This window comes from Prochlorococcus sp. MIT2308, assembly GCF_059772345.1.
Genome location: NZ_CM186283.1, coordinates 1 through 452756 on the forward strand (window position 1 = coordinate 1; position 452756 = coordinate 452756).

The 452756-nt window shown below is 33.6% G+C and carries 517 protein-coding genes, 6 tRNA genes, 1 other RNA gene and 5 pseudogenes (1 of these 529 running past the window's edge); 279 read left to right on the forward strand and 250 right to left on the reverse strand.

Annotated features, from left to right (window positions below):
- Positions 1–1395, forward strand: coding sequence for a chromosomal replication initiator protein DnaA (gene dnaA, locus AC6EIW_RS00005; RefSeq protein ID WP_498520618.1), 1395 nt, complete (start codon positions 1–3; stop codon positions 1393–1395).
- Between the two features lie 30 nt (positions 1396–1425).
- Here dnaA and AC6EIW_RS00010 read toward each other — a convergent pair whose 3' ends face one another.
- Positions 1426–2667, reverse strand: coding sequence for a glutathione S-transferase (locus tag AC6EIW_RS00010; RefSeq protein WP_498520619.1), 1242 nt, complete (start codon positions 2665–2667; stop codon positions 1426–1428).
- A 41-nt stretch (positions 2668–2708) separates the two neighbouring features.
- Between AC6EIW_RS00010 and gorA the strand changes: the two genes are divergently transcribed.
- A complete protein-coding gene (gene gorA / locus AC6EIW_RS00015; RefSeq protein ID WP_498520620.1) occupies positions 2709–4070 on the forward strand; it encodes a glutathione-disulfide reductase in 1362 nt (453 codons plus the stop codon).
- A 14-nt stretch (positions 4071–4084) separates the two neighbouring features.
- Here gorA and AC6EIW_RS00020 read toward each other — a convergent pair whose 3' ends face one another.
- The gene (locus AC6EIW_RS00020) at positions 4085–5179 is read right to left on the reverse strand and encodes a calcium/sodium antiporter (protein ID WP_498520621.1); all 1095 of its coding nucleotides are present in this window, start codon (positions 5177–5179) and stop codon (positions 4085–4087) included.
- Positions 5180–5326: 147 nt separating this feature from the next.
- Here AC6EIW_RS00020 and pyrC point away from each other — a divergent pair, with 147 nt between their 5' ends.
- The 6 genes from pyrC to AC6EIW_RS00050 all read left to right on the forward strand — a co-directional run bounded on the left by pyrC (position 5327) and on the right by AC6EIW_RS00050 (position 8470).
- On the forward strand, positions 5327–6391 hold the full coding sequence (gene pyrC / locus AC6EIW_RS00025) for a dihydroorotase (protein WP_498520622.1): 1065 nt from the start codon (positions 5327–5329) through the stop codon (positions 6389–6391).
- 140 nt (positions 6392–6531) lie between these two features.
- A tRNA-Leu gene (locus tag AC6EIW_RS00030) sits at positions 6532–6618 on the forward strand.
- Positions 6619–6638: 20 nt separating this feature from the next.
- Complete coding sequence (gene ndhL, locus AC6EIW_RS00035; protein WP_498520623.1) at positions 6639–6890, forward strand: NAD(P)H-quinone oxidoreductase subunit L; 252 nt, start codon at positions 6639–6641, stop codon at positions 6888–6890.
- Positions 6891–6893: 3 nt separating this feature from the next.
- Entirely contained in the window at positions 6894–7226 is a 333-nt protein-coding gene (locus tag AC6EIW_RS00040; protein ID WP_498520624.1) for a DUF3007 family protein, read from the forward strand.
- Between the two features lie 83 nt (positions 7227–7309).
- Positions 7310–8110, forward strand: coding sequence for a tryptophan synthase subunit alpha (gene trpA / locus AC6EIW_RS00045; protein ID WP_498520625.1), 801 nt, complete (start codon positions 7310–7312; stop codon positions 8108–8110).
- A gap of 90 nt (positions 8111–8200) precedes the next feature.
- Positions 8201–8470, forward strand: coding sequence for a YciI family protein (locus AC6EIW_RS00050; RefSeq protein ID WP_498520626.1), 270 nt, complete (start codon positions 8201–8203; stop codon positions 8468–8470).
- Here AC6EIW_RS00050 and AC6EIW_RS00055 read toward each other — a convergent pair.
- The 5 genes from AC6EIW_RS00055 to hisIE form a co-directional block, all read right to left on the reverse strand.
- The gene (locus AC6EIW_RS00055) at positions 8446–8796 is read right to left on the reverse strand and encodes a c-type cytochrome (RefSeq protein WP_498520627.1); all 351 of its coding nucleotides are present in this window, start codon (positions 8794–8796) and stop codon (positions 8446–8448) included. The genes AC6EIW_RS00050 and AC6EIW_RS00055 overlap by 25 nt on opposite strands.
- Before the next feature lie 13 nt (positions 8797–8809).
- Positions 8810–9142, reverse strand: a complete 333-nt coding sequence (locus tag AC6EIW_RS00060) for a hypothetical protein (RefSeq protein ID WP_498520628.1) — start codon at positions 9140–9142, stop codon at positions 8810–8812.
- Positions 9139–9504: a YkvA family protein gene (locus AC6EIW_RS00065; RefSeq protein ID WP_498508469.1), complete on the reverse strand. Its 366-nt coding sequence runs from the start codon at positions 9502–9504 to the stop codon at positions 9139–9141. The genes AC6EIW_RS00060 and AC6EIW_RS00065 overlap by 4 nt, the downstream gene beginning before the upstream one ends.
- Positions 9505–9506: 2 nt before the next feature.
- A complete protein-coding gene (locus AC6EIW_RS00070) occupies positions 9507–10430 on the reverse strand; it encodes a sigma-70 family RNA polymerase sigma factor (protein ID WP_498462411.1) in 924 nt (307 codons plus the stop codon).
- Between the two features lie 413 nt (positions 10431–10843).
- Positions 10844–11488: a bifunctional phosphoribosyl-AMP cyclohydrolase/phosphoribosyl-ATP diphosphatase HisIE gene (hisIE, locus tag AC6EIW_RS00075; protein ID WP_498521654.1), complete on the reverse strand. Its 645-nt coding sequence runs from the start codon at positions 11486–11488 to the stop codon at positions 10844–10846.
- Positions 11489–11565: 77 nt separating this feature from the next.
- Here hisIE and AC6EIW_RS00080 point away from each other — a divergent pair, with 77 nt between their 5' ends.
- Positions 11566–12036: a 6-carboxytetrahydropterin synthase gene (locus AC6EIW_RS00080; RefSeq protein ID WP_498520629.1), complete on the forward strand. Its 471-nt coding sequence runs from the start codon at positions 11566–11568 to the stop codon at positions 12034–12036.
- A 52-nt stretch (positions 12037–12088) separates the two neighbouring features.
- On the opposite strand, the gene clpB is transcribed toward AC6EIW_RS00080, so the two are convergent.
- The 9 genes from clpB to AC6EIW_RS00125 all read right to left on the reverse strand — a co-directional run bounded on the left by clpB (position 12089) and on the right by AC6EIW_RS00125 (position 22807).
- Complete coding sequence (clpB, locus tag AC6EIW_RS00085; protein ID WP_498520630.1) at positions 12089–14680, reverse strand: ATP-dependent chaperone ClpB; 2592 nt, start codon at positions 14678–14680, stop codon at positions 12089–12091.
- A gap of 350 nt (positions 14681–15030) precedes the next feature.
- Complete coding sequence (gene petE, locus AC6EIW_RS00090; RefSeq protein ID WP_498520631.1) at positions 15031–15381, reverse strand: plastocyanin; 351 nt, start codon at positions 15379–15381, stop codon at positions 15031–15033.
- Positions 15382–15434: 53 nt separating this feature from the next.
- Positions 15435–16421: an NAD-dependent epimerase/dehydratase family protein gene (locus AC6EIW_RS00095; protein ID WP_498520632.1), complete on the reverse strand. Its 987-nt coding sequence runs from the start codon at positions 16419–16421 to the stop codon at positions 15435–15437.
- Complete coding sequence (hemE, locus tag AC6EIW_RS00100) at positions 16418–17476, reverse strand: uroporphyrinogen decarboxylase (RefSeq protein ID WP_498520633.1); 1059 nt, start codon at positions 17474–17476, stop codon at positions 16418–16420. The genes AC6EIW_RS00095 and hemE overlap by 4 nt, the downstream gene beginning before the upstream one ends.
- 161 nt (positions 17477–17637) lie before the next feature.
- Positions 17638–19905, reverse strand: coding sequence for a 1,4-alpha-glucan branching protein GlgB (glgB, locus tag AC6EIW_RS00105; protein ID WP_498520634.1), 2268 nt, complete (start codon positions 19903–19905; stop codon positions 17638–17640).
- 56 nt (positions 19906–19961) lie between these two features.
- A complete protein-coding gene (locus AC6EIW_RS00110; protein WP_498520635.1) occupies positions 19962–21539 on the reverse strand; it encodes a CocE/NonD family hydrolase in 1578 nt (525 codons plus the stop codon).
- A gap of 8 nt (positions 21540–21547) precedes the next feature.
- On the reverse strand, positions 21548–21817 hold the full coding sequence (locus AC6EIW_RS00115) for a DUF8664 family protein (RefSeq protein WP_498520636.1): 270 nt from the start codon (positions 21815–21817) through the stop codon (positions 21548–21550).
- A gap of 35 nt (positions 21818–21852) precedes the next feature.
- A complete protein-coding gene (locus tag AC6EIW_RS00120; protein ID WP_498520637.1) occupies positions 21853–22281 on the reverse strand; it encodes a DUF4332 domain-containing protein in 429 nt (142 codons plus the stop codon).
- Entirely contained in the window at positions 22274–22807 is a 534-nt protein-coding gene (locus tag AC6EIW_RS00125; RefSeq protein WP_498520638.1) for a Ycf51 family protein, read from the reverse strand. The genes AC6EIW_RS00120 and AC6EIW_RS00125 overlap by 8 nt, the downstream gene beginning before the upstream one ends.
- A 72-nt stretch (positions 22808–22879) precedes the next feature.
- On the opposite strand from AC6EIW_RS00125, the gene AC6EIW_RS00130 reads away from it, so the two are divergent.
- The 4 genes from AC6EIW_RS00130 to AC6EIW_RS00145 all read left to right on the forward strand — a co-directional run bounded on the left by AC6EIW_RS00130 (position 22880) and on the right by AC6EIW_RS00145 (position 29289).
- Positions 22880–26836 carry a translocation/assembly module TamB gene (locus AC6EIW_RS00130; protein WP_498520639.1) on the forward strand — a complete coding sequence of 1319 codons (3957 nt, stop codon included), beginning with the start codon at positions 22880–22882 and terminating at the stop codon, positions 26834–26836.
- 147 nt (positions 26837–26983) lie between these two features.
- Positions 26984–28300: a glutamate-5-semialdehyde dehydrogenase gene (locus AC6EIW_RS00135; RefSeq protein ID WP_498520640.1), complete on the forward strand. Its 1317-nt coding sequence runs from the start codon at positions 26984–26986 to the stop codon at positions 28298–28300.
- Positions 28297–28686, forward strand: a complete 390-nt coding sequence (locus AC6EIW_RS00140) for a dihydroneopterin aldolase (protein WP_498520641.1) — start codon at positions 28297–28299, stop codon at positions 28684–28686. The genes AC6EIW_RS00135 and AC6EIW_RS00140 overlap by 4 nt, the downstream gene beginning before the upstream one ends.
- The gene (locus AC6EIW_RS00145) at positions 28687–29289 is read left to right on the forward strand and encodes an esterase/lipase family protein (protein ID WP_498520642.1); all 603 of its coding nucleotides are present in this window, start codon (positions 28687–28689) and stop codon (positions 29287–29289) included.
- On the opposite strand, the gene AC6EIW_RS00150 is transcribed toward AC6EIW_RS00145, so the two are convergent.
- Genes AC6EIW_RS00150 through AC6EIW_RS00180 form a run of 7 tightly spaced genes read right to left on the reverse strand, consistent with a single transcriptional unit; the run spans position 29286 to position 38518 of the window.
- Positions 29286–31397, reverse strand: coding sequence for a M3 family metallopeptidase (locus AC6EIW_RS00150; protein ID WP_498520643.1), 2112 nt, complete (start codon positions 31395–31397; stop codon positions 29286–29288). The genes AC6EIW_RS00145 and AC6EIW_RS00150 overlap by 4 nt on opposite strands.
- A gap of 16 nt (positions 31398–31413) precedes the next feature.
- Positions 31414–32967 (reverse strand): NAD(P)H-quinone oxidoreductase subunit 4, encoded by a 1554-nt coding sequence (locus AC6EIW_RS00155; RefSeq protein WP_498521655.1) that lies wholly within the window; start codon positions 32965–32967, stop codon positions 31414–31416.
- Between the two features lie 57 nt (positions 32968–33024).
- On the reverse strand, positions 33025–33972 hold the full coding sequence (thrB, locus tag AC6EIW_RS00160; protein WP_498511334.1) for a homoserine kinase: 948 nt from the start codon (positions 33970–33972) through the stop codon (positions 33025–33027).
- A gap of 11 nt (positions 33973–33983) precedes the next feature.
- Positions 33984–35027: a glucokinase gene (locus tag AC6EIW_RS00165; RefSeq protein WP_498520644.1), complete on the reverse strand. Its 1044-nt coding sequence runs from the start codon at positions 35025–35027 to the stop codon at positions 33984–33986.
- Positions 35028–35050: 23 nt separating this feature from the next.
- Positions 35051–36976, reverse strand: a complete 1926-nt coding sequence (thrS, locus tag AC6EIW_RS00170; protein ID WP_498520645.1) for a threonine--tRNA ligase — start codon at positions 36974–36976, stop codon at positions 35051–35053.
- A 6-nt stretch (positions 36977–36982) separates the two neighbouring features.
- Entirely contained in the window at positions 36983–37996 is a 1014-nt protein-coding gene (gene trpS / locus AC6EIW_RS00175) for a tryptophan--tRNA ligase (RefSeq protein ID WP_498520646.1), read from the reverse strand.
- A complete protein-coding gene (locus AC6EIW_RS00180) occupies positions 37997–38518 on the reverse strand; it encodes a DUF8668 family protein (protein WP_498521656.1) in 522 nt (173 codons plus the stop codon). It abuts the gene before it with no gap.
- 230 nt (positions 38519–38748) lie between these two features.
- Between AC6EIW_RS00180 and AC6EIW_RS00185 the strand changes: the two genes are divergently transcribed.
- The 5 genes from AC6EIW_RS00185 (at position 38749) to AC6EIW_RS00205 (ending at position 43997) form a co-directional block, all read left to right on the forward strand.
- Positions 38749–40104, forward strand: coding sequence for a YcjF family protein (locus tag AC6EIW_RS00185; protein WP_498520647.1), 1356 nt, complete (start codon positions 38749–38751; stop codon positions 40102–40104).
- Positions 40105–40178: 74 nt separating this feature from the next.
- Positions 40179–41150 carry a metal ABC transporter substrate-binding protein gene (locus AC6EIW_RS00190; RefSeq protein ID WP_498520648.1) on the forward strand — a complete coding sequence of 324 codons (972 nt, stop codon included), beginning with the start codon at positions 40179–40181 and terminating at the stop codon, positions 41148–41150.
- Positions 41150–41947, forward strand: coding sequence for a metal ABC transporter ATP-binding protein (locus AC6EIW_RS00195; RefSeq protein WP_498520649.1), 798 nt, complete (start codon positions 41150–41152; stop codon positions 41945–41947). Before AC6EIW_RS00190 ends, AC6EIW_RS00195 begins: the two co-directional genes overlap by 1 nt.
- A complete protein-coding gene (locus tag AC6EIW_RS00200; protein ID WP_498520650.1) occupies positions 41940–42812 on the forward strand; it encodes a metal ABC transporter permease in 873 nt (290 codons plus the stop codon). Before AC6EIW_RS00195 ends, AC6EIW_RS00200 begins: the two co-directional genes overlap by 8 nt.
- Before the next feature lie 12 nt (positions 42813–42824).
- Positions 42825–43997 (forward strand): DUF4336 domain-containing protein, encoded by a 1173-nt coding sequence (locus tag AC6EIW_RS00205; RefSeq protein WP_498520651.1) that lies wholly within the window; start codon positions 42825–42827, stop codon positions 43995–43997.
- Between the two features lie 3 nt (positions 43998–44000).
- On the opposite strand, the gene AC6EIW_RS00210 is transcribed toward AC6EIW_RS00205, so the two are convergent.
- Both AC6EIW_RS00210 and lepB read right to left on the reverse strand, forming a co-directional pair.
- Entirely contained in the window at positions 44001–44345 is a 345-nt protein-coding gene (locus tag AC6EIW_RS00210; RefSeq protein ID WP_498520652.1) for a DUF760 domain-containing protein, read from the reverse strand.
- Between the two features lie 61 nt (positions 44346–44406).
- On the reverse strand, positions 44407–44973 hold the full coding sequence (gene lepB, locus AC6EIW_RS00215) for a signal peptidase I (RefSeq protein ID WP_498520653.1): 567 nt from the start codon (positions 44971–44973) through the stop codon (positions 44407–44409).
- Positions 44974–45036: 63 nt separating this feature from the next.
- Here lepB and menD point away from each other — a divergent pair.
- The 4 genes and pseudogenes from menD to AC6EIW_RS00235 all read left to right on the forward strand — a co-directional run bounded on the left by menD (position 45037) and on the right by AC6EIW_RS00235 (position 50698).
- Positions 45037–46870: pseudogene (gene menD, locus AC6EIW_RS00220) on the forward strand (2-succinyl-5-enolpyruvyl-6-hydroxy-3-cyclohexene-1-carboxylic-acid synthase).
- Positions 46845–47744, forward strand: a complete 900-nt coding sequence (gene menB / locus AC6EIW_RS00225; protein WP_498520654.1) for a 1,4-dihydroxy-2-naphthoyl-CoA synthase — start codon at positions 46845–46847, stop codon at positions 47742–47744. Before menD ends, menB begins: the two are co-directional and overlap by 26 nt.
- A gap of 49 nt (positions 47745–47793) precedes the next feature.
- Positions 47794–49257, forward strand: a complete 1464-nt coding sequence (gene glgA / locus AC6EIW_RS00230; protein WP_498520655.1) for a glycogen synthase GlgA — start codon at positions 47794–47796, stop codon at positions 49255–49257.
- A 43-nt stretch (positions 49258–49300) separates the two neighbouring features.
- Positions 49301–50698, forward strand: coding sequence for a UDP-N-acetylmuramoyl-tripeptide--D-alanyl-D-alanine ligase (locus AC6EIW_RS00235; protein ID WP_498520656.1), 1398 nt, complete (start codon positions 49301–49303; stop codon positions 50696–50698).
- 11 nt (positions 50699–50709) lie between these two features.
- Here AC6EIW_RS00235 and glmU read toward each other — a convergent pair whose 3' ends face one another.
- From glmU to AC6EIW_RS00255, 4 genes are read right to left on the reverse strand one after another with little or no spacing between them, the layout of a single operon-like run.
- A complete protein-coding gene (gene glmU / locus AC6EIW_RS00240) occupies positions 50710–52050 on the reverse strand; it encodes a bifunctional UDP-N-acetylglucosamine diphosphorylase/glucosamine-1-phosphate N-acetyltransferase GlmU (protein ID WP_498520657.1) in 1341 nt (446 codons plus the stop codon).
- Between the two features lie 37 nt (positions 52051–52087).
- Entirely contained in the window at positions 52088–52984 is an 897-nt protein-coding gene (locus tag AC6EIW_RS00245; RefSeq protein WP_498520658.1) for an MnmC family methyltransferase, read from the reverse strand.
- A 12-nt stretch (positions 52985–52996) separates the two neighbouring features.
- The gene (aroA, locus tag AC6EIW_RS00250; RefSeq protein ID WP_498520659.1) at positions 52997–54331 is read right to left on the reverse strand and encodes a 3-phosphoshikimate 1-carboxyvinyltransferase; all 1335 of its coding nucleotides are present in this window, start codon (positions 54329–54331) and stop codon (positions 52997–52999) included.
- A 54-nt stretch (positions 54332–54385) separates the two neighbouring features.
- On the reverse strand, positions 54386–55951 hold the full coding sequence (locus AC6EIW_RS00255) for a UbiD family decarboxylase (RefSeq protein WP_498521657.1): 1566 nt from the start codon (positions 55949–55951) through the stop codon (positions 54386–54388).
- A 64-nt stretch (positions 55952–56015) separates the two neighbouring features.
- On the opposite strand from AC6EIW_RS00255, the gene AC6EIW_RS00260 reads away from it, so the two are divergent.
- Genes AC6EIW_RS00260 through sds form a run of 5 tightly spaced genes read left to right on the forward strand, consistent with a single transcriptional unit; the run spans position 56016 to position 60475 of the window.
- Entirely contained in the window at positions 56016–56744 is a 729-nt protein-coding gene (locus AC6EIW_RS00260; protein WP_498520660.1) for a 2-phosphosulfolactate phosphatase family protein, read from the forward strand.
- Between the two features lie 27 nt (positions 56745–56771).
- Positions 56772–57596, forward strand: a complete 825-nt coding sequence (locus AC6EIW_RS00265; RefSeq protein WP_498520661.1) for a carbon-nitrogen hydrolase family protein — start codon at positions 56772–56774, stop codon at positions 57594–57596.
- Positions 57596–58681: an N-acetylmuramoyl-L-alanine amidase gene (locus AC6EIW_RS00270; protein ID WP_498520662.1), complete on the forward strand. Its 1086-nt coding sequence runs from the start codon at positions 57596–57598 to the stop codon at positions 58679–58681. The genes AC6EIW_RS00265 and AC6EIW_RS00270 overlap by 1 nt, the downstream gene beginning before the upstream one ends.
- 2 nt (positions 58682–58683) lie before the next feature.
- A complete protein-coding gene (murI, locus tag AC6EIW_RS00275) occupies positions 58684–59481 on the forward strand; it encodes a glutamate racemase (RefSeq protein ID WP_498520663.1) in 798 nt (265 codons plus the stop codon).
- Between the two features lie 22 nt (positions 59482–59503).
- Positions 59504–60475, forward strand: a complete 972-nt coding sequence (gene sds / locus AC6EIW_RS00280; RefSeq protein WP_498520664.1) for a solanesyl diphosphate synthase — start codon at positions 59504–59506, stop codon at positions 60473–60475.
- Here the strand turns inward: sds and AC6EIW_RS00285 are convergent.
- On the reverse strand, positions 60459–61157 hold the full coding sequence (locus tag AC6EIW_RS00285; protein WP_498520665.1) for an HAD family hydrolase: 699 nt from the start codon (positions 61155–61157) through the stop codon (positions 60459–60461). The two genes, sds and AC6EIW_RS00285, sit on opposite strands and share 17 nt — an antisense overlap.
- 92 nt (positions 61158–61249) lie before the next feature.
- On the opposite strand from AC6EIW_RS00285, the gene acs reads away from it, so the two are divergent.
- Complete coding sequence (gene acs / locus AC6EIW_RS00290) at positions 61250–63226, forward strand: acetate--CoA ligase (RefSeq protein WP_498520666.1); 1977 nt, start codon at positions 61250–61252, stop codon at positions 63224–63226.
- 2 nt (positions 63227–63228) lie between these two features.
- Here acs and AC6EIW_RS00295 read toward each other — a convergent pair whose 3' ends face one another.
- A complete protein-coding gene (locus AC6EIW_RS00295) occupies positions 63229–63954 on the reverse strand; it encodes a DUF1350 family protein (RefSeq protein ID WP_498520667.1) in 726 nt (241 codons plus the stop codon).
- Between the two features lie 140 nt (positions 63955–64094).
- Here AC6EIW_RS00295 and AC6EIW_RS00300 point away from each other — a divergent pair, with 140 nt between their 5' ends.
- From AC6EIW_RS00300 to AC6EIW_RS00330, 7 genes are all read left to right on the forward strand, one after another.
- Positions 64095–64940: a 3'-5' exonuclease gene (locus AC6EIW_RS00300; RefSeq protein WP_498520668.1), complete on the forward strand. Its 846-nt coding sequence runs from the start codon at positions 64095–64097 to the stop codon at positions 64938–64940.
- Positions 64941–65035: 95 nt separating this feature from the next.
- On the forward strand, positions 65036–65323 hold the full coding sequence (locus AC6EIW_RS00305; RefSeq protein WP_498462455.1) for a hypothetical protein: 288 nt from the start codon (positions 65036–65038) through the stop codon (positions 65321–65323).
- Positions 65324–65450: 127 nt separating this feature from the next.
- Positions 65451–66722, forward strand: coding sequence for a histidine--tRNA ligase (hisS, locus tag AC6EIW_RS00310; RefSeq protein WP_498520669.1), 1272 nt, complete (start codon positions 65451–65453; stop codon positions 66720–66722).
- 21 nt (positions 66723–66743) lie between these two features.
- Entirely contained in the window at positions 66744–68147 is a 1404-nt protein-coding gene (locus AC6EIW_RS00315) for a nucleotide sugar dehydrogenase (RefSeq protein ID WP_498520670.1), read from the forward strand.
- A gap of 86 nt (positions 68148–68233) precedes the next feature.
- Positions 68234–68443, forward strand: a complete 210-nt coding sequence (locus AC6EIW_RS00320) for a hypothetical protein (protein ID WP_498520671.1) — start codon at positions 68234–68236, stop codon at positions 68441–68443.
- Positions 68444–68505: 62 nt separating this feature from the next.
- Positions 68506–68841: a TIGR02450 family Trp-rich protein gene (locus tag AC6EIW_RS00325; protein WP_498520672.1), complete on the forward strand. Its 336-nt coding sequence runs from the start codon at positions 68506–68508 to the stop codon at positions 68839–68841.
- 51 nt (positions 68842–68892) lie between these two features.
- Positions 68893–69135, forward strand: coding sequence for a helix-turn-helix domain-containing protein (locus AC6EIW_RS00330; RefSeq protein WP_498520673.1), 243 nt, complete (start codon positions 68893–68895; stop codon positions 69133–69135).
- A gap of 42 nt (positions 69136–69177) precedes the next feature.
- Here the strand turns inward: AC6EIW_RS00330 and AC6EIW_RS00335 are convergent, their stop codons facing one another.
- On the reverse strand, positions 69178–69342 hold the full coding sequence (locus tag AC6EIW_RS00335; protein ID WP_498520674.1) for a hypothetical protein: 165 nt from the start codon (positions 69340–69342) through the stop codon (positions 69178–69180).
- Between the two features lie 376 nt (positions 69343–69718).
- Between AC6EIW_RS00335 and AC6EIW_RS00340 the strand changes: the two genes are divergently transcribed.
- From AC6EIW_RS00340 to AC6EIW_RS00350, 3 genes are all read left to right on the forward strand, one after another.
- Entirely contained in the window at positions 69719–70771 is a 1053-nt protein-coding gene (locus AC6EIW_RS00340; protein ID WP_498506980.1) for a chlorophyll a/b binding light-harvesting protein, read from the forward strand.
- A 442-nt stretch (positions 70772–71213) separates the two neighbouring features.
- Complete coding sequence (locus AC6EIW_RS00345) at positions 71214–72599, forward strand: sodium/glutamate symporter (protein WP_498520675.1); 1386 nt, start codon at positions 71214–71216, stop codon at positions 72597–72599.
- 74 nt (positions 72600–72673) lie between these two features.
- Positions 72674–72931 carry a hypothetical protein gene (locus AC6EIW_RS00350; protein WP_413390142.1) on the forward strand — a complete coding sequence of 86 codons (258 nt, stop codon included), beginning with the start codon at positions 72674–72676 and terminating at the stop codon, positions 72929–72931.
- Positions 72932–72940: 9 nt separating this feature from the next.
- On the opposite strand, the gene AC6EIW_RS00355 is transcribed toward AC6EIW_RS00350, so the two are convergent.
- Positions 72941–73609, reverse strand: coding sequence for a glutathione S-transferase (locus tag AC6EIW_RS00355; RefSeq protein WP_498520676.1), 669 nt, complete (start codon positions 73607–73609; stop codon positions 72941–72943).
- 184 nt (positions 73610–73793) lie between these two features.
- On the opposite strand from AC6EIW_RS00355, the gene AC6EIW_RS00360 reads away from it, so the two are divergent.
- Positions 73794–74354 carry a GIY-YIG nuclease family protein gene (locus AC6EIW_RS00360; protein WP_498520677.1) on the forward strand — a complete coding sequence of 187 codons (561 nt, stop codon included), beginning with the start codon at positions 73794–73796 and terminating at the stop codon, positions 74352–74354.
- A gap of 374 nt (positions 74355–74728) precedes the next feature.
- On the opposite strand, the gene AC6EIW_RS00365 is transcribed toward AC6EIW_RS00360, so the two are convergent.
- Both AC6EIW_RS00365 and crtL read right to left on the reverse strand, forming a co-directional pair.
- Complete coding sequence (locus AC6EIW_RS00365) at positions 74729–75442, reverse strand: SDR family NAD(P)-dependent oxidoreductase (RefSeq protein WP_498520678.1); 714 nt, start codon at positions 75440–75442, stop codon at positions 74729–74731.
- Positions 75439–76725 carry a lycopene beta cyclase gene (crtL, locus tag AC6EIW_RS00370; RefSeq protein WP_498520679.1) on the reverse strand — a complete coding sequence of 429 codons (1287 nt, stop codon included), beginning with the start codon at positions 76723–76725 and terminating at the stop codon, positions 75439–75441. Before crtL ends, AC6EIW_RS00365 begins: the two co-directional genes overlap by 4 nt.
- A 293-nt stretch (positions 76726–77018) precedes the next feature.
- Between crtL and AC6EIW_RS00375 the strand changes: the two genes are divergently transcribed.
- Positions 77019–78041, forward strand: coding sequence for an SDR family NAD(P)-dependent oxidoreductase (locus AC6EIW_RS00375; RefSeq protein WP_498520680.1), 1023 nt, complete (start codon positions 77019–77021; stop codon positions 78039–78041).
- Positions 78042–78048: 7 nt separating this feature from the next.
- Here the strand turns inward: AC6EIW_RS00375 and AC6EIW_RS00380 are convergent, their stop codons facing one another.
- Both AC6EIW_RS00380 and AC6EIW_RS00385 read right to left on the reverse strand, forming a co-directional pair.
- The gene (locus AC6EIW_RS00380) at positions 78049–79065 is read right to left on the reverse strand and encodes a mechanosensitive ion channel family protein (protein WP_498520681.1); all 1017 of its coding nucleotides are present in this window, start codon (positions 79063–79065) and stop codon (positions 78049–78051) included.
- A 66-nt stretch (positions 79066–79131) separates the two neighbouring features.
- Positions 79132–79740, reverse strand: coding sequence for an isochorismatase family protein (locus tag AC6EIW_RS00385; RefSeq protein WP_498520682.1), 609 nt, complete (start codon positions 79738–79740; stop codon positions 79132–79134).
- A 135-nt stretch (positions 79741–79875) separates the two neighbouring features.
- Here AC6EIW_RS00385 and AC6EIW_RS00390 point away from each other — a divergent pair, with 135 nt between their 5' ends.
- Entirely contained in the window at positions 79876–80340 is a 465-nt protein-coding gene (locus AC6EIW_RS00390) for a Fur family transcriptional regulator (protein WP_498521658.1), read from the forward strand.
- Positions 80341–80348: 8 nt separating this feature from the next.
- Here AC6EIW_RS00390 and arsS read toward each other — a convergent pair whose 3' ends face one another.
- Positions 80349–81293: an arsenosugar biosynthesis radical SAM (seleno)protein ArsS gene (gene arsS, locus AC6EIW_RS00395; RefSeq protein ID WP_498520683.1), complete on the reverse strand. Its 945-nt coding sequence runs from the start codon at positions 81291–81293 to the stop codon at positions 80349–80351.
- Between the two features lie 74 nt (positions 81294–81367).
- Positions 81368–82567, reverse strand: coding sequence for a glucosylglycerol 3-phosphatase (gene stpA / locus AC6EIW_RS00400; RefSeq protein WP_498520684.1), 1200 nt, complete (start codon positions 82565–82567; stop codon positions 81368–81370).
- A 160-nt stretch (positions 82568–82727) separates the two neighbouring features.
- Between stpA and AC6EIW_RS00405 the strand changes: the two genes are divergently transcribed.
- Genes AC6EIW_RS00405 through AC6EIW_RS00425 form a run of 5 tightly spaced genes read left to right on the forward strand, consistent with a single transcriptional unit; the run spans position 82728 to position 88488 of the window.
- A complete protein-coding gene (locus AC6EIW_RS00405; protein WP_498520685.1) occupies positions 82728–84269 on the forward strand; it encodes a DUF8648 domain-containing protein in 1542 nt (513 codons plus the stop codon).
- A 10-nt stretch (positions 84270–84279) separates the two neighbouring features.
- The gene (locus AC6EIW_RS00410) at positions 84280–85443 is read left to right on the forward strand and encodes a phosphotransferase (protein WP_498520686.1); all 1164 of its coding nucleotides are present in this window, start codon (positions 84280–84282) and stop codon (positions 85441–85443) included.
- A gap of 55 nt (positions 85444–85498) precedes the next feature.
- Positions 85499–86194, forward strand: coding sequence for a hypothetical protein (locus AC6EIW_RS00415; protein WP_498520687.1), 696 nt, complete (start codon positions 85499–85501; stop codon positions 86192–86194).
- Positions 86195–86247: 53 nt separating this feature from the next.
- Positions 86248–87573: an O-acetylhomoserine aminocarboxypropyltransferase/cysteine synthase family protein gene (locus AC6EIW_RS00420; protein ID WP_498521659.1), complete on the forward strand. Its 1326-nt coding sequence runs from the start codon at positions 86248–86250 to the stop codon at positions 87571–87573.
- Positions 87574–87594: 21 nt separating this feature from the next.
- Positions 87595–88488, forward strand: a complete 894-nt coding sequence (locus AC6EIW_RS00425; protein ID WP_498520688.1) for a homoserine O-succinyltransferase — start codon at positions 87595–87597, stop codon at positions 88486–88488.
- 49 nt (positions 88489–88537) lie between these two features.
- Here AC6EIW_RS00425 and AC6EIW_RS00430 read toward each other — a convergent pair whose 3' ends face one another.
- Positions 88538–89806, reverse strand: a complete 1269-nt coding sequence (locus AC6EIW_RS00430) for an FAD-binding protein (protein WP_498521660.1) — start codon at positions 89804–89806, stop codon at positions 88538–88540.
- Positions 89807–89892: 86 nt separating this feature from the next.
- On the opposite strand from AC6EIW_RS00430, the gene AC6EIW_RS00435 reads away from it, so the two are divergent.
- On the forward strand, positions 89893–90948 hold the full coding sequence (locus AC6EIW_RS00435; RefSeq protein ID WP_498520689.1) for a sirohydrochlorin chelatase: 1056 nt from the start codon (positions 89893–89895) through the stop codon (positions 90946–90948).
- Between the two features lie 385 nt (positions 90949–91333).
- Entirely contained in the window at positions 91334–91603 is a 270-nt protein-coding gene (locus AC6EIW_RS00440; RefSeq protein WP_498520690.1) for a DUF2811 domain-containing protein, read from the forward strand.
- On the opposite strand, the gene AC6EIW_RS00445 is transcribed toward AC6EIW_RS00440, so the two are convergent.
- Positions 91593–93242: a GMC oxidoreductase gene (locus tag AC6EIW_RS00445; RefSeq protein ID WP_498520691.1), complete on the reverse strand. Its 1650-nt coding sequence runs from the start codon at positions 93240–93242 to the stop codon at positions 91593–91595. The two genes, AC6EIW_RS00440 and AC6EIW_RS00445, sit on opposite strands and share 11 nt — an antisense overlap.
- 365 nt (positions 93243–93607) lie before the next feature.
- Between AC6EIW_RS00445 and AC6EIW_RS00450 the strand changes: the two genes are divergently transcribed.
- On the forward strand, positions 93608–94078 hold the full coding sequence (locus AC6EIW_RS00450) for a pentapeptide repeat-containing protein (protein WP_498462481.1): 471 nt from the start codon (positions 93608–93610) through the stop codon (positions 94076–94078).
- A gap of 215 nt (positions 94079–94293) precedes the next feature.
- Here the strand turns inward: AC6EIW_RS00450 and AC6EIW_RS00455 are convergent, their stop codons facing one another.
- Positions 94294–95004 carry a pectate lyase gene (locus tag AC6EIW_RS00455; protein ID WP_498520692.1) on the reverse strand — a complete coding sequence of 237 codons (711 nt, stop codon included), beginning with the start codon at positions 95002–95004 and terminating at the stop codon, positions 94294–94296.
- A 253-nt stretch (positions 95005–95257) separates the two neighbouring features.
- On the opposite strand from AC6EIW_RS00455, the gene AC6EIW_RS00460 reads away from it, so the two are divergent.
- Positions 95258–96469, forward strand: a complete 1212-nt coding sequence (locus AC6EIW_RS00460) for a lipid-A-disaccharide synthase-related protein (RefSeq protein ID WP_498520693.1) — start codon at positions 95258–95260, stop codon at positions 96467–96469.
- Between the two features lie 44 nt (positions 96470–96513).
- Here AC6EIW_RS00460 and AC6EIW_RS00465 read toward each other — a convergent pair whose 3' ends face one another.
- The 3 genes from AC6EIW_RS00465 to AC6EIW_RS00475 form a co-directional block, all read right to left on the reverse strand.
- On the reverse strand, positions 96514–98358 hold the full coding sequence (locus AC6EIW_RS00465) for an ArnT family glycosyltransferase (RefSeq protein ID WP_498520694.1): 1845 nt from the start codon (positions 98356–98358) through the stop codon (positions 96514–96516).
- Between the two features lie 336 nt (positions 98359–98694).
- The gene (locus AC6EIW_RS00470; RefSeq protein WP_498462485.1) at positions 98695–98865 is read right to left on the reverse strand and encodes a hypothetical protein; all 171 of its coding nucleotides are present in this window, start codon (positions 98863–98865) and stop codon (positions 98695–98697) included.
- A gap of 371 nt (positions 98866–99236) precedes the next feature.
- A tRNA-Ser gene (locus AC6EIW_RS00475) sits at positions 99237–99323 on the reverse strand.
- A 199-nt stretch (positions 99324–99522) separates the two neighbouring features.
- Here AC6EIW_RS00475 and AC6EIW_RS00480 point away from each other — a divergent pair.
- The gene (locus AC6EIW_RS00480; protein ID WP_011293625.1) at positions 99523–99717 is read left to right on the forward strand and encodes a hypothetical protein; all 195 of its coding nucleotides are present in this window, start codon (positions 99523–99525) and stop codon (positions 99715–99717) included.
- Positions 99718–99764: 47 nt separating this feature from the next.
- On the opposite strand, the gene AC6EIW_RS00485 is transcribed toward AC6EIW_RS00480, so the two are convergent.
- Together AC6EIW_RS00485 and nrdJ are read right to left on the reverse strand one after the other, a co-directional pair.
- A complete protein-coding gene (locus AC6EIW_RS00485; RefSeq protein WP_498520695.1) occupies positions 99765–100028 on the reverse strand; it encodes an RNA recognition motif-containing protein in 264 nt (87 codons plus the stop codon).
- Between the two features lie 161 nt (positions 100029–100189).
- A complete protein-coding gene (gene nrdJ / locus AC6EIW_RS00490) occupies positions 100190–102520 on the reverse strand; it encodes a ribonucleoside-triphosphate reductase, adenosylcobalamin-dependent (protein WP_498521661.1) in 2331 nt (776 codons plus the stop codon).
- 119 nt (positions 102521–102639) lie between these two features.
- Between nrdJ and AC6EIW_RS00495 the strand changes: the two genes are divergently transcribed.
- Genes AC6EIW_RS00495 through AC6EIW_RS00505 form a run of 3 tightly spaced genes read left to right on the forward strand, consistent with a single transcriptional unit; the run spans position 102640 to position 105771 of the window.
- Positions 102640–103323 (forward strand): class I SAM-dependent methyltransferase, encoded by a 684-nt coding sequence (locus tag AC6EIW_RS00495; protein WP_498520696.1) that lies wholly within the window; start codon positions 102640–102642, stop codon positions 103321–103323.
- 36 nt (positions 103324–103359) lie between these two features.
- The gene (locus AC6EIW_RS00500; RefSeq protein WP_498520697.1) at positions 103360–105027 is read left to right on the forward strand and encodes a peptide chain release factor 3; all 1668 of its coding nucleotides are present in this window, start codon (positions 103360–103362) and stop codon (positions 105025–105027) included.
- A gap of 54 nt (positions 105028–105081) precedes the next feature.
- On the forward strand, positions 105082–105771 hold the full coding sequence (locus tag AC6EIW_RS00505) for a CPP1-like family protein (RefSeq protein WP_498520698.1): 690 nt from the start codon (positions 105082–105084) through the stop codon (positions 105769–105771).
- A gap of 4 nt (positions 105772–105775) precedes the next feature.
- Here AC6EIW_RS00505 and hslO read toward each other — a convergent pair whose 3' ends face one another.
- Positions 105776–106675, reverse strand: coding sequence for an Hsp33 family molecular chaperone HslO (gene hslO, locus AC6EIW_RS00510; protein ID WP_498520699.1), 900 nt, complete (start codon positions 106673–106675; stop codon positions 105776–105778).
- 16 nt (positions 106676–106691) lie between these two features.
- Complete coding sequence (locus AC6EIW_RS00515; RefSeq protein ID WP_498520700.1) at positions 106692–107318, reverse strand: ABC transporter ATP-binding protein; 627 nt, start codon at positions 107316–107318, stop codon at positions 106692–106694.
- A 115-nt stretch (positions 107319–107433) separates the two neighbouring features.
- Between AC6EIW_RS00515 and AC6EIW_RS00520 the strand changes: the two genes are divergently transcribed.
- From AC6EIW_RS00520 to AC6EIW_RS00530, 3 genes are all read left to right on the forward strand, one after another.
- Positions 107434–107883, forward strand: a complete 450-nt coding sequence (locus AC6EIW_RS00520; RefSeq protein ID WP_498520701.1) for a DUF3531 family protein — start codon at positions 107434–107436, stop codon at positions 107881–107883.
- 6 nt (positions 107884–107889) lie between these two features.
- Positions 107890–108654, forward strand: a complete 765-nt coding sequence (locus AC6EIW_RS00525; protein WP_498520702.1) for a 16S rRNA (uracil(1498)-N(3))-methyltransferase — start codon at positions 107890–107892, stop codon at positions 108652–108654.
- A 63-nt stretch (positions 108655–108717) separates the two neighbouring features.
- Positions 108718–109461 carry a TIGR00297 family protein gene (locus AC6EIW_RS00530; RefSeq protein ID WP_498520703.1) on the forward strand — a complete coding sequence of 248 codons (744 nt, stop codon included), beginning with the start codon at positions 108718–108720 and terminating at the stop codon, positions 109459–109461.
- Positions 109462–109465: 4 nt separating this feature from the next.
- On the opposite strand, the gene AC6EIW_RS00535 is transcribed toward AC6EIW_RS00530, so the two are convergent.
- The 5 genes from AC6EIW_RS00535 to AC6EIW_RS00555 are packed head-to-tail and all read right to left on the reverse strand — an operon-like array spanning position 109466 to position 114529.
- Positions 109466–110113 (reverse strand): GDSL-type esterase/lipase family protein, encoded by a 648-nt coding sequence (locus AC6EIW_RS00535; RefSeq protein ID WP_498520704.1) that lies wholly within the window; start codon positions 110111–110113, stop codon positions 109466–109468.
- Between the two features lie 24 nt (positions 110114–110137).
- Entirely contained in the window at positions 110138–111691 is a 1554-nt protein-coding gene (locus AC6EIW_RS00540) for a PhnE/PtxC family ABC transporter permease (RefSeq protein WP_498520705.1), read from the reverse strand.
- Positions 111692–111694: 3 nt separating this feature from the next.
- Positions 111695–112429 (reverse strand): ATP-binding cassette domain-containing protein, encoded by a 735-nt coding sequence (locus AC6EIW_RS00545; RefSeq protein ID WP_498520706.1) that lies wholly within the window; start codon positions 112427–112429, stop codon positions 111695–111697.
- Complete coding sequence (locus tag AC6EIW_RS00550) at positions 112426–113337, reverse strand: putative selenate ABC transporter substrate-binding protein (RefSeq protein WP_498520707.1); 912 nt, start codon at positions 113335–113337, stop codon at positions 112426–112428. The genes AC6EIW_RS00545 and AC6EIW_RS00550 overlap by 4 nt, the downstream gene beginning before the upstream one ends.
- A gap of 13 nt (positions 113338–113350) precedes the next feature.
- Positions 113351–114529 carry a pyridoxal phosphate-dependent aminotransferase gene (locus tag AC6EIW_RS00555; RefSeq protein ID WP_498520708.1) on the reverse strand — a complete coding sequence of 393 codons (1179 nt, stop codon included), beginning with the start codon at positions 114527–114529 and terminating at the stop codon, positions 113351–113353.
- A gap of 100 nt (positions 114530–114629) precedes the next feature.
- On the opposite strand from AC6EIW_RS00555, the gene AC6EIW_RS00560 reads away from it, so the two are divergent.
- Genes AC6EIW_RS00560 through AC6EIW_RS00575 form a run of 4 tightly spaced genes read left to right on the forward strand, consistent with a single transcriptional unit; the run spans position 114630 to position 118228 of the window.
- Positions 114630–115034, forward strand: coding sequence for a lactoylglutathione lyase (locus AC6EIW_RS00560; protein WP_498520709.1), 405 nt, complete (start codon positions 114630–114632; stop codon positions 115032–115034).
- On the forward strand, positions 115031–115597 hold the full coding sequence (locus AC6EIW_RS00565; RefSeq protein WP_498520710.1) for a uracil-DNA glycosylase: 567 nt from the start codon (positions 115031–115033) through the stop codon (positions 115595–115597). The genes AC6EIW_RS00560 and AC6EIW_RS00565 overlap by 4 nt, the downstream gene beginning before the upstream one ends.
- Positions 115598–115646: 49 nt before the next feature.
- On the forward strand, positions 115647–116870 hold the full coding sequence (ispG, locus tag AC6EIW_RS00570) for a (E)-4-hydroxy-3-methylbut-2-enyl-diphosphate synthase (protein ID WP_498520711.1): 1224 nt from the start codon (positions 115647–115649) through the stop codon (positions 116868–116870).
- A gap of 53 nt (positions 116871–116923) precedes the next feature.
- Positions 116924–118228 (forward strand): S41 family peptidase, encoded by a 1305-nt coding sequence (locus AC6EIW_RS00575; protein ID WP_498520712.1) that lies wholly within the window; start codon positions 116924–116926, stop codon positions 118226–118228.
- Here the strand turns inward: AC6EIW_RS00575 and AC6EIW_RS00580 are convergent, their stop codons facing one another.
- A complete protein-coding gene (locus tag AC6EIW_RS00580) occupies positions 118229–118783 on the reverse strand; it encodes a DUF1543 domain-containing protein (RefSeq protein ID WP_498520713.1) in 555 nt (184 codons plus the stop codon).
- Positions 118784–118791: 8 nt separating this feature from the next.
- Positions 118792–119763, reverse strand: a complete 972-nt coding sequence (gene nadA, locus AC6EIW_RS00585; RefSeq protein WP_498521662.1) for a quinolinate synthase NadA — start codon at positions 119761–119763, stop codon at positions 118792–118794.
- 62 nt (positions 119764–119825) lie between these two features.
- Here nadA and AC6EIW_RS00590 point away from each other — a divergent pair, with 62 nt between their 5' ends.
- Positions 119826–120668, forward strand: coding sequence for a TIGR04168 family protein (locus AC6EIW_RS00590; protein WP_498521663.1), 843 nt, complete (start codon positions 119826–119828; stop codon positions 120666–120668).
- Between the two features lie 33 nt (positions 120669–120701).
- On the opposite strand, the gene AC6EIW_RS00595 is transcribed toward AC6EIW_RS00590, so the two are convergent.
- Complete coding sequence (locus AC6EIW_RS00595; RefSeq protein WP_498520714.1) at positions 120702–121454, reverse strand: TPM domain-containing protein; 753 nt, start codon at positions 121452–121454, stop codon at positions 120702–120704.
- A gap of 86 nt (positions 121455–121540) precedes the next feature.
- Between AC6EIW_RS00595 and AC6EIW_RS00600 the strand changes: the two genes are divergently transcribed.
- Positions 121541–122743: a class I SAM-dependent methyltransferase gene (locus AC6EIW_RS00600; RefSeq protein ID WP_498520715.1), complete on the forward strand. Its 1203-nt coding sequence runs from the start codon at positions 121541–121543 to the stop codon at positions 122741–122743.
- Here AC6EIW_RS00600 and aroB read toward each other — a convergent pair.
- Positions 122736–123842 (reverse strand): 3-dehydroquinate synthase, encoded by a 1107-nt coding sequence (aroB, locus tag AC6EIW_RS00605; protein WP_498520716.1) that lies wholly within the window; start codon positions 123840–123842, stop codon positions 122736–122738. The genes AC6EIW_RS00600 and aroB overlap by 8 nt on opposite strands.
- Positions 123843–124132: 290 nt before the next feature.
- Between aroB and AC6EIW_RS00610 the strand changes: the two genes are divergently transcribed.
- Both AC6EIW_RS00610 and ssrS read left to right on the forward strand, forming a co-directional pair.
- Positions 124133–125278 carry a 5-(carboxyamino)imidazole ribonucleotide synthase gene (locus AC6EIW_RS00610; RefSeq protein WP_498520717.1) on the forward strand — a complete coding sequence of 382 codons (1146 nt, stop codon included), beginning with the start codon at positions 124133–124135 and terminating at the stop codon, positions 125276–125278.
- Between the two features lie 21 nt (positions 125279–125299).
- Positions 125300–125481, forward strand: a non-coding RNA gene (gene ssrS, locus AC6EIW_RS00615) — 6S RNA.
- Between the two features lie 489 nt (positions 125482–125970).
- Here the strand turns inward: ssrS and AC6EIW_RS00620 are convergent.
- A complete protein-coding gene (locus tag AC6EIW_RS00620; RefSeq protein ID WP_498520718.1) occupies positions 125971–126321 on the reverse strand; it encodes a hypothetical protein in 351 nt (116 codons plus the stop codon).
- Positions 126322–126637: 316 nt separating this feature from the next.
- A complete protein-coding gene (locus AC6EIW_RS00625; RefSeq protein ID WP_498520719.1) occupies positions 126638–126850 on the reverse strand; it encodes a hypothetical protein in 213 nt (70 codons plus the stop codon).
- Positions 126851–127817: 967 nt separating this feature from the next.
- Here AC6EIW_RS00625 and AC6EIW_RS00630 point away from each other — a divergent pair.
- The 3 genes from AC6EIW_RS00630 (at position 127818) to AC6EIW_RS00640 (ending at position 128560) form a co-directional block, all read left to right on the forward strand.
- The gene (locus AC6EIW_RS00630) at positions 127818–127997 is read left to right on the forward strand and encodes a DUF8633 family putative protein (protein WP_498507032.1); all 180 of its coding nucleotides are present in this window, start codon (positions 127818–127820) and stop codon (positions 127995–127997) included.
- A gap of 90 nt (positions 127998–128087) precedes the next feature.
- Positions 128088–128234: a hypothetical protein gene (locus AC6EIW_RS00635; protein WP_498462511.1), complete on the forward strand. Its 147-nt coding sequence runs from the start codon at positions 128088–128090 to the stop codon at positions 128232–128234.
- Between the two features lie 167 nt (positions 128235–128401).
- Positions 128402–128560: a hypothetical protein gene (locus AC6EIW_RS00640; protein WP_498520720.1), complete on the forward strand. Its 159-nt coding sequence runs from the start codon at positions 128402–128404 to the stop codon at positions 128558–128560.
- Positions 128561–128706: 146 nt separating this feature from the next.
- On the opposite strand, the gene AC6EIW_RS00645 is transcribed toward AC6EIW_RS00640, so the two are convergent.
- The 4 genes from AC6EIW_RS00645 to AC6EIW_RS00660 all read right to left on the reverse strand — a co-directional run bounded on the left by AC6EIW_RS00645 (position 128707) and on the right by AC6EIW_RS00660 (position 131018).
- Positions 128707–128883 carry a hypothetical protein gene (locus tag AC6EIW_RS00645; protein ID WP_269610077.1) on the reverse strand — a complete coding sequence of 59 codons (177 nt, stop codon included), beginning with the start codon at positions 128881–128883 and terminating at the stop codon, positions 128707–128709.
- A 637-nt stretch (positions 128884–129520) separates the two neighbouring features.
- The gene (locus AC6EIW_RS00650; protein ID WP_498520721.1) at positions 129521–129976 is read right to left on the reverse strand and encodes a hypothetical protein; all 456 of its coding nucleotides are present in this window, start codon (positions 129974–129976) and stop codon (positions 129521–129523) included.
- 232 nt (positions 129977–130208) lie between these two features.
- Positions 130209–130610, reverse strand: a complete 402-nt coding sequence (locus tag AC6EIW_RS00655) for a DUF1824 family protein (protein ID WP_498520722.1) — start codon at positions 130608–130610, stop codon at positions 130209–130211.
- Positions 130611–130826: 216 nt separating this feature from the next.
- On the reverse strand, positions 130827–131018 hold the full coding sequence (locus AC6EIW_RS00660; RefSeq protein ID WP_498520723.1) for a hypothetical protein: 192 nt from the start codon (positions 131016–131018) through the stop codon (positions 130827–130829).
- Between the two features lie 150 nt (positions 131019–131168).
- On the opposite strand from AC6EIW_RS00660, the gene AC6EIW_RS00665 reads away from it, so the two are divergent.
- The 4 genes from AC6EIW_RS00665 to AC6EIW_RS00680 all read left to right on the forward strand — a co-directional run bounded on the left by AC6EIW_RS00665 (position 131169) and on the right by AC6EIW_RS00680 (position 134120).
- A complete protein-coding gene (locus tag AC6EIW_RS00665) occupies positions 131169–131444 on the forward strand; it encodes a DUF1651 domain-containing protein (protein ID WP_498520724.1) in 276 nt (91 codons plus the stop codon).
- A 707-nt stretch (positions 131445–132151) separates the two neighbouring features.
- A complete protein-coding gene (locus AC6EIW_RS00670) occupies positions 132152–133003 on the forward strand; it encodes a hypothetical protein (protein ID WP_498520725.1) in 852 nt (283 codons plus the stop codon).
- A 452-nt stretch (positions 133004–133455) separates the two neighbouring features.
- Positions 133456–133659 (forward strand): hypothetical protein, encoded by a 204-nt coding sequence (locus tag AC6EIW_RS00675; protein ID WP_498520726.1) that lies wholly within the window; start codon positions 133456–133458, stop codon positions 133657–133659.
- A 125-nt stretch (positions 133660–133784) separates the two neighbouring features.
- Positions 133785–134120, forward strand: a complete 336-nt coding sequence (locus tag AC6EIW_RS00680; protein ID WP_498520727.1) for a hypothetical protein — start codon at positions 133785–133787, stop codon at positions 134118–134120.
- 52 nt (positions 134121–134172) lie between these two features.
- Here AC6EIW_RS00680 and AC6EIW_RS00685 read toward each other — a convergent pair whose 3' ends face one another.
- The 3 genes from AC6EIW_RS00685 to AC6EIW_RS00695 all read right to left on the reverse strand — a co-directional run bounded on the left by AC6EIW_RS00685 (position 134173) and on the right by AC6EIW_RS00695 (position 135618).
- Positions 134173–134436 carry a DUF8674 family protein gene (locus tag AC6EIW_RS00685; protein ID WP_498520728.1) on the reverse strand — a complete coding sequence of 88 codons (264 nt, stop codon included), beginning with the start codon at positions 134434–134436 and terminating at the stop codon, positions 134173–134175.
- A gap of 624 nt (positions 134437–135060) precedes the next feature.
- Positions 135061–135294 carry a hypothetical protein gene (locus AC6EIW_RS00690; RefSeq protein WP_498520729.1) on the reverse strand — a complete coding sequence of 78 codons (234 nt, stop codon included), beginning with the start codon at positions 135292–135294 and terminating at the stop codon, positions 135061–135063.
- A 108-nt stretch (positions 135295–135402) separates the two neighbouring features.
- Positions 135403–135618, reverse strand: a complete 216-nt coding sequence (locus tag AC6EIW_RS00695) for a DUF8635 family protein (RefSeq protein ID WP_498462523.1) — start codon at positions 135616–135618, stop codon at positions 135403–135405.
- A 222-nt stretch (positions 135619–135840) separates the two neighbouring features.
- On the opposite strand from AC6EIW_RS00695, the gene AC6EIW_RS00700 reads away from it, so the two are divergent.
- Together AC6EIW_RS00700 and AC6EIW_RS00705 are read left to right on the forward strand one after the other, a co-directional pair.
- Complete coding sequence (locus tag AC6EIW_RS00700) at positions 135841–137061, forward strand: BaiN/RdsA family NAD(P)/FAD-dependent oxidoreductase (RefSeq protein ID WP_498520730.1); 1221 nt, start codon at positions 135841–135843, stop codon at positions 137059–137061.
- A gap of 430 nt (positions 137062–137491) precedes the next feature.
- Positions 137492–138049 (forward strand): DoxX family protein, encoded by a 558-nt coding sequence (locus tag AC6EIW_RS00705; protein WP_498520731.1) that lies wholly within the window; start codon positions 137492–137494, stop codon positions 138047–138049.
- An 11-nt stretch (positions 138050–138060) separates the two neighbouring features.
- Here AC6EIW_RS00705 and AC6EIW_RS00710 read toward each other — a convergent pair whose 3' ends face one another.
- The gene (locus tag AC6EIW_RS00710) at positions 138061–138375 is read right to left on the reverse strand and encodes a hypothetical protein (RefSeq protein ID WP_498520732.1); all 315 of its coding nucleotides are present in this window, start codon (positions 138373–138375) and stop codon (positions 138061–138063) included.
- Between the two features lie 262 nt (positions 138376–138637).
- Between AC6EIW_RS00710 and AC6EIW_RS00715 the strand changes: the two genes are divergently transcribed.
- Positions 138638–138841: a DUF8635 family protein gene (locus AC6EIW_RS00715; protein ID WP_011293667.1), complete on the forward strand. Its 204-nt coding sequence runs from the start codon at positions 138638–138640 to the stop codon at positions 138839–138841.
- 378 nt (positions 138842–139219) lie between these two features.
- On the opposite strand, the gene AC6EIW_RS00720 is transcribed toward AC6EIW_RS00715, so the two are convergent.
- From AC6EIW_RS00720 to mnmH, 3 genes are read right to left on the reverse strand one after another with little or no spacing between them, the layout of a single operon-like run.
- Positions 139220–140290 carry an AI-2E family transporter gene (locus tag AC6EIW_RS00720; RefSeq protein WP_498520733.1) on the reverse strand — a complete coding sequence of 357 codons (1071 nt, stop codon included), beginning with the start codon at positions 140288–140290 and terminating at the stop codon, positions 139220–139222.
- Between the two features lie 9 nt (positions 140291–140299).
- A complete protein-coding gene (gene psb28, locus AC6EIW_RS00725) occupies positions 140300–140641 on the reverse strand; it encodes a photosystem II reaction center protein Psb28 (protein ID WP_498520734.1) in 342 nt (113 codons plus the stop codon).
- A 42-nt stretch (positions 140642–140683) separates the two neighbouring features.
- Positions 140684–141739 (reverse strand): tRNA 2-selenouridine(34) synthase MnmH, encoded by a 1056-nt coding sequence (gene mnmH, locus AC6EIW_RS00730; RefSeq protein WP_498520735.1) that lies wholly within the window; start codon positions 141737–141739, stop codon positions 140684–140686.
- A gap of 39 nt (positions 141740–141778) precedes the next feature.
- Between mnmH and AC6EIW_RS00735 the strand changes: the two genes are divergently transcribed.
- Positions 141779–142495: a GUN4 domain-containing protein gene (locus AC6EIW_RS00735; protein WP_498520736.1), complete on the forward strand. Its 717-nt coding sequence runs from the start codon at positions 141779–141781 to the stop codon at positions 142493–142495.
- Between the two features lie 130 nt (positions 142496–142625).
- Positions 142626–143018, forward strand: coding sequence for an ATP-binding protein (locus tag AC6EIW_RS00740; protein ID WP_498520737.1), 393 nt, complete (start codon positions 142626–142628; stop codon positions 143016–143018).
- 4 nt (positions 143019–143022) lie between these two features.
- On the opposite strand, the gene AC6EIW_RS00745 is transcribed toward AC6EIW_RS00740, so the two are convergent.
- The 3 genes from AC6EIW_RS00745 to glnA all read right to left on the reverse strand — a co-directional run bounded on the left by AC6EIW_RS00745 (position 143023) and on the right by glnA (position 145953).
- Entirely contained in the window at positions 143023–143280 is a 258-nt protein-coding gene (locus tag AC6EIW_RS00745; protein ID WP_498520738.1) for a DUF6439 family protein, read from the reverse strand.
- A 47-nt stretch (positions 143281–143327) separates the two neighbouring features.
- Complete coding sequence (locus AC6EIW_RS00750) at positions 143328–144389, reverse strand: class I SAM-dependent methyltransferase (RefSeq protein ID WP_498520739.1); 1062 nt, start codon at positions 144387–144389, stop codon at positions 143328–143330.
- A gap of 142 nt (positions 144390–144531) precedes the next feature.
- On the reverse strand, positions 144532–145953 hold the full coding sequence (gene glnA / locus AC6EIW_RS00755) for a type I glutamate--ammonia ligase (protein ID WP_498520740.1): 1422 nt from the start codon (positions 145951–145953) through the stop codon (positions 144532–144534).
- A gap of 225 nt (positions 145954–146178) precedes the next feature.
- Between glnA and AC6EIW_RS00760 the strand changes: the two genes are divergently transcribed.
- A complete protein-coding gene (locus AC6EIW_RS00760; protein WP_498520741.1) occupies positions 146179–147339 on the forward strand; it encodes a pyridoxal-phosphate-dependent aminotransferase family protein in 1161 nt (386 codons plus the stop codon).
- Here AC6EIW_RS00760 and AC6EIW_RS00765 read toward each other — a convergent pair.
- Positions 147332–147787, reverse strand: coding sequence for a nucleoside deaminase (locus AC6EIW_RS00765; protein ID WP_498521592.1), 456 nt, complete (start codon positions 147785–147787; stop codon positions 147332–147334). The genes AC6EIW_RS00760 and AC6EIW_RS00765 overlap by 8 nt on opposite strands.
- A 152-nt stretch (positions 147788–147939) precedes the next feature.
- On the opposite strand from AC6EIW_RS00765, the gene AC6EIW_RS00770 reads away from it, so the two are divergent.
- Positions 147940–149310, forward strand: coding sequence for a pyridoxal phosphate-dependent decarboxylase family protein (locus AC6EIW_RS00770; protein ID WP_498520742.1), 1371 nt, complete (start codon positions 147940–147942; stop codon positions 149308–149310).
- A gap of 113 nt (positions 149311–149423) precedes the next feature.
- Here AC6EIW_RS00770 and AC6EIW_RS00775 read toward each other — a convergent pair whose 3' ends face one another.
- The 3 genes from AC6EIW_RS00775 to AC6EIW_RS00785 are packed head-to-tail and all read right to left on the reverse strand — an operon-like array spanning position 149424 to position 152081.
- Positions 149424–150977, reverse strand: coding sequence for a YcjF family protein (locus AC6EIW_RS00775; protein WP_498520743.1), 1554 nt, complete (start codon positions 150975–150977; stop codon positions 149424–149426).
- A gap of 10 nt (positions 150978–150987) precedes the next feature.
- Positions 150988–151485 carry a signal peptidase II gene (gene lspA, locus AC6EIW_RS00780; protein WP_498520744.1) on the reverse strand — a complete coding sequence of 166 codons (498 nt, stop codon included), beginning with the start codon at positions 151483–151485 and terminating at the stop codon, positions 150988–150990.
- A complete protein-coding gene (locus AC6EIW_RS00785) occupies positions 151482–152081 on the reverse strand; it encodes a biotin transporter BioY (protein WP_498520745.1) in 600 nt (199 codons plus the stop codon). The genes lspA and AC6EIW_RS00785 overlap by 4 nt, the downstream gene beginning before the upstream one ends.
- Positions 152082–152139: 58 nt before the next feature.
- Between AC6EIW_RS00785 and AC6EIW_RS00790 the strand changes: the two genes are divergently transcribed.
- The gene (locus AC6EIW_RS00790; RefSeq protein WP_498520746.1) at positions 152140–152361 is read left to right on the forward strand and encodes a DUF3148 domain-containing protein; all 222 of its coding nucleotides are present in this window, start codon (positions 152140–152142) and stop codon (positions 152359–152361) included.
- 8 nt (positions 152362–152369) lie between these two features.
- On the opposite strand, the gene AC6EIW_RS00795 is transcribed toward AC6EIW_RS00790, so the two are convergent.
- Both AC6EIW_RS00795 and AC6EIW_RS00800 read right to left on the reverse strand, forming a co-directional pair.
- Entirely contained in the window at positions 152370–153584 is a 1215-nt protein-coding gene (locus tag AC6EIW_RS00795; protein WP_498520747.1) for a M16 family metallopeptidase, read from the reverse strand.
- 41 nt (positions 153585–153625) lie between these two features.
- Entirely contained in the window at positions 153626–154858 is a 1233-nt protein-coding gene (locus tag AC6EIW_RS00800) for a M16 family metallopeptidase (RefSeq protein WP_498520748.1), read from the reverse strand.
- Between the two features lie 355 nt (positions 154859–155213).
- Here AC6EIW_RS00800 and AC6EIW_RS00805 point away from each other — a divergent pair, with 355 nt between their 5' ends.
- The 11 genes from AC6EIW_RS00805 (at position 155214) to AC6EIW_RS00855 (ending at position 166085) form a co-directional block, all read left to right on the forward strand.
- The gene (locus AC6EIW_RS00805; protein WP_498520749.1) at positions 155214–155939 is read left to right on the forward strand and encodes a phycocyanobilin:ferredoxin oxidoreductase; all 726 of its coding nucleotides are present in this window, start codon (positions 155214–155216) and stop codon (positions 155937–155939) included.
- Positions 155933–156850 (forward strand): lipid ABC transporter permease, encoded by a 918-nt coding sequence (locus AC6EIW_RS00810; protein WP_498520750.1) that lies wholly within the window; start codon positions 155933–155935, stop codon positions 156848–156850. Before AC6EIW_RS00805 ends, AC6EIW_RS00810 begins: the two co-directional genes overlap by 7 nt.
- Positions 156850–158025, forward strand: a complete 1176-nt coding sequence (devC, locus tag AC6EIW_RS00815) for an ABC transporter permease DevC (protein WP_498520751.1) — start codon at positions 156850–156852, stop codon at positions 158023–158025. Before AC6EIW_RS00810 ends, devC begins: the two co-directional genes overlap by 1 nt.
- A 30-nt stretch (positions 158026–158055) precedes the next feature.
- Complete coding sequence (locus AC6EIW_RS00820; RefSeq protein WP_498520752.1) at positions 158056–158748, forward strand: DevA family ABC transporter ATP-binding protein; 693 nt, start codon at positions 158056–158058, stop codon at positions 158746–158748.
- A gap of 36 nt (positions 158749–158784) precedes the next feature.
- The gene (locus AC6EIW_RS00825; protein ID WP_011293689.1) at positions 158785–158940 is read left to right on the forward strand and encodes an Asl3888 family RNA-binding protein; all 156 of its coding nucleotides are present in this window, start codon (positions 158785–158787) and stop codon (positions 158938–158940) included.
- 91 nt (positions 158941–159031) lie between these two features.
- Entirely contained in the window at positions 159032–159964 is a 933-nt protein-coding gene (locus tag AC6EIW_RS00830; protein WP_498520753.1) for a glycosyltransferase family 2 protein, read from the forward strand.
- A gap of 139 nt (positions 159965–160103) precedes the next feature.
- Entirely contained in the window at positions 160104–160796 is a 693-nt protein-coding gene (rpsB, locus tag AC6EIW_RS00835) for a 30S ribosomal protein S2 (protein ID WP_498462548.1), read from the forward strand.
- Positions 160797–160855: 59 nt separating this feature from the next.
- The gene (gene tsf, locus AC6EIW_RS00840) at positions 160856–161512 is read left to right on the forward strand and encodes a translation elongation factor Ts (protein WP_498520754.1); all 657 of its coding nucleotides are present in this window, start codon (positions 160856–160858) and stop codon (positions 161510–161512) included.
- 2 nt (positions 161513–161514) lie between these two features.
- Entirely contained in the window at positions 161515–162717 is a 1203-nt protein-coding gene (locus AC6EIW_RS00845; protein ID WP_498520755.1) for an adenylate cyclase, read from the forward strand.
- Complete coding sequence (recG, locus tag AC6EIW_RS00850; RefSeq protein ID WP_498520756.1) at positions 162690–165230, forward strand: ATP-dependent DNA helicase RecG; 2541 nt, start codon at positions 162690–162692, stop codon at positions 165228–165230. Before AC6EIW_RS00845 ends, recG begins: the two co-directional genes overlap by 28 nt.
- Positions 165231–165329: 99 nt before the next feature.
- The gene (locus AC6EIW_RS00855) at positions 165330–166085 is read left to right on the forward strand and encodes a M15 family metallopeptidase (protein WP_498520757.1); all 756 of its coding nucleotides are present in this window, start codon (positions 165330–165332) and stop codon (positions 166083–166085) included.
- Here the strand turns inward: AC6EIW_RS00855 and AC6EIW_RS00860 are convergent.
- A complete protein-coding gene (locus AC6EIW_RS00860; protein ID WP_498521593.1) occupies positions 166022–167827 on the reverse strand; it encodes an NADPH-dependent assimilatory sulfite reductase hemoprotein subunit in 1806 nt (601 codons plus the stop codon). The two genes, AC6EIW_RS00855 and AC6EIW_RS00860, sit on opposite strands and share 64 nt — an antisense overlap.
- 518 nt (positions 167828–168345) lie before the next feature.
- Between AC6EIW_RS00860 and glyS the strand changes: the two genes are divergently transcribed.
- Positions 168346–170508, forward strand: coding sequence for a glycine--tRNA ligase subunit beta (gene glyS, locus AC6EIW_RS00865; protein WP_498520758.1), 2163 nt, complete (start codon positions 168346–168348; stop codon positions 170506–170508).
- Between the two features lie 9 nt (positions 170509–170517).
- On the opposite strand, the gene chlP is transcribed toward glyS, so the two are convergent.
- A complete protein-coding gene (gene chlP, locus AC6EIW_RS00870; RefSeq protein WP_498520759.1) occupies positions 170518–171852 on the reverse strand; it encodes a geranylgeranyl reductase in 1335 nt (444 codons plus the stop codon).
- Positions 171853–171989: 137 nt separating this feature from the next.
- On the opposite strand from chlP, the gene AC6EIW_RS00875 reads away from it, so the two are divergent.
- The 7 genes from AC6EIW_RS00875 (at position 171990) to ccsB (ending at position 179701) form a co-directional block, all read left to right on the forward strand.
- Complete coding sequence (locus AC6EIW_RS00875) at positions 171990–172700, forward strand: M15 family metallopeptidase (RefSeq protein WP_498520760.1); 711 nt, start codon at positions 171990–171992, stop codon at positions 172698–172700.
- 132 nt (positions 172701–172832) lie between these two features.
- Positions 172833–174635, forward strand: a complete 1803-nt coding sequence (gene typA / locus AC6EIW_RS00880; RefSeq protein ID WP_498462556.1) for a translational GTPase TypA — start codon at positions 172833–172835, stop codon at positions 174633–174635.
- A complete protein-coding gene (locus AC6EIW_RS00885) occupies positions 174635–175015 on the forward strand; it encodes a DUF309 domain-containing protein (protein WP_498520761.1) in 381 nt (126 codons plus the stop codon). The genes typA and AC6EIW_RS00885 overlap by 1 nt, the downstream gene beginning before the upstream one ends.
- Positions 175016–175168: 153 nt before the next feature.
- On the forward strand, positions 175169–176725 hold the full coding sequence (locus AC6EIW_RS00890) for a hypothetical protein (protein ID WP_498520762.1): 1557 nt from the start codon (positions 175169–175171) through the stop codon (positions 176723–176725).
- Between the two features lie 75 nt (positions 176726–176800).
- Positions 176801–177526: an LPS export ABC transporter ATP-binding protein gene (lptB, locus tag AC6EIW_RS00895; RefSeq protein ID WP_498520763.1), complete on the forward strand. Its 726-nt coding sequence runs from the start codon at positions 176801–176803 to the stop codon at positions 177524–177526.
- A gap of 5 nt (positions 177527–177531) precedes the next feature.
- Positions 177532–178719 (forward strand): LptF/LptG family permease, encoded by a 1188-nt coding sequence (locus tag AC6EIW_RS00900; protein WP_498520764.1) that lies wholly within the window; start codon positions 177532–177534, stop codon positions 178717–178719.
- 34 nt (positions 178720–178753) lie between these two features.
- Positions 178754–179701, forward strand: a complete 948-nt coding sequence (gene ccsB, locus AC6EIW_RS00905) for a c-type cytochrome biogenesis protein CcsB (RefSeq protein ID WP_498520765.1) — start codon at positions 178754–178756, stop codon at positions 179699–179701.
- Positions 179702–179719: 18 nt separating this feature from the next.
- On the opposite strand, the gene rpe is transcribed toward ccsB, so the two are convergent.
- Entirely contained in the window at positions 179720–180472 is a 753-nt protein-coding gene (gene rpe, locus AC6EIW_RS00910) for a ribulose-phosphate 3-epimerase (RefSeq protein ID WP_498520766.1), read from the reverse strand.
- 199 nt (positions 180473–180671) lie between these two features.
- On the opposite strand from rpe, the gene glpX reads away from it, so the two are divergent.
- From glpX to AC6EIW_RS00945, 7 genes are all read left to right on the forward strand, one after another.
- The gene (gene glpX / locus AC6EIW_RS00915; protein ID WP_498520767.1) at positions 180672–181676 is read left to right on the forward strand and encodes a class II fructose-bisphosphatase; all 1005 of its coding nucleotides are present in this window, start codon (positions 180672–180674) and stop codon (positions 181674–181676) included.
- Positions 181677–181706: 30 nt separating this feature from the next.
- Positions 181707–183032 (forward strand): glutamyl-tRNA reductase, encoded by a 1326-nt coding sequence (locus AC6EIW_RS00920; RefSeq protein WP_498520768.1) that lies wholly within the window; start codon positions 181707–181709, stop codon positions 183030–183032.
- A gap of 105 nt (positions 183033–183137) precedes the next feature.
- Positions 183138–184433 (forward strand): glucose-1-phosphate adenylyltransferase, encoded by a 1296-nt coding sequence (locus tag AC6EIW_RS00925; protein WP_498520769.1) that lies wholly within the window; start codon positions 183138–183140, stop codon positions 184431–184433.
- A gap of 159 nt (positions 184434–184592) precedes the next feature.
- Complete coding sequence (gene gnd / locus AC6EIW_RS00930) at positions 184593–186011, forward strand: NADP-dependent phosphogluconate dehydrogenase (protein WP_498520770.1); 1419 nt, start codon at positions 184593–184595, stop codon at positions 186009–186011.
- A gap of 5 nt (positions 186012–186016) precedes the next feature.
- Complete coding sequence (gene pgl / locus AC6EIW_RS00935; protein WP_498520771.1) at positions 186017–186733, forward strand: 6-phosphogluconolactonase; 717 nt, start codon at positions 186017–186019, stop codon at positions 186731–186733.
- A 35-nt stretch (positions 186734–186768) separates the two neighbouring features.
- Complete coding sequence (locus tag AC6EIW_RS00940) at positions 186769–187344, forward strand: CIA30 family protein (protein ID WP_498520772.1); 576 nt, start codon at positions 186769–186771, stop codon at positions 187342–187344.
- Positions 187331–187726, forward strand: coding sequence for a DUF8659 family protein (locus AC6EIW_RS00945; RefSeq protein WP_498520773.1), 396 nt, complete (start codon positions 187331–187333; stop codon positions 187724–187726). The genes AC6EIW_RS00940 and AC6EIW_RS00945 overlap by 14 nt, the downstream gene beginning before the upstream one ends.
- Before the next feature lie 5 nt (positions 187727–187731).
- On the opposite strand, the gene ilvD is transcribed toward AC6EIW_RS00945, so the two are convergent.
- From ilvD to AC6EIW_RS00960, 3 genes are read right to left on the reverse strand one after another with little or no spacing between them, the layout of a single operon-like run.
- Positions 187732–189402, reverse strand: coding sequence for a dihydroxy-acid dehydratase (gene ilvD, locus AC6EIW_RS00950; protein WP_498520774.1), 1671 nt, complete (start codon positions 189400–189402; stop codon positions 187732–187734).
- 32 nt (positions 189403–189434) lie between these two features.
- Positions 189435–189734 carry a hypothetical protein gene (locus AC6EIW_RS00955; RefSeq protein WP_498520775.1) on the reverse strand — a complete coding sequence of 100 codons (300 nt, stop codon included), beginning with the start codon at positions 189732–189734 and terminating at the stop codon, positions 189435–189437.
- 24 nt (positions 189735–189758) lie between these two features.
- Complete coding sequence (locus AC6EIW_RS00960) at positions 189759–190376, reverse strand: uracil phosphoribosyltransferase (protein WP_498520776.1); 618 nt, start codon at positions 190374–190376, stop codon at positions 189759–189761.
- A gap of 71 nt (positions 190377–190447) precedes the next feature.
- On the opposite strand from AC6EIW_RS00960, the gene AC6EIW_RS00965 reads away from it, so the two are divergent.
- The 4 genes from AC6EIW_RS00965 to purQ all read left to right on the forward strand — a co-directional run bounded on the left by AC6EIW_RS00965 (position 190448) and on the right by purQ (position 193344).
- Positions 190448–190960 (forward strand): pentapeptide repeat-containing protein, encoded by a 513-nt coding sequence (locus AC6EIW_RS00965; protein WP_498520777.1) that lies wholly within the window; start codon positions 190448–190450, stop codon positions 190958–190960.
- 17 nt (positions 190961–190977) lie between these two features.
- Complete coding sequence (locus AC6EIW_RS00970) at positions 190978–192009, forward strand: GTP-binding protein (protein ID WP_498520778.1); 1032 nt, start codon at positions 190978–190980, stop codon at positions 192007–192009.
- Positions 192010–192413: 404 nt separating this feature from the next.
- Positions 192414–192686, forward strand: coding sequence for a phosphoribosylformylglycinamidine synthase subunit PurS (purS, locus tag AC6EIW_RS00975; protein ID WP_498462575.1), 273 nt, complete (start codon positions 192414–192416; stop codon positions 192684–192686).
- Positions 192687–192690: 4 nt separating this feature from the next.
- Positions 192691–193344, forward strand: a complete 654-nt coding sequence (gene purQ, locus AC6EIW_RS00980) for a phosphoribosylformylglycinamidine synthase subunit PurQ (RefSeq protein WP_498520779.1) — start codon at positions 192691–192693, stop codon at positions 193342–193344.
- Positions 193345–193414: 70 nt separating this feature from the next.
- Here the strand turns inward: purQ and AC6EIW_RS00985 are convergent, their stop codons facing one another.
- The 17 genes from AC6EIW_RS00985 to hisA all read right to left on the reverse strand — a co-directional run bounded on the left by AC6EIW_RS00985 (position 193415) and on the right by hisA (position 208786).
- Complete coding sequence (locus tag AC6EIW_RS00985) at positions 193415–194482, reverse strand: class I fructose-bisphosphate aldolase (protein WP_498520780.1); 1068 nt, start codon at positions 194480–194482, stop codon at positions 193415–193417.
- Positions 194483–194582: 100 nt separating this feature from the next.
- Entirely contained in the window at positions 194583–195683 is a 1101-nt protein-coding gene (locus tag AC6EIW_RS00990; protein ID WP_498520781.1) for a Gfo/Idh/MocA family protein, read from the reverse strand.
- A 21-nt stretch (positions 195684–195704) separates the two neighbouring features.
- Complete coding sequence (locus AC6EIW_RS00995; protein WP_498520782.1) at positions 195705–196109, reverse strand: hypothetical protein; 405 nt, start codon at positions 196107–196109, stop codon at positions 195705–195707.
- The gene (accD, locus tag AC6EIW_RS01000; RefSeq protein ID WP_498520783.1) at positions 196102–196986 is read right to left on the reverse strand and encodes an acetyl-CoA carboxylase, carboxyltransferase subunit beta; all 885 of its coding nucleotides are present in this window, start codon (positions 196984–196986) and stop codon (positions 196102–196104) included. The genes AC6EIW_RS00995 and accD overlap by 8 nt, the downstream gene beginning before the upstream one ends.
- A 60-nt stretch (positions 196987–197046) precedes the next feature.
- Entirely contained in the window at positions 197047–197484 is a 438-nt protein-coding gene (locus AC6EIW_RS01005) for a prepilin peptidase (RefSeq protein ID WP_498520784.1), read from the reverse strand.
- 85 nt (positions 197485–197569) lie between these two features.
- Positions 197570–198472 (reverse strand): phosphoribulokinase, encoded by a 903-nt coding sequence (locus AC6EIW_RS01010; protein WP_269612712.1) that lies wholly within the window; start codon positions 198470–198472, stop codon positions 197570–197572.
- Between the two features lie 84 nt (positions 198473–198556).
- Positions 198557–199639 carry a 3-isopropylmalate dehydrogenase gene (gene leuB / locus AC6EIW_RS01015; protein WP_498520785.1) on the reverse strand — a complete coding sequence of 361 codons (1083 nt, stop codon included), beginning with the start codon at positions 199637–199639 and terminating at the stop codon, positions 198557–198559.
- A 26-nt stretch (positions 199640–199665) separates the two neighbouring features.
- Positions 199666–200718 carry a UDP-3-O-(3-hydroxymyristoyl)glucosamine N-acyltransferase gene (lpxD, locus tag AC6EIW_RS01020; protein WP_498520786.1) on the reverse strand — a complete coding sequence of 351 codons (1053 nt, stop codon included), beginning with the start codon at positions 200716–200718 and terminating at the stop codon, positions 199666–199668.
- A gap of 39 nt (positions 200719–200757) precedes the next feature.
- A complete protein-coding gene (proB, locus tag AC6EIW_RS01025) occupies positions 200758–201840 on the reverse strand; it encodes a glutamate 5-kinase (protein WP_498520787.1) in 1083 nt (360 codons plus the stop codon).
- Positions 201837–202286, reverse strand: a complete 450-nt coding sequence (locus AC6EIW_RS01030; protein WP_498520788.1) for a YqeG family HAD IIIA-type phosphatase — start codon at positions 202284–202286, stop codon at positions 201837–201839. Before AC6EIW_RS01030 ends, proB begins: the two co-directional genes overlap by 4 nt.
- Before the next feature lie 59 nt (positions 202287–202345).
- Positions 202346–202882 carry a DUF3727 domain-containing protein gene (locus AC6EIW_RS01035; protein WP_498462584.1) on the reverse strand — a complete coding sequence of 179 codons (537 nt, stop codon included), beginning with the start codon at positions 202880–202882 and terminating at the stop codon, positions 202346–202348.
- 65 nt (positions 202883–202947) lie between these two features.
- The gene (gene ruvX / locus AC6EIW_RS01040; RefSeq protein WP_498520789.1) at positions 202948–203382 is read right to left on the reverse strand and encodes a Holliday junction resolvase RuvX; all 435 of its coding nucleotides are present in this window, start codon (positions 203380–203382) and stop codon (positions 202948–202950) included.
- Positions 203379–204416, reverse strand: a complete 1038-nt coding sequence (locus AC6EIW_RS01045; RefSeq protein WP_498520790.1) for a hypothetical protein — start codon at positions 204414–204416, stop codon at positions 203379–203381. The genes ruvX and AC6EIW_RS01045 overlap by 4 nt, the downstream gene beginning before the upstream one ends.
- 20 nt (positions 204417–204436) lie before the next feature.
- Positions 204437–205603, reverse strand: coding sequence for a hypothetical protein (locus tag AC6EIW_RS01050; RefSeq protein ID WP_498520791.1), 1167 nt, complete (start codon positions 205601–205603; stop codon positions 204437–204439).
- Between the two features lie 56 nt (positions 205604–205659).
- Complete coding sequence (locus tag AC6EIW_RS01055) at positions 205660–206217, reverse strand: thylakoid membrane photosystem I accumulation factor (RefSeq protein WP_498520792.1); 558 nt, start codon at positions 206215–206217, stop codon at positions 205660–205662.
- Between the two features lie 69 nt (positions 206218–206286).
- Positions 206287–207888, reverse strand: a complete 1602-nt coding sequence (locus AC6EIW_RS01060; protein ID WP_498520793.1) for a DUF3685 domain-containing protein — start codon at positions 207886–207888, stop codon at positions 206287–206289.
- A 127-nt stretch (positions 207889–208015) separates the two neighbouring features.
- The gene (hisA, locus tag AC6EIW_RS01065) at positions 208016–208786 is read right to left on the reverse strand and encodes a 1-(5-phosphoribosyl)-5-[(5-phosphoribosylamino)methylideneamino]imidazole-4-carboxamide isomerase (protein WP_498520794.1); all 771 of its coding nucleotides are present in this window, start codon (positions 208784–208786) and stop codon (positions 208016–208018) included.
- Positions 208787–208879: 93 nt separating this feature from the next.
- Here hisA and AC6EIW_RS01070 point away from each other — a divergent pair, with 93 nt between their 5' ends.
- A complete protein-coding gene (locus tag AC6EIW_RS01070; RefSeq protein WP_498520795.1) occupies positions 208880–209797 on the forward strand; it encodes an NAD-dependent epimerase/dehydratase family protein in 918 nt (305 codons plus the stop codon).
- Here AC6EIW_RS01070 and pgsA read toward each other — a convergent pair.
- A complete protein-coding gene (gene pgsA / locus AC6EIW_RS01075) occupies positions 209769–210341 on the reverse strand; it encodes a CDP-diacylglycerol--glycerol-3-phosphate 3-phosphatidyltransferase (RefSeq protein ID WP_498520796.1) in 573 nt (190 codons plus the stop codon). The two genes, AC6EIW_RS01070 and pgsA, sit on opposite strands and share 29 nt — an antisense overlap.
- 369 nt (positions 210342–210710) lie before the next feature.
- Between pgsA and AC6EIW_RS01080 the strand changes: the two genes are divergently transcribed.
- Positions 210711–210830, forward strand: a complete 120-nt coding sequence (locus tag AC6EIW_RS01080) for a PCC domain-containing protein (RefSeq protein WP_498521594.1) — start codon at positions 210711–210713, stop codon at positions 210828–210830.
- A 462-nt stretch (positions 210831–211292) separates the two neighbouring features.
- A complete protein-coding gene (locus tag AC6EIW_RS01085) occupies positions 211293–212180 on the forward strand; it encodes a GNAT family N-acetyltransferase (RefSeq protein WP_498520797.1) in 888 nt (295 codons plus the stop codon).
- Between the two features lie 8 nt (positions 212181–212188).
- Here AC6EIW_RS01085 and AC6EIW_RS01090 read toward each other — a convergent pair whose 3' ends face one another.
- From AC6EIW_RS01090 to nth, 3 genes are all read right to left on the reverse strand, one after another.
- Complete coding sequence (locus AC6EIW_RS01090; RefSeq protein ID WP_498520798.1) at positions 212189–212392, reverse strand: hypothetical protein; 204 nt, start codon at positions 212390–212392, stop codon at positions 212189–212191.
- A 21-nt stretch (positions 212393–212413) separates the two neighbouring features.
- The gene (locus AC6EIW_RS01095; protein WP_498520799.1) at positions 212414–213082 is read right to left on the reverse strand and encodes an SDR family oxidoreductase; all 669 of its coding nucleotides are present in this window, start codon (positions 213080–213082) and stop codon (positions 212414–212416) included.
- Between the two features lie 77 nt (positions 213083–213159).
- The gene (nth, locus tag AC6EIW_RS01100; protein WP_498520800.1) at positions 213160–213813 is read right to left on the reverse strand and encodes an endonuclease III; all 654 of its coding nucleotides are present in this window, start codon (positions 213811–213813) and stop codon (positions 213160–213162) included.
- 193 nt (positions 213814–214006) lie between these two features.
- Here nth and AC6EIW_RS01105 point away from each other — a divergent pair, with 193 nt between their 5' ends.
- Positions 214007–215065 carry an ABC transporter ATP-binding protein gene (locus tag AC6EIW_RS01105; protein ID WP_498520801.1) on the forward strand — a complete coding sequence of 353 codons (1059 nt, stop codon included), beginning with the start codon at positions 214007–214009 and terminating at the stop codon, positions 215063–215065.
- Between the two features lie 169 nt (positions 215066–215234).
- Positions 215235–215786, forward strand: a complete 552-nt coding sequence (locus tag AC6EIW_RS01110) for a ferritin (protein WP_498520802.1) — start codon at positions 215235–215237, stop codon at positions 215784–215786.
- A gap of 311 nt (positions 215787–216097) precedes the next feature.
- On the opposite strand, the gene AC6EIW_RS01115 is transcribed toward AC6EIW_RS01110, so the two are convergent.
- Positions 216098–216694, reverse strand: coding sequence for a Crp/Fnr family transcriptional regulator (locus AC6EIW_RS01115; RefSeq protein WP_498462599.1), 597 nt, complete (start codon positions 216692–216694; stop codon positions 216098–216100).
- Between the two features lie 273 nt (positions 216695–216967).
- On the reverse strand, positions 216968–218026 hold the full coding sequence (locus AC6EIW_RS01120) for a chlorophyll a/b binding light-harvesting protein (RefSeq protein ID WP_269605384.1): 1059 nt from the start codon (positions 218024–218026) through the stop codon (positions 216968–216970).
- Positions 218027–218275: 249 nt separating this feature from the next.
- On the opposite strand from AC6EIW_RS01120, the gene AC6EIW_RS01125 reads away from it, so the two are divergent.
- Positions 218276–219001, forward strand: a complete 726-nt coding sequence (locus tag AC6EIW_RS01125) for an AhpC/TSA family protein (RefSeq protein WP_498520803.1) — start codon at positions 218276–218278, stop codon at positions 218999–219001.
- 12 nt (positions 219002–219013) lie between these two features.
- Positions 219014–219229, forward strand: coding sequence for a hypothetical protein (locus tag AC6EIW_RS01130; RefSeq protein WP_498520804.1), 216 nt, complete (start codon positions 219014–219016; stop codon positions 219227–219229).
- Here AC6EIW_RS01130 and AC6EIW_RS01135 read toward each other — a convergent pair.
- The 8 genes from AC6EIW_RS01135 to AC6EIW_RS01170 form a co-directional block, all read right to left on the reverse strand.
- Complete coding sequence (locus AC6EIW_RS01135) at positions 219226–220038, reverse strand: ABC transporter ATP-binding protein (RefSeq protein WP_498520805.1); 813 nt, start codon at positions 220036–220038, stop codon at positions 219226–219228. The genes AC6EIW_RS01130 and AC6EIW_RS01135 overlap by 4 nt on opposite strands.
- A gap of 33 nt (positions 220039–220071) precedes the next feature.
- Entirely contained in the window at positions 220072–221406 is a 1335-nt protein-coding gene (locus AC6EIW_RS01140; RefSeq protein ID WP_498520806.1) for a Rieske 2Fe-2S domain-containing protein, read from the reverse strand.
- A 193-nt stretch (positions 221407–221599) separates the two neighbouring features.
- Complete coding sequence (locus tag AC6EIW_RS01145) at positions 221600–221791, reverse strand: hypothetical protein (RefSeq protein ID WP_498520807.1); 192 nt, start codon at positions 221789–221791, stop codon at positions 221600–221602.
- Positions 221792–223233: 1442 nt separating this feature from the next.
- Positions 223234–223310 (reverse strand) — tRNA-Met (locus AC6EIW_RS01150).
- Positions 223311–223362: 52 nt separating this feature from the next.
- Complete coding sequence (locus AC6EIW_RS01155; protein WP_498520808.1) at positions 223363–224283, reverse strand: asparaginase; 921 nt, start codon at positions 224281–224283, stop codon at positions 223363–223365.
- Between the two features lie 45 nt (positions 224284–224328).
- Positions 224329–224829: a CGLD27 family protein gene (locus tag AC6EIW_RS01160; protein ID WP_498520809.1), complete on the reverse strand. Its 501-nt coding sequence runs from the start codon at positions 224827–224829 to the stop codon at positions 224329–224331.
- Positions 224822–225196: a ribosome silencing factor gene (gene rsfS / locus AC6EIW_RS01165; RefSeq protein ID WP_498520810.1), complete on the reverse strand. Its 375-nt coding sequence runs from the start codon at positions 225194–225196 to the stop codon at positions 224822–224824. Before rsfS ends, AC6EIW_RS01160 begins: the two co-directional genes overlap by 8 nt.
- Positions 225189–225824 carry a DUF3318 domain-containing protein gene (locus AC6EIW_RS01170; protein WP_498507135.1) on the reverse strand — a complete coding sequence of 212 codons (636 nt, stop codon included), beginning with the start codon at positions 225822–225824 and terminating at the stop codon, positions 225189–225191. The genes rsfS and AC6EIW_RS01170 overlap by 8 nt, the downstream gene beginning before the upstream one ends.
- A 120-nt stretch (positions 225825–225944) precedes the next feature.
- On the opposite strand from AC6EIW_RS01170, the gene carB reads away from it, so the two are divergent.
- Together carB and acsF are read left to right on the forward strand one after the other, a co-directional pair.
- Complete coding sequence (gene carB, locus AC6EIW_RS01175; RefSeq protein WP_498520811.1) at positions 225945–229253, forward strand: carbamoyl-phosphate synthase large subunit; 3309 nt, start codon at positions 225945–225947, stop codon at positions 229251–229253.
- A 223-nt stretch (positions 229254–229476) separates the two neighbouring features.
- Entirely contained in the window at positions 229477–230583 is a 1107-nt protein-coding gene (gene acsF, locus AC6EIW_RS01180; protein ID WP_498520812.1) for a magnesium-protoporphyrin IX monomethyl ester (oxidative) cyclase, read from the forward strand.
- A gap of 15 nt (positions 230584–230598) precedes the next feature.
- Here the strand turns inward: acsF and AC6EIW_RS01185 are convergent, their stop codons facing one another.
- The 3 genes from AC6EIW_RS01185 to AC6EIW_RS01195 all read right to left on the reverse strand — a co-directional run bounded on the left by AC6EIW_RS01185 (position 230599) and on the right by AC6EIW_RS01195 (position 231740).
- Complete coding sequence (locus tag AC6EIW_RS01185; RefSeq protein WP_498520813.1) at positions 230599–230985, reverse strand: 2Fe-2S iron-sulfur cluster-binding protein; 387 nt, start codon at positions 230983–230985, stop codon at positions 230599–230601.
- An 8-nt stretch (positions 230986–230993) separates the two neighbouring features.
- On the reverse strand, positions 230994–231329 hold the full coding sequence (locus AC6EIW_RS01190) for a hypothetical protein (RefSeq protein ID WP_498520814.1): 336 nt from the start codon (positions 231327–231329) through the stop codon (positions 230994–230996).
- 192 nt (positions 231330–231521) lie between these two features.
- Entirely contained in the window at positions 231522–231740 is a 219-nt protein-coding gene (locus AC6EIW_RS01195; protein WP_498520815.1) for a hypothetical protein, read from the reverse strand.
- A 136-nt stretch (positions 231741–231876) separates the two neighbouring features.
- On the opposite strand from AC6EIW_RS01195, the gene AC6EIW_RS01200 reads away from it, so the two are divergent.
- Positions 231877–232734 carry an NAD(P)-dependent oxidoreductase gene (locus AC6EIW_RS01200; protein ID WP_498520816.1) on the forward strand — a complete coding sequence of 286 codons (858 nt, stop codon included), beginning with the start codon at positions 231877–231879 and terminating at the stop codon, positions 232732–232734.
- Between the two features lie 237 nt (positions 232735–232971).
- Here the strand turns inward: AC6EIW_RS01200 and AC6EIW_RS01205 are convergent, their stop codons facing one another.
- Positions 232972–233364, reverse strand: a complete 393-nt coding sequence (locus AC6EIW_RS01205; RefSeq protein ID WP_498520817.1) for a DUF8680 family protein — start codon at positions 233362–233364, stop codon at positions 232972–232974.
- A 95-nt stretch (positions 233365–233459) separates the two neighbouring features.
- Here AC6EIW_RS01205 and AC6EIW_RS01210 point away from each other — a divergent pair, with 95 nt between their 5' ends.
- From AC6EIW_RS01210 to AC6EIW_RS01220, 3 genes are read left to right on the forward strand one after another with little or no spacing between them, the layout of a single operon-like run.
- Positions 233460–234458, forward strand: a complete 999-nt coding sequence (locus AC6EIW_RS01210; RefSeq protein ID WP_498520818.1) for an ABC transporter ATP-binding protein — start codon at positions 233460–233462, stop codon at positions 234456–234458.
- Positions 234455–235252 carry an ABC transporter permease gene (locus AC6EIW_RS01215; protein ID WP_498520819.1) on the forward strand — a complete coding sequence of 266 codons (798 nt, stop codon included), beginning with the start codon at positions 234455–234457 and terminating at the stop codon, positions 235250–235252. The genes AC6EIW_RS01210 and AC6EIW_RS01215 overlap by 4 nt, the downstream gene beginning before the upstream one ends.
- A gap of 1 nt (position 235253) precedes the next feature.
- On the forward strand, positions 235254–236042 hold the full coding sequence (locus AC6EIW_RS01220) for an ABC transporter permease (protein WP_498520820.1): 789 nt from the start codon (positions 235254–235256) through the stop codon (positions 236040–236042).
- A 51-nt stretch (positions 236043–236093) separates the two neighbouring features.
- Here the strand turns inward: AC6EIW_RS01220 and AC6EIW_RS01225 are convergent, their stop codons facing one another.
- Positions 236094–237407: an NRAMP family divalent metal transporter gene (locus AC6EIW_RS01225; protein WP_498520821.1), complete on the reverse strand. Its 1314-nt coding sequence runs from the start codon at positions 237405–237407 to the stop codon at positions 236094–236096.
- 148 nt (positions 237408–237555) lie between these two features.
- Here AC6EIW_RS01225 and AC6EIW_RS01230 point away from each other — a divergent pair, with 148 nt between their 5' ends.
- On the forward strand, positions 237556–238062 hold the full coding sequence (locus tag AC6EIW_RS01230; RefSeq protein ID WP_498520822.1) for a josephin: 507 nt from the start codon (positions 237556–237558) through the stop codon (positions 238060–238062).
- 695 nt (positions 238063–238757) lie between these two features.
- On the opposite strand, the gene AC6EIW_RS01235 is transcribed toward AC6EIW_RS01230, so the two are convergent.
- Complete coding sequence (locus AC6EIW_RS01235; RefSeq protein WP_498520823.1) at positions 238758–238922, reverse strand: hypothetical protein; 165 nt, start codon at positions 238920–238922, stop codon at positions 238758–238760.
- Positions 238923–239058: 136 nt separating this feature from the next.
- Here AC6EIW_RS01235 and AC6EIW_RS01240 point away from each other — a divergent pair, with 136 nt between their 5' ends.
- On the forward strand, positions 239059–239346 hold the full coding sequence (locus AC6EIW_RS01240; RefSeq protein WP_498520824.1) for a hypothetical protein: 288 nt from the start codon (positions 239059–239061) through the stop codon (positions 239344–239346).
- Between the two features lie 4 nt (positions 239347–239350).
- Here AC6EIW_RS01240 and AC6EIW_RS01245 read toward each other — a convergent pair whose 3' ends face one another.
- Positions 239351–239749 carry a DUF2862 domain-containing protein gene (locus AC6EIW_RS01245; RefSeq protein WP_498520825.1) on the reverse strand — a complete coding sequence of 133 codons (399 nt, stop codon included), beginning with the start codon at positions 239747–239749 and terminating at the stop codon, positions 239351–239353.
- 457 nt (positions 239750–240206) lie between these two features.
- Here AC6EIW_RS01245 and AC6EIW_RS01250 point away from each other — a divergent pair, with 457 nt between their 5' ends.
- Both AC6EIW_RS01250 and AC6EIW_RS01255 read left to right on the forward strand, forming a co-directional pair.
- A complete protein-coding gene (locus AC6EIW_RS01250) occupies positions 240207–240416 on the forward strand; it encodes a DUF8647 family protein (RefSeq protein ID WP_498520826.1) in 210 nt (69 codons plus the stop codon).
- Between the two features lie 51 nt (positions 240417–240467).
- The gene (locus tag AC6EIW_RS01255) at positions 240468–241241 is read left to right on the forward strand and encodes a sulfite exporter TauE/SafE family protein (protein ID WP_498520827.1); all 774 of its coding nucleotides are present in this window, start codon (positions 240468–240470) and stop codon (positions 241239–241241) included.
- Between the two features lie 22 nt (positions 241242–241263).
- Here AC6EIW_RS01255 and AC6EIW_RS01260 read toward each other — a convergent pair whose 3' ends face one another.
- Positions 241264–242451 carry a glycosyl transferase gene (locus AC6EIW_RS01260; RefSeq protein WP_498520828.1) on the reverse strand — a complete coding sequence of 396 codons (1188 nt, stop codon included), beginning with the start codon at positions 242449–242451 and terminating at the stop codon, positions 241264–241266.
- Between the two features lie 71 nt (positions 242452–242522).
- On the opposite strand from AC6EIW_RS01260, the gene AC6EIW_RS01265 reads away from it, so the two are divergent.
- The 5 genes from AC6EIW_RS01265 to AC6EIW_RS01285 all read left to right on the forward strand — a co-directional run bounded on the left by AC6EIW_RS01265 (position 242523) and on the right by AC6EIW_RS01285 (position 246836).
- Positions 242523–244274 (forward strand): sugar phosphorylase, encoded by a 1752-nt coding sequence (locus AC6EIW_RS01265; protein ID WP_498520829.1) that lies wholly within the window; start codon positions 242523–242525, stop codon positions 244272–244274.
- A 4-nt stretch (positions 244275–244278) separates the two neighbouring features.
- Positions 244279–245079 (forward strand): mannosyl-3-phosphoglycerate phosphatase-related protein YedP, encoded by an 801-nt coding sequence (yedP, locus tag AC6EIW_RS01270; protein ID WP_498520830.1) that lies wholly within the window; start codon positions 244279–244281, stop codon positions 245077–245079.
- Complete coding sequence (locus AC6EIW_RS01275) at positions 245076–246086, forward strand: nucleoside/nucleotide kinase family protein (protein ID WP_498520831.1); 1011 nt, start codon at positions 245076–245078, stop codon at positions 246084–246086. The genes yedP and AC6EIW_RS01275 overlap by 4 nt, the downstream gene beginning before the upstream one ends.
- 138 nt (positions 246087–246224) lie before the next feature.
- Entirely contained in the window at positions 246225–246602 is a 378-nt protein-coding gene (locus AC6EIW_RS01280) for a GIY-YIG nuclease family protein (RefSeq protein WP_498520832.1), read from the forward strand.
- Between the two features lie 99 nt (positions 246603–246701).
- Positions 246702–246836: a DUF8629 family protein gene (locus tag AC6EIW_RS01285; protein ID WP_498462632.1), complete on the forward strand. Its 135-nt coding sequence runs from the start codon at positions 246702–246704 to the stop codon at positions 246834–246836.
- 39 nt (positions 246837–246875) lie between these two features.
- Here AC6EIW_RS01285 and AC6EIW_RS01290 read toward each other — a convergent pair whose 3' ends face one another.
- Entirely contained in the window at positions 246876–247157 is a 282-nt protein-coding gene (locus tag AC6EIW_RS01290) for a hypothetical protein (RefSeq protein WP_498462633.1), read from the reverse strand.
- 78 nt (positions 247158–247235) lie between these two features.
- On the opposite strand from AC6EIW_RS01290, the gene AC6EIW_RS01295 reads away from it, so the two are divergent.
- Positions 247236–248075, forward strand: coding sequence for an undecaprenyl-diphosphate phosphatase (locus tag AC6EIW_RS01295; protein WP_498520833.1), 840 nt, complete (start codon positions 247236–247238; stop codon positions 248073–248075).
- A gap of 237 nt (positions 248076–248312) precedes the next feature.
- Here the strand turns inward: AC6EIW_RS01295 and AC6EIW_RS01300 are convergent.
- The 6 genes from AC6EIW_RS01300 to AC6EIW_RS01325 all read right to left on the reverse strand — a co-directional run bounded on the left by AC6EIW_RS01300 (position 248313) and on the right by AC6EIW_RS01325 (position 251796).
- Positions 248313–248386 (reverse strand) — tRNA-Pro (locus AC6EIW_RS01300).
- Positions 248387–248400: 14 nt separating this feature from the next.
- The gene (locus AC6EIW_RS01305) at positions 248401–248754 is read right to left on the reverse strand and encodes a hypothetical protein (RefSeq protein ID WP_498520834.1); all 354 of its coding nucleotides are present in this window, start codon (positions 248752–248754) and stop codon (positions 248401–248403) included.
- Positions 248755–248794: 40 nt separating this feature from the next.
- Entirely contained in the window at positions 248795–248959 is a 165-nt protein-coding gene (locus tag AC6EIW_RS01310) for a hypothetical protein (protein ID WP_498520835.1), read from the reverse strand.
- Entirely contained in the window at positions 248959–249708 is a 750-nt protein-coding gene (gene msrA / locus AC6EIW_RS01315) for a peptide-methionine (S)-S-oxide reductase MsrA (RefSeq protein WP_498520836.1), read from the reverse strand. The genes AC6EIW_RS01310 and msrA overlap by 1 nt, the downstream gene beginning before the upstream one ends.
- Before the next feature lie 4 nt (positions 249709–249712).
- On the reverse strand, positions 249713–249958 hold the full coding sequence (locus AC6EIW_RS01320) for a hypothetical protein (RefSeq protein ID WP_110860620.1): 246 nt from the start codon (positions 249956–249958) through the stop codon (positions 249713–249715).
- Between the two features lie 86 nt (positions 249959–250044).
- Positions 250045–251796, reverse strand: a complete 1752-nt coding sequence (locus AC6EIW_RS01325) for an ABC transporter ATP-binding protein (RefSeq protein ID WP_498520837.1) — start codon at positions 251794–251796, stop codon at positions 250045–250047.
- Between the two features lie 74 nt (positions 251797–251870).
- Here AC6EIW_RS01325 and AC6EIW_RS01330 point away from each other — a divergent pair, with 74 nt between their 5' ends.
- From AC6EIW_RS01330 to AC6EIW_RS01370, 9 genes are all read left to right on the forward strand, one after another.
- Positions 251871–252182 carry a DUF3288 family protein gene (locus AC6EIW_RS01330; protein WP_498520838.1) on the forward strand — a complete coding sequence of 104 codons (312 nt, stop codon included), beginning with the start codon at positions 251871–251873 and terminating at the stop codon, positions 252180–252182.
- Positions 252183–252294: 112 nt separating this feature from the next.
- On the forward strand, positions 252295–253332 hold the full coding sequence (gene trpD / locus AC6EIW_RS01335; protein ID WP_498520839.1) for an anthranilate phosphoribosyltransferase: 1038 nt from the start codon (positions 252295–252297) through the stop codon (positions 253330–253332).
- A 29-nt stretch (positions 253333–253361) separates the two neighbouring features.
- Positions 253362–254504, forward strand: coding sequence for a glutamine-hydrolyzing carbamoyl-phosphate synthase small subunit (carA, locus tag AC6EIW_RS01340; RefSeq protein WP_498520840.1), 1143 nt, complete (start codon positions 253362–253364; stop codon positions 254502–254504).
- Between the two features lie 63 nt (positions 254505–254567).
- Positions 254568–254933, forward strand: a complete 366-nt coding sequence (locus AC6EIW_RS01345) for an STAS domain-containing protein (RefSeq protein ID WP_498521595.1) — start codon at positions 254568–254570, stop codon at positions 254931–254933.
- Positions 254930–255328 (forward strand): Mini-ribonuclease 3, encoded by a 399-nt coding sequence (locus tag AC6EIW_RS01350; RefSeq protein WP_498520841.1) that lies wholly within the window; start codon positions 254930–254932, stop codon positions 255326–255328. The genes AC6EIW_RS01345 and AC6EIW_RS01350 overlap by 4 nt, the downstream gene beginning before the upstream one ends.
- A 17-nt stretch (positions 255329–255345) precedes the next feature.
- Positions 255346–256596 carry a 23S rRNA (guanosine(2251)-2'-O)-methyltransferase RlmB gene (gene rlmB, locus AC6EIW_RS01355; RefSeq protein ID WP_498520842.1) on the forward strand — a complete coding sequence of 417 codons (1251 nt, stop codon included), beginning with the start codon at positions 255346–255348 and terminating at the stop codon, positions 256594–256596.
- 227 nt (positions 256597–256823) lie between these two features.
- On the forward strand, positions 256824–257054 hold the full coding sequence (locus AC6EIW_RS01360; RefSeq protein ID WP_498462645.1) for a DUF1816 domain-containing protein: 231 nt from the start codon (positions 256824–256826) through the stop codon (positions 257052–257054).
- Between the two features lie 30 nt (positions 257055–257084).
- Positions 257085–258545, forward strand: a complete 1461-nt coding sequence (gene gatA, locus AC6EIW_RS01365; RefSeq protein WP_498520843.1) for an Asp-tRNA(Asn)/Glu-tRNA(Gln) amidotransferase subunit GatA — start codon at positions 257085–257087, stop codon at positions 258543–258545.
- A gap of 71 nt (positions 258546–258616) precedes the next feature.
- The gene (locus AC6EIW_RS01370; protein ID WP_498520844.1) at positions 258617–262135 is read left to right on the forward strand and encodes a DNA polymerase III subunit alpha; all 3519 of its coding nucleotides are present in this window, start codon (positions 258617–258619) and stop codon (positions 262133–262135) included.
- Positions 262136–262144: 9 nt separating this feature from the next.
- Here AC6EIW_RS01370 and AC6EIW_RS01375 read toward each other — a convergent pair whose 3' ends face one another.
- The 5 genes from AC6EIW_RS01375 to AC6EIW_RS01395 are packed head-to-tail and all read right to left on the reverse strand — an operon-like array spanning position 262145 to position 264932.
- Positions 262145–262585 carry a photosystem II biosynthesis protein gene (locus AC6EIW_RS01375; protein ID WP_498520845.1) on the reverse strand — a complete coding sequence of 147 codons (441 nt, stop codon included), beginning with the start codon at positions 262583–262585 and terminating at the stop codon, positions 262145–262147.
- A gap of 27 nt (positions 262586–262612) precedes the next feature.
- Complete coding sequence (gene rpsO / locus AC6EIW_RS01380; RefSeq protein WP_498520846.1) at positions 262613–262882, reverse strand: 30S ribosomal protein S15; 270 nt, start codon at positions 262880–262882, stop codon at positions 262613–262615.
- Between the two features lie 52 nt (positions 262883–262934).
- Positions 262935–263609 carry a Holliday junction branch migration protein RuvA gene (gene ruvA / locus AC6EIW_RS01385; RefSeq protein WP_498520847.1) on the reverse strand — a complete coding sequence of 225 codons (675 nt, stop codon included), beginning with the start codon at positions 263607–263609 and terminating at the stop codon, positions 262935–262937.
- Positions 263610–263646: 37 nt separating this feature from the next.
- Positions 263647–264033 (reverse strand): cAMP phosphodiesterase, encoded by a 387-nt coding sequence (locus AC6EIW_RS01390; protein WP_498520848.1) that lies wholly within the window; start codon positions 264031–264033, stop codon positions 263647–263649.
- Complete coding sequence (locus AC6EIW_RS01395) at positions 264030–264932, reverse strand: DMT family transporter (RefSeq protein WP_498520849.1); 903 nt, start codon at positions 264930–264932, stop codon at positions 264030–264032. Before AC6EIW_RS01395 ends, AC6EIW_RS01390 begins: the two co-directional genes overlap by 4 nt.
- A 48-nt stretch (positions 264933–264980) precedes the next feature.
- Between AC6EIW_RS01395 and dnaG the strand changes: the two genes are divergently transcribed.
- Complete coding sequence (dnaG, locus tag AC6EIW_RS01400) at positions 264981–267005, forward strand: DNA primase (protein ID WP_498520850.1); 2025 nt, start codon at positions 264981–264983, stop codon at positions 267003–267005.
- Positions 267006–267027: 22 nt separating this feature from the next.
- On the forward strand, positions 267028–267327 hold the full coding sequence (locus tag AC6EIW_RS01405; RefSeq protein WP_498520851.1) for a hypothetical protein: 300 nt from the start codon (positions 267028–267030) through the stop codon (positions 267325–267327).
- Positions 267328–267340: 13 nt separating this feature from the next.
- Here AC6EIW_RS01405 and AC6EIW_RS01410 read toward each other — a convergent pair whose 3' ends face one another.
- The 5 genes from AC6EIW_RS01410 to AC6EIW_RS01430 form a co-directional block, all read right to left on the reverse strand.
- On the reverse strand, positions 267341–267799 hold the full coding sequence (locus AC6EIW_RS01410; protein ID WP_498520852.1) for a DUF8637 domain-containing protein: 459 nt from the start codon (positions 267797–267799) through the stop codon (positions 267341–267343).
- Positions 267800–267903: 104 nt separating this feature from the next.
- Positions 267904–269181, reverse strand: a complete 1278-nt coding sequence (locus AC6EIW_RS01415) for a Y-family DNA polymerase (protein ID WP_498520853.1) — start codon at positions 269179–269181, stop codon at positions 267904–267906.
- Between the two features lie 2 nt (positions 269182–269183).
- Positions 269184–269630, reverse strand: coding sequence for a LexA family protein (locus tag AC6EIW_RS01420; RefSeq protein WP_498520854.1), 447 nt, complete (start codon positions 269628–269630; stop codon positions 269184–269186).
- Positions 269631–269693: 63 nt separating this feature from the next.
- The gene (locus AC6EIW_RS01425) at positions 269694–270131 is read right to left on the reverse strand and encodes a 23S rRNA (pseudouridine(1915)-N(3))-methyltransferase RlmH (protein WP_498520855.1); all 438 of its coding nucleotides are present in this window, start codon (positions 270129–270131) and stop codon (positions 269694–269696) included.
- A gap of 13 nt (positions 270132–270144) precedes the next feature.
- On the reverse strand, positions 270145–270510 hold the full coding sequence (locus AC6EIW_RS01430) for a hypothetical protein (protein WP_498520856.1): 366 nt from the start codon (positions 270508–270510) through the stop codon (positions 270145–270147).
- 111 nt (positions 270511–270621) lie between these two features.
- On the opposite strand from AC6EIW_RS01430, the gene rsmA reads away from it, so the two are divergent.
- The 6 genes from rsmA (at position 270622) to secF (ending at position 276447) form a co-directional block, all read left to right on the forward strand.
- A complete protein-coding gene (gene rsmA, locus AC6EIW_RS01435) occupies positions 270622–271494 on the forward strand; it encodes a 16S rRNA (adenine(1518)-N(6)/adenine(1519)-N(6))-dimethyltransferase RsmA (RefSeq protein WP_498520857.1) in 873 nt (290 codons plus the stop codon).
- Positions 271472–272431, forward strand: a complete 960-nt coding sequence (gene ispE, locus AC6EIW_RS01440; RefSeq protein WP_498520858.1) for a 4-(cytidine 5'-diphospho)-2-C-methyl-D-erythritol kinase — start codon at positions 271472–271474, stop codon at positions 272429–272431. The genes rsmA and ispE overlap by 23 nt, the downstream gene beginning before the upstream one ends.
- Positions 272418–272780, forward strand: coding sequence for a DUF3082 domain-containing protein (locus tag AC6EIW_RS01445; protein ID WP_498520859.1), 363 nt, complete (start codon positions 272418–272420; stop codon positions 272778–272780). Before ispE ends, AC6EIW_RS01445 begins: the two co-directional genes overlap by 14 nt.
- 245 nt (positions 272781–273025) lie before the next feature.
- On the forward strand, positions 273026–273964 hold the full coding sequence (locus tag AC6EIW_RS01450; RefSeq protein WP_498521596.1) for a pyruvate dehydrogenase complex E1 component subunit beta: 939 nt from the start codon (positions 273026–273028) through the stop codon (positions 273962–273964).
- A 2-nt stretch (positions 273965–273966) separates the two neighbouring features.
- Positions 273967–275457 carry a protein translocase subunit SecD gene (gene secD, locus AC6EIW_RS01455; protein ID WP_498520860.1) on the forward strand — a complete coding sequence of 497 codons (1491 nt, stop codon included), beginning with the start codon at positions 273967–273969 and terminating at the stop codon, positions 275455–275457.
- A gap of 24 nt (positions 275458–275481) precedes the next feature.
- Complete coding sequence (secF, locus tag AC6EIW_RS01460) at positions 275482–276447, forward strand: protein translocase subunit SecF (protein ID WP_498520861.1); 966 nt, start codon at positions 275482–275484, stop codon at positions 276445–276447.
- Positions 276448–276752: 305 nt separating this feature from the next.
- On the opposite strand, the gene AC6EIW_RS01465 is transcribed toward secF, so the two are convergent.
- The gene (locus tag AC6EIW_RS01465) at positions 276753–276950 is read right to left on the reverse strand and encodes a DUF8635 family protein (protein ID WP_498462664.1); all 198 of its coding nucleotides are present in this window, start codon (positions 276948–276950) and stop codon (positions 276753–276755) included.
- Positions 276951–277099: 149 nt separating this feature from the next.
- Here AC6EIW_RS01465 and AC6EIW_RS01470 point away from each other — a divergent pair, with 149 nt between their 5' ends.
- Both AC6EIW_RS01470 and AC6EIW_RS01475 read left to right on the forward strand, forming a co-directional pair.
- Complete coding sequence (locus AC6EIW_RS01470; RefSeq protein ID WP_498520862.1) at positions 277100–278749, forward strand: glycosyltransferase family 39 protein; 1650 nt, start codon at positions 277100–277102, stop codon at positions 278747–278749.
- Between the two features lie 29 nt (positions 278750–278778).
- Positions 278779–278928, forward strand: a complete 150-nt coding sequence (locus AC6EIW_RS01475; protein WP_498520863.1) for a hypothetical protein — start codon at positions 278779–278781, stop codon at positions 278926–278928.
- Here the strand turns inward: AC6EIW_RS01475 and AC6EIW_RS01480 are convergent, their stop codons facing one another.
- The gene (locus AC6EIW_RS01480; RefSeq protein WP_498462667.1) at positions 278929–279273 is read right to left on the reverse strand and encodes a hypothetical protein; all 345 of its coding nucleotides are present in this window, start codon (positions 279271–279273) and stop codon (positions 278929–278931) included.
- 224 nt (positions 279274–279497) lie between these two features.
- Between AC6EIW_RS01480 and AC6EIW_RS01485 the strand changes: the two genes are divergently transcribed.
- Positions 279498–279767 carry a hypothetical protein gene (locus AC6EIW_RS01485; protein WP_498520864.1) on the forward strand — a complete coding sequence of 90 codons (270 nt, stop codon included), beginning with the start codon at positions 279498–279500 and terminating at the stop codon, positions 279765–279767.
- A gap of 334 nt (positions 279768–280101) precedes the next feature.
- On the opposite strand, the gene AC6EIW_RS01490 is transcribed toward AC6EIW_RS01485, so the two are convergent.
- Positions 280102–280404 (reverse strand): DUF2103 domain-containing protein, encoded by a 303-nt coding sequence (locus AC6EIW_RS01490; protein WP_498520865.1) that lies wholly within the window; start codon positions 280402–280404, stop codon positions 280102–280104.
- Between the two features lie 105 nt (positions 280405–280509).
- Between AC6EIW_RS01490 and petN the strand changes: the two genes are divergently transcribed.
- Complete coding sequence (gene petN / locus AC6EIW_RS01495; RefSeq protein WP_071841048.1) at positions 280510–280611, forward strand: cytochrome b6-f complex subunit PetN; 102 nt, start codon at positions 280510–280512, stop codon at positions 280609–280611.
- A gap of 143 nt (positions 280612–280754) precedes the next feature.
- Here petN and psb29 read toward each other — a convergent pair whose 3' ends face one another.
- Complete coding sequence (gene psb29 / locus AC6EIW_RS01500; RefSeq protein ID WP_498521597.1) at positions 280755–281354, reverse strand: photosystem II biogenesis protein Psp29; 600 nt, start codon at positions 281352–281354, stop codon at positions 280755–280757.
- An 83-nt stretch (positions 281355–281437) separates the two neighbouring features.
- On the opposite strand from psb29, the gene clpP reads away from it, so the two are divergent.
- Entirely contained in the window at positions 281438–282028 is a 591-nt protein-coding gene (gene clpP / locus AC6EIW_RS01505; RefSeq protein WP_498520866.1) for an ATP-dependent Clp endopeptidase proteolytic subunit ClpP, read from the forward strand.
- A 3-nt stretch (positions 282029–282031) separates the two neighbouring features.
- Here the strand turns inward: clpP and ftsH (AC6EIW_RS01510) are convergent, their stop codons facing one another.
- The 3 genes and pseudogenes from ftsH (AC6EIW_RS01510) to pyk all read right to left on the reverse strand — a co-directional run.
- A complete protein-coding gene (gene ftsH, locus AC6EIW_RS01510; protein WP_498520867.1) occupies positions 282032–283957 on the reverse strand; it encodes an ATP-dependent zinc metalloprotease FtsH in 1926 nt (641 codons plus the stop codon).
- 143 nt (positions 283958–284100) lie between these two features.
- Positions 284101–285330: an ABC transporter permease gene (locus AC6EIW_RS01515; protein WP_498520868.1), complete on the reverse strand. Its 1230-nt coding sequence runs from the start codon at positions 285328–285330 to the stop codon at positions 284101–284103.
- 38 nt (positions 285331–285368) lie between these two features.
- Positions 285369–286793, reverse strand: a pseudogene (gene pyk / locus AC6EIW_RS01520) (pyruvate kinase); the annotation flags it as partial.
- A gap of 78 nt (positions 286794–286871) precedes the next feature.
- Between pyk and AC6EIW_RS01525 the strand changes: the two are divergent.
- A complete protein-coding gene (locus AC6EIW_RS01525) occupies positions 286872–287201 on the forward strand; it encodes a nucleoside triphosphate pyrophosphohydrolase family protein (protein WP_498520869.1) in 330 nt (109 codons plus the stop codon).
- Between the two features lie 8 nt (positions 287202–287209).
- Here AC6EIW_RS01525 and AC6EIW_RS01530 read toward each other — a convergent pair whose 3' ends face one another.
- The 3 genes from AC6EIW_RS01530 to ilvA are packed head-to-tail and all read right to left on the reverse strand — an operon-like array spanning position 287210 to position 289636.
- On the reverse strand, positions 287210–287512 hold the full coding sequence (locus AC6EIW_RS01530; RefSeq protein ID WP_158466549.1) for a YggT family protein: 303 nt from the start codon (positions 287510–287512) through the stop codon (positions 287210–287212).
- Between the two features lie 24 nt (positions 287513–287536).
- On the reverse strand, positions 287537–288043 hold the full coding sequence (gene scpB, locus AC6EIW_RS01535) for an SMC-Scp complex subunit ScpB (protein WP_498520870.1): 507 nt from the start codon (positions 288041–288043) through the stop codon (positions 287537–287539).
- A 48-nt stretch (positions 288044–288091) separates the two neighbouring features.
- Positions 288092–289636, reverse strand: a complete 1545-nt coding sequence (gene ilvA / locus AC6EIW_RS01540) for a threonine ammonia-lyase, biosynthetic (protein ID WP_498520871.1) — start codon at positions 289634–289636, stop codon at positions 288092–288094.
- 119 nt (positions 289637–289755) lie between these two features.
- Between ilvA and dxs the strand changes: the two genes are divergently transcribed.
- Complete coding sequence (gene dxs, locus AC6EIW_RS01545) at positions 289756–291642, forward strand: 1-deoxy-D-xylulose-5-phosphate synthase (protein WP_498520872.1); 1887 nt, start codon at positions 289756–289758, stop codon at positions 291640–291642.
- 79 nt (positions 291643–291721) lie between these two features.
- Here dxs and psaK read toward each other — a convergent pair whose 3' ends face one another.
- The 8 genes from psaK to AC6EIW_RS01585 all read right to left on the reverse strand — a co-directional run bounded on the left by psaK (position 291722) and on the right by AC6EIW_RS01585 (position 297669).
- Positions 291722–291982, reverse strand: a complete 261-nt coding sequence (gene psaK, locus AC6EIW_RS01550) for a photosystem I reaction center subunit PsaK (protein ID WP_498520873.1) — start codon at positions 291980–291982, stop codon at positions 291722–291724.
- A 70-nt stretch (positions 291983–292052) separates the two neighbouring features.
- Entirely contained in the window at positions 292053–292397 is a 345-nt protein-coding gene (locus tag AC6EIW_RS01555) for a DUF3593 domain-containing protein (protein ID WP_498520874.1), read from the reverse strand.
- Positions 292394–292702, reverse strand: a complete 309-nt coding sequence (locus AC6EIW_RS01560; RefSeq protein WP_498520875.1) for a DUF2499 domain-containing protein — start codon at positions 292700–292702, stop codon at positions 292394–292396. The genes AC6EIW_RS01555 and AC6EIW_RS01560 overlap by 4 nt, the downstream gene beginning before the upstream one ends.
- On the reverse strand, positions 292695–293249 hold the full coding sequence (locus tag AC6EIW_RS01565) for a peroxiredoxin (RefSeq protein WP_498520876.1): 555 nt from the start codon (positions 293247–293249) through the stop codon (positions 292695–292697). The genes AC6EIW_RS01560 and AC6EIW_RS01565 overlap by 8 nt, the downstream gene beginning before the upstream one ends.
- A gap of 18 nt (positions 293250–293267) precedes the next feature.
- Positions 293268–293504 carry a 50S ribosomal protein L28 gene (gene rpmB / locus AC6EIW_RS01570; RefSeq protein WP_498520877.1) on the reverse strand — a complete coding sequence of 79 codons (237 nt, stop codon included), beginning with the start codon at positions 293502–293504 and terminating at the stop codon, positions 293268–293270.
- Positions 293505–293549: 45 nt separating this feature from the next.
- The gene (gene htpG / locus AC6EIW_RS01575; protein ID WP_498520878.1) at positions 293550–295454 is read right to left on the reverse strand and encodes a molecular chaperone HtpG; all 1905 of its coding nucleotides are present in this window, start codon (positions 295452–295454) and stop codon (positions 293550–293552) included.
- Positions 295455–295584: 130 nt separating this feature from the next.
- Positions 295585–296760, reverse strand: a complete 1176-nt coding sequence (locus tag AC6EIW_RS01580; RefSeq protein WP_498520879.1) for an ATP phosphoribosyltransferase regulatory subunit — start codon at positions 296758–296760, stop codon at positions 295585–295587.
- Positions 296761–296802: 42 nt separating this feature from the next.
- A complete protein-coding gene (locus AC6EIW_RS01585) occupies positions 296803–297669 on the reverse strand; it encodes an inositol monophosphatase family protein (protein WP_498520880.1) in 867 nt (288 codons plus the stop codon).
- Positions 297670–297884: 215 nt separating this feature from the next.
- Here AC6EIW_RS01585 and AC6EIW_RS01590 point away from each other — a divergent pair.
- Positions 297885–297971: transfer RNA gene (locus tag AC6EIW_RS01590), tRNA-Ser, on the forward strand.
- Between the two features lie 39 nt (positions 297972–298010).
- Here the strand turns inward: AC6EIW_RS01590 and pstB are convergent.
- The 3 genes from pstB to pstC are packed head-to-tail and all read right to left on the reverse strand — an operon-like array spanning position 298011 to position 300742.
- Positions 298011–298838 carry a phosphate ABC transporter ATP-binding protein PstB gene (gene pstB, locus AC6EIW_RS01595; RefSeq protein WP_498521598.1) on the reverse strand — a complete coding sequence of 276 codons (828 nt, stop codon included), beginning with the start codon at positions 298836–298838 and terminating at the stop codon, positions 298011–298013.
- A gap of 23 nt (positions 298839–298861) precedes the next feature.
- Positions 298862–299776 (reverse strand): phosphate ABC transporter permease PstA, encoded by a 915-nt coding sequence (gene pstA, locus AC6EIW_RS01600; RefSeq protein WP_498520881.1) that lies wholly within the window; start codon positions 299774–299776, stop codon positions 298862–298864.
- Positions 299777–300742, reverse strand: coding sequence for a phosphate ABC transporter permease subunit PstC (gene pstC / locus AC6EIW_RS01605; RefSeq protein WP_498520882.1), 966 nt, complete (start codon positions 300740–300742; stop codon positions 299777–299779).
- Positions 300743–300880: 138 nt separating this feature from the next.
- Here pstC and dnaK point away from each other — a divergent pair, with 138 nt between their 5' ends.
- From dnaK to AC6EIW_RS01630, 5 genes are all read left to right on the forward strand, one after another.
- Positions 300881–302881: a molecular chaperone DnaK gene (gene dnaK, locus AC6EIW_RS01610; protein WP_498520883.1), complete on the forward strand. Its 2001-nt coding sequence runs from the start codon at positions 300881–300883 to the stop codon at positions 302879–302881.
- The gene (locus AC6EIW_RS01615; RefSeq protein ID WP_498520884.1) at positions 302865–303791 is read left to right on the forward strand and encodes a DnaJ domain-containing protein; all 927 of its coding nucleotides are present in this window, start codon (positions 302865–302867) and stop codon (positions 303789–303791) included. Before dnaK ends, AC6EIW_RS01615 begins: the two co-directional genes overlap by 17 nt.
- Positions 303792–303847: 56 nt before the next feature.
- The gene (locus tag AC6EIW_RS01620) at positions 303848–304240 is read left to right on the forward strand and encodes a DUF3110 domain-containing protein (protein WP_498462689.1); all 393 of its coding nucleotides are present in this window, start codon (positions 303848–303850) and stop codon (positions 304238–304240) included.
- Positions 304237–305169 carry an N-acetylmuramic acid 6-phosphate etherase gene (gene murQ, locus AC6EIW_RS01625; protein ID WP_498520885.1) on the forward strand — a complete coding sequence of 311 codons (933 nt, stop codon included), beginning with the start codon at positions 304237–304239 and terminating at the stop codon, positions 305167–305169. Before AC6EIW_RS01620 ends, murQ begins: the two co-directional genes overlap by 4 nt.
- Before the next feature lie 91 nt (positions 305170–305260).
- Positions 305261–305701 carry a peptidylprolyl isomerase gene (locus AC6EIW_RS01630; protein WP_498520886.1) on the forward strand — a complete coding sequence of 147 codons (441 nt, stop codon included), beginning with the start codon at positions 305261–305263 and terminating at the stop codon, positions 305699–305701.
- Positions 305702–305729: 28 nt separating this feature from the next.
- On the opposite strand, the gene ribBA is transcribed toward AC6EIW_RS01630, so the two are convergent.
- Entirely contained in the window at positions 305730–307415 is a 1686-nt protein-coding gene (ribBA, locus tag AC6EIW_RS01635) for a bifunctional 3,4-dihydroxy-2-butanone-4-phosphate synthase/GTP cyclohydrolase II (RefSeq protein ID WP_498520887.1), read from the reverse strand.
- Between the two features lie 87 nt (positions 307416–307502).
- Between ribBA and argC the strand changes: the two genes are divergently transcribed.
- Positions 307503–308582: an N-acetyl-gamma-glutamyl-phosphate reductase gene (gene argC, locus AC6EIW_RS01640; protein WP_498520888.1), complete on the forward strand. Its 1080-nt coding sequence runs from the start codon at positions 307503–307505 to the stop codon at positions 308580–308582.
- Here argC and purN read toward each other — a convergent pair.
- Positions 308566–309264 (reverse strand): phosphoribosylglycinamide formyltransferase, encoded by a 699-nt coding sequence (gene purN, locus AC6EIW_RS01645; RefSeq protein ID WP_498520889.1) that lies wholly within the window; start codon positions 309262–309264, stop codon positions 308566–308568. The genes argC and purN overlap by 17 nt on opposite strands.
- Before the next feature lie 286 nt (positions 309265–309550).
- Between purN and AC6EIW_RS01650 the strand changes: the two genes are divergently transcribed.
- A complete protein-coding gene (locus tag AC6EIW_RS01650; protein WP_498520890.1) occupies positions 309551–311149 on the forward strand; it encodes a glucose-6-phosphate isomerase in 1599 nt (532 codons plus the stop codon).
- A 3-nt stretch (positions 311150–311152) separates the two neighbouring features.
- Here AC6EIW_RS01650 and leuS read toward each other — a convergent pair whose 3' ends face one another.
- Positions 311153–313741, reverse strand: a complete 2589-nt coding sequence (gene leuS / locus AC6EIW_RS01655) for a leucine--tRNA ligase (protein WP_498520891.1) — start codon at positions 313739–313741, stop codon at positions 311153–311155.
- Between the two features lie 135 nt (positions 313742–313876).
- On the opposite strand from leuS, the gene dapF reads away from it, so the two are divergent.
- From dapF to AC6EIW_RS01675, 4 genes are read left to right on the forward strand one after another with little or no spacing between them, the layout of a single operon-like run.
- Complete coding sequence (gene dapF / locus AC6EIW_RS01660) at positions 313877–314731, forward strand: diaminopimelate epimerase (protein ID WP_498520892.1); 855 nt, start codon at positions 313877–313879, stop codon at positions 314729–314731.
- 12 nt (positions 314732–314743) lie between these two features.
- A complete protein-coding gene (locus tag AC6EIW_RS01665; protein ID WP_498520893.1) occupies positions 314744–315925 on the forward strand; it encodes a cysteine desulfurase family protein in 1182 nt (393 codons plus the stop codon).
- A 7-nt stretch (positions 315926–315932) separates the two neighbouring features.
- Positions 315933–316556 carry a DUF1995 family protein gene (locus AC6EIW_RS01670; protein WP_498520894.1) on the forward strand — a complete coding sequence of 208 codons (624 nt, stop codon included), beginning with the start codon at positions 315933–315935 and terminating at the stop codon, positions 316554–316556.
- A gap of 4 nt (positions 316557–316560) precedes the next feature.
- A complete protein-coding gene (locus tag AC6EIW_RS01675) occupies positions 316561–317796 on the forward strand; it encodes a D-alanyl-D-alanine carboxypeptidase (RefSeq protein ID WP_498520895.1) in 1236 nt (411 codons plus the stop codon).
- Here AC6EIW_RS01675 and coaD read toward each other — a convergent pair.
- Positions 317793–318269, reverse strand: coding sequence for a pantetheine-phosphate adenylyltransferase (gene coaD, locus AC6EIW_RS01680; protein WP_498520896.1), 477 nt, complete (start codon positions 318267–318269; stop codon positions 317793–317795). The two genes, AC6EIW_RS01675 and coaD, sit on opposite strands and share 4 nt — an antisense overlap.
- A gap of 67 nt (positions 318270–318336) precedes the next feature.
- Between coaD and AC6EIW_RS01685 the strand changes: the two genes are divergently transcribed.
- From AC6EIW_RS01685 to AC6EIW_RS01700, 4 genes are all read left to right on the forward strand, one after another.
- A complete protein-coding gene (locus AC6EIW_RS01685; protein ID WP_269605578.1) occupies positions 318337–318819 on the forward strand; it encodes a flavin reductase family protein in 483 nt (160 codons plus the stop codon).
- 18 nt (positions 318820–318837) lie between these two features.
- On the forward strand, positions 318838–320760 hold the full coding sequence (gene uvrC, locus AC6EIW_RS01690; protein WP_498520897.1) for an excinuclease ABC subunit UvrC: 1923 nt from the start codon (positions 318838–318840) through the stop codon (positions 320758–320760).
- Positions 320761–320896: 136 nt separating this feature from the next.
- On the forward strand, positions 320897–321433 hold the full coding sequence (hemG, locus tag AC6EIW_RS01695) for a menaquinone-dependent protoporphyrinogen IX dehydrogenase (RefSeq protein ID WP_498520898.1): 537 nt from the start codon (positions 320897–320899) through the stop codon (positions 321431–321433).
- A gap of 10 nt (positions 321434–321443) precedes the next feature.
- The gene (locus AC6EIW_RS01700; protein ID WP_498520899.1) at positions 321444–322103 is read left to right on the forward strand and encodes a PHP domain-containing protein; all 660 of its coding nucleotides are present in this window, start codon (positions 321444–321446) and stop codon (positions 322101–322103) included.
- On the opposite strand, the gene cobN is transcribed toward AC6EIW_RS01700, so the two are convergent.
- Positions 322100–325882, reverse strand: a complete 3783-nt coding sequence (gene cobN / locus AC6EIW_RS01705) for a cobaltochelatase subunit CobN (protein WP_498520900.1) — start codon at positions 325880–325882, stop codon at positions 322100–322102. The two genes, AC6EIW_RS01700 and cobN, sit on opposite strands and share 4 nt — an antisense overlap.
- Positions 325883–325953: 71 nt before the next feature.
- On the opposite strand from cobN, the gene AC6EIW_RS01710 reads away from it, so the two are divergent.
- Entirely contained in the window at positions 325954–326868 is a 915-nt protein-coding gene (locus tag AC6EIW_RS01710) for a branched-chain amino acid transaminase (RefSeq protein WP_498520901.1), read from the forward strand.
- A 63-nt stretch (positions 326869–326931) separates the two neighbouring features.
- The gene (gene metH / locus AC6EIW_RS01715; protein WP_498520902.1) at positions 326932–330480 is read left to right on the forward strand and encodes a methionine synthase; all 3549 of its coding nucleotides are present in this window, start codon (positions 326932–326934) and stop codon (positions 330478–330480) included.
- A 34-nt stretch (positions 330481–330514) separates the two neighbouring features.
- Here metH and AC6EIW_RS01720 read toward each other — a convergent pair whose 3' ends face one another.
- Positions 330515–330742 carry a DUF8667 family protein gene (locus tag AC6EIW_RS01720; protein WP_269625503.1) on the reverse strand — a complete coding sequence of 76 codons (228 nt, stop codon included), beginning with the start codon at positions 330740–330742 and terminating at the stop codon, positions 330515–330517.
- Positions 330743–331255: 513 nt separating this feature from the next.
- On the opposite strand from AC6EIW_RS01720, the gene AC6EIW_RS01725 reads away from it, so the two are divergent.
- Positions 331256–332104 carry an ATP adenylyltransferase family protein gene (locus AC6EIW_RS01725; protein WP_498520903.1) on the forward strand — a complete coding sequence of 283 codons (849 nt, stop codon included), beginning with the start codon at positions 331256–331258 and terminating at the stop codon, positions 332102–332104.
- A 379-nt stretch (positions 332105–332483) separates the two neighbouring features.
- Complete coding sequence (locus tag AC6EIW_RS01730; protein ID WP_498520904.1) at positions 332484–333521, forward strand: molecular chaperone DnaJ; 1038 nt, start codon at positions 332484–332486, stop codon at positions 333519–333521.
- Between the two features lie 877 nt (positions 333522–334398).
- Here the strand turns inward: AC6EIW_RS01730 and pheT are convergent.
- Positions 334399–336873 (reverse strand): phenylalanine--tRNA ligase subunit beta, encoded by a 2475-nt coding sequence (gene pheT, locus AC6EIW_RS01735; protein WP_498520905.1) that lies wholly within the window; start codon positions 336871–336873, stop codon positions 334399–334401.
- Between the two features lie 116 nt (positions 336874–336989).
- On the opposite strand from pheT, the gene rpmG reads away from it, so the two are divergent.
- The 5 genes from rpmG to lptC all read left to right on the forward strand — a co-directional run bounded on the left by rpmG (position 336990) and on the right by lptC (position 341014).
- Positions 336990–337187, forward strand: a complete 198-nt coding sequence (gene rpmG / locus AC6EIW_RS01740; protein ID WP_011823694.1) for a 50S ribosomal protein L33 — start codon at positions 336990–336992, stop codon at positions 337185–337187.
- A 27-nt stretch (positions 337188–337214) separates the two neighbouring features.
- Positions 337215–337436, forward strand: a complete 222-nt coding sequence (gene rpsR, locus AC6EIW_RS01745) for a 30S ribosomal protein S18 (protein ID WP_011293874.1) — start codon at positions 337215–337217, stop codon at positions 337434–337436.
- A gap of 23 nt (positions 337437–337459) precedes the next feature.
- Entirely contained in the window at positions 337460–338746 is a 1287-nt protein-coding gene (locus AC6EIW_RS01750) for a ribonuclease catalytic domain-containing protein (protein WP_498520906.1), read from the forward strand.
- Between the two features lie 64 nt (positions 338747–338810).
- Positions 338811–340355: a methionine--tRNA ligase gene (gene metG, locus AC6EIW_RS01755; protein WP_498520907.1), complete on the forward strand. Its 1545-nt coding sequence runs from the start codon at positions 338811–338813 to the stop codon at positions 340353–340355.
- Positions 340355–341014, forward strand: coding sequence for an LPS export ABC transporter periplasmic protein LptC (lptC, locus tag AC6EIW_RS01760; RefSeq protein WP_498520908.1), 660 nt, complete (start codon positions 340355–340357; stop codon positions 341012–341014). Before metG ends, lptC begins: the two co-directional genes overlap by 1 nt.
- Here lptC and AC6EIW_RS01765 read toward each other — a convergent pair.
- Positions 341000–341617 (reverse strand): cofactor assembly of complex C subunit B, encoded by a 618-nt coding sequence (locus tag AC6EIW_RS01765; protein ID WP_498520909.1) that lies wholly within the window; start codon positions 341615–341617, stop codon positions 341000–341002. The two genes, lptC and AC6EIW_RS01765, sit on opposite strands and share 15 nt — an antisense overlap.
- 132 nt (positions 341618–341749) lie before the next feature.
- Here AC6EIW_RS01765 and AC6EIW_RS01770 point away from each other — a divergent pair, with 132 nt between their 5' ends.
- Together AC6EIW_RS01770 and AC6EIW_RS01775 are read left to right on the forward strand one after the other, a co-directional pair.
- Positions 341750–342307, forward strand: coding sequence for a bifunctional adenosylcobinamide kinase/adenosylcobinamide-phosphate guanylyltransferase (locus tag AC6EIW_RS01770; RefSeq protein WP_498520910.1), 558 nt, complete (start codon positions 341750–341752; stop codon positions 342305–342307).
- Entirely contained in the window at positions 342304–342804 is a 501-nt protein-coding gene (locus AC6EIW_RS01775) for a tRNA (cytidine(34)-2'-O)-methyltransferase (protein WP_498520911.1), read from the forward strand. The genes AC6EIW_RS01770 and AC6EIW_RS01775 overlap by 4 nt, the downstream gene beginning before the upstream one ends.
- 8 nt (positions 342805–342812) lie before the next feature.
- On the opposite strand, the gene AC6EIW_RS01780 is transcribed toward AC6EIW_RS01775, so the two are convergent.
- Positions 342813–342998, reverse strand: a complete 186-nt coding sequence (locus AC6EIW_RS01780; RefSeq protein ID WP_498520912.1) for a hypothetical protein — start codon at positions 342996–342998, stop codon at positions 342813–342815.
- 238 nt (positions 342999–343236) lie between these two features.
- Between AC6EIW_RS01780 and AC6EIW_RS01785 the strand changes: the two genes are divergently transcribed.
- From AC6EIW_RS01785 to AC6EIW_RS01795, 3 genes are all read left to right on the forward strand, one after another.
- Positions 343237–343416, forward strand: a complete 180-nt coding sequence (locus AC6EIW_RS01785) for a hypothetical protein (protein ID WP_498520913.1) — start codon at positions 343237–343239, stop codon at positions 343414–343416.
- A gap of 526 nt (positions 343417–343942) precedes the next feature.
- Positions 343943–344161 (forward strand): hypothetical protein, encoded by a 219-nt coding sequence (locus AC6EIW_RS01790; protein ID WP_498520914.1) that lies wholly within the window; start codon positions 343943–343945, stop codon positions 344159–344161.
- 720 nt (positions 344162–344881) lie between these two features.
- A complete protein-coding gene (locus tag AC6EIW_RS01795; RefSeq protein ID WP_498520915.1) occupies positions 344882–345073 on the forward strand; it encodes a hypothetical protein in 192 nt (63 codons plus the stop codon).
- A gap of 793 nt (positions 345074–345866) precedes the next feature.
- Here AC6EIW_RS01795 and AC6EIW_RS01800 read toward each other — a convergent pair.
- The gene (locus AC6EIW_RS01800; RefSeq protein ID WP_498520916.1) at positions 345867–346037 is read right to left on the reverse strand and encodes a hypothetical protein; all 171 of its coding nucleotides are present in this window, start codon (positions 346035–346037) and stop codon (positions 345867–345869) included.
- Between the two features lie 393 nt (positions 346038–346430).
- Positions 346431–346655: a hypothetical protein gene (locus AC6EIW_RS01805; RefSeq protein ID WP_498520917.1), complete on the reverse strand. Its 225-nt coding sequence runs from the start codon at positions 346653–346655 to the stop codon at positions 346431–346433.
- Positions 346656–346791: 136 nt separating this feature from the next.
- On the opposite strand from AC6EIW_RS01805, the gene AC6EIW_RS01810 reads away from it, so the two are divergent.
- From AC6EIW_RS01810 to AC6EIW_RS01825, 4 genes are all read left to right on the forward strand, one after another.
- Positions 346792–346998: a hypothetical protein gene (locus AC6EIW_RS01810; RefSeq protein WP_498520918.1), complete on the forward strand. Its 207-nt coding sequence runs from the start codon at positions 346792–346794 to the stop codon at positions 346996–346998.
- Positions 346999–347013: 15 nt separating this feature from the next.
- Positions 347014–347154 carry a hypothetical protein gene (locus tag AC6EIW_RS01815; RefSeq protein ID WP_498520919.1) on the forward strand — a complete coding sequence of 47 codons (141 nt, stop codon included), beginning with the start codon at positions 347014–347016 and terminating at the stop codon, positions 347152–347154.
- A 115-nt stretch (positions 347155–347269) separates the two neighbouring features.
- Positions 347270–347830 carry a pyridoxamine 5'-phosphate oxidase family protein gene (locus tag AC6EIW_RS01820; RefSeq protein WP_498520920.1) on the forward strand — a complete coding sequence of 187 codons (561 nt, stop codon included), beginning with the start codon at positions 347270–347272 and terminating at the stop codon, positions 347828–347830.
- A gap of 674 nt (positions 347831–348504) precedes the next feature.
- A tRNA-Met gene (locus AC6EIW_RS01825) sits at positions 348505–348578 on the forward strand.
- 119 nt (positions 348579–348697) lie between these two features.
- On the opposite strand, the gene AC6EIW_RS01830 is transcribed toward AC6EIW_RS01825, so the two are convergent.
- Positions 348698–349111, reverse strand: a complete 414-nt coding sequence (locus AC6EIW_RS01830) for a hypothetical protein (RefSeq protein ID WP_498520921.1) — start codon at positions 349109–349111, stop codon at positions 348698–348700.
- Between the two features lie 124 nt (positions 349112–349235).
- Here AC6EIW_RS01830 and AC6EIW_RS01835 point away from each other — a divergent pair, with 124 nt between their 5' ends.
- Positions 349236–349832, forward strand: coding sequence for a peroxiredoxin (locus tag AC6EIW_RS01835; RefSeq protein WP_498520922.1), 597 nt, complete (start codon positions 349236–349238; stop codon positions 349830–349832).
- 20 nt (positions 349833–349852) lie between these two features.
- On the opposite strand, the gene ftsH (AC6EIW_RS01840) is transcribed toward AC6EIW_RS01835, so the two are convergent.
- On the reverse strand, positions 349853–351580 hold the full coding sequence (ftsH, locus tag AC6EIW_RS01840; RefSeq protein WP_498520923.1) for an ATP-dependent zinc metalloprotease FtsH: 1728 nt from the start codon (positions 351578–351580) through the stop codon (positions 349853–349855).
- Between the two features lie 171 nt (positions 351581–351751).
- Between ftsH (AC6EIW_RS01840) and rpmF the strand changes: the two genes are divergently transcribed.
- On the forward strand, positions 351752–351931 hold the full coding sequence (rpmF, locus tag AC6EIW_RS01845) for a 50S ribosomal protein L32 (protein ID WP_498520924.1): 180 nt from the start codon (positions 351752–351754) through the stop codon (positions 351929–351931).
- A gap of 5 nt (positions 351932–351936) precedes the next feature.
- Here the strand turns inward: rpmF and AC6EIW_RS01850 are convergent, their stop codons facing one another.
- A complete protein-coding gene (locus tag AC6EIW_RS01850) occupies positions 351937–352266 on the reverse strand; it encodes a DUF565 domain-containing protein (protein WP_498520925.1) in 330 nt (109 codons plus the stop codon).
- On the reverse strand, positions 352253–353014 hold the full coding sequence (locus AC6EIW_RS01855; RefSeq protein ID WP_498520926.1) for an HAD-IA family hydrolase: 762 nt from the start codon (positions 353012–353014) through the stop codon (positions 352253–352255). The genes AC6EIW_RS01850 and AC6EIW_RS01855 overlap by 14 nt, the downstream gene beginning before the upstream one ends.
- Before the next feature lie 61 nt (positions 353015–353075).
- Here AC6EIW_RS01855 and recJ point away from each other — a divergent pair, with 61 nt between their 5' ends.
- Positions 353076–354965, forward strand: coding sequence for a single-stranded-DNA-specific exonuclease RecJ (recJ, locus tag AC6EIW_RS01860; protein ID WP_498520927.1), 1890 nt, complete (start codon positions 353076–353078; stop codon positions 354963–354965).
- Between the two features lie 4 nt (positions 354966–354969).
- Here recJ and psb30 read toward each other — a convergent pair whose 3' ends face one another.
- Positions 354970–355053, reverse strand: coding sequence for a photosystem II reaction center protein Ycf12/Psb30 (gene psb30 / locus AC6EIW_RS01865; RefSeq protein WP_071813363.1), 84 nt, complete (start codon positions 355051–355053; stop codon positions 354970–354972).
- 308 nt (positions 355054–355361) lie between these two features.
- Between psb30 and AC6EIW_RS01870 the strand changes: the two genes are divergently transcribed.
- The 9 genes from AC6EIW_RS01870 (at position 355362) to fmt (ending at position 364068) form a co-directional block, all read left to right on the forward strand.
- Positions 355362–355703 (forward strand): TMEM165/GDT1 family protein, encoded by a 342-nt coding sequence (locus tag AC6EIW_RS01870; RefSeq protein ID WP_498520928.1) that lies wholly within the window; start codon positions 355362–355364, stop codon positions 355701–355703.
- Between the two features lie 16 nt (positions 355704–355719).
- Positions 355720–356013 carry a TMEM165/GDT1 family protein gene (locus tag AC6EIW_RS01875; RefSeq protein ID WP_498520929.1) on the forward strand — a complete coding sequence of 98 codons (294 nt, stop codon included), beginning with the start codon at positions 355720–355722 and terminating at the stop codon, positions 356011–356013.
- Between the two features lie 81 nt (positions 356014–356094).
- On the forward strand, positions 356095–358392 hold the full coding sequence (locus tag AC6EIW_RS01880; RefSeq protein ID WP_498520930.1) for an RNB domain-containing ribonuclease: 2298 nt from the start codon (positions 356095–356097) through the stop codon (positions 358390–358392).
- Between the two features lie 5 nt (positions 358393–358397).
- A complete protein-coding gene (locus AC6EIW_RS01885) occupies positions 358398–359006 on the forward strand; it encodes a flavin prenyltransferase UbiX (RefSeq protein WP_498520931.1) in 609 nt (202 codons plus the stop codon).
- Positions 359003–359545: a hypothetical protein gene (locus tag AC6EIW_RS01890; RefSeq protein ID WP_498520932.1), complete on the forward strand. Its 543-nt coding sequence runs from the start codon at positions 359003–359005 to the stop codon at positions 359543–359545. The genes AC6EIW_RS01885 and AC6EIW_RS01890 overlap by 4 nt, the downstream gene beginning before the upstream one ends.
- A gap of 69 nt (positions 359546–359614) precedes the next feature.
- The gene (locus AC6EIW_RS01895; protein ID WP_498520933.1) at positions 359615–360094 is read left to right on the forward strand and encodes a DUF2996 domain-containing protein; all 480 of its coding nucleotides are present in this window, start codon (positions 359615–359617) and stop codon (positions 360092–360094) included.
- 167 nt (positions 360095–360261) lie between these two features.
- Positions 360262–361671, forward strand: a complete 1410-nt coding sequence (locus tag AC6EIW_RS01900; protein ID WP_498521599.1) for a TldD/PmbA family protein — start codon at positions 360262–360264, stop codon at positions 361669–361671.
- Position 361672: 1 nt separating this feature from the next.
- Positions 361673–363061: a TldD/PmbA family protein gene (locus AC6EIW_RS01905; RefSeq protein WP_498520934.1), complete on the forward strand. Its 1389-nt coding sequence runs from the start codon at positions 361673–361675 to the stop codon at positions 363059–363061.
- Positions 363058–364068, forward strand: coding sequence for a methionyl-tRNA formyltransferase (gene fmt, locus AC6EIW_RS01910; protein ID WP_498520935.1), 1011 nt, complete (start codon positions 363058–363060; stop codon positions 364066–364068). Before AC6EIW_RS01905 ends, fmt begins: the two co-directional genes overlap by 4 nt.
- On the opposite strand, the gene AC6EIW_RS01915 is transcribed toward fmt, so the two are convergent.
- Positions 364065–364787 carry a TerC family protein gene (locus AC6EIW_RS01915; RefSeq protein WP_498520936.1) on the reverse strand — a complete coding sequence of 241 codons (723 nt, stop codon included), beginning with the start codon at positions 364785–364787 and terminating at the stop codon, positions 364065–364067. The genes fmt and AC6EIW_RS01915 overlap by 4 nt on opposite strands.
- Before the next feature lie 113 nt (positions 364788–364900).
- Between AC6EIW_RS01915 and AC6EIW_RS01920 the strand changes: the two genes are divergently transcribed.
- The 3 genes from AC6EIW_RS01920 to AC6EIW_RS01930 all read left to right on the forward strand — a co-directional run bounded on the left by AC6EIW_RS01920 (position 364901) and on the right by AC6EIW_RS01930 (position 369390).
- Positions 364901–365533 carry a hypothetical protein gene (locus AC6EIW_RS01920; RefSeq protein WP_498520937.1) on the forward strand — a complete coding sequence of 211 codons (633 nt, stop codon included), beginning with the start codon at positions 364901–364903 and terminating at the stop codon, positions 365531–365533.
- 72 nt (positions 365534–365605) lie between these two features.
- Positions 365606–369109, forward strand: a complete 3504-nt coding sequence (gene mfd, locus AC6EIW_RS01925) for a transcription-repair coupling factor (protein ID WP_498520938.1) — start codon at positions 365606–365608, stop codon at positions 369107–369109.
- A gap of 32 nt (positions 369110–369141) precedes the next feature.
- Positions 369142–369390, forward strand: coding sequence for a hypothetical protein (locus AC6EIW_RS01930; RefSeq protein ID WP_498520939.1), 249 nt, complete (start codon positions 369142–369144; stop codon positions 369388–369390).
- 7 nt (positions 369391–369397) lie between these two features.
- Here AC6EIW_RS01930 and AC6EIW_RS01935 read toward each other — a convergent pair whose 3' ends face one another.
- From AC6EIW_RS01935 to AC6EIW_RS01950, 4 genes are all read right to left on the reverse strand, one after another.
- Positions 369398–369706, reverse strand: coding sequence for a TlpA family protein disulfide reductase (locus tag AC6EIW_RS01935; protein WP_498520940.1), 309 nt, complete (start codon positions 369704–369706; stop codon positions 369398–369400).
- 52 nt (positions 369707–369758) lie between these two features.
- Positions 369759–370409 (reverse strand): SAM-dependent methyltransferase, encoded by a 651-nt coding sequence (locus AC6EIW_RS01940; RefSeq protein WP_498520941.1) that lies wholly within the window; start codon positions 370407–370409, stop codon positions 369759–369761.
- A 195-nt stretch (positions 370410–370604) separates the two neighbouring features.
- Positions 370605–371213, reverse strand: a complete 609-nt coding sequence (locus tag AC6EIW_RS01945; RefSeq protein WP_498520942.1) for a DUF4335 domain-containing protein — start codon at positions 371211–371213, stop codon at positions 370605–370607.
- A 9-nt stretch (positions 371214–371222) separates the two neighbouring features.
- Positions 371223–371810, reverse strand: a complete 588-nt coding sequence (locus AC6EIW_RS01950; RefSeq protein WP_498520943.1) for a DUF3038 domain-containing protein — start codon at positions 371808–371810, stop codon at positions 371223–371225.
- Positions 371811–371891: 81 nt separating this feature from the next.
- On the opposite strand from AC6EIW_RS01950, the pseudogene AC6EIW_RS01955 reads away from it, so the two are divergent.
- Positions 371892–372402 (forward strand): annotated as a pseudogene (locus AC6EIW_RS01955) (adenine phosphoribosyltransferase).
- A 2-nt stretch (positions 372403–372404) separates the two neighbouring features.
- Here the strand turns inward: AC6EIW_RS01955 and AC6EIW_RS01960 are convergent.
- The 4 genes from AC6EIW_RS01960 to dapB are packed head-to-tail and all read right to left on the reverse strand — an operon-like array spanning position 372405 to position 375282.
- On the reverse strand, positions 372405–372614 hold the full coding sequence (locus AC6EIW_RS01960; protein ID WP_498520944.1) for a DUF2949 domain-containing protein: 210 nt from the start codon (positions 372612–372614) through the stop codon (positions 372405–372407).
- Positions 372615–372628: 14 nt separating this feature from the next.
- A complete protein-coding gene (locus AC6EIW_RS01965; RefSeq protein ID WP_498520945.1) occupies positions 372629–373741 on the reverse strand; it encodes an FAD-dependent monooxygenase in 1113 nt (370 codons plus the stop codon).
- Positions 373742–373773: 32 nt separating this feature from the next.
- Positions 373774–374421 carry a DUF8619 family protein gene (locus AC6EIW_RS01970; protein WP_498520946.1) on the reverse strand — a complete coding sequence of 216 codons (648 nt, stop codon included), beginning with the start codon at positions 374419–374421 and terminating at the stop codon, positions 373774–373776.
- 12 nt (positions 374422–374433) lie between these two features.
- A complete protein-coding gene (dapB, locus tag AC6EIW_RS01975; protein ID WP_498520947.1) occupies positions 374434–375282 on the reverse strand; it encodes a 4-hydroxy-tetrahydrodipicolinate reductase in 849 nt (282 codons plus the stop codon).
- 112 nt (positions 375283–375394) lie between these two features.
- Here dapB and AC6EIW_RS01980 point away from each other — a divergent pair, with 112 nt between their 5' ends.
- Positions 375395–379408, forward strand: coding sequence for a magnesium chelatase subunit H (locus AC6EIW_RS01980; RefSeq protein ID WP_498520948.1), 4014 nt, complete (start codon positions 375395–375397; stop codon positions 379406–379408).
- Positions 379409–379415: 7 nt separating this feature from the next.
- Here AC6EIW_RS01980 and folP read toward each other — a convergent pair whose 3' ends face one another.
- Genes folP through AC6EIW_RS01995 form a run of 3 tightly spaced genes read right to left on the reverse strand, consistent with a single transcriptional unit; the run spans position 379416 to position 381207 of the window.
- A complete protein-coding gene (gene folP / locus AC6EIW_RS01985; RefSeq protein ID WP_498521600.1) occupies positions 379416–380195 on the reverse strand; it encodes a dihydropteroate synthase in 780 nt (259 codons plus the stop codon).
- 40 nt (positions 380196–380235) lie between these two features.
- Positions 380236–380976 (reverse strand): triose-phosphate isomerase, encoded by a 741-nt coding sequence (tpiA, locus tag AC6EIW_RS01990; RefSeq protein WP_498520949.1) that lies wholly within the window; start codon positions 380974–380976, stop codon positions 380236–380238.
- A 12-nt stretch (positions 380977–380988) separates the two neighbouring features.
- Positions 380989–381207: an RNA-binding S4 domain-containing protein gene (locus tag AC6EIW_RS01995; protein ID WP_498507303.1), complete on the reverse strand. Its 219-nt coding sequence runs from the start codon at positions 381205–381207 to the stop codon at positions 380989–380991.
- 38 nt (positions 381208–381245) lie between these two features.
- Between AC6EIW_RS01995 and AC6EIW_RS02000 the strand changes: the two genes are divergently transcribed.
- From AC6EIW_RS02000 to AC6EIW_RS02025, 6 genes are all read left to right on the forward strand, one after another.
- Positions 381246–382982 carry an ABC transporter ATP-binding protein gene (locus AC6EIW_RS02000; protein WP_498520950.1) on the forward strand — a complete coding sequence of 579 codons (1737 nt, stop codon included), beginning with the start codon at positions 381246–381248 and terminating at the stop codon, positions 382980–382982.
- Between the two features lie 44 nt (positions 382983–383026).
- Positions 383027–383254, forward strand: a complete 228-nt coding sequence (locus AC6EIW_RS02005) for a DUF6447 family protein (protein ID WP_498520951.1) — start codon at positions 383027–383029, stop codon at positions 383252–383254.
- Positions 383255–383444: 190 nt separating this feature from the next.
- On the forward strand, positions 383445–383735 hold the full coding sequence (locus tag AC6EIW_RS02010; protein WP_498520952.1) for a DUF1330 domain-containing protein: 291 nt from the start codon (positions 383445–383447) through the stop codon (positions 383733–383735).
- A 41-nt stretch (positions 383736–383776) separates the two neighbouring features.
- Positions 383777–384004, forward strand: coding sequence for a DUF2862 domain-containing protein (locus tag AC6EIW_RS02015; protein WP_498520953.1), 228 nt, complete (start codon positions 383777–383779; stop codon positions 384002–384004).
- A gap of 99 nt (positions 384005–384103) precedes the next feature.
- The gene (locus AC6EIW_RS02020) at positions 384104–384244 is read left to right on the forward strand and encodes a hypothetical protein (protein WP_498520954.1); all 141 of its coding nucleotides are present in this window, start codon (positions 384104–384106) and stop codon (positions 384242–384244) included.
- Positions 384245–384303: 59 nt separating this feature from the next.
- Positions 384304–384918, forward strand: coding sequence for a uridine kinase family protein (locus tag AC6EIW_RS02025; protein ID WP_498520955.1), 615 nt, complete (start codon positions 384304–384306; stop codon positions 384916–384918).
- Positions 384919–384982: 64 nt separating this feature from the next.
- Here AC6EIW_RS02025 and AC6EIW_RS02030 read toward each other — a convergent pair whose 3' ends face one another.
- Positions 384983–385132 (reverse strand): hypothetical protein, encoded by a 150-nt coding sequence (locus AC6EIW_RS02030; protein WP_269612944.1) that lies wholly within the window; start codon positions 385130–385132, stop codon positions 384983–384985.
- Positions 385133–385422: 290 nt separating this feature from the next.
- Positions 385423–385644, reverse strand: coding sequence for a hypothetical protein (locus tag AC6EIW_RS02035; RefSeq protein ID WP_498520956.1), 222 nt, complete (start codon positions 385642–385644; stop codon positions 385423–385425).
- Between the two features lie 239 nt (positions 385645–385883).
- On the opposite strand from AC6EIW_RS02035, the gene AC6EIW_RS02040 reads away from it, so the two are divergent.
- Entirely contained in the window at positions 385884–386285 is a 402-nt protein-coding gene (locus AC6EIW_RS02040) for a hypothetical protein (protein ID WP_498520957.1), read from the forward strand.
- Positions 386286–386312: 27 nt separating this feature from the next.
- Here the strand turns inward: AC6EIW_RS02040 and AC6EIW_RS02045 are convergent, their stop codons facing one another.
- Positions 386313–386513, reverse strand: coding sequence for a hypothetical protein (locus AC6EIW_RS02045; RefSeq protein ID WP_498520958.1), 201 nt, complete (start codon positions 386511–386513; stop codon positions 386313–386315).
- 225 nt (positions 386514–386738) lie between these two features.
- On the opposite strand from AC6EIW_RS02045, the gene AC6EIW_RS02050 reads away from it, so the two are divergent.
- The gene (locus tag AC6EIW_RS02050; RefSeq protein ID WP_498520959.1) at positions 386739–387776 is read left to right on the forward strand and encodes an NmrA/HSCARG family protein; all 1038 of its coding nucleotides are present in this window, start codon (positions 386739–386741) and stop codon (positions 387774–387776) included.
- Positions 387777–387805: 29 nt separating this feature from the next.
- Here AC6EIW_RS02050 and AC6EIW_RS02055 read toward each other — a convergent pair whose 3' ends face one another.
- Positions 387806–387976: a hypothetical protein gene (locus tag AC6EIW_RS02055; RefSeq protein WP_498520960.1), complete on the reverse strand. Its 171-nt coding sequence runs from the start codon at positions 387974–387976 to the stop codon at positions 387806–387808.
- A 544-nt stretch (positions 387977–388520) separates the two neighbouring features.
- On the opposite strand from AC6EIW_RS02055, the gene AC6EIW_RS02060 reads away from it, so the two are divergent.
- From AC6EIW_RS02060 to AC6EIW_RS02070, 3 genes are all read left to right on the forward strand, one after another.
- Positions 388521–388688 (forward strand): hypothetical protein, encoded by a 168-nt coding sequence (locus tag AC6EIW_RS02060; protein WP_498520961.1) that lies wholly within the window; start codon positions 388521–388523, stop codon positions 388686–388688.
- Positions 388689–388788: 100 nt separating this feature from the next.
- Positions 388789–388947, forward strand: coding sequence for a hypothetical protein (locus AC6EIW_RS02065; protein WP_498520962.1), 159 nt, complete (start codon positions 388789–388791; stop codon positions 388945–388947).
- A 142-nt stretch (positions 388948–389089) separates the two neighbouring features.
- On the forward strand, positions 389090–389341 hold the full coding sequence (locus tag AC6EIW_RS02070) for a hypothetical protein (RefSeq protein WP_498520963.1): 252 nt from the start codon (positions 389090–389092) through the stop codon (positions 389339–389341).
- 26 nt (positions 389342–389367) lie between these two features.
- Here AC6EIW_RS02070 and AC6EIW_RS02075 read toward each other — a convergent pair whose 3' ends face one another.
- From AC6EIW_RS02075 to AC6EIW_RS02095, 5 genes are all read right to left on the reverse strand, one after another.
- Positions 389368–389550 (reverse strand): Nif11 family protein, encoded by a 183-nt coding sequence (locus AC6EIW_RS02075; protein ID WP_498520964.1) that lies wholly within the window; start codon positions 389548–389550, stop codon positions 389368–389370.
- Between the two features lie 93 nt (positions 389551–389643).
- On the reverse strand, positions 389644–390831 hold the full coding sequence (locus AC6EIW_RS02080) for a fatty acid desaturase (RefSeq protein WP_498520965.1): 1188 nt from the start codon (positions 390829–390831) through the stop codon (positions 389644–389646).
- A gap of 216 nt (positions 390832–391047) precedes the next feature.
- Entirely contained in the window at positions 391048–391260 is a 213-nt protein-coding gene (locus tag AC6EIW_RS02085; RefSeq protein ID WP_498520966.1) for a hypothetical protein, read from the reverse strand.
- An 85-nt stretch (positions 391261–391345) separates the two neighbouring features.
- On the reverse strand, positions 391346–392038 hold the full coding sequence (locus tag AC6EIW_RS02090; RefSeq protein WP_498520967.1) for a Type 1 glutamine amidotransferase-like domain-containing protein: 693 nt from the start codon (positions 392036–392038) through the stop codon (positions 391346–391348).
- Between the two features lie 105 nt (positions 392039–392143).
- Positions 392144–392866 carry an SDR family NAD(P)-dependent oxidoreductase gene (locus AC6EIW_RS02095; RefSeq protein ID WP_498520968.1) on the reverse strand — a complete coding sequence of 241 codons (723 nt, stop codon included), beginning with the start codon at positions 392864–392866 and terminating at the stop codon, positions 392144–392146.
- Between the two features lie 305 nt (positions 392867–393171).
- On the opposite strand from AC6EIW_RS02095, the gene AC6EIW_RS02100 reads away from it, so the two are divergent.
- Complete coding sequence (locus AC6EIW_RS02100) at positions 393172–393915, forward strand: MBL fold metallo-hydrolase (protein WP_498520969.1); 744 nt, start codon at positions 393172–393174, stop codon at positions 393913–393915.
- A 25-nt stretch (positions 393916–393940) separates the two neighbouring features.
- On the opposite strand, the gene AC6EIW_RS02105 is transcribed toward AC6EIW_RS02100, so the two are convergent.
- From AC6EIW_RS02105 to AC6EIW_RS02120, 4 genes are all read right to left on the reverse strand, one after another.
- The gene (locus tag AC6EIW_RS02105; protein WP_498520970.1) at positions 393941–394111 is read right to left on the reverse strand and encodes a hypothetical protein; all 171 of its coding nucleotides are present in this window, start codon (positions 394109–394111) and stop codon (positions 393941–393943) included.
- 58 nt (positions 394112–394169) lie between these two features.
- Positions 394170–394502, reverse strand: a complete 333-nt coding sequence (locus AC6EIW_RS02110; protein ID WP_498520971.1) for a hypothetical protein — start codon at positions 394500–394502, stop codon at positions 394170–394172.
- 315 nt (positions 394503–394817) lie between these two features.
- Positions 394818–395033: a Nif11-like leader peptide family natural product precursor gene (locus AC6EIW_RS02115; RefSeq protein WP_498520972.1), complete on the reverse strand. Its 216-nt coding sequence runs from the start codon at positions 395031–395033 to the stop codon at positions 394818–394820.
- A gap of 425 nt (positions 395034–395458) precedes the next feature.
- Positions 395459–395656: a hypothetical protein gene (locus AC6EIW_RS02120; RefSeq protein WP_498520973.1), complete on the reverse strand. Its 198-nt coding sequence runs from the start codon at positions 395654–395656 to the stop codon at positions 395459–395461.
- A 96-nt stretch (positions 395657–395752) separates the two neighbouring features.
- Between AC6EIW_RS02120 and AC6EIW_RS02125 the strand changes: the two genes are divergently transcribed.
- On the forward strand, positions 395753–395920 hold the full coding sequence (locus AC6EIW_RS02125; protein WP_498520974.1) for a translation initiation factor IF-2 N-terminal domain-containing protein: 168 nt from the start codon (positions 395753–395755) through the stop codon (positions 395918–395920).
- 124 nt (positions 395921–396044) lie between these two features.
- Here the strand turns inward: AC6EIW_RS02125 and AC6EIW_RS02130 are convergent, their stop codons facing one another.
- On the reverse strand, positions 396045–396266 hold the full coding sequence (locus AC6EIW_RS02130; RefSeq protein ID WP_498520975.1) for a hypothetical protein: 222 nt from the start codon (positions 396264–396266) through the stop codon (positions 396045–396047).
- Positions 396267–396417: 151 nt separating this feature from the next.
- Between AC6EIW_RS02130 and AC6EIW_RS02135 the strand changes: the two genes are divergently transcribed.
- The 6 genes from AC6EIW_RS02135 to AC6EIW_RS02160 all read left to right on the forward strand — a co-directional run bounded on the left by AC6EIW_RS02135 (position 396418) and on the right by AC6EIW_RS02160 (position 398946).
- Complete coding sequence (locus tag AC6EIW_RS02135) at positions 396418–397464, forward strand: potassium channel family protein (RefSeq protein WP_498521601.1); 1047 nt, start codon at positions 396418–396420, stop codon at positions 397462–397464.
- Positions 397465–397564: 100 nt separating this feature from the next.
- Complete coding sequence (locus AC6EIW_RS02140; protein WP_498520976.1) at positions 397565–397816, forward strand: hypothetical protein; 252 nt, start codon at positions 397565–397567, stop codon at positions 397814–397816.
- Positions 397817–397893: 77 nt separating this feature from the next.
- Positions 397894–398022: a hypothetical protein gene (locus tag AC6EIW_RS02145; RefSeq protein WP_498520977.1), complete on the forward strand. Its 129-nt coding sequence runs from the start codon at positions 397894–397896 to the stop codon at positions 398020–398022.
- 52 nt (positions 398023–398074) lie between these two features.
- The gene (locus AC6EIW_RS02150) at positions 398075–398326 is read left to right on the forward strand and encodes a DUF8620 family protein (protein ID WP_498520978.1); all 252 of its coding nucleotides are present in this window, start codon (positions 398075–398077) and stop codon (positions 398324–398326) included.
- A 92-nt stretch (positions 398327–398418) separates the two neighbouring features.
- Entirely contained in the window at positions 398419–398559 is a 141-nt protein-coding gene (locus AC6EIW_RS02155) for a hypothetical protein (protein ID WP_498520979.1), read from the forward strand.
- A gap of 27 nt (positions 398560–398586) precedes the next feature.
- Entirely contained in the window at positions 398587–398946 is a 360-nt protein-coding gene (locus tag AC6EIW_RS02160) for a DUF7326 family protein (RefSeq protein WP_498520980.1), read from the forward strand.
- Positions 398947–399000: 54 nt separating this feature from the next.
- Here the strand turns inward: AC6EIW_RS02160 and AC6EIW_RS02165 are convergent, their stop codons facing one another.
- Together AC6EIW_RS02165 and AC6EIW_RS02170 are read right to left on the reverse strand one after the other, a co-directional pair.
- A complete protein-coding gene (locus AC6EIW_RS02165; RefSeq protein ID WP_498520981.1) occupies positions 399001–399543 on the reverse strand; it encodes a GIY-YIG nuclease family protein in 543 nt (180 codons plus the stop codon).
- 38 nt (positions 399544–399581) lie between these two features.
- Complete coding sequence (locus AC6EIW_RS02170) at positions 399582–400874, reverse strand: DUF2130 domain-containing protein (RefSeq protein WP_498520982.1); 1293 nt, start codon at positions 400872–400874, stop codon at positions 399582–399584.
- 617 nt (positions 400875–401491) lie between these two features.
- On the opposite strand from AC6EIW_RS02170, the gene AC6EIW_RS02175 reads away from it, so the two are divergent.
- Complete coding sequence (locus AC6EIW_RS02175; RefSeq protein WP_498462788.1) at positions 401492–401659, forward strand: hypothetical protein; 168 nt, start codon at positions 401492–401494, stop codon at positions 401657–401659.
- Between the two features lie 299 nt (positions 401660–401958).
- Positions 401959–402360, forward strand: a complete 402-nt coding sequence (locus AC6EIW_RS02180; RefSeq protein ID WP_498520983.1) for a DCC1-like thiol-disulfide oxidoreductase family protein — start codon at positions 401959–401961, stop codon at positions 402358–402360.
- Positions 402361–402876: 516 nt separating this feature from the next.
- Here the strand turns inward: AC6EIW_RS02180 and AC6EIW_RS02185 are convergent.
- The 4 genes from AC6EIW_RS02185 to AC6EIW_RS02200 all read right to left on the reverse strand — a co-directional run bounded on the left by AC6EIW_RS02185 (position 402877) and on the right by AC6EIW_RS02200 (position 405972).
- Positions 402877–403092: a hypothetical protein gene (locus tag AC6EIW_RS02185; protein ID WP_498520984.1), complete on the reverse strand. Its 216-nt coding sequence runs from the start codon at positions 403090–403092 to the stop codon at positions 402877–402879.
- A gap of 539 nt (positions 403093–403631) precedes the next feature.
- A complete protein-coding gene (locus tag AC6EIW_RS02190) occupies positions 403632–403988 on the reverse strand; it encodes an AbrB family transcriptional regulator (protein ID WP_011293945.1) in 357 nt (118 codons plus the stop codon).
- A gap of 1059 nt (positions 403989–405047) precedes the next feature.
- Positions 405048–405224 (reverse strand): hypothetical protein, encoded by a 177-nt coding sequence (locus AC6EIW_RS02195; protein WP_498520985.1) that lies wholly within the window; start codon positions 405222–405224, stop codon positions 405048–405050.
- Between the two features lie 139 nt (positions 405225–405363).
- Positions 405364–405972, reverse strand: coding sequence for an NAD-dependent DNA ligase (locus AC6EIW_RS02200; RefSeq protein ID WP_498520986.1), 609 nt, complete (start codon positions 405970–405972; stop codon positions 405364–405366).
- Positions 405973–406682: 710 nt separating this feature from the next.
- Here AC6EIW_RS02200 and AC6EIW_RS02205 point away from each other — a divergent pair.
- A complete protein-coding gene (locus tag AC6EIW_RS02205) occupies positions 406683–406937 on the forward strand; it encodes a hypothetical protein (protein ID WP_498462793.1) in 255 nt (84 codons plus the stop codon).
- A 39-nt stretch (positions 406938–406976) separates the two neighbouring features.
- Entirely contained in the window at positions 406977–407177 is a 201-nt protein-coding gene (locus AC6EIW_RS02210) for a hypothetical protein (RefSeq protein ID WP_498520987.1), read from the forward strand.
- A gap of 409 nt (positions 407178–407586) precedes the next feature.
- Here AC6EIW_RS02210 and AC6EIW_RS02215 read toward each other — a convergent pair whose 3' ends face one another.
- The 8 genes from AC6EIW_RS02215 to AC6EIW_RS02250 all read right to left on the reverse strand — a co-directional run bounded on the left by AC6EIW_RS02215 (position 407587) and on the right by AC6EIW_RS02250 (position 409769).
- The gene (locus AC6EIW_RS02215) at positions 407587–407712 is read right to left on the reverse strand and encodes a high light inducible protein (RefSeq protein WP_498520988.1); all 126 of its coding nucleotides are present in this window, start codon (positions 407710–407712) and stop codon (positions 407587–407589) included.
- A complete protein-coding gene (locus AC6EIW_RS02220) occupies positions 407712–407861 on the reverse strand; it encodes a high light inducible protein (protein ID WP_498520989.1) in 150 nt (49 codons plus the stop codon). Before AC6EIW_RS02220 ends, AC6EIW_RS02215 begins: the two co-directional genes overlap by 1 nt.
- Positions 407861–408007 carry a high light inducible protein gene (locus AC6EIW_RS02225; protein WP_498520990.1) on the reverse strand — a complete coding sequence of 49 codons (147 nt, stop codon included), beginning with the start codon at positions 408005–408007 and terminating at the stop codon, positions 407861–407863. Before AC6EIW_RS02225 ends, AC6EIW_RS02220 begins: the two co-directional genes overlap by 1 nt.
- A complete protein-coding gene (locus AC6EIW_RS02230) occupies positions 408007–408126 on the reverse strand; it encodes a high light inducible protein (RefSeq protein ID WP_011294968.1) in 120 nt (39 codons plus the stop codon). The genes AC6EIW_RS02225 and AC6EIW_RS02230 overlap by 1 nt, the downstream gene beginning before the upstream one ends.
- A 21-nt stretch (positions 408127–408147) precedes the next feature.
- On the reverse strand, positions 408148–408255 hold the full coding sequence (locus AC6EIW_RS02235) for a high light inducible protein (protein WP_011125327.1): 108 nt from the start codon (positions 408253–408255) through the stop codon (positions 408148–408150).
- A 249-nt stretch (positions 408256–408504) separates the two neighbouring features.
- The gene (locus AC6EIW_RS02240) at positions 408505–408777 is read right to left on the reverse strand and encodes a small RNA NsiR4-regulated ssr1528 family protein (protein WP_498520991.1); all 273 of its coding nucleotides are present in this window, start codon (positions 408775–408777) and stop codon (positions 408505–408507) included.
- A gap of 75 nt (positions 408778–408852) precedes the next feature.
- Positions 408853–409485, reverse strand: coding sequence for a DUF938 domain-containing protein (locus AC6EIW_RS02245; RefSeq protein ID WP_498520992.1), 633 nt, complete (start codon positions 409483–409485; stop codon positions 408853–408855).
- The gene (locus AC6EIW_RS02250; protein ID WP_498520993.1) at positions 409485–409769 is read right to left on the reverse strand and encodes a hypothetical protein; all 285 of its coding nucleotides are present in this window, start codon (positions 409767–409769) and stop codon (positions 409485–409487) included. The genes AC6EIW_RS02245 and AC6EIW_RS02250 overlap by 1 nt, the downstream gene beginning before the upstream one ends.
- A 73-nt stretch (positions 409770–409842) precedes the next feature.
- Here AC6EIW_RS02250 and AC6EIW_RS02255 point away from each other — a divergent pair, with 73 nt between their 5' ends.
- Positions 409843–410529 (forward strand): hypothetical protein, encoded by a 687-nt coding sequence (locus AC6EIW_RS02255; RefSeq protein WP_498520994.1) that lies wholly within the window; start codon positions 409843–409845, stop codon positions 410527–410529.
- 653 nt (positions 410530–411182) lie between these two features.
- Here the strand turns inward: AC6EIW_RS02255 and AC6EIW_RS02260 are convergent.
- Positions 411183–411323, reverse strand: coding sequence for a hypothetical protein (locus AC6EIW_RS02260; protein ID WP_498520995.1), 141 nt, complete (start codon positions 411321–411323; stop codon positions 411183–411185).
- A gap of 318 nt (positions 411324–411641) precedes the next feature.
- On the opposite strand from AC6EIW_RS02260, the gene AC6EIW_RS02265 reads away from it, so the two are divergent.
- Together AC6EIW_RS02265 and AC6EIW_RS02270 are read left to right on the forward strand one after the other, a co-directional pair.
- Positions 411642–411932 (forward strand): MTH1187 family thiamine-binding protein, encoded by a 291-nt coding sequence (locus tag AC6EIW_RS02265; RefSeq protein ID WP_498520996.1) that lies wholly within the window; start codon positions 411642–411644, stop codon positions 411930–411932.
- Positions 411933–412159: 227 nt separating this feature from the next.
- Positions 412160–412294 (forward strand): hypothetical protein, encoded by a 135-nt coding sequence (locus tag AC6EIW_RS02270; protein WP_498520997.1) that lies wholly within the window; start codon positions 412160–412162, stop codon positions 412292–412294.
- A 35-nt stretch (positions 412295–412329) separates the two neighbouring features.
- Here the strand turns inward: AC6EIW_RS02270 and AC6EIW_RS02275 are convergent, their stop codons facing one another.
- Both AC6EIW_RS02275 and AC6EIW_RS02280 read right to left on the reverse strand, forming a co-directional pair.
- Positions 412330–412500 (reverse strand): hypothetical protein, encoded by a 171-nt coding sequence (locus AC6EIW_RS02275; RefSeq protein WP_498520998.1) that lies wholly within the window; start codon positions 412498–412500, stop codon positions 412330–412332.
- Between the two features lie 262 nt (positions 412501–412762).
- On the reverse strand, positions 412763–412903 hold the full coding sequence (locus AC6EIW_RS02280; protein WP_498520999.1) for a hypothetical protein: 141 nt from the start codon (positions 412901–412903) through the stop codon (positions 412763–412765).
- Positions 412904–413781: 878 nt separating this feature from the next.
- Here AC6EIW_RS02280 and AC6EIW_RS02285 point away from each other — a divergent pair.
- Positions 413782–414051, forward strand: a complete 270-nt coding sequence (locus tag AC6EIW_RS02285; RefSeq protein ID WP_498521000.1) for a hypothetical protein — start codon at positions 413782–413784, stop codon at positions 414049–414051.
- Between the two features lie 52 nt (positions 414052–414103).
- Here AC6EIW_RS02285 and AC6EIW_RS02290 read toward each other — a convergent pair whose 3' ends face one another.
- Together AC6EIW_RS02290 and AC6EIW_RS02295 are read right to left on the reverse strand one after the other, a co-directional pair.
- On the reverse strand, positions 414104–414607 hold the full coding sequence (locus AC6EIW_RS02290; RefSeq protein WP_498521001.1) for an alternative oxidase: 504 nt from the start codon (positions 414605–414607) through the stop codon (positions 414104–414106).
- Between the two features lie 117 nt (positions 414608–414724).
- Entirely contained in the window at positions 414725–414901 is a 177-nt protein-coding gene (locus AC6EIW_RS02295; RefSeq protein ID WP_269605792.1) for a hypothetical protein, read from the reverse strand.
- A gap of 486 nt (positions 414902–415387) precedes the next feature.
- Between AC6EIW_RS02295 and AC6EIW_RS02300 the strand changes: the two genes are divergently transcribed.
- Both AC6EIW_RS02300 and AC6EIW_RS02305 read left to right on the forward strand, forming a co-directional pair.
- Positions 415388–415627 (forward strand): hypothetical protein, encoded by a 240-nt coding sequence (locus tag AC6EIW_RS02300; RefSeq protein ID WP_498521002.1) that lies wholly within the window; start codon positions 415388–415390, stop codon positions 415625–415627.
- Between the two features lie 289 nt (positions 415628–415916).
- Positions 415917–416177, forward strand: coding sequence for a hypothetical protein (locus AC6EIW_RS02305; protein WP_498521003.1), 261 nt, complete (start codon positions 415917–415919; stop codon positions 416175–416177).
- 392 nt (positions 416178–416569) lie between these two features.
- Here AC6EIW_RS02305 and AC6EIW_RS02310 read toward each other — a convergent pair whose 3' ends face one another.
- On the reverse strand, positions 416570–416725 hold the full coding sequence (locus tag AC6EIW_RS02310; RefSeq protein ID WP_187146463.1) for a high light inducible protein: 156 nt from the start codon (positions 416723–416725) through the stop codon (positions 416570–416572).
- Positions 416726–416874: 149 nt separating this feature from the next.
- Positions 416875–416982, reverse strand: coding sequence for a high light inducible protein (locus AC6EIW_RS02315; protein ID WP_011294533.1), 108 nt, complete (start codon positions 416980–416982; stop codon positions 416875–416877).
- A 165-nt stretch (positions 416983–417147) separates the two neighbouring features.
- Here AC6EIW_RS02315 and AC6EIW_RS02320 point away from each other — a divergent pair, with 165 nt between their 5' ends.
- The 3 genes from AC6EIW_RS02320 (at position 417148) to AC6EIW_RS02330 (ending at position 417745) form a co-directional block, all read left to right on the forward strand.
- Positions 417148–417324, forward strand: a complete 177-nt coding sequence (locus AC6EIW_RS02320) for a hypothetical protein (protein WP_011295188.1) — start codon at positions 417148–417150, stop codon at positions 417322–417324.
- A 2-nt stretch (positions 417325–417326) separates the two neighbouring features.
- Positions 417327–417503 (forward strand): hypothetical protein, encoded by a 177-nt coding sequence (locus tag AC6EIW_RS02325; protein ID WP_498521004.1) that lies wholly within the window; start codon positions 417327–417329, stop codon positions 417501–417503.
- Positions 417504–417607: 104 nt separating this feature from the next.
- Positions 417608–417745 carry a hypothetical protein gene (locus AC6EIW_RS02330; RefSeq protein WP_498521005.1) on the forward strand — a complete coding sequence of 46 codons (138 nt, stop codon included), beginning with the start codon at positions 417608–417610 and terminating at the stop codon, positions 417743–417745.
- A gap of 224 nt (positions 417746–417969) precedes the next feature.
- Here AC6EIW_RS02330 and AC6EIW_RS02335 read toward each other — a convergent pair whose 3' ends face one another.
- Both AC6EIW_RS02335 and AC6EIW_RS02340 read right to left on the reverse strand, forming a co-directional pair.
- Positions 417970–418128 carry a hypothetical protein gene (locus tag AC6EIW_RS02335; protein ID WP_498521006.1) on the reverse strand — a complete coding sequence of 53 codons (159 nt, stop codon included), beginning with the start codon at positions 418126–418128 and terminating at the stop codon, positions 417970–417972.
- Positions 418129–418279: 151 nt separating this feature from the next.
- Positions 418280–418609 carry an ArsR/SmtB family transcription factor gene (locus AC6EIW_RS02340; protein ID WP_498521007.1) on the reverse strand — a complete coding sequence of 110 codons (330 nt, stop codon included), beginning with the start codon at positions 418607–418609 and terminating at the stop codon, positions 418280–418282.
- Between the two features lie 137 nt (positions 418610–418746).
- Here AC6EIW_RS02340 and AC6EIW_RS02345 point away from each other — a divergent pair.
- Together AC6EIW_RS02345 and arsJ are read left to right on the forward strand one after the other, a co-directional pair.
- Positions 418747–419766: pseudogene (locus tag AC6EIW_RS02345) on the forward strand (ArsJ-associated glyceraldehyde-3-phosphate dehydrogenase).
- Between the two features lie 10 nt (positions 419767–419776).
- Positions 419777–421047 (forward strand): annotated as a pseudogene (gene arsJ, locus AC6EIW_RS02350) (organoarsenical effux MFS transporter ArsJ).
- Positions 421048–421128: 81 nt separating this feature from the next.
- Here arsJ and AC6EIW_RS02355 read toward each other — a convergent pair.
- Positions 421129–421263 (reverse strand): hypothetical protein, encoded by a 135-nt coding sequence (locus AC6EIW_RS02355; protein ID WP_498521008.1) that lies wholly within the window; start codon positions 421261–421263, stop codon positions 421129–421131.
- A gap of 121 nt (positions 421264–421384) precedes the next feature.
- Positions 421385–422356 (reverse strand): phosphate ABC transporter substrate-binding protein PstS, encoded by a 972-nt coding sequence (gene pstS / locus AC6EIW_RS02360; protein WP_498521602.1) that lies wholly within the window; start codon positions 422354–422356, stop codon positions 421385–421387.
- A gap of 469 nt (positions 422357–422825) precedes the next feature.
- Here pstS and AC6EIW_RS02365 point away from each other — a divergent pair, with 469 nt between their 5' ends.
- The 9 genes from AC6EIW_RS02365 to AC6EIW_RS02405 all read left to right on the forward strand — a co-directional run bounded on the left by AC6EIW_RS02365 (position 422826) and on the right by AC6EIW_RS02405 (position 426841).
- Positions 422826–423056 (forward strand): TIGR02450 family Trp-rich protein, encoded by a 231-nt coding sequence (locus tag AC6EIW_RS02365; protein ID WP_498521009.1) that lies wholly within the window; start codon positions 422826–422828, stop codon positions 423054–423056.
- A 719-nt stretch (positions 423057–423775) separates the two neighbouring features.
- Entirely contained in the window at positions 423776–423970 is a 195-nt protein-coding gene (locus tag AC6EIW_RS02370) for a Signal peptidase I (RefSeq protein WP_498521010.1), read from the forward strand.
- Positions 423971–424147 (forward strand): hypothetical protein, encoded by a 177-nt coding sequence (locus tag AC6EIW_RS02375; protein ID WP_011294556.1) that lies wholly within the window; start codon positions 423971–423973, stop codon positions 424145–424147.
- A gap of 33 nt (positions 424148–424180) precedes the next feature.
- Positions 424181–424315: a hypothetical protein gene (locus AC6EIW_RS02380; protein ID WP_011294994.1), complete on the forward strand. Its 135-nt coding sequence runs from the start codon at positions 424181–424183 to the stop codon at positions 424313–424315.
- A gap of 128 nt (positions 424316–424443) precedes the next feature.
- Positions 424444–424689, forward strand: a complete 246-nt coding sequence (locus tag AC6EIW_RS02385) for a hypothetical protein (RefSeq protein WP_498462821.1) — start codon at positions 424444–424446, stop codon at positions 424687–424689.
- A 69-nt stretch (positions 424690–424758) separates the two neighbouring features.
- Complete coding sequence (locus AC6EIW_RS02390) at positions 424759–425169, forward strand: DUP family protein (protein WP_498521011.1); 411 nt, start codon at positions 424759–424761, stop codon at positions 425167–425169.
- 87 nt (positions 425170–425256) lie between these two features.
- Positions 425257–425598, forward strand: a complete 342-nt coding sequence (locus AC6EIW_RS02395; RefSeq protein ID WP_498521012.1) for a DUF1330 domain-containing protein — start codon at positions 425257–425259, stop codon at positions 425596–425598.
- Between the two features lie 97 nt (positions 425599–425695).
- A complete protein-coding gene (locus AC6EIW_RS02400) occupies positions 425696–426544 on the forward strand; it encodes an LOG family protein (RefSeq protein WP_498521013.1) in 849 nt (282 codons plus the stop codon).
- Positions 426545–426559: 15 nt separating this feature from the next.
- Complete coding sequence (locus AC6EIW_RS02405) at positions 426560–426841, forward strand: hypothetical protein (RefSeq protein ID WP_498521014.1); 282 nt, start codon at positions 426560–426562, stop codon at positions 426839–426841.
- Here the strand turns inward: AC6EIW_RS02405 and AC6EIW_RS02410 are convergent.
- On the reverse strand, positions 426818–427228 hold the full coding sequence (locus tag AC6EIW_RS02410) for an MAPEG family protein (RefSeq protein WP_498521015.1): 411 nt from the start codon (positions 427226–427228) through the stop codon (positions 426818–426820). The two genes, AC6EIW_RS02405 and AC6EIW_RS02410, sit on opposite strands and share 24 nt — an antisense overlap.
- A 206-nt stretch (positions 427229–427434) precedes the next feature.
- Between AC6EIW_RS02410 and AC6EIW_RS02415 the strand changes: the two genes are divergently transcribed.
- Both AC6EIW_RS02415 and AC6EIW_RS02420 read left to right on the forward strand, forming a co-directional pair.
- Entirely contained in the window at positions 427435–427599 is a 165-nt protein-coding gene (locus AC6EIW_RS02415) for a hypothetical protein (protein WP_498521016.1), read from the forward strand.
- Between the two features lie 8 nt (positions 427600–427607).
- Positions 427608–427805, forward strand: coding sequence for a hypothetical protein (locus AC6EIW_RS02420; RefSeq protein ID WP_269605829.1), 198 nt, complete (start codon positions 427608–427610; stop codon positions 427803–427805).
- Between the two features lie 12 nt (positions 427806–427817).
- Here the strand turns inward: AC6EIW_RS02420 and AC6EIW_RS02425 are convergent, their stop codons facing one another.
- Both AC6EIW_RS02425 and AC6EIW_RS02430 read right to left on the reverse strand, forming a co-directional pair.
- Positions 427818–428078, reverse strand: coding sequence for a hypothetical protein (locus AC6EIW_RS02425; RefSeq protein ID WP_498521017.1), 261 nt, complete (start codon positions 428076–428078; stop codon positions 427818–427820).
- Positions 428079–428141: 63 nt separating this feature from the next.
- A complete protein-coding gene (locus AC6EIW_RS02430) occupies positions 428142–428303 on the reverse strand; it encodes a hypothetical protein (RefSeq protein WP_498521018.1) in 162 nt (53 codons plus the stop codon).
- 193 nt (positions 428304–428496) lie between these two features.
- Between AC6EIW_RS02430 and AC6EIW_RS02435 the strand changes: the two genes are divergently transcribed.
- Positions 428497–428631, forward strand: coding sequence for a hypothetical protein (locus AC6EIW_RS02435; RefSeq protein WP_498521019.1), 135 nt, complete (start codon positions 428497–428499; stop codon positions 428629–428631).
- 124 nt (positions 428632–428755) lie between these two features.
- Here the strand turns inward: AC6EIW_RS02435 and AC6EIW_RS02440 are convergent, their stop codons facing one another.
- The gene (locus AC6EIW_RS02440) at positions 428756–429022 is read right to left on the reverse strand and encodes a hypothetical protein (protein WP_498521020.1); all 267 of its coding nucleotides are present in this window, start codon (positions 429020–429022) and stop codon (positions 428756–428758) included.
- A gap of 177 nt (positions 429023–429199) precedes the next feature.
- Between AC6EIW_RS02440 and AC6EIW_RS02445 the strand changes: the two genes are divergently transcribed.
- Positions 429200–429358: a hypothetical protein gene (locus AC6EIW_RS02445; RefSeq protein WP_498521021.1), complete on the forward strand. Its 159-nt coding sequence runs from the start codon at positions 429200–429202 to the stop codon at positions 429356–429358.
- Between the two features lie 21 nt (positions 429359–429379).
- On the opposite strand, the gene AC6EIW_RS02450 is transcribed toward AC6EIW_RS02445, so the two are convergent.
- Positions 429380–429535 carry a hypothetical protein gene (locus AC6EIW_RS02450; protein ID WP_269605837.1) on the reverse strand — a complete coding sequence of 52 codons (156 nt, stop codon included), beginning with the start codon at positions 429533–429535 and terminating at the stop codon, positions 429380–429382.
- Positions 429536–429614: 79 nt separating this feature from the next.
- Here AC6EIW_RS02450 and AC6EIW_RS02455 point away from each other — a divergent pair, with 79 nt between their 5' ends.
- Together AC6EIW_RS02455 and AC6EIW_RS02460 are read left to right on the forward strand one after the other, a co-directional pair.
- Entirely contained in the window at positions 429615–429830 is a 216-nt protein-coding gene (locus AC6EIW_RS02455) for a hypothetical protein (RefSeq protein ID WP_158466695.1), read from the forward strand.
- A gap of 70 nt (positions 429831–429900) precedes the next feature.
- Entirely contained in the window at positions 429901–430197 is a 297-nt protein-coding gene (locus tag AC6EIW_RS02460; protein WP_498521022.1) for a hypothetical protein, read from the forward strand.
- Between the two features lie 113 nt (positions 430198–430310).
- Here AC6EIW_RS02460 and AC6EIW_RS02465 read toward each other — a convergent pair whose 3' ends face one another.
- On the reverse strand, positions 430311–430829 hold the full coding sequence (locus tag AC6EIW_RS02465) for a hypothetical protein (RefSeq protein ID WP_498521023.1): 519 nt from the start codon (positions 430827–430829) through the stop codon (positions 430311–430313).
- A 1353-nt stretch (positions 430830–432182) separates the two neighbouring features.
- Between AC6EIW_RS02465 and AC6EIW_RS02470 the strand changes: the two genes are divergently transcribed.
- Entirely contained in the window at positions 432183–433043 is an 861-nt protein-coding gene (locus AC6EIW_RS02470) for a PD-(D/E)XK nuclease family protein (protein ID WP_498521024.1), read from the forward strand.
- 56 nt (positions 433044–433099) lie between these two features.
- Complete coding sequence (locus AC6EIW_RS02475) at positions 433100–433738, forward strand: SOS response-associated peptidase (protein ID WP_498521025.1); 639 nt, start codon at positions 433100–433102, stop codon at positions 433736–433738.
- A gap of 56 nt (positions 433739–433794) precedes the next feature.
- Here AC6EIW_RS02475 and AC6EIW_RS02480 read toward each other — a convergent pair whose 3' ends face one another.
- The gene (locus tag AC6EIW_RS02480) at positions 433795–433968 is read right to left on the reverse strand and encodes a hypothetical protein (protein WP_498521026.1); all 174 of its coding nucleotides are present in this window, start codon (positions 433966–433968) and stop codon (positions 433795–433797) included.
- 381 nt (positions 433969–434349) lie between these two features.
- On the opposite strand from AC6EIW_RS02480, the gene AC6EIW_RS02485 reads away from it, so the two are divergent.
- Positions 434350–434853 carry a hypothetical protein gene (locus tag AC6EIW_RS02485; protein ID WP_498521027.1) on the forward strand — a complete coding sequence of 168 codons (504 nt, stop codon included), beginning with the start codon at positions 434350–434352 and terminating at the stop codon, positions 434851–434853.
- Between the two features lie 119 nt (positions 434854–434972).
- On the opposite strand, the gene AC6EIW_RS02490 is transcribed toward AC6EIW_RS02485, so the two are convergent.
- Together AC6EIW_RS02490 and AC6EIW_RS02495 are read right to left on the reverse strand one after the other, a co-directional pair.
- Positions 434973–435170 (reverse strand): DUF8647 family protein, encoded by a 198-nt coding sequence (locus AC6EIW_RS02490; protein WP_498521028.1) that lies wholly within the window; start codon positions 435168–435170, stop codon positions 434973–434975.
- A gap of 745 nt (positions 435171–435915) precedes the next feature.
- Positions 435916–436227: a DUF3764 family protein gene (locus tag AC6EIW_RS02495; RefSeq protein WP_498521029.1), complete on the reverse strand. Its 312-nt coding sequence runs from the start codon at positions 436225–436227 to the stop codon at positions 435916–435918.
- 104 nt (positions 436228–436331) lie between these two features.
- Here AC6EIW_RS02495 and AC6EIW_RS02500 point away from each other — a divergent pair, with 104 nt between their 5' ends.
- The 9 genes from AC6EIW_RS02500 to AC6EIW_RS02540 all read left to right on the forward strand — a co-directional run bounded on the left by AC6EIW_RS02500 (position 436332) and on the right by AC6EIW_RS02540 (position 439981).
- Entirely contained in the window at positions 436332–436553 is a 222-nt protein-coding gene (locus AC6EIW_RS02500; protein ID WP_498521030.1) for a hypothetical protein, read from the forward strand.
- A gap of 157 nt (positions 436554–436710) precedes the next feature.
- Complete coding sequence (locus AC6EIW_RS02505) at positions 436711–437628, forward strand: AEC family transporter (RefSeq protein ID WP_498521031.1); 918 nt, start codon at positions 436711–436713, stop codon at positions 437626–437628.
- 63 nt (positions 437629–437691) lie between these two features.
- Positions 437692–437892: a hypothetical protein gene (locus tag AC6EIW_RS02510; RefSeq protein WP_158466706.1), complete on the forward strand. Its 201-nt coding sequence runs from the start codon at positions 437692–437694 to the stop codon at positions 437890–437892.
- 267 nt (positions 437893–438159) lie between these two features.
- Positions 438160–438348 (forward strand): hypothetical protein, encoded by a 189-nt coding sequence (locus AC6EIW_RS02515; RefSeq protein WP_498521032.1) that lies wholly within the window; start codon positions 438160–438162, stop codon positions 438346–438348.
- Between the two features lie 184 nt (positions 438349–438532).
- Positions 438533–438724 carry a DUF8681 family protein gene (locus AC6EIW_RS02520; RefSeq protein ID WP_498521033.1) on the forward strand — a complete coding sequence of 64 codons (192 nt, stop codon included), beginning with the start codon at positions 438533–438535 and terminating at the stop codon, positions 438722–438724.
- A gap of 29 nt (positions 438725–438753) precedes the next feature.
- Positions 438754–439056, forward strand: a complete 303-nt coding sequence (locus AC6EIW_RS02525) for a hypothetical protein (protein WP_498521034.1) — start codon at positions 438754–438756, stop codon at positions 439054–439056.
- Between the two features lie 59 nt (positions 439057–439115).
- Positions 439116–439328, forward strand: coding sequence for a hypothetical protein (locus AC6EIW_RS02530; protein WP_498521035.1), 213 nt, complete (start codon positions 439116–439118; stop codon positions 439326–439328).
- A gap of 51 nt (positions 439329–439379) precedes the next feature.
- On the forward strand, positions 439380–439583 hold the full coding sequence (locus tag AC6EIW_RS02535) for a hypothetical protein (RefSeq protein WP_498521036.1): 204 nt from the start codon (positions 439380–439382) through the stop codon (positions 439581–439583).
- 137 nt (positions 439584–439720) lie between these two features.
- The gene (locus AC6EIW_RS02540; RefSeq protein ID WP_269613056.1) at positions 439721–439981 is read left to right on the forward strand and encodes a hypothetical protein; all 261 of its coding nucleotides are present in this window, start codon (positions 439721–439723) and stop codon (positions 439979–439981) included.
- Positions 439982–440073: 92 nt separating this feature from the next.
- Here the strand turns inward: AC6EIW_RS02540 and AC6EIW_RS02545 are convergent, their stop codons facing one another.
- Positions 440074–440661 (reverse strand): rhomboid family intramembrane serine protease, encoded by a 588-nt coding sequence (locus AC6EIW_RS02545; protein ID WP_498521037.1) that lies wholly within the window; start codon positions 440659–440661, stop codon positions 440074–440076.
- A 173-nt stretch (positions 440662–440834) separates the two neighbouring features.
- Here AC6EIW_RS02545 and AC6EIW_RS02550 point away from each other — a divergent pair, with 173 nt between their 5' ends.
- Positions 440835–441161, forward strand: a complete 327-nt coding sequence (locus AC6EIW_RS02550; RefSeq protein ID WP_498521038.1) for a hypothetical protein — start codon at positions 440835–440837, stop codon at positions 441159–441161.
- A gap of 74 nt (positions 441162–441235) precedes the next feature.
- On the opposite strand, the gene AC6EIW_RS02555 is transcribed toward AC6EIW_RS02550, so the two are convergent.
- A complete protein-coding gene (locus AC6EIW_RS02555) occupies positions 441236–441853 on the reverse strand; it encodes a hypothetical protein (RefSeq protein WP_498521039.1) in 618 nt (205 codons plus the stop codon).
- Between the two features lie 578 nt (positions 441854–442431).
- On the opposite strand from AC6EIW_RS02555, the gene AC6EIW_RS02560 reads away from it, so the two are divergent.
- Both AC6EIW_RS02560 and AC6EIW_RS02565 read left to right on the forward strand, forming a co-directional pair.
- A complete protein-coding gene (locus AC6EIW_RS02560; RefSeq protein WP_498521040.1) occupies positions 442432–443193 on the forward strand; it encodes a PAP/fibrillin family protein in 762 nt (253 codons plus the stop codon).
- A 97-nt stretch (positions 443194–443290) separates the two neighbouring features.
- Positions 443291–444820: a phytoene desaturase family protein gene (locus tag AC6EIW_RS02565; protein WP_498521041.1), complete on the forward strand. Its 1530-nt coding sequence runs from the start codon at positions 443291–443293 to the stop codon at positions 444818–444820.
- Positions 444821–444841: 21 nt separating this feature from the next.
- Here AC6EIW_RS02565 and AC6EIW_RS02570 read toward each other — a convergent pair whose 3' ends face one another.
- Positions 444842–445072 (reverse strand): hypothetical protein, encoded by a 231-nt coding sequence (locus AC6EIW_RS02570; protein ID WP_498521042.1) that lies wholly within the window; start codon positions 445070–445072, stop codon positions 444842–444844.
- Complete coding sequence (locus tag AC6EIW_RS02575; protein WP_498521043.1) at positions 445056–445280, reverse strand: hypothetical protein; 225 nt, start codon at positions 445278–445280, stop codon at positions 445056–445058. The genes AC6EIW_RS02570 and AC6EIW_RS02575 overlap by 17 nt, the downstream gene beginning before the upstream one ends.
- A gap of 217 nt (positions 445281–445497) precedes the next feature.
- Here AC6EIW_RS02575 and AC6EIW_RS02580 point away from each other — a divergent pair, with 217 nt between their 5' ends.
- From AC6EIW_RS02580 to AC6EIW_RS02610, 7 genes are all read left to right on the forward strand, one after another.
- Positions 445498–445815 (forward strand): hypothetical protein, encoded by a 318-nt coding sequence (locus AC6EIW_RS02580; protein ID WP_498521044.1) that lies wholly within the window; start codon positions 445498–445500, stop codon positions 445813–445815.
- Positions 445816–445942: 127 nt separating this feature from the next.
- Positions 445943–446083 carry a hypothetical protein gene (locus AC6EIW_RS02585; protein WP_498512138.1) on the forward strand — a complete coding sequence of 47 codons (141 nt, stop codon included), beginning with the start codon at positions 445943–445945 and terminating at the stop codon, positions 446081–446083.
- A 108-nt stretch (positions 446084–446191) separates the two neighbouring features.
- Positions 446192–446455 (forward strand): hypothetical protein, encoded by a 264-nt coding sequence (locus tag AC6EIW_RS02590; RefSeq protein ID WP_498521045.1) that lies wholly within the window; start codon positions 446192–446194, stop codon positions 446453–446455.
- 512 nt (positions 446456–446967) lie between these two features.
- On the forward strand, positions 446968–447528 hold the full coding sequence (locus tag AC6EIW_RS02595; RefSeq protein ID WP_498521046.1) for a CIA30 family protein: 561 nt from the start codon (positions 446968–446970) through the stop codon (positions 447526–447528).
- A gap of 197 nt (positions 447529–447725) precedes the next feature.
- A complete protein-coding gene (locus tag AC6EIW_RS02600; protein ID WP_498521047.1) occupies positions 447726–449201 on the forward strand; it encodes a polysaccharide deacetylase family protein in 1476 nt (491 codons plus the stop codon).
- Positions 449202–449291: 90 nt separating this feature from the next.
- Entirely contained in the window at positions 449292–449483 is a 192-nt protein-coding gene (locus tag AC6EIW_RS02605; RefSeq protein WP_413677972.1) for a hypothetical protein, read from the forward strand.
- A gap of 44 nt (positions 449484–449527) precedes the next feature.
- The gene (locus AC6EIW_RS02610) at positions 449528–449662 is read left to right on the forward strand and encodes a hypothetical protein (RefSeq protein ID WP_498521048.1); all 135 of its coding nucleotides are present in this window, start codon (positions 449528–449530) and stop codon (positions 449660–449662) included.
- A gap of 604 nt (positions 449663–450266) precedes the next feature.
- Here AC6EIW_RS02610 and AC6EIW_RS02615 read toward each other — a convergent pair.
- From AC6EIW_RS02615 to AC6EIW_RS02645, 7 genes are all read right to left on the reverse strand, one after another.
- Positions 450267–450425, reverse strand: coding sequence for a DUF8642 family protein (locus AC6EIW_RS02615; RefSeq protein WP_498521049.1), 159 nt, complete (start codon positions 450423–450425; stop codon positions 450267–450269).
- Between the two features lie 238 nt (positions 450426–450663).
- Positions 450664–450843 carry a hypothetical protein gene (locus tag AC6EIW_RS02620; RefSeq protein WP_498521050.1) on the reverse strand — a complete coding sequence of 60 codons (180 nt, stop codon included), beginning with the start codon at positions 450841–450843 and terminating at the stop codon, positions 450664–450666.
- 1 nt (position 450844) lies between these two features.
- Positions 450845–451108: a hypothetical protein gene (locus tag AC6EIW_RS02625; protein WP_498521051.1), complete on the reverse strand. Its 264-nt coding sequence runs from the start codon at positions 451106–451108 to the stop codon at positions 450845–450847.
- A 5-nt stretch (positions 451109–451113) separates the two neighbouring features.
- Positions 451114–451317 (reverse strand): hypothetical protein, encoded by a 204-nt coding sequence (locus AC6EIW_RS02630; protein WP_498521052.1) that lies wholly within the window; start codon positions 451315–451317, stop codon positions 451114–451116.
- Between the two features lie 561 nt (positions 451318–451878).
- Positions 451879–452052 (reverse strand): hypothetical protein, encoded by a 174-nt coding sequence (locus AC6EIW_RS02635; protein ID WP_498521053.1) that lies wholly within the window; start codon positions 452050–452052, stop codon positions 451879–451881.
- Between the two features lie 78 nt (positions 452053–452130).
- On the reverse strand, positions 452131–452463 hold the full coding sequence (locus tag AC6EIW_RS02640; RefSeq protein ID WP_498521603.1) for a DUF1499 domain-containing protein: 333 nt from the start codon (positions 452461–452463) through the stop codon (positions 452131–452133).
- Between the two features lie 264 nt (positions 452464–452727).
- On the reverse strand, positions 452728–452756 hold the 3' portion of the coding sequence (locus tag AC6EIW_RS02645) for a nitroreductase family protein (protein ID WP_498521054.1). 523 nt of this gene lie beyond the right edge of the window; only the last 29 of its 552 coding nucleotides appear in the window; its start codon lies beyond the right edge, outside the window; the stop codon is at positions 452728–452730.

Genomic DNA, 452756 nt, shown 5'->3' on the forward strand with positions numbered 1-452756 from the left:
GTGCCCACTCGCAATGAGCTATGGACGAAAGTGCAGCAATTACTGCAAAAGAATTTAAGTAAACCTTCATACGAAACATGGATACGCCCAGCTGAATTCCTTGACTTCAAAGATGGGCGTCTGACTTTACTTGCTCCAAATAGCTTCTCAAGTGATTGGTTAAGAAAAAATTATTCTCAAAAAATCGAAGAGATTGCAACAGAGATACATGGTCATGAAGTAAAGGTTTACATCAAGGTTAAAGAAGAATTTTCGTCAAATAAAAGCGATAAGAAAAATACTTTTTCTGATTTAGAAAATAATGCAATTCCCTCTAGAGATAATTTAGAAGCTAGATCGAAGCAAGCCCCAACAAAAAAATTTTTACCTGGTTTGAATCTTCGGTATGTGTTCAATAGATTCGTTGTAGGTCCTAATAGTCGGATGGCTCATGCCGCTGCAATGGCAGTAGCTGAAGCCCCAGGTAGAGAGTTCAACCCATTATTTATTTGTGGAGGTGTTGGTCTAGGTAAAACTCATCTCATGCAATCTATTGGCCATTACAGATTGGAAATCGACCCACAAGCAAAGATTGCATATGTTTCCACTGAGACTTTTACCAATGATTTAATTGTTGCTATCAGAAAAGATGGAATGCAAGCTTTTAGAAATAGGTATAGAGAAGCTGATTTGATATTGGTTGACGATATACAATTCATAGAGGGAAAAGAATATACACAGGAAGAGTTTTTTCATACTTTTAATGCTTTGCATGAGGCAGGGAGGCAAATTGTTCTTACAAGTGACAGGCCACCAAGTCAAATACCTCGTTTACAAGAAAGATTGATTTCAAGATTCTCAATGGGACTAATCGCTGATATTCAAGCGCCAGATTTAGAGACGAGAATGGCAATATTACAAAAAAAAGCTGAACATGAAAGAATGCGTTTACCAAGAGATTTGATTCAGTTCATAGCTGGAAGATTCACTTCGAATATTAGAGAATTGGAAGGGGCGTTTACTCGAGCTGTGGCCTTTGCCTCTATAACTGGGCTGCCAATGACAGTCGAATCGGTAGCACCTATGCTTGATCCTACTGGACAAGGAGTTGAAGTTAAACCTAAGCAAGTCTTGGAAAAAGTAGCTGAGGTATTTGGAGTTACTGAAGAGGAAATGCGTAGCCCCAGTAGACGTAGACCTGTTAGTCAAGCAAGACAGGTTGGCATGTATTTAATGCGCCATGGTACAGACTTAAGTCTTCCTCGTATTGGAGAATCTTTTGGGGGAAAAGATCATACAACAGTTATGTATGCCATTGAACAAGTGGAAAAGAAACTTTCAAGTGAGCCACAATTGGCTAGCCAGGTTCAAAAAGTTAAGGATCTACTTCAAATCGATTCACGAAAACGTCGTTGATAAATTGGCATGGATAGAAAAAATTTAATTTTAATCGAATAGTCTTGGATTTTGATCAAGCCTATTCTTAGTAGGTATTTTAGGACCTAGGTCACCACCATCAATGCTTGCAGTGCGTTCAAGGGCTTGCCTAAGCAATCTCCCTGATAATAAAGGCATATCTCTTGGGACTGAGATTCTATCTCGGAGGTAGCGCAACGCAGAGGCACTATATTTTTCTGGTGTACAATCTTTTTTTGAAATCATTGAAGTTAAGGCTGCTCTCAATGGCTGATCAAACAATTTATTTTTCATTGGGCTAACAGCAATGATTCTCTCTTTATGTTTGATAACTCTTCCAAGAGCCAATGCCTCATAATGATTTTTTGATTTTTGATCAACTTTTAAATCTACTTGTTCCAATTTTCCTAATCCAGAACCTTTATCAATTTCTTGGGCAAATAATTTCTGGGCTTCATTTGAATAAGTAAAGCAACCTCCCATTTGTGGAGGTAAATCATGGGCATGAGTATGAAAATCTCCTTGAGTTCCTCTATATTCGTCAAGGTTTTCAAGATTGCTAAGCCATGTATTTATGAGAGGGTGCTCTTCTCTTAATGAATATCCTTTGTAGTAAGCCAATGAGGCATTCATTCTCTCAACATATGGAATAAAAATAACATCTGCTGATCCAGGCTTGTTCCCATCATCTTTTGAGATTGGTGTAAGCCATCCGAAAGGGTCTTTCTGTAGTTCTTCTTCAAATTTTTTCGCAACAAGTTTGAAACTCTCTTTCTTTTGTTCTTCTTGGCCTTGGAAAAGAGAGTTACGACATAACCAATTACACCATGATGAGAATAATTCTCTTTCAAGTCTCCTATGACCTAAGACTTCCTTCGCATTAAGTGATTGTCCTAGAGGACCATATATTTGCTCTAACACAAATAGAATCTCATCGCTTTCTGTTATTACATGATTTTTAATTTCTATTGCAGGAAGCATACCTGACGGTACTTTTTTTAGATACCATTTTTCTTTGTCTCCATAGCAACGCATTGTGATTTTTTTTACTCGGTAAGGAATTTTCTTGAGCTCTAACCAAATCCAAACTTTTTGGCAATAAGGACACCATGCATGATTGTCTCTATAAAGAGTAACAATTGCCTCGGACTCAATTTTATTAAAAAGACGAAGTGAGGAATATGGGTTATTTGACCCGTTGATTTGATCAATTGGATCAGCCGCATATGTTGCTAATTCTTCCCAACTCATTGCATTTCTGGTTGGATTCATTTATTTCAACGAGAATAGGGAAATAATACTAGGTTGCAAAATTGAAAAGGTCTTTTGATTTAATTGTCATAGGTGCAGGATCCGGTGGACTTGCTGCTGCAAAGAAAGCTGCTAGCTATGGAGCATCTGTGGCGATCATCGAGGGTGATCTTGTTGGAGGAACATGTGTAATAAGAGGTTGTGTCCCAAAAAAATTATTAGTATGCGGCTCCTCTCTCTCAGAGAGTTTGTTGTCTGCACCATCTTATGGTTTTGATTTCGATAATTTACAGATAAAGTCTGAGCGATTATTGGCTAATGTTCGACAGGAAGTGCAAAGGCTGAATGAATTGCATGAGGCTTTTCTAAGTAAGGCAAATGTTCAGCTTTTTAAAGGTTGGGGTGAGTTTAAAAATTCAAATTGTATTGCCATAAAAAATCGAAAAAATGGAGAGACATTAAATGAACTCTATGGTGAAAGAATTCTTCTTGCAGTGGGAGGCAGACCTAAAAGACCAAGTATCGAAGGGGCATCTTTAGGTTGGACAAGTGATGATATGTTTATTCTCAAAAGTTTTCCAAATAAAATTACAATTGTTGGTGCAGGTTATATTGCTTGCGAATTTGCATGCATATTACAGGGATTAGGTGTTGAAGTTACTCAACTAGTAAGAGGTGAACGAATTTTAAGAGGGTTTGACCTTGAGCTTTCTTCATCATTAACCGAGGCTATGATGAATAAAGGCATTAACATAATTTTCGGAGAGAATCTTTCTTCAATAAAAGGAACCCCTGGTTCTTTAATTATAAAAACACATACAGGTAAAGAGCTTGAATCGAATGGATTACTTTTCGCTACTGGTAGAGAGCCATTTTTAGAGGGGTTGGAATTAGAGAAAGTGGGCATTGAAATTTTTGAAAATAAAATTAAAGTTGATAGTGAAAACAAAACAAATATTTCTAATATCTTTGCTATTGGAGATGTAACTGACAGGATTAACTTGACACCTGTCGCAATTGATGAGGGTAGAAAGTTTGCAGATAGAAATTATGGAAAATCAGATCGTAAAGTTAACTATGATTTTGTTCCATATGCTGTATTTAGTCAGCCTGAAATAGCTTCTGTGGGTATAACTGAAGAGAAGGCTATCCAATCGGTTGGGAAAGATAATATTAAAGTATATAGATCAATATTTAGGCCCTTATCTAAATCATTAACAAAGACTGGCTCTAAATGTATTTTAAAGCTAATAGTTAACAAAAACAATAATAGAGTTTTGGGATGTCATATGATTGGAGATAATGCATCTGAGATTATTCAGATGGCATCAATATCACTAATGCTAGGAGCCAAAAAGTCTGATTTTGATAATACAATGGCATTGCACCCTACAATAGCAGAGGAATTTGTTACAATGAGATGATTCGTGAAAAGGTGTTATTCATTAGTATTGTTTCTTATTTTTAACCAGTAAGTAATTGTCTTATATATAATTGTTATCAATGAAAATGATATAGCTATAAAAACTAACTCTTTGAATGATGAATGTAAAGTTGGAAGAGTTAGTGGTATTATTTTATCTGCAATATAAAGCATATATAATCCTAATAGAACCCCGCCTTCACCTCTACTTATAATCCCTTTTGTCCAAAAAATTGGCATGCAAGCAAGTGTCGTGATTACCATAATAGGAATATCTTTGGTTATTAGTATCTTCTCAACAACTAAACCACTTTCACCAGATAATACAGAACAGCTACCTAAAACTAGTAGTTGATTTAATAAACAACTTCCAATTACGTTGCCTATTGCTAGATCAGTTTGAGCACGAAAAGCCGCAACTAATGACGTGATTAACTCTGGTAAAGAGGTGCCCAGAGATACAATCGTTAACCCAATTATTGCTTCACTAACACCTAGCAGTTCTGCAATTGTTGATGCGCCTTCTATTAGCAGTCGTGATCCAATAGTAAGCAAGAAAATACCACCTATTAATTTCACGCATGCATTTAATAAACTTGTTGAGTCTTTTTCTATATTGATTTCTGGTTCTGCTTCTTGGGTTCTTTGCGGTTCCTCTCTTGCTGTGCGAATTTCCCAAGTGGTATTTATTATTAGTGCGACTATTAAAGCTACGCCAAATTGCCAAGTTATTAGCTCAGAAGCGGCCATTCCCCAGACTGCAGTTGATATTCCTAAAAGAAGAGGAATGTCTCTCCTTACAAGACGACTTCCAACTCTTAAAGGTCGTATTAGTGCACTTCCTCCAAGAACCACCATCACATTGAAAATATTGCTGCCAACAATGTTGCTCAAAGCAAGACTATCTGATCCAGTAAGGGAGGAGTTGACACTAACAAATAGTTCAGGTGCACTTGTCCCGAGAGATACTATTGTTAAACCAATAACTAGTTGAGGGATCCCAAGGATTAAAGCTAAAGCTACAGACCCTTGAATAAATAACTCCCCACCGCTAAAAAGTAAAAGTATTCCAGTAATAAGCTCAAAAAATGACAATAACATTGACGGCATAGTTGAGTGATTTATTGAGAAACTAAATTAGTGAATTAATTTATAATATTTCTATTTGGTATTATCATAATATCTTAGCTCTTTTTTGATACTTGAAGACTTATAGATCAAGGTTGCATAAGATATACATTAAAAAGCTTTAATCCTGTGATTGCTTCTGTAAATCAAATCTCATTATTAAAGCCGGATGATTGGCATCTGCATTTGAGAGATGGAAAGATTTTGAAAGGTGTTTTAAGGCACACAGCAAATGTATTTTGCCGTGCTATAGTCATGCCTAACCTTGATCCGCCAATAACTACTTTAGACCAAGCAAAAGGATATAAAAAAAGAATTATACAGTCTATCCCTGAAGGTGTCTCTTTTACTCCATTGATGACAGCATACCTCACGGATGATATGCCTCCAGAGGTTTTAGAAAGAGGCTTTGGAGAAGGTGTCTTCCATGGTGCAAAGCTCTATCCAGCGAATGTAACCACTAATTCTTCGTACGGGGTTACAGATATAAGAAAAATCGACAATCTATTTGAGACGATGGAAAGAATTGGCATGCCACTATTGATTCATGGAGAAGTGACCGATGTCAATGTTGATGTGTTTGATAGAGAAGCTGTTTTTATTGAGCGTCACCTTGAACCATTATTAAGAAGATTTTCATCACTTAAAGTTGTTTTAGAGCACATCACGACAATCAATGCAATTGACTTTGTAGAAAGCAGTCAATTCGATATAGCAGCTACAATCACACCTCATCATTTACATATCAATCGAAATGCAATGTTCAATGGTGGGTTAAGGAGTGATTTTTATTGCTTGCCTACAGCTAAGCGTGAAATACATCGTATTGCCCTTAGGGAAGCGGCGACTAGTGGTAAATCCTGCTTTTTCCTTGGAACTGATTCAGCACCTCATACCCGTAAGTTTAAGGAAAGTTCATGTGGATGTGCAGGAATCTTTAATGCTCCTTTCGCTTTGGAAAGCTATTTGAAAGTATTTGAAGAAGAAAATGCTCTGGAAAGGTTTGAAGCTTTTTCAAGTATTAATGGAGCTACTTTTTATGGATTACCTTTAAATACAGAGAGGATAACTTTGGTTAAAGAAGATATTTCCGTACCACAACTTGTTGATGTTGGATTAGATGGTGATCCTAATGATTTTGTAAAACCATTTCATTCAGGAGAAACTCTTGGCTGGGTTGTACGAGATGCTTAGCTAGATTGGTGAATGATTTTTTTCATGGTTATTTAACTCTAGATGTACTTAAGAGTACTGATTTAAGCACATACGTTTACGCTAATATGTAAATGCCTTAGAGTTGAATTCTGGCATTGTAACAACCCTTGCTATCACTAGGGAGTGTGGCGGAATTGGTAGACGCACCAGACTTAAAATCTGTTGGCCGCTTTTTGGCCGTGGGGGTTCAAGTCCCCCCACTCCCATGACGTTTTGTCTTTTGATTGTGTGTTTAAGCCCTTTTGGATTGGCAGGAACTATTAGTCCGATGATTACATTATCTGCTTATGCAATATTGGGCGGGATGTATTTGTTGGTAGTTCCTTTATTCCTTTTTTATTGGATGAATAATCGTTGGAATGTTATGGGAAAGTTTGAACGCCTTTTTATATATGGTCTTGTTTTTCTTTTCTTTCCTGGAATGGTTTTATTTGCACCGTTTCTTAATTTAAGAATGAATGGGAAAGAGGAGTCTTGAACTTTGACAAGAGCACAGGTTTTTCAAATAGGGTTGGTTGTATTTTTGTTCGGAGGATTGGGATATGAAGTATTTCAACTGTTTGGATTTGAATCAATATCAGCTGGTATTGCGACACAGTCAATATTAATTTTAATTATTTTTGCATGGACAGGTTCTTATCTCTTCAGGGTTTTCTCTGGGAATATGACTTTTATGGAACAACGTAAACGATATAGACAAGCTTATGAAAAATTGACTGATGAAAGAATTAGAGAAAAATTTGAGGCTATGACAGATGAAGAAAAAAATGAATTATTAAAAACCGTTGAAGAAGAAAGTTTTGAACAAACTTAAGTTTTAATTACGAAGTCTCAATAATTTTTTACTCTTAGGGAGACAAAAATGATAAAAAAGATATATACCCAAGGTTTAGAACATTGAAAAGTACAAATATTAGTAGGTCTTTTTCCAAAATAAAAATGGAAAAGAGAATAGCACTAATGCCTTTCCTTATGGCAGGAGATCCTGATTTGGAAACAACATCAAAGATTTTGTTAAAACTTCAAGAAAATGGCGCTGACATGATTGAGCTAGGAATTCCATACAGTGATCCTTTGGCAGATGGACCGATTATTCAATTAGCAGCTTCACGAGCTCTCTCTGCAGGAACCTCTCCTGACAGAGTTTTCAATATGTTATCTGAATTGAGAGATCAATTGACAATTCCAATAATTTTATTTACTTACTCCAATCCGCTTATTAATAAAGGTTTGGAAGAATTTTGCTTACAAGCTTCGAAAGTAGGTGTTTCAGGACTGGTCGTACCTGATCTTCCTTTAGAGGAAGCGGAAAAACTCTCAAAGATAGCTGAATCTAAAGAAATTGATTTGGTGTTACTTGTTGCGCCTACAACACCCCAGGATCGTATGAAAAAAATTGCTGCGACTTCTAATGGATTTACTTATCTTGTTAGTGTTACTGGAGTAACCGGAGAAAGGTCTTCACTAGAGGAAAATGTTGGGACTCTTGTTAAACAATTAAAACACTCTTCACATAGTCCAATTGCTGTGGGTTTTGGAATCTCGGAGGTCAAACATATTCAACAAGTTCGAGAATGGGGTGCTGATGGCGCAATTGTTGGCAGTGCTTTAGTTAAAAGAATTGCTAATGCCCCTATCGGAATGAAAGTCGAAGAAGCTGGGTCCTTTTGTAAAGAACTAAGAGCCGCAACCAACTAATATCTTTTTAAATATCAACAGATCAAGCGGAATATTGAATTCTTTTCTATGTTTTATCTTAAGAAATGTTTTTTTATTTTACTTAAAATTATGGATCAATTTGTCCTTTGGGGGTCTTACTGTGAAGATGCTTTGATAAAGAGAACACCTTTTAGGCAAGAGCATCTTCACAGACTTTCATCTCTTAAGGAAGAAGGTACCTTAATTACATTAGGACCTACAAAATGTAATAGATATGTTTTCGGGATATTTAAATCTGAGGACATTGATCATATAAGAACTCTTATTAAAGATGACGTTTACTGGAAAGAGGGAATATGGACTGATTTTGAAATTTATTCATGGACCCAAGCTTTTTGAGCTTGTTCCCAGACCCAATTAGCTACTATTTGATCGCCATCTGCTCCTAGATTGTCTTCATAACCACTCATTATTCCGATTCCTTGTTTTGCTATCTTCGCTATTGCTTCTGGATTGTCAATTCCATTACGCTTTAATGATGAAATCTTCAAATTCTTTGATCTTCTGATTATGTTCCCTCCATTGATGTGACATCCAGCACAGTTTTGCTTGAAAAGATTTTCCCCTAAATTTGCCTCAAAAGCATTTAGCTCTCTCGGTAAACTTAAATAAAAAAATGTCCAACATAAACTGATAAAAAAGTAACCTCTTAATTTTTTTTTCATGGTCTTATAAAACTTATTTATCGAAATTAATTTTAGAAAGGTCCTCACAAATTTCGTCAAGAAGATCAAGTTGTTCAGTAGAAGTTGATTCAAGGCTCATCTTTGTGTGCCCTCCTTCATTGTTTCTCCATAACTCTTCAACCTCACATAGTCTACATGCGATTTTTGGAATACCACCAGAGCTAAAATCTTTTTTCAAAGATTCAATTAAAGTAGGCATTCTTGCTGAAGGTAAATTGAGACTTTGGCAAAGTTCTGATTGTGTTCTCCCTGTTTGCCTCAACCAATCTTTTATGAGAAGTATTAGATCTTCCTCAATATCTTTTGACCAGCGCGCTTTGTTCATAGGGGAAACCATTTATCCAGCTTAGATTTTGCTCTGTATTTTATTTCTGGAGTAATGTGATGTTGCCAAAGACTAATTACAGCTGTAAGGGCCACCAGATCATCGCTAAAACCTGAGGCAGGAATAAAGTCTGGAATTAAATCAACAGGAACAATTAAATAAGTAAGTGCTCCCATAATGGATATTCTCACCTGGGGAGGAGTTGAATTATCCATGAGGAGTTCAAATCCCTCTAAAGCAGGCTGGGCAATTACTCTGCCTGCTCTTAATAAGATTTTTTTGAGTATCCCTTCGTTAATAACAGAACTTTCAAGTACTTCTGCTTCGAAAACTTCTTTATTTGAGTTCCTTGAACTAACCACAATTAAACACTTGTCTCTAAAAGCCCACTTTGAATACCTGTCTTTCTCAATTTCCTTAATGCGCGTTGAACAACTTGTCTGCAATATTCCCTGCTGCAATTCATTTGTCTAGCTACCTCCGCTAGTGTCCTCCATTCATTTGATCCATCTAGACCAAATCTAAGACTTAAGATAGTTCGTTCTTTTGGTGTGAGATTTGATTTATCCAATAAGGACCAAGCTGATGCACTTCTTTCAGCTAATTCAGCTAGTTCCATTGGAGCTACTTCCTCACTTGGAAGAATATCGACAAGCTCTGAAGGATCTGCTTTTGATTTGACTGCACCTTGCAAACTTACAGTGATACTTCTCAACTCGCATTCAAGCAATTCTTCTACCTCCTCTAAAGGGAGTTTCATTTGTATTGCTATTTGGTTGGTTGATGGATGAACCCCAAGTTCTTGCATAAGTCGGGACTTGGCAGCACGAAGTTTAGTTAGTTTTTCATTGATGTTTACGGGGATTCTTATTGTTCTACTTTGTGTTGAAAGAGCTCTATTTAATCCTTGTCTAATCCACCAGTAAGCGTAGGTTGAAAATCGATGCCCTCTTTTGGGATCATATTTCTCAACAGCTCTTGTTAACCCTAAAGTACCCTCTTGAATTAGATCAAGAAGGTCAAGCCCTTTTCCTTGGTAGCGCTTGGCTAAATTTACAACAAGTCTCAAATTTGCTGTGATCATTTGATTCTTTGCTCGCTCACCTGCTTTAAGTGTTTTCTTCTCTGCGCTTGAATATTCGCACTCTGGCCCATTACCACCAGATTGTTGGCAGCGTTCATTTAGTGCAACCATGGCTTGCACTTCTCTTCCCATCGTGAGTTCTTGCTCGGGTGTGAGCAATTCGTGTCTTCCTATTTCTCCAAGAAAGTCGCTTAAAGAACTCACGATTTATTCCTCCTTGTATTACTAACCTAGAGACAAATTGTTTACTTTCAATAGGCGTAATAAAGTGTTCGGAATTTATTATTTATCCTTTATCTGTTCTTGAGATCTTTACTAGGTCAATTAACTGAGAAGATATTTCCATTGTTTTTCAATAGGAATATCTCAAAACCTTTGATATGATTGATATTTTTAAAGTATTTTTTGATCAATGAGACTTTTTAAAGCTTTTTTAGTCTCTAATAATTATAGTTTTTCGTTCCCTTTGATTTATGGGAATCGATATATCACCAAGGATTTAAGAAAAATCAGTTGATTTTTTTTCTCTTTCAAGACTTTCTATGAATTTAATCACTTGTCTTTCTAACAAAGAGAGTCTAAGAAGTGTATTAAAAATAAAAGAGTTGGTTTATTAGCTATTGATTTCTTCTTGGAGCATTTCTTCTCCTAACTAAAACTTTGAGAACGTCTTGCCATGAAACATTTTGATGAGCTAAAGAAACTTGCAGATGGAAAAGCAGATCGGCAGCTTCGTTGGCAACTGAAATCGGATTTTTATCTTTACAAGCCATTATGAATTCCGCTGTTTCTTCGCCTATCTTTTTTAGGATTTTATTGTCGCCTTCCTTCAAAAGACTATTTGTATAACTTCCTTCTTCAGGATTGTTTTTTCGATTATTTATTACTTTGAACAATTCACTACAAGCATCAGATGGAGGGGGTAGAGCGTCTTCATTTGTTTTTAAATCCTTAAAGAAACAACTTCTTTGACCTGTATGGCATGCGATTGAACCAATTTGCTCAATGGATAGAAGTATTGTATCTGAATCGCAATCAGTTCTGATTCCTTTCAATTTTTGAAAATGACCGCTCGTTTTCCCCTTGTGCCAAAGTTCTTTTCTTGAACGACTCCAGTAGTGAACCTCACCAGATTCTAATGTTTTTATAATGGATTCTCTGTTCATCCATGCCATCATTAATATTGAGCCATCAACCCAATCCTGGGCTATGGCTGGGATCAAGCCGTTTTGATCAAAACGTAGATTATCTATTAAAAGCATTTTAAAGTTAGCCAATTTGGCTTTACGATTCTAATTATTCAAATTTAATCCTCTATTGGTTTTTTATTCATCTTTTTATGACGATTAAAGATATTCCATTTAATTGCTCTAAGCAATTTAAAAATTACCCATGTTCTCACCGTCAATGGAAACATAAAGGACACTGTCGTTATGTTCATGGATATAGTCGCAGTTTTACCTTTCATTTTGCTTCAAATGAACTTGATGAAAATGGCTTCGTTGTAGACTTTTCAAGTCTGAGGCCTTTGGAAGATAAGTTAAGTGAGTATTTTGATCATACTTTTCTTGTAAATTTTGATGATCCTTTTCTTGAAACATGGAGAAAGCTTCACGCTGAAGAAGTACTTGATCTAAGAGTCATGAATAATGTTGGTATGGAATCAACTGCTGAATTGATTTGGGGATGGGCTAATGATTTATTATTTTCAAGAGAGAAAGGTAGATCTTGTTGTTGGAAAGTGATAGCACACGAAAATGAAATTAATTCTGCTAGTTATACATTCTTCCCTGAGTGGTTTAAAGTATAATAATCTATAACTTTTAGTTGATATGAAATTAGCTTCCTCATGTTTTGATTTTTTAATTGAAAATTAATTTCGATTCTTTCCTTTCTATTTTTATGGTGCTTCCTTCTTTGTATTTGCCTTTAAGAATATATTTCGCTATTTGACTTTCCAATTCTTTTTGAATGACTCTTTTTAAAGGTCTCGCTCCATAACTTGGATTATAGCCAATTTCAGTTATTAACGACAGAACATCATTATGAATTTCAAGCTCGATTCCTTTCGATTTTAATCTTTCTCGTAATCGGTTTAACTGCAAATCGACTACTTTCAGTAGGGTTTCTTTTTTAAGTGGTTCAAAACTAATTATTTCATCAAGTCTATTTAGAAACTCAGGCCTGAAATTTGATTTTAGTTCTTGACTGATTAGTTCATCTACAGTTGACGTCAGATTGTTAATTATATCGTTATCAGTGATTAACTCGCTTCCAATATTGCTAGTAAGTATAATAATGCAATTTTTGAAGTTTGTTGTTCTACCCTGCCCGTCAGTTACCCGGCCTTCGTCAAGGATTTGTAGTAATACATTGAAAACATCTTTATGTGCTTTTTCAATTTCATCAAAGAGCAAAACGCAATAAGGTTTACGCCTGATTGCTTCTGTTAATTGCCCACCTGCTTCGTAACCAACGTAACCAGGGGGAGCACCTATTAAGCGACTTATAGAGTGCTTTTCCATGTATTCAGACATGTCTATTCTAATCAGCGCATTTTCACTATCAAAAAGTTGAGAAGCCAAAGCCTTCGATAATTCTGTTTTACCAACGCCTGTCGGTCCTAAAAATAAGAAACTTGCGATTGGTTTGTTTGGATCACTAAGGCCTGTCCTTGATCTTTGTATTGCAGAAGATATCGATTGAACGGCTTTGTGTTGACCAATCACTTTTTTATGAAGCTCAGATTCAAGGTTAAGCAACTTTTCAATTTCAGTTTGAGCAAGTCTTTTGACTGGGATGGATGTCCACTTTGCAATTATTTCAGCTACATCATCGGCTATGACCTCTTCTCTCAAAAGTGATTTCTCGGCATTTTGTGAGGAGTTTTTTAAATTAAGTTCTTTAGCTTGCAAATTATTTTGATAATTTACAAGAGTGCCGTATTCAAGTTCAGCAGCTCTGTTGAGGTCATAATTCCTTTTCGCTTTTTCAATTTCTAGTTGTATTTTTTCAATTTCTTCTTTTAGTGTTGAAATTTCCTCTATTGACTCTTTTTCTTGCTCCCATTTTTTATTTACTTGGATTTGACTTTTTGTTAAAGAAGCTAACTCTGTTGTAATTAATTCCAGTCTATCCTTACTTGAAGTATCCGATTCACCTTCCAAAGATAATTTCTCCATTTCAAGTTGGATGATTTTTCTATCAATCTCATCAATTTCTTCTGGTTTTGATGTTATTTCCATCTTTAAACGAGAAGCTGATTCATCTATTAGGTCTATAGCTTTATCGGGTAAAAACCTTTCTGGTATGTATCTATCACTCAATATCGCCGCAGCTATTAGCGCGTTATCAGAGATTCGAACACCATGATGGACTTCATACCTTTCTTTTAGTCCACGCAGGATCGAAATTGTATCCTGAACTGAGGGTTGTTTTACAAGTATTTGCTGAAATCTTCTTTCCAGAGCAGGGTCTTTCTCAAAATTTTCTCTGTGTTCGTTGATGGTTGTTGCTCCAATACATCTCAATTCACCTCTCGCAAGCATTGGTTTTAGCAGATTACTAGCATCCATTGACCCGCCACTGGCTCCTGCTCCCACTACAGTATGTATTTCATCGATGAACAAAATTATTCTTCCTTCTGAATCTGTGACATTTTTAAGAACTGACTTTAGTCTCTCTTCAAATTCGCCCCGAAATTTTGCACCTGCTATTAAAGCCCCCATATCAAGAGAAATTAGTTGACGATTCTCAAGTGCTGTTGGTACATCTCCGTTGATAATCCTTTGTGCTAATCCTTCAATAATTGCTGTTTTCCCTACGCCAGCTTCACCAATTAACACTGGATTATTTTTTGTTCTACGGCTAAGTATTTGAATCGTTCTTCGGATTTCCTCATCTCTTCCAATTACAGGATCTAATTTCCCTTCTCTGGCGGCAGAAGTAAGGTCTTGTCCATACTTCTGAAGAGCTTCATAGCTATTTTCAGCATTTTTTTTGGTCACTTTTTTGTCACCTCTGATTGCATGTATAGCCTCTAGAAGGCTGTTCTTATTAATTTGATTTTGCTCAAATAACCTATGACAGATTCTCTCATCATCAAATAGGGAAATCACTAAATGTTCACTTGAAATAAAATCATCCTTGAAGGATTGTTTGATATTTTCTGCTCTTGAAATTGAAAAAGATAAATTTTTGCCAAAGAAAATTGATTCTTGGGCCTTTTGCATTTTTGGTTGGTTCTTTATGAAATTTTCTAATTCTTTCAGCAGATTTTTTATTGAACCGCCCGATCTTTCTATTACTTTTATGGCAATTTCATTTTTATTGAGAAGAGAAAAAAAAAGGTGCTCTGTCTCCAAAGTCTGATGTTTTTTATTTAATGCTATGTCTTTGGCATCAATGATTGCTTGCCAAGCGCTGTTGGTGAAATTATCAGAATTAATATTCATCATTCAAATTCATTGTAAAATTTATATTATTCTGATTTTTTATTATTAAAATATAAGAAAACCGACCATATTCTTTTTTTTGGGAATACTACTGAGATTGCTGTGATAATTTTAAAAAAATTACACTAGCCTCATGATAAATTCATTTTATCTAATTTAAACCATATTAATAATGTTGAGTAGTAGCTTCTTTTTAATTAAAAATTTTTAACCTCACCATTTATTAATACTTTTTCGTTGTGGAGCATAAATTCTTTGACGCCTAAAATTGCAAGGTTTCCCAATAAATAATTTATTTCAAAAAAAAGATGGGAGCTCCACCCCCATCTATAAAAATTTTTTTTGGAGATTTAGTTTACAACTATTTTCCCAACCATTCCTGCGCCTCTATGAGGCTCACAGTAAAAGTCGTATGTTCCAGCTGTGCTAAAAGTTCTCTCCCAAGACTCACCCGGTGCAAACGCTAAATCTGGATGACTTAGATCATCATTCCCATCAAAAACAGCATTATGAGGAGCTAATTTGTTGTTGACAAACTTTACTGTGTCACCAGCACTTATGTTTACTGTGCTTGGCTCGAAAGCAAGCATGCCTGCATCGGTACCAAGCTTAACTTCAACAGTTGAAGCATTCACATTGGATACTCCAATTACTAGGAAAGCAAAGAAAGCGAATAAAGCTGTTGAAATAGAACGAATCATGAAATTAATTCTTTTCTTTTGTAATTTTACTACTTTAGCTTCTGTTTGCCCTTTTAGTGTTTAGTCAAACCAGAATTATGTAAAACTTGACTTAGCGTTTTGGCATAGCTTATACCTCCAAAGGTTTCAGGAGAGGTTACTGGGTCATGTATAAAGTGTTTTTGTCTAAGACTAAATCTATCCCAGTTTGTAATTTGAATTGGGAGTAATATGATAAGAAGTTCAATGAGCCAATTCCAAAGAGGTATTTGAGGGACTTTTTTCATTCCTTTCCATCTTATAAGCGTCTGAATTACTTCATTAATACTTGTGTGGGGCTGTCCTAAAACGAATTTTCTTATTTTAGTGCCATTAACAGGTTGTGTATGCTCGAAATCAGAGGTAGCTAGATGTCCACAGATAAAAGCAATATCTGCTGCGTGAATAAAATGAAACCTTGAGAATAGTTTTATCCATCTTGCCAGCCAGATCCATTTCAATGCATCTTTGAGCCCTTCCGTAAGATAGCTAGTTGGAAATTTACTTTTACCGTCTAAACGTCCCCCAAATACGAGAGTTGGGAAAACAGCTATGATCTTTTTTGATAATATATGAGACTCAAGCTCTTGAAGACATTGTGCTTTTGTTTGTATGTATTCTGTTCCATAGCTAAAAGATTCGGGTAATAAATTTAAGTTTCTGTCAAGGACACTTGCGGTTGAGAAATAAATAATTTGTTTAATATTTGAAGGATTTAATAAATTGAGCAGATTTTTTACTGCATCAATATTTACTTCTTTCGCTCTTTTTGGATCACCCCAAGCAGTTGCTGTGTGAATAACTCTGTTTACTTGTGAAATTTCGTTTTTGAACTTATTTGTTTGTCTCAAATCTCCTACTAAAACTTTAATCCTTGTATTCTCTAAGTTTATTGAGGTTATTTTTTTAGGATCTCTAACCCATAAAAATAATTCTGAGCTGGAGTTTTCGATTAGCCAATTTGCTAAGTATTGCCCAACACAACCACTTGCTCCAGTTATCAGAATTATTTCCTTTTTCAAGATGAAACTTTTATAAGTTCATTGACATTCTTGCCAGCCTCAAAAAATACTCTTGCATTTTCTTCTGGCGTTCCAGGAAGTATTCCATGACCAAGGTTAAGAATATGTTTTCTGCCTTTTGCTTTTTTTACTACATCAACAATTCTTGATCTGATCGCATCAGGAGTGCCAAATAAGAGTCCTGGATCAACATTACCTTGAACTCCCACATGTTGAGGTAGCCTTTTTAATCCATCTAGCATGTCAACTGTCCAATCTAGAGAGACTATATCTACACCAGTTTGTCCCATTCTTTCGAGAACTCCTGCACTGCCCGAGATGTATAAAATCATTGGAGTATCTGGATGTTTCTCTTTTACTAAATTGACTACTTTTTTTTGATAAGGTGCAGCGAATTCGTCATAATCTTGTGGACTTAATTGTCCTGCCCATGAATCAAACATTTGAACTACTTGAGCCCCAGATTCAATTTGGTAAGACAAATAGTTTGCAATTGATTCTGCAAAGTGATTTAAAAGTTGATGCAGTAGCTCTGGCTCTTGGAATGCCATTGCTTTTATGATTGCATAATTTTTGCTGCTTTTCCCCTCTACAACATATGCAGCAAGGGTCCAAGGAGCGCCCACAAAACCTAAAACGGCAGCTTTTTTGCCAACACTTTCCCTGAGTCTTCCAAGGACTTCGCCAACAAAAGACATACTTTTATTTGGTTGAAGTGGCTTTAGGTTCTTAATCTGTTTGAGGGTTCTTATTGGGTCATTTATCAAGGGGCCTTTGCTCTCAACGATGTCAAAGTCAATTCCCATACCAGGAAGAGGAGTCAAGATATCTGAAAAAAGTATTACTCCATCAGGTTGAAAAGCTTTAAAAGGTTGCATGGAAATTTCATAAGAAAGATCGGGGTTTTCAGATCTTTCCCTAAAACTTGGATGGTTGTCGCGCAGATCGCGATAAACCTTCATGTATCTCCCCGCTTGTCTCATCATCCAAACTGGGGGCCTTTCAACAGTTTCTCCGCGAGCCGCACGAAGTAGTAGAGGAGTAGTTTCGTTCATTATTTTGTCCTTTTAAGCCAAAAATTTACATGAAGCAGTAACTTGAAAATCATGAAATAAGTTCTCTGCAAAAGTTCGTCATACCTTTTGAATTTTTACATCCGGACTACAGTTGAAATTAGATTTTGAGGTAAGGTTGAAACATTTCTATTCGAGGAGGCTTAATTCTCTTTGGATTTATGCTTGAGAACTAGAACGCTTAGAGGAGGAAGGCAAAGATCTATTGAATTCTCATACCCATGTATGTTGTAAGAATCTGTTGCTTTACCTCCCATATTTCCTAAGTTTGAACCTCCATATTTATTCGAATCTGTATTGAAAATTTCTTCATAGAACCCATCAATAGGTACACCTATTCTGTAATTAGAGTGGTTTTGAGGGGTAAAGTTTGCAACTATTACTAACCATTCTCCATCAGTTTTTTCTCTTCTCATAAAACTAATTACTGAATTTTTTTTATCGTCGCAATCAATCCACTGGAACCCATATTCGTCAAAATCATCTCTCCATAAAGCAGGTTCTTTTTTATATAAAGTATTCAAATCATCTACTAATTTCAGTATTCCCTTATGTGGTTCATAATTTAGAAGATCCCATTGTAAATCATCCCAAACATTCCATTCTTGACGCTGTCCGAATTCCATTCCCATAAATATTGTTTTTTTACCAGGATGTGTCCACATGTACGCAAGTAATGCTCGTGTGTTTGCGTACTTCTGCCAGTCATCACCAGGCATTTTATGCAGAAGATGACTTTTCCCATGAACAACTTCATCGTGGCTTAAAGCAAGCATGAAATTTTCGGTAAAGTTATAACAAATTGAGAAAGTGATATTGTTTTGATTGAATTGTCTAAACCATGGGTCAATTTCAAAATAATCGAGCATATCGTGCATCCAACCCATGTTCCATTTCAGATTGAAACCAAGTCCATTCATATCCGTTGGTTTAGTTACACCAGCCCATGTAGTTGATTCTTCGGCAATAGAAAGTGCGCCCGGAAAATGTTGAAAAAGGACGTGATTAGCCTGTTGTAGAAATCTAACTGCTTCAAAATTTTCATTTCCTCCATCTTCGTTAGGTATCCATTCACCCTCCGGACGAAGGTAGTCTTTGTAAAGCATTGATGCAACTGCATCAACACGTATGCCATCTATGTGAAATTGATCAAACCAGAAAATTAGATTTGCAACTAGAAAATTGCGAACTTCATTTCGACTGTAATTGAAAATTAATGTTCCCCATTCTTTGTGCTCTCCAATTCTGGGATCTGAATGTTCGTATAGATGGCTGCCATCAAAATAAGCAAGTCCATGTTGATCTTTAGGAAAGTGCCCAGGGACCCAATCGAGAATAATTCCTATCCCCTCTTTATGGCATGCATCAACGAAGGCACGAAATTCGTCTGGTGATCCATATCTACTTGTAGGTGCATACCAACCAGTGACTTGATAACCCCATGAGCCATCAAAAGGGTGCTCAGAAACTGGCATAAGCTCTATGTGAGTGAAACCTCTCTCTTTGACATAAGGAATGAGCTTGTTTGCAAGTTCTTTGTATGTAAGCAATCTTGAGCCAGGCTTCATGTCTGCTGCGGGAACAGGGGAGCGATGTTCTCCGTCTGAGTTGATAAATGGTTCGTCTGAGGAAGCATGCATCCAACTGCCTAAATGCATCTCATAAACGGATATCGGTTGCTCTAAAGGATTTCTATTGTCCCGATTGGATATCCAAGATTGATCATTCCATTGAAAGGAATCGATCTTTGATATGACTGAGCTTTTTGCTGGCCTTACTTCATGTTGAAAACCATATGGATCAGCTTTCTCATAGCAATGTCCTTCCTCAGTTCTAATTTCATATTTGTATAAATCACCATCTTTAAGACCAGGTATAAATAATTCCCATATTCCACCTAGACGTTTTTGCATAGGGTGATGTCTGCCATCCCATGAATTGAGATCACCAATAACAGAGACACTTTTTGCATGAGGCGCCCACAAGCAAAACATAACGCCTTCTTTTTTATCTATCGCAGTAATGTGGGCACCCATCTTTCGCCAAATATGATGGTGATTTCCCTCTGCGAAAAGATGTCTATCAATTTCACCCATCCACTCTTTTCGGAAGCTCCAGGGATCATGTTGAACATGTTCAATTCCTCCTCTTTTAACTTTTATTTGATAATCAGTGCCAGGATCTTTTTCTACAACTCCTTCAAAAATCCATTCATGGTTGGGATTTTGTAGCTGAATATTCTTTGCTTTAGTTATTAATTCAACTGCACTTGCTTCAGGCATCCATATGCGAATTATCCATTTATCTTTAAACGGTTGAGGACCAAGAATAGAAAAAGGACTTTCATGTCTGCATTCAGAAAGTCTTTGTCCGTCAACTTTCAAGGAATCTAGAATAATAGAGACGGGCATGACTTATGGCTTAAATAGCTAGTTAGCTTAATCCTATGGCAGTAAATATTGAACCCCTAAGAGGAAATAAGTGATTCAAATTTAAGTTTTGAATTTAATAGTAAGAGTGTGATTGTAGTCACTAGGCAGTGAGGACTGGGTGCTTCGCATAAATATTGACTCTGTCCAGGATTTATTCCAATAGCTGGCCATCCAGATCCTGATATTGAAATTCTCAAACGATCTCCTTCTTTAAATGTGGCAAGAATTGGTTGTAATCGTATCTCTCTGGAGGCTTGTCTGTTTTTGTCAGAATTGGTAATTCTGATAACACCAGTTGAAAGTTGAGTTGCAGTGTTTTTGATTTCACTAGGAATTATTGATAATGCAACGAACAGATCAAAGCCTTCCCTGTCACATTTTGTTTCTAAATTAAGAGTTGGAATACCTTCTATCCTTATCTCTTCTGACATTGGAGGTGTCGTAAATACTGCGACATCAGAACGAGTATCAATATTGAATCTGTTAGCTTCCCCAGGCGTATTACTGAGATGTCCTCCGATTGCTGGTACAGGTCTCCATGGGTCGTGTACTAAATTCACCTCACAATTTGCTTCTAAATCAAAATTAGGGACTAAGCTACCCTCGCAATGACTTATCGCAGCCAAACCTTCACTACGAAGATTCCATGTAGGAGTTTTATTTTTAGTTGAAAGCTCCCAACTATTTTTCGTAAGATTCCAAAGGTTGATTGTAGGGAAAAAGATTTCTTTGTTTTTTTCTTTTAAATGAGAATCGAAAAAATTTAACTGGGTGAGTTGTGCACCCTCCCACCATTGAAGATGAGTGGCAGGACCAATGAGTAATTTTGGGCTGCCTCCTGCTTTAGTAGATTTTTCAAAAATATCTAAAATCCCTCTCAAATGAGGATCCCACCATCCCCCAATTAGTAGCAATGGTTTTCTTAACCAGCTATCTAATGGCGCATAATTTTTCCATTGAAGATTTTTGCTAGAAGAAAACTTTAGCCATTTATAAGCCATCCCATGTGGGTCATTCTTTTTAAGTAATTCATGACCGTTAGATAAATATTTTTTTGATTCAAGACTCTCACGGATTTCATGCCAGGCTGCCCAATTCTTTTCTCTTTGGGCCTTTTGAGCTGCTAGTTGCAAACCCCATCCAATTCCTAAGTGCCACCAAAAGGCTCCTCCTTCACAACTCCAATGTTCCTGTTCTGAAAGCCCTGTCATTGCAGGTATAATGCAATCAGGTGGAGAAGTTCCTTCCTCTGCAATGAGCTGTGTTAAGCCTTGATAAGAAAAACCGTATGTACCTAGTAGGCCATTGCATTCAGGTAAGGATCGAACCCAGTTATGTGTTTGACTGGTATCTGCGGCTTCTTGGCTAAACCCTTTGAATTCACCTTCAGATCCACCTTGACCTCGAACATCCTGTACTACGACTAAATAGCCATTACTAGCCCACCAGGAGGGATGAGCATATGTAACTGTAGAAGCAATTTCTCTCCCATAAGGTTGACGCATGAGCAATACAGGCCATGGCCCCTCCCCTGGCGGTAACCAGATTCGAGATTTGAGTAATGTTCCGTCTCTAAGTTGTAATTCTTCGTCCCTGTATTTTATTGAATTCATTTGTTGCTTTAAAAAGTTTCAGGGCAATAAAGACCTCTTACATACATCGAAAGGATCTCAGCATCAACTTCGCTTATATTCTTCTGAATTGAGATTTTCTGAATAGATTGTGATGAACCAGCCGAGATGTTTTTTTTATTTAGGTCACTAAAACTTCTGCAAATGGACTTTGCTTCATCAGGATTTCTTTTTACACCCTCAAGAAGTCTTGATTGAGCCATTGCATCATGATTAATGGCAAATGATGAAAATATTAAAGTGATTAGTAAACTGTTCATTTTCTCAAGTTTACTTAGTTTATATTTAATTATTTTTATTCTATTACCTTATTGTTCTTGGGTGAATTAAATAATGTTTTTTTTGCTTTCTCGATTAAAAAGTGAGCTTTGCTTAGATCTATTAATGGAATTCGTTCTGTTCTTAAAATTCGTTCAAAACGACCAGTCTTTTGAACTAGCTCATGAGGAGTAAGTCGAGAAAGTGCCTTGTTAGAAATCAATCCTGAGTGCATTAGCAAGGCTGCTTCGTTAAGTTCAATATCTAACGAACATATAAAATATGCTATGCATTTTAGTCTTTTTAGATTACGAACACTACCCAGACTTCCACTAATTAGAATATTAATTTCTTCATCGCTAATAGATAATAAAGAATTCCATGTTTTAATATCATTTGATAAGAGTATTTTTTCTTCTTGATAAAAGCTTTTAGGAAGATTTTTTAATAATAATTTTTTATTCATATGTCTCTAATAAGCTTTTTTCTTCAGAATCAGCCGCTATCGAAAAATCTTCGCTTGGAGAATAATTCCTATTTGGCAATTCTATTATCTTTGATTCTTTTAAATCATTTATTATTTCACCAAGAACAATTGGTCTACTTATCCCATCTCCAACTGATTCTATCTTTCTTAGTCTGACCTTTACCTGGGCACCATTTCTTCCTCCCCCTTTCAAATTACCAGCTATTTGTAGCAATGTTGGCTTGATAGCTTCTTTAGGAAAATCGTTTGAGGCTTGAGCAACAACCAAATCAAAGCCATTGTCATAAACAATGGGAGCATATTTGTACCCTTCTACATTAAACGGAGGTGTATAACTTTGATCGAAGGCCCAGCAACTAGCAGATAATAAAAGTGTGAAAATTGTTGTGCCAGTGAGCCGGAATTTAATTCCCCAATTTAATAGATAAGCCAGAATTGTTAAGATGCCAAGTCCTGAACCTCCCCAGGCTAGCCATTTTGTTACATCTTGGATAACTTCACTCATAGACATAGGCTGGTTTCTCCTTAATTGATTCTTTATAGTTTGTTGGCTCCCCAAGTTTGAGAATGATGTTTCATGGGAGATGAGAGCAGTTCTAAAAGATTAAAGCGCTGGGGATTTGCTGGAACCTTTGTGGCGTTAGGTGGTGTTTTGATTTGGAGTGGGGCTGATCTCTTGGTAGGCAGAACTATAAGCCGTTTTTCACCTCAAATAGAAAAAACATTATCTAACTCCTTAGGCCATCCTTTGAAAATAGGAGCCTATAGAGGGCTTAGACCATGGGGCGTTGCGTTGGGACGAACGAAGTTCCTTCCAGGTGAAAAAGATTCTTCATCAGTCAATATTTCAACTTTAACCGTTAAATTTGCGCCTTTTGCAAGTTTATTTAATTGGCAACCTGTTGCAATATTTAATCCAAAGGGAACTGAAATTATACTAACCAAAAATAATCAAGGTTCTTTTTGGGTCTTACCCTCGGCTGATAATTCTAAGTCAAATAACTTACATCTAAGATTTAATCTAAAAGGCTCAACCAAAATTGTATTTAATCCTGGAGAAAAGATATTATTTGCTAGAGGCAATCTTGGTCTCAACCTTGCTAAGAAAAAGATTTATGGTGCTGTAAACTTACATTCTAAAAAGCAGGGAAGCCTCTATCTTTCTGGTAAGGGCCATTGGGATGGATTAGAGTTTCAAGCTAAAGCAAGAGTTGATAAAATTAGACTTGGCTTCTTGCAGGGGATCTTAGGAAATGATTCAAATATTATTTCCAAGGGAAATATTAATGGTAAAATTAACTTGGCTATAGATAAAGGTTTTATAAAATGTAAAGGTGGTTTAACTGCAGATGATCTAAGCTTAAGAGGAGGGATTTTAAATGATACGCTTTCTACTAATCAGTCAAGAATAAAATGTGATAATAAAAGGTTAAAAATAACAGATACAAATTGGCAATATGGTTATTGGAATATATCTACTTTAGTTGAAATCCCATTTTATAAAAAAGATTTAACACATATAAAATCTCTAGCCTATATAAAAATAAAAGACTATGAGCATAAACCTCTTGAATTGAAATTTAAACTGCCAATTTCAATAGTTGAAAGACGCCTTATACCTGGAGATTTAAAAGCAAATTTAAATTTAGAATCTTTTCCTTTAGGTGCATTAAATCCAATATTAAATGCATCATTATCTGGGAAATTAAATACTACTGGTGACTTCTATGGGCCCCTGACTGCATTAAATTCTTCTATTGACCTTTCTTTGGATAATCCACAGGCTAATGGTATTCGCTTAAGAGAAAAGTGGAGAGGTTCCTTTACTCGAATACCAGATGAAAAGAAATGGGGTAGTTTGAGAATCAAATCCGAAGGGGCTTCTACCCCTGCTGATCTTCAAATTAACTTCAATAGAAATGGTAATTTCAATGATTTAAGCTTAAATAGATTGGGAGGTAAAATAAGTATAAACTCTAAATTAAATGCTTTTGAATGGGATGCTGATAAGTTTAGATTAGATAGAATAGAAGTTGCTTTCCCGCCAGAGAAGAGTTTTAAACGTATATTTGGGGAAGTATCAGGTAATGGAATATTTTCTCTTGATCCACTATTTCTTAATGGTTATGTAAATTTAGATTATTTCAGATTGTTAGGTTTCAAATTAAAAAAGGCACGTATTAATGGAAAAATTAAAAATTCAGAAACTAATCTAAAAGGTGAATTAATTACATCTAAAAATGGAAAGATAAAGTTTGATATTAATAATGGATCTGAATTTTCTTTGTTAGCTAAAGTTAAAGATGTTAGCTCTAGTTGGATCGCTGCTACTGCTTTAGAGTTTCCTAAGTTAGGGTTGAAGTACTCAGAGGCATTGGGTGAAGCAGAAGATTTAGGGAGATTGAAGATTGGTGATAATAATAGTTCTTTAGATACTCAATTAGAAGCTTTAGCTAGATCTAAGGATTTATATAAAGAAGAGATAAATAAGATAAATAATAAGAGTATTATTAATCCTTATGATCTAAATGGAAATGTTGATGCAGATATTAAATTAAGCGGTCCAAACCTATCTGATTTAAAGTTAGAAGCTAAAGCATTTGGAAGGGTTTGGACAAACAAACTGAAGATTATAAATTCAAAAAATATAAGACCTTTTAAAGCATTTTTTAATGGAAATCTAGGATCAGGCAATGGAAACTTTTCATTACTTGACTTCAATTTTTCATTATTATCGTTACTTGCGCCAATTCCATCGACAGTTAATGGATACTTTGGTTTAAGTGGTAAATATAGTTTGACTAATGGTACCCCACAAATAACTTCTGATCTAATTATCAAGGACACAAAAATTGATGATAGAAAAATTATTTTAGATAAAGGAACTATTTTCTATAAAGATAATTATCTTGAATTTGATATTGCTCTGAGGGATCAATCTACGATAAACCCAGTTGAATTAAGTGGAATCTATCCATTAAATAATTCTTACCCTATCGATCTAAAAGTCGAAAGTCATGGAGATGGATTGATTTTTTTAACAGGTCTAACAAAAGGAAATGTATCTTGGACTTCGGGTTCTGCTGATCTGAGCTTGCTAATTAGTGGAACGCCAAAAAAACCAGTAGCGAATGGTTTTTTTGTTTTAAACAACAGTGATCTACTTTTTCAAAATAGAGAAATTAATAATTTGAATAGCACAGTAGTTTTTGATTTTAATAGACTTGAAGTTCGTGAACTAACAGCAAATATTGGACCAAACGGTCTTGTTAAGAGTAAAGGTGGAATTTCGTTATTTGATTCTCAATTAAGAGAAATTGAACCATTGGCGTTTTCTATAGAGAAAACACGTATCAAAACAGCATTTACTGATATCAGAGCTTCATCCAAGATTATTGTTAAAGGTTCTATTATTAAACCTAAATTGGCAGGCGAAGTCTTTGTTTCAGAAGGCTCTATTTTTGCAAAAAGAGCTAATAATCCTGACAAGAACACATCTGATAAATCTGGTCCTAAAGATTCTAAGTTTAAAAGTATTCCTAGCTTCCCTGAACAAAACTGGAGCCAGGTAGAACCTTTGGTTTTATTCATTCAAGATGAAGATGCTCCTGCAAGCCGAATAGTAAGTGCTGGTTTGCCTAGTGGATTGGAAGCCATTAGCTTTGAAGATTTTAAGCTTGTACTTGGCCCCTCATTGAGATTAGTTTCTCAACCCTTGGCAAGTTTTGAAACGAATGGATTTCTTTTCTTAAATGGCGCTTTTGACGAGACACTTGAAGTTAGTGGCGTCATTAAACTTGTTAGTGGTTACGTTAACCTCTTTACGACTACTTTTAATCTAGATCAAAGTGAACCTAATGTAGCCGTGTTTGTCCCCTCTATGGGATTGATTCCATATGTTGACGTGACTTTGAAGAGCCGTGTCCCAGATAATGTTAGAGATGTCAGTAATTTTTCCTCCAATGGCATGGCATCATTTGGCATTGGAGGATCTCGTTTCGTAAATGTCGAAGTAACAGCTTCTGGACCTTCAGATCGAATTAGTGAAAACTTTCAATTAAGAAGTAATCCATCATTGGGAAGAAGTGAATTGTTAGGACTCATAGGAGGTAATTCTCTTGCAACTTTAATAAGTAGTGGAGGTAATGGAGATGCTCTCACTAGTTTTCTGAATAGATCTTTTGCTTCCTATCTTCAAGGTAATATTAATGGTTTTTTAAGTGATAGGCTTCAAATATCTTTGTATCCTGCATATGTAGGTGGATCAGATTCAGAGAGTGATGCCAGTGATAGCAGTTCTTCAAGTAGTGATCAGGAAGATACAAATTTGCCAGGTCAACAGGCATGGGTGACAGAAATAGGAGTCGACATTAATGATAAGATTAATTTTTCAGTTCAGGCTGCTCCCAACCGACAGGATATTCCACCAAAAGGAAATATTACTTTTCAAATGAATCCTAATGTAGGTCTACTTGGCTCGTTTGATAAGAATGGGAATTGGCAAAGTCAGATCCAACTCTATTTTAGATATTAAATAAATGAATAGTTGAATACAAATGACTTAACTAATATTTTTCAATTAGATAGATTTTTATCTTCTTTTATTGCTTGATTCGCCATTAAAGGAATATTTTAAAGATAGTCAAAATTTATCTTCGATTAAATAGTTTATCCAAATCAAATGAGTACAAACTTTTTAGTTCCTGAACCTACGCCTCAGCTAATAAAAGTTGCTGAGAGTGCAAAAGAAGCTTCTATCTTGCTTGGTCAATCCACTAACGAAAAGAGGTGTGAGGCTTTGACTGAAATGGCAAATGCTTTGAATAATAATGCCGAGGATATATTGAGAGCTAATAGTCAAGATCTTGAAAGATCAGAAAAAGAAGGGTTGAATAATTCACTTTTATCAAGACTGCAGTTAACAAAAACGAAACTCAAAGGGTGTATTGAAGGGGTTTTAAAAGTTTCAAATCTTGCAGATCCAATAGGTAAAAGACAACTTCATAGGAAATTGGATGAAAACCTTATTCTTGAGAGAGTAACAGTTCCATTAGGAGTATTAGGAGTGATATTTGAATCGAGACCAGATGCATTGATACAAATAGCATCTCTTGCTGTTCGTTCTGGAAATGGAGCCTTATTAAAAGGAGGAAGTGAAGCAAAAGCTACAAATCAAGCAATAATGAATTCTCTCGACAAGGGGTTAAAAAAATCAGATGTTGGTTCAGGTGCGTTGTCTTTACTCACTACACGTCAAGAAAGCTTAGGCTTACTTCGTTTAGATCGGTTTGTGAATTTGATAATACCTAGAGGTAGTAATGAGTTAGTCCAATTTATTCAAGAAAATACACGTATCCCTGTCCTAGGGCACGCGGATGGGATTTGTCATTTATATGTGGATAATTCTATAGATATTGATAAAGCTATAAGCATAGCTTTAGATAGTAAGATTCAATATCCTGCTGCTTGTAATGCAATTGAGACATTATTAATTCATGAAGATATTGCTGAGATATTTTTGAAAAAAGCCTTGCCAATTTTTTCCAATGCAGGAGTAACTCTTAAGGGTGATGCAAGGAGTCAATCTTTAGGGGTAAAAAATAAGGCTGATGAAGTGGACTGGTCTACTGAATATCTTGATTTAATTCTTTCAATAAAAATTGTTTGTAATGCAGATGAAGCTATTGAACATATTCGTAAATATAGCTCTCGTCACACAGAGGCGATAGTTACTGATAATAAGGAAGTTGCTGAAAAATTCTTAAGTTCGGTTGATAGCGCAGGTGTTTATCATAATTGCTCTACTCGATTTGCTGATGGTTTTCGATATGGGTTTGGAGCTGAAGTTGGTATAAGTACTCAGACTCTTCCACCAAGAGGACCAGTTGGATTGGAAGGTTTAGTTACCTATCGCTATTATCTCAGAGGTGATGGTGATCTTGTTAAGGATTTCGCTTCTGGAGATAGAAGCTTTTCTCATACTGATCTACCATTATGAGCCAATTTAATAATTTAAGCGCAATTCATATAAAAGACTTAGATCTTTGGGCTCATGTAGGTGTTTTAGAAAGTGAGCGAATACATGGTCAAAGCTTTCTTCTTGATATAAGTTTTTGGTTGGATTTGGATGAGTCATCTAAGCTTGATCAATTAGATAAATCAATTGACTATAGCGAAGCAATTCAAGCAATTAAAAAACTTTCATTTGAGATCAAATGCTTGACGATAGAATATTTTAGTGATCAAATTTTGAATCTTCTTGAGTCTCTATATGGTCCAGTTCCAATTCATATTCTTCTGACAAAATGCTCTCCACCAATACATGGATTTACTGGCAGTGTTCTTGTCGAAAAAAAAAGAAATTTCTCATTGCCTATTAATTAATTGGACACAAACGCAAGACCAATTTTTTTTATTCATGGTTTATGGAACAATCCTAAATTATTTGAAAAATTAATTAAAAAAATAAATGAAGATGATTATGAATTGTATAGACCACATTTGCCACACAAGTATGGAAAAACATCTCTTAGGCGTCTAGCTCGAGATCTTGATTCTAAGATTGAGGAACTAGTGGGGTCTGAAATTGAAATAGATATTGTTGGTTTTTCAATGGGTGGATTAGTTAGTAGGTGTTGGTTGCAAAATCATGATGGTTTTTTACGAACTAAACGTTTCTTTAGTATTGGTACGCCGCATTTTGGTACTTACACAGCTCAAATGATCCCTTCATTTTTGATGCCGGGTATTGCAGAGATGAAAAGAGGAAGTAGTTTTTTATCTCAATTAAATAACGATCAGTCTTATTTAGAAAAAGTTGAATGTACTAGTTTTTTCACAAAATGGGACTTGATGTCATTCCCAGGCTGGCAGTCAAAACTCTCTATGGGTGAATCTTATCACTTACCTGTATTAACACATAAAGAATTGATTACCAATTCTAGTTCTATAGATATTTTAGTCAAAAAGATTTTTAATGATCGCTAATTAAGCCCACTATGTCGTATTAAAGCTTCAGTAGAGGGAAGTCTACCTCTAAATTGTTCGAAGACCTTGCTGGGGGAACGACTACCCCCAAGACTTAGAATTGAATCGCGATATTTTTTGCCAATTTTTCTAACTTCAGCAATATTACTAAGTCCTGCCTCCTCAAAAGCGGCAAAGGCATCAGAACTGAGCACCTCAGCCCATTTATAAGAGTAGTATCCTGCAGCATAGCCACCAGCAAAAATATGACTGAAGGCACATAGGAATTGATCTTCTGGAATGGGAGTCATCACGGTTGTATTCTCTGCGATTTGTCTCCGCAATTCATCTGGGGAAATTTCTGAATCTTCATCCCATTGACTATGGAGCTTTAGATCAGTAAGAGCAAAATGTATTTGTCTTAAAGTCGCAAGACCAGTATTAAATGTTCTGCTCAATCTCAATTTATTGATTTCGGATTTTGGTAATGACTCTTTGTTTTCCCAATGAATTGCTATTTCAGAAATTGTTTGATCTTCTAAGCACCAATTTTCCATAAATTGACTTGCTAATTCGACAGCATCCCATTCAACGTTATTAATTCCGGCTGCTTGTGGGTAGCTTACAGTTGTAAGCATGTGTTGTAGACCATGACCAAATTCATGGAAAAGGGTTTCTACTTCTTCGAAGCTCATCAAACTGGGTTTGTCAGCAGTAGGAGGCGTTTGATTGCAGACTAAATAGGCTACAGGGAGAACAATATCATCTTTCGTTTTTTGATTTCGGCACAAACATTCATCCATCCAAGCACCTCCTCTTTTTGTCGCAGGACGACTGAATGGATCTAGATAGAAAGATGCAATTTTCTGACCATCTAAATTTTTAACATTGAAGAAACGGACATCTTCATGCCATAAAGGTGCTGTATTACTCGCTTCTTCAATTTCAATTTCAAAAAGTCTTTTGCACAAGTTAAATAGACCATTAAGAACTTGATCTAAAGGAAACCATGGCCTTAGTTTCTCTTGGTCAAGGTCGAATTTCTCTTTGCGTAGAACTTCAGCCCAAAAGCTTACATCCCATGGAGATAGCTCAAAATCTTCGCTTTCTCCATTTCTTATGGCACACTCACGAAGATGTATAACTTCTTTTTCAGCATGAGGCATTGCAGCTGATCGTAGTTCTTCTAGTAATATCTCGACAGCTTCTTCATTATCGGCCATCTTTGTTGCCAAACTAATTTCACACCAGTTTTTATATCCCAATAGTTTTGCCTGCTTGTTTCTGATGGTTAGAATTTCTTCAATTATTTTTTTGTTATTCATCTTCCCATCGCTAGCTCTGCTTACAAAGGCTCTATAAACTTTTTCTCTGATACGTCTATCTTTTGCATAAGTTTGCAAAGGAATGTAGCTAGGTAAATCCAAGCCAACTCTCCATGGTCCGTTTGATGGTGAAGGATCATTACCTTCTTCATCTTTGTCACCCGCCTCCTTTGCGGCAAGAGACAATGTTTCTCGGGCTCTTTCAGGTAGGCCCTCGACTTCAGACTTGTTTCTTAATAAAAGACTCCAGTTCTTGGTCGCATCTAATACGTTATTGCTAAAAGTCGTTGATAATTCAGCTAATCTCTCACTACGAGCATTAAATAAAGCTTTTTCATCAGTTTCAAGACCAATTCCTTTGTTCTTCATTGTTATCAGTTCTGTCTCAATTATTCTTATTTGAGTTTCATCTTTTATGTTTCCATGCTCTTTTAAATTTAAGAGTGCCTTAAAAATTACTTCGCTTTGAGCAATCTGATTACTAAATCTAACGATTTTAGGTTGTTGATTTGAATGAACTTCACGCAGTTCAGTTGTATTGCATACAGCATTAAGATGACTTACAACCCCCCAACTCCAACGAAGCTTTTCGCCTATTTCATAAAGCTGAGGCATTACATCTTCCCAGCTCAAGGATTTATTGGTTGTTAATTGTTCATCGAGTTGTTCTTCTAACTTGTTTAAGTTTTCATTTAGTTCTTTTATCAGTTTTGGAATATTTTTATTGATCTCATCAGGGGTGATTTTATTGTAATCAGGAAGACCTTGACCTTCTAAAAGTGCTGATGGCTTAATTGAAGTCATTTTTTAGGTTCAAAAACTAACTTATAGGTACAAGGTTATTGGTAATTAATGATTGTGCGAGAGCATTTGTTGATACCTCATATAAATCAATAGCTATTCTTGGCCAAAAACCTATTACTAATGTAGGAACTAAGAGACTTAAACCTATGGAAAGCTCTCTAGCATCCATTTCTTTAACTATAGATAGAGCGGGTATTCTAGGGCCAAAGAATACTCTTCTGCACATTGAAAGAAGGTATATGGGAGTTAAAACCAGTCCAATGGCTGCCAAAAGAATTGTTATTGCTCTAAATAAAGAAGTGAATCCTTCTTGACTAGTTATACCTAGAAAAACTGTGATTTCACTTATAAATCCACTCATTCCTGGCAAGGCAAGTGAAGCTAAAGAACTGGCTAAGAAAAATGCAAAAGTAATTGGCAAAGCTTTCGCTAGACCGCCCATGTTTGGGATTGAAAGAGTGTTGGTTCTTTCATAAAAACTTCCAGTAACAAAGAACATTGCAGCAGCAATAAGTCCATGGCTAATCATCTGGAGCATCGCTCCACTTATCCCAAGTGCATTAACAGCACCAATTCCAACAAGTACAAAACCCATATGACTTACAGAACTGCAGGCAATGCGCCTTTTTACATTGTCTTGGGCAAAAGCATTTAGAGCTCCATAAATAATATTTACTATTCCAATGATGATCAGAGCTGGAGCGAGTATTAGATGAGCATCCGGTAAAATTTGTACATTGAATCTTATTAGAGCGTAACCTCCCATTTTTAATAAAACACCAGCTAGCAACATTGAGACCGGTGCATTTGCCTCTCCATGAGCATCGGGCAGCCAGGTATGAAGTGGAAAGATAGGAAGCTTTACTCCAAAACCAATTAAGAAACCTAAATAACAAAATATGCCAAAATTACCAGAAAAAGATTTGGCTGCGATTTCACTTAAATTGAAGGTGAATTGATCTCCGGAAAGAGCTAAGGCAAGACCACTAAGTAGTATCAAAAGGGAAGCAAGTGCGGTGTAGAGAATGAATTTTGTCGCTGCATAAAGTTTCCTTTTTCCTCCCCAAATAGCAATTAGTAGATAAACAGGAACAAGCTCAAGTTCCCAAGCTAAAAAGAATAGTAGGAAATCTTGTGATAGAAAAACTAAAGCTTGGGCTGAAGCTTGAATCAATAATAAAGCAAAGTAAAGCCTTGTTTTTTGTTTTACTTTCCAACTTGCAGCTGCAGACAAAAAAGTAATTAGCCCGCTAAGAACTACTAGCGGTGCAGATATTCCATCTACTCCTAATGACCATTCAAGTCCTATGGAAGGAAGCCATTGAAGTCTTTCTACTAACTGCAAATTTTCGCTGCTTGGATCAAACAAGTTGGCAAAAGCCAATACAATAATTAAAAAATCGGCTAATAAAATAACTAGAGCTATGTTTCTAGGCAGATTAGAATTTTTACTTTCTTCTTTTGGGAGGAAAGGCATTATCAACGCTCCAGCTATGGGTAGGAGCACAATGAGTGAAAGCCATGGAAATACTGTCTGAGAATCAATACTCATAGGCAGATTGGCATCCATAATTTGGGGCAAGTCAGCCATAAAGCTATCAGTTTTTGTTTGTTTTCATGAAAAGAACTACCCAAAGGTGTTTGAAATACATTCGCTACCTCTCAGTTGAAGGCTCATCAAAGGGGCACGACTTGCTACACCAGCAGCTTCCCAGGCTTTGACCATTGCGACACTGACTTCTCGGCCTCTAGTCGCTTTGCACAAGGCAAGAATGCTTGGGCCTGCTCCACTAATTGCACATCCTAGGGCTCCAGCAGCCTTTGCTGCTTCTCTTACCTCTAACCCACCTTTGATCAATCCCCATCTGTAGGGTTCATGAAGCTTGTCATGCATACCATCCGCAATTAAATCCTCATTACCTGTTCTCAGCCCTTGAAGTAGAAGCGTGAGGGCACCTAAATTGATTACTGCATCATTAACTGGAATGTTCTCAGGCATTACACGTCTTGCTTCACTTGTACTAAGGCGAATGGATGGAATTGCTACTACCGCTTTTATTGATTGATCCCAATCACAGCGGACTACGCGCCACCTGTCGTTTGCGGTTTTAGCTGTTACGCAAAGACCTCCTATTAATGATGGAACAACATTGTCTGGATGCCCTTCTATATCTATTGCTAGTTCTAGCAATTTTTCCTTTGGCAAAGGGTATCCAGCAAGTGCATTCGCTCCAACCAGGCCTGCAACGATCGCAGTAGCACTGCTTCCAAGGCCTCTTGCAGGAGGAACGGCTAATTTTACTCTTGCTTCAAGTGCGACAGGTTCAACACCTGCAGTTCTCCACACTCGTTGTGCGGCTCGATAAAAAAGATTCTCAGGGCCGCCTCTTAAATGATTGCCCTCAGTACTTTCCATTATTAATTCAAACCTTTCAGCATTACCCTCAATTCTTTTAATTGTGAACTGATTGGAAAGATCTAATGCTGCACCAAGGCAATCAAAACCTGGACCAATATTGGCAGTAGTAGAAGGAACCTCTACCACGACAGTTTGTCCTATTTTTGGCGGCCCCATGTTTTTATCCTTTAGCTAAGTCTCCCATTTGATTCGGCACTTAAGCGTGCTCTGCAAGCTGAACTGAATAATGTCGCTTCTGGATCTTTAAGAACAATCAATGGGATTTCCTTTAAATAAGATTGAAAGCGACCCTTATTACTAAATGCATTAAGGAAGTTAGAAGAGTTTATTCCATCGAGGTTTTTTGCAGCTGTTCCACCTGAAATCCATAAGCCTGAAGAGCAAAGTTCTTGTAAAGCAAGATCTCCAGCCGCAGATCCATATGCATTCAGCCATAGTTGCAAAGCTTCAGACATTAATTTGTCGCCTTTATTTGCTTCTTCCCAAACAAGTGCAGGTAAATCTACAAAATCTGATTTGTCATTATCCATTTTTTTTAAAGTTATTTGAAGTGGATGGTTTTCATTTTTGGAATCATCCAATTTCCATCTAGCAATCATCCCAAGGCCCGTCCCACTAACTATTTTTTCAATTGATATTCTTTGAATATTTAACTTCTTTTTTAGCCATTTAACTAATTCCCATTCGTTTTCTGTTCTCGGGGAAAATTCTCCGTGGCCCCCTTCACTTGGAAATATAAAAATGCTTTTAGGTGTAATTAATCCTCTGGACATTCCTAAGCCAGTACCAGCTCCAATAATTGCGATTAATTTCTGATTAGTTTTGTACTCAGAATTTAATGTTCCTTGGATTACTTCATATTGGGATTTTTTGAAAAATGGTATTCCATATATCAAAACTGAGAAATCATTTATTAATTCAATATTATTTATTTTTGAAAGCTGAGATAATTTTTCTGTTTCGATATCCCATCCAAGATTTGTAACCTTCACTTTTTCACCTTTTATTTGTCCTGCTACTCCAATACATCCATATTCAGGGAGTGATATATGTTCTGGTAAATGTTTAATAAAATCTTCAAATATTGAGTATAAAGATTTCCATTCTGAGGAAATATAGTACTTTTCAAATAATTTTTGTGGATAGTTCTCGTTTGAATAAACAGCTAATATTGTTTTAGTCCCACCAAGGTCACCAGCAAGTAAATTCATAAGTTATAAAAATTGTATTTAATTTAGGATTGATTAACTTGTAGACCTTTTTTGCTTATTGATTCGTCAATTATTAATTTAAACTTGTCTATAGTCATATTTCCAAGATCTTTACCTTCTCTTGTTCTTACTGAGATTTCATTTTTCTCTTCTTCTTTATCTCCGATAATTATCAAGAAAGGTATTCTTTGCATTGTATGTTCTCGTATTTTGAAACCGACTTTTTCATTTCTGATATCAATTTCAGCTCTGAAACCAAGGTCAACTAATTTATCCTTAGTACTAAAACATGCTTCATTATTTCTATCGGTTATGCCCATAATCATTATTTGAATAGGTGATAACCATGTAGGAAAATTTCCTGAATAATTCTCAATTAAAATCCCAATAAATCTTTCAAAAGAACCTAAAATAGCTCTGTGAAGCATTACAGGTGTTTGTTTCCTCCCCGTAATATCTATATAACTTGCATTAAGCCTTTGAGGCATGGAGAAATCAACTTGAATTGTTCCGCACTGCCATACTCTGTTGAGACAATCTTTTAAAGAGAATTCTATTTTTGGACCGTAGAAGGCACCCTCTCCAGGGAGTAGTGACCAATCCAATCCTTTTGAATCAAGTGCATCAGATAAGGCCTTTTCTGATTTGTCCCAGATATCATCACTCCCAACCCTTTTCTCTGGTCTTGTTGAGAGCTTAATAAGGATTGAATCAAAGCCAAAGGTTTTATAAACCTCAAATACCAAATCAATAAAATTTTGTACTTCTTCTTGGATTTGTTCGTCTGTACAAAATATGTGTGCATCATCTTGAACAAAATTTCTTACCCTCATTAAGCCATGCAGTGCACCAGAAGGCTCATTGCGATGACAAGAGCCAAATTCAGAAAGTCTAATAGGAAGATCTCGATAGCTTTTTAAACCTTGATTGAATATTTGTATGTGGCATGGACAATTCATAGGTTTTATTGCATATTCCCTGTTCTCTGAAGTTGTGGTAAACATATCTTCTTTAAACTTCTCCCAATGGCCTGATTTCTCCCAAAGACTCCTATCAACTACTTGCGGAGATTTAACTTCTTGATAATCATATTTTGTAATTGTTTCCCGAATAAAATCTTCTAAAATTCTATAAATAGTCCATCCTTTAGGATGCCAAAAAACCATACCGGGTGCTTCCTCTTGCGAGTGGAAAAGTGAATACTTTTTCCCTAACTTTCTATGATCTCTTTTCTCAGCTTCTTCAATTCTGGAGATATATTCTTTTAATTCTTTAGAGCTTTTCCAAGCTGTTCCATATATTCTTTGTAGCATTTCATTTTTAGAGTCTCCGCGCCAATAAGCTCCGGATACTTGCATTAGCTTAAATACTCTTAAATGTCTTGTATTTGGAACATGAGGGCCTCTGCACATATCAATATATTCTTGATGCTTGTATAACTTTATGGTTTCATTGTTAGGTATACTTTTAACTATTTCTAACTTGAAAGATTCACCTCTATCAGTAAAAACTTCCGTTGCTTTCTCTGGACTAACTATTTCAACAATAACATTATAATCTCTATTAACTAACTCTTTCATTCTTTCTTCAATTTTGAGAAGATCATCAGGAGTGAATGTATCTTTGTAAGAAATATCATAATAAAAACCATCTTCAATTACTGGCCCTATTGCCATTTTTGCTTCAGGGTATAATTGTTTTACAGCATGTCCAAGAAGATGAGCGAATGAATGTCTAATGATTTCTATTCCTTCATCATCTTTAGATGTAATGATTTGTATGTGAGAATTTTGAGTTATAGGAATACAAGTATCGATTAATTCCCCGTTTACTCTCCCCGCTAACGCTGCTTTTGCCAAACCGGGTCCAATTTCTGTTGCTATTTGATCAATTGTGACAGCGGAATCATATTTTTTTTCAGTTCCATCAGGTAATGTAATTATTGGCATAATTTTCTACAAATTTGGATAAAATCCTAGAGCATCTTTAACTCTCTTTAATGTTAACTTAGAAACTTCCTCTGCAGTAAGTTTCCCTTTATTTAGTATTCTTTTTAACTCTTCTGGTTCATTCATTAGTTCTTTATATTTTTCTTGAATAGGCTTGAGAACGTTAATCATTGCCTCTGTAAATTCTGGTTTGAATTTACCCCAGCCCATTTCTGCGCAATACTCAGCTGCTTTTTCTCTGCCTAGTCCTGAAATTATAGAATAAATTGTTAAAAGATTATCAGCTTCAGGCCTTAAATGATTTCCGAATTCTAATCCTAATTTTGAGTCGGTTTTTGCACGTTTTATTTTTTTAGTAATTACATCTGGACTGTCTAATAAAGTAATCCTACTATTCACGTTTGGGTCGCTTTTACTCATTTTCTTTGTTCCATCTGTCAGGCTCATGACTTTGGAACACTCTTTCAAAATTAAGGGATTTGGAACTTTAAGTATCGGATTCTCTTTTGTTCCGAATTTTGAATTAACTCTTTGAGAAGCGATATCTCTTGCAAGCTCTAGATGCTGCTTTTGATCTTCTCCAACAGGAACCAAATCAGCATCATATAGAAGAATATCCGCTGCCATAAGGACTGGATAATCTAATAATCCAATAGATACATTGTCACCTTGTTTAATTGACTTTTCCTTGAACTGAATCATTCTCTCCATCCAGTTTAAAGGAGTTAAGCAATTTAATATCCAGCAAAGCTCGCTATGAGCACTTATCTGACTTTGAATGAATATTGAGCATTTATTAGGGTCCATCCCACAAGCGATATACAAAGCCGCTGTAGATAAAGAATTTTGATAGAGAGATTTTGGGTCATGCGGAGTGGTTATCGCATGAAGATCAACAACGCAGACAAATGTTTCGTAATTTTGTTGTAATTCAACCCAATTTTTTATTGCTCCAAGCCAATTACCAATATGAACGTCTCCAGTGGGTTGAACACCAGATAAGACTCGCTTCTGATTCACTTATCCTTGCTCGCTTGTATTTGTGGAATCATCTTCATTTGAACTTGCTTCTGTAGCTTGATCGTTATTTTTTTCTTTAGGATCTTGAGCAACATTGTTCGCCTGATCAGTATCAGCGACCTCTTGTTCTTTAACTGGTTTTTCTGGTCTTGCAAAAGGGTTGGGCTTAGAGTTTACTGAGTTGTTATCTTCACCGTTATAGTTTCCTCTGCCTCTCCTTTGGTTATTGGAGGGAGCTTGAGATCTATATTCGTTTACTAAATTTTCAAGATTTCCATCTTCAAGCATTTGTGCAAGAGTTCTTACTGCGAAACCAAGCACTGCGACAGTAGAACGAAGATTGAAGGCTTCTTGCAACGATCTGGCTGCTCGCATTTCATTATCACTTAAGCGAATGCGAAAGCCTCCCTCCCTATTGTTAGGACCTCGGCCACCTCTGAAATTATTACGGCCATTTTGTCTTTGGTTTTGGAAATCGCCACCACCTGACTGATTATTGGTGTAAGAGTCACCCATGAACATATTTGCCAATAGGGGCAAGTGTGACGCATAGCCGGTACTTTTGCGACAAATTTGAATATCTTGATTAGCACTTTCACATCTTATAAGATTGATACCAGTAGAAAAACTCGATTTTCTTTAGGTATAAATTTATCTTTTTAAAAACGTAAAACCTTCTTTCTTTGCGGTTATTAAGGGAAAGTTTGCTTTAAAATGAAAGTTAGCTAAGAAGAAACTGTAATTATTGAAATATGGAAAATCATTCATTAACAAAATCGCCTCTTACCTTGACTTCTTTTTCTATTCCGAAAATTAGTCTTTTTATTGGGCTAACAATCACCGGTCAATGGGTTTTGAGTGATGTGGCCCACATACCTGGAGGTGGATTGGGTTTGCTATTAGGACTTGCTTTGATTTTTTATTTTTTAAAACCAGGGAAAGTTTCATTTGATGCTCCCTCCACTGTTCATGGATGGGTAAGAAGATGCCATGACGTTTTAGAGAATTTTGAGTACTTACTTGAAGATGGGGAGCAAAGTGAACTAAAAAAAGAAAGAATAAATTCCTTGCAAAAAATTATTGACAGAAGCGAAATTCAAAACATTGGTTTCCTGAAAACAAAGGGCGTAAAATTACCTGATAAAGAGCAATTAGAAAAAGTTTTATTAGTCAAAAAACAAATAAAGGTTTCTTTACCACCAGCTCTTCCTGTAAGAGATCCCAATTGGATTTTGCCTGATTTAATCCAAGAACAAGATTTTATTGTTTATTCTTTGTCACTTCCAATGAGTGCAGCTGATCTTTTGTGGATTAAAAATATCCCTACTGATCAGCCGGCCTGGCTAATGGTTACAAGTAAAGAATCTACTGACTGGTCTGATGAACGAAATGCATTAGAGGCCCAATTGCCAGATAGATGGAATAATAGAGTATTGAAATGGAATGGATCTCAAGCAGAAATGGAAACGGTTCTCTCTCCAATTAAAAAACTTCTTGAAAATCCAAAGAAAAATACTGACATCACCAAGCAAAGACTTTTATCTCGATTACATACTTCCTGGCAAAAAGATTTAGAGAAATTAAGAAGGGAAAAATTCAAGGTTATTCAAACAAGATCACAGTGGATTGTGGCTGGGATTGTTTTCGCCTCCCCTGTCGCTTCAACTGATTTGCTTGCAGTTGCAGTTGTTAATGGCTTGATGATCAAAGAAATGTCAAAAATATGGTCTTCCAAAATGAAGCCAGAATTACTTGAGGCAGTATCAAGACAGCTAGCAATGGCTGCAATTGGTCAAGGAGTTGTTGAATGGAGTGGACAGTCCTTGTTGAGTTTGGCAAAGCTTGATGGTTCTTCTTGGGTGGCAGCTGGAACAATTCAGGCCTTGAGTGCTGCTTACTTAACAAGAGTAGTTGGAAGATCTATGGCCGATTGGATGGCTCTCAATAATGGAGTTACTCAGCCTGATTTAGAACTTATTAAGCAACAAGCTCCTCAAATAGTATCAAAAGCCGCTGAGCTAGAGAGAGTTGATTGGGTAGCTTTTTTAAAGCAATCAAAAGAGTGGATTCAGTCTCAATCTAATAATTACAAAGTTAAATCAGTTTGATCTTATAACTTTCTATCTAGTATATTTCTGATTTATATTTAAAAAGAATATAAATATTTTCTTATTCTCAACACATGATTGATAAAAAAATAAATACTTTTTCTAAGTTTATTTACAATAAAAATAAATTATTTAGCCTCTCTATTTTCCTTTCTTTTAATATTTTATTCTTGACAGCATGTGCCAATAAAAAGGGGGATATACCCAATTATGACAAGCCTTATGTGTTGACCACTTTTACAATTTTGGCAGATCTCGCAAGAAATGTTGCTGGGGATAGAATTTTAGTTGAGTCAATTACAAAACCAGGAGCAGAAATCCATAGTTATCAATTTACACCCAGTGATATTGTTAAAACCAAAGGAGCAAAACTGATTATTCAAAATGGTTTAGGTCTTGAAGCTTGGATTACGAAATTCATGATGAGTGCGGGAGACATTCCCAAAATCAAATTAACAGATGGAATAAAGCCATTGTTGATAGAAGGAGATGTTTATGCAGGAAAACCAAATCCACATGCCTGGATGTCACCAAAAAGAGCTATGAATTATGTAGATAAAATAGCTGATGCTTTTATCAAGATCGATCCGGAGGGAGGTTTTGAATATAAATCGAACGCTTCAACCTATAAAGCTAAACTTGAATTGCTTGATAAAGAGCTAAGAGATTCTTTATCCTTAATTCCTAAAGAAAGAAGATTTTTGGTGACATGTGAAGGAGCATTTACTTACTTGGCCAGAGATTATGGAATGGAAGAAGGTTATTTGTGGCCTGTTAATTCTGAAAGTCAAGTAACCCCCAGACGCATGGTTAATTTAATAAAAACTATTAAAGATAAAAAAGTCCCTACGATTTTTTGTGAAAGCACTGTGAGTTCAGAAGCACAAATAGAAGTTGCAAAATCAAGTGGAGCTGTTTTTGGAGGTACGTTCTACGTTGATTCGCTCTCAGACTTAAATGGACCTGCTCCAACTTATATAGATTTACTTAGACACAATGTTGAATTAATTACTGAGGGCTTATCTCTCTCCGGAGCGAAAAAATAATGAATCCAATTTATAAAAGTCACGAAAAAGATTTTATGCGTATTGAAGCAGAACAGGTTTGCGTTGACTACAACGGTACAGTCGCACTTTATGACGCAAGTTTGAACTTAAAAGCTGGATCTATATGCGGCCTTGTTGGGATGAATGGTGCAGGTAAATCAACTTTCTTCAAAGCCCTGATGGGTTTTATTAGGCCGTCAAGGGGAAAAATAAGGATTAATGGAATTAAAGTTAATCAAGCGCAGAAGGAGCAAACGGTTGCCTATGTTCCACAAAACGAAGGAATAGATTATTCATTTCCCGTAAGTGTTTGGGATGTTGTGATGATGGGGAGATATGGCTCAATGAATATTTTTCGAATACCTCGAGAGTCTGATAAAAGAGCAGTTCTTCATGCTCTTGAAAGAGTTGATCTTTTGGATCTTATGGAAAGGCCAATTGGATCTTTATCTGGAGGACAACGCAAAAGAGCTTTTCTTGCAAGGGCAATTGCTCAACGGGCATCGGTACTTCTTTTGGATGAGCCTTTCTCTGGAGTTGATGTACCCACTGAAAAGCTTATGGCTGAGTTATTTCTTCAGTTTCGTCAGGAAGGTCACACTATTTTGATATCTACTCATGATTTGAATCACGTCAGAGATTTTTGTGATTTTGTAGTTCTAATAAATAAGACAGTTCTTGCGTATGGAAAAACCTCGGAAGTCTTTACATCGGAGAACATTCAAAAAACATTTGGAGGAACGCCGCCAAATCCTTTATCAGGTCCCCAGTCGAGTAAAGATTTTCTAAATGAATGAACTTTTGATATCCATCACGCCAACCAATTGGCTTTTGGATCCACTAGCTCATGACTTCATGAGAAGAGCATTAATGGTTAGTGCCCTAGTTGGCAGTGTTTGCGGCCTTTTATCTTGTTACATGACCTTAAAAGGTTGGGCCTTAATGGGTGATGCTGTTTCTCATGCTGTCATGCCAGGAGTAGTGGTTGCTTATGCCTTAGGTCTTCCTTTCTCTGTGGGTGCTTTTGTTTTTGGTGTGGGTTCAGTTGCTCTTATTGGATTTGTTAAACAGAAATCTAGGATTAAAGAAGACACAGTGATAGGTCTTGTTTTTACGGGTTTTTTTGCTTTAGGTATTGTATTGGTTTCCAAAATAAAAAGTAATATTGATCTTATGCAGATTCTTTTTGGGAGTCCACTAGGGATTTCTCGTTCAGATGTTAATCAGACTTTGATAATTTCCTTTATAGTCATATTTATTTTGCTTATCTTTAGAAAAGATTTAATGTTGTATTGTTTTGATGCTAAGCACGCGCGTTCTATAGGAATAAATACAGGTATACTTCATTATTTATTATTAACTTTATTATCTTTATCCGCAGTAGTAGGCTTGCAAACTGTTGGTATTATTCTAGTAGTAGCGATGCTTATTACTCCTGGCGCAACTGCATATTTGTTGACCGATCGTTTTGACAGAATGACTTTATTAGCTGTAATTAGCAGCTCTTTCTCAAGCATTTTAGGCGTTTATATTAGTTATTGGTCAGATATTGAAACAGGAGGTTCTATTGTTTTAGTGCAAACATTAATCTTTCTAATTGCGTTCTTATTTGCTCCAAGATATGGGATATTTAAAAACAAATCTTTAATTAATAATGATTGATTTTTTACAATTATGAGTAGCCTCTCTTCTGATCAAAAATGGAGTTGGTGGCCACTTTTACCGCTGTATCCTTACGGAAGAAAAAGAACATTATTCCGTGAATTAGTTCCTAACCAGATTTGGAGCTTTGAACAACTTCAAGGTATTTATTATGTTGCTGTCCCAGTGAGGTTATTAGTTGTAAGGGTAAAGAATGAATTGATGATAATTAATCCTCTTCCTCCTACAAAAGAATTGCTAAGGGATATAGATTTGCTTGAAAAAAAAATAGGACCTGTAAAAACGATTGTCTTACCTACGGCTTCCGGCTTAGAGCATAAAATTGGTCTTCCAGCTTTAGCAAGAGCTTTTCCTAATGCGAAATTATGGGTATGTCCTGGACAATTCAGTTTTCCTTTTCAACTTCCTTTCGATTGGCTAGGAATTCCATCTAATAGAACAAATATTTTATTAGCAGATGGATTCCCTTATGCTGATGACTGTGAATGGATTTCGTTAGGCCCTATTGATATTGGACTTGCACGTTTTCAAGAGATTTGTTGTTTTCATAAGCCATCAAAATCTTTATTAGTTACTGATGCACTTGTGGGTATTGAAGAGACCCCCCCAAAGCTTTTTGATTTAGATCCTACCCCTTTGTTGTTTCATTCAAGAGAGAAAGGTACTGAAGAGCTTATTGATACGCCAAGTGCAAGAAAAAAAGGATGGCTTCGTTTGGTCCTTTTTGCCTCTTACCTAAGACCTGAAAAATTGGAGATCCCCAAGATTAAAGAAATTTTTGGAAATTCTTTCAAGCGAAATTTAAGAAACAAAAGGGCACATTTTGGGATATATCCTTTTTCTTGGCAGAAAGGCTGGGAGTTGTCTGCAAAAAAACTTGTTGGGAAAAACACTCCTTTAATACAAATTGCTCCAGTAATAGAAAGACTGGTTTTTCCTAGAGCAAAAAAAGCTTTTATGATTTGGTTAAATAAAGTTGAATCTTTAAAAGGTATTTCATGGTTGATTTCTGCTCATTACAGTGAGAAAGTTAGATTCTCAAGAAATGAGATAAAAGAGTTGAAAAATAAAATTAATAAATATCAATGGGCTAATGATGAAGGAGATTTTGAATTTTTAAGTTCTTTAGATCAATTTTTGTTGAGAGTAGGCGTTGTACCTAAAGACCCTCTTAAAAAATTTTAGTGATTAAACTGCATCTGGGTCAACAGACATCTCTTCATCAGACAAGAGTGTTTCCTCTAACTGTTTTCTTTGCTCCATTTGTCTTAAGAAATAGCCAGTCATCATGGCAGAAGCTAATAAACTTGCCAAATTGTCCTTGCTAGAAGTTACTTTTACCTCAAACTGCTCTCCAGGAAGCATTCCAAGTAAGCCTTGAACGTTATGTCTTATTATTTCTTGGATTTCAGGGCTGGCAGATTTTGCAACTCTTTGAAGAACGTCTGCAGGTTGATCTTGTAAGTACTGGATTAGAGCATTTGCCTCATGACCCTCATTATTGTCAGTAGCTAAAAATTCAGGATTAAACATCCAGCTTTTTCAATTAAATATACACTATCGCAAAAAGTACTCCGATAAAATTTAATTTAGGTTATGGGAACCGAATAGGTCCTATTTTTTTTAATGGCCAGTACCTTGCAAGTGCAGTACCTATGAGATTTTTTTCTGGGAGAGCTCCCCATATGTGTGAGTCTAAACTGTTATTTCGGTTATCTCCTAACACCCAAAGTGAATAGTTAGGTACGTAAATCGCCTTCATTTCATATTGGATAGGTTCTTGAATCCATGGTTCATTGATTTCCTTCTCATTTCTGTAGAGCTTTCCATTTGTAACTTCTATTTTGTCACCAGGTAGTCCAACGATTCTTTTTATAAGCGCTGAGCCATCACTATATCCTGTCTCCGTAAGAATTTTCGGAGGTTTGAAAATAACAATAGTATTTAAATTTAGATGTTTTTTCAGTTTATGATTAATTCTTGGAGTTATTTTTTCTACCAAAATTCGGTCCTGAATTTGTAAGGTTGGAATCATTGATCCAGAGGGGATCCACCTCGGTTCAAGTGCTTGCCATCTTAATAAAAACGCAATTAATATCCAAACAAACAATCCTTTCCAACTATTTTGGTTCTGATCCTTTTTTGATCCTGTTGATGTCATGAATCTTTTTGTTTTTAGTTTCTCGTTGGAAAGTATTTTACAAAAATCGAAGTAGCTTTTCTTTTGGCAATTTCAATAGCACGTTACAACTTTTTTATTAGTTTAGAGCTCCTTAAAACTCTTGTAGCAAAGGGGGTGAAGCATTTTGTCCTTTGCCCTGGTAGTAGATCAGGCCCTCTTGCCTTGGCAGCAGCAAGTCTCTCTAGAAGAAAAAAATTGACTCTCATAACATCAGTTGATGAAAGGTCTGCGGCATTCCTTGCCTTGGGAATTAGTGCTGCAAGTGGAAAAGTAAGTGCTGTTGTTACAACTTCTGGAAGTGCCGTCGCAAATCTTTTGCCGGCTGCTGTTGAGGCAGATAGATCATGTCATCCTCTTTTATTTTTGACTGCAGATAGACCTCTTCGTTTAAAAGAATGTGGAGCGAATCAAGCAGTTAATCAACAGGATTTTTTGAGACCTGTTTGTAGACATTTTGATGAATCTCCAAAAGAAGGTATCCATTTGATTTCTAGGCAAAGACTCAACTTTCTGGTAGAAAATGCATTCAAAATGTCTACCAATAAGCCTGGCCCAGTCCATATTAACCTTGCTTATGAAGAACCTTTGCATCCTTCCGAAATTGATCAGAAAAAAGTTCTTGATGGATGGGTTGTTGAAGGATTTTTTAAGGATAAAGTTACTTCACAGAAGATTGAGGATGTTAAAAAATTTTCCTCTTTTGCACTACCAACTTTAGACCCGTTTTCTTTGGGAATAATTATTGTTGGACCATGGAGAGGCAAAGCAGAACAACTTGTTTCCTTTAGGTGCGCACTAAAAAAATGGCAAAAATTAACTGGATGGCCAATTCTTGCTGACCCGCTTTCTGGTGTTGAAAATGATCAAGAGGGCTTAATAAATCACTGGGATCTTTTTTTTTCAACAGGTTTATTTGAAAAAATTAAAGATATTCAAGTTTTACGCTTGGGTCCTATACCACCAAGTAGACAATTACAAACTTGGCTTGAAAAACCTGGAAAAGTTCAACTACTCATTACTGAGGGAGATTCTCGAAACCTTGATCCGATAGGTGTCTCAACTCAATTTAGTGAAGGTTTTTTTTGTTGGGTTGATAAATTACTTCAGAGTATTCAGACAAAGTCACCAATAGATAAAAAAAATGTTAATCAAAAGTTTACTAAAGAGCTTATAAAATATGATTTATTTATCCATGATTGGCTTGATAAAAGGTTATTCAGGAATGGGTTAATTACTGAACCCGCATTGGCGAGATTACTTCCTCGCTTGTTGCCAACTTCTACCCCCGTGATGCTTGCTTCAAGTAGTCCAATAAGAGATTGGTTAAGTTATTCGGGAGAGGGGGCTTCCCTGAGAAGGTGCTTTGGATTTAGAGGGGCATCAGGAATTGATGGGACACTCTCAATGGGTATGGGATTATCGATAATAATGGGAAGAATGGTTTTAGTAACAGGTGATTTAGCACTTCTTCATGATACAAATGGTTGGTTGTTCTCAAAGGATAAAAATATTAGTTTAATCGTAATCATGATTGATAATGGTGGTGGAGGAATATTTAATCAACTAAATATAGAAAAAATTCAAGAAGGAGATTTTGAAGAAATTTTTCTTATGCCTCAGCAAGTTTGTCATCTTACACTTGCTAAAGCCTATGGATTGAAATATAAACAAGTTGCTTGTTTGGATGATTTAGAACAAGCAATTGAATGGAGTTTTTCTTTGTCAACAAATGTATTAATAAGAGTTTGTACTAACTCTGCTGAAGACCATAAATTAAGAGTAAGTTTACGAGATGATCTAAAAAAAACATTATCTGAAATTATCAACTTTTGACTATTTTTATTTAAACAATGACTTTAGAACCTGCTACCCCTAAAAATATCTCTATCTCTAGAAGAGTTCTTCCTGGTGAAATTATTACCTCATGGAAAGCTGTTGGTGAATATAAAGATATCCTGCTAGACATTAGTCCTGAAGGAATTGCTCGCGTTGCGATAAATCGTCCTGACAAAAGAAATGCTTTTCGACCTCAAACAATTTCAGAGCTTTGTGATGCATTTATCAGAATAAGAGAAGATCCAAAAATAGGAGTGGTTTTATTCACAGGGGCAGGGCCTTCCAAAGATGGAAAGTTCGCTTTTTGTTCTGGCGGTGATCAGGCCATACGCGGAAGTGGAGGATACCTCGGTGATGATGGAATCCCGCGTTTAAATGTTCTTGATTTGCAACGTATAATTAGGAGCCTTCCTAAAGTAGTTATTGCCCTTGTTCCTGGCTTCGCAATCGGGGGGGGACATGTTTTACATTTGATCTGTGATTTGAGTTTGGCTGCAGATAATGCAATATTCGGCCAAACAGGACCTAAAGTTGGAAGCTTTGACGCAGGGTTTGGTTCAAGTTACTTAGCAAGGGTTGTAGGTCAAAAGAAGGCTAGAGAAATTTGGTTTCTATGCAGGAAATATGGGGCGAAGGAAGCATTAGATATGGGGTTGATAAATTCCATTTCACCAATTAATTTACTCGAGTCAGAAGGGGTTAAATGGGCTAGAGAAATACTTCAAAACAGTCCAACTGCAATAAAGTGTTTGAAATTTTCTTTTAATGCTGATACTGATGGATTAGCAGGTATCCAAGAGCTTGCTGGCCAGGCAACACATCTTTTTTATACTACTGATGAGTCAAAGGAGGGTAGAAATGCTTTTATGGAGAAGAGGGATCCTGATTTCTCCGAATCAAAATGGCTTCCATGATTTTATTTGGTTTATCCAAAGGATAAATCTTTCTTTTTTCATGAATTAAATGCGAATACTTTTTGCTGCTGCTGAATGCGCTCCAATGATAAAGGTTGGAGGTATGGGTGATGTTGTTGGTTCATTGCCTCCTGCGCTTAAAAAACTTGGACATGATGTTCGATTAATAATTCCAGGGTATGGAAAACTATGGGCTTTGATGGATATTGCTCCAGAACCTATTTTTCGGGCCAACACAATGGGTGTTGACTTCGCTGTTTTTGAAACAAGGCATCCCTCTAATGGGTTGCCAATTTATTTGGTTGGACACCCATGTTTTGATTCTGAGCGTATTTACGGAGGAGAAGATGAAGATTGGAGATTTACTTTTTTTGCCAGTGCAGTATCCGAATTTTCTTGGAATTCATGGAAACCACAAGTCCTCCATTGCCATGATTGGCATACTGGAATGATCCCAGTTTGGATGCATCAAGACCCTGAAATCAGCACGGTATTTACCATTCATAATCTCAAGTATCAAGGACCATGGAGATGGAAACTTGATCAGATAACTTGGTGCCCTTGGTATATGCATGGTGACCACACCATGGCATCAGCTATGTTGTATGCCGATAGGGTGAACGCGGTTTCTCCAACTTATTCAAGGGAAATAAGAACTTCTGAATATGGAGAAAAATTAGAGGGACTTTTAAATTATATTTCTGGAAAATTACGTGGAATATTAAATGGAGTTGATTTAGATGAGTGGAATCCAGAAACGGATAATTCATTGCCAGCTAAATTTAGTGTAGATAATCTTTCTGGTAGAGCAATTAATAAAAAAGTCCTTCAAGAAAGAATGGGACTTGAAGTGAACCCAGATAAATATCTTATGGGAATGGTTGGTAGACTTGTTGATCAAAAAGGTATTGACCTTTTACTACAGGTGGCTAATAGGCTTCTTTCTTATACTGACTCTCAGATCGTTGTTCTTGGCACAGGTGATCGATATTTAGAATCAGCTTTGTGGCAACTTGCAATTGAGTATCCCGGTCGTTTTTCTGTTTTTCTTACTTATGATGATGCATTATCACGGCTAATTTACGGAGGCGCTGATGCATTCCTAATGCCTAGTCGTTTTGAGCCATGTGGAATTAGTCAATTGTTAGCTATGCGTTATGGTGCTATTCCGATTGTTAGAAAAGTAGGTGGTTTGGTTGATACAGTAGAGCCCTACAATCCGATGAACGAAACAGGTTCCGGATTTTGCTTTGATAGGTATGAACCAATTGACTTCTATACAGCATTGGTTCGTTCCTGGGAAGCATATAGGCATCAAAAAAGTTGGAAGGAGTTACAAGTAAGAGCAATGTCAAATAAATATAGTTGGGATAGATCGGCGAAGGAATATGAATTAATGTATAAAGATGTTTGTGGAATTAAGGAGCCTTCTCCAGATGCAGCAGAGGTTGAAAAGTTTTCTTATGGCCAAGAAGCTGATCCTTCAAGAAAAGGGAAAAAAATAAAATTATAGTAATTTTGAGGATTTAGATTATTTTTCTTCTGTTCATTTTTGCATGGATATTACTTTTAAGGATTTAACAGAACTATGGGGGATGCCAGCTAATCAAAAAGAAACAGATCTTGATTTGCCAGTTGGTCGTATATCTACTGATTCGAGGACGACTGAGAAAGGTGATTTCTTTGTCCCTTTAGTAGGGACTTCATTTGATGGCCATGATTACTTGGATATGGCTTTTGATATTGGTATACAGGGAGCTATAGTTTCAGAACAATTTCATGGTTTGGTTCCAAATGACCTGCCTCACTGGGTAGTCCCAGATACTTTGTACGCCTATCAACAGATCGCATTGCTGCATCGGAGAAATTTAAATCTTCCGGTAGTTGCTGTTACTGGTTCTGTTGGTAAAACAACTACAAGAGAATTGATTAGGGCAACACTGTCTCCTCTTGGTGAAATTGTTTCAAGCAGAGGGAATGAAAATAATGATGTAGGCGTTCCAAAAACACTGCTTAGAGGTTCTGTAACAGATGCTGCATTTGTTCTTGAAATGGGTATGCGTGGTTTCGGCCAAATTCAACGTCTCTCTCGTGCTTCTGAACCTGATATTGCTGTAATTACCAATATAGGACAAGCTCATATTGGTATTCTTGGAAGTAGAGAAAATATTGCAAAAGCGAAGTCGGAAATCACCTCAAGCCTAAGTCCAGATGGTGTTGTGATTATTCCTTTCGGTGACAAACTTTTAGAAAAAGCTTTATTAGAAAAATGGTCAGGACGTATTGTTCGCCTAGCAATAGAGGGCTTTTCTATGAATTGGTTGGATTATAATGATGACTATTTCCCTTCTCAAGATATTGAGCCAGATTATATTGCTCAAGTTGATATGCAAAATAATTCAATGCTTTTTGAAGGAAGTAAATTTAAATTGCCCCTTGAAGGAAGACACAATGCTATGAATTTTTTTATGGCATTGACCGTTGCAAGAGAATTAGGACTATCAATAAAGAATATTGATCAATTAAAATTAAATATGCCCATGGGAAGAAATAGCTTGGTTGATTGTGGTCAATATTTAGTTTTAGATGAGACTTATAATGCATCTCCTGAATCTGTTCTGGCTTCTTTAGAGTTATTAGTAAGCAAGCCTGGTAGACATTTTGCAGTTTTAGGTACGATGCTTGAATTGGGCTCTGAGAGTGCTTTACTTCATCAGAAAGTTCTTAAAAGAGCTATTGAATTAGGTCTTACGGGAATTGTTTTTGTCTCTTGTGATGAGGAGACTACTATCATAGAAAATACAATCAAAGAATTACCAAATCATAGTGTTGTTAGAACGCCAAAAGATGCTGCCAACTCACTATTATCGTGGCTTTTACCGGGAGATAATATTTTAATTAAAGGTAGTCGTAAGTTAGAATTGGAAAAAGTATTACCATTTTTACATCAATAATGTCGTTGTTGTTAATTAGTCTTAGTTCTAATAATTGCTTTTGACCTTTCAACGACTAAGCTTTTATCAGGAACATCTTTGCTTATGGTTGATCCTGCACCTATGGTTACGTGTGATCCTATCTTGATTGGTGCAACTAGGACTGAATTAGCACCTGTTTTTGAATAATCATCAATAATTGTTTTATGTTTATTCTTGCCATCAAAATTAGCTGTAATAGTCCCTGCTCCAATATTAATATTCTTTCCGAGAGTTGAATCACCTAAATAGCTTAAATGATTGATTTTTGTTCCTTCACCAATAAAACTTTTTTTTATTTCTACAAAGTTCCCTATTTTAGAATTATCACTTATTTTTGATTCTGGCCTTATGTGAGCGAAAGGACCTATAGATGTATTGTTTCCAATCTTGGCTTCATTGATGAATGAGTGAATGGCAAAAACATTTTCCGCAAGTGTTGAATTTGTTATAACACTACCTGGTCCTAGATGACATCCATTGCCAATATTACATTTACCACGAAGATGTGTTTGTGGCTCAATAATTACGTCTGTGCCAAAGGTCGTATCCTCGCTCAGCGAACAGCTAATAGGATCAACGAATGTAACTCCTTTTCTCATCCATGAGGATTTAAGTTTTTTTTGGATGAAGTGTTCGCATTCAGATAGTTGAATTCTATCATTAATCCCTTTGATTTCAAATGGATTATCTACCTCAAAATGCAATGCTTTTTTGAGTAAACTTATTGTGTCTGTAAGGTATATTTCATTTTGACTGTTTTTGTTAGATAATAAGTTTAAAACATCTAATAATTCCCGCCAATCAAAACAATAAATACCCGCATTTATTAATTTATTTTTTCGCTGTTCATTGGTGCAATCTCTCTCTTCGATGATACGTTTCACCAGTCCAGATTCATCTGTGAATACTCGCCCATATCCTTTTGGAGAGTCTAAATTTGCAGATAAAAAAGTTACACTCGCATTAGACTCTTTGTGAAGTTTTAAGAGCGAACTTAGAGTTTTTTCTTTTAGCAGTGGAACATCGCCATTCAATACTAAAAGTTCTCCATTAAATCCCTCTAACCTAGGTCTTAATTGTTGGATCGCGTGTCCAGTACCATTTTGAGGTTGCTGAAGAACAAAATCTAAATCCTTATGATTTTTTAAGGAGTCCTCTACTAAGTCGGCCTGATGTCCTACGACTATTAATTTGTGGTTTGGCTTGAGCCCTTGAGTGCAAGACAAAACCCTATCAATAAGTGATTTCCCAGCTAAAGGGTGAAGAACTTTAGGCAGATTACTTTTCATTCGCGTACCTTTCCCAGCCGCTAAAATTGCGATGGCAAGCATTAGAGTCCTTTTTTGAAGAAATCTAATCGCTTTATAACTATTGCGCAGTATTCCACCGTTTTCTCCATGAGGAAGTGCTTATTAATTGACTTTTAGATTGTTCTATTTCTCTTGTTGAAATAATTTCTTTACAGCTTCCTTTCCCTGTTGGATCTCTATAAGGAATTGATGAACGAGTGGCAAGGTGTTCTATTTCCCTGGTACTTAAGTCTTTGAAATGACAATTTCCTGAAATATTATGTTGTTCTATTTTCTTTTTCATGGCAACTGTCCCTGAGCTCCATTTGTGTTGGTCATCGATTGAGGGAGCTATCGAATAGATTTTTAAACCAGCTCTTATGAAGGTCGCTCTAATGGAGGCAGCAGTTGAATATGTGATCAAGCGTCCTTTTACAGATAACCTCTCGGTTAATAAAGAGATGAATTCCTCACTCCATAGCTCGGGACACTTTTGTGGAGAAAAAGGATCAAGAAGAATTAAATCAAACCTTAAAGAATCTCGTATTTCATAAATCTTTTGTCTTGCATCTCCCCAATGAATACTTCCCTCGCTAAAACCGTCAGTCCATTTACCTGATTTTTTTAGGCAATTAAAAAAATGCAATACTTTTAGAGACCAAATCCTCTGAAATTTTTTTTCATTAAGAGCAAGACTTAGAGGCCTTTGATCAATCTCGAGCCCATGCCATTCAGTCTGTATGTTACTTTGAAATAATTTTTCGAGAATACATCCAGTGTTATAACCCAATCCCAAGCAAACATCTAAAATAACTATCTTTTTTGTGGTGGAAAAATTTTCTAATTGAGCTGGTAATAAATATTTGGCGATTGACTCTCTCAGCGCTCCGTCTTTATCATGAAACCCTTCTTCATAGTTCAAGCTGTAAAGACTTAAACTACCATCTTTTGTTGGAAGTATTTTAAAATCATTCAATTCTATGAAATGCTAATTTTTTTGTTGAAGTCTCATAAGATCATTCCAAAAATCGGGGTATGAGATTGCTGCAGCGTCACTACGCCTTAATGTCGAATTAGAATTAGCCATTATCGATGCAATAGCTAAACTCATGGCAATACGGTGATCATCTTCGCTATCAAGCTCGCATCCTTTTAAATTATTCCCTCCATAAATAGTTAACCCGTCTTGATGTTCATCTACTTTTGCTCCCATTCTTTGTAATTGCCTGGCCATTACTGCTAAACGATCAGTCTCTTTGACTCTCAATTCACTTGCTCCTTTTATTTGACTAATACCGTTACAAAAACATGCTGCTACAGATAATATTGGTATTTCGTCTACTAGTCGAGGCATTATCTCTTCATCAATTTTAAATGGCTTCAAGTTTTCTTTGTAACAAACTTCAATGTCTCCTACAGGTTCACCGGCTACATCTCTTTTGTTTATTACATTGATATTTGCTCCCATTGTTTCTAATACGTCAAGTATTCCAGTTCTTGTTGGATTTAGACCAACATTTTCAATGATTAATTCTGATCCGGGTATGATACTAGCTGCAACGAGCCAAAACGCGGCAGAGCTAATGTCACCTGGGACTATAATTGATTGACCTTTTAGATCTTTCCCCGGTGAAACAGTTATATGTCTACCCATTTCACCACCTACTTCTAGGTTGGCTCCAAAGGCTTTTAACATTCTTTCGCTATGATCTCTTGATCTTGCAGGTTCAATAACAGTAGTTGAACCTTCTGCATTAAGAGCAGCAAGTAGGATAGCAGATTTTATCTGAGCACTTGCTACTGGAGTGCCGATTACGGCACCTCTTAATTTCCTTCCAATAATTGATAGAGGAGCGAGGTCTCCCCCACGTCTCCCAGAAATATTGGCCCCCATCATTTTTAACGGCTGTCCTACCCTTTTCATTGGCCTGCTTCGGAGCGATTTATCTCCTGTAAGAATGAAATGATGATTTTCTTGGCCAGCTAATAATCCCATTATTAATCTCATGGTTGTTCCTGAGTTTCCACAATTCAAAATATCTTGTGGTTCTTTAAAACCATTTAAGCCAACACCATTGACTTCAACAATTTCTCCTTTTTTAATTTGACTAATATTTACACCCATTGACCTCAAGCATTCAGCGGTGCTAATGGGATCTTCTGCAGGTAATAGGCCCTCAATTATTGTTTTCCCTTTAGCAATAGCACCAAATAAAAGAGCACGATGTGATATGGATTTATCTCCAGGTACTTTTACTTTCCCAAAGAGTTCCCCTCCTTTTTGAAGATTTCTTAAAGACTGATCTTTCGTGGGAACTTTCAATTAAAAAACAATCAATTTTCTTTATTTTATTTATCGATATGCTTAATTTCCTATTTATGAATTGTTTATTTGTTTTTGACGCATTAGTTCATCGATGACGTAACCAAATAATTCAGGACTGGGTTGGGTGTTTTCTATCTCGGATAATCCTAGCTCCGCCCATCTTTCATCAACTTTGTCTTCAAGTTCTTTCGGCCTTGTTAATGGTTTTCCCCACTCATGATTTTTTTCTGGCCCAATCTTTGTCGTTGCATCAATTGCTAATCTTCCTCCTAAGCCAATGTTCTCACTTGCGAAGTCAAGGGAATCAAAAGGAGTATTTTCGAGAATGAATAAATCTCTTTGAGGATCAACCTGACTGGATAAGACCCAAACAACTTGTCTAGGATCTCTTACATTGATAGTTGAGTCGACAACAACGACAAATTTTGTATAAGTGAATTGGGGTAATGCACTCCAAAAGGCCATTGCAGCTCTTTTAGCTTGTCCTGGATACGCCTTATCAATTGAGATAACGGCTAATTTATAACTCAAGGCTTCCATTGGAAGGAAGAAATCAACAATTTCAGGGATTTGTTGCTTAAGTATTGGTGTATAAATTCGATTTAAGGCTATTGCTAGCATCGCCTCTTCTTTTGGAGGCCTACCACTGAACGTTGTTAAAAATATTGGTTTTTTTCTTTGGGTCATGCAGTGGAATCTTATTAAGGGTGAAGACTCAGCTCCTCCATAGAATCCCATATGGTCTCCAAAAGGACCATCTATCATTTCTTCTCCAGGAGATATTGATCCTTCTAAAACTATTTCACTGTGACTTGGTACCTGAAGATCGATGGTTTTGCATTTCGTTAATCGAACACCCTCTCCTGCATATAAACCCGCAAAAAGCCATTCACTAAGCTGCACTGGAATTGGAGTGGCTGCAGCCATAACAAGAAGTGGATGTACTCCAATAGCAACTGCAACTTCTAGTTTCTTGTTCATGGCAGCAGCTTTGCGAAGATGCCTGGCTCCTCCTCTTACACTTAACCAATGAACTGTCATGCTCTTACCTGATTGTCTTTGGAGCCGGTAAACGCCAACGTTAGGTACGCCTGTCTCAGGATCTTTGGTGATGACCAGACCCAATGTAATAGCTCCTCCTGCATCCTCAGGCCATGGTCGTAAAAGTGGTAAATGATTTAGATCCAAATCTTTTTCACCTATGACTTTTTGATGACATGGTGGTAAGAGATCAATATCAGGACGTGCTTTGAGTAGATCCCAAGCAACTGAGGCAAAAGCTTTGGTTTCTTTAAATCCTTTTGGAGGCCTTGGCTGTTGAAGAAGTGCTAATTTTTTTCCTAAATCCTCCAATTCTTCTTGCTTTTCCAATCCCATACTCCATACAACACGCTCCATCGTCCCAAGTAGATTGACAGCGACAGGCATTGATGAACCTTTTACGTTTTCAAAAAGAAGAGCAGGTCCTCCCATCCCCAGGACTCGATCACTTATTGCCGCTATTTCCAAATCACTATCAACTTCACTGCTTATTCTCTTTAATTGACCTTTGCTTTCCAAAAGAGAGAGAAAATCTCTGATGTCACGTGTAAGAGGTTCTTGACGAAATAATTTCATGAAGGTCTGCACGATTAATCTAATTATCTAGTTACTGTGACGCAAGTTCTCAGCGTTTGTGGAAATGAAACTTTCTTATTTTTCTGTAGCAGCAGATGTGCCAAGTGGAATTATCCCTGAATCTTCTGTAGTAATCGATGTGCTCAGAGCAACAACAACAATTGCTTGGGCTCTAGAAAATGGTGCCGATTCAGTACAAGTATTTGCAGATGTTGATGAACTTAAAAATGAGGCAAAGTCTTTCTCAGAAAAGGATAAAATTCTTGTAGGAGAGAGAGGAGGAAAAAAATTAGAGGGGTTTGACTTGGGAAATTCTCCATTAGGAGTTTCAACTGAAAATGTAAGAGGAAAAAGAGTTTTTATGAGCACTACTAATGGAACAAGATCACTTCATCGTGTTAGGGAATCCAAAAGTTTGTACACAATGGCACTTCCGAACAGAAAAGCTATTGCTGAAAGATTGAAAAGTGACAATCCAAGTGAAGTTTGGATTGTGGGTAGTGGATGGGAAGGCTCTTACTCTCTTGAAGATTCTTTGGCCGCCGGAGCTTTAGCCTCTCTTTTAATCAATCAATTAGAGTCCGTACAAGTATTGAATGATGAACTAATGGCCTCTATCGCATTGTGGAAAACTTGGGAGAATGATGTTGAAGGATGTTTACGTATTGCAAGTCATGGACAAAGACTTGCAGGAATAGGTAATCATGATGATGATTTCGCTTGTTGTGCCTCTTTGGACAATCTTTCTGTTATTCCCAAACAGACTGAGATGGGCGTACTTCGCTCAAACTAACTTTTAAATTATTTTTTTTTTAACTCAGTGTCAGATTTTTTGGCTGCGGCCCTACAGTTAACCAGTACCTCAGATATAGATGCAAACCTCAATGCGGCAGAAGAACAAATTGAGTTAGCGTCGAGGCGTGGGGCCGATCTTGTTGGGCTTCCTGAAAACTTTGCTTTTTTGGGTGAGGATCAAAAAAAACTAAAAATTGCATCATCAATCTATGAAAAATGTAATAGCTTTTTAGTCACAATGGCCAGGAGATATCAGGTTGTTTTGCTTGGAGGTGGTTTTCCTGTCCCTGCTGGTGATGGAGAAAGAACTTTAAACAGAGCAGAATTATTTGGAAAAGATGGTCAATCCTTAGCTAGATATGACAAGATTCATTTGTTTGACGTTGATCTTCCTGAAGGTAACACGTACAGAGAATCTGAAACCATTTTGTCTGGAGATCAATCTCCACCTGTTGTAGATGTTCCAGGTCTTTGCAAAATCGGATTGTCTATTTGTTATGACGTTAGATTCCCTGAGCTTTATCGAGATTTGGTCAATAAGGGTGCAGATTTATTAATGATTCCCGCTGCTTTCACTGCTTTTACTGGTAAAGATCACTGGCAAGTATTACTTCAAGCAAGAGCCATAGAAAATACTGCTTATGTTGTTGCACCAGCCCAAACTGGTCGCCACTATGGCAGAAGACAAAGTCATGGGCATGCGATGGTCATTGATCCATGGGGAACAGTCCTTGCAGATGCAGGGGTTGTTCAGGGAGCTGCAATAGCACCTGCTGACCAAAAAAGAGTTGAGAGAATTAGAGGACAAATGCCTAGTCTAAAACATCGAAAAACAGAGCTTTTTATTTGATGTTTAAAGATCAATCTTTAAAGTCAAAATTGGTATTTTTTGCAGGATTTGTTTTTTGTTCCAATCTTTTTATTCCTTTACCAATAAGATCTGCTAGTGCGCTTGCAGCTTGGGCTTTGACCAGTAATGGAAGCCTGAAATTAAGAACTTCTTCTGGAACTAACTTAGATGCTTTTTATCAATCATCAACTACAGATATAGGTGAAAGAGTATGGATTGACTTTCCCGGAGAATTAAGCAGACCTAGAACTATTAAAGGCAATGGATCAGTTAAGGAAATTAGACTAGGAAAGCCTTCAAAGGGTAAAACAAGGCTTGTTATAGAATTCAATCCATCAGTTGAATTAGAACACTCAAAATTACAATTAATTGGCACTTCACCAAACAATTGGGAGTTGAAATTAATTGGTTTAGAAAGTAATTCTTTTCGTTCTATAGAAGAGGGTAATATCTTAAGAAATTCCATAAAGAGAACTTATGAAGTAATAAAGAATGAAGATTTAGATATTTCCTCCTTACCTAATGTTCCTTATGGAAAGTATAAAGTTGTTTTAGATCCAGGTCATGGTGGAACAGACCCTGGAGCTGTTGGAATAAATGGGTTACGAGAGACTGATATTGTTTTAGAGGTCTCGAAGAGTGTTTCAGTATTCCTATCAAAGAAAGGGGTTAAAACATTACTCACTAGGAACTATGAGAGAACATTAGACTTACAACCAAGAGTTACTAAAGCCAATAATTCAAAAGCAGATGCTTTTGTAAGTATTCATGCAAATGCAACAAGAGGAAGGCGGAAAGATGTAAATGGTTTAGAGACTTATTATTACTCTGGTTTTAGAGGCTATTCTCTAGCAAAAAATATTCAAAAACAGATCTTAATTTTTTCTCCTCAAAGCCCTGATAGGGGGGTTCGTAGATCTCGCTTTTATGTGATTAGAAAAACTTCTATGCCTGCAGCTTTAGTAGAGATTGGATTTGTTACTGGTATGTATGATGCAGATTTGTTACGTCAAAAAGGTTACAGAGATAAAATGTCTTTTGCTATTGCAAAGGGAATACTGAATTATCTCAAAGTTTCGAATTAGGTATGCGTCTTGGATTATTCGATAGTGGTGTTGGGGGCTTCACGGTTTTAAAAAAGGTGATTCAATTATGTCCAAATTCTTCATTTATATATTTGGCTGATACGGCAAGACTTCCTTATGGATTGAAGACACCTGATGAGATCATGCAAATTGCTGAAGAAATATCGTCTTGGTTTAGTCAGCAAAATATCGATGCTTTTTTGGTTGCTTGCAACACAACTAATGCAATAGCATTGGATTTGCTCAAGAAGAATTTAGATGTTCCTGTTTTTGACTTGATTGGCTCTGCAGCTTCAACTATCCAAGAATCAAGGGTGGGTGTTATCGCTACACCCTCTACAGTGAGAACAAAGGCTTATACAAATGCGATTTTAAAATATAAGCCAAAAACTTTTGTGATTGAGCAACCATGTCCGGAATTTGTGCCAATGATTGAAATGGATAATATTAATTCAGAGGATATTACTAATGTTGCAATTAGATATTTACAACCTCTCTTAAATCAGAAAATTGATACTTTAATTCTTGGATGTAGTCATTATCCTCTAATTACCCCTTTACTCACTAAGATATTACCTTCCAGTGTTAAATTGATAGACCCTGCTGAAGCTCTTTCTTTGAAATTAAAGTTGTTTATTGATTCAAAAATGAGCAATTTTTCAAAGAAACAATTTTTAGTTGAATCAAAGTTTTATGTGACCTCCGATCAAAAGCATTTTCTTCTTAAAGCCAAGCATTGGTTAAACGTGTTTCCTGAAGTTAATCTCGTTTCACTGCAGAAGAAGGGTTGTGTCTCTTAATATCAAAAAGCAGAGCGCTTCTATGACCACAGCCACGGAAATTCTTCAACCTGTAGAACTTGATCTAGAAGCTTTGCTTTTGGATCTACGCAGCCTTATAGGTGCTGGACACCCTATTTTGCAGGCGGCTGCAGAACACCTATTTAGCGCAGGGGGAAAACGTTTAAGACCCGGAATTGTGCTATTGATTTCAAGAGCCTTGACTACTGAAAAGGATCTTCCTTTGAAGCATAGAAAATTAGCCCAAATCACGGAGATGATTCATACCGCTTCCCTGGTGCACGATGACGTTGTTGATGAAGCAGATATCCGAAGAGGTGTTGAAACCGTACACAGCCGATTTGATCCAAGGATAGCTGTACTTGCAGGGGATTTTCTGTTTGCACAAGCGAGTTGGCATTTAGCAAATCTTGAAAATTTAGATGTTGTTAAATTGTTAAGCAGGGTAATTATGGATCTAGCTGAAGGAGAAATAAAACAGGGCCTAAATAGATTTGACTCTAGTCAATCATTTGAGGGTTATTTAGAGAAAAGTTATTGTAAAACTGCTTCCCTTATTGCTAATAGCTCAAAGGCGATTGGTGTTTTATCCGATGTAGATCAGGAGAGCTTGGATTCGCTCTATTTCTATGGAAGACAGTTAGGATTAGCTTTTCAAGTGGTTGATGACATTCTCGATTTTACTGGTAATGATGAACAGCTAGGGAAACCAGCGGCAAGTGATCTGCAAAGTGGTTACCTTACTGCGCCTGTTTTCTATGCGTTGGAGGAGAATCCAACTCTTGGCGAACTTATTAATGCTAAATTCTCCCAAAAAGATGATCTTGATAAGGCTCTTTCTCTAGTAAGGGATTCAAGTGCGATTAGGAAATCAAGAGAATTAGCAGAGAAATTTGCTTCTGAGTCTAAAGATTCAATTTCTTGGTTACCAGAATCACCATCAAAAAAAGCATTGCTTGAATTGCCTGAATTCGTTATTAGCAGGCTTTATTAATTAGAAAGTCATTTAATATTTTCTCAATTTCTTTTAGATGATTTATTTCGCTTAAATTTTTGTTTTGTTGAAAAATTTCTTGTTTCGGAAGGTCATTATTGTTCTCTTTTAAAAAGAAAACAAAACATCCTGCTTCAAGTGCTGAAGATACTCCGGAGATTGAATCTTCAATAGCCCAGCATTCTTGAGGCGCAATATTTAATTTTTCAGCAGCTAAAAGATATGGATCAGGAGCAGGTTTCCCTTTGTATAGTTGTTCGTCATCACCAAGAATCCTTATAGAAAATAGATTCATCCATTTATGTGGGGAAGTTTTAATTTCGACAGATTCATTGCTGCTACTTGTCACTAATGCCATTGGGATATTGTGTTCATAACACCTTTTGACTAAACTCTCTCCTCCAGGCATTGCTTGCGCTTTAAGAATGAGTTTCTTTGAAATGGGTTTATGTAGTTTCAGTAAGTCTTCTACTTTGACTTTCTTAGGAATCAATTTAAGCAATTCATTCGCACAATCAATTCTTCTTCGGCCTCTTAGGAGTTTTAATTGGCTTTGAGTTAAATTTAGATCAAAAAACGCAGCTGTTTCTTTCCATGCCTGTCCATGTAAGGGTTCTGAATTAATTAAAACTCCATCAAGATCAAATAAAAATGCTTTAGGAAAATTCCAATCTTTCTTCATTGTGAATTTGTTTTAAATAAGAGTTTCACTATCCAAGCCTTTTGCTCAGAAATAGCTTGAATGCAATAAATGAAAAGTTGTTTTTATCTTTCATGAATTCAGACAATTCTAACTCTATTGAGTCTGTTCTTCACGAACAGAGAGTTTTCCCTCCTTCTGAAGACTTTGCCAGTAAAAGTAGAATCTCATCTTTTTCTCAGTATTTAAAAATGTCGCAAATGGCTAAATCAGATCCAAATAAGTTTTGGGGTGATGCGGCTAAAGAAGAATTAAATTGGTTTAAACCTTTTGATAAGGTACTCGAATGGTCTAAACCACCATTCGCAAAATGGTTCGATGGAGGCAAGATTAATATTTCTTTTAATTGTTTAGATCGCCATTTAAATACTCCAACAGCAGACAAAGTCGCATTGATTTGGGAGGGCGAGCCAGGTGATCAAAGAAAATATACTTATAAACAGCTACACAAGGAAGTTTGCAAAGCAGCTAATGCACTCAAATCTATAGGTATAGGCAAAGGAGATCTTGTGGCTTTGTATATGCCTATGGTGCCTGAAGCCGCAATAGCAATGCTTGCTTGTGCAAGAATTGGAGCTCCACATTCAGTGGTGTTTGGAGGCTTTTCCTCTGAGGCACTCAGAGACCGACTAATTAATGGAGAAGCAAAAGCAATAATTACAGCTGATGGCGGCTTTAGAAAAGATAAGGTAATTCCTCTTAAAGATGCTGTTGACTCAGCATTGGAAGGTGGTGTCTGTCCAAAGGTCGAATCAGTAATTGTTGTTCAACGGACTAAAAAAAATATTGTCATGGATGATGTTAGAGATCATTGGTGGCATGAAATTGTAGATAGTCAATCTGAAGAATGTTTGCCAGAGCACATGGATAGTGAGGATTGCTTATTTGTTCTATATACCTCAGGTTCTACAGGTAAGCCGAAGGGAGTGGTTCATACAACTGCTGGGTATAACCTTTGGGCTCATTTAACCTTTAAATGGATTTTTGATATTCGTGAAAATGATGTTTATTGGTGCACAGCTGATGTGGGATGGATAACTGGACATAGTTATATCGTTTACGGCCCACTATCTAACGGGGCAACTACTGTTATGTATGAGGGAGTTCCTAGGCCATCAAATCCAGGGGCTTTTTGGGATGTAATTCAAAAGCATAAAATTTCGATATTTTATACTGCTCCAACCGCCATAAGGGCCTTTATGAAAGCGGGAGAAAAGATTCCTAATCAATACGATTTATCAAGTTTGAGACTTTTGGGAACTGTTGGAGAACCCATCAATCCTGAGGCTTGGATTTGGTATCGAGATGTCATAGGAGGAGGGAGGTGCCCAATAGTTGATACATGGTGGCAAACAGAAACTGGTGGAGTAATGATTAGTCCTCTTCCCGGAGCGACTTCAACCAAGCCTGGATCAGCAACTTTCCCTTTGCCTGGGATTGAAGCCGATGTGGTCAATTCAGACGGGGATTCTGTTGCTAATAATGAGGGTGGATATTTAGTAGTTAAAAGACCATGGCCTGGAATGATGAGAAATGTTTATGGAGATGAAAAAAGATTCAGAGAGAGTTACTGGGAGTATTTAAAGCCTTCAGACAATAGCTATATATATTTTGCTGGAGATGGCGCTCGAAAAGATGAAGAAGGTTATTTTTGGGTTATGGGTCGAGTTGATGATGTTATAAATGTCTCTGGTCACAGGCTTGGAACAATGGAAATAGAATCAGCCTTGGTTAGCCATGAGTTCGTCTCAGAAGCTGCAGTTGTTGGTAGACCCGATGATTTAAAAGGGGAATCAATAGTAGCCTTTGTCACTTTGAAAACAGGAGTAGAAGGAAATGAAAATATTGATGCACAATTAAAAAAGCACGTTGTTAATGAAATAGGACCCATTGCCAAACCTGATGAAATTAAATTCACTGATTCTCTTCCTAAAACAAGAAGTGGAAAAATAATGCGCAGAATTTTGAGGGCACTGGCTTCGGGAGATGAAATAAGCGGCGATACAAGTACTCTTGAAGATAGATCAGTTTTAGACAAATTAAGAAGTTAATATTAAAGTTCCCAATTTGTTATTTGATCGACTATGAAATCAATTTTTTTGTATTTTGAAAATTTCTGGGAATTAGATTTGAGGAACTTTTCTCTAATACCAAGGCTTACTGGGGTTAGATGATTACCCTCAAGTCGAATTAGTTCAGACTTATCTGAATTTCTATCCTTTAGTAATTTAAGTAACAAATTATTTTGATCTAGATTATCATTTTTGAATTTTATTAATAGATTATTTTTTTGCTCATAGTGTTCTCTAATAAGATTGAATGTCTCGGCAGGACTTGGACTGAATTCAGTTTGGAAATTTATCCTTTGTGATACTTCCCTAAGCATAGGGATAGATTTAGCTGCCTTGAAATTATTAAAGCTTATAGCTACTAAACCATCGCAATTCCTCCCTCCATCAGGTGCTAGTAAATGTAATTTGCAACCAAGACTATGACCCAACCTTATTGATTTTGGTATCAAGCCGACTCTTCTCTGAAGAACTTTTTGAGATTTACGGAATTGTTTCCAGGCTTGATTCGATTGAAGTTGATGGTCAAAGTTAGGTACATAGCTCCATAAATGTACTGCAAAATTTCTTTGCAAAAAACCAGAAATAAGTTTTTTATATGTAACTTCTGGCTTTATTGAAATATAGCTACCTCCAATTATTTCTATAAGACCAACTGGCCTATATGGCCAATGACATGAAATATTATTTATACGTCTAATAGTACTCATCGATGAATAATCACTCTTTAAAGAAATATAGACAACGATTATAAATTAAATATAAGTATCTTTTCTTTTAATGTTCTGCTATGTTTTTATTCAACTCTATTTTTTTGATAATAATAGAAGCATGACTAATTAATTTTAATGTGAAAGAAGAGCAAAATCATCAGAAAGAGAGTGAGCAGCTTGACTTTCTAAATGGAAAAACAAAAAAAATTGCCAATAAGAAAGAGAAAGATCTAGGAGAAAAAAAGTCTTCGAAATTAAACGAAGAACGGCTTGGAATTTTAAAGAAAGAGAGTTCACTTGAGAATATCCTGATTTTGGATACAGAAACCACAGGCCTCGATAATGAAAAAGATGATTGTCTTGAGGTAGGTTCGATCCTTTTTAATGTCAAAAGTAGATCTGTGTTAGCGCAGCAATCCTTCCTTTTACCCGTTGAAATCAACAAAGCGGAAAAAATAAATAATATTCCTGCTGAAATTACTAGATTGCCTCAACCTGTATCTGAAGCGATTAAATATTTCGAATCTTTAGTTCGAGTATCAGATGTAGTTGTTGCTCACAATGCAGAATTTGATATGAAATGGTTTGGTTTTAAAAAATTGCCTCAAATTGAAAAAAAATGGATTTGCTCTATGGATGATATAACTTGGCCAGCTGATAGACAATTGAAGGCTCGCCCATCAGTAAGGGATCTTGCATTGGCTTATGGTGTACCAGTTTGGAATGCACACAGAGCTTTGACAGATTGCATATATTTGGCAGAGGTCTTCAAAAGATGTGGTGAACTTGAAAAATTGTTGATTAGAGCGTTAGAACCAAAAGTTTTGCTTCGTGCTGAGATCTCCTATGAGAAAAGGCATCTAGCAAAAAACGCTGGCTTTAGATGGAATGATGCAATTAAGGGTTCCTGGTCGAGAAAAATGAGTCGTAGGGATATGGAAAAATTAGAATTCCCCGTACAGGTTGTTGATTTTTATGATTGAAGCGGATTTTTCATAAAGTACTCATTTCAAATCTTTGCTATATGTTTAATGTATTGATAAATGAGTTTTTTTAGAGTTTTCTCCATGATTGATTTATGAGAAAATATTTCACTAAGGAAAATATAGTTGGTCAGTTTCGTCTTGTTAAAAGTAAGACTGACGGTAATGAATTAAAAAAGCGTCTCAGGCAATGGCAGCATTCAAGAAGTTGGGCTCGTTTGATTTGTGAAGCGGAAAAAATGTGGAGTCTTGAGTCAAAAGAACTAAAACGACTTGGAGCTATTGAGTTAATTCAACTCCAAAATGAAATGCCTTTTAATGTGAGAAGAAGAGTTAATTATTGGTTGGTAAAATACTCAGGCGCTACCCGACTAGAGGATTAGACTCAAAGCCCTTTCGAAATTTAGTCTTACCAATTTGGTTTAGCAAAATCACTTGTTAAATATTATTTAATAGTTTAGGTATTCAATTACTATTGAACAAACAACAAATAATTTTGCTGAAGCTACTTTGACCAATTTCAAGAATTTAAGAGGGATGGTAGATCTTTTGCCTGCTCAGAGTCAGGGTTGGCAAAAGGTCGAATCAATTGCAGTAAAACATTTTAGTCGAGCTGGGATTAATGAAATTAGAACACCGATTATCGAGCAAACAGAATTGTTTTCAAGGGGAATTGGAGAAAATACTGATGTTGTGGGCAAAGAAATGTACAGCTTTGATGATAGAGGTGGTCGTTCTTGCACTTTGAGGCCTGAAGGAACAGCTTCTGTTGCGAGGTCAATAGTTCAACATGGATTATTAAATAATGGGCCTCAAAGACTTTGGTATAGAGGTCCAATGTTTCGATACGAGCGACCTCAAGCAGGAAGACAAAGGCAGTTCCATCAGATTGGAGTTGAATTTGTTGGATTGTCTTCTGTTATGAGCGACGCTGAGGTTATTTCAATTGCTTGGGACTTTTTAAAGGACGTTGGTCTAGTTGATTTGACTTTAGAAATTAATAGTCTTGGAAGTAATGTAGACCGAAGTATTTTCAAAGAAGAGTTAAAGAACTGGCTTAGTCAGAGATTTGATTTGTTGGATGAAGATTCCCAGAAAAGAATAAATGTTAATCCCCTGAGAATATTAGATAGTAAAAATAATTCCACGAAAGAACTTTTATTTGAAGCTCCTTCTTTAAACGACTTTTTATCGAAAAAGAGTAAAATTAGATTTGATTCTTTATTGGATCTACTTGATAAGCTAAAGATCCCATACAAAATCAACAATAATTTGGTAAGAGGACTTGATTATTATTCTCATACAGCCTTTGAAATCACAAGCGATCACTTAGGCTCTCAAGCGACTGTATGTGGTGGAGGTCGTTACGATGGGCTAATAAGCGAATTGGGAGGCCCTCAAACTCCCTCAATTGGATGGGCTATTGGGATGGAAAGGCTAATAATTCTTGCTGGAGAAAAAATTTTAGAATCTAAATCTCCAGATATTTATGTCATTCATAGAGGTGAAAAAGCTGCGCAACTTGCTTTGGAAATTACTTGTCAGTTAAGATCATTTAACATGAAAATTGAATTGGACTACTCAGGCTCATCTTTCTCTAAACAATTTAAGCGTGCAGATAAGAGCAGGGCAAAATGGGCAATAACTATAGGGGAGGATGAAGCATCAAAAGGTCAATTATTGATGAAGAAATTAAGAGATAAATCAAAGGATGTCGAGAATAATGAATATATTTTTTTAAAGGAGGATCTAGATCAGTTAATTAAAAAATTGATTGATTAATAAAATGAGGGATTGTTTTAAATGAGCTCTATTAAAATTCAAAAAATATGTTGTATTGGTGCTGGTTATGTAGGGGGGCCAACTATGTCTGTTATTGCAGATAAATGTACAGATTTAGAAGTTAGGGTTGTTGATATCAATAAAGAACGAATTGATGCATGGAATGATTCAGATCTCAATAAATTGCCAATATTTGAACCTGGACTAGATCGAATAATTTCACGAACGAGAGGACGAAACCTTTCCTTTAGTTCGGAAATGGAAAAGGCAATATCTGATGCTGATATGGTTTTTATTTCAGTTAACACTCCAACAAAAACAAAAGGTCTTGGGGCTGGACAAGCTAGTGATCTTAGTTGGGTAGAAGCTAGCGCCAGGCAAGTAGCTAAATATTCAAAAGGGCACACAATAGTAATAGAAAAAAGTACTCTTCCAGTCCGTACTGCACAAGCAATAAAAGAGATACTTAAGACAACAAATAGAGATAATAAAAAAAATGAAATATCAAAAACTTTCTCTGTCTTATCGAACCCTGAATTTTTGGCTGAGGGAACAGCTATTAATGACTTGGAAAATCCCGATAGGGTTTTAATTGGAGGAGAAGATCCTGAGGCTGTGGATGCGCTAGTTAATATTTATTTGAATTGGGTTCCTCATGAAAAGATTATTTGTACGAATTTATGGAGTAGCGAGCTTTCAAAATTAGCTGCTAATGCATTTCTTGCTCAAAGAATTAGTTCCATAAATTCTATTTCCGCTTTTTGTGAAGCTACTGGGGCTGATGTTACTGAGGTTGCGAAAGCAATAGGAACAGATAAAAGGATAGGTAATCAGTTTCTTAGTGCAGGCCCAGGTTTTGGAGGAAGTTGCTTTAAAAAGGACATTTTGAATTTAGTTTATTTAAGTGGATATTTTGGGTTGCCAGAGGTCGCAAAATACTGGAGTCAAGTTGTGGAACTAAATACTTGGCAGCAAGATAGGATCTATAAAATTGTTCTTGAGAAGCTTTTCGGTACAGTTAATGGAAAGAACATAGCAATACTTGGATTTTCCTTTAAAGCAAATACAAACGATACTCGAGAGTCTCCTGCAATAAGTATTTCTGGCGATTTGCTCGAAGAAGGTGCTATTTTATCAATTTATGACCCAAAGGTCTCATTTGAGAGAATAGAAGAAGATTTAGAAAAATTTTCATTAAATAATCAAGGGATTTGGAAAATGGCCAATTCCATTCCAGAAGCATTGAAAAATGTTGATGCTGTTTTAATTCTTACAGCATGGGATGAATTCTTTGGACTTGATTGGAATTATTTAGCTTCTTTAATGAGATCACCAGCTTGGATTTTTGATACTAGATCTGTTGTCAATCGACAAGAAATCGAGAATACAGACATAAATCTCTGGAAGCTAGGTGAAGGGAGTTAAAATTAGTTGAAACAAACTGTATTTTTTTATTTATTCTTAAATTAAAAAATATGTATAGTTTTTAATTAATTTATTTTTACAAAAAGATGATCCTTCAATTTATTTTTAAAAGACAGAGAAAAAAAAATCAGAAAGAAATTAAATCTACTTCTAATATATATGGATGGATGGATCTATCCAAAGAAGAAAGGCTAGAAATAGATTCTAAAGAAAAGGACGAATCAATGAAAAAGAAAAAAGAATTATTGAAATCAATTAGAAAAGAATATATCAAATTAAAGAATAATAAAAAATAATTTTGACTTATTAAATCAAAAAGATTGATACTTTAAAATTGCAATAAAAAATTTACCTTTTTATGATTTGGCCTCCTTTAAAAGCATGGACTAGTAAATTTTTAATTGAAGGACAGACACATTTTGTCGCTATTAGTTATGGAGGCACACTCGAGGATAGATGGGTTATCTTGATTTCTGTTCTTGAATCGAGCTTGGTTGTGAAAGTTTCTTGGTCTCAATTAATTGATTCATCTTATTGGGAATGTGGATGGAATGAAAGAAATTGTTCAAAGAATTTTGAGGGTATTAATAGCATTGAGAAAATAACTGATACCTTTACTCATCTATCTATTGATTCTGGCTTAACAATACCCATAACCAAGGATTTCATTAGACCCTGGTTTCGCAATACATAATCTTTCTTTTTTGAGATCTTTACGTTAAAAAAAGAGAAAGATTTACTAAAGATGATAGAGCCTTCTAATTGGTTGTCAAAAAAAGATGCTAGTGCTTTTTTAAAAGTTAATGAGCAAACGTTAGAGTCTTTGAGAGAAGAAGGATATTTGAAACCTGGCTTTCATTGGAGAAGTTCGACTGATCCAGATCAATTGCCATGGAAACCAAAACCTTTTTATCGTATAAGTCGATGTAAAGAAGTTGTTGAAAATTGGAAAGAAAATCATGTTTCGGTTCAGCATATAGCTGCTTAACCAATAAAAGATTTCAATGAGTAGTTTTTTTTATACTGTGTTTTAAGCTACTAGATTTTCTCCTTTACATTCTTTGATAGTAGACTCAAGAACTGGATAAAGAGAAATCATTTTCCCATATTGAGGGGAAGTTCTATAGGAATTCGCTTTTTCTCTATAGTGATCCTCTGTCTCCATCTCTAGGCCATTAAATCGTTTCAAAACCATGGCTTTAACATAAATGTATTTAATTATTTAATAGTTGTAAATAAAGACAGCAAATTGATCTTTTATATTAATTACATATTTGAGTGTGATTGTATTGATTTTTTCCCTTGATTGGTTTCGAATGCCTGATATAAATGTTTTTTATGTATCAAACAATTCTTTAATTAAAAGATTCTTAGTTTGAGGGAATGCATGGTTTCATATGTAATTAATACTCTGCGTTCTGTTTTTTCTATTTCAAAAATTATTTTTCTGATAATTTTTTTAGTTCTGTGGGATTTAAATAATAAAAAAAATTTACAGATTCTTTCTCTTGCATGTTTATTTCGTGAATTTGCAGTAATCTCCGATCGGTTTTGAAAAAATTGCACTTCTAATGCAGACCTATGGAAATCCAGGTGTCACCTACGGGTGGTGGGCTGGCAACTCAGGGGTCACCAACCGCTCAGGCAAATTTATTGCTGCACATGCCGCTCATACCGGCTTGATTGCTTTCTGGGCTGGTGCCTTCACGTTATTTGAATTGGCTCGTTTTGACCCATCTGTACCAATGGGTCATCAGCCTTTAATTGCGCTTCCTCATTTAGCAGCTCTAGGTTTAGGTTTTGATGAGACAGGTACTTTTGTGGGTGGTACTGCAGTCGTTTCAATTGCAGTCGTTCACTTAGTTTTGTCCATGGTTTATGGCGCTGGTGGATTAATGCATTCATTGCTTTTCTCTAGCGATATGCAGGACTCCTCAGTAGTTCAAGCTAGGAAATTTAAACTTGAATGGGATAACCCTGACAACCAGACTTTCATCCTTGGACATCATTTGATTTTCTTTGGTGTTGCTTGTATTTGGTTCGTTGAATGGGCCAGAATTCATGGAATTTATGATCCTGCTGTTGGTGCTATTCGCCAGGTTGAATATGACCTTAATTTGAGTCATATTTGGGATCACCAGTTTGACTTCCTTACAATTGATAGTTTGGAAGATGTTATGGGAGGTCATGCTTTCTTGGCTTTCTTGGAAATTACTGGTGGAGCCTTCCATATCGCTACTAAGCAAGTTGGAGAATATACGAAGTTCAAAGGAGCTGGTCTTCTTTCCGCAGAAGCTATTCTTTCTTGGTCTCTAGCTGGTATTGGCTGGATGGCAGTTGTTGCAGCATTCTGGTGCGCGCAAAATACTACTGTCTATCCGGTTGAATGGTTCGGTGAACCATTAGCACTTAAGTTTGGCATTTCTCCTTACTGGATAGATACTGTTGATCTACCTAACGGGGCTCATACATCTCGTGCATGGCTTTCTAACGTTCATTATTACTTTGGGTTCTTCTTTATCCAAGGTCATCTTTGGCATGCTCTAAGGGCAATGGGATTCGATTTCAAACGAGTAACAAATGCTTTGAGTAATCTTGATACTGCTTCTGTATCATTAAAGTAGTTAAATAAAATTAACTCAATAAAAAAGGCCACTCTTTATGAGGGTCTTTTTTATTGAGTAGCGTCATTTTTTATTGCTTGATGCTTGAGTAATGGACAATGTTAATTGAATGATTTATTTAAACTTATAACTAGAAAGTTATAATTTATAAATACCTAAAAAAGCAATTAATTAGATTTAATATTAAAAATTGGTTTTCCTGAGCTCATTTCAAATGCAGATATTTTTTTATTACTTAAGTATATATGGAATTTTATTTTTATTATAAATAAATTTACTTAATCATGAGCTAATTCATGCTTAATCAGATATTTACTAAAAATTAGGGGGAATTAAAAGAGTTGGTTGAGATATAATAAGAACAAAATTTGATTTGGATATTAAATATTCATATGGGATATTATTTTTTTAGGTTTTATTTATTTCGTAAGTGAACTAATAGATGAGCCAGTTGATCCTTGGTTTTGATGACCTATATAAAATTAATGCAATCCCAACATTAGTCCTTTCCTTGGGGTTGCTTGGAATCATAGGGATTCTTTTAACCCTGGGTAGAAGATTGGATTCTGCAATGAAGTTAGAAAGATTTGGTATTCCAATAGCCCTTTTAGTTGGAGCATTAGGCTTTTTAATTGGTCCTTATGGACCTTTTTCATTATTGCCCGAAAGGGTTTTGAGTACATGGATGCAATTGCCGACTCCTTTGCTTACCTTGGTTTTTGCGACTTTAATGTTAGGGAGACCTATTCCAAGAATCAGCGTTTTATGGAAACCAGTTGCCTCGCAGGCATTGTTGGGACTTGTTCTGGGTTTTGGCCAATATGTTGTTGGTGGGATAATTGTATTGACATTTCTACTTCCTTATTTAGGGGTAGATCCACTGATGGGATGCATTATAGAGGTTGGTTTTGAAGGAGGACATGGGGCTGCCGCAATCATGGGAGACAGTTTTAGGAAGTTAGGTTTCCCAGAGGGCTTAGATCTAGGTTTTGCTATGGCAACTGTAGGCTTACTATCTTCAACTTTATTAGGGAGCGGTTTGGTTGTGCTAGGTAGGTTCTTTGGATGGCTAGTACCTGCTGAAGAAGAGATCAGAAATGATTTAAATGATATAAATTTAGAATTTAAACCAATTGAACAATTTAAGTTGCTTCTGTATAACTTTGCTCTGGCAGGATTAGCGGTATTAGTTGGTATCTTTTTACTCTATTCTTTAAGACTATCTTCTCAATACTTAGGAGATATAAGTAAGCAGGTGATATTAGCTTTCCCTGTGTTTCCATTGGCTTTAATTGGTTCATTTCTTATAAGATTTTCATTAGAAAAAACTGGGAATACAAAATTTATCTCATCACTTTTTCAACGTGAGATTGGGATACTCTCAACAGATTTGCTTATCATTACTGCTATGGCGGGATTGAATTTACCTTTATTGATTGACTACTGGTTACCCATAACTATTTTAGCCATTGGGGGGTTAGTTTGGAATCTTGCAGGGATGTTGATTTTTTCTAAATTATTTTTTAAAGAAGAATGGTTTGAAAGAGCGATAGCAGAGTTTGGAAATTCAACGGGGGTTGCAGCCAGTGGACTATTGCTTTTGAGATTGGCTGATCCAAGAAATTCTACTAATACTTTACCTGTATTTTCTGTTAAGCAATTATTTCTTCAACCGCTTCTTTCTGGAGGATTAATTACTGTAATAGCACCTTTGTTTATTAGTAATTTTGGGCTTAGGGAGTGGACAGAATTTTGTGGAGTAATTTCATTATCTTTATGCGCAGTCGCAATATCTTTGCAGTCCAAATTTATTAAAGCCTCAGCATGACAATTAATACACTTAAGAGAAGTCAAAACTTAAAAAAATGTTAGTTTTAATAAACTATTTCTCCCCCCTTTTATATGAACCGACAAATTTACAAAGATATTCCTCCACAAGAATTAAAAGAAAAATGGTTTAAAAGTCACCTTCTAGGGAAAGAGGTTGAATTAAGAGAACTTTATGAGTTGCCTCAGGATCAGTTGGATTTAGTTATGGCAGAGACTGCCGAGTTTAGGAGCGATATAGGAAACAGAGATAGAAATTTAGGTAAATTTTGCACAGCTGGCTATTTCTTAGAACTATCAAGAATCATTGATAAAAGAAGGGCCTCAGAATGACTTTCTACTTTATTCTCCAAAGATAATGGGATCATTTTGCTTGCACCAAGGTTCATTCTTTTTCATGACTACTGAATACTTTTTGTGAGTTAAATAATAATTTAACCAACTTCTTAAGAACTTGATTTCATGGTTTTGATCAAACTTTTGGATTTCCGCAATTCTAAATTGCCTTACAAATGGCCAGATAGCCCAATCCGCTAGAGTTTCTTTTGCATCAACAAGAAATAGCGGTTTGCCTTTATTTGAAAATTCTTTTAATCTATTGTTTAAAGATAAAAGTATTTTCATGCCAGCAGTTCGATGAGTTTCTGATTCCTCTAAATTGAATCTAGATGCATATTTATATCGATCCAAGTGATATTTAAATATTTTATCATTTGTTTCTATGAGACTATATATTTCTTGTGATTTAGCACTATTTTTACCAAGCAATGCATGCATATTTGATCTTTCAATACTCCAGATCATTATGTCTAGACTCTCATCAATTACTTTATTTAAACTAGTTTTCAATACAGGTACAGTTGCTTTCTTTGAGATTTGAATTAATTCAATAGGTTTATTCTTTAGTATGACCTCTCTTAACTCCACTGTCTGATTTGTATTTACTAAAGCCCATCTAGCTCTAATGGCGTAAGGACATCGTCTAAAGCTATATAGAATATTGTGCTTCATAATTTTCCTGTTAAAATCATCTTGTGACCTATTCCAATATATGTTTAGTGAATCTTATAAAACATAAAGGATATGCTTCATAAGCATATCCTTTATGTTTTTCCTTGGAAATTATATTTTACTATAAATATATAATCCATTGTTTTTATATTTCAATCGCATCATTTCTCAAGAAAATTAAATTATGTCAGAATTTGTTTATTTAATGAAAAATGGTGATTTATATAAACTCGGATGCACTTCTGATTTGAAAAGTGAGGCTAGAAAAATGAAATCTTGTGAAATAATATCCTCTTTCAAAACTAATGATCCCAAATCCTTTCAGGCGAGATTGCTAAGACTTTATAAGAAAAAAAGAATCCCAGATACGAACTATTTTCGTTTGTCCGAATCAGAAGTTGATAATTGTAGAAAACATTTAGAAGGTAAAAGTAAATTACCAAAAACTTTAAATGAAGAGTTAAGAATAGGTTTAAATGGGTCTTTGTTATTTGCAGCTATAGCTTTTTTGATTTCATTTCTAATAAATAATATGTTGATTTTTAGTTTTTTTCTTTCAATATTATTTTCCTCTCTTCCTATGTGGTCACTTGCAATTTTTGGTAGCTTTGGTGGCTACGATGTTGATGATCTTCCGCTTTTCTCGACGGTTTCAAACAGATTAAATGGCTTTTTGATTGCTATTTCGATGACTTCATCCGCGTATGTACTATATACTCTTTCCCATTTTTCAATTGCATTTTGATCTGAGGCCATTTTGTTTCTATACATATAATTTATAATTTCTTGCTTGATAATTGAATTAAGGCTATAAAGATACTTAATAGCTAAGGTTCTTTAGAAAATATGAACATTTCTGATTACCTTCAGTTTTTAGAACCAATACAAGAACAGCTTAATAAGGTCTACTCTATCGCTTCTTTGGCTATCACTGTTTTGCTATGTTTGTGGCTTTTTAATTTTATAGTTGGTCTCATACAACGAACATATTCTGTAGGTAAAGCAATTGGAAGTTTTTATAGAAATTACTTTCATAAGTATCTCCGTAAGGCAATTCTGGGAGTCTTGAACACATTCAAGAAAACTACTAATCCTATTTAGGGAAAGAAACCTTTTGTTCTAAATTGCTTTTTCAAGTTGACAATTTATGGCGATTTCAAAGGGAACAGCACTGTTTGGTAAATCAAGTAAATTTGAACATATATTCGCAATATCATTTGCTTGTGTCATATCTTTTTTCGGAAAATGATTTATTTCTTTAGCCATGTCTGTATTTACCCATCCTGGGCAAATAGCAGTAACTCTAATACCTTTCTCCCATCCTTCATTTCGCATCGTTTGGCATAGACTCATTAAAGCGAATTTGCTCATTGAATAACCAGCCAAGTTGCCTTTTGATCGTTTTCCACTCATCGACACCAATACAATTATTCGTCCTGAATTATTGCTTGATAAGTACTTCCATGAATCTTTTGTTAATATCCAAGGTCCCATTACATTAACTTTCCATAAATTTTCAATATCTTCTTTATCATTATCTTTAAAAATAAGACTTGTTCTTTTAAAAATTCCTGCGCAATGAATTATAGTGTCAATATTTTTAAAAACTTTTACTGTTCTTTCTATCCATTCCTTTGATGAATTTTCATTTGTTGCATCGTAGCTGTTTATAATCAACCTATTTGATTTATTTAACTTTGGGTCTAATTTTGTATTGATTAAATCTTCTTTCTTTCTTACTCCTAAACTTATGTAATGTCCTTCCTTAAGTAATTTTAAAGCTATCGCTTTACCTATTCCTCTACTTGATCCACTTATAAGAATCTTTCTCATTTATTATTAATTAGTAATGCTTTTAATAATAAATTTAATTCTCTACCATGCATGTTCATCAAGCCTTGTTTTATAGACCAAGGTGATTTTCTAAACATTTTCCACATAGCAGATATTAATTCTTTAAGGCTAAGTGTATTTGTAAGGAATCCATACCATTGTTTATTAGGCAAACTAAAAAACTCAACAAAAAATCCTCTAAGTAACTTCTCTTCAAATCGCATTAATTTTTCTAATCCAAATTTATAAATAGCCTGCTTTCTTCTAAGTTCCGATGGCCATAATACTTGCCAGCCTTTCTTAGCAAGTGAGGCTGAGGATGCTTTTTGATCTTTCATTGCCAATGAAAGGGCTTTAGCAACTTTAGGAGCCCTTCTTAATAGACTGCCAACCATATATCCCGATGCAGGATGAACCATTCCAGCAGAACCTCCAAAGCCAAGGACCGGTTGCGTTAAGTCAGGGATAGGCATGTTCATTGGCAAATATGATCCGTGCTCCTCATGCTCAAGACTTTTTATTTTTATACCTCTGGTCTCTAATCTTTTTTCCAGTCTTCTTTTTAACTCATCAAGTGAGACTGGTGGGAAAAGACCTAGGGATGTTTCTTCTAAGAAAAACTTTCCATCTCCCATGTCCATAGCGTACAAAAATGTTGGAGCTTCTTTTCTTTCTTCTGGATCCAAATGGTCACAACGATAATCCATTAGTACAAATTGACCTTTTTCAACGGGTGGGGTATTGAACTCTCCTACAATTCCATAGCAAGTTTGAACTGCTACTGGCCCTTGGTTAGGAGCTTTAATAAAAACTGGTTTGTAACCCGTTGCGTCAATTACTAATCGAGCATTTAGTTCTTTACCATTAGAAGTCTTAACTGTGCTAATTAAATGATTGGTTTCTAAGTTGATTGCTGATCCTTTATGCCATTCTATTTCAGCTTTATTGCATTGTTGTAACCAATACGCTTGTAATTTATTTTTATCAAAAAGACCATAATCTCGATTGTGCTTTGTAACTTCATTTTTCTTCGAATTTGGATCCTTGTCGCCTTCTCCAAAATAACTAATGGTGTTAATCCATCGATGTTCTAGCAAATGACTTAGTCCAAGCTCGTCAACCTCTTCACCCCAAATACCATATGTGAAGGGCCATGGCTCCTTTGGAGATTGTTCCGATAAGATTTCAACATTTAATTTTTCACTTGCTAATGCTGCCGCAATTGATAGTGCACCTGGGCCTGAACCTAGTATTAGAGCATCTTTTAATGCACTAGTCTTCATTGTTCCTCTTGAGGAACATTGCCGTTTGGTTGGGGTCGAAAAATAGAGGTAAAATTCTTGTAATAATATTTAGTTATTTGTTTGCCTCTTTGAATTTCCACTTTAATCACCTCTGCCTATAGAATCAACAATAGCTGGTGATGGCATTAACAATGAATAGTATTAATGTTTTTTATCAACTTAATGATTTTATTTTGTTTTTAAGTATATATGAAGACTTTTTGATTAAAAAATGAACTAATAAACAATTGAATTTAAATCCAAAATCATTTAAATATTAAAACTACAAATTCATGGCAAGTAAATCAGATGATTTGAAAAAGTATAAACCTTTAACTATTTTTATCACCGGTGGCTCATCAGGTATTGGTTATCAAGCAGCTTTAAAATTAATTTCTCTTGGCCATAATCTAATTTTACCATGCAAAAATATTTATAGAGCGAATGAATTATTAACTAATATTTTCAATCAATTTCCAGCTAAATTATCTAGAAAAGGAGAAATATATACTCCTGTAATGGATCTATCTGATTTGAAAAGTATTGACTCTTTATGTTTAGAAATTAAGAAAAGACGATTGAAGATCGATATTCTAATTATGAATGCGGGCCTTCAATATACAGGATCAAAAAAACCTAGATGGTCAACTCAGGGAATGGAATTAACTTTTGCCGTTAATCATTTATCACATTTCTATCTCACACAAAAGATTTTCCCATTGATAGATAAAAGTAATAATCCAAAAATAATTATTACCTCATCAGAGGTTCATAATCCCAACAGTGGTGGAGGGAGAGTAGGAGCTAAGGCCAGCTTAGGAAACTTAGAAGGATTAGCATTAGGTGTCGGATTTGAGATGATTGATGGAAGTAAATTTAATGCTGATAAAGCATATAAGGATAGTAAATTATGTAATATTCTTTTTGCAAAAAAATTAAGTGCTAATTTGAGAAAAAAAAACTTATCAATCCCAGTTATTGCATGGGCACCAGGCCTGGTTATCTCTAGAGATAGTCAAGGTTTTTTTAGGTATAGTAGAAAATATAATCAATTAGGTCAGGTATTATTTGCCTTTTTAGCCAGAGATATTTTAAGAATAACTACCTCAAATAAACAAGCAGGGTTACTTCTGTGTGATTTAGCTTGTTCAACTAAATATAAGAAACCTGGTTTTAATTACTATAGTAATAAAATTGTTTCGCCAGGTAAATTTATTTTTGAGAAAACGAATATAAGTAATGATGCACAGAGAGAAGATTTAGCTGATAAATTATGGGAATTATCTAAATTAATAATTGATAAAAAACTTAGATAAACACACTTTATTTATTAACATGAATTGTTTGGGTTGGGTATGCAAAGCTAATATTTTCATGTTGGAACTTCTTCATTATTTCTAGATTAATCTCTTGTTGAGCTGACATTGCTTGAAGATAATCACTTGTGGGAATGTAATAAACAAGTTCAAAATCAAGACTGCTATTAGCGAATTCGATAAAATGACACCGATCGAAGATTGCATTTTCAGTATTGTCAACGATACTTTTGATCATTTCAGGTATGTTTTTTGTTTGTTCGTATGTGGTTTCATAGACCACCCCCAATTTATGAACCAGTCTTCTTTTTTTCATCTCAGCATAATTTGAGATTACTCCATTCGTGAGTCTGCTATTACTCATAACTATTGCTTCTCCATTAATACTCCTTAAACGTGTTGATCTAACACCTACACTCTCAACTTTTGCCCAAATTCCATCAATATGTATAAACTGACCACTTTGAAATGGTTTGTCAAGGAGGATAGTTATGTATTCGAAGAATTCTTGAACGGGTTCCTTTAAGGCGAGTCCGGCTCCTATACCCCCTGCACTTAATAGAGCCCAAATAGCTGCCATTTGTACGCCCATATTTTGAAGATAAAAAATTACTCCCAGACTCCAAACAGATGCACCAACCATTGGACTGAGAGAACGAATCATTTCACTGATAGATTGATCATTGATTTTGGACGCCCATCTTTGAATTATTTTTAAAAAGACTCTATTTACAAATCTGACTATATATATAAGGCATAAAAACTTGCTTATTCCAATCAATGTCTTGTCTACTATTCCACCAATGAGTAAAACTTTCCATGCGACAATGAAACTTAAGATAAAGCCTAAAGGCTTAATAGTTTCAATTAAAAGAGTAGCTATGTAGTCATCTGTTTTGCTTTGTGTCGCAGAGGTTATTCTTCTTAAAACCTTTTTTAGGACTTTTGGACTTACTAGGGAAATAATGCAACCTACACTAAAAGTAAGTAATGAGATAATTATGTTTTTATAAAAATCATCCATGATGGCAGATTACTTTTATTTCAGATTGCCTGAAAAAAAAAATTTGTCTAGCTATTTTCTTATTATTTAATTTGAAAATGAATTTTTTAAAATTTTACTAATCTCCCTAAATTCTTTTCTATTAGAGCTCTTACATAATTCACATATTAGACTTTCAGTAGTTGATGCAACTGCTCCAGAAGATATGAGGCGTAAAAAAGCAGTATCATTATCTATATCACTTCTACTCCCGATAGCATCTCTTGGGATAAGGATGTTAAAACCTTTTGATAAAAGATCAATCGATGTTTGTAGAATACATATATGACTCTCAATTCCACAAACTATTATATTTTTAAAATCATATTTTTCAATGTAATTTATAAACCGATCGTTCTTGCTACAACTGAATTCCATTTTTTCAAATTTAGGATATTTATTGTTTTCTAAAACTGATTCTAAAGTCATGCCTAGCTTTAATGGATTTTGTTCCGTAATGGCGATACGAACATTTAGTAAATTGCATGCATCTATTAGTTTTTTTATGTTAAATATTAGTAGTTGATTCCCTTTAATATTATTAATAAGCTTTTCTTGCATATCCATAATAAGTAGTAATGTTTCATCCTCTAAGATTACTTGCCTATTATTATTTAATCTATTTAAGGTAGGAGTCTTTCTTGAAAACTGATCCATTTTAGGATATTTTTGTATAAATTAAATATAAATCATTTAATAAAAAATAGACATCATTTACAACAAAAACACTTTGTTGCATATCATTTGTGTTGCAGGCGGTTCTCATTACGCTAAGCTATTGAGAAAATAAAGCTGATATTGATTTCTCCTTCTTCTTATCGTACTCATCCTTCTCCTTTTGAATCGGGTCTTCGATCAGATGGTAAAAGAATGACTCCTCAAAGGAAAAAAGTTCTTTCTTTATTTGAGGAGATCGGATCCGGAATACATCTCAGTGCGGAGGAGGTGCATTCCAAACTGACAATTTCTGGGGAAAAAGTTTCTCTTGCGACTATTTACAGAACTTTAAGACTCTTGGTCAAGATGACTTTTCTTAATGAACTTGATTTAAGTGAGGGCGGAAATAGGTTTGAATTGCTTAGTCACGATCATCCCGATCATCATCATTTGATTTGTATTCGCTGTGGCAGGACAGAAGAGTTTGAAAATAATGAAGTTATTAATGCTGGTAAAGCAGCAGCTAAAAAATTTGGATTTAAATTATTAGAATCATCGCTAAATGTAAGAGCATTATGTCCGATGTGTCTTAACAAATAAACCTTTTTTTAAGTTAATTCTCCTCCACAACTAGAACCAGCTCCAGCAGTACAGCCAAAACAATGATTTCCTATTGAAATAGGATTGTTCTTCAAGGAAACCAATGGAATTAATAGATCACCTAAGTGCTTTATTTCACCATCTCTCCTCATCCCAAGTTGTTGGTTGAAATCACAATCATATAGATAACCTTCCCAATCAACACTCAATGTCGTCCTACACATTACTGAACCAAGATTGACGGGGTTATGATTGTCTTTAAGTAATTTATTATATTCGTTTAGTTTTCCAATTAGTTGTAAGTATTTTTCGTATCTATTAATTGGCATATTCGCTAAAACAAATAAATTTGAAAAATAAATACCGTGCCTTTCTTTAAGTTCTCTTCTATAAGTATCTTCTAGTTCTATTTGTGATGGTGGCAGTTGTGGGCCGCTGGGATTATAAACAAGATTTAAAATTAGATCACTATCTTTAATACCGTATCCATAAGAATTAAGCTGTTTAAGACCTAATATACTTTTTTTAAAAACACCTTTTCCCCTTTGTTTGTCAACATTTTCTTCGAGATAACAAGGAAGGGATGCTGTTATTTGAACTTTATTTGATGATAAAAAACTTGCTAAGTTTTCATGATCTGGTTCTGTGAGTATTGTTAAATTACATCTGTCCATTACTTCAACATTAAGACTACGAACTTCTTTTACTAATTGTTTAAATTTAGGATGAAGCTCGGGAGCTCCTCCGGTAATGTCTAATAGCTTAATGTTATTAGCTTTTATGACTTTCGGGATAAGTTCTATAATATCATCACTCATCATTTCTGTCCTGTTTGGGCTTGCATCAACGTGACAATGACTACAAGCTTGATTACATTTATATCCTATATTTATTTGTAAAGTATCGAGATTATCTCTTTTGATTTTTGGGAACTTTGTTTTAGTTATTTCCATAAAAAATATACATGATTAATCTATTTACATTATAGTTTAAATCTTTATTTGTGTGAAGATATTTTATTAATAATCTAGAATTTGCTAGCTAATTGTCTAAACCATTTTATATATTCCTGTGGACCATCATTGATAATCATATTAAATTTTAAATCATCATTAGGGTCACTAATGCCTTTCATGTCAGTTCCATTAACTCTTGGTCTTGATACTTGATCATTGCAGCTATTTACAAATATAACTTGATTATCTTTCTTATATGATTCTCCTAGCCGTTGTATCAAGGTTAAGAAGCCTCTGTCACTTCCACCTCTTAACCATGAATTTTTTTTATCATCTTTGACTGAAGTAACTGTATCACCAATACCTACAAGCAGAGGCATTTGATCACGAGGAATTTTATCTCTGCATAGGTCTATTAATTTATTAAGTGTCTTTGGAGCATTTCTAACATTGAAGCTTGCGCCAAAAGGATAGACACCTGTTTTGTTTGAAATATATTTATTTAATAACAATAAAAGACCTGCCTCTTTTATTGCACCATTGATAATAAATTGTATATCTGTTGTTCCGAAATCATTTTGAGACGCATATTTCATAATTTCTTTTCCATTTTTTACCCCTAAATTTGGCATTAAATGCAGATGAAAAGAGTTTTCTAATCCAATACTTTTAGAACTTTCTAGTAAATTATTCATTATTTTTTCCATTACCAATTGCAAACTTTTTACTTTTTTAAAATCATTTTTAACCAAGGTAAAGATTTCATTGAAATTAAGAGTGGGAGTGAAACGTGTATCACATACAGCTACATCAATTAATTTGGTTCTTAAGTCATTTGAAAGATTTGGTAAAAATTTCTTTAGTTCATCAGTTAACATTAATCGCATCATCTTTGGCACTTTTGTTAAAAAATCAATCTCATTATCATTAAGCCCTGGATAGGATGAATTGCTAAATCTATCTTGAAACTCAACTCCACAGGCCGCAAGGCCGGGTAAGTATAAGCCATTTTCTTTTGCTTTTGTTCTTGAATTAAGTGCCTTTTCTACTAAACGATTAACACCTCTTCTACCATCATGCTCGCCACAGGTTAGAACTGAAAACTTCTCTCTTAATTTTGAAACGTCCTCCACATATTCTCTTTCGAGCTCTCTTTTTAGAGGGTCTTGAACAAGGGGTATACATACGCCGTCAAGATCCTGAACTATTAGAATATTTTCTTCATTTGTTATTGTGTTAATAATTTCTTCTTTTGTTTTACGAATATTCATAAAAGAAGCTTTAAAATTTTGTTTAGTATATTTCAAATAAATATACTCTTTCTTGTAGTTCTTATCCTTAAATAAGTATATAGATATATTCAGTATTATAAAAACTCTTTTTTAAAAATTTCTTCTTTTTGTATATAATGCAATTGAATGCAAATAAACTGTGTTTGAGAGGAATTTAACTAATAGCTTCTTTACTGAACCTTATTCAAGTGAGCCTATAGCTAAAAGAATTAGTGAGGTTTTGAACGGAAAAGTTGGATTTTATAGCGTTGGTTTATATCCTGCCTCTCTTGCCTATAATTGTGCATTGCATAATCAAGGATTAAACATTCTTTTAGCTCCTAGAGAAGGAAGAGAACTCTTTGGGGCTTTTTCTGATGTTGATCTTTCAGAAATGGATAACGGTATAAAAACTAAAATTGAATCTATGGCAGTTTCCAATGTTGATAATACCGGAAAATATAATACGCTTGAAGATTTGATAATTAACTGTGAATTGGTTGTTTTAGGCTCAAATAGTAAGCATATAATAAACGATGTTGACTTAGCATTTAAGCTTAGAAAAAAGCTTAATCGAGATAATGTTTTAATTGCATGCTTAGTGGGATCATTTTGTCATGATGAAGAAAAGAATGAATCTTTTGTATTGTGTGAAAAACTCAACAATTTAGCTTTCTTTTCTGGTTTCCATCGACACGGCGCTCTTCGAAATCCATTAGATAGTTTTACTGCTAATTTTTGTCATCCAGATGCTATGAATGCAATATTAGGTTCAAAATTATTAAATAAAATTTCCCCAAATATCCAAGTTTCTGCAGGTGTTCATAACGTCGAAGGTCAATATATAAAAGCTGCTAAAAATATATCTTCTATTTTAGCGGGTTTTGGTCATGCTTTTCATAAGAATAATCCTGGATTGCTTCCAACTTTATTAACTCTTTTATTAGATCAATGCCTAGATCAGGCTGCTTATGTTTCTATGCGTCGCGCTGATAGAGAGAAGTTATATACAAAACAACCTTTTCCAATTACAGAGCTTGGATATATCGTCCAACGTATAGATGCATCCTTCCTTAAGGATGGAGACTTCGTCCCGGTAAGAGATCATACTTTTAGTCAGTTGACAGCTATGGTTGCTGATGTCAGAGGGAGCATGATGTTGCCTGTAAGTGGTAATCCAACAAGGAACTTTCAGGCTGGTGAAGTCCTTGCTGAGAGGATGATTGAGTTAAAAAGATGTCCAAAAGGGGTAGATGAATTTATAGAATGGTGCGAAAAATCTGGTCTTAAACGTGGAGCTTTAGAAGGAATAAATTCTTTAAATTATTGGCCACATATATTGAGGAAATATGAAATACCTTTAAGTAATTCTTCAATGATAAATCTTTTATATATGTGTATTATGGGACCTGCTGGGATTAAAAAAGATATTTTTACTGTCATGACAAAGAGTCCTGAATTGACTAACTATTGTCAAGAATCTGTTAAGTCATTTCAGAGTAAGAAGATATCTGATTCGCTAGATAATTTCCATTTGAAAACTTCTATTGATTTTATAACTAAGTCACTAACTGATGAGAGTCGACTATTTTTTGATTTGAATTCGATTGATTTTTATGATCCATTTAAGTCAGAGAATAAGGCAACTTATAACAAGGTCATTGATTATATTGAAACTAACTTAATAGAAACTGATTTATAAACTAATTCCTATGGATTTTCAAAAAATAAAACTGATTACAAATAATTTTTTCAATAATAGTAAAGTGTTAAAGATAGATTTGATAGATTTTGGGCTTATCAATAAAACCTATATTATTCATCATTCTATAGATGGGGTAAAGTCTAAATTTATTTTACAGTGCCTAAGTAATATATTTGAATCACATGAGATAGTTAATATGAATCATAAATTAATAACAGATCACATAAGAAAAAATATTAATAAAAATTATCTTGATATTGATTGTCAAAGATGGGAAGTTCCAGCCTTGATTAGTTGTAGAGCTAATAACCTTCTTGCGTTCCAATTTGGTTCTGAATTTTGGCGAGCAATGTTATATATAGATGATACTTATAGCTTAGATACTTTAGAAGATAAAAAAACGGCTTATCAAGCTGGTCTTGGTCTTGCTAAGTTTCATATAAATTGCTCTGATTTGGATTCTTCAAAATTAGGAATTAGTATAAAAAATTTCCATAATACTAAGTACTATATAGATCAGTATATGATAAATCTTAAAGATTATAACTTTCTCAAGTTAGATTATAAAGTAAATAAAAGGGTTCAAAAATTAATTTTTAGTCTATCTAGTCACATATTATATGCTAGTTCAATCCTAAGATCTATAGAGAAAAAATCAATAGACCCTACAGTTATACATGGTGATCCTAAACTTAGTAATTTTCTTTTTGATATTAACTCAAAATATGTTGTTTCTTTGATTGATCTAGATACTGTCTCTTCTGGTTATCTTCTTACTGATTTGGCTGACTGTATTCGTTCAATTTGTAATCTAGCAGGCGGAGATCCAGAAAATATAGAGAATGTATGCTTTGATATTAATGCTTGTAAGTATTTTCTTGAAGGATATTTCTCAGTATCAAATCAAAACGGTAATCACTATTTTGAATTCCTTCCCGAATTTATTTATTTGATCATAATTGAATTAACAATTAGATTTTTGAACGACTTTTTGCAATCAAATACGTACTTTAAAATAAAATACCAAACTCAAAATCTATACAGAGCAGAGGTTCAATACAGATTACTTTCAAGTTTCGTTGCTCAAATTCCTATTTTGTCAAATTTACTACATGAAATTGGGATTTTCTCAAACCAAACTTTTGTCTCAGATGTACAAAAAATTGTTTAGGGTTTTCACATACCCCATCTTGTCACTAAAGTAAAATTGATATCTATTTTTTCTTGTGGCAAAGGAATTAACCCATAGGGCTGATGAGCTTAAACAGTTAGGTTGGAATCAGGAAGATTTGTATAAATATATTGAATTATGGGATTACAGACAAAGGTGGGGCTCTATCAATTTAGAGAGAGAAGATAGATTGTTTCTGAGAAAAGCAGAATCTTTATTACCTGAAATTGCTAAAAACAAAGTTTCAGTTAAAAAACCTCTTAAGGAAAAGTCATATTATTGTTGGATTCAGTTTTTCTTGAATGAAATGAATAATTTTGAATTAAATGAAGATCTTGATGAGGGTATGAGAGGGGTTTGGCCAATTTTTCTAGAAGAGGAACTCCGTGTTATTGATTATTTTGAGCCAGTACTAGGCTTGCCAGATACTATAAAAGCTAAATTAATTGGTCCTATTAGAGAGGATTTAGTAAAAACAGCTTTGGAAATATATAAAGACTCATTCATAACCAAACAATTTGATTTCCAAGGTGCTTTGGCTAGTGCAAAATCAACTGGTGAAAACGCTAGTTGGAGATCTCTTCGAGATGGTGATCATGAAGGCAATCAAGATTATCAAATTCTTAATAAAGCAAGTGTTCTTGAATTTCGTAAAATAGTGAATGAAAAACTTTTGACATTTATTAAAGATAATTTACCATCACTAGCCGAGTCGGATAAATCTTTACCTCCTAATGATTGGATTAATTAAGTAGGCATTTTTCGACTTATGTGGCTAAAAAGAAAATAGAGATAATTAATTCTTTGACTTCCCAACGTTTTGAAACGCTTCAATTGCATGCAGGCCAAGTGCCAGATCCTGCTACCAACTCAAGGGCGGTTCCTATCTATCAGACAAGTTCATATGTTTTTAACGATGTTGATCATGGTGCGAACTTATTCGGCTTAAAGGAATTCGGAAATATCTATACCCGTTTGATGAATCCTACAACTGATGTTTTTGAGAAAAGAATTGCTGCTCTTGAGGGAGGAGTCGCTGCTTTAGCTACAGCATCGGGACAGTCTGCACAATTTATCGCAATTACCAATTTCCTTACTGCTGGAGATAGTTTTGTATCAACTTCGTTTTTGTATGGTGGTAGTTATAACCAATTTAAAGTCCAATTCCCACGCTTAGGAATTAATGTCAAGTTTGCTGATGGGGATGATGCCGAGAGCTTTGAAGAACAAATTGATTCATCCACAAAAGCAATTTATGTGGAATCAATGGGGAATCCTAGATTTAATATCCCTGATTTTGAGGGACTTTCGAAGTTAGCAAAATCGAAAAACATACCTTTAATTGTTGATAACACTCTTGGAGCTGCTGGGGCTTTGATCCGTCCTATTGAGCATGGGGCTGATGTGGTTGTTCAAAGTGCTACAAAATGGATAGGAGGTCATGGCACTAGCCTTGGAGGCGTAATTGTTGATGCAGGAACTTTTGATTGGGGAAATGGAAAATACCCTTTGATGAGTCAACCCAGTGCGGCTTATCATGGTTTAGTTCATTGGGATGCTTTTGGATTTGGTAGTGATATTTGCGGAATGCTTGGAGTCCCTGCCGATCGAAATATTGCTTTTGCTTTAAGAGCCCGGCTTGAGGGGTTAAGAGATTGGGGGCCTGCAATTAGTCCTTTTAACTCGTTTTTATTACTTCAAGGATTAGAAACTTTAAGTTTAAGAATAGAAAGACATTGTTCTAATGCTCTTTCATTGGCTAAGTGGTTAGAGGATCATTCAAAAGTTGATAATGTTAGTTATCCAGGATTGCCTACCGACAAATACCATTCAAGAGCCTCTACTTATACGACCAATAGAGGAAAAGGTTCCATGTTGATTTTCTCTCTGAAAGGTGGCTTTGATGATGCTGTAACTTTTATAAATTCTCTGAAACTTTCTAGTCATTTAGCAAATGTAGGCGATGCTAAAACATTAGTAATTCATCCTGCTTCAACAACTCATCAACAATTATCTCCTGAGGAACAGTTGTCTGCAGGCGTTACTCCTACTATGGTAAGGGTATCAGTTGGAATTGAGCATATTGACGATATTTTAGATGACTTTGAGCAGGCCTTAAATTTAATTTGACCTCAAAGTAGTTATATAGATATGGCTTTAATACTTCCACGTAGTTATCATAAAATATCCTCAATTGAAAAAAATCATATTTCATGGATTGAGCCCGAACTAGCAGAAAGGCAGGATATTAGACCTCTTAGGATTGGGATATTAAATATTATGCCATTGGGAAAACAATATGAATTTAATTTATTGCACCCCTTGGGACTGTCTCCTCTGCAAATAGAACCTATTTGGATAAGGTTGAAATCCCATTCATATAAAACATGGGATTTAGAACATCTAAAAAACTTATATGTCTATTGGGAGGAGGCAATGTCTCCAATGCATCTCGATGGCTTGATTATTACTGGAGCTCCTGTGGAGCATCTCCCTTTCGAAAAGGTTAATTATTGGAAAGAATTAGTAAGTCTAATCGAGGAATCAAAATTAAAATGTGCAAGTACCCTAGGGTTATGTTGGGCTGGTTTCGCAATGGCATATATGGCTGGAGTTGAGAAAAATAATTTTAATAAAAAGCTATTTGGTGTATATCCAATGAGGAGTCTTGTGCCTGGCCACTCTTTAATGGGTACACAAGATGATGAGTTCCTTTGCCCACAAAGTAGACATGCTGGCTTGTCAGATATTGAAATGGAAAAAGCAGAAAAGAATGGCAAACTTAGATTATTGGCGCATGGGGAAAAAGTAGGTTATACAATTTTTGAAACACCTGACCAAAGGCAATTAATGCATTTAGGGCATCCAGAATATAACGTTGATAGATTGAAATCTGAGATGGAAAGAGATAAAAAAAGAGGTGATGTCCCTCCTCCAGAAAACTTTGATTTGACTAAATCAAACACTTCGTGGCGATCACATAGAAACTTATTATTTCAACAATGGTTGTGGTTCTGTTATCAACGTGTAAGCCTAAGTAATTGACTTTATTAACTTTGTTAGGGAAGTGATTATCTTCGATAAATGTAGTGAACTATTTTAAAGGGGGCATTAAATTTCTTGGATCATAAATCCCTTTGATTTCTTGTAATGTCGGAAGCCATTCTTTGAATGCTGAGGATAATTCTCTTTGATGCCAATCTAAGTGGGGGTGTATTTGAGCAAGGTGGACACCAGGGCATATGAATTCTAGGTTATTCCAAGCCTCCTCCATCCATTCGAGCGTTCTTTTTCTTTTTGATTGATCGAAGGCATCCCAAGCTCCATTAATCCAAGGTTTCCATGTCGCTTCACGATGAATAAATGAAGTATCTTTATTATTTATATGTGTTATGCCTCCTAATTGTTGAGAAGCTATATAACAACTTTTGTTAGGCCTTTTATTTATTAGGTCACGAATAATTTTTAATACTTTTGAATTATTCTTTTGCCAAGCAGGACCAAGTAAACCTAATACTTCAGAGTGCTTTGAATTATTATTTTTAGTCTTTCCTAAGCTTAGATTTGGTAAAGAATTCATATCGTTGACTTTATTTATAATTCTATTTCGCGAGTATGGCAATTTCTCTAATAGCTTAATTAAGATGGACTCATCATCAGCATTTATAACTTCACCAATTGCATGAGCAAAAATGTCATCTCCACAAATCCATTGAAAGCTAAGTGAATTAGGCCAACTTTCGGCTTGATTAATACATTCTGATAGTTGAGCAAATGAAAGGTTTGCTGTCCAACTTAATAGTGGTCTTAATGGCTGAGTCTTTAGCTTGACTTTTGTAATTATTCCTAGAAATATAGCGGCTCCGCAAAGGGCTTTCCATTCGAAGAATGATTCTTTTTGTGTGTTTGGTTGAAATAAATGAAACTCCTTCCCATTTCCCCAAAACCCTGTAATTTCAACGATCTGATCAATTGCTAATCCTCTGCTTCTACTAAGTGGACTTATTCCACCGGTCAAAACATATCCTATTCCTGTTTTCCCTGATAAACCAATTGGAAAACTTCTATTATGATTTTTTAAAAAACCGGATAACTCGCCCATAGTTACTCCAGCTTCAATTTCTACATGCTTTTTGTCTAGATCGAAAGATATGTTTTGGTAGTTTTTCCTAAGATCTAATATCCAATGATTATCTGCTGCAGCTCTACTTGTAGTACCTCCACTAGAAACTAAAAAAGGATTGGACTTTTGTTCAGATCCTTTTAGGGATTGGAATAATTCTGCATTGACAGCTTCAAAAACGCCAAGGACATCACTGTCATTAGAATTTTGATTTTGTAGTGATATTAAATCTTTAATAATTTGCTCCTTTTTCTATAATGAGTTTCTTAAATTGATTATATTTTATAAAAACATAATCAATTTAAGTAGTCTTTTGCTAAATCATTTTGGTTTCCTCAGCTTCAATTAAATACCAATATCCATCTGATATTGGGATTGTTTTATGCGGGCATGGGAGTAGAGATTCTCAAGCAGTAAAAGAGTTTATTAATGTTGTAGACAAAATAAAAGCTAGAATACCTGATATTCCTGTTGTTTTTGGTTTCCTAGAGTTTAATCGTCCGATCATCAGTGAAGCGTTAGATCAACTTAGAAATATGGGAATAAGAAGAATAATTGCTTTGCCAGCAATGTTATTTGCTGCTGGACATACTAAAAATGATATCCCTGCAGTTTTAAATAAATATTCTGCTGAAAGTGGAATTCCTATTCAATACGGCAGGGAGCTTGGCCTAAATTCGTTAATGATTGGAGCAGCAGGCGCAAGACTTAGAGAAACAATTGACAGTAATCCAATTTTCCCTCTTTCTCAAACATTGCTTGTTGTAGCCGGGAGAGGTTCCTCAGATCCAGATGCTAATTCAAATGTTTGCAAAATCACAAGGATGCTTGTGGAAGGTTTTGGTTTTGGATGGGGTGAAACCGTTTTTTCAGGAGTAACATTTCCTCTTGTTGAACCTGGTTTGAGACATGCTCTTAAATTGGGTTTTAAAAGAGTAATTCTTTTACCTTATTTCCTTTTTTCTGGGGTTTTGGTAAGTCGAGTTAGAGTTCATTCTTTAAAAGTTTCAAATGATAATCCTGACGTACAGTTTCTAAATGCAAGTTACCTATCAGATCAAGATTTGGTTATTGATACCTTCATAGAAAGGATTCAAGAAGTTTTGAGTGGAGAGAATTTTATGAATTGCGCCTTATGTAAATACCGCTCGAATTTATTAGGCTTTGAGAGTGAGGTTGGATATGAGCAGAAAAGTCATCATGATCATGTTGAAGGCTGTCTAGATATTCAACCTAATTTCGGCGATGAGGGCAAAAATAAGAAAAAAAATTTCTCAGAGAATAAAACACACGAGCACTCACACGAACATTTTCCTTATCCACATGCTCAACATCCTTTAGGACCTGTCACGCTTCGCTCTTTAAATAAAAGCCAAATATAAAAAAAATAGGTTTAAATTGAAGACTCATTTGTCTCTTTCTTAGCTGCGACGCAATGGACTCGTTATCTATATATTTTTTTAATGTTTACTTTCAGCTCTTTTCCTCAAGTGATTTCCACAGCAAGTGTGTAGTTTTCCACTGCAAAATACTAAGACCCTAGCTTTAATGAAGGACTTGTGGGATTCGTTGAAAATTTTAATAGTCATTTACACTTAGATACGTTCAATAGATAAACCTATTCTTTTTGAGATTATTCCCCGAAAAACCCTTTTGATAAATGAGTCTAGCTCTGTCTCGTTTTCTTTATATAGCTTTTCTTTATCTTTGACGTTTTATTGAAAATTTAAGATCCTTATCTCATAGATATTGAACTTTTAAAAGGAAATGGAGTTTAATCAAATTGAAACCCGTGTTGAAGAAATAAAAACCGATGAGGTTAAATGTTGTGAAAATGAATTGGACCTTATGTCTATAAGTCTTGAGGCTGAAGTGCCTGAAGCTCTATATATTGGCATGAAGGATTTTATTAATGGAAATGAGAAGTGGGATCAGTCCAAGCTAATTAGCTCAGCCATCGCAAATTTTCTTTTTCAAAATGGTTCTGAAGATAGGGCCGTTACTGAAAAATACTTAAATGATATTTTTAACCTTTAAAGTCAAAAATTGCCTTTTCACAAGCTCTTTTAGTTATTGCCATCATAGTTAAGGTTGGGCTTTGCCAAGAAGAAGTTGGCCAGCAAGCTCCGTCAACTACTAATACATTGCGGCATTCCCAGAGACGATTCCAATTATCTAAAACACTCTTTTCTTTGTTATTTCCCATTGGTGCACCTCCTACCTCATGGATGTAATAACCTGGAGGTGGTGCATCCTTATTAACGGCAACAGATTTATTTAAAATTTGTTTAGCAAAAGGAATATTTACTATTTCATTCGCTGGGATAATGGTTCCATTGCCAGAATTGATAATTAGTTCAATCATCCTATTCATTTCTTTGACCATTCGTTTTTCATTTTCACGCCAAACTATGGATATGTGTGGAATAGCAATATCGTATTGATCTGTGCTTTTTGAAAGAGAAACAGTGTTATTAATATTAGGGAGTACTTCACCGTGACCAATAAGAAATCCTGTTTTGGTATTATTGTATTTTTTTAAGAAATCTGGTGGTTCAAATCTATCGATTCCTCCCCAGATTCCATATCCACCAACAAAGCTTTTTTTAGTTGATTTTCCTCTGCCTATTGGAATAAAGAAGCTACCAGCGCCTGTTAAAAGATCTTTATGATTTTTGTTAGAATAATTCCTCAAATTCTTATCAATTGGGACAGTAAAAAATCTGCAAGTTGATATGTGATCCATTAAGTTTCTTCCCAATGATTGAGATGGATCTATTAGACCGTTGTGATTATTGCTCTCTTCGGAACTAAGTAGAATTCTAATTGTTTGGATTGTTGATGAACATAATATGATTAATTTACTTTCTATTTCACTTCTTTCTCCATTCCTTTGGTTGACAACAATAACACTCTTTGCAGACTTTCTATCCTTATTTAATACTAATTTCTCTACAATATGATTTGATAGTATTTCTACTTTGTCTAATCTAATTGCTTCTTTTAATGTACTACCTAGACTACTATATTTGGGCCATTTCGTTTTATCTTCATTGGCCCCAAACCCTCTGGAGTGTATGAAAGGAAGATTCAATTTTTCTTTTATATTGGAGGCGAATCGTTCTTCGCTTTTTGTGAATGGAAGTTTGCCAATATATTCACCATTAGGCAGTTGATTTAGATCGTCTTTATTTCCAAATACCCCTAGAAAATTCTCTACATCTGAGTAATGTGTCTCAAGATCTTTATAACTAATAGGCCATTCAAGATTGTATTCTTTCTCTTTTGAGGCTTCAAAATCTTCTTTGGCTAATCTTAAAGTTATTCCTCCCCATGTAAGACTTCTTCCTCCAACTTGATTTCCTTGAGTCCACATGAAAGGAGCTCTCGGTGGGTGGGTGTATGGGTTTGTTTTTTTGTTGGCATACAACAATGGATTTGATTTCCAAAAACCTGGATGTTGAGGTTGGTTTTGATAATTGCCGGTTGTAACTCCTATTAGTCTCCGAATCATATTGCAAGGCTCTGTTCCGTTTGCTCTCTTTATTTCAAGTTCAGGCCCTCTTTCAATTACTAATACTCTTACTCCTGCCTTAGCCATTGTTAAAGCAGCCATACCTCCGGTTGCACCAGAACCAATAATTATGACTTCATATGGATAGTTAATCTTAATCATTTATGGGGAAATTGATATTTTAGATTTGGCAAATTTAGCTAATAAATTTTTCTTTATATAGAAAATATATATTAAAATAAATAAATTTTGCTAGATAGTTAGAAATTTTTATTAAGTTATATCTTTTTTGTTGGCACTAAAACAACTCTAGTATGGGAAATCCCCATATTATATAATTTTAAATTATATAATATGGGGATTTAGATGATTAGATTGACTTAAAATAAATGCAAAGTAAATATTTTTTGCTAAGGTTTAGGAGATTATAGAATTATTTTTTTATCTAATAAATATTAAATTCAATATTGATATCTTTTATATCCATTTGGAATTAAAATATAATCAATAGTAGTTTTAAGAAATTTATGTTTAAACTTCTTCTCGTTTTTGTAAGCTCATTCCTGGTTTTCTATTGCTCTCTTCCAGTTTTTGCTGCTTTGGACTATGGAAAGCAAACCTTGATAGGCGCTGATTTTTCTAACATTGATCTAAAAGGGGCCACTTTTTATTTAAGTGATCTCCAGGATGCTGACTTTTCAGGCAGTGATCTTCAAGGAGCTAGCTTTTTTGATGCAAAGCTTGAAAACGCTAACTTAAGTAATACAAATATGAGAGATGTGACAATGGATGCGGCCATCCTTAATGGCGCAAACCTTTCAAATAGCGTGTTAGAAGGTGCTTTTGCTTATAATGCTAAATTCGAAAACGTTATTATTGATGGTGCCGATTTTACTGATGTTTTAATTGCTAATGATGTTAAGAAAAACTTGTGTGTTATAGCAGATGGGACAAATAGCGTTACTAATAAAAAAACAAGTGAATCATTGGATTGTTAGTGAAAATAACGATTTTTAACACGTACGATAATGCTCTTAAAGACATGTTATGGGTTTTGTTTGTTTTAATAATTTACTAATTCTTTTTATATATTTATATATATATATTATGCCTGTATTATTTAAAATAGTTGTAAATTAAATCAAAATATTTAATTGGCATTGTCATTTTAATTATCTACTCATTATAAAGATAGATTCTTAGTCTCTGTCTGTCATTTTTGAAATGCTTTATTCCAGCAATGAGAAGCCAAACCAAGAGACATTAGTACTTCAAATATTTCCTGATCATTTCGAATTTGACTTATTGTCGATGCCTGAGAGATGTCAAAATAGAAATAAAATAAAGCTACAAATAGGAAATAAAGACTATATCTTTTTGGAGGGAGAGCATCAATTGAGGGCCATGTTCTCCAACCAATCCATCCAAGAAAGAGACAAGAAATCTCGAAAGATGGATCTAATAGATAATGATGAAAAAAGTGAATATTATGAATGCTGGTCTCACCTTGACTATTTATTGCTCTAATAGAATTTATTCCTAGCCCCGTTATACGCTCTCCCCAACTTATTTCTTCTCCAGCGACAAAAAAACAAACCAAAGCTAAAATCAACCAAGCTATCCATCTTTTATTGATTCCTATTCTTCTGCGTTTAAAAAGGATAAGACTTGAACATACAAAACCTAAAAAATATCCCATAAACTGGATCCACTCTAAAGGTCCATCTTCGCTTCTAAACCAATCAAACCAGCTCATACCTACGACGTCTCTGCCATAAGGAAATATATATATAAAACCGTAAATAAATAATAGATAAAAGACAGGGAAAATATCTACACTAGGCTCAATATTTCCCCAACTTGTGTAAATGATTTTCGGCTTGCTGATGGCAAATGGATTTAGGTACTTAAGAATTGAGATCATATTAGCTTTTGAATATTTTAACCTTATTATAAATTCTAATTACCTTTCATAGAGTATTTAACTTATTAGTAATTTATAAAGCTACATTAAATATGTTATTATACTAAGATAATTTTTATTTTTTTGTCTAATATAAATTTAGAAAAATAATACTTTATTTCAAAATTCTAGTACCAAATAGTTTCTTTACTTCAGTTTAGTTGTTTTGAGTCTAATATTGATTTATTAGTTTTTCAGACATTTTAGTTTTTAATTGTCAAAAATCCTTTTCCTAAGTAATGGGCACGGAGAAGACCTTTCAGGGTCTCTTATGGGAGATGCATTTAAGAAGCTTGGACATGAAGTAAAGGCCTTACCACTTGTTGGCAATGGTGAATCTTACTTGAAGGCAGGGATAAAAGTCCTTGGGAAGACCAAATCGTTTAGTACAGGTGGAATGGGATATACAAGTCTGAAAGGTCGAATTCTTGAATTAATCCAAGGGCAGATCATTTATCTAATAAAACGAATTTACCTTTTATTTTTGATTTCATCCAAATATGATTTGTTGGTTGTCGTAGGGGATGTGCTCCCTGTTACGGTTGCATGGTTGACAAGATTGCCAGTGATAACTTATCTGGTCGCGTATTCAAGTCATTATGAAGGAAAGTTAAAGTTACCTTGGCCTTGTTCTGATTGTTTGTCTAGCGATAAATTTTTAAAAGTTTATACGAGAGATAAACTTACTGCAGATGATTTGAAAAAAAAAATATTTGGCAAAGTTGAATTTATTGGCAACCCTTTTATGGACCCATTTTTAACTAGACATCAAAGTTTGCCAAAACATAATATGCGTTTGGGAATATTGCCTGGCAGCAGAATGCCTGAAGTAGGAGAGAATTTATGTTTAATCCTTAAAGTTATTGAAAATGTCACGAATTTAAAGGTTGAAAATACTGATATAAGTTTTGATGTTGCATTGGTCCACACATTGGATGACTATTCTTTAAAAAACCTAATAACTTTGGATGGATGGAGATTGTGTTTTCCAACTAACAAAGACCATCCATTGAAAATAATAAAAAATAATTCAACCGTTAATGTCTATAGGGATTCATTTGTCAAAGTTGTTCAAAGCAGTAATGTTTTAATTAGTATGGCTGGAACTGCTACTGAACAAGCAGCGCTTCTAGGAAAGTTAATTGTTCAGATAGAAGGAAAAGGCCCGCAGTTTAACGCATCCTTTGCTGAAGCACAGAGAAGGTTACTAGGTCCAAGTGTGTTTTGTGCTGATGGGTCAGTTCAAGAGGATAAATATATGCTTTCAACCTGCAAATTGATTCTTAATTTGTTAGAGAGAAATTGTCAGGTTGATTTTTTAAATGAAAATCAAAACCAACAAATTTATGGAAGAAGGACTGTTGAAGGAATATCAGAAATTATGGCTAAATCAATAACAAATTCTTTTTTAAACAATAAAATGTAATAAATCTGTTTAAATAATTTAATAATCAATTTAATACATTACAGCTAATATCTTTCAGGATCGTATTCTGTCCATGAAGATTTTAGTTTATTTTCTTTCTTAAACTTATCAGCTATATATTGCAGCCTTGATATGTCAACACGCCATACATTATAAATTCCAAATCTACCCAATTTTTCTGGATCAAGCAATTTCCAGTGACTTAATTTTGAAGTCGCATTATCTATTAGAATTAATAGGCTTTCTGAGGCTTTAGGATCGCCAATTTGATATCCTTCCCATCCGATTCTTTTTTCAAGATATAACCTTTCTGATAAATTAATTACATTAACATTTGTATTGGATTCATATAAAATTACCTCATTTGTATAAAAGTGAATAGATGGTTTTTTGATTCCCACCATTGCAATTGCCTCATTAGGCTTTCTTGAACTGGTTATAAACTTAGATGCTTCTCTTAATGGTAATTGTCTATTAAAATCAATTAATTTAAATAAAGGATTAATAGCTAGTAATTGAAAGAATATAATAGGAATTTGAAGGCTTAATAAATTAACTTTTAATGATTTTTTCGAGACAATCCCCAGAATCCCAGAAACCAATAAAGATATCCCCCCTCTTGTTAATATTCCACTGCTAATAAGTTGGGTTGACAAATTATTCATTTCATTATCATTTATTTTATTTAAAAGACTCAAATTAGGTATCAATACTGGCAATAAAAAAACAATAGCGATCAAAAATAAGAATAAAATAGATAGCCACCAACAAGTATTAAATAGTTTACTTTTATTGTTGCCTTGATTAATCTCGAAATTTTCAGCCTGTCCTATAATTATTGCGGCTGCTGGTATTGCAGGTAGCCAATAACTTGGAAGTTTCGTGCCGGATAAAGTAAAGAATATAAAGACAGATAAAAGCCAAGATATGGAATAAACCAATAAGGAATTAGATGGTTGAAGAGTCTGCTTAAGGAAATTTCTTTTTATCTCTTTTGTGCCTTGGATAATCCCTAGAATTAAAAGAGGAGTAAAAGGTAAGGAGGCTATGATAAACATTAAAACAAAAAAGAAAATTCCTTCTTGATGTGAATTTACAATGCTTGTGTATCTTTGAAAATTGTGATACCCAAAAAAACTTTTTAGAAATTTATTCCCTTCTAAAATATATTCAATAATGAACCATGGCATACTTACAATCATCGCAACTAAAAGTCCATAACCAGGCTTTATATGATTTCTTAATCGACTAAAATCATTTTGAAAAAGTCCAAAGAGAAATAGTGAAAACATCATTAGTACAACTGCTACTGGCCCTTTTGTAAGTATCGAAAAACCTAAAATTATCCATCCATACACCCATGAATTTTGTCTAGGTTTTACATAACAACGCCATTGCAAAAGCATGCTTAAACCAAATGTCCCGCAGAGTAAAGCATCTGATACTGCCGTACGACTCCATATCATTACAAATGGAGAAAGAGCAAATGTAAGAGCAGTTAATACAGCAGTTCTTCTTTGATTAATGTTTTTCTTTTGAGGCCATTTCAACAATGTCTCTCCCAAGATTGTCATCAATAAGAGAGAAGAAATAGCCGAGGGAAATCGAGCTGCAAAAGATCCTAAAGGATCCCAGGAAGATTGATTGGGTATTGAATAAATCAATCCCATTAACCAATAAATTAGGGGTGGTTTATCAAATCTCGGTATTCCATTGGAAACGGGTGTTAGCCAATTTCCGGATACACTCATTGAACGTCCTGCCGCAGCAAATTTTGCGGGTGTTTCGTCTATCAATCCAGTAGCTCCCAGCCCCCAAAAGAAAAGGATTATTCCAACAAATGCTATAAAAATTAGACTTGCGAAGTCACGTTTACTAAAAGAAAACACTACTTACTGGTCCTCTTTTATGTTATTAAATAATTCTAGATTCATATTTTAAGAGTGAAAAACTTGATTATATCTTCTATAAATTTTATCAAATAGTTTCTATGAATCATTTCGCTAGTAAGAAAATTTGGAAATATTGCTTTAGAAAAGACCTCACAACTAGTGCATCTTGGGATGTAGTTAATGCATGGATTTGTAATTAATTAATGAGAATTATGCTTAATGGCTGACAAAGCTTATAGATAAAATACAAAAATATCTTTTTGAAGCTTGAGAAATGATGAGTAAGTAAAAAATAATCAATAACTCAATAATGTAGATAAATTATTGTCGAATTTAAAGTTGATCTCTTTCAAATGTCTTTGTTATTTCTTTTAAAAACTCTACTATTTGAATGTTTGTATAGCCCAGCTCAGTTCTTAATCCTTTGCATGATGACGTGATTTCTTTCCAAATGTCAGCTCTTACAATAGCCTCTCTGTCTTTTAGGTAGCGCTCTTCTCTCATTTTGATTTGATTTAGTAATGTATGGCTTTCTTAATTTTTTTAGAAAAAACAAATAACTAACTCTTTGAGATTTATTTATTTGCTTAAATTGATATTAGATCAGTTTCTTAAAAATCAAAAAAACCAAATTCAAAAATACATTAACGAAAAAATAAAAAAATCATGGGAATTTCAGGATTCTTGTCTAAATCAGATATTTGATTTTCTTATATTAGTAGAGTTAAGAATAAATAAAATTTAATAAGATTTGGCTTTGGACCACATCTTTGAGTCTTGGAGCTTGTTTTTTAAATTAAAAATTTCTCTTATCTTTTGCAATGTATCAATCGGCAAATAAATGTTTACGGATTCCACACTCTCCAAAGTAAGAACGGAGAGTGGGGGATTCGAACCCCCGATGGAGTTGCCCCCATGCTAGTTTTCAAGACTAGAGCCATAAACCACTCGACCAACTCTCCACTTTAAATTTTACCTTATTAACTTCTGAAAATTTCAATAAATTACTCAAATAACATCTTCCACCCTTTAAGCAATTAGTTCATTTTTAGTGTAAATCCTTTTTTCTAAAAAAAATTTCAGAACCTATAGATTCTTTATACGCATAAATACCAATGATATTATTTGTGCGATAATTTCAGACATTGGTAAAACACATTCATGGCAAGCAACAAGAGCCCGCAATCTCGTTTCCTTGGAGACCTTCCTATGGAAGGTGGCATTAGTCAAAAAGAGAAATATCGCTATGTCGCTCACTTGATGTTCTTTATTGGATGCGCTCTGTTTTCGTTTGGTATTTGGGCATTGTCAGGATTTACTGCTTCTAGCGGTGCATCAGGACCATTCCCTTTCTAAAAGAAAGAGATACGGTACTGTTTTTTATTAATAGAGTAAATTAAAGATTATTTAACTGACAACTTACTTATAGTATTTTCTCTATCTTCAATAAGTGTCAGTAGCCATTTTGAACCTAATGCTCTAGAGATACTTCTGTTTTTCAGTAGTTGGCAGATCTTTTTATAAAGTTTTTCAGATTCGATATTTGAATTAAACCATTTTTCGAATTTCAGTATTTCCTCAGGGTTTTGACAAGCTCTCAGTTGGTCGATAAGTGCATCATTAGCACTTTTGTTACTTCTATTTAATGGTTTATTGATCGTAGTCATTTAAATTTTAAGAAACACAATACCTATCTAATAGTTAGCCACAATTTTTCATTTGGACAATTATCTTCAGAACTTCTATGAAAAAAATTATTTTATTTAACCAATTGCTTGATTTGGTTTAGATAAAGACATCGGCCGCATTAACGATTGAGGAACTGGTCTTAGGAGGGTTTAGCAAGTGGAAGTAAGCACTTATCAGAATCGCACCCGGCTGGACCTGCCTCAGTAAGTTCACCTTGATCATATCTACTAAGAGCATCAAAGAAATCACAATCTTCTCTTCTTTCTATGACCTCTGCTTGCAGCTTTGTGTAGCATTCTTCATCAATAGGCTCAAAAGGAAGTCTAGGAAAGGTTGCATTCGCATCAAATCTTGCCAGCAAAGCTGCTGAAATATAACCTTTGTTTTCATTTATGGAGCTATGAAGAGCTTTGGCTAAATCCCCTATCTCATTTTCTCTGAATTCAATTGTGGCTGAGGTGTTGTGGTCAGTGTAGTTGGTTTGAACTTGCATATAAAAATCAAATTGTGCAAGAGCTGAGAAGTTATTTATATCTATTTGATCTGCGCCAGGTATATTTGCCCAACTTACCTCAGTTGGAATTTCAACTAGCCACTCAGTACATTTTGGATCAAATGGGTTGTCTAGTAGCTTTCCATTCTCATCTTTATCTGACTGAGAAGGAACAATCGTATATCCATAATCCATACAAGCTAGTGCGACTGGATCGTTCTTACGAAAAGTAATTCTTCTTATAAAACGCTGCGCTTTTGGAGGATGCCATCCTGGGGAAGCCCCAGTTAGAAGGCTCTTTGTACCAGCTGGTTGAACTGTTGTGCAACGACTTGGACGACGTATATTATGTCTATCACAATAATCAAATACTGTATCGTTGACGATTTTTCTCCATCGACTCAAAAAAGTAGCTTCTTTAATTTTAAAATCTTGACCTTCTTTTGTCTCAGGTCGTCCGGCTTCCCACCATTTCAACCAGGGTGTCCCAAATGCATGAACAAAAAAGTCAAAAAGTCCTGTGAAGCTTACCCCAACAATTGGATCCCATTCACGACTTTTTCTGTATCGCTCTACTTCAAATCGATGGTTTAGAAGACATGCAACTGACAAAGCTGCTGCTTTGAAGGCATCTTCTTGTTGATTTATATCTAATGGATCAATTTGATTAAGATGGATCTCCGCAAGATTACAGTGGAAATCTGAGCCTAAAATTTCACCGCATGGATTAAGACCATATCTACTGAGTCTGTGAAAGAGTTCTTTTTCATCAAATGGACCGTAATTTGATTGAATCCATTTAGAGGCCTCTTCTTTGCCTTGATCACAATAGATATTTATAAATTCATTCCTTAGTTCAACTGTTGAAAGGATGTCTGCATTAGAGCGAGCAATTGCTTCTGGTGCAAATTGAATAGCACCTTCTCCTGAATGAAATTGCTTAGTAACGGCTTCGATAAGAACACTTAATTCGGGTTTGGTGTGGTAAACACGAGTATGATTAGCCATCCTTAAGGCATCCTTTTCTGGGTCGATGCTCCAATTCCCATCTGAGTCTTGCTTCCATAAATTTTCTTTAGCACCAGCAGCTTCTAAATCGTTAGATGAAAATTGACGCATACCTGCACTTCTTCTGATATTGCCAGCAACTATTGTGACCGCTGCTTCGTCGATTAGTAGACAACATTCAATTGAAGTTAGTTTCCTGCCTACGGCTTTATTTAAAAGATTTGCTATGCGAGGGTATAAATCTTTCAGTTTTACAGGGTTTGCCATGCCTCCAAAACCTTTCAGTGATTCACCCGCTGGCCTTACATCTTTTAAATCAATAGATATATTAATAATTTTAGAATTGAAACTAATGTCACTACTCAGTTCTAGGATCTTTTGATAGCTATCCACCCATCCACGTCTACTATCACCAACTTTGATGAGTACATTATTGTCTTGAATGGAGAATGTAGTGTTTTCATTTCTCTCTTCAGAAGGGGTTAACCCAATGTCTGAAACATTTTGAATATTAATTGTATTTTTAACCTCTGGCAGTTGATCAATCAAATGAGGCTCAATTATTGCACCCGTCCCACAACCCATCATCGCTAAATCCATCATAAGTCCGAAGGCTTGCCAATCAACAAGATTTGTTGAGGTGCAATTGTAGGCTCCAGAAAAATTCTTCTCTTTCTCAATCCATTCTGTTCCGCCTATCCAAAGCCATCGACCTGAGGGAAGAGCTTTTTTCTCCTGTTGCATTCTTTGCATTAAATTTATTTCTGCTTCGTTTAATCCTCCAAGTTTCTTTAGACCATCGAGATTTCGTGTATTTACTTGTTCCCAGCTTTCGCGACCTGCTGGAAGTTTCCTGCTATAAGTTCTGTAAAAGACAGGATTGGCTGCAGGTGCAGTTATTGGAAAATCAGTTGTGACATTTTTTTTACCCGATTCTGAATTATTGGTTTCGGGCTGGCTTGTTGCGATTGTCAAAATCTTTGTATCCCTTGGGTAAGTACTACGGTAACGCCATGTATAGCGTTAGCAAGTTTTTTTAACACCATCTACAGGGCTCCAAGGGAAAAACAAATTTTTTTCTTTTAGTAATGAAGAGAACACCAGAACCAGAACTTATGCAAATCCCTTCGCAGGTAAGGGCTTATGCGGATGCGGACTTCTCAAGGAGTGATTCTATGGTTGTTAAATCGCTTGAAGAATATTTAAAAAAAGCAGGAAGAACTCTTAACAAAAATGATTTGATTTTTGATATGGCGTGTGGGCCAGGAAATATTGCAGAGAGAATTGCCAAAAATTGGCCTTTTGTAAATGTTGTTGGGATTGATGGCTCAAAGGAAATGTTGAATGAAGCAGAAAACAGACTTTCCGGCAATCTCACTAAGAATCTTTCTTATAAATTGATTGACATCAATTCGATAGCCTCAGGTGATATAAATCTTCCTTACAAAGCTGATGTCCTAGTCAGTAATAGTGCTCTGCATCATTTTCACGATCCTTATTGTTTTTGGTATGCATTAAAAAAACTTGGTAAAACAAAGTCTATTCATATTCATCGTGATTTAATAAGGCCTTCTTCTCTGGAGAAAGCATTTGAGCTAAAAGAAAAACAACTTTCAAATTCTCCAGAAATTCTAAAAAAGGATTTTTATGCATCTCTCAAGGCATCATTTACAGTTGAGGAAGTATCTCAACAGCTTGTTGATGCAGGGCTGTCTCATTTAGAGGTTTTTCAAATTGATGAGCTTTATTTTGAGATTATTGGGTGTATTTAATCTTTTCTCTGAACAATTGAACAACCAAAAACAATAATGAAATCAACTCCTCAAGACAAAACTAATTTAGATCACATTTTAGAACAAGAAGTAACTATACCTTTAAGTACGGAGGTTGCTAAAAGAAGAAATTTTGCGATTATTTCCCACCCTGATGCAGGGAAAACCACTTTGACAGAAAAACTTTTACTTTATGGCGGAGCTATTCAACAAGCAGGAGCAGTAAAAGCTAGAGGAGAACAGAGAAAAGTCACTTCTGATTGGATGGAGCTTGAAAAACAAAGAGGCATATCAATTACATCAACTGTTTTACAATTTGCATATAAGGATAAGACTATTAATTTATTAGATACCCCTGGTCACCAAGATTTTTCGGAAGATACGTATAGGACACTTGCCGCTGCTGATAATGCTGTGATGCTTGAGGATGCAGCGAAAGGACTTGAACCACAAACAAGAAAGCTTTTTGAGGTTTGCAGAATGCGTCAAATTCCAATTTTTACCTTTATCAATAAGATGGATAGGCCAGGTCAAGAACCGCTGGAATTATTAGATGAGATTGAGTCTGAATTAGGGTTATCAACCTTTGCAGTCAATTGGCCAATAGGAAGTGGTGAGCTTTTTAGAGGTGTTGTTGAGCGTGCAACAAACGAGGTTGTTTTATTCTCTCGAGCGGAAAGAGGAAAGCAATCTAGTGAAATAAGGTTGAAAGTTAATGATCCTGAACTTAAAAATTTAGTAGAAGAAGAACTATTGACAAAAGCACTTGAAGAGATTGAGATACTTGATGAGGCTGGTTTTGACTTAGATAAAGAATTAATATCATCTGGTGAATTAACTCCTGTATTTTTTGGATCTGCAATGACCAACTTCGGAGTTAGGCCGTTTTTAGATAATTTTCTTGAGCTATCTCAGGGACCCGTTGCTCGAAATAGCTTTGATGGACCAATCTCTCCTACAAGAGAATCATTTAGTGGATTTGTATTTAAATTACAAGCCAATATGGATCCAAAACATAGAGATAGAGTTGCTTTCGTGCGGGTATGTAGTGGGAGGTTTAAAAAAGATATGACAGTTCAACACGCTAGGACGGGTAAACAAATCAGACTTTCAAGGCCCCAAAAGATTTTTGGACAAGATAGAGCCGTTGTTGATGATGCTTACCCTGGTGATGTTATTGGTTTGAATAATCCAGGGATGTTTTCTATTGGAGATACATTATTTATTGGATCTAGAGTTGAATTTGAGGGAATTCCTTGTTTTAGCCCCGAGATATTTAGCTGGCTACGAAATCCAAATCCTTCAGCTTTTAAGAACTTTAGAAAAGGTGTTAATGAATTGAGAGAGGAGGGAGCAGTCCAAATTCTTTACGATAAAGATCAAAGCAAAAGAGATCCAATTTTGGCCGCAGTTGGTCAGCTTCAGCTTGAGGTGGTACAACATCGACTTGCTAGTGAATATGGAGTGGAAACTAGGCTTGAACCAATGGGTTTCCAAGTTGCTAGATGGGTAAAAGGAGGATGGCCTGTTTTAGAGGAGGTTGGTAGGATTTTTAATTGCAAAATTGTTCAGGATGCTTGGCTTAGACCAGTACTGCTTTTTAAAAATGAATGGAATTTAAATCAGTTAAAGGAAGATCATCCTGAAATGGAATTAAATTCAGTTGCTCCGGTTGTCAGTGGTGTTGATCCTGTTTCCCTTTAAAATAGATTAGTATCCAACTAATAAAGAGAGTTCATAAATCATTTTTGAAAATCTATGGATCCTGGTACTAATTCACAATCAAATTCAAATTCACAAGATCCATATTTGATACTTGGAATAAGTGAAGGTGCAAGTTTTGATGCTATTCAAGAAGCAAGGGACAAAAAATTAATAGAGGCAGGACAAGACCAAATCACTAAAGCAAAAATAGAAGCTGCTTACGATTCATTGCTAATGGTAAGTCTTAAGTCGAGACAACTTGGTAATGCAAGTAACGAGGCAATAACTGCATCAAAGAAAGAAAATGAAGCAAAGAAAGTTGGTGACATAGGACCTGGTTCGCTTCTCACTAGGTTGAAAAATTTCAATCTTCCTAAATATGAGGCGTCAACATCTAATTTTTTACCAAGCTTAGAGTTGCCCTCTGGACAAGAATTAAATATAAGAATTTCTTTTGGAATATTGGCTTTTTTACTTGTTTTAATTGTGCCTTCTGAAAGCGTTGAATTAATACTTTCATTCTCAACAATAGGCTTATTCATTAGTCAGTCTCGCAGAGGTAGGCCTTTCTTTTCCTCTATCCTCTGGTGCATTCTTCTTCTTAGTATTGGACTTCTATCTGGTGCATTACTTTTGGGTGGTGCGGAATCATTTATTGACAACGCTGGATCATTGTCTTCAGATAAATTTGAGGCGATACCCGCAGTATTTTTACTTTGGTTAGGAGTGATTTTCCTTGATTAATCCTCTAATCGATTAAAGATAACAATTCATCTTCGTTAATAAGATAAATATTTTTGCAGAATTGACATGTAAGTTCTGCTTTCCCATCCTGTTTTATCATTTCTTGAAGCTCTTTTTTCCCCAATATCTTCAATGCTGATAGGCTTCTTTCTCTTGAGCATCTACATTTAAAATGAACTTCTTGAGATGTGCTAATAATATCTGAATGTGATTGATCAAGATCAGGAAAAATTTCTTCAATTAGGGAAATAAGGTTTGTCCCTTTTTTGTTTAATAATTGACTAAAAGAGTTGATTTCTTTACATCTATCTTCGAGTAGGGCTATTAATGAATAGTCTCGTTCAGCTTTTGGTAGTATTTGCGCTAAAAGGCCTCCACTACAAACTATTCCATCCTGATTAATTCTCTCTCCAACAAACACGGCTGATGGAGTTTGTTCAGAATGTAGTAAATAGGAGGCTATGTCTTCACCTATCCCTCCATTAATTAATTCAACTGTGCTGTTGTGCGGTTCACCTTTACCATCATCTCTAATAACGTGAAGATAGCCAATGCCTGTGGCTTTTTTAAAATCAAATGTATATTGATTGCTTTTATTTTTAATTAGGTCTAATTCAAGACTTGGGTTGCCAACGTAACCTCTCACACTTCCATCTCTACCTGCATCAATAGTTAATCCTTTTAGTGGTCCATTTGAACTTACCCTCAAAGTCACCCTTCCATGATTTACCTTCATTGAGCTTGCAAGTAAGAGGCTTGCACTCATTGCCCTACCTACAATTGCAGAAGTTAAATATGAAAGAGAATGTCTTTCTTTTGCTTCTTTTGTTGATTCAGTTGTTGATACGGCGACTAGCCTGATCCCTCCTTTCGCAGCAGTAGCTCTAACTAGTGAATCTGTCATTGATTAATTTAATTGTTTACTCAGGGATAAGTTGACCATTTTGCAACTCATAATTTTCGGTAATCAAATTTTTAAAAAGTTCTGGTTCATGTGTAACTATTAAGATAGTTTGCTTGTTTTTAAGCTTTGCGAGTAATTCTATAATTCCGTTTTTTACTGACCAATCTAAACCTGCTGTTGGCTCGTCCAATAAAAGTACTTTTGGACTCCTTAATAATTGAACAGCAATAGCTAGTCGGCGTTGTTGTCCTCCACTAAGAGATTCTGGCGGCTTCTTTAAATCTAAATTGATTAAACCCACTTTTGTAAGAGCTGAAATTTGTTCTTCTGTTGTTAACCTCTTATGTCCAAGTCGTAATTCTTGAGCTACCGATAATCCAAGAAAATATCTTTCTGGAAATTGGAAAACTAATCCACATAATGACCTTCGCTGACGTGCATTTAGAGTTTTGTCGAACCATGTTATTTCCCCTTTTCGATATCCAGATAGACCGCTAATGATTTCTACTAGTGTAGTTTTTCCACTTCCACTGGGTCCTCTAACTATTGTTATTTTTCCAGTATTTGTTTTTAAACACAAATCTCTAAGGATTGGTTTCTCTGATGTTGAGGGATGGTAATAAATATTTTTTAAACAAAGCATTCTTTTTTACTGAGGTTTTGATCAATTAAATAAAGATTTTTTGATTTTCTTTAATCAATTTACATTAGATTGTGTTTGATATCTTTTAGTTTTTCTTTTTTAAGATCTATTGTTTATGGAAGTTCGATTTCGTGAAGTTGATCCTTTCAATTGTTGGATATGGCTTAGATATTCAGAGGTCCCAAGTAAGGGAGAAAAAGAATACGTTGATGGTATTTTTGATTCTTGGTATGTGCTAGGGAGACTTGGGGGATTTAATTCTGAAAATTTGCAAACGCATGAAATTGGTTCTGATGTCAGTTGGATGAGCTATGAAAATGAAGATACATCTTCTAGTCTTCCATCATTAATGCATAATCTTGGAGAATTTGAATTTAACGAGTGTTGGGCTAGATGTTGGGTCGATTTAGGTACTTCTGACCTCATCGCAATAGATGTTTTGATAAATGTACTTAAACAAATGGATGTTGATGTTGTAAAAATAGAGGAGCTAATTATCGGAGGAGTAAATGAAGATTGGCCAGTAGAAGAACATCCTGATGCAATTTTTTCTTCAACAGATTAGATTTCTATGGCTGAGAAAAGAAGATTATTTATAAATCCAAATCGATTAAGTGATGAAATCGATTCAAATGGAGAGTTGATATTGACCTCCAATGAATCACATTATTTATCTAGGGTTATGAGGATGAGATCGGAAGATCTTTTAGAGGTTGTTGATGGAAAAGGTCATCTTTGGAACGCAAAAATTGTTGAAAAAAAAACTATAAAACTTACTAATGGTTTTGATAAACCTATTCAAGTCGTTTCAAGAGAGATTCCATTAATAGGCATTGCTGTAGTTATTCCTAAAAAAGGGTTTGAAAACTTTTTGCAAATGAGTTGTGAGATAGGTGTTGACATTATTCAACCATTATTTTCAAAACGATCAGTAGTTAAAGAATGCAACAACGAAAAATTTATTAGATTTCAAAAAATTATTCATGAAGCCGTTGAGCAATCTGAAAGACTCTGGAGTCCAGAACTAATGCACGCATTGACATTCCCCCATTGGATAAATGATTTGCCTTCCGACGCTCAAATTGGATTTGCCACAACACGCATTCAAAACTTACAAGAATGTGTGAATTGGTTAAAAGAAACACCAAATAAAGTCAATCAAGTTTGGGTGGTAGTTGGCCCAGAGGGAGGCTGGAATAAAGATGAAGAGGGATTAGCTTTTGAATCTGGCTTATCTGGGGTGTCTATGGGGGCAACTATTTTGAGGACATCAACAGCTGCTGTAAGTGCCTGTCAGTTAATGACTTCATGGAGAAGAGTTAAATCATCCCTTTAAGATTGAAAATTTTTGAACATAAAACCGTCTATTGTTTAGAAATAGGCATGCTGATTAGAAACTATGGCTAACTTCTCTTTTATAAGCGGTATTTGGTTTAATGCTTTTTTGGTAAATTTCTTGTTGATATTTTTAGGACATAGGCTTCCATTTTTAACTAAGAAAGGTTGGATTCATGCTGGAATACTTGGAACACTTTTATTAGGATCTGTTGGTTGGAATGGTTGGATATCAGTTTGTGTATATCTCTTGTTGGGAACTTTAGTTACAAAAATTGGATACAAAAATAAAGCTTCCCGAGGGATTGCTGAAGCAAGAGGTGGTCAACGAGGGCCTGAAAATGTATGGGGGTCTGCAGCCACAGGTTGCTCGCTCGCCTTATTAAGTTGTCTTTGGCCAAATTTTTTAAATTTATTCATGGTAGGTTTTGCTTCCAGTTTTAGTGCAAAACTTTCAGACACATTTTCAAGTGAAATTGGCAAAAGATTTGGTAAAAGAACTTTTCTTATTACGACCTTAAAGCCTGTATCACCAGGGACAGAAGGGGCAATAAGCATCGAAGGTTCGATGGCAGGGTTGTTGGGAAGTCTTATCATGACCCTGGTTATGTTTAATCTATCCATCATTTCTGGATTATCAGTTGCTTTTATAGTTTTCTTATCTGGCTATTTGGCAACTTTTCTGGAGAGTTATATTGGAGCAGTGGTGCAAAATCAGATTGATTGGATGACTAATGAATTAGTGAACTCTATACAAACATCTATAGCAGCTATTATTTCTATCTTTTTATACTTGAATTTTGTTTAAATATTCATCTTAAATCAGCCCAACTCTTTAATGCTGGCCATTCACTAATTTGTTCGTAAATCCATTTATGACCCTTAGTATTCAGATGTATTCCGTCTGATGAGAGTAGTTCTTTATAAAATAATAAATTGATCATTTTTTCATGAATAGATAAAAATGGGACATTTAATTCTAAGCAAGTTTCTTCAATTTTATTTTCATACTTAGAACAAGCTTGGTTTGAATACCAAAGACATTCTGCAAAAGGCATTGAGTCTTCATTAACAGGTGTTAATCCAGTAACCATTATATTTACTTCATTCTTAATTTCGTTTACTAATTGTTTTAAGCCAAATTTAAAAGCATCTTCGGAAAGTTGGGGCCTGCCATCTTTTCTTCCAATCCTAGCGGTATCATTTAATCCAATTGATAACAAAATACCTTCAGGAACTTTTCTCCTTAACTCTCCCCTTGTTGCCCACTCATTCTTATATCTTATAGCAACTTTCTCTAATCCATCTCCTCTTACTCCAAGAGAATAAATTATAGGAGCACCATCTAAATTTAACCAGTTTTGTCTTAATCTCTCAGACCAACCCCCTCCCTCTAGATCTCCCCATCCGTAAACCCCACTATCTCCAATTATGATTAATTTTTTCTGATATTTATTCATAAGTACATATGTTGAATAAAATAACTAATTAATGAAATTGTTGGTTGAATTCTTTAACCAATAATTTTGAGAAGTGTTAAATAAAAACTCCCCTGAAATTGTTAATAAAGAGAAAGTAGCAGTTATTATGATGACTTGAGCCCAATCGAATGAGCTTAGTGATTCCTGTAATTGCCACCCTAATCCTACTCCTCCAACTGCACCTATAATTGCTGTTTCCTTTAGGATTACGTCACTTCTATATGCTCCATAAGCTAAGTAACTATTACTTTGGGGGACTAATATTCCATAAAGTGTTGCTGATTTCTTTTTTGAACCATTGCTTTTAATTGCTCGATAAATACTTTTTTCTTGATTTAGTATGTTATCTGTAAGTAATCTTCCCATGACACCCATATGTGTAATTCCTAGTGATAATGCGGCTACAGATATATTAGGATTAGTAAAAAGAAGAATAAGTATAGTGGTCAATGGAGGAGGTATCAATCTAAAGAAGATCCAAATAAAATTTTGAACTTTTAAAGAGAATTTACCTGGGAATAATACTAGTAAAAGTGGAGGTGTCCCTATTGCAATACCAGATGCGAAAAAAGTTATTAAAATTGTTGTAATGATTAGTTTAAACAGAGGTAAGGTATTAAATCCATTTCTTATTTCTAAGAAGGAAGGTAAATTCAAATAGAAAAAGCTTAATGGAGTAAATATCTCAAAATTTAGCTTATAAAGCAAACTAATGCCTAAAGATAGAGATAGTGAAAATATTGAGATTAAAATTAAGAGAGAATTCTTAAAACTAATATTTTTAGATATATAACTTCTTAAAAATCTTATACATTTCTCTAATAAAATTATTACTAACCAAAGCATCCACAAACAAGTCCACATTTCATTGAACTCAAAGGACTTTAAGGTTAAATATAGTTCTGTTCCTATACCTCCTAATCCAAATATTCCAAGTAATGTTACACCTCTAATTGCACATTCAAATCTGTAACTTCCATATGTAAATACGATAGGTGTTAACTTTGGAAGTATAATAGTTATAAATGAGCCCATAAAATTAGATCCTGTTTGCTTAATTGCTACTAGAGGTTCTATGTTAAAACTATCTAGTTGCTCTGAAATTACTCTTGCGGTTAAGGCTGAATAGGGAATGACTATAGATATAATTGCCACCCAAATATTCAAACCTAAAATTTGTATAAATAGCAAGCCCCAAACTACTTCATGTATTGATCTTGGAATTGCTAATGAGTATTTTATAAATTTACCTAAAAAAGAAAATTTAGGAATACTTTTCCAAAATAAATCTGTAGATAGTAAACCTAAAAGAATTCCAAAAAGCATGCTGATAACCCAGCTAGTTAAAGCAGTAGCAATTGTTATTTGAAGTCCTTCCAATGCGCTTTTAACTACTTCTTGATTGAACGATGGTTTTATAGCTGATCTTATAAAAAGAAATATGATATATAGGCCCCCAAAATGAAATCCTTTGATGATTTCTATTAGAATGGGAATGTAGGCGATTGATGGGATTAATGTTAATAAAGTTGATACTGGTTTTATTAATTTCATCATGAATTAAAATAGCCAATCAAGCTCTGATTGATTAATATTATGAATTTCTCTATCTATTACAATCTCTCCATGTTTTAACGCAATAACTCTATTGAAATTATTTATTAAATTTATTTGATGAAGACTTATAAGTATGGTCTCAGGGATTTTAATTCTAAGATAATTTTTTTGATTAATTAATAAATTTAATATATTTTTTGATAATAGCGGGTCTAAATTTGAGAAAGGTTCGTCTCCAAGAAGAATCTCTGGTTCTTGTCTTAAAAGACGAGCAATTGCTATTCTTTTTTTTTGCCCACCAGAAAGTTTATTTATATAGGAATAAATAGTTTCTTTAGGGAGAGAGACTGCTGCTAGGCACTCTTGGCATAAACCTTTATCTAAGACTCCCAGGAGATTTTTAAATGCCCATATGAAATTGTGTTTGCCTAGTGCACCGCAGTTTATATTTTGTGCGACATTTAGCTCTTCTATCAAAGATAAATCCTGCCATATAGTTCCTATTTTTGACGACTCAATATCTGAGATACTGTTAATGTGAGAACCTTTCCATATTACATTCCCTTCGTTTGGTATTAGTGATCCATTTGCAATCGAGATTAATGTACTTTTGCCAGAACCACTCTTGCCAATAAGCGCTATCTTCTCACCTTGATTTATTGTTAAATTAATATCTTTTAATCTAATAATTTCTTTACTGCTATGGCTTATATTCTTTAATTCTAGTAACTTAGTCACTTAATCTTTCCAATTTTTCTACCTACTTCTTCTATTTTATTATAATTCTCGTTTTTTGATATTATAAATTTTTTTGCGCTAAATAATTCGAGAATTTGTTTTTGTTTTTTTGACTTTTCATTGAAACCTAAAAATACATTTGTAAGCTGTTTCGTAAAATCTCTTTTGAACTTTTTATCTAGGTTTCTTTGAGCAAGCCAATGATAATTATGATAAGAAGGAGTCTTCCAAATTACAAAGACTTTTGAGGGATCCACGCGTCCTTTCGCAAGATTTCTCTTCCACACTTCTTCGCTAAGAGCACCTGCCTCATATGAACCACTTTGCACGAGCATTAATGTTGCATCGTGGCTACCACTAAAGCCAGGGCTTGCACCTTTGAAATCTTTAAGTTGAACTCCTGCTTTGTTTAAAAAATATTGTGGCATCAATCTTCCTGATGTTGAACTTTCAGAGCCAAAAGTAAAACGCTTGCCTTTTAGTATTTTTAAGTCATTTATGTTATTTATTTTTTTGATTGAACTTTTACTGTTTGCAATAAAAACACTATGGAAATTCTTATCAATATCTCTTTGTGCTATTACCTTGGATCCTTTGCTTTGAAGTCTTGCCTGTACACCCGTTAAAGCACCAAACCATACTAAATCCAAATTCCCGGTCCTAAAAGCTGTTACGGCTGCAGCATAGTTAGTAACTGGTAAATAACGGACTTGAACATTGAGCTGCTCGCTTAATTCAGAGGATAATACTTTATATAAACGATTCAGGTGCTCTGGGTTTTGATCTGGTATCGCCCCAATGCGAAGTATTTCCTCTGCTTTTAATGACCCAACATTAGATAGATTAAGTATTGATAAAAGGGCAAACAATACTTTAGTGAACTTTATTGTTCTTTCTGCTTGATTCATTTTTTTTAGTTATTTAAAAATCATTTAATAGTTTTTCCAACCTATCAACTCCATCGTTGATCATTTTAATTGAAGATGCATATGAGATTCTTATGCATTTGTCATCTCCGAAAGCAATCCCTGGAACTATCGCTAGGCCAACCTTCTCTAGCGCCAATTTACAGAAACTTATTGAATCTATTCCCTCTAGATTAATTTCTGGGAAAACATAGAAGGCTCCAGTGGGAGGAACAAAAGAAATATTTTTTATTTTTTTTAGTCTTTCGGTTATCAATAACCTCCTTTTGTTATAAATTTCTGCCATTTCATGAACGCAATCTTTTGAGCCCTGAAGTGCGGCAATGGCTCCTTTTTGAGCAAAACTACATACATTGCTTGTACTTTGACTTTGTAAAGCAATGGCTTTCTTTACTACCTCTGTATTTCCTGTTAGGTATCCAATCCTCCAGCCAGTCATTGCCCAAGCCTTGGCAAAACCGTTGACTGTGAAAATTCTATTTTTTAAATCTGGTGCTATTTTGGCGAAACTGTGATGAACTTGATTTGGAGAAATAAGAAATTCATAAATTTCATCACTCATTAAAAAAATTCTTGGATGTCTTCTTAAAAACTCAGAAATAATATTCATTTCTTGCTCGGTTAAAACGCAGCCTGTTGGATTACTTGGAGAGTTAATAATTAATAACCTTGTTTTTTCAGTTACGTTTTCTTCTAGAGAATTGATATCTATTTTGAAATTATCTTTAGTTGAAGATTTAATTTTAATTGGCTTGGCACCAGCTAAAAGGGTTATCTCTGGATAACTAAGCCAATATGGTGCAGGTATAAGGACTTCATCTCCAGGATTAAGTACTACTTGAAATAAATTATATATTGCTTGCTTCCCTCCATTTGTTACCAAAACATTGTCTTTTTTTGTGGGAACTTTATTAATATCTGATTGCTTTTGGGCAATTGCTTCTCTTAATTCTGGATCTCCAGCAGCAGGTCCATAACGAGTTTTTCCATCTTTTAATGCTTTTAAAGTGGCATCGATAATAAATTCTGGGGTATCGAAATCAGGTTCTCCAGCGCTTAAACTGCAAATGTTTTTCCCTTCAGCTTTTAAAGCCTTAGCTTTTGCGCTGATCTCAAGAGTTAGAGAAGGTTTTATAGAGAGAGCTCTTTTAGATATCTGTGATTTTTCAGTCATCTTCGAAGCATAACTTCAAAATGTATTTCTTAGATTCACTTTTAAAGTGAATTGATGTAATTACAAATTTACTACTTAATTAGATACTTGCATGCCTTTGATGAACATAAACTTCCTAATCGCTTCTAAAAACCCAAAAGAATTGTCGGGATTTTATGCCAAGATCAACTCTGACAAGGTGAATAAAGGTTTCAATGAAACTCATTATTTTATTTCATTAAGTAATCGATCCAAAATACATTTTTATCTACCTAATGAAAATTACGAATGGCAAAGGAAAGGAAACTCAACTTCACTGTGTTTTCAACGCGAACCTTGCAAAGATCCTTCAAAAATCATAGAAAGCTGGAAATCTGAGATCTTGAAAATAGGGGGTAGAGCTAAGGGAATCGCAAAATTGGCAAACTTTGGTTCTGAGCAATGGATGCTTGATCCAGAAAAAAATCAATTCTTAATTTTGGTGCCATATCGTTCAAGTAGATCAGATATGGAGGCTTTAATATGAGTAATAACATCCACCCTGATAAGGATATTTCTGATGTTCTTAATTTAGGCAATCCCATAAACAAAATCGTTGTATCAAGAGGAACCCCCTTAGCTAAGTTGATGATTGTGGGAGAGGCTCCGGGCGCAAAGGAGGAGGAGTTAGGAGAGCCTTTTGTCGGAAGATCTGGAAAGTTACTAGATCAATTGCTTCAAAATGCGGGGATTGATATCAGCCAAGATGTTTATTTTTGCAACGTGGTCAAATGTAGACCGCCAAAAAATAGACGCCCAACAAAGGTTGAAATTCAAGAAAACCTTCCCTGGTTGTATCAACAAATCAAACTTATAAATCCAGAAATCATAGCTCTTGTTGGGTCTACAGCATTAGAAGCAATTTTAAAAAATAAGTCCCCAATAAGCATTCTCAGGGGTAAATGGATTAATTGGGATGGAAGACTTGTTATGCCTATTTTTCATCCAGCTTATTTACTCAGAAATCAATCAAAAGAGGATGGTTCTCCAATGAGGTTAACTAAATCGGATTTTTTAAAAATCAAAGAAAAAATTGATACTTTAAAATAGCCCTCAGATATGTCATTCTTGTTTATTAAAGAGGCTCAATTGTTAACTCATGATTGCGACCCTGGAAAAAGATAAGAAAGAAAATAATGTTTCACAGCGTTATAGCACCAGAATTATTCGTAGAGATACTAGACCTGTAATGGTTGGAGATATTGGCATCGGAGGGGATAATCCAGTTCGTGTTCAGTCAATGATTAATGAAGATACGATGGATATTGAGGGTTCTACTGCTGCTATAAGAAGATTGCATGAAATAGGATGTGAGATTGTCAGATTAACGGTCCCAACTCTTGCAAGCGCAAAAGCTGTTGGAGAAATCAAGAAACTCTTAGCTAGTACTTATCAACCAGTTCCATTGGTAGCGGATGTTCACCACAATGGAATGAAAATAGCTTTAGAGGTTGCAAAGCATGTTGATAAAGTTCGTATTAATCCAGGATTATTTGTCTTTGAAAGACCTGATCCAAATAGAACTGAATTTACAGATGATGAAATAAAAGCAGTTAAAAAGAAGATTATTCAAAAATTTGAACCAATTGTTAATACTTTAAAAGAGCAAAACAAGGCACTTAGAATAGGAGTTAATCATGGATCATTAGCAGAGAGAATGTTATTTGCGTATGGAGATACACCTTATGGGATGGTTGAATCAGCAATGGAATTTATAAGAATTTGTGATTCATTAGATTTTCACAATATTGTAGTTTCAATGAAGGCTTCGCGACCTCCAGTCATGCTCGCTGCTTATAGAATGATGGCCGACACTATGGATAAAGAGGGATTTAATTATCCTTTGCATTTGGGTGTAACTGAAGCTGGTGATGGAGATTATGGAAGAATAAAAAGTACAGCTGGAATAGGAACGTTATTATCGGAGGGGATTGGCGACACAATAAGAGTTTCCCTTACTGAGGCACCTGAGAAGGAAATACCGGTTGCCTATTCGATTTTGCAAGCAGTTGGACTTAGAAAAACCATGGTTGAATATATTAGTTGTCCTAGCTGCGGTAGAACATTGTTTAACTTAGAAGAAGTTGTGGCGAAAGTAAGAGCAGCTACTGTTCATTTGACAGGACTAGATATAGCAGTTATGGGTTGTATTGTTAATGGACCTGGAGAGATGGCAGATGCTGACTATGGTTATGTAGGTAAGGGGGTTGGAACCATTGCCCTTTATAGAAATAGAGATGAAATCAAGAGGGTACCTGAGGATGAAGGTGTTCAGGCCTTGGTTGATTTAATTAAAGAAGATGGTAAATGGGTAGACCCATAAAAATAGAAAATATATTTTAATTGTTTTATTCTTAGAAAAATTATTTAATAATTATGTTGAATAGATTTTTAAAAATATTTTTATTAATAGCTATTTTCCCTTCGCCATCTTTTCCCTTCCAGGCTAATTCTTCTACTTTGATTACTAATAATCCAAAAGAGATTATTGATCAGGTATGGCAAATTATATATCGCGACTTTTTGGACTATTCAGGAAAATATAATCCAGAAGATTGGATTAAATTAAGAAAGGAGATACTAACAACTAAATATTTTGATAATGCAGATGCATATATTGCCATAAAAGACATGTTGAAGGGATTAGATGATCCTTATACAAGATTTTTAGATCCTAAAGAATTCAATGAAATGAGAATAGATACAACGGGTGAGTTGATGGGAGTAGGTATTCAAATTTCTCTAGATGAAGTTACTAATCAAATTGTTGTTGTCTCGCCAATAGAAGGAACTCCAGCTTTTCAAGCAGGAATTAAACCAAAGGATATAATTGTATCTATCGACGGTAATCCTATCGAAGGTCTGAGTATAGATAGTACCGTTAAACTTATTCGAGGTAAAAAAGGAACGAAAGTTGAACTAGGTATTATTAGAGACGAAGAGTTATTAAATGTCTCATTAATAAGAGATAGAATTGAAATTAATGTGGTTGATAGTCGAATTAATAATACAGTTATAGGAGCAAAAATTGGTTATCTAAGGTTGAAACAATTTAATGCAAAATCTCCAAAAGAAATGAGTTTATCGATTAATAAATTAGAAAAACAACAACCTTTTGGTTATGTGTTAGATCTTAGAAGTAACCCTGGTGGTTTACTTGAGGCAAGTATTGAAATAGCTAGACAATGGATAAACACAGGAATTATTGTTAGTACTAAAACAAAAGATGGTATTACTGATATTAGAAAAGCAAAAAGTAGAGCTCTAACTAAAAGACCAGTGGTAGTTTTAATCGATGAAGGATCTGCGAGTGCTAGCGAGATTCTTTCTGGAGCAATTAAAGATAACAAAAGAGGAGTATTGGTTGGGAAGAAGACTTTTGGTAAGGGACTAGTTCAATCTGTTAGATCTCTATCTGATGGCTCTGGACTAACAGTTACAGTCGCTAAATATTTAACACCAAGTGGCAAAGATATTAATAAAAATGGAATTGAACCTGATATTAGAGTAGATCTTTTGTTGAATGATAAAAATAAATTAACAAATTCAGATCTAGGAACTTTAAAAGATAGTCAATATGTTGCGGCTGAGGATATATTGCTTAAAAAGTATAAGTTTGAAGGTGATAAAAATTCTTATAACCCCTTAAAATCTAATTTAGGATTCGCCCTGAAAAAATAGCTAAAACTTATCAATTCTTTTATATCCATACCAGTCTGGAATCAGCTTATCACTTCTTTTTTCTGGATCTGGGATTAAATTTATTTCCCAATTCTTTATTTTTATAGGATGTAAATCGTCAATACTTTTTAAATAATGAATACCTGAGTAATCATCATTATGTTTTAAATCTAAATTTGATACCCAAATTTTTTTGGCTTTTCTCTTTGCCTCAATAGCTTTTTTTGCGACAATTAAATTGAATTCATGTTCTTCATACATCTTTTTTGGATTGTATCCGCCTAAATTAACAAACCAAAGTGAAAAATCTTCTATTGGTTGACGAATTAAACTATCTTTATTGGATTTAGATATGACTATTTCATATCCATCAACATATTTAACACACTTATAACTATCAATGTGAAGTCCACTTCTCTTCCCCACCCATTGTTTTCTAAGCTCAGTAAATGTATCCTCTATTGTTTTACCTAGAACCCACCTTACATCGTGTATTTCTATATTGCTTTTTAAGCATCTTCCCCCTAATACAACAATAAAAAGGGATAAATTCATAAGTTAATTTAATTACTCATATCCAGCATCTTTTTCAGTGGCTTGAAGGCCATTGATCTGATTTGTTCGTCCATGTGTAATTCTGGTTTCATTTCTTTTAGACAATTTAATACTTTTTCTAATGTATTCATTCTCATGTATGGACATTCATTGCAACTACACCCATCTAGTCCAGGTACTTCTATATAGGTCTTTAAAGGGTCTGTTAATCTCATTTGATGAATTATTCCTGGCTCAGTGAGAACGATAAATTTATCATTCTCGCTATCTTTAGAGTAATTCAGTAATTTGCTTGTTGAACCTATGAAATCTGCCAAATCTAATAGGTTCTCTTGACATTCTGGGTGGGCAAGTACCTCTGCTGTTGGGTTCTTTATTTTTAACTTTAAAAGAGATTCTTCGTTAAAAGTTTCATGTACGAGACATCTTCCAGGCCATAAGGTTAACTTTCGGCCACTTTGACGTTCAACCCATCTACCAAGATTCCTGTCTGGGGAAAATAAAATTGGTAAATCTTTGGGTAATTGTTTTACAAGATCAACAGCATTACTGCTTGTACAAATTAAATCGCTTTTTGCTTTTACAGCGGCGCTGCAATTTATGTAACTAATTGCAAAATGATTTGGATGTTTATCTAAAAATTTCTGGAAGTCATCTGGCTGGCAGTCGTCTGCAAGTGTGCACCCAGCATCAAAGTCAGGAAGAAGAACAGTTTTATTTGGACATAAGATTTTTGCTGTTTCAGCCATAAAGTGAACGCCACAAAAAACAATTACATCAGCATTTGTCTCCGAGGCTTTTCTAGATAACTCAAGAGAATCTCCGATGAAATCAGCTATGTCTTGTATCTCAGGCTCTTGATAGTAATGAGCAAGAATTATTGCATTTCTTTTTTTACGCAAAGAATTGATCTCATCAATGAGATTATTGCTTTTATTTGAGACTGATGTATCAGTCTTGTAATAGGAAACAGTGGTAATTAGTTTCCAAATGAACGTGTTGGGGCAGTATAGAGGTTAATTTCCTAAATAATCTGTCAGATATCCGAATTGCTATCGCCGGGGATTTGCATGGGTCATGGAGTCAGGATGATCTGGATTTGCTTTTGGCGTTAAATCCTGATGGGGTTTTATTTGTTGGCGACTTGTCAGATGGTGATTTAAGAATTGTTCGGGCAATAAGTAAAATTTCTATTCCCACATCAGTAATACTTGGAAATCACGATAGAGGGAAAGACGGGTCTGGCGAAATCTTAAAAGCACAACTGGATTTGTTAGGTGATAAGAATTGTGCCTGGAAATTGTCTAAATGGAAATTAAGTGAGTTGTCAGTCGTTGGAGCCAGACCTTGCAGTGGTGGTGGTGGTTTTTTCTTAACACAAGAAGTTAAGTCTGTGTTCGGGGAGGTAAGCCTTGATCAATCTGTCTATAGGATCGTTACTGCTGCCAAGTCTGCACCATTAGATTCCCCTTTATTAATACTTGCTCATTCAGGACCAGTTGGGCTTGGGTCAGAGTCATCAAGCCTTTGTGGCAGAGATTGGAAATTGCCATCAATGGATTGGGGCGATAAAGATCTTGGCATCGCAATAGATCAAATTCGTAAATTTAGGGTCCCAGAATTAGTCGTGTTCGGTCACACGCATCATCAATTAAGAATTGGGGGAAATCGTACAAGAAAAACTTTTACTCAAGATCTATGGGGTACATCATATTTAAATGCAGCTTGTGTTCCCAGAAGAGGTATTGATTCCGCAGGAGAAAATTTATGTCATTTCTCTTGGGTTGAGTTTTCGAACGGCAAGCTGATGCATGTATCCCATAGATGGTTCAGGAATGATGCATCATTAGCTTATAAAGAGATTTTATTGAATCAAAACAATTAGTGTTGATTTAATTTAAATTGTGGCTAAACGTTTTCACTTAATTTGCTCATTTAAATCAGGATCCTTAAATTTTTTTTCTGCAATCAAATAAGCACCAACAGCAGAACCAATAAATCCCAGAACATTTCTCATTAAAGGCAAAACATCATTAGTTCTTGTTACTACAGGAGCAATGCCAAAAATTCCAAATAGCATTATCCAAAGAGGTGAGAGGAGCAATAGCCAGCCTAATGAAAATGATTCATCACCTTTTCTTGGAGAAGCAGCGAAACCTGCAATGATTCCACCCAAGAGAGAGGTTAACAATGTCCATTGCCATTGTTCCTGAGGTAGGCCAGGTACCACTTCGCAACCACCACGATCTAAACAGGTTTCAACTGCTTTGATTGAAGCTAATATTGCACCATCCTCACCGTTATCTCTTACATAAAATTGGTTTCCAAATCTTGTTTGTAATTCCACCCAAAAAATTCTGGGCATTAGTGCAAAATATGCATCCCCAACATTAAAACTAAGCAAATTCCCTCCTCTAGGGTCGGCAATTATGAGTAAGCTTGTCTCATCAAGATCCCAATAGTCTTTGACAGCCAAACCAGGAGTTTGTTCATATTGCGACAAAACTCTTATTTTCCATCCAGTCTCTTGTTCATAAGTATTAAGTGAGGTTTCTAAATCTAATCGTTGTTTCTGACTGAGAGCCTTTGCAAGATCGATTATTGGTGTTTGTTCTTTTGGTAAGAGTTCAGGATTATCGTAAGCAAATGTGCCTTCTCCCATTGAAAACATTATCACTAGTCCCAGGCAGAAAATTATGACTTTCTTAAATGATTTTTTTAGCATGTGCTTAATTCTCTTTAAACATATTCTCCATCATGATTGACCCGACTGCGAGATGCCCAAAGTGGTTGATCGAACGGATTGTTGATTGTGGTGGCTCAATAAGTTTCCACGAGTATATGGATTTAGTTTTAAATGATCCTGAAAATGGATTTTATTCAACTGGGAGATTGAATATTGGAAGGGATGGAGATTTTTGCACCTCACCATCTTTGGGTAATGATTTTGCACGTTTGTTAGCTATTCAAATTGTTGATTGGTTTTTAGATTTAGAAAAATCAGGAACCAAAGCCGAATTACTTTCTCTTGTTGAGATTGGACCAGGAGAAGGAACTTTATCGAGAGACTTAATAGTCGCTATTGCTGAAATTTCACCTGCTTTAATCAGTAGAATTGAGCTTGTTTTAATTGAGTTAAATTTAGGTATGAAAAAACGACAAGAAAAAGTAGTTAATAACTTAGAGGGAATTAATCTTCGGTGGAGCAACATAGAAGATCTTATTTTAAGGCCAGTGACAGGGGTAGTTATTGCAAATGAGGTTTTAGATGCTTTACCAGTAGAGAGATTAGTCTTTACCGAGAATAATGTTTTTAGACAAGGAGTTTCTTTGAAAAAAGTAAATGATGAATATCTATTGGAGTTTGTTGACCTCAGACCGACTTCAGAAATTATGAAATTTTTGCAGAATTCGAATAGTCTTTTAAACATTGAGTTTCCACCAAAGGGTATTTGTGACAGATGGATTACTGAATGGCATTGTGATTTGCCTAATTTGTTTGAAAGATTATCTAAGATATTAATCAATGGCTCTTTATTAGTTGTCGATTATGCGATGGAATCGAGGCGATATTACAGCGCAATTAGAAAGGACGGTACTCTTATTTCTTACAGGAATCAAAAAGCAAATTCAGATATTTTGAAAGACCCTGGTTTAAGTGATTTAACAGCTCATTTATGTATTGAATCAACTATTAATTATGCCATTACCAACGGATGGAAGTTTATGGGTGAGACTAGGCAGGGACAGGCTCTATTGGCATTAGGACTTTCAAAATTTCTTTTTTCTCTTCAAAATATGAGTAGTCAAGATTTATCGGCCGCTTTAAATCGAAGGGAGTCATTGTTGAGGCTCGTTGATCCAACGGGACTGGGGGAATTTAGGTGGTTAGCTTTCCAAAAGGAGAATAGTTATGATCTGGCTTTAAGTAATCGTTTTCTTGAAGAGCCAATTAACTAAGGTTTTGCAAGCATTCATGTATTTCTTGATTAGAGATATCATTAAATAAACTTACTTCACCAATTTTTAAGGGCATAACGAAACTCACTTTGCCGTTTTTGACTTTCTTATCTCCTTGAAGTGAACTTAGAACACTTTCTAGTTCAAGCCCAGGCCACTTTGTTGGTAAACCTGCTTTCTCTATTAATCTTTTTTGCCTGTTTGCGTCAATCTTTTCCCATAGTCCCCTTTGAAGAGCTAGTTGACCCACGGCAACCATTCCCATTGCTACAGCCTCACCATGAAGCCATTTCCCATAACCACATAGATTTTCTATTACGTGGCCAAATGTATGTCCATAATTTAAGAATGCTCTAACTCCACTTTCCTTTTCATCTTTTACAACAATTTCTGCCTTGGATTTTGCAGAACGCTTAATTATCTCTATTAGCAGCCTCTCATTTATTCTTGAAAGATCAGATATATTGTCTTCCTTCTCTAGAAGTTCGAATAGTTCTAGGTCTGATATGATTCCGTACTTTATTATTTCGGCCATACCTGCTTTGAATTCTCTGGCTGGGAGAGTAAATAATGTATTGGGGTCTATCAACACCAATTTAGGTTGATGAAAAGCACCTATGAGATTTTTACCTTTTGAATGATTTATGCCTGTTTTACCGCCAATTGATGCATCAACCATGGCAAGTAAAGTTGATGGGATTTGGACTACATGTATTCCACGCAACCAAGTAGCAGCTGCAAATCCAGTCATGTCTCCAATTACACCACCTCCAAGCGCAATCATTAATGATCCTCTCTCTAACCTGGCTTCATAAGCCGCGTCGTGGATTAAATCTATAGAAAGTTGATTTTTTTGATCTTCGCCTGCTTTTAATATTAGAAGTCTTGGTTTGAATTTATTTTTAATTAGACTTTTAATTATGCAATCACTGTAATGATCTGAGACTTCCTTATTAGAAACGACTAATATTTTTAGCCCATCGTTAAAACCAATTTTACGCAGCTCATCTCCTAAGCATTCAAGACTATTTTCTCCTATCACTATCTCGTATGGGTTGCTAGTTAAAGAGACTTTTATATGGAGGTTGTCTTTATTCACAATTGTAAGGATGTAAGATTCTTTTTTGATGACTTATCAAGGCTAAACCACCAAAAGATGGAAGTAACTTTATAGTTGATAAACATAATTCATAAACCAATGATATATGTTCGTATGCATTAAGTATTTATTTTGGGATCATAATAATCACACAGTGGAATATTCTTTAGGTTGTGAATAAAGGATGTTTTTATTAAAATCAAAATTCGTACTTATTTGTTTTTGTTAGTACGAAATTTTTGATGTTTGTTTACAAGTGCACAAAGCTTTAAAAATGAGGTCTTGAACTAATGATTGGGGTTGTGGGTGGAGGACAGTTGGCAATGCTTCTTGTTGAGGCTGGAAAAAAAAGAGATGTTGATGTCGTTGTTCAGACGGCAGCTCAAACTGATCCTGCTGCCAAAAAAACAAATCAAGTAGTTCTTCTTAATCCTACTAATGCAGATGGTACAAAACTTCTTGCGGAAAAGACTCGCTTGATTACTTTTGAAAATGAGTGGATTGATATACCAAGTTTACTTTCTCTTCAAAATAATGGAGTTTCTTTTGTCCCCAGGCTTCAATCAATAAAACCTTTAATTAATAAAATAACTCAAAGAGAGTTGTTAAACAGTCTTGATATTCCTTGTCCTGATTGGTTTCCTATACCTTTAGAAAAATCATCGAAACTGGAAATCCCTTCCGATTGGGAATTTCCATTGATGGCAAAAGCTGCCAAAGGCGGATATGACGGGAAAGGAACTAAAATTATTAAAAATTTAAAACAACTTCAAGAATTTTTTCTGGTTCAAAAGGAGGAGCAATGGATGTTAGAAAAATGGGTCTCTTTCGATAAAGAATTATCAATTGTTTCTAGTAGGGATTCAAAAGGAATTGTTCGAAGTTTGCCAATCGTAGAGACATACCAATCCAAACAAGTATGTGACTGGGTCCTGGCTCCAGCAGATATAAATCATGACGTTGATCTTATGGTGAAAAATATCGTATCTTCCTTGTTGGCTGAGTTGGACTATGTTGGAGTTCTTGCTATTGAATTTTTCTATGGATCTGAAGGATTACTTGTAAATGAAATAGCTCCGAGGACTCATAACTCAGGTCATTTTTCGATAGATGCTTGTTCTAGCAGCCAGTTTGATCAGCAAATATGTGTCACTTATGGTATTGATGTGCCTACGCCTGAAATGCTTGTGAATGGCGCCTTAATGGCAAACTTGCTTGGCTTGCAAGCTGACTATCCAATAACACTCGCTCAGAGGTTGGATAATTTACGGGCTATTCCTGGTGTGTATCTTCATTGGTATGAAAAAGAAGAAGAAAAAAAAGGAAGGAAGCTTGGACACGTTACCTATCTCTTGAATCATAAAGATGCCTTGTCTAGAAAAAAAGAAGCATTAGATGTCTTAAAAACCATAAGGTCAATATGGCCTACTTCTTGATGAGATTTGTTTTAGATTGTTCTAGTACTGCTTTGTTGGTAAAAGCCTTTTAAAGTGCTCTGATCTGACTCTCTTTCGATTTGGGGAAGCTGTCGTGAAAGCAACGTATACCAGCTGGTTCTGGAAACGAAGCCTCACTTTGATTCCCCCTCTGGTTCTTCCAGGTCGATGCTTCTTGGGCTTTACGGCAAAGCGGTACTAATTCCTTAATCAACTTCCATAGTTGGCCTTAGCAGTTTCCTTGAGTTGACATATCGGGTTTGCTCTACCAAAGTGTTTATCCATTTGCAGTATCAAACATTTAATTCCACTATGTGAATTGAACAATCGACAGATTGATGTGATAATTAAAGGACTGATCGCTAAAGAAATAAATCATTCTTTAGCCTGAATTACTTTTCTCCTTGATATTAGGCTTTATCTGATGTTTGCTCCTTGTGTTTTATTTTAATTATTTAAATATTTTATGTAGTAATGAATTAATGTAATTGGTTGTATACAATTTTGGAAGAAGATTTTAGGCCAGCAGCTTTATAGCTATTTAAAAATATTGTTCCAAAGTTTTTTTATCAAATTAAAGTTAGGCTTTCTTCTCCCTGCCCTAATCCAAGTATTTTTAGAAAAAAATTAATCAAACATACAAAAATATTTTTATTTTTTATCTTGCGTTTGGGACATATGAACAATCGATATCAAGAGGCCAATCCTTTAGCTTGGCGAACCTTTCTAAGTAACTCATGATCTTCTCGTGCCCTTTTATCAAGAATGGCAATGTCCCTTCTGGCTTTTTGATCAACTTTTTGTAGATCCTCTCTTGCTCTTTGATCGAGAAGTGCAACGTCTTTTCTTGCCCTTTGATCTATGTTTTCCAAATCAGCTCTAGCTCGTTGATCAGCATTCTCTAAATCAATTTTTGCTCTTTCTACCATGCTCGTCATTGAGTCGACCATCATTGTTAAAGCTGCGGGAACCTGCTTCTCGGCTGATGAAAATGGGGATTTTTCATTCATGCCAATACCAGTGTTTCCTTGATTCGAAGCCATAGATTTAATTAAAATAGCCTCCCATTAAACAGAAGCCTTATTTTTATCATCCTATTATCTCTTTTTATTAGCCCAAAAAACCAAAATCTCCAGAAGAAAAACGAGATGTAATAGAAGCTTGATCAGTCTGCTTTAAAAACTTACTTCTCATCTTTTGAGCTCTTTTCGACTTTTCATGAGATTTAAGTCTTATGACTTTTTAAAAAGAGATCAAAAATTTAAAAGTTAATTATGCTTTTTTAGGTTCCCAATATTAATCTATTTTGTTTAAACAGGACTAAACTTTATGGCTTAATACATTTCAATTGATAGTGTTTTATTTTGGGTAAAGCCTAGCTATCCTTTGTTTTTGATTTTCTATTTCTAGTTTTTTCCTTTCCTTATCCTTGTATGAATCTTCATCTTCATTAAGCCTAAAGAAGACAAAATAGAACAAAACACCTGTAAAGATTAATCCTATGAATAAGATCCAAAAACCAATGAATCCTGTAGGAGATAAATAGTTAATATTAAAAGAATTAACGCTCATTTCTATTACGCCAAAAATCATTCATTTTATTCTATCTACAAAAAATAGAAAAAGCAGGAATATCATTCATTTTTAAAATCTAAATTTATTGCACTGTATTTAAATGGTCTATTAACCCTAATAAGGATTTCTACGCATTAACACATTTTAAAATTTTACTAGAATTTATAATTATCAATATTTTAAAATGGAAGAAACCCATAACTATGCTATGAATCTCATAGTACCATTGATGGGAATTGCGCCACTGCTAATGCTTTTTGTACTTAGAGGCGATAAAAAAACTAAGGTTAGAAAAAATTGGACAAGATCTACCAACTAAAATTAAACGATAAGATTAAATATTTTTTATTAGACGGATTTAAATTGTATATATGATATTTTTCGGGCTCTTAATTAATTTTTTTCTACCCATATAAGGGTTTATAAGAAATCCATCAACCTTAGAAGTAAAAAATTAATCAAACCTTCAATAAATCTCTGTTCGGTTTTCACACACGGTATTCATTTCTTTTCGCTATCTTATATGGAGCTAAAACATCTCTTTAGTTTAAAAAACATTTAGTAAAATTATCTTCGATGCCAAAAAACGAAACTCAACAATTCGCTAAGTTCTTTATTAAAGACCTAAAAATTAAAACACATAAATATCAGAGTGAAAAATCTGAAATTTCTGAATTAAGCTCTTCTTCCTCCAGTTAAAACTTTATCTTTTTTCCTCAATTGCCGATACAACAATTTTTTATAAGTGTTTCCTGTATTGGGTATCTATAAAAATTTGATAGATATTTTTAATTAAAAAATTATCGTTCTCTTTTAAGATAATTATTAAAGTAATACCTGTCGGGTAATAATTGAATTGGTATTTACACTTATTAAATTTCTTCTTTTAAAAAATAAAAATAATCTAAAAAAAAATTAAGATTTTAAAAACTGTGCAAATATACCTTAGTTTCATTTGAGTGATATGACCAAACCCATTCAAAGAAAAACCACGCTTAAATGGAGTCCTGATGGAGAATTATCTTCTGTTGATATGACCAGAATAATTCAACTTCTTGCTAACAAAGAATTAACAGAATGTGCATTAGCGTGTGATGCTAATAAAAGATCTTCAGAGATATTATTTCACTTAAAAGACCGTTAATAAGTGCATTTACCTAAAAAAGTTTTGTTAACTTATCGAGAAATTTAATCGTTCAATAGTATATTTAAATACTTCTGATTAAAAAAAAATATGAAAACGGCACAAGACAGATATTTTGAATGTTTAGAAGTTTGTATTGAGGATGAGCAGGGAAAGTCTTGTCGTCAAGTATGTGCACCTATTTTAAATGATGATCCATATGATCATCCTACAGTTCCAATTATTAATAGTAAGTAAATACTTATTTCGGGAATATTAAATTTCTAATGTTTATTAAATATAATTGGATTTTTTAATAGTTAATTATTAATTCATACTAATTTATATGTTAATGGCCACTTTTTTGATTGGGAGTTCAATTCTAAAAATATTATAGCTACAATGTATTTATAAACTATCAGATCATGGATACACCTATTTCGCATATCAATTCATTAAATGCAATTCTAGCTTTGTACGTAATTTGTTATCAAATATCTATATGCACCGATTGGAGTTGGATCCCAATGAGTAAGGAAGATTATCAACTACCTTATCAGGATAAATGGAGCCGTGTTGGATAAAAATTACTTCAGAATATTCTAAATATACTCTTTTTATTTAAAAATATAGTTAAAGATCTTATGGGTTTTTCTACATTTTTTAATTTGTTAAATTTATAATTAAGAAAGAATATGTTGCTCTCGTAGATCTAACTAACTGTAATTAATTAGATGTTCTGAACTACGTGAAACAAGCCAAATGAGTATCCACCGATAAGAATCCAACCAAGTATTGCCGAAATGATAGTAGATCTTCTGTTATGCCTTCTTATGGCGTTCTCGATCATTTCATTTACATCATCTCTGTTAATCAAATTTGTAGATTTTGGATTGGTAGAAGTCATAGTTTTATGTAAATTTGATGCTTTGAGATTAAATTTGAAACCTTGTTTAAAAAATTCCTTACAAGGATGGAGTTGCTTGTGGGAAATAAGTCGAAATTAATCTCATGAGATGTCCGATGAGTTCAAGAAGAAAGCATCTTGTGTAAACATTTGTAAAGATCATAATAGATTTTTTTGCTGATCGTGTAGGTAAAATCACTTGATTATGATTTTCATCAAAGTTTTTGTTGTGGCAGCAGAAATTTTGTGTTTATCGAGAATTTATTTGAATTTTCAAGAAAGCCCGATTTTCTCTGTTAATCCTGAAATGATTGATAGCAAGCTTATTCAAGAGATATTAGTGTTCAACTATTATGTTTAATTAGGTGTTTTAAATGCTGTCTTATTGGCTCACTTCTTTTGCTTTAAAGCTTAAATATATAAATCAGGTTTTGAAGTTAATACTTAAGAGTAAATATAGGAAATAAAGTGTCTCATTGAAGGCCTAATCTTCGTTAACATGATTTTACAGGGTATGGTTATTTAATGAATTATTAGATGATATTAAAATATAAAATCGATAAATCAATCCTGTAATGCTATGTAAAGATTAACTTGCTAGTTGTTGTTCTAGAGTGGATTATCTATCTATAAGCAGTTAAGAATTATTTTCGTTATTGTCTTTTTCATGCTTTTCTAATAGTTTTCTAGTTAGAAATGGATATGAAGCTTGATGCTTTTCCTTCCATTCTTTGTGTTCTTTTATCTGCTTTTTTAACTTCTCTAGACTTTCTTTCTCTTCTGGGTAAAACCTCTCTAAATATTCGGGACTTAGATTTATATTGCCTTCAAATTCATATACCATTTCTTCGAATGACTCACATATGCCTAGTATATCTGCCATGAAATCCTCGAACTCATCGATATTTATTTCTTGAAGTACTTTCCTTAATTTACTTTGACTTGTTTCCTCAGGTTCCCATTCTTTTTTTAATACGTGTAATAGATTTAATTGCCCAACCCTATCAAGAAGATCCCATTTGGATGCATCATCAGCGGAATAAAAATAAGAGCCATCACCAGACTGATAGAATTTTACTCTTTCTTTATCCATTTATACTGAAAAAAGATTCTATTAAATCTTCTCTAATAGGTTTTACGTGGCTAAGCATTTGCTTCATTAACTTATCATTGTATTTTAGTGTTTTGTAATGTATTAAAAAATGTTTTTGAATTATCATCATTACAATAGCATTTCTTTTGTCAGGAATCTATTTTTTGTTTGTTTTTAGATTCAATTCTTTGAAGTATTTACATTGTATTCTGACTAATTAATTATAATTTTTTTATTCAAAGAAATCTAATGGAAAGGGACCAATAGTTTTTGAACTCAATGAATTATCATAATTTTGACAGCTAATTAATATCCCTTCTCCCAATCCATATTCAATTCTTGCGTGAATTTCACCTGTTTTTTGATTCGCTTTTAAGAAGACTGGGCCTTCAGAACTTGGAAATGTAATGCATTTCATCGCTTTGTATTTAAATTTTTCTTCTAAGCTTCTAATTGCATTAATTCCTTTTTGTAACGAAGGTGCCATAATTCCGATAGTTATCCAATCTGACTTTTTAACAAGATTCCTAAGTTCATTAAGAAGTATCGTTGATTGTTTTTTATTTAATGTAGGAGCTGATCTCAATTTATCAAGATCTTCTAATTTGCATATTTTAAGATCTCTATTTGACATTTATATTTAGATTTTAGATATTTTATCAGCTACATCTCATATTTGCTATTATTTAATTGGTTAATACTAATTTTATGTTTATTTAATTCAAGTTATTCTAATTAAATTTATTAACAGTGTCTAATCTAAAATACATCAATTCTTGTATCTAAGAAAAAAATTCTTTTTTATAAGAATGTTCTTCAATTAATTATTGGAATCTATATAGCCACCTATTCAATTTAGATTGTTCGATTCTTTTCTCCTTCTAGATTCATGGAGTATTTCCAGTTCATTATAGATATCACGTAATGTTTGTTGTATTTGCTCTGTCTTCTCTATTGCTCTAATCGAGTTCATCGCTTTTAGAAGGCTTTCTTTAGCTTCTATCAAACCTCTACATTGGGGGCTGCCAGCTTCGGAGGACATCTTATTATGTTGATTCTATGAAATTATTATAACTATTTTTCAACCTTTTTAAATATTTTTTTTTTTTACTTCTTCATCTTCACTTTAGATTCTGAGGCTTGACGAAACCTATTTTTTTATTTAAAAACACAAATAAGACTTTATTTTTTGATGGCAAAAGTAGAAAACTTAGAAGCTCCTATTGGTTGGCTTATAGATCCTCACAATAAATGGGCCATTCATTTTGATTTTAAAAAGGGATCAAATGAAAAGGAAATCAACAATACAGATTTCACTATAGATATGTGGGGAGTTGTTCCAAACGGAAAACCTATGAAGTTTAAAAGTAGAAGAAAGGTCACAAAACAGGACTCTCAAAAGACTTGGCAGCAATTGATTGATTCCAATTGGGTTGAATTTGATTGCAAAACGACCAAGACAGCATGAAACAAAATTAAGATTTTACATTATTCTGTTTACTAGTTATTATCAATTTGGTTATTTTATGGGTTTAAAATTGCTATATATGTTCAATAAAATTTTCAAGCTATGTATCATATTTTCAGCTGTAATTTCCTCGTGGACATCAATTGTTTTGTTGTCTAATTCAACATTTAATTTAGAAATTAAGGAATTAATAAATAAAATTTATCTAAATCAAAAGAATTTTATGTACAATGTAAAGGATTTGTCTATTTTTTTGTTGAAAGATGCCAATCAACGTTTTTCTGAGAATGATAAAGACTTATTTAATGTACAAATCAACGAAAATAGATAAATAATTTAGATCTTTCAAATTTTATTGATAAATGAAAACACCAATATTTATTTTTTAGTAACTATTTGTTTTCAATTTATTAAAAGATGAAAAAATATCTTGCCCTTTCTGGAATTATATTCAAGTATTTTCTTTTCATTTTACTTTTCTCTAAAATCTAGACTATGACAAATGGCTGTTCTCACTACTCAATCTTACTTTTCAATGATATCCATGCTAGCTCTCTAGATATGTTTGAATTTTAAAAATCTATTTATAATATTTCAACTAATTAAGTACATCTTAAATATACACTTACTAATTAATCTAGATTTAATCCTCTTTTTTTAATAATTATGTTAGATTGTAAAAAACAATCTATTTGCATCTACAGCAAATGAATAATATATTATTTAACTTGAATAATATAAGGACAGAAATATCTTTTAAATCAGTTGATGAACTTCGCGGAATTTTATCTTTTTATCAAAGAAACAACCTTAATAAAATTAATATACCTTGTAAAAACAATTTAAAAAAAGATTTTCTATTAAAGTCCATTAAAATAGCAAAAGAAGAGTTTCCGAATGTTGATATTGTCCCTCATTTTAGTATTCTCCATGAATTCAGAAGAAATAGACAAAATACTCAGGATTCGTTTATTAAATTTCTACAGATTGTAAAATATTTGGGCTGTAAGCAAATACTTCTTGTATCTGGTTCTCAAAAAAGGTCGACTTTAGATTCTGTTGCTGCTTTATCCTTTCTTAAGGATAATCCCGTATCTCATACTAAAGACTTATCTATTGGAGTAGCATTCAATCCTTATTTGCCTACTTTTTTGTTTGAAGAAGAGATTATTAGACTGGAAAAGAAACTTGAATCTGGTTTAGTGGGCTCAGTCTGGATTCAATTTGGTACAGATCATAAACTTCTACAAAACAGAATTAAAATATTAAAAAATATTGTAAATAATACTATGAAAAATAAATTTAAGAATTCAAATATTAAGTTTTTTGGGAGTATTTTAATTCCTTCAAAGCAATTTCTAGCTAGATTTAAGTACAGGCCGTGGAAAGGAGTATATTGTTCTACTGAATTCTTAGAATCATTAGACTTTGCCAACAGCGTAGTGAAAGATATATTATTAATCTATAAACAGAATATGATCTATCCAATAATTGAAACTATGATTCTTTCGGATGATCATTTTAAAACATTAAATAATAACTTTCTAAATAAATCTTAGTAATAACTTAAAAATATTACCAAAATATGAATATCATTCTCATCTATTAAAAAAATTTATCTTTTCTCTATTGTTCTTGCTGGTCAAGTTATATATTTCCTTTTATTTTTATATTAAGTCCTTTGATTGGATGAAGAGATCGTGTTCTCTTGAATTTTTTAAAAAATTGGTGATTGGTTTAAAGGAATGAATCCTTTTGTCTTTTTCATTACTCTTATCTTTTTGATGATAGATAATATTTTTTCTTTGATAGCAGTTGATATCGATACTTCCTTTAGGTATTTCAATACGAGTATACCTGCGTTTTTTTATTATCGAATTTAGCTATGTCTTTATGGTTTTTCTTTTAATACCTATCACCTCTTTTGCTTCCCTTGAACTTATTTTTAGTTCAGCCGTTCTTCGCGGTCGAAGCAAAATTCCATTAATTTATTATAAAGCGATATGAAAAAATGTTTTCATCACGAAAAAACAAAGTACAAAAGATCGTTCCTCAATCAAATTCTTTTGCTGCTGAGACCTTTTTATTGAGGAGAGGCTCCGAAGCTACTCGCTACAAGGTTGTTGCATTGATGATGTTCATCGCTGGATTTGGACTTCTTACTTTAGGTACTTGGGTACTCAATGATTTTAATTTTCTCACCTTCACCAATTAATAATTTAGAGTTCCTATATCTACTGTGACTAACAAAAGTACTTTGTATATTTAGCTGTTCTCTATTGTATTTCTGATTCATATCTGTTTTTATCTAGTAATCTGGTTTGGAGTCTTTATTTTTGAATGTCAAATTCTTGGGATAAATATTTTTCTCACTATTCTGACTGGGATGAGGCTCATTGCTTTAATGTAAGACTGGAACTGAAGTTTGAAGAGAATATAAAGAGTTTAGGTTATGTTGAATACGTCAACTCAGACGATTTGTATATTTGTGAAAATAATATTGCTAACAAAGCTTTCCCTAAAAGTAAAACATACATTAAAAATAAAAATGAGATAAAGTTGTCTTTTGAAGTCCCTTACGATTGGTCAATCGATACAGATTGGGAGGATAAAGCTCTCGTTCTGCTTGGATTGCCTGAAGAATGGGTAATAGACTCATCAGTCGAAGATAACTGAATTTTTGAGTACAACATTTTTAGCTATGATTTGATAAATTTTTGATTTATTTCTAAGAATAGAAAATAAGCGTAAGTCCTTTTTGGGTGAGATGAAATTCTCTCTCTTCACGACTTAAATCCATAGATAATTCCTCCCCTTCTTTAATTGCTTGCTCATATGGAGGTTTTGAAGGAGAAATTCCTTTATAAATCGCTGCAATTCCCAGTGGAGTTGCATTCCATGCGAAATTAGCTGTCTCTCCAATTGGAGGCTGATTTAATGCTTCTTCAAGGAGATTAGAGGAGTTTGATTTTGGGCGAGTTGTTACTGTCATGTTTATATTTAAAATTTCTTATAAAAAAAACTTTTTGGGTGATCCTTAGAAGAACTAATACGACTACTTTCTAATCCATTGATTTGATTTATGCGTGATTTTTGTTGATCTCTGCATTCTTTTGAATACCTTCCTGTTTTCTTTTCTTTAATCGGGTTAATTTTATCAATAATTTTAAACTACTCTTATTATTTATTTAGAATATTTTTTGAAACATAATGAACTGCTGAAACTGTTGAAATAGCTATTGATTATAGTTTTATCTTGGATCTTATAATTAAATCTATGTCTGATATCAATTCATAATGATCTCTATGTTTGAAAGATGATCTATTTAGATTATTTTTCACTTTAAAAGTTTTTTATTATCAAATTATTAGAAAATATAATATCAAATTAATTCATAGCAATCAAGGCTTCCTCAATTGATATACCTAATACCTTTGTTTGATTGTTTTTTCTTTTGCTTGAAATTATAGTTATCATCTTATAAGCATTCTCTAGCAAAGATAGCCATTCCTTTTTTTATGAAGGAGAAGTAGATTTATTTAGAACAAAAAATTTGATTTACTTTACTAATCCGTTAAATTTAAAATATTTTATTAATCTTTTACTTATTATTTCTTATAAAATCCATTCATCTATCATTATTTGGGCTTTTTCCAGTTCATTGTTTGCTTTATGCTCATTAATTCTTCTTAGCGCTGTAAATGCCATCTCTCCTTTTTCCCAAAAAGTAATCCCACTCATAGGGCTTAGAAGATTAGATTCACCACTAGAATTTGTATGATTTTTTGGCATTAGTTCAACAAAAAATAGGTATTTTTTTATTTGAGCTATATAGTTAGTTAACTTCATTATTAGAATAGACTACTACGTGTCACTTATATGGAAACAAAAAAGAGGTGAATATATTTTTTAAGTTTTTATTCTTCAAGCAATGGATTTATTAATTTGTTTGGCTTTTTAAAGTTTTTTGTCTTCAGGAAATTCAGGCTTCTCTTTCTTTTTTCTCCTACCGTCTGAAAGCTCTAGTAAAGTTGAAAGTTGCTCGTATACTGATCTTAGTGATGACAACTCGGGAAGTAGACCATCGTTCCTCAGATCTTCATCCATGTATCTAAGCTCTTGTCGTACATACGAGAGAATAGATTTTGCTTCATCTCTTTTAGGGCCAGCCATATTTTTTTATTTTTTGAAAAGATACAACAAAAAAGAACTGAATTAAGATTTCAACTGCGTATCAAGACAATGTGTTTGTTGGTAAAATCTTCTGTTTAATTTAAATGAAGTCAACTTCTTTTATGATTTTATTTAAAAATATCTTTTATTTATTGAATAAAAGTTTGATTTAAATAAAATGTATATTATTTATTTAAACTATAATTTACTGGAGTCTATCGTTTGGTCGTATCAGATCTTGTCATTATTGGTGGTGGCGCTTCTGGCTTTATGGGAGCAATTACAGCTATTAATAAGGGCCTTGGTTCTGTTGTTGTACTAGAAGGTACCTCAAAAGTTCTTGAGAAAGTTAGAATTAGTGGTGGAGGTAGATGTAATTTAACGAACTCATGTTGGGATATTTCTAATTTGGTAAATAATTATCCTAGAGGAGAAAAACAACTAATAGGCTTGTTTAATAGATTTTCTACAGTCGAAGCATTTGCTTGGTTTCAAAAAAAAGGACTTAGTCTTAAGATAGAGAAGGACGGACGTGTATTTCCTAGTTCTGATTCTTCTGAAGACGTAATAAAATGTTTAACAGCAGTTGCAAAAAAATCTGGCGTAAAGATAATTACTAATTCTCATGTGAAGAAAATAACAAAAAAAAAAAATTGTTTTAATTTATTAGTTAAAGGTAATAATTACTTTGAAGCTAAAAATATTTTAATTTGCACTGGGAGCCATCCCAGTGGGCGCAGACTTGCTTTAAGCCTTGGTCACTCAATTGTTCAGCCTGTGCCATCTCTTTTTTCATTATCAACCTCTGAAAAATCATTAACTTCTTGTTCAGGGATAACTTTAAATGTTAATGCTGAACTTACCGTTAACAAAAAAAAGTATGCTGAGACAGGTTCTATCCTGATTACCCATAAAGGCTTTAGTGGCCCTGTTGTTTTACGCCTTTCTGCATTTAGTGCTAGAAATTTATATTTAAATAAATATAAAGGTGAACTAAGAATAAATTGGCTTTGTATGAGTGAAAACGATGTTAGGAAAAAACTTGATTTGTATAAATTAGAAAATGGTAAGAAGGTAGTAATTAATAATAAACCCTTTCATAATTTGCCAAGAGGCCTATGGCGAGCACTTCTTTTAACCTTAAACATTGAGAGTAAATTAAGATGGGCAGATTTATCTAAAAGCCAAATATATTCGATAGTAAAATGTTTAATAATGAATAATTATCTAATAAATAGTCGTGGTCCTTATGGAGAAGAATTTGTAACAGCTGGTGGGGTATCTCTAGATGAAATTAATTTTAAAACCATGGAAAGTAAGATTTGTGAGGGTTTATTTTTTGCAGGCGAGGTATTAAATATTGATGGTGTTACGGGTGGTTTCAACTTCCAGCATTGTTGGACAAGTGCTTGGGTAGCAGGAAATGGAATTTCGGTTAAATGAATCAAACCGTGATTTGATTTTATGCGATAAATTTAGCTAAGTGAAGCAATCAAAGCTGGTATCGCAATTATGATAATTCCTATGGATGCTGTAGCCGCAAGAAGAGATGTGCTCACGAGTACTCATAAATTTTGAAAAATTTTAATACCCCAATCAAAATCTTGTTGTGAGTATTAATACTTTTCAAGGTAATTATTTACTCTACATCTGAGAGACTTTGAACTCTTGATAGAATATTTCTTTGATTAGACTTTTTCAAAATTTGAATCCTAAATTCATGTGTTCATTGGTTTCAAATTATTAGGGTTTTGAACAGAAATACATCAGAACCTCGATAAGTATTAATACTTATCATCTTTTTTGAGGTTCCTCGTATCCACACTTTGCATGCGTCTGCAATTAAAGTTCATTTTAGCGAATTTAGGTCAAATTGCTTAGTTCCATCATCTATAAAACCATACTTAAGGATTTAGCAATCCTTGTTTTGAGAGTTTTTACTGGTGCCTTGCTCATTCACCATGGATTTGAAAAATTAAATGACATAAATAACTTTGCTGATGCATTTGTGCGTCCTCTTCATTTGCCTTTTCCTATTACTCTCTCTTACGTGGCTGCTGCTTCCGAGATTGTTGGAAGTTGGTCATTGATAATTGGCCTTGGTACAAGGTTAGGGGCTACTGCAATTTTAGGTACAATGAGTGTGGCCATCTATCATGCTTTGGTCACCTCAGGTTTTAATATTTATTTGTTAGAGCTACTTGCTCTCTATTTCTCTTCTGCTATTTCAATAATTTGCTTAGGACCTGGAAAATTCTCAGCTGATTATTTGATTAATGAAGTTTTTATAAATAAAACAAACCCTATCGGAGTAACGTCTAATAAGAAACCAATTCAGAATAGTAAGCCTAGTAAAACTAAAAATATTGATAAAAAACCAAAGCAAGACAAATTTTTTGAATTTCCTTTCTCTAGTTTCTTGTCATCTTAAGTAAATTTTTATTATTTTACATTATTTTCTCTTTTTTTCATTGACAAGTAAAACCACATCCAAGTAGGTAAAGTAATAAAAAAGCCAATTAAAAATATATAACTTCTTGTAGTTTCCCATGAAGCTTCATAACAACTTTCTTTGATTTCTCTAGTACTTGTAACTTTTGAGCTCAAGGTTCTGCAAATATTAAGTCCATGAATGCTCAAAGTTCCATAAGTTATGGCAGTGGGTACAGTAGCTAGGAATATTGCAATTATTAGATTGCCTATTCTCAGATTGAGTTCTTTTCTTTTTTTATAATCCATATATATATTCTTAACCATCTATTACGAATAGCCCAGTATAGTTTTTATTTTTTTACAAATTAGGAATCACGCTTTCTTTATAGTGTTTTAAATTAATCGGGCTCGCATATAGAGAAGTTGATTCTGGTAAATTTTCCATAATCAATATTTTATAAATAATTAAGTGTGTTTGAATAATCTTGATTTAGTCGAACTTTATAAACTTTGTAAAAATGCAGATGCTTATCATACTTATCTTAAGCTAAAATCAAAATATTGAAGCAATTTAATCTATTTTATAATGTCTACTAGTAAGAGAGAGGAAGTTAGTTCTCATTTGCGTTATATCAGGCAGGAACTAAGAGACTTGGATCAAATGCTTGGTCAATACGGCTTGTTGCCTGAGTTGTCAGAGCTTAAAGAGGTATATAATTCCTTGGATGCTTTACATCAATTGCTTTCAGGTAAAGTTAAAAAGAAACCCAAACCTGAATTTGATGATTAATAAAATTAACTAGTTAACAATTGGTATTTTGAATTATTTCTTAGTGGATTAATAGATTATTTTTAAATTTATGTAATTAACATTATATATTTGGGCTTGCAAAAAAAAAAGAACTACTAACAATATACAAACAAGGTAATCAATCAAGCTAATGACTGGAGAAACTTTAAAAATCAGTATAGGTGGAATGATTGAAAACCATATCAATCAGATTGATTGATATGGTCCCTAAAAGTCATCTCAGGCATAGCTTTTGAACTCCTGGTGTTGTGAATAAATGGATTTGAGAAAAGAAATTCATCTGAAATTTTAGCAAAAGAAACTTCTTTATGGACTGCTCCTTGAGGGGTATAACAATCGTTTCTATCTTTTTTAGGCTTAGTTAGAAGAATAATTTCTTTCTAAAATGTCATTAACAATTACTTCTTTCACAAATACTTGGATTACAACAGCCATTGGTATTGCTAATAACAAACCTATTGGTCCAAAAAGGATAGTAAATATAAATTGCGCGGTAATTGTTAGTCCCGGCAGTAACTTAACTTGTTTGTGCATTATTGAGGGTGTTATTAAATAGCTTTCAATATTTTGAATTACGATGTATAGGCCTAAAACAGCAAATGATTTCCATGGGGTATCTAGTAAAGCAACAGAAAGAGGGAAAATGGTACTAATTGTTGGCCCTACATTTGGAATAACATTTAAAATACCTGCGATTAAAGCATTAGCAATTACTAATTTTATTCCCAATAAATACAGTCCAATAGAAGCAAGTATCGCTACACAGATTGAGCTAAGGACAACACCAGCCATCCAACTACTTAAGGCATTACCACATGTCGATAAAATTGTTCTTGCTCGCCTTCTGTAAAATGAAGGAACTAACAATATAGCAACTTCTCTATATGAATTTGGCTGTAAAGCTATCATTAATCCAACAGAGACTATGAATAATAGTTGAATAATTCCTATGCCAACATTACTTACTAAATTTATTAACTTTGTAATGCTATCTGTTACACCACTGGCAAGGGTTGCACTGTCTGGGATAATACTAAGCTGATTCGATAATAATGTCCTATCAGTTAGGTTTGGAATACTATCTTTATATATGATTTCTGCAAAATTAAAAAAAGAATTTATTATAAGCTCCCTTAGCTTGCTTGCTGCTGATGGTATCTGATTTATTAGCTCCTGAAATTCACTGGTGAACTGAGGTATTATTAAAACTATTAAAACACTTGATATTACTACCATAGATATTATTGTTATTCCTAAAGAAATCCATCTTGGTATATGAAAAAATTCACGAATTTTGCCAGTAATAGTGCATAGCGCCATTGCTATAACTATCGAAGCAAAAAATAGTATAATTATTTCTCTTAAGCTCCATAAAATTAATAAAGAAATGATTAATGATGTAAAAGATAGTAAGTTAGTGAGTTTCAATTTTGGAATTTAATTATTAGTCAATGAATTTGCATATCTTATAGAAAAACGCATGAATCTTTCAAATTCTTTTTCTGAATTCCAGCTATATGTTGACGTTACTTCTTTAATATAATTTCCTGAAATATACAAATCAACATTTTTTGTTAAAAGCTCACCTTCTTGATCGATTAAATACATTTTTTTTATCGATTTGAAGTTTTCTAATGTGATTGTTTTAGGGGTGAAAAATTTATATACCGCTTTACCTTTTTTGCCATCCAAGTCTCTGAACATACGTATTTCAGGACGACCTTTTTCGCTTTCTCCTTTGACGAATTGAATTGAAACAGTCTTCTGGATTTCTTTCATCTCTCCTTTAGATGTTATTGATAGTTATCCTCTTGTATGAAACTATAAGGGATTGAGGTTCTTCTTTAAGATTTTAGTTAAAGATGATTTTAGACTTAGGCCGCTAAGATCAATGGAGTCTATATTTTTTCTTTTTTTAAGTTCGTATTCATAGCATTTATCGTAATAATCCAGCATTGCTTCACAGGCTTTTGGCCATTCTTTTCGCCTGATCGCAAGTAGTGCTTCTTTTGTTCTTTGTGGACCTAATCTTTTTTGTATTCTCTCTACAGCTTCTTCTAATTCATTTTGAGAGTTTTGACCATAAAGATTGACTAAATTTTCTATACGCTCATTCTTAGTTTTTATTATTTCAAGAATTGGTGCTTTCTTCATTTTTAAATACAACATATTTGGTATGCGACATTTACCTAAATTAGAACTTTCAGCCTCTATCCATATTTCAATAGCTTTGTTATTTTTGTGAAATTCATCAAGAGACTCTGCGAGGATGTTTTCAAATTGTTGAGTTGTAGGTTGCTTCTTCATGCCTAATGAACCAAAACTACTTCCTCTATGATTGGCAATTCCCTCTAAGTCAATGACATATATATCTTCTTTATTGATGTAATTGAGTAAATCTGTTTTTCTTGTACCTGTTTTACCTCCTATTAGTCTTATGGGTAAATCAGCCTCAAACTGATCTAAAACCCATTTCCTATAACTTTTATATCCACCTTCTAATAAATAGGTCTTAATTCCAATTGTTCTTGCAAGCCATGCAAAAGCTCCAGATCTCATTCCACCTCTCCAGCAATAAATTCTTAATGAGTTATCTCCCCCCTTCTTTTCTGTAATTGTTTTTATCATTACGTCCAGTAGTTTTGAAGTACTTGGGAGTGTAACTTTTAAACCATTAAGGACTGCTTTTAAGCGACTCTCTCTTTTATAGCTTTTCCCTATCATTTCTCTTTCCAAATCAGAAAACAAAGGAATATTGATAGCGCCTGGCCAATGACCTTGAGAAAATTCGTTAGGACTTCTTACATCAACTATTGGGCTGGTTAAATTCCGAAAATCCGTTACGGGATAACCTGAATTGGTAGGTTTCTCTGACATAGTATTAGTGCTTAGGTCATTTTAGGCCGGCAGTAGATTATGACTGAAGAAAAATCACATCCAAATAAAGAAAGCATAGAGGAGTTCTTGGAGTCTTTCAGAATGGCTTCAGAAAGAAAGCAGCTAGGCTTGTTGAATGTTTTAGAAGAACGAGTTGAGGAGCTTCTTTCCCTAGGATCGTCTTTAATGTCTAGATTTGATCCCTGTTCCTGTGACTGGGTTGCTGGTTTTATTTTGCAACTAATTCATAAAACTGATAATGATTTTATAAAAAATACTCTTAATTGCGAGGACTTTTCTTGGTTCACAGCATCTTCAGAAGTTGGGTTTGATTATTCACCTTTACAGCAATATTTATTAAATGAAAGTTTTGAGGATGCTGACCGTTTTACAAGCTCGAAACTTAGAGAGCTTGCAGGGGAAAAGGCTGTAAAAAGAGGATATGTTTATTTTTCTGAGGTTGAATTAATACCTACTATTGATTTATCAACTTTGAATAAATTGTGGATTGTCTATTCTAGAGGGAAATTTGGTTTTACAGTTCAAGCAAAAATACTAGATTCCGTAGATGGAAGATATGACAAACTTTGGCCTCGAATAGGATGGAAAAAAGATGGGGTTTGGACTAGATATCCCAAAGCATTTAATTGGTCCATCGAAGCACCAAACGGTCATATGCCATTAGTTAACCAGCTTAGAGGAGTTCGATTGATGGATGCCTTGCTAAATCATCAAGCGTTAAAAGATCAAACCTAACCATTTAATTATGAATGTTTAAATTTTCATCACTTAATACTATTTATGACCTAAATTTAATTTATGAATTTTATTTATATACTAATTCTTTGTTCAGAAAATTAATTTACTAAAGATGTTTTAATTAATTGTGGAGCCTTCTAAAAACTGGGCTGTATTTATTCAACCCTCTACTTTACAACTAGCATCATTTGTTGAGACTCTTTTAGAGCCTGTAATATGCAAAGAAACTGCACAAAAAGTTGAATTGGGTTTGCATGAGGCTCTTGTTAATGCTGTTGTTCACGGAAACTTATCTAATCCTAATAAAGTCGTTCGAGTTAGAAGAATACTTACTCCTAAATGGTTTGTATGGCAAATTCAAGATGAAGGAATAGGCATAGTTAAAAACAAAAGGCTAAATTCTTTACCTCAAGAAATTGATGCAAATAGTGGAAGAGGAATTTATTTAATTCATAAATGTTTTGATGATGTTAGATGGAGTAACAAAGGCAATAGATTGCAACTATCACTAAAAAAGTAATGCTTTAGTGGTTTTTACATCCTGTATCTCTTACCTCTTCTTTTATCCATAATATTGCTTGATTGAGTAGGTTTTCTATTTCTATTTCGTCTCCATCATTAATTAATTGTGATATTGCAGAAATAATCAACTCAGCACTTCTCCTTCTTTTATTTCCCCTGAGTTCATGCCAATTATAATTATTTATACTAATTTCCTTGTGAAGATCTTTAGCTAAAGATTTGGCTTTCTCTGACCAGATGCATTTATTTTTTTTGACCATAATATTAAGTTGGTTTAAAGGTGTTTTTAGATACTTTTTTTATAAAATTAAATTGGTTTATTAGCTTTCCATACTTTAGTCATGAAATGCGATTCAGAAGTTATTGATGAAAACCCACTTTCATTTAATCTTAAATGAATGTCGTCTATTATGTAGTCCCTGTAATAAGGTTCATGAAATATTTTATGAAAGTTTTCCATAATTGAAGTGAATTTTGGAGAATCCTCTATCTGTATGGAGTCAGCAAGAACAAGAGTTCCTCCAGGTTCTAACAACCTAAAGCATTCATTCAAAACATTCTGTCGTGCATCTCTAGGAAGCTCATGAAAAAGGAAAACACAAGTTAATGCTTGAAAACTGTTTGATGAGTAAGGCATATTTTCTGCATTTCCTTTAGTAAGTTGGACGAGATCACCACTTCTCGAACTTAGATATTTACTAGCCTGTTTTAGGTATGAACCTGATAAGTCCAGACCATACAGTTCTACTTCAGGTAAAGCACTTTGTATTTGCTGGAGAGTTCTTCCTGTCCCAGTCGCAATATCTAAAACTTTTACTTTTTTTGAGCTTTCAGATAAATATTTTTTTAGACCACTTTTTAAAGGAGATAAAATTCTTCTTCGCATAGCATCGGCTGTTCCGTTAAAAAGTATTTCAACTTGTAAGTCGTAAATTTCAGCGGAATGATCACTTAAATATCCATCTGTTTGATGATGAAAATTTTGTAAATAGTAACTTGGGTAATCTTCCTCATTAACATTTCGCGGAATTTCTCTCGTTTTATTCTTTTTACGTCTTTCCCAGGTCTTGGGCATATCAAGCCAAATTAAAGGATATTTTTTTGCCCATTCCAACCAAGGTGCTTCGAAAAGTTGAGATTTTGGGTAAATTCCTGCCTCTGCTTCTTGCCAATCAACTTTTTCAAGTCGTTCCATCGATCTTCTAACTTCTTTTAATAACTCTTGATCGATTGGAAAATTATCTGGGACAACTTCTGGTGCAAAAACTTCCATTAATTTAGTACTCAACTCTTTGTGAGCTAAGCCAGCCAGTGTTTTCCCCTGTTGAAGAGTGTAATAAGCAAATTTTTTAAGGCTTGGCTTTGCCATAAACCGTTGATTAATTTTTTTTATTATCTAACAGATTCGATTGATTAGTGACCAGTTAACCAAAAAAAAAATTAAGGACAATGCAAAATTCTTGCTTTGTCCCTAATTTTTTTAGCTCTAATTTTATAGTTAAGAGTTTGTTTTAGGCGTCGTAGTACATAGTGAATTCATGAGGGTGAGGCCTTTGCCTTAACTGTTGAACCTCTTCGTATTTAAGATCTATCCAATTGTCAATGAAATCGTTAGTAAATACTCCTCCTTCAGTTAAATATTTGTTGTCACTTTTCAATGCCTCTAATGCATCATTCAACGAGGATGGAACAGTATCTATTTTTGATAATTCTTCTGAAGGAAGTTCGAAAAGGTCAACATCAACTCCATCACCAGGATCGATTTGATTTTTGATCCCATCAATACCTGCCATCATCATTGCAGAGAAAGCAATATAAGGGTTGGCTAACGCATCACCGGATCGGAATTCAAGTCTCTTTGCTTTTGGACTTGGCCCAGTCAAAGGAATTCTGACAGCCGCTGATCTATTGCCCTGCGAATAAACTAAATTAACAGGTGCTTCAAAACCAGGAACTAATCTTTTGTAACTGTTGGTAGTTGGGTTTGTAAATGCAAGGAATGAAGGCGCATGTTTCAGGATCCCTCCTATGTACCATTTAGCTGTTTGAGATAAATTGGCATAAGTACCTTCTCCGAAGAATAAAGGCTGACCACTTTTCCATAAACTTTGATGGACATGCATTCCTGTTCCATTATCATTGAAAACTGGCTTAGGCATGAAAGTTGCGGTCTTGCCATATTTCTTGGCCACATTTCTAACGATATATTTATAAATCATCACATTGTCTGCAGCGTTGATTAGGGGTGCGAATTTCATCCCTAGTTCATGCTGCCCAGCTCCTGCTACTTCATGGTGATGTTTTTCAATAGGTATTCCTAGTTCACCCATCAAAAGAAGCATTTCAGACCTCATGTCTTGAGCGGTGTCATTTGGAGAGACAGGGAAATATCCTTCTTTGAGTTGAATCTTGTATCCAAGGTTGCCACCCTCCTCAACTCTACCTGTGTTCCAGGGAGCTTCAATGGTGTCTACGCTATAAAAACTCCCGCCTTCCCCTGAATTGTATCGAACGTCATCAAAAATAAAGAATTCTGGTTCAGGGCCAAAGAATGCAGCATCTGCGACACTAGTGCTTGCTAAATAATCCAATGCTTTTTGTGCCAAAGCTCTTGGACATCTGGAATATGGTTCTCCACTTCTTGGCTCCTGAATTGAACAAATTAAGCTAAGAGTTTTGTGATGGTAGAAAGGGTCTATCCAGCTTGTTGATGGATCTGGAACCATTGCCATATCTGATTCGTTTATTGCTTTCCATCCGCGAATAGAAGAACCATCAAAAGCGAGACCCTCTGAGAAAGAGCTCTCTTCAATAAGATCTGAAGTTACGGTTAAATGTTGCCATTTGCCATGTAAGTCAGTGAATTTTAGATCTATTAGCTCAATGCCCTCATCCTTAATTTGACGAAGAACATCTTGAGAGGTCTTGCTCATGATTAATTTGATTTACAAAATAGTTAATCAATTATGAACGTAATAAGCGGTTGCATCTCTTTTTGTATCAAGAAGCACTTTTTTTAGATTTTTAACAGAAAAATATGATTGTTTTTTTGGGTTCTAGGGCATATCTAGCAAATTCCTATTGCAATCCCTAAAAAAAACACCCCGACTTTGCCTATCGCCTTTTAGGCTCAAAGGTATATAAACCGATCTGTTTTCTTGGCCACTCAAATTCTTCCTTCTGTTGATAATCAACATCGTAAAGATTTTGGTCCAACTGTTTCCCCTGAAAGGTTATTACTTGGGCCAGGCCCATCAAATGCAGATCCTGCTGTTTTGAAAGCGCTCTCTCAGCCACCAATTGGTCATTTAGATCCTTTTTATGTGGCCTTGATGAGTGAGGTGCAAGAGTTACTTCGATATGCGTGGCAAACCAGCAATCGATTAACACTCCCTATGAGTGGGACAGGAAGCGCCGCGATGGAGGCAACACTGGCAAATGTTGTCGAGCCAGAGGATACGGTTTTAGTAGCCATAAAAGGATATTTTGGCCATCGTCTTGCTGATATGGCAGGCAGATATAAGGCAAATGTAGAAACCATTCATAAAGATTGGGGTAATGCTTTTTCACTTGATGAAATAGAAGATGCACTGAAAAAACATAATCCAGCAGTTTTAGCAATTGTTCATGCCGAAACTTCCACAGGTGTTTGTCAACCCATGGATGGAATTGGTGATTTATGCAGAAAATATAATTGTTTACTTCTTGTAGATACTGTAACTTCTCTGGGAGGCGTTCCTCTTTATTTGGATAAGTGGAAAATTGATCTGGCTTACAGTTGCAGTCAAAAAGGATTAAGTTGCCCGCCAGGATTAGGACCTTTTTCAATGAATGAGAGGGCTGAAAATAAAATGAGCAACAGAAAAGATAAGGTTCCTAACTGGTATTTAGATGTGTCTTTACTTAACAAATATTGGGGTAGTGATCGTGTGTATCATCACACTGCTCCTGTAAACATGAATTTTGGTATTCGAGAAGCGCTTAGATTGTTAGCTAAAGAAGGATTGGAAGTTTCATGGGATAGACATAGAAAGAATGCAAAATCGCTTTGGAATTCTTTAGAAAATATTGGCTTAGAGTTACATGTTGAAGAAGAATTACGCTTACCTACTCTTACTACTGTGAAAATACCTAATGGTGTTGATGGCAAGGCTTTTACTAATCATTTACTAAGTAACTTTGGTATTGAGATAGGAGGTGGTCTTGGTGATCTGGCTGGAAAAGTATGGAGAATAGGTTTAATGGGATATAACTCGACTTCTACAAATGTAGATAGAATATTAAATATTTTCGAAACTGAACTACCTAAGTTTAGATAATATATTTTCTTTGGTAGATTCTTTTATCTTTGAACCAATCTACGATAATCTTTCTTGATTCTTCTTCCATTAGACCTCTCTCGATAATCATTTTGTGATGAGCACTTTTATGTTCCGCTAGATTTATAGTTCCACCTAGTGCTCCTCTTTTTGGGTCTTCCGATCCAAAGATTATCTTTCCCATCCTTGCTTGTATTAAAGCGCCTGCGCACATTGGACATGGCTCTAGATTTACTATCAATGTACAGTCATTAAATCTCCAATCACTAATTATCCAAGAAGCTTGTCGGAGGGCTACTAACTCAGCATGACCTAAAGGATCTTTCATCTTTTCCCTTCTATTGCCCCCATAGCCAATACACCTTCCTCTTTTGTCGAGAATAATTGCAGCAATAGGGACTTCACCTTTCTCTCCTACAAGGTTTGCTTTGGTTAGCAATCTTGTCATCCACTTTATTTTTTCTTCCTGACTCAGAGCGATTGGGTTTGACAATTTTTTAGGTCTTTGGAGAATTATCAAATAAAATACTTATCTACAGATTAATCATTTTTTTGGTTTGAACTTGATTATCCAATACCACAAATAGAGACTTATTTTCTTTGGACCCTTTCGCATCTCCTCACAATTTAGATAGAGAATTGCAATCTTTACTTGCACAAGCCTCAAGTAATCTTTGTGATTGGTTTGCTGAGTCGGGTAGTCAATCTCCATTTCCTGACTCCGTTGAATTGCCTGATGTTTATCCAGGGAGAGAAGGCGTCTCTAATAATGTTTTGTTGAGCGAACTTAAATTGTTAATGAATGGTTCCTATCGACCATCCCATCCAGGATCGCTTGCTCATTTGGACCCACCCCCTCTATCAGCTTCAATAGTAGGAGAACTGATTTGTGCAGGTTTAAACAATAATCTTTTAGCAGAAGAATTATCGCCCAGCTTGTCATCCTTGGAAAGAAACCTTTGCAAATGGTTTTGTCAGAGATTGGGTTTGGGTAATTCGTCTGGAGGTGTAGCAGCTAGCGGAGGAAGTTTAAGTAATTTAATGGCTTTAGTAATGGCAAGAAATATTGCTGGTTTAGAAAGCGATCCTAGTGCTGTCTTTTTTGCTAGTGACGATTGTCATGTTTCATTCTTGAAAGCTCTAAGGATTATGGGTTTAAAAAAGGAATCTCTACAAAGAATTCCTACAGATGAAAATGGTGAATTAAAAATTTCTTGTTTACGTTCAAGTTTAAATAAAATTAAATCTCAAGGGAAGAAATGCTTTGCTGTAGTCGCTACAGCAGGAACTACTGTCAGAGGAGCTATTGATCCACTGTTTGAAATTGCTCAATTTTGTCAAAAAGAGAAAGTTTGGCTTCATGTTGATGCCGCAATAGGTGGAATTTTTGGTCTATCTCCAATTACCTCAGAAATTGTTAAGGGGTTAGGTTCAGCTGACTCCTTAACCGTTAACCCACAAAAAATATTGGGAATCGCAAAAACTTCTTCTCTTTTACTTGTAGCTAATAAAAACCATCTTTCTTCTACATTTTCAACTGGGTTACCTTATGCCGAACCAAGTATCGGTAATGACTTTCATGGAGGAGAACTTGGAATTCAAGGAACCAGATCCGCCGAGTCATTGAAATTGTGGATTGGTTTAAGACAATTGGGCGAAGATGGTATTGATAAAATACTTTTGGAGTCTATTAAAAAAAGATGTTATTTAGAATCAATAATTGATTCGTCAAAATTTAAAATAATATCAGGACCTCTTCATCTGATGGCATTAACACCGTTAAATTGTACTTCTTCTGAAGCGTCCAAATGGTCTATAAAAACTAGAAACTCTTTGTTAGCCAATAAGTTTATGCTTTCCAGACCAATGTACGAGGATACTTATTATTTAAAGGCTGTTATGGGTAACCCTAATACTAAATTTGATGATTTAAAACTTTTAGCTAATCTTATTAATCATTCAATTATTTGATTTTAAAATGAATAATGATTTTTTTAATAAAAAAAATATTTTAGCTTTAACAACAGCATTTATATCAATTTTGATTGGCCTGATTTATTTGGCAATTGTGTTTGCTTTAGACTTTAGAGGTCCAATGAGTCCTCCCCCCTCGGAGGCCTTGATCGCGGTGGTAGTTTTTTGAATTTTTTTTCAACTAAAGGATCAATAACTCTCTCATAAGCTCTGCGAATAAAACTTTTGAAATACTCATCTCTTTTGTTTAAGTTGTAATGATATTCAACAACTTCTTGGATCCCACCATCTCCCCAGCTTTGGTCTTGCTGGAAATAAGTTATAAAACTTGCTCCAGCAACCCTTGTTAGCCAGGAGACACTTACTCCTTGAATTACTTTACTAACAACTAATGTTGGAAGCGATAAACTTAATGTGGAGCTTATTAGAGAAACTCCCCCTTTAACTAAACCCATAGTTGCAAGTATTTTACCGACCGAAAATGCTAAGTTTTTTGCTTTTTCTTTTGTGATTTCAACACCATAAATTTTTGCAATTTCAATAACCATTTGTGCATTCACCGCAGCAGCAGCGATCATATCTATGAATGGTAATGGTGTTAATATTAATACTCCGCTACTAAGCCAACCATACTTATCAATACATTTTTTAGCTGATTGACTTCTCTGCTTAACTAATAACCTTTTCCCTTCTTTACCAAGATTACTGCATTGAAGTAATATATTATCTGCTATCAACTCTTCACCTTCTTCGTGTAATATATTTGCTAGTCTTCTAATTAAACTACTGACTTCAGGCTCTGGCTGATAAGGTTTTTCTCCAGGGATTGCAATTGTCTGAGGTGATGCTGATGTACAAATAATATCTTTTGATTCAATAAAATCACAACATCTAGAATTAAGAATTTCAATTAATCTTTTCTCCTCATTTTCTCCTCTTAAGTCTATTTTATTTAATACTAGTATAAGTCTTTTCCCTAATTTAGATAAAGTTCTAATTGTTCTTGTTTCGGTAGAACGTAAATCCCCTTCTATTACTACTAACATTAAATCAGATTTACGTGCTTCTATTAACGCATTCTTTTCCCTTTCTCTTCCTCTTTCCCCTGCTTCTAGTATCCCTGGAGTATCGATTATTTTAATTCCTCTTTTAAGCCCTTTGAGCTTGAGCCTATAGGTCTCTTGTGATTTTGTTGAGCCCATTTCAGGACTAACTTTACCTACTATTCTTTTTAGCAGAGATCTTATTAATGATGTTTTGCCACTGGAGCCGATTCCAAAAACTACTAAAATAATATCGCCTCTATCTAATTCTAATGAAACTCTATTTTTTTCATCCATTAGTGCCTTTGCCTTTACTTTGTCATTAATTAACATGATTAACTGATCAAGTGTCTTTAGTGACTTTCCTGCAGCCTCTTTCTTGCTTATGACTGATAGGTCTAATAATTTCTCTTCCTTATTATTTTTGAAGATAGATTTAAAAATGTCTTTAAAATTATCTATTTTTTTTGTATAAATTAAACTACCTATTATGAAAACTGTAATAAATATTGCAGGAATATTTATTAATCTAATTATTGCCCCGACCAAGCCTACAAGTATCAAGCTAATGAATACTATGAATATATAAAATATTATTTTTTTTGAATTATATATTTTCATATGATAACTATCATTTTATTTTTTTTGAATACTTTTGACTTGATTTATCTTTAGTTTTAATTATATCAATTAAAAAACATAATATAGCAATGTTTATTGATATGTCTGCTACATTAAAAATAGGAAAATTAATTGGAACTAACTCAAAAAAATCTAAAACATAGCCTTTGAATAATCTATCAATTCCATTACCTACAGTCCCACCTAAAAGGTATGTAAGTCCAATAAAATTCCAAAAAGATTTTGGTGGAAATTTTAATATGATAATAATTAGTATTAAAGTGGCTAGAATACTTATGATAGTGAGAATATTTGTTGAATTGCTGAAAATACTAAATGCAGCGCCTTTGTTTTTTACTAGTGTGAAATTTAATAAATTAGGAATAATATTTTTTGATCTTTCAAAGCCTAATATACTTAACATTAAAAACTTACTAACTTGATCTAATAAAACAATGAAAAAAGAGTATATAATGATTTTCATGCTTCTACTCTTTAATTGATTCATCTTACTATTAATATACGTTTTAGTAATATTGATAATAGACAAATCGATATGCATAGTAATAATTGAGTTGGGAAAGGTACAATAGTATTTATCAAAATAAGATCGAATAATTTATCTGACCAATTTCCAAATATTTTACCTAAAATTAAATAAATAATACCTATAAAATGCAAAATGCATAATGATAGTAATGTATAAAGTGAATAATTAATTAAATTAGCTTTAGAATCTTTTTTTGCTAAAAAACCAGATATCCAAGCAGCAGGAATAAATCCTAACAAGTAACCAAATTCATGAGTTAAGATATAACCAACACTCCCCCCTCCATGAAATACAGGTAAATAGAATAAACCTATAATCAGATAGGAAATTGCAGAAATTGTTCCTATTTGAGGTCCGCAAAGCAATGAAGTTAAAAGAAGCCCTTGAATTTGCCAATTGCTATGAAGTGGAATAATTGAGAGAGATAGGTCCTCTTGAAGAAAAATTATAGATGATGGTAACATTGCGAATATTATGATTAACATTACGCCTGTTATTGCTTTTAACCCGCTGCTAAATTTTTGCAATGAATTTAATGAGCAGATCTCATACATTAATTATTTACAAATTGCTTGATATGTCAATAAGATAATTTAGGGCTATTTAATCATAATGAAATTTTCAATTGGAGAAAAAGTATCCTTACAAGTTCCTCTGCCCTATTTGAAGACAGCAGATTCTATTTCAATGTTAAGACCTCCAGATCTAGTATCTCTTGATGAGGTTGGCGTAATTATTGGTATAAGGTCAAAAGATGTATTAGAAGTAAAATTTAGAAGGGGCAATTTCTTGATTCCTTCTGAAAGACTTAAGATTCTAAAAGATGGTAACTGAAAATCAAATTACGCTTGCCAGAATTTACTGATTTTCCGTATAACTTCTTTGTTGCTACAAACGCTAAGCAGTGGTTCCTGTAAATATTTATTGGCAGCATCTTTGATTTCTTTACTACTAATATTATCAAGGCTTAGTAGTACTTCTTTATCGTGATCTTTTGTTAAACCAATTCCTAAAAGATGAGCTTTATGCTCAGCTCTTTGACTAACACTTTGCAATGAATGGGCCACTTGTCCTCGATATTTTATCTTTACAAGATCTAATTCTTCTGGAGATATTTCACTATTTAGAATTTTTCTCCAACATTCTTTCAGTAACTGGAGAGTTAGAATTGCCTTATCTTCAGTTGTAGAGGCGTGCATAATAAATGGCGTTTGATTCTCTCTAATAGGGTGATAAACTCCTGCTTCATAAACTACTCCATGCTTTTCTCTGAGAACCTTAAATAATAAACTTGACATTCCATAGCCTAAGTAACATGATAACAATCTAAGCAAAATGTCAGATTCATTATCATATCTAATTGTTGCTTTGCCTAATAGTAGAATAACTTGATTTGTATTTAATGAGTGTGCACAAAAGCTAGTTTTTTTGTTATCTACGATTTGATCTCTAGTAAAACTGTTTATCTTTGATATTTCATTTTGATTAGTAAAATTTTCACTAATTCCCTTAAAAGAAATTGAATTTTTTATATAATTTTCTACGTTAATAGGAAACTTTCCTGAAATTACTAAGTTCTTTTTTCTATGAATTAATGATCTTGAAATTGGCAATATATGTTCTTTATTAATTTTATTTATATCATTGATTGATCCTAGTGGGTCATGTCCATATGGTCCGTCACGGTATACCATCTTTCTCCAGCCATCAAAAGCTAATTGATAAGTACTTTCTTTTTGTCTTTTAATTGCTTTTATTGTTAAATCTTTTTCTAATTGAATCTGATCTAGCTGAAGTTTAGGTTTCGTAATCATCCAACCAATTAAAGGAAGAAGTTTATAAGCATCACTCTCGATACATTTAAGACTTATTAGAAGACCATCTTCAAATGTATCACAGCTTAAATTTGCACCAGAACTTTCCACGATTTCAGCAATTTGATTATTGTTGTATGGACCACACCCTCTAAGCATTGTTGAGCTTAAAATTTGATGAATCCCCTTCTGATTTTTTGGATCATTTCTGCTACCATTCTCTATCCATAATTTTGCGGACATTATTTTTTTGCTATTAATTGTGTCTAGGATTATGTTCATATTTATTTCTCAGGTTCGGCAATTAATGTAAATGCATTTTCTGGATTAAATAATGGAAAAATTAATTCATTTAAACGTGAATTTGTCCAATATGAAATATCATCTATTGATTTTAATACTGATTGGTGACGTCCCCATAGAGCTTGATTACCTAAAGTTGAGGCAATTTGAGTGCTCAACTCAAGGCCAAAATAAATATTATTTACAACTAATCTTTTTGCACGTTCTAGATCTTTATCAGCAACTAAATCCCTGTTTAATCTTTTGAGAATACTGTTTATTTCACTTTCAGCCAGTTTAAGATTCTCCTTTTGGCAACTGACGTCTAGAAGAATTAATCCACCTTCTTCCAGAATTTGTAAATCTATATCTATTGATTCTATAATTCTTTTTTCTTCTCTTAACTTTTTAACAATAATACTACTTTTACCTTCGCATAAAATTGTGGCAGCAATTTCTGCTCCTAAAATTAATATTTGTTCTTTTGCAGGGGGAAGTTTCCAGGCTTTCAATATTCTTCCTCCCTCAAGCCTAGGAATAGTTTCTTTCTTGTAGCCCGTATTAAAAGTGGTTTTTGTACAAATATTTGTTTCCTTTGTAATTTTTTTTAATTCATTAAGTTTACTATTGCTAACGATTGAAATAATTTCTTTTGGTAATTCTCCTGCTATAGAAAGTGTACAGTTTTTAGCTACATAATGATTTTTATGAAATTGTTTCATTTGTCTAGGATTTATACTTTTTACAGTTTTTTCGTCACCCAGTATTGGCTTTGAGTATCTATGTGGTGTTAAGCATCCCTTTAATAATTTCATATAAATAATTTCATCTGGTTGCTCAATATTTTGTGCGATTTCCTCTAAAACTACTTCTTTCTCCACCTCAAATGCTTCTTTTTCAATTTTAGGAAATAATAATAATTCTAATATCAGATTTAGTCCTTGTTCTATCTTCTCTGGTGGTACTAGAACGTGATAATGAACATCGTCCAACCCAGTCGCGGCATTACTACTTCCACCAAGAGATTCAATTCTTAAATCGAATTCGCCTTCTTTAAGGTTTTTACTCCCTTTAAATATCATATGCTCTAAGAAATGTGCAATTCCTTCTTCATCTTTCTTTTCATAAAGACTTCCTCCTTTGCACCAAAAGTCAATACAAGTGAGTGTTGATTGTTCTATATCAGCTACGACACAGGTAGCACCATTAGGCAATGACCAATGATTTACTTTCATTCTTAATATCTTATAGTACGCTAAATTTTTATGCTATCTCAATCCATGCATAAAATATCTGTGATTTTAAATAAGATGGTTCAAATCTTTTAAACTATAAAAGATTTTTTTAATAGTTATCTACTTTTTATGTCTAAATTTTATTTATAATTAAATTATCCTTGTTTTGTTGCTTTTTATTCTTTTACTAAATTCAATCATTCTACCCTTGCTCCTTATTTAACTCTACTTTGCATAAAAATCTCCTGTCAGTCCTTTTTTTTTTCTTGATAATCATATAATATTGTTTGAGAATATTTTTAAATAAACCTTATCTATGATTCTTAGCCATCCCTTTTAGTTTGAGTTATTAGTTTTGAAGTCAGTTTTTTGCACTCAAAGTAAATTGAATCCTCTTTTGTTTGAAGCTTTCGAACTTATCAAGAACAAAATCATTTCTTTGACTGATGTTGAACCTCTAAATATTGACTCTAAGTCCAAAAGGATTTATGCCAATCTTAATAAGGAGGAATTATTTATCAGTAACGAGTTTTATCAAGCAAAAGGATTTAGAAAAATTCATTTGGAGGTTGCAAAGCTTGGCAATAAATTTGAAATACTCCATTGTGTCTTTTTTCCTGACCCATGCTTTGAACTTCCAATATTTGGAGCTGATTTGGTAGTTAATTCAAATAATATTTCTGCTGCCATTGTTGACTTGTCACCTGTTGGGGAGCACCTGCCTGATTACCTCGTTTCTCAAATGAGATCATTACAAATTCCTAAATTTAAGGAACCTGGGAAGCTGCCTAAGTGGGGATCTATCTTCTCTCCATATGTTTGCTTTATCCGTCCAGTTGATTTGTTCGAAGAAAAACTATTTTTAAAACTCATTGACCAATATTTATCACTACTCTTATCTTTATTGGTTAGGGGCAAGGAAGACGAAATTAATTCGTCAGATACAATGAATAGACTTAATTATCAAAAAAGATATTGCTCTAATCAAAAACTTAATGATAAGACCAGGGCTATTCTAACTAAATTTTTTGGTTCATCTTGGGCAGATGAATACATTAACAAAATCCTTTTTGAATGTTAGTAATGTTTAAATACGTATCTTTTAAAATCTTTTATTTTATAGGCATAACACCCTTGTGCATGCTTTTAATTAGCGGATGTAATAATAAAGATTTAGAAGTAAATCAATCTCTTATAGATAATGAAGTGGTTGATAGGATTGATGGTGTTGCAGCATTAGGCCAATTAAATCCTCTTGGAGAAATAAGAAAATTAGCAGCTCCAACCAGTGGCAAGGGTGGTACTCCAAGATTATCTAAATTATTAGTTCGAGAGGGTGACTCTATTATTAAGGATCAAATATTAGCTGTTTTTGATAATCGTCCGAAACTTGAAGCTGACTTGAAATCTGCACAAGCAAATTTAAATATATTAATCAGTGAAATTAGGATAAAAAATAGGGAAATCAATAGATATCAATCTCTTGTAGATAAAGGCGCAGTTGCGTTAATTGTTTTAGACAAGATGAAAGATGATTTGTTCATTTCTGAGACTAGAATTTCAAAGCTTCAATCTGCCATAGATGCAATTAAAGTCGATTTAGAGCAAACACAATTAAAAAGTCCAATTGATGGGATTGTTCTTCAAATCTTGATTCGTGAGGGAGAGAGGCCGAATTCGTCTGGTGTAATTAGTGTGGGCGCTAATCAATTAATGGAAGCTCTTATTGAAGTCTATGAATCCGATATAGACAGAGTTCAAGTGGGTCAGTCTGTCGATTTAATTAGTGAGAATGGAGGGTTTAATGGGTCTTTAAGAGGTCAAGTTAGTTTGATCAGCCCACAAGTCAGGCAAAGAAGAGTGCTTGCAACTGATCCAACCGGCGATGCTGACTCTAGAATTATCGAGGTCAGAGTCAAACTTGATAATACATCTGCTCAAAAGGTTTCTCATTTAACGGGGATGAAAGTCATTGCTCGGTTTCAGCCCTAGTGGAAATAAATAATTTTTTAAAAAATAGAAAAATACCTCTTGCCTGGCTTTTGCTGACAAGACAACCTTTAAGGATATTGGTGGCTATTGCAGGAATAGCATTTGCTGGGATTTTGATGTTTATGCAACTAGGCTTTAGAGATGGATTGTTTGACGCAAGTGTTACTGTTCATAAGTTATTTGATGCAGATCTGGTATTAATTAGTCCTCGCTCAAAAAGTTCAATAAGTATGAGTGGGTTTCCTCGAAGAAGATTAATTCAGGCAATGGCCCATAGAGACGTCACTGGAACAACTGCTGTTAATTGGAATTTTCTTCTTTGGCGAAATCCTGAAAATTTATCCACAAGATCTATTCTTGCTTTAGGTTTTGAGCCAAGTAAGCCACTATTAATTGAGTCTGATTTTGAAAGTAAGGCAGAAACTTTAAAGAATAAAGGAAGAGTTTTATTTGATGATCTTTCCAGGGATGAGTTTGGCCCAATCTCTAAATGGTTTAAAGCAGGGCGTTTAGTTGAAACTGAAGTCGCAGGTAAAAGAGTTAGAGTCTCTGGAATAGTTAGTTTAGGTCCCTCCTTTGGTGCAGATGGGAATTTAATAACAAGCAGTGAGACATACTTAGAACTATCTCCAGGTAATCCCAAAGGAAGTATTGAAATTGGTTTAGTAAGGTTAAAGAAGGGATCTAATATTGATAATGTGGTTCGCTCATTGAATTTAAGTTTACCTAGTGACGTTAAAGTTATGTCTTTAAAATCATTTATAGATTTTGAAAAGAATTATTGGAAAAGTAGTACATCGATTGGATTTATTTTTACATTAGGTGCTGCAATGGGATTTATTGTCGGTTGTGTAATTGTTTATCAAATTCTTTATAGTGATGTTAGTGATCATTTGCCTGAATATGCAACATTAATGGCCATGGGGTATAACTTAAGAAGCCTTTTAGGAGTAGTAGCTAGAGAAGGATTAATCTTATCAATAATTGGATATATTCCTGCTTATGTTTCAGGACAAGCTTTATATGCTTTAGTTAGATCATCAACTAAATTACCTGTTGAAATGAGTTTTGGCAGAGCATCAATTATATTTTGCTTAATACTTTTTATGTGTATGGGATCAGCATTGGCAGCCATGAAGAAATTGGCAGATGCCGATCCTGCTGAAATATTTTAATGAATAATCTAATGATTGATTAAATAATTTATGAAAAATATAAACAACAATACTCTAAAGATTGTTTCTTTGAATCATTGGTATGGTCATGGAGAAATGAGAAGGCATGTTCTTCAGTCTGTCTCAATGGAAATTTCTCCTGGTGAGGTTGTTTTACTGACAGGACCTTCAGGATGTGGAAAGACTACTCTTTTAACTTTGATTGGAGCTCTTCGCAAAGTTCAAGATGGGGACCTTAAAGTGTTTGGTAAACAACTTTTTGGAGCGAGCAGGAAAACTAGGCAGAATCTTAGAAAAAATATTGGAATGATTTTTCAGGGACATAATCTTTTGAGATGTCTTACCGCTGAGCAAAATGTTCAAATGGGAGCTGACCTTTTAAATGGATTTTCGTACAAAGCTCGTAGAGCTCAGGCTAGAGAGTGGCTGAGAGCTGTTGGATTAGAAGAACACTTATCTAAGCTGCCCCATGACTTATCAGGTGGGCAAAAACAACGAGTTGCAATTGCCAGAGCTCTTGCGGCTAGACCAAAATTACTATTAGCGGATGAACCAACATCTGCATTGGATAGTTCAACTGGTAGAGAAATAGTTGATTTATTGAAAAAATTAGCCTCAGAACAATCGTGCTCGGTGTTGATGGTTACTCATGATCCGAGAATATTGGATGTAGCAGATCGTCTCTTGCGAATGGAAGATGGCCAAATATTGCCCTCAGTTTAGTAAATTGGTTATATATAAAAAATCTAGGAACCTAGTATGTCCAAAAGACGAAATCTTAAGAAAGAGAAGCAAGAGAGAAATCGAGCTTATGCAAGGAAATTTAAGAAACGTAAGCTTCGTAATGATGGCAGAGGAGAAGGAGCAGGTAATGGTGTTACTGGAACAGCAAATAACGGTGGGGCTGCTGATTAATAAACCGCTATTCAAATCAGATAATCTTTTTTTAGTCCTTTATTTTAAAGTGTTTAAAGACAATTTTTTTGATTTTATTTTTTAATGAAGGATGTTAGTAAGCGTTGTTATACCCACCTACAACAGACTTCCGATACTGAAAAAGTGTCTAGATGCATTAGAAAAACAAATTTTAAATAATGAAATTCAAAATTTTGAAATTGTAATAGTCGATGATGGATCAACGGATGGGACGGTTGATTGGCTGAGAAATAATGCTGAGACTTATCCTCATTTAAGACTTTTTGAACAATCTCATGGAGGGCCAGCTTTAGGAAGAAATCTTGGAGTTGAAAAGTCAAGGGGAGAACTAATTGTTTTTATAGACAGTGATCTTGTTGTAGATAGATATTTTCTAATGAGCCATGTTGATGCTCTGCTCAAAGCTTGGAAAAAACTTGGTAATAGAAAATGTTTTACCTATGGATCTGTCATAAATACTTCTAATTTTAATAATCCAAATTCTGAGCCTTTTAAATTTCAAGACTTGTCCTGGGCCTACTTTGCTACTGGAAATGTTGCTATTGATAAAAATGTTTTAGAAAAATCAGGACTTTTTGACACATCTTTTCGGCTATATGGTTGGGAAGATTTGGAACTAGGAGAAAGATTAAGAAATATGGGCGTTAAACTTATCAAATGTCCAAGAGCTATTGGATTTCATTGGCATCCAGCATTAGCACTTGATCAAATTCCTCATTTGATTCGAATTGAAAAAGAGAGATCAAAAATGGGATTAGTTTTTTATCGTAAGCATCCAACTTTGAGAGTGAAATTTATAATTCAATACACTTTCTTTCATCGTTGCCTGTGGGAACTTTTAACTTTTGGCGGACTAATTAACACAAAGACACTCAGACCTCTCTTGGCTTTTCTAATCAAGAATGGTCGATCTGGTTTAGCTATGGAATTGTTAAGACTTCCTCTTAATTTGATTGGAGTGAGACAAATTTTTAGAGAAGCATCATTATTGGGACTTCGCTGAGCAATCATTTGTTATTATTAACAATGCAAACTCAAAACCGCACACCTGACTGTTTCGGGTGATGAATAAATATTGATTTATTAATCACTATTTAATTTATCCCTGTTGGGTGGAGGCGAACCCGGAACTTACTAAAAAAATGGCTGTAGTTTCTCTTTCAGAGATGATGGAAGCTGGTGCTCACTTCGGGCATCAGACAAGAAGATGGAATCCCAAGATGTCCCGCTACATCTACTCCGCTCGCAATGGGGTTCATATTATTGATCTAGTCAAGACCGCTGTTTGTATGAATAGTGCTTATAAATGGACTAGAGGAGCTGCAAGAAGCGGTAAAAGATTCCTTTTTGTAGGAACTAAAAAACAAGCTTCCGAAGTCGTTGCTCAAGAAGCCATTAGATGCGGTGCATCCTACGTTAATCAAAGATGGCTTGGAGGGATGCTTACAAATTGGACAACAATGAAAGCGAGAATCGATCGACTAAAAGATCTTGAAAGAATGGAATCTAGTGGTGCTATTGCAATGCGCCCAAAGAAAGAAGGTGCCGTGTTGCGTAGAGAATTAGAACGATTGCAAAAATATCTTGGTGGGCTAAAAGGAATGAGACGTCTACCTGATGTTGTAGTTTTAGTAGATCAGAGGCGGGAAACAAATGCTGTTCTAGAGGCTAGAAAGCTTGATATTCCCCTAGTATCAATGCTTGATACTAATTGCGATCCCGATCTATGCGAAATCCCAATACCATGTAATGATGATGCAGTCCGATCTGTTCAACTCGTTTTGGGCAGATTAGCTGATGCTATAAATGAAGGGAGACATGGCACTAATGATTAGCTATTATACTTAATTATAAATTCTTAACTTAATCTAATTCTTTACTACACCTACATAAAATGTCGGAGATAACAGCAAAACTCGTTAAAAAACTTCGAGACAAAACATCTGCTGGAATGATGGATTGCAAGAAAGCCCTAATTGAGAACAAGGGTGATATGGAAAAATCTATTGAATGGTTAAGACAAAAAGGTATAGCCAGTGCTGAAAAGAAATCAGGTAGAGTCGCCGCCGAGGGAGCGATCGGGAGTTACATACATACAGGTTCTCGAGTTGGTGTCCTTTTAGAGTTGAACTGCGAGACAGACTTCGTAGCTAGAGGAGATTTATTTCAAGGTCTTTTGAGAGATCTTTCAATGCAAGTTGCCGCTTGTCCAAGTGTTGAGTATGTAAGCGTTGATCAAATTCCAGAAGCTATTGCAAGCAAGGAGAAGGAAATTGAGATGGGAAGAGATGACCTCTCAGGTAAGCCCGATCAAATAAAAGAAAAAATTGTAGAAGGACGAATAGGAAAGAGATTAAAAGAGATGGCTCTTTTAGAACAACCATTCATAAAGGATAGTTCAATAAATGTTGAAGAGCTTGTAAAACAAGTTGCTGGTAAAATAGGAGAGAACATAAAGGTTCGTAGATTTACTAGATACACTCTTGGCGAGGGAATTGATGTTAAAGAGTCTGATTTTGCAGAAGAGGTTGCATCAATGACATCTGATTAATTTTGTCTAAAAATAAGCATTTTTTGGATTCTAAGTTTGATCCTTTAGATCAAATAGGTCTGTTAAAGGAAAAATGTAATAACATATCGCCTATTATTTATAGAGTCACTTCTGTTTATCTTGAGGAGCTGAGGAATTTGCTACCTCAAACTATAAGAACCACATTATTCTCTCTAATCACTGATCGGCCTGGAGATGATTTTGGTTTCTCAACATTTAGTTCAAGAAAGTTATTTCAGTTGAAAATTGACAAATTAGTTTCAGATAATATTTCTCTCATAACAATTGAACATTTAATTGAGCTGGCTAAGAAAATTGATCAAGAAAATATTCGTCATTTAAATAATGTTAAAGATGAAATGTCAAATGCACTAAATTTGAAAAATGATTCTGAAAAATCCGAATCATTTAGCACTGTTAATTCAATTCATATAAGTTCAATACCGCCATTGGAAAATTTATCAATTACTGAAGGTTGGAATGGCGAACTAAAAGCTCCATACGCTATAGATAATAAAGAAATTTATATGAAAAGTACAAAATCTGAAAATGAGTTGCGAATTAAAAATAAAAATAAGGATTATAAGAAATTAAATGAAGATGAAAAGATTACCGATACTTTTAATTTAAAAAGTAAAGATATTGAAGTTTTGCAGTCAATATTTGCATTGACCGAAGAATCTAATTCAACAGATTTCGATTCCAACAGAGAGGATTCTTCTCATGTGTCCTCCTCTAGTGATGATGTCACAAACAATAGATTTCTTCCACAATCCCCAATTGGACTATATGAGTGGATTATTTCTATAGATACAGCTTTGATTCGACGATTGCGTGACCTCTCAGATTCCATTAACACTGAGCTTTTAAAATCAGGTATTGTAAATACTCTGATACCAATAAATATTTTAGATGCGGCTTTGTCTGGTCAATTAATTTCTTCTAAATCTGTATCCAATATTCTAACTTTTAAATTGCCAACCAATAATCCATTAGTTCCTTCTGGAGGTTTAGATATTGATTGCTTGCTTATTACTCCCTCGGATATGGAATTTGATAATCCAAGACTTAGAAAAAATAGAACTAACATTAAACATTATCAAAATGTACTTTTGGGTATGATTAAACAGCAACGTTATTGGCAAGGTCGCTCATTAGCAGAAGAGGTTAATAAAGAATGGTGGAAGGACACAACCAAAATTTAAGTAGTAATGATTCAATACCTACTCCTGGTAGCAAATCAGCTGAACTAGTAACATGGGTTCGACCTTTACAACAAGCATTAACAGTTGAAGTTGATCACGGTTGTAATAATATTCAAGGTAGAACTAATAAATTTTCTTCTTTTGTAAGTGGGTATTTATTAAACTTACCCTCTATAGTTGTTCAAGAATCTGATCTTTCTAAATTAAAGAAATTAGCTCTGGATTATGAAAAATATCCATCTTTGTCCATTGATGATAGGCGAAGAATAATAGTCAAGACAAGACAGACTCTTCATAATCTATATACATATCAAGAAAATAAAGAAAAAACAGAGCCAAAAAAATTAAAAATAAGAAGTGTGTACGATTCTGTTGGTTCTACGAAAAGTTCTTCGACTGAGTTATTAAATTTAAGAAGTTCGATTTCAGCCGTTAAGGGTGTTGGACCAAAACAAGCAGAAAGATTATCAAGACTGGGACTTTTTTTAATCCGTGATCTCTTAAATTATTTCCCTCGTGATTATGTTGATTACACCTCATTGAAAACTATAGATAAAACTCATGCAGGTCAAAATGTAACGATCGTTGCTAAAGTTAGACGATGCAGTTCATTTAAAAGTCCTAAAAATCCAAATCTTTCTATTCTTGAACTGTTTTTAAAAGATAGGACTGGGAGGATTAAAGTTACAAGATTTTTTGCAGGTAGTCGTGGTAGAAGTATTGCCTATGTAAAATCTCAACAAAGTTTGTATACTGTTGGTTCGACTGTTGCGGTAAGTGGGCTAGTTAAAGAAAGTAAATATGGCAAATCATTAAACGATCCTTTGATAGAAATTATCGATAGTCCTACCAGTTATTTGAAATCTAGAACTATTGGTCAGATATTCCCTATTTATTCATTAACTGAAGGTGTTACTGCAGACAAATTCAGAGATCTAATCCAGTCTATTCTTTATTTAACATCTGATATTAAGGACCCACTTCCGAAAGAAACTGTAAATAGACTAGATCTATTAACTAAGAAAGAAGCTTTTTTTCATATCCATAACCCTGAGAATGCAAAAATTTTAGCTAAAGCAAAGAGAAGAATTGTATTCGAAGAGTTTCTGTTATTACAGTTAAGTCTGCTTTTAAGACGTGATCTGCATAAGAAACGTAATTCTCCTCAACTAAGTATTGAACTCAGTAGTAATAGCCTTGTAAGGAAATTCTTGAGTATTCTTCCTTTCTCTCTAACAAATGCTCAAACAAGAGTTTTGGAGGAAATTGAATCAGACATAGTCAAAGCCGAGCCAATGTCTCGCCTATTACAAGGCGATGTTGGTAGTGGAAAGACTGTTATCGCCATAGCAGCACTACTCAGTGCTGTCCAATCTGGATGGCAAGGAGCTCTTATGGCACCCACCGAGGTGCTTGCTACTCAACACTATCAAACACTAAGTAAATGGATCCCTCAACTTGAGGTGAACGTAGATTTGTTAACTGGTTCTACAGCCAAGTCTCGACGTAAACAAATTTTTACAGATTTAGTAAATGGTTCTACTAAGATTCTGGTAGGAACTCATGCAATATTTGAAGACAACGTCATCTTTGAACGACTTGGTCTTGTAGTTGTAGATGAGCAGCATCGCTTTGGTGTCAAACAGAGGAACAAACTTTTGAATAAAGGTTTGCAACCTCACTTACTTACGATGACGGCTACGCCCATTCCGAGAACACTTGCACTTACTTTGCATGGTGATCTCGATGTTAGTCAATTAGATGAGCTTCCACCTGGTCGAACTCCGATAGATACTAAGCTGATTACACCAAAAGAAAAGAATTATGCATATGAATTAATCAGGACTGAAATTAATAAAGGACATCAGATTTATGTTGTTCTACCTTTGATTGAAGAATCTGAGAAACTAGAAATTAGTTCGGCAATTGATGTATATCATCAGTTGTCTACAGAGGTCTTCCCAGATTTTGTTGTTGACTTACTTCATGGCAAAATGAAGAGTGTTGAAAAACAAGAGGTCATACAGAATTTTATCAACAAAAAATGTGACATACTGGTTTCTACTACGGTTATAGAAGTAGGTGTTGACGTACCAAATGCAAGTGTAATGCTAATTGAGGATTCTGATCGTTTTGGTCTTGCTCAATTGCATCAATTAAGGGGTCGAGTTGGAAGGGGAGCTTCCAAGTCATACTGCCTCCTGAGTCATCAAAATAAAAATAAAACATCTCGACAAAGATTGGAAGTTCTTGCTAATTCCAATGATGGATTTGAAATTTCAGAAATTGACTTGCGTTTTCGCGGACCTGGACAAGTCTTAGGTACAAAACAATCAGGTTTACCTGATTTTGCACTGGCATCATTAGCCGATGATGCAGACGTGCTTGAACTTGCGCGCAATGAGGCTCGTCAGATTTTAGATAACGATTCTGAGCTTAAAAACAACTCTATACTTCGGTTGTTAATAAAAGAACAGTGGGACAAACTTAAAATTGCTAATAAACTAAATTAATATTTTGGTTAAATAACTATTGAATTCATTTAATTTTAAAGCTAAAATTTAATAAATTTTTACAAGAATGAGATTTTTTATTTACATTTTCTACAAATTATGAAGATGAAACCTTGGAGTAATTTAAAAATAAATGAATGTAAAGAGCCTTTAATTTCTATTCCACAATCTATATTTCGATTAACACCTCATCCTTATATGTCTTTAGGTGCTCCATATTTGACTGGCACAGATCCATGGGTTTTACGTAGTAGTGTTTTAAGAAGATTGATACAAGCACAACAATATCTTTCAGAGATTAATCCTCAATTACAGTTGGCTTTGTTTGATGCTTGGAGGCCTATTTCTGTTCAAAAGTTTATGTTTGATTACACCATGCAAGAAATTTGTAGGTCAAGAGGAATTGATATTAATAATATCTCTGATAATGTAGACATAATTAATGTTGTTGCTGAAGTAGCCCAGTTCTGGGCGAAACCGTCTTCTAATCCCCTTACGCCTCCTCCTCATAGTACTGGTGGCGCGATAGATTTGACTCTAGCTGATATGACAGGAAAAATACTAGATCTTGGCGGGGAAATTGATTTTATTGGGGCTGAATCATCACCTGACTTTTATAAGAAAGACTATTCCAAGAGACCTTGTTCAAAACATCAAGTTTTTCAATATAGAAGGTCTCTATTATTTGCAGTTATGGAAAGGGCTGGATTTGTTCAACATCCAAACGAATGGTGGCATTTTAGCTATGGAGATCAATTGTGGTCTTGGTTAAGTAAGAAAGGGTATGCTATTTATGGAGCTGCACTTGAAGTCAGTAAAGACATTACCATTTCAGAACCAAGTTTGGTAACATGATCTCCAAGACTTGATGAGGAGCCAGTATCTTTCCAGCTAAGGAATAAAGGCTCTAATGTCTTCTCCAATTCATTGATAGGCATTTTTTGTAGATAAGGAGTAGCCAATCTTTGTAAATTTGTACTACCACCAAGCCATAATTGATATTGATTTAAACCACTACCAACCAGAGCTAATTCTGCCATGTATGGGCGGGCACATCCATTTGGACAGCCTGTAACTCTTACTAATATTGACTTACTGATCTCTAATCTTTTTAATTGATTGTTTAATCGTTCTATGAGATCTGGTAAAAATCTCTCTGCTTCAGTCATAGCAAGTCCACATAATGGTAGGGCTGGACAAGCCATTGCATGTCTGGCTATTGGGTCAGGGCTTTTTGGATTATTAAAACCAATATTAATCAGATCATTATTTACACTGACTTTTTGATAATTACCAATATTACACAATAGTAGATCTTGGTTGGGAGTTAAACGTACATCCAATGCATATTTTTCAACTATTTTTCTTAACTCTTTCTTTGTTTCTCCGTTAAGCCTACCTGATAATAGTGGTAGACCAACAAACCATAATTTCTCAGATTGTCTATGCCAGCCTAGATAATCTTCAAGTTTTGTATCCCCTTCGTTTCTTAAGGTGCCAATCTTTTTTGTGAAATATTTTTTTGTTAACTGTTTCTTAAACCAATCGACACCCATGTCATGCAGAACATATTTAAGTCTAGAATGTCTTCTTGTTTTTCTATCTCCATAATCTCTTTGAAGTGCGAGAATAGATTGAACAAGTTCTAGTATGTATTCCCCTTCTACAAAACCAATTGGATCTGCTACCCTCGCAAATGTCGTATCTAAATTGTGTGTTCTACCCATACCTCCTCCTACGTAGACATTACATCCTTCTAGTATTCCTTTTGAATTCGTGAACGTCACTAGACCTATATCATGGGTAAGGATATCCACAGAATTATCTCCTGGTACTGTAGTTGCACATTTGAATTTTCTTGGTAAGTAGGTTGCACCATACAAAGGTTCATTTTTGTCCCCACTAAAAACGCCTGAATTTGGTTGCAGCTTCCTTTTGTTTTTGACTTCGGAAGATGGCTTAATAGCATATTTCATCTCGCCATCAACCCATAAATCAAGGTATGTTTTCTCAGCTTTTTGAGGCGATAAAATATCGGCAATATCATTAGCTAATTTTCTAGCAGCAGGGTAAGATCCCTTTTCGTACGGTGCTGCTGGAGCCATTACATTTCTGTTGACGTCTCCACAGGCCGCTAGGGTAGATCCCATTGACTTCACTATCGTTCCTATTACTTCTTTAATATTCCCTTTTTTTATTCCATGCATTTGAAAGCATTGCCGAGTAGTAGCTCTAAGCGTTTTGTTACCTAGTCGATCAGAGAGATCATCTAAGGCAACAAAAAGTGGACCTGGGACAAAACCTGCTGGATTTCTTAGCCTTAGCATCATTTGCCAGTCTTTGCCTGTGCCTCCTCTCTTTCTATGTTCCCGATCATCTTGTTGATAGCTACCATGAAATTTTAAAAGTTGTACTGCGTCGTTCGTAAAGTGATCGCTGTCGTTTGATAATTCACTTTGTAGAGGTTCTTGTAAGTAATTACTATCGGCTTTAAATTGTTCAAATTTCGCTCGGGGAGAATTATTTGCTATGCAGGGGGAAGGAACAGTTTTTTCTATTCCTTGATCATGTTTACTTTCCTGTTCTTCAAAATTCATCAGAGCTTCTATAGCTGCTTTACTAAAACCAGCCTCTTTTAAGTCTTTTTCTATGTTTTTTGGAGATTCATTTGAATTACTGTTTTTGACAGCCTCTAGTTTTATTCCCTTGGGCAAGGATTTGTTTATCTGTTTAGCCTCTTCTTCTCTGAGCTTTTCATCAAATTTTTCTTGAATAGCTTTTACTGCTGAGTTTATGTTCTCCTCGGCTTCCTCTTTTGTGTTACCAATTTTTTTTACTACATCACATGTTCCAAAGGCATCCCTTAATTTACCTCTCGGTACAGCAACCCTGAGGTAAAAACCCGATCTTCCAGGTATTTGAATTATCTTAGGCAATGGTACCTACAACGGTACCTACAGTGTATCATTTTCCGTGTTGATTAGTGCCTAATTGTTCAAATAAAGCTATTAGTGATCAAAGCTCCATTTATTGAATATTAAATTTTTTCTAGGACACAGAATGTAGAAGTAATTCAGATTTAGATCTAATCTTGTTATGAATATAAGGAAATTTTTTGTCTACTTACCTTTTAGAAATCGGTACTGAGGAATTGCCAGCAGATTTGGCTGAATCTGTTATTTCTCAGCTTGAATTAAATGTAAATAATGACTTGAATTCTTATCCAATAAAATTTAGTGAAATAAGAGTTACTACTACTCCAAGAAGAATCGCATTAACAATTGAAGGGATTGCTCCATTCTCTGAGGATAATATTGCAGATCGAAAAGGCCCCCCTTTTTCTCAAGCTTTTCATGATGGTAAACCTACAAAAGCAGCTATTGGTTTTGCTAAAAGATATGGTCTGGCACCTGAAAACCTAGAGATTCGAGAAACGCCAAAGGGTTCATTCGTTTTCGCTAATTTAATTGAAAAAGGCAAGCCTGTTGAGAAATTGTTGGCTGAATCTTTACCTGGTTGGATCACTAAAATTCAGGGAAGAAGGTTTATGAGATGGGGAAAAGGTGATTTCCGCTTTTCCAGACCTATACGTTGGATTGTTTCTTTGATTGATTCAGAGGTTTTACCTTTTACTCTTTCTGGTTGCGATCCGGAAATTCAAGTTAGCAATACCACAAGACCACATAGGTTACATGGATCAGAATTAACCATAAAGAATGCGAAAACTTATTTTGTTCAATTGAAGGATGTTGGAGTCACAGTTGATAGGAATACTCGTCTTTCCCAAATCAATGATTTAGTTCTCAATCAAGAAATTCAAAAAAAAGTTAAGGCAGATCTTACTGAACCTCTTTTAAAAGAACTTACAGATTTAGTTGAATCTCCTTTGCTTGTGACTGGGGGGTTCGATGAGTCTTACCTCGATTTGCCTCCTGAGGTTTTGTCCACAGTGATGAAGGTTCATCAAAGATACATACCAATATATAAAGTAAATGTTAATTCTGATCCATTGTCACTTGACTCTAGAGACGTATTATTGCCTAGCTTTTTTTGTATTAGCAATGGATTATCTTCAGCAAAAGAAAATATTATTTTAGGAAATGAAAAAGTATTAAAAGCAAGGTTTTCTGATGCATCATTTTTTATAAAATCAGATTTATTAATAAATAGCTCGTCGCGTATTGATAAATTAAAAGATGTAACTTTTGCTCAAGGATTAGGTTCTTTATATGACCGTGTAAATCGGATCGAATGGCTTACTAAATTATTGACATCAAAACTTAGATTTGTTCAAGAGGATATTGATAAATCTGTTAAAGTTGCACATTTTTGTAAACATGATTTAGTTAGTAACATGGTTGACGAATTTCCAGAGTTGCAAGGAATTATTGGATCTAAGTACTTACTTCATGAGGGTGAATCTAGAGATGTATGTCTTGGAGTTTTAGAACATTACAAACCCAAAGGAAGTTCAGACTCTCTTCCCTCAAATAATCTTGGGAATGCCGTTTCATTGGCTGAACGTTTTGAATTGCTTTTCAGCATTTATGCTAAAGGCGAAAGACCTTCTGGATCATCTGATCCTTATGCCTTGAGGAGGGCAGCTAATGGAATATTGTTGATTTTGTGGAATAAAGATTGGCAATTAAATATTAATGAAATAATAAATGATTCACTAATATATTGGAAGCAGGTTTTTCCTTCTCTTTCTTTTGAAATAAATAGTCTTACGGATGAGCTGAAGGAATTCTTTCGTCAAAGAATAATTAGTTTATTAGAAGAGAAAGATATAGACTTTGATATTATTCAGGCAATTTCGGGAGATAAAACTTCAACATCAAAATTATTAGATGATCCAACAGATGTTGATTTTCGTGCTTCATTATTAATGGATATGCGGAAAAATAATACACTTAATTTATTGCAAGCTGTAGTGTCTAGGGCCTCTAAGTTGGCAGAAAAAAGTTCAATAGCCAATGATGTGATAGATCCTCTAGGGTTTGTCGATAAGTCATTATTTGAAAAGGGTTCCGAAAGCGAAATGTTAGATATATTAGAGAAATTAAAACCTTTAGCCACTAATTGTGATCGTTTAAAATATAAATTGTTGGCTGAAGGTCTAGTATCAAGTACTGAAACCTTGGCCAACTTTTTTGATGGAGATGACAGTGTAATGGTTATGACCGATGATATTAATTTAAGAAATAATAGGCTTAATCTACTAACGATCCTTCGAAATCAGTCTTTGAAGCTCGCTGACTTTAGCAAGCTTAGTTAATTATCTATATTATTTCTTACTGGTTTTTATACCACCTTTAATTGAACTTACTGCCAACATTTTATTAACTTCTTTATCATCTCTAACTGCACTAGGTACTGGCTTGTACGTGCTTGGTGCTAAGGCCTTTCCTCTTAAAACGGAACCAATTGTTAGTAGAGTGAGTTTTAATTGTTGAAGCGGCTTCATTGCAACTACAGTTTTGTATAGATAACTATCAAATGTAAGTCTTTGAACATCCATGTCACCACACATTTCAACAAAGGCTTCCCTTGCTCCATCACTTGTGTAGAAAATTCTTTGGAGAATATCTAAAACTGTATAAGTAGTTCCATACTTTTTATCCCATTTCTTTAAATATTTTTTGAGATCATTTTCTGTGGGTATAATTTTTCCATTTTGACTTGATTCAACAATCTGCTCGGCACACATTCTTCCGCTTTTGGCGGCAAAATAAATCCCCTCTCCTGAGCTTTTTGTTACATAACCTGCGGCATCACCAACTAGAGCCATCCTCCCCACAACTCTTCTTGGCCTGGGATGTTCAGGGATTGGATGAGCCTCTACTTTGATTACTTCTCCGTTTACGAGTCTCTTCTTTGCTCTTTCTCTGACACCAATCTGAAGGCTTTTTATTAAACCACCATTTTGTTTCATTGTTCCTGTTCCAGCAGCAACATGGTCGTATTTTGGAAAGACCCAACCATAGAAATCTGGCGATACATCAGTGCCTACATACATCTCAGCCCTGTCTTCGTAATACTTCATTTCCTCTTTAGGAAGTTTTATTCTTTCTTGAATTGCTACTGCATAGTTATAATCACCGGCATCCATTGCTTTTGCAACTCTGCTTGTCGCACCATCTGCCCCAATAATTAAATCCACCTCAAGTTGCTTACCTTTCTCTTCAGTTTGGTCGTTAAGGATTTCGGTGTAATGAAGGGTATATGGACCTTGTTTGTTTGTACCAGTTTCTATTTTTGATACCAATCCATTTACTAATGTAGCGCCAAGTTCTGCGGCGCGATTTCTCATAAATGAATCCATTACTTCACGCCTCAACATGCCTATATACTCTTTATCACTTCCAGGATAAATATCATCCAGGATAATATCTACTTCTCTGTTTGATGGGGATATCATTTTCATGTTCCTGACTTTCCTATCAATAATTGATTCAGGAAGCTCAAATTCAGAAACCATACACAATGGAATCGCCCCTCCACATGGTTTTGCATTATCAAGCTTTCTCTCGAAAATCCAAGTTTTAATTCCCGCTTTGGCTAAAATCTCTGCAGCGCATGATCCACTTGGACCACCACCAATAACAGCAACTCTTAACATCTTTGGATGAAAAATTTAGTTCTCTATATATAAAACTTACATCCTTATCTCATAGAAAGTATAAAGATTGGAGATACTCGTTACTATCGAAACATCATTTTTGTGAATTCCAATTGTTTTGACCATAAGAAGATCATATGAATTATCAAGATGAAATCCCGCTTGCCAAAAGGATTAGATCCATCAAAACCATTACTAGTAAGTCTTTTTTGCGTTTCGGACTTCTATTCGTAGGACTTGGCATATCCTTAACGTTTTTAGCTGATAAATCATTTTTAAGCCAAACAAAATCTTTAGATGATTCGATTAACTCTACTGAGACAAATCAAAATAAAAGTTTGTTGGGCCATCTTCCTTATCCTGAGGCTTCAAAAAATGATTTAATTCTTTTCTCTTCAGGTATTTACGTACATAAAGAAATTTATGAAAATTTTAAGGAAATGCAATTTATGGCGGCCCAAAGAGGGATTTCTCTACAACTATTAAGTGGTTTTAGATCAATAGATTTGCAAAGAGAAATTTTTTATGAAAATAAATCTATTAGAAATCAAACTGCAGTTGAGCGCTCAATGGATTCAGCTCCTCCTGGCTATTCTGAACACAGCACAGGGTATGCAATTGATGTTGGTGATGGGAATTTCCCAGAGACTCATTTTGAGGTTGAATTTGAACAAACCCCTGCTTTTAAATGGATGAAGAGGTTTGCTCCCAAATATCATTTCGTTCTTTCTTTTCCACCCAACAACAAACAAGGAGTAACTTATGAGCCATGGCATTGGAGATTTGAAGGGACTGTTAATGCTTTGAGGAAATTTGAGGATGCCAATAAAATTACAAAATTCAAATAATTTTGACTTAATTTTTTTTACTTCCAATTTTATATTCGATATTTTAATTGGCATTTAAAACAGCTAAATGAAGTCACGGTGAGATATTCTTTATGTCTCTATTAATCAAAGAATTTTTAATTTTTTTAAATTATGAGTTTTGATATACAAGCCATAAGGAATATCGCAATAATTGCTCATGTTGATCACGGTAAGACAACTTTGGTTGATGCACTTTTAAATCAATCTGGAACTTTTCGAGATAATGAGGAAGTCCCAACTTGTGCTATGGATTCAAACGATTTGGAACGTGAAAGAGGAATAACTATTCTTTCGAAAAACACAGCTGTTACATACAACGATACCCGGATAAACATTGTCGACACGCCAGGTCACGCTGATTTTGGAGGCGAGGTCGAGAGGGTTTTGGGTATGGTAGATGGCTGTCTTCTTGTGGTTGATGCGAACGAGGGGCCAATGCCGCAAACCCGATTTGTTCTGAAAAAAGCTTTAGAGCAGGGCTTAAGACCTATTGTTTTTGTGAATAAAATTGATCGTGCAAGAGTAGAGCCTGAAACCGCGGTAGATAAAGTTTTAGATCTATTTTTGGAATTAGGAGCTGATGATGATCAGTGTGATTTCCCTTATTTGTTTGGGAGTGGATTGGGCGGTTTTGCAAAGACTGAAGTAAAAAGTGAAAGCGATAATATGAAACCTTTATTTGATGCAATTATTAGGCAGGTCCCTCCTCCTGTTGGGGATCAGAATAAGCCTTTACAATTACAAGTCACTACTCTTGATTACTCAGATTTTTTAGGAACAATTATTATTGGGAGAGTACATAATGGTGTAATTAAAAATGGTCAAAGGACATGCTTGATAAAAGAAGATGGGAGCCTAAAGAAAGGAAGGATTAACAAACTATTAGGATTTAAAGGATTAAAAAGAATTGAAATAGATGAAGCAAATGCTGGCGATATAGTTGCCTTGGCTGGATTTGAGGATGTTTCTATTGGAGAAACTGTAGCTTGTCCTGATGAACCGAAGCCTTTACCTCTAATAAAGGTAGATGAGCCAACATTGCAGATGACTTTTGTTGTAAATGATTCTCCATTTGCAGGGAAAGAGGGCAAGTTTGTTACCAGTCGTCAGCTAAGGGATCGTTTAAACAAAGAACTTCTTACTAATGTTGCATTAAGGGTAGAGGATACAGATTCACCTGATCGCTTTTCTGTAAGCGGAAGAGGAGAGTTACATCTAGGAATTCTGATCGAGACCATGAGAAGAGAGGGTTATGAATTTCAAGTTTCTCAACCACAAGTAATTTTTCGGACCATTGATGAAATTAAATGCGAACCTGTTGAGACCCTTGTCCTTGATGTCCCAGAAGCTTCCGTTGGCGCTTGTATTGAAAGCCTTGGTGTAAGAAAAGGTGAAATGCAAAATATGGAAACGGGCACGGATCATAGAACCCAACTTGAATTTGTTATTCCATCAAGAGGCTTAATTGGATTTAGGGGTGAATTTATTCGTGCAACCAGGGGTGAAGGGATTATGAGCCATTCATTTTTTGAATACAGGCCATCTGTTGGAGATTTTGAACAAAGGAGAAATGGAGTACTTATTTCATTTGAGGAGGGTGTAGCTACTTTTTATTCCTTAAAAAATGCAGAAGACCGTGGACAATTTTTTATTACTCCTGGAGCTAAAGTTTATAAAGGAATGATTATTGGGGAGAATAATCGCCCACAAGATCTTGAATTAAATATTTGCAAGGCTAAACAACTTACCAATATGAGATCAGCTGGTGCAGATGAGTTAGATCAATTGCAATCCCCAATTGAAATGACATTAGAAAGAGCACTTGAATATATTGGACCAGGAGAAATGTTGGAAGTTACACCAGAATCTATAAGGTTGAGAAAAATTAATGCAAAGAAAAATTTGAAAAAATAATGATCCTAATAGATAAACAGGATGATTTATTTATAAATGATTCTCGTTTTGAAATAGGAATGAAATTATTTAATTCTTGTCAATGGTATCAAGCTCATGATGTCTTTGAAGAGATATGGCATGAGACTGGAGGACCTGAAAGACAGTTGATACAGGGCATATTGCAAGTTGCTGTTGCACAAGTGCATTTAGAAAATAGTAATACCAATGGTGCAACAATACTTTATGGAGAAGCATTGGGTAGGTTAAAAAGATATCAATTAAATAATTTAGGATTAGATATTGTAGGACTTTGTAAATGCATCAGCAGGAGATTGGAATTTCTTCAAGTTGGTAATGACTTAGCTAGTTGCAGCTTGCCAGTTCTCTATTTCTTATAAAAACCTTGTTAGGCCTCTTACTCTTTTGCTATTAAAAGTGAGATGAGTTAATATAATTTTATTGCTATATTTTTAGCTTTGTTTTAATTAATAAAATAAAAATAAAAATTTTGATTAATTTAAATATATAGAACACATCCCTCGTTAATTAAAATGGAATTTAAAATAATCAATCAAGTTCAATTATCTAGTAAGAAATTTTATGAGATATTTTTACCTTGTTTGTTTATAATAATAGGTTTATTCGGTGCATTTAATCATGCACTTTGGAGAGATGAGATGCAAGGATGGCTGGTAGCTTGGCAAAGCGATACTTTGATAGATTTATGGAGAAATAACGCACCATCTGGGCATCCTATCCTCTGGTCACTATTAGTTTATTTTACGAAAAATATTACTGGTACACCGATAAGTATGCAACTTTTGCATTGGGTTTTAGGTAGTTTAGCAATTTTACTTTTTTGGAGATTTAGCCCTTTTAGTTTATTGACTAAATCTTTATTTACTTTTGGATATTTCCCTTTTTGGGAATATTACTTTGTATGTCGTCATTATGTAATTGCAGAATTAATAATATTTATTTTTTGTTCTATTTATCATTTAAAACAAAAAACCTATATTCCATTTGCTTTATGTATTGGCCTTTTGGCTAATACACAAGCTTATTCCTGGTCATTAGCATTTGCAATTGGAATGACTCTTGTATTTGATTGGTTTGTAAACCCTATTCAAAGAGAAAATTATATGAGAAATAAAAAATGGATTTATGATTTGATTTCAAGTGCCGCTATTTCTTTCGTTTTATTGTGTTTTGGAGCTTTTAGTCTTTTCCAAGTAAAAGATTCCATTAAATTAGTTTCTTCCGTAATCGATTTTCGTCATTTTTTAAGAGTAATAGGACAGCTTTTTGGTGGGTATGTACTTATTATCCCTGATTCAAGTAGGTTTTTGGATCTAATTATCTGTGCCTTAATTACTTTGTTTTTACTGGTAAGTACAACTACTTTTATTAAACATTATCCCCAGGCTTTGATTTATTTTTTTAGTGGTTTAGTTTTTTTATTTCTTTTTAACTATTTTTTATATTTTGGTATTGGATCAAGACATTATGGATATTACTTCCTTTTGATTATCTCATCAGTCTGGTTATCACAATCTAATCAAGAGCAACAATTTAACTCTTCAAGTAATCAAAATCTTTTTACTAAGGGTAATTTATTGTATTTCCCAAGGTTGCTAACTTTTTGTTTAACCATTCATATGGTTGTTGGTGTGCATATGGTCTTAAATGATTTTCTTTTGCCTTATTCAGGTGGAAAGGCAACCGCTGAATATATACAAGATAAAGGATGGCAGGATTTCCCAATATTTGCTACGAGAGATGTTGAAGTGGCGACTGTATCAGGATACCTTTCTAGAGAATTCTATTTGCCTGAGTTGAATGGATTAGGTAGTTATGCAAAGTGGGCTAATAGGGTTAAATTAGAAAGAAATAAGACACTAGATGCAGTTCAAGTTTATTTAGATAAATTCCCCAATGTAAATAAATTATTATTACTTTTAAGTAAGGAATCAGCTATTAGTAATCTGGAGCCAGGTGAATCTCTTTATTTTGATGAATTTAGTGTAATTGCCGATTCTAAATTTGAAAATTCTTTTCATGATTCAGAGAGATTCTACTTGTATTGGGTTGAAAGGATTATTGATTAATTTTGTAGATGTTAGGTATAATTTATTATCAGATAATTCTTATGTATAAGCTTTTCCCTGATAGGTTTTAATGAAATGACTCTAGTTATTGAGAGTTTGGATTTAACCTTATCCAAGAGAAATATTGTAAAAGACGTCACTTTGAATGTTAATCGTGGTGAGGTGGTTGGTCTTTTGGGCCCAAATGGCGCAGGTAAGACAAGTACTTTTAATATGATTGTGGGGTTGATTAAGCCAAACAAAGGCAATATTTACTTGGAGGGAAAGAGTATAAAAAACTTCTCAATGACAAAAAGAGTTCAATTTGGTATTGGCTATTTACCCCAAGAACCAAGTGTTTTCAGAAACCTTACAGTTTTTGAGAATTTGGATATTGCTCTTTCTCAATCTAACTTATCAATATCTTTGCATAGGAAAAAACGTGAAGAATTGATCGAGGAATTTAATTTAGTATCTTTTCTTTATCGTTTTGGCCATCAACTTTCAGGTGGAGAAAGACGCAGATGTGAAGTAGCCAGAGCTTTAGCTGTAGGAAGATTAGGTCCCAAATACTTACTTTTAGATGAGCCTTTTGCGGGAGTAGATCCTATTGCTATTAATGATCTACAGAATTTAATTGGGAAATTAAAAAACAAAAATATAGGAATATTAATTACTGATCACAATGTTAGAGCAACGTTGGCGATAACAAACCGCTCTTATATTCTTAACAAAGGGGAAATCCTTGCTGATGGATCTTCTGAAAAGCTCAAGAGGAATCAAGTAGTAAAAGAGAATTATCTTGGCAATTCATTTGAATAATTACTATGCTAAAAAAAACATTTTTTTTAACTAGATTTCATAACTTATTAGAAAGAAAGTTGAAAGTAATTCCGTTGTTAGATAGATGGATTTTTTTTGAATTATTACCACCTTTGTTTTTTTCGATTGCTGCTTTTACTGTTGTTTCTCTTTCTTTAGGAGTTATTTTCGATCTAATAAGGAAAATAGTTGAGATTGGGCTTCCGATATCTATTGCTATTAAGATTTTAATGCTAAGGCTCCCTAGCTTTATTGTTATATCTTTTCCAATGGCTATGCTACTTTCAACATTGTTAGCTTATGGAAGTCTAAATGATAATAGTGAAATTAAGGCTTTAAAAAGTATTGGTATTTCAATTTATAGACTTGTATTGCCAGGATTAATTCTATCAATATTTATGTCATATATGACTTTTGTATTTAATAACAATATTGTTCCAATTGCAAATAAAAATGCTGAAATAGTCTTGTCTAATTCTTTAGGAAGATCTTTTGCGAATGAACAGGGAGAGGATATTATTTTTTCAAAAAAAGGCGAAATTATAGATCCATATTCAAGCTACAAGAAAAGAGGAGTTACTCATCTTTTTTATGCTAGGAGGTTTTTTGACGGACAGATGTTGGATGTCACAGTAATTGATTTCTCTAAACGAGGTTTTACTCAAATGCTTAAGGCGAAAAAAGGAATCTGGAATCGTGACAAAAAAAATTGGGAATTTTTTGAGGGAAATATTTTGACTTTAATTCCTGATGGTAGTAACACAAGAACTAAATTTATGAGCTTTTTGTATCCATTAGGCGCTGAACTTACAAATATTGCACAATTGCCTAAAGATGCTAATGACATGAACCTTGGAGAGGCTAATACTGCCATGAAGCTATATCAAAGAAGTGGCAATATTAAAGAGGCAAGAAAAATGAGGGTAAGAATTCAAGAAAAATTTACTTTGCCAATTGCTTGCACGGTTTTTGCTTTGATCGGCTGTAGCTTTGGGGTAATGCAAAAGAGTGGAGGAGGCAGGAGTCAAAGTTTTGGATTAAGTATTATTTTGATACTTATTTATTACATCCTAAGTTTTAGTTTTAGCTCACTAGGAGTCAAAGGAATAATAAATCCTTTCCTGGCTGCTTGGGCCCCTGTTTTTTTGTCTATGCTAGGAGGAGGTTTTTTGTTAAAACAAGCAAGCAAATGATCTGGTCATTATCAAAACCTAGTAGCTTTTATAAATGCTTGATTTTCTTCTAAATATTTTTTCTTTTGATCCTGTTATTCTGCTCGGATTTATAGCTTTCTTTTCTTTATTAATAGCTTTGCCTATTTCTTTTTGGTCAGTTGCTGGGAGCAGTAATTCTACCAAATCTAAATTTTTAGTTGCAGTAGCAAATCTTTTTCTAACTAGTCAATTGATACTTAGATGGTGGCAGTCAGGACATTTTCCAATTAGTAATCTCTATGAATCACTTTGCTTTTTGACTTGGGGTTGTACGTTGACTCAACTTTTTGTCGAAAGGTCATGGAAGTCTCCAATTGTCTCTGCGGTTGCGACTCCTATCTCATTGCTTTCAATAGGTTTTGCTAGCTTTGTTTTGCCAGAGAATTTGCAATCTTCGGCTCCTTTAGTTCCAGCACTACGTTCTAGTTGGTTGGTAATGCATGTCAGTGTAATTATGTGTTCATACGCGGCATTACTAGTAGGTTCGATTTTGTCTTTTGGTGTATTTCTTGTTGACTGGAATAAGCAATTTAATATGCGAAATAGCTCTTTTGGGTCGGGTTCATTTAGGAAAAGTTCTGAATTATATTTAAATGACAAAAATGAGAACTTAAATTCAATACACCCGGTTGAATTTACAAATGCTGAGCAACTTGATTCTTTAAGTTACAGATCTATAACTGCTGGATTTTTATTACTTACAGTTGGTCTTATTAGTGGTGCTGTTTGGGCTAACGAGGCTTGGGGTAGTTGGTGGAGTTGGGATCCTAAAGAGACTTGGGCTTTAATATGTTGGTTGGTCTACGCTGCTTATTTGCATACAAGAATAACAAAAGGATGGGAGGGAAAAAAGCCTGCATTGGTTGCTATTGCAGGCTTTTTTGTTATTATTATTTGCTATATTGGAGTCAATCTTCTAGGGGTCGGCTTGCACAGCTATGGCTGGTTCTTTGATGCGTAGTGGTTGATAATTACTTAATTATTTTTCTAAGATTATTCCATTTTGTGCATCATTCGCAACTTTTCTTAGAGCATCACATCCTTCTTTGAGTGTTGGATAAGCAAACATACCACTACCTGCAATAAAACAATTTGCCCCTGCAGCGCAGCATTGAGATAATGACCAATCTGCTTTTATACCTCCATCAACTTCTATATCTACGTTGAATCCATTTTCTAAAATCATTTTTCTTAATTGAGTTATTTTGTTGAGCATTGTTGGTATGTAAGCTTGTCCACCAAATCCAGGATTAACTGTCATTACTAATACGTGATCAACCATGTCAAGAACATCCTTCACCATATCCATCGGAGTATGAGGATTAAGTGCTACTGAGGGTGATCCTCCTAGTTGACGAATTTTTCCAAGGATTCGATGAAGATGAACATTTGCTTCAGCATGAGCAATTACAACCCCTGGCTCTCCGTTTGCACCCTTACTTGCTTCTACATATCCCTCAAGCATCGTTTCACAATTGTATTGACTAACCATTAGCTGAGTCTCAAATGGAACTTTGCAATATTTTCGGCAGGCGGAGATCATATCTGGTCCGAATGTGAGATTTGGAACAAAGTTTCCATCCATTACATCAAATTGAATTCTGTCTACACCTGCTAATTCAAGGTCTTTTACGCATTGCCCCATATTTGCCCAGTCTGCTGGCAGGACCGAAGGGATTATTTGAACTGGACGGTGCTCAGAAAAAATTGCTGACGAAATGGATTGGATCATTGTTTTTGTCTTTTGGCGAAGATTCTATTAATTCATGGTCCCAAGTTCTAGTGTGACCATGCACTGATACAGTAATTATTGCTTATCAACAGATAATAAGTTTTTTGTGAGTACTTTTTTCTGAGCATTTTTCAATGCCCTCAATTACTTACAATATTGTCTGCCTTAAGGCGTAAATTTCTTTACCTAGCTGCAAAAAGTGGATCGTACTCTCGTCCAAGAAATTCTTGAAGTAGTTGAGCAAGCTGCAATTGCTTCGGCTCAATTGACTGGTTTGGGTCAAAAAGATGAGGCTGATGCCGCAGCCGTTGAGGCAATGCGAAAGAGAATGGGAACCATTCAGATGCAAGGAAGGATCGTTATTGGAGAAGGAGAAAGAGATGAAGCTCCGATGCTTTACATAGGTGAAGAAGTTGGATCAGGCTCAGGCCCTGGAGTTGATTTCGCTGTAGATCCTTGCGAAGGAACAAATTTATGTGCAAACAGCCAACGTGGATCGATGGCTGTTTTGGCGGCCTCAGATAGGGGTGGTTTGTTTAATGCTCCAGATTTTTATATGAATAAATTAGCTGCTCCTCCAGCAGCTAAGGGGAAAGTTGATATCAGGAAAACTCCTACAGAAAACATAAGAATCTTGAGTGATTGCCTTGGTATCGCAATAAGCGATTTAACTATTGTTGTTATGGATAGAGCTAGGCACAAAAATTTAGTTTCCGAGATCAGGTCTACTGGTGCCAGGATTCAGCCCATCTCTGATGGAGATGTCCAGGCAGCCATAGCATGTGGATTTGAGGGGACTGGCACGCATTGTTTGATGGGTATTGGTGCTGCTCCTGAGGGGGTTATTTCAGCGGCAGCAATGAGAGCGCTTGGTGGGCATTTTCAGGGGCAACTTGTTTATGATCCTGCAATAGCTCAAACATCAGAATGGGCAGACTATACAAAAGAGGGAAATATAAAAAGATTGAACGAAATGGGCATAACTGATATTGACAAGATCTATGAAGCAAATGAACTTGCCTCAGGAGAAAATGTTGCTTTTGCTGGTAGTGGAATCACAGATGGATTGCTTTTTGATGGAGTTAAATTTGAAAAAGATTACATCAGAACTAGTAGTCTTGTGATTAGTACGCTTGATCAAACAGCAAGATTTACCAATACAGTTCACATCAAAGATGGTGCTCAAAGCATCTCTTTGAAGTGAGATTTAAGTAAATGATCTAAGGGGCTATTTATGCATATTGCTGTCGTCGGTCTTAGCCATCGCACGGCCCCAGTCGAAGTGCGTGAAAAGCTAAGTATCCCAGAAGAACTAATCGAAAAATCATTTGATAATTTAAAGAAAATTGATCAAATACTAGAAGTTTCTATCTTGAGCACATGCAACAGACTTGAAATTTATAGCTTAGTTAAGGACCCGAAATTGGGAATAGAAGCAATTAAATCTTTTCTTCTAGAATTTTCGGGTCTTGAAGATGAAATTCTTTCACCACATTTATTTAACTTTGTCCAAGAGAAAGCTGTTTCTCATGTGATGAAGGTCTCTGCCGGTTTGGATAGTTTGGTTTTAGGAGAGGGACAAATTCTTTCTCAGGTAAAGAAAATGGTCCGACTTGGCCAAGACCATCAAAGTTTAGGTCCTATTTTGAATAGATTATTAACACAGGCTGTTAGTACTGGTAAAAGAGTAAGAAGCGAAACAAATCTAGGCACTGGAGCAGTTTCTATAAGTTCTGCGGCTGTAGAACTAGCCCAGTTAAAACTTGGGCAAGCACATGGAAGAGATCAATTAATGAGTTTAGAAACTGAAAAGGTTGCAGTTGTTGGAGCCGGAAGAATGAGCCGTTTATTGCTTCAGCATCTCCAATCAAAAGGATGTTGTTCCCTGACTCTTCTAAATAGAACAAAAAAAAGGGCTGAGGAGCTATCAGCAGCATTTCCCGATATTCAAATTGATTGTCAATTAATAGATCAACTTGATACTTGTCTTTCTCTAAGTACACTTGTTTTTACTAGTACAGCTGCTAATGAGCCAATTATTGATGCTGAGAAATTGACTAAAATTGATAGAAAACCTTTGCTCAGACTTATTGATATAGGAGTTCCAAGAAATATTTCTTCTGATGCAAAATCAGTTTCTGGGATTGAATCTCATGATGTAGATGACCTTCAAGAAGTGGTTTCAAGAAATCAAGAAGCAAGACAAAAGCTCGCTTTAGAAGCAGAAGGATTGATAGATGAGGAATGTCGTATCTTCCTAGAATGGTGGGATTCTTTAGCTGCTGTACCTACTATTAACTGCCTTAGATCTGGTTTGGAGTCAATCAGAAAAGAAGAACTTCAGAAGGCATTAAGCCGAATGGGTCCTGATTTCTCCGCTAGAGAACGAAAAGTTGTTGAGGCATTAAGCAAGGGTATTATTAACAAAATACTTCATACTCCCGTAACCAAATTAAGAGCACCTCAATCAAGGAGTGATCGTAGAGATTCTCTTGACGTGATTGAAAAACTTTTTAATCTTGATGTTTCTAGTTCTTTAAACAAGCCCAAAAACAACTGATATTGTTATTTACTTTTGAAATTTTTACTACATATCACTTTTTACTAGATTAATGAGCACTCTATCCAGTAGGTTTGCTCCGAATAGCCGATTAATAGTGCCTTCATGAAGAGAGTACTTGCCATCATTCTTGGCGGTGGGAAAGGATCACGCCTATATCCATTAACAAAAATGAGAGCAAAACCCGCCGTCCCACTAGCGGGTAAATATCGACTAATAGATATTCCCATAAGTAATTGCATTAATTCGGACATCAGTAAAATGTATGTTCTTACGCAATTCAATAGTGCATCACTTAACAGGCATATTGCACAGACTTATAATCTTAGCGGACCTTTTGGTCAAGGTTTTGTTGAAGTTTTAGCAGCTCAGCAAACACCCGAAACACCATCTTGGTTTGAGGGTACTGCTGATGCTGTTAGAAAATATCAATGGCTTTTTCAAGAGTGGGATGTTGATGAATATTTGATTCTTTCTGGAGATCAGCTTTATCGAATGGATTACAGCTTATTTGTTGAACAGCATAGAAAAACAGGAGCTGATTTAACTGTTGCAGCTTTGCCAGTTGACTCCGCGCAAGCTGAGGCATTTGGTTTGATGCGTACTGATGAATCTGGAAATATTAAAGAATTTCGTGAAAAACCAACTGGTGATTCATTGAAAGCAATGGCTGTAGATACTTCAAGGTTTGGATTGGAAAAAACGGAGGCAAAGGAAAAACCTTATTTGGCTTCTATGGGAATATATGTTTTTAGTCGTGCCACCCTTTTTGATTTGTTAAATAAATTTCCTTCTTATACAGATTTTGGAAAAGAAATTATTCCGGAGGCTTTAGGTAGAGGAGACAAACTTAAAAGTTATGTTTTTAATGATTACTGGGAAGATATAGGAACTATTGGTGCATTCTTTGAATCGAATTTAGCTTTAACACAGCAGCCAACCCCGCCATTTAGTTTTTATGATGAGAAGTTCCCTATTTATACAAGGCCAAGATATTTGCCACCTTCAAAAATTGTAGATACCCAAATAACCGATTCAATAGTTTCTGAGGGATCAATACTTAAATCATGTAGTATTCACCACTGTGTCTTGGGAGTAAGGAGTCGTATTGAAAGTGACGTTGTGCTAAATGAAACTCTGGTAATGGGCTCTGATTTTTATGAGTCTTATGAAGAGAGAATAGCTTTACGAAATGGGGGGGGGATCCCCCTAGGTGTAGGACAAGGAACAACTGTTAAAAGAGCAATTCTCGATAAAAACGCTCGAATAGGTGACAATGTGACAATAGTCAATAAAGACAACGTTGAAGAAGCTGATCGGGCAGATCAAGGTTTTTATATTCGTAATGGAATTGTTGTTATCGTTAAAAATGCAACAATTCCAGATGGAACCATAATTTGATTTTTATTTAATGTCCTAGAAATTCAATATGCCTAATCTTTAACATTCTATCGTCAAATTTTTTTTTAAAGAATCCTTCATCCCTGACATTAAGCTCTTTAATGCAGCGAAATGATTCCACAGTCGTCACACTAACTCAAGTAGAAATTTATTAACTTAATGACCAAGGCACATTTTGGATTAGTCGGTCTTGGAGTAATGGGTGAGAACCTTGTCCTGAATGCAGAGCGAAATGGTTTTTCTAGTGTGGTCTATAACCGTACTTATCAAAAAACTGAAGATTTTCTTCGAGGTAGAGGTTTAAATAAATCAATTCAAGGAGCGAAGGATCTTCAAGAATTTGTATCAAAACTGGAACGTCCCAGGAGGGTATTAATGATGGTCAAAGCGGGTGGAGCTACTGATGCTGTCATTAATCAAATTTCGCCTTTCCTCGAGGAAGGTGATTTACTCATTGATGGTGGAAATGCCCAATTTATGGATACCGAAAGAAGAGTAAAAGAACTTGAGAGCAAGAGTTTTGGATATATCGGGATGGGTGTTTCAGGTGGAGCAAAAGGAGCATTGGAAGGACCTAGTATGATGCCTGGTGGGACAAAGACTTCTTACGACGCAATAGAGAGTTTGTTGAACAAAATGGCGGCTCAGGTTGACGATGGGGCTTGCGTGACTTATATCGGCCCAGGGGGCTCAGGACATTTTGTCAAGACAGTTCACAATGGAATTGAATATGGTATCGAACAGATTTTGGCTGAGGCATATGACTTGATGAAGAGAGTATGTGGTATGAACGGTGATGAGATGGCATCTGTTATGGGCTATTGGAATAAAACCGAAGAACTTTCCTCCTATCTTGTTGAAATTACTGAGGCCTGTTTACGAGTTAAGGATCCGGAAGACAGTTCCGATCTTGTTGAAAAGATAATGGATAAGGCGGGTCAAAAAGGTACTGGCTTATGGACAGTCGTTAGCGCACTTGAACTTGGAGCTTCTGTGCCAACTATCTATGCCTCTTTGAATGGAAGGGTTATGAGCTCGATGAAAGATCAACGAAATTATGCGGAAACAATTTTGATTGGGAATAAGCCTTCTTTTGTTGATTTTGGAAAGCCTTCTGATGGCATGCCTTTGCTAATGGATTCAGTTGTATTGGCTACAATTGCGAGCTATGCACAAGGAATGGACATTTTACGACTCGCTTCTGATGAATATGATTACGATCTTGATATGCCCTCCATAGCTCAAATATGGAAAGGTGGTTGCATAATAAGATCTACCCTTTTGAGTCGTATACAGGTTGCATTTAAAAAGGATCCTAAGTTAAGCAATCTTATTCTAGATAGTTGGTTTGCTGATCAGGTGAATAATCGTCTCTCTGGTTTAACACAGGTGGTTTCTGCGGCTGCTAATGCGGGTATTCCGGTGCCTTGTCTTAGTAGTACACTTGATTATTTAAACAGTTTTAGAACTTCTAGGCTCCCTCAGAACTTGGTCCAGGCTATGAGAGACTGCTTTGGTTCCCATACCTATGAGCGTGTAGACAAAGCGGGATCTTTCCATACTGAATGGATTGACTGATATCAATGACTAAATATGAAATCCAAGTTTCAGTAGACAAAAGCGCTCTTGCTCTTGCCGCTTCTGATTTGATTGCTCAGTTCATTGACTCAACCTTGAAAAATAAAACTAGGGCTAAAATTGCTCTTTGTGGCGGATCCACCCCAAAAGCTGCTTATTCTTTATTAGGTAAAAAAAATATTGATTGGAAGAAAGTCGATTTGTTTCTCGGAGATGAAAGATGGGTTGACAGTGTATCGCAAGATAGTAATTGCTTTTTATTGAATAATTCATTGTTTATAGAAGGTAATCCTTCTCTAGAGGCATCATTTTTTAGTGTCTCAACTGTTGAATTAGCCACGCCTGAAGATAGCGCTAAAGATTATGAAAAGATTTTAAAAAACAATTTTGATGAGTATCCACCAAAATTTGATTTGATTTTATTGGGCTTGGGAGATGATGGTCATACAGCCTCCCTCTTCCCTGGCTCGGATGCATTGTTTGAAAGAGATAGCTTGATAACTGTTGGCGAAGGTAAAGGTCATAAAAGAATTACCTTTACCAGTAAATTGCTCAGTTCAGCAAATAATGTTGTCTTCCTAATCAGCGGATCTGCCAAACAAACGGCTCTTAAGCGTCTGCTTGATCAGTCAGAATCATGGGAACGTACTCCTGCAAAATTAGTCGCACCACATTCTGAAATTATTATTTTGGCTGATAAAGATGCTTGCCCATCTTTCTAGGTAGATTGTTATATGAGTAGAGAAGTACTTTAAAATTGATTTCTGATTTACCACCGACTGAAATTTCAATAACTCCTCTCATACAGGGTTCAGAATTTTCAGATTGGAAATCTCTGAATGACACAATTATGGGTGGATCAAGTCTTGCAAATTGTCGTTCATCAGATAAAGGCTTATTTCTTGAGGGGAACTTGGTTGAAGAGGGAGGAGGCTTTGTTAGTTGCCGCTCTCCAATTTTTGAGAAACCTTTTGATCTTTCCAAATATTCTGGATTAATTCTTAATGTTGAAGGAGAAGGGAGAACGTTGAAACTTGCGATTGCTTGTGAAAAGAAACCTTTATCACTATCAAATTTTTTAAAAGGTGATATCCGCTGGGTTGCATCAATACCTACAAAGAAAAATGGAGCTAGTACAGTTAAAATACCTTTCAAAGATTTGGAACCGGCTCGTCGAGCAAAGCCTGTTCGACTACCTCTTATTTTTGATTCAACATGTATTAATCGATTTCAAATACTTCATTCAAAATTTGGACAGCCAGGCAAAATGAACTCAGGATTTTTTGCTGGTCCTATCAAAGTCTTAATTAAGTCAATTAGTGCATACTCCTGATTTGAAAGATAGCTTGATATCTGAAGTCGCCAAAGCGGCAGACCTTTGCATGAAGCCGTATGTTCATTCTGTCTTTTTAGAAAATCAATTAAATGATGATAATGAGCTTGATGAATTGATTTTTAAAATTCAATGTAGAAATATAGACGGCGAAAGAGAAGAATCTATGGATATTGAACTTGAAGTGTATAAAAGCGGTAATGAGGTAAATATGACTATTGCTTGGAAATCTCAAATTGATAGGCCAATTCTATGGCAAGGTAAACATGCTATTTGGATGGACAGTTCTTCTGGTGTTCAATGCGAAACGCCTTCATATGGAAAACTTTTTGAGGCCCTTGCAAGAAGACTTAGGACGGTTTTTAAGACTTCATTGACTTGAACTAATTATATTTGATCGGTTGTGGCTCCTTGGCTTGATGAACTTACTAATCTTGAATACTTTCCAAGAATGCCTGTCTTATATCTAGGCTTTGGTTTCTCCCAATTCTCTCTCCTTCTAGCTAGTTCTCTCTCTTCGACATTCAATTGAATTAACAATTTATTAGCGTCAACGGTAATACTGTCTCCTTCCTCTACTAATCCAATTGTTCCCCCAACGGCTGCTTCTGGAGCAACGTGGCCAACCACTAATCCATATGATCCGCCACTAAATCGGCCGTCAGTAATTAGTGCAACTTTCTCTCCCAAGCCTTGACCCACAATTGCTGAAGTTGGAGAGAGCATTTCCCTCATTCCTGGTCCTCCTACAGGCCCTTCATATCTAACGACTACTACATCTCCAGCTTTAACTTTATTGTCTAGGATTGCACTTAAGCATTCTTCTTCACTCTCAAAAACCCTTGCGGGGCCTGTTAAGACAGGAGTCTTTACACCACTTATTTTCGCGACACTTCCTTCACTAGCTAAATTTCCTTTAAGAATAGCTAAATGTCCTTTTTTATAAATAGGGTTTGATATTGGTCTAATAACATCTTGATTCTCTTTGGGCTTTGAGGGGATATCAGAAAGAATTTCTTCAATTGTTTTACCTTCAATAGTTTTGCATTCTCCATGGAGCATTCCTGCCTCGAGAAGTAATTTCATTACTTGAGGTATCCCCCCAGCTTGATGTAGATCTACAGTTACATATTTACCGCTTGGCTTGAGGTCGCAAATTACAGGAACAATTTGTCTTATACGTTCAAAGTCATCGATTGTTAAATTAACTCCTGCAGTCTTCGCAATAGCAAGTAAGTGAAGGACAGAATTTGTTGAGCCACCAACAGCCATGATGACACTGATTGCATTCTCAAAGGCTTTTTTTGTGAGTAAATCTAACGGCCTTATGTTGTCCTTAACTGCATTGACAAGTACCTGAGCACTTTTAGCAGCGCTTTCTGCTTTTTCATCATCTACAGCTGCCATAGTAGAGCTGAATGGCAAACTAAAACCCATCGTTTCAATTGCCGCAGACATGGTGTTTGCAGTAAACATGCCACCACAACTACCTGGGCCTGGGATGGCATTCTTTTCAACTGCTATTAACCGTTCTTCATCTATTTTTCCACTTGTTAATTGACCGACGGCTTCAAAAGAACTAACTACGGTTAGGTCGCAACCGTCTAATTTCCCAGGCTTAATTGTTCCTCCATATACAAAAATTGAAGGTATGTTCATTCTTGCCATTGACAACATTGCGCCCGGCATATTTTTGTCGCATCCACCAATTGCTAATACACCATCCATGCTTTGAGCATTGCAAGCTGTCTCAATTGCATCTGCAATAACTTCTCTCGAAACCAATGAATATTTCATTCCTTCTGTTCCCATAGAGATGCCGTCACTAACAGTTATGGTCCCGAATGTTTGAGGCATTGCACCAGCATCTTTTAAAGCTGCTTCTGCTCTATTAGCCAGGTCCATTAATCCCATATTGCATGGGGTTATTGTGCTGTGACCATTAGCTATTCCAATGATTGGCTTGTTAAAGTCATTATCGTCAAACCCAACCGCTCTGAGCATTGCTCTGTTCGGTGACCGTTGAATACCCTGTGTTATCGCATTTGATCGAAGCATTTGATTTTTATATTATTGTTTAAAAATTAGAATTAATTAGAAGATCCCAGCTCTTCTAATTGTTTACGCACGTCTGCTATGGCCGAATTAAGCTGTTCTACACGTTGCTCAAGGTGCTCATTACTTTGATTCCCTAGAATATTTGATTCTAATTCAGTTGCCTCAGAGCCATCTTGAATTCTTGGTGCATAAAGCATTGCTTTTTGCTTTCTAGTTTCTTGCCTTTTTTCGGCTTCAGAAAGTAACCACCAAGCTAGGCCTGCAGCTCCTAGTACGGCACCACTAATTAATGATGCCAAACTTCCTGAATTTGAATCTCGGTATTGGCTCATAACTTTGAATAACTTCTTTAAATGCTAGTCCGATGAGGTGACTCTGGTTTTGATACGTAATGATGGGTCACCAATTCCAGGCGATAGTTCACTTTCCGATATTAATTCAGGATCTATACAAGCACAATAAATATTTAAATCTTGAATATTTTCGCCGATTTCTTTAAGACCTTGATTAGCGGCTAATACTGTAATCACTCTTATCCTTCTTGAATCAATTTTATTTTTTTTAATAAGATTTAAATCTTCTAAAAGTTGTTTACCGGTTGTTATTTGATCTATATAAAATATAATCCCTGCATTTTCTTCAATTTCTTTAGGTAGCCCGCCGATACATAAATTTGAATTCGGAATTAAATTCCTAGCACCTCTAAAGAGCTCAAGCCCTGCAGGCAAGTATGGAATTGCTAAAATAGGAATGTTGGGATCAATAATCGAGCATTCAGTGGATCCTGTTGAGGTAGTGATCTGTTCTTTTTTGCTTGGGATCCAATCTCTCAGAGCTTCATAAGTGAGCCAGGTGCCAAGTTGTTCCAGGCCTGTTGCATATAGGATTTCTGGGGTAGTAGGGTTCCTTAAAATAGTTAACCAATGTGATATGAGTGGGTGAGGAGGAACTATTACTCTTAAGCTCATTGACATGATTCATTCTTGGCCTTATTTGCCATAACGTGAATAATTAAATTACCTGTTAAAAGTCCTTTTAAGCTCCAATGAACAAAAAAACTTCTTTCACCTCTGATTTTAAAGCAATTGTTTTTGCTGTATTACTTATCTTTGTTTTTATATTCCCTGCTGAAAGTGTGTTCGCTAGAACGCCTGCTGAGATTCGCAATCAAGAAGAACTCAATATTTCTCAAGATATGTCTAGCCAGGACTTAAGTGGAAATGATTTCGTAAAACTAGATCTGAAAGGAATAAATTTTAGTGAATCCAACCTTACTGGAGCAGTTTTTAATAATAGTAAATTAAATGGAGCAGATTTGCATGGTGCGCAGCTTAATGACGCATTGGCGTATGCAACTGATTTTGAGGGTGCTGACTTAAGGGATGTCGACTTCAATGGTGCATTATTGATGGAAAGCACCTTCACAGATGCACTTATAGACGGAGCTGATTTTACTGATGCAGTAATTAGTCGAATACAGCAAAAAGAATTATGTTCTATGGCTTCCGGAGCAAATTCAAAGACTGGCGAGGATACCAGCTATAGTCTTGGTTGTTGATATTTAAAAAAATAAAAATGAGTGGTAGTCGTCTGCCAGTTACGGTAGTTACAGGATTCTTAGGCTCTGGCAAAACAACACTCTTGAGACATCTTTTAAGTGAAGGTAATCAACGTCTAGCAGTAGTTGTTAATGAATTCGGGACAGTAGGCTTAGATGGAGACCTTCTTAAAAACTGTGGTTTTTGCCCTGATGATGAAGTAGATGAAAGAATAGTTGAATTGAATAATGGCTGTTTATGTTGCACTGTTCAAGAGGACTTCCTTCCTGCAATGGAAGCTTTGCTCCTTAGATCAAATCAGCTTGATGGAATCATTATTGAAACCAGTGGTCTTGCATTGCCAAAGCCTTTATTGCAGGCTCTAAATTGGCCTGCAATAAGAAGTAAGGTTTTTATTAACGGAGTTGTAACATTGGTTGATGGATATGCAATCTCAAATGGTAGTCCTGTAGGTGATATAAAAAGTATTAATGAACAAATATTGAATGATAATAGTGTTGACCACTTAACTCCAATATATGAGCTTTTTAGGGACCAATTGATTTCTGCTGATCTCGTTCTGATTAGTAGGTCTGATTTGCTCTCTGCAAAAGATTTTTCTTCGGTTAGGAATGAGGTTAAAAAGCAGGGAAATCATTTTACTAATATCCTTCCAATATCTAATGGGGAAATTGAACCTTCATTGATTCTCGGCCTTAGCAGTGATCAATATGATATTTCCCGTCTTAATCAAAATGACCATGACCATGACCATGACCACGTTGATGTAATCAGTGAGCATTTAAGATTTGAATTCCCAATTGAGCATGATGTATTGAGAAAACTACTTGTAAAACTTGTTCCGGAATATCAAATCCTTCGATTAAAAGGGAGATGCTGGATAGAGGGTAAAGCTTTGCCTCTTCAGATCCAAATGGTTGGATCTAGATTTAATTCATGGTTTGAAAGCTCGAATGATGATTCTTGGAGACCTTCTAGGTCTGGGTTTGATTTGGTCTGTCTGAGTCTTAAAGGCGGAGTTGAAAAAGCTATTGAGGGCTCCTTTTAATCAATCGGTTCAAATTATTATATTTATATTAAAAATAGGTTGTTTTTTTGTGTATTTCCGCGATTCTTTGAGAGTTAAGAGATAATTCTCTTATATCAAATTTTAAGAGTTTCTAGTCCGATTTTTTGTTGTGAGTACTGCAGTTTCCACCACCAAGAATAATCATGTTCAGAGTCTTCCCAATACTTTGAAGATAAGTACCTGCAATAAATGTGGTGGTAATGGTTATATGAAATCTAGCCCAAATTGTTATCACACTTGTCTGACATGCTTAGGCAAGGGACTAATAAGTGAACAAAAAGAAAATATCAATTAGAAAATTTTTCAGATATTATCTACAATAAATTTCTAGCCTTTTCCCTTGGGTTAACCAAGAAGAAGGAAAATTCCATTAATTTTTAAAAGTGTCTCTATTTAAAGCAAGAGTTTTTGTTCATTTAAGACCTTCAGTTTTAGATCCTGCGGGAGAGGCTACTAGGTCAGCTACTAAGAGATTAGGAATTGATGGTGTTACGCAGCTAAGAATTGGTAAATCTATTGAACTTGAAATCGAAGCTGCAAATAAGGAAGATGCACGATCGAAGATTGAATTAATGAGTGATCGATTGCTTGCAAATCCCGTAATTGAGGATTGGACGTTGGAGTTTAAGGATGAACAGAAATTAGCTACTAATTAAAAAAATGAATATCGGAATAATTGTTTTTCCTGGCTCTAACTGCGACAGGGATGTCAGATGGGCTACTGAAGGTTGTCTTGGTATTTCTACAAGTTTTCTGTGGCATGAAACTACTGATTTGAACGGTTATGACGCAATTGTCATTCCAGGGGGGTTTAGTTATGGAGATTATTTACGTTGTGGAGCAATAGCAAGATTTGCACCTGTTTTAAATTCTTTAATACCTTTTGTTGACAAAGGAGGAAAAGTTCTTGGTATTTGTAATGGTTTTCAAATACTTACTGAACTTGGTCTCCTACAAGGAGCTTTGACAAGAAATAAAAATCTTCATTTTATTTGTGATAGAGCAAATCTATCTATTGAAAGTACAAAATCAACTTGGATGAAAAATTATAAAAAACATGATTCTATTTCACTGCCTATAGCTCATGGAGAAGGGAGATATCAATGTAGCTCAGACGTTTTGAAAAAATTGCAGGATGATGATTCGGTGGCTCTTAGATACGCGGAAAATCCAAATGGATCAATCTATGATATTGCTGGAATTACAAATAAAAAGGGAAATGTTTTGGGGATGATGCCACACCCTGAAAGAGCTTGTGATGAGGCTTTAGGGAATATTGATGGTAAATCAATTCTTGGTACGCTTCTTTCTTAAACTTATAAATCAAGACATTAAAAAAGCTGCTATCAAAACGAGTGATAGCAGCTTTTTATTAGCCTTTTGCTTAGTACTTGTATCCCGCTACAAATAGTTGTTCGTCAGAAGAAGGCTGAGAACCAGCAACATATAATCCTTTTGATGCCTCAGAGTTTGCTTGAGCTCTTGCTATGAGTGCTTTTTGTCCATCAGCAGTATTTGAGCCTTTCCATGCTTTTAGACATGAATGTTGTAAAGCACGACCATATGAGAATGAAACATTCCACTTAGCTTTTCTGTCGATTTTATTCATCAGATTTAAATAAACTGATGCAGCTTCCTCGCTCAAGCCACCTGAAAGGAAAGTAATCCCAGGGACACTCGCTGGGACACAGCGTTCCATTGTGCGGATTGTCATTTCAGCAACTTGCTGTGGATCAGCTTTTGTTGAGCTGTCAGCACCCTGTACTGTCATGGATGGCTTAAGAAGAGTTCCTTCTAGAAGTACACCGTTAACCTGGCAAGCCAAATAAACCTCTTTAATTACTTCTTCTTGAACTGCTGCTGTCTTTTCGATTGAATGTGAACCATCCATAAGGATTTCTGGTTCAATAATTGGGACCAATCCAGATTCTTGTACTGATCTAGCGTATCTTGCTAACCCCCAAGCATTTTCTCTTATAGAAAGTTTAGAAGGACAACCATCATCTGTAATTTGAAGCACTGCTCTCCACTTAGCAAATCTTGCACCTTGCTCGTAATAATCAGCAGCTCTTTCAACAAGGCCGTCTAAACCTGAACAAAAAGTTTCTACATCGTGTCCACCAGCTAATGGTCTTAGACCTTTATCAACCTTGATTCCTGGGATTATTCCAAGCTTCTCAAGTTTTCTAACCATTGGCTCACCATCTGGATGATTCTGGAAAAGAGTCTCTTCAAAAAGAATTGCACCACTTATGAAGTTTCCAAGACCTTCTGTGGTGAAAAGCATACCTCTATATGCTTTTCTGTTGTCCTCAGTGTTCTCAACACCTATTGAAGCAAGTCTTTTCCCTACTGTTTTGGTTGATTCGTCAACAGCAAGAATCCCTTTGCCTGGCTGGGCTATGGCACTTGCTGTTTTCTTTAGTTCTTCTGCGTAGTACGAGAGTGCCATTTATGCAACAAAAATTTCCTTAAGATTATTCCATATCAACGGCCCTTTTTGTGGCTTATTACATCTAAAAAATTGTTTTTTGTTTTTTTAGTGAATCTCTTTAATTGATTTCAAGCTTCATACCAATTGAGTTTGATTCTTTGACCTTGTCGCAAACTTTTTGGCTGGCTAATCCCTCAGCTAACCCTGGGATAACAGGTGTACCGTCTTTTATGCTTTGAGCCCACCAGCTTTGTATTCTTGCTACTGGAGCAATACGTCCATCAGTCCAAGTTTTTGAAAAGGAAAGATCTGAATCTGGTTGAATATTTTTAAGAACTTCTCCTTTGTTTGAGTACCACAAACCAAATCCATGGACATAATCGTTCTGGTTGTCGCTGCTAAGCACAAGAGTTCCATTACTCCCATATATCTCTAGACTAAAACCCCTGCTTTGTTTTGTAACTGCAGAGAGATTTACCTGGACTGGAATCAAATTGTTATTAATACTTTTGATTTGTAGTTGAGAAATACTTACATCTTCACTTGTCACTTTCCTAGTGGTTTTTGATTGTGTACAAACTCTCTCTTTGATTGAAGTTGAATTTATTGCGCTCAAAGAATGCGTTGGACCAATTAGCCAATGAATCATGTCAAAAGCATGGGTACCTAAAGCGCCCAAGACCCCTCCACCAGAATCTTTATCTGAATACCAATTCCAAGGCCTATCGGGGTTGGCTCTACTACTCATTAGCCAATCTAGTTTTACAAAATAAGGTTCATCTAATTTCTTATCGTTAATCATCCGCTTTGCTTGCATGAACAGAGGAACCGCTCGATATTCGTAATCGACAGCTATTTTTAGATTTCTTTGAAGCGCATTTCTTTGAAGCTCTTTTACCTCCTCAGAGTTTAAGCAAGTTGGCTTTTCTAGTAAAAGATGTTTTCCAGCTTTAATTGCCTCAAGTGCCAGCTGATATCTGGGTGCTGGTGGCGTAGCTATTATTATTCCATCTATTTCGGAATCATTGACTAGATCTTCCCAGGTCTCATAAGCACGAAGATTGTTCTTATTGCATGCTTCTTCAAGCCTTTCTGGCCGAGGATGCCACAACCCCACTAGCTCTATATTCTTGTTAGACAATGACGCAGGAATATGAACACTTTCACCGAAACCTAGTCCTGCAATAGCTATGCGGAGAGGATGATCTGAATTGATCATTCTTTTAAATGATTAATTAGTTTAAACATTTTCGCATCTATCTGAAATCAAATCATCAAGTAGTTTATCCCCATTGGGGTCTTCCCATTTTGGGGTAAATTTCTTTTTACCATTAACTGAAACATCTTTAAATTTATTAGTTAAACAATTGATGTTCATTATATAAATATTCTCTTCTATTTCCTTTGACGTAGAAGGATCGATTTTTAGGTATTTTGTGGTTAATTCTATTATTCCTTTTCCTTTTATATGAATATTGTCTCTATCTAAATATTGTACTCCTGCAGGCGTTTTACTCACTTCAACCCAATTAATATTGGCTCCGTATACTATATTTGTTTTATTGAATAAAATTATTAACATTAGCACTAATGTTTTCAAGAGAAAACCAATTTTATTTTTTATCTTTTGATGTGTTTTAACCATTAGTTTGTAACTTTGCTTTTTTTGTCTTATGTAGTCGAAGTATCTTTGCCAAAGTTTCTTTAAGTTCTGTTCTAGGTACGATGGTATCTACGAAACCATGATCTTGAAGATATTCTGCGGTTTGGAAATTATCAGGCAGTTTTTCTCTCAATGTTTGTTCAATTACTCTTCTCCCTGCAAATCCAATCAGTGCTTTTGGCTCAGCAAGGATTAAATCTCCAAGCATGGCAAAACTAGCGGTAACTCCCCCAGTGGTGGGATGGGTAAGTAAAGGCATATAAAGCAATTGAGCATCTCTATGTCTTTCTAGTGCTCCTGAAATCTTTGCCATTTGCATCAGGCTTAGCATCCCTTCTTGCATTCGAGCACCACCAGATGCACAAACAATTAGTAATGGTAATTTTTCTTTGGTTGAATGTTCGATGAGCCGTGTAATTTTCTCTCCCACAACAGATCCCATTGAACCACCCATGAACCTGAAATCCATTACGGCTAATGCCATGGGAATAGAATCTACCTCGCATGTACCTGTAAGTACACCATCTTTGAGTCCAGTACTTGCTTGACTTTCTCTCAGTCTGTCTGCGTAAGCTCTTCGATCTTTAAACCCAAGAGGATCAACGGGAGTTATATGATTATTGATTGATTTAAATGTGCTTGGATCAGTGATTAGTCTTATTCTCTCTTCGCTATCTATCCGATTGTGGTGATTGCAGTTGCTACAGACACTACAATTATCTATTAAATCTTTTCTATATACAACTTGTCCACATTCTGGACATTTTTCCCATAGTCCATCACTTTCTTCAGATTCCTGAGTTACTTTGCCAACAAATTGCCCTTTTCTTCTATCAGCAAACCAGTCGAATAATGACACAGCTATTTAGTGATTGAATTTAATTTAGTACCCTAAGTCCCATTAAAGGTATTAGAAAGTTTAAATCTTATCTATAATCCAAGAGCAAAATATCCCAATTGAGAGGAATGGTGCAAACGGATACTGCTGTAATGGCTTAAATCTTTTTGCAAGTTTTCCACTCAAACTATATATAGCTGAGAGTAGGAATGAAATGCATAATGATAAAAAACTCAATTCAATACCAAGCCATATTGTACTAAAAGAAGAGAGTTTTATATCACCCATCCCTAATGAATTTACTCCTAAAATTTTATAACTTATACAACTGATAAAATACATAATTAGAAAGATAATAATCATTGATAAAGAATTATTTATTAATAACCATTTAATATCTATCTCTTTATTTGTGATGCCAATGCATAACAAATAAAGAATACCTGAAATAGAGAATAATATTAATTTATTTTCACTTATTAGTAATGTATTTTTGTCTTCTATAGAAATAGAAGACAAGAAATATAATAGTATCAAAGTAAAGAATATACTAATCAAGATTATTTATTAGCTTAATTTATTTAGTTTAAATTGATTTGATTTGTTATCCTGCAGCTTTTTTCTCTTCTATCATTTTATGAATAATAGGTGTCAGAATAAGTTCCATCGCAAATCCCATTTTTCCTCCGTTAACAACAATACTTGTGGGACTTGACATGAAAGAATCGTGTATCATACCTAATAAGTATTGGAAGTCAATTCCCCATTTTTCTCTTGAACCTTTTCTAAAATGAATAATTACAAAACTTTCGTCAGGTGTTGGAATGTTTCTGCAAATAAATGGGTTTGACGTATCAATTGTCGGAACTCTTTGGAAGTTAATATCTGTACGACTAAATTGGGGACATATGTGATTAATGTAATCAGGCATTCTTCTCAGAATCGTATCAACGATCGTCTCGGCTGAGTAACCCCTTTCTGCATTATCTCGGTGAATTTTTTGTATCCACTCTAGATTTGTAATTGGTACTACACCAACAAGTAAATCAGCAAATGAAGCTACATCATAATCTTTTCCTACAACGCCACCATGGAGACCCTCATAAAATAATAGGTCTGTTCCTGTTGGAATGTCTTCCCAGGGAGTGAATTGGCCTGGATCTAATTTGGTTCCTAAACGGGTGTTATGCTCCTCTGCTTCTTCAGGGCTATGCAAATAATATCTTTTCTGGCCTCCACCAGTTTTGCCATATTGACTAAAGAGGTCTTCCAATTTATCGAATAAATTTGCCTCTGGTCCAAAGTGTGAAAAGTTTTCACCCCTTGAAAGTGCCTCAGACATTGCCTTCTTCATAGGCATTCTTTCGAAACGGTGATAACTATCCCCTTCAACAACTGCAGGAACAATCTTTTCGCGGGCAAAGATATGCTCAAAAGCTCTTTTAACTGTGCTTGTTCCGGCACCTGATGAACCAGTTACAGCTACTACTGGGTGAAGCTTTGACATCGACGCTTATGTATTGACTTTTTATTTTTACAGGTCGACTGACCATCAAAGGGAATCTATTCAAAGAGTTTTTAAATTTGTGAATTAATTATTTAATTTTTTTGCTAAAAGTTCCCCCATTTGGGAACAACTAACCTGTTTCGCTGTCTCATTGCCCATCAAGTCGGAAGTTCTATAACCTTCAGTCAGTAGCTCGTTAATTGCATTTTCTAAATAATTCCCTGCTTGTGTTTCATTAAAGGCAATTTTTAACATCATTGCAGCAGATAAAAGCATTGCTATTGGATTAGCTATGTCTTTACCTGCTATGTCAGGAGCTGAACCATGAACAGGTTCAAAGACACCTGGACCATTAGTGGTTAACGACGCAGAGGGAAGCATGCCAATTGATCCAGTAAGCATGGCTGCAATGTCGCTAAGAATGTCTCCAAATAAATTGCTTGTAAGCATCACATCAAATTGGCTTGGATTTCTAACAAGTTGCATCGCTGCATTATCCACATATTGATGAGTTAGCTCTACTTCTTTGTAATTTTTAGATACCAATATTGTTTCATCTCTCCATAACTGACTTACATCTAGAACATTAGCTTTATCGACTGAGCAAACTTTGTAATTTCTTTGTTTGGCTAATTTAAAAGCAATTTCTGCTATTCGATTGACCTCCTCTGAGGTGTAGGTCATCGTATTAAATGCCCTTGCTCCCTTTTCTGTTTTTATCCTTCCTTTTGGTTCACCAAAGTAAATCCCGCTGGTAAGTTCTCTAACTACTACTAGATCAACTTCTTTAACAAACTCCTCTTTTAAGCTGCTTGCTTTTGTTAAGGAGGGAATTATTTTCACTGGCCTTATATTTGCGAAAAGATCTAAAGAAGATCTGAGATTAAGTAAACCTGTCTCAGGTCTTTTCTCCCTTGGCAATTTGTCATACTTTGGGTCTCCTATAGCTGCTAATAAAACAGCATCAGAGTTTTTACATTCTTGAAGGGTTCTATCTGGAAAGGGAACACCCTCTGAACTTATTGCCGATCCACCAAAAGGCATTTCTTTGAATTTGAGCTCAAAACCAAATTTCCTTGAGACAAGGTCAAGGATTTTTTGAGTGACGTTAGTTATCTCTGGACCAATTCCATCGCCTGGCAATAATGTTATTTTGTAAGACTTCATTTTTTCATGTTAATTAAAGGAAAAACTTACCTGGAGTTTTTTCGATCTAATTTACGAATGGTTTTTGCTATCTCAGGTAGTTTTTTGAAATTAGCAGAGCACCTTAGCCATAGTTTATTGGGAATAGCTGGGAATCCACTAACAACTTTTCCAGTCTCAATATCAGATACGATTCCTGTTTTTGAGCTGGCTATAACTCTATCTCCGATTTTGACTTTATTACCTACTCCTACTTGTCCAGCAAGGATGACTGCGTCTCCAATCTGAGCTCCTCCAGCAATACCTACTTGGGCAGCCATAGCACATCCCTTACCTGTTGATACTCCGTGACCAATTTGAACTAGGTTATCAATTTTTGTATCTTCACCAATTATGGTTTCTCCTACTGAAGGTCTATCAATTGTTGATCCACTACCAACTTCTACTTTGTTTCTTAAAATAACTATTCCCACTTGAGGCATTTTTTTCCATCCATTTGATGTTGGCACGAATCCAAAACCTTCACCACCAATAACGGCATTAGCATTAATTACACATTCGTTTCCAATTTTAGATCCTGAATGAATAACACTATTTGCGTGAATTAAATTCTTAGCACCAATGCTTACGTTTTTATAGACAACAACGCCTGGATGAATAAAAGTTTCGTCCCCAATTTCTGAATTATCTCCAATGTAAGCATTGGCTCCGATTGAAACATCTACACCGATTTTTACATTCTCTCCGATGATTGCACTTTGATGTATGCCTTCACTTTTTATCTCAGAAGGATAAAGAAATTCTAAGGTTTCAGCAAAAGCAATCTTTGGCTCTTTAAGTATTATCCAATCAACTGAAATCTTCTTTGCTATTTCAACAATATAAGTATCGTTTGCTGGTAGTAATAGAGCAGAGGCTTTTGAAGTCTTGATGAGATTTCTAAGATTTATTGGACTATTGTTGTCTAGAAAACTGATTTCATTTTTCTCGGCTTTTTCTAAAGAAGATGCATTTAAAATAACTGGATTGTTTTGAATCTTAAAGTCAACCACACCGGATTGACCTTGCTTCAGATTTTCGACAATTTCCTTGAATTGCATGATTTAATTGGGGAGTGAAAGTTACTATTTTTATTTGAGTTATTCACTGGTCAGAACCAGAACATCTCTGTGAATAACAAGGGGAGATCCTGTTGCTTTGGATTTAGATTTGATTCCTATTTTTATAGCATCACTGCTCATTGAGCAAATCCCCTTAGCAATTTCTTCTCCTTTGGTGTTGATAACTTTTACAGGTTGATTAGAAATAAAATTCCCATTAACTTTTTTTACTCCAACTAGTAGTAGTGAAGCTCCTTTATTTTTGATGGCTTCACTTGCACCATCATCTAGATGAATTTCCCCTACTGGTTTGATCGCATGTGATAACCAACTTTTTCTATTTCCTATTGGATTGGGATGAGGGTGGAAAACAGTTCCTATTTTTTTTCCATTAAGTAATTCACCTAATGTTTTTGGATCTCTACCATCTGCTAATTGAACTTTTATCCCGCTTTCAGTGGCTATCTTTGCCGCAATTAGTTTGGTTTTTATTCCTCCGGTTCCCCAAGATGTTTGTACATTTGCTAGCTCTAATTTATTTAATTCAATTGAATTATTAATATCTTTAATAGGCTTGGCTTTGCTATTTGTTTTTGGATCAGAGGAGTAAAGATGATCGATATCAGTTAACAATATTAGTTGATCGGCAGATATCGCTGTTGCCACTAATGCAGATAAAGTGTCATTATCTCCATATTTTAATTCTTCATCTGAGGTAATATCATTTTCATTTACTATTGGTATAACATTCCATTCAATCAATTTTTTTAGTGTATGCGAGGCAGACTTATAACTATCTCTTGAACCCAATTCTGACCTGGTTAATAGTATTTGTGCAACTTTATATCCAAACCTACTCATGGCCTTTTCATACAAAGCCATTAAATGAAGTTGTCCTATTGCTGCAGAAGCCTGGAGAGAAATAATTTCTTTAGGTCTTAACTTGAAGTTCATTTTATGACATCCGAGACCTACAGCACCACTTGAGACCAATATAATTTTATCCCCATTTTCTTGTGCTTTTGATATGTATAAACAATAATCATTAATGATGTCAAAAGTTGTATATTTATCGCCTCCTCTCAAAAGGCTTGTGCCAATCTTTATTACCCAAGTTGTCATATCAAATCTCCACTTATAATTTTAGCCAAAAATCTTTCTATTGATTGAAATTTATTTCTCTCAATTTTTTTTCCATAATAATCTACTGAATCTACTAATATTGTATACATTCCTAATCTGTTGCCTACCAAAATATCTGTAAAAACTCTATCTCCAATAATTGCTATTTCATTTGTTGAATAAGGAATGGTATCTAAAATCTTTTTTAATCTTTTTTTACTTGGTTTTCCTCCTGAATGTGTGAATTCTAAATCTAATTGATCAGCAATTTGTTTGATTCTACTTCTAGATGGGTTATTGCTGAATAAATACGTATAAAACAATTTCTTAGAGTTGATCACCCAATTTTTTATATCATTTGAAATTACTGGTGTTTTCCCAGAAGTTAATGTTCCATCTACATCAAGTATTAATGCTTTTACATTTTTCGATAACAATACATTCATCGAAATCTTTGAAATTTTGTCGTTTACTTTCCAATGGGGTTTAAGTAATTTTTGTATTTTTATTCTGATAATCCCCTCTCCTCAAGTTCAGCTTCAATTCCAGATTGTATCTTGTCAAACTCTTCGCCTTCAACAAGCTTTATTTCACCCTCTTCTAGTTTCCCAACTATGAAGAAAGGATCAAGCGGTATATATAGACCATATTCATTGTTGTCCACTCTAAAATTTACAAGAAGTTCATAGGTTTCTGACTCATCATCAATGTCCTCTTCTTCAATTTCTTCTGGTTCTGGCTCATCTAGTTCGCCTGAGACTGTAAGGGTGATAGCTGAGCGAACAAGTCTAAGATCATGTTCTTGAAGGACAACATCAGCCACCTCGAGTATTGGTTCATTCTTTTCAATTGTCTCGATTAGCTTTGGATCTTGATCATCAATTAATTGAAAGAGAGATACCGGAGTGTCTACAGGTGTTAACAGTGCATATTCATTACCTTCTAGAGGAACTACTTGTTCAAGAAAACATAAGAGATCCGAACCTTGAGAATCTTTAACTAAAAGTGTAGGTACTTCGTCGTTTTTATTTGTGGTTGACATAGGTGAGTTTTTATTAGTCAGTATTTAGTTTTATTTGATAGTGTTTTTTACATCATATTCAAAATTTAATTTGAGTCATCTAGATCAGGTCCCTCAATAAGCCATTGTTGTAAAAGTATAGCGGCAGCAGCACTGTCTATTCTCCCTGTCTTGTCTGATTTTATAGAGAATTTCTCTTTAGCCTCGACGGTTGAGCAATGTTCATTTATAAAAGCTACGGGAAGTTTTAGGCATTTCGCTAATTTAATCCCATATTTTTTACATCGAAAAGACTGATTAGTCTCTTTGCCGTGCATATCAAGAGGATTCCCAATAATGAGACCTTCAACTTTTCGGCTGGAGCATATCTTTGAGAATTCTGTAAGATCCTCTTCAAAGCTTCTTCTGAAAATTGCAGGGAGATGAGTTATTGATATCCCAAGTGAATCACAACCCGCAACACCTATTCTTTTATTTCCAATATCAAGACTTAAAACCGAACAAGGGTTTGGCTGAATCATTTGTTTTTTCCAATTTGAATGGTTGAGGGTAGTTCAGGTTGTTGTTGTAAATTTCCAACAAGACTATTTATTAGCTCAGTTTCTAGAGACTTTAATTTGTATCCATTTTGTCTCTTCCATACACTTCTTCCAAGAAGGACCCGCTCTTCTGTTATTTCCCAACTGCTTCTACTTAATATTTCAATTAACTTTTTATCTTCACTTGTTGTTTCTATATAACATTTATTTTTGCCAATTTTTATATTATTAATTCTTTGTGGAATTGATTGATTGAGTCTTTCATCCCATGCTAACCCTCTAATCAATTCTAGTGTATATTCATATTTAGGGCAAATAGATGGTATTAATCCCGCGATAACATTATTTTCTTTAGACTTAATAACACATGTTAAATTATTCCTTTTTTCGTAAATATCTTGCCATTGCCTATCAAATATTGAACGAAAGTTGATTGACTCTCTGGCTTGTTCAAGTCTCCATATTTGTTGACTATTCTCTTCTGTTAGTTTTTCCCAGATAAAATTATCTATGGTTTCGTTCTTTTGGTATTTTATACTTTCTTTTTTCTTCCAATAATTTATTATTCTTAACGGCTGAAATCCCGATTGTCTTATTACTGATAAATTCTGATTGTCATTTGAATTTATAGAAATCAAAAAACTTTGTGTATTAATATTGCATTCATAGAGAACTTTTCGTAGTAGATTCTGCAATAAATTATAACGGCTATATGATATTGATTCTCCGATAAAGTATGGTTCTGAAATAGACCAACATGTACCTCTTCTGTTGATTGGAGTTGCTAAAATATATGCAATTATATTGTTTCTTTCAACTGCAACAATGCATTTTGAGTTTCTAGTTGGTATTAAATTTGTGAGATTTGATTCTAATAAAGAAAACCATTTTTTGCACAATAGTATTTGAAATACACCGAGGTACTTAGAATTGTTTTCTTTCTTAAGCATTGATAAATGCTTGAGCTGAAGTGGCTCGATTAATAAATCTGAAGGTAAAGCTTCATCTTTTTGCATTTAATTATTTTATTATATTTTTAATTATCATGTGACTTCGAAATTATTTTATCTGTTCTGATCATTACTATTGGAGTTTGTTGGTTAGCATTGCCAGCTGGATTGGATGTTAGTGCTTTTTTGATTATTTTAGTATTTTCAATATTATTTGTTGATAAGACTTTAACTCTTCCTAGATCATTTACATCTACAACAGCCACATCAATGCATAATTCTTTTGAGGCTTCGATACAAAAGGTCTTTGTATCTTTAGGTCCTAAAACTATACTTTTATCATAGGGTGGTGTAGTACCAGTAATGTCATCAATCAATCTTGCTTGCTCACCTGCTAAACGATAAAACATACCTTTAACGCCAAAAAGTTTTAATATTCCTGCTATTAACCACGAAATTATTATCCGAGTTGGACTAGAAATATTTATTAGGGTTTGCATTCCGCATGCACTTGCTAAGCTGCTTGTTGGATGAAATCCTTTGCAAAGTAACCTTGAAAGCAGACTTGCATTTACGTTTCTATAGTCTATATATTTCCCTTGCATAATCGCTAAGGGTGATTCTCCAATTGTAAGAATATCTGTGGCTAGGTAATTTTTAGGTATATAGGATTTTAATATGCTTATAGGATCATCTAAAGTACCAAGGATATGAGTTTTAATTGGATCAACTAAATTACTATTAGAGGAAATTTCTTTATGTGACTCTATATAATTAGGTAAGACGAAACCATCATATTTTTTAAAAAAACCGAATGGTCCATAATTACCCCATTCAATATCAATCCATAAACATTTGAGATTCTCTATTGCCGAATTCTCAATCTCAAATTCAACTTCAATTCTGATAAATGTTGATTTTTGACTTTTTATTATATATGCAGACCAGTAGTCATTTTTTTTCTCGTCTTCTTCATCAGGGTGAAGAGGTGTGATATTTGTATTAATCTTTAGTATTTCGGTTTTTGATATACCTATTAATTGAGGATTTACTTTTAAAGAAGGAATCATAACCTCCATTCTTTTATGCAAATTCTTAATCTCAACCCAGGCAATATATTTCTGAGTAGAAGCTTGTATGATTCTTTTGAATTCTTTGGGCTTAAGAACTAAGGGCGAATTTTGTCTGAAATAATGATTTATTTCGATCAAAAGAAAAGTTATTATTATGAGAAAAAGATAGTTTGATAACATTTTTTAAAAAAGATATTTGATAATTTAAATATTATATTTAGTTACCCTATTTCATTTTAGCTGCCTCTAGGACTGGTGTAACCATCTTTAGAAGGCTCGCTATTATATTCGTTAAAGCTTTTGACTGTTAGATCAAAATCAGGTTTCTTTAGACCTGTCCCTCTGGTTATTGCATCGTTAATGTCTTCGAACGAAACTTGCCCTTCTTCGTCTAGGAGAACATTACCTTTTCCGTCAATAATCACAGTTTGAGGTATCTTTCCATGCCAGTAATAACCAGGATCCTTGAAAGTTTTTTGATCATCATTGTCTAATTCGTCAATTGATAGAGGAATTAAATCAACAGATGAACTCCACAATAATTTAATACCTGAGACTACTGGTGCATATTGTTTACTAACAGCACTATCGTCTAGATAGAAAACTAAAACACTTGTTCTTTCGTTCTTTAATGATTCTGATAATGTGCTTGATGGTGGAACTAATGATCCGTTACCAGCATAAATTGGATATATATTTCCATCATAACTATCAGTATCCCTCGCAGAATATACTGGATTTACAAATAGAAAAAAAAGTATTAGCAGTGAGTAGAATATTCTTAACAATGTCAATGTAAAGTAATATGTTATTTAAATTCTAAAGTCTTAAAGCTAATATAGCTATATTTATTAATAAATAAATTATCCTTTAGATAGGTTTCTCCCCATACCTTGAGCTATACCTCTACCAATTAAACCAATAGATCTTCCAACAACTTTTGTGAGAATTAGAACTATTAAATCACCTAAGTATTGAATTATTGCTTGTACTTGTGGAGCCAATGCATCTCTTAGCTCTATTATAAATGCTATTTGTCTTTGGGCCCAGTCTAATTTCTTTAATTCATCATCTCTAGGTTCAAGTATGATAATCTTTTCAATCTTATTATTTTTTACTGTATAATATAATCTTTTGCTTTCGTATAATCTAACTGGCTTTTTGAATAGACTTTGAAGTTGATTATTTGTATTGATATGATTTCTTTTACGTTCGAGTTCTCTTGTTGAAACCAATTCCTTATTTAAAAAGTATTTACGCAATTCTGGCCATTCAGAACATGAAGATATAATTTCTTCACTAACTATTTCAGCTGTCCTGAATATCCAATTTAGAATCAAAGTTTCTAGTTGAATAATAGATCGAGGGTCTTCTATTGATAAATACTCTCCATCGATAAGCATCGGCTTATTATTTAATATTGGATCTATTATTAAAGCAATTGAAGGTAGTTCATCATCAAGTATTCCAAGCTCTGTATTATTTACTAGAAAGTCCGAAATGAAAACATCATCACCATTCTTATGAAGACGATCATATGAATCAATGAAATTGCGTAATGTATTAGAGCGTAATTCAGGAGTGATAGATTCTAAAATCTCTTCAAGTTCTTCTTTAAGATTATTTTTAGAATCAAGTTTTTTGATAACAATTGAAAATTCTTGTAAAAGAGTTTTCAAAAGATTAGTTCTTTTGCTTTTATTTAACGAATAAAGAGCTGTTAGTTCATCTGTAGAATTAGTCAGGTCACCTTGAAGTCTCTCCTTTACCCGCTTGTGTATTGCATTCCATAACTCATTAGTTGAGGGGTTTTTAATTGTTATGTCAGTACTATATTTATTAATTAGATTTATATTTTTCTTGCTATTAGTTTTGATTGGAGACTCTATTAATACCTCTAGAGGCCCCCATAACCAGATGATTAATCTCTTCGCTGTTAATAGCTCCCTTCTTCTACCTATTAATATTAAAAGATAAAATGTATTTATTGATTTGTTAGCTATCATCTGGTTTATCGTGTGTAGATCTTTATTTATTTGTGATATACCACTAGTTAATAACCAATGTCCTAATCCATATGAATTAGAAATTGAGTCTGCATTGTAATTCGATTCATTATTGATTTTAAATACTCTTCCTCCTCCAAGTAAAATATTGATTGTATCTCTTAAAAGTTCAATAGTAGGATCTTGAATAATTCCTTCACTACCAAAAGTCATCAAATCTGCAGATGATAATTTAATGTTTTTTGGTATTACAATTAAAATAGGAGCTTGATCCCATTTTTCTTTTAACTTAAAGATTTCTAGTTTGATTGAGTTTGAGAGTTCTACTTCTTCAAGGCAAAATAGAATAAGTTTTGGGAATCCAATTATATCTTTTTTGTCTAGGATTATTTCTAAATTATTATCCTGCGATGTTAGTTGCAAAGCCAAAGATTCGCCCAGAAGTGAAGGCGCTATCATTAAAATTTGTTTTGGTCTTCCTTCGATCAATTTAAATTTAAGAGCCTGTCCTTTTTAAGATAACTTGATTTAAGAATAGTTCCAGTCCTATTAAATAAATCGAAAGGACCAATAATTTTTTTAAATGTTAGACAAGAAATTTATCTTTATCATTTAATGAATCTTGAATAAGAAGATTTTTTAATGTTAGTATTGCCTCTTTTAAATCTATTGAGCCGTCATATAGTGCTCTGCCTACGATTATTCCTTCAATACCTTCATTCTCTAAATCTGCAAGGGAAATTAAATCAGCTATTGAACCTACCCCTCCTGAGGCAATTACTGGATTAATACTTGCCTCAGCTATTTCACTTAAGGCTTTTATATTTGGTCCTTCTAGAGTGCCATCAGTTGCAATATCGGTTGATATGATTGCAGCTAATTCAAGATCGTTAAGTTGTTTAGCTAAGGCTAAAGAAGATATTTCGCTTTGTTTTAGCCAACCTCGAGTAGCTACCATTCCCTCTTTAGCATCAATCCCTACTGCAACTTTTTTTGGATATTCTCTAGATAGATCTTTAACTAAATTCAGGTTCTCTATCGCAATTGTACCTAAAATAACTCTGTCTATCCCTATCCCAAATAATTCTTTTGCTCTATTAATGCTCCTGATACCACCACCAAGCTGAATGGGTATCGTAATGGATTTTTTTATTTCTTTTATTGTTCGATCATTTATGGGTTCACCAGTCCTGGCCCCATCAAGATCTACAAGATGTAGTCGTTTTGCTCCCTGGCTTTCCCAAGCCTGAGCTTGTCTTACTGGATCACTATTGAACTTAGTAACTTGATTGTAATTTCCTTGATTTAGCCGAACACATTTTCCATTCAGTAGATCTATTGCAGGTATGATTTCCATCAAGAATAAAATTATTACTATTCATCTAACATCATTTATGTAGCTCTGGGAGATTATCTATAGGCTTTAATATAATTTTTTTAATAATGTATCTTGAAAGTTCTTTTTTTCGGTGGAACTAGGTTTGTTGGAAAAGCTCTTGTCTCTAGCCTTCTATCAAAAGGACATGAGATATTTGTTTTTACGCGTGGAAATCTACCTGTACCAAAAAATATAAATCACATAAGGGGGGACAGGTCAGATGATGAGGATTTAAAAAAACTATCTGGTCATTCTTTTGACCTTATTGTTGACAGTTCTGGACGCAAGTTGGAGGATACACAAAGATTTCTTAAATTTTCTGGCCTTCCTGGTTTTAGATTTATCTATATAAGTTCTGCAGGAGTATATGACAACACACAATTATTTCCTGTTAGTGAAGAGAGTTTAATAGATCTTGAAAGTCGTCATATAGGTAAAGCAAAAACAGAGCATTGGCTTAAGATTGAAGGTATTCCTTTTACGAGTTTTCGTCCAACATATATATATGGCCCGGGTAACTACAACCCTATTGAAAAATGGTTTTTTGATCGAATAACTTATGGCCGATCTATTCCTGTTCCTTTTGATGGTCAAATTATCACGCAATTAGGACATGTTTCTGATTTGGCCGAAGCTATTTCTAAATCTCTTGAGACAGATAAAGCGATTAATCAAATTTATAATTGTTCAGGAAGTAAGGCCGTAACTTTCAAAGGTTTAATTGAAACAGCAATTAAAGCTACCGGAAATAAAGTCGATGATTTTCATTTACGTTCTTTTGATCCTTCAAAACTTGATCCTAAGGCGAGAAAACTTTTTCCTCTAAGATTAACTAATTTCTTTACGGACACTTCTAAAATAAAAAAAGATTTATCTTGGGAGCCTAAATTCGATTTGTTAAATGGTTTAATTGATAGCTATAAGAATGATTATCTTTTAGCTAATAATGAAGAAGTTGATTTTAGTTCTGATGAACTTCTTTTTGATTGACAACATACTTTATGGCAGAGCTTAAAGTAAGAAATAATGCTATCCAAAATAAAATATAGCCAATTGTATTAATAATATATAGGATATAAACTGTACCCCAACTTTTTGGCCATAGTAATAGGATTATACTGGTAAATTGAAATGTGGTTTTATATTTACCTTGAATTGAGGCTGGAGCACCTGAGGTTTTATCGGAACGCCAACTAGTTATTAAAAGTTCTCTAGATATTATTAACCATATAGTCCATAATGGTACTAGACCCTCATGGACCAACCATATCATTGGTCCAATTAGAAGTATCTTGTCTGCTAGAGGATCTAACTTCGCGCCAAAAACAGATTTGTGATCATATTTACGTGCAAAATAACCGTCAAGAAAATCAGTGAGACCCGCTATAAGAATTAGAAGAATAAAGATATAATTATTACCACTTTTAAGTGAAATAATTATTGGTAATCCTAGCAATAACCTTGAAATTGTCAGTCCATTTATGATTATGGGCCAAGTGATAAATCTTTTGAAATTAATAATTTTCTTGTCCATTCTATTTTGAATATTGGGAATTAGGTTTATTTAAAAATCCTTAAGTATGACTTGCTTAGACTCTATTGTATTATACTGGCTATCGATATAGTAGAGCCATGACTACATTTCTTATTTTTATGTTTTTTTTATCATTAGGAGCAATGGCATTTATCGTGAGAAAATTAGATCAAGAATAACATAAATATTATGCAACATTATTTTTATAATTTTTCTAAAGAAGTAGATATTTATAATTCATTAATTTAGTTGCATTGAAGACATAATAATACATTCTTTTTAATAAACTCTGTTTGTGATCTTTCAAGAGTTTCATTAAAATGACCTTTTAATTATTAACCGGTACTTTTTGAAAAGAAGTTAGAGATAATAACCTTAAGTGGTTATGTAAGATTATCCAAGTCTCATCTTCACATAAGTGTGTCTGATGAAAATTGTAGTGTATTTGGTGGGCACTTGCCCCCTGGAACAATTGTTCTCAAATCTTAAATTTCTTGATTGGAGACATGTCTGATCTTAGCAAGACATCAATAGTTCAAAATATAATCCTACAAGAGTTGATATTTATTTCCTTCCTGATTGTCCTTGGTCAGAGAGAGCTCTTAAGCTTCTAGACTTTTTAGTATAAAATACAACTCTTATGTAATTACAAAGATCAACAATACAAAATATTTGTAATAAAAAAATCTATTTCATTTTACCCACAAATATTTATAGATAATCAGTTTATTGGTGGTTATTCTGAACTTTCAAACATGTCTGTAAGAGGCGATTTGTTGAAAATTATTTCCTAATTTTATTGTAAATCTTTATTCAATATTTCTTTATTATTTTAAATATTTTTTTATTTATAGATATTATATATATTTCTAATTAGATGTTTTTTTGCTCATATTTATAGATTTATTATCTAATTACATTAGATTTATTATTATTAGAAAAATATATTTTATGGGCGATCTTTTGTCTATTAAACCTTTATGTAATTCAGATATTGATTTTGTTACTGAAATATCTAGAAAGGAAGGTTTTGCACCAGGAGTTGGTGATTTAGGTATTTATCAAAATACAGACAAACAGGGACTTTGGGTTGGTTGGTTGAATGGCAATCCTATTGGGTGCATTGCTGGTGTTAGATATAATCAAGATTATGGATTCCTTGGATTGTTTCTGGTAATTGAGAAGTATAGGGGTAGAGGTTTTGGTGTCCAGCTTTGGAAAAAGGCTTTAAGTCATTTAAGTGATTTACCTTGTGTTGGTCTAGAGGCGGCTCCAGAGAGAATCGCTGATTATTCAAAATGGGGCTTTACAATTTCCTCGAAAACAACCAGATGGCAATGGTTGGGTGACGGTAAATTACTTGAAGATAGTTATAGGAATGGTGATTTAGATCATTTTAGTTTTGTTGAAGGTTCCTTAATTCCACAAGATGCCGTAGAGAAATTCGACGAAAAAAGAGAAACAACTCCTAGACCTCATTTTTTATCAAATTGGCTTAATCATCCAGCTGGAAAAGTAATAGCAGTTATTGATAAAGAAAAACAATGTCATGGTTTTGGTCGAATCAGACCATGTCTTTTGCAAAATGGAGTTGGATGGAGAATTGGTCCTTTAATGGCTGATACTCCTGACCTCTTAAGAATTTTGTTGAAGAAATTAATAGAGAGTCATCCTGGTTTAGTAATTATCGATTCACCTGGACTAAATAAGTCAGCTTCTGAAGTATTTGAAAATTTAGGTTTTAAATCAGAATCTGAAACTTTCAGGATGTATAGAGGTTCTCAACCTCCTGTTTCAATGAGCGATGTATATGGTTTGGCTTGTTTGGAGTTAGGTTAAGACTTTTTTTATCCAATAGTGTTTGATTTTCCTCTGTGAATTTGCTTCTCTTCATTCAATTGTGTTTCCAATTGATCAATAAGTGCCGTAACTAATGATTGGAATTCTGGTTGGCAACCTCTGAAAGCAGCTTTATGTCTTATTGATTCGTTCCTTGTTCTTAGATCAGTTAGCATTAGCTGCAACGCATCAATTTTAGCGTTGGTGTTCATGGTGAATTTAGGTTTTGATAGCTAAATATTAAACGTCTTTATTGCCTTACTCATATTTGTTTTGGGATTCTCTTCGCTACTAGTAATCTCTATGATTTTTTCTATTGAATCTTTTGTTTTTAAAGCTTCAATACATACTTTGGCAACTAGTCTTCTGGGAATCGAGCCTTCTTCTTGAGTTTTTTCACCAGAAAACAAAATGTTCTGATTTTTTAAATTAGTTTCATTCTCATTCAAGCCTCCAGGTCGTATAACAGTCCAATCTAGCCCACTTTTTTGTAGAGATCTTTCACCTAATTTTTTCCATATAAGTATGAGACCAAATAAATTTAGAGGGTGTATCAATTTGCCTGCACAAAGTGAACTAACAAGAACAACCCGTCTTAACTTTTGCCTCTTGCAGCTTTCAATTTGTTTTTTGATATTTAAGTAATCTACTTTTGCTGGACCTGTTAAATCTATAGATGGCCTCGCACCTGTTGCGATAACAAGACTTTCACAACCTTGTAATGCATAATCAAGTGTGATTCCATTAGTGTCAGATAAAACGTACCTTTCACAACCTTCTATTGATTCAGGTATTTCAGATTGAGATCTAACTATTAATCTCACCTGATATCCAGATGATATTGCTTCCTCTGCCACTCTAAAACCTGTTTTACCTGAAGCTCCTGTTATGGCTAATTTCATTTGAATTGAATTTCTTTGATATGTTTCTAGCAAGAAATAGTCCTTTTTGTTGAGATAGTAAAATTAATAGATAATTATTAAGCCTTTGAACAAATAATTGGTTTCTTTCTATTTGGGTAAAGTTCCCTGCACAAGTTACAGATTTTACCGTTACATCCTCTCGCTGAGCAATATTCTCTTCCGTAAAAAATAATTTGTAAATGTAACTTATTCCAAAGATTCTTTGGAAATAATTTTTTAAGATCCATTTCGGTTTGGATAACATTTTTACCTGAGGTTAATCCCCAACGCTGAGATAATCTGTGTATATGTGTATCGACAGGAAATGATGGGACATTAAAGACTTGAGACATAACAACACTAGCTGTCTTATGCCCAACACCAGGTAGTGATTCAAGTTCCTGAAATGAATTTGGAACTCTATTATCGAAGTTTTCATAAATAATCTTTGATAAGTTATAAGTATTTTTTGCTTTGGTTTTTGCAAGACCTAGTTGTTTTATATAATTATATATTTTCTGTTCACCTAATTTATACATTTCTTCAGCAGAGCTGGCAACCTTGAAAAGATCTTTAGTTAATTCATTGACTTTCTTGTCGGTTGATTGTGCACTTAATACAACTGCTACGAGTAGTGTGAAACCATTTCGATGATCTAAGGGTATAGGTGTTTCAGGATATAATTCTTCAAGTCTCTTAATTATTATTTTTACCCTTTCATCTTTTCTCATGGCAGTATTAATAAAATTGTGTTTTAAAGTTAACTAATTAAAAACCTTTGGATCGAAGCCGCAGACTCTGATAAGAGAAAATAAGTATCATTTTATACTTGGCCCTATATTTTTTGTTCAATAATTTTTCCTTTTGTGGTCAGTTTGTTTTTAATAGTTTTCTTATGAATAGAATAGACAAAAAATAGTTTTGGTGAATACTGAATTAGAAATTCAAAATTTATGGCATGAGTTTAAACCTGATAAAAATGATAATTGGGTTTTAAAAGATATTAATTTATCTCTGAGACCTGGAGAAATGATTGGATTGTTAGGTCCCTCGGGCTGTGGAAAAACTACCCTTCTTAGATTGATAGCAGGTTTTGATAAGCCTAGACGCGGATCAATAAAAAAAAATGGGCAAACAATATCAACTAACCAGTATGTCCTTTCTCCTGAGAGAAGACAAATAGGTATGGTTTTTCAAGACTATGCGCTTTTCCCTCATTTAAATGTTTGGGATAATGTTTGCTTTGGCATTAACAAGAAAGAACAATCTATTAAAAGGGCCAACTGGCTATTAAATTTATTGGATATTTATGAGTTTAAAAAAAGATATCCACACGAACTCTCTGGTGGGCAGAGTCAAAGAGTTGCGTTGGCTCGTGCCCTAGCTCCTGGTACTTCTTTGGTTTTGTTGGATGAACCTTTTTGTTCTTTAGATGTTGAAGTTAGATCTAGATTGAGGTCAGAACTATCTTCTGTTTTAAAATCCTGCTCAGCATCTGCGCTTTTAGTAACTCATGACCCACATGAAGCATTGGCTATTTGTGATCGTGTTGCTGTATTAAGAAATGGTGAAATTCAACAATACGCAACACCCCTTGAGATGGTTTCAAGTCCATCAAATGATTTTGTAGCACAGTTTGTATTGCAAAAAAATATCTTGCCAATTCGATACTTTGATGATTCCTATTCTACATGTATTGGTAAATTGAATTTTCCTTCGGATACATCGATCTCATTAAATTCAGTTTGTGTCTTCGATCAAAATTCTATCAGAATTAAAGCTTGCATCAATGGTGTTTTTACCGTTATATCAAGAGAATATCGTATCAATTGTTTTGTCTATACTGTGATTAGTAATGGTCTAAAGTTAAGGTCGGAAATGAGCTTGGATGTATATTTATCTATTGGAGATAAATGCAAAGTTGAAACAATTCATGAAAAAAATTTTTTAATTCTTCCAGAAAATATTAAATCTAATTTCTAAATAGATTTAATATTCGGATGATTACATTCAAACTTTTTTCGCAATTGAGATTCATTATCAAATAATAAAAAATTAAATTTTATATTAGTGACAACAAAATGATACAAAAGGAGCTATCATTTATTTGGGGAAAAATTAATTTTTTGTCTCCTGACTTTGCTTTTTTGTGATGCAAGCAGCTACATCCAGTTCACTAGGTCTTCGCGTGGGTCCTTCCGGTCGTGCCATTGCGCAGCCGATGGATGTTGATCTTCTTGAGGCTCTTTGTCAACATACCTCTCTTGAAAGGGTTTCAAGTGCACAATATCTTGCTATGTCCCTTTGGTTCCTTGAGAGAGAACTTAGAGGGTTTGCTTCATTTTTTAAAAGAGAGTCTCTATCTGAGCAAGAGCATGGATTTAACTTCGCCAAATATATGATTGCTCGTGGTCAAACTGTTGAACTTGAAGAAGTGACTAAGCCAATACAAGAATGGAACACTGTTGAAGAATTAGTAACTTTGTCTTTCCAAATGGAGGCTGACGTAACAACCTCTGTTCAACAACTTTATTCTTTAGCTGAGAGATCTAATGATACTCGTACAACTGTATTCCTTGATCCTGTAATAGAAGAACAAATTAAATCAGAAGATGAAATGGCTTATTTGCTAGGTAAAGTCAAATTCTCTAACAATGATCCTTCTGCATTGTTCATTATTGATAATGAATTAAATGTAAAATAAACTAAATAAACTTATCTTCTAGTTTCATATTTGTTGAATCAAATCTGACCTTTTTGTTATTTCTAACAAAAATTGAAAAGATAAATCATTTGAATTTTTTTTGAACATATTTTCAGAAATTTTTAAAATTTTTAATCTATTTTTGTTCAACTTCTCAAGTTCCAAAATTAACCTTCTTGAGAGAATTTTGTTGTGACAAGTTTTTAGAGAGTTGTTTATATTTTTTGATCTACTTCTTATAAACTCTATCTCTTTGCAAAGTGATAGAACAATAGACTCAGAATAAGAGTATAAATATTGATTCATTATATCTAAGCAGTTAAAGGTGCTGTCTCAATAAACTCTGGCGAAAGACTTAGTGTTGGATCACCTGATGGTGCTTTTAGTAATTCAGCAGTTCTAAGCCTTGAGATTAAACGAGTAGAAGTGACTCTGGTAGATCCAATTAATTCTCCAATTCTTTCATGTGTAAGCCTGAAAGGTAACTTGCACCAGTCTCCACATCTTCTTCCTAGTCGATTAACTAGTAAAGCAAACAAGGCTTGAAGTCTTTGTTCAGCATTACCTAAGTGTCTAATTCTGAGTAGTTGCAGAGTCCACTCATTAACTGGATCATAACCTCCTGATTCTGTTGATGTTTCAGCGTCACTAATAAAGCAAAGAGGGGTTAAAGCTTCCACGCATACTCCTTCACTGCATAAACGGTCAGTTCTTAATTGGTCACCTGACTGTAAGAAAGCCAGAGTCATTCCTTCTGTCTCTTCGCAAGGACAGTAAACACGAGCTATACCGTCTATAACTTCTAGGCATGTATCTCCTCTTCTTGAGGATGGGTCTATAAGCACCGATTGACCGGTAGCCATCCTAACCGCTGATGATGGTGGCTCTGAGTAGCTTCTAAAGCTCATTGAATTTTTAAAGGAGCTTGAATTGATACCTAACTTACACAGGAAAAGATGCTTTTTGCAACCGATTCTCAATAGCAACAAGCTCTTGCGAGTTTTCGTGACTGTATGTATAAAAAGTCACATCAAAACGAAGTTAATTTTTCACTTTTTTAGTCTTCAGTTAGTCAATTGTGACATAAGTGTGATGAGGCTTGTATTTATTTCTACTACCAGATTGCATAAAAAAAAGACCCGCTTGCGGGTCTTTTTTCGTTAATGAAATCAAATCAATGATTAGCCATTAGTAATTTTTGCGTTTTCCATATTGTCGAACGCTTTACCAACACGTCTGAAGTCAAATCCCATAGCTCTTAATGCATGCCAGAGATGTCCCTGTATGAAGAAGAAGCCAAGATAGAAGTGAACGTTTGCCAACCAAGCTCTTGCTGTATGAGCCCCAGTTGCAAGTGATGCGTCGGTGTCAACAAAATAAGGAGCGAAATCAAACTTCAGTTGAAGTACATCTCCAAAAAATTCTGTTGAATAAACTGTTGTGTTTGTTGAACTCCAGAAAGCTGCAACAAGAGCACAGTAGCCAACACCAGCTAGTGAGTAAGAAAGAACTGCTTCTGCTGAAAGAAGTCCTTTACCTTTGAATTCTGTGTACTCACCAAATTGCTTAGTGATGATGTGGAATGCACCACCAATTATTTGGAAAAATGCTAGGAAAGCATGGCCACCCATAACATCTTCTAGACTTGTGATTTGAAGGAAATCAGCTTGGTGATTCCAGATCATTCCCAAATCTAGGTTGTAAGAAACTGTACGAGTAGCTCCTAAAGCAGTATCCCAAATACCATGATATTGAGCCCATTCAACGAATTGAATGTTTGCCAAACCTAGGAAAATAAGGTGGTGACCAAGAATAAATGTAAGTTTGTCTGGATCGTCCCACTCGAAGTCAAACTTTTTAGGACGACTTCCTTCAGGATAATTTCCTAAATCACCGTCATATCTTGTTGAGTGAAGAATTCCACCAGCACCAAGAACACCAGAGAAAATCAGGTGAAGTACAGCAATAACTGTGCAACCATAAGGCTCAGTTATTACTCCGTTTTCGATTCCACCTATTCCAAGTTGTGCAAGGTGAGGCAAGCAAATCAAGTTTTGATTACCCATCGCGACGGATGAGTCATAACGAGCTAGCTCAAATAAAGTGAACGCACCTGCCCAGAACATCATCAAACCAGCATGGGCAGCATGCGCAGCGATGAATTTTCCGGAGCGATTGGCCGTCCCTGAATTACCCGCGTACCAGTCATAGGTAACGCTAGGATTCCCGTAGGTCTGCACGAGAAATAAACAAAGAACAGTAAGAGGATATATTTATAGGTCTTTAAGTTCCATATCCCTTCACATTGCTTATTGAAATTGTAGGTTTTGTACATATTTCAAGAACATCTGCTACTTAATATGATCTTCGTGTTATGGGTCGATTTTGTATGCAAAGTCCCTATAGTCACTATGATGTTTGCCTATAGTGAAGGTTAAATTTCATGTTTAACCTTCAAACTTTGTTATTTTGAAAACAAAGACAAATCCATGAATTACAAAAATATCATCGAAGAGTTTCTTGAAAGTGAAAATATTTTTCTCGATAAAAGAAAAACCCTTATAGTTTTACTAGGCTCTTTTGCTGATTTTGACAGTTTTGAATATGCGCAACAATTATCTGGTCAAGTAAAGAGACTGAATGAGAATTCGGTTGATTTAATGTTGGTTGGTATTGGTAGTGAAAAGTCTAAAGAGTTTTTTTGTAGGTTCAATAAGATAGATACTGAAAATGTTATTGCCTTAAGGAATGCAGACCTTCATAAAAAACTAAATCTCAATGTTGGATTTGTCTCGCAACTTCCTTCAATAATTAATTTATTGATCATGTGTGCTGGTATAAATTCCAAAGGTACAATTAAGGAGGTTTTAAGAGGTTACTTGGGTGATAGAAATTCTAAGAGCTTATTTAACTATGATGAGGATATAAAAATAGGACCTTTTTATTTATTTAAAGGCAAAATGTTTGATATCTTTTCTAAAAAACAAAATTTACGTCCTTTTGAGCTTGCCACCAGGCGACTTATGAATATGGTTGAAATTCTTTCAAATTGGAATATATACGTTCCTGACCCGTCTTTTTTAACACAGAGAGGGGCAACAATATTTTTCAATGAAAAAGATGAGATTATATATAACTTTGTATCTGAGAGTTTATTAGGCTATTCAAGTAATATGAATTCGCCATTATCATTCTTAGATAAAAATTTGACTTAAAAAAAAAAACTAATGATATCAAATAAATGCTTAGTTTGTGGAAGCTATAATTTGAGGGCTGATCGTTCATTGTCTGGAAGATTGGTATGTAATTCATGTGGAACACCCTTTGGCGTTAGAAGATCAGGAAATAATAAAATAAATAATTTTGATATTCCTTTGTTTAGAAATAAGTATTTTTTCTTTATTTGCATATTAATTGTTTCTTTTATTCTTGTGATAATTTAGTTATCTAGAGGAATGCCTCTCCAGTATCCATTTTGTTTAACTATATTTATTGATATTTCAAAAAGATCACTAATTATTTTTGAATTTATTATGTCATTTGGGTCACCTTCTTTGATGATCTTTCCTTTTTTTATTAGAATAACTCTATTAGTTTTAGGTAGAATTGATTCTAAGTTATGTGTAACATAAACTATATTTACTGAGTTTTTGATTAATTTATTTAAGTTTTTATTTAATAAAAAATTTGACTTTATATCTAAATTACAAAATGGCTCATCTAGAACTAATATAATTGGTTCGTAAACAAGAGCTCTAGCTAGTAAAGCCCTTCTTTTCTGTCCATCAGATAATGTAATAAAATCATTGTTAATAATATTATCTAGTTCCCATTCATTTATTAGATTTTCTACTTTAATTCTTTGTGTTTCTGTAAGAAATTTTGAATATCTGGAATTAAATGTCCCAGAAAATCCTGATATGATTACATCATAAAGATTAACTCCATTATTTACTCTTTGCTCCATTTCTTTGAATAGAAATCCAATTCTTTTTCTTACATCCCAAATATTTATGTTTTCCATGCTGAAGAGTTTTAACGAGCTTTCTTTTCTAGAAATTGGATAAATGGATCTATTTAATAACTTTAAAAAGGTTGATTTACCGGAACCATTTGGGCCTAAGATTAATGTATTTTCACCATAGTTTAGATTTAGATTTATATTCGACAGTATTTCTGTTTGATCAATATGTACATTAATATTTTTAAAACTAGCCCAGGCTAATAAATTTTTTTTAGAATCAACTCCCATTTATATAGTATTTAAAGTTATAATTCACCTCTATTAAATGAATAACAGAATAAAACTTATTGGGAATAATAATCTAGTTAAAAGCTTGATAATTAATTTTCTATTATTCTTTATAGCCATATTAGGATTTTCTGGTGGATATAGCATGCCTCTGTCTTCATGAACTGAATTTGTTAATGAATTAGTTGGATGTAAATCCCATGGCTTTTCCTTGTTTAATGCATTTTGGAGCCAATCCCAGTAATATTGAACCATCTTATCTTCACCTAATAACTTAACATTATCTTTTTGTATATAACCCATTTGCTCATTAAATGTTTGGGTTTTCAATACTAGATAATCTTCTGAAAAGATTTTATAAAATGTCCTTCTTTGTAGATTGCTAAATAAAACTAAGGTTGTAAACAGTTTGTTTTTTAAAAATTTCCTGTAATGTCTAACTATCACTCTCGCTTTATTGTTTCCTAGTGGAATATGATCAAGAACCTGAATATATCTTGTGCTTTCTGGCGACCCCTTATATATAAAAATTCTGCCTGGAGGCACAAACTTTATTCTTATAAACTCTTCTTGACCGTTTGTTTTGTATGAGTAGATACTTTCTATTTGCCTATTATCTCGTTTAATTTTTTGATTAAAACTTGTTATAGTATCTCTGTTTACATTTTTGTCGGGGATTGTGTCTCCGTGCATCCAGAATACATGTAATATATCTAAGTGATTTTCAATAATTCTAGCCCAATCCGCTTTAAAATCTACATATACCTCTTCATATTCATATTCCAAAGAAGGAAATCCATAAGAATCAGGAAGTAAGCTATTTATTGAATACTTTATTTCGAAGTCTTCAATGTTAGCAAGTGGTGTTCCCGTGTAATAAATGTAGATATAACCTTCTTTTTCAACACATGGATATTGAAAAAGTTTTATGCTTTTTGCATAGTTATCATAATTAGAATCAATAATATGCTGACAAGTTATTCTGTCTAAATTTGTACAACTCCCTTGAGATGAGAATCTAGCACCATGATAAGGGCAAACAAGTTGACCGTTTATAACTTCACCGCCTAAAAAAGAAGCTCCTCTATGAGGGCATACATCCTTTACACATCTAACAATACCCTCTCTATCACGATACAAAACGAGTGGCTCGTTATAAATCGTGAAGTGATTTAATTTTCCATCTTTTATCGACTCGCTACTAGATACTGAATACCAACCTAAAAGTCCATTCGTTAATTGATTGGAGGGTTTTGAAGCAATATTTTCTAATTCATTAACATTTTCTTTCTCATTAAAAGTAGATCTAATGAGATTATTAGTCTCATATTCAAATGAATTATTATCTTTTCCTTTTTCTTCTTTCATAACCGAGTAGATCTTCTAGTGAGATGAAAATTGTCTCATTAAAAGAGTATTCTCCTTATGTGCTTAAAGACTCAAAAAAAATAGCACCTAATGCCTTCGAGTATCGATTAAATTTACATAAAAAAACTTGAACGTATTTTCAACGTTCAAGCACGTACGGTTGGGTCTTTTCTGTTTTATAAAAATCTATTGCTCAAAGGGTTTTGGGAGAAAGCTCTATGCTTGATACAAATTCAGATGCTTCTTCAATATCATTGCAGAATTTACATGTGCCAAGGTAGCAACCTAGATATCTCATAAAAGAACTTTTTCCTCCAGAAAGTTGATATTTATGAATAGTGCCTCCCTGCGGGGTGGCTTTTACAAGTTGAGGTAAAGTAGGCATTAAATTTTTTCACTTTCCCATAATTTGCTTTTGAAATTCCTCTAGAGCAATAGGTAGTTGTACCAAAAAAGGGAATACAGATTGTTCTTTATCTTTTTTTTATTTTTGCCTGTTTGTTTCGACTAATCCGCGTAACCGTCATCGTCTTCTGTATTGACAATTCTAGGGGTGTTTTTCATATGTTCATCCCATGGATGAACATATGAATCTTTGTCAGAGTAGACTTCACTTTTCAACTCTTCTAGCAAGGTCTCGAGCTGTTTGATGATTCTCTTTAGATTATCTTTTTTCATAAATATAGATTGGGTTTAGACTTCTTTATATTATAGTAAGTTCTTTTTCTGATTGATTGGTTAACTTTATTTATAAATTTATCAAAAATAAATAATTGTATAATTCCTATTATTGAATATATATCATTTATAGTTTATTAACAAGAATAATTTTTGATACTAAAATCCAAAAAAAAATTATTTTAATAATTTATAGAATAAATACTAGAATGATTTTTGTAACCTTGTCTTTTTTTAATTTAATGAAATCAGTTTATCTCTTTATAAATCTAATTAAAAAATTTCTTAAATTTTTTAATTAGATTTTATTTTCCTTCTCGACTCGTATTTATATCCAATAAAAAGTAAAGTCATAACCCTTTTCTTCTCTATATTTTTCACCTTTTGTATGATTGTAGCAATCAAATATTTCTTTAAATTTATTTTCCATCTCATGTTTAAATGATTATCCCCTTTTTCACCTAAATAGTATTTTTGAAAGTGATTATTTCATGATTTTTCTATTTAGCCTTTCTACACAATATATTATTTATCTTTTCATTTGATTTCTTGATGATTTCAATTTGTTTTGTATTATAATCCGTAAATTATAATAACAGTTCTGTATTATATATAAATATTTTTATGTTTTTTGTAAATTCTATTTTCTTCAAAGGGCTTTTTTATAGCTACTTTCAGGCTCGAATGGATTATGTATAGGAGTTCTTAAAATGTCTATAAGCCAATTATCTTTTCTTACTACCTTTGTTAATAATTAGCTCGCTTGGATGGCCATTTATTGTGTCTTTTTTATTAGTCCTCTAGAAAATCCTGAATTTTTATATATGCATTTTACTATTGTTTAAGTGTAAGATAGATGTACTTGCTAAGGTTTCAGCGATATTCATAAATACTGTCTTCTCAGGCTTTATTTAATTGCGAGTGGGGAAGGTCTGATCTTCCGACCTTCGTGTTGTGAGTCGGTAGATATTTTTAATAGATTCATCGCAATAACTGGTTAGTCATTTGTCTGTATCCTTGAGTGTGTTTGGACTAAAAAAATGAATTAAGCTATAACTGCAATCTTCCGTTTCCTTTTCTTTATAATTTTTTTCTTATTAAGCATAAAAAATAGCATTAAAAAAACCAGTCAAAGACTGGCTTCTTAATTGGTGGCGGGGGGAAGATTTGAACTTCCGACCTTCGGGTTATGAGCCCGACGAGCTACCAGACTGCTCTACCCCGCGTAGCTTTTAAAGCATACATCTTTATGCGACTAAAAAGATCGATTTGTTTGAGTTAAGGGATCTTTAATTTTCCTTCAACTTCGAAATATATTCCAGGTTTTTTTTGGAGAGTGATCTCATCAAGTTCCTCTATCGCTGATGGGGTGATCCATTCAAGCTGACGAAGGAGATGAATGGCTACTGCATGCTTTGCTCTTTTCGATCCATCTTCTACCTTTATAGAGAGTCCAATTCCTTCACCCAATAGGCCTATACATTGAATACCTTCACTTCCTCCTTTGCTTATTATTTTCTTATGACCTCTTTTTATTAATTCAGAATCAAAATATCCTTCCCCAGCTACTAGGTCTGGGTTCTGAGTCATTGCGCGAGTTATTTTTTCAAATTCTGGCTGGTCTGATCTGGATAAATGTGCATATAAAATAGCCATCTGTGACAAACGTAAAAGTAATGTTGGCGCTCCACAATCATCTCTTTCCGCAATTAATTCCTCAACTGGTATTTTCAATAAATCAGAAACTCTTCTGAATATTTCTTTCTGAAGGGGATGATGTCCCATTAAATAGCTATCTAGATCCCAGTTCATTTTCTTGCAAGTTGCCAGAAATGCCGAATGTTTTCCTGAACAGTTGTGTTGAAGCCTGCTTTTTTTATCTTGAGGGATGGGGCATTTGAGTTCTTCTATATCTATGTCAGCATTCCATAAGAGTTTGAAAGCTGTTCTAGCTTGATTAGCAGTTCCACAATGTGAACCACATGCAAGAGCCAAGGTTCTATTATCTAAGTTGAATTTTTCTGAAGTTCCACTCGTAAGAAATGGCAATGCCTGGAAAGGTTTCAATGCTGACCTTATAAAAGTTTCATATTCACTCGAACCTGCTTTCATTAATATCCTGCCTTTCGTATCACAAATTGAGGCGTGAGCTCTATGAATTGATTCAACGCTTGAACCTCTTTTTACGAGGACTTTCATAGAATTTAAGTTGTTACTTTCTAATTTTCTTTGTATATTCATGTTTTAATTCATTTCTAAAACTATAAATAACAATGAAAATAAAGTAATTGAGAAAAGTAGTATTATTATTATTATTTCTAGATGATTTAGGATAGGTTTAACTTGGTGCTGAGCTATAAGTAAATCCTTCGATCTCCACTCAATTGGTTTTTCCCAGATTTGACCGTCATACCAACCAGATTCTTCATATTCAATGGTTTCAGAATTTAGTCTATTATATATATATACCCAACTTAACCATTGCCTAATTAATAATAATATAGGGAAAAGAAGAGAGGCAGTGAAACTTACAAAAGTAAGGTCAAAAATATTATTTTTCAGGTAATCGCTTCCATAAGATATTGTAAAGCTAATTGGTGTAATCAAAAACCAACTTAGTACTAATTTCCTATAGAAAATACTTCTTTTTAAAAAAGGCCAGGAGATTATCCAAGAATTTCTAATACTATTAAATTCATTTAATGGTCTTTGATTTGAAGGAACAGGACATATTGTATTATCCATCTTTTAATACGATTAATTGATTATTAGTAAAACCATGAAAGATTCCATTGCTCCAAAATGATTCTAAATCATAGAATTTTCTTTCATAAGGTTGAAAAACATTAATTATCAGATCTCCGTAATCTAATAATGCCCATTTTGCTTCATTAATTCCTTCCTTTCTGAGAGGGAGTAGATCAGCTTCTTCTTTTAAAGTCTTTTCCACATTGTTAACTATTGCCCTTACTTGAACATCGGAAAGACCTTCTGTAATTAATATCCAATCGGCAATACTAGAAACTTGATCAACCTTTAAAAGTTTTATATCCCCAGCTTTTCTATCATCGCAAGCTCCTGCAGCTAGTTCAATTAATCTACTATTATCCATAAACATTTTCACTTGTAACTGATTTTTTAGAGCCTTCTTGAGATGCCATTTCTGCTCTTGCTCTTTCAGCACTTTTCCTCAAGGCTTCTAATCTGTCTTCGTAAAATGTTCTCTTTTTTTTCTTTCTAGATTTTTCTACTAAATCTTTTAATGCACCACCAAGACTTTTATAAGCATTTGGAACGCTATACCCGAAACGACAAGCTAAATCAATAGCTCTTTCATCAGCTGCGATTGCGTCTTGTAAACGTTTCTCTGAATTGTTTTTTAAATATAATCTGTAGCCCGCAAACCCTGACAATCCAAGAGCCATTAGTAGAAGCAGTCCATCTTGTACCCATAATTCTCCAATTGCACCACCTAAGCCTATTGCGAGAGCGGCCATTTCCCAACCGTCTCTAGGGATGGTGTCATTCTGAATGCGTCCCACCTCATGCCAAAACAATAAATTTCTATGATCTTGAGCTAGGTAATCCCATTGCTCGAGATCAACTTGAATTTCCACTTCATCTCGCCCAATTTCTTCGAGCGTGATTAAGGGAGGATCTATTGCTGCCGCGGCTTCAATAAATACCCAGCTTTGGTTTTCTGGTGGCAGCAGCCCTTTTAGGCGCTGTAGTTCGCTCATACTCTTTGTTTCTTGTTCGGATAGTTAGTTAAACTTTAGTGGTAGTTTGCCGATCTAGACAGTAGATGATAAACAGATACCTAGAATGCGTGACATAAATGAAGTTTACAAGAGATTCAAATGCCACGGCGTAAAGATATACGTCGGATTTTGATACTAGGCTCTGGACCTATTGTTATTGGTCAGGCCTGTGAATTCGATTATTCCGGTACCCAGGCATGTAAAGCCCTTAGAAGCGAGGGCTTTGAAGTCATTTTAGTTAATTCAAATCCAGCTTCAATAATGACCGACCCCGAAACGGCAAATAGGACATATGTAGAACCTCTCACAGCTTCAGTTGTTGAACAAATCATAGAAAAAGAACTACCTGATGCTCTTTTGCCAACTATGGGAGGCCAAACTGCATTGAATATTTCAGTTGAATTAGCAGAGTCTGGAATTTTAGATAAGTACAACATTGAATTAATTGGTGCTGATCTAAATGCAATTAAGAAAGCGGAGGATAGGAATTTATTTAAAATAGCGATGAATAATATTGGGGTTAACGTATGCCCATCTGGCATTGCTTCTAATCTTCAAGAAGCTGAAATAGTAGGAAATAAAATTTCTTCATTTCCCAAAATTATCAGACCTGCTTTCACACTAGGCGGAAGTGGAGGAGGTATTGCTTATAACCAGGATGAATTTTTAGAATTATGCAAAACAGGTTTAGATGCTAGCCCTGTTTCTCAAATACTTATTGAAAAATCTCTTTTAGGTTGGAAAGAATTTGAACTAGAAGTTATGAGAGATTTATCAGATAATGTTGTGATTATATGCAGTATTGAGAATGTTGATCCTATGGGAGTTCATACTGGAGATTCTATTACAGTAGCGCCTGCTCAAACTCTAACTGACAGAGAATATCAACGTTTACGAGATTATTCAATCTCAATAATTAGAGAAATTGGTGTTGCTACTGGTGGAAGCAATATCCAATTTGCAATCAATCCAATTGATGGTGAAGTTATAGTAATTGAAATGAACCCTCGTGTTAGCAGATCGTCAGCTTTGGCAAGTAAAGCTACAGGTTTTCCAATAGCAAAAATTGCTGCTCTTTTGGCCGTTGGTTATAGATTAGATGAGATTATTAATGATATTACTGGTAAAACCCCCGCATGTTTTGAACCTTCAATTGATTATGTTGTTACTAAAATTCCTCGTTTTGCATTCGAAAAATTCTCAGGAAGTTCCTCAATACTTACTACCTCGATGAAGTCAGTTGGAGAGGCTATGGCAATAGGAAGATGTTTTGAAGAATCTTTTCAAAAAGCAATAAGATCTCTTGAGACTGGATTCAGTGGTTGGGGGTGTGATCGTGATGATGAAAAGCTTTCATCTGTTGACTTAGAAAGACAATTAAGGACTCCTTCCCCTGAAAGAATAATGTATGTACGATTAGCTATGAAGAACGGTCGTAGTGATAATGATATATTTTCTTTCTCTAAAATAGATCCTTGGTTTTTGTCAAAATTGAGGAATATAGTAAATGCAGAGGAGAAATTACTTAAGTATAAAAATATTAACGATTTAGAGCCTAATTTCTTATTCAAACTTAAACAAATAGGTTTCTCTGATCGTCAGATTGCATTTGCTCTAAATACTGATGAACTATCAATTAGATCTATAAGAACTTCTCTTAAAATATTACCTGTTTATAAAACAGTAGACACATGCGCCTCTGAATTTTCCTCAAAAACACCATATCATTATTCTACATATGAAAGACCAGTTCGAACCATTGATAAAGATGGAAATATAATCAAAAATCTTAATCTAAGTGAAATTAAAAAAGATAATAAAAATAAAATTTTGATTCTTGGTGGAGGACCAAATCGTATTGGGCAAGGCATAGAATTTGATTATTGTTGTTGCCATGCTTCTTATCAAGCTCAAGAGGAAGAATATACAACAATAATGATAAATAGTAACCCCGAAACGGTCTCAACTGATTATGACACAAGCGACATACTTTATTTTGAGCCTTTAACTCTAGAAGATGTTCTGAATGTTATTGAATTTGAGGAACCCTATGGGATAATTGTTCAATTTGGAGGGCAAACCCCTTTAAAACTTTCTTTACCAATAGCCAATTGGTTGAAAAAACCCGAAAACACAAAGTTAAGAACAAAAGTATTAGGAACATCCCCGTTTTCAATTGACTTAGCTGAAGATAGAGAGCAATTTGATAAGGTTTTGAGAAAGTTAAATATTAGGCAACCTAAGAATGGAATCGCTAGAACTTTCGAAGAATCTTTGGATGTCGCTAATAAAGTTGGCTATCCCTTAGTCGTTAGGCCCTCATATGTTCTAGGTGGTAGAGCTATGGAAATTGTTTATGAGCAAGATGAGTTGGAAAGATACATAAAGGAAGCAGTAAATGTTGAACCTGAACATCCAATCCTTATTGATCAATATTTAGAGAATGCAATTGAGGTCGATGTTGATGCTTTATGTGATGTCAGTAACGATGTTGTGATTGGAGGATTGATGGAGCATATTGAGCCTGCTGGAATTCATTCTGGCGATTCAGCGTGCTGCCTCCCCTCCATAACGCTTTCTAGTGACTCAATTAAAACAATCAAGCGTTGGACAAAATCTTTAGCTATTGAGCTAGATGTCGTAGGTCTAATTAATCTTCAATTTGCTGTTAAAAGAGATGATGAAGGTAATGAGATTGTTTACATTATTGAGGCTAATCCAAGGGCTTCAAGAACTGTTCCTTTCGTTTCTAAAGCTACTGGAATACCTCTTGCAAAAATTGCAACTCAGCTGCTTTTGAGTAAAAACCTCAAGGATATTGGTTTAAATCAAGAACCAATTCCACCTCTTCAATCAATAAAAGAGGCGGTTATGCCTTTTAGACGTTTTCCCGGATCAGACAGTGTTTTAGGACCAGAAATGCGTTCAACAGGTGAGGTGATGGGATCTGCAAATACTTTTGGAATGGCCTATGCAAAATCCGAACTCGCTGCCGGTGAGGGATTACCTACTTCTGGTTTTGTTTTCTTATCTACTCATGATCGAGATAAACCAGCATTGATTCCCGTAGCAAAAAAATTAATTGAATTAGGTTTTTCAGTTTTGGCAACATCTGGCACTTCCAAGTATCTCGAGAAATTTGATTTGAAGGTTGAAAGGGTTCTTAAGGTTCATGAAGGAAGACCAAATATCGAGGATATGATTCGATCTGGAAAGGTTCAGTTGGTAATAAATACTCCGATTGGACGTCAAGCAATTTATGATGATAAATACCTTAGGAAAGCAGCTCTTGACTATTCAGTCCCAACATTGACGACCTTAAAAGGAGCTAGTGCTGCAGTGAAGGGGATTGAGGCATTGCAGAATCAAGTCTTATCCGTTTCAGCCTTACAAGATATTCATTCCTAAGCGATATTTCGCTTGAAAGGTTATTTAATTAATAGTAATATTTCTATTCTAAATATTATTTACTCTGTTGATTTTTTTCTGTAAATCCTTAAATAGTAATTTTGTATATTTTTTTTTAGTTCCTTTTTTTGTCGTTTTACGCAAAGCTCTATTACTACCTCATTAAAAATTCACCTTTTTTTCTAATTAAGACATACAATTATCTTCTTGCTTGATAATTTGAATGACCGCTACAGCTTCTTCTTCACCAAAACTAAGAGTTGATACACGCGGAACTAACGAGTTGCCGCCCCATTTAGATGAAAACCTTTTAACACCTCGTTTTTATGTAACCGAATTTAAGAAAGCTGCCAAGACAGAATTAACTGATGCTCGTGAAGAGTTTGAAGCGATGCTTTCAGAGATGAAGGCTGATTATAATTGCACTCATTTCGATAGAAAAGCAAGTTTAGATAGGCTGCAAGAATTACCGCAGAAGTCAAAAGAGGTCTATGAAAGTTATTTAGTAAGATCTGTTATCTCTGAGTTTTCAGGGTTCTTACTTTTTAAGGAAATTTCTAATCGTTTAAAGAAAGAAGGAAATAGAGATCTTGGAAAACTATTTCAGTTTTTAGCCAGGGATGAAGCTAGACATGCAGGATTTCTCAGTAGAGCTCTTGTCGCTGAGGGTATTGAGGTTGATCTACCTCATTTAGGTGGGAAAAGAGCAGCAACTTGGTTCCCAATAAGTTGGGTTATTTATTCTGTATACCTGTCAGAAAAAATTGGTTATTGGAGATATATCTTGATGGATAGGCACCTTAAAGCTAATCCAGGAGAAGCCTTTGCTCCTTTGTTTGACTTTTTCGAACCATGGTGTCAAGACGAGAACAGGCATGGAGACTGTTTTACTGTAATGATGAGATGTTGGCCTGGAATTACTAAAGGTTGGAGAGGTAAGTTGTTAAGTCGTTTTTTCCTTTGGAGTGTATTTCTAACTCATACTTTGACAGTTTGTGAGAGAGGAGAATTTTATGAATTATTGGGCATTGAGCCTAAAGAATTTGATGAGGAAGTTATCAAAAGAACAAATCACACCTCTAAAAATGCTTTTCCTTGGGTATTCAATCTTGAAGACGAAAAGTTTTGGGACTTGAGAAACCAAATTATTGAATCTTTTAGGGCATTTGTTTCGACAAAAGGGTTAACAAAGCCAGTTAAGTTCCTGAAATTTGTATCTTTAATTTTTAGGCAATTTGCATTGCCAATGGAAAAAACTAATGCATTGAGATACGACAAGGATGTTAATTTTACTGGTGGTGATATTTTGAATTTCTGGACTGATAAATAAGATTTTTTGGGGAATTTAAATATCAAAGGGATTTCCTGCTTGTGTATCCAATCCTTTGAAGTATTTCCCAAATTGAGCGTTATAAACTTCGTCCTCTTCTTGCGTTTCGCATTCCAATGGACCTATTGCTTTGGAAACGCATAATAATCCAAATCCCTGATCTCGCAGCTCTTTTGACAAGCCAATGCAAGCTTGTTGATCCATTTCACCTGAAATTATTTTAACTGCGCATTCTGAGCAACAACCGTTTCGGCATGAGAATGGGAGTTTATCACCGATTATTTGACCATTTTCATCTTTTGACTCGAAATTTCTCAAAATATATTCTCCTTCTGGAACCTCAAAGGTATATGTTTTACCTTCTTGCTTATGGTGAATTGTTATTTTGTGAACTGGTTTCATAAAAATATTTACTCTTGTGTCGATATGTCTTTTATTTCTGGTGGTTCAGGTGGCAAGCTTGCATGTTCCCAAAGCTCTTCAGTATTAAGTGTTTTTGTGAACTTCTCTCCACCAAAACGAAGCTTTAGCCAAGCTATTGTTGAGGATTCTTCTGCAACAACAGCCTCATATCCTTCTTTGTCTGAGATATTAAATTTAACAACCAATGATGAATTTAAAAACCACATAGGATAATCAGATCCTTTACGATCCCTTCTCTCATGAAAAGATTCTCTTAGTTGTCCATTACCCTGTAATTGCCCCTCTGGTGCAAGTAGTACGTTTAGGGCTTTGGTCTCTGACATATATTAAGGATCAGAAAAAGTTTGATCTTAGGTTATGTATTTCCTAGGACCTTAATTAAATAACTTTAGTAAAATGACTTGCATTGATGCAAATGGTTTGATAGATCTTCACAAGATTTCTTTGTTTCCTTTACTTAGCTTTCAAATTATTTAAAAGAAGTAAATATAGTTCCTTAATTGATAATTAATTATTTAAGCCTCTTTTTTAGGTGCCTCAGCCTTTGTTTTAAGAGCTTCAGCTTCAGCTGCTTTTTTTGCTTCTTCAAAATCAATTCTGTTTTGTAGTTGCCCTGAAGCTCTCATCCAATCATTTACAGTAGCTTCCTTCCCAGCGGCTTCACATTCCTCTTGATACTTCAAGAATGGATACCAATGGTGAGTCGCATTCTTGGAATCTGTAAAATTAGTCAATTTCTTAAGTATTCAATGAATTGATTATCGCATCATATTTTCTTAATTTGGCATCATATTAATTTTTTATAGTAATAGTTCAAACCTTTGTCGTAATTATTACTCTTAGTTCGTTTTGTAAGAAAATCTTATTTTAATGAAACTAGCTTTTATTGGTCTTGGATCTATTGGGAAGCCCATGTCTCAGCGCCTAATTAATAACGGCTATGATTTGAATTTATATAAGAGAAAAAAACTTAATAATGACGATAAAAGAAAATATTTTATTGATCCTATAGAAGCTGTAATTGAATGTGATGGCCTTTTGATTTGCGTTACTGATGACGATGCAGTTGAATCTGTTCTATTTGGCGCTAATGGTGTATCAGGCTCATTAAAGCCTAATTCATTTGTTATCGATTTCTCTACAATAAGTCCTAATAAATCTATCTCAATACATAAAAGATTAGCTCAACAAAATATTTTCTATGTTGACTGCCCTGTTTCTGGTGGTACAGAGGGAGCTTCTGAAGGTTCATTGTCTTTGTTTATTGGTGCAAGTAAAGAAGAATGTTTATCTTTTGAACATATATTTCAAGTTCTAGGTAAATCAATAAATTACTTTAATGGCGTTGGTAAAGGCCAACAAGTCAAAGCTCTTAATCAGATACTTGTTGCAGGAACATATGCAGCAGTTGCTGAGGCAATGGAATTAGGTAAATTGCTTGAGTTGCCAATGGATGATGTAATTGATGCTTTAAAAGTTGGAGCAGCTAATTCCTGGCCATTAGAAAATAGATCAAAAGCAATGTTGATTAATAAACATCCCTTGGGATTTAAATTAGAGCTGCATAATAAAGATTTATCTATTGCTATTGATCTAGCTAAATCTATAAACATTGATCTACCAATTGCATCTAGAGTGAAAGAAATGGAGCAAAAGCTAATTCAAATCGGTCTAGGTGAACTTGATGTTGCTGTTCTTCATAGATACATCTCATTAATAAAAAAATAAGACAAGAATAACTGTGATAGATAGACTTTGATTACTTATTTGTTTACAATCTTAGTTAAGCATGTTATAATAGAAAATGATTATTGAAATGTTAGAGCTAGGTTATGAATTTGGGAAAGCAGCACGCAAAACTAATAAAGTTGCAAACTAAAGCCGAGTCTTGCTTGTCTCGTGATGAAGCCAGGAAGATTATTCGTAAGGCTGAAAAAGCTCAATCAAAAATCTCTGGATAATTTCTTAATTTATTAAGTCATCAAATATTATCCCTTCATGTTTTTTGTATTTAATTCTCCAAAGGTTTGAGGATATTGATTTTAATTTGTCTATTAAAGTATCTGTATTCCCTTCGTTAATCCAATCTGATTTGATTAAGGGGAGGTTATTTTGCATACTTTCAAAACTAATTTCTGCTAATAATAATCCTGTTTCATCATTTGAGATTTTTAAATTACCTTCATTAGTTCTTTTAAATAACCTAAGCAATAAATCAAGTAGTATCTTTTCAGCTTCTTTTGTTGGAGGTTGATTTTCAGAATCTACTCCAGTAAAAGTTTTTCCTCCAATAGGCATTAACCTTTTATTATTTTGTTCTGCAAGAGCAATCGCTATTAAATATTTTTGTTCTTCCATTTAGTTTTAAAACCTATCAATTTTTCAATGATTTGATTTTATCTGCTATCAACGCAAAAATGTTTTATCTTAATGTTGAAGCATTTGACATTTAATTGCCTAAGAATCCAAGTAACTTGATCCTTGTAGATCAGCTGAGTAAATATTATCGAGTTGCAAACAAACAGCCGGGGTTTAAAGGCACTCTTAAGCATTTTTTTGATCGAAAGACTAATGATGTTCCTGCTGTTACTGATATTAGTTTCAAAATCACTCGAGGAGAAATAGTTGGATTTCTTGGAGCCAATGGAGCAGGTAAAACCACATTATTAAAAATGATGTGTGGTCTTATTCATCCCTCGAGAGGATTGGTTGATGTCTGTGGTTTTTCTCCTCAACGAAGGCAAACGGCTTTTTTGAATGAGATAACTTTGGTGATGGGTCAAAAGCAACAGTTGATTTGGGACCTTCCTCCAATGGACTCTTTGTATGTAAATGCTGCTGTGTATGGTTTGTCTGACTACGAAGCAAAAGAAAGAATAAATGAATTGGCCGATATGCTCGAACTTGGAGAAGAGCTTACAAGACCTGTAAGAAAGTTATCTTTAGGACAAAGAATGAAAGCTGAAATACTTGTTGCCTTACTACATAAGCCATCTGTTCTTTTTCTAGATGAACCTACCCTGGGACTAGACGTTAATGCTCAAGCAAGAGTTCGTAGCTTTTTATCCGAATACAATAAAAGAACTGGCGCGACAATTTTACTGACTAGTCACTACATGGCTGATATTACAGCGTTATGTCCAAGAGTAATTTGTATTCACAAAGGGAAGCTTTTTTACGATGGCGATCTTGATTCGCTTGCTAATTCATTATCACCCTCAAGAGAGGTAAAAGTTGAATTGAAAAATCCATGTATAAGAGATCAATTTGTTAAATATGGTGAGATTCAATATTTGAATGATCGTTTTATATCTTTGTTAGTTTCAAGGGATAAATTAACAGAAATGGTAAGTAATCTTTTAACTGATTTTGATATTATAGATTTAGAGATTAGTGACCCTCCTATTGATCAATTGATCGGAGAATTATTTAAAAAAGGAGAAGTCAATTGAGAATATTTGGATTGTCTTTCAAGGTTATTAAGACTTTACTTACAACACAATATGCATACATGTTGGAATATCGCATCGAAATTGCTTTGTGGGCTCTTTCGGGGGTGCTTCCTTTTATAATGTTTTCCCTTTGGAGTCAAAATGATGTTGGTAATACTTTTGGTTTAAATGATATTAGCTTGGCAAGATATTTTTTGAGTGCTTTTCTGGTTAGGCAGTTTTCTGTCGTATGGGTTGTTTTTTCTTTTGAAGAAGACTCACTCTCCGGTCGATTATCACCGTATTTGCTTCAGCCTCTGCATCCTCTTTTGAGATATGTAGCGGCTCACTTAGCAGAGCAGGCAACAAGACTTCCTTTCGCAATAGCTATCGCCATAACTTTTTTCATACTAAATCCTTCATCTTTTTGGATTCCTTCATTATCTAAAGTTTTTCTTGCATACTTATCAACTCATTTGGCTTTTTCTATCGCATTTCTTCTTCAAAGTTTAGTTGCTGCTCTTTGTTTTTGGACTGAAAAATCTAGTTCTCTAGAGAGATTAATATTTGTTCCTTATCTTTTTCTCTCTGGTTTATTAGTACCCTTATCAGCTTTTCCTTCTAATGTTCTAAAAGTTGCAATGCTAACGCCATTTCCTTATCTAATTAATTTCCCAGCAAAGATTTTATCAGGCATGCCAGTTGATATCTTTAATGGTTTTTTAGCTCAAATTTTTTGGATCTCAATTCTCATTCCTTCAGTTAATATTCTTTGGAAACTTGGTGTAAAAAGATATACAGCTATGGGAGCATAACATGTATCGTTATTTTAAAACAATTAGATTATTTTGGTCTACAGCTTTTGCATCTCAACTTGAATATCAATTAAATTTTTTAATTGAGTTGCTAGCTATGTTGGGTACACTCTTGGGAAGTGTGTTTATATTATCTCTTTTCTTTACTGGAGGAAGACAATTAGGAGATTGGACTTGGGAATCGGCTTTAGTTATTCAAGGTGTTTATACCTTTTTAGATGGTTTAACAAATGCTCTTTTACGACCAAATTTAACCGAAATAGTTAATTATGTTAGAGAGGGTACTTTAGATTATGTTTTACTAAAACCTATTGATAGTCAATTTTGGTTATCAGTTAAAAAATTTTCTTTTGCAGGGTTACCTGAAATCATTTTGGGACTTTCTATTGTTTTTTGGGCGTCTATTCAAACTGGCTCCTCTTTTTCAATTTACTCCCTATATGTATTCATTATTTCCTTATTCATTGGTTTTGTTATTCTTTATTCAGTCTGGTTCCTAATTGCTGCATCTAGTATCTGGTTTGTTAAGACATGGAATGCAACAGAAGTACTTAGAGCTTTGTTGGCTGCAGGTAGATATCCCATTTCAGCTTACCCAGTTATTTTGAGATTTATATTTACGTTGGTTTTACCTGTAGCCTTTTTAACCACTTTCCCAGCTGAAGCAATTTTAGGAGATCTGAAATTAAATATAATATTATTTGGTTTATTATTAAGTAGTTTGTTTTTTATTCTTAGTAGATTATTCTGGAAATTTGCTCTTAAACACTATACTTCTGCTTCAAGTTAATTAAAGTAAATATATTTTATTTTTAATTGTATTCATAATTTAATGATTGATTTATTGTCCAATACCAAAGAATGTATTGATTACGAATAATAAACTAAAGATTGTGAGGAATGAAATTCCAAACCAACAGATTGTTTTTAGAACATGGCCATAACGAAATTGATTTTTTACTAATGGACTATTCATTGTATCCATAGCCATCCAGGCAAAGAGAGGAGCTGATAGAAAACTACCGGTCATAGCCCCAAATACATAGTCTTTAACTCCAATCCCGCCAGATTTGGCAATCAAAAGAGCACAAAGTGATGCAAACACATGAAATATGATCCATTTTTTTAGACGTTTCTTTTCTGTCAAAGTAGTGCCATTCCCCTTGTCTGAGCGAGTTATCAACCCATGAGCTGATGAAATGCTTCTTGGATATGCGTCTAGGCATGTAAGCGTAGTACTAAACATGGCTGCAAAGGCTGCAGGAACAATTATCCACTTTGCCCATCCACCAATGGATTCTGTGTATAAACGTATTAAATTCTGAGCAAAACTAACACCTGAACCTGTCAGCATCTCATCGCCAGTGCCGTACATTGTGTAGGCACCAAGAGTTAGAAAGAAAATAGCAGTTATTACTGTGATGAAATATCCAAGATTGAAATCAAATTCTGCTTCTTTCAAAGTAGCGGTATGTTCAGTCTCTTTAGCTCTAGAAAACATCCATAGTGAAGGCCATATACAAAGTTCTACTGGTCCAGGCATCCAACCCATCAAGGGAATTAAAAATCCCAAGTTAGAGAGGGTCCATGGAGAGGGATTGCTATTTAATATTGAAAGATTGATATCTCCTGCAGGTCCTTTTATTAGTAAGGATATAACAGCAAAAAATGTTAATAATGTAAGCATAAATACAAGAATCTTGGAAATCCTATCAAGGGCTTTATATTGACCTATAAATAATATTAATGAACATACTATTAAAATACCTATAGCTAAATCTAAAGCAGGAAAGGATGAAAAAATTACTATATTTTTTAATAGAAGACCGGTAACAAAACTAACTGCGGAAATAGTAAATGTACCAGTAATTAATCCAACTATTAAATATAATGGCAAATAAAATTTATTACGTTTTTGAAAGCCCTCTAAAAGCGATAGTCCAGTAACAGCTGTAAATCTTGTACCGACAAGTAAAAATGGATATTTGACTAAATTTGTTAATAAGATTAGTCCAATTAGCGAAAATCCAAATTTAGCTCCCGCTGTAGTCGATGACATCAGATGAGACCCGCCTATGCATGCTGCAGCTAAAAGGATTCCAGGGCCAAGACTTTTTCTATAACCATTGGAATTACTTGGAACTACTTTTTCCATATTTTTTAGAAGTTATTTTATTTTTGCAAAAAAAATAATTTTTTCAATTTAAGTACATAAAGATTATTATTTTGTAGGAGGATATCTTTTTATTAAAATAGCTTTTTCTAAATTCTATTTGTTGTCTAGCTTCTCTAGACTTTTTATAATGACTAAATCAGTAAATCTATATTTAGCTTCAGGTGTAAGTGAAGGCAAGGGATTTTGGCTCGTTAACTTTACTGAGGAGGATGATATTTACAATTCTCTTGGGACTAAATTACTTGAGTGTTATAGAAAGGAGTTATTTGGTCTTGAAGGAGCAGTTGAAGTTAAGGAAGCAATTAATACAACCTTAGATATTCTCTCTTTCTATTCCCAATTAGAACGATTTAAATTAGATAGTTCAAATACAGCTTATTCTTCTGAGATTCCCCTTAACCTCATTGAAGATATCTTTGATCTATGGGCATATAATTATAATAATCAAATTATATGGAAAAAATATATTGGTATATTGAACTTTAGAAAAAAAATTAAAACAAAAAATAATTATATTAACATAGGATTAAAAGGAGATACTTTTGACTTTGCTATGAAATTAGAAGAATTACTCAATTTCAAACCTTGTAATTCCTCATATAAAAAAGATAGAAATAATGAATTAATGTGGTAAAATTTTAATATCTAGATTGGTAATATATCTCTCTATCTTTGTCATCCGCAATTATATTTTCCCAAGGAAATATTATCCATTCATTAATTTTGATGTATTTAAAGCTATTCCACAATGTGTGTTGTTTTTTGCTTATCCATACATGAGCTTCTTAACCCTTTATATGCTTTATTTACTCAAGTGTATGTCCTGTATTTTAAATATCATCAACTATCTGAGAATAATTTTTAGGCTTGTCTAATAAGAGAAGTCCTATTGAATGACTTAGTGCAACGCAAGACATAATCCTGGGGAAATCCATAAAACCATCAAATTTTTTATTTTTGAAACGAATTTATATTGAATATATGTATTAATCAAAAAATATCAACTTTAACTTTATCATTTATTTATTATTTACTCTAAATTGATTACTTCTAAAACTTCCTAGATAAACTGTAATAGCCCATAAAGCCACCTATAGTTATTATTCCAGCTATTGGAGCTGATAGATTTAATGGTGTTGCCCATTCATGAACCATCAAGGAAGCCAACATAATTAGGGATTAATAGATAAGTCTTAAAATACTACATATAATATTGTTTTGTTATTTTAGTTTGCAATAATTCACATCCTTATTAAGTTATTAAATAAGTTTTCTTTTTTAAATTTGTTTATTTTGTAGATATAAATATTTTGAATTTAATATTATCTACTAATTATTTTTATTATCGCTTTCGAATATTTTGGCAATTTGTGCGTATATTTTCCCAAACAACCATGAAATAGCAATTAGGCAAACAATACCTAGAATTATTGTTATTGCTGATATGCCAGCATCATTCGGACCATAATTTATCGCTGGGTCAAATCCTTCCACTATGATTTTAATTGATTTTATCCATATTAATATTTTTTTGATTCAAATCCTGAATTTTAACTTTTTTGAAATCTGAATATATCAAATTCGCTTATAGTTGAATTATGTATAATAAATATTATCTTAAATTATATTTATGAAGTGGGAATATCATGTGGTACACCTAAACGTCGATGATACATCAGTCAATCACAAAGAAGCAAGCAATCCTGAGGTGGCGAGCGAAAAACTTAAAGGCTCACTGAGTCCAGACTTTCTTAAAGATCAATTTCCAGAACAGTACCAGGAAAATGAAGGTTCCGAGCATCCTGCTATTCAACTAAGTAAATTTCTAAATAAAAAGGGTCTGGATAGATGGGAACTTTCAGAAACAATTAAAATTGGTAATATGTTATTTCTTATTATGAAAAGGCAAGTTGATTAGTAGTTTAAAAAATATCTTTCATCGTAAATATTAACCAATTAATTAGATTTATTGGATTTGCTATCGTTTTAATATTTCTATTACCATTTATCATATAAGTCACTTTATATTTTCCTAGTATTAGATCTCTATTTTCGGTATTATTGAATTTCTTAGTCTCTTTCAAGCTATATTCTTTTCTTGTTTGTTCATTTAATTCCGTGTTGAAAATCCAAATTTTTAGATTATCTTCAGTCATTAATACATAGCCAATACCCATCCCATCTGTCATTTTATAATCCACAATTTCTCCATTTATCATTTGCGGTAAGTCATCCAATAATTTATTTGGTAATAGATTTTCTATTTTCGACTTATCTACTTTTATCTTTGCTCCAATTGGTATTAGTGGATTTACTTCCATTATGATTAACTTTAGATTTGACTAAATTAACATATTTTTCGTATCAATGAATTAATTATCCATCTACTAATCATTCTTTAATGTGTTGGAAAGCCTATTTTTTTCTCTTTAAAAACCTTTGATCTTGTTTTTGTCTACCTTTTTCACGCTTTCCTCTCCTTCTTCTTTTGAATAATTAATTTTAATATAGTTAATTCCAATTATCGTTAGTCTTATAAACACAAAAGCCGTAGCTATAAATCCAATTAATATAAAAGTTGATAATAGGGTTGATCCTAGATCTATTTCAGATAATTTTATCATGTGAATCAATTTACTAATTTATTTAATCTTTTATAAAACAAAATTTAAATTTGAATACAAATTCTAAATAAATTTTAATTTATATTGGTTACAAGACATCTGTAGAAAAATTTTTCTAAAGGATGCATAACTGAAATAGGAATATAAATTGAAAATGGATCAAACTCAATTTAAAATCCCACTTTCAAGCTTAAGGCCCTATACAGTTCATTATAGAAACTGTGATAATCAGCGTCTTGAGAATTGCTTTTATGCATGTGATGCATACGAGGCAAGATTACTTGCGATGGAATTTAATAGGTATATTCATGAACACCCAAATTGTATTGACCTTATTAGAAGAGAAATGATTAACAATATTTAGATTATTTCACCAGAACTAATTTTTTGTATAAAATATATAATTTAGATTTATATGTTAAATAATGATGTTATTTCTCAAATCTTTTTGGGATTTATATCATTTTTATCTAATTTCATTTCTGCTTTATCTGGTGGTGGAGCAGGCTTAATACAACTTCCAGCGCTCATATTTTTTGGTCTACCTTTCTCAAAAGCTTTGGCAACTCATAAAGTGGCTAGTGTTGCTCTTGGTATCGGGGCTTCGGTCCCACACTTAAAGAAAAATGACTTACAAATAAAATATGCTTTTTTAATATTAATTTCTGGGTTACCTGGCGTTTTATTAGGGGCATATACTTCCTCTATTTTACCCAATAATTTTTCTACTACCTTATTAGGTTTTTTGACTTTGTTTCTTAGCTTTTACTCAATAAAGCAGAAAAAACTGGGAAGTTCAAATAAAAAAATTCAAATTAATAAGTTAAGAATAATAATTGGCTCATTAGGCCTTTTTACTATTGGTTTTTTCAATGGCTATCTATCTTCTGGTACTGGACTTTTTGTAACGATTTGGATGATAACAGTATTTGATTTAACTTTTTCAGTGGCGGTTGCTTATACCTTGATTTTTGTTGGAATTTTTTGGAATGGCATTGGTGCACTTTCTTTAGGATTAAGGGGAAATATTATTTGGAGCTATATACCTGTCTTGATCCTAGGTTCACTTCTAGGTGGCTATTTTGGTGCTTATTTTTCAATAATTAAAGGGTCCAAATTTATTAAAGTTATTTTTGAATTAGTTTCTTTTTCTGTAGGAATTTCATTACTAATTAAAGCTTTTTTATGAGTATTTATTTGATAATGGTTTTTTATGCGCACCCAGCCTTTCCTAAATCATCTTGTAATTTACTTTCACAGTCTAAAACTCTTGCCCAGCAAGGTAATTGCTGCTTAACAGGTGATTCAAGGAATTTATTTATTGCCGGTCTTAATAGTTTTCCAAAAGTATGAACTGCTATTTCTTCTTTATGTCGACTGTAAGGCAATTGGTTTACTGATGAATCTAAACTAAATTGTTTAACTCTATCTTCACCTGCTCTTCGATATAAAACCTCCAAGTTTGCTAATTGAGAACTTGTAAGTGTTCTTGCTTCATGTTCCATCAATCCTCTTAAAACGCTGGAAAGAATTTCCGTAGACATTTTTTGTAGACCCTCGTTAGCCTTTGAACCTATTTCTTTATGTTTGTGGTCGAAAATACCCAGATCAACTTGTGCGATTCTTGATATCCTTACGTTTTTATAAACCTCTGATAGAAGGCCTATCTCTAACCCCCAATCACAAGGAATTCTTAAATTCATTGCTAAGTCTGTAGTAAAAGCAAACTCTCCAGCCAGTGGATATCTAAATGATTGTAAATATTGAAGGAATGGAGCATTCCCCATCAATTGCTCCAAACTTGATAGAAGTGGACCTACAAATAATCTCGTGGCTCTCCCTTGAAGTGCATTTGTCTCAAGAGATAGGCGGCTGTAAAAAGCTTTTACATATGAAATCCCATTAGATTTTTCTAGTAAAGGACCCAACATCCTTGCTGGATAATTAGAGTTGAATGTTCTGATATCAGCATCGAAAAGTGCTACGACTTCTGAACTTTTCGTGGCAACACCAACTCCTTGCCATACTGCCCATCCTTTTCCTGGAACACCTAATAGATCTAGTCCATTCTTTTCTTGGTCTTTTAGTAATTCAATAACCAATGGACTATTTGTCCATTGGACGTGAACTGGATATGGCATTTCTTTAAAGAAATCTCTTGCGTTCTCGACCTCGTCGCGATTACTAGCAGATAGTGCAACGACAAGCTGATTTAAATTTTTTAACTCTTTTAACGTAGATCTTATAAGTTTTAAGGCTGGCCTACTGAACTCTTCAAATAGGCATGGAATAAGTATTGATGTTGGTCGTTTTAAGAGGTCTTTATTTAGTTGAGTTACTGGATCTTTTGCTAATCCGTACTCATGAATAGTTGTGATTAAACCCTGCTGAAAGTCCATTCAAGATAAAAGTTTTACAGATTCAAGGTGAGAGCTACGATGAGGTAGAGAAGATTGTTTTCCTTTAAAGAGTGTCTGAGTTGGATAGTGAATTAGCTGAGCTGAGATTGTCTCTCAGAGAAATTTATCCTGACCACTCTGAACAAGAAATCAATTCAGTGTGGTCACAATTGTTGCAGATACTCGCTCCATTTCGTGTTAATCAGGAGATTAAAGAATTAGAGATCAAATCAATTTGGGATTCTTCAAGTGTAGTTTTGATTACTTACCCAGATTCAATTTATAGGAAAGATGAATCAACTTTAAAAACATTAACTGAATTCGTAAAAAATAGATTAAGTGGTCTTTCGTCAGTCATACATGTTTTACCTTTTCTTCCTTCTACAAGTGATGGAGGATTTGCTGTCTCAAATCATGAAAAAATTGAAGATGCTTTTGGTAATTGGAATGATTTAAAGAATTTATCAAATAAGCACAAAATAATGGCAGATCTTGTTTTAAATCATGTCTCTTCTTCTCATCCATGGGTGCATCAATTTATAAAATCTGAGGATCCTGGTAAGTCGTATATAGTTGCCCCTTCTGAGACTGATATTTGGGAGAAAGTTATAAGGCCTAGAAATTCATCTCTCTTCACTAACGTCAATACTAGAAAAGGCTTTAGGAAGGTTTGGACAACATTTGGACCAGATCAAATTGATGTTGATTGGAGAAATCCACATGTTTTTCTTGAGTTTCTGAAACTATTAGTTAGATATATATCTAGTGGGGTTGAATGGATTCGACTTGATGCAATTGCATTCGTTTGGAAGGAGCCATATACGACTTGTTTACATTTAGACCCAGTACATTCAATAGTTAAGCTTTTAAATAAATGCTTGAAAATTATTAAACCTTCTGCTGTATTAATTACAGAGACTAATGTTCCAGAAAAAGAAAATCTTTCTTATTTGGTTGATGGTAATGAAGCCAACCTTGCTTATAATTTTACGTTGCCTCCTTTATTATTAGAAGCTATTTATACTGGTAAAACTGATTTATTGAATAATTGGTTATCTAATTGGAATGAGTTGCCAAGGGATACATCTCTACTCAACTTCACTTCTTCACATGATGGGATTGGATTGAGAGCATTAGAGGGAATTATGGACGATAATAGAGTTCATAATCTATTGGTTGAATCAGAGAAACGCGGAGGATTAGTTAGTCATCGCCGGCTGTCTAATGGACAAGATCAACCTTATGAATTAAATATTAGTTGGTGGAGTGCGATGTCTAACGAAGGTCCTGATAATACGGTATTTCAATTTGAACGTTTTTTGTTAAGTCAGCTTTTTACCTTATCTATAAAAGGTGTTCCAGCTTTTTATCTTCCAGCTGTTTTAGCCTCCCCTAATGATCTTGATTCTTTTAGAAAAACAGGTCAAAGAAGAGATTTAAATAGAGAAAAATTTGAAGCAAACAAATTACTTGTGACACTTAAAAACTTTGATTCTCCAGCTAGTAAAAATATTTCATACCTCACTCATATAGTTAAAGTCAGGTCAAGGCTTAAAGCTTTTCATCCGGAGTCGAGTATGAAATGTATCTCTACAAAAACAGCTAATTGTATTATTCTTCAAAGAGGTTTGGCTGAAGAAAGTGTTTATGTTGTCTGTAATATGTCTCGCGAATTTTTAAGTATTTCTCCATTAAATGAACTTAATTTAATAGATTTAAGTCCTCAAAAGCGTTTACTAGATAATATTACAGGTTCTCATTTGAATACTGATACTTTCACTCTTAATCCTTATCAAGTAGCCTGGCTTACATTAGCTGATTAGCCTTATGAAAAATAATTCTAAATATTGGATAGTTACAGATCTAGATGGGACATTAATGGATGAAGACTACGATATTTCTCCAGCAAAAAAAACATTGAAAATGTTGGCTGAATTGAATATTCCTGTAATACCTTGTACAAGTAAAACTGCTTCTGAAGTTAGATATTTTCGAAAAGAGAATGCATTGACAGATCCTTTTATTGTAGAAAATGGAGCGGCTATTTATGGATATTATGAACAAAATACATCAGAATGGGAATTGATATTAGGAAAAAGCTACAAGGAATTAAAAATTATATTATTTAATATATCTAAGAAAGTTAACTACCACTTAACCCCATTAAATGATTTAAGTATAAATCAAATATTTGAACTCACTGGTTTATCTGATCAAGGTATTACCAGAGCTCTTGATAGGCGTTGGAGTGTTCCTTTCTTAAATCCTCCTGATGATATTTTTGAAAAAGTAAAGCTTATTTGTGATTCTCATAACGTTCATGTTTTTAAAGGAAATAGGATGAGTCATTTGCTTTCCAGTGAAAGTCACAAAGGCCAGGCCGTTAATAAACTAAAAGTTTATCTACATAACAATGATGTAAAGATTATTGGACTTGGTGATTCGCAAAATGATCTCCCTTTGCTTGAATATGCTGATATCTCTATTGTTATTCCTGGTAAAGATGGACCAAATAAGTATTTACAGAATGGTATTGATAACGGTTCTTTTCGATTAGCGAATGCTCCTCACGCACAGGGCTGGTCAAATAGTGTTGAGGATGTCATTAATGAATTTAAGGTTTTATGAAAGCAAACGGTATTAATTATGATCTAAATCATATTTTTCCTAAGGATTTAACGAAAGACTTTCTTTTTTCCCTTGATACTTATGGTTTATTTCTTGAAGGATTATCTATTAATCCTTCACTCTTTTATCAAAAATGGTCTGATGTTAATGTTCAATCCAATATTGATAAATATTGGAAACCAAATCAAAAATCAGATTGGAAATGGTCTTTATCATTTCCATTTTTTTCTCTTTTAGAAAATTATATAAATACTATTAATAAACCAGTAATAATAGGTTTTTCTGGGCTACCTGGATCTGGAAAGTCCACTCTTGGATTTTGGATTGATAATGTAGCTAGAGAGCTTTCTTTAGATATTAAAGTTATATCTTTGGATGATTTTTATTTGCCTTCCCAAGAAATGGATTTTGCAATGGAGGGTAATCCATGGAATGTTCCTAGAGGTTTTCCAGGTAGTCATTCTTTAGATTTATTGCATCAATCATTAGACACTTTTTTAGAAACAGGTGTTTTAAGCAGTCCTACTTTTGATAAGTCTTTAAGAGACGGAAAAGGAGATAGATCAGGTTGGTGTGACTATCAACCTAAAGTTTTAATCTTAGAAGGATGGTTTGTTGGTTGTGTTCCCGTTTCAAATTTATTTAAAATTGATTATTTGGATCAAGATGAATTTAATCTGTCCTTGAGCCAGTCTGAAAAGGATTATCGTGCGTTGATTCAAGAATCACTGTTAGAATATAGTGAAATCTGGAAAAAATTTCATAAAATATGGCATCTTAAATCTTCTGAATTTAATAATATAGTCCTGTGGAAATCTAATCAAGAAAATGAAATGATTAAATTAAAAGGATCAGGTTTAAAAGGTAATAATTTATCTAATTTTATACGTATGATTCAAACCGCAATTCCACAACAATCTTTATCATTTATTAATTCAGATACGTCAGTTGAAATCAATCAAAATCGTCGCATTAAAAAATTAAATTCAACTAAATATCATTTCTAATATTATTAATATATATTAATTAGTGTTTGCTTAGATTTTTATTATTTTGTTTACTCTTTTTATCTTTTGTTAAACTTTTATCTTTTAATCTACTTACACACTATTATCATTAAATATAAACTTACACATGCCGATAAAATGGCTTCATATATCTATTTGATTCAAAACGGTGATTTATTCAATATTGGTTTTACTAACAACCTTGAACGCACTAGAATTGATTTAAGACCTGGAGAATTGATCGCTTTCTTAATTACCGAAAAACCTGAACCGATTATTAAAAATCTTAGGAAAACATATGTTGATAACAGATTACCTGGTTCAGATTACTATCGACTTGCTAATTCACAGGTAAAAGAATGCAAGTCTCTCCTTGATGGAGATGGATCTAATAATTATTTTCAACCTTTTCTCAAAGGTCCAAGTTTAGTTATATTCTTTATCCTTTCTTGGTTGACACTAACGTTTATTATTATTGAGTTTGCAGTAGATCCAATACTTAATAGGTTTAGCTAATAGGTACTTTTTTAATAGATTTATTATTTATAAAGATTTTTAATGTAAAAAAAATTGATTTTCTTGTTAGATTAACCTAAATAAATTGTTTAGATTGATTTGAATTTATCTAATTTTTTAATTTTTGTAGCAGTACCTTTCGTTGTCTCTGCAGTTTTTTTTGGCACTAAGAATGGTTATTACAATAGCGATGATTATGAAGGAGATGGATGTGCTCATGATGTACAGAGATGATAATTTTACCCACCTTCATAGCCATTGTTGCGATTTCCTTTAATTACTTGAATTTTTGATGCATGTCCATTTGCTGTCAAATTGCCATACAGGTTTGTAGATATCATTCTCGATTTTCTTTCCAGCTTCCATACACATCCTTTCGGACCCAATAGGAATAGCAAATAATGAGGGACTTGTGATCCCACTTACTTGTGGTTTTCCTCCAGGACCTTGTCTATAGCTGCCTATTACCAACCAGTAATCTGCTTTTGCCTTTCCTTGTAATCCAGCCAATGATGTTAGAACAAGAATTAATGAGAATATAAATTTTTTACCCATGATTTATTCTTGAAATTATATCTATACTAATTGAAAATTAGAAGAGAATTAGCGAGTTCCTCTTTTTATTTTCATAATATGCACGTAGACATTAGTCCTTATTTATTTATTTACCTTAAATCAATTTTCTTAGGCATTATTCAAGGTCTTACTGAGTTTCTTCCAATTAGTAGTACAGCTCATTTAAAAGTTGTTCCTTATTTTTTTGGATGGAATGATCCTGGCGTCTCTTTCTCAGCTTCCATTCAATTAGGAAGTGCAGTTGCTATTATTTATTATTTTCGAGATCAGATTAGTTCAATTATTGTTCCCTTTCTTTTGAATTTTAATCAGCTTAAAGTTTTCAAGGACGATAATACTAGACTTGCTACTTTTATCTTTATAGCCAACATTCCAATATGTATTTTGGGTTTTTTTATCAAATTATATTGGCCCTATTTTTCTGATTCGAACTTAAGAGGTTTATTTTCCATAGCTATTATATCTATTTTAATGGGATCTTTCTTAGCACTTTCGGAAATTTATGGTAAAAGAACAAAGCAACTTAATGATATTAATTTAAAAGATATTATGTTTTTAGGCCTTGCTCAATCACTTGCTGTAATACCTGGAGTATCGAGATCTGGTATTACTTTGACCTCAGCTTTATTTTCAGGAATTGAAAGAAAAACTGCAGCTCGACTTTCTTTTCTGGTTGGGATCCCAGCTATTTCAATTTCCGGACTAGTTGAATTTTTTACTTTATTTAGAACATTATCTGCAACAGATCTTCTACCTACAGTTCTTGGTATTATTTCATCCTTCTTTTCTTCATTATTTGCTATGGACCTGCTTCTGAAGTTCTTAGCTAAAAATAATACTTTTATTTTTGTCTATTATCGTTTAGCTTTTGGTGTTTTTATATTATCAGCTTTATAAATTTAAATTTTCTATATTCGTTGGTTTAATATTGATTTATGATATTGATTTGTTCATGATGAAGTTTTTAACTAATTTATTCATTGTTTCTTTTGGGGAGATTGATATACCACCATATCTCTTTGCATTAATTATTTTTTTAAGTCTATTTGTTTTTTTGGCAGTTTTGATTAGTACAACTAAATTAATCCAATCTTTAGTCAACGAAACTGATTAGTAATACATTTTTTTAGTCTATCGGAACGGCGGGATTTGAACCCACGACCCCCACTACCCCAAAGTGGTGCGCTACCAAGCTGCGCTACGTCCCGTTTTTTTTAAATTATCACAAGGTCTTGCTGATAGTTCCATTTTTTAATGATTTCCATTTAATTCTATTTTTAGTCTTTCTATTTATTCGTCTAATGAGTGAATTCCTATTTTCATTAGAATATCCATGAATAGATAGTCTTTTAGCCATTGATCTTAACTCGTAGATATTCATTTTTGAGAGTATTAATTCAGTATCGTTTTCCCAGGCATCCCCCTCATTTGGCAAAATATCTTTATGTTGCGATGCTTCGATTGAATAGATTAATTCTGCAAAATATTCTGGAATAATTACAATTAAAATTGCAAGAATATTGTATATATTTATCCTGGCTCTTTCTAAATTTTTTTCTAATTTATTATTTTTCATATTTCTAAGATAATATAATTAAGGTTAAATATAATTTTCTTTATTTTGGATTAACTAATTCAGTATTTAGTGAACTATCCATCCATTGAATTGTGTTTTCTTGTTCAATTTTTGGAGATTTGAAGCTAAAAACTAAGAAAAATACTAACAACAACGTTGCAAATATTATTAGCAAAACCGTTTTGTCAGGTAATTGATCATTCATTATAAATTTGATTCGATCGGTGTATTATCGCCTCTAAGAATACAATGACTTATATCCCAATTATAATTGGTCCAAACTTTTTCATTTAGTTTAAAGTTTGCCCCAGTAAAGGTTTTAAATTTTACCTTGGTTGGCATAGCTGAGCAATATGGTCTGCTGCCAGGCTTTGCTAGATATTGTTGATGATAATCCTCAGCAAAATAAAACTTAATTCCATTCTGAATCTCTGTAGTGATTTCTCCAAATCCATTGTTTTCTAACTCTTTTTGATAACTATTTTTGCTTTCTGTTACTTTATTTAGTTGTTCTTTGCTTGTTGTATAAATAGCAGATCTATATTGGCTTCCACAATCATTACCTTGACGATTGCCTTGTGTTGGATCATGGCATTCCCAGAATAGTTTTAGTAGATCGCTTAGATCAATTTTATTATTATTCCAAACAACTCTCACGACTTCAGTGTGACCTGTTAGACCAGAACATACTTCTCTATAGTTCGGATTTTCCCTCACTCCCCCAGCATAGCCAACGGCAGTATTTACTACACCTGGCAGCCTCCAGAAACCTTTCTCTGCCCCCCAAAAACAGCCGCATCCAAAAAGTATTTCTTCCTCACTTTGTTTTGCTTGTGCGTATAGATCAGCTTTTAATATTGTATGAAGCACTTTCTTATTTTGTATTTCTATATTTCTTTTGGAATATAGCTTCCCAATTATTAATTTTAAATATTCACCGATTTTTTTAATCATAATCTTAATTTATAGTTTCTATTTTTATATGATTAATTAATGTAGTAACAAATGCAAATAATAAGAAAGGAAGGCTTAATACAAGGATTAAGCCAACACCCAGGAGAGCAAAAATAGGTCTTGATGAGCCCATTAATGCAAGGCCTGCAGCTAGACTTACAAAAATCACACCCATCCATGCAAGGATTTGTATATAAATATCACCAAATGCAAGATCGCAAATAAGTTTATATTTTGTTAACGCGCTCATGATTAAATAATTATTTCTTTGAAATAGTTCTCATATCTTATATCTAAATTAATTTAGATTAATTAAAAAAATATAATAAGTAATGATTAATCATCTGACTGAAGTTGCTCTTTAGCTTTTTCTCTTTCCCACATGCTTTTATACAGACCCTCTTTAATAATTAAGTCTTTATGAGTACCTTCCTGAACAATTCTCCCTTCCTGCATTACTAATATGCGATCACACGATGCAGCAGCTGAAAGTTGATGACTAATCATTAAGACAGTTTTATTGTATTGGTTTTTTATTGTTTGAAGTATTGCTGAGGCAGTTTTGTTGTCGACACTTGCTAAGGCATCATCAAGAACGATTATTTTTGAATTTACCAGTAATGCTCTACTCAGTGCTGTTCGTTGTCTTTGCCCACCGCTGAGAGTTATCCCCCTTTCTCCGACAAGAGTTTTAAAACCATCAGGAAAACCTTTTATGTCTTCTGTCATTCGTGCTTCATATGCTGATTCCTGGACTCTCGATATTGAAGCATTTGGATTTCCATATCTAATATTATCTGTGAGTGTTTCTGTAAAAAGATATCCCTCTTGAGGCACCAAAGCAATATTGCTTCTTAGCTGCTTTAGCTTTAAATCAGTGACATCATTGTCATCCAAAAATAATGTCCCTTCTTTAATATTTATCATTCTTCCTAAAGCTCTTGCCAATGTGGTTTTTCCGCAACCTACAGGTCCTACTAATGCAACTATTTCTCCTGGATTTATTTTAAAAGAAATTTCATTAAGTATTTTCCTAGGAGAATCTTCATACTTTATTGATAGATTTCTAGCTTCTAATTTGCCTAAAATAGGTTTAGATAAATTGACCGTATTATCTTTGTCTTTAATTGTTGGTTCATGCTTTAAAAGTTCTTCTACTCTTTCTAAACTTACTTGCCCCAATTGAAAAGTATTAAGTGTAAAACCTAATAGGGCCGTTGGGAAAACTAGTCTTTCTACATAGAGAATTAAAGCTACTAACCCACCTACTGTTAGACTTCCGCTGTTTAATCGACCACTCCCAATCGCAATCAGTAAAAGCAAGGAGATTGACGATAAACCTTGAAGAAGTGGAAATAAAGTACTTGCAGTTCTAGCTAGATTAATTGCAGCATCTCTGTATCTAGTATTTAATTTCTTAAATTCTTTTTGTTCAGCTTCTTCTTGACCATAAATTTTAATGGCGCTAATCCCAGATAGATCTTCTTGGATTAATTCACTTAATTCTGATAAAGCTTTTTGTTGCTTCTTTCTTTGTTTAACCATTCTTCCACCGAATAATCCTACGGTGCCAAGCAAAACTGGATACACAGATATTGCAAAAAAGGTTAAAAGCGGATCTATGCTCAACATTGCTGGCAATGTGAAAGTGTATGCCAAAAAAGTGTTTGTAAGACTAAGAACCGTAAAACCAAGCAATCTTCGAATGTTTTCTAGATCGCTGGTGGCTCTTGTTATTACTTCTCCAGTCCCAATGGTTTGAACCCATCCTGGATCTTGTTCCAGCATGCGATCAAATAATTTTTGTCTTAAAGAAACTTCTACTTGTCTCCCAACTCCAAATACTAGTTGCCGTGATAATAACCTTGCTCCTCCCATTACTGTCGCTAAGAGTATTAACCATGTCGACTTATTGAAAACATATGAAAATGTAAATCCTTCTTTTAGATCATCAACAATATTTCTAACTTCCATAGGTATGACAACACTTAAAATATTTACAAAAATCAGACAAAAAGCGCCTAGTATTAACCTCTTCCTATGTGGTCTCAAATAGTTTTTTACTAGATCTAGTCTTAATGCAGCCATTATTTTATTGATATACTCAGTAGCCTAGGCAATATAAGTCTATGGACGTGAGCAAAATTGAATTTAACTAATTTATGAACGAGGCTCAAAATCATCCGCTGTATACAACAGACCGAGAAAATCTTGATCGTTTATGTGCCATAGATTCCCCAACTTCTAATAACTATGTTGAGTTGGCAAGACTAATAATTCGCTATCAAGATTTCATAGGTGCCGAAGATCTTAATTCTGATATGGATAAATTATTAAAAAAATGGAGTATTAAACGAGATGAATTAGAGGAAATAACAAGAAAAATCTGGTCGGAAGGATTTCGTCCTACAAGTCACTCAAGTCCTGATAACGTTGGATCTGGCTTTGATACTTCAGATTCCTCCCAATCTTAATGTTAGGAAATTATTTTTTTATTCAAATAACTTCGATAATGGATATATTAATGATTAAGTTATAAAAAATATTTTGCCTGGATTGAATAGCGCCCTGGCATTTTTCAAATAAATGAACCCATTAAATCCTATAACTTTTTCAGTAATTCTTGAATCACTTCTTTCAGCCAATGATTTAAATGAAGAGCAATCTAATTATTTAATGAATTCTTGGCTTGAAAATAAAATTGAACCAGTTCAAACAGGTGCATTATTAGCTGCATTTAGAGCAAAGGGGGCTTCTGGTGATGAACTTTCAGCAATGGCAAAAATCCTTAGAAATGCATCAATAACCCCATCAGAGCTTCCTTCTTTCGATTTGGTTGATACGTGTGGAACTGGCGGAGATGGGGCTAATACATTCAATATTTCCACAGCGGTTGCTTTTGTCTCAGCTGCTTTAGGAGTGAAAATTGCAAAACACGGAAATCGTAGTGCAAGTGGAAAAGTTGGATCAGCTGACGTATTAGAAAAATTGGGATTACCTCTAAATGTCTCCTCGGAAAAAGTCGTTGAAGCTTTAAATAATTTTGGAATTACATTTCTTTTTGCTCCTTCTTGGCATCCCTCATTGGTAAACCTTGCTCCTTTGAGGAAAAGCTTAGGAGTTAGAACCGTTTTTAATCTGTTGGGCCCATTAGTTAACCCGTTTAGGCCTAAGTCACAAGTACTAGGAGTAGCTAAAGCTGATTTGCTTGATCCAATATCTATAGCTTTGAAAGGTCTGGGACTCAAACGAGCTGTAGTGGTACATGGTGCTGGTGGGCTTGATGAGGCTTCACTAGCTGGGCCTAATCAATTTCGTTTCTTAGATAAAGGTATAATTAGATCTGAAACTATTAACCCTAGTTCTCTTGAACTTACTGAAATTTCTAATGAATGTTTAAAAGGTGATGATTTGGAAACTAATTCTAAAATTTTAATTTCTTTACTTAAAGGAGAAGGAAACAAATATCATAAAGAAGTCGTAGCATTAAATACAGCTCTTGTTTTATGGGTCTCTGGAGCTGAAGATGATTTGCTTTTAGGTGTTAAACGATCTTTAGATTGTTTGAACACAGATAAATCATGGCTTCTCTTTAATAAGTTAAAAGATTTTTTAGTCACCTAATTCTTTTAACCTCATAAACTCTATTAATTATGTTTATTGATACTGATTGCTCTGCAATATTATTACTAGAGGATGGTACCTATTTTGAAGGAATATCTTTTGGTGCAGTAGGAACTATTTCTGGCGAAGTGGTATTCAATACTGGTATGACAGGATATCAAGAGGTTATTACTGATCCGAGCTATTACGGACAACTAATTACATTTACGTACCCAGAGATCGGCAATACAGGAGTTAATTCTGAGGATAATGAATCAGCACATCCTTCTGTCAAAGGTGTTATTACTAGACAAATATCAACTACTTCTAGTAACTGGAGGCAAAAAAATTTGTTTGAGAAATGGTTGAATGACGAAAATGTTATTGGAATTCATGGTGTAGATACAAGAGCATTAGTAAGGCATCTCAGAGAGTCTGGTTCTTTGAATGGAATCATTTCATCAGAGTCCAACCTTTCGATTGCTGAATTGTTTTCAATTTTAAAAAAATCACCCTCTATGAGTGGTTTAAATCTTGTAGATAAAGTAACAACTAAGAACACTTATAAAGTTAATTCATCTTGTCTTGTTTCATTCGATAAGAGGATTAAAAATATAAAAAACAAACCATATAATGTTGTAGCTATAGATTTTGGAATAAAGCAATCGATTTTGGATCGATTAGTAGCTCACGGTTGTGAAGTGACTGTATTGCCATCAAATTCTTCAATTTCCGACGTTTTATCTTTGTCTCCTGAGGGTGTTTTCCTTTCCAATGGCCCTGGTGATCCATCCTCAGTTGTTTGTGGTATTGAACTTGCTAAGAATTTAATTGAATACGAAAAACTTCCTGTTTTTGGAATCTGCTTAGGCCATCAAATTCTAGGATTGGCTCTTGGTGGGAAAACTTTTAAACTTTCTTATGGACACAGAGGACTGAATCACCCGTGTGGATTGAATGGAAAAGTTGAAATTACAAGTCAAAATCATGGCTTCGCTCTTAATTCTGAATCTTTAAATTCCGAAAAAGTAAAAATTACCCGATTCAATTTAAATGACCAAACAGTCGCCGCTATTTCAGTAATAGATAGGCCTTTCTTTGGTATTCAATATCACCCTGAGGCAAGCCCTGGCCCTCATGACGCTGATTACCATTTTAATCATTTCGTAACCTTAATAGAAGAACGACGATGAATCGTGGATTAATTTGGTTTCTATCACTACACTTCCATCAAGAAGTCATAGGGGACTAATCCCATAGCTGAATTACAACGACTTACTGTTTCTCTTAGAGGTGGTCACAACCAACAAAATGGTTGTTTGGTGTTAAATTTCACTGGTCAACTGGATGCCTATTCAGAGAAGCAATTCACTACATATATCAATGAAGTTTTAGGTTCAAATCAACTATCAGTAGTTATTGATTTAACTAATATTGATTTCATTGATTCTTGTGGACTAGGGGCAATGGTTCAAGCTGCTAAAAAATGTTCACAATCGAAAAGAGCCTTTAATGTTGTAGGGAACCCGCGAGTTATTCAAACGATTAAACTTGTTCGCCTAGAAGAATTCCTACATTTAGTACCAGATTTGAATACTGCAATTAGTAAGTTATCAGCTTGACTAATTGGATTCGCTCTTGCAAATCATCCATTACTCCTGATGGATTGGGCCCTTTGCAACTTGCATGGCTAGGGGATGCAGTATGGGAGATGCATCAAAGGTTGCGATATTGCAGTAGTCCAATGCGATCAAAGGATCTTCATAATGCTGTCGTCAAAGAGGTAAATGCATCCAGTCAAGCCAGGGCAATTAGAGAAATAGAGCCATATCTTACTGATATTGAAAAGGATTTTCTTAGAAAAGGCAGAAACAAGGCTGGAAGAGGTCCTAAAAATGTAGATGCAGCCACATATGCAATTGCTACCGGATTTGAGACTATTGTTGGATGGTTGTTTTTAAAAAATCCAAACCGGCTTGCAGATTTATTTGATCTTCTTGATCGACCTATTAACTAGAAAATAGTTCTTGTAAAATGAGTTATCGTTTCAATAAAGACACTAGGAATTCCACAAACTCTTCATTTGATAAACGAAGTGGTAATTATTATCGTCAGGATAATGATGCTAAGAAATCAAACTTTAAAGATCGCAGAAGAACAAATAATAAAATTAATCGTCTTCCCTCCGATCAAGTAAATCAATATTCATCAGATAAAGAATCTTCTGAACGATCAAGAAGAAGTAATCAGTCAAACTATACATTTAAAGGATCTAAACGATTTGATAGAAAATCGACGAACTCTTCATACAGAAATCAAAATACGCAAGAAAATAACAGTTACCGAGGATCTAACCGATTCGAGAGAAAATTGGCTAACCCCTCATATGGAAATCAAAATACTCGTGGAACTTATAATTCTAGAAGAGTCGAAAATAAAGACCCTCTTTCATATTCGGAAAGTTTTACCAAAACTTTAAGTGATGATTTGATTTGGGGTCGTCATTCAACCGAGGCAGCTCTTTTGGCTGGCAGGGCAATTCATAGAATTTGGTGTACCTCAGAATTACGTAGTGCTCCAAAGTTTTTTCAGCTTCTCAAAGACTCGAAAGCTTCTGGCGTCTTGGTTGAAGAAGTTTCTTGGTCCAGGCTTGGTCAACTCACTAATGGAGCAGTTCATCAAGGGATAGTTTTACAAATTGCTGCATCAAAAACACATGATTTGAAAAATTTAATTGATGCATGCAAAGCTTTTGGAGACTCATCATTGCTTCTAGCTTTAGATGGGTTAACTGATCCTCAGAATCTTGGGGCAATAATTCGATCTGCAGAGGCCTTGGGTGCTCAAGGTTTAATACTTCCACAAAGACGCAGTGCTGGTTTAACTGGATCAGTGGCAAAAGTTGCTGCCGGAGCTTTGGAACATCTTCCTGTTGCAAGAGTTGTAAATTTAAATAGGGCTTTGGAGAAATTGAAAGATGCAGGTTATACCGTAGTAGGCCTCGCAGAGGAAGGACCTTCAACTTTGTCTGAAATTAAATACCAAGGGCCATTAGTAGTCGTAGTTGGGTCTGAAGATAAAGGAATTTCCCTCATAACAAGAAGGTTGTGTGATCATTTGGTAAGGATTCCTCTTAAAGGAGTGACTACAAGCCTCAATGCATCAGTTGCTACGTCTATTTTCTTATATGAAGTAGCTAGATCAAGATGGATGCGAGCACTATCAGGACAAGACCCATCACCTAGATTACAAAAGCCTCAGTTTTCTATTGAAACTAATAACTAATAGCTTTTATTTTAATCTTGAAAAGGAGAAAATATTTTTTATAGTTTTACTATAATTTTTAATACTTCATTATCAAGTTATATAATTAATTATATTACCCACAGCTTTTTATACTCAATATTTTTTTGCTTCTAATAAATGTTTCATCATCAAGTGAACATAATATTCCTTTTTTTTTTGATAAAAATCACGTTAAGAAACTATACTAATTTAAACGCAGTCTACTTATGGGTCCCATTAGGGCTCTTCGAAGCTTAGGTAATAGTTTTGGCTTGGCCTGGTGGGCCAAGGTTGAGACAATTCAACCTGAGGTAACTTATTGGTTTGGTCCATTTCTTACTCGTCGTAGCTTGAAAGTCAGATTAAATGGATTTGTCGAAGATCTTTCTGCAGAGTCACCTCAGAAAATAAGTCATAGTTTAATTAGGTGTCGCCGTAATGAGCCTCTAACGTCATAAGCTTAAAAATATTTTTTTCATAATTTAATAATGACTTTTGCAGACTTACGCCAGAAATTGAAAAGTGGTGAAGTCTCTTGCAAAGAGCTTGTTCAAGAAAAAATAAATCGAATAAAGAAATTAGATACAACTCTGAATTCCTTTCTAACGGTTAATGTCGATCAGGCATTATGTGATGCTAACCATGTAGATAAACAAATTGCCTCCGGCGATTCTCTCCCGATTTTATCGGGTATACCATTGGCCATCAAAGATAACCTTTGTACTAAAGGCATTAAAACAACTTGCGCAAGCAAGATCCTTGGTAATTTTGTTCCCCCATATGAGTCCACAGTCACCAAAAGGCTTTTGAAAGCTGGAGCAATAATGATAGGCAAGACAAATATGGATGAATTTGCTATGGGGAGTTCTACAGAAACCTCTGCATTTGGTCCTACTTTAAATCCATGGAACATAACAAAAGTTCCTGGAGGTAGCTCTGGTGGTAGCGCGGCTTCTGTTGCTGCTGGATTGTGTTATGGCTCACTTGGTTCAGATACTGGTGGTTCAATTCGACAACCAGCAGCATTTTGCGGGGTTGTTGGAATGAAACCAACTTATGGGCGTGTGAGTCGATGGGGATTAATAGCTTTTGCAAGCTCTTTAGATCAAGTTGGCCCATTTGCAAATAACGTTGTAGATGCAGCTGAAATTTTGCAAGTAATTTCTGGTAAAGATGAGTTTGATTCAACTACTGTTGATATTCCTGTTCCCAATTATTTAGAAACCCTTTCTAAGTCAATTAAGGGTCTAAAAATAGGTTTGATTGACAACTGCTTTGATCATGAAGGTTTGTCGACTGATGTTAAGGAATCTGTTCTTGCATCTGCCTCGCTGCTTGAAAACTTAGGTGCCGAGATTATCAATGTTTCTTGCCCTCGCTTTAATGATGGAATTGCTACCTATTACGTTATTGCCCCATCTGAAGCTTCAGCGAATTTAGCTAGATATGACGGTGTCAAATATGGATTCCGCACTGATGATGAACAATCTCTTATAGAAATGACCTCCAAAAGTCGAGCGCTTGGTTTTGGAAGTGAAGTTAAACGAAGAATTCTTATAGGAACTTATGCTCTTTCTGCAGGTTATGTCGATGCTTACTACAAGAAAGCTCAGCAAGTTCGAACTTTGATACGTAGAGACTTTGATGATGCTTTCAAAAAAGTAGACATTTTGTTGGCTCCCACGGCCCCCACTACTGCTTTTGGCTCTGGAGAAAATATTGACAACCCGATGGCAATGTATTTATCAGATTTATTAACTATTCCAGCAAATCTGGCTGGGTTACCAGCTATAAGCTTGCCATGCGGGTTTGATAAATCTGGTCTTCCAATAGGCTTGCAGCTAATAGGTAATGTTTTTGAAGAAGCGAAGCTGCTTCAAGTCGCTAGTCAATTTGAAGACGCTGCTGCGGTTTATAAAAATAGACCTAAGACGGATTTCACGTTGTAAAGATTAAACCACTTTATGTGGAGTATATAATTGTCGCTACACTATATGCAGTGTAGCTCTGTAGGATATTAATGGCTTTTGTTCCGATACATAATCATAGTGATTACAGCCTTCTTGATGGAGCTAGTCAACTCCCTTTGATGGTACAAAGGGCAAAGGAATTGGGTATGCCAGCTTTAGCCCTTACCGATCATGGGGTAATGTATGGAGCTATTGAATTATTGAAGTTATGTAAGGCAGCAAATATAAAGCCAATTATAGGCAATGAGATGTACGTCATTAACGGTTCAATTGATGACCCTCAACCAAAAAAAGAGAAAAGATATCATCTTGTGGTTGTTGCGAAAAACCAGATAGGTTATGAAAATCTTGTAAAATTAACAACGCTTAGTCATTTGAATGGTGTAAGGGGTAGAGGTATATTTTCAAGGCCATGCATAGATAAGGCTTTATTTAAAAAATATAGTGAGGGTTTAATTTGTTCAACAGCTTGTCTAGGCGGTGAAATTCCACAAGCGATATTAAAAGGTAGAAATGATGTAGCTAGGGAAGTAGCTTCTTGGTATAAAGAAATTTTGGGTGATGATTTTTACCTTGAAATTCAAGACCATGGATCTATTGAGGATAGAATTGTTAATAGTGAAATAGTCAAAATATCTAAAGAACTTGATATCCAAATTATTGCTACCAATGACGCACATTATGTATCAAAGAATGATATTGAAGCTCATGACGCACTGATTTGTGTTTTGACTGGAAAATTAATTAGTGATCATAAAAGATTAAGATATACAGGTACAGAATATATTAAGTCTGAGGAGGAAATGAGATGTTTATTTACTGATCATTTAGAGAAGAAAGTAATAAACAGTGCAATAGAAAATACAGTTAAACTATCAGACAAGGTTGAAGAATATACGATATTAGGCACCTATAAGATGCCTAATTTTCCTATACCCAATGGATATAAACCAATCGAATATCTTAAAGAGATAACTATCAATGGTTTGAGAGAAATATTAGATATTTCAGAATTTGATAATTTCCCAAATGTTTATAAGGAAAGACTTGAGTATGAGCTAAAAGTGATTGAACAAATGGGGTTCCCCACATATTTTCTTGTTGTCTGGGATTATATAAGATTTGCAAGAGAACAAAATATTCCTGTAGGTCCTGGTAGAGGATCAGCAGCAGGTTCTTTAGTAGCTTTTTCTCTTCACATAACTAATATTGATCCAGTTGAAAATGGGTTGTTATTTGAAAGATTTCTGAATCCTGAGAGGAAGTCTATGCCTGATATTGATACTGACTTTTGTATTGAAAGACGTGGAGAAGTTATCGATTATGTTACTAGTAAGTATGGTGAAGACAAAGTTGCACAGATAATTACATTTAACAGAATGACATCTAAGGCTGTTTTGAAAGATGTTGCTCGTGTACTTGACATACCCTATGGAGATGCAGATTGTTTGGCGAAATTAATTCCAGTTGTAAGGGGTAAACCTGCAAAATTGTCATCAATGATTTCAAAGGAATCGCCAAATAAGGAATTCTATGAAAAATACAACAATGATTCAAAAGTAAAGAAATGGGTTGATATGGCAATGAGGATAGAAGGAACAAATAAGACTTTTGGTGTGCATGCAGCAGGTGTAGTTATAGCGGCTAATTCACTTGATAATTTAGTTCCTCTTCAACGAAATAATGATGGACAAATAATTACTCAATATTTTATGGAAGATATTGAATCACTTGGCCTTTTGAAGATGGACTTTTTAGGACTTAGAAATCTTACAATGATAGAAAAGACAATTAATTTAGTTGAGAAATCAATTGGTGAGAGATTAGATCCTGATTCATTGCCTTTTACAGATGAAAAAACATTTGAATTACTTTCTAGGGGCGATTTAGAAGGAATCTTTCAACTTGAATCTAGTGGAATGAGACAAATAGTAAAAGATCTAAAGCCATCATCTCTGGAGGATATTTCTTCAATTCTTGCGCTTTACCGTCCTGGACCTCTTGATGCAGGATTAATTCCTAAATTTATAAATAGAAAACATGGTAAGGAAAGTATTGATTTTCAGCATCAATCACTTGAACCTATTTTAAGTGAAACTTATGGAATCATGGTCTATCAAGAGCAGATAATGAAGATCGCTCAAGATTTAGCAGGATATTCGCTTGGTCAAGCAGATTTATTAAGAAGGGCAATGGGTAAGAAAAAAGTATCTGAAATGCAGCGTCATAGAACACTCTTTGTTGATGGTGCAGTTAAGAATGGCGTTTCTGTCATTGTTGCTGAACAGTTATTTGATCAAATGGTTTTATTTGCTGAATATTGCTTTAACAAAAGTCATTCAACTGCTTATGGAGCGGTTACTTATCAAACTGCTTATTTGAAAGCACATTATCCTGTCGCCTACATGGCGGCATTACTTACTGTTAATGCTGGCTCGGCTGACAAGGTTCAAAGATACATTTCTAACTGTAATTCAATGGGCATAAACGTAATGCCTCCAAATATAAATACCTCTGGGATTGATTTTACTCCAAATGACAATTCAATTCTTTTTGGTTTTTCAGCGGTCAAAAATTTGGGTGATGGTGCAATTAGAAAAATTATTACCTCTAGAGATGAAGATGGCGAATTTAGTTCATTAGCAGAATTCTGTGACCGAATTTCACTGAGTGCTATTAACCGAAGAGGTCTTGAGGCTTTGATACATTCAGGAGCTCTTGATTGTCTTGAAGAAAATGCAAATCGCGGTCAGCTTATTGCTGATTTGGATTTAACTATTGAATGGGCTTCTTCAAGGGCAAAAGATAGAATTAGCGGCCAAGGAAACCTTTTTGATCTCTCATCTTCTATAAATAATGAATCATCATCGACTGATGATTATTTATCTGCTCCAAAGGCAAATCCAGTTAAAGATTACCCTCCCTCAGAGAAGCTTAAATTAGAAAAAGAGCATGTTGGCTTCTATCTATCGGATCATCCTTTGAAGCAACTTTCAGAACCTGCGAAATTGATTGCTCCAATCAGCCTTGGCTCTTTAGAAGAGCAGAAGGATAAGTCAAAGGTTAGTGTAATAGCAATGATTCCAGAGATGAGACAAGTCACAACTAGAAAAGGTGACAGAATGGCGATTATTCAGCTAGAGGATTTAACTGGTTCTTGTGAAGCGGTTGTCTTCCCCAAAAGTTATGAAAGATTATCTGATCATTTGATGGTTGAAACTAGATTATTGATTTGGGGCAGCGTAGATAGGAGAGATGAAAAAGTTCAATTGATTATTGATGATTGTCGTGAAATTGATGATTTAAGATTTCTTCTGATAGATCTACGCCCTGAGCAAGCTGCTGATATCAATGTTCAGCATAAATTAAGAGAATGTCTTTCAAATATTAGACCCGCTAGAAATGAATTAGGCGTTCGTATCCCCGTCGTGGCCTGCCTTAAGGACAATGATAATACTAGGTATGTAAGGTTAGGCGATCAATTCTGTGTAAAAGATACTGACTTGGCTTTAGATTCTTTGTCTAAGAATTCCTTTGTGGCGAGAACAAGTCAAAGTCTTGTAATTTAAATTTCATTTTTAACTAGTAATATCTTTTTGACTTGTTTTGAATGCGTCTTTCATCCTATTGATGTTTGGTTTTATATTTTCAAAACCAAGAAAACTTCCTGGATTAAAATCCCAACTCGCAGAAAGTATTCCATAACTTAATCCTAACAAGCCAATGAGAAAACATATCGCTGAACTGACTAGAGTGAGTGTTGGAGATATATCAGCAATACCTTTGCTTATTAAAAAATAACTTCCAATAAAAACTCCCATACCACTTAATGTTGGAATACCTGTCGTAAAAGCTATTCTCCTTGCCATTCTATTTGCCACATAGCTTGGAATACCTGAATTCTTATTAGTACTTTTTGAAGATTTCTTTGAAACTATTTTTGGAGCTGAGTTATTACTAGAGAATCCTATTTTTACTTCTTTAGGTTGTTCCTTTTTGTTTTTTTTTTCACCTTTCATTAGCTTCTAGCAATGCAATACAGGTCATTATCCTCTAATTGCTAATTTTTCAATAAGCTCTGTATATCTTTTTTCACTTTTAGTCCGTACATAACCTAAAAGTCTTTTACGCTGACCAATCATTTTAAGCAATCCTTGTCTTGAGGAGAAATCATGTATGTTCCCCTGAAGATGTTTGCTTAATTTTGAGATTCTTGTAGTAAGCATCGCCACTTGGACTTCTACTGAACCCGTATCAGTTGCGTGTACTTGATGGGTGTTGATTAGCTTTTGTTTCTCTTCTGTGCCTAGTGACATTTGGTTTAGCTTTTTCTAACTTACCAAGTTTAATTTAATCCCTAGCCTTCTATCAAGTACTCTTTTCACTCAATTTCATAAGAATTTCTTTGAGATGTTTATCCATCAGCTTTGCTTTCTCTTCTGATGATAGAGAGTTGAGTAATAAAGAATTTTCTTTTTCGTTGGTTGTTATGATTTTTATTGAATCTTTTATTTCATTATCCACATAGCCAAGTGAATTCAGAATTAGATATATTTCATCAATATGTTTAGAAAACTGATTAGGCTCTTTGTCTTTTTTATTGTTATGATTTGTTTCATTACTATCTATAAATCTTTGAAGTTTGTTTCTTAGCTCAACTATTAATCTCTCTGCTATACGTTTACCTATCCCTTGAGTTTTTGTTAATAAATTAGAGTCTTTATTTTCTATTGCATTAACTAATTGAGCAACTTCAAAGTTCTCTAACATAGCTATGCCAATTTGCGGACCTATGCCATTTACATTGATGATTTCTCTAAATAAATCTCTTTGATTAACCTCTATAAAACCATATAAGCTTGTACCATCTTCACGATCTATTTGGTGAATCCATAATTCAATCTCATTAAAGATTTCAAGCTCTTCTAAGTGTTTTGGCAATACTTGTATTTCATAACCAATGCCACCAACATTTAGTACAAGACCTTTTTTGGTGGATGTTTTCCACTTATGTACTATTTCACCTTTTAACCAACTAATCATTACTTATTCTGATTAAGTTCCTGCAAAAGTTTAAAACTCAACCACCATCAATCTGACATCCAACCATTGATCCACCTACTAAACCAGCAGGGATTGCCCACCAACGATCTTTCCCTCTGGATATTGCTGTAGCGAAGCCAGCACCTAAAATACCACCTGCGACTTTGCCTTCAGAGCAATCATTGTTATCAAATTCACTGTTTTTGTTTGTTGAGCCAATACCTGGGCAGGGGACTTCAACCGTTTCCTCCCATTTTTTTACATATCCAGGATCCTTTCTTGTCCCTGGAACATATTCTTCTCTATATTCGTTTCTCGTACAAGTTCTACTTGAGGAGTAACCTCGCTGATAATTATCTGCAAGAATCGATGTTGATCCAGTGCAAATAAGAACTATCGAAAAAATCATTGGTTTATATTTCATATTTTTGTTTGCGAGGTTATGGATGCACTAATAATAGTGGAAATTAGTACACAAAAACCACCCAAGTAAATTGAACTTGTTATTGATTCTTGGAAAATTAATATTCCCCATATACTTGCAAATATAACCTGTGAATAATTTAATGAGGTTGCTTGGCCAGCTGGTAGTAGTCTTAAACCCTCCGTTATACAGAGTTGACCAATTTGTGTGAAAATACCAATACCTGCTATCCAAAGCCATTCTGCTCCGGTTGGTAATATAAAATCATTAATTACAAAAGGAATAGATAAGGGAATAGAAACCAAAGGAAAGTAGAAAATAATTACAAGTGGGTGTTCTTTATAAGAAAGTTTTCTTACACATATATAAGCTAATGATGTCATCAAAGCGCCTAATATTGCAATGATAAGTGCTAATATTGTTTCTTGAATATTACTATTGGAGTTGAATTCTGGTTGACTAACTAAAAGAATTCCTATCCAACCAATAATGATTGAATAAACTATTCTCTTTAATATAAATTCTTTTAAAAATATGTATGCACATATCACTGTAAATGTAGGGTAAGTGTATTGAATTACTGTTGCTGTTGCTATTGGTAATATTGTTAAGGCCTTGAATATACAAAATAATGCTGCTGTTCCTAGCAAACCCCTTATGATTAATAATCTTTTCTGATATCCCCAGGGGTTGATTTTATTTTTATATAAGAAAAATCTTGTTATTATTATACTTATGCTAGCCCTAGCAAAAACAAGTTCTGAAATAGGTATCCTCCCTCCAATCGCTTTAACGCATACACTCATAAGGCTAAATGCTAAGCCACTTCCTATTAAAAATTTGATCCCTTCTAGATTTTTTCCAATATTAAATTCACTGGTAAGTTTTTTTTCTCTCAATTTCTAAATCTCTTAACTAAATATTTAAACATCAATTAAAATTATCATATGGCTTATGCTCGACTACATCCTAGAACAATTGAGTCTGTAAAAGAGCGTGTAGATATTGTTGATGTAGTTGGTGAACATGTTGTTTTAAAGAAAAAAGGTAAAGAATATGTTGGAATATGTCCTTTTCATGATGATAGTAAGCCTTCAATGTCAGTAATCCCTGGTAAGCAATTTTATTATTGTTTTTCATGTGGAGCTGGTGGAAATGCCATTAAATTTTTAATGGAGTTTCAGAGACAAAGTTTTAGTGAAGTTGTTCTTGAGCTGGCTAAAAAATATCAAGTGCCAATCGATACAGTTGAAGGACCGCAACAAGAAAGACTAAAGCAACAGATCTCACGTAGAGATACGCTTTATCGTGTTTTGAAACTGGCTACAGGTTGGTTTAGAAATCAATTAAATTCTCCTAGTGGAGAAAATGCTCTTAATTATCTTAAAAATAAACGTCACTTGAGTGATGGTACTTTAATCAAGTTTGAGCTCGGTTTTGCCCCAGATAATTGGGATTCATTACTCCATTATTTTGTAGATATAGAAAAAGTCAGTGTTGAGATCCTTGAATCTGCTGGTTTAATCGTACCTCGAAAGGGTGGTAATGGTTTTTATGATCGATTTCGTAATCGTATTATTGTTCCCATACATGATAGGCAAAAAAGAGTTATTGGTTTTGGAGGAAGAAGTCTTGATGGGTCAGAGCCTAAGTATTTAAATTCACCTGAGACTGAAATCTTTGAAAAAGGCAAAAATCTTTTTGGTTTAGATAAATCAGCTATTTCAATTAGGAAAAAAGATTATGCAGTTGTAGTTGAAGGATATTTTGATGTGATGGCACTTCATGATTCTGGTATTACAAATGTTGTCGCCTCGTTGGGAACCGCATTAAGTAGTAATCAAATAACGCTGCTATCTCGTTCTACCGATAGTAAAAAAATTCTTTTAAATTTTGATTCAGATAATGCTGGAATTCGAGCGGCTAATCGCGCTATTAGTGAGGTTGAAAACCTTGCTATTCAAGGTCAGCTAGATTTAAGAGTTCTTCAATTACCTTTAGGTAAAGATCCAGATGAGTTTCTTAAGGATAATTCACCCTCTGAGTATGAAGCATTAGCAGCTAAATCTCCTCTTTGGATGGATTGGCAAATAGATCAATCATTGAAGGATTTAGATTTAAATAAATCTGATCAATTTCAGGAAGCTGTTAGTACTCTAGTAAGTCTTCTTGGCAAACTACCTCAAACAGCGATCAGAACCCATTATTTACAGAAGGTCGCTCAGCGACTTAGTGGAGGTCAAGCTAGATTCGCTCTCCAACTAGAGGAAGATTTACGTAATCAAATTAGTGGTCAAAGATGGCACGGACGTTCTAAAAAGTATGAAAAACCTCAAGAAGTTAGTCTAAGAGAAAGAAGCGAAGCAGATATACTCTTTACTTATATTCATTGTCCTAATTATCGATCTTATATTCGTTATGAATTGCGATTAAGAGAATTAGACGATTTTGCAATTAATCATCATCGAGCTATATGGTCAACTATATGTAATATTGAGGAGAATAAGTTCGGTTCTGAAACTGTTGAGAAGATAAATCGTTCTAATGATTCAAATATTCTAGCCGATGTCGATTTAATTAAAAACTTGTTAGATAACTTCCTCGTTAGTAACAATGAACATCTTCCTAAACTTACTCCCTTACTAGAGGCTGATGAACTTCGTTTGGCAACACTAACTGATCCAGAATCGCTCATTCGTGGATCACTAGCTGCTCTTGAAAAGCAAAAATCTTTAAAACGTTGTAGACATCTAATTGAAGCCTGGAGTTCTCAACGATTACAAACTCTTGAGAACTGTATTGCCTCTCTTATTGTTCAGGAATCCTCTAAGCCTAGTAATTCATCTGATATGGAAAAGAAAGTGATTAGCATGTTTGAAGAGTTAAATAATGATGCTATAAATTTTCAGCAACTTTATTACGCTGAAAGGAAGCATATATTAAGTTTAGATCAACAGCGATGTTACAAATAATCTTCTATAGTTATATTTAACCGTGCTAAATTCCTCTTCTTTTAATTTAGATGAATGTTATTTATCTAATGATCTATGGCCAGACTTTATTAATAAAATTGGTTTCATAAAAGCAAAATTAGCTATACGTCAGTCTCTCGATCTTCAGAGAATGCAGGGATCTAATTTAACTATACCTGTCCTTTTTCTTGATACATGTGGAACGGCCCTGGTTGATGCCAATGCTGTTAAGACTTATATTGGTTTTTCTTATTTGGATCCAGGAAGCGTTTTGATTTTCAGTGGTAAAACAAAAGCTATTCAACTACTTAGAGAAAATTAATTTTATTCAACTACTATAAACAATATTTTTTCAATTCTTTTACTACTAATTTTGGTTTATTTTCTAATATATACGCTTGTCTTTCTTTCTCTTCCTCTCCTGATATTCTTATAGATTCCTTTAAAGCTTTTATCTTTGAGGGACTTATTGAAAACTTTTGATCTATGTTTAATAACTTTCCATCATTGCATTCTTGTGCAACATGAACTGCTTCATGTCTTAAAGCTTTTTTTATATGTAATGCTGTCCTTTCAAAAGTATCCTTATCTTTCTTCCTTAAATTCGTATAGCCTTCTCTCTTCTTAGCATTATTGGTGCAAACTATAATTACTTTCTTCCTCTTATTTAAGAAACCTACATAGTTATCACTTGTTAAGCATAGTTGTGTATTCTCTGTTGTTTTGTAACCAGCTTGTTCAACTAACTTTACTATTTCTAGTTCTGTTCTATCTAGAAAATCTACGAATTCCATTATTATTTTAATGCTTATGATTTTTATTTATCCTACTCTACCATGACTTTCTATTCCATTTATTGTGACAATAATCATTCTTAGTTTAAGTATAATATTAAATATTAATTAGCATATATTGTTGGAATATTTTCTATGTTTGTTGTCTTTATAAGAGATACTTTTTCCCTGCGCGGGCTCCATTCCTTTTCAATGACAGATGATCCCCAATTTATTGTATCTCTACCATTTCTATTGTTGATTTCATCTATTACATAATTTAGTCTTTGTTGAGATAACTCTTTTTCAATAGATTGTTGATTTAACAATTGTTTTTGTTCATATTGATTACTTTGTAATTTATGTAATATTACACCTGCTTTTATTAACCTTTTATATGGTCTAAATATTTTCTGTGTTAATTCTAAACTTGTTTTAAGTATAATTCTTGAATCAGATGTTGGGACATTTATTTTTCCTGTTGCTTCGCTTTTATAAAAGTCTTTAGAATGAATATTTGTATTCGTGAATATTGTAATAGCTGAAGATAATTGATTGTATTTTCGAAGTTTTGCGCTTGCGATTAAAACATATTTAATGATTATCTGCCGCAACTCTTCTAAGCTATCTATTGGATATGAAAGACTCCTGCTTACACAGATTTGTTTTCTATTTGATGATGTTTCTTTTATTGGGATACAGAGGTTTCCTTTTAATTCATTTTGAATGCGTAGACCAACCACACCATATTTTTCTTTGATTTGGCTACTTGACATATCTTTAAATTCTAGGGCATTAGAGATCCCTTTTTCTTTTAGCCATATGGACATTCTTTTACCTATCCCCCAAACTTGATCTACTTTAATTAGATTAAGATAAGGGTCTTTATTTTCAATGATACCTATATCAAATATACCTGAATTATTTTCTATTTTTTTTGCTAGATGATTAGAAATTTTTGATAAAACTTTTGTCTCCCCAATACCGATAGTTATTGGTATTCCGATATTTTGGTAAACTAAAGCTCTTAAATCCTTTCCCCATTGATATAAGCACTTTTCTTTAGGACGTTTTATCGTTCCAAATGCTTCATCTATAGAGTAGATTTCCAGTTCTTCACAATTTTTTCTTAGTAGCTGCATTAATCGATTACTTATATCACCGTAAAGCTCGTAATTCGAACTTCTCACATTTATATTTAATTGACTTAGCTTATTCTTTAATTTGAAATAAGGTTCTCCCATACGAATTCCCATTTTTCTAGCCTCTGAATTTCGAGCTATTATGCATCCATCATTATTTGAAAGTACAACTAAGCCTTTTCCTCTTGTAGATGGATCGACTAATTGTTCACACGAGGCATAGAAATTATTCCCATCAATCTGAAGTATTACTTTGGACATAATTAGACTTTTGTTTTTTCTAATGCATGTATCGAATAAGTGACTATCCCCCATATTTGTATATCTATATATTCATATAAGTTTATTGCTGGATAATTTTCTTTATCTGCTCTTAGATAATAATTATCTTGCTTTTTTATAAGTCTTTTTAAAGTAAATTCTCCATCCAAGAGAGCAACTACAATATGTCCAGGCTTTGGATTTATACTGCGATCTATTATTAATAAATCATTGTTATAAATTCCTGCGTTATTCATTGAACTACCGCTTACACGTAGAAAGAAAGTACTTATTGGATTTTTGATTAAGTATTTATTGAGATCGATCCCGAGTTCTATGTAGTCTTCCGCAGGAGAAGGGAAGCCTGCAGAAATAGTTTCTGTTGCTAATGGAATTAATAGTGTCGATGAGTCCTCCTTTGAGGGATAGTATGAACTCTTTGAATACATAGGCCTAGACCAGTACAGCCAGTATAGTACAGATGAACTACTTTGACTGTACTAATGTTCCTTTTATTCTTTATGGTATGGCCCGCCTTGGGCTATTGTTTTTGCGCGGTAGAGTTGTTCTATTAGTAAAAGACGAGCTACTTCATGCGGAAAAGTTAAAGGTGAAAGGCTTAGTTGCCAAGAGGCAAAATTATTTAGGGAAGGTGCAAGACCTGATGCGCCTCCAATAACAAAACTAATATTTTGATTATGAGAGTTTAGAAGTTTTGTTGCTAGTTGCTTTGATGTGAAAGATTGACCATTTTCATTGAGAATTACGAGAATTTCATTTTTGTTAATGATTTCTCTGATCGTATTTTCTTCTTTTGTTTGGTTGTTGTCTTTAATTTCTATAACTTCTAATCCAGGTAATCTTTTTAAGTAAATATCTATACCTTCTTGAATCCACTTTTTCTTTATTTTTCCAACAGCAATGATTTTGTAGCGTGAAATATTAATCATAAAATAGATATTTCTAATCGATATCATCTTCGAGTAGAAATTGTTGAAATTGAGTATAAAGATTTAGTGAATCTTCGCTGGAAAGATCTTTAGAATTTTTATTAATATCTGGATCTGTATAGGCAGAAATATTCAGATTTTTTGATTCAAGTTTTTTCAGCCTTTCTAGTAAATGAGGCGGTACGTTTCCATCTGGACTTATTTCCATCAACTCTCGAAAGAGTTGTTCAGGGTTGGTTTCAATTTCAACTGGGTGTAACTTTTGGTTTTTTGCTTCTTTTTGACTTTTTAAATCATTTGATTCAGGTTTTGATATCTCTTTAGGAAGTTTTCGTCCAAGTTGTTTTAAGCGTTCAAGGCTATGGCTATCAAAAGTCATTTTGGAAAATGTTTATTGATAGGAGATCTTTTTGTGAGTATATTTTAAATAATTTATTTTTACTTGGGTAAAACATGTGATCTTTTCTAATAAGGTTTTGGGATTGTTCGTATGGGTGATAACTCTTTGAATGATTTTAGGCATATTCCTAGAAAACGTTTTGGGCAGCATTGGTTGAATGATCAAGATGTCTTGGATCAAATAGTTAAGGCTGCTGAATTGAATTCCGAAGATTGCGTATTAGAGGTTGGTCCAGGTAAAGGTGCTTTAACTGAAAAATTAATTGAATCCCAAGCGAAATTCATCCAAGCAATTGAGTTAGATAGAGATTTGGTCTTTGGTTTGAAAAAACGTTTTAGTCATCAAAATAAATTTGGCTTGAGAGAGGGGGATGTTCTATATGTTCCACTAGAAGCTGAAAATGGACTGATTATTAACAAAGTGGTCGCTAATATTCCATACAACATTACGGGCCCTCTATTAAAAAGATTGATTGGTGAATTAAGAAAAGCCCCTGACAACCGTTTTGAAACTTTAGTTTTACTTATGCAAAAAGAAGTTGCACAAAGACTTGTCGCTTTGCCAGGAACTAGTAATTTTAGCGCTTTAAGCGTACGTATTCAGCTCCTAGCAAAATGTCAGAACGTTTGCGACGTGCCCTCTAAATGTTTTCAACCGGCACCAAAGGTAGATTCCAAAGTAGTCATGATTAAGCCCTTTGTATCTAGTGAGCCAGATTTTTATGAGATAGGAAATTTATTAGAGAAACTTTTGAAACATGCATTTAGTGGTAGAAGAAAGAAATTAAGAAACACGATTGGAAGTTTTGTTACTCCCAATGATCAGATAAAGGAATTTTTCGCCTATAGAGGTATTAGTCTTGATCAGAGACCACAGGAAATTTCACCTTCCAATTGGTTCGCCTTGGCAAAAGCTTTAAAAGAAACTTGTGTTATTGAAAATGGTTCCTCCCAAAGCAAATGAAGATGTTCTTATTGCAGAAGCACATGCAAAAATTAATCTACATTTAGAGGTTTTAGGGATTAGGGCCGATGGTTTTCATGAATTGGCAATGGTTATGCAAAGTATTAATTTAAGTGATCAGTTGAGGATGATAAAGAATGAAGATAATAATATTACTCTAAAAACAAATACTAATGAGATTAGTAATGGTGAAGATAATTTAATAATAAAAGCTGCAAGGCTGTTGAGAAATAAAGTTGGAAATACTCAATTAGGCGTTGATATTGAACTAGTAAAAAATATTCCTATTGGAGCAGGATTAGCAGGTGGATCAGCTGATGCGGCTGCAACATTAGTTGGATTAAATAAGCTCTGGAATTTAAATCTTGAGTGTTCTGAATTAGAGAAGTTATCAAAAGAAATTGGATCTGATATACCTTTTTGCGTATCAGGAGGTAGACAGATATGTTTTGGTCGAGGAGAAATTTTAGAAAGATTAAATCTTGATCATTTTGATTTGGGTCTCATTTTAGTTAAAGATCCTTCTATACAAGTTTCTACACCAGTTGCATATAAAAAATATAAACAAGAGTTTGGGAATAGATATCTTGAAAATGATAGGGATTTTGAAATCAAAAGAAATATTGTCAGATCAATAAACTGGTCGGATCAGTCGCTTTTAGATAATCGAAAAGAAGTACAAAATGATTTGCAAAAAGTTGTTTGCCCTATGACACCAGAGGTTGAAAAGTCTTTAAATATATTGTCTCGGTTACCTGATTCCCGTCTTGTTTCAATGAGCGGTTCTGGTCCAAGTTGTTTTGCCTTGTTTGAAAATTATAAGCAAGCAAATAAAGTACTAAAAGAACATGTTAATGAATTTGATAAAGCTGGTCTATCCGCTTGGGCATGTTCAATGAAATCTAATGGAGTTCAATTAAGAAATGAATTCACCTAGTAATGGGTTTAAAAATGAATCTGATGATTTAGCTAATTCATCAGCAAGTTCAATAGCTTCGGCTAGTTCTGAACCAAAGAAAGGTCCCTTAAGCTTTCTCTCAGGTTCTATTACCAGTTTATCTTTTAGCTTTTTAAGCCTCTTTATAAGCAAAAAAATAGTTTTATATTTTTCGATTCATACACCGAATTATTCTTCGCAAATTGCCCAGAGTATTGCTTCTGGTTTTAAAACACTAATCATTGGAATTAGTTTTCTTGCAACTTTTACCTTTGGTTTTATTGGACTTGGTTTGTTTTTAGTATTTATTCGAAGTTTGATTGAAGGCAACAAGGACAAAACTGACTAGCATTTAACTATTAAATTGTCATATTTAGATGTTTCTATGACTCTTCATGATTTAGGACTTCTCGTTTTATTACTCTCTCCTGGAATGTTGCTCTCCATATTGCTGTTATCGACTTTTGCAGCAGGTGGGTAATTAGGCACTGATTGAGATAGTTTGGAATAACAAACCGGTAATCCGGACGATCTGTTAATTCTGTGAAAGGGACTCTTTTATTTAATGCTCTTCGTGAAGCAATTGATGAAGAAATGGACAGAGATCCTATGGTCTGTGTAATGGGCGAGGATGTTGGACAATATGGCGGCTCTTATAAAGTTACGAAAGATCTGTATGAAAAATACGGAGAGTTCAGAGTCTTAGATACACCAATTGCTGAAAATAGTTTTACTGGTATGGCTGTTGGTGCTGCTATGACAGGGTTAAGACCAATTGTGGAAGGGATGAATATGGGATTTTTGTTGCTTGCGTTTAACCAAATATCCAACAATATGGGAATGCTTAGATACACGAGCGGTGGAAATTTTACTATTCCAACAGTTGTTAGAGGTCCTGGTGGAGTTGGAAGGCAATTAGGTGCTGAACACAGTCAAAGACTTGAAGCCTATTTTCATGCAGTTCCTGGTATCAAAATTGTGGCTTGTAGTACTCCCACGAATGCTAAAGGTCTAATGAAGGCTGCTATTAGAGACAATAATCCTGTTCTTTTCTTTGAACATGTTCTTCTTTACAACCTTACTGAAGAGCTTCCTGAGGGTGATTATGTCTGTGCCTTAGATCAAGCCGATCTTGTAAAGCAAGGAAGTGACATTACGATTTTGACTTATTCGAGAATGCGTCACCACTGCTTGAAAGCAGTTGAGCTTCTTGAAGGGAAAGGAATTGATGTTGAATTGATTGATTTAATTAGCCTTAAGCCTTTTGATATGGAAACCATATCTAAATCTATAAGAAAAACTCATAGAGTAATTATTGTTGAAGAGTGTATGAAAACAGGTGGTATTGCCGCTGAGTTGATGTCATTGATTACTGAGAATTGCTTCGATGATTTAGATTCTCCTCCTGTTCGTTTAAGCAGTCAGGATATTCCAACTCCTTATAATGGAAACTTAGAAAACTTAACTATTATTCAACCTCATCAAATAGTAGATGCTGCAGAAAAAATTATTAATAATGGTGGAGTTGATTAATAATGGGTAGAAAGAACTATTGGTTTTTTGTAGTTATCATTTTTGCAGTATTAAGTATTTTTATATGCAGCAATATACCTTTCCAATTAGGATTGGATCTACGTGGAGGTAGTCAACTTACTCTAGAGATTCAACCTACTGAGGAAATCACAAAAATAACCCCTAACGAAATTGAAGGAGTTAAAGCTGTTCTTGATAAGAGGGTCAACGGATTAGGAGTTTCAGATTCACAACTTCAAACTGTAGGAACAAACCAATTGTTATTAGAACTTCCTGGAGAGCAAGATCCCTCCGGTGCAGCGAAGGTATTAGGAGAAACTGCTCTATTGGAATTCAGAATTCAGAAAAATGGGACAGAGGCGCTGTTAAGAGACTTACAAAATCAACGAAATAGCGTTGAATCTATTATCAAATTATTAGAAGAGAATAATAATTCAGCCCAATTAATAAAGGAGATCAATATTAATAAGGAAATTAATCAATTATTCGAAAAATATAATATTCAATCCGATCAGATATTAGATTTAGATCAGTTTAATCTTTTAAGGGATAAAATAAGCACTGACATTGCAGCTCTGTTTGAACCAACATCATTAACTGGACAATATCTTACAAATGCAGGCAGACGACAAGATCAAAATACTAATAATTGGGAAGTTACTTTAAGCTTCAATAATGAAGGAGGTGAATTATTTGCAGACATCACAAAATCTATCGCTGGCACCCCTAGATTGCTTGGAATTATTATTGATGGTATTTCATATAGCGAAGCAAGTGTTGGTAAGCAATTTGAAACTGCCGGCATTACTGGTGGTGCAGCAACAATAAGCGGCAATTTTACTGCTGATGATGCTAGAACTTTAGAAGTTCAATTAAGGGGAGGAGCTTTGCCTCTACCTATTGAGATTATTCAGATAAGAACAATAGGTCCTTCTCTAGGGACTCAAAATATACGTCTTAGTCTTTTTGCTGCCCTCACAGGCTTACTTTTTGTAGGTATTTTTATGATCTTTATCTATAAACTAGCTGGATTTGTGGCTGTCTTGGCATTGTCTTTTTACTCGCTATTCACCCTCTCTATTTATGCACTACTCCCAGTCACTCTTACTCTTCCAGGTATAGCTGGGTTTATCTTAAGCATAGGAATGGCTGTTGACGCTAATGTTCTTATTTTTGAGAGATTAAAGGAAGAATTACGCAATGGAAATACATTGATTCGCTCAATAGACGCAAGTTTTAAAAACGCTTTTTCATCAATAATTGATGGTCATTTAACCACTTTAATAAGCTGTATAGCATTATTTTATTTGGGTACTGGATTTGTAAAAGGTTTTGCAGCTACCTTGGGTATTGGTGTTGTCTTGAGCTTGTTTACGGCCTTAACATGTACAAAAGCAATATTGAAGTTCCTAATGAGTTATCAAGGCCTTAGAAAAATTTCTAACTTTATTAACCCTAATCAGATTTCATCACCATCTACCAACGTTCAATAACAACTAATTCAAATCAATTAAATTATGAAAGCTAATTTTAATGTTCAACTCTATAAAAATAGAAAAAATGTTTGGCTTGTTTCATTTTCTTTATGTTTAATATCAATAATCGGGATGTTAATTTGCCTTAAAACTAATTCTATTAAGGCACCTTTAAATCTTGGTTTAGATTATACCGGTGGAACTCAAATAACCTTAGAGAGGAGTTGTACTGATGAATGTATTACTTTAAATACAAGTGACATATCTAATAAGATAACAGATTTAAAAAATCTAGATAAAAACTTTATTTCAAATACATCTCCTAATTTAACTGGATCACAAATACAATTACTCGATAATTCAAAGTTAATATCGATCAGGCTTCCATTTTTATCTGCAGCTCAATCTGAGTCTGTAGTGGCAGTGATTAATAAATCTTTTGGCCCGTTTAACAATGAAAATACTTCAGTTGAAATTATTGGACCAAGTCTTGGGAAGCAGTTACTTAAAAGTAGTTTAATTTCTCTTCTCTTTGCTTTTCTTGGAATAGCTTTATATATTAACTTTAGATATGATCGAAGATACTCAGTCCTAGCTTTATTTGCTCTTTTGCATGACATACTTATTGTTTGCGGAGTATTTGCATGGCTCGGGTATTTCTATAATGTAGAGGTCGACTCTTTGTTCGCTGTTTCTCTTTTGACAATTGCAGGTTATTCAGTAAACAATACAGTTGTTGTTTTTGATAGGATCAGAGAAAAAAGTTTAGTAGAGAAACAATTAAGTTTTAAGTATCAAATTGACAAAGCTGTTAGTGCAACATTAACGAGGACTCTATATACAAGTCTTACCACACTACTACCTTTAATATGTATATTGATTTGGGGGGGGGCATCATTATATTGGTTCGCATTTGCTTTATTAATAGGTGTTATAGCCGGTTCTTGGTCGAGTATAGCTTTAGCTCCATCATTGTTATCAATAACCAGTAACAAACAGCTTGAATGATTGAATATGTTCTTCATATCTATAGATAAACTATTTGTTTATATAAAATATAATTGGTTACAAATTATTCTGATTTTACTTTCAATTTATGATTTAAGAACAGACCTCAGGATATTAATAGATTTTTTCACTTTCTCTACTTTCTTTTATACTATTTTTGAACACCCTCTTGCCATCACAATATTAATTTCTAGCCCTATTCTTTTTAATAAGAATAAAAAAAGCTCGAATAAAAAATAATTTATTTTTATTCGAGCTATATACATTCAGTTCTAACTTCTAATAAAAATAATTTGACTGTTATCTTACTTTTTTGCCTTCCGAGATGACTTAGGTTCAATCACTAATAATAGCTCTTCCATTTGAGTCATTAATTTTTTAACTTCTGTTGGCTCGGGGAGTGATAACTCTTCTGTTACGCCTAAATGCATTTTTCTTAGTTCTGAGCGTAAAATCTTCAGAGACGCTTTTACTTCTTCCTTCTTTTCCTTTGCGGTTGCCATCTTTCTTATGTCTTAAAATTTCCATTATTATACATGATGTTATTAATTCACAGCCTGATAGATTCCCAAATCAAATTACTAAGGATATAATTTAATTTAAAGTATGGTTCATTAAAATTGAACGTATGAACTTTTAATCATATTCGAAAATGCAATTTCTTCCTTCTAATGTTATTAGCTATATCAATATTAAAGTAGGAGTTATTAACTTTTTCTCAAAGAATAAAAGAATTATTTTACCAATACTTGTTGTTATTTCTTGTATTTTACTTTATTTTTTTATCGACCCCTCTACTCAAAGCCTCGTTGCTCATGATGAGGGGCTTTACGCTAGAAGAGCAAGGTTGATTGAAAACTCTGACAACTGGTTTTCTCCTCCATTCCCATCACCTCACCATAAGACATTAGGAAGTTATTGGTTTATAGCATTAGCCATTAGGTTGTTTGGAACTAGTGAACTAGCTCTAAGAATTCCAAGTATCATTTCTTCATTTCTTTGCTTGATTTGCTGGTACCTAATTGCATTAAAAATTACAGATAAAAAGTCTGCATTGATTTCTTTATTCTCACTTTCATCAATGCCATTATGGATTCAATATTCAAGATATGCGAGTCCAGATATTCCATTTGTTTTATGTATCCTATTGGCAATTCTATTTTTTCTTGAATTTCTAGATTCTTCGCAATACACAAGACGGTGTTTGTATATATTACTTTCTGGTTTTTTTATTTCTAGCTCTTTTTTTCTTAGAAGTTATATGACATTTGTTCCTTTGATAGGACTCTCACCTTTTATTTTTTATAATTTAAATAAAAAGGAAAATTTTTTAAAAATACTTTATGCTACTGGAATTTTAATTGGCTCTATCCCTACTTACCTTAATCTATTTTTTTCATTTCAAAAGTTCGGAATCAATGGAATTACATCTCTCTTTGATTTTGTAAAGAAACAAGCCATAGGAGACTTTGACTTAAGCAATTTTTTACTTGTACCTTTTAATTTTCTTTATTTAACTTTTCCAGTAGGAATTTTATTTGTTCTTCTTCTTGTTTTTACAAGACCAAGCAAAAAATTAAAATATCCATTATTAATCTATTTTTACCCTCTTATCTCTTTATTGATTTTATTGTCCATGTCGACTACATATCCACATTATTACCTTTTTCTACTACCGTCTTTATCAATTTTGTTTGCCATCTTCCTCACATCAAATGCATTAAGATACTCATTTTCTAAAACTAGCATTAAATATCTATCATCCTTGGTAATTATATTAATAACTTCTATTATAATAATCTTTATTGTTAATTACAATGATTTTATAATAGATCAGTCTAATGGAAATAAGATGTTAATATATTTAGTATCTTTATTTTTAATACTATCTTATATTAGATCAATTCAACTTCTTTTTAATATAGGTGATTTACGACAAAACTTAATTAATTTCTTTTATAGTATAATTACACCGCAATATGTTTCTCTCTTGTTGCTGTTTAACTTTGGTATACTTGGTAGTCCAAACTTAAGTACAAAATTATTTTTAAGAGATAAGCTTGTATCTTCGATTATCAGCTCAAACACTATTTATTTATTTGAAGTTGAAAGCAAAATCCAGACTTTGTTATCATTTTATTTGCCTTCCTCCCAAGTCCTTCAAAAGTTTGATGATATTACTAATTATAAATATTTAATTACTTCAGATATCAATAGTTTAAATTCTTTAAATATTAAACCTTTGTTCAAATCTATTAAAAAATTTGACAATCAGTTCTTATTGATAAATGTTAGTAAATAATATTCTATTATCTATAAAATTAAAAAAAAATGAATAAGCTACTTAAAAATGCTTACAAGAACATTTGGGTGCCAGTATTTGGTAGGTTGATTTCGGGTTTAATACCTTTACTTGAAGGAAAGACTCCTGAAAATAAGCCAACATATGATATTGATGGTGAAAAGAAATTTAAAAACTAATTATTCTGGTAAGGAACCACCATGACAATATCCAACTGCTATAGAATTTATATCCATTTCATTTTGAGATTTATTTACTCTGCTTGATTTTAGATATTTTGTGGTTTTATCTATGCATGAAGCACTTGATGATGTGTATCTTACTATTGGGTATATATACAATACCCCTGCAATTAATAAGGCAGAATAAGCTATATATTTCTTATTTAGATCGATAAAATTCAATGTTTGTTTTTTCTTCTTGAGATATTTTGAAAGCCATGAATCAGGTAACCCGATTTGAACAAACAAAAGTTCGACCCACCATGGCAGTTTAGTTTGATTTTTATCTGAATTACTTTTCATAGTGATAGTAAGATTAGATAGGCCTTTACTAACAATGTTTTGGGCAAATATCACATCTATATTATACCAACTAAAATATATACCATTTTTATAAAAATGGAACACTCTTCTATGGGTTTTATGAGTATTTACTCTTATTTATCTTGTTTTAACATTCCATGACTTCTCTCATTGATTTTTCGAATATAAATAGTGTATTATTTTTTTTAAGATGAATTGTATTCATGGCAAAAAAAAGACGTAAACTTAGTCCTGAATTAGAGAAAAACATTTCATTAGCCAAGAAACAAATTGAATTGATTACAGCAATAATTCATGATATAGATGAGGATGATATTCAAGAAGAATATAAATCTGCTTTTTTACCTGTAATGAGTGCCTATATGTCTCTTGATCAAATGTATAAGGACGTAGGTTTTAATGATGAAACTACTAACCTTCATCAACTCTATTTGACTAATTTGGATAAATTTAAAAACGAATATGAGCTCTAGTTTATAACTTTTGACTGATTTTCTTTTTTAATTATATTTGTCGATAATTAGATAAAAATTTAGGTAGTTATATTTTTCCTGTAAATCTAATTTATTATGTTTCATATACAATTTTTTTTGAAATTTAGTTTAGTTTTTATAAATCTAATTTTTTTATTAATAAATAGAGCTTCTTTTGTTTATGCAATTAAATTAAGAAAAATTATACCTTCCATGGCAGATAACCTTTACGAAATTGATTCAGCTATGAATATGATCAAAGAAGAAATAATACGAGAACTTTCTGAATCTGTCTCTAAGCAAAATAAAAACTCCTATTTTCACCCATCTTCATCTAAAAACCTTTCTTTTTCCGAGAAGGCTTCGGATTAGTTTCTTCTATTATTTCTTTTACTTTACTCTCGTCTAAGCTTGTTACAAGAAATACCTCTTGTACGAGCGTACCCTTTCTTGCTAGGAGCTTATACCCTTCACTTGTTTTAACAGTAACTTTTAGCAGTAGCTTTTCACCTCTTCCGTTTGTTTTTGACAGCGAAGCAGGGGTAACTGTCTTAATCTCATTTCTTTCTGATATCTTTTTCAACCATTTGATTAAGCCTTTTATGTGCGTGCTGTGGTTTTGAACAAGTCTTCCCATGGATTTAATGATTTTCGTATAATTTCTTGATTGTTTATGGTTTTTTTATAGGTATACAATTCAAACCTATTTAATAAGTTATAATTGAATAAAATTACAAATGTAATGATCTTCACATTGGGTTGGGCCTCATTGGCTGCTATTTTCACTTTTTCTATAGCAATGGTTGTTTGGGGTAGAAATGGTGATGGTTCTATTGATATTTAGATATTGTGATGCCTATAGACTTTAATTTCTATAGCTTTCTATCTTTTTTATCTATTTTCCTACTTTCATTTATTACAATCAGTGTTATATACATTAGTTATATTGATTGGAAGGATAAAAGAAGAAAATAATTAATAGAATTATTATTTTGATTTTAAGTTTAATGCGATAATTTCTAATGCTTGTTTCATCTTTTTAATATTTGATTTATACATACTTATATCTTTATCAACTCTTGAGCATTGGTAACCAAGTGCATTAGAAATATTTGTTATTTCTTTGTCTATATCTTCTTCTTTTAAGTCCTTAAGTGAAGGTATCTCATTAACCAACTTGTATATACCAATTGCATTTATTCGACTATAGTAGTTTATTTCTTTTGTTTGATTTTCTTTTGTTGATACAAACTTTATCAGATCTTCTTTTGTGAATTCTTTCGATTTATTTATTAATTGTTCAGAAGAATTTTTGATTTCTACAGGGTTAAAGCCATTGCAGTTGCAAATCGCGTCGAAAAGTTTCTCTATGTGTTCGCTAGGCTTATATCCATTAGTGAACTTACTGAATATTTCTCTTAATCCAGTTGCAAAAATGGCATCATTTTTGAAGTTTTTTTGATGACTTAGTAAATGAAGTTCAACAAGCAGTTCGTCTGCGAGTTTTCTATAAATTGAGGGAATGACATAAGGAAATTCCTTATGGAAATCAGATTTGCTGTCTGAAATTGTTGCTCTAACGCTCAATGCCAAACCTAGATAATTCTTAAGAACCTTAGCTTACCCCGTGACTTAGCTAGGATCATGAAAACCGACCATCACATCGTTCGATGATTCCAATAGTTATTGAAGAATCTGGAAGAGGAGAAAGAGCCTTTGATATTTATTCAAGGCTTCTTAGGGAGAGAATAGTTTTTTTGGGTGAACCAGTAACTAGTGATTCTGCAAACCGAATTGTCGCTCAACTGCTTTTCTTAGAAGCGGATGATCCCGACAAAGATATTTTTCTCTATATCAACTCACCAGGAGGATCTGTTTATGACGGCCTTGGTATCTTTGACACCATGCAACATGTTAAGCCTGACGTACATACAGTTTGCGTTGGTCTGGCTGCCAGTATGGGGGCTTTTTTGCTATGCGCTGGCGCAAAAGGAAAGAGAAGCAGTTTGCTTCATTCAAGAATAATGATTCACCAACCACTTGGAGGAGCGAGAGGGCAGGCTAGTGACATTAGAATTCAAGCAGATGAAATATTATTTATTAAGGACAAGTTGAATAAGGAATTATCAGATAGAACTGGACAACCCCTTGAGAGAATTAGGGAAGATACAGACAGAGATTTTTATATGTCTCCATCTGAAGCTGTCGAATATGGCATTATTGATAACGTTTTTAATAAAAGGCCTATTAATTCAGTTTAGGCCTTACTTTTCTGGGTCTGGCAATACTGGAATAAACCTGTCTTTTTCAGGGATATCAGTATAATTTGATAAGATTTTGCAAAACTCGTCTCCATCCATAGTTTCTTTCTCGATTAAAATCTCAACTAATTTATCCATAGCCGATCTATTTTCTGCTACCAATTCAAGTGTTTCGTCATAGCATTTTTTAACTATTGACCTAACTTGTTCATCAATTTGCTTTGAGATTTCGTCTGATATGTCAGATGTATTCATTAAGCTTCTTCCAACAAATACTTCTTGACTATCACCCTCTAATGAAACGGGTCCAAGGCTACTCATGCCAAATCTAGTAACCATTTGTCTGGCCATTGATGCGACCATTTGAACGTCACCTCCAGCACCAGTTGTAACTTCTTCTCTTCCGAAAATGATATCTTCTGCAGCACGTCCACCTAGCGCTCCCATTATTCTTGCTTTTAATTGCGCTCTACTAATTAATGTTTGATCATCATCAGGAGAGAACCATGTTAACCCTTGTGCCTGTCCTCTAGGAATAACGGTGACTTTTTGAACAGGATCATGATCTTTGACTAGTGAACCAATTAAAGCGTGACCAACCTCGTGATATGCAATCAGTCTTTTGCTTCTTCCATCAACAAGAGGGGTTCCTTCCATTCCAGCGATAATTCTATCAACGGCGTCATCAATCTCTGAGAGACCTATCTGATTTTTCCTTCTCCTTGCTGTAAGAATCGCAGCTTCATTTAGTAAATTCGCTAGATCGGCTCCAGTAAAACCAGGAGTTCTTCTTGCGATGCTTTCTAAAGTTAAGTCTTTTTCTAATTTTTTATTTCTAGAGTGAACTTTGAGTATTGATAATCTTCCTGATATATCAGGGGCGTCAACAGTCACCTGTCTATCAAATCTTCCTGGTCTCATCAATGCTGAGTCAAGAACATCAGGTCTATTTGTTGCTGCAATGATAATGATTCCACTATTTCCTTCAAACCCATCCATTTCGGTTAGTAGTTGATTAAGAGTTTGTTCTCTTTCATCGTTGCCACCTCCAATTCCAGCCCCTCTCTGTCTTCCGACTGCATCAATTTCATCAATAAAAATTAAGCAAGGGCTGTTTTCTTTAGCTCTTTTGAATAAATCCCTAACTCTACTAGCTCCCACACCAACAAACATTTCTACAAATTCTGATCCTGAAAGTGAGAAAAAAGGAACACCAGCCTCACCAGCGATTGCTTTGGCTAATAGTGTTTTTCCAGTTCCTGGAGGCCCAACTAGAAGAACCCCTCTTGGAATTTGAGCGCCAACAGAGGTAAATCTCTCAGGCTGCTTTAAAAATGTAACTACTTCCTCTAAATCTTGCTTCGCTTCATTTACCCCTGCTACATCATCGAATTTGACACCTGTCTCGGCTTCCATAGCAAATCTTGCCTTTGTTTTACCAAATTGCATTGCTTGTCCTGGCCCACCTGGCATTGAATTTGATCTCCTAGATAGTAAAATCAGACCTCCAATTAAAATTAGTGGGAATAAGAGATTACCAAGTATTCCAACACCAGCAGGAGCTGTTTTAGGAGGATGAATATCAAAACTAATTCCCTCTTCTTTTAAAGAAGAGACTAATTCAGGAGCTAATCCAGGAAGATCAACTCTTAATCTTTGAACTCTGTTATCTATTTCAGGATCGACTGATTCGACGATCGCATTTCTACCACCTTCGTAAATGTCAACTGATGTGACTCTTCCAGCCTTAACATAATCGAGAAACCTTCCATAACTAATTTTTCCAACTGGTGCAGTTCTTGATGCAGAAGTTGAAGTGGTTTGATTGACTTGATTATTTGTTGCTGAACCTAGAATTTGCCATGTAATAAGAACTACTATTGTTATGGGAAGAACCCAAAGTGCTATTACTTTCCATTTCTTATCCATAAAGCTCAAAACTTTTTGGAAGATTCTAGTAGTTTAATGCCCCTTTCTGTTGGATGATTCAAACAGTTTCTAGTAAATTTTCAAAAAATATTTTTTGGCTGTTGAAATTTAGAAAAAATTATTTTTTAGTAAAAGTTTAGTTCTCATAAACTTCTTAATGCCGTAATTGGATCTAGTTTTGCAGCTCTTTTGGCTGGAAGAACGCCAAATGTTAAACCTATTGTGCCAGAAATGATAACTGTTATGAATACAGTTCCAAATCCAATTGTTGCTGGTAAAGGTGTTAATAAACCTACTATCTTTACAGTAGTAAGTCCTAAGCCTGTTCCAGCTATTCCACCTAAACTGGAAAGAATCAATGATTCTATTAAGAATTGGGTTGAAATATCTAATCTTCTTGCTCCTAGAGCTTTTCTAAGCCCTATCTCTTCAGTTCTTTCGCTTACAGATACCAGCATAATATTCATAATACCTATTCCCCCAACTAGTAATGATATCCCTCCTATCGCAGCAAGCATTAATGTTAAACCACCTGTAATTGTCGATACTATTTGCAAAGCATCTTTTTGAGATCTAACAGCAAAGTCATCATCTCTAATGATTTTGTGTCTTTGTCTCAATAAGTTTGTTATTTGAAATTTTGCAGCCTTTGTTGAGTTTTCATTTATGGCTTCAACACTGATGAAACTGAGACTAATTCCATAAGTTGGATCCTTACCAGTAATTCTGCTGACCATTGTTGATAGAGGAATATATGCATTCTCATCTTGATTGCTTCCAAATACAGCACCTTTAGGTTTCATGACTCCAACAATTTCAAAAGACTGATCTTTTATTCTTATTTTTTCTCCTAAGCCTTCTCTTTCATTAAATAGCTTCTCTTCAAGGTCTGGTCCAATAACTACTACATTCTTGGCCCCTTTTGTATCTTGATCATTAATAAAACGACCTTTAGCAATTTCAAAGCTTCGAACAATTAAAAAATCACTTGTTATCCCTGAAATAGAACTACTTGTACTTTTGGAGCCACTTTGTATGACTTCATTTGTTGAGATTTGAGGAGCTACTCTTTTAACAGTTGGAACTTGTTGCTCTATCGCTTTTGCATCTTTGAGAACAAGATTTTTAGGGAAAGCCACACCTCTTCTTCTGGTGTCATTATTGCCTGGTACGACAAATAAAACATTTGCTCCCAAGTTGCTTAGCTGATTCTCTGCAAGATTTTGAGCGCCTCTGCCCACCCCAACAAGCGTTATTACCGAGGCATTACCAATAACTATTCCTAGCATTGTTAATAGGGATCTAAACTTATTAGATTTAAGATTTTTTATTGCCATTCCCGATGTTTCAGTTAGCGGGAGTTTCCTTTTCATATTTTTTAGATAAATAAATTTTCAGCTTCTTGATCTGAACTAACTATTCCGACTTTTACTAGGTCAGTTGACCCACTCACTCCAGATAATGTCCCTGCTGTCTCTACTACAAGATCACCTTGTTTTAAAAGATTCATTTTTTTTGCCATAGCCATGGCATCATCAAATGTTTTTGATGTGCTTGTTTGATTTTCTATCAAAAGTGGTGTGACTCCCCAGACAAGTTGAAGTGTGCTCGCTACACTTCTTTCATTCGTTACCGCTAACACTGGAGTAGCAGGTCTAAATTTACTTACATTTTTTGCTGTGGCGCCGCTTTTTGTTAGGGGAATAATTGCGGCTGCGTTGATTTGTCTGGCAATACTGCTTACGGCTGCACTTATTGCATTTGGAATAGTGCTTGGAAGATGACTTTCTAATGCTTTTTGTGGATAATCTCTTTCGATTCTTTTTGCAATAGTGGCCATGGTTGCTACAGCCTCAATTGGATAATCGCCAACAGCAGTCTCATTGGAAAGCATCACAGCATCTGTACCATCAAGTATCGCGTTTGCAACATCACTCACCTCGGCTCTTGTAGGCCTTGGGCTTGAAGCCATTGAATCAAGCATTTGTGTGGCAGTTATGATTGGAATCCCAAGGCTATTGGCCTTTTTGATAAGTTGTTTTTGTAGCAATGGAACTTCTTCTGCAGGCATCTCAACACCAAGGTCACCTCTGGCAACCATCACTCCATCACAAAGTTTTAAAACAGCATCTATTTGATCAATTGCTTCAAATTTTTCAATCTTTGCTACTACAGGTGTATCAAAACCATGATTTCTAATTAAATCTTTTATTTCAATTAGATCTGATGGATTTCTTACAAAACTGAGTGCTACCCAATCAACACCTTGCTTAAGACCAAATGCTAAATCTTTTTTATCTTTTTCTGTCAAGGCCCTAATTGATAATTGAACATCTGGAAAATTAACTCCTTTGTTATTAGAGAGCACTCCGCCAACAGTTACTTTGCAAATTAATTTTTGTTCTTTTAGTTCAACTTTTTCAACTTTCATTTCTACTCTTCCGTCATCCAAGAGAATCCTATTTCCTATATTTACTTCTTGAGCTAATTTGTCATAAGTGACATTTGCCTGATCTTTAGTACATTCAATATTTTTTGATGTGAGAATAAACTTATCTCCATTTTTGATATTAACAGGACCGTTCTTAAACCTTCCAAGTCTAATCTTAGGTCCCTGAAGATCTTGGAGTATTCCAATGTGAATGCCTAGATCATTTGAAACTTGTCTAATTGTTTTTATCCTTTCAGCATGTTCATCATGGTCACCATGACTAAAATTTAGACGAAATGTAGTAGCACCTGCCTCTACCAATTTTGTTATTTGACTCGCACTTTCAGTCGCTGGGCCTATGGTGGCAACGATTTTGGTCCTTCGGGCTAGGTCGAGTATCGTCATTTATTTGGCTTGTGATAACAAAAAACTAACATCTAGTTGTGTTTTATTTGTCAACTTTGCTTTTTCAAGTAAATAAAAATGGAATTAAATGATTATCAAAGAGAATCTCGCAAGACAGCTCTTTATCCTGAAGTCGGTAGCAATGCTATTTATCCAACATTAGGTCTGGTTGGTGAGGCCGGTGAGGTCGCTGATAAAGTTAAAAAAATTATAAGAGATAAAAAAGGTGTATTTGATAAAGATAGTAAGGATGCAATTAAATTTGAACTTGGTGATGTTCTTTGGTACATATCACAACTCTCTAGCGAATTGGGATATGAATTGGAAGAGGTTGCTCATGCAAACTTGCAGAAGCTGAGCAGTCGAAAATCTCGAGGGAAAATTCAAGGCAGCGGCGATAATCGTTGAATTTTAAATTATCCATACATTTGAAATCCTCCCATTGCAAGTGCTGCTGCATTTCCAAGTATTCCTTGAACAACTCTAATTACTACAAAGGCTAAAATAGGAGATAAATCTAAGCCTCCTAATGGAGGAATTATTCCTCTGAAAAAATTCAAATAAGGATCGGTTATAGCGCATAAATTTAGGAGTATGGGATTACTCATATCAAGATTCGGGAACCAGGTCAGTAGAACCCTAATGATCAATATTGTTGAATAAATTCCAAGTGTTTTTAAAAGTACAAGCAGAATTGTTGGAATAATTTCGTAACCCATTGGCAATTAATTTTTTATATTATATTACGCCGCATTTTTGTCTTCTGCTTGATCTGGTTCAGGTAATACGGAAAATGTTTGATGAAATTTTTCTGAAAGAGTTAGCCAGAAAGAACGACCATCTTTTTGTCGTCTTCTTTCCACGAAATTTTTATCTACAAGTTCTTTAATGTGATCGTATGCTCCAGATCCTCTAAGATCAACTAATTCTGATTGAAGTATCTTCTTCTTCAGCGCAACAGTAGCCAATGTTCTTAGGGTCGCAATCGATAAATCTGCTGGGAGAAGATCCTGAACCAACTCACCGAGTCCTTGTTTTAATTCCAAGCTGTAATGATTTTTGTTTTCAATTATTTCTAAAGAAGTGTCGCGCTGAGCATATCCAGCCTTAAGTTCCCAGAGTGCTTTTTCAATTTCAGCTATATCTTTTTCGAGTAATTCAGCCATCTCTTTTGATGATGTTGGTCTTCCTTTTAGATAAAGGATTGCTTCAATCTTCGCGGGTAAAGAAATTTGTATGTTCTCACTCATAACTTTGAAATTAAAAATTATTTTTTTTGATATCCAAAATTAACGCGTCTAATTGAAGTGTGCACCTAAAAATAATTTATATGCAGGATTATCTGTCTCTTTCCAACTTTTATAACCTATTTTTTCAACAAATTCATTCCAAGCTGGAATGTCGGAATCATTGACAAGCACTCCTATTACTATTCTTCCAGTATCAGCTCCATGGTTTCGATAATGGAAAATGCTTATTGTCCATTCTGGTCTCATTGAATTGACAAATCTCATTAAGGCTCCAGGTCTTTCCGGAAATTCAAATCTGTATAGTAATTCTCTATATTCTCCATTTGATAGTTGATTTATTGATCTTGGTAGCCTGCCCCCGACCATGTGCCTGAGATGAACCTTAGACAATTCATCATTACTTAAATCACAACAATCAAAACCCTTTCTTTTTATTTCACTTATTAATAGTTCCCTGTCATTTATGTTCGACACTTCAACACCCATAAATATTTGTGCTGTTTTACCTTCTGACATTCTGTAACTAAATTCAGTTAAACTTCTCGATCCAAGTGTTTGACATAAAAGTTTTAAACTTCCTGCTTTTTCAGGAATCCCGACTGCAATCATTGCTTCCTTTTCTTCTCCTAATTCAGCTCTTTCTGCTACAAATCTTAGTCTTTCAAAGTTCATATTCGCACCACAAGCAATGGCAACTAGATTGCTATTCTTTAACTTATTGTTAATAACATGTTTTTTTAAACCAGCGACAGATAATGCACCTGCTGGTTCTAGAATTGATCGGGTATCCTCAAAAACATCTTTTATAGCTGCGCATATTTCGTCAGTATTTACTGTAATCATTTCATCAACATTCTTTTTGCAAATTGAGAATGTCTTTTCTCCTACCTTCCTTACAGCAACACCGTCTGCAAAAAGGCCAACACTTTCAAGTTCAACGGTTTTGTTTTCTTTTATTGAAAGTGTCATTGCGCAAGCATCTTCAGGTTCAACACCAATAATCTTTGTGTCTGGCCAAATTGCTTTTACGTATGCACTTACTCCTGCTATGAGTCCTCCTCCTCCTACTGCAATGTATATTGCGTCAGGTGGTGTATGACTTTGTCTAAGTATTTCAAGACCTATTGTTCCCTGTCCAGCTATAACCTCAGGATCATCAAAAGGATGAATAAAAGTTAGATTTTCTTTTTTGGATATTTCTAAAGCTTTTTCGTAACATTCATCATATGTTTCACCAAAAAGAATAACTTCTGCTTTAAGTGATTCAACTGCTTTTACCTTCATTATGGGAGTTGTTAAAGGCATTACAATCACGGACCTGCAATTAAGGAATGATGCACTTAAAGCAACTCCTTGCGCATGGTTCCCAGCGCTTGATGCAATTACCCCCTTAGAAAGCTCTTTTTTAGACAACTGAGACATGCGATTAAATGCACCTCTTAATTTGAATGAAAAGACTGGTTGAAGGTCTTCTCTCTTTAACCAGATGTCATTTTTAAATTTTTTGCTTAAGTTTTTTGCTCTTTCTAGGGGTGTTTCTTCAGCAACGTCATAAACACGAGCTCTTAGTATTTTCTGTAGATAGTCCTCCATATCTAGTTTTTCACCGATTTTTGGTTTATGTATTTTCTACATTCCATTTGTTCTTGTGCAAGTTTTATCAAAATGTAGGGTAGACCTCGTAGATTGGAGAGATTCAATCTCAGAGTTGTATGCGTCTGAGCCAGTTAAGTCATCCGAATGAGCTTCATGGCTTAGCCATTAGTGAATTGGAAGATGTTGCTTGCCAAATTAGAGAAAGGCATCTTCAAGTTGTTTCTACTAGTGGTGGGCACTTAGGTCCAGGTCTTGGTGTTGTTGAGTTAACAATTGCTCTTTATCAGACTTTAGATTTAGATGTCGATAAAGTTATTTGGGATGTTGGACATCAAGCTTATCCTCACAAGTTACTCACAGGAAGATATGATCGATTTGATTCGCTTAGGCAGCAAAAAGGAGTAGCTGGTTACTTAAAAAGAACAGAAAGTAAGTTTGATCATTTCGGAGCGGGGCATGCGAGCACATCTATTTCAGCTGCTCTTGGTATGGCGATCGCTAGAGATCGAAAAGGGGAAGATTATAAGTGTGTAGCTGTAATTGGTGATGGTGCCTTGACTGGTGGAATGGCTTTAGAGGCAATAAATCATGCTGGACATCTACCCAATACCCCACTTTTGGTTGTTTTAAATGACAATGACATGTCAATCTCTCCTCCAGTTGGTGCATTGTCCACTTATTTAAATCGTATGCGGCATAGCCCACCTGTCCAATTCATTTCGGACAGTGTTCAAGAAAGTGTTAAAAATCTCCCTTTTATGGGAGATGCTATTCAAGAAGAATTTAAATCTCTTACTGGTAGTGTTCGACGATTAGCAGTTCCTAAGGTTGGAGCTGTTTTTGAAGAATTGGGTTTTACTTATATGGGGCCTGTGGATGGACATGATATTGCTGAATTAACTAGGACATTTAATGCAGCGCATAAAGTTGGCGGACCAGTAATGGTTCATGTGGCTACGACTAAGGGGAAAGGTTATCCCTATGCTGAGGCTGACCAGGTTGGTTACCATGCTCAGTCCTCCTTTGATTTAACGACAGGTAAATCTATCCCTTCTAAAACTCCTAAACCTCCTAGTTTTAGCAAGGTTTTTGGTCAAACTTTAGTAAAGCTTTGCGAGCAAGACAGCAAGATTGTAGGTATTACAGCAGCGATGGCTGAAGGTACTGCTTTAAATCTCTTGCAGAAAGCTATTCCAGATCAATATGTAGATGTTGGAATAGCTGAACAACATGCTGTAACTCTTGCTGGAGGAATGGCTTGCGAGGGTTTGAAGCCAGTGGTAGCTATTTACAGTACTTTTTTACAACGTGCATATGATCAGTTGATACACGATATCGGAATACAGAATTTACCTGTAACTTTTGTATTAGATAGAGCTGGAATAGTTGGTGCTGATGGGCCTACTCATCAAGGACAATATGACATTAGTTATTTAAGATGTGTACCTAATTTCACCGTTATGGCTCCAAAAGATGAGTCAGAATTACAGAGAATGTTAGTTACATGTATTAATCACAATGGTCCATCAGCTTTAAGAATACCTCGAGGTTCTGGAGAAGGGGCCGCATTAATGGAGGAAGGATGGGAGACCTTAGAAATTGGTAAGGCTGAAATAATAGAAGAGGGAGATAATTTATTGATTATTGGTTATGGTTCTATGGTTTGCCCAGCAATAAAAACAGCAGAAATACTTAAAGATTTTGGTGTAAATAGCACTGTTATTAACGCTCGATTTATAAGACCATTAGATGAGGAAACTATTCACAAGGCTGCTAAAAAGATTGGTAAAGTAGTAACAATGGAAGAAGGCACATTGTTGGGTGGTTTTGGTTCAGCAGTGGTTGAATCATTTAATGACAATGATATTTTTGTTCCCACATTAAGAATTGGAATACCAGATAAATTAGTTGATCATGCAACTCCACAGCAAAGTAAAGAATCCCTTGGTTTAACACCCGATATGATGGCTGATCAAATTAGAAATAAATTTAATTTTAATTAATTACATAATAATAAAAATAAAAAAAAGGATTATTATTTAATAACCCTTTTTTTTTATTTAATTTAAAAACTTAATATTTTTATAGAACGCCTCTAGCTGCTAGACCCAAAATTGAACCTATTCCTAAAACATGACCTAAGCAATTTGCAGCAACAAAAGAGCCATGACTTAGTCCACCATAAAACTGAGAATTAGGCATAGGAAAACCTTCGTTTGGCTTTTCAATATTTGATCTCGCTATTGCATATGCAAGTAAATTGCAAATGATCATCACAACGGCACATTTTGGAGACCACTGAAATGTCACAGGATCAGCAGCAGCTAGTAATGTTGTGAACATCTTTTATACCTATTGAATGTTTTCATTATCGACCATAAACAATGCTTTTGCGTCAAATGTTACTCACCTCTTAAGAGTTTTTTACTTCCGTTTTAGTTTTTATTGACTGCAGCATCAAAACAAAACCGTAAACAACAAATGCATCGCTAACCGTTAAAAACGATTCTGCTAGTCCGTGCAGTACATCTACATTTGTTAATTCATCTCCAAAATAAATTTGTGCGATTATTGCAAAAACTATCGTCATGAATACAAATAAGAGAGTTAACTTAAAACCTAAGAATGATATTTTTGGTATCGCTTTTGATTTGCCAGCGTAACGCAGGAATACGAGATAAGGAATTAGAGAAAGGATGAAGAATGGACTAGGATCAATTCGTGCAATTGATTCAAGACTAAGAATTGAAATATTCATTGGTTTGGTTGTGATGACTCAGATTTAAATAAGTTCCATGCAGCAAAAGCCAGACATATATTTCCTATTGTTGTAAGAGCTGCCTGTAATACAACTAATCCTTTTAATTCAATACTATTGTCAAACACATGCCAGGTGATTGCGGCCATAGCGCTAGCTAAATTTGGCAACATTGCTAAAGCGAAATAACCTAATGCTTTGTTATTCGATATTGATGAAATATAGTCAATTATTATTATTGCAATCCCCCACTCAAATAGAGTTGCAATGTGGATAAACCATGTACCTAAGGAAAGTTCATGCATATATTTTCTTTTGTTTAATAAGCTCTTCTAAAACTTCTTGAGAATGACCAATGGGTTTTACCCCTATCCATTTATATACAACTATACCCTTTGGATTGATCATAAATGTATTTCTTTTTGAATAGGGATCCAACCATGAATCATATGATTTACTTATTTCTCCTGTTGTATCTGAAAGTAAGGTGTACCCAAGTTTTTTGGATGTACAAAATGATTCATGTTCTTCTTCATTGTCAGCAGAGATTCCAACTATGGAGGAATTAAGTTTTTTAAACTTAGAAAGATTATCTTGAAAATTTTTAGCTTGTAATGTACAACCGCTAGAGAAATCCTTAGGATAAAAATATAAAATTAACCATTCACCAGAAAAATCATCTAGAGACCATTCCTTTTTATTGGGATTGTTTTTGTTATAACCATTTAAAAAGAATTGAGGGGCTCTTTGACCAATCCTAACTGAATTTATACTTGCAAATAACCTTGAAGGTTTAATAAATAAAATACAGGAAAATAAAATAAATGAATTTATAAATTGTCTTCTTTTCATTTGATTAACAAATCAAATTTAAAGTTTGTTTAAATCTACCCCTAATGATTTGGCATAGTTTCCCAATCCCTTCTTCTGAATAGTTTTTAGTGCTCTTGTGGTTACTCTTATATTTATCCATTTGTTTTCTTCTTCCCACCATAATCTACGCTGCTGCAAATTTGCTTGCTGCAATTTCTTGGTTCTAATATGTGAATGGCTTACTGACATTCCGTTATTAGCTCTAGTACCTGTAAGTTGGCAAACCCTAGACATTTTTCAAGCTTTAGCGTGTTTGTATTCTATCAAATGAGGTTGAGTTTAAACGAATTTTTGCATTAATTTTCCTAAAACCTCAGCATTCCTAGTTTGAAAAGCTGCGATATCTTTATTCTCGAGACCTCCAATTGACAGTTTTGCCATCTCATAAACATGGATAGCGATTTCATTCGCTAACTGACCTTCTTCAGCATTGTTAGATCCTTCAATAATTATTGGGTTGGAATTTAATTTTAGTAATCCTTGAATAAGAGGATGGTTTGAATTGACGATTAAATTGTGATATTCAGGTAAACCAGGTAGTTTCTGTTCCATTAATGCTGTTATGTCATTAATTCTTCTCATTTGCTCTGGTAATAATATTAATGAAGGGGGTGAATTCTCACCTTTAAGGCTTTGAACTTGTACCGTCACTTTTTCATTGTTTAGAGCTGAAGTAATAATCTTTTTCAGGGTTTCTGACTTTGTATTTCCATCTTTATCTGCAATTTCAGGCGAATCATCTTTAAGACTTTCATCAAGTTCTGAATCGACTCTGACAAAATTTATGTCTTTGTTTTTTTCTTCTAGCCAAGGAATAAATTGTGTATCAATTACAGTATCAAGTTTTAAAACTTCTTTCCCTTGTGAAGTCCACATATTGAGTGCAGTCGATTGAGAGACTTCATCCGTTGAATATAATACCTTTTTGTTCTCATCAGTAAGCCTATTTTTATAACCATCAAGGGTGGTAAAAGTCTTAGGACCAGATTTTATTAATTCTTCGGCGCCTTTATTATCTTCTGAAATGTTTTTAGTTGTGGAATATAATATTATCTCTTTTACTTGCTCGGAAAATTTCTCATCTTCCATAGCACCTATTTTTATAAAAGGAGATATGGAGTCCCAAATATCAGCATAAAATTGGCTTTCATCTTTCTTTAATGTTTTGAGTTTATCGGCTAGTTTCTTTGCTATAAAGTTGCCAATAGATTTAACTCTTCTGTCTGATTGTAATGCGCTTCTGCTTACATTTAAGGGTATGTCGGGTGAATCAATTACACCCCTCAAAGGTAATAGGTATCTAGGAACAATTTCTTTAATTGAGTCACTTACAAATACCTGATTACAGAAAAGTTTGATTTCACCACTCTCCCAATCGGCTCTTCCACTTATCTTTGGAAAATATAATATACCTTGCAAATTATATGGATAGTCTGTGTTTAGATGAACCCATAAAAGAGGATCGCCTTGAAAAGGGTAGAGGTACTTATATAGTTCAATATAATCTTCATCTTTTAAATTTTGTTTGTTTTCTCTCCATGGTGGATTCATTTTGTTTATAACTTCTTCTTCAAGAGAGATTTCAATCGGCATGAAATCACAATATTTTTTTATTAATGTTTTAATCCTGCTTGGTTCAATGTATTCAATTTCTTCTTCCATTAAATGTAAAATTACATCTGTACCTATTTCTTCTCTATCTGATTCATTAAGTGAATATTGAGGTGAACCATTACATTTCCATTGAATAGCTTGCGAATCATTTTTTGCTGATTTAGTGATTATTTCAACTTCTTCTGCAACCATAAAACTTGAATAAAAACCGAGTCCGAAATGACCTATGAATCCATCATCAGGTTGTTTATATTTTTCAAGAAATTCTTCTGCACTTGAAAAAGCTACTTGATTAATATATTTCTTGATTTCATTGCTAGTCATTCCAATTCCATTGTCACTAATTGTCAATGTTTTATTTTCTCTGTCAATTGAGATTTTTATTTTTTCATCTTCAGATGCAGCACAATCTCCTGCAAAGGCGGCCATTTTTCTCTTCTTGATTGCATCTACGGAGTTACTTATAAGCTCCCTAATGAATATTTCATGATCTGAGTAGACTGCTTTCTTTATTATTGGAAATATATTTTCTGTGTGAATTAGAATAGTTCCTTCTTCTTTAACAGGCATGACTTAACTAGATTTTTATCATCATAGCGATACAAATTTATATTTAGGTGTTAAAAGCAAAAGAGTTATTGATTAACGCTCAATAGTTTTCGATCCCTGACAATTATTAAAAATATATAGTTGATAGATATCAATCTATCCATTCAATTTTATTACATCTGTTGGACTTTAAAATTCGATCTGTTTCATGATTTGTCTTTAAGGGTTCATGCGAAATCAAGGAAACAATTCCTTGAACATGAAATTCTTTCTGGCGTTTTAAAGCTTTATATAAACTTGCTCTTTGTTTATATGCTATTAATACTTTTTCATTATTACTTTTCGTTTCCTTACTAGAGGATACTAATTCCCTAACTTTATCAATGCTAATACTAAATCCAATTCCGAAGCAATTATTATCGCTTGAACTAAATTTCTTCACTAACTCATCATATCTACCCCCTTTAGCAAGGATAACAGGAGCACTTGTTGATGATGAAACAAGAGAAAATGTTAATCCACTATATAATTTATATTTTGTTCCTAATGTTGGATCTAGTTGTACTTCTATCCTTTTCTCTGTAGCTAATGGTTCAATAATTGTAAATAATTCCTTTAGGTTATCAATGTGGGAATTCGAGCCATAAATTCTTTTTAGATTAGTTAAAATGTTTTCTGGTTTTCCTCTCATATTCATTATATTCTTTATAAACTTTCTTTGCTCATCATTTACATCAAGTGTACTCAATGCTATGTAATCAAGATCGCAGAGTATATTTTTTATTTGGTCTATTTTGGTTGAATCAAATGAGCTTAAAATAAGTTCCAATAGATATGTATTTCCAATAAGCAATGTCAATTTATATTTCTGATCTATTTCAATTACTTCTAATGATTCGATCAGAAGAGATAAAAGTTCTATCTCTGCATTAATAGCTTTAGTTCCTATTAACTCAACTCCGCTTTGAAATGACTCTTCAATATCAATACCACCATCAATGCTTTGGTTGCATTTAAATGATGTTCCTGTTGACCAAAAACGAAGTGGCCTTTCATATTCATTAAATCTAGTTGAAGCGGCACGAACAATTGATGCTGTTATTTCAGGCCTTAATCCGAGTGGTTCATCAGAAACAATTTTTAGTATTTCATTGTTCGAAATTCCACCAGCTGCCATAAGTGTGTCTAGACGTTCAATATGTGGTGGTGATATTCGTTCATATCCCCATAGTTGATATAAAGATGAAAGTTTAGATGCAATGAGATGGTTTTTTCTTACTTGCTGAGGATTTAAGTCGCGCGCACCCGAGGCAGGTTGCAATGTCATTATTTGAATCTTTTTATTACTTAAGGATCACATAAATCAGGACTATTTTCCACCATAAGAGTTAGGTGTTAATGGTCTAATTTTTTCAAGTTCTGTTAGAAGCTGATTTCGTATCTCTGGGTTAGAAGCAAGAATTCTCCCTGTATTAAGATCAAAATCTCCGGAGGGATAATTGGAAACTATTCCACCTGCCATTTCAACTATTGGTACCCCTGCTGCCATATCCCACTTCGCAAGCCCGCGTTCCCAAAAACCATCTACTTTGCCTGAGGCTACAAATGCTAGATCTACTGCGGCTGCTCCTCCTCTCCTGACGCCATGAGTCCGATGTGTTAGCCAGCAAAATTCGGAATAATTATTATCTAATACTTCTCGTCTGTCATATGCGAAACCAGTAACTAAGAGCGAATCTGATAAGGAATTTGTGTCTGTAACATTTATCTTCTCGCCATTACAAAATGATCCATGCTCTGGAGAGGCATAATAAATTTCATTTAAAGAAGGTACTGATATTGCTCCCAATATTGGATTGCTATTCCAAATTAAACCTATTGAAGTCGCGAAAAATGGATATCCATGTGCATAGTTTGTTGTTCCATCAAGAGGGTCTATGCACCATTTTAATTCTCCATCTTTTAACTTATATCCACTTTCTTCCGCAAGAATAGAAATGTTAGGAGTCTCTTTTTCTAAATAATCTATTACTATCTTTTCACATTCTATATCCGCATTAGTAACAAGATCTCCAGTAGTCCCTTTACATTTTATCGTTTTAATCCTGCCATAATTATTCATTAGCGATGCCCCGCCTTTTTCAGCGGCCTGTTTCGCAATTTCTAATAATTTATTTATTTCAGCTTTGGTTAGCCCTGCATCCAAGGCTGCGCTTTTACAGCTAGGTATAATCATAAATTTTGTTTTATTTATAATAATCGTCGCTTATTGGAGTATTATATTTATCTTTAAATCAATTTATTTTCACTAATAGATTACTGATTTCTGGAGCCTATTTTATTATAAAAATATTTAATAAATAAATCCAACATTTAAATTTTTAACAAGAGCTCTCTTGTGGTATATATTTAAATTCAGCAATCGAAAAAGGATTTCATTGCTGAATTTAAGGAGAGGTGGCCGAGTGGTTGAAGGCGCAGCACTGGAAATGCTGTATAGGGGCAACCCTATCGAGGGTTCGAATCCCTCTCTCTCCGTGCTTGCTTATGTTGCAATTAGATGAAAATCTTTAGTTTTTATCCAAATTTTCCAGAGATGTAGTCTTGAGTTGATTTTTGCTTTGGTGAATTGAACATATTTTTTGTTTTACTAAACTCTACTAAGAATCCAACTTTTCCTCCGAGATCATTTCCTTTTTTTTCTGTATTAAAAAAGGCTGTAAAATCACTCACCCTATTAGCTTGTTGCATATTGTGAGTCACAATAATGATTGTAAAATTCCTTTTCAATTCATGTATTGTCTCTTCAATTTTTAATGTAGATAACGGATCAAGTGCTGAACAAGGCTCGTCCATTAAAATCACATCAGGTTCGATTGCAATTGTCCTTGCGATACATAATCTTTGTTGTTGTCCTCCAGATAATGAATAACCACTTTCGTTTAATTTATCCTTGCATTCATCCCAAACAGCTGCCTTGATAAGAGATTCCTCTACTAATTGATCCATGTCACCTCTAAAACCATTTACTCTCGCTCCGAATGCAATATTCTCATAAATGCTTTTTGGAAAAGGATTAGGTTGCTGAAATACCATTCCAATTCTTCTTCTAACTTCTACTGGATCTATGTCTTTTGCATATATATCTGTACCTTCAAAAATAACACTTCCTGATAATTCACAGCCTTCAATTAAATCGTTCATACGATTTATTGCTCTAATAACCGTTGATTTACCACATCCTGATGGACCGATAAAAGATGTAACTTGATGTTTTTTTATATCACAAAAGATATTTTTTACAGCTACTGAATTTCCATATTTTATCGAAACATTATCTAAGGAAACAGAGATAGATGAGTCGTTTTTAATTCTTTTGTTTTTGGGACTTATTCTGTCAATCATTTTATTATTTACTATGTTCATGATTATACTTTGTTTTTAGAAAAAGCACCACGTTTATTGATCCATCTTGAGAGAATATTTAGACTTAATAGTACAACAACTAAAATAAAGGATGCGGCCCAAGCTAGTTGATTTTGTGATTCATATGGTTCAAGTGCAAAATTATAAATTAGCACCGATAATGAACCCATTTCATAAAAAAGATCGTCAAAACTTGTTATGTAATATCTAGAAAATAATGCTGTAAAGATTAATGGAGCTGTCTCGCCTGCGGCCCTTGCAAGTGCTAAAAGTATACCCGTAGATATAGAACTAAATGCTGATGGCAAAGTGATATTATATATCATCGTAAATTTAGATGCACCAACTCCAAAGGCAGCCCTTCTTAGATTATCTGGAACTAATTTTAATGCTTCATCAGTTGTCTTAATTATTGTTGGCAACATTAAAATAGACAATGAAATACCACCTGCAATACCACTAAACATTGAACCAAATAATATTTTTGTAGAAACAATTATTGCGTATATAAATACTCCAGCAATTATAGAGGGTACTCCTGCAAGTACATTTGATCCAAACCTAACAAAGCTTGCAAATTTTCCAGACTTAGAATATTCAGCAAGATAAATTCCACCACCTACTCCTACAGGTATGGATATTATTGAAGCAATTAATGTCATTATAAAAGTTCCAGTAATTGCGGGTCCTATTCCTCCTGCAGATAGAAGATCATCCCCAGGAGGCTCGGGTTCAAGTATTAATGTATCAAAATTTATATAGCTTCCGCCTTTGATTAACACATAGCTTATGACTAGTATTAAAGGAAGTACAGAAATTATAGCAAAAAGAGCAGAAATTATACTTAAGGCTTTGTTCCCAATATTTCTATTTAGAGATGGATTATAAGTTAGATTTTTTTGTGAATTATATTTCATTTATTTATATTTTAAGCTCAGTTTTTTAACGATCCACTGAGCAAATACATTTACCATTAATGTTAATATCATAAGGATTAATGCCGCATACATCAGAGAAGAGACCTGGCTGCCATCTGCCTCCCCAAATTGATTTGCTAACATTGATGAAATTGTATAAGAAGGTGCAAAGATTGACCAGCTAAAGTTATTTGAATTGCCAATAATCATAGTTACTGCCATTGTCTCACCCATGGCTCTACCGAGAGCTAGTAACACACCTCCAGTTATTCCAGAAATTGCTGCTGGAATAATTACTTTAAAAATTGTTGTCCATCTTGTTGCTCCAATTCCATAGGCTGCTTGTCTAAGATTTGATGGAATTTGATTTAATGAGTCTTTTGAAATAGATGTAATTATAGGTAATATCATTACAACCAAAATTAATATTGCAGGCATCATTCCAGCTCCCAGTGGTTCAGTCCCAAAAAAAGGTATAAAACCAAGTTTTTCGTGGACCATGTTCAAAAATGGTCTCATAAATGGCTCCATAATAAACACTGCCCAGAGCCCTAAAACTACTGATGGAATAGCAGCTAAAAGCTCAACCATTATTCCGATAACATCTCTTATATTTTTAGGGATTATATTTTCAGTTATAAATATTGCAGTACCTACGCCTAATGGAATAGCAATTAATAAAGAAGCTATTGATGTAAAAAGAGTTCCATATATTGCAGTGAATGCTCCATACTCATCTGTAACAGGATTCCACGCTGAGCTAAAAAGAAACCTCAATCCATATCTTGAAATTGATTCGGTTGATTCATAGTAAACAACTGCAAATATCGAAAAAAGTATGATAGCTACCATTGAAGCCATAGCTACAACAAAATTTTTAAAGCTTATATCTACCAACTTTTCTGAAGTTGGCCTTCTTCTCAGCAAAAATTTTGATGTAGTAGCTTTCTCCACTTGCAAAAGCATTTACATAATGAATCTATATCTAATTTCAAATTTTTCATTAACAGGGGGTTAATGATTGGCTTTAAGTGTTGAAGGGTACATAATAAGTATTGAAAACCCTTGAATGCTATTTACTGTGGGGCTTAAATAAGTATTGCCATGGGGAGAATCGTTGGCATTGACTTGGGAACTACTAATTCCGTTGTAGCGGTGTTAGAGGCTGGTAGGCCTGTAGTAATTTCTAATGCTGAAGGTGCCAGAACTACTCCATCAGTTGTTGGCTTTACTAAGGACTCTGAATTATTGGTGGGTCAACTAGCCAGAAGACAATTAGTTCTTAATCCAAAAAATACTTTCTCAAATTTAAAAAGATTTGTTGGTAGAGCATGGGATGAGCTTGAAGACACAAGTCTCTCTGTTCCTTATAGCGTTCGCTCAAATGATCAGGGTAATGTTCGAATTACCTCTCCAGTGACAAAAAGAGAATATGCCCCGGAAGAATTGATTGGCAACATTATTAGGAAGTTAATAGATGACGCAGAAACCTATTTAGGCGAAAATGTTGATTCTGCTGTTATCACTGTTCCCGCCTATTTCAACGATTCACAAAGACAAGCAACTCGAGATGCTGCAGTATTGGCTGGTATATCCGTTGAAAGGATTCTGAATGAGCCAACCTCAGCTGCTCTTGCTTATGGATTTGACAAGAGTTCTTCTAGAAAAGTATTGGTTTTTGATTTAGGCGGTGGAACATTTGATGTCTCTTTAATGTCTATTTCAAATGGTGTCTTTGACGTAAAAGCAACTTCAGGCGATACCCAATTAGGTGGTAATGATTTTGATCAAAGAATTGTTGATTGGCTCGCTGAAGATTTTTTAGCAATAAATAAAATTGATCTAAGAAGAGATAGGCAATCTTTACAAAGACTTACTGAAGCATCTGAAAAAGCTAAACAAGAACTTTCTGGTGTACAAGCAACGCCAATATCACTACCTTTTATTTCTACAGGCAAAGACGGTCCGTTACACATAGAGACGACTCTTACTAGAAAAATGTACGAGAGTCTTTGCAGTGATCTTTTAGATAGATTGTTTGATCCTGTTAATACTGTTATTGATGATTCAGGATGGAATCCTGAAGAAATTGATGAAGTAGTGCTTGTAGGAGGCAGTACTCGTATGCCAATGGTAAAGCAATTAGTTAAGACCTTGGTTCCAAATCCACCTTGTCAATCTGTCAACCCTGACGAAGTAGTCGCTATTGGGGCCGCTATACAAGGCGGGATCCTTTCAGGAGAGTTAAGAGACCTTCTATTAAATGATGTAACTCCCCTTTCATTAGGGCTTGAAACCGTAGGAGGTTTAATGAAGGTTTTAATTCCACGTAATACCTCAATACCAGTTAGACAATCCGATGTTTTTAGTACATCGGCCTCCAATCAATCATCAGTAGAAATTCATATATGGCAAGGCGAGAGACAAATGGCTTCAGATAACAAATCATTGGGTAAATTTAGATTGTCTGGTATACCTCCAGCCCCTAGAGGAGTGCCTCAAGTTCAGGTTGCTTTTGATATCGATGCCAATGGTTTATTAGAAGTTAGTGCAACGGATAGAACTACTGGAAGGAAACAATCCGTAAGTGTTACTGGTGGTTCAAACCTGAATCAAAATGAAGTTAATAAATTGATTGAAGAGTCAAAAATAAAAGCATCTGAGGATAGAAAGAAGCGTGCCTCTATTGATCAAAAGAACAATGCTTTAACACTTGTTGCTCAAGCTGAAAGACGACTAAGAGATGCTTCTCTTGAATTAGGACCCTATGGTGCAGAAAGACAACAAAGATCAGTTGAAGTTGCGATGAGGGACGTTGAAGATTTACTAGAAGATGATGATTTACAAGAACTTGAATACGCCGTTGGTGCTCTTCAAGAGGCATTATTTGGTTTGAATCGTCGTTTATCAGCAGAAAGAAAAACAGAATCTAATCCAATACAAGGGATTAAAAATACTTTTGGATCTTTAAAGGATGAATTATTTTCTGATGATTACTGGGATGATGATCCTTGGGATTATTCTCAAAGAGGTCAAAATAGAAGTGGTGAAAATAATTATGGAAGAAGGGATATAGATCCTTGGGATAATGACTACTACCGTTGATCCTAACTATTGGTCTTTACTAGGTGTCTCTCCTGAATGTGATGCTACTGAACTTAAATTAGCCTTTAGGAAAGAGGCTAGGAAATGGCACCCTGATTTAAATAAAAATGATGCTAATGCTGAAGAAAGATTCAAATTAATTAATGAAGCCTATGCAATTTTAAGTGATCCAACAAAGAGAAAAGAATGGGAAAAATTACATAATAAAAGTCAAGATATCTTTGAAAATAGATTTCCATCTTATGAGGAATATTTAGATGTTGTTTTAGGTATAAAAACAAATTTTAAAAATGATAAAGATGATATTAGTGATCCATATTCCGACCTTTCTGAGGATGAATACGAAGACTATGAAGAATCTAATTTTAATGAATATGTTCCTACTACAAGCTATCCTTCACCACCACCAACATTAATTTATGAAGACCAAGAATCAGTTGTAGAAATCACGCCAGATCAAGCTCTTTATGGTTCAACATTTGAAATTCAGTTACAAGACGGGACTCTTGTTGAAGTCTTAACGCCTCCTTTTGCTGGAGATGGTTGGAGATTAAGAATAGAAGGTGCTGCAATTGGTTGCCGAGATCATTTTGTACAATTAAAGGTTCAAACCGATGATGGGTTAAGAATTGATGGATTAAGAGTTATGTATCGTCTTGAATTATTCCCTCATGATGCTTTGTTGGGTTGTGCAGTTGATATACCAACTCTAAATGGATCAGTAACCTTACAAGTTCCCCCTAATTCTTCCACAGGAAGGTTGTTAAGACTTAGAGGTCGTGGATTGAAGTATGAAGAATATCGAGGTGACCAAATTGTTGAAATAATTATTGTATTACCAGATAATTTAAGTGATTCTGAACTTGCATTGTATCAACGTTTAAATGAAATATCACTAGAGTCTTATTAGAAACATATTGTGTATTTATTTTATCTATTTATAATGTATTTGATTGTTTAATTCCTATGTTAGTTAATGTCCTTTTATATGATGCGGGGACTGAAAATGAGGGCATACATTCCCTTGAGCTTAAAGGCAAAACGGTAATCCTTATGTTCGAAGATAAAGACGATGCTGAGAGATATTGTGGCCTTTTAGAAGCTCAGGATTTTCCTACACCATCCGTTGAACTGTTGACGAAGATCGATATAGAGGCTTTTTGTGTTGAAGCAGGTTATGAAGCTCGTTATGTCGAAAAAGGTTTTATTCCAAGTAACGATGAGGAACGTTTAATGATTTCTCCACCTCTTTCAAATTTAGAAGTAGGAAATTGGAAGGATCAGGATAAAACAGATGATAAGTTGTCAACTAATGATCAACTCGAAGAGATAAAAAAAAGATTAGAAAATCTCTTATGAGAAATTTAAATAACAATTTAAATAATAAAAATTATCGAATATTAACTGAGCAGATTAATTTGTCTTCATTAGATTTAGATACTAAATCGACTTATGAAATAGTCAATATTTTTTCCGCCGCTGATAAAGAGCCCCAAAAGGCAGTTGAGAAAGCTATTCCAGAGATAGTTAAAGCTATTGATGAAATTACTTTAAGACTAAAATCAAATGGAAGATTATTTTATATAGGCACTGGTACATCCGGAAGATTGGGTGTTCTCGATGCATCTGAATGTCCTCCGACTTTTTGTACAGAACCAGATCTTATTCAAGGATTAATTGCTGGGGGTGAACCCTCACTAACAAGAAGTTCTGAATCTCTAGAAGATTTATCTCAGCCTGCTATTTTTGATCTCAAAGATAAAAAGTTTTCTAATAAAGATGTCTTAATTGGAATAACTGCGAGTGGAAGTACTCCTTATGTTCTAGCCGCATTAAATTATTCTAAAAGCATAAATGCACTATCAATTTCTATTTCATCTGTTCCCTTAAGTGATTCAGCTATTTCAACTGATATTGACATAAGACTGATTACGGGACCAGAGATTCTTGCAGGCTCAACAAGATTAAAAGCAGGAACAGCAACGAAGATGGCTCTAAACATTATTTCTACATCTGTGATGATTCAATTAGGTAAGGTTTATGGCAACAGGATGATTGATTTATCTGTAACTAATAATAAATTATTAGATAGAGCTCTAGGTATTCTGTTAGATATTGGTTCAGTTGATAAAGAAGAAGGCCTTGAATTATTAAACAAAACAAATGGATCAGTAAAACTATCTTTATTAATTGCTTTGTCTGGCATGGATGTTATTAATGCAAAGAAAATGCTTGATGAATCTCAGGGAAACTTAAGAACAGCACTTAGTAAAGTTTGTTGTGATTGAATTATTTTAAAATTTAAATTTAGACATACATAATAATTATTCTGCATTTAATTTTAAAAGCAGTTACTATAAAAAAAAAATCATTTGAGCTATGTCCAAAGTATTGATGAACACAGATAAAGGCCAATTGACTATTGACCTATTTGATAATGATGCACCAAAAACTGTAGAAAATTTTTTGAAGCTAGTAAAAGAGGGTTTTTATGATGGACTTTCTTTTCACAGGGTAATTAATGGATTTATGGCTCAGGGCGGATGTCCTAATACTAGAGAAGGAGCAAAAGGGATGCCTGGTACAGGAGGGCCTGGTTATTCCATTGATTGTGAAATTAATTCAAATAAACACGTAGCTGGATCTCTTTCTATGGCCCATGCAGGGAAAAACACTGGAGGTAGTCAATTCTTTTTAGTTCATGCGCCCCAGCCTCATTTGGATGGAGTACATACAGTTTTTGGTAAAACAGATGACATGAAAATTCTTCTATCCATAACTAATGGTACAAAGATTAATAGCGTAAGTGTTCTAAAATAGAAGGACTATATAATCTTAATTCGTTTATTTAGCACCATTCAATATTACTTGTTTTATCTCTTAAATCCCAATCAAACAATGGTGAATTTTCAAAACTTGAGAGTTCACTCATTTTCTTCTCTTCAATTAATAAGTTTGAAGAGGGATGCAAAAGTTTTTCATAATTGTCAGTTTTAATTATCCCAATTCTGTCTGTGTTTTTCCAATTACTTAGTTCTTTAAGGAGTAATTCCAATAACCTTTTATCTATTAAGCTTCCTTCTAAATGAGTTTTAATATCCCTATGTCGTACATTCCAAATGAATAATGGGTTTTTACATAGTGCTACTAACCTTTGAGAGTTTTGAATAGAAATATTTAAAAAATGATTTTCTGACCATTTATTTGCCTTATCTTCAAAATGTTTTAATTCATCATTGTTGACCTTACCATCCCAATAAACGACGATGTTTTGTCTTTCATTGCTTAAATTCGCCTTGATATTATTATCAAATAAGTGACCAAGTTTTTCTCTTTTTACCTCCAGATAAGCAGCATTATGATCTCCTGGACAAATCACCAGAGGTACTCTTGATTCAACCTGTAATCCGTAACCTCCAAGTCCTGCAATTTTTCTTGGATTATTAGTTAATAACTTAAGCCTGTTTATTCCTAAATCAGTCAATATTTGTGCACCTACCCCATAATTTCTCAGATCAGCAGGAAAACCCAACTTCTCATTAGCTTCAACAGTATCTAATCCTCCATCTTGCAAATTATAGGCTTTTAATTTGTTAACTAAGCCTATTCCCCTGCCTTCCTGCCTTAGATATACAACAACTCCTTCTCCTTCTTCAGATATTCTTGATAAGGCAGCTTCTAATTGAGGTCTGCAATCACACCTTAGTGAGCCAAAAGCATCTCCAGTAAGACACTCGGAATGCATACGGACCAATACTGGCTCTTTTAAATTTTCTGGCTCTCCTTTTATTATTGCTACATGTTCTGATCCATCCAATTCATTCTTGTAACCTATAGCCTTGAAATCTCCAAATAGGCTTGGTAGCTTAGCTACCGCTTGTCTATATACAAATCTCTCATTTTCAAGTCTGTAATGAATTAAATCTGCAATACTTATCAGTTTTAAATTTCGTTTCTTGGCATATGTTTTTAATTCCGGCAGTCTTGCCATTGATCCATCTTGATTTTGGATTTCACAAATAACTCCTGCAGGAGATAAGCCAGCTAACAAGGATAAGTCTACTGCAGCTTCGGTATGTCCAGCTCTTTTTAATACCCCACCTATTTTTGCTCTTAATGGAAAAATATGCCCCGGTCTTCTCAAATCTATTGGTCTTGTTTGACTATTAAGTGCAACTTGAATTGTCTTGGCTCTATCTTCAGCCGATATACCAGTTGATACTCCAAATTCAGGACCTGCATCAATGCTTACAGTGAAGGCTGTTTGGTTTGAATCGGTATTTCTGTCAACCATTAGTGGGAGATCTAACTGGTCTAATCGATCCCCTTGCATTGCTAGACATATTAAACCTCTAGCCTCTGTTGCCATAAAATTTATTTGCTGAGGAGTCGCAAATTGTGCAGCACAGATTAGATCACCTTCGTTTTCTCTTTTTTCATCATCAACTACAACAACACACTCACCGTTCCTAATAGCAGCAAGAGCATCCGCTATTTCATCAAATTCAATTTCATAGCAATCTTCTGATTTCAACTTATTCCTCGTGTTTGTGGTGAAATGGTTCTCTGCTAATTATTCTCAAATGAATATCTCATCATTCTACGAAATAACCTAGATGTTATGGCCATTAGCACATCGAAAACTGGGAGGATCGCAATTATTGGAGCATCTGGATATGGAGGACTTCAACTCGTCAAGTTAATTAATGAACATCCAAACTTTGAGATATCAATTTTAAATGGAGAGCGTTCGGCGGGTAAAAGCTGGAATGAAATAAATCCCTTTATGAAACTTTTGTTAGATAAAGACATTGCTAAAAGCAATGTTGATGAAATCGCTCAAGTCTCAGATTATGCAATTTTGAGTCTGCCTAATGGTTTGTCATCACAACTAACACCTACATTATTAGAAAATGGTATTAAAGTTCTTGATTTATCAGCTGATTATAGATTTAAATCATTAGATAAATGGAAGGAAGTATATTCTAAAGAAGCTGCAAAATATCAAAGATATGACTATGAATTATGTGAGGAGGCTGTTTATGGCTTTTCAGAAGAATTTAGTAATGAAATCTCAAGATCTAGATTAATAGCCTGTCCAGGTTGTTATCCAACCTCATCTCTTAGTGTCCTTATTCCATTCTTAAAACAAGGGTTAATAGAAAGTGAGGGAATTATTATTGATGCAAAATCTGGTACATCTGGGGGCGGAAGAAATCCAAGTGAACAACTTTTATTGTCAGAATGCTCTGAATCAATTAAGCCCTATGGAGTCATTGGCCACAGGCATACAGCAGAGATAGAAAGGATCGCTAGTCAATTTGCTGGTCATGAAGTGAATTTACAATTTACTCCTCATTTGGTGCCAATGGTTAGAGGGATTTTATCTACTGTTTATGCTCGATTAAGAGATCCTGGATTAACGGCAGAAGATTGCAAAATTGTAATCGAAGCTTTTTATAAAAATCAACCATTCATTGATATTTTGCCTGTCGGAACATATCCAGCTACTAAATGGGTCAAAAATACTAATAAAGTTATGATTTCAGTAGAAGTTGATAACCGTAATGGAAGAATAGTGCTTATGAGTGTTATTGATAATCTATTAAAAGGTCAAGCTGGACAAGCTATTCAAAATTTAAATATTATGCATGGACTTGAATCAGATATTGGTCTTCCCAAGATTACTTTTTATCCTTGATACTAGCTCTTATATCCATTGCTACTTTTGCAATAGCTAAAGGTAATATTATATGTTCCATATCTTGAATTCTTTTTTTTAAAGTCTCTTTACTATCTTCTTCATTAATGGGTACTGCAGCTTGAATAATTATTGCCCCGGAATCAACCTCCTTTTGAACATAGTGAACAGTGCACCCGGTAATAGTTACTCTTTTGTCCATTGCTTGTTGTATTGCATCAACGCCCTTGAAAGATGGTAAAAGTGATGGATGTATATTAATCAGTCGTCTCTCAAACCTATTAATTATTTCCTCGCCAACAATTCTCATCCATCCAGCCATAACAACTAGTTCTACGGATAATTCCTCTAGTTTTTTCAAAACCAACATGTCGTGTTCTGATCTCGAATTACAATCTCTATGATTTAAAACTACATAAGGTATTTTGTATTTGATTGCCTTTTTTATTGCTGAACAATTAGGATTATTGACGATTAATATAGAAATTTTCGCATTAAGTTGTTTATTTTGTATTGATTTAATAATGTACTCAAAATTAGATCCATTCCCAGACGCCAGGATACCTAATCTTATCTTCTGACCAAATGAATTGTTTAATTTATCTAATGGACTAATTATACTCTGCTCATTTAAATCATAAGACATATTGTTCTCTCTAAACTCTCTATTATACTGTTTCATCAAATAATGATTATTTACAACTTAATATATGACTTTTAGAAAAAAAAACAATATCAAAATATAAAGACATATTTAATAGTAATAAAAGCTAAATCAATACTTAGATATCCCTAACTTAGATAATAATAATAATTATCAAGCTTAGTTTATTCCTATTTGTCAATTACTAAACATTCGCCACTTGAAAACCAATCTTGACTAATATAAATTAAATCAATTTGGTTAGCGGTTCTCATTTGAGAATACCTGCTAACAGAACTCATTAAGGAGTATTCTCTTATCAATAATGGCAATAACTGACATCTTCCAGTTGAATAACAACGATAAATGGTTAAGGTACTGCGATCTTTTATTTTGCGATGATTCATTAGGTTTTTGGCTAGATATAAGCAGAATGGATGTGGAGAAGAGCGATTTTGAAAAATTTAAGGACATTTATTCCCAAGCTTTTGATTCTTTAGAAAGTCTTGAGAATGGATCGATTGCCAACATCGACGAAGATAGACAAGTTGGTCATTATTGGCTTCGAAATCCCAAGATTGCTCCAACTCAACAAATTTCAGACTCTATTACCAAAGAAATTGAAGATATATCAAAGTTTGGTACATCAATATTAAATGGTGAAATAACTAACAGTGATGGAAAAAAATATACTGATGTTTTTTGGATAGGAATTGGTGGTAGTGGTTTGGGTCCCTTACTTATTAAAGAGTCATTTAAGAGAGACTCAATCGGATTGAATCTTCATTTTCTAGACAATGTTGACCCCGAGGGGATTTCACATAAATTAAATTCTATTCTACCTAGTATTGAATCAACTTTGTTTGTAGTTGTTAGTAAATCAGGTGGCACTCCTGAACCTTTGATAGGAATGGAGCAAGCAATTAAGTTTGTCCAAGATAACAACCAGATTTGGTCATCTCGAGCTGTTGCAATTACATCAAAAGGTAGCAAGTTAGATGATTTAGCAGTAAATGAAAATTGGTTAAATGTTTTTGATTTACCTGATTGGGTTGGTGGAAGGACAAGTATCACTGGTGCCGTTGGATTATTGCCTGCCGTCTTAATTGGCGCTGACATAAATAAGTTTTTAGATGGTGCATCTCAAATGGATGCTCTAACAAGAGAAAAAGACATTAAAAATAATCCAGCAGGACTTTTATCCTTAGCTTGGTACAAATCCGGAAATGGAAAGGGGTTAAGAGATATGGTTGTACTTCCATATAGAGACAGGTTAGAAGTTTTCAGTAGATATCTTCAACAATTAGTAATGGAATCTTTAGGGAAGAAGTTAGATAGAGATGGTAATCAAGTTAATCAAGGTATCGCAGTTTATGGAAATAAAGGTTCTACAGATCAGCATGCATATGTGCAGCAATTAAGAGATGGTGTTGATAATTTCTTTGTTAATTTTATTGAGATTCTTCAGGATCCATCTGAGATAGTAGAAGTAAAAAATAAACAACCAGGAGACTATTTGTCAGGCTTTCTTCAAGGAACTCGATCAGCATTGACTGAAGGCGGTAGACAGAATTTGACAATCACATTTAAATCATTTGATGAATCAAGTCTTGGGGCTTTAATTGCTTTATTTGAGCGATCAGTAAGTTTATATGCTGAATTGATTAACGTTAATGCTTACAATCAACCAGGTGTTGAAGCTGGAAAAAAAGCTGCTACAAGCATAATTAATCTTCAAAAAGAAATCGAAGAGCTTTTGGATGATGGAGAGGAAAGAACTGTTAGTCAAATTAATGATGCATTGTCAACTGAATCAACTGAGTCGATTTATTTAATTCTGAGGAAACTTTCGGAAAATTCTGATCATTATTTAATGAATGGCAATCAATCAAATCCAGATCAATTAATTATTTCAAAAAATTGATTTCTAAATAACTATATTCACTAGTTTATTCGGAACAACAATTATTCTCTTAGGTTCATTTCCATCTATCCATTTTTGAGCGGCCTCACTTTTAATAGCTATATCCCCTAATTCGTCTTTAGATAGATTTTTACTTGCATCGATTGATCCTCTAACTTTTCCATTAATTTGAATCATAAGTTTAAAAGTATCTTGTTCAATTGCGCCTGCATCGAAATTTGGCCATGACTGAAGATGAATACTTTGAGTATTTCCGATTGCCTTCCATAGCTCCTCTGCAATATGAGGAGAAAATGGAGAGGTTATTTTAACTAATATTGAAATAACATTATTTAGAGTTTCATTACTACAGTAATTAACTATTGAACTTAGCCCATTCACAGCTTTCATAAGTTCAGATATTGCTGTATTAAATTGAAGATTGTCCAGATCATCAGTAATTTCTTTAATAGCAATATTAATTAAACGTAGAGCTTCATCATCTTTAGACTTTTCTTTTTCGATTTTTAATCTTGAATTACTCTTTGTTAGTTTTAAAGTATTAATAACAAATTTCCAGAGTCTCTGTATAAATCGATATTGTCCCTCTACATCAGAGTCATCCCATTCTAAATCTTTTTCAGGAGGAGCCTTAAAAAGAATAAACATTCTGGCTGTGTCAGCACCGTATTTATCAATGACCAATGATGGGTTCACACCATTATATTTAGACTTTGACATCTTTTCATAGATAATTTCAATATTTTCTCCGGTAATTGGATCTTTAGGATCATTAATATCTTTGATTTGATCTTTTGAAAAATATTTATTATTTTTTGGATTTTTAAAAGTAATAGCTTGGACCATACCCTGAGTTAATAGTTTCTTAAAGGGTTCATCAATATTTAATAATCCACAGCTTTTTAGAGCTTTGGTTAAAAACCTTGAATAAAGTAAATGAAGGATTGCGTGTTCAATACCACCAACGTATTGTTTAACTGGTAGCCATTTATCAATTTCGCTTTTTACAAATGGATCTTTTTCATTCTCAGGATTTATATATCTAAGAAAGTACCATGATGAACACATAAATGTGTCCATTGTATCAGTTTCTCTTTTTGCTTCAATTCCACATTTAGGACAACAAGTATTTATCCATTCTGTTTTAGTAGTTAAAGGTGACTTGCCTTTGCCAGTTAATTTAATATCAACAGGAAGAGAAACAGGGAGATCTTTGTCTGGGACTCTTACTTGACCGCACTTCTTACAATTAATAATCGGGATTGGGCAACCCCAGTATCTTTGTCTAGATATAAGCCAATCCCTTAACTTATAAGTAATTTTAGATTTTGCCCAATTGGCATTGGATCCTAATTCAAGTATTTTTGCTTTTGCAATATCAGATTCAATCCCATTGAATATATCAGAATTTATCATTATTCCCTTATCTGTATACTCAGCATTTAAATAATTATCATCTTCATTATTGTTGGGTTTTATTACATAATTAATTGGTAAATCATAAGATTTAGCAAACTGATAGTCTCTACTATCATGTGCTGGAACACCCATGACAGCTCCAGTTCCATATTCCATAATCACATAATCGCCAATCCAAATAGGGATCTCTTTATTATTTGCAGGATTGACTGCATTTTTTCCTAAATACATTCCAAGTTTTTGTCTACTATCTGAATTACGTTCTAGATCACTTAACTTTTCTTGATTTTTTCTGAATTCTTTTAATTGATCAATATCTTTATCACTTATTAATTGATCAATTATTGGATGATTTGATGCTAAGACAAGATAACTTACTCCATAAAGTGTATCTATCCTTGTAGTAAATGCGGTTATTTTTTGATCATGATTTTTTATATCAAAGGTTATTTCCGCGCCAATTGATTTACCAATCCAATTTTTTTGCATAACCCTGACTCTTTCTGGCCAGTCATTAAGCTTAACTAGATCCTTATTTAAATCTTCGGCAAAACTTGTAATTCTTAAAAACCACTGATTCAATTCTTTTTTCTCAACTTTTGCTCCAGATCGCCAAGATTTACCATCCGCATCTACTTGTTCATTAGCAAGCACGGTTTGATCAATTGGATCCCAATTTACCGTCGCTTTTTTTTGATAGGCCAGATTATTTTTATGTAATTGATTAAATATATATTGAGTCCATTTATAATAATCTTCTTTACAAGTAGTAACTTCTTTAGACCAATCTATTGATAATCCAAGTCGATCTAATTGGTCTTTCATTTGTGAAATATTTTTATTTGTCCAGGTAGATGGACTTGTTTGTCTTTCTATTGCTGCATTTTCAGCCGGTAGGCCGAATGCATCCCATCCCATAGGATGAAGAACGTTATAACCTTGCATCCTTTTATATCTAGCCAGTACATCTGTAATGACATAATTTCTCACATGCCCCATATGTAAAGAACCTGAAGGATATGGAAACATCGACAAAGCGTAAAATGTATTATTTTTGTTTACATCCGTTTTTGTTCTATAAAGCCCTTGTTTAGCCCACTCTTTTTGCCAATACCCTTCTACATTCCCTGGCTCGTAACGCTGGTCAATAATCTCTGAAGTAGTATTATTCAAGGAAGATCTCCTTCAGTAGTTGATTTGCCAATCAGATAATGTTCTCATAAATTGATGCCCAATATGCAAATAGTTTTGAAATTACTACCAACAAAGCTTAATTTACTAACAACATAGTAAAAGAATCATTAAATTATGAAAAATAATTTCTCAAAGTATCAAGGACTTGGTAACGACTTTATTATCTTTGATGCTCGTGGGAATAACTTAGATAATTTGTTTACTGAAAATAAAGATAATTTTATTGAACATCTATGTAATAGAAATTTTGGTATCGGAGCTGATGGAATTATTCTTGTATTAGAGTCTAAAAATAAATGTTTTGTGAGAATGAGGATATTTAATTCTGATGGCTCTGAGCCAGAAATGTGTGGCAATGGAATAAGATGTTTGATTGCTTTCTTAAATGATAACTTTGAAATTAAAGATAAGTCTGAGATTCGAATTGAAACTAAAGCTGGTCTAATTATCACCTCTATTGATGGTAATAAAAATATCAAAGTGAATATGGGGGAGCCTATCCTTTCTCCTAAAGATATACCTACTAAATTGTTAATGAATAATTTAACTATTCCCAATGGAAAGATTACAATAAATGATCAAACTTTAAATGTTTATGCTGCTAGCATGGGGAATCCTCATATGATCGTATTTGTTGATAAAATTGAAAATATACCATTCGAAGATTGGGGAAGATATCTTGAAAAACACAATGCATTTCCCCATTATACCAATGTGCACTTTGTAGAATTAATTGATAAATCAAATATTAAAGTTAAAGTATGGGAGAGAGGATGTGGTCCTACACTGGCTTGTGGAACTGGAGCTTGCGCATGTCTTGTAGTAACAGCTTATCTAGGTAAAACTTTAAATAAAGCTAATGTCTATTTACCAGGTGGAAAGTTAGAAATTGAATGGCCCAATCAAGCAGGTCCAGTTTTAATGCAGGGGCCAGCCTTAAAAGTATTTAGTGGAGAGATAGATATTTAATTACTCTTCTATATGAATAATATTTATCTCGATGCATCAGCGACTACTCCGCCACATATAGATGTTATTAATAAATTGAAGGATATACAATCTGAATGCTGGGGGAATCCATCAAGTATTCATAAAGTTGGGGTTATTGCAAGAGATATTTTAGAAAGATCTAGATTATCAATAGCTAATAAATTAAAAGCTTCATCTGACGAAATTTTTTTCACTTCTGGAGCAACTGAATCGAATTATCTTGCTCTTAAATCTGTAACTAAAAATCTTGATAAAGGAAGACTTGTTATAAGTAGCGTTGAACACCCTTCTATTAACTTAATAGCAAAACAATTGCGTATTGATGGCTGGGATATTAAATACTGGCCTGTAGATAATTATGGAATTATTGACTTAGATCTGTTGGATGAAATGTTATCTCCTCCGACAAAAATTGTTTCGATAATCTGGGGGCAAAGTGAGATCGGGTCCATTCAGCCCATAAATCTTATAGGAATGGAATGTAAAAAACGAAATATACTTTTTCATACTGATGCGACACAGGTCCTCCCTAGTGGTCTTATTAATTGGAGTAATTTAAATGTTGATTTGCTCAGTGCCTCTGCGCATAAACTTCAAGGCCCAAAAGGCATTGGATTATTAATGTTGCGAAAAGGGGTTCGAGATTTATTGATAAATGATCCTTCCTATGGATTTAAGAATGGCTCGATAAGATCTGGCACTGAATCGGTTCCTCTGATTGCAGGGTTCGCGACAGCAATTGACCTGCTAAATGAATACATAGAGGTTAATGCTAATCAAACATTATTCCCTGAGAATAATGTTTCCAAAATGACTAAGTTGTTAAAAAAAAATCTGGTTAAGAATAAACAACTTACTTTTATTGGTCCACATAAGGAACGACTACCGAATAATATTTCATTTCTCTGTCATACAAAATCAATGATACCTATTAAAGGTAGAGAAATGGTTCGATTATTGTCACAACATGGTGTTTATACAAGTAGTGGTAGTGCTTGCTCCTCATCTAGTCAAGGACCAAATCCCATATTGGTAGCAATTAATGTTGATAAATCACTTCAAGAATCTGGATTAAGAATAACTATTGGTCCATGGATTTCAAATGATGATATTAATTCAGTTTCAAATATAATATATGAATCATTGCAATCTTTAGAACTCGAAAAGCAATGATTATCAAATGAACAATAAGCTACCCTCAGATCTTAGAGAAGCAGAATCAAATATATATGAATCAATTCAAAGTTATTTCTTAAGTAATTCTGAACAATCTTTTCTTTCTATTAACCTAAAATTTGAAGGGTTAAGAATCAATCCAATAATTTTTCGTTTATCCAAAAAACTATCTGAATTTAAATTCGATAATATTTTATTGTGGGCCGATGCTGGTGGAGCCGCTCTAGCTAAAAGGGATAACCCTGACTTGGCAAATAAGATTTTTACATTTAAAGAGTTTAATAATTCTACAGATTATTTGAATTCAGTATTAATAGTCTGTTCCCCTCAACCATATGATATTGAGATGTTTGAGCAGGTATGTTCCCATACAAATTCAACCGTCATTATGATAAATGGTAAATTGGAAGATCCCATTGTAGGAATTGGAAGTGTAGGTAGGGAAATGAGAAAAAGATTTGCTGAAAAATGGAAAGTCCTTTATTTTGTTCAACCATTATCTATGGGAGCATTATTAAAAAGATTCCCTAATAATTGGGAGCTTTTTAAATTAAACTCTAATGGCTATTCTTTCGTAAAATCATTCGATAAGCGTCCTGACGATGAAACTATAATCCTTAATTTATAATTGTATGATTAAAAAGTTTTGTTTATATGGCAGCTTAATTTTTATATCAGCAAATATAATTAATGGCAATATAATTTCATTATTTTTATACTTAAAACAAAGGGTAAATATTAATTCTATAACCCCTGAAAAGATTAATATATGTGAGCCTTTGCAAAAGAAGTTGACGGATTATACATATAACTTTAATTCTAAAATAAGCGTTAGTGTTTTAGACGAATCTGGCGATTTTATTGTAGATATCAATAGCAAAGTACCTAGAATACCTGCTTCTAATCAGAAAATTCTTTCAAGTGCTTTCTCATTAGATATCTTAGGACCTAATTATACTCTTAATACATCTTTAAAAGAGACAAATGATGGTAGCCTCTTTATTGAGGCATCTGGCGATCCTGATTTTGAGAAAAGTCATTTAGAGGAGCTAATTAATGGTCTTAATAATTTTCTTTATAATCCTAATTTAAAATATCCAATAATTATTAAAAGTAGTAATGCTGTTAATTGGTGGCCTTCTAGCTGGTCATATGCAGATAGAAATGAAGAATATGGAGCTCCTATTACTAAGTATTCAATAGCTAGTAATTCAAGTATTAACTCTTTAAATAATCCTATTGATAATTTTATCTATGAGGTAGAGACAGCTTTAAGAAAAAAGAACTTATCTAAAAATTATTTTGTAAAAGTTGTAAATGAGAATCATCCTATAGAATTTATTTCAACGATTAATGTTATCAATTCTGCTCCTTTATTTGTTTTACTAAATCTTGTTAATTCTGAGAGCCATAATTTTACTGCTGAGGTTATTTTCAGGCATGCTTTAAATAACTGGTCTCATGATTTTCCTAATATAAAATACAGTAACTGGATAAATGATCAAAACTTTAATTCAGATAATTTTATTTTTGCAGATGCCAGTGGTTTATCAAGAAATAATAGAGTCACTACTTATGGTTTATCTCAGTTTTTGAGAAGAATGAAGCTTAATAGATTTTCTGAATATTATTTCTCGTCTTTTTCAATTTTAGGTGTTAGGGGCTCATTATCTAATGTAAGTGCTCCAGTAAGCCTTAAGGGTAGAATTCTAGCTAAATCTGGAAGACTTAATAACGTTAGATCCGTTTCTGGTATTATTTTGGGTGAGGGCAAAATTTTTAGTATTATAGTTAACAATATGGATGATTCAACAAAACATATAATGAAAATATTATCAATAGTAGATAATACTAATAATTGTAGTTAATTAGTATTTAGTGCAATCAGATCTTTGGCTATAAACTCAGGAACCATGTGGCGAATCTCGCCACCAAATCTTGCAACTTCTTTGACTACAGAACTACTTAAAAAACTATGATGTGTTTCTGTCGCAAGAAAAATTGTTTCGTATTGATTATTTAATGACCTATTTGTATGAGCAACCTGTAGTTCATATTCAAAATCACTCATGGCTCTTAAGCCTCTTAAAATAAGGTCCGCTTTATGTTCACTAGCACAATCCACAGTTAGACCTTTAAAAGCTATTGTTCTACAACCTGGTATATCTTTGGTGGCATTATTAATTTGCTCTATTCTTCTCTCGCAGGAGAATGTTGCCTTTTTTGAGGGATTTTCCAAAACCGCAATGATTACTTCTCCAAATAAATCACTTCCTCTTTGAATTAGATCAAGGTGCCCAAAGGTTAAAGGGTCGAAACTACCGGGATAAAGCGCCTTCATGGTTTTTTAACTTTAAAAAAGTCCATTTCTTTCTTAGAATCTCATATCTATAAACCTATCAAAGCGCATGACTCTTAATCAGGATGCCAAAAAAGTTCTCTTGCGCAAAATCCCTCATGGATTATTTATATGTGCGGTAAGAGAAGGAGATGAAATAAATGGTTTTACTGCTAGCTGGGTAACCCAAGGTTCATTTACGCCTCCTTTAGTTGTAATGGCTGTTCGCGCCGATGGATCTAGTCATGGAATTATTCAAAGAACGAAGATGTTTTCTCTCAATGTTTTGAGAGAAGATCAAAAAGATCTAGCCGCTGTGTTCTTTAAGCCACAAAAAGGATTAGGTGGACGATTTGAAGCATGTAAATTCACTTATGGTGAATTTGGTATGCCTTTAATCGAAGATGTAATAGGGGGTGTTGAATGTGAAGTTATTTCAGGGGTTGAACACGGCGACCATACAGTCTTTGTCGCTGAAGTAAAAAGTGCAGTATTGAATAAAGATGGATCAGCCTTAAATTTAGCGAGTACAGGTTGGAACTATGGCGGCTAATTTAACGGGACATGATCGGTGGAATTAACGCCGTTAATTAAGGACAAGTCAAGACTATCGAATTTTTTGAAGGATATACCAAACGATCCTGGATGTTATTTGATGAAAGATCGTGAAGATAGATTGTTATATGTTGGTAAGTCAAAAAAGTTAAGAAATAGAGTTAGAAGTTATTTTCGAGCCAGTGATGAATTGAGTCCAAGAATCTCTTTAATGGTTCGGCAAGTTGTAGATATTGAGTTGATAGTTACTGATACCGAAAGTGAAGCCTTAACTCTAGAGTCAAATTTAATAAAATCTAATCAACCCTATTTTAATGTTCTATTAAAAGATGATAAGAAATATCCCTATATTTGTATAACCTGGGGTGATAAATATCCAAGAATCTTTTTAACTAGGAAAAGACGGGAAAGACAGAAAAAAGATAAATATTATGGTCCATACGTTGATGTTTATTTACTTAGACAGACCTTATTTAGTATAAAAAAACTGTTTCCTCTTAGACAAAGAAGAATACCGCTTTACAAAGATAGAACGTGTCTTAACTATTCAATTGGAAGATGTCCAGGCGTTTGTCAAGAAGAAATAAGTTCAGAAGATTATAAAAATACACTAAAACGAGTTGAAATGATATTTCAAGGGAGAACCGAAGAATTGAGATTATTATTAGAAAAACAGATGCATTCTTTTTCAGATTCATTGAAGTTTGAAGAAGCTGGATCTGTCAGAGATCAATTAAAAGGTTTAGATAGATTGTATGAATCTCAAAAGATGATTATTCCTGATTCATCAGTATGCAGAGATATTATCGCATTGGCATCAGAGGAAAATGTATGTTCTATTCAAATTTTTCAAATGCGTTCTGGAAAATTAATAGGAAGACTTGGCTATTTCTCAGATACTAATAATCTAAGTACCTCTCAAATACTTCAAAAAGTTGTAGAAAATCATTACTCAAATGTTGATCCGGTAGAGATACCTTCAGAAATATTAGTTCAACATCAATTACAAAATACAGAATTAATATCAGACTGGTTAAGTGAATTAAAAAAACAAAAAGTTAATATTAAAATCCCAAAAAGATCTAAGAAAGCTGAAATTATAAAATTAGTAGAAAAGAATGCAAATATGGAGTTGCAAAGAATCAAACAATCTCATGATAAAAATCTAGTTGAGCTAGACGATTTAACCAATATTCTTGAGCTAATAAAAATTCCAAAAAGAATTGAATGTTACGATATTAGTCATATTCAAGGTAGTGATGCTGTAGCTTCTCAGGTTGTATTTATTGATGGTATTGCAGCTAGACAACATTACAGGAAATATAAAATTAAAAGTACAAATATAAAACTTGGACATAGTGACGATTTCGAATCAATGGCTGAAGTTATTACTAGGAGATTTAGAAGATGGGCTCGTTATAAAGAAGAAGGTGGCGATATGAATGAGCTATCAATGAATGAATCTAGTGTTTTAGATAAGTATAACTTAAATGACTGGCCTGATTTAGTCGTAATAGATGGAGGCAAAGGGCAATTAAGTTCGGTATTAAAGGCTTTAGAGGAATTGAATCTTGATCAAAATATAAATCTTATATCTTTAGCTAAGAAGAATGAAGAGATATTTATTCCAAATGTTAAACAATCATTAGACACTGACCCCAATCAGCCAGGAATGCTTTTGTTAAGAAGACTTAGAGATGAAGCTCATAGGTTTGCAATTACCTTTCACAGACAAAAAAGAAGCCAACGTATGAAACGCTCTCAATTAAATGAGATTCCTGGATTGGGACCACAAAGAATTAAATTATTATTGGAGCATTTTAGATCAATTGAGGCTATCCAAATGGCATCTCTTTCCGAGCTCACATCAACACCAGGCTTAGGATCATCTACTGCGGGTGTTATCCGAAAATATTTTCATCCAGAGAAAAATGATTAATTGATTTATAAATTATAACGAATCAGAGATGGTTAATAATTATTGATATAACTATCAATAATTCATAGAAATTGATAATTTAGGTTTTTATTGAAAATTAGAAGTAAAATATAAGCAAGTATCAAAAAAACTAACTGTGGCTGAAGAAAAGTCTAAACTTTTAATTTTATATTCAACCGTTGACGGACATACAAAACACATATGTGAATATATGTCAGAAAAACTTAATAAAGATAAGGAGATAACAATTTCTTCTCTTGAGGAATCCGCTAAATTTAATTTGAATGATTTTAGCGCAATCGTTCTTGGTGCAAGTGTAAGATATGGTTATCATCGAAAAAATGTTTATGAGTTTATTAATACTAATAAAGAAACATTAAAGAAAAAAAAGACTGCCTTCTTTTCATTAAATCTCACTGCCCGGAAACCCGAAAAAAATACACCAGAAACTAATCCCTATATTATAAAATTTCTTAAAAAAGTACAATGGGAACCAACCATCAAAGGAGTTTTTGCTGGCAGGCTAGATTATCCTAGCCTTGATTGTGCAAATAAATTAGCAATATTATTCATAATGGTTATTACAAATGGACCTAAGGATATCTCACAAGTTTATGAATTAACAGATTTCAAAAAGGTTGATGAATTAATTGAATCAGTATCCAAATTCTGATTTAATTAATATGTCTAATTTTGATAATCATAAGTTAATTAGAATAATTAAATCAATTACTAAATATAGTTGTCCAAAGTCAATCAACTTTCATATGCATTCAACATATAGTGATGGAAGTTTGACTGCTATAGAAATTTATAAACAAGCAATTGAACTAAATATTGAACATTATGCAATTACAGATCATCATTCAGTTGATGCATATGTTGAATTAAGTAAATCTATTGACGCTATATATAAAGATAGATCAAATTTTCCTAAACTTTGGACTGGAATTGAAATTACGTGTCTATTAAAGGGGTGTTTAGTTCATGTTTTAGGGCTTGGTTTTGATCATAAATCAAAATACTTATTACCTTATGTTGACCATAATTCTGCTATTGGCGATGAATTATTAGCTTCTACTGTAGTTGATTCGATTCATAAAGCTAATGGAATTACTGTATTGGCTCATCCTGCTAGATATAAGCTTCCATTTGATCTACTGATTAAAGAGGCATCAAAACTAAATTTTGATGCTGTTGAAACTTGGTATAACTATGAAAGAGCACATAATTGGATCCCATCGGAATTTATATGCGATAAAATATTTGATTGCGCAAACTCTTATTCATTATTATCAACTTGTGGTACCGATAGCCACGGACTATCTCTTCTTAGGCGTTAAATAATTTTTAAATTATTATTAGAAGTAAAGTTTTCAATTTTACTATCTATATCTGATAGTAATTTTTTTATAGATGATATTTCTTCAATAGTTGCATTTGTCCAAAGTTTTCTGTTAGATGCTTCTAGTAATCTTTCAGCGATATCTCTTAAAGCCCAAGGATTGTTTTCACTAATAAAATTTTTCGTATTATTATTCATTAACCAATTATTCACTATAGATTGATAACACCAATTAGGAACTAAGTTTGTGGTTGCATCATAAGAGAATAAATAGTCAAGGCTAGCTGACATTTCAAAAGCTCCTTTATATCCATGTTCTTTAATCCCCTCTATCCATTTAGGGTTTAATAATCTGCTACGAACGACTTTATCAATTTCTTTTGAGAGTTTATGAATTCTTGGACGTTGATACTTTGAATTATCTGCAAAATAGGCTTGAGGATTTGTTCCACTAGTTTTTTTAATCGCGGAAATTAATCCACCCTGAAATTGATAGTAATCATCTGAATCAAGTATGTCGTGTTCTCTATTGTCCTGACTATGAAGTACTACTTTTACCTTTGATAAATTACTTTCTAATCCATCTTTATCTTTTATGATTTTATTTGAACCTTCATATCTCCATTTACTCCATTCGATAAAAGCATCAGCGAGTTCTGATTGATTCTCCCAAGATCCACTATTGATTATTTCTTGTAATCCTGCTCCGTATGATCCTGGGGCAGATCCATATATTCTTGATTTTGTATTCCCATTTCTATATGACTCAGCAAGTGGATTATTAGAAGAGGATTCTTTTAAATTTCCAATAAGATTTTGACCTCTTCTAATCAATTCAATTATCTGCGGAAATGCATCCCTGAATAAACCAGAAATTCTTAATGTTACGTCTACCCTTGGTCTGTTCAATACACTCAGGGGAATGACCTCAACGTCAACTACTCTTCTTAAAGTACCGTCCCATATTGGCCTTAAACCCATGAGAGCAAAAAGCTGACAAATATCTTCTCCACCATTTCTCATTGTTGAAGTACCCCAAATTGAAATAGCAAGGTGTGAAAGATGTTCACCATTTTCTTGAAGGTAAAGTTCCATTATTTGTTCAGCACTTCTTTTCCCTAAGTCCCAAGCTGTTTCAGTTGGTATTGCTCTTATATCAACCGAAAAGAAATTCTTGCCTGTGGGTAAAACTTCTAATTTCCCTCTTGTAGGAGCCCCAGAAGGACCGCTAGGAATTCTTTTACCGCCTAAAGCCTTGAGAAAATTTGATTTTTCGTTAGCTGAACTATTTAATAGTTTCGGTAAAATATTATGTAGTAAATGATTTATAAAAATATTTGGTTTTTCATGATCTAGGTAATTTAAAATTTTACTATCAAGTTTAATCTTCTTTTTTGATTTATTCTTGTAATTAAGTTTTTTAAAACAATGAAACTCTATTATATATTTCCCGATATCATTCAGCCAGTCAACTACTTTACCGACTTTCCTTGCATTAATATCTGTATAGTCTTTAAATAAATCAATGTCAACTTGGTTTAAGTTTTTACTCTCTTCGTCACTCCAAGGGTCTAACGTAAAACCTAAATCTTCTGCTAAACCTTGTGTAAGACCGAGAATATTTCCTGTAGGTACATTAGAAATTGTGAGTGTTAATTCTAATAATTTATCTATACTATTATTAACTCCAAAAACATGAAGACCAGTTCTTATCTGAGAATTCTTAATTTCACATAAATAACTCTCTGCATTATCTATTAGATCTTGTATAATTAATTTATCTTTTTCTTCTTTTAATTTATTTGATTCAATACCTGGCCATGAATTTTTAATTAAAAGATCTAATATCTTTTTTTCTAATAATTCATTTCTATTATCGTTAATTAATTTAGATTCATAATATTCATCAATTAAATTTTCAATTATTAGCAGGTCATTATAACTACCGGCATGAGATAGTGGTGGAGTTAAGTGATCTATAATGATTGCATGTGTTCTTCTTTTTGCTTGAGAGCCTTCGCCAGGATCATTTACAATAAACGGATATATATTTGGAATAGGAGGGCAAAGAATAAATGGGAAACAATTATGACCTAAACCAACCCCTTTTCCTGGTAACCATTCCAAACTTCCATGTTTACCCAGATGTACAATTGCATTCGCTTCAAATATATTATATAGCCAACAATATTGTGCAATATATTTATGTGTAGGAGGTAAGTCGGGCGAGTGTAAATCTGATAAATTATCGCTCTCATAGCCCCTATTTGATTGAATTAAGACTGTTATATTTCCAAAGTTTATTCCATTAATAGGAAATCCAGACTTTTCTAATTGAAAAGAATCAGTTGGGTCTCCCCATCGATTTGATATCTTTTCTTTAACGTTAGATTCGAGTTCTTTCCAATAAATTAAATAATCTTGTATATTTAAATATGATTGAGGTTCATTTGCGATTGTCTCTTCAGAATTTGTCCTATAACTTAATAGAAGGTTAATTAATTCTTTACTATTATCAGGAATATCTTCATTTCCTAGATTATATCCCTCGTCTTTAAGCCAGTTCAAAATATTTAATAGGCTTTCGGGTGTATCTAAACCAACTCCATTAGCAATTCTTGAGTCTTTTACCGGGTAGTTTGCTATCACGAGAGCTATTTTTTTATTTGAATTATTAGTTTGTTGTAGATAAGTTAGATTTTTTATATATTTTATGCACCATTCAATATGTTTATCATATGGCTCTGTTTTATATACAGCAATTGATAATTCTTTATCTGTATAAGTAAGGTTTTTAAATGCAACTGGAATTGTACATATTCGTCCATCCACTTCTGGTAAAACAACTTGAATTGATAAGTCAATGGGGTTAAGACCTACTGTAGATTCTTTCCACTCAGTAATTGAAGAGCTAGATATTAGTAATTGATATATAGGTATATCTAATCTATCCCACAAGTTTTTTTTCACATCATCATGCTTATATTCAACTGATGAAAATGAGGTTGTAGTTATTATTGCTTTTATGTTCTCTTTCTCTAATATTCTTATTATTTGATTCTCTATATCTTTAGATTTAAAACTTGTAATCCATATTATTTTGGCATTTAAGTTATGTTTATTAGATATCTCATTTATTTTATCAGCTAACTCTGTATTACCCGATTGTAATAATGATTTATAGAGAAATACGGCAATAGATGGATTTCCATTATTTTTCCATTTCCATTTTATTAACCCATTATTATATTCAATTAAATCTGAATTTAAATTAATTTCTTCATAAGCAATTATTTTCTCTAAGGTTTGAAGCATATAATTATAGTTTTTTATACCTCCTTGATTTAAAAGTGTTTGAATTAAATCAACTTTCTCTTGATTTAAGCTACTAATTTCTTGAACATCATTCGCTGTACTTTCAATTCCCGAGACTACTATCAGATGTCTATTTGGTTTCTCTAATTGCCATAAACCTAATTGTTCAAAGCCATAAGACCAGTATGATCTTGACCCTAAAAACCTAACAAGAATAATTTCTGCTGTATTACATGTATTAGCTATATAATGATCGATTGATGCATTTGAAGATAAATAAGCTATAGGTAATGCTCTTATTTTATTTTTCCACTTATTATTGACAGGGAGCTTTAATACTGATGATAAACAGGTTATATCAGATGTAGCGCTAGTTAGGAAGACAACTGGAGCTGATGGCTGTTCGATAAATGTATTTTCTTCTTGAGGTTCATTCCCTTGAAGGCTGGAAATTCTATGCATTCATTTATTATGTGTAATAAGAGCAGTAAAAACTGAAATGCTGATTGTTTTCATCTTAGCTGGGACTGATAATGCATAATTTTCTTCCATTTGCTTGGTTTGAAGGGCAATGTATCCCATTTGATGAGGCGAAGCTATCTATAGCTACTCATGCACTTCATTATGGAACTGCAGCTTTTGGAGGAATGCGGGCTATTCCTGATCCAAATAATAGTAAATCATTTTTATTATTTAGAGCAGACAAACATGCAAAAAGATTATGTCAAAGTGCTAAATTTTTGATGACTGAATTAGATGAGGATTTTGTATTAAAGTCTCTTGAAACTTTTCTTGTTAAAAACAAACCGACTCAACCTGTATACATCAGACCATTTGTATATACTAGTGACTTAGGAATTGCGCCAAGGTTACATAATATAGAAACTAATTTCTTTATTTATGGAATAGAACTAGGTGATTATCTATCACCTGATGGGGTTACTTGTCGCGTTAGTAGCTGGACTCGTCAGCAAGACAACTCACTTCCATTAAGAGGTAAAATTAGTGGAGCTTATATCACTAGCTCCTTAGCCAAAACTGAAGCAGTAAAAAGTGGATTTGATGAAGCACTATTATTAAATAGTCAAGGAAAAATCAGTGAAGCTAGTGGTATGAACATTTTTATAGTACGTAATGGTGAATTAATTACACCTGGTGTTGATCAAGATATTCTTGAAGGAATAACTCGTTCAAGTGTTATAGAACTAGCAAAAAAAGATGGATTAAAAGTTATTGAAAGGCCAGTTGATAAAACAGAATTGTTTATATCTGATGAGGTATTCCTTACAGGAACGGCGGCAAAAATTACCCCTATAAAAATGATTGAAACTACATCAATGAGCAAAGATATGCCAATAATGAATTCATTAAGAACGAAGTTGACTAAAATTACAGAAGGTTTAGTTCCTGAATATGAAAATTGGGTTAAGCGTATACACATAGATTAAAATAACATTATATAACTTATTTAAATTAATGATTTTCATTCTAATAAGTTAAATATATAATTTATGACTGATTTTTTAGGCTATCTCAACTCTGAAAAGAGACCGATATTAGTCTTTGATGGCGCTACCGGCACGTCTCTGCAAGATCAACAACTTAATGCAGATGACTATGGCGGAGCTTCATTAGAAGGTTGTAATGAAAACCTTGTATTGACATCAGTCTCCAGCGTCGAGAAAGTACATGAATCATTTTTAAATGCAGGTTGTGATGTAATCGAAACAAATACATTTGGTGCTACTTCAATTGTTCTAGATGAATATGGAATTGGAAATAAAGCTTATGAGATCAATTTAAAAGCAGCACAAATAGCAAGGAATGTTGCAAATAAATATCAATCAGATGAAAAACCAAGATTTGTAGCTGGATCTATTGGACCAACAACCAAGCTACCAACCCTAGGTCATATCAGTTTTGATGAGCTAAAAAATTCTTATCTTGAGCAAGCTAAAGCACTAATTGAAGGTGGAATTGATCTTTTTATTATTGAAACTTGCCAAGATGTCCTTCAAATCAAGGCTGCACTGCAAAGCGTAAATGAAGCTATTGGTTATGGAAAGAGAATTCCATTAATGGTGTCGGTAACCATGGAAACCACCGGCCAGATGCTTATTGGTAGTGATATTTCTTCTATTACAACAATACTGGAGCCATTTAATATTGATATTTTGGGCCTTAATTGTGCAACTGGCCCGGAAGAAATGAAAGATCACATTAAATATTTATCGCAACATTCACCATTTCATATAAGTTGTATACCAAATGCAGGACTTCCAGAGAATGTAGGTGGCAAGGCTCATTATCGATTAACTCCAATGGAACTTAAGTTCCAACTTAGTCATTTTATTAATGATTTAGGAGTTCAACTAATTGGAGGTTGTTGTGGAACTAGGCCGGAACATATTAAGCAACTTTCAGATTTATCTAAAGAGCTTTTAACTTCTGAGCAAAGATTTGATACTCTTTCAAAAGAAAGATCTATAATTCCAGCTGCATCATCAATATATGAGTCTATTCCCTATGTGCAAGATAACTCTTTCTTGATCGTAGGTGAGAGATTAAATGCTAGTGGATCTAAAAAAGTAAGAGAACTCCTTAACGATGAGGATTGGGACGGACTTGTTGGAATTGCTAAATCTCAACTGAAGGAAAATGCTCATATTTTAGATGTAAATGTAGATTTTGTTGGAAGAAATGGGATCGAAGATATGTCTATGTTAGTCAAAAGACTTGTTAATAATATTAATTTGCCTTTAATGCTTGATTCAACAGATTATGAAAAAATGGAGAGTGGGTTAAAGCATGCTGGCGGAAAATGTATTTTAAATTCTACTAATTATGAGGATGGACCAGATAGATTCTATAAAGTAATTGATCTTGCTAAACGATACGGCTCAGCGGTCGTAATTGGAACAATTGACGAAGATGGAATGGCTAGATCTGCTGATAAAAAAGCAGAAATAGCAACAAGAGCTTATAAGGATGCGACTGATTCTGGATTAAAATCTTATGAACTTTTTTATGATCCGTTAGCATTACCTATCTCAACAGGATTAGAAGAAGATAGAAAGAATGGTTTAGAAACTATAAATGCAATTAAGTTAATTAAAGATAAATTTCCAGAAGTTCATTTAATCCTTGGAATTTCAAATGTAAGTTTTGGTTTATCTTCTAGTGCAAGAATTGTTCTTAATTCTATCTTTCTTAGTGAAGCAATTAAGGCTGGTCTTGATTCTGCAATTGTTTCTCCTTCCAAGATTTTACCTCTAAACAAAATAAGTGATGAAGAGATAAAAATTTGCCTTGATCTTATTTATGATAGAAGAATATTTGAAAATAAAGTATGCACATATGATCCTTTAACAACCTTAACTAGTTATTTCGATGATTCAAAGACACTTTTAAATAAAAGTACAAATAATGATGATATTAAATTACCAATAGAAGAAAAACTAAAAAATCATATTATTGATGGTGAAAAAACCAATTTACATTCAAATCTTGATTTCGCATTAAAGAAATATAAACCTTTGATAATAATTAATGAATATTTATTGGATGGCATGAAAGTAGTTGGTGAATTATTTGGGTCTGGTCAAATGCAATTACCCTTTGTTCTCCAATCTGCGGAAACAATGAAATTTGCTGTTTCATATTTAGAGGATTTTATGGATAAATCTGAGGTTAATCAATCAAAAGGAAAATTTATTATCGCTACAGTTAAAGGTGATGTTCATGATATTGGTAAAAATCTAGTAGATATAATTTTATCTAATAACGGTTATGAAGTTATTAATTTAGGAATTAAGCAAGAAGTCAATTCAATAATTAATGCTCAGAAAGAGCATAACGCTGATTGTATTGCAATGAGTGGACTACTAGTTAAATCAACTGCTTTTATGAAAGATAATCTTAAAGCATTAAATGAAGAGGATATATCTGTGCCTATTATTCTTGGTGGAGCAGCTCTGACTCCAAAATTTGTTAATCAAGATTGTGCAAGTGTTTATAAAGGGAAGGTTATTTACGGTAAAGATGCTTTTACAGATTTAAAATTTATGGATTCATATATGAAAGCTAAGGAATTAAATAACTGGGATAATTTCTCAGGTTTTAAAGAAGGTGCTCCCGAGGGGATTACTATTGGTAATTATAAAAATACAAATACATATCAAGAAATTAATATCAATAAAATCAAAGAAAAGCCTATTGAAGATAACTCAAGATCAAAAAATATTCCTCAAATAGATCCTATTAAACCACCATTCATAGGCCCAAAGTTTTTACTAGAAAAAGATATAGATATAACTAAGGTTTATACTTTCTTAGATCGTAATGCTTTATTTGCAGGCCAATGGCAAATGAAACGTTCCAAGGAGATGTCTGCATCCGACTATAAGAATTTTTTACTAGAGAAGGCAGAACCGAAATTAGATTACTGGATGAATAAAATAATCAATGACAAGCTTATTAACCCCTCATTAGTCTATGGGTATTTCCCTTGTGGTAGAGATGGTAATTCTTTAAATATATATGATAAAGATCACCAAAGTCTGTTGGGTAATTTTTTATTACCCAGGCAAAGATCCGGAAAAAGATTTTGTATAGCAGATTTTTATAATGATTTAAATAACAATCAGCCTGAAGATTATTTGCCAATGCAAGCTGTAACAATGGGAGGATCAGCTAGTGAATATTCACATAAATTATTTAGTCAGGATTCATACTCAGATTATCTATTCTTTCATGGTTTGACAGTCCAGCTGGCGGAAGCACTTGCTGAATATATACATTCTGTTATTAGGATTGAATGTGGATTTAAAGACTGTGAACCAAATAATATAAAAGATATCTTAGATGTTAAATATCGAGGATGCCGTTATTCTTTTGGCTATCCAGCTTGTCCTGAAGTTTCTGATTCTAGAAAACAATTGTTATGGCTTGATGCTGAAAAAATTAATATCTCTATGGATGAAAGTGAGCAACTCCATCCCGAACAAAGTACAACAGCTATTGTTGCATTACATCCAGTAGCTAAATACTTTGGTATTTAAATATTTTCTTGAATCTATAAATTAATCTAGAAAATTAGTTATTCATTTCATCGATAGTTTCCAGTACTTCCATCTGAAACTCAGCCATTGATTCCGAGTCACTCAAATCAATCCCCTCCCCGGCAGCATTTTGAGTTAATTCCTGAAAGTGAAAAGCACCTTCACCTGTTGCCAAAAATTCCATGGCAGATGTTTCTCCGCTCTCGCGAAACGCATCGCAAAGAGCCAAAAAAGCTTCGTCTTCAGAAAAGTCCCAATCCATCGAGGACACATTACTGAAAGAGGTTTTACCTCTTTCCCCCCTGCTTTCGTCAACCTTATTTGCTAATAATCTGAAACTATTTTGCAAATTGATAAATTTGAATTTTCTTTGTTTATCCCAAAACCTCTCCAGTACAATAGATCTCGGGATTATGCTCATTTAATTACCAATTGATTATTCATGACTTTTTTTCTTTTGATTTTGGTAAATTTTATTTTATAAAATTTCATACAACAATTTTTCAAAAAGAACTTATCAGGAATAAATCGACCTGTAGATGCCCATAAATCGTCCCTAGAGAGCCAAACCATTCAGCTAGATTAAAATCCCAGCTTTCATACCTTTGAAGCCTTAATAGGCATAAATTACCTGATTTAGAGAAGTTTATGTTATTTTTCAGGTACTTGGTAATTGATCATTAGTGGGTAGTTACTAAGCTTTTTATTTAATCTTTATGTTTTTGAATATTAATAATATAATTGAACAAGATTTTTTATCAAAGGACTATTTGAAGTGAAGAGCCAACTTATATGGGCTAAAGCTCTTCAAATTAGTAGAAAAGCTGTTAATTCTGGGGCTGTAATTCCTCTAGAAACCCAAAAATATAAAACAAATAAATCATATTGTGATTATGAGTTACGTATTCTTTTTAGTCATATTCCAAGGTATTTAATTGAATATGGTCCAAAAAGAAACCCGTTTATTCCTTGGGATACCAGACTCGAAATAAAATCTGTAAATCGTAAACATACACTAATTCTTAATAAATATCCAGTTCAAATTGGACATATGTTGTTAATAACAAATAAATGGAAACCGCAAAATGGATGGCTTGATAATGATGATTTCGCAGCTATAAAAGATGTTGATAATGATACTACTGGTTTATGGTTCTTTAATAGCAGTAAGGAAGCAGGTGCAAGTCAACCTCATAGACATTTTCAATTGTTACCAAGACATAATAATGAGAGTATTTGCCCTAGATATGATTGGTTCTGCTCATTATTAAATTGTAAAAATAGTAATAATAGTAAAAAATCTCTGATTTCTTCTTCTGTTTCAATTAAACGAAGGAATAATAACTCATATTCAAATTCAAATGACTTATATAGTTCATACAAATCTTTGATTCATGAGATGAAATTAGGTGATATTGATTTAGATAGTAAACCTTTAAAACCATATAATTTAATTATTACTTCAGAATGGATTGCACTTATAACGCGTAAAACAGATAGGGCATATGGATTTAGTATAAATGCTCTTGGTTTTGCAGGATATTTTCTTGGAACAAAAAGATCTGATGTAGATCAACTTATTAAGTTTGGTCCAGAGCAAATATTGAAAGATGTAATTGAATAACTAAATCAGAGTTGATTTAGCTTTCAATACCTGAACTGCTTGTATTCATTTGTTCTTCCAGCTTTGATATTGATGCAGTAATAGCTGCAAGCTTTCTTTCATAGGATTCTTTAACAGAGATTAAAAAATTTAATTTCCTCGCTTGAAAAAATTTTTTTCTTTCGCTCCAATTTTGGGAGGATGTGCAGAAGGCCATCTAAAGTTACTGATTTTTTTAAATAATACTTAATAGAGTTGATCGATGTGGCTATTTCCTAGTTTTTAAACAATGTATCCTAAATTATATTCATTTCATGATTAGTTTAATTATATAAATTCAAAGCTAAAGGTGTGTTGAAAATAAAAAGAGCATTAATATATGAATAGTTTTTAGGATCTTGTGACGGAAGGTGAAGAAAAAGATATTAAGAGAATTTCAATTGATTTACCAATTGATCTTATTGAAGGCGTCGATCGCCTTCGTAAAGAGTGGGGATTTAGGAGAAGAGGACAGGTTTTCGAGAGACTTTTACAAGTTATTTTACCAAAGGATTTAGATGAAGAAATAATTGAAAATGAACAATTAGATTTAACTTATAATGGTATTCATGACTCTATAAGCGATCAAGGTGGAATTGAAAATAGTAAAAAGGAAGAAAAAGCATTAGTGATAGTAGGAAATAAAAATATTGAAATAAAAAATGTAATTGTAAATGATGTCAAAACTAATAATGCAAAAACTAATCAAAAGCTAACTGTCTCTACAGGAATTGAATTACCAGGTTTTATAAGAAAGCAAGCGACAAACCTGAAAAAAAGTTTGAGTAAAGATAAAACTTTTAAAAATATGGAAGATACTTCAATAACCACAATTAATATTGATGATTTGATAAAGGCGAAAGACGCTGCTGACAAACATTGGATATACCTTTATGGGCAAAAACCGACTGATAGTGTAATTGAGGCATCAATGATTTGGCTTGCAAGAGATATCTGGCCCCATGTCGATGGTACAGAAAACATACCTTTTACTTGGAATGCTGCTTGTAAAATGCTTAATTCATATTGCCGTGATTGGAATATCGACTCAGTAACTTTTGATCATGTTGTCATCATGGCAGGTGCTCTCGAAGACCCCTTTTCAACTAAAAACTTAAGGAATAGAATTCCCACTCTTATTCGAAGGTTTGTGAATAAATTCAAACGTAGTCAAAATGTGACTTCGTTCCAAACACTTGAGTCAACTATGACTGTTCACGGTGCTCTAAAGTTACTGGGTTTACCAACAAAGGCGGGATCATCTCTGACTCTGTCATTCATCCGAGACGCATACAAAGAAAAAGCTCTTTCCAATCACCCTGATGCTGGAGGATCAAACGAAAACATGAGAAAATTAAACGAGGCTTATCAACTACTAAAAGATTTATACAAAAATTAGTTCTCACTAGTCTCATGCCTGTCTATAGTCTAGTCCAATAAAGCGAATCATATAAGAATTTGTAGACTATTTGGATTGTGTTTTCATTCATTCTGATGCCGGAGGATCAAACGAAAGCATGAGAAAATTAAACGATGCTTATCGACTACTAAAAAAATTATATAAAAATCAGCTCCAACGAATCTCGTTTTGGTCTAATATTTAGTCTAATAAATCGACTCACGTAAGACTTAATAGAATTAATTCCATTTTTTATGTACGGTTCAAGTTTTTTGATACTTGAATCGCTCGCATCAATTATTTGCTGGTTCTTTTGTGCAAAAAACAAATCAATAGTACTAGAGACGTCCTTCAGTGCATTTTTAAATGCAAGAATGTTTGCGTTTTTGATAAGTAGTATTCATCTATTCTTCATATCTCTATCGCCTGTAAATGTCCATTATTTGTCCATTTAAATTTCCTGGTTTAAATAGCATTGGTATGACTAGCTTTATAATCGTGCATAACTGCTTAATAGACAGTTATGCACGATTATTGATAGTAAATCGACTTAAATTACAGGTGAGCAGAGAATTCAGTTGTACCGTCGAACATTCCACTTCTCTAAAGTCTCTAGTGAGACTCTAAGTGAGTCCTAGATAGATTCTTTGCTGAGATTCGTAAGAATTTAATTTAAATGTTTTGTTTTGAGAATAGCTTCGAGTTATGCCTTTAGCCTTTTGGATTTAGTCAATATTTTTTAACCAAAAGAATGATTGCTATGTAAGCCAATAGATTATAAATATAATTAAAATTTTTATTAAATAAATTAAGTCTAGCTTGTCTCGATTTGTCTCTGTCTTGGACTCTAAATAAGACTCTTCTTGGACTAACGAGACTAGCTCCTTAGTTCGGCGTTTATTTTTTCTTTAAGAGCGGTTCTTACTTTTTCGTGTATTGGATTTATATCTTCTTCTACTAGAGTTTTCTTAGGATCTCTATATTTTATTCTAAAAGCCTGGCTAACTGAATCCTCGGGAATTGAAGATCCCTCGTAGCGGTCTATCAATTCAACTTTCTCTAAGAGTGGTCTTCCAGATTTCTTTATTAGGTTAATTATTTCTAATGAGCTATATTTTTTTGAGTGAATAAGTGCAATATCTCTTTCCATAAAAGGAACAGTGGGATAATCCTTATAAATTCTTGTCCAGTTTGTTTTCCTTGTTGCTGCTTTAATTAAGGAATCAAAGTCCAGAATAAATAAGTAGGTTTCTTTAATTACATCATATTTCTCAGAGAGAGAAGGGTGAATTTGTCCAAAGAAGCCGATACTTTTACCCTCAACAAACAATTCAGAGGTTCGACCCGGATGCATGAAATCTTTGTCGGTAAGTTTCTTGTCAACAGTTTCAATTCCTAGAACTTCAAGAGATTGTTGAAGTTTTCCTCTTGCTTCAAAATAATCTAAACATATTTTTTTTGATGATTTGCCCCACTTACTGATTCGTTTATTACCAGTTAAAGTACCTGCTAATAAATTTGTTTCAAAAAAGTTTTTGTTATCTTTTTTGTATGTCTTTGCTATTTCAAAGATCCAACAACCTTCAGCACCAAACGATACATTTCTCTGAAGAATATTAAGATGTTCATCCCATACATTTGTTTTTAATCTACTAGTCTCAGATAGTAATGGATTTTTTATTATTACAGTATTTTCATCAGTGTTATCAGGACCAACAAGTGATGAAGTCACTACTTCTTGAAAACCATTGTGGATAAAGGAATTTCTTAAACGTCTTTCAACCAAATTTTCAGGTTTTAGTACTCCTGGCTCAAGTGGATCTGGCATATTCGAATCAAAATTATCATATCCAATAAGTCTTGCTATATCTTCTATTAAATCGATTTCTCTTGTTAAATCAGATGATCTGTAAGGAGGTATCTCTACATCCCAGCCAGTAGAATTTGATGTAATTAGGCAGCCAAGTTTTGTTAGAAGAGGCTCAATATCATCCTTATTAAGATAATGGAATTTATTAGAACTATTATTTAAGTGATTATTATCTATGTATCTCAATTTACCTAGAACTTTGTTTATTTTGTCTATTCTAAGATTGACACTAATATCATTTCTAATAAATTCATTATTGACATGAGTCGATATTATATTACCACCTAATTCTAGCGAAATAAGATCACTAGCTCTTATTGAAACTGCAATTGTCATGTTGGGTGATATCCCCTTTTCGTATCTACTACTTGCCTCTGTTCTGAGCCCTATTTCTCTACTACTATTTCTAACTGATCTAGGAGTAAATACAGCTGCTTCCAACCAAACTCTAGTGGTTTTAGCACTTACGGAACTGTTGTTTCCTCCGATAACCCCAGCTATTGCAATTGGTATATCGCAGCATGTAATTATCTTTATATTTTCATTTAATTTATATTCTTTTTTATCGAGTGCAATAAATGATTCACCTTCCCTACCATTTCTAATACCAAAATCATTTTGCATAACTATTCTACCAACTATATTGTCTAATAGATCAGCATCAAATGCATGTAGTGGCTGCCCTTGCTCAAGCATTAAAAAATTTGTTATGTCTACAATAGGGTTTATACAATTTTGCCTTAATGAATTTAATTTGTTAGATATAGATTTATTTATCTTTCCGGTATTGTCTATATTATCTATATACGTAAGTGAATAAATAAAGTCTGCTCCTATTGTTTCTTTTTCTCTTATTTGTGGCTCAAATTTTTCAAATTCTTTATTGAAATTTAAAGTTGGTAATGTTAATTTTGAATTTGTTATTATTGATATTTCTCTTGCTATACCAGCCATAGACATACCATCAGGTCTGTTAGCAGTAATAGCTAATTCAATAATGGTGTCATTCAAACCAAGATAATCGACAGCATTGGAACCAATTGGGGGGATATTTCTTTTACTTTCTTCAAGTATTTCTATACCTTCATTACTACTTTCAATCCCTAATTCATCCAATGAACAAATCATTCCTGCGCTGTCTACCCCTCGTAAATTAGATAATTTTATGTTTAATGACTTTGAAGATAAATAGGCTCCAACCTTTGCCACAAGCACGTGATATCCGGCTTTTACGTTTGGTGCGCCACAAACAATACTTAACTTTTTGGGTAAACCAACATCTACTGAACAAACTTTGAGCTTTTCGGCATTTGGATGTGCTGTGATTTCGTCAACATAACCAATAACAACATTCTTCGCTTGGGCTGATAAGTCTTCAATTGATTCAACTTCAAAGCCTGTCATTGAAAGCTTTTCAGCCAAATCATCAATATCATTGTTAAATTCGACAAGATCTTTTAGCCAAGAAACTGATACCTTCATGATTTGCTCTGACAGGAGTTAAACATAGGTGCTCGAATGAATTTATAAAAAAGGGTGCTTAGCCTAGTAAGATTGTACTTTGTTCCCTAGACTCACAAAAGTTGAGCTAAGTTCATATGGCTAAAAAAGGTACCAGAATAGTGGTCACTTTAGAATGTACTGAGTCTAGATCTGTACCTAGCTCAGAAAAGCGTTCTGCAGGAGTATCTAGATACACCACAGAAAAAAATCGTAGGAACACTACTGAGAGACTGGAACTTAAAAAATTCTGCCCTGAATTAAATAAAATGACCATTCATAGAGAAATCAAATAATCATTTCTTTTTATACACACATTAAAAATGACTAATTCACTATTCAAACAAAAGCTCTCTCCTATAAAGCCTGGAGATCCTATTGACTATAAAGACGTAGAATTATTAAAGAAATTTATTACAGACAGAGGAAAAATCTTACCTAGAAGACTTACTGGGTTAACAGCTAAGCAACAAAGAGACTTAACCACAGCAGTTAAAAGAGCACGTATTATTGCCTTACTTCCCTTTGTTAATCCAGAAGGGTAAGTTAATATTCTATTAATAATAGAATGTGCAATAAAATTATAGATAATGAAGTTAAAAATATAATTTCTAGATTTAAACAAACAAATAATGTAAATACTTCTGTTAAAGACCTTACATATCTTAAAACATATTCAATAGATGATTCTCAAACGTCTGAAATAGATGATGCCATTTCTTTAGAGAAAATATCTTATCAACATAAGTTATGGATCCATATAGCTTCCCCTAGTTCATATTTTGAATATCAGTCAGCTATCGATAAGAGGGCAAGGAAGCTTATTTCAACTGTTTATTTATCAACTAATACTTATTATATGCTTCCTGAAATTTTAATTAATAATGTTTTTAGTTTAAGTGATAAAGAAAAGAGAGTATCATTAAGTTTAGGTGTTATTTTTAATGAAGACGGTAGTATTGGCTCTACAGAAATAGTCCAGAGTATTATTAAAGTAAACTTCAGATTAAATTATACTGAAGCTGATGAATTAATAGATTATGCGCCAAAAGAAGAAGAAGATTTAAGTATTATCTCTGAAATTTTACAAAGTAGAAAATGTTGGAGACAGAATTCAGGTGCCACGGAAATATTAGAATCATTTGGAAAGATTATTGTAGAAGATAATAATCCCTCCCTTAAGATAATAGATCCAACGTTATCGAGACAATTAATAAGTGAAGCAATGATCTTGTATGGAAATCTTATTTCAAATTTTACTAAGGTAAATAATATTCCTGTTCCATATAGAGTCCAACAAAGTATAGATAAAGTTTCTACAGATAATATTCAAGATTCAGATAATAAAGTTTTATATAATTTTGTACTTAAGAAAACAATGGGTAAGACATATTATTCGATAAATCCAATCTCGCACTCAAGTTTGGGATTAAAATCTTACGTGCATGCCACCTCACCGATTAGAAGATATGCTGACTTGTTAGTTAACTACCAATTAAATAGATATCTCAATAATAAAGACCTTATATCTAAAGAAGATATTGAACAAATTATTCATAAGATTAATAATCAAGGAAGAGAAAATATTATGAGATTTAGAGAAGATCAAAAATATTGGATAAATAGATGGTTCGAAAATAATTCTATTAAGGAACATAATGTTATATTGCTAAATTGGATTAATAGATATAAAAACATTTGTATTTTATACTTTCTAGACTATCATTTCTCTACTATATGTAATCTCAAATCAAAAAAATCCTTAAATGTCGGCGAGAGCTTTAAGGTTGAAAATATAGTCAATAGTAATAACAACGATTTAATATTTTTTGAATTAATTTCATTATCAAAATAAGCGTTCATCATAAGTGTGCAAGAGTTTTAAAAATACAATATAATAATTAGAATATATTATTAAAATGAAATACACAATTACAACACCACTATATTATGTTAATGACAAGCCTCATCTAGGTAGTTCATATACAACAATCGCTTGTGATGCAATAGCTCGATTTCAAAGACTAAGTGGAAATACAGTACTTTTTCTTACTGGCGTTGACGAACATGGTCAAAAAATAGAGCGAACCGCAGAAAGTAAAAACCTTCAACCTCAACTACATTGTGATGAAATCACAGAAAAATATAAATTTTTATGGGATAAATTAAACATTAGTTATGATCGCTTTGTTAGAACAACTTCTGAAGACCATGCATCATTAGTTTATCAATTTTATTCTAAAGTTTTGAAATCTGATGATGTTTATATGGGTAGACAAAGTGGCTGGTATTGTGTTGGATGTGAGGAATATAAAGATGTAGCTGAGGATGATAAAAGTCCAATATGTTCTATTCATAAAAAGGAATTAGAATGGAGAGATGAGGAAAATTTATTTTTTAAATTATCAAAATATCAAGAGCAAATTGAAAAATTGATTCAAATTGATGGTTTTATTTCTCCTAAAAGTCGAAAAAATGAAATTTTCAATTTTGTCTCAAAAGGGTTAAGGGATTTCTCAATTTCTAGAGTAAACTTAAAATGGGGTATAAAAGTTCCTGGAAAAAATGATCACACTTTTTATGTATGGTTCGATGCTTTATTAGGTTATATTAGTGGATCTCTTTGTGATCAAAACTCTCCTGATCTTAGCGAGGAATCGTTATGTAACTGGCCTGCAAATATACATGTAATTGGAAAGGATATACTCAGATTTCATGCCGTTTATTGGCCAGCAATGCTTCTCTCTGCTGGTATGAAACCACCTGTAAGTGTTTTTGGACATGGGTTTTTAACACGAGAAGGCCAAAAAATGGGTAAATCATTAGGTAACGTGCTCGATCCGATTAAACTCTTGGAATATGGGGGTATAGATGCGATGAGATGGTATCTTTTAAGAGATATAGAATTTGGTGAAGATGGTGATTTTCAAATGAGAAGATTTGTGGATATTGTTAATAGTGATTTAAGTAATACCATCGGTAATTTGTTAAACAGAACAATTACAATGTCTAAAAAATGGTTTAATGATAAAATTCCAATAGATAATACTTGTTTATCTGAATCTCCTCTTAAAGTTCAGTCAGAGATAAAAATAAATGAATATATGAAATCATTTAAAGATAGCAATTTTAAAAATGCAGCAAATGCAATTATTGAACTCTCTAATAGCGCTAATCTATACTTAAATGATCGTGCACCATGGAAGCTAATTAAAGATATAACAAATAAACATACTGTTGCTCTTGATATATATTCTGTACTTGAATCTTGCCGAATTATTGGAATATTGCTAAATCCTTTTGTTCCTAATTTAAGTATTAGAATATTAAATCAATTAAATATTGATCCCAATACTATAAATTTCCAAAAATCATTACATTGGGGTTTGTTAGATCCTCATAATGGACTACAAGACCCTTCTCCTGTAATGGATAAAATTGAATTTTATGAGAATTCTGTATAGTGAAATATCTACCGATTTATTTTCTGCTAATAATTTCAACTTTTCCTTTTTTTGGGTGTCAAAAATCAAATAAATCTTCTACTCAGCTAGATAATAAAAGCTACATTAACGATTTTGAACTACTTCAGGAGAATCCAAATAATCAAACAAGCGTAAGAATCACTAGTCCTAAAGCCATAATTGACCCAAAAAATAATGATATAGATATATTTGACAGCTCAATTGAATTACTTAATAAAAATGGTCAAGACTTTAAAGTTAAGTCTGGCAATTCAACTCTAAATAATTTAAACAATTCTATTAGAGCTTTTAATAGTGTAAACATATCATTTCTTGACAATCAGGATTACTATATAAAAACTAATTCGTTTGATTGGAATTTAAATACCTCTATTATTGATATAAATGATCCAGTTTATATTAATTTTGATAATACTAGGATAAATGCATCCAATGGATTTTATAATATTGATGCAAGCCTACTTAAGATAGAAAATATTCAATTCAATAGATATATATATAATTCAAATGGTGAAGAGGAGTATCAGGTGAAAATTATTTCTGATTTTGTAAAATGGTTTAAAAAAGATAATACTTTAGTATTTACATCTAACGAGAAACAGGTAGAAACAACTATTAACTTCTTACTTACTCAGTAGTACATATAACTTATCTGACCATCCTGATATCCATTTTTCATCTGAATTGGTAAATGATCTCTTTGACCAACCCCCAACTATTGTAAGGCCTCTATTTTCAAGAGGATAAACAATCACTGCAGGCAAATTATTTAGAACGCCATCAAACTCATCTCTCCCTGGAAATAATTCAGTATTAACTAATGAGATTAATCGTTTTTGATCAATTGATCTTTTACATATTTCTCCAGGTTCAAATATTTTTTCAGATATCAAACCTCTTCTAAGTATTACTTTATTATCCCAATATATTAATATTGTACTAGCTGCCGTTGCAGTAAGTATTTGCTGACTTCCCCACGCCAATTCATTTCTTTGATCGTCAGTTAATTTAGTACAAAGTTCAAAACCCTCTTTTCCATCCAAGCTAACCTTAGAAGGTTGTTTAGGTTTAATTTCAGTCCATAGATAACCTATTGTTATTAACGCTATTGATGCAATTCCTGATATTGTCTCTGCTCTTACTAGAGTTGGATTAACTTGATTAGCAGTTCCAATATTTATAATTGATAAAATTAGTAAAAAAGATCCAAATATTATAACCAAGGTAGAAACTTTATACATTTATCTATTCAATATTTTAAATAAATATATTAATTCTTTATTATACATATCAATGCTTACCTTTATTCTTTAATCACTATAGATATAATATATTAAAAATACAATTAATAGATTTATCCAATAGCTCAGAATATGATCACACCAATAGCCAAAAATTATAAAGGACTCATATCAATTACAGGACCGACAAGAAGTGGAAAAAGTAAATTAGCTGAATTTTTAATATCGGAGCAAGATCCCGTCACTTACATAGCAACATCAAAACCAAGACCAAATGATTCAGATTGGAAAAAAAGAATCGACGTTCACAGGAAGAGAAGACCTGATAACTGGACGCTAATTGAGCATCCAAAAAACATCAGCAATGCAATTGAATCGATTAAAGGAAACCAGTCAATATTAATTGACTCATTAGGTGGATTAGTGGAACAGCACCTTATAAAAGATGACGATCAATGGGATGATTTCCAAATTAAATTTCTTAACTGCCTTTCAGGAGATATTTTATGTATTGTTGTTGTTTCAGAGGAAGTTGGCTGGGGAATTGTACCCGCCACACCAATTGGTCATTTATTTCGTGAACGACAGAGCACCTTATCCTCATTGATAAGTCGCCATTCAAAACAAAGGTGGCTTGCTGTCAATGGCACAGCTATTGACTTAGATAAATTTGGTGATCTAATACCATGAATTCATTAAATAGTTTTCGACCAAGAGTCGCTTTATTTGAACCAAGAATTCCACAGAACACAGGAACAATTGGTAGATCATGCTTAGCCTTTGATATGTCGTTAGATATTATTAAGCCAACTGGCTTTAGCTTTGAAGATAAATATTTAAAAAGAGCTGGTTTAGATTACTGGCCTTATGTCGATGTACATTTATATGAATCATTTGAAGATTATAAAAATTCTTTTAAAAACTCAAGAATTATTGCTCTGACTAAAAAAAGTGGCAACTCAATCTCGAATATTATTTATAAAGAAACAGATATACTTTTATTTGGAAGAGAGGACACAGGTTTACCAGATAACGTTATGAACAAGTGTGAAATAGTTGCGGGTATACCTATGCCTGGTGGTGAGAATAAATTAAAAGCTGGTGGAGTTAGGAGTTTGAATTTATCTGTTGCTTGTGGGATAGTTTGTTATTCAGCTTGTTTGCAATTAGATTTACTAAGTAAATAGTTTTTGTTTTATCCAAGATAGTTACAATATAGGACACCGTCATTAATTACATTAGTATCGTCTATCTCAATCCATTCTTTATATTCGTCATAAAGTGACTCCTTATTCTTACCTTGTAAACTATTAAGACGCTTAAGTGATCCGTTAAGCATTACCTCAACTGCTTGTAAAGCTCCAGATTGCATTGAGGACATATGTGAACTATCTCTACTTATATTTTAAATGATACATATGCTTGCTTCCGTTACATTTATTACACATTGCCAAATCATAGTAATAATTATTTAAATTAGATCAATTAGCTTACAAAGTCTTTAATAAAATCAATACTTGTATATTTTGAATTGACAATAAATTTGATTATATTACGGGATTTACTAATTAACCTTTTTTAGTCAAAATATTATAATCACGAAAGCAAAAGTGATTCAAATGTCAAAAGCAAGCTTGATTGATAGCTGTGAGGTGACTCTTAATTCTGCAATCAAAAGACTTTCTATTCTAGAAGGTAAAAATAAGAAAGCTCTAGAATGTGAGTTTAAAGAATGGATAGATGCTATTGAAAGCGATGATAAAAATTATGACGTTTTATTTGTCAATAAAATTAAATAAATCTGTAATGAATTAGGCCCTAGGATACAAGTCCGGTAATCTGATATCCTAATCGTTAATTATATTGGGATTCTCTCTATCACACTTCCTTGCTGCATTAATTATGATTATTAATGGTATTAATATTACGAAAAAATAAAATGCACAAGTATAAGATCCCAGGAACAGCAGCATTTCCATAATTAGTGAAAAAGAGTGCTGTTGCTAACGAAAATATATCAAACATCAATGTATTATTTACACAACTAATATTATTTCTGAACGTGGCTTATTCCATCGAAAAAGTGTCATTAATAAATGTATTTTGCCCAATTTTTTTTTTGGTGATATTAAAGCTTTTATAATTGATATCTTTTAAATCAATCACCATTTAATAGATATTAATATTTATTGAGTTGAGCTTATATTAATAATTAATTGTATATCTTATTACCAAACTATTTAATTAATTTAGTATCGAACCTAAATAAAACTTTGCATAGATTCTGATAATGAATTATAGTATATATAAACAATGGATTAAAATATGAATCTAATAGGTTTGATACTAAAAAACATTAAAAATCTTTTACCCTATTTTTTATTAATTGTATTGTATTTCTTTTTTATAAATCTTGAAACAATAGAAGAACAAAAAAATAAATCTATAAAGAAATCTGATATTCAGCTTAATGAGGAAGAAACAAGGATAGACGATAAAAAACAAATAAGAATATCCATACCTGTATTTCCATATAGTGAATAATTTTCTACCTAATATTTAATTTAGAAATCCTTTCTTTAAATAAGAATTCTTGCCTTTTTTCTGCTCTAATAATCTGTTTTTTAATTTCGATGCAGTGCTGACAGTTGCAAGTCATTATTGGAGAATTTTTAAGGAAAAAATCTAGAATTTAGATGAATAGTTGTTTTGGTCAACTATTAGGTATAAAAAATTAAAGTAACTTTTTTTTAATTTAACTAAATTTAGTAAAATTTCAAGTTATTATTTAATTTTTGTTTAGTCTCTTGTTTTTTTAGTTACTAATCGGTATTATTTAATTCTTCATTTTTCCCCTGATCTCTATTCTTACTACTAATTAGGGGTAACATCGAAAGCTTAAATAATCTCACCAAATCTGTTAAGCGAAGAGCTAGGCTATGCTAATAAACAATGAATTTTTTACTTTGCGGGTTTGAAACTATTTGATTAATACATTATTTTTAAGAGTGATTTGTTGAGTCAGTAATCTACGATTACAAACTATACATTGGAATTATTAAGGATTCCTTGTATCGTTCTTTCAACGATTATTGAAGATTATTAACTAAAGTATTCTCGAATTTCTTCTGATGTCCTCAAACCATAATTTCCAGAAACTCTATAGATAATTAATAAATAGTTTTTATTATTGAATACTTTTATTATTGAATATTTTTATTATACACGATAATGCTATAATACATAACGTAATCTCAAAGTGAGATGAATAGGAAACTATTTAATTTAAAGTCCAATAACAAATACTCATTAATTGGTCTTGACACAAAAGCCGCACTTGCAATTCAAAACCATTTTCGATTAAGCAATTATCAAATGCTTGTTTTGAGTTGGTTTAAAGGAATATGGACGGGCATTTTGCTTTCACTAGTCCTACATTCATTTATAAGTCATTGAATCATTTAAAACAATTTATAAAAAAATATATTTTTATATCTTTATTATCAACGAAACTCAATTATTATATAGATCTAACCTCATTAACTATTACTTAATATCAAATAACAGCTTGAATTACATTAAAAAAAAAGTTTAGTTGTTTATAAGAAAGTTTTTAGAGCGTGAGATTAGAAAATAAATAGCATTTTGATTTTTTAAGCAAAATCATTTTTTTTAGCGTAATACTAGATAGAAATAGATTTCGTCTTAAAATACATAAAATTTGTCTAGAATACGTAGTCAATATCAATTGTAAGTAATTTTATATTAATAGTTTTAGGGCAAGAACCTATTCCTACTTTATTGTATTTTATATTTTTATTCTTTCTGATTTGCTATTTCTACAATAATTTCATTAAACGACAGAAAAATGTATATTCAGATTAAAAATACTATTTTTTAGTTAGATGATTACTATCAAGTAGTTAAAACCCTACCTCCAAAAATCACCCATACTTGTTGAAGATGTTAGATTTATAAAAAATGGTAAAAGCTTTATTTGAAAACCAAGTTCTCATGACATTTATCATTGCTGGTTTTTGGATCATACCTGGAATTCTTTTTACTTCAGCAACTAATCGTAAGTTTAAAAATCGACAAAGGGAAAGTCAACTCAAAAAAATATCTAAGCTCTATCCATAGTTATTGTATTTTATTTTTTAAAACAATTCAATTTTCATATTTAACTAAATTTATAACTTATTTTATAACCATATAAAAATATTTTTTTTTTTTTTGCATATTGATTTTTTTATTTATTGATGTTTGAAGTTTGATTAGTCTTTTCTTTAACTTTTTGGCATTCGGCCAATGAGAGGTTCGCTTCTATTTGGGCCAAAACCTGTTGGAGTTCAGCTGTTTTATTCAATGAGTTCTCAGCCATGGACCTAAGTTTTTGAAGTTCTATAGATGCTGTTTTCATAGACAATGTGAGAATATGAATTTTTCCTTATAAGCATTAGATAAGTAACTAATGAACTAATAGGAAGAATACAAGAACAAATTTGCCAAAGATTTTCTAGATGTCAATAGTTAGAATCAAAATCAGTTGATTAATCAATAGTTGACTATAACTATTGATTAGTAAGTGTAAATTAATATATCCTTAGATTTCTTCCTCAAATAATATATAAGATATAATACTAATATTATTTGGTACATAAAAAAGAACATAGGTATGTTTCCTACCTATGTTCTTTAATTGAAAAAATTAAGTAAACAGATTCAATAAAGCCTAACTGTCTTTTCCTTTCTTTTCAGAATCAACTGGTCTAACTGGCTTAGGCAATAGCATGATAAAAATCTAATGTCTATTTTATTTATAGGTGTTTTTCAAAATTCGTAAATAAGAATTATAAGTTTGAAACTTCTTGACACAAGGGAAACTATTTTTTTTGGATTTTTCTGTGACCTTTTGATTTTCTTCTCTAGAGAGGTTCGCCTCTAGTTGAGCTAACGCTTTTTGGACTTGAGCAGTATTAGTAAATGCAGCGTCATCATTTGAACGAAGCTTATGAATCTGATTTGATTTGTTTTTCATATCGCTGAAAAGCTAACATTTGAGCTTTGGCATTGGATTTAAATCTAGAAACCAAGACATTTACACGCTTTTATAAAGCTAAAATTTTATTGGTGATGAGATATTTTATTATCAATATTTGATGGGGAGTTGATCTATGAAAGATGATTGGAAACCTGAAGATTCTCAAATTCTTGTTGATGCATGGGAAGATATCAAAGACTGTGCTGAAGCTATCCAAAAAGATCTAGCTTGTCCAGATGTAACTATTTCAAAAATGTTGAGGTCTGTAGCTGAAACCTTTGATAATACTGTTGAAGATTTTCTCGATAAGGCGGAAGAAGATTGGGAAGAAGAGAAATAGTTGTATCATTGAGATATGATTCCAGATTTCTTTCAATCTCCTGATCCAGTAAGTCATACTGTTTTATGGAAATCGATTATTGGCTTATTCATAGTTTTATTTGCTACTTTTGTTGGAGTGGAAGTTAGGGTTGGAAAAGAAGATGAAGAATCCTAATAAATAATTTTAAAAAAAAATAAATAATTAAGACTTTTATTATTATTTAAAGCAAATAAATAGTATCAATTAAAAAATTAATCTGAACATATAATTTTAATATTATTTATCTATAGTGTCGAAAGTCTCTATTATGCCTCCATGGTTGTCACTGCTTAGCTCTGCTAAGAGGAAAGAATCAAAACTTGATTCTTCAAATTGGATTCAATTATCCACAATAGGAACAGACAATACACCAAGAGTTAGAACAGTAGTGTTTAGAGGATGGAGTAAATCCTTTGAAATGTTAATATATAGTGACAATAGAAGTCAGAAATTTGATGAATTAGCATTGAATAATAATGTTGAAATATGTTGGCTTTTTTTTAAATCAAAATGCCAATTTAGGTTTCGAGGAAAATCAACAATTGAATCGAGCAGTGAAAATCTTAGTCATTGGGATCAACTAAGTGATAAATCCAAGCAAATGTGGAACTGGCCAAGTCCTGGGGATCCATTTGTCTTTGGACAATTAAATGACATACCATTTAATTCAAAGCAAGAAATATCAAATAATTTTTCTATTTTGAAAATCGAAATAATTCAAGTTGATCAATTGGTTCTTCGTAACCCAGTTCACATAAGGAGAAGATGGATAAGAAATAATGAATGGATCGAGGAGCGTATAAACCCATAAATAGTTGAGGATGACGAAGCTTGCTGTTGGGGAAGCTTCTTTATATTACGATCACCCTCTAGATACACATAGCAATTTTCTTTAGTAATAGCAACATTTAATAGATCATTAAAAACATAAAAAATCGCAATAATAAGATATGAAGCTTCGGTTTTTTAATATTATATAAATTAATTGTTCTGATTGATTACATAAACTATTCTTAATAAGTTTAGGTTTGTATTTTCCTTCTAATAATGTTTTTTCTAGGTTTTACAGTAATCAAAGAATAAACTTTCTAGTATTTCTTGTCTCTTTCCTTTACAAACTTAAGAAGTAATATGAGCTATTTTTCCTAATTCAATATTTTATGATATAGCTTATTTAACTATTTTATATATAATTTTTTTATACTTTTAATAAGTGCTTTTTTCTCTTTTTAATCAACTCTCCTGGGCAACAGCTTAAGGGATACATGATTTTCAATAAATTCAATAACGTCAGCTTCAATAGTTTTTCTTTATTCAAAGACCTCAAAAAAAATTTGATCTAAAGATTTCTTCCTTAGATGACCATCCTGAATTATTATGTTGAATGATACCTTATCAGTTCACATTTGATTACTCTGGTTCAAGGAACTTTTTTCTTTGTAAAAGCTAGGGTTAATCTCATATTTGTTATGGTTGTATCCCCCAGTCAGTGTAGCTCAGCCGGTTAGAGCACAGCATTCATAACGCTGAGGTCGAGAGTTCAAGTCTCTCCACTGACATTTGATTATTAGATTAAAGAAATATCAAACAATGATGTTGCTTAATTTTTTGTCTAGCATTTTTATTTCTATTTGTAGTATTAAGATTGGTTTTACTATCAGTTATTAAACAATAGTTACTATTTCATGTCTATCTGATTAAGACGTTCTTTGAAGGATATAGATGAAGAGCCGTCATCTGAATTTGATTGATCACTTGAGAAAGTATCGCTTTGTCGAATCGTTGTATTATCATTGGTTTGGTTATATATAGAAAAATTCTTTGAATTATTAAAACTAACATTAGAGTAATTGGTATTGTTATCAATGTTTTTATTGGAGTAGTTGGCTATTGATGTATTTTTGTGCTGCTCAACATTTGGTTTATTTTTGAAATCTTGAATACTCGTCCTAGTTTGATCTACTTTTAAATTCTTTTTATTATTTAAGGGATACTTTTTAACTTCACTTCTTAATTGATTTAACAATTTAAAATGATTTGATGAACTGAATTTTTTAACAAGGGATGGATCCCAACTTATTGGTTCATTCATTTTTATTGAATATTCTCCTTTAGTTAGAGAGACAAAGTTTCTTTGGTCTTAACATGATAAATTATATGGAGGAAAAGGGGAAGTTCTCTACCCTCCAAACCAATCAAAATACGCATCAAGTTCCATGACGACAAATGAGTGCCTAAGGGTAGGTATGCAAGCACCAGATTTTGCTGCTACTGCAGTCGTTGATCAAGAATTTAAGGACATTACTCTTTCTCAGTACAGAGGAAAGTATGTGGTTTTATTTTTCTACCCTTTAGATTTTACTTTCGTTTGTCCCACTGAAATTACAGCATTTAGCGACAGATATAGCGACTTCGCTAGTAAAAACACAGAAGTTTTAGGTGTATCTGTTGATAGTAAATTTTCTCACCTAGCTTGGATTCAAACACCCCGAAATGAGGGAGGTATAGGCGATATTAACTATCCTCTCGTATCCGACTTGAAGCGTGAAATTACCCAATCTTATAATGTATTAAATGAGGATGGAGAAGCTGACAGGGGTTTATTTATAATTAACCCAAAGGGAGTCATCATGCATTCAACCATTAACAAGGCACCTGTTGGTAGAAATATCGATGAAACTCTAAGAATTTTACAAGCATACCAATATGTTGAATCTCATCCAGACGAGGTTTGTCCTGCAGGCTGGACTCCTGGTGACAAGACTATGAAAGAAGACCCTAAAGGAAGCAAAGAATATTTCTCTGCACTCTAAAATTAATATTTTATAGTTGATTATTTTGCAGAAAGATAGGAGTTAAGTGAGTTGATAACATAATCAGATTCAAGTGTTTCATTAACTATTAATTCATCAACTAATGTATCCATTAAAGTAATTTTATCTGATAACAGATCAATAGCATCATCCAGAGCTTTTTTGGATATTGATATTATTTGCTTGTCAATAGCTTTACTTGTATGTTGAGAATATTCTTTTATATTTTTCATAATATCTTTTCCTAGAAATATTGAATCTTTTTCAGAATCATAAGCAATTGGACCAAGGTCTGAAAAACCAAATCTTGTAACCATTTGGTTAGCCCAATAGTAAACATTCTCTAGATCCCTTTGCGAACCTTGCGTAACTTCTTTAGATCCAAAAACAACAATTTCGGCAGCTCTCGATCCGAGTAAAATTACAATCTTGTTATAAATGTAACGTCGTGTTAGGAGTCCACTATCAATAGTCTCCTCATCGGGTGTGAAATAAGTCATTCCATACATATCACCAAGAGACTTAAATAATGATATTTTTTCTAATTTATCCTGAGATGGAAGTAATAAAGCTACTAATGTTTTACCAATAATTTGATATGCAATCTGTCTTTTCTTCGCACTATTTGAAAGTGGTTTTGCTAATATACCGAAACATGCTTTTTCAAGAGCTTTTTCTATATCAATAGAACTTATTTTTAATTTATTATTTCTGGCGGAATATATTGCAGCCTCATTTAAAAGATTTTGTAGATCAGCTCCTGAAAAACCCGGAGTCCTAGTTGCCCATTCCATGAGATTAACAGAATCACATAGAGGTTTCGTTCTTGCATGGACAGACAAGATTTTATGCCTAGCTTTCCTATCAGGTAGTGAAATGTCGATACGACGGTCAAATCTTCCAGGCCTTGTTAAGGCTTGATCAAGAATATCAGGCCTATTTGTCGCTGCAATGACAATAACACCATTATTAGTTTTGAAACCATCCAACTCTGTCAGTAATTGGTTAAGTGTTTGTTCTCTTTCATCATTCCCCCCTCCGATTCCAGCTCCTCTTTGACGACCAATTGAGTCAATTTCATCAATGAAAATTATGCATGGTGATTTTGATTTTGCACTTTTAAAAAGATCTCTGACTCTTCCAGCTCCAACACCAACAAACATTTCAACAAATTCTGATGCAGAAATGGAGAAGAATGGAACATTTGCCTCTCCTGCTATTGCGCGAGCTAATAAAGTTTTACCATTACCGGGTGGTCCAACTAACAAGACTCCTTTGGGAGCTTTTGCGCCAAGTTCATTGAGTTTATTTGGATTTTTTAAAAATGTTACTATTTCTATTAACTCATCAGATTCTTCATTTAACCCAGCTACATCATCAAACGTGATATTTCTGATATCATCTTCTTTAACTTGAGAGGATCGGCGAGAAAAACTCTGCATGTTATTTAACAACTTGGAGGATCTTTTAATTAGAAATGAAAGCGATAAAATAAATATAAATGTTAGACCAAGCCCAGTAATAAAACTGGCTAAACGCTGTTCTGATCTAATATCTTTTACCGTAAGTGGAACACTATATTCCTCAGATAGTCGGAGAATTTTCTGATCATTGTAAAATATTGGAATTACCCTCTTCTCTGAGTTTCTAAATTCAACTATAACCTCTCTTCTTTTTGGGATTAGAATAATAGATACTATCTCACCACTTTCAATATCCTTTAATAATTTACTATAACTATTAATCATTTGATTATTAAATTTATAGATTCAAAAGTATTTATATATAACTATAGTCAAATTCTAAACTAACTAGAGCTTTTAAAGAAAAAAAGACAAGTCGTTGGTTTTTGTTTAAAGGTATTTTGTTAAATTGGTACTTGACGTTATAAGATATTAAATTGTTAATGTTGAGTTGAAATGGCGGTACCTAAGAAAAAAACCTCTAAAGGAAAGAGAAACCAAAGACATGCAACATGGAAAGGCAAAGCTGCTGTGGCTGCAGAAAAGGCTTTATCTATAGGGAAATCAGTTCTTACTGGAAGAGCGCAAGGCTTTGTTTATCCTATGGATGAGGCATCAGAGGAGGATTCTGATTGATTTACTTAAGAACCAAGTTTAAAAGCTTCAAGAAGAAGGGCATAGGTTGAGCCAATTCTGAAATTATTAATTGAGATTATAATTACTGATAAATTACCATATTTTGACAATAGTGATGATCTTATAAATAACTCCATAATGATTAATATTAGAATTGCAAGCAATATTGTATTGACAGATTTATCTAATAAATAAGAAAGTATACTGTTAGTAAAATAATAACCAAAGAGTAAAGATAGAAGAAGAACACTTCTTTTACTCCAAGAATCAGATATTAGAGGATTAATAAATGTAAAAATAAAATTAATCATTTTCCTGAATTTAGTTTTCTGCATTTTTATTAATAATAGCTGTCAAATATTCATAATCTACATTATTACTAATTAAACGTTCTCCGTAAATTAATTTAGAAGGATTTTTTATATTTCCAAGGCAATTAACACAAGCATTAGCTTTATTAGATATATTCTTTATAGAGCTTGTCCAAGGTGGCAGTGTCAATAGGCAACTAAGATTTGCTGCCTTGGCAGCCTGAACACCAATTGTAGAATCTTCAATTGCTAGGCAATTTACCTTAGATTTCTTGCTTAATTGAACTGCTAAATTATATGCATCTGGAAAAGGTTTGTGTTTACTAACATCTTCATAAGTAATTATTCCGGAAAAAAATTTTAATTGCGAACTCAACGAAGCCTCTAAAAAAGGTTCCACGGAATGTCTACCGCTGGTCGTAACAATGAATTGCCCTACATTAAAGTTGGCTAATTCATTAATTAGTCTTATTACGCCTTCTCTTACTTTAATCTCTCCAGATCGAATTAATTTCTCGTAATGTATGCGCTTTCTTGATTGAATTTTTGAACATTGGCTATCAGTCAGTTTGCTGTGTATTTTGTTTCGATAGTAGATTATTCTTTTTAAACCTCCTGAAATTTTTAGAAGTTCCAAATATTCTTTCTCGTTCCAGTTCCAATCCAACTCATAATCTTTAAAGGCTAAATTAAATGCAACTCTATGCCCACACAACTCAGTATCGGCTATTGTTCCATCTACATCCCAAAAGACAGCTTTTAACTCTTGCATGTTATTTTTGCATAATACAAATATAATTCTTACTAGCAAAGAATCAAACTAGGTTAAGCTTTTGAAAACAGACCATAATAAAGTTAAAACATGGATATTACCAAAACCAGTACAAGAAAAAGAAAAAGATAATTGCTCTTTAAACTACATTTTGCAGAAAGTATTAATTAGACGAGGTTTTGATTTAAATAAGGAACTGGATGACTACATAACACCTAAAGAACTTCCTAATCCAGAAATTCACTTCAATGAATTAAAAAAAGCAACAGACAGAATAATTGATGCATGTAATAGAAACGATAAAATCGCTATATGCGGAGACTATGATGCTGATGGTATGACAAGTACTGTCCTGTTAGTTGAATTATTATCTCTACATGGCGCGAAGGTAACCCCATATATACCTTCAAGACAGGAAGAAGGTTATGGCTTAAATGTAAATATGATCTCTGATATTAATAGTAAACAAATAAAATTGATTATTACAGTTGATAATGGTATTTCAGCCTTTGATGCAATTAAAAAGGCAAAAGAATTTGGTATTGATTTAATTATTACAGATCATCATAGAATTCCTGATAAAAAATTAGATATTCACTCATTAATTCACCCAAGCAATACTCCTAAGGACTCCCCCTATAAATATCTTGCTGGTGTTGGAATAGCATACCTATTAGGTAAAAACATATGTAATAAGCTAAATTCTGATATCAACAACACAACCGCAAATGTTCTTTTTAGTATTGGAACTGTTGCTGATATGGCTCCCCTCAAAGGAGCAAATAGAAAATGGCTTAAAGACTTTTTGCCCAAAATATCTAGCACAAATAATAAAGCAGTCAAATCTATTATAAAAAAACTATCAATTAATCAAAACGACATAACATCAGAAGATATAGGTTATAAGATTGCTCCATTAATTAATTCCGTTGGTAGAATTGATGATCCAAAGATAATAATAGATCTTCTTACAAATAAATCTAAAGAATCTATAGATAGAATTGCTAATAAGTGTTTTGATATTAATAAAGAAAGAAAAAGACTTACTGCCCTAATAGAAGAAGAGGCGCTTGAAATTGCAAAGACACAATATTTTAATGGTACCAAGTTTCTTGTACTCACTAAAAGAGAATGGCACCCAGGTATTATTGGAATCGTTGCTGCGCGAATTGTTGAAAAGTTTAATTTACCTACTGCCATACTCGCGTTAGCAAGTGATGGAATATATAGAGGCTCTATAAGATCTAATTCCCGATTAAAAGTAAATCTAGCGTTAGAAGAATGTAGTGATCTTCTAATAGCTCATGGTGGACATTCTGATGCCGCAGGATTTTCAATAAAAGATGAAAATATAGTTAAATTGATGGCAAAGCTCGACAATATAGCTAAAAATGAATTTAAAAATATTGATTTAAATAAGGCTATAAAGCCAGACGCTTACATGCGTTTTGTTGATATTAACCATGATTTTTATAGACAGTTATTATTGATGGGTCCTTTTGGAATTATGAATCCAGCCCCGATTTTTTGGACAAGGAAATGTAAAATTACAAATATCTCCCAACTTAATGGTGGCCATATAAAGATGACTTTAAATGATGGTACTAGTTCAATTAATGCAATAAAATGGAATGAAAATACTAAACTAAAAAAAAATGAATTAATTGATATTGCTTTTTATGTTCAGTTGAATAAATGGAAACAAAATAACAATCTACAATTAAATATTATCGATATAAAAACTCATACTAAAGTTATAGAATTAAAAATACATAAAAGAATTTATAAATGTCAATTAAGCGATAATAGTGAAGTCTTAATAACTAATACCAAAGGCGAATGCATCAGTTCAGACTTTTCTATGAACTCAACGAAAATTAATAAAAATCAGTTAGCGTTTGCTAAAAAGATTCTTGCTTTTGCTGAAATTGCACTTGGCAAAGCTTCCTAGGGATTTATACACCTCTTCTGTAGAAGATCAATGCGATGATTGCTGGTCCTGCAAGAAATACTGCTACTAGAGGCAAAAGGTTTCCCATGATGATTTAAAAAACTGAAAATATTTTACTAAACAATCAGACTTTACTTCACAATAATTAAAAAATATTGATCTTAACTCATATCAGGTTGTATTTTTTGATATTGAGGACCTTCTCCGACTACAATAAGCAGAGGCACTAAGAACATTGATAGTGATTTTTTCATAAATTTAGTAAAGTAATCTTTGACCCTGAAAAAAAACATTAATCATACTGAGATTATTAATAGCTTGATCATTTTCAGTATCTATCTAATATAGAATTAGTGATAAGCATAAAAAAAAGATAACATCACTTAATTGGATGTAATGGGTAATTCAAACTCTCAACTCGAAAAAACTGACACAAATGATTCAACTTCCTTTTTAAGTATATTAATAACCACTTTTAGTACAATATTTCTGGCTGAGTTAGCAGATAAAACACAACTTGCCACATTAATGTTATCTGCTCAGTCTGGCAGACCATTAATTATTTTCATAGGTGCTGCACTTGCACTTATCACAACAAGTCTTCTTGGAGTTCTTATCGGTAGATGGATCGCAAATAAGCTTCCCAGGCAAAGGTTTACAGTTCTTTCAGGGGTAATTATGTTAAGTTTGGGTATATACCTGGTAACACAAGGTTTTATTGACTTTATGCAAAAATAGTATTTGTAAAAAATTTATGATTCTAACGCTTCTTTTTACAACTTTTGTTACTGTGTTTCTAGCTGAGATGGGTGACAAAACACAATTAACAACAATAACTTTAAGTAGTACGACCAATAAGCCATTAGCAGTATTTATAGGATCCTCATTAGCCCTCATATTGGCTACTCTTTTAGGAGCCTTAGCAGGAGGCTCTATTGCAAACCTTGTTCCTGCATTCATACTCAAACTGCTATCTGGAATAGTATTCTTAATTATAGGTATTAAGCTACTAGCAAAAAGCAAAAAAGAATTTAGTTATGATAGCTAGTAAACCAATTCTTTTTCAATAAGCAAGTCTTTTACTTTAAAGACCTAAATAAAGTTTAATTAATTAATTAGCCATCCTATTATGACATCAGTTTTACAAATATTAGACAGTCTTGATAGAGAAGGTGGATTAGAAGTATCTAAGTTAGAAAAGTCTTTAAAGCTTACCAAGAAACCTGATAGAGATAAATTACAGATAGCAATCAAGGCTCTTTCAAAGCTAGGTATAGTCGAATTTATTAGTGATGATAAGCTAACGGTTAATAGTGATATTGGCTTGATAAAAGGGAGAGTCCGCTGTAGCAGTAAGGGGTATTGTTTTGTTGTTAGAGAAGATCAAGGTGAAGATATTTACATCAGAGAAGCTAACTTGAATAATGCCTGGCATGGTGATTCTGTTATTGTATCAATTACAAAACAAGGTGTAAAAAGAAGAGCACCTGAAGGTTCTATCCAATGTATATTAAATAGATATAATGATACTTTGCTTGCAAAGATAGAATTAGATAAATCTACTGGGGACTTAAGGGCTTTCCCTTTAGACGATAGGATTCCAGTTATTATTGAGTTAGAAAATGAAAAAGAAAAAAGGGAGCCAAGTAAAGATTATATTTATGAAATAAATATAATAAAATATCCAATAGCTCAATTTAATGCAAAAGGATCAATAATTAGAGAATTACCTATAAATGCCGGTGTAGAAGGTGACATAGAATTATTACTTTCAAAAAACAACATATCTAGAAAAATAAGTCCACCAAAAATAGCTCCTAAGAAAATTCCCATAAAAGGTAGAGAAGACCTAACTACTCAACCTTCATTATTATTTGAAAGTTGGGAATCTGAGAACTCTCCATCATTACCAGCTATATTTGCGCAGCCAAATGAAGGGGGTAATAGAATTTGGATTCATTCTCCTACAGTTTCCGAAAGGATTAATTTAGGTGGAAAACTAGATCAATTTCTTAAAGATAAAGGAGAAATTATTTGTTTAGGAAATAATTGGCTTGATTTTCTAAATGAGTCTTTAAGGTCAGCCTCAAAATTCAAACTTAATGAGGTAAATGAAGCTATTTCTTTAATGGTTGATATTAATAGTGATGGGCATGTAATTGATTGGAAATTTAGCACCAGTATTATTAAGCCAATAAAAACTATTACGACAAAACACCTAAAGACTATTGCTAATAGAAAAGCGACATCCAAGTCAATTCCAATTGCACTTAAAAACATTAAAGACAATCTAGAGGTTATCTATACAATTTTACATACATCAAAACAAATTAATTCAAATAACCACTCATCCATCAAATTAGACGAAAAAATTCCTCATTTAGAAAGACTAAATGAATTACATAAAGCATTTCCTGGAAGAGACTTTCACGGATGGTCTAGAACATATAATTGCATTGACCCCCAATCAATTATTGATATATATATTAGGCTCTCTAATAATATTTTGGCCAAGCATCTATTAGGATATAAGTTACCATTTATTTACAAAGAGCGTGAGGAAATTGATTCATCCGCTATTAACGAACTAACTAAATCTGCACTAGCTTTAGATAATAATATAGACGTTAATATTGATGGTTCAGTTACAACATCAGAATTGATAAAATCCTTCGAATCTAGTTCTGAGAAGAAGATCCTTCATAAGCTTCTTAAACATATAATTCCAGGAATTCATTTAAAACTTTACAAACCTAATTCTAATATAGAAACAAGTGGTTTAGATTCTGAGATTACAACAATTAATATTGAATCTCCTTGGTGCTGCCCAACATTAAATTATTGGAATATATTTAATCAATTTATATTAACTTCACTTTTAAATGATGGTAAAAATAAAGCATCAAGTAGAAGTAAGGATATCATTGAGTTAGGGAAAAAAGATAGTTGGAAAGATTTAAATTGGGATGTTTTATCATCTAAAATTAGTGAAAATATTAATAATTATTCAGATATACGTTTAATTCATAATTTAAATGAAACCAGAAAAAAATCTAAAACATTTAGAAATAATCTTATTTCAATTGCCCAAGGTAGAGAAGCCCAGAGAATTGTCGGTAAAGAGGTAGAGGCGATAATAACCGGAGTACAAAGTTATGGTTTTTTTGCTGAAATAGAAGATTTAACAGCAGAAGGTTTAGTACACGTTAGTACTCTTGGTGACGATTGGTATGAATATAGATCTAGACAAAACCTTTTAGTCGGAAGAAAGAGCAAAAAGACATATCAACTTGGCCAAAAAGTAAATATCAGGGTTTTGAAAGTAGATATACTAAAAAATCAAATTGACTTAGAGCTTGTTAAGGCCAAAGATATCCAGTCAATTAATAAAAATGAAATCAGTGTTTTTTCTGAATCTGAAAATTAAAATTAATGAATAGTATTGTAATTGCAATCACAGGAGCTTCTGCTATGCAAATAGGGGAGCGCTCAATTCAATTATTATTAGAAAATAATCGCTCTGTAGATTTAATACTCAGTAAAGGCGCATATGAAGTTGCTAAAAGTGAACGTAACATTAATATTCCAGTAGAACCAAAAGCTCAATCTGATTATTGGAGAAATCTATTTAGTGTTAAATCAGGAAAGTTGAGATGTTATAGATGGAATGACCATTCAGCCTCAATTGCAAGCGGAAGTCACAAGACAAAGGGGATGGTAATTGTCCCGTGTTCAATGGGAACATTGGGTAGAATTGCTTCTGGTTTTTCTTTAGATTTAATTGAGAGATGTGCCGATGTTCATTTAAAGGAAAACAGACCTTTAATTATTTCTCCAAGAGAATCTCCATTAAATTTAATTCATATTGAAAATATAAAACGTTTAGCTACTGCAGGTGCATTAATTGTGCCACCAATTCCAGCATGGTATACAAATCCACAAACTATTGATGATTTAATAGATTTTATTGTGGTTAGATTGTTTGATTCTCTTGGTGAGGACTTAAATTATATAAAAAGATGGAATGGTCCAAATAAATGAAATTAAAATTATTTACTAAAACTATACCATTTCTATCAACCTTAGTATTAATATTTTTTTTATATAATAGTAATCAGAAAGAAAACACAAAATTAAGAATACTTATTTGGAATACTCCTTCATACTCTTTAGGAACATATCTTGCAGCCTCGACAGGAATTGGATTTATAATTTCATATCTATTCACAACTAGTCTAGCAAATATCAATAAATCTATTAAGAATAAATCATTAGAGTATAAGTATCAAAATTCTAACGACGATAGAAGTCAATATAGTGATTCATATTTCAAAAAATCTGATGAAAAAACCTTAATTGAAAGAGATATGAATGATCCGTCACCTACAGTAAATGCTCAATTCAGAGTGATTGGTAAAATAGAAAGATATGATACTGTTGATAAACATAATAGAGTTAAATCTGATACTGATAATGACTATGAAGAATCAAACTTTGATCGGGATGAGAAAAGTGAATCTTATAATCCAGGTACTAAAAACTTCTCTGACTGGAACGATAATTCATTTTCAAGCTGGTAGATAAAACAAAAATATTTTTAAACAATAATAACTCTTCAATCATCTTAAGATTTTTGCTAATATAAAGTTATGGAAAACAACAAACAAGTCCAAAAAATTGAATCCATAAAAGAAGTAACTAATGCGGTATCAGCATCGGCATCGAATATAGAAGCATCATCAATTCCGAAAAAACCAGTTAAACCTCCTAAACTTGAGGATAAACCCTTTGATGAGTTTATAAATAATCATTTAATTCCTGGTTTAAAGTCATCTATAGAAAATAAAGGTGTATCAGTAATAGATTTGAAACTAATACAAGGTAGTCGACCAGTCGTAGGAGGTAATTGTTGGATGGTTTTTTGTGAAATATCGGAACAAAGAAGATTTTGGCTTTGTTTTAATAAAGAAATATTAACCTCAGATAAGACTATATTATTAGCAGAATCAAATTCAGATCCAAGCGTTGTTGAATCTTTTCTGATTGATGAAAAGAAGACTACATTACCATTATTAATTTCTAGAGTACTTCAAAGATTAAATGGTCAAAAATGGATCGGCGCGAACTGAATATTTGCTCGTTAATATCATTTACTCTTAATTTATTTTATAGCTTCGATCAATAAATAAAAAAAAATATTTCTATGTAATCTTCAAATACACGGTTAAGCCAATCAAATGCCATAATAAGAAAAAAAAAATTGACTAACTCATTACTAACTAAGCAAGATGCAAATTTGTTATTTCATACATTTGAGGCAACATTAAAACCAGAAATAGAAGATTTATTATCTCTAGGAAAATCAGCGGGAGCTGACCTGATAGAAATATTTCTTGAAAAATCAGACAATCTTTCGCTACTAGCCGAACAAGATGAGATTTCTAATGTAAGCCCATCATTTGGAATTGGAGCTGGTATTAGGGTTTTTCTAGGAAAAAAAGATGGTTTTGTTAGTACTAATGATTTATCCAAAGCTGGTCTTCTCTTTGCTTTAAATCAAGCTTTAGGGATGCTAGGTCTAGTCTCTGGATCAATAACTAACCGTAGTTTCGATGGCTTAGCAGATTTTAAGGATTTTGGGGCAAAAAAGAATGATTGGTTAACTCATTCACCAGGGCTCAAGGAATCAACTCATAAACTTTTGCAAGCTACTAAAATTCTCTCTCATAGAAATAAAAATCTACAGGTGAGAAGAGCTAGTTACTCAAGAAATTGGCAAGAAGTTCTCGTTGCTGCCTCTGATGGTGTTTTTGCCAGGGATATTCGGCTTCATCAAACCGTTGGTATGAACGTAATCGCACAACAAGATAAAAATAGATCGACTTCTTCCAGAAGGTATGGTAGCTCTGGTAATCCTGATGATCTAAGAAATTGGAATATCGATCAAAGTGCCAATGAACTAAACGAGAGTGCTCAGAAAATGCTCTATGCTGGATACGTTGAGGCAGGTCAAATGCCTGTTGTCCTTGCAAATAAATTTGGAGGTGTCATATTCCATGAAGCTTGTGGTCATCTTCTTGAAACGACTCAGCTTGAGAGAGGTACATCACCTTTTCATGACTCAATAAACAAACTAATTGCTCACGAGGCAGTAAGTGCAGTAGACGAAGGACTTTCAAATCATGCGTTTGGTTCAATATCTATGGATGATGAAGGCATGGAACCTCAAAATACATTACTAATTGAAAATGGAATATTAAAACAATTCCTTTCTGATAGAGCTGGTTCTCTAAGGACTGGTCATCCTAGAACTGGTAGTGGTCGGAGACAAAATTTTTCGTTTGCTGCTGCAAGTCGTATGAGAAATACTTACATTAAAGAAGGCAATTATTCTCCTGAAGAACTAATTAAAAGTGTTGATAATGGACTTTATTGTAAGTCTATGGGTGGAGGTAGTGTTGGTCCAACTGGTCAATTCAACTTCTCAGTTGAGGAAGGTTATTTAATAAAGGATGGAAAGCTTGACCAACCTGTTAAGGGCGCCACTTTAATTGGTGAGGCAAAAGAGATACTTCCAAGAATTTCAATGTGTGCTAATGACCTTGATCTTGCAGCAGGTTTTTGTGGATCTGTAAGCGGAAGTGTCAACGTTACTGTAGGGCAACCTCATATAAAAGTTGATTCAATAACAGTGGGAGGGCGCTAAAATGACTGAATCACTTACTAATCAACAAAGATCTGAATTAAATCCTCAACTACTAAATAATATTTTAAAAGAATACATTCAAAACACAGTAATAGAAAAATGGGATTTGGGAGCATCATTAAGTAGAGATATTTCTGTGCAAGTTCAGCAAGGTAATGCAAAACAGCTAAAAGGCTCTCAACGAAACTCAATGACATTGAGAGTATGGAATAAAAATAATCAGGTTGGTATTACAAGCACTTCTGACTTGACGAGTGAAGGCATAAAAAAAGCCATGAAAGGTGCCATTGAAGCTAGCCTTTTCGGTAACGAAAAAGAATCTCCAGAATTCTCTCCATTAGCACAAACAGAATTAAATGAAATTGAACAAAAAGTATCGAATTCTCATTCAATTGACCACTTACTTAAAATCCTTAAAAATGCAGAAAAACAATTAATCGATACTCATAATTCAATAAATTCTGTTCCATATAACGGATTAAATGAAACTTATATGGAAAGAATATATATTAATAGTGAGGGAGCTAGAAGGCATATGAAACTAACACAATCTTCTATATATTTATATGCAAAGGCCGAGGAGAGAAACAAAAAGCCAAGAAGTGCGGGTGGTATCAGAATTAATTCTAATTTAGAAGAACTTGATATAGATTCTTGTATTAGTGAAACATCAGAAAAGTTAATTAGTCATTTGAAATATAAACCCATAGTGACAAATAAGTATCTGATTTGTTTTACTCCTGATGCCTTTCTTCAATTAATCAGTGCGTTTAGTTCAATGTTTAATGCAAGATCAATTATTGATGGACTTAGTTTAATGGGTGAAGATTCAATAGGTAATAAAATCTCCGTCTCTAATTTAAATATAAGCGACGAGGGCCTTCATCCTGAAAACGTAGGAGCATTTAGCTTTGATGGCGAAGGAACTCCCACACAAAACATTAACTTAGTAACTGATGGTGTACTAACTAACTTACTTCATTCAGAAGCAACAGCAAGAAAATTTGGTGTTAAACCCACAGGGCATGCAGGTTTAGGAGCTAAGGTATCGGTTTCTCCAGATTGGTTAGTTGTAAGCAAAAGTCAAAATTCAATTGATAAAGATGAAACTCTAAGTGTTAAAAATACACTCAAAGAATATGTATTAATTGATGAACTATCGGCGATACATTCTGGAGTAAAAGCTAGTCAGGGTTCATTCTCTTTACCTTTTGATGGTTGGATTGTTAATGATGGTAAGAAGACATCCATTGAAGCTGCAACTATTGCAGGTGATATCTTAAAAGTTCTAAAGAGCATCGTGAAAATTGAAAATGAACAGATCGTTACCCATCAAGGGATCAGCCCCCATGTTTGGGTTGAAAACATGTCAATAACCGGCGAAGCGTGAAGATAGTTTTTTGGGGAACACCTAAATATGCTGCCGAAAATTTAATAAATATAGTAAATGCTGGATACGAAGTTATTGCTGTAGTTACACAACCAGATAGAAAGCGTGGACGCGGAAAAAAATTAATACCGTCTCCAGTAAAACAAACAGCAATAGATTTAGGTATACGTGTTCTGTCAACAACATCCATAAGAAAAGATCAAAATACAAGGGACATACTCATAGGTTTGAAAGCAGATATTTATATTGTTGTAGCTTTTGGTCAGATTCTTCCAAAAGAAATTTTAGATATTCCTAAACTTGGTTGTTGGAATAGTCACGCCTCCTTATTACCTTTGTTGAGAGGCGCAGCTCCAATTCAGTGGAGTATTCTAAATGATTATAAAAAGACAGGTATATGTATTATGTTAATGGAAGAGGGGTTAGACACAGGTCCGATTGTTGAACAGCAGGCCACGGTTATAAATGATTTAGATAATCTTGAAATACTTACTAATAAACTATCCGAAATTTCATCACAGTTATTAGTAAAATTTCTAAGAAAGCTAACTCTATTAAATTGTTTAAACAAATCAACAATTCTAGAAGAATTAAACGCTATTGATCAATCACAATTAAATTTAAATCCTACTTATGCAAGACAAATTGAAAAAGAAGATTACTTAATAGATTGGAATCAAAATGCTAGAACAATAATAAAGAAAATAAATGGATTATATCCCAACGCTTACACACTTCACAATGGTAAAAGAATTAAAATACTAAGTGCAAACAATGTTTTTCATAATGAAAAAAAATTTGATTTTAACAATACAGATAATGAATCAATGGTAAATAATATACCTGGAGAAATTATTATGATAAACAAACAAAATGGACTAAAGATAATGGCTAATGATTATGCAATCCAAGTAACTTATGCTCAACTGGAAGGGAAGAGGGCTACAGATAGCTATACTTTATCAATTCAGGCTGACCTAAGAGTTAAAACTATATTAGGAAACTAAAGATTATCGATTTTAATCTCTTTATTTGAAAAACCCCAAAGGAAAACGCATAACATCACTAAAAAGAATAAATATTCAGGTATGACTAATTTGTATAAAATCAATTGAATAATTAACTTTAGTCCAATAATGCCAACTGCAATATAACCAGCTTTTTCTAAATTAATATATATTTCTAGCCACTTTATAAACAATCCTGATGTAAACCGTAGTGCTATAACTCCAATAATTGCTCCAGTAATAACCAAAAGAAATTGATCGCTTATTGCTACGGCTGCCGTAATACTGTCTATTGAAAATGCCAAATCTGTTGCAGCCAATAAAAGTATAACCCTAAATAATGAACTTATAGATTTGGGATTATTATCTATTTCATTACTAATTGAGATATTATTATTTATAGTAATAAATTTCGATAAAGATAGTGATATTAAATATATACCACCCACTAACTTAACTGGCCAAAAATTTAAAAAGAATTGTGCAGTTAGGATTACAATTATTCTTAATAATAAAGCAATAAAGATCCCAATATTCAGTGCTTTTTTTTGAAGTTCAATATTATTCAAATTCTTAGTTATAGAGGCTAGAGCCACTGCATTATCAGCAGAAAGCACAAGCTCTAATGAAATTATAATTGGCAAAAGGGGAGCTAGTTCTACCCATCTATCGATACCATCAAGTAAGGGAGTTAAGGATCTAAGAGATGCTGAATCCATTAAATTACAAAAAAAGAGCTATTAGCACTGTCTGTTTGATATATGTTAACTCTAATGTTTCTAATTAGTGCTATTTCAAAAAGGTCATGAGAATTGAATCAAAACTATGTCACGTGTCTGAGATTAAAGTCATTGTTAAAGTATCTGGTTGGGTCAATGATCAAAATCTAGGGAGTGCACTGGCTGAGGGCTTAACAGTAGAGGATGCAGAAGACAAAGCAATCTCTAGGTTACATAAGAGGTTAAATAAAAAGACAACTAATGAGCAAGGATTAAAGAATATCAATGAAGATCTAATTAACACTCCATTGAGAGTAGAATTGCCTAATAGTAATAAAATTGAAAAAACAAATATCTCTAAAGAACCAAGTGATTGGAGTGATGAACTAACAGCGATAGATGCAGAAATTGTACGCCTAAAATGGTCTAGAGATGATGAAATTAATTTTCTAGAGAAAACCTTTGGTTATAACAACCGGGGCAAAATAACAAATTATAATGATATTGTAAAGTATCTTAATCTATTAAAGAAGTTAGATAAACCCACTCAGACTCAATTTGTTGCAGACAATATTAATACTTTAATAAGAGAATCTGACAATATACTTAGAGACTTGTCGTGGGATCATATACAGGGAAGAGAATATTTACTAAGGGAATTTAATGTTTCAACTAGAAAAGAACTAAATGAAGAACAATTATTATCATTTGTCGAAAAGCTAAAATCAATTAGAAATCAATCTTAAAATTATTAGCCCTTCTCAACACGACAGATTAAATGTTAAGGTAATCTTGAAGATATATGTAAAAGAGAAATAGTGTCTTTAGAGTCAATTACTAGTTTTTTAGAAAATCATCCATTAACAAATGAGTTAATTGAACGAACAAATAGAAAAGATAGATTAATATTAACCGGAGCCTCGAGAACAGCAAAAGCCTTAATCACTAGTTCACTTGCTAAAAAAGATGCAAAAGTATTATTAGTAATTGTACCAACTTTAGAAGACGCAACTAGATGGTACCCATTAGTTAAAGATTGTGGCTGGACTAAAACATGCTTATATCCCACGAGTGAAGCTTCTCCATATGATTCAATACAAGTAACATCAGAGATAATATGGGGTCAATTACAAGTTATTAGCGATATATTTGAATTAAAAGAACATGAGAATATCGCAATAATTGCTACAGAAAGATCGTTACAACCACATCTTCCTCCATATGAATATCTTAAATCTATGTGTATTAAATTAAAAATAGGAGATGAAATAACGCTAAGTAATTTATCTACTAGACTAAGTGAGTCTGGATATATTAAGACTAATAATATTGATCAAGAAGGAACTTGGGCAAGACGTGGAGATATAATTGATATTTATCCAGTTAGTAGTGAATTACCAATTAGATTGGAGTTGTTTGGTGACCAAGTAGATAAGATTAAAGAATTTGATCCAATATCACAAAGATCATTAGATAAAATTGATAATATTTGTATTACTCCAACAGGTTTTGAACCACTAATTATAAACAAACTTATTTCCATAAATGATAATGTCATATCAACACTTTTTCATGATGATGAGTATTCTGAGTTAGTCAATTCAAAAAAATTACTTTCTGCAAGAAAATATCTAGGTGTAGCATTTGAAAATCCATCATCATTACTAGATTACTTAGACGAAAATCCATTTATTATTGTTGAAGAAAGGCTACAATGTTTAACTCATGGAAATGCCTGGATAAAAATAGTTGAAGATAGTTATAATGAAGAAGTTAATGGTTTAGAAAGTTTAAAATCAATAAATAATATATTTAAACCAAACCTTCATAAAGATCTTAATCAAATTTTTGAATCTCTTAATAATTATAAAGGAATTGATTTAACAGACTTGGAAGATACTAACTCTAAAAGCAATGTATTTAATATTTCAAGCAAAACCCATAAATGGTTACCAAATCAATATGGAAAAATAAGTTTATCATTAAATGATTTCATCAAAAATAAATATTCAGTTTGGATAATTTCAGCACAGCCAAGCCGTGCAGTTTCTCTTCTAGAGGAACATGAATGTATCTCAAAATTTATAGCTAATAATAATGATATTAATGGTATTAACGGCATTTTAAAAGACAATATACCTGTAGCAATTAAAAATAATAATGAAGGCGAAATAGAGGGATTTTATCTCCCAGCATGGAAAATCGCTTTATTAACTGATAAGGAATTTTTTGGTCAAAATAATTTTTCAAGTACTGGATATGTGCGTAGAAGGAAACAATCTCAAAGTAAAAAAATCGATCCGAATAAGATGAACCCTGGTGATTATGTCGTTCATAGAAACCATGGTATAGGCTTATTTCAAAAAATACAGAAGTTAAGCATTAATGGTGAGTCAAGAGATTATTTGGTAATAAAATATATGGATGGGAAATTAAGCGTAGCAGCAGATCAACTTGGTAGTTTATGTAGATATAGAAATTCAAATTCAAAGACTCCTACTATCAGTAAACTAGGTGGCGCAAATTGGAATAAAATCAAGGAAAAAGCAAAGAGATCTGTTAAAAAGGTTGCTCTTGATTTAATTAAGTTATATGCAGAAAGAAGTAAAGAAAAAGGGTTTAAGTTTCCTAGCGATGCTCCTTGGCAAAGTGAATTAGAAGATTCATTCCCATACGCGTTAACACCAGATCAGGCAAAAGCAACAGCACAAGTAAAAGCTGACATGGAAGCTGAAAAGCCAATGGATAGATTAGTCTGTGGAGATGTTGGATTTGGTAAGACAGAGGTAGCAATAAGAGCAATATTTAAAGCTATTACTTCAGGCAAACAAATAGCTTTGCTAGCCCCTACAACTGTATTATCTCAACAACATTGGAGAACTATATCTGATCGATTTGCACCTTATCCAATAAGAGTTTCACTATTAAATAGATTTAAAACTATTAGTGAAAGAAAGCAAATAATAAATGGATTAAAAAATGGACAAATTGATGCTGTTGTTGGGACACATCAGCTCTTAAATAAAAAATTAGTTTATAAGGACCTAGGTCTTCTCGTTATCGATGAAGAACAAAGATTCGGTGTTAATCATAAGGAAAAAATCAAAGAGTTAAAAAAAAGCGTTGATGTATTAACTCTATCGGCAACCCCAATACCTCGAACGCTCTATATGAGTCTTTCTGGTGTACGGGAAATGAGTTTAATTACAACACCACCACCATTACGGAGACCAATTAAAACTCATTTAGCACCACTCGATAATGAAATAATTAGAAGCGCAATATCACAAGAGATTGATAGAGGTGGTCAGATATTTTATATAGTTCCTCGAATAAAAAATATAGATGATGTAGCAGAAAAATTAAAACTAATGATTCCAAATGTGAAATTATTGATAGCTCACGGTCAAATGGAAGAAGGAGCATTAGAGAATTCAATGCTTGCTTTTAATGCTGGAGAGGCTGATATTTTGCTATGTACAACAATTGTTGAAAGTGGATTAGATATTCCTAGAGTTAATACTATTTTGATTGAGGATTCACATAAATTTGGCCTATCACAACTTTATCAATTAAGAGGAAGAGTAGGCCGTAGTGGTATACAAGCACACGCATGGTTGTTTTACCCAAGCAATGAAAAATTAAATGAAACTTCAAGACAGCGCTTGAAGGCCATAAAAGAATTTAGTGACTTAGGAAGCGGTTATCAATTAGCAATGAGGGATATGGAAATAAGAGGCGTTGGAAATATTTTAGGTATTGAGCAAAGCGGGCAAATGGAAACAATAGGTTTCGATTTGTATATGGAATTATTGCAGGAAACAATCGCTGAAATTCAAGGACAAGATATACCTACAGTTGACGACACACAAATTGATTTACCAGTTACGGCTTTTATCCCTGGTGATTGGATAACAGATCCAGACGAAAAAATAAACGCTTATAGGTTAGCTACACAGTGTGAAACCAATGAAGCCTTACTTCATTTTGCTAGCAACTTGATTGATAGATATGGTGCATTACCAAAGGCTGTTGAATCATTAATTGAAGTTATGAAGTTAAAAATAATCGCTAAAAAGTGTGGTTTTTCGAGAATTAAGTTGTCTAAACCAAATCTTGTGCTTGAAACAATGATGGATGAGCCAGCTTTTAAGGTGCTTAGGAATGGATTAGCTAGTCATCTTCACGGAAGATTTATCTATAAAAAAGGTGATAGGTGCTCGACAGTTACTATAAGAGGTCTGGGTATATTGGATAGCGATAAACTTCTAGACCAATTGAGTGAATGGCTAAAATTAATGAACTCCCAAATAAATAGTTAATAAATTCTTAAATCAATTCCACGTTATTAGGCATGTCAATCTTTCAATTGGTTGATAAAAACGCTTTCAAAGGAAAATATTGCTATAGTCACCAAAATTTGAGTATTTTTACCTTGGGTGAAGTAATAGATATTAGTACTAACCAATACGGACTAAGTCTTTTTAGTGGAATGATTAGTCTCATTGCTATTGGGGTATATACGCTTTTAACTGTTGACACAGGGAACGATGATGATGATTCCGACTCAGGAAGTGGTGGATTAATGCAACCAGTTAATTAGCGAAAATTCATTTAGATATCAGGTTTGAAAGTTTTTCTCTAAAATCACCTTTAGGAATTCCACCCTTTAGCTCACCAATTATTTCGAATTCCCCCTCAGGATCATTAACTAGCAAATAAGTTGGCCATCCCATACCTTCTTTTGTAGGATATTGTTTTAATAATATTGGCCTATATTTTCTGTAAACCACTGTATCTTGAAGTTTTACGCTAATAAATTCAATACCTAATTCATTTGCAACTTTAGAATCGAAGAAACTCATCCTGTGACAGGTTCCGCAATCTTCGGAACTAAATTTAATTAGGGAAAAGGACATAACAAAATTTATATTGATCTAATACTAAACATACATATTAATAACAACTAGTTCAGTTATTAGTCTTATTGTTTCTTGCAATAATTGAAAAGAAAGGATCACCTTCTGCTGAATAAAACCCAAACAGCTTATCTTCATAGGTCTTTTCATTATATATTTTATCGACTCTCCAGCCGTTATCAGTAAGAACACTCTTTATGTATTCAATTCTATTTTCCTCAGAAGAATATGTCCATATATTTGGAGCTTTGGACCAGAAAGCACGATTGGTGAATGATATTATCAATAATGAATCAGATTTAATTATCCTTGATAGTTCTAATGAAACTTTTTCAGGATATTGAAGATATTGCCAACCCGCAACAATTAATCCAGCATCAATTGATGAATCTTCGATTGGCATGTTTTGTGATTTATTTAAATTTTGTACCCAGAATTTATCAAGTCGGTTATTTGAACGCAATTCATCTTCATTCATTCCATGACCAATAACTTTTTTATATCTCATTTTTAATGGTAAATGACTAACCCAACTACTCATTAAATCTAAAATTACGTGATGACTAAGAAGATATTCTGAGTAAATGGTTGTAAGTCTAGTTCTAAATGAATTGCTAAGGTGATGAACATATCTAGGCTGGTGATAAAAGATTTGATCATCACTATTATCAATTTTCTCTCTATCATTAAAGGAAAGCTTCATTACTTTAAATTTTTTTTATATTAGCTAACTTTTATTCTTTCGGTGAATATTAATAGGCTAATAAGTATTTATAAAATGGCAATGTTAAAAAAATATCTAAATAATAATTAATTAATACAAGAAATTTAATATATTTAGTCATGAAGTACCATAAAAAGAATGAAAAAGGATAATTAGAAATAAACTGTAAATGTCTTACTCATTTTGTTTTGATAAGGATTGATCGGTTTTAGTTGTTTCTATTATCTCATACTTATCATTTGTTGGGACATATACTAGTATGGAACAAGAAAATAAAAATATAATGATTGAAAATAGAAAGTTGATATTTGTATTAGAATTTGATAAGTTATTAGAAATATATTTTTTGCTAAAGGGCAATTCCTGATTAATATCCCATTGAATACTAAACCTAGAATCAAATCTTAAAAGATCTAAGCATCTTGTTAGGTCAGATAATTCAGAGTCATCTAAAATAATCTCTAGAGGATTCACTCCTTCTTTTGTACTTTTAAGTAGTAATTTATGACTCATACCGAATGGAGATATTGTGATAATGTTTTTTTTAGAGACAAATGTTTTTCTAATACCAGAGATATAAGATCTTGAGTATAGAAATATTACTTGCATTAAGTTATCAAGATGTTCCTTTTCTCCCTCAAGTAAAGGTGATCCTATGATTTTCAATGACCATGAAGATAAAATTCCGATTGTATTTTCCGAGTCACCATTTGATACATCGGGCATTCCCGATATTTTAAGGGATGAAGAGTTTTGATCAAATCTATAAGACAAATTAATCATTTATAAATTCTATGATTGTTGATACAAAGAGGCTTTCAAACGATTAGCTCCTCCTTTTCCACAGGACAATGAGAGTATGACTAATAACTCTCGGAAAAGGTCATTTTTATCTTCATTTAACAATGATGCAATATAGCTACGTTTTACATTCATCCTTTCACGAATAAGTGACTTAAGACGTGAATTAAATAAAGACCAACGCTCTTGATTAAGTGTCTTTGGCTCTTTTGAAGAAAGTAATTGCCTAATAATGGGGTAGAGATTTTCTGCCATAGAAGATATAAGTTCAACAAGGGAATCAATTTGCTCAGAAGATAGAGATGAATATGTATATGTATTCCTTAGAGGATTGGTGCATCTCATTTTCCAAAATTGAACTCTATTCGAGAAATCATCTGACAAGCCAATATTTTTGGCCTTTAGTAAAAGGGAATCAGTTGCATTGATTTGAAGTGTCTCAATAACCAAAATCAAAAAATCAACTTTTCTTGATGCATCGCTTGCGAGCACGCAATTAAAAAAAGGGTCACCAATAGATTTATCTTTATGCTTTGAGCCATTATTGACATGCGTAGAATTTAAATTGGATTTCTTCATACTTTAAATAATGACAGGAGATTGTTGATTGGCTAGCTTTGTTGTTAGTTTGAAAAAATCGAACAAGAATAATTTCAAACCATAGACAAATTGAAAGAATATATAAATGAAATAAAGATTTTCCAAAAGATGGAATAGTCTTCAAAGATATAAACCCAATAAATAAACATCCAAAGATATGGTATAAAGTAATGTTGCCTTTACAAAAGGCGATATCTTCTATTAAACCAGATTTTATAGCTGGGATTGAATCAAGAGGATTTATTTCAGCATATGCTTTAGCATTTACAGAAAAGGTTGGATTTATTCCTATAAGAAAAGCTAATAAGCTACCAGGTAAGGTATTGAGTGCTAATTATCAGCTTGAGTATGGTAAAGATAGATTAGAAATCCAGAAAAATCATTTGAAAAAGATAGTAGAATTATTGTAATTGATGATTTACTTGTGACAGGATGAACTGCAAATGCAGCAGGTAAATTTATAAGCAAGGCAGGAGGCGATTTGATTAGATATGCTTTTCTTGTTTAACTTATTGAACTTAGAGGTTGGTATAATTTAGATTCTAATTTGCTAATTGAAAGTATAATCTAGTATTAATTATTGTTTAACCACAAAAGTATCAACTTAAGTTGAGAAATTGTGATTAGACCATAACTCCACATAACAATAGGTAGTGGAGCATTATTAATAGAAGATCTTTTCAGTCCTAGTTCCAATGCACTCTTGCTTATCCCAAGTTTATTAATTATAAAGTTGCAAAGCTCATCAGAAGCTGGATTAATCTCATTATTAAAATTAATCATTTTATGTATGATGATTATAATCCATTTGTCATTAGATTAAGTACTTGCTTTCTGATTAAACTTGATTTTCTTAAAAACAAAAAAATTAATTTCCTTGCTATAAAAAAGATATTAACATTACTCCTTGAATATCTTACTAAGCTATCTGTCAATATAGAAATTATGAATACATCAAGAAACCTAGAAATTGAGTATAAAAAAGGAATAAAAGAATAATTATTTTTAAAAAAAGGTATCGACACGATATCTGAGAGGCACTTAACATCTCTCCAGCATAGATTTAACCCTTGGCCACCTACAGGGTGAACTTTATGTGCAGATTCTCCTACATAAATATATTTACCTGAGAAAAATGAATAGTTAAAGACAAACTTTATAGGAAAATAACCTAGCTCGTCAATTATTGTGTCTGGCTCAATACCATAAGGAAGAATTGTAGATATATAATCTAAAAATAATGATTTAGATAAACTCTTATTAAGTGTACCTTTTGCTATTGATTGACTACATATGATTTGAAATAAGTCCCCTCCAAGAGGTAAAACAGCAAATGGGCCTTCTGAGTTTAATATTTCAAATGCTTCATTAGACTTAGCTCCTCTTAATAAAACCCTAGCAGTAATACAAATTTGATCATAATTATGATTAAAGGATGGAGTTTTAAACTTTTTTTTAATAGCTGAATTTGATCCATCTGCTGCAACGATTAAATCGTAATTATTTGTATTAGGTATAACCGATGTAGGAATTTTATTAATATTATCAATCTTTGATATAAAATCTAATATTGATAACATCAGATTTTTGTGTTCTGCAACCCATCCTACAGCTGAATATTTTTGATTATATATATCTAAATCATTTACTAGAAATTGGACCTTTTTATTTAATTCATAATCAATAACATTTAGATATTGAAAAGGGACTAGATGAGACTGCAGATGAGTCCATATTCCAAGACTTAATAGTATTTTTCTAGAGGAATGTGTTATCGCGTATGTTCTATCTCTATTTACAAGTTCATCATCAGACAATCTTTCATAAAGATCAACTCTACAGCCAGCATTTGCTAATGATATTGCTGCTAGTGATCCAGTTAATCCGGAACCTATAATTGCTATATTCATATTTTTATTATATCAGTTATTACAATTTAAAATTAGTTAAAAATTCTCATATTAACAAATTCCTCAAATGCAGGTCTGAGAAGAAATGGATAAGTACCAACCCATAGATTAATTTCTGGGCACCAGGCATCGCTTATTGCTTGAATCCTATCGAAGTCTTTTCTATTACTAAAAACTACACAGTTAATTCTCATTCCTTTAGTTAGTATATTGAACTTATTTTGAAATGGAAAACTTATATTACCTATAAATCCATCTTCATCCTCTATATCCAAAACCACCCATTTTCTTTTTTTCTTTAACACCTCTAACCTACCATCTTTATTTGCTTGTTCTTGTTCAAGTTCGACCCTATCCTCTACATAAACATCAGAAATGTAACCATCAACTAAAGCTGAGAATGAGAAACTTTTAAACTTAGAATTTTTTCTACTAGCTTCAAGTATTGGTCCCCACAATATGTACAAAAGAAAGACAACACCTAGTACCAACCATAAAGAGTAAAACTGACTAGTTACTTGACTTTGGCTAATGAGCAAAGTAATTACACCTCCAATGGCGGAAATCATAATCCTTTGAAAAATTTTCTGGGGATTACCCAAGGCTGAATTAAATTGTTTCCCTGTTGCTACAGAGGGGATCAATTTATTTATTTCATTTTGCTTAATTGGAAATAACATTTGTATTAATAACTAAAGTATTTTCTCTAGTCCATAAACTAATTTATTGAATGATCTGATTTTTTTGACGACTAATAGCACTCCAGGCATGTAAGCAGATCGATCAATAGTATTGTGAGCTAACTCATAAGTCTCCCCATTGGATCCAAACATGACTTGTTGATGAGCAACAAGTCCAGGTAATCGAACCGAGTGAAGTCTCAAACCACTAGGACGGGATCCGCCTCGAGATCCTTCGAGAGATTCTTCTTCATCTACCAAAGATTTGTTAAATGTTGATCTTTGCTCCTCTATCAATTCAGCTGTTTTTATGCAGGTTCCGCTTGGAGCATCAGCCTTTTTGTTGTGATGCATTTCGGTAAGTTCCGCGAACTCATAAAAACGAGCAGCCGCTGCTGCTGCTTGCTGAAGTAAAACCATACCAACTGAGAAGTTTGGAACAATTGCTGAACCCAGAGATGCTTTTTCTGCAAATTTAGAAAGATCATCTAATTGATCTGGTGTTATCCCTGTTGTACCAATTACAGGATGGACTCCATAAGCAATGGATGTACGGGTGTGCTTATAGGCAACTTTTGGATGAGTGAAATCGACTAATACGGCGGCTTTATTTGAATTATCGTTTGGGAAGTTTTGACTAGCAGCACATAATGAGCCTTCAAAATCGCTTGAAAGAAAAACATCCAATGGCCCCAAACCTATTAATGAACCTATGTCTTGACCCTCTTTATCCTTCTGAGTATCAATTGCTCCAACAAGTTGATAATCATTGGATGAATTAATTGCTTTTATAACTTCAGATCCCATTCGACCTAAAGCTCCTGCGACTAAAACTGGTATTGATTGATTAGCAGAACTCATTGGATTTTTTTTTTACAATCATATTTGATATCGCTTGTAACACGCATTAACTAAATAACACACTAAAGGGCCACTGAACACTAGGCTTGGTCGAATTCCGATAGAAGAAAAGATGTTTACACAGGTTCGCTCAGCCAATCGCAGAGTTTCACCTGTCGAGAATCACAGCCATAAAGCAGTGATGAAGGCTGTTTATGTGGTTCTTGAGCCTCAATATCAAAATGCCCTTACACAGGCTGCAAACTCATTAAACGAGCAAAATGGTCCTATTGGTATTGAACTTAATGGGTATTTAATAGAAGAACTTAGAAATACAGACAATTATGAAAGCTTTAAAAAAGATATAGAAAAAGCAGATTTATTCGTAGCTTCATTGATTTTTATTGAAGATTTGGCTCAAAAAGTCGTTGAAGCAGTTGAACCTCATAAGGAAAATCTAAAAGCGGCGGTGGTATTTCCATCAATGCCTGAGGTTATGCGATTGAACAAATTGGGCACTTTTTCAATGGCTCAGTTAGGTCAAAGCAAAAGCATCATTGGTGATTTTATGAAGAAGAGGAAAGAAGCAGGCGGGGCTGGTTTTCAAGATTCGATGTTAAAGCTTCTAAATACTCTTCCATCAATTCTTAAGTATCTGCCTGTTGACAAGGCTCAAGATGCTCGCAGTTTTATGCTTAGTTTTCAATATTGGTTAGGAGGTACTCCAGATAATCTAAGGAACTTCCTCTTAATGCTTGGAGATAAATATGTATTCCCAGAACTAACTTTAGAACAAGAACAAATTCAAGTTGCGGAGCCAGAGGTTTTTCCAGATTTGGGAATTTGGCATCCATTAGCTCCAAGCATGTTTGAAGATAAAAAAGAATATTTAAATTGGATAGCTTCTAGAGACGACTTATCAAATAAGGCGAAAGAAGGTCCAGTAATTGGTCTTGTACTCCAAAGAAGTCATATTGTTACTGGAGATGACGCCCACTACGTTGCTGTAATACAAGAACTGGAGTATCGCGGAGCAACTGTCATACCTATTTTTTGTGGCGGATTAGATTTTTCAAAGCCAGTAAACGAATTTTATTACGACCCAATAAAACCAGATCAACCAATTGTAGATGGTGTTGTTTCTCTTACTGGTTTTGCACTTGTAGGGGGGCCAGCAAGACAGGATCATCCAAAAGCAGTTGAGGCATTAAAGAAACTCAATCGACCTTATATGGTTGCACTTCCACTGGTTTTCCAAACTACACAGGAGTGGGAAGGTAGTGATTTAGGTCTTCATCCAGTTCAAGTTGCACTTCAGATTGCTATTCCTGAATTGGATGGTGCTATCGAGCCAATAGTTTTATCTGGTAGAGATGATGCAACTGGCAAAGCCCACACACTTCAGGACAGAGTCGACGCAATAGCTGAGAGAGCTATTAGATGGTCATCATTAAGAATTAAAAAACGTGAGCAGAAGAAATTAGCTATTACTGTTTTTAGTTTTCCACCTGATAAAGGAAATGTTGGAACCGCTGCTTATTTAGACGTCTTTGGCTCTATTTATAGAGTTTTAGAAGAAATGAAGGAAAAAGGCTATGACATAAAAGATTTACCTAAGAATCCAAAAGAACTGATGGAGTCATTGATTAATGATCCTGAAGCATTACAAGGATCCCCTGAGCTCTCAATAGCACATCGAATGAGCGTAAAAGAATATGAAAAATTAACTCCATATTCTGACCGCCTTGAAGAGAACTGGGGAAAACCCCCAGGAAATTTAAATAGTGACGGACAAAATCTTCTTATCTACGGAAAAGAATTTGGGAATGTTTTTGTTGGAGTACAACCTACTTTTGGATATGAAGGTGATCCTATGAGATTGCTCTATTCCAGAAGTGCTAGTCCTCATCATGGTTTTGCAGCCTATTACACTTATTTAGAAAAAGTTTGGAAAGCTGATGCTGTCCTTCATTTTGGAACTCATGGATCTCTTGAATTCATGCCCGGTAAACAAATGGGTATGAGTGAGACTTGTTATCCAGATTCATTAATTGGAGGTCTGCCTAATCTTTACTACTACGCAGCAAATAATCCTTCGGAAGCAACAATCGCAAAAAGAAGAGGATACGCTTCAACAATTAGTTATCTAACTCCCCCAGCTGAAAATGCTGGACTGTATAAAGGTCTAAAAGAACTTGGAGAGTTAGTTGGTTCTTATCAGCAATTAAGAGAAAGTGGAAGAGGAATTCAAATAGTTAATGCAATTGTTGAAACATCAAAAAAATGTAATCTTGATGAAGATGTAAAACTACCTGAAAAAGATGCTTCTGAATTAGAAATTGATGAAAGAGATTTGGTGGTTGGAAATGTTTATAAGCAATTAATGGAAATAGAAAGTCGATTATTACCTTGCGGCTTACACACTATTGGAAAACCTGCCACTGCTGAAGAAGCGATTGCAACCTTAGTAAGTATTGCATCCATAGAAAGGGAAGATGATGGAATTAGATCCTTACCAGGTTTGTTAGCTGAATCAAAAGGAAAAACAATTGAAGAGGTCTATGAGGGTAATAACAAGGGCAAATTAGAAGATGTTGAGCTTAATAAATTAATTACAGAAACATCAAGAGAGGCAGTTGGTTCAATGGTTAAGTCTCTGACAGGAAGAGATGGGAGAGTAAATATGAAGAAGAGTATTTGGACACTAATTGTTGAGTTCTTAAGAGGTATTGGTTTCTCAATCCCATCACCATGGCAAACATCAGCAAAGAAAGCAGGTTTTGAGAATGTAAATGCAAGTTCACTTGATAAATTATTTGAATATTTGAGATTTTGTTTAGAACAAATATGTGCTGATAAAGAAATGGAGAGCCTTTTAAAAGCTCTCGATGGAGATTATGTTATTCCTGGCCCGGGTGGTGATCCTATTAGAAACCCTGGAGTATTACCAAGTGGTAAAAATATTCATGCATTAGATCCCCAGTCGATTCCAACTGTTGCCGCAGTTGCATCAGCTAAAGGAGTCGTAGACAAGCTTATCGAAAGGCAAAAAGAGGAGCAAGGCGCATGGCCTGAAACTATTGCCTGCGTTCTTTGGGGTACTGATAACATAAAAACATATGGAGAATCTCTAGCACAGATCCTTTGGTTTGTAGGTGTAAAACCAAAGCCAGACTCAGTGGGTAGAGTGAACAAATTAGAACTACTCTCTCTCGAGGAATTAGGAAGACCAAGAATCGATGTCGTTGTTAACTGTTCCGGTGTATTTAGGGATTTGTTTATTAATCAAATGGCATTAATTGATCAAGCAGTAAAAATGGCTGCAGAGGCCGATGAACCACTTGATCAAAATTTTGTAAGGAAACATACACTCGAGCAAGCAGAAAAGGAAGGAAAAAGCATTAGGGAATCTGCAAGCAGAGTTTTTTCAAATGCGAGTGGTAGTTATAGTTCAAATGTCAATTTGGCAGTAGAGAATTCGACCTGGGAAGAAGAAAATGAGTTACAAGAAATGTACTTATCAAGGAAGACCTATGCTTTCAATGCTGATAATCCAGGTGAAATGAATCAGAACAGAGATGTTTTTGAATCTGTTATGAAAACTGCAGATGTCACATTCCAAAATCTTGATTCCTCAGAAATATCACTAACAGATGTAAGTCATTACTTTGATTCTGATCCAACAAATTTAATCAAAAACCTTAGAGATGACGGTAAAGCACCAAGTAGTTATATAGCTGATACGACTACTGCAAATGCTCAGGTTAGATCATTAAGTGAAACTATTAGATTAGATTCTAGAACGAAATTACTTAACCCCAAATGGTACGAAGGTATGCTCAAGTCAGGATATGAAGGGGTGAGAGAGGTATCTAATAGACTTAATTACACATTAGGCTGGAGTGCAACTAGTGGCCAAGTCGATAATTTCGTATATGAAGAATCCAACGAAACTTTTATAAATGATCCTGAGATGAGGAAAAGATTAATGGAATTGAATCCTCATAGTTTCAGAAGAATAGTTGGTACATTACTAGAAGTTAATGGTCGAGGATATTGGGAAACATCCGATGAAAATATTGAACAATTAAAAGAACTTTATCAAGAAGTAGAAGATCGTATAGAAGGAGTTAATACAGAGGATTAAATACGTATTAAATTATTGATTTGGTCATTTTTATAACCTGAGAAATTTCTTTAATATCATGAACTCTTAAAATATCAACTCCAGCAATCACGCATCGAGAAGCAACTGCAGAGGTTCCAAATATTCTTTTGGTAGCGTCAGGTTCATTAATAACAGACCCGATAAATCTTTTTCTGGAGGCTCCTATTAATATTGGATATTTCATAGATACAAATTCATCTATATTTTTAAGCAAAGTTAAGTTATGATCTACATTCTTCGCAAAACCTAGTCCGGGATCAACAATAATCTGATCATTTTTTATACCCTTAGATACTGCTAAATCGATTTGATTTAATATTTCATTTTTCACATCTTCAACAACGTTTGAATATATAGCTAATGAATCCATTGTCTTGCTATTACCACGACTATGAGTCAATACATATGGGCAACCTTTATCAGCTATAACGTTAAATATTTCAGGATCATGACGTCCACCACTGATATCATTAATCCAATCGGCTCCTGCATCTAATACTTTCTTAGCAACTGAATGGTGAAATGTATCTACAGAAATGGGAACCTTCGGATGTAATAATTTTAATTCTTTTATTAATGGAGCCAATCTTTTAATCTCAATTTCGGCTCCAACCTCAGATGCACCAGGTCGCGTGCTCTGTGCACCAATATCCAGGATGTGTGCTCCTTGTTTAACACATATTGATGAATGATTAATCGCAGATGGTAAGTCAAAATAAAGACCTCCATCACTAAATGAATCTTTAGTGATATTTACTATTGCCATTAAATGGGTTTCTCTTTCCCAATGCTTAGGCAAGTATTTATTAAATTGATTCGTAGTTAGCAATTCTTGCAAAATTTGTAGGATCTAAAGAAGCACCACCAACTAATACACCATCAATGTCTGACATAGACATTATCTCATCAATGTTATTTGATTTAACTGATCCACCATATTGAATAATGACGTCTTCGAAACCAATCCATTTACGAATGAGTGAGCAAATTCTATTAGCTTCATGGGATTCACAAGTTTTACCTGTTCCAATGGCCCATATTGGCTCATAAGCAACTATTAACCTTTTTACATCTATCCCTTCAAGACCTTGATCAATTTGCCTTTTAATTACCCTTTCAGCTTCACCAAGCTCTCTTTGTTGATAAGTTTCTCCAACACAAACAATGGGAATTAATTGATGATCTTGTGCTGATTGAGCTCTCTTATTTATCTGTTCATCACTTTCACTAAAGTATTTTCTAGGCTCACTATGTCCAACAATTGCACATTTAACAGAAAGTTCATTAAGCATTAGAGGGGAGACCTCAGCTGTGTAGGCTCCACTGTCCTCCCAGTGAACATTTTGACTAGATAATGAAACGAATTCGCTTTTGTCTTTAACAAGCTCAGACAAAGGGTAGAGGGCTGTAAAGGGAGGTGCGATAACAACTTCCCTATCTTTCTTTGGTATATCTTTCAATAATGGAATAAACACTCGCATGTACTCAATAGCCTCAGTGCATGTCATGTTCATCTTCCAATTCCCTGCAATGACCGGTTTACGCACGCTGCTAGCTCCTCATTTTTCGCTTCTTGCCAACTTACGGCCTAGAGGATCAGAATTTGGAACTATGTATGTTTCATTAGCAAAAATAATTTGATCACCATCAATTAATTTTCGTCCTCTTCTATTCTCTACAATGCCATTAACGCTTATTCGCCCTGATCTGATAACCATTTTCGCTTCACCTCCAGTCTGAACGATCCCAATAAATTTTAGGTATTGATCTAGTTTCATTTACGAGCTTTTAAATTAAATATTGATATTTTGATGTAATGAACCCAAAAATCAAAATAGATCTTAACTACCTCTTAAGGAGACTTAAAGGACATACGCAGGTATTAATACTGGGTAGTATTAGCATGCTTGCATATGTTCTTTGTTGGCCCATTCTTGCATGGCTATCAGGTAAGTTAATACCGGCTATAGGTCGAGGGGATACAAAGCAAGTTTTAATAGTAATTGTACAAGCATTAATTATTTTTATCATTCAAAAAACAGCTCAATATCTACAAGATAGTCTTCTAGCTAAACCAGCATTAGCACTAGGTCAAGATCTAAGAACGACACTCTTTAAAAAACTTCAGAGAACAAATATTCTTTTTATTGAAAAACTCTCATCTGGAGATATCGCCTACAGACTTACTGAGGATGTTGATCGTGTTGGTGAGGTTATTTATAAATCAATTCAAGATACGACACCATCTGCATTTCAATTATTAGCAGTATTTGGTTATATGATATTTATTGATTGGAAATTATCACTTTCAACTATTATTTTAGCTCCCTTGATTGCCTTATTGGTAAGCGATTTTGGAGGAAGAGTATTAAAAGCTTCTGAGCAAAGCCAAAAGAAAATAAGTTCTTTAGCTTCTTTGCTATCAGAGGCTATACAAGGTTTGCCAATGGTTAAAGCTTTTGCAGTTGAGGAATGGTTGCAAAAAGATTTTGATATACAAGTTAAATTACACAAAGAGGCTAAATATAAAATGCTAACTCTTGTTGCACTTCAGCACCCAATAGTTGGTTTAATAGAAATAATTGGTATTTTGAGCATACTTACAATAGGTACTTATAGAATACAAAGTGGAGGAATTTCAAATGAAGAATTTGGAAGCTATTTTACAGCATTAATAATGCTAATAGATCCAATAAGTCACATAACAGTCAACTACAACGAGTTAAAGCAAGGTCAAGCATCACTAAGAAGACTAAATGAAATAACTACTAATCCACTAGAGGTATCTACATCCAATAAGGGTATTAAACCTAATAATATAAGTGGTAAATTATTATTTAAAAATGTATTCTTCTCATATATTGATAAACATAATGTATTAAACGATATAAATTTAGAGGTAGATAACGGACAAATATTGGCTTTGGTTGGGCCTTCAGGTGCAGGGAAAAGCACAATTTTTTCATTGATATTAAAATTCATTGAGCCAAGCAATGGATCTATATTTATTGATGACCACAAATTAGATGAACTCAATACTGACTACTTGAGAAAATTGATTGCTATTGTTCCTCAAAAAACATTTATTTTTTCTGGTACAATAGCTGAAGCTATAAGATTTGGAAGGACAGCTACTAGAAAAGATATTGTTAATGCTGCAAAAATTGCCAATGCACATAACTTTATTGAAAGACTTCCCAATGGCTACGAAACATACATAGAGGAAAGAGGTAGCAATTTTTCAGGAGGTCAATTACAAAGAATATCAATAGCAAGAGCTTTGCTAGGCGATCCCACAATTTTATTGCTTGACGAAGCAACAAGTGCACTAGATGCAGAAGCTGAGGAATCAGTTCAAAAAGGGCTTCAACAAGCAATGAGTAATCGAACTGTTCTTGTGATTGCTCATAGATTATCGACGATACAAAAAGCAAATAAAATAGCAGTAATTGAAAAGGGGAGAATTTGTGAAGTTGGTAATCATTATGATTTAATCAAGAAACAAGGTAGATATAAAGAATTTTGCGATAAACAGTTTATAGAGACTTATTAATAATATATTTAATGTTATATTATTAATAAGCTAATACTAAATTAATGACAAGTTTACCTTCAAATGAAAAAGAAGCAATACTTACTTTTGAGGATAACAAATATGATTTAAAAAGCCTACCTAAAGATGTAAAAGAGCTTATTAAAGGAATGCAGGTCGCTGATGCACAACTCAGAATGCACGAAGACACACTTAAAGTATTAGCAGTTGGACGACAACATCTAGCAATGCAATTAAAGTCTAAACTAGAATCAATTGAACCAATAAAGTAATAAATAATTTATTTATTTCATAGTAATTAAGTTATTAAAATAAAACTAATTTTACAAAACCTGGCATTTTTATTAAAAACATTCATTTTAGTAAATATTTCTTCTAACTAAAAAGAATAAACAATTTTCAACTGCCTTCAAAAACGGTGAAAATTGTGAGAGAATCTAAAGAAAACATGAAGGGGATGAGATGGAAGCTAAAGGCTACTGGTTAAAACAGGCCAAAATTGAAAGCACTGCACAATTTATAGAATACGTTAAAACCGTTGTCCCATGGCTCAGATCAGTTGGTGGAACAATAATTGCGAAAGATGTAAACCAAAATTCAGATCTAAACGAATGGGATGGTGGACAATTAGGAGTTATTGTTGAATTTGAATCTAAAGCCGCAGCACAAAAAGCCTTTAATTCATCTGAATTTCAAGAGTACATAAAATATAGTGGAATAGATAAACAGTTATCGCTGTCAATAATTGGATAATTGCATTATTCTCATGATTGAATAGGTAGAAATGATTAATTATGATAAAAGATTCCTCGACTCTTCAAAAAGGGCAAATACTTAGAATTGAAATAAACGAAGTCAAAGATCGTTTACCGCAAAATATTTTAGAATTAATTAAAAAGGAGCCTACGGTAGAATTAGTTGGATATAAAATGGTAGATGGGAATCAATTTGGCCTAGTAGTTAAACTTAAAAATGGTCAAATAAATTGGTTTTTCGAAAAGGAGTTATCAGTATTAATGTAATTAATACCTAGTTAAATCAATATTTATATGACTAAAAGATACATATTGGGATGACAAATGATTGATAAAGTATATTAATGCAAGTTGGATAAAAAGATTATGCCCTATAACCAAGTCACAGTTGTAATTGGAGGACTAATCCATATTCCTTTGATAATACTAGTTCTAAGATTTATTGAAAATAGATTTAACAAAAGAAGCTGGACTGAAGAAGAACTTAATTACAATAAAATGCAATAATAGATTATATTAATATAAATCTATTGTTAGACTTTATAAAATGACAAATTGAATTAATAGTGATAACCATTGTGATTACAGGCCCTTCTGGCTCTGGAAAGTCTTTTTTAAGCAATAAGTTATCTAAACTATATGAAAATTCAATACTAATAAAAACAGATTCATATTATAGAGATAATTTATTAATCCGTTTTTTATCTAAATTTTTATTTGATATTTATGATAGACCTTTAAGTATCAACAAAAATGAATTAAAAAAAACTATAGAATCTATTTATATGAGAAGTAGTGATATTAAATGCTTACAATATGATTTTATTAAAAAAAAATCAAGTACTTCAATTAAAAAAATTAATAATAAAGGTAAAAATCAAATTTTAATATTGGAGGGAATATTTGCTCATAGACTTGATTTAAATTATAGAAATACTGTAAATATTCTTTGTAAGGAAGACAAAGAAATCTGTTTAGAAAGAAGATTGAAAAGAGATAAATCAAATAGAGGTAGATCTCATGATGAGATTATAAAAAGATTTAGTAGCTCATGGAATTTATTTTATATAAATATTAAAAGCTATATAAATCAAAATCAAGTTATAAAAATAAATACATCAGATAAAATTAATTATAATAATTTAATTTATAAAATAAATAAACTTTTTTCTAATAATTAACTAAGAAAAATAAAATTACTATTTTTCTTAGTTAATATTAATTTTTGAAAGTAAATTTAAGTATTTATTTTTTTACCTCAGGAGCATTCATTCCATCATAGTCAGGTCCAACCATTAAACCAACAATCGCAAATAATGCAATTGATGCAACTCCAACCAATACTGCTGTTGGCGCTGGTGTACTTGTAAGACCAGCGATTAATAAATTACCCATGAAAGTTAAATAAAGCAAAATATAAATAGCAGAAAATGCAATAAATAATTTAATTAGTTACTGGTTTTGAATTAAATAATATAAAATAGACAATTTTATACATTGATAAGATAAGATTGTTTGACGGCCGTAAGATATTCTATACAAAATCATTTATTAATAGTTAGCACAAGATTAAAAAAGAATTATTGAAACTAGCTTCAAAAATTCTTTTAATATTGAGGAGCACAAAAAAAGTGGGTAAAAATGCACAGCACATTAACCCACTTGATTCAGACTAGATAATCTAGTTATTTAGATGTGTTTGGATCGTTAAAACCATCGTAATTTGGACCAACTACGACAGCCATAATTCCAAACAGAGCCATAAATGCGATACCTACGATTGGTGCAGTAGGAGCTGGTGTACTTAGTAGGCCAGCGAAGGTTAAAGGAAGCATGTTCTTTAGTAAGACCCAATATAAATACCAGTCATCAGGAGATATGACCATTGATATTTTACTTTGTAACATTTAGCTCTAGCAAAAGTAAGCTATGACTGGCTTTAGAAAGAGAATCATGAAGTAGATCAGTATATTGAATTTTCAATGTAAGGAAACCATCGCAACAGTAATAATTGGAATATTTGCGGATAAACGGTATAACAATAACAAAAATATCAATAATGAACTATAAATTATTGGATATAATATTAATAACTAAAATATACATATATAATATAAGATATTAAAAATAAGTTCAAAATGTCTAAGTGATCAAACATTTACGTCCAATAACGCCTGTTGAAGAATTTGAAGAAGCTTGTAGAAAAGCTAAATTAGATAATAAAGAACAAAGAATCATAGATCATATAAGGTATGTTGGAGTTTTTACACAACCGTCGCTAACTAAAGAACTTAAATTAGATTCCAAGCCTCCCATCTTATCTGTGCTGTGTGAAATATGTAGAAAGATTGGCAAATTTATGCCTGAACACTTTAATGAGGTGAGAGTTTGGTCTAAAGAAATTAATGAGCATAAAGTAAAATGGGATGGAGACCTTATCTGCTCACTAGCCTGGGACAAAGACGGAGAACGATTATCACCAGAAAACGGGACCAGTCTTTACCATACTTTTGCTGTCCATAAAGAATTATTCCAGGGCCTAGATTAAAATTCTTTTATTGATAACAATAAAAAGTTAACCCTGACTTAAGTACTCAAACAAAACATTATTAAAACCTAACTCCTCGGCTGAATATTCAAGCATTAAATTATCAGATTCAATTTGAGAATAGAAGCATCTGATTTCATCGGATTCGTCTCCTGATAGTGGGATGCCGTCGACAACATCAAAGATGATTTTTTGTCGATCAATTTCCTGAAGAACCTCATTTGCCATAATGATCAAACTAAGTATTAACAAATTCATAGCCAACACTTTGGAACTAAAAAAGCAATTAAAACATTCCTTTACGAAAAGCTCACATAGTTAAAATAAAGAAACTTCTAATGGATGCAAAGAGTATTCATAGACTAAGGACAGAAGATTATTGACCAGAGAAGAATCTACAACTTTACATAAATTCACCTATGCTTTACATTCCTTATTAATAACTTTCGGACCGTGCTTGAACAAGAGGCAAATGTTGATGCAAGTGTAACAAGATCACCAGTCATAGCAGTAACTATGGCAACAAGTAGGCAAGGTATTGGAGTTGTTAAAGAATTAAGCAAAACCAAGAAATATCAAATACGTGCCATAACAAGAAACATAAAAAGTCCGAAAGCTATTGAGCTAGGGAGTCTTTTAAACGTAGAATTGGTCAAAGGTGATTTAATGGATCCTGAAAGCTTGAGTAGAGCTTTTGATGGAGTAGACGCAATTTTTGGTAATACTACTCCTACAAAAGGATGGCAAGTATTCAGAGGGAGTATTGTAAGGTCTTACGAAATGGAACAAGGCTTAAACTTGATTAATCAAGTTAAAGCTGCTTATAAAAAAGGACAACTAAGTCATTTTATATTCAGCTCAATTAGCAAGGCGAAAGATCCATTAAAAAATGATCCTGCTCCAGGACACTTTACGAGTAAATGGGATATCGAGGAATATATACAAAAATGTGATCTTAAAGAAATTACTACTGTCCTAAGGCCAGTTAGTTATTTTGAAAATTTTGAAAACAAATTGCCTGGATACACTATCTCTAAAAAGATATTTCCTGGAATCGTTAATAAGGATTTTAAGTGGCAGACAATTGCTGTTGAAGATGTAGGTAAATGGGTAAGAGGTGTATTATCGAAGCCTGGGAAATATAAGAATCAATCTATCAATATTGCAGGAGAGGAGCTAACAGGATTAGAAATGGCAATGATTCTCCAAAGGCTTGTTGCTTCAGAAGGACTTCTAACAAATTACGTAATGATTCCTAGAGTAGCTATGAAGTTACTTGAATACGATATTGGTGTGATGGCTGATTGGATCGAAAGAACAGGTTATGGAGCTGATATGAATAAACTTAAAATGATTCAGGCTGATTTAAATATTGTGCCAACTTCTCTCAAGGACTGGCTTAAAAGAAAACTTGAAGAACAGAACAAAAGACAAAATACATGGACAAGGCAATGGAAATCTTCTCAATGGAAGTTGCAATGGGATAAATAATTTCGTAAGAATTTTTGGTTAAATTAAAATCACAAACCATTAATCTCAATCGATTTTGCTATCGATCTAAGTAACTCTACTATCTCATTGTCATCACAACGTGTATCATCTTTTAGCTCTAGGCATAAATCTCTAATAGAAACATTAGTAGACCACCATATACCTGAAGTTTCAGTATCATCAAAGTTTAAATAGGACATTGGTTTTATCTGATTAGAAATTACGATATTTCTGAGCATTATTAGATGAGTTTTTTAATGCTTTTAATTCTTCAGGCAATTCCATATCTAAACCTTCTAACAATTTCTTTAAAAGGAGTTTATTATTTGTTTCGCTTTTACCAGGTCGATAATTGATAATAAAATAAAATGTAAGGCAACATACTAATAATATTAAAAATGAATATAAATACGTAGTGTTGATCATCAAAAAAATCTATTGCACATTCATATTCATACCAAATCGCACAAAAATCAATAAAAGTTATAAAAAAAATAATATAGGGGTTATAAAAAAAAATAAGAACATTATTCAAGACAAACGGGATAAGTATTTTTTACTAGTCGATGTAGTCTCTAGGGAAGGGATCTTGTTTCTCGAGTAGTAGATGTAATAAAAAAAAAATTTGAAATATCTAAAATAAATTAGAATTTATTAAAAATATAAGAGTTGTTTATAATTTAGATTAACATTCGAAGAAACTAGCAAATAAAGTCATAAAATAGACCAAATATTTTTTGATTTATGCTTACTAATATAAGTTATATATTTTTAATTTCAGCACTATTAATTTTTGGTGGGTGGACTTTTAAAGCTTTGATATCATTAGCTCAAGGAAAACCTATAGAAATAAATCTCAAAAACCCACTTAATCTGAGGGCAAGGTGGCCTAAAGATACTAAAAAGAAGTAAAGAATTATCTAAGAACTCAAACATTATTTTTACTCAGTGTTATTGACCCTTTTGATAGATTATCATTAATATATAATTCCAAATGTTTAAAACAAGATAGATGCTCGAATCCTTAGATCCTTTTCAACAACTATTACTAGGTGTATCTAGCGTCGGTTTACTAATGATAGTTTTAGTGATATTTCTTACAGCAAGTCCTAACTTTGAAAACACAGACAGATTAAAAAAGATTTTAGATTTTATGGATAAAAAGAATTAAATTCCTTAATAAGAAAATTATAGAAGACTAAACTTTTACAGTAAACGAAAATCTAGTAACTTTCTAATATTCTCAAAGTTTAACTTATTCTGATAAATCTCTAAATCATAACTAATGTTGATGGTAATTCTCACTTCTAGATATGCTAAAACAATTATTCGAAAATAATAAATACTTGATTTTTGCAGGTCTAAGCACCTTATCTCTTGTATTCACGTCAATCTCAATTATTTCTCTGTCAAAATCAGTTAATGAAATTTCAACTGATTTAGAACCACTTTCAACATGGGCTGAGTCACAAAATGACTGCATAACAAAGACATTTCGTATCGACGGAAAGAATACACAAGGAATCCCTTCAAAGGTATGGAGCTGTAATGGAGGTGGCCAATAGCACCATTTTACGGCTCCGAATTGCGCCTAGTATTCTCCCCATCTTTTTCCAATTTCATATCCCCATTGCTTGGCAAGTGCTACGACATCTTCATGCGTTTGACATCTAATAATTAATTCATATTTGTCTGGAGAGTTTTTAATTAGTTCAACCAACTTATTTAGTTGATCAATTTTGTATAGGAAACATTCATAATCTTTTTTCGACATCTTTACTTTATATCTGACTATTAAATAATAGATTTATCACAATATATATATAAATGAAGTGAAGGTAATTTTATTAAATAATAAACTTGATAATTAGGATTGTGAGTGATTTGGCTGTTTCCAAACATATCTATCGATTGCTTTTTCCTTCTTTACGGCAACACAGTTTGTAGCTATATGCCAAAGAGACTTATGGATTGGGGTAGGATTGTAGAGATATACTTTTGGAAATTTTTCTTTCAAAATTCTAGTTGCAAGTCTTGCATGATAGTGAGGTATTGTTGGTTCAATATGATGAATAGCGTGAGTAGAACCTATTGAGTGATGGAGAAAATCTAAAATTCGTCCATAAGGTCTATCTATAGATAAGAATGCTCCTCTCATGTACGAAAATTGACTTGAACCTAGATGTGGAACATCCGTGTCTGTGTGGTGAAGCCATGTATAAATAACAAGCCAAATATTGACAACGACTAGAGGTCCTAGGTAAAGACTAATCATTGAATTTATTCCAAAATATAAAGTCCAAGAAGTCAATAACAGCAACATAAAAACAATTCCCCAATCTGAGATCCATACCTTTTTGGCCCATATGGATGGCCATAGTTTTTTCGAGAACGGGGCAGCTGGCCAGAAATGGTTGCTTGTCCCATACTTAGGTCCACCTGTTTTGCCCAAAAGTAAGTACGCTGGCCATCCAAGAATCAAGTGAAGGAATAATTGATTGAAGCCATAGAGAATTTTCCCAAGGAATAATGATGACTCCATTTCATTTTCACCACCCTTTTTTTCAGATTTACCATCCCCGGAAATCACAACAGGAACATGCGTCTCACCATCTGTTATGTGATTAGTAAAGGCATGGTGAACTGCGTGTGATCTTTGCCATGAAAAGTAAGGGACAAGTAAAAAAGAATGAAGGGCATATCCGATAAGTGTTTCTAATCTACGATTATCTGAAAAAGCACCATGTCCACATTCATGAGCTAAGACCCAAAGTCCCATTGATGTTGTTCCAGAGAGTATTGAATATAAAATCCAAAGTGGAATCATTTCTTTAGTAAGAGGAATAGATAGTCCAAGCAGAACTACAAATATCTGAATCCCTATCGTCCTGCAGAGATAAAAAAGTGATCTATTCGTCTGGCGAGTAAAGCAATGCCTAGGGATAGCCCCTCTAACATCTTTTCTCGATGGAATATCATTAAGTGAAATTTCTAATGCTTTCCCCTTTAGTCCAGAGGGAAGGAACGAATTTTTGATAATTTTTTTTTTGTTCATCTCGCATTTAGTAAGCAAACTTTTTTCCAATTTTTTTAATCACATGATTAGCTCTTATACGACGTTACCTTCTATGGTCCTATGAGGCTATAGCAATTTCTAATATTCACAAAAATATTTCCTCATAGAACAATAAATTGTTATTAAAGAGCCTTTATTTAATCTAATCCTTAACAAAATAATAACTATAAGATTGATAAAAAATACTAATATATTCTAAAATTTATTATTTCTACTTTCTGGATACTCAACTGATCCATCCTCCTTCCTTATAGGTTTTGAATATAAAACTCTTAATAAACCTTTGGTATCCATATTAGGACTTGTGATGAAAAAGCTAATAAGAAAAAAACCACCAAAAATTACTAATACAATTATGAGTGGTAAAGTAAGGCCCATTTCCGAGAATGATAGTAAGAATAAAAACATTTTAGATAATAATAAATAGAACGATATTTTTAATCATAGACGATCTCTTAAAGTGAAAAAGAATTGTAAATGATTACAAAATTATTTACAATTGAATTTTCTCGAAAGGAGACTCAATTATATCTTTATTTTTAAGAAATACATTATATGTATTTTTATCTTTTTTAAAACTTATATTTTTAAAAGGCTTTCCATCAATAAAATGCATAGCGGAACCACCTTCTATCGCAATACAATTATTTATTTTTTCATCAAGTAATAGTTTTTTTACATATGGAATGCGTTCAGGCTCTTCATCGTAATGAGGACAGCATGTGCCTTTAATAAAATCTAAACAAGGCAAGGTCTTTAATTCATTATCCCATGAATCTGTAATTCCATTAGTAAACCAACAAATAGCGCCAGCACTTACTCCACTCATTATTACCCCATCATTATATGCATGATTAAGTAATGAACTCATACCCCAATCATTCCACACGGCAAGCATGCTCTTTGTATTACCACCACCAACAAATACCACATCCTGATTCAAGATATGATTATGGATATCAATAGTTCTTTTGAAAAATTCAATATGAGATGGTACACAATTTAAGCGTGTAAAAATCGAATAGAAGCGAACAATATATGAATCATCGTCTCCAGTTGCAGTTGGTATGAAACAGATTTTTGGGGAATTTTTATCTGAGAGATTAAGAATATATTTTTCGATTAAGTAAGGTGAATTACTTCTCCCAAAACCTCCACCACCAATTGCGATAATATTTTTTTTCAAAGAGCTATAGTGTAACTTTTCAAATAATACGACTATAAAAAATATTTATGACAAAAACTAATGAAATGTTTTTTAATTAGAATATGAATTATAAAACACTCTTTACTACCAGCAAATAATACTCCCGTCCCAGGCAAGAAACTTACCAGAATCTGATGGTTCTTGATCAGAGATAACATTAATCAAATACTCACAAGATTGAGAGGGAGTAAAGAGCTTTCCATTAGGTACTGAAGTCTGAAATGGTTTTGATAATTTAGTGTCACAAGTACCTGGATGCAACATTGATACAATTGCAAGCGGATATTTTCGACGCCATTCAATACTAAGGGTTTTCAGTAATTGATTTTGAGCAGCCTTAGAGGCTCTGTATGAATACCAACCACCTAGCCTATTATCTCCAATACTACCAACTCTGGCGCTTAAACTTGCATAAGAGAAGGGACAGTCTGTTCTTATAAATTTTTCAATTGATTTTGCAATTAAGATAGGAGCAATTGCATTAATCGAAAAATTCTTAATAATATTAGAGCGATTTATATGTGATAGTCTTTTTTCAGGTTTTACAAGATTTGAATGAAGAAAACCACTTGTATTTATGACAAGTCGAAGCGGCTCATTAAAAAGCTCAAGTTGGTTTTCAAATGAATTATATGAATTCTCATTCTCTAAATCTAAATAAATAGAATTTTGATTATTATTAAGATCTCGTCCACATATAAAAACATCAAGCTTTGGAGCGACAGTCGACAAATAATCAAAAATACATCTACCAATGTCCCCAGCTCCAATTATTAGTGCAACACCCTCCCAATCTCGAATCGTCATCTTATTAAAAAATTTAGCTCAATGATAGAGAAGTATTATGTAAATCGGGACAAAATAATTTTTCAATATATCTAGATTAAATCATTATATGATGAATAAAGTATAGAATAAAATAAAAGTAGTGACAAAATGGAAAATGATTGGTTATATGAATTTCAACAATACATTAAAAAGTTTGCAGCTTTAATCATTTTAGTTTTTTTAATAATAATAATTTTAATTGTCTTACTTTAAGATTATATACTAGATAAATACATTAGAAACCACCATATTCACTAAAAATTGTTAGATTAATAGGAAAACACATGGCGATAACAGCAACTTATTACGGTGCTAATGGTTGGCTTATTGAATTTGATCACACAAGAATTTTGATAGATCCTTGGTTGAATGGAAATTTGACATTCCCCCCTGGAGACTGGCTGATAAAAGGTGAATTATCCAAACAAATTGAAATCCCCAAAGACATTGATTATTTATTACTAACACAAGGCCAACCGGATCACGCCCATCCTCCAACACTTCATAACATAGATAAAGGTACTTCTGTAATTGCCTCAGAAGCTGGAAGCAATGTTGTTCGGCAAATAGGTTTTAATAAAATAAATTCTCTAAAACCGGGAGAAAACTTTAAAGATAGAAATTTAAATATACAAGCTACTTCAGGGGCAGCAGTACCAAATATTGAGAATGGCTATATTATTGAATCAGGTGAAGATTCTATTTATATTGAGCCACATGGATTTCTTGATAAGAAAATAAAACCAAGAAATATAGATTTAGTCATAACACCAGTATTAGATTTTTCATTGCCAATCGCAGGTAAATTTATTAAAGGTAAAACTATATTACCTGAATTATTAAAGCTATTTAACCCAAAATTAGTTTTAGCAAGCACAACAGGGGGAGATATTACTTTTACGGGATTAATAAACAATCTTATTAAAGTTGATGGATCAGTTGAAGATATAAGTTTATTTAAAGATACTAGTACTAACTTTATTAATCCTGAACCATTAAGAAAATATCAAATCAGAGAATATGCATAAAGATATTAGTATTGTATTACTTAGTTTACTCTTCCTGCATAATATAAAATTGGGAAACTTCGTTTAGCATTTTTATAACAACTTCGTTTCTACACTTTGTTCTTTCTTGAAGTCTCATGCAGGCTTCCTTAATGTTTACAAAAGCGTCTTCTCTCATTTCTGAAAACTGTTCTTCAGTAGACTCAGCTTTACTCATTGTGACTAATAAAAAATTTTCTTATATTAGTATACTCAAACCTCAAAAAAAACACCGCCTAAGGATTAATTAAATCTGATAATGATTTAAATTGCTTACGATATATAATAAGGGTTTTTAAATCTGGAAAACCTTCTTTTTTTAGTTTAGATATGAATGATTTCTCAAAGCCTAATATTTGCTGAGTAGAACCATTCTCAACATCAGGGCTAAATAAAGAATTTGTCTTGTCATATAACGTTTGATAGAGATCTAAATCGGCTTGATTATCAAAAACAGAACCATCTTCGGCCGTAAAAGATTTTTTATTAATACTTTTAAACAAATAAAGCGTAAGAAATGCTATTGCAACAATTATAAAAATAGCTATTGCTATAAATGTAATATCCATAAATTTAGTTAGAACTAGATTACATAATAGATGAAAATGATTAAAAATGGAACATATTATTGTTAAAATGAGTATCGTCACTTAATTCAAATGAAAAGTTATTTGAAAGCAATACACAATATATAAAATTCTATATAATAAATAAGTACTAAAATTATGTAGAAATGTATTTTATCATTTTAATCTTAATTATAATACCATTAACTATTGGTATTTTTAATTATTTAATTAATAGGAAAAGGAGAGATTATTATGTTAGAGCTGGTAAAAAATGGGATGGAATAGTTAAAGAGCTAAGAAAAAGAAAATAGATTCTTAATTATATTCTCCTGGTACATCATTTTTTTGAACTGTAATTCTTCCAACTTTTTTACCTGAAAATCTTAGCAATTCATCTCCTGAAAATTCATAACCCTTCTTTAAAGCAATAAGGGCAACATCATCTGCCGTCGAGGAAGAGAGCACTTCTTCTTTTAAAGAGTCATCATTCTGCATTTCCTTCAAGAAATTTCTTATTTGATCTAATGACATTTCAGAAAATGGAATACATTTTATTTCTTTATATTAACATAGAACTATAGTATTAAATATGAAAAATAAACTACAAAAAAATTATTTATTGCCAAGATTATAAATTATGAAGACTAGATGTATAGTTGAACAAACTATATAAAAATATGCAGTTTCCTAGTATTATCAATTATAATATTTATAAATTAATCCCCTATACTCATTTCCAGAGCTTCAAATGTATGAATGTATTTCCAGCGCATTATTTAATTCATCACTAAGACTATATAAAAACTTTAAATATTAAATTTTTGTGATAGTGTACTCAAAGCACTTATTGATAAAATAAAGACGTTAAAAATTCAGGTTATCTATGTGCCCATATAAGCTTTAATGAAACAAGATAAAAATAAAAGATATAGACATCAGCCTATTCCTTAAGGTAACTAATATGGATTCTCGTTAGAATGCCCCCAATCACAAGGCAATGCCAAAACCCAATCATCAATAGAAGTTCCTAGCCATTCCCTGTATTCTTGAAATATACATCTTCTGATATTTGTATCAGATTCAGACTCAATTCGCCGCACAGCATATGAAACAACATCATTGAGGGTTGACTTCAAATCATTATCATCATTCATTTAATCAATTACAAATCTAATCCCCTTAGACATAGCAATAAAAACTAGAAATAAAAACATTAATGGTTATAGGATCATAAAAACGTAGATTTTAATGTGGCTAAGTTGAGAGTAAAGGAACTCGCAGAGGCCCTAAGCATTGATTCCTCTGAGATAATTGCATCATGTGTTCTTCTAGAAATTCCTGCATCATCACCTCTATCGTCACTTTCAATAGAGCAATGCAAAAAAATAATTGATCATGTTCAAAAATACAAGGAGTGAATTATTGATAATTAAGTATCAATATATCCAAGAGATAAAAACAACTTCCCATAGTGAAAAAAGACAGAAGTATGAATAAATTATACTTAGTTAATTCATACATAAAGAATGTTTAAGTAGTTATCTATAAATCATTAGCTTCTCTGAACAATGCGTCTTGATAATCCGAATCTTTTTTTAAATTTTCCATCCTGATCGGATCAAAGTGATCTATTAATGACTTACCAAATTCAAAAATTTCCATATCAGATAAACCTTGATCTCGCAAATTGGCTAAGATTGCTGATATGTCATGGAAAGCCTCCTTGCATAATTCTTTTTTGTCTTCCGATGTAAGATCTTCCATATTTGATAATTACAAGTTACTCTGATTTAATCATACTATGAATAAAGATAGAAAAAGATGATTATTATTCAGCTAAACTTATACGTATAGAAATAAAAACGAATAAATTTTTTTTTCATTCATCGCTATAGAATTAAATTGAGACAAATGGATTAATTTGAATCTTATTAAATCAATTAAATTTAAAAACTATTTAAAGTTGTGGGCGGGCCCAATAATATTACTCACTTTGTTATTTTTATTTGGGGCATTGGGTTATCGAATTACAGAAGGATGGGATTGGGGAGATTGTTTATGGATGGTACTGATAACTGTTACAACAATAGGTTTTGGTGAGGTCGAAGTTTTAAGTTCTGCTGGCAGGATAATAACTTTTTTAATAATCGGAGGAGGTCTATTTGTTATTCAATTAACACTGCAAAGGTTTATACAATTGTCTGAACTAGGCTATTTTATAAAATTAAAGGAGCTTAGACTAAAGAGGTTTATTAGAAGGATGCAAAATCATGTAATCATTTGCGGTTATGGTCGTACAGGAAAAGAAATCGCTGATCAATTACACTCTGAGAATATATCTACTTTAATAATAGAAGTTGACCCTACAAGAAAGAGTGAAGCGGAAGATAAAGGGTTCAACGTCTTATTAGCAGACGCCACTATGGACGAATCACTTTTACTTGCTGGAATTAAAAATTGTCGAAGTTTAGTTGTTACTCTTCCAAGTGATGCAGCTAATTTATATGTTGTACTAAGTGCAAAAGCACTTAATGATAATTGCAGATTAATCGCTAGGGCTGCGAACGAAGAAGCAGCAAATAAATTAAAACTAGCAGGTGCTAATGCAGTAGTTAGTCCTTATGTAGCGGCAGGAAGGACTATGGCCGCCTCTGCATTAAGACCCATAGCTGTTGATTTTATAGATTTACTAGCAGGCTCAGATTGCGAAATAGAAGAATTCAAAGTAACAGAAAATATAGATAAAATTAACAATTTTACAAGCAAAACAAATATAGTTATTAATTTCTCAAAACAAGGTGAGGCTCTGCTTCTAGCAACTAAAGTTTCAGGAAAATTAACAGGTAACCCGATAGACAATTTTTCAATCTCAGCAGGTATGATTATGATTTTTCTTGGAAGTAAGGAGCAATTAGACAGAGTTAGAGTTCGCTTTAAGGACGTTTTAGTAAAAACATCTTAAATGCTACCAGTGTCTACTTAGAGACGAGGGTAAACACTACAAGGAGTTCATGACAGCTTTTTAATTTTTACATTAGAACATACCAAGTTGATTTTGATGGATGAAATTACAAACAAAGGAAGGCAATGTTGACGACAGAAAACAGAAAATTGTTCCATCAAATATTAATGGGAGCATATTCACTAAAGACTACGTAGATTTCCTGAATGAAGCTGGTTGGAGATTAGAAAAAAAATTTCCATCAAACAATAATAATTATTCTGATTTGCTAGAAGACACAGACTGGAAATCGAATAATATAGATTTTAATTGCTCAAAACACTACAGGAGAGATCTTGACGCTTTGAGTTAAAAAATTTTTATTTATCAAAAGATCTAATTTATGAATAGACGCCAAAATCTAATATACAAAAACATAATTTGAATATTATGGAAACTCATCAGCAGCCATGGAAGGTTTGGATGTTTATTTTATGTCTCAATATAGTTGCCATTGGGGGTGCTATTTACCTTAATGCAAATGAAATTAATATATACTCTTTTAGAGGTGGATCTTGATTTTTAATGAAGAAATCTGAATTAACACATATTAAAGAGTTACAAAAATAAAATGGAAAAAGAAAGTGAAAGCAAATGGAAGAAAGCTTTAGATAACATATTAATCTACAACCTTTATATATTAATAATAGGGTCTATATTCCTTGCTGTAAGTTTTTTGGTTAGTGTTAATGGCAACTCATATTTATATGGTTTATTTCAAAAATTATGGTACCCAGTATTTATTCCCTCATTAAGTCTCTTTTTTACAGCAATATTGATTGAAGCGTGTTTTAATAATCTAATAGATAGACATAATAAGTAAAATATATATAAGTTACGCTTTCAAGACTTTAGAATGATAAATTGTTTTTAAATTAAATTCGAATAAGATATAAAGTGATCTATATAAATACGATGAGATTAAAAGTTTGCTTTATTAATGTTCTAGAAAATTTTCACGACGAGACAGTTATTTCTAATAATCAGATTGAAGCAAAAAGGAATGTTCAGTTATTTAATCCAAGTTCTAAGGTTTTAGAAGCTAAATGGATATAAAATAATTTCTACTAATAACAACAACAAATGGAAGAATTAACTTATAAGGATCTAACCAAAACGGAATTAGACAATCTTAAAGATATTTATATATCAAGTAAGGTTGATTCAATGACTGAAAGCGATTTGAGGGAATTTGTTAAGGAGATCATTATCGATCAAGTAAAAGGAACTGTAGGTAGTGCAGAAGAAAAAGAAGTTTGGGATGAAATTAAAGATCATTTTTCAGAGGATTTAACTAAAAAGATCCTGGAAGTAAAACATAAATGCAGTAAAAATCCACACCTAGAATTAAAAAGTCAAGAAGAGATCGAATTTAATAGAAGACTTGGTCTGTTAAAACAACAGCAAGAGGAGAAACAGAGTAATGACATGTGGGAAGATTAAATATCCATATTTATTTTATTAAGTATATTGTTAAAATTATAACTGAGTTGTATTTCAAGTTAAATATAAATAAGTAATTCGAAAAAAGATTGCAAAAATTATATATATAAAGAATCTTACAGATCTGTATTTTAATTCATTCAAAAATATAAAGTTTTTACCTGAAGGAACGAATAAAGAAAGAAATGAAAAGTAAAATGAAATTTTTTCAATCCATAAAATTGAGTTTATGATTGTAATTTTCGGATCGTTAATATTTAAAGTTAGAAAGAAGAAACTAAGGGAAAAAATGATTGATAGTATTAACAATGATTTTATTAAAATCATTAAATTAACTATCATACTGTAATCAAGTTTTGTAATTCTTTTTTTTATTTGCCTAAGATGAGAATTATCCAAACGAAAATATTCAGTTTGAGGAATCCTATACTCTTTATAGCGATAGTGTAACTCTCTTTCTAATTTTATATAATCACTTGTGTACAATTTAGCAATTACACTATCTGGCTTGAGTTGCCTCATCCTATTTTTAAAATTTTTAGTTATTCCAATCTTGTAGATATCTCTATTTCTAATTAAATATAGCCATCCACTCATCAACTTTTAATATTATAATTTTTGTGTATCGATATAAATTATGCTGCCTCAGACTTTCTTATTGAGTTAAATTTTTCTCGCATTGTAGGATTATTTCTAGTCAATCTTTTAACAGAAACTTCTTGTGCTTTATCGTTAGCCAACCTCAGATTTCTATCGGCACCCATCAATGCATCTTTGGTTTTTTGCAAATGATTAATAGATTTATCAATCTCCATGATTGCAGATTCAAAACGTTTTGAAGCAAGTGCATAGTTTTTACCAAAAGCATCCTTAAAGAGCTCAAGGCTATTTTCAAAATTTGTAATATCAATATTTTGTTCTTTTATAGCTGCTAATTCCGACTTATACTCAAGTACCTTAAGAGAAGCATTTCTTAATAACGAAATAATAGATAAAAAGCATTGAGGTCTGACAACATACATCTTGGGAAATCGATATGAAAAATCAACAATTCCTGAGTTAAACAAGTCATTGTCAGACTCTAATAATGAAACTAATACAGCATATTCACAATTTTTTTCAATGCGATCTTTATTTAGCTCCTTAAGGAAGTCCTCATTTTTTTTCTTGTAAGTGGTGTTATCAGATTCATTTTTCATTTCAAACATAATAGAGACTATCTCGTTTCCTTCATTGTCAAAATCTCGAAAAATATAATCGCCTTTACTACCGAAACTAGTATCATTATCTTTCTCAAAATAAGCATTAGGAAAGGCTGTTGAACGTAATCTATTAAACTCATTTTCGCAATGTTGTTCCAATGACTCACCAACCATTTTCGTAGACAATTTGATTTTCAAATCTCGAAGTCTTTGAATTACATCATCACGTTCTTTTAGCTGAATCTCATATTTCATTTTTATAGATTTTTCTGATAATTCTTTTTGTAGTTCAACTTTGTCTAAATTATTTTTTATTTGCTCATAAGCTTCTTTTAATTTTGTAATTGCATCAGAAATAGCAAGTTTTTTATCATATTCATTCTTTTCTTTCGTTTTTTCCAATAAATAAGAAAGTGTGTCTCTCTCTTTTTCGAAGGAATGCTTAAGCTTGCTGACAGCAATATGTTTGTCAGTCTCAGCAGCAGTCAACTGTGACTCAAGAGCTTGCATTTTTTTTTCATTTACAAATGCTGCTTCTTGCATTTTGAATCGGATATTTTGAATGGCTAGCTCAACTGAATTCTGTTTATCCTTCTCAAGTAGTTCAAGTCTTTTGCTCAGTTCTTCTTCAAACTGCTGATCTCTTACCTGCTTAGTGATATTTGAGTAATTCTCTTCCTCGATGCTAATCTTACTCCCGCATTCAGGGCATTTGATTTCATTCATATCTGAATAAAAGAGAAAAACAATCTATTATCCCTTTTTATCCGTTTTATCGTCGACAAGCAATAATTATGTTAATCCCCATAAGGCTCCTGTAAATAAATATTCAAGTGAGTGAAGGAAATTTGAGTCTGAAAAAGAAGACTTTTATTTTTATTTTTTTGATATTGGGTAAATTCTAGACAAATCACCTTTATTTGACTTAATAGCAGAAGTTTTCCACTTGTACCATTTTTTGTTTCTAGAGTAATCTTCCTGTTCCCAAATCTGATTTTGAAATATCAAGATCCCACAAATTATAAAGAATATAAGAGCACCTAGAAAGATATTCCAATCAAGCATTATTGAAGCATTGGAATAACGCACATAGGCAACTATTTTCAACATATTCTCCTTGTGAACAATTGAGTTCCCTAGAAATTACATTTAAATACTAATGAATTTTTTATACAAGTGAGGTTTTGAGCAAAAGCTTATTCAAAAGTATATCTACGCATGACTGAATATATACTTATCAATTATAAGAAATAAATTATTGAGTTAGAGCAATAATTTTTACTACATAATATATATATGTATACAAACTAAAATAAAATTAAGACGTATTGTATTAACAAAAAATGTCATTACTAAACTTTGCTCTTGCCCATTCTGATTTAGGTATAAGCCACTTCACAACTGATTTGATTCTTGTTTTATCTTTTGCAATAGTAACAGCACTTCCTATGTCTTTATTAAGACCTCAGATCCAAGAAAAGAATGTAAAAAGCAGTGTTTTTAAAAACTGATACTATAGAATCCTACCAATAATAAACTAGAGAATTTATCAATTAAAATTATATCTTAGTACATTTAATAAATTTTAAGATTGATCTTATAACCAATCTTAGAATTTATTTACATACTATAAATTTATTTGAACTCTTTTAAATCTGATAACCATATAAATAAAAATATTACTAATACCAGAAAAGTCTTTTAACAAGATCTGATTTTTGTTGTTTTTTAAATTTTACTACCCTTTTTTGATAAATTTGACACGTTTTCAAACTAAGTGTATGTAAGATATATTTAATAATTAATTGTTATGTCAGAAAAAACCATATTTATATATGATGGTGAATGTCCATTCTGCAATCACTTTGCACAATTACTTGAATTAAAAAGCAATCTTCAAGAAGTTGAAATATTAGATGGAAGAAAAAATCTCCCGCTACTATCTCAACTCTATAAACAAGGCTACGATTTAGATAATGGAGCAATTCTTATAAATAATGAAAATATCATGCATGGTGCTGAAGCGATAAATTGGGTTTGCTCTCAAATTAAAGAACCAAGCGATTCTCTTCTAGAAATACTCCGGATTATTTTCACATCAAACAAGAGGACAAATTTTTTATTCCCATTTCTTTTATGGGGTAGAAGATTATCACTCGCAGTAAAAGGTAAGGTTTGGAAGCCAGTACATAAAAATGTCCAATTTTATTGAATACTTTTATACGACCAGGGCTAAAGTTTTTTACTGTTTATAAAAATTTTAAATTTAATATTTACGCAAAATCAAACAACCTTTTTAATTCCTGTCGATTAACTTCAAGACCTACATTAATTAAAGGGTTATTAAGTCGCAAAAATTCATCACCTGCATTAACTATATGTAATTCACTAATGAAATTTTAATGACATTTTGTTAAAGGTTGAGAATAATTTTTTTTAAGAATATTATCTTGATATTCTTGTTTGTAACATCATTTGATAAGAGGATATACCCTATACCTACTATGAGTTTAAATATGTAAAAATAAGACTTTATACATCTAAGGTTAATATGCTTATAGAAATCCTTGGGAATAGCAATTCATTACTAATTATTCTTTTAATTGGTTTGTCAATATATTTCGGAATTCAAGCAAAAGCTAAAAATATAAAATGACTTTTAGTTATTTACATAATTACGTCTATGGCTAATGAACTAGTAAGTTAAAAAAAATAATAAAAAGATATCTTATTCAAGGATATCTTTTTTAACTTGCTCAAGACTAGGACCCCTTTCACGATCAATGCTTGAAATAGGTATCCAACTCCAATCCACAAACAGAGTAAGCATTACACCAACAAAAATAGACAAAGGTAGAACAAGCTCAAAAAAAACGTGCCTAACCATATAGATTATTAAATCTGCTGTATTAGTAACAATTTCTTCATAGAGGGGATCAAACAAAAATCTACTTTCGGTACAACCTATTAAGGATAACGAACTTAGATATGAAGATGTGAATATAAATAATTACAGACAAGAGAAATAAAGAGTATATACCTTATCAAATAAAAGCGTAATGACTAAAAAAATAATGCTAGACAAGCATCTATCTCAAATACAAAGGATGATCAAGAATTAAAAACATAGATTTTAACAAGAAGAAATTCGACAAAAGGCAAATCGAGTATACTTAAAAAAAGGATGGGGGAAAATCAAGAAAAACATAAAATACGAAAAATAGATAAGGTATAAGGAATAGTTTTTTCAGGAAAAAATACGAATTTGAAAGATACAAAAAAAAACGGTCGTGAAAAAAAAAAGAATTCTCTTGAGGAAAATCAGAAAACGGTATGAATAAGAGACTAAAGATCTTAGTAGGTAAATGAAATATAGATTAATAATCAGACAAATTTATCAAAGATAATTTAGCGATTAAAAAAGCCGAGTTGCAGATATGCATCTCGGCTAAATCTAAATGAATTAATTCAGTTTTTAAGGAATTAACCTTCTCCTTCTGGAACCAAACGGAATCCTTTTCGTCCCATCTTAATCTCAAAATTATCACCTGGTTTGAGATCTAAAAGAGCTGTATAGGCCTTTCCTATCAAGAGGTTTCCATTTCCTTGGACGGTAGCCACATAACTAAGCTTTCTTCCACCTTTACCAATACCACCAGCACTTTCAGCTGCTAGGTTTACACCTTTAGCTTCTAGAAGTGCTTCATAAAAGGCAGTGTAGTTAAGACGCTCTCCGCCTCCTTTCTTGGTGGAAACATATCCACAAGCTTTAACAAGATCAGATTTTGAGACATCTCCCAAGTCTTTGACCTTGGCTAATAAATCCTTACCAGTGAGCATGATAAATAAATGGTTGTACTTATAATACTAACTTATAATTAACAAACTTACAATATTTACATTAGTCCTAGACATTAAAGCTAAAAGTTATGGGAAGAGAAGTATCTAGATTAAACTCAGGAATCCAAGGTTATATGGAAAATTGTTCATGCTTAATGGGATTGATTTATAGGAAACGACCAGTATGGAAAGCTGAAAAATAAATGATTCGAAGGATCATTTATCTATTAGAAAACGCTCAATCACTAGCAATAGCAAGATTATTTTATAAATAACGTAAAATCTAGAATTTCATAAAGACAGGTACGAGCAAATAAAAATTTCCCAAAAATTAGTTCGTTTGGTATATAAAGCTTTATATTTGAATATTTGCTAAGAGATGAATCAGAATATAATTACTTATTACAACAAAAAATGAATCTCTCTAAAATCCTTGCGATTTGTATCGTATCTGTATTCATCCTTTCAGCATTTGCGGGATTAATTGGAACTCTATTAAATTCCTAGTATGACAAGAAATTATTATATCTAGCTTTCCATGAGAACAATTATTCTTTCCGTTTAATCAAAATAAGATATGTAGAAGCTGATATTTTAAACCTCTATGAAAATAAAATGTATTAGGAATAATTCCAACGCTTTATTTGATTATCGTCTTAATTTTTGGTTCAAAAACAGCACCATTACATATCATCACTGATAAAACTTCCTTGTTTCATCATTCATCTTCTGTACAGCTTTTATCTGACCCAATGTCGCAGATGTTTTCTTGATGCACCTATTCAAGCTAAGCTTGCCTGGATATAGGAATTAACTGAATAGCAATTGTAGTAATACAAAAAGGTAAAAGTCCTGGATATATTATCTGGATAAAATATTTGCTTTGAAAATTCAGGAGAAGTAATCAATAAGATCTATTCAAACAGTTAAAGGTAAAAAGACATCAAGTAACATTTACAAGGACAAAACATGAATCATCTTATGCTGCAAAGAATAATAGATGAACATTAAAAATATAGAACACGTCAAATAATGCCAAAACATATAAATTTAGAAGTTTCAATCTGAATTGTCCCACTTACCAATTGCAAACTCAAGAAAACGATCAATGTCATCATCTGGGCAGCCAGTCTTCATTTGTAATTCCTTACATGCGTCAGAAATCTTATTAAAACAAGTTTTCACATCGATATTTCCCTTTATTGCATCAAGCAGTTGCTTGTCGGTAAAGGTCATAATTGGTATTGCAAGGTGTAAAAAACAAGGATATTTTCATTCAGCTTATCTAGCAATCTTGATAAGAACAAATGAATATAATCTATAAATCAAAATCAATGAGTCCTCAATTAAATTCTCAGATAAAACAATCAAAGAATTATCGTGTTAAGGCCAAAGCCCAATTAGGCGAGTATTTGCTAACTCCTAAAATATTTTTGGTTAAAGAAGAATTGCATTTGGCGACTATTCCATTAGTAGGAAAATTAGAAAACAATTCATTTCTTAACCATTGAGAATGCCATGTTTTGACTTGCCTAGGATCATGCGTTCTTAAGGTTATGGGTACTTCAAAACCCCAATTTTGAAGTTGTGTCAAATCTGACAATTCATCCCTGTTAGATCTAAAGATTTGAAATGCCAAAAAAGACAATGCGGAATTATTAGCATTTTCAAGAGTTGAGGTCGATAACAGTTTCTCAAATGAAAATTTTGAATTACAAAAATGAGAGAATAAAACTCCCTCCAGCTCAACTTCAACCTTTAGAGAGTCATCAATATTCAATGGAATAGCATTGATAGTTCTGATATTCTCAATAATTTCACTATCCTCTCGAGAAAAAGCATCTACTAATTGACCGTATTTGTATCTAAGACCTATTGCGAAACCATCAATTTTAGGTTGAACCACCATAGTTGATCCCTCTGGTAATTTTGCCCACCAGCTTGAGAAACAATTTTTATCCAGTCCAAGTAACCTCATACCCATATCAATAGGAGAATGTCATGTCAAGTCGCTTCTTTAACCTCTTTTCTTAAGGAATCAAAAATGTACTAGTTTTTACAATATTTAAATATGGAGAATAAATAATAAAAAAAATGAATAAAATAAAATTCAAAATATCTAGCTTTTATATTTTATTATATAGAAATCAATTATTTAATATAAAACAAATAACCTATTAATGAACTTTATTCATGGGCTATTACAGATGGAATTACTTGAGTATTAAAACTTAGTTGGTGACATTAAGATTCTATAAATATGTTTTTACAATTATATTGAAAATATAAGAGAAGGATATTTGAAGCAAAGTCAGTATTTATTCTCATGTTGCCATAGCTTTTAACACATATTTTTATAGAGAATAATCTATAGATATGACAATATTGGAAAAATACCCTGAAGATATCCCCTGGGATTTAAACATCGAGCAAAGCAACTTCAGGTCAATCGAATGGATACTATCTAAAGCGGACATCGTTTATACGTTTACAAGGAGTCGTATAAACGATAAATATATCTACATCCAGAAGAATGATGGTATCAGAAAGGCTATCAATGAATATGAAGCCAGGTTTACATACCAAAGGTTATTTGACGAGGGATATTCATTGACTGCCTTTTCCTGATTAATAAATAATTCTTGACGTTGAAGATCATAAGTGTAGGCTTAGAGAAATAGAAACTTTTAGTAAATGCCAAGGGTAAAAAGAGAGAAGTATCCAGAAAAGGCTCCTTGGGATTTAGGACCATTATCTGAACATAAGGCTCTTGAAAATTGGAGATTAGTAAGAGGATCTGAAATAGTAATTTTCGCTAGAAAAGGTGATGACAATCACTATTTCATTATGCAAAGAGACGATAAAGAACCTATTGAAATTCTCGCTTTCCAAGCGAGGCTTACATATCAACAACTTTTAGATAAAGGTTTCAAACTTGAAGTCTCATAAATTTATGGAGAAGACCACTCATTATTGATAAAAAATATTATGACTGAATTAGAAGAACTTGAAGACATTGTTGGGAGCTTAGAAAATATAGAACCTTTCGGAATTGAGCCAGATTTTAGCTCGCTTGGGCTCGAACCAGCTGAAGTGTTAGGTTTCCAGACAGAGGAAGAACTGGAAAAGGCAGTTAATCTTCTCACAGTAGAGGTTGATCAGAAACAGTTAATTTTAATTGACGTTTGATTAATAAATAAAACTCATATGAGCACTTAGTGCCGAAACTTTATATTTTTAAGTGTTTTTTAATGCATCTTAGCTTTATATCTATTAGTTAATTAATTAAAGCAATGAATTTTTCAAGATAAGGAGTTCAAAAGGATCAAGCTTAATTTCCTTGTTTTAGTTTTTTAAAACATTGCTTACAAAGGATTAAACCTTTCCTTCTATAAACAGAATCGGACAGAAAAACCTTACAAAGTTGACAATGAACTAATGTATTTTGCATTGTCAAAAATAGCTGTTATCTAAGCCCAATCAGTATCTTCCAAAAGGCTGGAATAATCAGAACTATCGAAGAAAGTGTCTTCGTTTAAGAGATCGTCGACTTCAGCGCGAAGCCAATAACTTAGAGACATTGTAATAAGAAGTGGAACTAAATAAAGCCTGGAACTATCCAGCCAGTGAAACCGTAATTAATAACAGCTGCAAGAAGACCCATCATTGCAAGTCGACCGTTCATTATTTCAGCTGTTTTCCAGTAGTTAGTTGTTTTATCCATTACACAAAACCTGGAATAATTTGACCGGTTGTTGCATAGGCACCGACTAGAGCAATGCATCCAAATAATGCTGCATAGCCGTTAAGTCTTTCAGCAGTTACTTTTTCAGGATCAATTTTCCTACTGTTGCTATCGTTTCGAGTAGTCATTAAACGATACCAGGGATAATTTGACCAGTTGTAAGATAAGCACCGATGAGTGCCCAGCATCCAACAAATGCTGCGTAGCCGTTGAGTCTTTCAGCAATTACTTTGCCTTCTTCGACCCTTGGAGTTTCAACAGTTGAATTTTTCACTAAACGACACCTGGGATAAGTTGGCCTGTTGTTAGGTAGATACCTGTTAATAGAACGAATGCCATCATGGCTGGTCTGCCGATGCTTCTTTCTAGGATTGTTTTGTTAGATGGTTGCATTGTTATGAATGTGTTATTGGGTTAGAAAATACCAGGAATGATTTGACCTGTTGTTGCGTATGCACCGAAGGCTGCAACGAAGCCAAGCATTGCTGCCCAACCGTTAAACTTTTCCGCTTCTGGAGTCATGAGAGTTAAAATTGACTATGTAAACAAATGTAAATGAATTGTTAATCTATGTAAAGTCAAAAATGTACGGCTTGCCACCTCGGTGCTGTATTTAGATACTACAGATACAAAATTGGTAGCAGAGAAAGAAGCTTTGGGCGCATTTAAAGAAAATAATGTAAAAAACTATCTTTTGATAATCAGATAAAGAGCTTAAAAGATGTATGTATTGTCTATCTATTTTAGAACTCGTAAAATATTTGTTTAAGGTCAACTATAAAAAAATTCAATTTCTTTAGTTTTTAATCCTTCCCAACCAGCTTTAATTAAACGAGCATTAAGCGTATCTTGGTCAAAATGTTTGGCTCCAGTTTTTACAATTCGATTTCTCATTGATTTTTTCACCCCACTTCTCTTGCGTGCATTTTCTTTATCCATAACCTCTGTGTAGAGGTTTAGCATTTCTGAAGGAATAGGAGTTCCATCAAGATCTAATCCAGCTTTAATAGCCTTATCAATAGCATCTGGGCCTGAAAAATCCACTTCAAAAAAGCAATTAAATCTATTTTCCTCTCGCAACAACCGATAGTTGGCATAAATAAACTATATTAATAAACTTTAATTTAAGCGATAAATAACTGAGAGATTATTTGCTGGCATCTCTATAACCTTGTCTTGAACGAATCCATTCATAAAGGCAACTTTATTGACTTCGTCTAAATGTCGAATTCCCCAGAGTGGATTCTGAAATTTTAAGGATTGGTCAAAATTTAAATTACTATCTGAAGTTTGTACATCTTTTCTTATAAAGGGTCCATAGATCATCAAAAAATTATTTTGATTTAGATTATTTTTTGATTCATTAAACAATGCTTTTGTACAACTCCATGGAGAAATATGAATCATGTTTATACAGACAACTCCTTTAATTAAAGATCTTATTTGGTTGGTTATTGGCCATGGTCGTTTCTCTACATTAATATCTAGCGGTTTTGGCATTTTAAAAAAAAGGCCTTCATGTTTAATCCATGAAGTAATACTTTGCCTATGCGCTAATTCAGGATCGCTAGTTTGCCAGATAATTGATGGGAATGTTTTTTGGAAGAACACTCCATGTTCTCCACTTCCACTAGCTATCTCTAAAAACAAGCTGTTAGGAGAAATATAATCACTCAAAACTCTGGCAATGGAATTACGATTCCTTGTTGTCGCAGGAAAGTTAAGTCGATTGTCTAGATTTATATTTCCCATTATTTATCAATAGTTAATAGGACTAATAAGTCAGAAGGCCTTGGTTGTATTTCCTTAGTAGAATTTTTAAGTATGAAAATAATACTTATTAATAAGGGAGATAAAAATACGGATGCAGCAAATAATCCAAAAATCCGTCTTGAAATTTGAAAAGGTTTTTTTACTAATGGATCTCCACAAAGACCACAAATCAAAACTCCATCACTCCTAGTTTTCTTAAATTGATAGCGAGAAGAGCAAAAAGGGCAATAATATCGACTCATTTCTAAACTTACAAAACACATTTTTAACTACATTAAATATTCCTAGCTAGCGTAATGAAAAGCAAACTAAATTGATTAAATGTAGGACTGAAGAATGAGAGAAGAGACTAAAGGATCAGATCATCTTATAAAGAATCTTGAGAGAATATCTCTTAAAAATTCTATCATAAATTACAAATCTGAAAAAAAAACCCTCTTATCATTAGGACAAGGCAATGTAAATGAATGGTTAGAGTCACTTCTTCCAAATACAAGAATAATTTTAGAACCAAAAATTATTGGAACAGATATTGGCATTCAATATTTAAATGGGAAAGTAAACAAAGCAATAAATGAAAATAATCAAGACATAACTGAATTTGTAAGATCTGTAAAAAATATTCCTAGAATCATCCCGATTAAAAATAGAATAGAAATTCGGGGAGTGCTATTCGACGTTGAGAAAGCATCAAACAAATGTAAAAAAGCTAAATTTTTAGAAACTCATAAAATAAAATCGCAGTTAAAAAGGCTTAGATTCTGTGCTTTTCAAATATTCCATTGCAATATCAATCATTTTCAGTCACTTCATGAACTAAAAAAACTAAATTTTGAAATTCCTCAAACTCATTTTACAAACTTTACTTCAGATATAGAAATCTATCTTCAATGCTGGAAAGAGGGTAAATTATTTAAAAGCTATCCAACAAACGGTATAGTATTGAAAATCAATTCAAGAAGATTACAAAAGTATCTTGGAGAAAATAATATATCAACACATTGGGCATACGCAATAAATTAATGATTTTTTTTTCAACACAAAACTCTTCACAAGCATTGGAGGAGTATAGATCCTTTCACCAACTTGATTGGCGATACTAACCATAGGAATATTGTTTACAGTAGATGTACCGTTGAAAATAATTTTAAAAGGAAAAGAAGACTAAGTTATTTTTCAATTATTTTACCTTAAATAAAATTGTGACTCGCTAAACAAACAACAACAACAACAACAACAACTGAATCTCGATTAAAATCGTTACTGATTAAAACAAATACAAGAAAAATATGAAAAAAAATATTGCTATGTTAATCACAAATTTCAATAATAGAATTACAACCTTTCCAATTAATAAGTTTCGGTTAATTTTAATTTTGATAACAGGGCTACTTTTTCTCCCTTTTCAACAAACCAAATCGCAAGAACTTTTCTTAAATGTATAGGTAAATATCAGATAAATAGAGGTTCTCTGATTAAACCAGATTGGGAAACGAGCTATCTAACAATTAATCTTGATGGATTGATATCTACAAAATAAATCGAAGACATCTTACATATCTAGTTAAATCACCAAAAAAAAAAATAGAACTCTAATAGGTATTTGTCAGAAAGGAAAAGGTTAAGAAGATTGCTTATAGACTGTAAAATACATGTTCAAATGTTTTCTATATCGGTTATAAATCACGTTTATGATTTTGATCAAAACCTTGAGCAGCTCGGTTATTAGCTATACCTCCTACCCCAAGAACTAAAAAAATCAAGTAAAAAGATAGAGTCGTAACTAAAGTAATAATTGCAATCGAGGCTGTATTCATAAGAATATTCGTTTAATTTAAACAAATATTCTAACAGGAGGGTTAAAATATCAAATCAGGTAAAAATGACTGTAAAACCGCTGATCAAAATTGAAAAAGATATTATAAAAAATGGGAGAACTTGGATCTGATTTTTTTCCATGAGACATTTTTTTTTATAAGATAATGAAAAGACAGTTATGACGAGATGGATAACAGTAAAAATACATGGGTAATAACCGACCAAGCCTGAATTTAATGGTCACATCTATTGTTTTAAAAGAAAGTCAAAAAATTTGAAGCTAGAATTACTTAAAATCATTTAATTATTAAATTCATATGTGGGTAAGCATAGATTTTTGCTTGGTACCAGTTGGAGTAGGTGTCTCATTGTCTCCTTATATAAAGGCATGTTTATTGATTATTGAAGAACATAAGCTCGAGTATGAACTTGGTCCAAATGGAACTGCAATTGAAGGGGAGTGGGATGAGGTATTTGAATGTGTAAAGAATTGCCATGAGTTGGTTCACAGCAAAGGTGCTCCACGTGTTTACACAACATTAAAAGTAAATACACGAACAGATAAGAAGCAATTATTTAAAGAAAAAGTGCAAAGTGTAAAAGGCTGAGACCAAAAGAACTTAAAAGCATGGAGCAAAAGTAAAAAACAGTAAACAAAAGAAAGATCCCAGCAATTACCCATGCTTATTTAGCGAAGTACTGATATAAAAAAGATATCAGCACGATAATTAATGACTATCTTTGCTCGTCTAAGCAGATCAGAAGTTATTCACGGAAGAGCCGCTATGTTTATCGTTGCTATCTGGTTATTCACAAACTATCTAATTCGCTAAGAATGGCTAATCCTATTAAAACATGGTTTTTTGAATTAATCGAAGATGCAATAGGCAGTAAAGCCATGAAGCAATTCAAGAAAGAAGAAGAAGACAAACTGAGTCCAGAATCAAATAACAAGCCAAAACAAGATTAAAAGTAAAAACGCTAAAATTATAATTGGCTACATAATCAATCCCATTCAGCTGCGACGGCTCTTAAACCACTAGCGATAATCTCGTTAGGGCAATTAGTATCTTCCTTTAAGGCCTTAGCTGCAAGATGAACGTTCTCCCAAAATAGTGACACTGCCCCTTTTTTTTGATCATCAGAGAATTTAAACTCCTCAAAAGCTTTTGGCATTTTTAGTTTTTTTTATGTTCTAGCAAATATTTCACTCATCAACTGTAATTTTCACAGCCTCTATGTAATTATCTTTTTTGTTGTCTAAAAATAGCCTTCTGGAGACAAAACAAACAATGCTCAAAAGAAATATAAATCCAGAGCTTTGAATAAAATCTACATAGGTTGCCAAAAAATGATTCATTAGAAACGTGATTTTTTTAAATGTAGAGGAAAAAATTCAAATGACAAATTAAACAAATAAGATGGCAATAAATAAAACCTAACAATCTGGGGAGCTCAAATAAGCATCACCCATCAAAGTACCTGTACCTAAGTCAAAAACATTATCCAGGTCAGATAGGAGTTCTTTTAATTCCTCACCACTGATTCTTTTGATTTCTTGGTAAGTTTCTTTAGACATAGAAAGATAAAACCAGAAGTTAACTTAACTACTTCTAATTTGCTCTGAGACCGTAAATACCGATAGGGATAATTGCTTTTGGAGTAATGCCTAAAAATGTAAATTTCCAAATAAAAAATTCTATTTTATTTGGGAAAAAATAATTATCTTTAAAAAGTTAGGCGTTAAGTAATTATTCTTACACGGCTGGTAGTGGTTTGTTCTTATATTTTTGAGACTTCTCAGGACAACCTTCTTTTTATACTGAGCTTTAGAAGGTTGTTTCTTTGAATAAAAAACGTCAGTGCTCCCCCCCAGAAGCCAACCAATTATCGCCCTTGGTAATTGATTGCCTGACGTAAACAAATCCTAAAATTTCCTTTTCTTCAATTGTTTTGTAGGACCGTACGTCTTAGGTAGGGAAACCGTAGAAATATCAAATTTTTTTTAATCAGACATTTAAAAAGGGCCTCAGGGGACCCTTTTTATTTACCGATTCTTTGTAGAAGCTTCTGGATATTGGTGGCCTGGGGCCAAGTGTCTAGTAGAAAGGCTTTCTGACTCCATTAGGGCACCTAAACGATGCAGAGGAGTTTCGACTGAATTGACGCACCTATATCATTGATCCTTGTCGCATCAGACGAATAGCCTACTTATTCATTGAGAATGTTGGAGCAGGAACCAGAATTCAGTTCGCTTCTCTTAAATACTCAGGTGGAGTGTCGACCATCAATGGTGCCTCTGAGCTCAACAAACGTATCTTTGCTCTATTCGCACCTCAACGCAATCAGCCTTAATGCCCATTGCATTTCAACTTAACCTGATCAAAAATAGTAAGTTTGGGGTCAAGCTAGGATCTAATTAATAAATCAAAAATTATTCTCAATTAAATCTGAATAATGATTAGAAATCTGTTTTTTTTTATTCTCGGAACATTTAGCGGGATTTGGTTCGTATGGCCTCAAATCATTACGACAAAAGGGTGGGAATGCACAAAAAATGTCATTGCGTCCTCTGACGAAGAATTAACAGATATAGAATCATTAATTGAATCATTGCCCAACAGAATCAGATTAGGCTTGGCTGTTTCCCCTAAAACATTGCTAAAAAGAGAGGACCTTACACGTATCGAGAAGCTTAGAGTAGTAGGAGATGCTTGCTTTAGATAAAAAAACCAATAAAGAAAATTATTATCATAAAAACAAGTGAGCTATTGGGGTCTTAACCTAGCAACGAAATTGCAACTTTCAATTCGTTTGCATGATTGATCTCATCCTGAGCAATTTCTCTTATTCTCTGATCATTTGGATTAACGGTTAAATACTTTGCGTAAGTTTCATAAGCGTGCTCTTCAATTTTTATATTGATATCGTATGCATTTGATGGAGATATTAAATAATAAAAAACCATTATCCAGTAATAGAAGAGCACTAAATGCCTAGCTAGAAATCGATCAACCCAATATCTATTACCGCATCGTGATTCCATCTCCTCTAAATGCTCCGTCTCATTGATTGCTTGGTAAAAATGAGCCTTCATAAGCTTGTTACTTAAAGGAGTTTTTAAACCAAGCGACTCTTGTAAATGCAAAACAGATAAAAATGCAAAGTAAGGGGCTCTAGCTATCACCTCTAGGACCCAGAATCGTTGAATCGGTCTTCCTTCATATACCCGATCAAGAATAGTTACACTAAAATTTAGAACAAATGAATTAAATCCTTTCATGATCCCTCAGCTTTATGCTTAAGTATAAATACTCAACACATAAATATCGTCAATAACTTATTTCTTTAATTATCGATTTCGACTGTAGCTGAAAATCAAATTGACAGATTACGAAAACTATCTTGCTCGAACAGGCTGGTAAGCAGGAATCATCTTTCCTCCACCAAAATCATCATCATCATCTGGAAGCGCTCTAGAAATTAGCTCAACTAGTACTAGAGCAGCCATAGGATAAAAACACCATAAAACAGCTTTCCAGATGGGAAATGAGTCAACTAGCTGAAGCTCAGACATGTATCAGAAAAATGTTTGCACAAACCTAACTGATCTAAAAATATTTAGTGTTACGGTTAGTACGAAGTAGATGTTTATCTAATCGATAGTTGTGTAAAAAACACTTCAAGTTGTCTAAGTTTTCCACAACACCAGAGTCGTTAAATAACTCCAAGTTCTATCTAAAAAGCAATTTAAATAAAAAAGACCCTAGGTATGGTGTCCTACGGGCCTGGGTGATGGGGAACCTATTTTTAACTGTTTTTCATCCAAATTGCAACCCCTACCATATCTGGTGTCAGAAAGATTAAAAAAACAGAAAAAAAGGCCCATATCTGGAATCATTAGCTTGCGTAATATTTACAAAGCGAGTAATATTTAAAAATTGCTGGGTGATGGGGATTTCTCAGTATGTTCTCCCTCAAATTTTGAGGGTTTTTTAATGCCATGAAATTCTGCACTTAATTTTTATGATGGATTAAGGCAAAATTAGTTAGAACTGTTGTGATGCTTATTTTTTCTCAAATTGAAAAGATGGAACAATTAACTGATGCGATTGGTAATCCCACTGCAATATTAGTAGAGAGAATTTTTTGGTTCGGGTTAGGTGCATTTTTAGGACTGGCAATAATTACTTCTTTACTTAGAGAACTAAAAGATGGAAAAAACAAAACGTCACCAGTTTCACCTGGTCAATTAGAGAATCTTGCTAAAAAAGCGCTCCAACAAAACAGTGATATCAATTGATAGTGCCTATCAGATATTTTTATGGCCACAAACAAATTTACTTATGATAGTTGGGGCGAGAACCGTACAATCAGCTACCACTGATTAGATAATGGGCAAATATACTTAATTCAAATACAAAAAAAAATGAAATTAGTTCCTTACATATTCATGGCTGTTGCAATCTTCTCAGAGGTTTCATCAATTGCTACAACTCCTATTATCTAACTGAATCTCATTAATTGAGTAATCAGACCTAACACGTTTTGGGGAATACTGACGTTAGATTGTATATAACTAATTTACATTCATGCTCAAAAAAATATTTAAGGTAGCAAGTCTTTTTGCTTTGTCTGTTCTTATTGTTTCATCAACTGTTTTCTCGGGAATCAACCTTGTAGAGGCTGCACAAATCGGTTCTGATATTAATGAAGACAACTCTATGGGTATCGTGATCGAAGAATCAAGTGAGGATTTGAATGGCTCAAAAACTAGTACTGCACCAGACCTTGGAGATGATCAAGCTTTCCCTTTTATTCCTGGTTTTGGTAAAAATTCCGGTAAAGACTGATCATCTCTTTGTTTAAAAGAATTGATCGATGATAAATTACTAATTTTTTCTAAGGTTAGAAAAAATCCACATATATAAGTGATTATTAGCTAGGCAATTTTAATGGAAAAATGGGAATCAAAAATAATTATTTTTATTATCTTTTCAGTGCTTGCATTTGGGTCGATCTCCCCATTGATAAGGATGATTAGTGATCGTATTTCCTAAGAATGAGTTTGCAAGGACAAGCTGAGATGATTAAAGGAATTATTCCTAATATGATTACTTTTAGAATCTTTTGCTTGTAAATCTCTTATTAAAAAAAATTGAAAGATGGATTAATTGCCTAGCTGAAAAAAAATCTAGAGAAAAATCTCTAGATTTATATGAAAATTGATTTAATTTAGAACTTTTTAAAATATGCCAGGGATTATTTGACCAGTAGTGATATAAGCGCCAAGTAAAGCAATCATTCCAATCATTGCCCAACGGCCATTTGTCTTTTCTGCTTCTTCAGGATAGTTGGAATAGTTTTCTACTAATTGGGTTTGTACCTGGGTCGCAAACATGTTTTGCTTACCGTATTCAGTAATGATCTGGTTAGAAGCAGAACTGTAAGTAGGGATTACTGTTGGATCAACTGATTGACCATCTGATTGATTATCAGTTGGATCAATTGATTGATCGGAAACTGTGTTACTGGAAGTCATTTATTAACCTAAAAAATGCCTGGAATGATTTGACCTGTTGTTGCGTAAGCACCGAAAGCAGCAATAAAGCCGATCATTGCCATCCAACCATTAAACTTTTCTGCTTCTGGAGTCACGAGATTAAACTCAAATAATGCGCATGAATGTAAAGGAAAAGTAAAGGAATGTAAAGGGGGCACCCGTACACAGTAAAAGTTATCAGGGTTATTAGCTGAAGCAATATTTTTTATCCACGGTCTAAATAACAATTCCAGTAACTTTGTTTAACTTAATTCAACTAGATGGATTTAATACCAGGTGTAGTTCTTTTTTTTGGAGCCATCGGAACTGTGGCTTTACTTGGTTGGGATACTTTCCAAAATCGTAAGCCAATTACCAAAGCTGAAATGCAGCAGTCTCGTGGAACTAGAGCAGCAAAACCACAACAAAAAAGAAGAGGGCTATTTAACAGAGGATAATTATGGGTGAAATTCAAACATACGCTTCAAACTCAGGAGATTTTAGTTTCCTTTTCGTTCTAATTATTGTTGGGACTTATCTTCTTTATGAGGTTGGTAGAGCAATACTAGATAACAATGATGATGATGATATGGATGGAGGAATGACGATGCGTGTAGCAGATGGGGCACAGGCCTGAATTAACTACTAAAGTAATCTGTACTTATTGACAACATAAATATGTCGTCTCTATGTTTAAGTGTGAATTAAATATCTAATCAGTCATCTAATTAATTAAAAATTTTGAGCGAAGAAAATATCAAAATAAAAATAGATGCTTTATTGAAAGAACTTCAGGAAAAAACAGGAGTTTCGGATGAGAAGATGGACGAATTTAAAAAAATAATGGAACTAGCAGATTTTTCACAAGACAAAGAATAATTTATGTATAAGTCTTGATGAATGAAGGTTTAGCGAGATGCGAGTTTTGACCAGATAAGCAGTACTAACAAGTTAAACAATGCATATCCGACAGCAATTTGCAGTTGGTAAAAATATCCAACAATCGAAGAGGATCCCACAATGATCAAACTAGTAATAAAAATATCTATTGAAAAATTCACCTAAAAAGATCAAGCACTATAAATATTCAGATTTAAATTAAATCATGAAAGTCGAATTTGATTTTCAACAGAGTAAGCACTGCTTGTGCAGGCCTCATTGCCTGCAACTTGAGAAACAGCAATAACTAAAAGACTTAGAGAACCAACCGCTATAGAAATTGTTCTAATAGAACTGGCTTTTTTAGAGATTTTCTTGCTCATATCAAAAAATCTTGATCTTATAAGAATATGATAACTATCCAAGCATAAAAGAGTATCCATTGATACCTAGTAGAAATAATTGCCTAAAAATTATTAGAAGAAAATATTAAGAGAGCTAAATCAATTGAAAAATAGATTTGAATTAATTCTTTTAATTACATGCTTTCGATGGTTCTTGCGAGCTTTCTTTTAACAGTTCAATCCAATCTTGCAAAGAATTTAATGAGTCAATATTCAATTGGTAATAAACCCATCTACCCGTTTGCCTATCGGTAATCAAACCTGCGTCTTTTAATACTTTTAAATGAAAAGATATTTTCGATTGCGCCAATCCAATTTCATTGATCAAGTCACAAACACATCGTTCTCCTCCTGTAAGAGACTCAATGATTTGCAATCGCAATGGATCAGATAAAGCTTTTAGCAATTTCCTGGCCATTGCATTTTCAAGAACTACTTCGCTCTTTGTCGCAGTGGCCATCACAGAAGAAAAAATATAATCACATGATAAAACAAACCGCAGAAAAGGCTTGCACCGACAAACCTATATATCTATATAAAATTGATATGAGGAATCTAATCCTTTGTTGATTCACTCAATCAACTCAATCACACGTTATGCGAATCGGTATTAATGGTTTCGGTCGTATAGGACGACTTGCTCTTAGAGCGCTCTGGAGTAGATAAAATATCGAGATTACACATTTCAACGATCCATTGGGTGATGGAAAGGCAGCTGTGCATAAATTGAATTTGATTCAGTACTGTCGTTGGAACAAAGCAATAAGCAACGACCAAAACAACCTGAATATTGAAGATCACCCAATATCTTTTTCTAAAGAAAGTGATTTCACAAAAGTGCCGTGGAATGAAAAAGGTACAGATCTAATTCTCGAATGTTCAGGAAAATTAAAATCTCAACTGGCATTAATTCCATATTTTGAAACACTTGGAATGAAAAGAGTTGTCGTGCACGTCCTATTAAAGTTGAAATAGAGGGAGAGGATGCTGAAATATTGGCTACGGTATTAATCATGATTTATACGAACCCAATAAACATCGCTTAGTAACAGCTGCATCCTGCACAACTAACTGCTTAGCTCCAGTCGTAAAGGTCGTTAACCAAGCCTTTAATATTAAACATGGATGCAGTACAGCACTCCATGACCTAACAAATACACAGGAAATCGTGATTCATTTAAGCCGGATTTAAAAAGAGCCAGAAGCGAATCACAAAGTTTAATACCAACAACGACAGGTTCGGTAAATGCGATAGGGATGATTTTCCTAGAATTACAAGGGAAATTAAATAGCCATGCAGTTCGCGTTCCTCTCCACAATGCATCTTTTACTGATGCTGTATTTGAATTAGAGAAAGAGGTAACGCAAGAAGAAGTTATTCATGTATTCAAAGAAGCTTCAGAAGGAGAGCTCAAAGGGATACTCGGTTACGAAGAAAAACCACTTGTCTCGATTGATTATGTCAATGACTCAAGGAGATCAATCATTGATGCTCCCTAAACCATGGTGGTCAATAAAACTAAATTGAAAGTCTATATTTGGTATGACAAAAAAAATGGGTATAGCTGTCGAATGGCAGATCTCGTATCACATGTAATAAAGCTAGAAAAAGAATAAAAATAAAAGCATGAAATTATCGTCATTACAGCAATTGGGAACGTAACGACCAGCTATTACGCATTCACACTGACAGATGGTGCTCTAAGGATGCTAGTGATTTTTTACTTTCATAGCCTTGGATATACAACATTAGAAATTGCATTCTTATTCCTTTTTTTATGAGTTCATTTGCGTCATCAATAATCTTTATGGGGGTCCGATAGGAGCAAGATATGGATTACGTCTAACACTTTTGTTATGAACTCTTTTACAAATCGGCGCCTTATTGATGTTGATACCAGTTTCAAGTGGTTGGTCGAAACTTTTGAGTGTCCTTGTTGTCATGGTTGCCCAAGCAATTAGTGGTATAGCAAAAGATCTCAATAAGATGAGTGCTAAAAGTGCCATCAAACTGACGTTTCAGACTCCTCAGAAGAAGACGGTGGAAATATTCTATTATTTAAATGTGTAGCCATCTTTACTGGTCAAAAAATACACTAAAAGGAGTTGACTTCTTTATTAGTGGACTTTTGCTTACCAGTTTTGGTTTTAATAAAGCAGATGAATTAATGTCTATCGGTTTAGTGTCTGTCATTTTTTATGACTTTGATTTTGCCTGGAGATATTGGAAAGATGAAATACAAACTCATCTTTAAAGACTTTTTCTCAAAATTTCAAGGAATCAAAGTCCTATCTTTTGCACGTTTTATTCTCTTTGGAGCAAGAGATGTATGGTTCGTAGTAGCACTTCCTGTTTTTCTTGATACGTATTTAAATTTGAATTTTTTCTAAGATTTGAGCGTTCCTAGGATTGTGCTTTTTAGGTTGTGGCTTTATCCAAGCTTTTGCTCCGCTTTTAAGAAATTTATGGGGAAATAAAACAAGTCCAGGAGCCTCTTATGTTCAATTCTGGAGTGTTGTCTTAACTGCTATACCTCCGCAAATAGCAATATCACTATGGCAACAACGTATTCCAGAAATAGCAATTGCAGCTGGATTGTTATTGTTTGGGTTCATTTTGCAATGAACTTATCAATACATTCATATATGGTTCTTACTTATACGGACAAGGAAAACGTAAGTATAAACGTAGGCTTCTATTACATGGCAAATGCGGCAGGGAGACTTATTGGTACTCTCCTATCATGAGTTTTATTCATGCTTGGAGCTAATGCCTCTATTGGAATGCAACTATGTTTATGGTGTTCAGGCCTAGTTGTATTTATCTCATTGTCGACTAGTTTACGACTACGACAGTTTCAAGTGCTAAAGCTATTGAAAAAGCCTAGAATCCCATAACAATTAAAAATAAATTAAATATCATGCCAAAGAAATACTACTGAACCTCTGATTCTCGCTCATATTCAAGTCCAACTTCACTCATCCAAGCTGTTTAGTTTTAAAGTTTATACCATGCTCAGCTAGATGTAATACCTCAATTGAAATAAATAAAGCTAGTAGTGAAACTGGAACCCACCAAATGGGTGATCCAAATATTAACTTCCAATTATTCATTGATTTTTTTTTTTTTCATATTAAAGATCTTTTTTTTAGCTTAAGTTGGGAAGTTACTGGATAGCAAAAAAGACATTTAAAAAGAGGCTATTGTCTACTTTTTAATTTATAAGGAATTAATTTACTTACCAATACGCTTTACAGCAGCACGAGACTTAGAAAGAATATCACCTTTTAGAGGAACAAAGCCAAGTGAAGGGGCCTTAGCCTGGGCTTTATTACTTAGTAGGTAGTTAAGTGAATCTTTAATGGCTTCAGTGTTTTTACCATTACCAGTTTCGTAAGCAAGAATCCATGTAAGGGTTGCGATTGGGTATGCACCCTCTGCCTTAGGGTTAGGGTTATTACCGGCTAGATTTTTATCTAGTTGAATTACATTAAGAGCAATCGAACCAGCCTTAGTCGTTGGCTGTAAGAACTCTCCTGATAAATTTTGGAGAGCGGCTGCTTTGATCTTACCTCTAATATATGACTGGTTTACATAACCAATTGCACCAGGAGTGTTACGAATAACACCAGCAACACCAGCATTACCTTTACCACCAACACCAGCAGGCCAGGCGACAGATTTACCTGAACCTAGAGTCCAGGTCTTTGAGAAAGCTTGCATGGAATTTGTAAAAGCCTTCGTAGTACCCGAGCCATCAGAACGATGCGCCCAAGTAAGTTTTCCTTCAGGACAACCAACATCTCTCCAGTTTGTAATTTTACCCATAGCAACACGAACAGCTTGCTCTTGAGTAAGTTTAAGATCGCAATCGTAGTTATAACCAAAGGCAATAGTGCCACCAACCACTGGGATTTGAACTAATCCACGCGACACTTTCGCGATATCTGTTGCTTTCATCGGGTCATCAGACGCACCAAAATTAACGGTTTCATCAATGAAAGCTTTACGGCCAGCACCTGAACCAACAGCCTGATAGTTAACACGAGGTCCACGCTCTTTAGCTAAATCAGAAAACCAACGAGTGTAGATTTTTGCGGGGAAAGAGGCTCCAGCTCCGCTGAGTCGAGCACCTGCAAGGGCACTACCTCCTGAGCCAAGAATAATTAAAGAGGAAAGAACAATACTCTTCTTAGCAAAGCTCATCAAAGGTCTGCGACGTAAATGCAATGGAAGCATAAGACGCGAAGGTACTAACATTGATCAATACTATTTGATATAATCAATATAACTTGATACAGGGCTTACGGTGAAAAACTAATTCAAAATACAAATATATTTTGATAGTGAGAAGGGGTAGATTTACAACCCATAATACGATTGATGCTTGGTTGAAAACCAACAAATAGAACAAACAACCTTTTAATAAGAAGTTGAAAAACAAAGTAAAATATCTTCTAATAATCCTAGTCTTAATAATCGGTACATCTATATCTATTAGGCAATACAAAAACACATATCCAGATCCTAGTGAGAGAAAAGATTTATCTGTTAAAGGAATCTTTCTAGATTAAAATGTTATGTTTACAAAAATATAAAACATAAATTAGGTTTAAGTGTATAAATTTAGTCTAAAATAAAAAAGAGTGAAGGCTTGAAGAAAAGAGGAAACTAAATGAGATGGCCACCGAATGCAGCTTGGACCTCAGCCGTAAAAAGAGAAGGTTATCGACATTTTGAAGTTAAAAGCTATGGAGGCAAAAAAGATGAACGGTGGGTAGAACTATTTCCAGTTAACAACAACGAAATTCTTATAAGAGTTCCATGGTCGGAATTAAAAACATACTCAAAGTGGACGAGTGGATGGCTTCAGTTACCAAAAGATGAAAATTGCGATGGCAATTAATCTTTAGAGAAAATAAAAAAAGATGATTTAAGTAATTATTCCTACACGGCTGGTAGTGGTTTGTTCTTATATTTTTGAGACTTCTCAGGACAACCTTCTTTTTATACTGAGCTTTAGAAGGTTGTTTCTTTGAATAAAAAACGTCAGTGCTCCCCCCCAGAAGCCAACCAATTATCGCCCTTGGTAATTGATTGCCTGACGTAAACAAATCCTAAAATTTCCTTTTCTTCAATTGTTTTGTAGGACCGTACGTCTTAGGTAGGGAAACCGTAGAAATATCAAATCTTTTTTAATCAGACATTTAAAAAGGGCCTCAGGGGACCCTTTTTATTTACCGATTCTTTGTAGAAGCTTCTGGATATTGGTGGCCTGGGGCCAAGTGTCTAGTAGAAAGGCTTTCTGACTCCATTAGGGCACCTAAACGATGCAGAGGAGTTTCGACTGAATTGACGCACCTATATCATTGATCCTTGTCGCATCAGACGAATAGCCTACTTATTCATTGAGAATGTTGGAGCAGGAACCAGAATTCAGTTCGCTTCTCTTAAATACTCAGGTGGAGTGTCGACCATCAATGGTGCCTCTGAGCTCAACAAACGTATCTTTGCTCTATTCGCACCTCAACGCAATCAGCCTTAATGCCCATTGCATTTCAACTTAACCTGATCAAAAATAGTAAGTTTGGGGTCAAGCTAGGATCTAATTAATAAATCAAAAACATGAATTCGTCTCCAGAGAAAGAGAAGGGAATGAGCTTTATTAAAAAAGCTGGTAAATGGGCTCCATTAGTGGGAGGAGCATGGATTGTTCTAAATATTGTTGTTCCATTAGCTCTTCTTCGTATTCCAGCAGTCCAAAAATACTTGGTAGTACTGGAGGACAAACTCCCTTTTGACATTCCAGGTATTGGTTAGATGGCAACAGAGATTATTTGTTTTTTCTTGCTTGGTATTGCAGCACTGCTTCTAAATGCTGGACTCGACGCTCAAGTTCTTCCACTCTTTTGGCTAATTCTTCCATTAGTAATCAAATTAAGTTTCGACAATATAACCAGAAAGAAAGCTCTCCTCATCAACAAAAAAACGAAATAAAGGCTAAGGTCGTGAAAAATTAGCCGAAAAGCTTTGAACGAGTTACAAGCATTGACGCTATCAGGGGCATTAGCTGTATTTGCTATCACCTGGCTATTTTTTGGTTTTGGGGATGATGATGATGATGGTGGAGGGATGATGAGACCTGTCAGACAAAATGCTGATTAAAATCAGTTGCTAATAATAAATAAAAAAGCCTCAATCTAAAGAAGAGAATTGTAAGGGTATTTTTACAAGTCCTAAAGCTAATCAAGCTTCTGATCAAGCATTAGCCTAAGTAATGCGAGCATGTGCATATGAAAAATTTTCTAATCAAATTAGTTTTATTCCTATTCATTGTTTTCTCTGGATTAAATAGTGCTGAGGCTGTAATACAAGGCTGGGTTCCACCAGAGGATTATGGAGAAGGTGACTCATATGAAATGGGAATGGAATCCGAAGAAGAAGCTGTAGGAATGGATTCTCAAAGTGAAGAGTTGAGTATGGAAGATATTTTTGGGGATGAACAAGTTTTTCCTTTCCCACCTGGCCTAGGCAATTAATAAAACGCAAACATTCGCTTTAGTAAGGTAGATGCAGATAACCATCTAACTTTTAAGTTTGTTGAACTAATGGCAGCAACAAAAAATGACTCAGAGCCTCTAGATAACTTATCCAGTCAAGAAATAGAGGATATTGTAAGATCAAATGAAATTTTGGATCAAGAAAATGAAAAACTAATCAGAGAAGAAGAAATAGAAGCACAAAGATTCTCAAAGAAAAAATCTACAAAAAGATTGGTTAGACGATTAATAAGATCTCCACTTGAAGTGATAAATAGATCACTTTTTTTTGTATTCATTGGTAGTTTTATATTCTCCTTTGTCTCTGTTTACTCAATCAATAAATTGTGGTTTATCTTTTATGTCATCAGTGCTTTCTCATGTGTGTTATACACTCCAAATAGACAAGCCCTCAAGGAACTAATTGCAGCATGGCCAAATATCGAAGATCTTATAAAAAAAAGAAGTCTATGGAAATAAATTATTGAGACTTATAGGCCATTGATTTGAAAGTTATTTTTTGAGCTAAGTCTGATCTATCCTAAATTCATAATTGATTAAAAGGTAATGGATAAGAAAGAAGCCAAAGGGTACTGGATCTCAACTGCAAAGGTTATTAATCAAGAATTATTTAATGAATATGTCGAAAAAGTTGGGCCATGGCTCAAAGAAAATAGTGGGGAGGTGTTTGCGAAAGATACAGACCCAATAGGAAAAGAAAATACTGAAGATTCAAACCTAGCCGTCATTTGTGAATTTCCATCTATGCGAGTAGCAGTAGAGGCTTATGAATCCAGCGAGTATCAAGAGCTATTAAAGCTACGTACAGCCTCGACAGTTAATTCTACTTTCACAATCATGGAGGGAATGGACGAGGCGACAAAACTTAGAAGAGCAATGGGAATGTAGATAATGACATCAGCCACTTCAGCATTCATTACACATGTATGGATGGATGAATTGACCTAATTACTAACCGCATTAAAACTCATGGAGGCATATTTTGATGAGTACACAAAATAGAAGTGATGATCTAGAACTAGTCAGGAAAAACCTTGAATTAATTATTAGTTCGAACAATTACCAATTAGCCCATGAAGATAGAGAGTTACTCAATAGTGATGAAATGAGAGGAGTGCGAATGCTTCTAGAAATTAATAAACCAGAAAAAATTCTAGAAGAACAAAATATTTTATCAACAATCATCGTCTTTGGAGGAGCGAGCCTTACCGGTAAAAGCTCTATAGATAGCAGACTTGAAATAGCTAAGAACTCTCTTACCAAAGATCCGAGCTCATCTGATTTACAGAGAGAAATAATACGTCTAAAGAATTTACAATCGATATCTCATTACTACGATTCGGCCAGAGAATTCGCAAAGATTGTCTCCAGACAAAACCAAAAAGAACATTGCAATTCACATGTAATTGTCACTGGTGGTGGCCCAGGGATTATGGAGGCTGCTAATAGAGGAGCTTTTGATGCCGACTGTAAATCCATAGGTTTAAATATAAGTCTCCCAAACGAACAACATCCCAATTCATATATCACGCCTGGACTTTGCTTTAAATTTAATTATTTCGCCTTACGAAAGTTTCATTTTGTAATGAGATCTGTTGCAGCAGTGTTTTTCCCAGGTGGATTTGGAACATTTGATGAACTATTTGAATTACTGACTCTTCGTCAAACAGGAATGAAAAATCGAATTCCAATTATTCTTTTTGGTAGAGATTATTGGTCGAAAGTAATCAACTTTCAATTTCTTTCCGATCACGGACTTATTTCAGATGAACATATGACTCTCTTTCAATACGCCGATACTGCTTCAGAAGCTTGGGACATTATTAAACAATAGATGTAAAATAGTTTAATGGATTGGAAAACATCACTAGATTGGTATTGTTCAGGGAACATTCTCGATAAAGAGGATCTAGAGCTTTTAGAAAAACATTATCAAGATGTAATCAAAGAAATCGATACGAATATCTCCCTTGAACTAGCTCCAAAACATATTTGTAATCAAACCAATATTCCAGAGGGAAGTTCTTGGTTTAAAGCAGTAGCAGTTGCACTTGATCGGTTAAATCCTGTTAAGAATGGAAAGCCAAGAAGTTTAATCGTTGATCAATTAAGAGGAAAGCAAAGCAGTTAAACCCTCTTTATACAAAAGAGTTGAACATAAAAGGCCCGATGCCCAACAAAGGCCTCTAGCGAGAGGAATATCACCAACATAAGCACCGATATAAATAAACCTCACGAAAGGGTGAACCCACGCAGCTATCACTGCTACAGGAGATGCAACACCGGCAATCAAACATAGTAAACACGCAGGAGCGTGAAGAGTTATGCTTTCCCAGCAATTTTGATGACACCAAACAGCTCTTTTCCCAAAATCGGGGAGCTCATCAAACAAAGCTCTTGGAGCACTCATATTCTCGGCCGAATATCCAGCTTTGACTCGGCCATAAGTTAGCGGCCCAATTGAAAGCAAAACAACAACGGCAGACAAGCAAAGGCTCCAAGAAAAAGCTGTTTCCATAGAATAAAAAATGATATTTCGAGCTTAAGTGAGGCAGAGTCAAAATGAGGATCAAAGGTTGGGTTTAAATTGATAAGCCCAAAGTTAATACAAAAAAGTTTTCAAAGAGAAGATAAAATCACAATATTTAGTTCATAAACTTGTTATCCTCTGAGAGTCATAAGAGTTCTGCTCGACTAAATCATCCATTATCAAAGAAATCAAACATGGACTGGGATTCTGCAAAACAACATTGCAACGAGCGAAACTGGCAATGGTCATTGGAATTAATCAAACAGGCTCAAAAGGAGATGGAAGAGTTAGAAACGAAACTAAAAAAATGTGAGGATCAACAGAAAGCTAATCGTTTATATAACGCTTGTAATTACTAATGGAAGAAATGAGCGCAACAATAGTTCCATTGGGTTCACTTGCACTTCTATTTGCTGTTATTTCAATCCTTGTCTTCCTTAGGAAAGCAAGTATCGCAAGACAAGCTGATGAATCTATAAAAAACAGAATGGAAGCAAAAAGAAATGAAAAGACCGAATCTCTTGAAGAACAAAAAAAACGTTTAGAACTTTTGCTTAGAAAATAAAAAGAAACTTACTTACAAATTATCTTCGCTTATTTTGCCAATTCTTTTAATCGGATTAGACCCGTCTCTATGATTTGCTGGATCAAATGGAAAGTTTGTATCTGGGCCTAAAAGATCATCAATACTTTTTGAATCCATTGAACCTTGATCATTTTCAATATCAACATCCATAGTCATCAACATTGGCTGTGCTTCAACTGCCTGGAAACAAAAACTAACAACTAAAAATAGGGAAAGAAATAATCCAAAACAAGTTTTGATAACACTATTCATTGAGAGGTAAAAGATTAACTATTTGCTCAAGGAAATTATATTTCCTTATTTTTCAATAGAATACTATTCTTCAAAGATCAGACATGCAGGTGAGGAAGGATTTAAAGCACACTCTCTCTCCCAGTATGAAGCGATCGCTGTCATTCCTCTTTTGACCGCCTCGTGTTTTCTACCTATGTCACCCATATTTTCTCTGGGGACACTAAAAGAAGTTTGAAGTTTCATAGTTTTCCTCTTCAATTAATCTCGGTATAAACCATCAAGAAGGCCTATGGCAAGTGAATTTATCCTCATCTTTCTCTTAAATTATTCTAGAGTCATCAATTAAAATATTTTACTCTGGGAATTTCAATTTTTGACATCTGATGAGCTGCTTAAAAAAAGCAAAATCAACCCAAGCAATTAAGGTTTATGACAAATGACTTCAACAATAATTTCAATAATGACATTAGGCATCGCTATTACAGGAATTTCAGTTTGGTGGGTCAGAACAACCCTCAAAGAGGGTAATAAGGCACTTAAAGAAAGCCAAAAAGAAGATCTAGACAATTAACACTTTCGTAGCTTTAGGTGCAAAGCAATGCATTGTAAAAAACATTTGAACATCTAGTAAATAAAAGCACCTCCACTTAAATTGTGGAGGTGCTAAGAAACACATTCTCCAGACCAACTAACAGTTACTTCTTATTAAGGGCAGACTTAACCTTTGTGGGAGACAAAGCCTTAAGTTCCTTTTTTATCTCATTTTGACGCTCATCAAGAACTTTAATACGAGCTTTAAAGCTCTCTTCTAGTCTTTTTCTGGTGTCCGCGATGTCGTCGAGTTCCTCTTGACGTTGATTATGCTTAAGCTCTACAAGCTGACTATCAGAAACAACATAAACAGTTCTGGTAGGTGCAATTAAAGAATCAGAGAAAAAAGTATCGAAGAGTGAAGTGTACATAACTTTTCTTTCGGAGTACACAACTACTCTGTCCTAAAGTAATTCAGTTAGGGATGAGGCATACCGTAGAAATTGATTCGGTAAATACAACTCACTTCGTTTGCTACTACTCAAAAGTTAGGTATACCGACCTCTAATTTTTTTCACAAAGCGTCTCTTGAAAGAGATAACAAAATAATGGCTACATATTCACTCTTACTTGGAATCCTCGTGATAGTCATCTCATGGAAATTCTTCAATGACTGGGCTTCTGGTCTGGCAGGATTTATTTATGGTGGCATTTTATTTTGGAGTATCAAATTATTTGTTCAACTCATTAAAACATTATTTGGATAAAAAATAATGTCTCCGTTGATATCAAATGAAACTACTGAAACCATGTTTTAAGCCCCAAAAGATAGTCACCAAAATTGCCGACAAAGGTAGTGCGATGGCAAGTGTGATATTGATTGTTCTAAAAATCTTCCCAACTCCATTACTCGTATCTTTAGAAGGATCTACGATAAGTGGCATAGAGAATACGTATTTTTTTTATTTATAGGCGCATTTCTCATTCAATTGGTTAGATTGTCGTAATTATCGAGACAGTCTCATGTATTTATTAGGTCTTGGACTATTAGTTTTAAGCACTTGGTATCTGATGAAGCTATACACAAATTTCAATAACGATCCGATAGCAAAGAAAGAAATCGACAATGCGTGGCAAGAAGCAAAGAAGGAGGCAAAAGGTAAAAATCCTTTTGCACCAGGAAGAATTAAAGAGGCTCTCAATGCATATAAAGCCGATATGAATAAAAAAGACAACTAAAAAAGAGAAAATCCAAAGAGATCAAAATATTTTTAAAAAGTAGTTAAATTAGTTATTTGTAGATTTAGTAGTGAAACCCTCATTAGTTCTAATGGATTATGTAGACAGAAAGACATTGAATAATGAACAACTAGAATATCTCGAGCAAGTTTTAAAAGCATCAATTCAGAAATTGAAATTCACTGGTATCGAACCTGTAATTGCTAATAATGAAATATGTGATGCAGCACTCATTTCCGAGGGTTCCTATGAAATAAGTTGTATTGCGTCCATACTTGACATGCTTCAGCCAACAGAAAAAAGAATGGAGCGCAAAAAAAAGGTATTCAACGCTCTATGTAATGCAGGATTAATAGTTACCGATTAAAGAAAGAGTACTACCTGAGCAAACAGATTCAAATAAATATAAATAAGATATCTACCAAAAATACCAGTGAGAGGCATTGAACCTCTCATGCCGCCTGACGGTCTGGGTAAGCTTTATTGAGCAGCTTCAGGTGCTTTTCTGGCTTTGCGTGCACGTCTAGCAGGTCTCCCAGCACTTGGCTTAACAACTGCAGAAACATCAGCTTTAGCTTTGGCTGCAGCCTTTTTAGCTACTGGCTTTTTAGCTACTGCTTTCTTTGCTGTTGCCTTTTTAGCTACAGGCTTTTTAGCTACTGCTTTTTTAGCTGTGGTTTTTTTTGCTGCAGCAGCTTTGGGAGCAGAGCCTTTACGTGTGCGATGAGAAAGAATTAAAGCCCATTCATCAGCGCTAATATTTGCTGGCTTATTTCCATGAACCTCAGAAACTTTAGCTGCTTTTTCGATGTCTTTAATTAGGTTTTTCCAAGAAGCTGCGTAACGTTTATCAGACTGAGATTTAGCACCGCTTTCAACAAGGGTTTCAACGACTTGAGAAGCAGTAACCTTCTTACGACGTCTGTTAAAGATCTCCTTTTGCAAGGTAGCAATCAAGGCATCACCTTTAGCACTAACTTTGATGGATAACTGAGACATAACTCAATAATTACTTTCTTAATACATCTATCACATATAGGGTATTTAATTCAATAGTCAATGGTTAATCGACTACTAAATATTCATATATCTATTAATATCAATTAAAGTGATACCTTCAAATAATTGGATCTTGACTATAAAGGCATATCTTTGGCGAGAGAACGCAAAAAACGAATACAAAAACAATCCTAGTCAATAAAACTAATAGACCTCATATGCTGATCAAAGGTCGTATGGGAACACTAATAAGCGAATTGATCTATTCAAAGTGTCATTCCACCTCTGGATACCAATAAATCTCTTTCACTGGTTGCCGCATTCAAAGAAGACAACGTGAAATCAAATGGTCTCCATGAGGAAAAGACGACGATGAACATGACATGAAAGAATTGTTTTGCAATGCTTGTCGCTGGAATAATTGAAATGTTGACATGTCATGCAAACGCAAGCTGAACATGTGTTTTTGAGAATCGCTTTCTCAAGGAATTACCACTCTTCTTCTTGACCGAAGATCTGATCGGCACAAGTTTCTTTGGGGCGAGTCGCAGACATTGACCAATTCCAATAGGCTTGGCAACGTCAGATACCCAATCTTCAGCCTTAAAGACAGCATACGGGGAAGCAGATAAAGTCATTTACTTATAGCAGTACACATGTACTAGCAAAAATCTTTAGGTAATGTCAAGTCATATATTTCAAAACATCTAAAAAATGTCGCCTGGAGTAGCAAAAATCGAACAAACAAAATGTTCAAACACGCTCAATATTTCAAGGATATAAAGCATAATTAAAAATAATTAAACGGATAGGTCTACCACAAAACAAAATAAGCAATAAAAAAGCCCTCATCTTATGAGGGCAAAATAAAGTGCTGAAGGATCCCCATCACCCAGCTTTTCAAAAATAATAATCAAATCAATCAGATTAGGCAACATTAAAGCACTATATGTTTCACCTCAGGCTTATATGAACACCATCTGTAGGGGGGGGGGTTGATTTATATGGGAAATAGGGTTAGAAATAGTATCCCCATCACCCAGACCCGTAGGACACCATACCTAGGGTCTTTTTTATTGGAAAACCTTTAATAGAGGGATTTCGTCAATATTAAGCATGTAGGAGCTGTGGAAAACATTTGTTATGTCAATGAATTTGCGAGCTAAAAAATATGTCCTTACCTAAATCTTCGGAAAAGTAGCTTATAAAGGTTTAAAAACGATTAATTGAAAAATCCTTCTCAATTAAGTAAAAAGGTTCTAAATCTTTTAATTGATTGGAAAAAGACAATTGCGCTAAAGAAATTAAATATATCGAATAAATCCAGTTGAAATCTCTATTTGATTACACAAAATGATTGATCTCAAAAGAAATAGCAAAAAGGAACCTATTGAAACCACAGGCCTTCGAAGTCGTAAGTCTTCTATATATAAGCCAAATCAACAAGATGATTTCAAAATTAGTAGAGGTCGTTTCTCAAATTTCTTGACGTGTCAAAGGTGCTTTTATCTCGATAGGGTAAGAGGTCTTGATCCTCCTGGGACACCAGGTTGGACTCTTAATGAAACCACTGACCTATTACTAAAAAAAGAATTTGACGATTGCAGACAAAAGCAGGTTCCACACAGAATATTTGCATCTAATGGACTATCTCATGTTGTTCCATTTGATCATCCTGAAATAGATAACTGGAGGAACTCACTTCATCGGGGACTAATTCATCGTTACAAGGATACCGGAATAATTTTGACTGGCGGTGTAGACGATATTTGGCAAGACACTATTACAAGACAACTTATAATTGTAGATTACAAATCACAAGCAAAAAACGGACGAGTTGATAAGAAAGATTATTTAGAGGATCCTTTTCACGCAGCCTATAAAATTCAAATGGACTTTTATGCTTACTTACTCTCGGGTATGGGTTTTAGTGTTCATCCAATATCTTATTTTCTAGTTTGCAATGCAAAAAGAGATGAAGATGAATTTAATAAGACCATGCGTTTTGATGAATATCTTGTCCCCTACAAATGGAACAATGATTGGATAGAGAGTCGACTAGATGAAATGGTCACACTAATGAATCAATCAGAGATTCCAGAATCAAATCCTTCATGCAAGAACTGCGCCTATGCAGATCAATATTCGAAAATAGTATTTTCAAGAAATTCAAGTAAAAAAGAAATTACACAAGGAACTTTGCCATTATTTTAAGAATGCTAATAGTTTTAAAATGATTCTGATCAAAAAACGTCTAAAGGGTTAATGGGATGTGCGGAAGATATCAGCTATTAACTAAATTTATAAATTTACCTGACCTTTTAAAAAAAGATGCGCCAAGGGGATTGAGTCAAAATTATGAACCACAAACATTAATCAAACCAGGTTCTCCCATTCTTGTTCTTAAGAATGAAGGCAAGACGCAAACATCCATAATGCTATGGGGGTTTATATCTGAGTGGAGTAAAGATCCTTTTGACAACACTAGGCCAAAGCCATTTAACGCGAGATCAGAAAGTGTTGAAGAGAAGAAACTTTTTCGTGCAAGCTGGAGGCATAAGAGATGTTTGATACCAGCCAGTGGTTTTCTAGAAAAAGGTCACCGAATAGGTAGAAAAGATTCTCAAACTTTCTGGTTAGGAGGACTTTGGAATCGATGGATGTCCAAAGAAGGATGTGAACTAGAGAGCTGTTGTGTTCTAACGACCGAACCAAATGATTTAGTCAAACAATTTCATAACCGTATGCCCGTTATTATTCCAAATGGGTTAGAAGAAGAATGGATCTCTTCAGTTAAAAATGCTCAAGACCTTAAAGCTTTAAAACCGCTAATGACTAAATGGGACCCAGAAGAATGGAAAGCCGAGCCAATAAAAAAAACTAATGCAAACCAATTATCCTTCCTATAAAATAATGAAAAAAAGGGCTTACTTAAGCCCTTAGACAAGTTTATAAAATCACAACATCAATGATCGTGATGCACTTCTGCCGAACTAGGCATTTCATGGGCAGATGACAGTTTCTTCAATGATTGAGATCCACAAATAGCAGACAGAGCGATCACTACCAAGGATGCAGTGCTTAACAATTGAAGCACTATCGGCAGATGTGAGTTAATTCTTTCTCTTAAGGTAGTCATTTGGGAAGTTAATTAACACTTCATTCAAGCAAATAGAATAAGCACCGTCCATAGCTTGAATATTGTGAACTAAATAGCCAAAAGCAAAATAATAAGCATTAATAAATTCAGTCCTACTGTTAAGAGTGATGTACTTGGTTTAAATTCATCAGCCAAAACAAAGGACTCAAGCTTTTATTGATTTCTAATTATGACCTAAATATTTAAAAGTCTCATAAGATACATAATGAAAATTAGAAATTGAAAGAAAGCATCTGAATAAATAAAAGTACAATTAAACCAATAATTAACTGAAACTACTCATGGCTGACAAATTAATAAAGCCTAAAACCACTAGACATCAGATATCTGATTAAAATTAATTAAACAAAATTAATCGTAATGAACGGAAATAAAATTGATCTTCCTTCTCTCGACAAACTTAAAGAATTAGAAAAAAGCGCAAGAGTAGATGGGAGTGGCATTGAATTTGACTCTCTATTAGGACTATGGAAATTTAATTCAGTTTGGAAGCAGGGCTCAGATATAGAAGACACGATTTCAAGCACTTTGCTACAGGTTCTTTCAGCCAGTCTAGAGTTGAAGAAGGATACACAGAATCCAGAAGAAAAGAAATTTACTATCGCTAACGCTATTAAATTTGGATTACTATTTCTGAGGTTCAGTGGCTACGCAAATTTAGAAAGGAAGCAACCATTATTACCCTTTTATTTTGATTGCATTCAAATAAAGCTAGCTTCATTAACTATTTTAAAGAGAACTCTACCGGCACCCGATCAAAAGAGGAGGCCGTTTTTTGCACTAATAGCTATCGATCCAAACGGTAAATGGTTGTCAGCAAGGGGAAAAGGTGGGGGACTTGCTCTGTGGGTAAAAGATAAATAAGCTAAGTGCTTTTATATTCTCTTAGCTGTTGTGTTTAGCAAATTATTTAAAGATAATTTTTAATAACCAATATCTCCGTAAATAAATTAATAAGCAAATGCAATACAGACTTTGGGTCATCAAGCGATAACTTTATTTCTAAGAGAAATTCTTTCAATAGAATTTGGATGCTCTCGAACAAATTTATTGAACTCAATAGCTAACTGTCTAGCTTCAAAAGCATCGATAGCATAAAAACCTAACTCATGTCTTTTGTTAGCTAAATCTCGGTAGCTTACAGCGTATCTTTTGCAGGATGTAATCGGTCTTGAAGACACTTTTTTTACAAATGTTAACTACCCTGATTCTAAAAATAAAAATATAATCCTGAAAGAAATCTACCGAACAATTTGGGATAGGAAACCGAATATGAAGTTACATAATGCTTTTGATCAATTAGATGTGAAACAATATCTGAACTAAATTCTTATGACGATCATCGAAACAAAATAAAAGCTAAATTGATTTTTTAAAAATTGTATATATTTTAAAAGACTTGAAAATAAGAAAGTACCTAATATTCAACTATTATAAAATTTAAATAAATTAATAATATTTACTTTATAGATTTGGCATTTCCCCTTACTTACTCACATTAAGTAAAAAGCTAACTTTAATGAAATTATTCAATTTATTAAAGTTATTACTTTTGAGATATACAAAGCAATTGTCAAAGCATCCGAGCAACGAAATTTATGGGGACTCAAACAAATTGATTACAAACATTATTTAAATTCACCAAATTTAAGTTTATCCAACTCGTCATATTATGGAATTTACCAATCCTGATTTAATTTATAACAATAATCTCAATACCCATAGAATTATCTGATTCAATTTCAATTTTTTAACAACTTAAATCTCAAAACAAAAAATTACTTTTTAGTAGAGAAATAATTAATAAATAATTACCAATCAAATCTAGATATTTACTAATTTAAAAAACCAGAATGGCTAGAAATAGCAGAAATCTAGTATTTGATCTGAGCTATGCCATTCCATAAATAGACGGCCGGTGTTTGATTAAGCAGCTTTAAACTGAACACTACTGTTGTCGGTCCATGTCCAAGCAGACTTCTCCATTGTAGATAGATCGACTCTGTGGCTCGCCATCCAGTCTCCATTGGCTTCTATAAATTTCTCAATATTCCCCTTTGGGTGCTGATGTATAACAATTATTTTTTGAGGGTCATCATCACTACACCCTCTGTACAAAGGCTGTATATTAAACTCTCTATGCCTTCTGGTAGCATCTTTACTGTCGAAGATTGCAGCCCACTCATCAAAAGTGCTTTCAACCTTAAAAGTAAAAACTGAGGTAACAGTAGAAGACATCTAAAATCTTTGATATGGGCAAACGATACCCAAGCAAAACAAAACTGACTAACAGTTGTTGTAAAAACTAGATAAATAAGAAAACTTTCTGCTAGAAATAGCTGATGCAGATACCAAGAAAAACCCTCAAACGAATTATCAACTTAATTGTTGTTCTACTCGTTGCCATTGTTGGATTCATCAAAGTAAAGCACCCATTTAGTTATTTAATTGGAGTCCCTGTTACCAGTTGGGTCGTTTATCTTTTATGTAATGCCTTGTGCACAGATATTCTTTTTGGAGAAACATTAGGTTGTTCAGAAAAAAGTATTTACAAGGAGAAATAAGCTATCTACGAATTAAAACTTTCTCAATAAGTGAAGAGAACAAGATATCCATAACCTGAAAAATACTTGCAAAGATAAACTCAAATTAAGATAACGAATTAATCATAAAATTACTCTTGACAACTCAACATAACAAAATGATATTCGCTTTACTCAGTTGGAAATAATCTTTCTTTTAGCTGAATTAATACCATGTCTTTTAATAGGCTATTTACTAGGACGATTTAAAAAAGATTTATCCCTAATGATATCTCGTCCTTTAATGAGCTATGGAATTCCTATCAGCTTGATGGGGATATTACTTAAGTCTGGACTTCAATTCCCTTTGATACAATCTGCAGCTTTAGCACTGGTAGCTATTGGCATTTTAATGACTCTATTAAATTGCCTTCATGGTATAAAAAACTTAATACCAAACAGATCTCTTCAATTAGGTAGTGCAATCGGAAATACTGGGTATTTCGGAATACCAGTTTCACTAGCACTGCTTCCAAATCATGCTTTGATTTACAGCATAGGTTTTGACCTTGGTGCGACATTATTAATTTGGAGTATCGGTCCAATACTGCTAACAGATCCTTCAAAAGTTTTAAGTTCTAATAAATATTGGCAGAATTTCATAAAAGCAATCTTTACAAGCCCTGCTGTAAAAGGACTGATTGGCGCATTAATTGTTCATTCATCACCATGGAATGAACAATTAACCACCATACTTTGGATACCTTCAAGGGTTGTAATTGTTTTAGCACTTGTAATCGTTGGAATGCGTCTAAGTTGGTTGAGGAAAGCAAATCTCTCAAGAATAAAAATCCAAATAACATCCATAAAAAATGCTTTAATCATGAAACTTGTTGGATTGCCAGTCATTATGTTGATCATTTCCTCAGCGATCAGATTACCCAACGTCATGCGAGAGGCTTTAGTACTTCAATCAGCTGCGCCAACAGCAATATCTGTCTTACTAATATCCCAAGCAGCGTCAAGAGATGAAGAGGAAGCCACATCGCTTGTTGTCTTAAGTACGATCATCGCGCTCATATCAATTCCTGCTTGGTTGATGATTTTAAGATTGTAAAAAGTTAACAACTATCGCCTTTTAACACAGCTTGTCTAAGTTGTAAGAAATACAATTTTTTTAATGACCTCAGCTACAGCAACAAAAGCGACAGCAAAGAAAACAGCGGCAGTAAAATCATCAACAGTAAAATCTCAATCAATTTATTCATCAACCCAATCAAGATTTGCCAGTTCAAAGCTAATTCAAAACCTAGGTTCATCTAATGATGGGGTTCAATTCGATTTTTCAAGTTCATTAAGAACTGCATTTGGAAGGGACTAAAAGGATATGGACCTTTTAAAAACACTTTTTACAGTTGCTATATGTCTGGGTATTGGATGGGCAATCTCAAAAGGGATTATGTTTGGTTTGACTCATATTTAATATGCCTGAAGGATGGCATCCTACAAATGAAGAACTTGAAGTGATAGAAAGTGCATGGATGAAAGTCAATATCGCATGAGAAAAAATAAAAGCGCGAGAAACTGCAAATAAAAAATATATTTCAAATATGCTTAACGTAATAGCAGATCATTATCAAGAAAATTAATGGCAAAAGAATGGGAACCAAAAGAAGAACATCAAGCAGTTATTGCAAGGAGTATAGAGTTTATTTCTGATGAATTAGCTGAGTTGCAAGAGGCTTTACGTTGTCCAAATTCATTTATTGTTGAAATAGCTAATAGGGTAGTATCTGAATATAAAACAAACCAAATCATCATTAGAAGAGATGAATAATAAATGGAATTTCTGCAATCACATGATTTAAACCAATTGGGGCTTTGGACCCCTCTTATTGGAGGTATTCTTCTTTACGTTGGCTTAAATCTAAAAATCACTGAAGTTGATCCTAATGAGTAATTAATACATGAAAAATAATTACAACGATGAGAAAAGGTTCAATTTATTGGAATAGCTTGGGATGAAACAAGGAACTCTTGAACTAATTTTTTTTGCTCTGATTTTCTTGAGTCTTCAATTTTGGTGGATAAGGATGACAATTAAAAATGGTCGAACTGGAGAAGTAGATAAATGGGGGCAAAAAACAAACCCCAAAAAACTAAATGAATTGGAGAGAGTGAAGCAAGATTTAGAAAAACTTTTTCGATCTTAGTTCTCAATACTACTTAAACTCTCTAAATAATGAACTATCAAATTTTGCTTGAAAGCTTCGCTGCTGGTGAATGGATGAATAAAGACGAAATATCATTACTAGAATTAGAACTTGATTCTCAAGTAGAAACTATTAAATTTTCTCGGACTCAATGTTGCACAGAAAAAGCAACAAAGCACATTTGCGAGGCAGCTCAAGTTTTCGAAGGTAGTAGTTTGATCACTTGCTTTGCTTCAATACTAGATAAGGCCAAACCCCTTTCTCTTGGGAATAAATCAAGAGGAGCAAAAGTCATTGATGCACTTCTAAATAACAATTATTTAATGAATTAAACTAGTAAAAACAATTATCAATTCATTATTAATAGACAAATTATTATTAAACAAATCCAATGAGCAATAGTGAAAGTCGTGAAGAAAGGAGAAAACGTTTTAAAAATCTCTCAAGTGCAGAAAGAAAAATGTTGATTAGAAAGAAACTAGAATTGCAAGGTTTAACAGAGGGAAGCGGTGTGAGGGGAAAGGATCAATCTTCTTACGACAAAGAAGAAATGATAGATTTAATTCTATTAACAAGATGTTTTCTTAAGAATAAATTTCAATAACTCATCCAACCAAAATTTGTTTTACGAAGTTAATCCCTGCAAAATGGGCATATGAATAAACCTATTAAAAAAAAGAAAATTACCTTTGCAAGCTTTGCTGTTCGTACTCTTGCTATTTCTGCAAGCACCCTCTCTCTATTTGATTTTCTAAAAGGAGACTATCAAGCTGGAGGGCTTCTAGCACTTGGATGGTTAACCATCGTGATCGGGGAGAAAAGGATTTTTAATGGGGACAAGACAAATGAAGAAACCTAAGAAAATTTTCAACTGTTAACTATCAATAAATAGATCTATAAAATTCATTCAGCTTTTATTCTCTATGCCACCATAAAAGAGGTAACAATATATAAGAATTTAAATATTGAGGCATTTTATTACACCCCATTAGTTCTATGAGTGAGACAAAAAAAAATAAGAACTTCAATCTGACAGAAATGAAGTTCAAGTTTAATGATCTATTTACTGGAATTGCATTGCTGTTGTGTGCATTTTTATGTGCGTTTAGCCTTGCACTAATTGCAATAAGGCTAGGGCCAATAGCTAAATGGGCTAATTATCAGACTATTTGTGTTGAACAAGAAAGTTTAAAATCTCCAATCGAATGGGCGGTGCGTAAGTGCAATGGAAGGTCAAAAGTTTATCAAGTGAAGTGAAGGCAACTCAATTAAAGTTGAGTTGAGGCTTTTTACTTTTCAGAAGATAACGTTTTTCGCAAGAACCAATAACAAACAAATCAATAGTTTGTTTAGATCCAAAACAATAGAAATCCTGCCAAAAGACCAGACATATGACCTAACAAACTAATTCCAGGTAAGAATGACCAAATAATTCCAATACCTGTAAGCACAGAAATAGATTTAAGTAGTCTTGGATCTTTCTTTAGGTGACATCCAATGAACAAAAATCTTTTCTTTCCATAAATTGTAGTCATTAGAATAAACGCGTCGATACCAAATAAAACACCACTAAAGCCAATGGCTAGAGACATAGGGTTTCCATAAATTAAAATATCTAGGCACCAACAAATGAACGCTTGGAGAGGCATTATCAATACAATAAAAGCTAGAAAGAAATAGTCACTTCGAAGACTTAAAGATTTAAGAAAATATCTAGCTACGATGATTCCAGAAATATTTGCCAATAAATGATTAACATCACCATGAAAAAAATGGGATGTAATAATCCTGTATGGCTCATAAAACAAACGTCCAGACCAATAAGCAATGGAAGCCTTATCAATTATTCCAAAGATATCTGTTGCAAAGAAGCAAATAGTGCAAGCCAAAAAGGGGACAAAATATTGCCAATCATCTTTTGAAATCTTCTCAAGCATTCGTAAGTAGATTTACCAATAATACAATCGTACTTCGTGAATATGATCTTTTGAAAAACGAATAGAGCTAATTCTTTAACTATGTGAATAAGCTTAAATATTTACCTATCAAGAACATCGCCCATAAAGAAAAGGACTGAGGCCTAATGTGAGCAAATCTATTATTGATATAAATGAAAATTGATGTAGAAAAGAGACTAAATCTCAATAGTTATGAATGGTGGAGAAACCACCGAAGGTTTGTAACCCTTGGGATATTTCTGGCATTTTTTGCTGGCTATGTCAGAGGTCCTTCAGCAAAAGACTTCAAAGTCAATGATATTTGCGGCCGCCTTAGCGCTGATTTAATTACAGGGGAAGAGGCTGCAAGAGAATTAAAATTAGGAAAGAAAAGAATCGATGGGCTAGAAGGAGAAAAAGCTGATATTACTAATCACTACTACCATGCCAAGTACTACTGCCAAGGCTACACAAAAGGCAATGTAGGCTTGGGATACTAATAAACATATTCAACAAAAATAGCCAGAGAAAGCATTGCACTTTTCACGCCGCTTTTACGGGTCTGGCTTTTTAACTAAACTTTTACGGTTTTAGAACTAACTTTTCTTGCACGCCTCGCAGGTCTGCCTGCTACAGCCTTAGATGCTCTTTTAGTAACTGAATTAGCACTTGAAACTGATTTTTTAGCCTGAGCGGAAGCTACTTTTTTAACTGCAGTTTTAACTTTAGAAGTCTTAACTTTTGCTTTTGAAGCACTCTTAGCTGTCGAAGCTTTAGTTAAACCCTTCTTTGCGATTGCTTTTTTAGCTGAGACTGTCTTGACAGAGGCCTTTTTTGCTACGGTTTTTTTGACAGTTGTCTTTTTAGCTGAGGGTTTTGCTGATACATTCTTAGCATTCTTAGTCTTACGAGTACGGTGAGAGAGAATCAGAGCCCACTCATCTGCACTTATATTTGCAGGCTTATTACCGTGGATCTCAGAAACTTTCGCAGCTATCTCTATATCCTTTATTAAATTTTTCCAAGAAGCCGCATATCGCTTATCAGATTGTGATTTAGCACCGCTCTCTACAAGTGTTTCGACAACTTGTGATGCAGTTACTTTTTTTCTTCTCCGGTTAAAAATTTCCTTTTGTAGAGTAGCGATCATGGCTTCACCTTTAGCGCTAACTTTGATACTTAATTGAGACATTGATTTAAGAATTACCTATATACAACATCTAGCACATTGTGGGTATCCAAGCCGAACAATCTATTTACATGTAGATGTAAATAGCATTTAAATTGGATGGACTTACATAAAAAAAATATTCTAAAAAAAGTAGAAGCGGTATAAAAAGCAAGTCATAGTCAAAATAAATAGATTGATCAATAAGTCTCACTTACGATAAAAATGACTATCAAAAAGTTCTTTAAGATTTATCCTCTCTCTAAAAAGTACGCAATAAAAGGCATAAAACACAAACAAATATATAAGACCCATCCACCTAGCTATCTATTGCAAATGTTTTTTCTAATTTTGCTTTTATCTGCTTTAAAGACGGTTCTGAGACAATGAGTATTTTTTTATAGAAGCCAAAAAATTTAAAACACGCCAAGGGAACAAATATCGTCAGTAGTATGGTTTTAGTTGTAATCATGTGAATGTTATAAGCCAAATCAATGAAAAACGCTCAAATATTACTTGTTAAACATATATATACTCAAGGTCTTTAAAAAAATTTTTAGTTAAGGTCAAGGGAATAAAAACGAATTAATCAGTTTAATAAAATGAACGACAGGAAGGATCTCAAGGCACTTATTTACCAAGTAGCAGCAGCTACAGATAGAGGTCAAAGGATGAACGCGATGATAGCTCCTATGTACAAAAATAAATTAGTAGAGATGAATAAACTAGTTGAAGATCTACTACCCCTATCAGATGAAATAACTCAGAGTTCTATTGAAGGTGAATGGGAGCTTATTTTCTCATCAGTTGAATTATTTAGAAGCTCACCATTTTTTTTAGCCATTGAAAAGGCTTTAAACGATAAATCAAAAAGCGATTTATTTTTCAAGCTTCATCTTTTACAAGTTGGATCATTTGGTTTATCAACAGTAGGAAGAGTCGGTCAATATCTAAACTTTGATAAAGGGGAAATGATCTCCACCTTTGATACCACAATATTTGGACTCACAACGATCCCAATCCTTGGATGGTTCAAGCTTTTACCTACTTTTGGTGGTCGAGTCATAACTCTGGCTAAGGGGCTTAAACTGACACACAACATTCTTTCAATGGAGTTAGAGAAAACTAAAGTATCAGAGGTGGATGGACTAGGAAAAATACCTTTTTTAAATAGTATTCTTATGGAAAAGTGGTATCCAGTAAAGACCGTATGGAACCTTTTGCCATGGAATAAAGAAAATCCAAGTTGTGAGATTAGAGTGATCTATGTAGACGAGGATTTAAGAATCATTAGAGATATGAACGGAGCATTATTTGTTTACATCCGGCCATCAATTACTCTTTTAGACCAAACAAAAATTTAAGTAAATTTCTTTTTTGAATATTGACTTTATCCAAGCAGTTCTGAATAATTTGTTGTAGAAACACTAAAGAAGAAAAATCCCCTTGGTACAAAAATAAATGAAAAATCCAGAAGTAATAGTTATTGGGAGTGGTATTGGAGGATTATGTTGTGCAGGATTACTCGCAAAAGCTGGCAAAAAAGTCCTAATTCTTGAGGCTCATTCAAAGCCAGGAGGAGCCGCCCATGGTTTTGAGAAAAATGGTTATAAATTTGAATCTGGTCCCTCTCTTTGGAGTGGAATAGGATCATGGCCTACAACAAATCCATTAGGCCAAGTCCTCAAAGCTCTTAATCAAAAAGTTGAATTAATCAAATATCAAGATTGGAATGTTCAAATTCCAGAAGGCGAATACAAGATTGGAGTTGGAGATAGACGATTCCTTGATCAGATCAATTCAATAAGCGGAAATGATGCCGTTAAAGAATGGGAAGATTTTCTTCAAGTGATTAAGCCAATTGGTGCAGCAGCTAATGCAATTCCCCTAATAGCTCTAAATCAAAACAAAGAAACCGTTTTTCAGCTGTTAAAACGGAGTAAAACTCTCCTCACCCACTTGAAATCCTTTAAATACCTAGGAGGTGCTTTTGGAAATTTGGTTGATAAACATCTTGAAGATCCTTTCCTACGAAATTGGGTTGAATTACTTTGTTTCCTAATAAGCGGTTTATCCAAAGACGAAACGAATGCAGCTGCGATGTCAACACTTTTTGATGATTGGTTTAAACCAGATGCCTACTTGGAATATCCGAAGGGAGGAAGTGAATCAATCGTTAAGGCTCTATTAAATGGAATTTATTCATTTGGAGGAAATCTTAGACTTAATTCAAAAGTAAGTCAGATAATTATAAAAAAGAACCAAGCAATCGGAGTTGAGTTAAAAAATGGCGAGAAAATATTCGCAGATCATATTGTTAGCAATGCAGATATTTGGAACACCATTGATTTAATACCAAAAGAGATATCTCAAAAATGGAGAGAGGAAAGGTCAATGACTCCAAAATGTAAGTCATTTCTTCATCTACATCTTGGGTTTAATGCAGAAGGTCTAGAAAATATTCCACTCCATTCAATATGGGTTGATGATTGGTCGAAAGGTATTACTGCCGAAAGAAATGTAGTAGTTCTCTCTATTCCTTCGGCTTTAGATCCAACAATGTCTCCTCCAAACAAACATATTCTTCACGGATATACGCCTGCTAATGAGCCCTGGGAGAAATGGGAAAATCTTAAAATAGGCACCAAAGAATATGAAAAAACAAAAGAGGAGCGCTGCTCGGTCTTCTGGCAACCAATAAAAAAGCTAATACCTGATATTCAGGAAAGAATCGAAATAAAAATGCTAGGGACACCACTTACTCATCAAAGATTTTTAAATACAAAAAACGGAAGTTATGGTCCAGCCCTCTCAGCAGCAGAAGGGCTTTTCCCAGGGAATAAAACTCCTATTAAAAATCTATTCTTGTGCGGATCGAGTACATTCCCAGGAATCGGAATACCACCTGTAGCCGCTAGTGGTGCTATGGCAGCCAATACAATTCTTGGCTCAAAATTTCAAAGAAATCTCATCGAGGAGCTAAGAATATAAAAGCGCCTATTTTATTGAAAATTATTTTAGATCAATAGTCCAACGTCTTTGCCCCATTCGATCTGATTCTGAATAACAATGTGCAATCAAATCTCCATTTCTTCTCCTGACTGAACATTCTAAGCCGTCCTCCGTTTTGAAGAAAGCAGAAGTAGCCGGTGAGACCTCGTTTGAGAGATGAGAACCCAGATTGTTTAGAATCAAAGACCAAATCAAATCTTCATCAGCATCTTTGCTAGCTGTGAATTGCATTTTCTGTCGAATCCTTTGTATTGGAGACTGAGTCTGAGTTTAAAATATCAGAGCCAGGAATACTCTTAGCAACGGAACCGATCAGGGTTGTATGAGATTCAGGATTTTTCTTTAAAGCAGTTACGCCAAGATCATTTTTGGATATCAATATAAAAATAATTATCCCAACAAATGTCAAAATAATTGCTAAGGCCAAGGAAGAATCCATGTGGGATATTTATTCAGCGAAATTAAAAAATAATACATATTTCAAAATCAATTTAACTCTGAGAAATAATTCTTATCCCTATCATTAATATATAACCATCGGTAAGTAAAAAACATTACACAAATATGTAATTATTAAAAATAACTTAAATTTTAGTAAATTTCAAAGGAACTTAGAACAAAAATTATTGGATAATCATAGAAGTCTAATCAACTAAATGAGCGAAAATAATTTTAATACTAGTAATCCTGAAACAGCTAACCATCATTGGTTCCCATTTCTAAGATATAAAAAAGAATGTGAAGCAGCTGGGAAAGAAGCAAGTGTTAATGAATGGATGAGGGCAACTGGTCAACTCGATGCAAAAATAGCTCATGAAGAATCAGTAGCATTAGCTGCAAAAATAGCCGCAGAAAAAGAAGCTGACGCAAAAAAAGCAATAGAGAAAGAAGCTGAGGAAAAAAAAGCTGCCTTAAAAAAGAATATGCAAAACTCAACAAATTCTGTAAGCGACAATAAATCAGCAAAAAATTGAGTCAAATTTTAACTCGGCTCCGATCTGAAATTATATGAGTAAAGCGAAAACAATTCTTACAAGCTTTTAAGAGTTTGAGCTTTTTAGAAAATATGCCTTAAAAAATAACTAATTCGACTTCAATTTAATGACTTTTGCTTTGGCCTCATCAGAACTAGGTGTTAGTTCATTCACTATAAATCTTATACTAATTACCTCTGTAGGCGTTTTGCTGGGATTACCAACATTTTTCCTCCTAAAATCTGGTCAAGGCAAGTCTGCACTATAATTAAAAAAAAATCAGTAGATTAATTGCGGCAAGGCGGAAGACGTACCCTTATAAAGCGCAGATTTTCACTTCAGACGGCATACTAGACAATATAAAAAAACATACCTAATGACTAACTCAATCAACAAAGCTTTTACAGGAGCAATTGCTCTATCTTTAATAGTCATAGCTGTAGCACGTATCCCATTTTCCAGAGAGAAAGAGTTATCAAATTTATGCAGGGAATATTACACAATGTACCTTAATCAGAATGACTACTCACTAAAAGAAAAAAACGCAAAGATAAGTTTGATTGCAAAGAAAACAGGTCTTAAAGCTGAGACAAATAATGTTGGCAATTTTTGTAATTCGTTCTACTTCAACCAAAGGTAGATTTAAATAACAATATAGAAAAGTTTTTCCGATTTGATTTATTCATATATTAATAGGAAAAAATACATTAGTAATTTTATCGGTAGATTTAATAGCTATTTAGTAGTTCAATAAAGAAAATAACGAGGAAAATTATGAAAAACCTCATCAAATCTATGTAAAAAAATTAATGTTATCATAGAAAAAATTTGGATTAAGTAATAATGACAAATTATTGGTATGTCATCTAATATGAGTGGCATTTGGGATGCAGAATACTATATAAATACATCATTTCCAAGTTGCCTTCTCTTAAACGATTGAACAACAATGGATACAGCCTTAAGCCAACTCAAGTGAATCATCTCAGATCAGAAACTTTTCAAAAGCCTTATGAGTGATTAAAAATCAGCATAAAGACAGTAAGAATCCACTAATGAGATGTATGGTTTTTTTTCTATCTGGTGAATCTAAATTTTCAAACTCATGATTCAAAAAAAAATTTTATAGAGTTAAATAAATTTATAATAAAAATGCCGGAGCTTTCAAAAGTCATTTCATCAACTGACTTTGATGAATGGTTTTCATTGAACGACACTGTTATGGGAGGCTCAAGTAAAGCAGTTTGTAGAGCGTCTTCAAAAGGCCTCTCCCTGGAGGGTGTTGTAGTCGAGGAAAAAGGGGGTTTTGTTAGTTGCAAATCTCCAATATTTTTACCTCTTCTAAATTTATCTAATTATCAAGGTTTTGAATTAAGAATTGAAGGTAAAGGTCGAACATTAAAATTTGGAGTGTCATGTAAATACGGATTTTTTGGTCTAAGGGAATTCTTCTTAAATAAATCACCCGGTGGGCTCAGATGGGTAGCAGAAATAGAAACAAAAAGATTTGGGACAACAATTATCAAAGTTCCTTTTGAAAGCCTTGAACCAACAGTTCTTGCAAAAAAAATATCTTTTCCAATTAAGTTCAAATCCGACTCCATAAGTCAATTTCAATTACTACATTCCAAATTCGGTAGACCTGGAGAACTGAATCCTGGCTTTAAACCCGGAAAAATAAATTTTGTGTTGCAATCTATTAGTGTTTATTAGCACTAATAGAAAAATTAGAATATTTATACTTTTCTTAATTCATAGATAATAAAACACCTTGGAAAGAAGATTATTTGCAGATGAATTCAAGTGTAAAACAAATTATTTCTTTGATAATCATTCTTTTTTGTATATACTCCGATTAATTAAGTGACCTTACTTTTACTTTGATTTCTTTAAATATATAATATCGAAATATGAATAATATAGACTTACCACCGATAAGTGGTTATGAATATAAAATTAAAAAATTAACAAACAAGAAAAGAGATAGTAAACAATTCAATGAAAAGTCAAATTTTAAGAATGCCAACTCAGGGTTTGCATGCGCCCTCCATATGCATCAACCAACAATTCCAGCAGGTAGAAATGGGGAACTAATTTCACATTTGCAATTTATGTTTGAACACAGTTCAGAAGATGATAATCACAATGCCGAACCATTTGCTCAATGCTACAAACGTCTAGCTGAAATCATTCCAAGACTTATAGATGGTGGATATGATCCCAAAATAATGCTTGATTACTCAGGAAATCTTTTATGGGGATTCATGCAAATGGGTCGCGAGGATATTCTTTCATCGTTAAGACTCCTAACATGTGATAAGACAGTTCATCAACACGTTGAATGGCTAGGAACCTTTTGGAGTCATGCAGTAGCCTCTTCAACTCCACCCTCTGACTTTAAATTACAGATAACAGCCTGGCAGCACAACTTCTTATCATTATTTGGAGAAGATGCACTGCATCGAGTGCAGGGATTCTCTCTTCCTGAGATGCATCTTCCAAACCAACCTGATGTTCTTTATCAACTTATCAAAGCTCTCAAAGAATGTGGATATCGTTGGGTATTGGTTCAAGAACATAGCGTTCAAAATATAGATGGCTCCAGTCTTAGAGACGATCAGAAATATATTCCCAATATGCTTAAAGCACAAGGAAGTAATGGAGAGACTATCTCTATTCTTTCACTAATAAAAACTCAAGGTTCAGATACAAAACTAGTTGGACAAATGCAACCTTATTACGAGGCAAAAGGGCTAAATAAACAAAAATTAGGTCAAGATATTATCCCCACGCTAGTTTCCCAAATTGCTGATGGGGAAAATGGCGGAGTAATGATGAACGAATTTCCTCAAGCTTTCATTCAAGCGCATAAAAGAATTGGTCCAAAAACGAATAAAAGTCCCACAATTGCTATGAATGGTTCTGAATACCTCGATTTCCTGGCGACTTTAAATATAGATGAAGATAATTATCCATTGATACAAGCAATCGATCAAGACAAAATATGGGGAAAAATTTCAGGCCAAATAACTCCCACCTCGGTTGAACAAGCAATTAGAAAATTAAAAGAGGAAGATAAATCCTTTTCTTTGAGTGGAGCTAGCTGGACTAACGACATGAGTTGGGAAGATGGATATAAAAATGTTTTAGAACCAATTACAAAACTTAGTTCCTATTTCCACGAAACATTTGATCATTTATTAGTTCAAAATCGATCGTTAACAAAAAAACATAGCTATCAAGAAGCACTCCTATACCTTTTGCTATTAGAAACTAGCTGCTTCCGTTATTGGGGACAGGGTAAATGGACTGAATATGCTAAAACGATCTTCACAAAGGGTGAAGAGGTGATTAGAAACTTTGAAATCTCAGCACAGAAAAGCTAATCAATTTTGTAAAGGCATCAATCAAGAAAAGGAAATAACTAGCAAAAAGTAATTTTTTGCGTTAACCTCATCGACCAGTGCATTAATAAAATGACTAGTACAAGTTTTGACAAAAATGGACTTGATAAAGCAGGTATTCATTGGATGCAATATCTTTCAATGACATCAATGTCATTGCTTATATTTCTCATAGCATTAGACAAAGCAGTTCCCAGCTTTCATCATTTTGTCTTAATTTCAATGGCCAAAGCAGGAATTATTTGTAATGGGATAGCTGGATAAAGCACTTATGAAGCTACTGATCTTGCAAAAAAAAATATCAAACTATGAAAGTCAAAATCAATCCAGACAATGATGGTTATGATCCATCAGATGAATACTTCAAAAAGAAAAGTGACTCATATGAAAATGAAACTGAAGAATATTTCCCTCAAGAAACATCTAAGCCCCCGCATTATTAAAGCAACTAAGAAATGGCTGAAGGTAATTTAAAATCAACTAATGATTGTTATCTATGTGAAATGTATGTACCTTCGGGATAGAGTCTTGAGATTGCATTGAATCGCTTTGATATTTGTCGTTCTTTATCAATGTTGACTTTACGATTAAGAACCAAAACGTTGTGAACCATCCATAGAAAAAAACCAACAAGCCAATACCAAGATATGGGATGAGCCAAAACTTTTAAATATCAACTAATTTAAATATGGCAATTTTGGCAGTTTTTTTCATAAGTATTTAAACCTTTTATTCTTACCACAGCATAAAAAATAGATTTTAAAAGCCAATTAAATCTGAATATCACCCCTTGTACTGCTTCTTCATCTTTAGAGAAATACTTAAGATTTTAATAGGTATTAAGTAATCAAAGGGAAATTTGGTAAAAATCAGACGACAACGTTAATAAGGAATTTCTCCACTGGATCATTCGCAGTTTTTCTAAGGATAATGTTCGGAGGATAAGGCAGTTTGTTTAGTCATCTAATTTTAAATTATGATTCTGAAATTTGATTGAAACACTAAAAGAGCTGAAATCTCTTCTAGTTTTGTATTTTGATAAAAAATTCAAAAATATGAACTTTTCAAATGCCTTTCCATACATATTGTTTGGCAATCGTTCTCTTCCGCACTGCTAGAGATTGAACAATATGTAACACACTCAAGATAATCTTCAATTGGATCAACTTGTCCATGGGTGATTTTCTTAGCATCAATCTTATTCATAAAAGTACCCTGCTATTTTTATGAATCTATCCTTTCTTTTTATTTTTTTCTATCGGTATTACTTACTAAATTGACGAATAGGAAAAACTGATAAATCTATCAATTCGAAATAAAAAACAATAGCGTAATAGGATAGACCCTAAATTTTATAGCTCATAATAATAGTTATATAAAAACAACACTTTAATACAAGTAAATATAAAGATCCAACTCAATCAAAATTTAAATATTTTGTGTTCTACTTTCTCAATTTAATTCTGATTCCTATTCTTTCTCTAATAGCTTTTATCGGAATCATATTTTTCATTTGATCATCAATTTGCTTTCTAATTAAATTTCTAAATAATTGGGAAAGCCAAACCAAAACCAAAAGTGATAATACAACGGTTCCCAATGCAATTGATGAATAAGTATCCATTTTAAAGTTCTCTATATATTGCCCATTCATCACCATCAGAATTGACTTCAGAAAGTAAAGCAACCGCTATTTCAGACTGATCAGAGCGTTTAACGATAATTTCTTTACCTCCCAGATACGGATGATTGAACTCTGATATTGAACGACTAGCCTCTAACTGTTCAGTTGGTGTCAAGACTTCAAGAATTTTAATCCATATCTCATCATCTGAAGCGAAAGGAGGAACAGAAAACTTACTCGGGCTATTTCCTTTTTTTTTATCCATATTCTTTAATTTTTAGCATTAATCTCATTTATTTCATTTATTAATCGCTCTTGTCGTTCAGGCGTAATAAATCCAAGAGCTCCACAGTCATTGATGTCTTGAATAGGATCTGAAAGTCCATCATGTTTCTCTAGCCAACCCTCAGTGCATCCTTTGCATGCTAATTCATTTAATTCATTGGCCAAATTCGTTGCTTTCAAGGTATCCATCAAAAAAATTAACACTGCTTTCTTTCTAGTTTACAGTCACTAATTAACTCAAGAAAAAAATTAATACGCCTTACTCAATAAAATTACAAAGTTGTAAAATTTGTACCTATAAATAGATTAGTGTAATCAAATACAAAAAAACTAAAAAAATTAAATTAAGAGCTCAAACAGCTTCCTTTAAAAATTCCCGGTAAATAGAAATATCGATAGGTCTATTCACATCTGATTGAAAATCAACAATGTCTTGATAAATCTCATTAGGTAAAGGTTCCATTTTGCATCTTGAATAACATTTGTTAATGTTATTTTTTTTTATTGAAAACCTTTCGCTTAAGCGCTTAAAGATCGACAATGTCACAATGCAACATGAGTTAGTTATATCGTCAGAGGCTGTAGATGCAATACGCAAAACTACTAGGATTCTCTTTTGATCGAATAAAAAGTTATTACTAATATTTTTTTCAAGAAGTTACCACTATGGAACTGAAGGCAATTGTTGAGGCCTCTAATTATTTACGATGAAACAAAAATCACAAGATGGATAAACAATTGTCCTAACTACTAATATTCATGTGTTGAAGTTCCAGTAGAAATCGTATGTGGATTCATAGGTATTGAATGTTTTTTGCCGTCTGGACTTACATATATATTCTCCTTCCCATATTCAGTATCAATGATTTTTTCAAAATGTGTCCCCCTTGGAAGATGTAGAAAATATTTTTGTGCTCTGTTCATCTTATTATTATAGTTATTTAAAAATTACTATAATATTTCACAATGACAACTATTGATTGTTTTATAAAAGTTTGCTAGCTAACTATTTAATTTTTCTAGAGCAGTTAATAATCTTCCCACTCTAGCTCCATTAACACCAAGATCGCCTCCACCATATCTTGAAGCTGATTTGATTTGAATCTTCTTATCAATTTTTAAAATTTCCAAGTCATCTGGAAATCTAAAAATCAAACTACGACAAACCCCTTTCCAATAACTTTGATTACTCTCTAAAACTTTTGTTCTAGGAATCTTCTGGGCGATCCTGACAAGTTGATCAAATGTCTTGTCAACATCTTCAAAATCTTTTTGAAAAAAAACGCAATTTAGTGGATTTAAACAGGGCCTAAGACCTGATTTAGGTTCTGGCATATTTCCCATTAATTTATATATTGATCATGACACAAAGTTTATCCCCTCTGTGGTCTTGTTTTTAATGAATTTTACTCGTTGATGTCTAGTTCTCCCTACATAAAATACCCATAGGCGAAAGATTCTCCGATTAAATTGTTAATACTTTATTTGTCAATTATGAAACGATTAGATAAGACAGGGATGATGCTTATTGTTTTTAGCGTGGCCTCAACACTTCCTTATCAGTTTCATTATTTCTCTTCTGTGAGTTAACCCAAGTTTCTAATTCCTTTCTCTAAAGATAGTGCTAA

Excerpts from the sequence above, each read along its gene's own strand:
- AC6EIW_RS00010 (WP_498520619.1), bottom strand. The coding sequence starts at position 2,667 with ATGAATCCAACCAGAAATGCAATGAGTTGGGAAGAATTAGCAACATAT.
- AC6EIW_RS00020 (WP_498520621.1), bottom strand. The coding sequence starts at position 5,179 with ATGCCGTCAATGTTATTGTCATTTTTTGAGCTTATTACTGGAATACTT.
- AC6EIW_RS00050 (WP_498520626.1), top strand. The coding sequence starts at position 8,201 with ATGGATCAATTTGTCCTTTGGGGGTCTTACTGTGAAGATGCTTTGATA.
- AC6EIW_RS00055 (WP_498520627.1), bottom strand. The coding sequence starts at position 8,796 with ATGAAAAAAAAATTAAGAGGTTACTTTTTTATCAGTTTATGTTGGACA.
- AC6EIW_RS00060 (WP_498520628.1), bottom strand. The coding sequence starts at position 9,142 with ATGAACAAAGCGCGCTGGTCAAAAGATATTGAGGAAGATCTAATACTT.
- hisIE (WP_498521654.1), bottom strand. The coding sequence starts at position 11,488 with ATGCTTTTAATAGATAATCTACGTTTTGATCAAAACGGCTTGATCCCA.
- AC6EIW_RS00080 (WP_498520629.1), top strand. The coding sequence starts at position 11,566 with ATGACGATTAAAGATATTCCATTTAATTGCTCTAAGCAATTTAAAAAT.
- clpB (WP_498520630.1), bottom strand. The coding sequence starts at position 14,680 with ATGAATATTAATTCTGATAATTTCACCAACAGCGCTTGGCAAGCAATC.
- petE (WP_498520631.1), bottom strand. The coding sequence starts at position 15,381 with ATGATTCGTTCTATTTCAACAGCTTTATTCGCTTTCTTTGCTTTCCTA.
- hemE (WP_498520633.1), bottom strand. The coding sequence starts at position 17,476 with ATGAACGAAACTACTCCTCTACTACTTCGTGCGGCTCGCGGAGAAACT.
- glgB (WP_498520634.1), bottom strand. The coding sequence starts at position 19,905 with ATGCCCGTCTCTATTATTCTAGATTCCTTGAAAGTTGACGGACAAAGA.
- AC6EIW_RS00110 (WP_498520635.1), bottom strand. The coding sequence starts at position 21,539 with ATGAATTCAATAAAATACAGGGACGAAGAATTACAACTTAGAGACGGA.
- AC6EIW_RS00115 (WP_498520636.1), bottom strand. The coding sequence starts at position 21,817 with ATGAACAGTTTACTAATCACTTTAATATTTTCATCATTTGCCATTAAT.
- AC6EIW_RS00120 (WP_498520637.1), bottom strand. The coding sequence starts at position 22,281 with ATGAATAAAAAATTATTATTAAAAAATCTTCCTAAAAGCTTTTATCAA.
- AC6EIW_RS00125 (WP_498520638.1), bottom strand. The coding sequence starts at position 22,807 with ATGAGTGAAGTTATCCAAGATGTAACAAAATGGCTAGCCTGGGGAGGT.
- AC6EIW_RS00130 (WP_498520639.1), top strand. The coding sequence starts at position 22,880 with ATGGGAGATGAGAGCAGTTCTAAAAGATTAAAGCGCTGGGGATTTGCT.
- AC6EIW_RS00135 (WP_498520640.1), top strand. The coding sequence starts at position 26,984 with ATGAGTACAAACTTTTTAGTTCCTGAACCTACGCCTCAGCTAATAAAA.
- AC6EIW_RS00140 (WP_498520641.1), top strand. The coding sequence starts at position 28,297 with ATGAGCCAATTTAATAATTTAAGCGCAATTCATATAAAAGACTTAGAT.
- AC6EIW_RS00150 (WP_498520643.1), bottom strand. The coding sequence starts at position 31,397 with ATGACTTCAATTAAGCCATCAGCACTTTTAGAAGGTCAAGGTCTTCCT.
- AC6EIW_RS00155 (WP_498521655.1), bottom strand. The coding sequence starts at position 32,967 with ATGGATGCCAATCTGCCTATGAGTATTGATTCTCAGACAGTATTTCCA.
- thrB (WP_498511334.1), bottom strand. The coding sequence starts at position 33,972 with ATGGGGCCGCCAAAAATAGGACAAACTGTCGTGGTAGAGGTTCCTTCT.
- AC6EIW_RS00165 (WP_498520644.1), bottom strand. The coding sequence starts at position 35,027 with ATGAATTTACTTGCTGGTGACCTTGGTGGGACTAAAACAATATTAGCT.
- thrS (WP_498520645.1), bottom strand. The coding sequence starts at position 36,976 with ATGCCAATAATTACATTACCTGATGGAACTGAAAAAAAATATGATTCC.
- AC6EIW_RS00180 (WP_498521656.1), bottom strand. The coding sequence starts at position 38,518 with ATGTTCATGGGTGACTCTTACACCAATAATCAGTCAGGTGGTGGCGAT.
- AC6EIW_RS00185 (WP_498520647.1), top strand. The coding sequence starts at position 38,749 with ATGGAAAATCATTCATTAACAAAATCGCCTCTTACCTTGACTTCTTTT.
- AC6EIW_RS00190 (WP_498520648.1), top strand. The coding sequence starts at position 40,179 with ATGATTGATAAAAAAATAAATACTTTTTCTAAGTTTATTTACAATAAA.
- AC6EIW_RS00195 (WP_498520649.1), top strand. The coding sequence starts at position 41,150 with ATGAATCCAATTTATAAAAGTCACGAAAAAGATTTTATGCGTATTGAA.
- AC6EIW_RS00200 (WP_498520650.1), top strand. The coding sequence starts at position 41,940 with ATGAATGAACTTTTGATATCCATCACGCCAACCAATTGGCTTTTGGAT.
- AC6EIW_RS00205 (WP_498520651.1), top strand. The coding sequence starts at position 42,825 with ATGAGTAGCCTCTCTTCTGATCAAAAATGGAGTTGGTGGCCACTTTTA.
- AC6EIW_RS00210 (WP_498520652.1), bottom strand. The coding sequence starts at position 44,345 with ATGTTTAATCCTGAATTTTTAGCTACTGACAATAATGAGGGTCATGAG.
- lepB (WP_498520653.1), bottom strand. The coding sequence starts at position 44,973 with ATGACATCAACAGGATCAAAAAAGGATCAGAACCAAAATAGTTGGAAA.
- menB (WP_498520654.1), top strand. The coding sequence starts at position 46,845 with ATGACTTTAGAACCTGCTACCCCTAAAAATATCTCTATCTCTAGAAGA.
- glgA (WP_498520655.1), top strand. The coding sequence starts at position 47,794 with ATGCGAATACTTTTTGCTGCTGCTGAATGCGCTCCAATGATAAAGGTT.
- AC6EIW_RS00235 (WP_498520656.1), top strand. The coding sequence starts at position 49,301 with ATGGATATTACTTTTAAGGATTTAACAGAACTATGGGGGATGCCAGCT.
- glmU (WP_498520657.1), bottom strand. The coding sequence starts at position 52,050 with ATGCTTGCCATCGCAATTTTAGCGGCTGGGAAAGGTACGCGAATGAAA.
- AC6EIW_RS00255 (WP_498521657.1), bottom strand. The coding sequence starts at position 55,951 with ATGAAATTATTTCGTCAAGAACCTCTTACACGTGACATCAGAGATTTT.
- AC6EIW_RS00260 (WP_498520660.1), top strand. The coding sequence starts at position 56,016 with ATGAAACTTTCTTATTTTTCTGTAGCAGCAGATGTGCCAAGTGGAATT.
- AC6EIW_RS00270 (WP_498520662.1), top strand. The coding sequence starts at position 57,596 with ATGTTTAAAGATCAATCTTTAAAGTCAAAATTGGTATTTTTTGCAGGA.
- murI (WP_498520663.1), top strand. The coding sequence starts at position 58,684 with ATGCGTCTTGGATTATTCGATAGTGGTGTTGGGGGCTTCACGGTTTTA.
- sds (WP_498520664.1), top strand. The coding sequence starts at position 59,504 with ATGACCACAGCCACGGAAATTCTTCAACCTGTAGAACTTGATCTAGAA.
- AC6EIW_RS00285 (WP_498520665.1), bottom strand. The coding sequence starts at position 61,157 with ATGAAGAAAGATTGGAATTTTCCTAAAGCATTTTTATTTGATCTTGAT.
- acs (WP_498520666.1), top strand. The coding sequence starts at position 61,250 with ATGAATTCAGACAATTCTAACTCTATTGAGTCTGTTCTTCACGAACAG.
- AC6EIW_RS00295 (WP_498520667.1), bottom strand. The coding sequence starts at position 63,954 with ATGAGTACTATTAGACGTATAAATAATATTTCATGTCATTGGCCATAT.
- AC6EIW_RS00305 (WP_498462455.1), top strand. The coding sequence starts at position 65,036 with ATGAGAAAATATTTCACTAAGGAAAATATAGTTGGTCAGTTTCGTCTT.
- AC6EIW_RS00315 (WP_498520670.1), top strand. The coding sequence starts at position 66,744 with ATGAGCTCTATTAAAATTCAAAAAATATGTTGTATTGGTGCTGGTTAT.
- AC6EIW_RS00320 (WP_498520671.1), top strand. The coding sequence starts at position 68,234 with ATGATCCTTCAATTTATTTTTAAAAGACAGAGAAAAAAAAATCAGAAA.
- AC6EIW_RS00325 (WP_498520672.1), top strand. The coding sequence starts at position 68,506 with ATGATTTGGCCTCCTTTAAAAGCATGGACTAGTAAATTTTTAATTGAA.
- AC6EIW_RS00330 (WP_498520673.1), top strand. The coding sequence starts at position 68,893 with ATGATAGAGCCTTCTAATTGGTTGTCAAAAAAAGATGCTAGTGCTTTT.
- AC6EIW_RS00335 (WP_498520674.1), bottom strand. The coding sequence starts at position 69,342 with ATGGTTTTGAAACGATTTAATGGCCTAGAGATGGAGACAGAGGATCAC.
- AC6EIW_RS00340 (WP_498506980.1), top strand. The coding sequence starts at position 69,719 with ATGCAGACCTATGGAAATCCAGGTGTCACCTACGGGTGGTGGGCTGGC.
- AC6EIW_RS00345 (WP_498520675.1), top strand. The coding sequence starts at position 71,214 with ATGAGCCAGTTGATCCTTGGTTTTGATGACCTATATAAAATTAATGCA.
- AC6EIW_RS00350 (WP_413390142.1), top strand. The coding sequence starts at position 72,674 with ATGAACCGACAAATTTACAAAGATATTCCTCCACAAGAATTAAAAGAA.
- AC6EIW_RS00355 (WP_498520676.1), bottom strand. The coding sequence starts at position 73,609 with ATGAAGCACAATATTCTATATAGCTTTAGACGATGTCCTTACGCCATT.
- AC6EIW_RS00360 (WP_498520677.1), top strand. The coding sequence starts at position 73,794 with ATGTCAGAATTTGTTTATTTAATGAAAAATGGTGATTTATATAAACTC.
- AC6EIW_RS00365 (WP_498520678.1), bottom strand. The coding sequence starts at position 75,442 with ATGAGAAAGATTCTTATAAGTGGATCAAGTAGAGGAATAGGTAAAGCG.
- crtL (WP_498520679.1), bottom strand. The coding sequence starts at position 76,725 with ATGAAGACTAGTGCATTAAAAGATGCTCTAATACTAGGTTCAGGCCCA.
- AC6EIW_RS00375 (WP_498520680.1), top strand. The coding sequence starts at position 77,019 with ATGGCAAGTAAATCAGATGATTTGAAAAAGTATAAACCTTTAACTATT.
- AC6EIW_RS00380 (WP_498520681.1), bottom strand. The coding sequence starts at position 79,065 with ATGGATGATTTTTATAAAAACATAATTATCTCATTACTTACTTTTAGT.
- AC6EIW_RS00385 (WP_498520682.1), bottom strand. The coding sequence starts at position 79,740 with ATGGATCAGTTTTCAAGAAAGACTCCTACCTTAAATAGATTAAATAAT.
- arsS (WP_498520683.1), bottom strand. The coding sequence starts at position 81,293 with ATGGAAATAACTAAAACAAAGTTCCCAAAAATCAAAAGAGATAATCTC.
- stpA (WP_498520684.1), bottom strand. The coding sequence starts at position 82,567 with ATGAATATTCGTAAAACAAAAGAAGAAATTATTAACACAATAACAAAT.
- AC6EIW_RS00410 (WP_498520686.1), top strand. The coding sequence starts at position 84,280 with ATGGATTTTCAAAAAATAAAACTGATTACAAATAATTTTTTCAATAAT.
- AC6EIW_RS00425 (WP_498520688.1), top strand. The coding sequence starts at position 87,595 with ATGGCTTTAATACTTCCACGTAGTTATCATAAAATATCCTCAATTGAA.
- AC6EIW_RS00440 (WP_498520690.1), top strand. The coding sequence starts at position 91,334 with ATGGAGTTTAATCAAATTGAAACCCGTGTTGAAGAAATAAAAACCGAT.
- AC6EIW_RS00445 (WP_498520691.1), bottom strand. The coding sequence starts at position 93,242 with ATGATTAAGATTAACTATCCATATGAAGTCATAATTATTGGTTCTGGT.
- AC6EIW_RS00450 (WP_498462481.1), top strand. The coding sequence starts at position 93,608 with ATGTTTAAACTTCTTCTCGTTTTTGTAAGCTCATTCCTGGTTTTCTAT.
- AC6EIW_RS00455 (WP_498520692.1), bottom strand. The coding sequence starts at position 95,004 with ATGATCTCAATTCTTAAGTACCTAAATCCATTTGCCATCAGCAAGCCG.
- AC6EIW_RS00470 (WP_498462485.1), bottom strand. The coding sequence starts at position 98,865 with ATGAGAGAAGAGCGCTACCTAAAAGACAGAGAGGCTATTGTAAGAGCT.
- AC6EIW_RS00480 (WP_011293625.1), top strand. The coding sequence starts at position 99,523 with ATGGCAAGCAACAAGAGCCCGCAATCTCGTTTCCTTGGAGACCTTCCT.
- AC6EIW_RS00485 (WP_498520695.1), bottom strand. The coding sequence starts at position 100,028 with ATGACTACGATCAATAAACCATTAAATAGAAGTAACAAAAGTGCTAAT.
- AC6EIW_RS00495 (WP_498520696.1), top strand. The coding sequence starts at position 102,640 with ATGAAGAGAACACCAGAACCAGAACTTATGCAAATCCCTTCGCAGGTA.
- AC6EIW_RS00500 (WP_498520697.1), top strand. The coding sequence starts at position 103,360 with ATGAAATCAACTCCTCAAGACAAAACTAATTTAGATCACATTTTAGAA.
- AC6EIW_RS00505 (WP_498520698.1), top strand. The coding sequence starts at position 105,082 with ATGGATCCTGGTACTAATTCACAATCAAATTCAAATTCACAAGATCCA.
- hslO (WP_498520699.1), bottom strand. The coding sequence starts at position 106,675 with ATGACAGATTCACTAGTTAGAGCTACTGCTGCGAAAGGAGGGATCAGG.
- AC6EIW_RS00515 (WP_498520700.1), bottom strand. The coding sequence starts at position 107,318 with ATGCTTTGTTTAAAAAATATTTATTACCATCCCTCAACATCAGAGAAA.
- AC6EIW_RS00520 (WP_498520701.1), top strand. The coding sequence starts at position 107,434 with ATGGAAGTTCGATTTCGTGAAGTTGATCCTTTCAATTGTTGGATATGG.
- AC6EIW_RS00525 (WP_498520702.1), top strand. The coding sequence starts at position 107,890 with ATGGCTGAGAAAAGAAGATTATTTATAAATCCAAATCGATTAAGTGAT.
- AC6EIW_RS00530 (WP_498520703.1), top strand. The coding sequence starts at position 108,718 with ATGGCTAACTTCTCTTTTATAAGCGGTATTTGGTTTAATGCTTTTTTG.
- AC6EIW_RS00535 (WP_498520704.1), bottom strand. The coding sequence starts at position 110,113 with ATGAATAAATATCAGAAAAAATTAATCATAATTGGAGATAGTGGGGTT.
- AC6EIW_RS00540 (WP_498520705.1), bottom strand. The coding sequence starts at position 111,691 with ATGATGAAATTAATAAAACCAGTATCAACTTTATTAACATTAATCCCA.
- AC6EIW_RS00550 (WP_498520707.1), bottom strand. The coding sequence starts at position 113,337 with ATGAATCAAGCAGAAAGAACAATAAAGTTCACTAAAGTATTGTTTGCC.
- AC6EIW_RS00555 (WP_498520708.1), bottom strand. The coding sequence starts at position 114,529 with ATGACTGAAAAATCACAGATATCTAAAAGAGCTCTCTCTATAAAACCT.
- AC6EIW_RS00560 (WP_498520709.1), top strand. The coding sequence starts at position 114,630 with ATGAACATAAACTTCCTAATCGCTTCTAAAAACCCAAAAGAATTGTCG.
- AC6EIW_RS00565 (WP_498520710.1), top strand. The coding sequence starts at position 115,031 with ATGAGTAATAACATCCACCCTGATAAGGATATTTCTGATGTTCTTAAT.
- ispG (WP_498520711.1), top strand. The coding sequence starts at position 115,647 with ATGATTGCGACCCTGGAAAAAGATAAGAAAGAAAATAATGTTTCACAG.
- AC6EIW_RS00575 (WP_498520712.1), top strand. The coding sequence starts at position 116,924 with ATGTTGAATAGATTTTTAAAAATATTTTTATTAATAGCTATTTTCCCT.
- AC6EIW_RS00580 (WP_498520713.1), bottom strand. The coding sequence starts at position 118,783 with ATGAATTTATCCCTTTTTATTGTTGTATTAGGGGGAAGATGCTTAAAA.
- AC6EIW_RS00595 (WP_498520714.1), bottom strand. The coding sequence starts at position 121,454 with ATGTTTTCAATGGGAGAAGGCACATTTGCTTACGATAATCCTGAACTC.
- AC6EIW_RS00600 (WP_498520715.1), top strand. The coding sequence starts at position 121,541 with ATGATTGACCCGACTGCGAGATGCCCAAAGTGGTTGATCGAACGGATT.
- AC6EIW_RS00610 (WP_498520717.1), top strand. The coding sequence starts at position 124,133 with ATGATTGGGGTTGTGGGTGGAGGACAGTTGGCAATGCTTCTTGTTGAG.
- AC6EIW_RS00620 (WP_498520718.1), bottom strand. The coding sequence starts at position 126,321 with ATGGCTTCGAATCAAGGAAACACTGGTATTGGCATGAATGAAAAATCC.
- AC6EIW_RS00625 (WP_498520719.1), bottom strand. The coding sequence starts at position 126,850 with ATGAGCGTTAATTCTTTTAATATTAACTATTTATCTCCTACAGGATTC.
- AC6EIW_RS00630 (WP_498507032.1), top strand. The coding sequence starts at position 127,818 with ATGACCAAACCCATTCAAAGAAAAACCACGCTTAAATGGAGTCCTGAT.
- AC6EIW_RS00635 (WP_498462511.1), top strand. The coding sequence starts at position 128,088 with ATGAAAACGGCACAAGACAGATATTTTGAATGTTTAGAAGTTTGTATT.
- AC6EIW_RS00640 (WP_498520720.1), top strand. The coding sequence starts at position 128,402 with ATGGATACACCTATTTCGCATATCAATTCATTAAATGCAATTCTAGCT.
- AC6EIW_RS00645 (WP_269610077.1), bottom strand. The coding sequence starts at position 128,883 with ATGACTTCTACCAATCCAAAATCTACAAATTTGATTAACAGAGATGAT.
- AC6EIW_RS00650 (WP_498520721.1), bottom strand. The coding sequence starts at position 129,976 with ATGGATAAAGAAAGAGTAAAATTCTATCAGTCTGGTGATGGCTCTTAT.
- AC6EIW_RS00655 (WP_498520722.1), bottom strand. The coding sequence starts at position 130,610 with ATGTCAAATAGAGATCTTAAAATATGCAAATTAGAAGATCTTGATAAA.
- AC6EIW_RS00660 (WP_498520723.1), bottom strand. The coding sequence starts at position 131,018 with ATGTCCTCCGAAGCTGGCAGCCCCCAATGTAGAGGTTTGATAGAAGCT.
- AC6EIW_RS00665 (WP_498520724.1), top strand. The coding sequence starts at position 131,169 with ATGGCAAAAGTAGAAAACTTAGAAGCTCCTATTGGTTGGCTTATAGAT.
- AC6EIW_RS00670 (WP_498520725.1), top strand. The coding sequence starts at position 132,152 with ATGAATAATATATTATTTAACTTGAATAATATAAGGACAGAAATATCT.
- AC6EIW_RS00675 (WP_498520726.1), top strand. The coding sequence starts at position 133,456 with ATGTTTTCATCACGAAAAAACAAAGTACAAAAGATCGTTCCTCAATCA.
- AC6EIW_RS00680 (WP_498520727.1), top strand. The coding sequence starts at position 133,785 with ATGTCAAATTCTTGGGATAAATATTTTTCTCACTATTCTGACTGGGAT.
- AC6EIW_RS00685 (WP_498520728.1), bottom strand. The coding sequence starts at position 134,436 with ATGACAGTAACAACTCGCCCAAAATCAAACTCCTCTAATCTCCTTGAA.
- AC6EIW_RS00690 (WP_498520729.1), bottom strand. The coding sequence starts at position 135,294 with ATGAAGTTAACTAACTATATAGCTCAAATAAAAAAATACCTATTTTTT.
- AC6EIW_RS00695 (WP_498462523.1), bottom strand. The coding sequence starts at position 135,618 with ATGGCTGGCCCTAAAAGAGATGAAGCAAAATCTATTCTCTCGTATGTA.
- AC6EIW_RS00710 (WP_498520732.1), bottom strand. The coding sequence starts at position 138,375 with ATGGTTAAGAATATATATATGGATTATAAAAAAAGAAAAGAACTCAAT.
- AC6EIW_RS00715 (WP_011293667.1), top strand. The coding sequence starts at position 138,638 with ATGTCTACTAGTAAGAGAGAGGAAGTTAGTTCTCATTTGCGTTATATC.
- psb28 (WP_498520734.1), bottom strand. The coding sequence starts at position 140,641 with ATGAAAGAAATCCAGAAGACTGTTTCAATTCAATTCGTCAAAGGAGAA.
- mnmH (WP_498520735.1), bottom strand. The coding sequence starts at position 141,739 with ATGTCAGAGAAACCTACCAATTCAGGTTATCCCGTAACGGATTTTCGG.
- AC6EIW_RS00735 (WP_498520736.1), top strand. The coding sequence starts at position 141,779 with ATGACTGAAGAAAAATCACATCCAAATAAAGAAAGCATAGAGGAGTTC.
- AC6EIW_RS00745 (WP_498520738.1), bottom strand. The coding sequence starts at position 143,280 with ATGGTCAAAAAAAATAAATGCATCTGGTCAGAGAAAGCCAAATCTTTA.
- AC6EIW_RS00750 (WP_498520739.1), bottom strand. The coding sequence starts at position 144,389 with ATGGCAAAGCCAAGCCTTAAAAAATTTGCTTATTACACTCTTCAACAG.
- glnA (WP_498520740.1), bottom strand. The coding sequence starts at position 145,953 with ATGAGCAAGACCTCTCAAGATGTTCTTCGTCAAATTAAGGATGAGGGC.
- AC6EIW_RS00765 (WP_498521592.1), bottom strand. The coding sequence starts at position 147,787 with ATGACAAGATTGCTAACCAAAGCAAACCTTGTAGGAGAGAAAGGTGAA.
- AC6EIW_RS00775 (WP_498520743.1), bottom strand. The coding sequence starts at position 150,977 with ATGAAAATATATAATTCAAAAAAAATAATATTTTATATATTCATAGTA.
- lspA (WP_498520744.1), bottom strand. The coding sequence starts at position 151,485 with ATGAATCAATTAAAGAGTAGAAGCATGAAAATCATTATATACTCTTTT.
- AC6EIW_RS00785 (WP_498520745.1), bottom strand. The coding sequence starts at position 152,081 with ATGTATGAGATCTGCTCATTAAATTCATTGCAAAAATTTAGCAGCGGG.
- AC6EIW_RS00790 (WP_498520746.1), top strand. The coding sequence starts at position 152,140 with ATGAAATTTTCAATTGGAGAAAAAGTATCCTTACAAGTTCCTCTGCCC.
- AC6EIW_RS00795 (WP_498520747.1), bottom strand. The coding sequence starts at position 153,584 with ATGTCCGCAAAATTATGGATAGAGAATGGTAGCAGAAATGATCCAAAA.
- AC6EIW_RS00800 (WP_498520748.1), bottom strand. The coding sequence starts at position 154,858 with ATGAAAGTAAATCATTGGTCATTGCCTAATGGTGCTACCTGTGTCGTA.
- AC6EIW_RS00810 (WP_498520750.1), top strand. The coding sequence starts at position 155,933 with ATGTTAGTAATGTTTAAATACGTATCTTTTAAAATCTTTTATTTTATA.
- AC6EIW_RS00820 (WP_498520752.1), top strand. The coding sequence starts at position 158,056 with ATGAAAAATATAAACAACAATACTCTAAAGATTGTTTCTTTGAATCAT.
- AC6EIW_RS00825 (WP_011293689.1), top strand. The coding sequence starts at position 158,785 with ATGTCCAAAAGACGAAATCTTAAGAAAGAGAAGCAAGAGAGAAATCGA.
- AC6EIW_RS00830 (WP_498520753.1), top strand. The coding sequence starts at position 159,032 with ATGTTAGTAAGCGTTGTTATACCCACCTACAACAGACTTCCGATACTG.
- rpsB (WP_498462548.1), top strand. The coding sequence starts at position 160,104 with ATGGCTGTAGTTTCTCTTTCAGAGATGATGGAAGCTGGTGCTCACTTC.
- tsf (WP_498520754.1), top strand. The coding sequence starts at position 160,856 with ATGTCGGAGATAACAGCAAAACTCGTTAAAAAACTTCGAGACAAAACA.
- recG (WP_498520756.1), top strand. The coding sequence starts at position 162,690 with ATGGTGGAAGGACACAACCAAAATTTAAGTAGTAATGATTCAATACCT.
- AC6EIW_RS00855 (WP_498520757.1), top strand. The coding sequence starts at position 165,330 with ATGAAGATGAAACCTTGGAGTAATTTAAAAATAAATGAATGTAAAGAG.
- AC6EIW_RS00860 (WP_498521593.1), bottom strand. The coding sequence starts at position 167,827 with ATGAATTTTGAAGAACAGGAAAGTAAACATGATCAAGGAATAGAAAAA.
- chlP (WP_498520759.1), bottom strand. The coding sequence starts at position 171,852 with ATGTTAAGAGTTGCTGTTATTGGTGGTGGTCCAAGTGGATCATGCGCT.
- AC6EIW_RS00875 (WP_498520760.1), top strand. The coding sequence starts at position 171,990 with ATGAATTATCAAGATGAAATCCCGCTTGCCAAAAGGATTAGATCCATC.
- typA (WP_498462556.1), top strand. The coding sequence starts at position 172,833 with ATGAGTTTTGATATACAAGCCATAAGGAATATCGCAATAATTGCTCAT.
- AC6EIW_RS00885 (WP_498520761.1), top strand. The coding sequence starts at position 174,635 with ATGATCCTAATAGATAAACAGGATGATTTATTTATAAATGATTCTCGT.
- AC6EIW_RS00890 (WP_498520762.1), top strand. The coding sequence starts at position 175,169 with ATGGAATTTAAAATAATCAATCAAGTTCAATTATCTAGTAAGAAATTT.
- lptB (WP_498520763.1), top strand. The coding sequence starts at position 176,801 with ATGACTCTAGTTATTGAGAGTTTGGATTTAACCTTATCCAAGAGAAAT.
- AC6EIW_RS00900 (WP_498520764.1), top strand. The coding sequence starts at position 177,532 with ATGCTAAAAAAAACATTTTTTTTAACTAGATTTCATAACTTATTAGAA.
- ccsB (WP_498520765.1), top strand. The coding sequence starts at position 178,754 with ATGCTTGATTTTCTTCTAAATATTTTTTCTTTTGATCCTGTTATTCTG.
- rpe (WP_498520766.1), bottom strand. The coding sequence starts at position 180,472 with ATGATCCAATCCATTTCGTCAGCAATTTTTTCTGAGCACCGTCCAGTT.
- AC6EIW_RS00920 (WP_498520768.1), top strand. The coding sequence starts at position 181,707 with ATGCATATTGCTGTCGTCGGTCTTAGCCATCGCACGGCCCCAGTCGAA.
- AC6EIW_RS00925 (WP_498520769.1), top strand. The coding sequence starts at position 183,138 with ATGAAGAGAGTACTTGCCATCATTCTTGGCGGTGGGAAAGGATCACGC.
- gnd (WP_498520770.1), top strand. The coding sequence starts at position 184,593 with ATGACCAAGGCACATTTTGGATTAGTCGGTCTTGGAGTAATGGGTGAG.
- pgl (WP_498520771.1), top strand. The coding sequence starts at position 186,017 with ATGACTAAATATGAAATCCAAGTTTCAGTAGACAAAAGCGCTCTTGCT.
- ilvD (WP_498520774.1), bottom strand. The coding sequence starts at position 189,402 with ATGCTTCGATCAAATGCGATAACACAGGGTATTCAACGGTCACCGAAC.
- AC6EIW_RS00955 (WP_498520775.1), bottom strand. The coding sequence starts at position 189,734 with ATGAGCCAATACCGAGATTCAAATTCAGGAAGTTTGGCATCATTAATT.
- AC6EIW_RS00960 (WP_498520776.1), bottom strand. The coding sequence starts at position 190,376 with ATGTCAATGAGCTTAAGAGTAATAGTTCCTCCTCACCCACTCATATCA.
- AC6EIW_RS00965 (WP_498520777.1), top strand. The coding sequence starts at position 190,448 with ATGAACAAAAAAACTTCTTTCACCTCTGATTTTAAAGCAATTGTTTTT.
- AC6EIW_RS00970 (WP_498520778.1), top strand. The coding sequence starts at position 190,978 with ATGAGTGGTAGTCGTCTGCCAGTTACGGTAGTTACAGGATTCTTAGGC.
- purQ (WP_498520779.1), top strand. The coding sequence starts at position 192,691 with ATGAATATCGGAATAATTGTTTTTCCTGGCTCTAACTGCGACAGGGAT.
- AC6EIW_RS00985 (WP_498520780.1), bottom strand. The coding sequence starts at position 194,482 with ATGGCACTCTCGTACTACGCAGAAGAACTAAAGAAAACAGCAAGTGCC.
- AC6EIW_RS00990 (WP_498520781.1), bottom strand. The coding sequence starts at position 195,683 with ATGATCAATTCAGATCATCCTCTCCGCATAGCTATTGCAGGACTAGGT.
- AC6EIW_RS00995 (WP_498520782.1), bottom strand. The coding sequence starts at position 196,109 with ATGGTTAAAACACATCAAAAGATAAAAAATAAAATTGGTTTTCTCTTG.
- AC6EIW_RS01010 (WP_269612712.1), bottom strand. The coding sequence starts at position 198,472 with ATGTCAAAGCTTCACCCAGTAGTAGCTGTAACTGGTTCATCAGGTGCC.
- leuB (WP_498520785.1), bottom strand. The coding sequence starts at position 199,639 with ATGAAGTCTTACAAAATAACATTATTGCCAGGCGATGGAATTGGTCCA.
- lpxD (WP_498520786.1), bottom strand. The coding sequence starts at position 200,718 with ATGCAATTCAAGGAAATTGTCGAAAATCTGAAGCAAGGTCAATCCGGT.
- proB (WP_498520787.1), bottom strand. The coding sequence starts at position 201,840 with ATGACAACTTGGGTAATAAAGATTGGCACAAGCCTTTTGAGAGGAGGC.
- AC6EIW_RS01030 (WP_498520788.1), bottom strand. The coding sequence starts at position 202,286 with ATGAATGTATTGTTATCGAAAAATGTAAAAGCATTAATACTTGATGTA.
- AC6EIW_RS01035 (WP_498462584.1), bottom strand. The coding sequence starts at position 202,882 with ATGTCAACCACAAATAAAAACGACGAAGTACCTACACTTTTAGTTAAA.
- ruvX (WP_498520789.1), bottom strand. The coding sequence starts at position 203,382 with ATGATTCAGCCAAACCCTTGTTCGGTTTTAAGTCTTGATATTGGAAAT.
- AC6EIW_RS01045 (WP_498520790.1), bottom strand. The coding sequence starts at position 204,416 with ATGCAAAAAGATGAAGCTTTACCTTCAGATTTATTAATCGAGCCACTT.
- AC6EIW_RS01050 (WP_498520791.1), bottom strand. The coding sequence starts at position 205,603 with ATGTTATCAAACTATCTTTTTCTCATAATAATAACTTTTCTTTTGATC.
- AC6EIW_RS01060 (WP_498520793.1), bottom strand. The coding sequence starts at position 207,888 with ATGATAGCGCCTTCACTTCTGGGCGAATCTTTGGCTTTGCAACTAACA.
- hisA (WP_498520794.1), bottom strand. The coding sequence starts at position 208,786 with ATGGAAATCATACCTGCAATAGATCTACTGAATGGAAAATGTGTTCGG.
- pgsA (WP_498520796.1), bottom strand. The coding sequence starts at position 210,341 with ATGGACAAGAAAATTATTAATTTCAAAAGATTTATCACTTGGCCCATA.
- AC6EIW_RS01085 (WP_498520797.1), top strand. The coding sequence starts at position 211,293 with ATGGGCGATCTTTTGTCTATTAAACCTTTATGTAATTCAGATATTGAT.
- AC6EIW_RS01090 (WP_498520798.1), bottom strand. The coding sequence starts at position 212,392 with ATGAACACCAACGCTAAAATTGATGCGTTGCAGCTAATGCTAACTGAT.
- AC6EIW_RS01095 (WP_498520799.1), bottom strand. The coding sequence starts at position 213,082 with ATGAAATTAGCCATAACAGGAGCTTCAGGTAAAACAGGTTTTAGAGTG.
- nth (WP_498520800.1), bottom strand. The coding sequence starts at position 213,813 with ATGAGAAAAGATGAAAGGGTAAAAATAATAATTAAGAGACTTGAAGAA.
- AC6EIW_RS01110 (WP_498520802.1), top strand. The coding sequence starts at position 215,235 with ATGCAAGCAGCTACATCCAGTTCACTAGGTCTTCGCGTGGGTCCTTCC.
- AC6EIW_RS01115 (WP_498462599.1), bottom strand. The coding sequence starts at position 216,694 with ATGAGCTTTAGAAGCTACTCAGAGCCACCATCATCAGCGGTTAGGATG.
- AC6EIW_RS01125 (WP_498520803.1), top strand. The coding sequence starts at position 218,276 with ATGAATTACAAAAATATCATCGAAGAGTTTCTTGAAAGTGAAAATATT.
- AC6EIW_RS01130 (WP_498520804.1), top strand. The coding sequence starts at position 219,014 with ATGATATCAAATAAATGCTTAGTTTGTGGAAGCTATAATTTGAGGGCT.
- AC6EIW_RS01135 (WP_498520805.1), bottom strand. The coding sequence starts at position 220,038 with ATGGGAGTTGATTCTAAAAAAAATTTATTAGCCTGGGCTAGTTTTAAA.
- AC6EIW_RS01140 (WP_498520806.1), bottom strand. The coding sequence starts at position 221,406 with ATGAAAGAAGAAAAAGGAAAAGATAATAATTCATTTGAATATGAGACT.
- AC6EIW_RS01145 (WP_498520807.1), bottom strand. The coding sequence starts at position 221,791 with ATGCCTACTTTACCTCAACTTGTAAAAGCCACCCCGCAGGGAGGCACT.
- AC6EIW_RS01155 (WP_498520808.1), bottom strand. The coding sequence starts at position 224,283 with ATGAAAGTCCTCGTAAAAAGAGGTTCAAGCGTTGAATCAATTCATAGA.
- AC6EIW_RS01160 (WP_498520809.1), bottom strand. The coding sequence starts at position 224,829 with ATGGATAATACAATATGTCCTGTTCCTTCAAATCAAAGACCATTAAAT.
- rsfS (WP_498520810.1), bottom strand. The coding sequence starts at position 225,196 with ATGGATAATAGTAGATTAATTGAACTAGCTGCAGGAGCTTGCGATGAT.
- AC6EIW_RS01170 (WP_498507135.1), bottom strand. The coding sequence starts at position 225,824 with ATGAGCGAACTACAGCGCCTAAAAGGGCTGCTGCCACCAGAAAACCAA.
- carB (WP_498520811.1), top strand. The coding sequence starts at position 225,945 with ATGCCACGGCGTAAAGATATACGTCGGATTTTGATACTAGGCTCTGGA.
- acsF (WP_498520812.1), top strand. The coding sequence starts at position 229,477 with ATGACCGCTACAGCTTCTTCTTCACCAAAACTAAGAGTTGATACACGC.
- AC6EIW_RS01185 (WP_498520813.1), bottom strand. The coding sequence starts at position 230,985 with ATGAAACCAGTTCACAAAATAACAATTCACCATAAGCAAGAAGGTAAA.
- AC6EIW_RS01190 (WP_498520814.1), bottom strand. The coding sequence starts at position 231,329 with ATGTCAGAGACCAAAGCCCTAAACGTACTACTTGCACCAGAGGGGCAA.
- AC6EIW_RS01200 (WP_498520816.1), top strand. The coding sequence starts at position 231,877 with ATGAAACTAGCTTTTATTGGTCTTGGATCTATTGGGAAGCCCATGTCT.
- AC6EIW_RS01205 (WP_498520817.1), bottom strand. The coding sequence starts at position 233,364 with ATGGAAGAACAAAAATATTTAATAGCGATTGCTCTTGCAGAACAAAAT.
- AC6EIW_RS01220 (WP_498520820.1), top strand. The coding sequence starts at position 235,254 with ATGTATCGTTATTTTAAAACAATTAGATTATTTTGGTCTACAGCTTTT.
- AC6EIW_RS01225 (WP_498520821.1), bottom strand. The coding sequence starts at position 237,407 with ATGGAAAAAGTAGTTCCAAGTAATTCCAATGGTTATAGAAAAAGTCTT.
- AC6EIW_RS01230 (WP_498520822.1), top strand. The coding sequence starts at position 237,556 with ATGACTAAATCAGTAAATCTATATTTAGCTTCAGGTGTAAGTGAAGGC.
- AC6EIW_RS01240 (WP_498520824.1), top strand. The coding sequence starts at position 239,059 with ATGAAGTGGGAATATCATGTGGTACACCTAAACGTCGATGATACATCA.
- AC6EIW_RS01245 (WP_498520825.1), bottom strand. The coding sequence starts at position 239,749 with ATGGAAGTAAATCCACTAATACCAATTGGAGCAAAGATAAAAGTAGAT.
- AC6EIW_RS01250 (WP_498520826.1), top strand. The coding sequence starts at position 240,207 with ATGGATCAAACTCAATTTAAAATCCCACTTTCAAGCTTAAGGCCCTAT.
- AC6EIW_RS01255 (WP_498520827.1), top strand. The coding sequence starts at position 240,468 with ATGTTAAATAATGATGTTATTTCTCAAATCTTTTTGGGATTTATATCA.
- AC6EIW_RS01260 (WP_498520828.1), bottom strand. The coding sequence starts at position 242,451 with ATGGACTTTCAGCAGGGTTTAATCACAACTATTCATGAGTACGGATTA.
- yedP (WP_498520830.1), top strand. The coding sequence starts at position 244,279 with ATGAAAAATAATTCTAAATATTGGATAGTTACAGATCTAGATGGGACA.
- AC6EIW_RS01275 (WP_498520831.1), top strand. The coding sequence starts at position 245,076 with ATGAAAGCAAACGGTATTAATTATGATCTAAATCATATTTTTCCTAAG.
- AC6EIW_RS01280 (WP_498520832.1), top strand. The coding sequence starts at position 246,225 with ATGGCTTCATATATCTATTTGATTCAAAACGGTGATTTATTCAATATT.
- AC6EIW_RS01290 (WP_498462633.1), bottom strand. The coding sequence starts at position 247,157 with ATGGGTAAAAAATTTATATTCTCATTAATTCTTGTTCTAACATCATTG.
- AC6EIW_RS01295 (WP_498520833.1), top strand. The coding sequence starts at position 247,236 with ATGCACGTAGACATTAGTCCTTATTTATTTATTTACCTTAAATCAATT.
- AC6EIW_RS01305 (WP_498520834.1), bottom strand. The coding sequence starts at position 248,754 with ATGAAAAATAATAAATTAGAAAAAAATTTAGAAAGAGCCAGGATAAAT.
- AC6EIW_RS01310 (WP_498520835.1), bottom strand. The coding sequence starts at position 248,959 with ATGAATGATCAATTACCTGACAAAACGGTTTTGCTAATAATATTTGCA.
- msrA (WP_498520836.1), bottom strand. The coding sequence starts at position 249,708 with ATGATTAAAAAAATCGGTGAATATTTAAAATTAATAATTGGGAAGCTA.
- AC6EIW_RS01320 (WP_110860620.1), bottom strand. The coding sequence starts at position 249,958 with ATGAGCGCGTTAACAAAATATAAACTTATTTGCGATCTTGCATTTGGT.
- AC6EIW_RS01325 (WP_498520837.1), bottom strand. The coding sequence starts at position 251,796 with ATGGCTGCATTAAGACTAGATCTAGTAAAAAACTATTTGAGACCACAT.
- AC6EIW_RS01330 (WP_498520838.1), top strand. The coding sequence starts at position 251,871 with ATGAACGAGGCTCAAAATCATCCGCTGTATACAACAGACCGAGAAAAT.
- trpD (WP_498520839.1), top strand. The coding sequence starts at position 252,295 with ATGAACCCATTAAATCCTATAACTTTTTCAGTAATTCTTGAATCACTT.
- carA (WP_498520840.1), top strand. The coding sequence starts at position 253,362 with ATGTTTATTGATACTGATTGCTCTGCAATATTATTACTAGAGGATGGT.
- rlmB (WP_498520842.1), top strand. The coding sequence starts at position 255,346 with ATGAGTTATCGTTTCAATAAAGACACTAGGAATTCCACAAACTCTTCA.
- AC6EIW_RS01360 (WP_498462645.1), top strand. The coding sequence starts at position 256,824 with ATGGGTCCCATTAGGGCTCTTCGAAGCTTAGGTAATAGTTTTGGCTTG.
- gatA (WP_498520843.1), top strand. The coding sequence starts at position 257,085 with ATGACTTTTGCAGACTTACGCCAGAAATTGAAAAGTGGTGAAGTCTCT.
- AC6EIW_RS01370 (WP_498520844.1), top strand. The coding sequence starts at position 258,617 with ATGGCTTTTGTTCCGATACATAATCATAGTGATTACAGCCTTCTTGAT.
- AC6EIW_RS01375 (WP_498520845.1), bottom strand. The coding sequence starts at position 262,585 with ATGAAAGGTGAAAAAAAAAACAAAAAGGAACAACCTAAAGAAGTAAAA.
- rpsO (WP_498520846.1), bottom strand. The coding sequence starts at position 262,882 with ATGTCACTAGGCACAGAAGAGAAACAAAAGCTAATCAACACCCATCAA.
- ruvA (WP_498520847.1), bottom strand. The coding sequence starts at position 263,609 with ATGATTAGTTGGTTAAAAGGTGAAATAGTACATAAGTGGAAAACATCC.
- AC6EIW_RS01390 (WP_498520848.1), bottom strand. The coding sequence starts at position 264,033 with ATGAAATATAAACCAATGATTTTTTCGATAGTTCTTATTTGCACTGGA.
- dnaG (WP_498520850.1), top strand. The coding sequence starts at position 264,981 with ATGGCTTATGCTCGACTACATCCTAGAACAATTGAGTCTGTAAAAGAG.
- AC6EIW_RS01410 (WP_498520852.1), bottom strand. The coding sequence starts at position 267,799 with ATGGAATTCGTAGATTTTCTAGATAGAACAGAACTAGAAATAGTAAAG.
- AC6EIW_RS01415 (WP_498520853.1), bottom strand. The coding sequence starts at position 269,181 with ATGTCCAAAGTAATACTTCAGATTGATGGGAATAATTTCTATGCCTCG.
- AC6EIW_RS01420 (WP_498520854.1), bottom strand. The coding sequence starts at position 269,630 with ATGTATTCAAAGAGTTCATACTATCCCTCAAAGGAGGACTCATCGACA.
- AC6EIW_RS01425 (WP_498520855.1), bottom strand. The coding sequence starts at position 270,131 with ATGATTAATATTTCACGCTACAAAATCATTGCTGTTGGAAAAATAAAG.
- AC6EIW_RS01430 (WP_498520856.1), bottom strand. The coding sequence starts at position 270,510 with ATGACTTTTGATAGCCATAGCCTTGAACGCTTAAAACAACTTGGACGA.
- rsmA (WP_498520857.1), top strand. The coding sequence starts at position 270,622 with ATGGGTGATAACTCTTTGAATGATTTTAGGCATATTCCTAGAAAACGT.
- ispE (WP_498520858.1), top strand. The coding sequence starts at position 271,472 with ATGGTTCCTCCCAAAGCAAATGAAGATGTTCTTATTGCAGAAGCACAT.
- AC6EIW_RS01445 (WP_498520859.1), top strand. The coding sequence starts at position 272,418 with ATGAATTCACCTAGTAATGGGTTTAAAAATGAATCTGATGATTTAGCT.
- AC6EIW_RS01450 (WP_498521596.1), top strand. The coding sequence starts at position 273,026 with ATGGACAGAGATCCTATGGTCTGTGTAATGGGCGAGGATGTTGGACAA.
- secD (WP_498520860.1), top strand. The coding sequence starts at position 273,967 with ATGGGTAGAAAGAACTATTGGTTTTTTGTAGTTATCATTTTTGCAGTA.
- secF (WP_498520861.1), top strand. The coding sequence starts at position 275,482 with ATGAAAGCTAATTTTAATGTTCAACTCTATAAAAATAGAAAAAATGTT.
- AC6EIW_RS01465 (WP_498462664.1), bottom strand. The coding sequence starts at position 276,950 with ATGGCAACCGCAAAGGAAAAGAAGGAAGAAGTAAAAGCGTCTCTGAAG.
- AC6EIW_RS01470 (WP_498520862.1), top strand. The coding sequence starts at position 277,100 with ATGCAATTTCTTCCTTCTAATGTTATTAGCTATATCAATATTAAAGTA.
- AC6EIW_RS01475 (WP_498520863.1), top strand. The coding sequence starts at position 278,779 with ATGAATAAGCTACTTAAAAATGCTTACAAGAACATTTGGGTGCCAGTA.
- AC6EIW_RS01480 (WP_498462667.1), bottom strand. The coding sequence starts at position 279,273 with ATGAAAAGTAATTCAGATAAAAATCAAACTAAACTGCCATGGTGGGTC.
- AC6EIW_RS01485 (WP_498520864.1), top strand. The coding sequence starts at position 279,498 with ATGGCAAAAAAAAGACGTAAACTTAGTCCTGAATTAGAGAAAAACATT.
- AC6EIW_RS01490 (WP_498520865.1), bottom strand. The coding sequence starts at position 280,404 with ATGGGAAGACTTGTTCAAAACCACAGCACGCACATAAAAGGCTTAATC.
- petN (WP_071841048.1), top strand. The coding sequence starts at position 280,510 with ATGATCTTCACATTGGGTTGGGCCTCATTGGCTGCTATTTTCACTTTT.
- clpP (WP_498520866.1), top strand. The coding sequence starts at position 281,438 with ATGATTCCAATAGTTATTGAAGAATCTGGAAGAGGAGAAAGAGCCTTT.
- ftsH (WP_498520867.1), bottom strand. The coding sequence starts at position 283,957 with ATGGATAAGAAATGGAAAGTAATAGCACTTTGGGTTCTTCCCATAACA.
- AC6EIW_RS01515 (WP_498520868.1), bottom strand. The coding sequence starts at position 285,330 with ATGAAAAGGAAACTCCCGCTAACTGAAACATCGGGAATGGCAATAAAA.
- AC6EIW_RS01525 (WP_498520869.1), top strand. The coding sequence starts at position 286,872 with ATGGAATTAAATGATTATCAAAGAGAATCTCGCAAGACAGCTCTTTAT.
- AC6EIW_RS01530 (WP_158466549.1), bottom strand. The coding sequence starts at position 287,512 with ATGGGTTACGAAATTATTCCAACAATTCTGCTTGTACTTTTAAAAACA.
- scpB (WP_498520870.1), bottom strand. The coding sequence starts at position 288,043 with ATGAGTGAGAACATACAAATTTCTTTACCCGCGAAGATTGAAGCAATC.
- ilvA (WP_498520871.1), bottom strand. The coding sequence starts at position 289,636 with ATGGAGGACTATCTACAGAAAATACTAAGAGCTCGTGTTTATGACGTT.
- dxs (WP_498520872.1), top strand. The coding sequence starts at position 289,756 with ATGCGTCTGAGCCAGTTAAGTCATCCGAATGAGCTTCATGGCTTAGCC.
- psaK (WP_498520873.1), bottom strand. The coding sequence starts at position 291,982 with ATGTTCACAACATTACTAGCTGCTGCTGATCCTGTGACATTTCAGTGG.
- AC6EIW_RS01555 (WP_498520874.1), bottom strand. The coding sequence starts at position 292,397 with ATGAATATTTCAATTCTTAGTCTTGAATCAATTGCACGAATTGATCCT.
- AC6EIW_RS01560 (WP_498520875.1), bottom strand. The coding sequence starts at position 292,702 with ATGCATGAACTTTCCTTAGGTACATGGTTTATCCACATTGCAACTCTA.
- AC6EIW_RS01565 (WP_498520876.1), bottom strand. The coding sequence starts at position 293,249 with ATGAAAAGAAGACAATTTATAAATTCATTTATTTTATTTTCCTGTATT.
- rpmB (WP_498520877.1), bottom strand. The coding sequence starts at position 293,504 with ATGTCTAGGGTTTGCCAACTTACAGGTACTAGAGCTAATAACGGAATG.
- htpG (WP_498520878.1), bottom strand. The coding sequence starts at position 295,454 with ATGCCTGTTAAAGAAGAAGGAACTATTCTAATTCACACAGAAAATATA.
- AC6EIW_RS01580 (WP_498520879.1), bottom strand. The coding sequence starts at position 296,760 with ATGACATTGCAACCTGCCTCGGGTGCGCGCGACTTAAATCCTCAGCAA.
- AC6EIW_RS01585 (WP_498520880.1), bottom strand. The coding sequence starts at position 297,669 with ATGATTATACCTAGCTGTAAAAGCGCAGCCTTGGATGCAGGGCTAACC.
- pstB (WP_498521598.1), bottom strand. The coding sequence starts at position 298,838 with ATGATTGACAGAATAAGTCCCAAAAACAAAAGAATTAAAAACGACTCA.
- pstA (WP_498520881.1), bottom strand. The coding sequence starts at position 299,776 with ATGAAATATAATTCACAAAAAAATCTAACTTATAATCCATCTCTAAAT.
- pstC (WP_498520882.1), bottom strand. The coding sequence starts at position 300,742 with ATGCTTTTGCAAGTGGAGAAAGCTACTACATCAAAATTTTTGCTGAGA.
- dnaK (WP_498520883.1), top strand. The coding sequence starts at position 300,881 with ATGGGGAGAATCGTTGGCATTGACTTGGGAACTACTAATTCCGTTGTA.
- AC6EIW_RS01615 (WP_498520884.1), top strand. The coding sequence starts at position 302,865 with ATGACTACTACCGTTGATCCTAACTATTGGTCTTTACTAGGTGTCTCT.
- AC6EIW_RS01620 (WP_498462689.1), top strand. The coding sequence starts at position 303,848 with ATGTTAGTTAATGTCCTTTTATATGATGCGGGGACTGAAAATGAGGGC.
- murQ (WP_498520885.1), top strand. The coding sequence starts at position 304,237 with ATGAGAAATTTAAATAACAATTTAAATAATAAAAATTATCGAATATTA.
- AC6EIW_RS01630 (WP_498520886.1), top strand. The coding sequence starts at position 305,261 with ATGTCCAAAGTATTGATGAACACAGATAAAGGCCAATTGACTATTGAC.
- argC (WP_498520888.1), top strand. The coding sequence starts at position 307,503 with ATGGCCATTAGCACATCGAAAACTGGGAGGATCGCAATTATTGGAGCA.
- purN (WP_498520889.1), bottom strand. The coding sequence starts at position 309,264 with ATGAAACAGTATAATAGAGAGTTTAGAGAGAACAATATGTCTTATGAT.
- AC6EIW_RS01650 (WP_498520890.1), top strand. The coding sequence starts at position 309,551 with ATGGCAATAACTGACATCTTCCAGTTGAATAACAACGATAAATGGTTA.
- dapF (WP_498520892.1), top strand. The coding sequence starts at position 313,877 with ATGAAAAATAATTTCTCAAAGTATCAAGGACTTGGTAACGACTTTATT.
- AC6EIW_RS01665 (WP_498520893.1), top strand. The coding sequence starts at position 314,744 with ATGAATAATATTTATCTCGATGCATCAGCGACTACTCCGCCACATATA.
- AC6EIW_RS01670 (WP_498520894.1), top strand. The coding sequence starts at position 315,933 with ATGAACAATAAGCTACCCTCAGATCTTAGAGAAGCAGAATCAAATATA.
- AC6EIW_RS01675 (WP_498520895.1), top strand. The coding sequence starts at position 316,561 with ATGATTAAAAAGTTTTGTTTATATGGCAGCTTAATTTTTATATCAGCA.
- coaD (WP_498520896.1), bottom strand. The coding sequence starts at position 318,269 with ATGAAGGCGCTTTATCCCGGTAGTTTCGACCCTTTAACCTTTGGGCAC.
- AC6EIW_RS01685 (WP_269605578.1), top strand. The coding sequence starts at position 318,337 with ATGACTCTTAATCAGGATGCCAAAAAAGTTCTCTTGCGCAAAATCCCT.
- AC6EIW_RS01700 (WP_498520899.1), top strand. The coding sequence starts at position 321,444 with ATGTCTAATTTTGATAATCATAAGTTAATTAGAATAATTAAATCAATT.
- cobN (WP_498520900.1), bottom strand. The coding sequence starts at position 325,882 with ATGCATAGAATTTCCAGCCTTCAAGGGAATGAACCTCAAGAAGAAAAT.
- AC6EIW_RS01710 (WP_498520901.1), top strand. The coding sequence starts at position 325,954 with ATGCATAATTTTCTTCCATTTGCTTGGTTTGAAGGGCAATGTATCCCA.
- metH (WP_498520902.1), top strand. The coding sequence starts at position 326,932 with ATGACTGATTTTTTAGGCTATCTCAACTCTGAAAAGAGACCGATATTA.
- AC6EIW_RS01720 (WP_269625503.1), bottom strand. The coding sequence starts at position 330,742 with ATGGATTGGGACTTTTCTGAAGACGAAGCTTTTTTGGCTCTTTGCGAT.
- pheT (WP_498520905.1), bottom strand. The coding sequence starts at position 336,873 with ATGAAGGTATCAGTTTCTTGGCTAAAAGATCTTGTCGAATTTAACAAT.
- rpmG (WP_011823694.1), top strand. The coding sequence starts at position 336,990 with ATGGCTAAAAAAGGTACCAGAATAGTGGTCACTTTAGAATGTACTGAG.
- rpsR (WP_011293874.1), top strand. The coding sequence starts at position 337,215 with ATGACTAATTCACTATTCAAACAAAAGCTCTCTCCTATAAAGCCTGGA.
- AC6EIW_RS01750 (WP_498520906.1), top strand. The coding sequence starts at position 337,460 with ATGTGCAATAAAATTATAGATAATGAAGTTAAAAATATAATTTCTAGA.
- metG (WP_498520907.1), top strand. The coding sequence starts at position 338,811 with ATGAAATACACAATTACAACACCACTATATTATGTTAATGACAAGCCT.
- AC6EIW_RS01765 (WP_498520909.1), bottom strand. The coding sequence starts at position 341,617 with ATGTATAAAGTTTCTACCTTGGTTATAATATTTGGATCTTTTTTACTA.
- AC6EIW_RS01770 (WP_498520910.1), top strand. The coding sequence starts at position 341,750 with ATGATCACACCAATAGCCAAAAATTATAAAGGACTCATATCAATTACA.
- AC6EIW_RS01775 (WP_498520911.1), top strand. The coding sequence starts at position 342,304 with ATGAATTCATTAAATAGTTTTCGACCAAGAGTCGCTTTATTTGAACCA.
- AC6EIW_RS01780 (WP_498520912.1), bottom strand. The coding sequence starts at position 342,998 with ATGTCCTCAATGCAATCTGGAGCTTTACAAGCAGTTGAGGTAATGCTT.
- AC6EIW_RS01785 (WP_498520913.1), top strand. The coding sequence starts at position 343,237 with ATGTCAAAAGCAAGCTTGATTGATAGCTGTGAGGTGACTCTTAATTCT.
- AC6EIW_RS01790 (WP_498520914.1), top strand. The coding sequence starts at position 343,943 with ATGAATCTAATAGGTTTGATACTAAAAAACATTAAAAATCTTTTACCC.
- AC6EIW_RS01795 (WP_498520915.1), top strand. The coding sequence starts at position 344,882 with ATGAATAGGAAACTATTTAATTTAAAGTCCAATAACAAATACTCATTA.
- AC6EIW_RS01800 (WP_498520916.1), bottom strand. The coding sequence starts at position 346,037 with ATGAAAACAGCATCTATAGAACTTCAAAAACTTAGGTCCATGGCTGAG.
- AC6EIW_RS01805 (WP_498520917.1), bottom strand. The coding sequence starts at position 346,655 with ATGAAAAACAAATCAAATCAGATTCATAAGCTTCGTTCAAATGATGAC.
- AC6EIW_RS01810 (WP_498520918.1), top strand. The coding sequence starts at position 346,792 with ATGAAAGATGATTGGAAACCTGAAGATTCTCAAATTCTTGTTGATGCA.
- AC6EIW_RS01815 (WP_498520919.1), top strand. The coding sequence starts at position 347,014 with ATGATTCCAGATTTCTTTCAATCTCCTGATCCAGTAAGTCATACTGTT.
- AC6EIW_RS01830 (WP_498520921.1), bottom strand. The coding sequence starts at position 349,111 with ATGAATGAACCAATAAGTTGGGATCCATCCCTTGTTAAAAAATTCAGT.
- AC6EIW_RS01835 (WP_498520922.1), top strand. The coding sequence starts at position 349,236 with ATGACGACAAATGAGTGCCTAAGGGTAGGTATGCAAGCACCAGATTTT.
- ftsH (WP_498520923.1), bottom strand. The coding sequence starts at position 351,580 with ATGATTAATAGTTATAGTAAATTATTAAAGGATATTGAAAGTGGTGAG.
- rpmF (WP_498520924.1), top strand. The coding sequence starts at position 351,752 with ATGGCGGTACCTAAGAAAAAAACCTCTAAAGGAAAGAGAAACCAAAGA.
- AC6EIW_RS01850 (WP_498520925.1), bottom strand. The coding sequence starts at position 352,266 with ATGCAGAAAACTAAATTCAGGAAAATGATTAATTTTATTTTTACATTT.
- AC6EIW_RS01855 (WP_498520926.1), bottom strand. The coding sequence starts at position 353,014 with ATGCAAGAGTTAAAAGCTGTCTTTTGGGATGTAGATGGAACAATAGCC.
- psb30 (WP_071813363.1), bottom strand. The coding sequence starts at position 355,053 with ATGGGAAACCTTTTGCCTCTAGTAGCAGTATTTCTTGCAGGACCAGCA.
- AC6EIW_RS01870 (WP_498520928.1), top strand. The coding sequence starts at position 355,362 with ATGGGTAATTCAAACTCTCAACTCGAAAAAACTGACACAAATGATTCA.
- AC6EIW_RS01875 (WP_498520929.1), top strand. The coding sequence starts at position 355,720 with ATGATTCTAACGCTTCTTTTTACAACTTTTGTTACTGTGTTTCTAGCT.
- AC6EIW_RS01880 (WP_498520930.1), top strand. The coding sequence starts at position 356,095 with ATGACATCAGTTTTACAAATATTAGACAGTCTTGATAGAGAAGGTGGA.
- AC6EIW_RS01885 (WP_498520931.1), top strand. The coding sequence starts at position 358,398 with ATGAATAGTATTGTAATTGCAATCACAGGAGCTTCTGCTATGCAAATA.
- AC6EIW_RS01890 (WP_498520932.1), top strand. The coding sequence starts at position 359,003 with ATGAAATTAAAATTATTTACTAAAACTATACCATTTCTATCAACCTTA.
- AC6EIW_RS01895 (WP_498520933.1), top strand. The coding sequence starts at position 359,615 with ATGGAAAACAACAAACAAGTCCAAAAAATTGAATCCATAAAAGAAGTA.
- AC6EIW_RS01905 (WP_498520934.1), top strand. The coding sequence starts at position 361,673 with ATGACTGAATCACTTACTAATCAACAAAGATCTGAATTAAATCCTCAA.
- AC6EIW_RS01915 (WP_498520936.1), bottom strand. The coding sequence starts at position 364,787 with ATGGATTCAGCATCTCTTAGATCCTTAACTCCCTTACTTGATGGTATC.
- AC6EIW_RS01930 (WP_498520939.1), top strand. The coding sequence starts at position 369,142 with ATGTCAATCTTTCAATTGGTTGATAAAAACGCTTTCAAAGGAAAATAT.
- AC6EIW_RS01935 (WP_498520940.1), bottom strand. The coding sequence starts at position 369,706 with ATGTCCTTTTCCCTAATTAAATTTAGTTCCGAAGATTGCGGAACCTGT.
- AC6EIW_RS01940 (WP_498520941.1), bottom strand. The coding sequence starts at position 370,409 with ATGAAGCTTTCCTTTAATGATAGAGAGAAAATTGATAATAGTGATGAT.
- AC6EIW_RS01945 (WP_498520942.1), bottom strand. The coding sequence starts at position 371,213 with ATGATTAATTTGTCTTATAGATTTGATCAAAACTCTTCATCCCTTAAA.
- AC6EIW_RS01950 (WP_498520943.1), bottom strand. The coding sequence starts at position 371,810 with ATGAAGAAATCCAATTTAAATTCTACGCATGTCAATAATGGCTCAAAG.
- AC6EIW_RS01960 (WP_498520944.1), bottom strand. The coding sequence starts at position 372,614 with ATGATTAATTTTAATAATGAGATTAATCCAGCTTCTGATGAGCTTTGC.
- AC6EIW_RS01965 (WP_498520945.1), bottom strand. The coding sequence starts at position 373,741 with ATGAATATAGCAATTATAGGTTCCGGATTAACTGGATCACTAGCAGCA.
- AC6EIW_RS01970 (WP_498520946.1), bottom strand. The coding sequence starts at position 374,421 with ATGTTATTTCCAATTAAGCAAAATGAAATAAATAAATTGATCCCCTCT.
- dapB (WP_498520947.1), bottom strand. The coding sequence starts at position 375,282 with ATGAGTTCTGCTAATCAATCAATACCAGTTTTAGTCGCAGGAGCTTTA.
- AC6EIW_RS01980 (WP_498520948.1), top strand. The coding sequence starts at position 375,395 with ATGTTTACACAGGTTCGCTCAGCCAATCGCAGAGTTTCACCTGTCGAG.
- folP (WP_498521600.1), bottom strand. The coding sequence starts at position 380,195 with ATGGCAATAGTAAATATCACTAAAGATTCATTTAGTGATGGAGGTCTT.
- AC6EIW_RS01995 (WP_498507303.1), bottom strand. The coding sequence starts at position 381,207 with ATGAAACTAGATCAATACCTAAAATTTATTGGGATCGTTCAGACTGGA.
- AC6EIW_RS02000 (WP_498520950.1), top strand. The coding sequence starts at position 381,246 with ATGAACCCAAAAATCAAAATAGATCTTAACTACCTCTTAAGGAGACTT.
- AC6EIW_RS02005 (WP_498520951.1), top strand. The coding sequence starts at position 383,027 with ATGACAAGTTTACCTTCAAATGAAAAAGAAGCAATACTTACTTTTGAG.
- AC6EIW_RS02010 (WP_498520952.1), top strand. The coding sequence starts at position 383,445 with ATGGAAGCTAAAGGCTACTGGTTAAAACAGGCCAAAATTGAAAGCACT.
- AC6EIW_RS02015 (WP_498520953.1), top strand. The coding sequence starts at position 383,777 with ATGATAAAAGATTCCTCGACTCTTCAAAAAGGGCAAATACTTAGAATT.
- AC6EIW_RS02020 (WP_498520954.1), top strand. The coding sequence starts at position 384,104 with ATGCCCTATAACCAAGTCACAGTTGTAATTGGAGGACTAATCCATATT.
- AC6EIW_RS02030 (WP_269612944.1), bottom strand. The coding sequence starts at position 385,132 with ATGGGTAATTTATTAATCGCTGGTCTTACAAGTACACCAGCGCCAACA.
- AC6EIW_RS02035 (WP_498520956.1), bottom strand. The coding sequence starts at position 385,644 with ATGTTACAAAGTAAAATATCAATGGTCATATCTCCTGATGACTGGTAT.
- AC6EIW_RS02045 (WP_498520958.1), bottom strand. The coding sequence starts at position 386,513 with ATGGCAAATGAGGTTCTTCAGGAAATTGATCGACAAAAAATCATCTTT.
- AC6EIW_RS02055 (WP_498520960.1), bottom strand. The coding sequence starts at position 387,976 with ATGTCCTATTTAAACTTTGATGATACTGAAACTTCAGGTATATGGTGG.
- AC6EIW_RS02060 (WP_498520961.1), top strand. The coding sequence starts at position 388,521 with ATGCTTACTAATATAAGTTATATATTTTTAATTTCAGCACTATTAATT.
- AC6EIW_RS02065 (WP_498520962.1), top strand. The coding sequence starts at position 388,789 with ATGCTCGAATCCTTAGATCCTTTTCAACAACTATTACTAGGTGTATCT.
- AC6EIW_RS02070 (WP_498520963.1), top strand. The coding sequence starts at position 389,090 with ATGCTAAAACAATTATTCGAAAATAATAAATACTTGATTTTTGCAGGT.
- AC6EIW_RS02075 (WP_498520964.1), bottom strand. The coding sequence starts at position 389,550 with ATGTCGAAAAAAGATTATGAATGTTTCCTATACAAAATTGATCAACTA.
- AC6EIW_RS02080 (WP_498520965.1), bottom strand. The coding sequence starts at position 390,831 with ATGAACAAAAAAAAAATTATCAAAAATTCGTTCCTTCCCTCTGGACTA.
- AC6EIW_RS02085 (WP_498520966.1), bottom strand. The coding sequence starts at position 391,260 with ATGTTTTTATTCTTACTATCATTCTCGGAAATGGGCCTTACTTTACCA.
- AC6EIW_RS02095 (WP_498520968.1), bottom strand. The coding sequence starts at position 392,866 with ATGACGATTCGAGATTGGGAGGGTGTTGCACTAATAATTGGAGCTGGG.
- AC6EIW_RS02100 (WP_498520969.1), top strand. The coding sequence starts at position 393,172 with ATGGCGATAACAGCAACTTATTACGGTGCTAATGGTTGGCTTATTGAA.
- AC6EIW_RS02105 (WP_498520970.1), bottom strand. The coding sequence starts at position 394,111 with ATGAGTAAAGCTGAGTCTACTGAAGAACAGTTTTCAGAAATGAGAGAA.
- AC6EIW_RS02110 (WP_498520971.1), bottom strand. The coding sequence starts at position 394,502 with ATGGATATTACATTTATAGCAATAGCTATTTTTATAATTGTTGCAATA.
- AC6EIW_RS02115 (WP_498520972.1), bottom strand. The coding sequence starts at position 395,033 with ATGTCATTAGATCAAATAAGAAATTTCTTGAAGGAAATGCAGAATGAT.
- AC6EIW_RS02120 (WP_498520973.1), bottom strand. The coding sequence starts at position 395,656 with ATGAATGATGATAATGATTTGAAGTCAACCCTCAATGATGTTGTTTCA.
- AC6EIW_RS02130 (WP_498520975.1), bottom strand. The coding sequence starts at position 396,266 with ATGGAAGATCTTACATCGGAAGACAAAAAAGAATTATGCAAGGAGGCT.
- AC6EIW_RS02140 (WP_498520976.1), top strand. The coding sequence starts at position 397,565 with ATGAAATTACAAACAAAGGAAGGCAATGTTGACGACAGAAAACAGAAA.
- AC6EIW_RS02145 (WP_498520977.1), top strand. The coding sequence starts at position 397,894 with ATGGAAACTCATCAGCAGCCATGGAAGGTTTGGATGTTTATTTTATGT.
- AC6EIW_RS02150 (WP_498520978.1), top strand. The coding sequence starts at position 398,075 with ATGGAAAAAGAAAGTGAAAGCAAATGGAAGAAAGCTTTAGATAACATA.
- AC6EIW_RS02155 (WP_498520979.1), top strand. The coding sequence starts at position 398,419 with ATGAGATTAAAAGTTTGCTTTATTAATGTTCTAGAAAATTTTCACGAC.
- AC6EIW_RS02160 (WP_498520980.1), top strand. The coding sequence starts at position 398,587 with ATGGAAGAATTAACTTATAAGGATCTAACCAAAACGGAATTAGACAAT.
- AC6EIW_RS02165 (WP_498520981.1), bottom strand. The coding sequence starts at position 399,543 with ATGAGTGGATGGCTATATTTAATTAGAAATAGAGATATCTACAAGATT.
- AC6EIW_RS02170 (WP_498520982.1), bottom strand. The coding sequence starts at position 400,874 with ATGAATGAAATCAAATGCCCTGAATGCGGGAGTAAGATTAGCATCGAG.
- AC6EIW_RS02175 (WP_498462788.1), top strand. The coding sequence starts at position 401,492 with ATGTCATTACTAAACTTTGCTCTTGCCCATTCTGATTTAGGTATAAGC.
- AC6EIW_RS02180 (WP_498520983.1), top strand. The coding sequence starts at position 401,959 with ATGTCAGAAAAAACCATATTTATATATGATGGTGAATGTCCATTCTGC.
- AC6EIW_RS02190 (WP_011293945.1), bottom strand. The coding sequence starts at position 403,988 with ATGCTCACTGGTAAGGATTTATTAGCCAAGGTCAAAGACTTGGGAGAT.
- AC6EIW_RS02195 (WP_498520985.1), bottom strand. The coding sequence starts at position 405,224 with ATGACCTTTACCGACAAGCAACTGCTTGATGCAATAAAGGGAAATATC.
- AC6EIW_RS02200 (WP_498520986.1), bottom strand. The coding sequence starts at position 405,972 with ATGGGTATGAGGTTACTTGGACTGGATAAAAATTGTTTCTCAAGCTGG.
- AC6EIW_RS02205 (WP_498462793.1), top strand. The coding sequence starts at position 406,683 with ATGCCAAGGGTAAAAAGAGAGAAGTATCCAGAAAAGGCTCCTTGGGAT.
- AC6EIW_RS02210 (WP_498520987.1), top strand. The coding sequence starts at position 406,977 with ATGACTGAATTAGAAGAACTTGAAGACATTGTTGGGAGCTTAGAAAAT.
- AC6EIW_RS02215 (WP_498520988.1), bottom strand. The coding sequence starts at position 407,712 with ATGGATAAAACAACTAACTACTGGAAAACAGCTGAAATAATGAACGGT.
- AC6EIW_RS02220 (WP_498520989.1), bottom strand. The coding sequence starts at position 407,861 with ATGACTACTCGAAACGATAGCAACAGTAGGAAAATTGATCCTGAAAAA.
- AC6EIW_RS02230 (WP_011294968.1), bottom strand. The coding sequence starts at position 408,126 with ATGCAACCATCTAACAAAACAATCCTAGAAAGAAGCATCGGCAGACCA.
- AC6EIW_RS02235 (WP_011125327.1), bottom strand. The coding sequence starts at position 408,255 with ATGACTCCAGAAGCGGAAAAGTTTAACGGTTGGGCAGCAATGCTTGGC.
- AC6EIW_RS02245 (WP_498520992.1), bottom strand. The coding sequence starts at position 409,485 with ATGGGAAATATAAATCTAGACAATCGACTTAACTTTCCTGCGACAACA.
- AC6EIW_RS02250 (WP_498520993.1), bottom strand. The coding sequence starts at position 409,769 with ATGTGTTTTGTAAGTTTAGAAATGAGTCGATATTATTGCCCTTTTTGC.
- AC6EIW_RS02255 (WP_498520994.1), top strand. The coding sequence starts at position 409,843 with ATGAGAGAAGAGACTAAAGGATCAGATCATCTTATAAAGAATCTTGAG.
- AC6EIW_RS02260 (WP_498520995.1), bottom strand. The coding sequence starts at position 411,323 with ATGAATACAGCCTCGATTGCAATTATTACTTTAGTTACGACTCTATCT.
- AC6EIW_RS02265 (WP_498520996.1), top strand. The coding sequence starts at position 411,642 with ATGTGGGTAAGCATAGATTTTTGCTTGGTACCAGTTGGAGTAGGTGTC.
- AC6EIW_RS02270 (WP_498520997.1), top strand. The coding sequence starts at position 412,160 with ATGGCTAATCCTATTAAAACATGGTTTTTTGAATTAATCGAAGATGCA.
- AC6EIW_RS02275 (WP_498520998.1), bottom strand. The coding sequence starts at position 412,500 with ATGCCAAAAGCTTTTGAGGAGTTTAAATTCTCTGATGATCAAAAAAAA.
- AC6EIW_RS02280 (WP_498520999.1), bottom strand. The coding sequence starts at position 412,903 with ATGTCTAAAGAAACTTACCAAGAAATCAAAAGAATCAGTGGTGAGGAA.
- AC6EIW_RS02285 (WP_498521000.1), top strand. The coding sequence starts at position 413,782 with ATGATTAGAAATCTGTTTTTTTTTATTCTCGGAACATTTAGCGGGATT.
- AC6EIW_RS02290 (WP_498521001.1), bottom strand. The coding sequence starts at position 414,607 with ATGAAAGGATTTAATTCATTTGTTCTAAATTTTAGTGTAACTATTCTT.
- AC6EIW_RS02295 (WP_269605792.1), bottom strand. The coding sequence starts at position 414,901 with ATGTCTGAGCTTCAGCTAGTTGACTCATTTCCCATCTGGAAAGCTGTT.
- AC6EIW_RS02300 (WP_498521002.1), top strand. The coding sequence starts at position 415,388 with ATGCTTATTTTTTCTCAAATTGAAAAGATGGAACAATTAACTGATGCG.
- AC6EIW_RS02305 (WP_498521003.1), top strand. The coding sequence starts at position 415,917 with ATGCTCAAAAAAATATTTAAGGTAGCAAGTCTTTTTGCTTTGTCTGTT.
- AC6EIW_RS02310 (WP_187146463.1), bottom strand. The coding sequence starts at position 416,725 with ATGTTTGCGACCCAGGTACAAACCCAATTAGTAGAAAACTATTCCAAC.
- AC6EIW_RS02320 (WP_011295188.1), top strand. The coding sequence starts at position 417,148 with ATGGATTTAATACCAGGTGTAGTTCTTTTTTTTGGAGCCATCGGAACT.
- AC6EIW_RS02325 (WP_498521004.1), top strand. The coding sequence starts at position 417,327 with ATGGGTGAAATTCAAACATACGCTTCAAACTCAGGAGATTTTAGTTTC.
- AC6EIW_RS02335 (WP_498521006.1), bottom strand. The coding sequence starts at position 418,128 with ATGAGCAAGAAAATCTCTAAAAAAGCCAGTTCTATTAGAACAATTTCT.
- AC6EIW_RS02340 (WP_498521007.1), bottom strand. The coding sequence starts at position 418,609 with ATGGCCACTGCGACAAAGAGCGAAGTAGTTCTTGAAAATGCAATGGCC.
- AC6EIW_RS02355 (WP_498521008.1), bottom strand. The coding sequence starts at position 421,263 with ATGAATAATTGGAAGTTAATATTTGGATCACCCATTTGGTGGGTTCCA.
- pstS (WP_498521602.1), bottom strand. The coding sequence starts at position 422,356 with ATGAGCTTTGCTAAGAAGAGTATTGTTCTTTCCTCTTTAATTATTCTT.
- AC6EIW_RS02365 (WP_498521009.1), top strand. The coding sequence starts at position 422,826 with ATGAGATGGCCACCGAATGCAGCTTGGACCTCAGCCGTAAAAAGAGAA.
- AC6EIW_RS02370 (WP_498521010.1), top strand. The coding sequence starts at position 423,776 with ATGAATTCGTCTCCAGAGAAAGAGAAGGGAATGAGCTTTATTAAAAAA.
- AC6EIW_RS02375 (WP_011294556.1), top strand. The coding sequence starts at position 423,971 with ATGGCAACAGAGATTATTTGTTTTTTCTTGCTTGGTATTGCAGCACTG.
- AC6EIW_RS02385 (WP_498462821.1), top strand. The coding sequence starts at position 424,444 with ATGAAAAATTTTCTAATCAAATTAGTTTTATTCCTATTCATTGTTTTC.
- AC6EIW_RS02390 (WP_498521011.1), top strand. The coding sequence starts at position 424,759 with ATGGCAGCAACAAAAAATGACTCAGAGCCTCTAGATAACTTATCCAGT.
- AC6EIW_RS02395 (WP_498521012.1), top strand. The coding sequence starts at position 425,257 with ATGGATAAGAAAGAAGCCAAAGGGTACTGGATCTCAACTGCAAAGGTT.
- AC6EIW_RS02400 (WP_498521013.1), top strand. The coding sequence starts at position 425,696 with ATGAGTACACAAAATAGAAGTGATGATCTAGAACTAGTCAGGAAAAAC.
- AC6EIW_RS02405 (WP_498521014.1), top strand. The coding sequence starts at position 426,560 with ATGGATTGGAAAACATCACTAGATTGGTATTGTTCAGGGAACATTCTC.
- AC6EIW_RS02410 (WP_498521015.1), bottom strand. The coding sequence starts at position 427,228 with ATGGAAACAGCTTTTTCTTGGAGCCTTTGCTTGTCTGCCGTTGTTGTT.
- AC6EIW_RS02415 (WP_498521016.1), top strand. The coding sequence starts at position 427,435 with ATGGACTGGGATTCTGCAAAACAACATTGCAACGAGCGAAACTGGCAA.
- AC6EIW_RS02420 (WP_269605829.1), top strand. The coding sequence starts at position 427,608 with ATGAGCGCAACAATAGTTCCATTGGGTTCACTTGCACTTCTATTTGCT.
- AC6EIW_RS02425 (WP_498521017.1), bottom strand. The coding sequence starts at position 428,078 with ATGAATAGTGTTATCAAAACTTGTTTTGGATTATTTCTTTCCCTATTT.
- AC6EIW_RS02430 (WP_498521018.1), bottom strand. The coding sequence starts at position 428,303 with ATGAAACTTCAAACTTCTTTTAGTGTCCCCAGAGAAAATATGGGTGAC.
- AC6EIW_RS02435 (WP_498521019.1), top strand. The coding sequence starts at position 428,497 with ATGACTTCAACAATAATTTCAATAATGACATTAGGCATCGCTATTACA.
- AC6EIW_RS02440 (WP_498521020.1), bottom strand. The coding sequence starts at position 429,022 with ATGTACACTTCACTCTTCGATACTTTTTTCTCTGATTCTTTAATTGCA.
- AC6EIW_RS02445 (WP_498521021.1), top strand. The coding sequence starts at position 429,200 with ATGGCTACATATTCACTCTTACTTGGAATCCTCGTGATAGTCATCTCA.
- AC6EIW_RS02450 (WP_269605837.1), bottom strand. The coding sequence starts at position 429,535 with ATGCCACTTATCGTAGATCCTTCTAAAGATACGAGTAATGGAGTTGGG.
- AC6EIW_RS02455 (WP_158466695.1), top strand. The coding sequence starts at position 429,615 with ATGTATTTATTAGGTCTTGGACTATTAGTTTTAAGCACTTGGTATCTG.
- AC6EIW_RS02465 (WP_498521023.1), bottom strand. The coding sequence starts at position 430,829 with ATGTCTCAGTTATCCATCAAAGTTAGTGCTAAAGGTGATGCCTTGATT.
- AC6EIW_RS02470 (WP_498521024.1), top strand. The coding sequence starts at position 432,183 with ATGATTGATCTCAAAAGAAATAGCAAAAAGGAACCTATTGAAACCACA.
- AC6EIW_RS02475 (WP_498521025.1), top strand. The coding sequence starts at position 433,100 with ATGTGCGGAAGATATCAGCTATTAACTAAATTTATAAATTTACCTGAC.
- AC6EIW_RS02480 (WP_498521026.1), bottom strand. The coding sequence starts at position 433,968 with ATGACTACCTTAAGAGAAAGAATTAACTCACATCTGCCGATAGTGCTT.
- AC6EIW_RS02485 (WP_498521027.1), top strand. The coding sequence starts at position 434,350 with ATGAACGGAAATAAAATTGATCTTCCTTCTCTCGACAAACTTAAAGAA.
- AC6EIW_RS02495 (WP_498521029.1), bottom strand. The coding sequence starts at position 436,227 with ATGTCTTCTACTGTTACCTCAGTTTTTACTTTTAAGGTTGAAAGCACT.
- AC6EIW_RS02500 (WP_498521030.1), top strand. The coding sequence starts at position 436,332 with ATGCAGATACCAAGAAAAACCCTCAAACGAATTATCAACTTAATTGTT.
- AC6EIW_RS02510 (WP_158466706.1), top strand. The coding sequence starts at position 437,692 with ATGACCTCAGCTACAGCAACAAAAGCGACAGCAAAGAAAACAGCGGCA.
- AC6EIW_RS02515 (WP_498521032.1), top strand. The coding sequence starts at position 438,160 with ATGGCAAAAGAATGGGAACCAAAAGAAGAACATCAAGCAGTTATTGCA.
- AC6EIW_RS02520 (WP_498521033.1), top strand. The coding sequence starts at position 438,533 with ATGAAACAAGGAACTCTTGAACTAATTTTTTTTGCTCTGATTTTCTTG.
- AC6EIW_RS02525 (WP_498521034.1), top strand. The coding sequence starts at position 438,754 with ATGAACTATCAAATTTTGCTTGAAAGCTTCGCTGCTGGTGAATGGATG.
- AC6EIW_RS02530 (WP_498521035.1), top strand. The coding sequence starts at position 439,116 with ATGAGCAATAGTGAAAGTCGTGAAGAAAGGAGAAAACGTTTTAAAAAT.
- AC6EIW_RS02535 (WP_498521036.1), top strand. The coding sequence starts at position 439,380 with ATGAATAAACCTATTAAAAAAAAGAAAATTACCTTTGCAAGCTTTGCT.
- AC6EIW_RS02540 (WP_269613056.1), top strand. The coding sequence starts at position 439,721 with ATGAGTGAGACAAAAAAAAATAAGAACTTCAATCTGACAGAAATGAAG.
- AC6EIW_RS02545 (WP_498521037.1), bottom strand. The coding sequence starts at position 440,661 with ATGCTTGAGAAGATTTCAAAAGATGATTGGCAATATTTTGTCCCCTTT.
- AC6EIW_RS02550 (WP_498521038.1), top strand. The coding sequence starts at position 440,835 with ATGAAAATTGATGTAGAAAAGAGACTAAATCTCAATAGTTATGAATGG.
- AC6EIW_RS02555 (WP_498521039.1), bottom strand. The coding sequence starts at position 441,853 with ATGTCTCAATTAAGTATCAAAGTTAGCGCTAAAGGTGAAGCCATGATC.
- AC6EIW_RS02560 (WP_498521040.1), top strand. The coding sequence starts at position 442,432 with ATGAACGACAGGAAGGATCTCAAGGCACTTATTTACCAAGTAGCAGCA.
- AC6EIW_RS02565 (WP_498521041.1), top strand. The coding sequence starts at position 443,291 with ATGAAAAATCCAGAAGTAATAGTTATTGGGAGTGGTATTGGAGGATTA.
- AC6EIW_RS02570 (WP_498521042.1), bottom strand. The coding sequence starts at position 445,072 with ATGCAATTCACAGCTAGCAAAGATGCTGATGAAGATTTGATTTGGTCT.
- AC6EIW_RS02575 (WP_498521043.1), bottom strand. The coding sequence starts at position 445,280 with ATGGATTCTTCCTTGGCCTTAGCAATTATTTTGACATTTGTTGGGATA.
- AC6EIW_RS02580 (WP_498521044.1), top strand. The coding sequence starts at position 445,498 with ATGAGCGAAAATAATTTTAATACTAGTAATCCTGAAACAGCTAACCAT.
- AC6EIW_RS02585 (WP_498512138.1), top strand. The coding sequence starts at position 445,943 with ATGACTTTTGCTTTGGCCTCATCAGAACTAGGTGTTAGTTCATTCACT.
- AC6EIW_RS02590 (WP_498521045.1), top strand. The coding sequence starts at position 446,192 with ATGACTAACTCAATCAACAAAGCTTTTACAGGAGCAATTGCTCTATCT.
- AC6EIW_RS02595 (WP_498521046.1), top strand. The coding sequence starts at position 446,968 with ATGCCGGAGCTTTCAAAAGTCATTTCATCAACTGACTTTGATGAATGG.
- AC6EIW_RS02600 (WP_498521047.1), top strand. The coding sequence starts at position 447,726 with ATGAATAATATAGACTTACCACCGATAAGTGGTTATGAATATAAAATT.
- AC6EIW_RS02605 (WP_413677972.1), top strand. The coding sequence starts at position 449,292 with ATGACTAGTACAAGTTTTGACAAAAATGGACTTGATAAAGCAGGTATT.
- AC6EIW_RS02610 (WP_498521048.1), top strand. The coding sequence starts at position 449,528 with ATGAAAGTCAAAATCAATCCAGACAATGATGGTTATGATCCATCAGAT.
- AC6EIW_RS02615 (WP_498521049.1), bottom strand. The coding sequence starts at position 450,425 with ATGAATAAGATTGATGCTAAGAAAATCACCCATGGACAAGTTGATCCA.
- AC6EIW_RS02620 (WP_498521050.1), bottom strand. The coding sequence starts at position 450,843 with ATGGATACTTATTCATCAATTGCATTGGGAACCGTTGTATTATCACTT.
- AC6EIW_RS02625 (WP_498521051.1), bottom strand. The coding sequence starts at position 451,108 with ATGGATAAAAAAAAAGGAAATAGCCCGAGTAAGTTTTCTGTTCCTCCT.
- AC6EIW_RS02630 (WP_498521052.1), bottom strand. The coding sequence starts at position 451,317 with ATGGATACCTTGAAAGCAACGAATTTGGCCAATGAATTAAATGAATTA.
- AC6EIW_RS02635 (WP_498521053.1), bottom strand. The coding sequence starts at position 452,052 with ATGAACAGAGCACAAAAATATTTTCTACATCTTCCAAGGGGGACACAT.
- AC6EIW_RS02640 (WP_498521603.1), bottom strand. The coding sequence starts at position 452,463 with ATGCCAGAACCTAAATCAGGTCTTAGGCCCTGTTTAAATCCACTAAAT.